The organism is Streptomyces sp. NPDC020742 (genome assembly GCF_040641675.1).
Taxonomy (GTDB): domain Bacteria; phylum Actinomycetota; class Actinomycetes; order Streptomycetales; family Streptomycetaceae; genus Streptomyces.
In genome coordinates, this window is the sequence record NZ_JBFAEA010000005.1 from 54,591 (window position 1) to 415,232 (window position 360,642).

Here is a 360,642-nt window from a genome sequence, read left to right on the forward strand (position 1 = left end):
CCCTGGTACTCATCGCCGATCTCGTGCTGTTCGGCGCGCACGAGTCCTTCGGGGTCTCCGAGGGCACCGCGGTGCGCATCTGCCTGGCGTCGGCGGGGCTGTGGTGGGGTGCGTTCTCGCTGATCCCGCTCCGGCGGCTGCGCGACCGCCGGCCGGCGGCGCCCGCGGCGCCCGGTGCGACGGGGGGCGCCGTGCTCGGCCAGGGCTGGCGGCAACTGCGGGCGACGCTGCGCGACATGCGCCGCCACCCGCTCACCCTCGCCTTCCTCCTGGCCTACCTCATCTACAACGACGGGGTGCAGACGGTGATCACCCAGGCGTCGGTCTTCGGCTCCGAGGAGCTGCGGTTGGGCCAGACGACGCTGATCGTGGCGGTCCTGCTGGTGCAGGTGCTGGCCGCGGCCGGCGCCCTGCTGATGGGCCGGCTCGCACGGCGCTACGGCGCCCGGCGGACGATCCTGGGCTCGCTGGTGGCCTGGACGCTGACGGTCGCGGCCGGCTGGTTCCTGCCCGCGCGGGCGCCGGGGTGGTTCTTCGCCCTGGCGGTGGGGATCGGGCTGGTGCTGGGCGGCAGCCAGGCGCTGTCGCGCTCGCTGTTCTCGCACCTGGTGCCGCGCGGCAAGGAGGCGGAGTACTTCTCGGCGTACGAGATGAGCGACCGGGGAGTGAGCTGGCTGGGGCCACTGGTCTTCGGGGTGGCCTACCAGCTGACCGGGAGCTACCGGGATGCCATCGTGTCCCTTGCGGCGTTCTTCGTGGTCGGGTTTGTCCTGCTGGCGAGGGTCCCGGTGGCCCGCGCGATCGCGGCGGCTGGAAATCCAGCACCTGACCGGATTTAGTCCCGAGGCGCGCGGGGCGGTAGTGTACGCCTTTGGCTCACCAGGCGGACCGTTACTGCGCGCTCAACCATGGGAGGCGCTGGGTGACATCTGCTGCCAGATGTGACAAACCGGGCGCCGGTGGGTACAACAAGGGGCGGCACGACGGGCGACGCACATGTCCCGATTACGGGAATCTTCACCGCCGACCGGACGTTGACCGGATGACGACGACAGCGACACCTGTCCTGTGGGCGACAAGCCCGGGAGGCACGATTCATGAGTGAGCGAGCTCTCCGCGGCACGCGACTCGTGGTGACCAGCTACGAGACCGACCGCGGCATCGACCTGGCCCCGCGCCAGGCGGTGGAGTACGCATGCCAGAACGGACATCGATTTGAGATGCCGTTCTCGGTTGAGGCCGAGATTCCGCCGGAGTGGGAGTGCAAGGTGTGCGGCGCACCCTCGCTCCTGGTGGATGGCGATGGCCCTGAGGAAAAGAAGGGCAAGCCCGCGCGTACGCACTGGGACATGCTCATGGAGCGACGCACCCGCGAGGAGCTCGAGGAGGTGCTGGCCGAACGGCTGGCCGTCCTCCGCTCCGGCACCATGAACATTGCCGTGCATCCGCGCGACAGCAACCGCAAGTCCGCCTGACGGCGGCAGCGCACACAAGTACAAGGGCCGGGGCCACTGCAACACGCAGTGGCCCCGGCCCTTGTGCTGTCCGGATCCGCTCAGCCCGTCAGCGGCGGATCCTGGCGGCGCGGGGCGGGCGGCTCCTGGTCGCGGACGACCTCGCCCGGTACGACCTTGCCGTCCGGCCGGTGCATCCGCGCCTGCTGGAAGGCGTCGCCGAACGAACCGGGCGCATACGAGGCGCGGCCGGTCAGCAGCTTCTCCGCACGCCGCTGGAGGAGCTTCCCGGTCGGCGGGAAGAGGCACAGCAGGCCCAATGCGTCGGAGACCAGGCCCGGCAGCATCAACAGCAGCCCACCGGCCATCCGGATCGAATTGCCGCCGGACCGGCCGTTGCCGGATCCGGCGGGCCGGGGCGGTGCCGCCGGATCGCCGCCCGGCTGAAGGCCCTCGGTGAGATTCCGCCAGGCACGGCGGCCGGCCCGTTTGACCACATATCCGCCGGCGACCGCCCCGGCCACCAGGAGCAGGAAGACGGTCAGGCCGTTGGTGGCCCCGGCGACCAGGGTCAGCAGCCAGATCTCCAGCACCATCCAGGCCGCGACGGCCAGCGGGGCGAACCGGCGGGCGCGCGAGCGCTGAGGCGAACGGGAACCTGGCGGCGGCGTGCCTGTGTGCGTCATGGCTCAAGTGTGCCTGGCGCGCTCCGCGGTATTCCCCAGCACTGCGCGAGGGGGCGCATGCGTAAGGGTCCGCCGGTCGCTCAGCGCCCGCGGAGCCTGTCGACCCGGGAGCCGACGCCCCAGGCGGTGACCCGCCACAGCGCCTCGACGACGATGTCCCGGCTCATCTTGCTGTCGCCGTGCTCCCGCTCGACGAAGGTGATCGGGACCTCCACGACGTGGTAGCCGCTCTGCACCGCACGGCGGGCGAGGTCGACCTGGAAGCAGTAGCCCTGGGAGGCCACCTCGTCCAGGCCCAGGCCCTTGAGGGTCTCCGCGCGGAAGGCGCGGAAGCCACCGGTGATGTCGCGCAGCGGTAGGTCCAGCACCAGCCGGGAGTAGGTGCTGCCGCCGCGGGAGATGAGCTGGCGGTGCTTGGGCCAGTTGACGGTCCGGCCGCCGGGCACCCAGCGCGAGCCGAGGACGAGGTCGGCGCCCTTGAGGGCGGTGAGCAGCCGCGGCAGTTCCTCGGGCTGGTGCGAGCCGTCGGCGTCCATCTCGACCAGCACGCCGTAGCCGTGGTCGATGCCCCAGCGGAAACCGGCCAGGTAGGCGGCACCGAGGCCTTCCTTGCCCTGGCGGTGCAGGACGTGGACGTGCTCGTCGTCGGCGGCCAGTTCGTCGGCGAGCTTTCCGGTGCCGTCGGGACTGTTGTCATCCGCGACCAGGACGTGCGCCTCCGGGACGGCCGACCGCACCCGCGAGACGACCGGCTTGATGTTCTCCGCCTCGTTGTACGTCGGGATGATCACCAAGGTGGTGCCGAGCGGACCGTACTGCCGCTGACCGTCTGTCACTGCTGCCCCTTCTCGTCCTTCGTGCGCCCGCGCCGGCCCACGATCACTGCGGCGGCACAGGACAGAAGGCCCACGATAGCGAGCGCCCACTCGGGCGTGGCGCCGACGCGGTCGGCGAGCGTCGTTTCGTCGCGCAGCGGTATCCGCGCGGACACCACGCCCCGGGTGAACTCCGGAATCCGGTGGGTGATCGTGCCGTTGGGGGCGACGACCGCACTGATCCCACTGGTCGCCGCGGTGACCACGGCCCGGCCGTGCTCGACCGCGCGCAGCTTGGACATCGCCAGCTGCTGCTCGGGCTGGCCGGTGCGGCCGTAGGTGGCGTTGTTGGTCTGGATCACCAGGGCGCGGGCGCCGGCGTCGACGGTGTCGTGGACGATCTCGTCGTAGGCGACCTCGAAGCAGATCACATCGCCGAGCCGGGCCGGGCCGACCTTCAGCAGCCCGGTGTGGTCGCCGGGGTAGAAGTCGCGGGGCACCCGCTGGAACCGGGTGATGATCTTGCTGAGCTGCTCCCGGAAGGGCACGTACTCGCCGAACGGCACCGGGTGCTGCTTGGTGTACGAGGCGCCCGGCCCCTTCTTCGGGTCCCAGACGATGCCCTCGTTGAAGACGTAGCCCTTCTTGCTGGGGTGGTCGACGAGGGCGCCGACGAGCACGGGCACGCCAATCGCCTTCACCGCCTCGTCGATCCGGTCGTAGGCCTGCGGGTACTGGAAGGGGTCGAGGTCGGAGGAGTTCTCCGGCCAGATGACCAGGTCCGGCTTCTTCGCCCGGCCCGCCCGGATGTCGGCGGCCAGCTTCTCGGTCGCCCTGGCGTGGTTGTCGAGGATCTTCATGGGGCGCCCCAGGAAGTCCATACCGGCCTGCTGGACGTTCCCCTGGACCACGGCGATGTCGACGGTGTCGTCGGCCTTGGTGGGGACGGGGACGAGCAGTCCGGCCGCGGCCACCGCGGCGGCCAGCCCGAACGCCTCCAGGACCGCGACCGCGCGCTTGGCGGTGGCATTGCCGCGCAGGCCCCACAGGGCGGCGGCGCAGGCGGCCAGCAGCGTCCCGGCGAGCGCGACCGCGAAGGTCACCAGCGGGGCGCCGCCGAGCGCGGCGAGCGGGGTGAACGGCGAGCCGGTGTTCGCGAACGCCAGCCGGCCCCACGGGAAGCCGCCGAACGGCAGCCGGTCGCGGGCCCACTCCTGGGCGACCCACAGGCAGGCGCCCCACAGCGGCCAGAGCGGCAGCCGGGCGGTGACGGCGAGCCCCGCGCCCATCAGCGTCACGAAGAGCGCCTCGGCGAGGGACAGGCCGATCACCGCGTCCCAGCCGACGACGTGCAGCCACTTCAGCAGGATCAGGAAGAAGGGGAGCCCGAAGACCAGGCCCGTCCAGGCACCCTGGCGAGCGGTCCGGCCCCGGGTCAGCAGCGCCAGCGCGGCCACCGCCACCAGGGACAGCGGCCACAGGTCGTACGGCGGGAAGGCCAGGCCCAACGCACCGCCGAAGACCACCGCCAGGCCGGTGCGCGGCGCCTCCCGGCGGACCAAGGCCCCCAGCCGGCGGGCGCGCCCGGGGCGGGCGGAAGCCTCCGGGCTGCTCACCCCGGAGGACGGCACCGGGCCGTCGGGCGTGGTGCCGCTCACGGCTTCTTCGGTGGTGTCGGAACCCGATGCCACGTTCGCGGGGCCTTCCTGCAGGTCGATCGTGCGGTGTGAGGTGACCGTACATCGGGAAGGCCGCCATGCGGGTACGGGGTGCACAAACGGTGAAGGCCCGGCTCACGGGCGCGCGGGGAACCGCGAGGGTGCGGATAGGGGCCCGGGCGCCCTTCGGGCCGACCTGGGACCCGCTGGCTGCGGGTCGACCGAAAGCCGTTGTCTACTGAGCGTCCGGGCCCCACCCGGGTCGCACCTGCCAACCGGAGGTGACGTTCCCTCGCCCCGTGCCGCTGATGCTGGACCTGGCTCCCAGTGGCGGTGTGCCGTTGTGGTGCACCGCCCCATGGCCCAGCTGCGTTCGACGGTTGCGCGGAGGTCTCCCGGTCGGACGTCCTGTGGTGGACTCGGCCGAACCTACCGGCCGTCGACCGCCTGCTGTCAACAGGTGCTCCGCCTGCGTCGTTTTCGCGTCGCCCCTGGTCAGCCGAGGGCGCCCGGTGCGCGGGCGAGTAGCGGCAAGCGCATCCCGCGCCGGTACGTGCCCGTGCGATGTCACTCGTTCGGCCGTTGAAAGACCGTCCGACCGCCGACGACCGTCGTCAGACAGACCGGCAGGTCGCGGCCGGGGCCGAGGTCGGGCAGGCCGGGGGTGCCGGAGCGGGGGTCGGTGGACCAGCGCTCCACCCGCTCGTCGGGCGCCTGGACGATCAGGTCGCCGGTGCGCCAGACCGCGTAGTCGGCGGGCGCACCGGGCACCAGGACGCCCGCGTCGTCCCGGCCGACGGCCCGCCAGCCGCCGCGGGTGTGGGCGGTGAACGCGGCGCGGGCGGAGATGCCGTGGGCGGGGGTGCGGTGGAAGACCGCGGCGCGGACGGTGCCCCAGGGGTCGAGCGGGGTGACCGGGCTGTCGGAGCCCAGGGCGAGCGGCACTCCGGCCTTGAGCAGCGCGGCGTAGGGGTTGAGGGTGGCGGCTCGTTCGGCGCCCAGCCGGGCGGCGTACATGCCGTCCGGGCCGCCCCAGGCCGCGTCGAAGGCGGGCTGGACGGAGGCGGTCAGGGCCAGGTCGGCGAACCCGGCGATGGTGTCCTCGGTGAGCATCTCGGCGTGCTCGACGCGGTGCCGGGCGGCGCGGACGCGGGCCGTGCCCAGGCGCTCGGCGGCGGCTCGTACGCCGTCGACGACGCTGGTGAGGGCGGCGTCACCGATGGCGTGGAAGCCGGCCTGGAGCCCGGCCTCGGTGCAGGCGGCGACATGGGCGGCCACCGCGTCGGCGTCGAGCTGTGCGGTGCCGGTGTGGGCGGCGTCGGCGTACGGGGTGTGCAGGTGGGCGGTGTGCGAGCCGAGTGAGCCGTCGACGAAGAGGTCTCCGGCGGCGCCGATCGCCCCGAGTTCACGGATCCGCTCGGCGTCCTTTGCGGATGCGACCATCTCGGCCCAGTAGCCGACCACCCGCGGGCCGTTGCCCGCCTCGGCCAGGGCGAGCAGCGCGGTGAAGTCCTCGGTGCCGGAGATCTCCGGCCCGGCGCACTCGTGGACGGTGCCGATGCCGAGCGAGGCCGCACGGGCCAGCGCGGCCCGCTGGGCCTCGGCGCGCCGCTCCGGGGTGACGGTGGCGTACGCGGCCCGGCGCACCGCGTGGTGCGCATCGCCGGTCAGCGGGGCGTCGGCGGCGAACCCGGAGCGTTCCCGGACGCCGGGCACCAGGTCGAGCAGGGCGGTGGTGACGACGGCGGAGTGCACGTCGACGCGGGTGAGGTAGAGCGGGCGGTTGCCGGTGGCCGCGTCCAGCTCGGCGCGGGAGGGGGCCCGCCCCTCCGGCCAGCCGCTGGCGTCCCAGCCGTGTCCGAGCAGGACGGTGTCCGACGGGCGGGCGTGGGCGTAGGCGCGGATCCGGTCCAGCGCGTCGGGGAGGCTGCCGGCGCCGGCCAGATCGAGGCCGGTGAGGGTGAGGCCGGTTGCCGTGGTGTGCACATGTGCGTCCGTGAACGCCGGGGTGACGAGCGCTCCGTCGAGCTGGACCACCTCGTCCACGCCGTCGGCGAAGGAGTCGGCCGCGCCCTCCTCGCCGACCCAGGCGATCCGGTCGCCCTCCACGACCATGGCGGTGGCGAAGGGGTCCGCGGGGCTGTACACCTCGCCGCCGCGCAGCAGGACGGTACGGGGGCGGGAACGCTGCGGCGCCGGGCCGGGGAGGTGCTGCCCTGCGGGGGCGGAAAGGTGCTCACTCATACCGGACAGTCTGGCCCCTGCACACCGCTGGTCGGCGCGCAGGGGGCGGTTGCCGGTCAGATCCGCGGCGGTCGGGCCTCGTACGGCGTGGACAGCACGACGGTGGTCCGGGTCGAGACCCCGGCCAGGGTGCGGATACGGGTGAGCAGGTGCTCCAGCTCCAGCGGGGTGGAGACGCGCACCTTGAGGATGTAGTTCTCGTCGCCGGCCACGCTGTGGCAGGCCTCCAGCTCGGGGACCTCGGCGAGCCGGTCGGAGATGTCGTCCGGTGCGCTGGGGTCGAAGGGTTTGACCGAGATGAAGGCGGTGAGCGGCAGGCCCACGGCTTCGGGGTCCACGATGGCGGCGTAGCCCCGGATGACACCGCGCTGTTCCAGGCGCCGCACCCGCTGGTGCACCGCCGAGGTGGACAGGCCGGTGGCCTTGCCCAGGTCGGTGTAGCTCATCCGCCCGTCCTTGACGAGCAGCTCCACGATTTGTCGGTCCAACTCCTCCACCCGTTCAACCTACTGCGCGCGGGCGCGTATGCGCATCGCGCGCCGGCTCGTGAACACCTCTGCGCGGGGCCATGTGACCAATGCCACATGCATGAACCGGTGTCCGCAGGGTGGCTGCGATTATGCACGCGGCATGGAGGGAATTGCTGGTGGTGGCCGGGACCGCCCGTCACAGGAAGTCCGCGGTCCGAGCGGCCCACCCGAGGGGGATGGACATCATGCGACGGCTTAAGCAGGGCCCCGCTGCCGAGAACTTCAGCACCGAGGAGACCGAGGAAGGCGAAAGTCCCGGCTTCTCCGCCGATGACGGTGCGTACGATCCGTTCGACACCTTTGAGATCTACCGCGTGACCTGCCCGGACTGCCACCAGCCGATCGCGCTGCTGGCGGACGAGGACGCGCTTCCGGAGCACGCGCTGTGCGCCACTCCTTGGAACCCGTTCGGTCTGACGGTCTGCCAGGGCTCCGGCCGACCGGTGTCCGAGGCTCCGGAGACCGAGGACGAGCTGGACGCCCAGGAGCGCGACGCGGCCGTACTGCTGACGCTGCCGGAGACCCTGGACTGGCGCCGTCAGCCCTTCTCACACATCGGCGGGCCGGGCACCCGGCCGATCCGGGTGCCGCAGATGCGCCACAGCGCCTGAGCGCGCTCTCCCTCCGCCCGCCGCCCGTGGCGCCGCTCACCAGTAGCGGCCCTCGGTCATCGCCTCCAGAGCGTCCCGGTGGAGGATCAGCGCATCGGCGTCGTCCGGTGCCGGGATCTCCCCGAAGTGGACCTGGCGGTAGGCCACCCGCAACATGACGATGGCGTGCCGCAGGGCCGCGTAGAGGGTGTAGAACTCCATGTCGCGGGGTGCGTGCCCGGTCAGCCGGGCGTAGCGGCTCTCGACCACTTCCCGGCGCAGGAGGTCGGGCAGCCCGCGCTGGCCACTGCGCTCGGTGAGGTCCTGGAAGAAGCGGTGGAGGAAGACCATCCAGCCCAGGTCGAGTTCCCGGGGGCCGAGGGCCGCCATCTCCCAGTCGAGTACCGCGGCCGGCTCGAAGCCGTCGTAGACGACATTCCCGATCCGGGCGTCACCCCAGGTCAGCACGGCCTCACCGAGGTCCTTCGGCCAGTGGGCGGCCAGCCAGGCGAAGCCCCGCTCGATGAGCGGTGAGCGCGGACGCCCGTCCACCACCCAGGCGTAGTAGGCCCGTTGGGCCTCGACGTGGCGGTGCAGGGCGCTCCCCTCCCCCGGGGTGGCCAGGAATCCGGCGGCGCGGATCGGGACCTGGTCGTGCAGGTGGGCGAGCACCGCGACGCTGGCGGCCTCCAGCCGGTCCCGTTCGGCGTCAGTGGCGGCGTGCAGCCAACTCCCCTCGTACGTATAGGGCATGACGTCTGGTGGGACACGGCCTTCGGCGCGGGCCATCACGAAGAAGGGCGCGCCGAGGTGCGCGGGGTCCTCCTCCAGCCAGAGGGTGCGGGGCACCGGGACGTCGGTGTGCGCGGCGACCAGGCGCAGGGTGTGGAACTGCCGGGCCATGTCGTAGCGCGGGAAGACGGTGTACGCGGCCGGGTCGGCGGCCAGCCGCAGCGCACAGGAGCGCGGGATCCCGTCCTGCCCGGGTGGCGCCGGGGACTCGGGGGACGACGGTCGCGGGTGGTCGAGGTCGAAGAGCAGGGTCTCGCTGGACATGCCGTTGGAGCCGGGGACGGTGGCCGCGGTGACGCGGGCCCCGGGGAGCCGGGTGCCAAGCCAGTCGGTGAGCCTCCGGGTGAGCTCCTCGGGGTCGCGGGTGGTGGTGCGGGGGCGGGGTATCGCGCTCACCGGCGGGCCTCCCCCGCGACGTCGCCGTAGCCGGTGAAGCCGCTGGGGTCGTGCCGGCCGAAGCTGCCGTGTTCGAAGATGCCGTAGCCGGTGCGGCCTTCGAGGGTGAAACGGGCGGCGTGGTCGGTGACGCCGTAGGCGGCGTGCGGGTGGGCGGCCGGGTCGGAGAGGTCGTAAGCGCGGCGGTCGGTCCAGCCGCGGCCGCGCCAAGTGCCGTGCTGCCAGTCGTCGGCGTGGGGGTCCCCGTGGGCCGGGCCCGCCTGGGAGCGCGGGGGCGGATAGCCGGCGCCCACCGCCAGGGGTGAGGAGGTGAGGATCTCGGCGGTGAGGTCGAGGGGCTTGCGGTCCGGGCCGGTGAGGTGGAGGACGGCGCGTTCGGGGTGGCGGGTGCCGGGGCGGTAGTCGATGTCGGCGTGCGGCCAGCCGAGTTGGACGTCCCGCCGGCCGTTGCGGACCAACAGCGCCTCGTTGAGGGTGCGGTGGCCGTCGGCGTCCTCCTGGACGATGACCATCACGAAGCGGTCCTCGAAGCGCACCGGGCACCACACCCAGTGGAAGCCCTCGGGCCGCAGCTCCGCACCGGCCCGCCCGGCGTCCTCGCCGGCGATCGGCCGGACGCCCCAACTGCGGTCGCGGGTACCGGTCCAGTCCTGCGCGGTGACGGTGAACTCCTCACCGGCGGCCCTGATGCGGCCGGTGCAGGTGCCCGCCTGGACGAACCGCCGCCCTTCGAGGGTCAGCCGGTCACCGCGGTACTGGGTGTGGTGCGGCTCCCAGGTGGCCGGGAACGCCGCGGTCCAGGTCAGGTCGTAGGACAGGCCGTCCGGATCGGCCGCGTCGGGGGCGCAGGTCAGCCGCAGCCGGGTGAGCGGCTCCTGCACATCGATCGTGAGCGGGCCGACGGTGAGTGCGAGGCGGTCGTCGGTGAGCGCGTCGGAGGCCCGTACGGCGTGCAGCCGGTCGCCGAGGCGCAGGGTGGCGTAGGCGTCGATGACACCGGTGTTGGGGTAGACGCCGAGGCCGGCGATCAGCAGGGCGCGCCCCGTGTGGTCCAGCACATGGAAGATGCACCGGTCGTAGGCGTTGCGGTCGCCGGTGGCGACGTGCCGCAAGGAGAGCGGGACCTGGTGGATCGGGTACTCGTCGAGCGCGATCGGGCGGTCGGGCACGGTGTCCTCCTGGGCGCGCGGTCGGCGGGGCGTCGCCCGAATGCGGTCCGGCGGCGGGAAGTTGACGGTACGTCAGATTCAAGTCCGGCGGCCAGACCCCGGTTCGGACAGGAAAGCGAAAGTAGGGGGCGGTATCGGAACGCACCTGTTACCGTCGCCGAGGACGATCCCGGCCGACCCTTGGGAGCCCCCGTGACCCCGCCACCCCTGCACTGCCTGCGCTGCGGCCTTCCCTCGGAGGGCTTCGCCGGCTGCCGGACCTGCGCCGACCAGGGGATCGGCGCCAACACCGCGCCACCGTTAGCGGATCTACGCGGCCAGGACCTCGCCGCGTACCCGGGCGGACCGTGGGGGTGGCCGGCGACGCTCCCGGTGGCCGGCCCGCCGGTCACGCTCGGCGAGGGCAACACCCCCACCATCCGGCTGGCAGGGCCGCCGGCCGACACCCAGGACGACGCTCCGCCCGGTGAGGTGTGGCTGAAGTACGAGGGCGGCAACCCGACCGGGTCCCACAAGGACCGGGCGATGGCCGTCGGAGTGGCGGCGGCCGTCGCGGCGGGGGCGGACACCGTGGTCGCGGCCTCCTCCGGCAACGCGGGCGCGGCCGCCGCGGCGTATGCGGCGCGGGCCGGGCTGCGCTGCGTGGTGTTCACCACCGCGTCGGTGCCGGCCGGCCTGCGTGCGCAGATCGACGCCCTGGGAGCCGAGCGCGTGGTGTACGGCGGGACCGCGGCGGAGCGGAACACGGCCATGGCGCGCGCCGTCGCGGAGCACGGGTGGTATCCGCTGACCAGTTACTCCGCGCCCTCCCCGGGCGGGAACGCGTACGCCAACGAGGGCTACAAGTCGGTGGCCTACGAGCTGGCGCGGGACGTCGCGGGGCGGCGGGTCGATGCGGTGGTGGTGCCCACCAGCCGGGCGGACCTGCTGGCCGGAATCGGCCGCGGTTTCCGGGAGTTGGCGACGGCGGGCCTGATCGCGCACGAGCCGCGGCTGGTCGCCGCGGAGCCGGCCGCCGCCGCGCCGTTCACCGCGGCCCTGCGCCGCACCGAGCGCGCGGAGCAGGAGCACATGCGGGTGGCGGGCGGCCCGACGGTGGCGTTCTCCCTCGGGGAGGAGCGGCCGTGCTGGCAGGGGCTCGACGCGCTGTGGCGCAGCGGGGGCACGGCCGTCGCGCTGGACGACGAGGCGATCATGGCCGAGCACCGGCGGCTGGCGGCCGAGGGGCTGGTCCTGGAGCCGTCGTCCGCGGTCGCCTCCGCGGTGGCGCGGGGCCTACCGGCCGGGCCGGGAGGGCTGGTGGTGGCGATCGGCACGGCCACCGGGCTCAAGATGCTGGCCGAGCGGGACCGGTAGCCGGGGCGTGGGGATCCCGCCGGGACCCGGGGCGAGGGGGCCCGCCCCGGGTCCCGTACGGTGCTCAGCGCGTCTCGGGGCCCGCGAGGTGGCGGGCGATGACCATGCGCTGGATCTGATTGGTGCCCTCGACGATCTGCAGGACCTTGGCCTCGCGCATATAGCGCTCGGCGGGGAAGTCCAGGGTGTAGCCGTAGCCGCCGAGGAGCTGTACGGCGTCGGTGGTGACCCGCATCGCGGCGTCCGTGCAGAAGAGCTTGGACATCGCCGCCTCCTTGGAGAACGGCAGGCCGGCGTCGCGCAGCCGGGCGGCGTTGAGGTAGAGCGCCCGGCCGGCCTCGATCTGGGTGGCCATGTCGGCCAGCATGAAGCGCAGGCCCTGGAAGTCGGCGATCGGGCGGCCGAACTGCTGCCGCTCGGCGGTGTAGGCCAGCGCCTCGTCCAGCGCCGCCTGGGCGACACCGATGGCGCAGGCGGCGATGCCCAGGCGCCCGGAGTCGAGGGCGGAGAGGGCGATGGCGAAGCCCTGGCCCTCGTCACCGAGCCGGCGGGCGTCGGGGACGTGGACATTGTCGAAGTGCAGTTGGGCCGTCGGGGAGCCCTTCATGCCCATCTTGCGCTCGGGTGCCGCGGCGCTCAGGCCCTCGGCGTCACCGGGTACCAGGAAGGCGGTGATGCCATGGGCACCGCGGTCGCCGGTGCGGGCCAGGACGGTGTAGAAGTCGGCCACCCCGCCGTGGGTGGTCCAGGCCTTGGTGCCGCTCAGGGTCCAGCTCCCCCCGCTCTCGCGGGTGGCGCGGGTGGTCAGGGAGGCGGCATCGGAGCCCGAGGAGGGCTCGGAGAGGCAGTAGGCACCCAGCAGTCCGCCGCCCAACATGGCGGGCAGGTGCTCGGCGCGCTGCTCCTTGGTGCCGAATCCGGCGAGCGCGTGGCAGGCGAGGGTGTGGACGCTGACGCCCAGCCCGACGGTGAGCCGCGCGGCCGCGAGCTCCTCCACGACCTGGAGGTAGACCTCGTAGGGCTGGCCGCCGCCACCGAACTCCTCGTCGTAGGGCAGCGACAGCAGCCCGGACTCCGACAGCAGGGTGAAGGTCTCGCGGGGGAAGCGGCCGGCCTCCTCTTCCTCGGCGGCAGTCGGCCTGATCTCCCGCTCGGCGAGCTCGCGTACGAGGGCCAGCAGGTCGCGCGATTCCTCCGTGAGCAGCCTGCGGTCCACCGGCCTGGGGCCGTACTCGTTCATGGCGGCGCTCTCCTCCCTGTCGGGCGCTGCGGCGACGCGCGCGGGGTGGGCGGCGGCGCCGGTTTCCGTCGTGCCGGTCCGATGATCGCTTTCCGGGTCTCGGAAGGCGATGACCTGCGACTGTGGCGCTAGGAGTATGCCCGATCGGAGGCTCCGCGTCACGGGTTGATCATCACCGTCCGAAGAGCTATGGCCCCCTACCGGACGGGCCGGGAGCCCGCTACCCACCGTGGGCAAAATTGGTCCGAACCATTGACTCACTGGTCTAGTCCTTCTACCTTCTCCTGCAACGTTCGACGCGTTCATGCCCAACCGGAACGCAGGTCAGGCTCCCCCCCTCGCCCCCTCCGAGGAGACGACATGCTCAGACCGCACCGGATGCGCTCACCGCGCAGAGTGATCGCCGCCGCCACCGCACTGTGTACGGCGGCACTGGCCGGCACCCTGTGCGCCGGACCGGCCTCCGCACACCCGGCAGGCGCCCCCGCCCGGCAGACCCCCACCACCGCCGCCGAGCCCACGACGCCGGCCGCGGCCGGCGGCAAGGTCGTCGGATACTTCACCAACTGGGGTGTCTACGACCGCAATTACCACGTCAAGAACATCGAGACCTCGGGATCGGCGGCCAAGCTGACCCATATCAACTACGCCTTCGGCAACGTCCAGGGCGGCAAGTGCGCCATCGGCGACTCCTACGCCGACTACGACAAGGCCTACACCGCCGACCAGAGCGTCGACGGCAAAGCGGACACCTGGGACGACGGCGCGCTGCGCGGCAACTTCAACCAGCTGCGGAAGCTCAAGAAGCTGCACCCGGGCCTGAAGGTGATCTGGTCGTTCGGCGGCTGGACCTGGTCGGGCGGCTTCGGCGAGGCCGCCAAGAACCCGGCCGCCTTCGCCCAGTCCTGCTACGACCTGGTCGAGGACAAGCGCTGGGCGGACGTCTTCGACGGTATCGACATCGACTGGGAGTACCCCAACGCCTGCGGCCTGACCTGCGACACCAGCGGCAAGGACGCCTTCACCGGCGTCCTGAAGGCGCTGCGGGCGAAGTTCGGCCGGAACAACCTGGTGACCGCGGCGATCACCGCGGACGCCTCGGCCGGCGGCAAGATGGACGCCGCGGACTATGCGGGCGCAGCCCAGTACGTCGACTGGTACAACCCGATGACGTACGACTACTTCGGCGCCTGGGACACCAAGGGCCCGACCGCCCCGCACTCCCCGCTCTCCTCGTACGACGGCATCCCCAAGGCCGGCTTCAACACCACCGACACCCTCGCCAAGCTCAAGGGCCTCGGCGTCCCGGCGGACAAGCTGCTGCTGGGCATCGGCTTCTACGGGCGCGGCTGGTCGGGCGTCACCCAGGACGCGCCGGGCGGCACCGCGACCGGCGCGGCGCCCGGCAAGTACGAGGCCGGCATCGACGACTACAAGGTGCTCAAGACCCGCTGCCCGGCCACCGGCAAGGTCGGCGGCACCGCCTACGCCAAGTGCGGTGACCAGTGGTGGAGTTATGACACTCCGGAGACCATCGGCAGCAAGATGGCCTTCAAGAACGCACAGGGCCTGGGCGGCACGTTCTTCTGGGAGCTGAGCGGGGACACCGCCGACGGCGAGCTGATCAAGGCGATCAGTTAGGGCGTTCCTGCCGGCCCCTCGTGGCCCGGGGAGCGGTGTTCGGTCCGTACGTGTGTACTGCGCGGGCGGGAGGTGGTGGCCTCCCGCCCGCAGGTCTGCCCGGGCACCGGCATCCGGCGCGACCGCGAGGGGCCTCGCACATCCGGGCGGGGCGCCCCGCGGGCTTTACGGCCCCGCCCGGTACGAGCACCATCGGCCCTACAGGCAGGAGCCGTAGTGAAGAGGTGACACGTGGTCAACCCGTGGCTGGCGATGGAGGCCGGTGCCGACCCGGTGGAGCGCACCCGCACGGTGCGGCGGGCGCATACGGCGTTCCTGGCCGACGGAACCGTCGCCGCACCGGTCCGCCCGGTGGTCGCCGACTCCTGGCGCCGCTCGGCCGAGGCCCGTGCGGCGTCCGACGGTGCGGCGCCGATCGAGCTGGACGGGGCCGCACTGCGCGCCTACCGGGAGGCGCACCCGCTGGCCCGTGCGATGCCCGTCTTCCGCGAACTGCTGGGCAGCTTCGCACAGGACGGGGCGCATCTGCTGGCCGTCTGCGACCCGCAGGGTCGGCTGCTGTGGGTCGAGGGCCACCCCGGGGTACGGCGCGACGCCGAGCGGATGAACTTCGTCGTCGGCGCCCGCTGGGACGAGCGGCACGCCGGCACCAACGCCCCGGGCACCGCGCTCGCCGCCGACCACGCCGTACAGATCTTCGCGACCGAGCACTACAACCGGCGGGTGCAGCGCTGGACCTGCGCCGCCGCCCCGCTGCACGATCCGCGGACCGGGCGGCTGCTGGGCGCGGTGGACATCACCGGTGGTGACCACCTGGCGAGCCCGCACAGCCTGGCCCTGGTGCAGGCCACCGCCCGCGCGGCGGAGGCCCACCTCGCCGCCGGCGTCCCGGCGCCGGGGGTGTTCCTGTCGGCGCTCGGCCGGGACGAGGCACTGCTGGTCGTGGACGGCGAGCGGCTGCGGCTGGGGCGGCGGCACAGCGAGATCATGGTGCTGCTGGCCCGGCACCCGGCGGGACTGACGGGCGATCAACTCTCGTTGCTGCTCTACGGGGAGCGCGAAATGCGGCCGGTGACGCTGCGCGCCGAGCTCTCCCGGCTGCGCCAGCTCGTGGGGGCGCTGCTGCACTCCCGTCCGTACCGCCTGAGCCGCCCCGTCGAGACCGATCTGGACGTGGTGGAGGAGCAGCTGACGGCCGGGGACGCCCGGTCCGCGCTGGGCACCTACCGCGGTCCGCTGCTGCCGCTGTCGGAGGCGCCCGGCGTACGACGGCTGCGTGAGGCGCTGGCGGACCGGATGCGCGGTGCCCTGCTCGTCGCGCGCGACCCCGAGCTGTTGCGCGAGTGGTCGCGGACCCCCTGGGGCGAGGACGACCTGGAGGTCGCCGAGGCCCTGCTGGACTCCCTGCCGGCGCACTCCCCCGCCCGCACCGGCCCGCGCACCGCCGCCCACCGGCTGCGTGCCGCATACGGCCTGGCCGGCGGGCCGGTGGAGGGGCCGCGCGCGGGGGCGGGGCTGCGCTCGCCGGCCGGACGGGGAGGAGCGCCCGCCCCGGCGGAGCGCCCGTCTGCCCCGCGCGTCGCAACGTTCCGGCAACCTCACCGCCCCTAGCCTGCGCACCACGCCCGTCGCACGGGAGTGCCGGGCACCGCGCCGAGAGCGATTGGGAGGCCGCACCATGGCCCGTTACGCCAGCCCGGGTTCCGCCGATGCCGTCATGAGCTATCTGCCCCGCTACGACCACTGGATCGGCGGCGAGTTCGTGGCTCCCGCCCGGGGCCAGTACTTCGAGAACCCGACACCGGTCAACGGACAACCCTTCTGCGAGGTGGCCCGCGGCACCGCCGAGGACGTCGAGCGGGCGCTGGACGCCGCGCACGCGGCCGCCCCCGGCTGGGCCCGTACCCCGGCCGCCGAGCGGGCCGCGGTCCTCAACCGGATCGCCGACCGGATGGAGCAGAACCTGGAGGCGCTGGCGGTCGCCGAGAGCTGGGAGAACGGCAAGCCGGTCCGCGAGACCCTGGCGGCCGACATGCCCCTGGCCGTCGACCACTTCCGCTACTTCGCGGGCGCCCTGCGCGCCCAGGAGGGCTCCCTGTCGGAGATCGACGAGGACACCGTCGCCTACCACTTCCACGAGCCGCTCGGGGTGGTCGCCCAGATCATCCCCTGGAACTTCCCCATCCTGATGGCGACCTGGAAGCTGGCCCCGGCGCTGGCCGCCGGCAACGCGGTGGTCCTCAAACCGGCCGAACAGACCCCCGCCTCGGTGCACTTCTGGATGAGCCTGATCGCCGACCTGCTGCCGCCCGGCGTGGTCAACATCGTCAATGGCTTCGGCGTCGAGGCCGGCAAGCCGCTCGCCTCCAGCCCCCGGGTCGCCAAGGTCGCTTTCACCGGCGAGACCACCACCGGCCGCCTGATCATGCAGTACGCCTCCGAGAACCTGCGCCCGGTGACCCTGGAGTTGGGCGGCAAGAGCCCCAACATCTTCTTCGACGACGTCTCGTCGCTGGCCGACGACTTCCTCGACAAGGCGCTGGAGGGCTTCACCATGTTCGCCCTCAACCAGGGCGAGGTGTGTACCTGCCCGTCCCGCGCACTGATCCAGCGCGGCCACTACGACGACTTCCTGGCGGCCGGAGTGGCCCGTACGGAGAAGATCGTTCAGGGCCATCCGCTGGACACCGACACCATGATCGGCGCCCAGGCCTCCAACGACCAGCTGGAGAAGATCCTCTCGTACCTGGACATCGGCCAACAGGAAGGCGCCCGCATCCTGACCGGCGGCTCCCGCGCCGAACTGGGCGGCGAGTTGGCGGGCGGCTACTACGTCCGCCCGACGGTCTTCGAGGGCAACAACGGCATGCGGGTCTTCCAGGAGGAGATCTTCGGCCCGGTGGTGGCGGTCGCCCCGTTCAGCGACTTCGACGACGCGATCGGCATCGCCAACGACACCCTGTACGGACTCGGCGCCGGCGTCTGGACGCGCGACGGCTCCACCGCCTACCGCGCCGGCCGCGCCATCCAGGCCGGCCGTGTATGGACCAACTGCTACCACGCCTACCCCGCCCATGCGGCCTTCGGCGGCTACAAGCAGTCCGGCATCGGCCGGGAGACCCACAAGATGATGCTGGACCACTATCAGCAGACGAAGAACCTGCTGGTGAGCTACTCGGCGAAGAAGCTGGGGTTCTTCTAAGGGCACGAAGAAAGGCGCCTGACCTGCTCCTTTACCCGTCGGGCGCCTTTCACCCAGCCCGCCTAGAGCGACGGCCGGTATAAGTCGTACCCCCTGGTTTCTCTCACTGGTATCCCACTCCTGACCAGCACTTCCGGACCAGTCACGGACCAAACCGGCGCACTTACCGGGCAGGTGCCGCGCCTGGCTGACGCGGTCCCGCCCTGCCGGCGCAGGCCGGAGGCCCGCTCCGTCCGAGTCAGGGCCAGCTGCGCGACCGCTGGGCGGCCGAGATCCCGCTGGAGTTCGCCACCATGCTGGCCGGCATGGACCGCGCCATCGCCGGCGGCGCCGAGGACCGTATCCCGGACACCGTGGAGCGCCTCACCGGCCGCCCCCGGGCACGTTCCGCGCCTTCGCCGAACGGGAGTTGTCGTGCAGCAGTTGATGTTCCACGACGATCCAGCGTTCTGGTTCCAGATGCTGCGAAACCTCGGCTTCTCCGCCTACGGCGGCTCGGACGTCGGCGAAGCCATCGCCACCGCCTGCCGCGTCCCTTCCAGCGACGACGACGGCTGGCACGACGCCTGACTGTCCACCGCCGAGCACCTGGAAACCGAGGCACGAGCAGCCCATCCCCGTCAGCGCACCAGACGGGCTGCTGCGCGCCTCCAGCTCCTACCGGGCGGCCGACTTCTTCCTCCACGGAAACCCCGACGACCCGCGCATCGACCACCCCTACGAGCGCGGTACCGCCTGCTTCCGTGACCTCATCGCACCTTCCCGACGTCACGCCCGTCGAGATCCCGTACGAAGACACCGTGCTGCGCGGCTACTTCTACTGGGCGGCCGGCAACGGCCCGAAGCCGCACTGGTGATGCACAACGGATTCGACCGCGCCGCCGAGGAACCGCACTTCTTCGGCGCGCTGGGCGGACAGGAACGCGACTACCACGTCCTCACGTTCGACGGCCCCGGACAGCCCGCTGGTCCGGCGCGCGGCCGCCGGACACGACGAGGAACTGGACCGCATGCTCGCCAACGCCCGTGCGCGGCCTGGAGTGCGGATCGCCCGCAAAGGCATCGAGTCCAGCGAACGGTTAAGGGCTGTCCCGTAATCGTCTCAGCACGGACAAGGGATTCGCGTCCAAGCCGTTCGAGATGGACCTCGTCACGCAGGGCATCGAGCTGCTGCGGCCGTCGCTCAAGCGGGAAAGGAAGCGCTAGGGAGAGCCGATACCCAAGAAGGTCCGCCAGCTGATCGAGTCGGTCAACGACACCCTCAATGGGCAGCTTGACCTGGAGCGACACGGCGGACGGACCTTCGAGGGCGTGGCCGTCCGAGTGCCCCAGCGTGTGCTCGCGATGGCCGTCGGCATCTGGCACAACAATCTGACCGGCGCAGCAGTCCCCCGCTCACTGATCGCCTATGACCACTGATCACATCGGAACTACTCGTCTAGGGCGCGTCGTTCGGACCATGGTGTCCCGGCCCTCCGGACGGCAGCGTCTACGCGAGCGGCAGGGCGCTCTCCTCCTGCTCGTCGGACACTCGCGCGAATCCGTCTGTCAGCCTTCCCGGATGAAGCCCTCCCGCACCAGCCAGTCCTTCGCCACCTCGTGCGGGTCCTCCCCGTCCACGTCCACCCGCGCGTTCAGCCGCTGGGCCTCCGCCCCCGTCAGCCGCTTGGTGATCGGGGTGAGGAGGTCGGCGATGGCGGGGTACTTCCTCACAGTGGCGCTGTTCATCTCGGGTGCCGCGTTGTAGTTGGGGAAGAAGTGCCGGTCGTCCTCCAGCACCTTCAGCTTGAGTTCGGGAATGCGGCCGTCGGTGGTGGCCGCCACGCCGAGGGCGCAGGCCGCGCCCTCGGCGACCTGGGTGTAGACGACGCCGTCGTCCATCTTTTTGAAGTTCCCGCGCCGGAGGGCGAATCCGTACGTCTTCGCCACGCCCGGCAGGCCGTCCTCGCGCACCGAGAACTCGCTTCCGCCACAGATCGTCGCCGCGTCCGGGTCTTTCTTCGTCAGACGTGCCACGTCGGAGAGTGTGCGCAGCCGGTACTTCTGCGCATTCGCTTGGTTCGCGACCAGCGCGTAGGTGTTGTTGAGCGGGGCTGCGGGCAGCCAGGTGATGCCGTTGCGGCGGTCCTCCTCGCGTACGGCCTCCCACTGCTCGTGCGGGTCGACGACCTGCTTGGTGTGACCGAGGTAGGTGATCCAGGCCGTGCCGGTGTACTCGTACATCCCGTCCGCCGCACCGGACTTGACCGCCTCGCGGGCACCGATCGAGCCCTGGATGTTCGTCCGGTCCAGGACTTCCGCGCCGGCCGCCTTGAAGACCAGCCCCATGATCTGGCCCAGGATGATCTGCTCGGTGAACTCCTTTGATGTCACGGTCAGTTGGGCTCCCTCCAGCGGTCGCCCCTTCCCGATGGAGCCGGGCTGCACCGAGTCGGCCAGCGGGCTGCCGCTGGTCAGTCCGCAGCCGCTCAGCCCTGCGGCGGCGAACAGCAGGGCGCCCGCGACTGCCGTCCGTACCTGGGCCAGGCGCATCAGTCCACCTCCAGGCCGCGTGTGCGGAGCAGCAACTCGACGAGCGTCCCGAGCCAGTCCATGATCAGCGCCATGGCGACCGTCAGTACGGAGCTCATCTCCTCGCCCCGGTCCCGCACCTTCGCGCGGGGCCGGCCGGCCATCTTCGGTACGAGCCCGATGTTCTCGGTGACGGTCATGTGCGGGAAGAGACCCGTGGCCTGGATGGCGTAGCCGATGGTGCGGCGGAGCGCCACGGTTGATGCCGGTGACGTCCTCGCCGCCGATGGTGATCTGTCCCGAGGTCGTCTCGATCAGCCGGTTGATCATCTTGAGGGTGGTGCTCTTGCCGCAGCCCGAGGGCCCCACAAGGATCACGGTTTCGCCGGCCGCTTCGTCCCGGGTCACGTCCTCCGCGGCCGGGGCTTGGCTGTCCGGATAGCGCTTGGTGAGGTTGTCCAGCCGGATACTCGCGCTGGCGGCGGCCGGCCGGTCGGGCCCGGCGGATCGGGCGGATCCGCCAGAGCCCGCGGCGCCGGACGTCGGGGAGGTCGGTTCGACGATTTCGGCAGAGTCAGCCACGGATCCCCCGTGAGATGGTGAGCCGTCCGATCAGCACGTACCCGGCGTCGAACGGCAGGGCTGGGACGACGATTCCGAGCGTCCCCGACAGTACTTCGTTGAGCGTGTTCGCACTGCCCAGGCTGGAGATCCCGCAACCGTGGTGGGGCTCCTGACCGGCCTGGCCCTGGGTTTCGCGGGCTACTCCGGCGGCTTCGGAGCCTTCCTCGTAGTCGCCGGCATGGGCCTGGTGGGCCTGATCGTCGGCCACCTGGCGCGCGGTGACGTGCACGTCAGCGACTACGTACACACCCGCGAGAACGACGGGCTCCGCGAGACCTTTGACCGCCCCCGCAGCACCTACAGCCCCGGGCCGCCCCGCACCGGGAACGCCGGGCGAGTCCGGTGACAACCCAACCCCGTCGCCTCCCATGGGGAGCGGCCCGGAAGGTGAGAGCGCACGTAGGCCCTCGCTTCCCCCGCCCGCCCGTCGCGGCGCGACGCTGATCCCCTAGAGCATGGTGACCCGCATCGCGGTCCGCGCGGCGCGCGAAGCCCTCACCCGGCACACCGGCCAGCCGCCCACTCGTCTCGGCCTGAGCCCTGCCCACTCCACGGCCGCCGTGCACGAAGGCTCGGCACGCCTGAGGGTCTCCGTGGACCTGCCCCTACCCCGTCGACATCGCCCGCGCCTGCGGCGAGATCCGGCGCTACATCGCCCACCGGGTGTCCGACCTGACCGGCCTGCGCGTCGACGACCTCACCATCTCCGTCCAGCGGCTCGTCTTGGGCGAAAGCGTGCGACGAAGCCGGGCCGCATGACCTGACTCGTGCGCCACGACAGGAACATCATGACTTCCCCCACTCCAGACGCCCCACCCGGCCAAGGCTGCGGTCTCCCGCGATCGCAGCCGGCCACGCACATGCCCGGCCCGCTGGACCGGCGAAGCGCAGCGTGCCGGCGAATGAGCTGTGGAAAGACCTGATCCGTACCTCGCCCCCGACCAAGCACATGGAGCTCGTCGCCTGGCTCAAGTGGGAACCCTTCGGCGAGTCGGGCGAGCCCCGAAGGTTCTCCGGCACACCGAACCTTCCTCACGCATTGCACATCTTCAACTGTGTAGGCGCGCGCTGACCTTGCGCGCCGATTCGCCTTCGAGGGGAACCCGACATGAAGAGCAAGCTGACCGCCCTGGCCTTTGCGGCCGTCGTCGTCGCCGGCACTGCCGTAACCGCTGTCCCGGCCTCGGCCGCCCCCGCCAAAGCCGAGCTGACCCGCTGCCACACCGCCGACCTGAAGGCCGGCTTCGCCACCGGGGAAGACGCCAGGCCGGAGATGGAGCAGACCGAGAAGCAGACCCAGGCGCACATCTGGTTCACCAACCAGAGCAAGCGCACCTGCACCCTGTCCGGCTTCGCCGGTGTCGACATGATCGGCGCTCAGGCGACCGACGGCACTTGGTCGCTGGCGCGCTCCTCCGAGAAGCCCGAAAAGATGACCCTGGAGCAGGGGGACACGGTGGACTTCAGCATCACCCTGCTCCCGGTGGCCAAGTCCACGCCGCAGAAGGAGAAGTTCGTTCCGGCGAAGTTCCTGGTCACCCCGCCGAACGAGACGGAGCACTTCACCCTGAAGTGGCCGTTCGGCGGCCAGATCCTCAAGCAGGACGGCGCCACCCACCCGGCCACCTACCTCAATCCGGTCGGGCGGTAACCGACTGGACAGCGTCTGAGCTTCCCTCAGCGTCGCTGGTGGCCACGGCAGGACTCCCGGAATGAGTTGAAGCCTCCGGGTAGTGCGGTGGCCACGCCTGGTGGACCGGCCGACACGCTACTGGGGCGGCGTGGGACGCAAGCAGCCACAGTGCCGGTAGACGCACTTCTCGGCGGCTTCGCCCAGGTGGTGCCAGCGATGCCACCGGTCGGCGACCTGGAGGGCCTGCGGGCGCCGCGGGTGGCACCTTCGGCGAAGAAGGGCGCCCGGTCACGGCAGACGATCTCGATGCCGGGCCGCTCGGCGAGCCAGGCCGCGAGCGTGTCCGCCCCCGATCGGGAAGGAGGTCGGCCGGGCGGCGTGTCTCGACGTCGACGAGCACGGTTCCGTAGACACGGCCCTTGCGCTGGGCGTGTCCACGCCGACCACGCGGGGTACTGCGGTGGCGGGGTCCGGAAGCGAGGCGATCAGCCTCAACAGGGTGTTCCGGCTGACCGGAACCTTGAAGGCGTCCGTCATCCGGGCGCCGGCCCGGCCCGCGCGCGCAAGACGGACCGACCGACACCAGCGTCGACCGCAGCCGCTCGGTCCGTCGCCCGAACCTGCGGGTGAGACCGGGTACTTGCTCGGCGACGGTCATGCGCGCGCAGGATTCCTCCTCGCAGACGAACCTCCGCACCCGCAACGACACCACGACGAACGTGCCCGCCGTCGGCAGATCACGAGGAAATCGCAGGCAGGAGCCGTGTATGCGCCCCGACCAACACCCGCACCCCGGACAGGCCTCGCGCCCTGGAATCGAGCATCTAGGGAACCGGGAGGCGCTCTACCGGCGGACCGCCGAGATCAGTCCGCCGGGCCGCTCCTCGCGCTGCGGCGGGGTGCTGATCGGACGGCCGTAGGCGGCAGCGCGCTCGCGCAGGGTGTGGCTGTCGGCCTCCCAGCCGTACCCGGCCAGCCAGCCCACCGGGTCGTCGGGCATCTCCGAGACCCACATGGACGCCGCCGATCCCGGCGCGGCGTCCGCGCCGAAGCGCTCGATCACGCCGCGCGAGCCCAATGCCAGCCCCATCCGACTGCCTGCCGCCGACTGCGTGCTGATCCGGGCCAGCAGTAGCTCCACCGCGTCCTCGGGCAGATAGATCAGTAGTCCTTCGGCGATCCACGCGGTCGGCACGGTCGGGTCGTGCCCTGCGGCGGCCAGCGCGCCTGGCCAGTCCGCACGCAGATCCACCGCGACGGTGATCCGCTCGCAGCGTGCGACGGCCCGCTCCTGGCGCAGCACCGAAGCCTTGAAGTCCAGTGGCGCGGCGGTGTCGACCTCGAACAGCCGGGTGCCCTCGGGCCAGTCCATCCGGAAGGCCCGGCTGTCCATGCCGGCGCCGAGCAGCACGATCTGCCGGACCCCGGACGCGGAGGCCTGCTGCAACAGGTCGTCGAGGAACTTCGTCCTGATGACGATGGAGTACGACACGGCCTGCCGGCGGCGTCGCGCGGCCTCGTCATCGGGCAGCGGCGGCGAGGAGGGCCACAGGCCGCCGGCGGTGGCGAAGGCCTGTGCCAGTGGGTCGCGGAACAGCGCGTTCTCCCGCTCGGTCTCCAGCGCCCGCACCCTGGCCACCCCCACCGCCGTGGCCCACACTCCCGACGGCTGCCCCCACTTCTGCTCATCAGTCACCGCGCCAGCCTAGAAGATCGATTCCAAGGGGCCTGGTGAGGGGAGCCAGCTTCATGCGCGGCCAGCCAGCCCTGCGCGAACTGACCGCCCCTGACCGCCTACGGCCACTAAAACTGCCATTAGGAGGAGATCAACAGTCACCCTGCGTACGCGACCACACGAAGTGGACCGAGCCTGAGTTTCAGCAGCAGTTGGAGATCTTCGCCGCTGCGGGCATTCACGAGGAATGACGGCAGTGGGCTGTCAGCGGAGACATCAGATTGGATCTTCGCCCCTTGCCTGATGCCGGACCCGGCGCCGGACCCGGCGCCGGCGGGCCAGTGGGATGCGCTGGTAGCAAGACGTCGAAGCCAGCCGGCCAGGCTGAGGGCGTCTGTGCGTGGAAGCCGGGCACGGCGCTCGGCGCCGGGGCGGCGCCTCGGACCGCCTTGGTTCAGCCCAGCGCATCCATCAGGGCGGTGACATAGGCATCCAGCCGCTCCTCCACGGCTCGCGTCGTCAGCTCTGTCCTCCCTGCCTCCCGCCATGGCTGGGACACCGACTGCACTTCTTCTGAGCACGCCAGTCCGTCCCGAACCCGCCAGTACAGCCGCTCGCTCGCGGCCGCGGCCAGCACCCCGCCGGCCTCCTCATACGCCTCGGCGAACCGCTGCCCCCACGCCGGGCCGTGCAGCAGCGCGAGATTGGTGGAGCAGTGCGCCACATCGAGATCCGTCGGGCCCCAGGAGGTCCCTGCCCAGTCGACGACGCCGGTGATCCGGGCACCTGCCGGGTGTGGGGGCGGCACGTCGAACAGCACGTTGCCGGGTTGGAAGTCCCGGTGCAGGAACCGTCCTTCATAGGGCGGCGCGGGCCCCCGGATCACGTCGATCGCCGCGGCCCATGCCGCCGCGTCGGCGCCCTTCGGAGTCACGACGGTGTCGGCGGTCGTCCACGCCACATACGCCCGGGGTCGCCGATGGGGTCTCCCCTGCTCGAGCGAAGTCGATCGCTTGGGGAAGGGTCGCAACGCGTGGATCGCCACGAGTTGACGGGCCAGCAGAGGAACGCGCGTCTCCAATCCCTCATCGTCGAGGACCGTCCGGCCCGCCAGATGTGTCATGAGGAGCGACGGATACTCGCAATGCTCGGCGGTCGGATCAACCGCGACCAGTCCAGGAGCCGGCACGCCGGTCCCCGTGAGCAGGATCAGGGCGCCAGCCTCCCTGCTCAGCCAGTCCTCGGCGTGCTCCACGTTGACGAAGGTCCGCAGCACCAGGTCACGGGTGCCTCCGTCCGGCCTGCCGATGGTCAGCCGCCGCAATTCGGCAGTGATGCCACCCTGCAACGCCTCGGTTCTGATGATCCGTTCGCCGACCTCCAGGTGTCGGCTCACCCAAGCCAGTGTCAATGGTCGGACGGCCGCCGCCTCATCGTGGTGGGTCACCATGCCACCTCATCATCCGGACGGCAGCACACGCAAAAGCCTTCAGCGGCATGACCAGAAACTCATTGATTGGGCTGAGAACGTGGGTGGGGCCCGGGCCGTTTGCACCGCCCCTCGGACCGGGCCCGGCCCGAGGGCTTCTTCCGCGGCGGCCGCCACCGCCCGCGGCATGATGGGGTCGACCGTCCGGTCGGTGGCCGTCTACGGAGTCCTCGTCGCCAACCGATAATGGCTGAGACGGTTGCCAGAGGACGGGCCGCGTAGAGGTCCTGTGTCGGGCTGCTGGGCGTAGCGCGAACGCCTCGCCCCGTAAGGACGGTTAGAACAGTTCGCGGTACTGGTTGAATCCAGAGCCGACCTTCACCCGGGACGTGAACGGCGACGACGCCTTGCCCGTGCCGTTGTACAGCCACAGGTTGCCCTTGGGATCGCGGGCGAGGAGGTCGCTGTGGCCGTCGCCGTCGACGTCACCCGTGGCCACCAGCTTATTGAACTGGTTCCAGCCGGGACCCACCTTCACGCGGGGCGCGAACGGCTTCCGCAGATCGCCCGTGCCCTTGTACAGCCAGAGGACGCCCTGCTTGTCGCGGGCGACGATGTCCGGCTTGCCGTCGCCGGTCAGGTCACCCTGACCGGCGATCTGGGTGAACTGGTTCCAGCCGGGGCCGACCTTGACGCGCGGTGCCAGCGAGCCGTCCGCCTTGGTCTGAAAGCGCCACAGGACGCCCTGCTTGTCGCGGGCCAGCAGGTCGGGGTGCTTGGCGCCGCCCAGGGTGCCGGGGGAGAACACGACGTTGTACCGACCCCAGCCGGTGGCCACCTTCTTGAGGCGCCCGTTGCGCCAGAGATTCAGCGCGCCGTCGTCCATGACGTGGTACGCACCGTCCTGGTAGCCGGTCAGATCGGGGTCGATCGACACCCCGTACCTGAAGTGCGGCCAGACGTAGGCGCCCGACCGCTCGTCGAAGCCGCCCTTCCCGTCGGCCATGTAGACGTACATCTGGCCCGACGGCAGGATCCCGGAGAGGAGGAAGAACGGTGCGGCTGGGGTGGGCTTGTGCTGCCCGGCCGCGGCGACGCTCCGGGCGACGTTCTTCGCCGGAACGGTCGTCGCAGGAGCGTCGGCCAGAGCGGTACCGGCCGTGGCACCGGCCAGAACGACGCTGATCGCCGAGGTGACGAGACGCGACAGCGCGCGGGCACGCCGGGAAGACTGGGTCACGTATGACTCCATGAGGTATGCGGAAACCAGGCGGTGCGCTCCGCATAGGTGTGGGGAGCGCCCGCATCATTGTCCGGATCCTTGCACGTTTGTACCAGTGGTTTTTGCGGTGGGTGAGGAATGTTGAATTCCGCCCGGAGGGCAACGCGGAAGGACGGCAACCCCGTTGCGGTCGGCCTGCTCCGTAGAGCGGCCGACCTGCTGGTGGCAGCCACGGACTTTGCAGCGCTTCACCCTCAGCCGTCCGCCTCCGAAGGCATTTACTGGAAATCGAGCCATCTCTCAGGACAGACGACATATACATCGGGGCCAACGTAAAGATCGAGCCTTCTCAGCTGCTCGGGCATGCGAGGCCGCCCGCTACCCGATTCTTAAGCACACAAGGAAGTGGCAAGTCATCAGCCACTGGAACGAACTCGAAGAGACATGGCAAGGCATCGTTGCAGGTGCAGGTGCAGGTCAGAAGGCATTTTAAGGTCAGCAAGTCAGCACAAAATCAGCATCGGTGGCGCTACGCCGGGAAACAGGCCGACCCCCGGGGGCTCATGGGGCACGCTGTGGTCCAGACCTCCGGACCGTTTCGACGAGCAGGACCGATCGAGCCTCGGGAGACGACCTGGCGGCCGTACGGCAGGACCTGACCAGGAAGGAACGCCGGGGCCGACGGTGAGTTCCTGATCCGACAAGGGGCTCCCGGCCAGACGTACGGTCAGGCGGGTGCGGAGCTGTGCGTAGGGCTCGTTGGCGCGGCCCGCGCCGTGCGCGGCCGAGATCAGGGGTTCCGGCAGGTAGTGCACTTCCGCGTCGTCGTCCACGAGGAGGGAAGCCAAGGCCGCCGCGACCGCCACTGGCCCGGCTCACGCCCTACCCGCCTGGCAGACCTACCGCCACCGCTTCCTGGAGCACTGCGGGCCGCACGTGCTGGTCCCGCTACTGGAGTGCACCGACCCGGTCACCGGCATCGGCCTGCCGGACGGCTTCCACGCATCCACCAGCGCTGCATGGGCACCTTGGGTCGAATCCGATGCGAAGGGTTGACCAGTTGATCCTGGCATGTATTCTCTAATTGAGAGATCGTTTAGCAAGACCTCGGTAGACGTCGGTAGACCTCGGAGGGATCCTTGTTAGACCGATTAGACCGGTTATGCCGGTTCGATTGGAAGTTGCAAGTCAGCGATCCAGTTACTGCCAGTGGACATACCTATAACGAGGCTTACCTTCACGGGGTGCACGGTTTCGCCAGGGGGCACGTCCATTACCGTGTAGCTGTTGAATTTCTTGCTCCTCCCTCGACGCGCCGGAGGGGTGATCACGTAAAGAGATGCCCGGACAATCTGGAGTACGGGCATTTCGACGTGACTTGTGATGCCGGTATGCGCGATAATATTCTTGAGGGTTTTGCTAAGAATTGCGCAGAGCCCGTCATTTATGCGAGATCAGAAGAATTCACGCCCATTCCCGAGCGGCGCAAATGGCTCATGAAGCGTGCCGCTAGCCAGATGAATTCCCAGCATATGACTGAGCGAATCTCATCGCGCCCGGTTCGGATGTGGGCAGGACCCCGTAACGCAACGAAGCCCCTCGATGTCGCATGGAGAGCCAACCGCCGTGCAACACAAGGAGCTTCGCTGGCGCACCTATCGCGCCACGCTCGACGTACCCTCCACCCTGGTTTCCTGACGAGAGAGCCTGACCGCCGCCCGGAGGGATGACGCGGGCGGTATCCGGCGGGCCCTGGCGCCGTGGGGCCAGGCGCTCGTGCTGCTGGCCTTCCTTGCCAAGGGCGACACGTTTGAACAGCTCGGATGCCACTTCAGGATCGGCGCCGAGACCGCCCGCCGTTACGTCAACGAGGGCATCGATGCCCTCGCCGCGCTGGGCCCCAGCATGGCCGACGCCTCGCCGCCTCCGGGCAAGAGCGGCGCCTGCTGCGGGGCGGCGCCTTGCTGTCCGCCTGGCGCTGCAACCAGCCCGGCCTCCGAGGCCAACGGATCCGCTCTACCAGGCCAAACACCGCGAACACGGCATGAACGTGCAGGCGCTGACCACCACCGAGGGGAGCTGGTCTCCCTTGGCGAGGTCCGGGCCGGCTCCACGCACGACCTGACCGCCGCCCGCGCCGACGGCATCATCGAGTCGCCGCCGAGCAGGACGTGGAGATCACCGTCGACTCTGGCTACCGAGGCGCCGACGGCGCCGTCCGCACCCCGGTCAAGCGCCCCAAGGGCAAGAGCCGCAATGGCTGGGAGAAGCTGGCCACCACTGCCCTGGTCAAGCATCGGATGCGCGTGCCCTGCCTATAGAAGTGCTTCGGGATAGAAGCGCTACGGAATGCCGCGGGCGATGCCGAGGCCGTCGAGACGACCATCGCCATGATGACGTACGAAACCGACTCCGTCGGTGACTCTTTCGCAGAGCAATAGCAGCCACGACATCTCACTGAACGAAGGGGAAGACCTTGACTGAAACATTTTCCGGTCGGCATATCGAAATAGCCTGGCCCGACCTGGGTATCACCGTGACCGCGGAACTCGACGGCCGCAACCCTGAACTTGCCGACGCACTGTGGGAGGCATTGCCCTACCAGAGTCTGCAGGGACACGCGCTGGTGGCGGGACAGCATCTCTATCACGCGGCACCGATCCCGTCGCTTCTGCATCTGTCCGCGTCCACTCGGATCGCGGATCGACGCGAGGCGCCCGATGGGACCGTATTCTGCTCCGCGCTACAGCATTTGGGCATCAAGTACGGCACGTTAACCGAACCGATGCCGGCATCCCCGGTGGGCCAGATCCGGCAGGAAGATATGCCCGCACTACGGGAGGCCGGGCAGGCGGTCTGGGATTCGGTCTATTCGACGAAGAAGCCGATCCTGGCGGAGGTCCGCAAGGCGGGAACCGAAGGCGGCCACCGTATTCCGCAATTGACCGCCGCAGATCCCGACGCGAATCGTCTCATCCAGGACGTGTACACCGCGACCGAGCGTGCTTGGCTGTCCGGACCACAGGAACTCGTTGACCTCCACGAGGGGGTGATTCCTTCCGGGGCGGGCAGTTTTGAGACGGTGTTGCCCACACTGTTGTTCGTCAACGGTGAGACCCGCCCACTGGGGTACGCCACCTACGGCGGTCTGGTCCGGGCCGCGGTCCAGGACATGCCGATGGATTCCTTGCGGCACATGACGCGCCTGCTGGTCGGTCTTCCGGCCGAGTTTCTGGGCTACTGCGGCCTGGAGCAGCTTTGGAGTTTCACCCAGCGCTTCCTGAGCTGCCTCGACCAGCTCGATCGCGACGATTTCCTGAGTGTGGTGAGCCAACTGGCCCTCTACGTCAACTGTTTGGGCGGTTGGAATCTGCACCTGTACCCGTGGGACACCGCAGATCACCTGCGCCAACTGCGCACCGACGAATTGGTCCGCCAGCCGTGAGCCAACTCCCCGAACGCACGGACGCCGTCGTCATCGGCGGGGGCGTCATCGGCAACTCAATAGCGTCCCAGCTCGCCGAGGCAGGCGTCGGTACCGTCCTGCTGGAGCGTGGCGCGCTCGGCTCGGGATCGTCCGGCACCACTGCGGGCGTTGTACGTACCTACTTTCCCGGCAACGCTCTCATCAGCAGCCTTGCCGTCCGGAGCCTGGCGGCTTACCACGCCTTCACCGAACGGACCGGAAACGACCTCGGCTTGACGCGTATCGGCTTACTCGTGCTGTTCACCGACGAACACCAGGTGCAGGACTTCCGAGACACCCAAGCTGCCCAGCAGGCAGCTGGAGTGGACGTCGAACTCGTGACCGCTGCTGAAGCAGCGCGGCTCAACCCGCTGGTCGACGAGCGAAGCATCCTGGCGGCAGCCTGGTCGCCCGAAGCCTACGCCTGCGATCCCGCCGCGATCGTGCGCGGCTATGCCACAGCCGCCCAGCAGGCCGGCGCCCTTCTGTGCACGGAAACACCCGTCACCGGCATCGACCCAGATGGGCGGGTCCACACGCCTGCGGGCAGCATCCGCGCCGACACCATCGTCTGCGCGGCAGGCCCCTGGGCGGGAACGGTCGCCGCCATGGCCGACGTGCGCATTCCCGTGACCACCTACCCCGTCGAAATGCTTCTGACCGACACCCCTGGTAATGCCCCGCGCAACGCTCTGCCGATGACCATGCACCCTTCCAGCCTGCGGATTCGTAGCTGGGGAGACCGCGTTCTCGTCGGGATGGGCCGCCCCGCTCCGGACGAAACCCGACAGACCTGGCTGCAGAGGGTGTCACACCGCGTCGGCACGACGTTCCCGACCCTCGCCGGCAACGGCCTCGAGCACGGGTGGAGCGGAGACCTCGATGTCAGTCCGGACGGGATGGCTTTCATCGGGCGCGCTCACTCCCGCCCGTTCTTCTATGCGGCTGGATTCTCCGGTCAGGGACTGTGCCAGGCACCTGCCGCCGGAGAGATCATCCGAGACCTCGTGCTCGACAAGAGTTCCTGGATCGACACGGCCGGCCTCTCCACTGCCCGCTGTCTCAGTGGTTCGGCCGAGACCGGGTAGGAACGCGCTGGCGTGCGGCGGAGAGAGGGGCGCGAACGGTGAGCCGACGTCGCGCGCCGGTTTCCTTGGCATTGTTCACTTCTTTCGAGAGGGAAATCCATGGTCGAGCACACTGGCGGAGAGTTCGTTCGGGAGATGATGCGGTGGCACTTCAGTCCGGAGACCGGGTCACCGTTCTGGCTGAAACGGGCCGAGACTCTCGACTTCGATCCGCTGACCGATGTCCGGGATTTCGACGATCTCGGCTTGTTTCCCAATGTGGTGGACGAGCTGCGCGACGTCGGCGTCCGTGACCTGATTCCTCGTGGCTACGGTGACGAGCACGGGGCGGCCGTCTACGAAAGCGGCGGTACCACAGGGCAGCCCAAGCGAGTGGCGTACGCCGCGGAGTGGCAGCGGAGCAGCGTCGCATGGTTCAGCGAGCGACTGGATGCTCACGGCGTACCTCGCAATGTCGACTGGGTCAGTGCGGTTCCCAGCGGGCCGCACAATGTCGGAGCGATGGCGGTCGACACCGCGATGGCTCGGGGTGGGCTGAACTTCAGCATCGATCTGGACCCGCGATGGGTGAAGAAGCTGCTCGCGCAGGGCCGGACGGACATGGCCGACGCCTACACCGACCACATCATCGAACAGGTCGGCTACATTCTGGCCGGCCAGGATGTGGGCGTACTCTTCGGTACCCCGCCGATGCTGGAGCGCCTCGCGCAGCACGATGATCTGGTCGAGTTGGTGAACCGGAAGGTTCGCGCGATCATCTGGGGCGGTACGCATCTGGACGCCGACACCCGAGATCTGCTGCGCGACGAGGTGTTCGGAAACGCCAAGTTCGTCGGCGGGTACGGCGGCACAATGATGCTGGGGACATCGGTCGAGCGGCCCGGCCTCGGTGACGACGAGCCGTGCGTGTTCGACTCCTTCGCCCCGTACACCACGTTCCGGGTGATCGACCCCGACACCGGCCGGGTCGTTCCGTACGGCGAGCGCGGGCAGATCGTTCTGCATCACATGAGCCGAACTGCCTTGCTGGTCAACAACATCGAGCGGGACTACGCAACCCGGATCGCACCGGTGGATGGCGGCTTCGGTGATGCGGTCGCAGATGTCGCACCCGTGGCGTCCTTCGGCGATACGAAGGTGATCGAGGGCGTGTACTGATGTTGTCCCTGGACGTTCTCGGCCCCGGCGGCCCCTATCGGTCCCGGCGCCAGGAGAGCATTCGAGATCTTGCCGGAAACCCGGTCGCGACACTGAGTCTCGCACCCTCGCTCTACATCACCCGCGCAATAAAGGCCCTGCGCCGAGCGCCGGCGCTACCCCTCGACACACGGATCGCCGCGTTCGCACAGGCGGGCCGGGCTTTCGCCACGCAGTCGATCGGGGGGCTGACGGCCCAGGAATATCAGCGCACCGTCAGCGCGGTCACCGGGATACCGATCACGGTGGTGCGCAATGCCACCGACGACATCGCGCGGGCCGCCGAGCGGATCCACCACAGCGTCGAGAACGCGCGGCCGGCCGCTGCGGTCGGCTCGTGGCGCGATCCGCGGGCTCAGGGCGGTGCGGCGGTGTGGACCCGGCGCGGTGAGGTATTCGCCGTCCATGCGGCGGGCAATCACCCTGCGGTGCACCAGGGTTGGTTCGATGCTCTCGCGCTCGGCTACCGCGTTGCCGTGCGTCCCTCCCGTCGTGAGCCGTTCACCCCACATCGGCTGATCACTGCCCTGCGCGAGGCCGGTTTCGGCGACGAGGGAATCGCGTTGCTGCCCACCGACCACAACGTGGCCGACGACATCCTTCGGCACGCCGACTTCGGAATGGTGTACGGCGGCGCGGATGTCGTGGGCAAATATGCGGGCGATGGGCGCATTCTGCCGCAGGGCCCCGGGCGCTCCAAGATACTCATCACTGCCGAAACCGAGTGGGAGCCGATCGTCGACACCATCGTGGAGTCGATCAGCAGTGGTGGGGGCGTCGGTTGCGTCAACGCCACCGGCGTACTGGTCGAGGGCGACCCCTCCCCCGTGGCCAGGGCGATCGCCGAACGCCTCGCCGCGCTGCCCAGCCTGCCCGCGACGGACGAACGCGCAGTCCTGCCCGTGATGCCCGTCGGTCCCGCCCGTCGGTGGGACGGGTATCTGCGGCAGCGGGCAGCGGGCACCAAGGCGTGGCTCGGCGGTGACGGTATCGTCGACGATCTCGGCGATGGTTCCGCCGTGCTCCGGCCGGCGGTGCACCAGCTCGACAGCCCGTTCGCCGAACAGCTCGGGATGGAATTGGGCTTCCCCTGTGCGTGGGTTGCACCGTGGGACCGCGACGCCGGGATCCGGCCGCTGCGCGACACCCTCGTCCTCACTGCCGTCACCACCGACGAGGACCTGATCGACGCATTGGTGGCCGAGCCGACCATCGCCAACGTCTACGTCGGCGCCCATCCGACACCGTGGATGGAGCACGGACTGCCGCACGACGGCTACCTCGCTGAATTCCTCATGCGCACCAAGACGATTCGACGCTGACCCACGAGGGCGCTGTGCCGGGCAGCGCCCTCGTTCGGCTGCCGAGGTCAGCGGTGGTCCGCCAGGTGCGACGTGTCGTTCAGCAATTGCACCGACGCATTCCCGTCCCCGTCATAGGCCACGGCCGACAATGAGGCAGCCGAGAGCTCCATCCGGAACAGCGACGCGGGCGGTGCGCCCAGCGCCAGCCGAACCAGCGTCCGCAACACCCCGACGTGCGAAACGACCAACACGGTCTGTCCCTTGTACCGCGCCAGGAGCCGGTCCCGCGAGAGCGCGGCCCGGCGCGCAACCGCGGTGAACGTCTCCCCCGTTCCGCCCGGCACCGCCGCCGGGGAGGCGCGCCATGCTGCCAGCTCGTCCGGGTAGCGCTCGCCCACCTCGGCGAACGTAAGTCCCTCCCAGGCACCGAAATCCGCCTCAGTGAGCCCTTCGTCGACGTGGACTTCCAGGCCCAGCCGTCGTGCCGCAGTCTCGGCCGTCTGCTGGGCTCGGCACAGCGGTGAGGACACCACCGCCTGCACCGCACCGCGTGCCACGAGCATCCTCGCGGCGGCCTCGGCCTGCCGTTGCCCGGCTTCCGACAACGCCGGATCGGAGCCGCCGCTGCCGGACAACCGCTTCTCCGGTGTCAATGCCGTCTCACCGTGGCGTAACAGCATGAGGGTCGTGGGGCTTTCGCTTTCCTGGTCGGCGGGCGCGAAATTCGCGCCGGCCGTTCCACGACTAATTCTGGCGCCGATGCGCATCGGGGCACCCCTTTCGATCCCAGCCCCCGTCGCCGGTGGCATTGTGGCGAATTGAGCAGTTCAGCGCAGTGCGGCCATGACTGGCGCGAAGTTCTCCATGTTGTATTCCATGACCGTGAAGTAGGTGAAGCCGTAGCGTTCGCGGCGTTCCTTGATTTGTTGCGCCATCTCCACCGGGGTTCCGATCAACACGCTGGGCAGGTCCTCGAGGCTGTCCGCAGCGTCGGGCAGCAGCGGATCGAACCTGTCCGGTATCGCGCTGCGTTCGGCGGGCGGAATCACCTGTTGCACCATGATATTGAGCTCGACATCGTCGGCGCGGTCACCGAGCAGGCCGCGCACATAGGCGACCCGTTCTTCCGTCTGCGCGACTCCGGCCAGATGGAGGACATCACCGGTGGTGTTGGCCCAGCCTCCGGTGAAGGCGATGATGTCGGCGTGCGTGGCGGCCAGCCGCAGCAGCCGGTCGCCCCAACCCCCAATCAGCAGCGGCGGACCGGATGGTTGGGCTGGACGCGGCTGATGTTCCGTGTCCTCAAACAGACGGCGCAACGTCGTGACAGTCCGTTCCAGCTGTTCGACCCGCTTTCCGCCGCTGGGGAACGGTATCTCCGCGGTGTCGAACTCGGCCTTCACATAGCCTGCGCCGAGCCCGAGTTCCAAACGCCCGTCGACGAATTGGTCGGTGCTCGCCACATCACGCGCGAGAAGAACGGGGTTGTAGAAGGGCGTGTTCAACACGAACGTAGACAGCCGTACCCGTTCGGTCGTTTCGGCTGCGAGCACCATTGCTGGAAACGGCGCGGAGAATCCCAGGTGATCGGCCACTCCGACTACATCAAAACCGAGTTCCTCGGCTCTGCGGCACTTCGCGATCCACTCGCGTCGCGATCCGGGAACGAACATGTTGACACCGAAACGGAAGGGGCGTTGTAAAGGCATTGTGAATGTATACCATGCGGTGATTCCCCCGTCATTCCGCTGGGTGGGACGACATCATCTCCATCAGTTATCCATTGAGGTGTTCTCGGCAACCAGGGCAGGCCTGGGGGCACATGGCGTACGCGCTGTGCACCCAGGCCGTCATCCGGGCCGAGGCTGACCCACGCGATGCCCGGCTGGTCAAGGCGTGGCGATCCGCTCTTGGCGTGCTGGTGGGTCAGACTGCGGCTGCCAGGGCGTCGAACTCGTCGTCGGTGAGGGTGATGCGGGCGGCCTCGGCGTTTTCCTCCAGGTGGGCGGTCCGGGAGGTGCCGGGGATGGGGAGCATGACCGGGGAGCGGTGCAGTAGCCAGGCGAGGGCGAGTTGGGAGGGGCTGGCGCCGTGTCGTTTGGCGGCGGCGTCGAGCGGGCCGCCGGAGCGGGCGAGTTCGCCGGTGGCTATGGGGAACCACGGGATGAAGGCGATGTTCTCGCGCTCGGCGTACTCAAGGACGTCTTCGGCGCTGCGGTTGGCGAGGTTGAAGAGGTTCTGCACGGAGGCGATCTCCGTGATCGTGCGGGCCTCCTCGAGCTGCTGGACGGTCACTTCGGAGACGCCGATGTGGTGGATCTTGCCTTCTTTCTGAAGCAGGACGAGCTCGCCCAACTGGTCAGCGAGCGGCACCTGCTCGTCGATGCGGTGCAGCTGGTAGAGGCCGATCCGTTCCACGCCGAGGTGGCGCAGGCTCAGCTCGGCCTGCTGGCGCAGGTACTCGGGTCGGCCTAAAGGTCGCCAGTCGTCGGGGCCGGGGCGGGTCAGCCCGCCCTTGGTGGCGATGAGTAGGTCGTCGGCGTAGGGGTGCAGAGCCTCGCGGATGAGCCGCTCGCTGACGAAGGGGCCGTAGGAGTCGGCGGTGTCGATGAAGTTGATGCCCAGCTCGACGGCGCGGCGCAGCACCCGTACGGCTTCGGCCGGGTCCTTGGGCTCACCCCAGATGCCGGGTCCGGTGAGTTGCATGGCGCCGTAGCCGAGGCGGTTGACGGTCAGGTCGCCGCCGAGGGCGAAGGAGCCGGAGGCTTCTGCGGGGCGGGAGCTGTTCTGTTGGCTCATGTGACCCATTTCTTTCGCTTGGAATCTGCGGAGTAACTGCCCCGAAACCGCGGGACAGTCAGGTGGAGTCCCGGAGTCCCGGAGTCCGTCTGCCGGGCGGCTCCATGTCCTGCTGCGGGGTCATGGGGTGCCGGGTGTGAGGAGTGCGGGAGGCAGGGGCGTGATGGTGGCGGAAGTGCGGCTGCTTATAGGCCGAATACCGTTGTGGCCCCGTCAGGCCCCTTTGCTCGGTGTGCCGGGGTCGCACGGTGGCCGGCACCGCCTGGAATGCGTCTTCCGCCGTCGGGTCTGACGGCCATGTGCGGGATGCTCTATTCCGTATGAGGGCTCTTCAGGCCGTGCTTGTCATGACGACCTGCCATGGCGATGAATACCGCTCCGAGCGCACAGGCGATGCCGGCTGCGAGGTAGGCGAGGTGGTAGCCGGTGAGCTGGTCGTTGCTGGTCGCTGCGACCAGGACCATGACCGCCACTCCGACGCTGGCGCCGATCTGCTGTGCCACGACATTCACCGCCCCGGCGACCGCGTGCCGGTCCGGCTCGACGCCGGTGAGCGCGGCGGACGTCATCGAGGGGAAGTTCAGTCCCTGACCGATGCCGCTGATCACCAGGCCGGGCAACACATGCAGCAGATAGTTGCCTTGGTGCGGGGTGCTCATCCACAGCGCTGTTCCTCCGCCGATCAGGACGAGCCCAACGACCATCAGCGTTCGCGGCGTGTACGTGGCGAGCAGGCGTCCGGTGACGAAGTTGGCGGTGAGGAACACGCCCGCCGACATCGGTACCAGGGCGAGACCGGACTGGAGCGGAGAGTACTTCAGCATCTCCTGGAGATACAGCGGCGCGAAGAACAGCATCCCGACCGAGCCCATGTACTGGAGGAACGCTGCCAGGCTCGCGCCCCGTACCGATGCAAGCCGGAAGAGGCCGAGCGGAAGCACCGGGTCGGCGGTGCGGTGCTCGTGCACGACGAAGAAGACCAGGCAGGCCACTGCGACGCAGAGTGCGCTCCATGCCAAGGTGCCGGAACTGCTCGCGCCGACGACCAGCAGGGTGAGGCCGAGAGTGCCCGAGATCGCACCCGGCAGGTCCAGCCGGCCGCCGCGCCCGACACCACTGGGCAGCCCGGCGCGCGTCGCGGCCAGCACAGCCAGCCCCAATATCACCGAGAACCACAGCACCGACCGCCAGCCGAGGAACTGGGTCAGTACACCGCCCAGCAGCACCCCGCCGCTGAAGCTCGCCGCGCCGACCGCGGCGTACACACTGAGTGCCCGGTTGCGCGCCGGACCGGCCGGAAACACCTCGGTCAGCAGGGCCAGTGCGGCCGGACCTGACAGGGCCGCGCCGATGCCCTGGATCGCCCGCGCACCGAGCAGGACCCCGGTGTCCGGCGCCACGGCCCCGGCCAACGCGGCCACCGTGAACAGGGCGACACCGCACTCGAACACCGGCCGTCGGCCGAAGACATCGGCCAGACGGCCGCCCACCAGCAGGAATCCGGCGAACGTGACGGCGTAGGCAATCATGACCCACTGGAGCGTGGCTTCGTCCAGATCGAAATGCGCTCCCACGGACGGCAGGGCGGCATTGAGCACCCCCAGACCGCTCACGTCCAGTGCGAGCGCCCCGGCCAGCACCCCAAGTGCCAGGCCCGGCCTGTGTCGTGGCATCGCCTCGGTACTGGTCATGCGGGCCTCCCGAGGAACGCGCTGCGCCATAATCGGGCGAGCACCTCACCCACGACCGCTACCGGCGTGCCGGGTCGTGCGGCCACAGGACGGTGTGGGGAATGTCTGGATAACGCGTCGCCGGCGCCGGCCACGAGCGGCTGAGGTGGGGTGGCGCGTTCCCTCCGTCCGGTCCCTGCCACCAGACCGTGGGCGTCAGCCACCGTCGGTTCATGTTTCATGATTTTCATGCCGAGCAGCTTGCAGTGCCGCTCGACTGCTGTCTAGCCCGGTCCTCCTCGTATGCCACCGGAGCATCCCTGTCCCGTAACTGGCGTGGCGGTTGGTGGCATTGGCCCGGTACCGGTGGCGCGATCTCAGCGGCTGGTCCGAAGGGGATCGAGCCGTTCTCCGGGCCGGCCGAGGTGCAGTTCGCCGTGATGGTGTTGGTGCGCCGTCGTGGCGGTGAGGTTCACCGGGCCCTGTTCGGCCTCGCGAGAAGAGGGCGAACCAGTCACCCGGGGGCCAAATCACGCCAGTGCACCTTCCGACCCACAAGCCACACTTGTTTCACCATTCGCAGGGTGGCAGTCTGAAGTTCGTCGGGCGGGCGAGTACCTCGTGATGCGGTCCACGTCAGTCCACAGAGTTCTTTACCTGGAATGGGTCTTGACGCTAGTCAGCGGTGGTTATGCAGAGGGAGATTTCCGCGTGCATGTCCCCGAAGGCAATGCAGTCGCGGATCGAATTGACCAGGAGACGGATGAGGTACGCCGGCGGCTGGACTGCCGGGCAGTGATCCTGAACCAGATCGCGGTCTGATTCAGTCAAAACGACTTAACGGGGGGTCGGGTCGCGGTGCAGGTACAAGTTTTTCTACAGCCATGCCTTCCTGTCCGGGGCGGGGCAGTCCGCCCCACAGGGCACGGGTCCCATTGCCCCTGACAGGGCTTCCTCACGCTTGACTCCACTACGGCACTCGACACGTCGAAGCAAAGTTTCCGTGTCATGAGCCATCCCCCTGGCCAGCTGCCTGAACGCTGACTCGCCATGTCGAGAAGCGTCGGCCTCGGCCAGGTCTATCGGCACGGCCCCATGTGCGCCGCAATCAACCCAATCCCGCCGCTATGACATAGCTGACGGAATTTCTGAGCCTTCATCATCCGGCTGCAAATTTCACCAGTCCGCCATCCGCCCTGCTGAGGAGCCGAAATGCCCCCGGAGCACGCAGCACGAGATGTGCATGCCATATCAGAGTTTCTGCTCTCTCGCGTTGTTGAGCTGTTGGACCTGTCCAAGGGCGCGGTGGATCGCTGGGCACCGATGCACCAGTACGGCCTGGACTCGCTGAAGTTAACGACCCTTGCCACCTCATTATCCGAATTCCTCGGCTGGAAAGTCCCGGTCACCTGGATGTGGCAGTACCCGACCCTCGACGAGCTGTCCCGGGCGCTCGTCGAGGGTCCACGTGCTGCGGAGACCACAACCCCGAGCAACGATCGTCGTACGGCGTCGCACGAACCCATCGCGATCGTGGGCATCGGCTGCAGGTTCCCCGGCGGACCGGACCCGTCCTCGTTCTGGCAGCTGCTGTCCGAGGGCCGCGACGCCGTCGGCCCGGTGCCGGCCGCGCGACGCGACCTCCTCAACGACACGGTGCGGTGGGGCGGGTTCATCGACGGCATCGACCAGTTCGATCCGCTGTTCTTCGGCATCTCACCCCGCGAAGCCGTCCAGATGGACCCACAGCAGCGCCTGATCCTGGAGCTGGCCTGGGAGGCGCTGGAGGACGCGGGTGTCGCGCCCCACAGCCTCGTCGGCAGCGACACCGGCGTGTTCATGGCTTCCTGCTGGGGCGACTACGCAGCTCTGGCGCACTATCGCGGTCCCGACAGCCAGATCACCCCGCACACCGCGACCGGCATGCACGACGGCATCATCGCCAACCGCGTCTCGTACGTCCTCGGCCTGCAGGGCCCGAGCATGGCCATCGACGCCGCCTGCGCCGGATCGCTGGTCTCGGTGCACGTCGGATGCCAGTCCATCTGGATGGGCGAGAGCGAGCTGGTGCTGGCCGGTGGCGTGAACCTGAGCTTCGTCTCCGACTACTACACCGCCATGGACCAGATGGGCGCGCTCGCTCCGGACGGCCGCTGCAAGTCGTTCGACGCCCGGGCCAACGGCTACGTCCGCGGTGAGGGCGCCGGCGTCGTCGTGCTCGCCCCGCTCAGCGTGGCGCTGGAGCGCGAACTGCCGGTGTACTGCGTGATCAAGGGCAGCTCGTCGAACAACGACGGTCTGAGCAATGGCATGACCGCGCCGAACCCCCAGGCGCAGGAGAAGATGCTCCGCACCGCGTACCAGCGGGCCGGCATCAAACCGTCCCTCGTGGACTACATCGAGTGCCACGGCTCCGCGACGCCCCTCGGCGACCCGATCGAGGCCAATGCCATCGGCGCGGTCCTGGGCGGTGACCGCGGCGAGCCCCTGCGGCTCGGTTCCGTCAAGTCCAACGTCGGGCATCTGGAGGCGGCGGCGGGCATCGTCGGCCTGGTCAAACTCGCGCTGTCGATGCGCAACGGCGTGCTGCCGCCGAGCCTGCACTACGCCTCTCCGAACCCGCAGATCCTGTTCGACGAGTACCACCTCACCGTCCAGGACCGGCTGACACCGTGGCCACGACGGTCCGACGCGCGCCGAGGAGGCGTCAGCTCGTTCGGATTCGGCGGCGCGATCTGTCACGTCGTCGTCGAGGAGCTTCCGCGCCCCGAGAGCTCACTGCTCCTGCTGGCCGAGGACTCCCAGGAGGCGCTGGCCGAGCGGGCCCTGGCGCTGCGCGAGGAGATGGACCTGCGGGCGCTGTGCAGCCGGAAGCCCGGCGACGGCAGGTTCCGGCTCGCGGCCACCGCCCACGACATGACCGAGCTCAGGGCGCAGCTGGCTGCCTTCGGCACCGGCGCGACGGCCGCCGGGGTGAGCGTCGGGGAGGTCAGCGAACACCGGCCGCGGGTGGCGTTCCTGTTCTCGGGCAACGGTTCGCAGTGGGTGGGCATGGGCAGGCAGCTGCTCGCCGGTATGCCCGTGTTCCGACGGTCCATGATGCGCTCCGACAAGCGGATGCGGGAGCTGCTGGGCTTCTCGCTCGTCGACCAGCTGCTATCGCCTGAGGGCCGCATCGACGACATGGACGTGTTCCAGCCGCTGCTGTTCTCCCTCCAGGTCGCGCTGGCCGACGCCTGGCGCTCGCTGGGAGTGGAGCCGGACGTCGTCGTGGGGCAGAGCGTCGGAGAGTTCGCCGCCTCCCACATCGCCGGTGCACTCGACTTCGAGGACGCCTCCCGCCTGGCCGCCCAGCACGGCCGGCTCCTCCAGCAGCTGGCCGTCGGACGCGGCGACGGCATCGTGGTCATGACCAGTGCGGACGGCGTCAAGCAGTACCTGACCGGCCAGCTCACCCTTTCCGGCTACAACGGCCTGAACTCCACCCTGGTCACCGGCACACCGCAGGAGATCGACGAACTGATCCGGCGGCTCACCGACGAGGGGATCACGAACCACCGGGTGCGGATGGGCCACGCACCGCACTCACCGCTGGTCGACCACGTCCTCGCCCCGCTGCGGGCCGAACTCGACGGCATCAAGCCCCGGACCACCCGCATCCCGATGATCTCGACGGTCACCGGGGAGCTCGTCGACGGCGCGGAGCTCGGGCCGGACTACTGGGCGAACAACCTGCGCCAGGAGATCCGGGTGGTCGACGCCCTGACGAACCTGCGCGAGCACGACATCGACGCGGTGATCGAGCTCAGTCCGCATCCCGTCCTGCTCAAGTCCGTGTCGGAGATCCTCACGGCGACCACCCTGCCCTCGCTCCGTCGTGGCACCGACGAGGCCTCGACCCTGCTCGGCTCGCTCGGCGTGCTGTACACCGCCGGCCTCCCGGTCACCCCCGGTCCGTTCACCGCGGGCGACCGGAGACGGCACGTCACACCGAGCCGGAGCGAGGTCGCGGTCGACGAGCAGGTGCACCTCGTACCCGTCACGGCGCGTACGGCGGACGCGCTGACCGACACCTGCCGTGCGCTGTCCAACCATGTCGAACGCGACACGGGCCTGCGGGTCTGTGACCTCGCCTACACGCTGGCGACCCGGCGTACCCACCACAACCACCGGATAGCGCTGTTCGCCCGTAACCGTCAGGACGTCCTGGACGGACTCGCCCGGGTCGCCGCCGGTCAGCCGCACCCCGACGTCGTCAGGGGCACAGTCGCGGGCAACGGCGACCGGCGGGTGGCGCTGGTGTTCTCCGGCGGCGGAACCCACTGGGTCGGCATGGGCCGGGAGCTCCTGCGCGCGCACGCCGGCTTCCGTACGTGGATGACCGCCTGCGACGCCGCCGTGCGCGCGGCCGGCGGTTGCTCGGTGCTGGACGAGCTCGCCGCCCCGGCCGACCGGGCCAGGTTCGAGGAAATGGACTTCCAGCAGCCTGTGCTGTTCGCCTTGCAGGTCTCGCTGGCGAAGGTCTGGCTCGAACTCGGCATCCAGCCGACCGCCGTCGTCGGGCACAGCCTGGGCGAGGTCGCGGCCGCCTGTGTCTCCGGCGCGCTGTCGTTGGACGACGCCGCCCGCGTCGTGGTCGCCCGGTCGCACCTGCTCGAACGGAAAGCGGCCGCCGGCGCCATGATCTCGGTCGACCTGCCGGAGCAGGAGCTGCTGCCGAGGATCGCCCGGTACGCCGAGGACGTGGCCATCGCCGTGGTGAACAGCCCCACCAGCGCGGCGGTGTCCGGCTCGCCCGACGCCATCGCAGCCCTGGAGGCCGACCTCCAGCGGGCCGGGATCTCGACCCGGCGGATCCGGGTCGAAAGGCCGGTGCACAGCCCCGGCATGGATCCGCTGATCCAGCCGCTGCGCGAACGCCTCGACGGGATCACCCCGCTGACGAACACCCTCGCGTTCCGTTCCACGGCACTGGCCGACACGGTGAACCCGGTCGCCGACGTCGACTACTGGGTGCACAACCTGCGCAACCAGGTCCGGTTCGCCGAGACGATCGGTGCACTGGTCGACGAGGGCGTCGGCACCTTCATCGAGATCGGCCCGCACGAGACGTTGCGCGGCGCGGTCGAGGAGATCGCGCTGGCCCGTGGTGCCCAGGTGCACGCGGTCAACTCCCTGCGGCGCAACGAAAGCGACGTCCGCTGTCTGCTGGGGGCCGCCGCGTCGTTGTACGTCAGGGGCCTCCCGTTGACCTTCGACGCGTTGTTCACCGACGACGTCGAGGTCGTGGAAACCCCGCTCGTACAGTGGCAGAAGGACCGCTACTGGCTGGACACCGCGCCCCGCGCCCACGTCGCGGCGGCACCGGTCGCCGAAACCGTGGCCGAGTCCGTGGTCGCGACGGTGGCCGAGCCCGTCGTCGAGAGCGTGCAGAACAGGCCGCTGGAGGAGGTCCTCCTCGGCGAGATCGCCGACGGGCTGGGCGTGCCGGCGAGCACGTTCGACGAAGGCGCCAGCCTGCGGGACTTCGGCCTTGACTCGATGCTGGCGCTCCGCCTCGTCAACAGGCTGCAATCGCTGTTCGGGCAGCGCGTGTCGCCGGTGGTGTTCCTGGACGGCCGGACCATATCCGAGGTCGTCGGCCAGCTCGTCGAGGCCATCGGTCGGCCGGCGGCGACCGCGGCGGTCGAGCGGGCACCGGCCGCGGAGGTGGAGCCGGCACGGGCGTCGGAGTCAGTGCCGGAGGCGGTGGTCGTGCCGACGCCGGAGCCGGCGGCCGAGCCGGCCCGGACGTACCTCGACGAGCTGTCCGAGTTGGACGCCGAGGAGCTGGTGGAGGAGTTGGCCGCGCGCGGGTTGCTGGACCCCACCGACGCACCGGCGTTCGATCAGTTGCGCGCCGGCGGCCTCGGTTTTGAACTGGCACCGGCCTCGCACGGCCAGGCATCGCTGTGGTTCATGCAGATGGTCGCGCCGGACGCGGTGCCCTACAACTTCATGGTGGCCGCCCGGATCCGGACCGCCGTCGACGAGAAGGCGCTCGACCGCGCCGTGCGGGCCGTGATGGAGCGGCATCCCGCGCTGCGCACGCTCTTCGTCGAGGCGGGCGGCAGCCCGTACCAGGTCATCCTGGACGAGCCGGTGTACGAGTTCGTCGTGGTGGACAGCGCGGACCGGGACGACGAACAGGCCCGCGAGGAACTGGCCGAGTACGGGCACCTGCCGCTGGACATGGCCAACGGGCCGCTGGTGCGGGTCGTGCTGATGACGCGTGGTCCGGCGGACCACTATCTGCTGGTGCTCGTGCACCACATCGCGTCGGACGCGGCATCGGCCGACGTGATGATCCGCGAACTCCAGGAGTACTACGAGGGCGTCGACCCCGCCGCCGGCGAACCGGTCGCCCCCTACACGGAGTTCGTCGAGTGGGAACGGCAGTGGCTGACCGGCCCGGCGGCCGACGCGGCATTGCGCTGGTGGTCGGAGAAACTGGCCGACCCGCCCGCCCACCTCGACCTGTCCACCATGGAGCGACCTCCCGGCGTCACCTACGAAGGCCGCGACCTGACGTTCCGCTGGAGCGCAGCAGAGACGCGTCTGCTGCGGGAGTTCGCGGTACGCGAAGGCGTGTCCATCAGCACCGTCGTGCTGGCCGGATTCTTCGCCACGCTCAACCGCGCGGCCGGTGTCGAGGACTCCGTGCTGGCCACCGCCATCGCCCAACGCGGCGAACCCGGCTGGGAATCCGCCATCGGCTACTACCTGAACACGGTGCTGGTACGGGCACAGCCCGCCGGTGACCGCAGCTTCCGCGAGCTGCTGCGCGAGGTCCACGCCTTCTCGCTCGGTCTGCTGGAGCACATGAACTACCCCCTCGACCTGTTGGCGTCCGCCCTGAAGCCGCCGAGGGCCGAGGGCCGCTCCCCGTGGTTCGACGTGGTGGTGAACTGGCTGTCCTCGGACGCGTTCCCCCGGTCCGTCAAGCTCTTCCACGGCATCGGCGACACCATCACACCCGACGGCGCCCTGCCGCTCGAACCGCTTCAGGTACGCAGGCACCTCGCCAAATTCGACCTGGAGATCTCGATGGCCGACATCGACGGCGAGATCGCCGGCCACATCCAGTACAAACCGAGCTACCTGGAAAGGCAGACCGTGACGGCACTGCTCGCGCTCTACCGCTCTGTGCTCTTCGAGTCGATCGCCCACCCCGACCAGGCACTCCAGGACATCGCCCCGAGCGGCGACCCCGAGGAGACGGACCAGTGACCGGAACCCTGCACTCCGAGTTCATCGAGCAAGCGGTCAAGAACCCCGACGCGCCCGCGGTCTACTCCGACGCCGGCGTCCTGACCTACGGCGACCTGGACGAGCGGTCCCGTGTGCTGGCCGAACGGCTCGTCGCCGACGGCGCCGGCCCCGGTGTCCCGGTCGGCATCTGCATCGAGCGCACCCCCGACCTCCTCGTCGGCATCCTGGCCACGCTGCGCACCGGCTCCTGCTACGTACCCCTGGACCCGAAGTATCCGGCCGAGCGGCTGACCTTCATGGTCCGGGACAGCGGGACCCACCTGCTGCTGACCACGCCCGCGTCCCGGGCCAGCTGCCCGGCCGGCCCGACCGTGGTCGTGCTGGACGAGACCGTGACGACCGAGCCCGGCGAGCAGCCCGTGCCGATCGTGCCCGGCGACACCGCGTACCTCATCTACACCTCGGGATCCACCGGCCGGCCGAAGGGCGTGGCCATCCACCACAGCGGCTGCGTTGCCATGCTGTCCGAAATGGACCGCATCTTCGAGGGCTGCGACCTGAGCGGCGTCTCAGCAGCGAGTTCGGTCTGCTTCGACATGTCCGTGATGGAGATCTTCGCCGCGTTGTGCCGTGGCGGCGCCGTCGTGCTCGTGGAAAGCGGCGTCCACCTGCCGGAGAGTCAGTACGTCGACAAGATCACCCACCTCAACGTCGTACCGTCGGTGATGAACGGCCTGCTCGACGCCGGATGTCTGCCGCCGAACCTGCGCACGGTGGTGTTCGGCGGCGAGCCCCTGCGGCGCAAGCTGGTGGACAGGGCGTACCGGGAGACCAACGCCGACCGGGTCTTCAACGCCTACGGCCCCACCGAAGGAACCGTCTTCTGCTCGTTCGGTCTGGTGCCGGAAGACGCGACCGGTGAGCCCTCGATCGGCACGCCGTCGGTCAGCGCCCGTGCGTACGTGCTCGACGAGAACCTCAAGCAGCTGCCGGCCGGCGTGCCCGGTGAGCTCTACCTCGGCGGCGTCGGCCTCGCCCACGGCTACGTCAACCGGCCGCGTACCACGGCCGAACGGTTCGTGCCGGACCCGTTCCTGGACGGCGAGCGCATGTACCGCACCGGTGACGTCGTCACCTTCACCGACGACGGTGAACTCCACTTCGGCGGCCGCACCGACCACCAGGTCAAGCTGCGCGGCTACCGCATCGAGCTGGAAGAGGTCGAGGCCCGGCTGACCGGCTGCCCCGAGGTCCGGGAAGCCGCCGCCGTCGTCCGGGACAACAGGCTCACCGCATACGTCGTGCCCGAGGGCGCCCCCCGGGACGGGGTCTGGCTGGACGCCGGGCTCCAGACCGCCCTCACCGGCAAGCTCGCCACCCAGCTGCCCGACTACATGGTGCCGGGCACGATCGTGTTCCTGAGCGCACTGCCGTTGGCGCCGGGCGGGAAGCTCGACCGCACCGCGCTTCCCGAGCCCCCGGCCGCCGACACCGGCGGGCCCCTGACGGCCGCCAGCACGCCGACCGAGGTGGCGCTGACGGAGATCTGGGGCCAACTGCTCGACCTCGAACCGGCGAGCATCGACATCCGGGCCGCCTTCTACGACCTCGGCGGCGACTCGCTGCTGCTCGTCCGGCTGGCCAGGTTGATGACCCGACGGTTCAACCGCCGCGTCCGGGTGCCCGACCTCTTCAGCTTCCGTGACATCTCCTCCCTCGGCCGCTGGCTCGACGAGGAGAGCGGCGCCACCCCCGAGGTGATCCAGTCGGCTCGCCTCCGCGCCCACACCCGCCGTGCTGCGCTGCGTGGCCGCGGCCCCTCCACCGGCAGCTGAGCCACCCCCACTCGACCCGAAGCAGGAGCCTTCCCATGACCGACAGCCCCGAGCAGGACTACGACCCCGGTGATGTGGCCGTCATCGGCATGTCCCTGCGGGCGCCCGGAGCCCGTACCAAGGAACAGTTCTGGGACAACCTCGTCCACGGCAGGGAGTCGGTGTCGTTCCTCGCCAAGGACGACATCCACGTCGACGAGACCTTGATCCACAGCCCGTTCTACGTGCGGGCCTGCGGCGTCCTCGACACATACGACAAGTTCGACCCGTCGGTGTTCGGCATCAGCGACCGGATGGCGGCCGCGATGACCCCGGAGAACCGGCTGTTCCTGGAGAGCGCATGGGAGACGCTTGAGGACGGCGGCTACGACCCGGACCGGGTCAAGGCCGAGATAGGCATGTACGGCGCCAACAACCCGCAGACCGCCGCGCTCTACAGTTCCCCGCCGGACCGGGTGTCGGTCGGCCCCGAGGCGATCGAGGCCAGCCTGGCGTGGTCGCCGGACACCATGACGTCCAACGCGCTGTACTACATGGGGCTCACCGGCGAGGCCGTCACCGTTGCCGCCGTCTGCGCCGGTTTCCACTACGCGGTGCACCTGGCCTGCCAGTCACTGCTGCTCGGCCAGACCGACATGGCGATCGCCGGTGGCGCGATGGTCCGTCTGCCCCACCCCCGTGGTCATTTGTGGGAAGAGAACCGCATCCTGTCCAAGGACGGCCACTGCCGCCCGTTCGACGCCAACGGCACCGGCACCGCGCTGTCCAGTGGTGTCGTCACCGTGCTGCTCAAGCCGCTGGCTCAGGCCGTCGCCGACCGCGACCACATCTACGCCGTGGTCAAGGGCTCGGCCGTCAACAACAACGGCGTCAGCGCGATGGCCTACGGCCTGGCCCAGCCTGAGCGGCTGAGTGCGTGCATCGCAGGCGCCATGGAGGTGGGCGGCGTCACCCCGGACACCGTGTCCCTGTACGAGGCCAACGGTCTCGGCATGCCGATGACCGACGAGCTCGAAGTGCACGCGGCGAGCATGGCGTTCGGCAAGCAGACCACCACCACCTCGATCGGCGGGGTCAAGGGCAATGTGGGCCACGGCGGTGTGGTGTCGGGCGGCTTCGGTGCGCTGAAGGCCGCGATGGCCCTGTACCACAAGACGCTGCCGGCGACGATCAACCTGACCGAGGTCAACGAGGACCTCGACCTGCCCAGCACCCCGTTCGTGCCGCAGCTGGAGACGGCGGCCTGGGAGACGGAGTCCGGCATCCGCCGTGCGGGCATCACCTCGATCGGCGGCGGTGGCTACAACGCGCACCTGGTGCTGGAAGAGGCGCCGACGGTCGCCGAACGTGTCCCCGAGGCCGACGGCAGGCCCCGGCTGGCCACCCTTTCCGCCCTGGACGACGAAGCGCTGGCGCGTCAGCGCGCGAGGTTGAAGGACTGGCTGGAGGCCAACCCCGACCTGCGCCTGGACGACATCTGCTTCAGCCTCAACCTGGGCCGCAAGGTGATGTCCCGCCGATGGGCGGCCGTGGTCCGCAGCCGCGCGGAGCTGATCGCAGCGCTGTCCGAGGACTCCCCCCGCGGCCTGGCCACCGAGACCGCTGCCGCGCCGCGGGTGGACGTCGACTCCTTCCGTCGCAACGACAACGGGATCGTGCAGTCCGGGACGGACGCCCAGGCACTGTCCGATCTGGCCGCCGCCTGGGTGACCGGCCAGCAGGTGGACTTCGACGCCCTGCACCTGGGGGAGACCAGCCACCGCGTGCCGCTGCCCACCTACCCCTTCCAGCCGCGCCGGTTCTGGCGTACGGACTGGTGACCGTGAGCACACCGGCACTGGAGACCGTGGACCTGGGCGACCCGAACACCTTCGCCGACCACGACCTCGACGGGTTCTGGCGCACCCTGCGGGACACCGCTCCGGTGTACTGGAATCCTCCGGTCGGCGGCCGCCGGGGGTTCTGGGTGCTCTCCCGCTACGACGACATCATGGCCACCTACCGGGACAACGTGAACTTCACGTCCGAGCGCGGCAATGTGCTCGTCACGTTGCTGGGCGGCGGTGACGCCGGAGCCGGCCGGATGCTGGCCGTCACCGACGGGCACCGGCACCACGAGTTGCGCAAGATCCTTCAGCGGGTGCTCTCGCCGAGGGTGCTCAACGAGGTTGCGCAGACGGTGCGGGTCAACACCCGGCAGTTGATCCGCGAGGCGGTCCGGTCCGGCGGCTGCGACTTCGCCGAGCAGATCGCCAGCCGCATCCCGATGACCACGATCTCGAACCTGCTCGGCGTGCCCGAGCAGGACCGGGACTTCCTGCTCTCCCTGACCAAGGCCGCGCTGTCGACCGACGACGAGGACGTCGACGAGGTCGACTCCGAGATGGCCCGCAACGAGATCCTGATGTACTTCATGGACCTCGTCGAGGAGCGGCGCGAGTCGCCGGGCGACGACGTGATCAGCATGCTGATCGGCAGCGCCATCGACGGTATCCCGCTCTCCGACGAGGACGTGGTACTCAACTGCTACAGCCTGATCATCGGGGGCGACGAGACCAGCCGGCTCACGATGATCGACTGCGTCCACACGCTCGCGGCCCGGCCCGAGCAGTGGCGGCGGCTCAAACACGGTGAGGTCGCCGTGGAGACCGCCGTGGACGAGGTGCTGCGCTGGGCCTCCCCCACGATGCACTTCGGGCGCAGTGTCGTCCGTGAGACCGAACTGCACGGTGTACGGCTGCGGCCGGGCGAGATCGTCACGCTCTGGCACGCCTCCGGCAACCGGGACGAACGGGTCTTCGAGCGGCCCGGGGAGTTCGACCTCGGCCGCACCCCCAACAAACACCTGGCCTTCGGCTACGGCCCGCACTTCTGCGTCGGCTCGTACCTGGCCAAGGTGGAGATCTCCGAACTGCTCCTCGCCCTACGGGACTTCACCACCGGATTCGAGCAGACCGACGAGCCGCTGCGCATCCGGTCCAACTTCCTGACCGGGCTCTCCACCCTGCCGGTGCGGTTCCGGCCCGATCACTGTGGACTGAAAGAGGTCGGGCCCTGGTGAAGCGCCCTTACCCCTACTGACACCCGACCAGCGACCGCACGGAGCGCGAGTGATGAACATCTACATCTCAGGACAAGGGGCCTTCGCGGTACAGGTCGCGGACGCCCTGCTGGAGGAAGGGCACAAGATCGTCGGCGTGGCCGCCCCCCGGCTGCGCAAGGGGCAGTCCGACGAGAGCAACGCGATGTCCTGGGACCGCCTGCGCGCCTGGGCGTACCCCCGGGACATCCCGTGGACGGACTCGACCGAACTACGCGCGCTGCACGTCCCGGACGGGGTGGACGTCATCATCGCCGCGCATTCACACGCCTTCCTCGGCCGCCACACGCGTGCCAGGGCCGCCGTCGCCACCCTCGGCTATCACCCCAGCCTGCTTCCGTTGCACCGCGGCCGGGACGCGATCCGATGGACCATCCGCGACGGCGACAAGGTGACGGGCGGGAGTGTCTACCACCTCACCGAGCGCACCGACGCCGGCCCGCTCGCCGCCCAGGAGCACCTGTTCGTGCCCCCGGGCTCGACCGCGCAGAGCCTATGGCGCGAGCACCTGGCCCCGCTCGGGGTGCGGTTGCTGTTGAAGGTGGTCGCCGACCTCGCCCAGGACCGGCGGGTCGAGGTCCCGCAGGACGAGAAGATAGCGACCTGGGAGCCCGCCATGGACTCGCCACCGCTGTTCAAGCCCGAACTGATCGCGCTGCCCGGAACGGCGCACGTCGAGGGCAGCAGGTGGGCACTCCACGCGCAGTGAAGGGGGTGCACCGCGCGGAAAGGCGACGTGCCTCAAAGTCGGGCCCGCGCCTGTGAGAGCCCGAGATGAGATAACAAGGAGCGTGCACAGTTGCTCGGGTGGCGGCATCACCCGTCGTGGCAGAGGGCTTCCTCTGGGACCGGGGTGCCGAGACTCTCCCTTTCCTCATCGGTGAATTCGCGGTAACCGATCACGCGGCACAGTTGGCGATTCCACATGTCGGCGTCGAGTCGGATGGTGCGGTACTCGGATTCATCGAGATCATTGCTATGGAACAGCACGGTCTTACCGTCGACCGAGGCGTCGATGTACGAATACCCCGTGGACTTATGACTGTCGGAAGCCCCGAAGTTATAGACGTCCGTTGATCTCCCCCCTGCTACGTCATAGACATGCAGCGATGTGCGGGAAGCCATCAAGAACCTACCATCGGGGAGGAATTGAGTGACAAACTTCTGCTCTGCGCCATCTCGGGCGAGGAACGGGCCGAGCTTCCTCCGCAGGGGGCTGCTTTGCCAAAGTTCGACATTCCCTCCCTTGCGGAGAACAGCCAAGTGCTTTCCGCTGGAATCGAATTTCACGCTTGCGGCGTCCGGCCCCGTACCGAGTGTTTTGATTTCGCGCCCCGTCACCATGTTGATGATGTGGACCTTTGGGTCCCCCCACACCGTGACGGCGAAATTCCCGGGCTCGGGATATCTCCCGAGGCTAATGTTGCTCTTCGGGGATATCCCGTGGATCAGCCGGCGCAGGTCCATCTGCGCAGTCCGGCGCCCGGTCCTCCTGTCCCACTGTTGCAGCACGGCGCCGGACAGCGTCACCACACTTTCTCCGTCGAAGAAGAAGCTGAACCCCGGGTCGTCCTCCCCCCGCCCGTTGGCCGGCGGTTCCATAGCTCTGATCGTACGGAGCGGGCGCAGATCGGAGGCCCGACGCAGAAGCACCGTACTCTTCCCGATCTGGTCGGCGACTGTCTTCCCGTCCGCACTGAACCCGAGCACCCCATGCTCGTTGTATAGGCCGCCGTATCGGCGTTCCGCACGGGCCAGTACCTTTCCGGGCCCCTCCGCCGTGTGCCGTTCGATCCGCTTGCCGTCGCCCGAAAGACCTACGACGGACTTGCCGTCCGGGGAGAGCGCGGGCCTCATCAGCGGATCCGCCGGCTTCTCCGAGGCGGGGGTGTAGATGACGCTTTTCTCTGTCGAGGAAAGAATCACGGGTGCACCGTGGACCGATACCACCTTGTGCAGGGTTTCCGCGACCTGGTGTGGTTTCTTGAAGTGCCGTCGATTGTGGTGCAGATCGAGTAGGGAATCCTCGGAGTAATTTCGCGTTACTGCCCATCTGCCGCTGTCATCGACCGCCTCCAGCCCACAGGTGTCATCGTCGTCCAGCCCCTCACCCGTGTAGCGGCGCACCGTGCCCGGTCGACTGGTGCTGCGCACGACGAGGGCAGGCGCTCCGTGCTCGTTCGACGACTGGCAGCTGGCAACAGCGTTTCCCGCGTCGGAGAGTACGAAGTAGTCACTCGGTGGCAGGATGACCTGCGAATGCCGAGTCCTCCGATCGACGGAGAGCAGTGTGCTCTTCTGGGCCTTCTCGTCGAAGACGGTGGCCAGCAGCTTCTGGCCGTTCGCCCCGATGTGCACTCCGTCGAAACGGCTCGTCTTCGGCAGCCCGGGAGGCAACGGTACGGTTCCCGATGTGCCCCTTTCGAGGTCCCACCAGGCGAGGGCGGTGGAGCCCGCCCCGGTCTGGGCGACGATGCGGCCGTCGCGGGAGATCGCGGCATCGTCACTGACCTCGCTGAGGCGGGCCGGCGAGCCCAGCCGGGAGGGCAGATGGTGTGCGGGGCCGGCCAGTTCGCCATGAGCCCCCTCGCGCCGGACGTCGAACCACACCAGTGTCTGTTCAGCGGTGAAGAATCCGGCCCGACGACCGTCCGGGGAGACGAAGTCGAGTCCGGCCTGGTACGGCAGGTCGAGCCGCTGCTTGCGCACCGTTCCCGAGGCGGCGTGCACGTACAAGGTGGGCTTGCCGCCGTCCGAGTGCACGAGGAGCACTTCGCCGTCCTCGCTCGCCGCGGCACCGCGGACCGAACCGTCCGATCCGGACAGCATGCGCTGATCGCTGTGGTACGCGAGCCGGGCACGCAGGAGGGCGTCGCGGGCCTGCTCGGTGGGGGACGTGCGGTAGGCCGCCAGCGCCGTCATGACGGAGACGACCGGATCCGAGCTGCTGAGGTCGGCCGAACTCTGCGCCAGCGCACGCGAGGTGGACTCCGCTGTGCGCTGGAGGCCGACATACCGGTAGTAGGCGAACAGTGCGCCGAGGAGGACGGCCAGAGCGGTGAGGGCGGCGATCGTCGTGGTGAGGATCCGCCTCTTTCGCCGCCTTGCCCGCTGATGTTCCTGTCCGCGCCGAAGGTAGTCGTGTTCGTCATCGGTCAGGAACCGGCCCCGGACGCGCAGCCAGTGTTCGGCGGCTTGCAGTGCCGGCTGCGACGGCAGCAGGTCGGGCGTCTGGCCCCCGTGCTCCCAGCGTTCCTTGTCGTGGCGCAGTGTCTCTCGCCAGATGAGGAAGGACCGGTCCTCCTCCGTCCAGTCAGCCAGCCGCTGCCAGCCGCTGATCAGAGCCTCGTGCGCCACCTCCACCGTCTCGACGCCCTCGGCGCTGCGACCGGTGACCAGCAGGCGCGCATCGGCCAATTTCCGTGCGATGTCCCAGGATTCGGCGTCCAGTTCACTGCGCAGGGCGGTCCGCCGCGTGGTCGCTTCGGTGCCGAGGGGGACGCGCACCAGTGCCGCGAACAGGCGGCGGGCGGTCGGTACCGCGGGCTCCCGGACGTGAGCGCTCCACAGGCGTTCGGCGTGCTGGCCCAGAGCCCCCGTCACGCCGCCCAGTGCTTCGTAGGTCTCGTGGGTGAGGAGACCGCCGTGCTGGTTCTGCCAGAGCCGCTCCAGGGTGAATCCGAGCAGGGGCAGCACTCCCGGCTCTTCCCCCGCATCGGCGAGGACGCGCTCGACGAGACCGGCCTCGTAGCCGACTCCCGGTATCGCTGCCACGGGTGCGGTGACGATCCGGCGGAGCTGTTGCGCGCCGGGAGCGCCGAGGGCGTAGAGCCGGTTGCGGAAGGCAGCGGCCGTCTGCGGGTGAGCCAGCGCCTTTTCCAGGAAGTCGGCGCGAAGGGTGGTGAGCACGTGCAGCCCCGGCGGGAGGTCCGCTGTGTAGAGCACGTCGGCCAGCTCGTTCACCAGGTCGGGGTCGGAGACGAGCAGCTCCTCGAACTGGTCCACCACGAGCAACAGGCCGCGCTTGCCCTGTCGTTCCCGTACGGCGGCGACGGTGTCCGCGAGGCCCTGCTGTGCGAGGACGCGCACCAGTGCGGGAAGGCGGTCCAGCCGCTCGACGGGCGACAGTTCGGGTTCCAGCAGGGGAAGCAACGCGGCCGCCAGTGCGGACAGCGGCCGACTGCCGGAGGCGGGACGCATGACGCCCACGGAGAATCCTTCGGCGCGCAGGCGGGGCACCACCCCGGCCAGGGCGAGGGATGACTTGCCCGATCCGGACGGGCCGACCAGGCAGACCTGGCGTTCGGCCGTGACCTCGGCAGCCAGTTCGTCGCTCTCTTCCTCCCTGCCGTGGAAGGATTCCGCGTCCGCCTCCTGGAACGGGGCGAGGCCGCGGAACGGGGACGCCGGCAGCGTCAGGGACCGCAGTGGTTCCCAGCTGCGCAGCAGCGCGTCGGTCGGGATGAGGTAACTCGCCGCAGGATCACCGGACTCGGCCACCGCCACCATGCCGACGACGGCGGTCAGTTCCTCGTCCCACACGGGACTGCCGCTGAAGCCCCCGGAGACCCGGTATCCGGCGGACGCCAGGTCGGTCTGGATCCAACCGTCAGCCTGGCGGGACCGCAGCACTCCGGCGTGCCACACACCGCCCGGGCGTTTATCGGGGAAGCCGAAGATCCGGGCCGGATGTCCCCATACGTCCGGGGCGTCGACCAGCCTCACCGGACGCCCCTCCGGCATGCCGGCCTCAAGGCGGAGCACCGCGACGTCATCGTCGCCCGCCGCGAAGTGCACGATGCGCGCCGGGACCGGAGCCTGGCCGGACCCTGATGCGCGCAGTAGCGGCAGATCCACGAAGACCCGCGCGGAGTCCACAGGCCGTTGGCCCTCGGGCGTTCCAAGAACGGCATTCACCACGTGGGCGCAGGTCAGGGCGGTTTGCTCGGCGACCAGGAAGCCGGCGCCCCAGCAATTTCCCTGCCGGTCCGTGATGCGCAGCACGGCCGAGTCGAGTGCCGCCGGGCCGCCCTGACCTGGAGGCGTAGCGCTGTCCGGCACGCTCACCGCTCCCGCTCGGCTGCTTCCTCCGTCCGGTTCCCTCTGCGATCCCATTTGAGAACCACGGTGAAGTTCGCCTGGGCGGTGCTGCTGCTGATCAGGATGTCGGCTTCGGCTGACAGTGACAGGCCGAACTCCACGGTGATCTCCTGCGGGCCATGCGCCATCTCACCGAACGTGTTGACCAACTGCTGGGCCACGGGCCGGACTCCCGACAGCATGTCCCCCATGGTGCGGGTCGCCCTGGCCACCACCTGTCCGGGCCGCGCCACCTTGACCAGCCCGTCCGACGGCTGCTCCTGGACCTCGACCTTCACGACCTGGCCGGCTCCCTCACCGCCAGCATCGAGAGGCAGCTCCACCACGTACGCCATCGTGCTCCCCGTCACATCCGACCGTTCCCCGCCTGAGGCCACACAGCACGCTACCTCACTGATCACTCCATCGTCGCCGGTCAAAGACGTAACAGGCTTACCGGCCAACCCCATTGCTCCCCCAGCGGACCGTTTGCCCTTGCCTGACGGAGCATCACCAGAACGACGAGCCACTTGCCGCCACGCGGTACGGAATGCGCGGGCGACGGCGAGAGGTGCAGAGCCGCACTGGCCGCCGTCCGGTGATCGGTGTTTTGCGGCGGGATGACCCACGAGGCCGTTACGCCGGGATCCTTCGGGGAATTTTGTTCAGCGCCTCGCACTGCTTCTTCGCGCAGGCACAGCCGATCGCCGACGAGCGGATCACCTTCCGCGTCGGCAACCTCGACGTGCGGAAGGGCACCACGGTCCGTCCGGTGCCCGGTGAGCGGGTGGGGAGCGCCCATGCCGACATGATGCTCATCAAGGTCCCGCCGATGAAGGTCCGCCCGGCGCGTTTGGCCACGGCCCGGGTCCACCTCGGCCAGGCCGTGCGGCAGTACGGATGGGGTGCCACCTGCACCGGGGACGAGAACACCTGCCAGTCCCCTGTGCTCAAGCAGTCGGACCTGCGGGTCGTACGGCCGGACGCCCCCCGTTGTGCCGGCTACACCGCACCGGGCGGCTCGGACTTCTGCATGGAGAAGGTGTCCGGGATTCCCGCCGGCGGGGACTCCGGAGGCCCGGTGATGAGTGTCTCCCCGCGCGGCACCGAAACCCTTCTCGGCGTCTTCGACGGCTCCGACCGGGAGGAGATCGCCGAGGCCGGGGAGATCGCCCAGCAACTCACCTGGATCCGCTCCGTCACCCGGCGGTAGCCATGACGGCGAGGTCGAGCAGCTGGCCCCGGCGCTGTCCGTGGTGAGGCGCCGGGCCGCGTCCAAAGCCTTCGTTCTACAGCCATGCGAGGTACACCACCAGAAAGAACAGGGCGGCGAGAAAGGCCACCAAGGTGTAGGGGATCCCGTCCGATTGGTGGGACACCCCGCACGAGGCGGCGTCGGTGCAGGTTGCGCAATGCGCAGACACCTCGCGCCATGGGGCAAACGCCCCGAACATCTCAGCGATCGCGCGGACGAGGGAACTGAGGATGAGGACGACGAGGAGCCCGACAGCTTCCGTCCCGAGAGTTTTCAGCACCCAAGTACCGCACACCCCCGCCCATATCAGCGCCGACACAGCTCCCGCCTTTCGGCGGCCGGGGAACAGAATCCAGGGAACTGCGGGGAACAACAAGAACATGCCTGCACCCATGGCAAGTGCGCCGACCTGCATGACCTACCCGTTTCCTGTTGTCGACAGGAGCCTGGGCGCCCCATCCCCCTTGACCAAGCCATAACGACAGGTGACAGATACTAAGGGTCAATCCCTCTTTATCTACCGCCTTTTACCCATGCGTCCAGTTCCCGCCGAGGACTGACCGATTCCGGGCGAAGACACGCAAGGTAGGGGGACGGAGCCTCAGAGGGATGGCGCACGTGGCACTACGCCGAGTTCAGCGAAGCCGCTCCCCCGCGACGGCGATCAGGAGCTTCGCCAGACGGCACCGCGCTGCTCGTACTCCATGACCGACTCGACGGTGGTGGCGATGGATGCTCCGCACTCGCGAGTGATCATCCAGAGCGCCAGATCGATTCCGCTGGTGACACCGCCCGCGGTCACCAGGTTCCCATCGTCCACGACGCGAGCGTCGATCACCTTGCCCCCCTGGGCGGCCAGCTCGGCCTTGGCGAGGTGGTGTGTCGTGCACGGACGGCCCTTGGTCAGGCCTGCCGCGGACAGCACCATGACCCCTGTGCAGACACCGGCGACGGTGACTCCGGCCTGCTGGGCCCGTACGAGGTTCCGTAGGACATCCGGATCGTTGATCAGCTGGTCGCCGCCGCCCGGCACGATCAGAAGATCGGTGTCGGTGGGCTCCCATGCGGCCGGCACCGTGACTTCGGTACCGAAGAAGCATGTCACCCCGCCGGGAGCCGTTGGCCGCACCAGTGTCGTTCGTACCTGGCCGCCCGCACGCTCGGCGTGCCCGAGAACGTCACGCGGCCCGATGAAGTCCTGCTCCTCCACCCCGTCGTACACGAGGATCTGAACGCGTAAGGGCATCGTCTGTGCCTCCTTGGTCGGTGCAGCGTCCGCGGCTGCCGCGGACGCTTCACCAGAAGTCTGTCGCGCCGGTCGAATGGTTCCCGTCCGGCCCCGACCCATCGTGAGGTGGTCGTGCCAGGAAGCCCCGAAGATCACTTACGGGACGGCTTAGGGTGCGGGCATGACCTCTGATAGCTACCTCTCCGAACTGTTCTCGCTGGACGGCCGGGTCGCCGTGGTGACGGGCGGCAGTTCCGGCATCGGCCGAGCCATCGCCGGGGCCCTCGCGCAAGCGGGGGCGAGCGTGGTGATCGTGGCGCGCAAGGAGTCGGAACTGATCGCCACGGTGGACGAGTTGGCCGGGTGCGGCGGTCGGGCGGCCTGGGTGAGCGCCGACCTGAGCACTCGCGACGGGGTGCGCGCGGCGGCCGAGCAGGCAGCCGAGGTGTTCGGCGAGCCCGACGTCCTCGTCAACAGCGCCGGGATCAACCTGCGGCCGCCCATGGGCGAGTTGGACGAGGCGGTGTGGGACGCCACCATGGCGGTGAACCTGGAGGCGCCCTACTTGTTGGGCCGTCGGTTCGGGCCCGGGATGGCCGAGCGGGGCTTCGGGCGGATCATCCACGTCACCTCCCAGCAGGCGCACCGGGCGTTCGTCCAGAGCGGCGCCTACGGGGTCTCCAAAGGGGCGCTGGAGTCGCTGGCCCGCTCCCAGGCCGAGGCGTGGTCGCCGCACGGCGTCACCTGCAACACGCTGGTGCCCGGCTTCGTCATGACCCCGCTCAATGCACGGTTGTCGTCCGACCCGGAGAAGGTCTCGGCGCTGGCCGCGCGCACGATGGTCGGGCGCAACGGTCTGGCCGAGGACTTCGCCGGAGCGGCGGTGTTCCTGGCCAGCCGCGCCTCCGGCTACGTCACCGGGCAGGCGATCTTCGTCGACGGCGGGTTCTCCGTGCACTGAGTCGGGTGCGCGGCGGGCTGTTGCCGAAACGGGCAGGGTTTCGCCGGCGCCGGGCCTAGCTCCTGACGTCGGCCGGCCGCGCCCAGGGCCCGCTCACGCGAGGCCCCGGGCAGGGCCGCGTCACCGTGACCGGCGTGGCCGCCCTGCACTCCCGCGCACTGCGCACCACGACCACCGCGGCGCAGGAACCGGAGCAGGTGGCGCGGCAGGACGTCAGCACCGCCGAGGGGGTCTGACTCCCTGCCGCCCGGGCGCTCAGCGCACGGTGAATCCCCCGTCCGTGCGGTGCGTAGTCGAGCGCCGCCGCGCGCGTGAGGCCGATCAGTCCGTGCTTGTCGGCCCCATAGGCCGCGAAGTAGCGGTACCCCACCATGCCCGCGGTCGACGCCACGTTGATGACGCTCCCCGAGCGCTGCGCCACCATGGCCGGCAGCACCGCCCGCATCGCCCGCCAGGAGCCGGACAGGTCGATGTCCAGCATCAGACTCCACTCGTCCTTGGCGATCTCGTGCACCGGCCGGCCTGAAGGCGCTGCGATCCCGGCGTTGTTCACCAGCGAGTCGATGCCGCCGAAGCGCTCCACCGCGCCGTCCGCAGCGGTCCGCAGTCCTCGCCGTCCCGTACGTCGCCGACGAGGTCGAGCACCGAGGCACCCGCGGCACGGCACTCCTCGGCGGTCGCCCGGAGCTGGCTCCTGGTACCCAGCGGATACGGACAGCCCACAACGTCCTCGGAGGCGTCCAGCAGCACCAGGTCAGCCCCCTCCCGTGCGAACGCGATCGCGGTGGCGCGGCCTATGCCCCGGGCCGCTCCCGTGATGAGTGCCGTCTTGCCCGCCAGCCGTATACCCAGTGCCTTGAGAACGTCGCGTAGGGGGATCGCCAGAATCCTAGGGCGCGTGGGCGTGCATGCGGGGCGGTTCGGATGGATGCGGCAGCATTGCGTGCCCGGGTTGCCCGCCGAGCACCGGCCGTTCAGTCCGAACGGTGTCCGGCGCCGCTGATCCACCGCAACGCCTCCATCAGTGCGGCGCGCTGCGCGTCCGGCAAGCCGCCGACGACGGAGGCGTCGACCGCCTCACCGAGGGGACGGATCCGGTCCAGCGTGGCGTCGCCATCGCCGGTGAGCGTCAGGAGTTTCCGGCGGCGGTTCGCGGGGTCGACCTCGCGGGCGAGCAGGCCCCGTAGCTCCAGGCGGTGCACGAGGGGCGCCAGGGTGGCCAGGTCGATTCCGGTCATGTCACCGAGTCGCGACTGGTCGATGCCCGGGCACTCGTGGACGGTCAGCAGCACGGCGTACTGGGGCGGGGTGACGTCGCCGACGACCTCCTGCCACTTTGCGGAGTAGCTCTGCAGGGCACGCCGCAGCAGGTGCAGGGGGGAACCCGCCAGGTACTGGGGTGTCTGCGGCGTGGTGATGACGGCCTCCGGGTTTGTGCGGCGTGCGGAGAGGTTTCATTCTGCCAGCCCACTGTGTAAATTCGTGCACGAATACTTCGTGCACGAAAGGAAGGGTCATGCGGCGACTGGTCGTAGGAATGACGGGCGCCACCGGCGCGATCCTGGGCATCCGGTTGCTCCAGGAGCTCCAGCAGCAGCCCGATGTGGAGACCCACCTGGTGATGAGCCGCTGGGCCCGCGCCACCGTCGAGCTGGAGACCGACTGGACGGCGCGCGAGGTGACCCGGCTCGCCGACGTCGTGCACGGGCCGGAGGACCAGGCGGCGTCGATCTCCAGTGGTTCGTTCCGTACCGACGGCATGGTCATCACGCCCTGCAGCGCGAAGACCCTCGCCGCGATCCGGGCCGGCTACGGCAGCGACCTGATCAGTCGTGCGGCGGACGTCCACCTCAAGGAACAGCGGCGGCTGGTCCTGGTGGTGCGGGAGACCCCGCTGTCGACCATCCACCTGGAGAACATGCTTGCCCTGTCCCGGATGGGCGTCAGTCTGCTCCCGCCCATGCCGGCGTTCTACAACCGGCCCGCGAGCGTGGACGACGTGGTCGACCACCTCGTGGCGCGCGTGATGGACCAGTTCGGCCTGGACAGTCAGCGGGCGGTCCGCTGGGAGGGCCCCACCACCGCCCGCGCACCCCACGCCCGCACCCCCCACGCCCGCCCCGTCGCCCCTCTCGACAGCACCGCTCCCGGCCGGTCGGTCGGCTGAGCCACGGAACCCCCCGTCGTGGCGCCGCCTCAGCGCCTCGACGGCCCTGAAGGAAAGGAACCCCCATGGCCCGTATCAAGGACCTGCGCGCCTACCTCGACGCTCTCGACGCACTCGGCGACCTGCGCACCGTTGACCGGCTCGTCGATCCCGACCTGGAGGTCGGCGCGATCATCCGCCGCTCCTACGAGACCGTCTCCCCCGCGCCCCTGTTCACCCACATCAAGGGCACGGCGCCCGGTTTCCGGCTGCTGGGAGCTCCCGGCGCCCTGAGCTCCGCTCCCGGCCGTCCGCTGGCCCGTATCGCGCTCTCCCTCGGGCTCGACTCCACCGCCGGCGCCCGCGAGATCATCGACGCCCTCGCCGAGGCCCGTACCCGTGAGCCGCTCCCGCCGGTGCTGGTCGACAGCGCACCGTGCAAGCAGAACGTCCTGCTCGGCGAGGACGCCTCCCTGACCCGGTTCCCGACCCCGCTGCTGCACGACGGCGACGGCGGCCCCTACGTCAACACCTGGGGCACCATCGTCGCCCGCACCCCGGACGGGTCGTTCACCAACTGGTCCATCGCCCGGATCATGATGATCGATGACACGCACATGACCGGTCTGGTGCTGCACCCCCAGCACCTCGCCCAGGTGTGGCAGCAGTGGGCCGACCGCGGCGAGCCGATGCCGTTCGCTCTGGTCCAGGGCGGCGAGCCGGCCCTGCCCTTCATCTCCGGCATGCCCCTGCCGGACGGCGTGGAGGAAGCCGGCTACCTCGGCGCCCTGCTCGGCGAGCCCCTGGAACTGGTCCAGTGCGAGACCGTCGACCTCCAGGTGCCGGCGAGCGCCGAGATCGTCATCGAGGGGCACCTGTCCGTTGAACGCACCGGAATCGAGGGCCCGATGGGCGAGTTCGCCGGCTACCGTCCGAGCGAGACCTCGATGCAGCCCGTCTACACCATCGAGGCCATCACCCACCGCGACAACCCCATCTGGCCGACCGTGGTCGAAGGCGAACCCGTCGACGAGTACCACACGGCCACCGGCCTCACCCTGGCCGCGGAAGTCCTGACCGCGCTGCGTGCGGCGGGCCTGCCCGTCACCTCCGCCTGGGAACCGTTCGCCGGGGCCTCGCACTTCCTGGTGGCCAGCGTCGCCACCGACTGGCGCGACAAGCTCCCGGGGCTCTCCACCGGCGACCTCACCCAGCGGATCACCGACGTCATCGCCGCCCAGCGCTTCGAACCCCTGATACCCCGCACCTTCGTCCTCGACGACGACGTGGACGCCTCCGACACCGGTGAACTGATGTGGGCGCTCGCCACCCGGGTGCACCCCACCGGCCGGCGGATCGTGCGCGAGGGCACGGTGCTGCCCCTGCTCTCCGTGTACACGCCCGAGGAGCGGCACGACTCGAAGGGACCGAAGGTCACCTACGACGCCCTGCTCCCCTCCACCGAGGAGGGCCGCGAGCCCCGGAGCTCCTTCCGCTTCATCTTCCCGCAGGAGGTGCAGCAGCGGGTGCTGGAGCACTGGAACGACTGAACTCGGCAGCAGGAACGACGGGTTCGGGACACCTCAGCGCGGCTGAACACACCGGGCGGCCTCCAGGGGCCGCCCGGTACCGGTCCCCTGGAGCGGGCGGCCGCTGCGGTCCGGCGCCGGGCTCAGGGACCCGCTTCCTCCCTCTCCGCATCACCGGAGTGCCGGCGCAGTGTTGCGGTGGCGATGTCCAGGAAGTCCAGTGCGGGGCCGGCGCAGTTGCTCTCCGGTACCGCCAGGCAGGTCTCGACGGGCAGGGAATCGGTGACGGGCAGGTAGCAGAGGTCAGGGCGGGAGTACGAGCCCGCGACGCCGCGGGGGACGAGCGCGATGCCCTGCCCGGAGGCGATGAGCTCGAACTTCTCCTCCAGCGAGGAGGTCCGCCGCGTCCTGACGTCGAGGATCGGCTCACCGTCGAGATCGGCCGACGTGAGTGAGTCACTGCCGGCCAGCGGATGCGTCACGGGCAGGCACGCGACCTTGGTCTCATGTCCGATGGGGACGGTGTGCAGCCCCGCATCGTCGAAGGGATGCCGGAGGTAGCCGACGTGCGCGCGACCGTCGCGAAGCGGCGCGTCCTGCTCCCACCAGCGCAGCGGAAACACATCGATCGTGACCTGCGGATGGCTCGCCGTGAACGCCCGGATCGCTTCCGACACATGCAGGCCGGGCGAGAAGGCGACGACGAGCCGCTGCTCGCCCCGCTCGGCCTCGTGCACGCGCCGCAGCGCCGTGTCCACCACCGTGCTGATCCTTCGCGCTTCGTCGTACAACTGCCGCCCCGCAGACGTCAGTTCAACGCTGCGCGTGGTCCGCGTGAACAGCAGGCACCCCAACTCCTGCTCGAACGCGCGGATCTGCCGGCTGAGGACCGGCTGCGCGATGAACAGCGCCTGTGCCGCCCGGCCGAATTGCCGATGCTCGGCCACCGCCACGAAATAGCGGAGCTTTCGTAGATCTAAATCCATGCCTGAAAGGTATCAACGCGGCCCAAAGGGTATTGGACGCCCGGCCGGGTCCGCTCGGAGACTTGCCCACGACGACCGCGCAAGATGTTTCGCGACGGTCCTGAGCCACGCAAAGGAATCACATGACCGACACCCGCCAGACCGCCCTCGTCGTGGGGGCCTCGCGGACTCTGGGCCTCGGGCTCACCGCCGAGTACCTCCGCCGCGGCTGGAACGTCATCGGCACGGTCCGCGGCAGCCGGCGCACCGGACTGCACGACCTGGCCGAAGCGTCCGAAGGGCGACTGACCATCGAGTCGCTGGAGATGACCGAGCCGGAGCAGGTCTCGGCACTGCGCGACCGACTGTCACGGCGCACCCTCGACCTGCTCTTCGTCAACGCCGCCATCACGCGCGGCGATGTCCCCATCGGCGAGGTCCCGACGGACATGTTCACCGAGGTCATGGTCACCAACGCACTCAGCCCGATGCGCGTCGTGGAGTCCCTCCGCCCGCTGGTGGCACCGACCGGGACCATCGGTGTCATGTCCTCCAGCCAAGGAAGCATCGCCCTGAACACCTACGGCGGGCAGGACCTGTATCGAGCCAGCAAGTCCGCGCTGAACCAGCTGATGCGCAGCTACGCCGCCCGCAATACCGAGGACACCCGGACGCTGCTGCTCATCGACCCGGGCTGGGTGCGCACCGAACTCGGTGGCCCCGACGCCGATCTCAGCGTGGAGGAGAGCGTTCCCGGAGTGGCGGAGACGATCGAGCGCCACCGAGGAGAGCCCGGTCTGCACTTTGTCGATCACCAGGGGAAGGTAGTGCCCTGGTAGCTGCCGTGACCGGCCCCTGCCGGGATGGTCGACGCCTCTGCTGGGAGGGGCGGTGAGTTGCGGTGAGTCCCCGCCCGCGACGGGAGACGGGCGCGTAGTCAGAGGCCGGCGCGTTGCCGCATCTCCGCCGCATCGGTGACGTACGTGCCGGGCGCGAACCGCTCGATGGCCGAGGCGATGGTCCGGCAGCGCTCGGCACGGCGGGCTCGACCGAGCCACCGCTTCTCGTGGTGGAGGTAGTGCAACGTCCCCGTGCCTTCCGGAGAGCCGGACATCTCGGGACGGAGCCACACTGCGAGCACCGCGTCCTCGAGAACGGTCGCGAAGCCGATATCGCTCCAGGGAACGTGCCGGCTCCCGGCGGTGATCCCCCGCGCATCGATGCACAGCGGCGCCAGGCGCACACACGCCAGCATGGGCAGGAAGCCGAGCACCCCCGTCGACACAGCGACCCACAGCAGGTTGCTCAGCGGACGGTCGCTCAGCCATGTCAGCCATATCGCCGCAGAGGCTGCGGCCGGTACCGCTGCCCCGCCCCCTAGCCATACGGCTCGCCGCTTCCACTCGGCCGGCAAGTGCACTGCGTCTTCGCTCACGCATCCCCCAGTGGTGATCACCGAACGACCGTAGCAGCCCCTGTCAGCCACCAGCTTTCGCGTCGCCACCCCGCCGGTGTGCGAAGCCCTGGATCGAGGTGAGCGCGTACGGAGTTCGTGGCCGGGCGTCGGCAACGGACCTACGCAGGCGCGCTTCGTACGCCTCCTGCTCCGGCACCGCCCGTTGGGGGAATCCGCGAAACGCCCGGCCGGGAAACCCAGCCGGGCGCGCGTGAACTGCTCGCGACCGACGTCGACTTCAGGGTGCTGCAGCCGCAGGGCCTGCGGAGCGGAGGTCCCTCCGATCCGCAGGCCCTGACTCCCCCACAGAGCGCCATCACGGCGGCCGGTGGGCTTACGCGTCCAGTACCAGTTGCAGCAGCTCACGCAGGGACTCGCGCTGCTCCGTGCTGAGCTGGACCAGCGGGGCGGCGGCGAAGGGCATCCGGGTGCGGAGGTCGCTGACGACGGTGCGGCCGGCCTCGGTGGCGGCGACGCGCTTGACGCGGCGGTCGCCCGGATCGAGGCTGCGCTCGGCCAGACCGCGGGACTCCAGCCGGTCGATGATCGCGGTCACGTTGGAGGGCTCCGCGTGCAGCCGGTCGGCGATGCGGCGCGTCGGGACCGGCTCTTCGGCGGCGAGCAGCGCCTTGGCCTGGAGCGGGGTCAGCCCGTGGGCGGTCGCGGCGGCCTCGGACTCCTGGGTGTAGCGGCGGGTGATGGCCGCGAGGAGGCCGACGATCTCCTTGGTCAGCTCATCCGGTGCGTGGGACATGCCGTGCAGTCTACCGATGTACTTGACAAAGTGAAATAACCGATCCCATAGTTATGGCTGACCTTAGTTATGCTTCATAAGTAGATGGGCCCGAAGATGAGCACCGAGACGATGAACACCAAGACCGTCCTGATCACCGGCACCTCCTCCGGCATCGGCCTGGCCACCGCCGTTGCCGCCGCGCAGAGCGGCTGGCAGGTGATCGCCACCATGCGCGACACCACCAAGGCGGGCGCGCTGCGGGCGGCGGCCGAGGAGGCCGGCGTCGCCGTCGACGTCCGGGCGCTGGATGTGACCGACCCGGCCTCGGTCGAGGCGTGCCTGGCCGGCCTCGACCGGCTGGACGCACTGGTCAACAACGCCGGCGCGGGCCACCTCGGCACCCTTGAGCAGGAGAGCGTCGAGGACGTGCGGGCCGTCATGGAGGTCAACTTCTTCGGCGTCCTGCACGTCACGAAGGCCGCCCTGCCCCTGCTGCGGGCAAGCAAGGGCCGCGTGCTGACCGTGACGAGCGTGGGCGGAGTGATCGGCCAGCCCTTCAACGAGGCCTACTGCGCCGCCAAGTTCGCGGTCGAGGGCTTCATGGAGTCCCTCGCGCCGGTTGCGGCGACGGCCGGCGTGTCCGTCAGCGTGGTCGAGCCGGGTGCCGTGGCCAGCGAGTTCGTCAACAATGTGGGCGTCCGCGACGACGTCCTGGAGCAGGCCGGGCCGTACGCCCCCGCGCTGTCCGCCTATCTGGACCGCACCCGCGGCGCCTTCTCCAACGCGCAGACGCCGCAGGACGTGGCGGCGCAGATGGTCGAACTGCTGGCGGCCGAGCGGCCCGCCTTCCGGCTCCTCACCTCCGACGCCGCGCGCGACTTCGCCGGGGCGAAGCTCAAGGACCTCGATGGTGCGGCCGTGCAGACGCTGACCGGCGGATGGGTGGCCTAAGAAGTTCAGCAGGGCGCGCGGGCGGTGGCACCGGCGACAACCACCAAGCGGGCCAGCCGGAGCGCGAAGGCCTCTGTCCGGTAGTGACAGACAGAGGCCCGCTTCGTTCCCGTAGGAAGGGCACCGCGCCGGGTGGTCTTCTCGGTCGCTATCCGACACCGGCGGTCGCCGAAGTGCCCAGGGCGGCGGATTCGTGCAGGGCCAGGCCACGGGTCTCCGGAGCCCAGCGCATCGAAAGGACGGCCCCGAGCAGCGTGATGGCCGCCGCAATGAGCATCGTCGTGCCGATTCCCCATGAGGTGAGGGCGAGCGGAACGAGATACGTACCGACCGCCGCGCCGATCCGGCTCAGTGATGAGGCGAGGCCGACGGCGGTTCCCCGGATCTCGGTGGGGAACAGCTCGTTCGGGTAGATCCACTGGAGGTTCTGGGTGCCTCCGATGAGGACGGCGTAGGCGGCGAACAAGGTCATGATCACGGGGGCCGGGGCGGCGGGGAACAGGCCAAGCAGCAGGAGTGCCAGACCGGACCAGGCGAAACTGTGGATGATCAGGGGCCGCCGGCCCATCCGGTTGATGACGACCATGGCGAGTACGCAGCCGACCACGAAGAAGACCGTGATCAGGGCCGAGCCGATGTTGGCCAGGCTGCCGTTGAGGTGGAGCGCGCCGAGGATGCGTGGCCCGAAGGCGTACACCGCGAAGAGCGGCACGATCGAACACGTCCAGAAGGCGCTGACGAACAGCATGCGGCCGAGGTAGCCGGACCGCCACAGCAGCGTCAGGCCGGCGTTATCGCCTTCTTCCCCGGGGAGGTCCGCGACGCTGGCCTCGCTGCCGAACACCTTGCGCATGACCGCGTTGGCCTCGTCGAGGCGGCCCTTCTTGGCCAGCCAGCGCGGCGACTCGGGGGTGCCCAGCCGAAGCAGCACGATGACCGTGGCGGGCAGAGCGGCGCTGGCGAGCATCCACCGCCAGCCGGTGTCGCCGACGGACAGCAGGGCCTCGCCGACGACGTAGGCGGTCGCCGCGCCGACGAACCACATCACCATCAGACCGCCGAGCAGCGGTCCCCGGTAGCGGCGCGGGGTGAACTCGGCCAACAGTGAGGTGGCGATCGGGTAGTCGGCGCCCACGGCCATGCCGACCAGCAGGCGCAGGACGAACAGCCACACCGGATCGGAGGCCCAGAACTGCGCGACGGAACAACCGATGATGGCGATGAGGTCGATGGTGTAGAGCACCTGTCTGCCGAACTTGTCGGTCAGGTAGCCGCCGAGGAAGGCGCCGCAGAAGATGCCGATGAGGGCGGAAGCGCCGATCAGGCCCTGGGCCGTGTCGGAGAGGTGCATCTGCGGCCCGAGTTGCACCAGGGCGACGCCGACGATGCTCAGGACGTAGCCGTCGAGGAAGGGACCTCCCGAGGAGTACAGGGCGAGTCTCTTGTGGAATCTGCTCAGGGGGGCGTCGTCCAGGACGCTGGATGCGGTCATGGTGAACTCCTCTGCCGGCTCGGGTGGCGCGAGCCGGCTCGGTCGGGTCGGTCGGGTAGGGGGACGCGGGGGCGTGGGTAGGGGGTACTGCGGCGGTGTCTCGTGCGGGGCCTGGCCGTTCGGCGGTTCGGCTCGGACCGGGGACAGGGCGGAGTGACAGGCGGCATGGCCGGGGGCTGATGACGTGCCGAACGGCCCGGCAGGCCTGGTTCGGGGGGGGCAGCGGCCCTGCCGTGGATGGTGGTACCGGCCGAGGAGCGTGCCCCTGAGGGCGGCAGGCGCTCAGCGGCACCGCACCCTGGCCTCCGCCGCCGCCTGCCCCACCCGGAGGCCAGAGCGGGAGCCGGGTCAGAGGGGGAGCCGCAACCCGACGCCGCGCTCCAGCGCGCGGTGCATGATCGCGTGGCCCACCGCGATGTCGCAGACCGCCATGCCGATGTTGCTGTTGACGATGATCTCGTCGGCGTTCTCACGGCCGGGCTTCACACCGGCCAGCACCTCGCCGGTCTCGGCAACGACCTCGGGTAGGCCGTCGGGGAAGTACCCCATCGATGCGAACAGTTCGTGCTCCTCGACGCTGTCGACGAGGTACTTGTCGGCGCGCCGGGAAGTGCGGGGATCCCAGAAGGTGTTCAGGTCGCAGGGGAGGATCGTCTGTCCGGCGGTGACCCACTCGTCCTTCACCACCGCGAGCGGCTCCCGCAGGATGACCGTCGCCGAGCTCAGCACTTCCGCGCTCTTGGTGACCGCCTCGGCCGACTCACCCTTGATGATCCGCAGGCCCAGTTCGGGCTGTAGTTGTGTGATCAGGGCATCCGCTGCGGCCTCGTTCGTGTCGTGGACGTAGACCGTCTCCAGCCCGGGCATCGCCAGGACCGCGTAGCGGACGTGTTCCCTTCCCTGCACGCCACAGCCGAACATCCCGAACGTGGTGGCGCCGGGGTGTAGCGCCGCGGCGGCCAGAACCGTCACCGCCGGGGTGCGCATCGCGGTCAGCCACGCCGAGTCCATGACGGCCAGCGGGACACCGGATTCCACATCGTTGAGCACCAACAGCCCGGTGGTCTGCGGAAGACCGAACGTGCGCGGGTTGTCCGGGTAGCACTCGATCCACTTCGCGCCCACGATCCCCGGCCCCGGCAAGTAGGCCGGCATGGCGTGGTAGAAGACGTTGTCGTACGGGTGGACACCGATCTTGGCCGGCATCTCGTAGCGGCGGTGACCGTGCTCGACCAGGGCCTGGCGGGTCAGCTCCATGATGGTGTCCCGCGTCAGTTGCAGGTGTTCGACGTCCTTTCGGGACAGGTAGAGCAGCTCCGAGCCGAGGCTCAGCTGGTCAGCGATGCGCTGTCGGTCCGTGGGGAAGGTCATGCGGGGTTCCTTCACGATCGATCCTCACCCGGGCCGTCGTCCGGGTTCCGCGCAGTCTCCGGCCGCCCGGCCCCCGCCGGCATCGTCGCGCTTCAGGAACTTCCCCGCCGAGCGTCCTCTCCCTGTAGCAAAGCCGGGATGTCGCTGTTGAGGAGGCGCTGCATCTTCAGCCCCAAGTGCAAGGTCAACCGGTCACGGCCGTTCTTCAGGTCCCAGCCGGTCTTGTTCTCGATCTGGGCCAGCCGGTAGTAGAGCGTCGTCCGGTGAATCGTCAGTCGCTCGGAGGCGGCCGCGGTGTCCCCAGCGGCGTCCAGGAACACCTCTGCGGTGTGGGCCAGGGAGTCGGTGCGGGCACCGGTGCTGAGATCGGCGATCTGCGGCGGTACCACCAGCTCCGGAGCGGTCATCGCGGCGATCATGAGCGGGCCGTAGACGCCGGTGTCCCGCCAGGAGACGACCGGCGCCAGCTCCGGCAGCTGGGCGGCGGCGAACGCCGCCAGCACTGCCTGACGCAGCAGATCAGGAGCCTCATCGAGCCGTCCGGCGTTGCTCACACCGACGAAGACACCGCCGCCCCCCGCATCGCGCTGCCGCAGCCCCCGCCACACCTCCTCGGCCAGCCGTGCCGCCGCCCGCTCCGCCCCCTGCCGGCCGGCGACGAGGACCACACCGCGGTCCCCCACGGCGGCCGTGAGCGCCCGCACCGACGTCTCGTCGCGACCGCCCCGGCCGGTGGCGTCCGCGATCACGGAGGCGACCGCCTCGGGGTCCGTGGTCGCCCCGGCCACGATGACCACGACCTCGTCCCCCGCACCGACGAGCCCCTGGTCGACCAGGTCCCCTGCGGCGCGAGCGGAGCCCTCTCCCCCGTGCAGGAGGTCGGTCACCAGGGCCCGGCGCCGCTGCTCCTCCTCGGTCACCTGGAGCGACCGCTCCCGAAGCCGTGCCGCCAACTGGACCACGCAATCGTCCACCACCTCATCGAAGCGCTCCGCGTGCGCGTCGATCAGCCACAGGTAACCCAGCAGCCGTCCACGGTCACGAATCGGATAGCACCGCCGGTCCTTGAGCCCGAGAGACGGCTCGGCGGGTATCGACCGGGGGGTGGCAGAGGCGGCGATGCCGAAGCTGTTGACGTACTCGGCGACGGGGGCCGGCAGCCGCCGGGACAGCACCACGTCGATACGGAGCTGGTCCTCGTCCCCGTAGTGACGGCTGCACACGATGAGGCTGCCGCGCTCGTCGTCGACGGCGACCGAATGCTGGATGCGGGCGGCCAGCGAGTCGACCAGCCGCTGGATCGCGTCGGTGTAGGGCAGGACCACTGCGACTCCCGCTATGGATGAACGTCGTACACATGTGCAACATAGCCCCTGCGGGTACGGCGTACGGTGAACACTTTCAGTAGCGCGAGATCGCGCACCGTGCCCACGTTGAAGGGGGCGGAAGAGCCGGGGCCGGTGCAGACCCGTGACGAGAAGTGGCCGGCGGAACCGCGCCCCGCTCGTGATGATGTCCCGGACCGGCCCGGCAGCCGGCCACGTCGCACAGCGGCACCCGGCGGCGAACGGGATCCACGCACCCCCTCGGACGTGTCACGAGGCGCGCGGCAGCGCGAGCCAGTCCTGCCAGGTGATGTCGCGGCCCAGATAACGGGGCCGCTGGAAGGGCCAGTCGGCGGCGATCCACTGCGGCACCAGCGCGTCGAGCGCGCGCTCCACCTCCCCGCCGACGAGGTCGTCCACCACCCACCAGGAGACCTCGCCGTCGGAGCCGATGCGCTCGGGCGGGTCGATGTAGACGCAGCCGAGGAGCGCCGTCTCCTCCTCGTTCAGCAGCGCGTAGTTGAACGACTGGTGCGCGGCTATCTCCCTCTCATGCCGCAGCAAGTCGATCCGGTCCTCTTCATAGGTCATCGTCTCCTGGGGCCACGACCAGGCCGGGCCGAAGATCTCCCACAAGCGCTCTCGGGAACCCATCACGGCGGGGTAGTCGAGCGCGGTGTCCGCCTCCCGGATCGGCCGCAGGTGAACCGCGGTGTCGGGCACGGGCACATGGACGGGGTGGACGAAGTCGTCAGGCAGCCAGCTCATAAGGCCCGACGTTACAGCCAGTTGGCGCGGGGGGATCCAGGCGACGAGATGTCCCGACTCTCAAGGGACAGGTGTCCCGGGAGAGTCGGGACACCTAGCTCTGGGAGCAGGGCGTCCGTGCCGCCAGTGTGAAGTGGTGAGGAAGACGACTGTGAAGGGGACGGCTGTGGAGGGGACGACGGGCGCCACCGGGCAGGCTGCAGTGCGCCTGCGGGCGCCCAACGGGACGGCCAGCCGGCGCGCCCCGCTGTACTGGGCCGTTCGCGCCGGATGTGGTTGGGGCGTATTGATGTTGGTGGAAGCCGGCTGGCTGCTGAACGATCGGATCGACACGGTGCCGTACCTACCGGTGCCTGGCCCGCAGTACCTGCTGTTCCCGGTGACGGCGGTGCTGGCGGCCCTCCATCTGTCCGTCATGCCCCGCTGGCGCTTCCGGGTGCACCGCTGGGCGGTCGCCCCCGTGGCCGTCCATACCCAGGCGGGCTGGCTCAACCAGGAGTGGCGGATCGCCCCTGTGGCGCGCATCCAGACCGTGGACACCCAACGGGGGCCGCTCGCCTCCCTCTTCGGCCTGGTCTCCGTCACCGTGACCACCGCCTCGGCCCGCGGACCGGTCCGGATCCACGCACTGGACCAGGACGTCGCGGAACAACTGGTCGAGGAACTCACTGCCCAGACCGGACAGACGTCCGGAGACGCCACATGAAGGCCCGAGCCGCTGCTGCCGCCGAGGGCACAACGGTGACGGACACCGAGCAGGAACCCGCGTGGCGGCGGCTGAGTCCGCGCATGCTGGCGGTCCACCCCCTCCACGAGGCGCTTCGGTTCCTGCCGGTGCTCCTGGGCGTCTTCTTCCTCGGCCGCGTCGGCGAGAAGCCCTGGGGCCTGATCGGCCTCGCGCTGGCCCTGGTGAGTGGCCTCGGCCGTTACTTCACCACCACGTACCGGGTGACGGACCATCATGTGCAGGTCCGTAGCGGGCTGCTGCGCCGGGAGGTGCGGTCCGTTCCCCGGGACCGCATCCGGTCGGTCGATGTCAGCGCTCGGGTTCTGCAACGGGTGCTGGGACTGCGGCGGCTGACCATAGGCACGGGCCGGTCGGGCCGGCACGGCGACGGACTGGTACTGGACGCGCTGGACACCGCGGCTGCCGAGCAGCTGCGGAATGAGCTGCTGCACCGCACCGCACCGTCTGACCAGGCCGATACCCCGCAGGCCGGCGCCACCCCGCACTCCGGTGCCCCCGTGCCGCGTCCCCGTCCGGCCAGGGCCGGGTGGCCCCGTCGTCCCCGCGCCACGAAGCTACGTTCTTGGGGCCGTGAACAGGGCCGTGAAGTGAGCGTCGACGAGGACCATGGAAAGGACGGCGGGGATACGGACCGTGCGGCGGAAGTGCTGATCGCTGCGCTCCGGCCCGCCTGGGTGCGGTTCGGCGCCTGCACCCTCAGCGGACTGGCAGGCGTCGGCGTGCTGCTGGCATCGGCCGTCACGTTCCTCAACTCCGCGGAGCTGGGGCCCGACCGCTTTCCTCCAGCGCGTGTTCTCGCCCGGCAGCTCTCCTCGCTGCCGACGCCGCTGGCGGTGCTGGAGTCCGTCGTGCTGGGGGTGCTGGCGGTGTCGCTGCTCTCTGCCCTCGGCTACGCCGCGTCCTTCTGGAACTTCCGGCTCACCCGACTCGGGAACGGCACGGTGCGGCTGACCCGGGGCCTGGCCACCACGCGCTCGGTCACCATCGAAGGGCGCCGGCTCAGGGGCGTCGAGATCAGCGAGACGCTGCCGCTGCGCCTCGTCCGCGGCGCCCGTTGCACCGCCCTCACCACCGGTCTCCGGGCCGGACGAGGGGCCGAGCACGGCGGCTCGCTGCTGTTGCCCCCGGCGCCGCTCGCCCGCGCCCGCGAGGTGGCTGCGGCCGTGTACGGGGAGGCGGAACCGATGGACTGCCCGCTGATCCGGCACGGTGCCGGGGCCAGGCGCCGTCGACTCACCCGGGTCCGGAGCACCGCCGTGGTGGCCGTCGCCCTGACCGGTGTGCTGTCGCTGTGGGCCGAGTGGCCCACCTGGAGCTGCCCGGCTTCCCTGGTGCTGCTCCCGCTCGCCGAGCTGGTGGGCCGGGACCGCTACCGCAATCTCGGCCACGCCCTGCTGGAAGGGGGCCACTTGGTGATCCGTCAGGGGTCGCTGGTACGGCGCCGCCAGGTCCTGTCCGGCGACGCGGCCGTCGGCTGGATCTTCCATCAGTCCTTCTTCCAGCGCCGGTCCGGGGTGACCACCCTCACCGTGGCCACGGCGGCCGGGCGCCAGTACTACAACCTGCTGGACCTCCCGGCGAAGGAGGCGACCGCGCTGGCCGTCGCCGCCAGACCCGACTGGCTCGCACCGTTCCTGGCCAACGAGACCGGCGCCGAGGACGACCCCGGAACAAGCACGCCGCCGGCGGCGTAGCCACAAGTGGTGCGGAGCAGTGGTGCGGAGCCTGCCCACACGCCGCTGGGCCCGGGGCCCATGGGGAGCCCGTGCCCCTGCTCAGAGCCACCCGTTCTCACGCGCCGTATGGGCCGCCTCGAAACGGTTGGCAGAGTCCGTCTTCTGGATGGCCGCGGAGAGGTAGTTACGCACCGTCTTCTCGGAGAGGTGCACCCGCGCCGCGACAGTAGGGATCGGCGACCCGTCGATCGCCGCGGCCAGGACCTCCCGCTCCCTGGGGGTGAGTGGGTTGGACGGGGCCCGCAGCGCGGTGACGGCCAGGGCGGGATCCATCACGGTCTCTCCGGCCATCACCTGACGGATCGCCACCGCGAGTTCGTCCACCGGCCGGTTCTTCCCGATGAAGCCGCTGGCCCCGGCCTCGAGCGCGCGCCGCACATGGCCGGGCCGGTCGAATACGGTGAAGACGAGGATCTTCGTCTCGGGCAGCTCGGTGTGCAAAGCCTCTGCCGCGTCCAGCCCACTGCCGCCGGGCATCTCGATGTCCAGCAGGCACAGGTCCGGACGCAGTTCCAGGGCGGCGGAGACCGCGCCGGGTCCGTCACAGGCCTGGCCGACCACCTCGATGTCCGGCTCCAACCCCAGGAGCGTCGCGATGGCACCGCGCACCATGGTCTGGTCCTCGGCGAGGAGTACCCGGATCATATGGTGCCTTCCGTAAGGGAGTTGATGAGGGGGCCCCGTGAGCCCGTGGAGCCCGTGAGCGGGACGGTGGCCAGGAGGCGGAAGCCGCCGCCCGGCGCGGCGTTCGTCCGGAGCGAGCCACCGAGGGCGGTGACCCGCTCGGTGAGGCCGGTCAGCCCGTTCCCGCCCGGCCCCGAGAGCGGGCGTCGGACGGGCCCCTTGCCGTCGTCGAGCACCACCAGGACTGCGCGGCCCTCCTCCGCGGACACCGTGACCCCGCAGTGGGTGGCCCGGGCGTGCCGAACGACGTTCGTCAGCGCCTCGCGGACCACCCAACTCAGCGTCGTCTCCACTTCCTGGGGCAGCGGGTCCGTGGCGAGGTCCACCGTCACCGAGACACCGGCGTCCGCCAGCGTCGGCCGAGCCTCCTCGATGACCGCGGGCAGGCTGAGCCGTCGATAGCCGGTGACGGCCTCCCGCACCCGCTCCAGGCACTGGCGGCCCATGTCCTCGATCTGCTGGAGCTCCGCCTCCACGTCCGTCCCATGGGCCCGGTACAGCCGACGCGTCACCTCTGTGCGCAGGGTGAGCTGGAGCAGGTCGTGGCCCAGAGTGTCGTGCATGTCCCGGGCGAAGCGCAGCCGTTCCTCCGTCACCGCGGCGCGCGCCAGTTCACGACGGGTGCGCCGCAGCTCGGCGTTGAGGTCGAGGATTCGACGGTAGGTGGTCATGGAGAGGCCGGCCGCTGCGGTCATCACCGCCAGCGAGGTGGTGTCCGCTCCGTCGACGTGCTCGGCCACGAAGACGGCGAGGCAGACCGATATCGCGAGCGCCGGCAGGGTCATCCTGGGAGGTACGGCGACGGCACAGGTGGCCGCCAGATACGTCAGCAGGATCGTCCAGTCCTTGCCGAGCCACAGCGGGAGAGCCACGGACAGCGCCACGAGCGGCACCAGCAGCGCCAGCCGGAACCGGTCGTCGAGCCGGGCGGAGTGAGAGGACCACGCGAGGGTCACCTGGGAGACCGCGAAGAGGGCCAGGGCACTGGCGGCCACGAGGACGGTGGTGAGCGGGCTGGCCGACGCGGCGAGCGAGGGGATCAGCCCGAAGAGGGGAATGAGTGCGGCCGTGGCCCCCACCGCTGCGCCCGGGGTGGAGACGTTCCCGGCTGGTCCGCCCACTCGCTCCACTCGCTGCGTACGCGCGCCGAACGCCTGCTTCATCGGCCTCCCCTTCCGCAGCACCGAGCCGGTACCACGCCTCCCGCCCCTCACTCTAACTTCAGGTTCCCGGGGACGGGCCTCCTGCGAGTGAGCCGGCACGAGCCCCTGCCCACCGCGCTGGGCGTACGTGACGGCCAAGGGCCTCCTTCGTACGACCCCGCGGGGGTGCGGGTGGGGCAGGCGATGCAGGGGCGGCGCCGGCTCCGTACGTGGCGGCGGTCCGAGCTGCCGCCCGGCGTGACCGGACTCCTACCACTCGGTCGATCGGTCTCACCGCAGGGAGACGGGGCCTACCCGCCGACTCGATGCATCCCTTCGATCCCTCGAACTCCCCACCACACCAGGGGCGTTGCACCGCATACGACCTCAGGATCGGGGTGCCAGCAGGTCGTCCAGTTCGGCGGCGAAGAGCAGGGCGGGGTCGAGGTCCATGCCGGTGAAGTGGCCGGCGAGCTCCAACGACAGGACGCCGTGCAGGCGGGTCCAGAAGGTCAGGAACCGGTGGAGGGCCTCGGGCGGGGCGGGATGGTCGGCGGCCCACTCCCGGTGGCCCTCCAGGTAGGTGCCGAAGGGTGTCGAGGCGCCATCCGGGGCAAGCACCGTGCACGCGTCGAGCAGGGTCGTCATGATCTCGGCTCCGCATCGCGTTACAAGTTCTAACGAACACATGAGCTTCTATCTCGTGAGGTACGCACGGTGCGGGCGCGCGACCCGCCCGACTGGCGGCCGCCCTCACGCCCGCCGACCGACAGACACGCCCGCCGACCGACAGGGGAGAACGCCATGTCCGGCTTCCGCAGCACAGGTATCCGCGCCACCCTGTTCACCGTCCCGCTCGCCCTCGGCCTCCTCGGCACCGCTACCGCACCCGCCGGCGCCACCGACTCCCACACCTCCCACCCCGGCACCCCGCTCACCTGCCGCGGGAAGGGCGTCGCCCCCGACGCTCTCGTCCGCCACCGGACCGAGATGGTGATCCACGCCCCGCTGCGCACCGTCTGGAAGCTGCAGACCGACGTGGAACGCTGGCCGTCCTGGCAGCCCCCCGTCGAGACCGTGGAACGCCTCGACCACGGCCCCCTCCGCAAGGGCTCGGCGTTCCGGTGGCGGACCCCGATACCCCCCAACCCCTCAACTCCCGCCACCAGCCTGGAGATCACCTCGACCGTCCGGCAGATCAAGCACAACTCGTGCATCCGCTGGACCGGCCCCGCGATCGGCACAGGACTGCGCATCGACGGCGTCCATGTATGGCACTTCGTCGAGGTCAAGGACGGCGTCCGCGTGAGCACCGAGGAGAGCCACACCGGCGCCCAGGTCGAAGCGGACGTTCCCACCGCGACCAGGATCCTCCGCGCGGGCCTGGAAGCATGGCTGCGGGACCTAAAGTTCGCCGCCGAAGCCCGCACCCACAACCGGCCACACTGACCTACGCATCGGGTCCGCGCTGGAATCTCGAGCACGTGCCCCTGCAGGATGAGCGGGTCCGGCGACCTCCAGAGCGGTTCTGCCGTCAGTCCCACGAGGGGAAGAGCGTCAAGCCCAGGACCTCCGGTTGCCGGTGCGTGAGCTACTTCCACTCCGCCTCCAGCAGCCGGCGCAGGGCCCGGTTCACGCTCTGCTGATGGCCACGAACTGACCGGTTCCCGGCAGGCGACTCGCCCATGCGAGCGCGGGGGCCACCGCCTCGCGGCCGAGGCCGCGCCCGGCCTGAAGCACTACCAAGTCCCCCGCCACCAGGGCTGGTACTGGCACGTCACGCTCGCGATGGCCGCACGCGCTTTTCTCACCGTCATCCGAGCCACGGAACTCGACGTGGGAAACGAAATGATGCCTTCAAGCCGCATTCGATGGCGTTCGCGTACGCCAGGGGAAGGTAGCTTCGCCATCATGAAACCGCTGACCGGCACCACCACCGACCAGGCTCCGGCGGATCCAGCCGCCCCTGACGACATGCTGGCAACTCAGCCCGTCGGCTACTGGAGCGGCCTGGCGCACGCAGCCGTCACCCGACACCTGCGCGACGCTATGGCCAAGATCGACGCCACGCAGCCGCAGTACTGGGTGCTCAACCGCGTGAAGTACGGGCCCACGGCCCCGAGCCGCGCGGAACTGGTCACCCAACTGACACCCCTGGCCGACGGACAGCACGAAATCGCCCGGGTCATCGACCAGTTGCTCCACCGCGAATGGCTCCGGATCGACGTCGGGCAGCGCCTACACCTCACCGATGCGGGGAAAGCCGCCAGAGCCCGGCTGCGTGAGCTGGTGACCGAGCTGCGCGCCGTGGTGCACAAGGGCATCAGCGACGAGGAGTACGTGGCCGCGCTCAAGGTGCTGCGCAGGATGATCACCAACGTCGAGGGTGACGAGGGGCGGGTGGACCGCTCTGACTTTGCGATCTTGCATGGGGCCCGGCTGAATAGGAGCAGCCACCGCCGACCGTCGGGGGGCCTGTGAGCTCCTGACGATCGTGCGGTGGCCGAGGGTGGCGGCGGGCCGTGGCGCAGAACGCGCCTGCCGGCGCGCGAAGTTCGGGCGGCGCTGTCATCGCGGGCAGCTGGTCAACGACACGGCGGTCAGGAAGCGACCACAGCGGTCAGTCCATAGTCCAGCTCGGCGCCGTCGACGAGCACCGCCTCGACGGTACGCGTACGGGGGTCGACGTCGGCCACGATCCCGTTCCCGGCGTAGCGGGGGTAGCCCGAGGCGCCCATCTCGCCTGTCGCCTCGACGACCGCCGAGCGCACGGCCGCGTCCTCAGCGGAGGCACCGCGCCCATCCTCGACATGTGCGGGGACCAACAAGATCTTGAAGCGTTGCGGGTCTGTAGTCACGCTCCGATATTTAAGTGCCTGCGCTACCAGCCATGGGGCAGGCGCGCGGCAACGCCATTGCGCGGGCGGGCGTTCCTCGAAGATCCGCCTCGCGACAGCTTCGCTCCTCGCTCCCCCTCTCTCCTTCTCACTCGTGCGGTCGTCAATCACCGTGGGTGACCCCTTTGATCTGCGGTTGCTCGTCGGGGCGGTGGGCGAGCGCACGCAGTTCATCGGCGTAGGTGGCCCAGACGTTGCGGGCGAGGAAGTGGCCGACTCCGGGCAGGGTGCGCAGGCGGGCACCGGGGACGGCGTCGGTGATGTCGCGTGCGGCCGTCACGCGCAGGAGCGGGTCACGCTCGCCGTGCAGTACCAGGGTCGGCGCGGTGATCTCGGCGAGTGGTCCGCCGTGCCACTTCGCGCCGATCTGGCGGCTCTGCGCCAACTGGTCACGGAAGCTGGCGACCCGGTGCGCTGCCTCCTTGTCCACGAACTCGCGCACATCGTGCTCGTCGGTGTGCTGGCCGGGCGCGGCCAGGATGCGGGCGATGGCTAGGGCCAGATCCAGGTTGCCCTGCGGGGTCTCCGGGTAGTGCAGCCGGGCGAAACGTGGCAGGCAGGCCAGCCGCAGGTAACGCAGGACGCTCAGGCCTGTGGTGTCGCTGGGGACAGCCGAGGATGTGGCCAGGGTCAGTACGCGCTCCGGGTGGCGGATCGCGATCCGCTGAGCGACAAGCCCACCCATCGAGTGGCCGAAGAAGTGGGCGCCTTCCCAGCCGAGGGCGTTGAGGACGGCGACCGCGTCGTCGGTGAGGTCCTCGGCGCTGTAGGCCGGAGCTTCGCGGTGCAACAGCGCCTTGACCGGCGGGCCGACGCGCCGGTTGGGCAGGTGGGTGGATTCGCCGGCATCGCGCTGGTCGTAAGTCACGACGTGGAAGCCGCGGCCCACCAGTTCGGCCACCAGGCCGTCCGGCCACCAGAACCGTGAGGCTCCCAGTCCCATGACCAGCAGCAGCGGGTCGCCGCCCGCGCCGCCCAGGTCCTCGAAGGCGATCTGGATCTCGCCGTTGTGCGCGAAACGCGTCATCGCAGCCCCCTCTTCTTCGCGTACATCGTTCGCGAACACCGTATGCGATGGATAGGCTGGCGACAACACGGGAGGTGGCAGTGGCAGGACAGCAGGAGCCAGTGATCTGGATGCGGCCGGAGCAAGCAGCGGTCGGACGCCCGGCCGAGCGCAGCCGCGCCGAGATCACCGCTGCCGCGGTGCAACTGGCCGACGGCGAGGGCCTGGAGGCCGTCTCCATGCGCCGCGTCGCATCCCTCCTGGGCACCGGCGCAGCCTCGCTCTACCGCTACGTGGCCACCCGCGACGACCTGCTCGACCTGATGACCGACAGCACCGCAGGCGAATACGACCTGCCCGCCCCCAGCGGCGACTGGCAGGCCGACCTGCTCGGCGTCGCCCGCCAGGCCCGGCAGATCATGCGCCGCCACCCCTGGCTACCCGCCATGGTCGTGGGGCGCGCCCCGCTCGGCCCCCACGGGATCGACCTACTGGAGCACGTGCTCGACGTGCTCGGCGACCACCCGGCCGACCCCGCCCGCAAACTCGAGGCATTCGCCCTCCTCAACGGCCTGACCGCGCTGTCCGTCCAGAACGAAACGGCTGCCACGGACACCAGCGCCAGGCGCCAATCCGGCTACCTTCGCCACATTGCCGCCGCAGGAAGCCACCCCCGCATCACCGCCCTGCTCGGGACCTCCCCGCCCGACGGCGACCCCATCGACCGGTTCGACGCCGTACTCGTCCGCGCCCTTACCGGCGTGCTGGAGTGACTCGCCGCGGTGAGCCACGCGCCTCGGCGGAGCGCTCAGGCAGCGGCGGTCTCCGTGCGCTTGACCAGGACGCCGTCCTGGCGCCTGGCGCCGGCGCGGACCCGCGGGAGTCCGCGCCATCCGCCGGCGGAATCAGGGCGAGGTCAGGGCGAGGTCAGTGCGGGATCAGGGCGGGGTCAGCAAGGACTACGCCCCGGCGTTCTGGGGGACGCGTGCGGACGACTCGGCGGACTTCAGCCATCCGGTGAGGTCGGCGCGGGCTCGGGCCACTCGGGAGCGCACCGTGCCGATCGGACAGCCCACGACCGCCGCGGCGTCCGCGTACGGCATGCCGACCAACTGTGTGAGGACGAATGCCTGGCGCCGCTCGCCATCCAGCGCGTCAAGCAGTTCGCTCAGCGCCAGGCCGTCGTCGAACCCCGGCAGGCCGCTGGGCTGGCGGTGTTCCGCGACCGCCTGCCAGTCGTCGACGTCGGCGATGCGCGGGCGGGCGGCGGCGGACCGGTAGCGGTCGATAACCACCCGGCGGGCGATGGACAACAGCCAGGTACGGGCGCTGGAACGCGCGGCGAATCGCGGCAGGCCGGTGAGGGCGCGGAGGAACGTCTCCTGGGCGAGGTCGTCGGCGCTGCTGGTGTCGCCGCTCAAGTGCGCCACGAAGCGCCACACATTGCGGTGGGAGGCGCATATGAAGCGCTCGACGGCGACCGGGTCACCGTCTCGTGCGGCCAGCGCCAAGCCGGTCAGTTGCTCGTCGTCCACGGCGGTCCGATTGCCACGGGCCGGACCAACAAGGGCAGGAATCATCGCCACATGTCCTTCGGGAGGGTGCGGGCCGTACCAGGGCATGGCACGGCCCGTCGATGAGCGGCACTCCGCGTACCCCGACGAAGGCCGGTGACGACGGCAAGGGACGTCGCTCGCCGGGCATACGCCTATGGGTGGACCGGAGGACCGCAGGGCCAGGGGCCGGCGTGCGGTCGGCTGCGCCGAGGAGGCATGAGGAGGGCAGCCGCGCGCACACGCCGGTACTCCGCCCGCCACGGGTTCGATCCGCCGTGCAGAAAGAAGAGTGGGGGATCCCGGACGACGTCGACAACACTGCGCTCGGGGGCCGTTGGCACCATGGCGGTGTGGCAGATCCCGGACGGTGCCGGGGAGCGTCCCGGGACGGGCGGTCAGGAGGAGACGGACGGTCTCGGCGGGCCCCGGCGGGAGAGGATGTGGTGAAGGAGCACCCCACGCAGGCGCACCACGTGCCCGGCGTCGGCCACCGGGCGAGGGGGCGGCTTCGGAGCGGCCCAGCCCAGCGTCGTCAGGACCAGTAGCAGCGGGGCGAACAACGCCGCGGCCGCACTGCGGGTGAGCCGGAACGCGGCGGCCTCGCCGCGCCACAGCCACAGGCCGCACACCACCGCGGCCAGCGCATGCGCCAGGAACATCCCGGGGGTTCCATGCCCGGAATGCGCCAGCGGTAGTTGGCTCATGTCGCCGTGCGCCACGGCCAGGTGCCCTAGGTGCGCGGTGGCGTGGGAGGGCATGTCAGTCATGTTTGCCATGCCTGCCATGTTTGCCATGCCTGCTGTACCGCCCGGGCAGGTCTGGGCCAGGTCGAGCAGAGCGTGCAGGCCGAGTTGAGCCATGACCGTGGAGCCGGTGACGACGAGTCCGCCGCGTTCCCGGCCTGCCAGCCACCAGGCCATCGGGCCGGTGATGCCCCATGCGACGACCAGGGCCCACCGGGGCAAGGGGTGTGCGGACATCAGCGCGTGCCCCAGAGCCGCGGTCGTCACGCACACCACCGCGAAGACCGCGGCGCGCAGGGCACGTGAAACCGACCCGGTAGTCATATTGGCCATCGTGCCAGCCGGTTCGCCCGCTCGGGAGAGGGCATGGCGTCTTGGGCCGGGTTGTTGTCCAGATCTGCTAAAGCGCCTTGTGTGCGGTCAGTTGAAGGGCAAAGCCGTGAGGGGGGACGGGGTTACGCCCTGTGTATCGGATCCGCTTGGCTGCGGAACGGGGGCACTGAGGGGGCTGAGCTCGCTGAGGGCTGCCCGGGAACCGGTGGCCCGGTCCGTACGACTGACTGGGTCGGGCCCCAGTCAGTCGGGCGAGGTCTTCGGGAGGGCCGCGGGTGCGAGCTGTACGTGGTAAGGATGCGGAGCCGGGATCGGAGCCAGAGCCGGAGCCGGGATCGGAGCCAGAGCCGGGAGCAGCGTCGGAAGCCCTCGGGGCCGGCGGAGGCGTGGCCCGGTCGCGCCGTGTGGGGCCGGCGGTCACCGTGTTGCTGACGTCCGCGATGGCCTTCTCGATGATGCAGCTCTTCCTGATCGGCGCGCTCGGGCCGCGTCTGGTTGCCGAGTTGGGCATGTCCCGTACGGTGCTGGGCCTGACCACGACGGCGGGTTTCGGCGCGGCGGCCCTGCTGTCGCCGGTGGCGGGGCGGCTGGTGGACCGGGTGGGGCCGCGGCGTTGCCTGGTGGTGCTGTTGCTGCTCGCCGGTGTCTCGCTGGCCCTGATCGGGGCGGCTCCGGGGACGGCGGCGCTGCTGGCGGCGGTGGCGCTCGGCGGGCTGCCGCAGGCGCTGGCCAACCCGGCGACCAACAAGGTGATCCTGGCGGCCGTGCCGGCCGAGCGGCGGGGCTCGGTGACCGGCCTCAAGCAGTCCGGGGTGCAGTTCGGTGCGTTCGCGGCGGGGTTGCCACTGTCGCTGCTGGCGGCGGGGGTGGGCTGGCGCGGTGCGGTGTGGACGGCGGCGGGCACGGCCGCGTTGGCTGCCCTGTGGGCCGCGCGCGCACTGCCGCCCGACGGGGCCGTTACCTCCGCTCCGAGCCGGCGCCCGGCAACGTCCGCACCCGGTGTGACCCGGCGGCTGGCGGTCTTCTCGTTGCTGCTCGGCTGCGGTATCGCCTCGGTGAACACGTACCTGGCGCTGTTCGGCTCGCAGCGGCTGGGCCTCTCGCCGACCGCGGCGGCGGCGTTGGTGGCCGTGCTGGGGGGCGCCGGGATCGGCGGGCGGATGGGCTGGTCGCGGGTGGCGGGGCGGCCGGGACGGGCCATGGCGCTGCCCGCCCTGCTGGCGGCCGGGGCGGTGGGCGCCGCGCTACTCCTCGCGGTCGCGGCCCTGGCGCCTCCGCTGGTGTGGGTGGCCGCGCTCGCCGTGGGGTCGTTCGCGGTGTCGGCGAACGCGGTCTCCATGGTCCTGGTGATGCAGCACGCGTCGCCGGGCCGGGCCGGGCAGGACTCGGCGCTGGTGTCGGCCGGCTTCTTCGCCGGCTTCGCGGTGGGTCCGCCGGGGTTCGGCGCCCTGGTCTCGGCCTGCGGGTACGGGGCCGGCTGGCTGCTGGTGGCGGCCGAGTTCGCGGTGGCCGCACTGGTCGTCGTACCACTGCTGACGCATCGCCGCGGGGGTGTGGGATGAGGGCGGTGCCGGATGGGGCGGAGTGGGCCCGCAGGGCGCTCGCGTCCCTGCTGGAGCGGGTCTCGGTGACGGCGGACGAGGCCGGTGAGCGCTTCCCGCTGTACGCGGCGGCGGACCCGGACGGCGGCGCCTGGAAGACCACGTCGCGGGGTTCGTGGACCGGGGGCTTCTGGGCCGGGCTGTTGTGGCTGCGCGCGCTGTCCTCCGGCGTCCCGGAGCACCGGGCGGTGGCGGCCGCCTGCACACAACGGCTGCGGTACTGGGTCGGGCAGGACACCGCCACCCGCGGCCTGGTGCTCTGGTACGGCACCGCGCTGGCCACCGGGCCGGGCGGCGACGCGGCGGCGGGTGAGCTGCGGGACGAGGCGGCGCGGGCCTGCCTGGCCGCGTACGACCCCAAGTGGGGGCTGGTGCCGTGGGGCGATGCCTTCGGCGGGCCCCGGCTGCTGGCGCGTGCGGACGGGGTCCCGGGGCTCGTCCCCCTGCTGGCGCGTGCAGAGGAGGTCCCGGGGCCCGTCCCCCTGCTGGGGCGCGCGTCGGGCGGCGGACGGGCCGCCGCGTACGGCCATCTCACCCGGCACCTGGACCTGTGTCTGGCCGAGGATCCCCCGCGCCCCGCGTGGCAGGCCCGGCCGGGCGGCGGGTGGACGGCCTGTGCCGAGCCCGCGCCCGGCTGGAGCCGCACGGTGGCGTGGCTGCTGCTGGGCGTCGCGGACGGGCTGCACTGGCTGGGGGACGACGGGCTGTGGGAGGCGGCGGGGCGGCTGGCCGCGCTGCGGCTGGCCTCCAATGCACCGCTCGTCCCTCCCGCTCAGGGCGGGCCCGGGCACGGCCCCGTCGACACCTCCGCCGCCGCGATCGAGGCGGTGGCCGCGCTGAAGTTGGCCGCGCTCGCACGGGCGGCGGGTGACGGGCAGGAAGGCGACCGGCTGGCGGACCGCGGGCGGCTGATCCTGCGCCGGCTGGCCGAGGTGCACCAGTCCCCCGCGGGCGCGTTGTTGGACGGCTGCTACGACGCCGGGCGCGCCCTTGCGCCCCGCCACGAGCTGATCTGGGGGGACTTCTTCTTCGCGTGGGGGCTGGCCGTCCTCACTGGTCTGACGGGTCCCTTCACGATGTGAGGGCGTGGTCGCGCAGGACCCGGCGAGCCACCGCGGCGATGTGCAGTTCGTCCGGACCGTCCAGCAACCGGGCCGCGCGCCCCAGGCGGAACAGTCCCGGGAGGGCGGAATCCGGTCCGAGCCCGGCCGCGCCGTGCACCTGGATCGCCGCATCGGCCACCTGTTGCAGCATCCGGGCCGCGGCGACCTTGGCCAGACCGGTCTCCACCCGGGCGTCCTCCCCCTCCTCCAACCGGGCCACCGCCTCGTACACCAGCGGCCTGGTCGTCCGGATCGCCAGCAACGCGTCGAAGACGAGCTGTTGTACGAGCTGGCGGTCGGCCAGCGGGCCGGCGGACTGGCTCCGCGTCCGGGCCCGGACGCACATCAGGTCGAAGGCCCGCTCGGCCTGGCCGAGCCAGCGCAGACACCGCAGTACGCGGCCCAGCCGGAGCCGTTCGCCGGCGATCCGCAGCGCCTGGCCGCGCTCGCCGACCAGGTGGTCCGCGGGCACGGTGACGCCGTCCAGTGCGATCTCCCACTGGCCGCCCACCCCCAGGACGGGCAGTTCGCGCACCACCCGGAAGCCCGGCGTCGAGGTGGGCACCAGGAACAGTGACAGTTCCTCGCCGGTCCGGGCCAGCACGGTCACCAGGTCCGCTTCGCCCGCGCCCGTGATGAACCACTTCCGGCCGTGCAGGGTCCAGGTCCCCCCGTGTCCGGCTTCGGCGCGGGTGGTGGTCAGCGCCGGGTCGGTGCCGGGCGTCTCCGGCTCGGTCATCGCGTAGCAGGTGCGCAGCTCCCCCGCGGCGATCCGCTTCAGGAAGCGCTCTCGTACGGCCTCGCCGGCATGGCGGCCGAGCATCAGCACGTCCAGCAGGGGTGCCGAGCCGAGGGCGGCGGGGCCGTGGTCGCTGGCCCCCTCCGCTTCGGCGAGGTGCGCGTAGCGGGACAACGGCAGCCCCTGTCCCCCGACTTCCTCGGGCAGCGGCAGCGCCCACAGTCCCGCGTCCTTCGCCTCCTGCTGGAGCCTGCGCAGCTCGCCACGTGCGGCCGGCCCGCCCGCGTCGAGCGCGCGCTCGACGGGCAGGACCCGCTCGCGTACGAACGCGGCCACCCGCCCGCGCAGCTCGGCCACGTCGGGCGGGCAGGTGGGCAGTCCGAACCCGGCGGGGCCAGGGGCCGGGGCGGCACTCGGGGTGGCCTGTCCGCGCTCCATGAAGTTCACCGCTTTCCTCCGCGGTCACCGGGAACTCGGTGAACCGGCAGTCCGACTTGTTGGCTGAGGAGTTGGTCGGCCCGTGTCATCGCCTGGTTCCCGCGCCTCTCCCTCTGCGCGCGATCTGGGCGGCGCACGGCCGCCGGAAAGGAATGCCGTGAAGACCGTGGGTCCCCCGACCGTCATCGATGCGCACCGCCCTCTGGAGGAGGTGGACATACGGATCTCCGGCCCCGCCGCGCTCACCGCTCCGGCACTCGGCCACCTGCGGGCACTCGGCGCCACCGCACACCCATCGCCGCCCGGCGGCACCGACGCCGCAGCGCGGTCCGGCCCCGCCCACTTCGCCGCGACCGGTCCGGGAGCGGACGGGATCACCGCGCACACCGCCTGGGCCGATGTCCTGCCGGCCGCGGACGCCGCCGACGAGGCCACCGTCCAGGCAGCCGCCGGGATGATGCACGTACACGGCAGGCGCGACGGCACCCCGCGCGGCCTGGCCGTGGACTACGCCGCCACCTGTGCGTCCGTGCTCACCGTGCAGGGCCTGCTCACCGCGCTCCTGAGCCGGGCGCGCGGTGGCAGCGGCGCCACGGACATCGCCACCGGAGCCGACCGGGCCGCGCTGCTGACGCTCTCCCAGTACCTCGCCGCGGCGAACGCGCCGGAGGCGGAGGCGGTGGCACCGGCTCCCGGCGGTCCGCCGTTCACCGCCGCCTGCGGCACCCGCTTCGAGCTGGAGGCGCTGGAGCCCGCACCCTGGGCCCGCTTCTGGCGCGAACTCGGCGCTCCCGAGCAGGCGGTACGCGCCGGCTGGCCGGCCTTCCAGTTCCGCTACGCCACCGCCTGCGCACCCGTGCCCGAGGACCTGCACCGGACGGCGAACGCCGCCACCTGGACGCGCATCCGCGAGGCCGCCACCGCATCAGGGGCCGAGGTGTGCGCCCTGTACGCACTCGCCGAGCGGGCGGCGGAGGCGGTTCCCCCTGCCGCACCCTGGACCCTCGCGCCATTCACCGGGGAGGCCGCGCCCCCGTGCGCCTCCCCTGCCCTCCCCGGCGCCGGTGCGCTGCCCCTCGCCGGTCTGACGGTCCTGGAAGCCGGCCGCCGTATCCAGGCCCCACTCGCCGCCCACCTCCTCGGCCTGCTCGGCGCGGACGTGGTACGGATCGAACCGCCCGGTGGGGATCCGCTGCGCGGTATGCCCCCGTGTACGTCGGGCGTCTCGGCCCGCTGGCTCGCCCTCAACCGGGGGAAGCGGGCCGTGGAGATCGACGTCAAGTCTCCTGCCGGACGGGCCGAGTTGCGCGAGCTGGCCTCCGGGGCGGACGTCTTCCTGCACAACTGGGCGCCGGGCAGGGCGGAACAGTGGGGGCTGGGCCCCGACCGTCTCGCCTCCGTCAACCCGCGCCTGGTGTACGCCTACACCAGCGGCTGGGCGGGCCGTCTGGCCGGCGCCCCCATGGGCACCGACTTCATGGTCCAGGCCCGCACCGGCGTCGGTGAAGCGGCCCGGCCCGTCGACGAGCCGCCCGCGCCGTCCTTGATGACCTTGATCGATGTGCTCGGCGGACTGGTCGGCACCGAGGCCGTGCTGGCCGGCCTACTGCTGCGGGAGCGCACCGGCCGTGGCGTACGGGTGGAATCCTCGCTGCTCGGGGCCGCGGAGACGCTCACCGCGCCCGCACTGCGTCGGGCCGCGGCGGGCCGGGACCCGCGCCGGCCGGCCGGATTCCGCCGCCCGCTGCAGACGGCCGACGGCTGGGTGGCACCGGCCGACGACGCCGCCCGGGCCGCGGGTGCCGAACCGGCACGGCTGCGCGGGATGGCGACGGACCAGGCAGTCGTCGCCTTGCGCGCAGCGGGCCGGTCCGCCACCGCCGTCACCACCGACCTCGGCAGGCTCCCGGAGGACCCGCGCCTGCACGGCGCCTTCACCCGCGACGTACACGGTTCCCTCGTTGCTCCCTCGCCCTGGAGGTTCGCATGACACCCCAGCTCCCCACCCGGTTCCACGAGTCCCCGTTCCAGGAGCCCCAGTTCCCGGAGCCCTTCCCGGAGCCGCGGTTTCACGAGTCCCAGGTTCACGCGTCCCGGTTCCACGACCTGGTCCCCGCGGCGCTGCGGCGGACCTGGGCCGCCGAAGGCCACTGCCCCGACCTGGACCTGTACGCACTGTTCCGCGCACGACGGATAGCCGAACCGGACGCACCGGCCGTGATCGACGCACGCGGCGAGGTCGGTTACGCCGAACTGGACCACCAGGCACGATGTCTGGCCGCCGGGCTCGCCGAAGCCGGCGTCCAGCCCGGTGACGTCGTAGGGGTCCAACTCTCCAACAGCAGGGAGGCGGTGGCGGCCGACCTCGCCGTGGCCGCACTCGGCGCGGTCGTGCTGCCCTTCCCGGTCGGACGGGGCGGACGGGAGGCCCTGTCACTGCTCGGTCGTTCCGGTGCCCGGGCGGTCATCGCCGCCGCCGAACACCGCGGCGTCGAGCACGCGCGGGAGCTGGCCGAACTGTCGAGAGCGGGCGGCGAACTGTCCGCCCTGCGCACGGTGGTGGCCGCCGGGCCCGGACCGGTCCCCGACGGCTGCCTGTCGCTGACCGACCTCTTCCGTACCGACGCGTCCGCCTTCACTCCCGCGCGCCCCGACCCCGACGCGGCGGCCCGGATCCTGGTCTCGTCGGGCTCCGAGGCCGAGCCCAAGATGGTGGCGTACTCGCACAACGCGCTCGCCGGCGGCCGTGGCAACTCGCTCGCGTCGCTGCTTCCGGACGGCATGCGGCCCCGGTGCCTGTTCCTGGTGCCGCTCGGCTCGGCCTTCGGCAGCAGCGGAACCGCGGTCACCCTCGCGCGGCACGGCGGATCCCTCGTGCTGCTCGACCACTTCACGCCCGACGCCGCGCTGGAGGCGATGCGTACACATCGGCCCACCCATGTGCTGGGCGTGCCCACGATGGTGCGGATGATGCTCGACCGACGGCCGGACGGACCCGCCCTGCCGACCGAGCTGACCGCCCTGGTGCTCGGCGGCTCCGCGCTCGACGCCGCCACCTGCGACGAGGCCCGCCGTGCCTTCGGCTGCGCCGTGGTCAACCTCTACGGTTCGGCCGACGGCGTGCACTGCCACGGCGGCCTGACCCACGGCGGCACCCCCCTCGGCGGCCCGGACGCCGGACCGGGGATCGCGGTGGGCCGCCCCGATCCCGGCGTCTGCGCGATCCGTATCGCCCCGCTGCCCGGAGGAACCCCCGGCGAAGCGGGCGAGATCATCGCGCGTGGTCCGATGACCCCGCTCGGCTACGTCGGCGCACCCGAGCTGAACATGCGCTACCGCACGGCCGAGGGCTGGGTCCGTACCGGCGATCTCGGCGTGCTGGACGCCGACGGCACCCTGCGCGTCGTCGGCCGCCTGAAGGACATCGTCATCCGCGGTGGCGCGAACATCAGCCCCGCCGAGGTCGAGGGTGAGCTCTCCTCCCACCCGGACGTACGCGATGCGCTGTGCGTCGGGGTCCCCGATCCGCTCATGGGTGAACGACTGGTGGTCTGCGTGGTGCCAAGGCCCGGATGCAAACCGATACTTGAGAGCCTCTGTGCCCACCTGGAGGCGGGTGGCCTGGAACGCCGCAAACACCCGGAGCGTCTGCTGCTGATGACCGACGAACTGCCCCTCACCCCGGCGGGTAAGCCCGACCGCGCCGCCCTACGGAAGAGGGCGGCCGCCGAGTTCCCCACCGCGCACGCGCAGGCGGGCTGATGCCAAGGGGAGGGGCCGCACACGGCAGCCCCTCCCCCCGGCCCCTCCCGCTCGCTACTGCGGCGCGAGCCGTACGGTCAGGATCCGGAGAACGCCTTCTCCATCTGGCCGGCCGCCTTGCGGTAGACGCCCAGCAGGTCGAGGTCAGCGCCGGGATAGTTCACGATGTTCAGCTGCTCGGCGCCCGAGCCCGGCAGCACCGTCCCGGTCGACATGTTCTCGTTCTCCAGCACGAACTTTGGCTTCTTCGCGGACAGTGCGGAAAGCTGAGCGGGCGTGACCGCCTCCGGGCCGTACGTACCGACCACCTTCGCCCCCGCCAGCTTGGCCGCCCACGTCGTGAACGTCTGCGCCGCCACCGTCGGCGCCTTGCCACCGGGCCAGGTGGCCTTCACCTGCTTGGCCAGCGAGTCCCACTCCGCCGTGAATGTGGCATTCCACTTGGTTGCGGCCCGCTCCGTCCCGAACTTCCGGCCCAGCTTCGTCACTTCGGCCTTGGTCTTCGCGGGAGTGTTGTCGAGGTTGACCTCGACCACCTTCGCCTTGGAGCCCGCCGCGTCCTTGATCCGCCCTGCGAACGGCTCGAACGAGGCGTAGAGGACGTAGTCGGCGTCGGCGACCGCCGTCAGGTCGGACGGCTTCAGGTCGTAGTCGGGCGCGTGCTTGATCGAGGCGGGCACGATGGACGTGACGTTCTCGGCCCCGGCCGCCTTCGCCAGCGCCGCCTCCCAGCTGGAGGTGGCGACCACGACGGGCCCCTTCTTGTCGGCCTTCCCGCCGCCACCGGCCGTACCTGAGTCGCCGCCGCATCCCGTCAGCAGGACCAGTCCCGCGCTCAGTGCGGCGACGGCGGCGACGGGGCGGAAGAGGACGCGGAGGTGCGCCATGATGAGGTTCTCCGTTCGGGTATGAGATGAGCGGCAAGGGCGACCGCCCCCGCGGCGAGGACGAGGACCGGGCCGGGCGGCAGGTCCCAGGCCAGCGAGATCAGAAAGCCGGCCACGTTCACGACGACGCCGATGCCGATCGCCCACAGCGTGATCGACACCAGCGAACGGCCGAGGCGACGGGCGGCGAGCGCCGGCAGCAGGGTCAGCGCGTCCACCAGCAGCGCGCCCGTCAGACGAATGGCACCGGCCACCGCGACCGCCACCAGCACCAGCAGCACCACCGTCAGCCGCTGCACCGCCACACCGGAGCACCAGGCCAGCTCCCGGTCGTGCAGCAGCAGCGCCAGCTCGCGGCGCCGCCAGACGAACAGCCCCGGCACCGCCACCGCCAGCACGCCCAGCACGACGAGATCGGCCGGGCGCACCGCCAGGATCGACCCCCACAGCAGCGCGAACGCCCCATTGGCATTCACCCCGGACAGCGCCAGCATCAACAACGCGGCCGCGATGGCCAGGCTCATCAGCAGCCCCATGGCCCCCGAAAGCCCGTCCGCGGTACGTGCCAGCGGAGCGACCCCCGCACCCGCCAGCGCACACGCCACCAGCGCACACACCACCGGGTCCAGCCCCACCAACTGCCCCACCGCGATGCCCAGCAGGGCCACATGCATCATCGCGAAGCGCACCGGCATGATGTCCAGCCCGACGATCACCACACCGACGACCGGCAGCCCGAAGGCGGCCAGCAGCAATCCGGTCCCCGCCCGCTGCACCGGCACCAACTGCAACAGGTCACCGACCTGGCCCCACGCGCTCACGACACCTCCCGCAGCCGCCCGGCGGCCATCTCCAGCGTCCGGTCGCACCGCGCCGCCATCGCCCGGTCGTGGGTCACCACCAGCAGGGTCACCGGCAGCGTGGTGAGCACTTCGGCGGCCTCCTCCTGCCCCGCGAAGTCCAGCGCGGCGGTGGGCTCGTCCGCGAGCAGCACCCCGGCGCCGGCGGCCACACACCCCACCGCCCGCGCCAGGTGCATCCGCTGCAACTGCCCGCCCGACAGGCCGCCCACCGGCCGGTCCGCGAGCTCCCCCACGCCCAGCCGCTCCGCTGCCTCCACCGCGGCTTGCAAGCCGCCGCTACTCGCCAGCAACTCCTTCGCGAGCAAGGGGAAACGGCCGGCCGCCGGGCGCTGCGGTATCCACCCGCACGCGCGCCGCCGCCAGGCCCACTCGGCGGCGCTACGACTCCCCCGCCCGCCGACCAGGATCTCCCCGTCGACGTGCCGGTGCAGCCCGAGCACCGCCCGTAGCAGCGTCGTCTTCCCCGAGCCGTTCGTACCGGTCAGCGCGATCCGCTCACCGGCGGACACCTCCAGGTCGACCCCGCTCACGGCCTCCAGGCGCCCGTGCCGGCACACCACATCTCGCAGCCGCACATCGAGGCCACCCGCACCACTCGCCCCTCGCGCCACCCGGGGCGCCGACCGCGCCTGGCTCCGCTCACTCCGCTCACGCCACGTGTTCCGCTCACTCCGCTCCACGACCGAGTAGTCGGCCCGGCCGTGCGCCGAGTTCCCGTAGGCGGAAAATCCCTCGCTACCGCGCCGCAGGAGCGCGGGAGCCTCACACAGGCGGGGGCCTCACACAGACTGACGGCAAGGGAGAAGGCGCGGGCGGACGGTCCTCAGAGCCCCGTGGCGTCCCGCGGCGTGAGGCGGAAGCCGAACCCGGCGCCGCCGATGTCCACCGCCGTGGCGCCGCCGTCGACGGTCAGCACCGCCCCGTTGACGAAGGACGCGGCCGGCGAGAGCAGCCACCCGATCGCCTCGGCGACCTCACCGGGCTCGCCGGGACGGCCGACGGGCAGCAGCCGGGGTGGCCTCCTCGTACGCGGCGTCGACGCCGCCATCCGCGAGGCCGGCCTCCTCGGCGAAGCGGGCCATCGAGGGCCCCGGTCTCCTCGGCGACGCGGTTCAGCGGGTCGGGCGGCGCCCGGAGATCACCACGTGGTGCCCGGCCGCCCGCAGCAGCCGGGCGGTGGCGGCGCCGATCCCCGTTCCCTCATCCGTCACGATGACAACTCGCTTGTCCGACAAGGCCGTTCCGCTTCCCAAGTGGTCATGACGCAGGTGTCTCGTCGTGATCATACGGACCACAGTCCCTGCAGGTTGTCCCGGCCGGAAGCGCCCTCGCGCCTACGGTGCCGCTCCGTCCCTCGCGGCCAACCACGCGGACGGATATACCCATTTCAGTGGACAGGGGATATGCGGGGAACATATGTTCCGCATGCGCTTGGGCCGCTTTGGGGAGAGACGGCCCCCTACATGCGCAAACACAGTCATTCAGAACCCGTGGGGGGTTTCGCATGTCCAACATGTCCGTCGTACCACCGTCGCCGCCGTCCGGCTGGCCCGTTCCGCCCGGTCGGCACGCGGTCCTCCGCTCGCCCGTCGGGCTCTCGAAGATCGTCAGGGGGCTGCTCGGGCTCGTCATCGTCGCGGACCTGTTCGCCCTGTGGCTGGGCAACCAGTCGTACGTCCTCATCGGCAGGCTCCTCCGCAACGCCGGCTCCGTGACCGCCCAGGAGATCGACCAGACCGACTCCTTGTACCGGGTGTGCGGAATCGTGCAGGTCGCGGCCACCCTCGCGACCGCCGTGGTCTTCGTCGTCTGGTTCCACCGAGCCCGCGTCAACGCCGAGGTCTTCGCCCCCGAGTACCACACGAAGGCGCGCGGCTGGGCGATCTGGGCCTGGTTCGTGCCCGTGGCCAACCTGTGGTTCCCCCGCCGCATAGCCATCGACATCTGGAACGCCAGCGCCAGCGCGAACACCCGGTCCGCGGCGCTGCTCCACTGGTGGTGGGCCCTGTGGATCGTGAACCTGGTCTTCGGCCGCCTGGCCAGCCAGCGGTACGCGAACGCCGGCACACCGGACGAGTTCGAGGGGGCGGTCGCCGGGCTCATGGCGAGTGACGGCCTCAACGTCGTGGCCGCCGTCCTCGCCGTTCTCTTCGTACGGCGCCTGACCCGCATGCAGCACGAAAAGGCGCTGCGAGGGCCGGTGTTCTGAGCACCGCGCGACATCCGGTCCGCATGGCACGGGCTCCGCTGCGCACGGCGGTGGGCCCGTGCTTCGCGCTCGGCGCGTGCGTCGCACTCGTCGGGTGAACGGCCCGTCCGCCGCTCGCGGACGGGCCGAAGCACCTGGCCGTCACTCGGTGCAGGCCAGGGCCAATCGCCCGGTCGTGCGCCTCCGTGCGAAGCGCAGGACCGTGATCGCGGAGAGCGCGGACAGGCCGACGAGGGCGGCGCCGGAGAGCATGAAAGCGGTCCCGATTCCGGTGGCCTCGACGGTCGTCGAGGCCACGAGGGGTGCGACGGCCAACGCGCCCGCGGTGCCGGCCTCCCAGAGGCCGAGGGCCTTGGCCATGTGGCGGTCGGGCAGGCGCTGCTGTACCAGCGCGATCAGGGGGATGTCCGTCAGGGCGGACGCCATGCCGGTCATGGCGAGCAACGTGGCCGCGATCGCCGGGGACTGGGCGAGGCCCAGGGGGAAGCGGAACACGCCGAGCAGGGCCCAGGCGAGAACGGCGGTGAGGGCGAGGCGACGGATCGGGAGCCGGGCGAGGAGGAGCGCACCGACGACCTCGCCGACGCCCGCGATCCCCAGCAGCAGGCCGTACTGGCCGCCCTGCGCACCGAAGCGTTCACCGACCAGGGCGGCGAGGCCGACGGTCAGGAAGCCGCTCGTGGCGGCGAGCGCGACCACGAAGGTGGCGATGACCACGAGTACGTCGGGCTCCGCACGCAGCGCCTTCAGGCCGGCGGCCAGATCGGCCCCCAGTCCGGTCCGGTGCCGGGGGCCGGCCGGACGCCGGACGCGTACCGCGGCGAGGGTTGCCGCCGAGACCAGGAAGGTGAGCACGTCGAGGGCGAGGACCAGCGTGAGGGAGGAGACCGCCAGCAGCGGCGCGAGCAGCAGCGGCCCCACGAAGAAGGCGGCGCGGAAGGCCACGTGCAGCAGCCCGGTTGCCTGGAGCAGGTCCTCGGCCCGCACGATCTGCGGCACCATGGCGTTGCGTGCCGGCCCGAACGGAGCGCCGATAAGGGACAGCGCCGCCGTCCCCGCCACGAGCAGGGTGAGGTTCAGCAGCCCGAGCGCGAGCAATACCGTCGCGCCGGCCGCGACCGAGGCACGGAGCAGGTCCGTGACGATCATGAGTCGGCGGCGGTCACAGCGGTCGGCATAGGACGCGGCCACGAAGGTGGCGAGGAAGGCCGGCCCGAACGCGGCCACGGTCACCAGCGCGACCGCGGTGGAGTCCCCGGTGAGCGACCACGCCAGCCATGCGGCGGCTGTGGTGTAGAGCCCGTCGCCCAGTCGGGAGACGCCCTGACCGGCGGACAGCAGGAGGAAGTCCCGGTTTCTCAGTAGTGCCATGCCGACACTCTGAGCTCACGAACAACGGGAGCCAACTGATTAGGCAAGGAGCTAATCAGGCTGGTCAGGAGCTAATCGCCGCTTCTGTGGCCGAGGAAGGCGTCCAGCGTGGGAGCCAGTGCCGCCACCCGTTCGGGCACCAGGTGGTAGAGGACGTAGTAGCCTTCCCTCGTACGCCTGAGCAGTCCGGCTTCGGCCAGCAGCCGCAGGTGCTTGGAGAGCGCGGCCTCGGTCACCCCCACCAGCGGGGCGAGTTCCTGGGTGCTGCGCGGCCGTTCGGCGATCAGTCGTAGCGCGCGCAGACGGGTGTCGTCGCCCAGCGCACGGAGCACCCCCACCAGTTGGACCGGGGGGATCCGCGGGCGGGCCTCGCGCACGATCGAGGAGGCGGGGAAGGCCAGCCCGAGCGGCCATGGGCCGTCACAGTTGACGCGTACGTGCGGCCAGACGTACCTGCTCGGGGCCAGCACCAGCCGGTCCTGGGGGCCAATGACGACCTCGTGGTCGTGCGGCCGGTCCAACCAGAACCGTCCGCCCTCGGGGTCGCACCGTACTTCCGGCCACAGTCCGCGGAGCACCGCGTAGAGCCCCTGCTCCTCGATGCGGCGGCCAGCCTCGGTGACGCCGGCGGCGAGGTCCGGCTCGATCCGCGCCCACTCCTGTGCGAACGCCTCTTCCCAGTAGCCTTCCAACAGCCGCAGGAAGCGCTCCAACAGCGCGCCCGGGTCGTCGAGCAGCAGGTCGGCGAGCTCCGCACCGGCCGCCGCCGTCGCCTCCTCGTGCAGCGACCGGCGCACCTGCGGATCGGAGAGCAGAGCGGGGTCCCGTGCCTGGCTCCCCCCGCTCCAGGGACCCATCAGCGGAACGGCGAACTCCAGCCGCACCAGGGCCGGATCCAGCGAGCGCAGCCTTCGCAGCTCGCTCTCGAAGTCGAGCAACTCGCCCGTCGGCGAGGGGAAGAAGAACGCCGGGAAGTAGGAGCGGAAGGCGAAGGCGAAGAGGTCGATCTCCCGTTTCAGCGCCGGCGACAACCGGCGCATCGCCCGCACCCACCCGTGCTGGACCGGATGGTGCTTGGGCTCCACCAGTACGTGCAGACTCAGGACGGCCTCCATCGACGGCGAGTAGGAGAACCCCACCAGCTCCGCACCGGAGGCCGGGACCCGGAACACAATTGCCATGGCGACATCATCGTCGCCGTGCGTCGTCGTGCCACCGCACCCACGCCGGATCAGGCGGACCGGCCCGCCGCCGGCACGCGGGCCCAGTGGGTGGTCCCGTCCTGGTGGCTGCGGGAACGTGCGCCTCCACCGCTCCGTGACCGGGGCGAGGGCCCGACGTACGTCGGGCCGACCGACCGCCCGCTCCTCACCCCGGGCGCCGTGGAAGTCGTTGAGGCCGCTGAGGCCGTCGAGCCCCCGCCCTCCACCTGATGCTCCGTCACCTTCCATGGTGCGTCAGTCGGCACGTGCGTCACCCGGCACGGTCCTTCCACCAGGCCGCAATCTGGTCGACCGCCAGCGGTGGCGCGGTGGTGGGGGGCTGCCAACCGCGCACTCCCCTCGGTCCCCTCGTGCCCTTGCTCACGACTGCGCCCTCTTGCTTACGACTGCGCCCTCGCCGCGCCTTCAGGCACGCAGCCGGGCCAGTTGCTCATCCAGCTCCGCCACGGTGCCGAGGCTGATGCTCTCGTCCCGGACGGACGGGGCGAGAGCCACTGCTACGGCGGCCGCCCCGACCTGGTCGGCGGTGAGCCATGACGGATCGCCGTGGGGACGGCTGCGGTTGAGGATCGGCCCGAGCAGGAGGTTGTTGACCCGGCGGCGGCCGCGCAGGTCGGCGCTCAGCGCCTCACGCATCATCAACACCGCTGCGGCGTGCATGCTGATGATTCTCGCCTGTGGGTAGGCCTGGCGTCCGGCGAATCCGGCGATGAGCGTATAGCTTCCGGCCGCGTCGAGCCGGGGCACGAAGGCCCGGGCCACGGCGAGGTGCGCGGTGGTGGTGTCCACGAAGTGCTGCTGCCAGTCGTCCTCGTCGACCTGCCACAGCGTATTGCCCCGCCACCACCCGCCGATGGACGGGACGACGTGGTCGATGCGCCCGTGGTCGGCGACGACCCTGTCCGCCAGGTCCGTGCACTCGGCGAAGGTGCCGTAGCCCGCCCGGATCCCGACGAGGCGTTTGCCGGGTTCGGGGCCGATCAACTCTGCCAGCTTGTCCAGGCGTTCCTGGTTCCGGCCGGGCACGACAACCGTGGCGCCGGCCCGGAGGAAGGCGCGGACGATGCCTTCACCGACGTTGCCGGTGCCTCCGGGCACGACGACGACCTGGCCGTCGAGGGGCGCGTCCTGCTGTGCTTCGGGAGGGAGCGGCGTACTCATGGACGTTCTTTCCTTGCGTGAGGGGGCGTGTGCGAGGCGGCCGTGGCTCAACCGCGCTGTGCGGTGGGACCTGCGGCCCAGGGGAGGAAGCCGCCGGCCGGTGACGGGCGGATGTGACCGCCGGCGGGTGACGGTGACGGGCCCGGCGGGGCGGCCGGGCCCGTCACCGCGGGATCACGCCTGGGCCTGGCGCAGCGCCGAGGCGACGCGCTCGATGGCTTCCCGGGCCTCAGGGATCGCTGCCGGCATGCTGAAGAACCCGTGGATCTGGCCCTCGTAGCGGACCTGCTCGACCGTGACGCCGGCTTCACGCAGCCGCTGCGCGTACGCCTCGCCCTCGTCCCGCAGCGGGTCGTACCCGGCGGTGATCACCAGCGCCGGCGGGGCGGCCGCCAGGGTGGCGGCGTCCGTGTACAGCGGCGAGATGCGCGGGTCCTTGGGGTCCACGTCGTCGCCGAGGTACTGCCCCTGGAACCACGCCAGCGCGTCCTTGGTCAGCATCAGGCCCTCGCCGTTCTCCTCGTACGAGGGGAAGGGGTGGGTCAGGTCGGTCGCGGGGTACACCAGGGCCTGCAGGGTGAAGGTGCCCGGCAGTGCATTGGCGAGTACGGCGCTCAGGTTGCCGCCCGCCGAGTCCCCGCCGACGGCCATCTTGGTGGTGTCGCCGCCGAACTCCGCGATCCGGTCGGACATCCAGGTCGCGACCGCCATGACGTCCTCGACGGCGGCGGGGAAGGGGTGCTCCGGCGCGAGCCGGTAGTCGACGTTGACCACCAGGTACCCGGCGAGGCTGCTCAGATCCCGGGCGGTGGCGTCGGATGCGGCCGCGCTGCCCAGCACCCAGCCGCCACCGTGGATCCAGATCAGGACGGGGTGCGGGCCCTCGCCCTCCGGCCAATACAGCTTCACGGGAACGCCGTTGGCCACCACGTCCTCGGTCCGGGCCACCGCGGCCGGCTCGCCGCCGAGCTGGGCCCACATCCCGTCCATCGCCGCCCGGGCCTCGGGCGCGGAAAGGTCCTGCGGCTGCGGAGCACCGGGCTGCATGGCCATGTCGAGCAGGGCCCGCGCCGCCGGATCGAGGGGCGTCCTGGCGGTGATGACGATCTTCCCCCGCAGGTGACCGTCGTCGAGGCGGCGGTAGGCGTCGGCCGCCTTCTCCAGCGGGAAGACCGCTTCGAGGGGCATGCGCAGGCGGCCGTCCTCGATCATGGGCAGGACGTCCGCCATCACCTGTGGAACGGGGAGCATTCCGCCCGAGAAGCGCACGCCGTGCCGGGCCGCGTCGAGGTCGGCGATGGTGATGACCTTCTCCGGGTTTCCGGTCAGTTCGACGGACAGCGGCAGGACGCCGCGCCCGGAGGCGTCGAGGACGGCGTCGACGCCCTGCGGGGCGGCGGCGCGTATCCGTTCGGTCAGGCCGTCGCCGTAGGTGACGGGGATCGCGCCGAGTTCGCGGAGGAAGGCGTGGTTGGCTTCGCCGGCCGTGCCGATGACGGTGGCGCCCAGGGCGTGGGCGAGCTGGACCGCCATGAGGCCGACGCCGCCGGCGGCGGCGTGGACCAGCAGGGTCTGGCCGGCGACCAGGCCGAGCTGGCGCAGGGTGCGGTACGCGGTTTCGGTGGCGACCGGCAGGGCGGCGGCCTGCTCGAAGCTGAGGACGTCGGGCTTGGCGACGATGTTGTCGGCGTCGGCCAGGGCGTGGGTGGCGACGGCGTCGAACTGGGCGGTGCGGCCCAGCACCGGCTGGCCGGTCTTCCACTGGCTGACACCGGGGCCGAGGGCGTCGATGACACCGGCCATCTCCAGGCCCAGGGGCTGGGGTTCGGCGGGCGCCTCCTGGCCGGGAGTGAACAAGCCGCGGCGCTTCTTGGAGTCCAGGGGGTTGGCGCCGGCGGCGTGGATGCGGACGCGGACCTGGCCGGGGCCGGGCTCGGGCAGCGGCACCTCGGTCAGTTCGAGTACCTCGGGGCCGCCGTAGGAGGCGTGCTGGAGTCTGCGGGCGAGGGCGATCATGGCGGATCCTTCGGGTGTGCGGGTGAGGGTTGCGGAGCGGGCCGGGGTAGGCGGGCACGCGCCCTGGGCGGGCCGGTTCGCCGCGCCCCGGCCGGTTGTGGTGACCCAGGTCAGGCGGGCAGGGCCAGGTAGTCGGTGTAGCCGCGCTCGTCGCCGCCGTAGAAGGTGGCGCGGTCGGGCTCGTTGTAGGGACCGCCGGACGCCAGGCGGCGGGGCAGGTCGGGGTTGGCCAGGAACAGCGCGCCGAAGGCGATCAGGTCAGCGGCGCCGTCCTGGACCCGGTCGAGGGCGTCGTGGCCGGTGGGCTCGGGGTGCGTGAAGGGGTTGAGGACGAGCGTGCCGGGCCAGTCCTTGCGCAGGCGCCCGGTCAGGCTCTGGTCGGGCCCTTCGAGTACGTGCAGATAGGCCAGGTCCAGCGGGGCGAGACCGGCCAGCAGGGCCGTGTAGGTCTCCTCCAGGTCCGCCGGGTCGGTCTCGGCGATGTCGTTGAAGGGGGTGCCGGGGGAGATGCGGATGCCGGTCCGGTGGGCGCCGATCGCCTCCGCCACGGCCGTGGCGACCTCGACGGCGAAGCGCACCCGGCCCGCGGCGTCGCCACCCCAACTGTCGGTGCGCTGATTGGCGTTGGGGGCGAGGAACTGGTGGATCAGGTAGCCGTTCGCCCCGTGGAGCTCCACCCCGTCGAAGCCGGCGGCGATGGCGTTGCGCGCCGCGTCGGCGAAGTCGGCGATCGTCCGCACGATCTCGTCGTGCGCCAGCTCGTTCGGCGTGACGAAGTCCTGGGGGCCCTGGTGGGTGTAGACCTGCCCCTTCGCGGCGACGGCGGAGGGTCCCACCGGGTTCAGGCCGTCGGGCAGCAGGCTGGGGTGGCCGATGCGGCCGGTGTGCATCAGCTGCGCGAAGATCACTCCCCCCTCGCGGTGGACCGCGTCGGTCACCTGCCGCCAGGCGGCGACCTGCTCCGCGGAGTGCAGGCCCGGGGTGTCGGGGTAGCCCTGGCCGACCACCGACGGCTGGATGCCCTCGGTGATGATCAGGCCGGCGCTTGCCCGCTGGGCGTAGTAGGTCGCCATCAGCTCCGTCGCGCTGGCCCCCGGGCCGTAGGCGCGGCTGCGGGTCATCGGCGCCATCGCTATGCGGTTGGCCAGACGCTTGCCGCCCAGCTCGATCGGGTCGAACGCGGTCGTCATGATCATTCCTTTGCTCAGGAGCGGGAGTCCGCCCGGTCGGGCGGCACTCGTCGGCGTGCGGTGCTCGGCGCACCATTACCTGTCCGAACAACTAAAACACGACCAAGCCTTCCCGCCCAACCGCGTGAACTGGGTCACCCATCGACTCTCACCCTGGAGCGCCCTACTCCCTACCGGACTCCACAGAACATGAAGGGGGCAGCTATCCTGATTACTGTCCGGCCAATATCAGCCGGGGAAGGATGATCTCCATGAGCCGGGCCACCCACCGGGACACACCAAGCCAGCCGTCGAAGACGACGCCGACCACCTCCACGGTGCCGGTACCCGCCTCCGCCCACGCCGGCCCCGTCAGCCACGCGATCTTCCGCGTGGCCCGCCTGCACCGCATGATCGCCGGGCAGCTCCTGCGCCCTCTGGGCCTCCACCTCGGCCAGGAGCTGGTCATGATGCACCTGTGGGAACGCGGACCCCAGCGGCAGACCGATCTGGTACGCCTGATCGACTCCGACGCCGCCACCATGACCCGCAGCATCAAACGCCTGGAGAACGCCGGCTTCGTCCGCCGCCGCCCCTGCCCGGACGACAAGCGCGCCGTCATCATCGAACCGACCGCCGCCAGCCAGGCGCTGCGCCGAGAGGTCGAACGCATCTGGGCCGAACTCGAAGACGCCACGACCGGAGACCTCGCTCCTGCCCAACAGGCGGAAGCGCTGGACGCCCTGCGGCGCATCGAGGACAGCCTCACCCGCACGGCCGCACCCACTCCCCCGGGGCAGGCCCCGAACGCCGATCCGGCGACCGGCGAGCGCCGTACGTCCCCCTAAGCACGAGCGGGCAACCCGTCACCCGCTGCGCCGCGGTGTTCCGCACCGTACGCAGGACGCAGTGGAGGCCGGACCGGCGAAGGCGCCGGTCCGGCCTTTCGGTGTGCGTGGCCCCTGTCAGGCGGCGCTTTCCTGGGCGAGGTGGCTGCGGTACCCGCGCAGGGCGCGTGCACGGTTCCAGCCGAGCGCTCCTACCACGCGGCCGGCCACCTTGTAGAGCGCGACGAAGGAGCCCCGGTCCCCGTCGACGACTTCGACGGCCGCGTCGGAGGGGCACCATCCATAGGTCTGGATCCGGGCGTCGTACTGGTCGGTCCAGCCGAACGGGATCGGCGCGTACGGCACGCCCCCCGCCGGTCCGGCGAGCAGGTTCCGGGCGGCGGCGATGGCCTGTTCGGTGGCGTTGGTGCGTTGTTCCAGGCGGACTCGACCGCCGGCCACGGGATGCGGCCAGTTGGCGACGTCCCCGGCCGCGTACACCCCAGGGGCGGCCCGGCAGGTGCGGTCGCAGAGCACCCCGTCCCCCAGCCGGAGCCCGGAGCCGGCCAGCCACTCGGTGGCCGGCACCGATCCGATCGCCACCACGACCACATCGGCGGGCAGCCGGGTCCCGTCGTCGAGCACCACCGCGGTGACCCGCCCGTCCTCGCCGGTCAGGCCGGTGACGTGGTGGCGCATCCGCAGTCGGACGCCGTGATCGCGGTGCAGATCGCCCACCAACCCACCCACCCAGGCGCCGACTTGGCGGGCCAACGGTGTGGGCTCGACGTCGACGAGGGTGACGTCCAGGTCGAGACCGCGGGCGGTGGCGGCGATCTCGCTGCCGAGGAATCCGGCGCCGATCACCACGACGCGGGGCCCGGCCAGCAGTTGGGCACGCAGCGTCAGGGCCTCGTCCAGGGTACGCAGCACATGCACGCCGGCCAGGTCATGGCCGAAGGGCAGGCGGCGGGGCCGCAGTCCGGTGGCGATGATCAGGCCGTCGTAGGTCAGCCGGTCCCCGTCCGCCAGGGTGACGGTGCGCTCCGCGGTGTCCAGGCCGGTTGCCCGGCAGCCCGGCCTCAGGGTCATGCGCAGCTGTTGGAGGTCGGCCTCCTGGCGCAGGGTGGCCCGGTGCGGTTCCCAGTCACCGGCGAGTATCTGCTTGGACAGCGGCGGCCGGTCGTAGGGCGGCTGGAGTTCGTCGCCGATCATGGTCAGCGTCCCGGTGAAGCCCTGGCGCCGCAGGGCGTCGGCCGCGGTGAGGCCCGCGGCCGACGCTCCCACCAGGACGATGTGGTCCATGGTGGGCACTACTCCACCACCTCGATCGCCAGCGCGGGGCAGCGGGCAGCGGCGTCCTTGACCTGGGGCAGCGCCGCGTGCGGCGGGTCGGCGTCGAGCAGGACGACGATGCCGTCCTCGTCCCGCTGGTCGAAGACGTCAGCGGCGGCGAGCACGCAGGTGCCCGCGCCGACGCATTTGCCCTCATCGAGGATGATCTTCATGTGGTTCTCCGCGTGGTGTGTGTTGGACGATGCGCTGGGTTTGTGCCGGTCTCACCAGGTCACGGGCAGTTCGTGGACGCCGTAGACGAGCATGTCGTCGCGCAGGGGCACCTGCTCCACCGGAACCGCCAGCCGCAGCGTCGGGAACCGGTCCAGGAGCGCGGACAGGGCGGCCTTCATCTCCGCCCGGGCCAGCTGCTGGCCGAGGCACTGGTGGATGCCGTGGCCGAACGCCAGGTGCGGGCTGTGCGCCCGGGCCAGGTCCAACAGCTCCGGGTCGCCGGCGAGGTATGCCGCGTCCCGGTTCCCGGATGCCAGGGAGGCGACCACCGTGCTGCCTTCCTCGATCTGCTGGCCGTTCAGCTCCAGATCCTCCAGCGCCGTACGGCGGACCCCGAACTGAACGATCGTCAGGTAGCGCAGCAGTTCTTCGACGGCACCGTCCATCAGGGAGGGGTCGGCGCGCAACGCTGCCAGCTGCTCGGGGTTCTGCAGCAGGCACATGGTGCTGAGCGCGATCATGTTCGCGGTCGTCTCGTGCCCGGCGATCAGCAGCAACACCCCTACGCCGGCCAGTTCTTCGTCGGTCAGCTCTCCGGACTGCACCAGCTCGCTGAGGATGTCGTCGGTGGGGTTGTCCCGCTTGGCGAGCACCAGTTGGTGGATGTACCCGCGCATGGCTTGCTGGGCCTGCTGGAATTCCTCAAGGCTGGAATTCAGCCGGACGATCGTGGCCGAGTTCCGCTGGAACTCCTCGCGGTCGGCGTAGGGCACCCCGAGCAGCTCGCAGATCACCAATGACGGAACCGGCAGCGCGAAGGCCTGGACGAGGTCGACCGGACCCTCGGCCGCAGCCATCGCGTCCAACTGCTCGGCGACGATCTTCTCCACCGCCGGCGCCAGCTGCCGCATCCGGCGCACGGTGAACTGCCCGGTGAGCAGCCGCCGGAACCGGGTGTGCTCCGGCGCGTCCATCATGATGAACAGCCCCGGCGGCGGCGCCGGTGCATCGCCCCCCTCGGCGCCGCCGGGCCGCAGGATGCCGCGCTTCGCGCTGAACCGCGGGTCGGAAAGGACCGTCCGCACGTCGTCGTACCTGGTGACCAGCCAGCCGGCGGCACCGTCCGGGAAGGTCATCGGCGCGACCGGCTCCTGCGCACGCAGCGTCCGGTACTCCTCCGGCGGATCGAAGGGGCAGCTCCGCACCGTGGGCTGGGTCTTGGTGGGCTGGGTGTTCGTCACGGAAGGGCCCTTTCCAGAGGGAGGGATGTCTCGGTGTTCATGCGGTAGTTGGTGGCGCAGGAGTGGCCGTCGAGGGCGCGGCGGTAGACACGCCAGCCCAGCAGCAGGGCGAGCGCGAGGACGGGGGGCCCGAAGGCGTCGGCCGTGCCGAGGGCGACTGCCTGGCCGGACAGGTACAGCGACAGCTGGATCGCCAGCATCACCACACTTGCGGCGAGGATCACCAGGTTGCCCTTGACGAACGCCCGGCGCCGCACGGGGCACCGGTGCCAGCCGGGCCCCTCCTTCGTGATCAGCGCCACCACCACGCCCATCAGCGGCCGGCCGATCAGCAACATCACGGCGTTCGCCACGACGACCACGCTGTGCATCACCAGGTTCGGCAGGAAGAAGTTGGTGGCTTCTCCGGTCTTCGCGGCCAGCGCCCCCTGGACGCAGACGAGACCGAGGACCGCGAGCGCGCGCCACACCGATTCCCCGCGCACCACCCGGTAGACGCAGACCCCGGCGGCTGCCGCCAGGGCGAGCACCAGCGCGACGGTGAGCCGGTGCGTGAGGGCGTAGCTCACGGTGAATCCAAAGATGGGCGCGATATCGATCACTGCCGCGCGCAGCCGCTCGCGCGCGGCCGCCCGGACGGCGTCCGCAGCCTCGTCTCCATGATGTGGTTCTGTGGCCACAGCTGCTCCAGGTTCCTCGACCGACGGTGTGTGCGCCGCTTGCGGCACTCACCACGGTGCCGTCCCGCCCCGGGGGCCGTCGTCACCCCTCCGCAGACTCTTGACCTGCCGCCATCGCAGTACGAGGCCGACCGCACTACCACCAGCGCAGGCGTCGACCGCGGGCCGCCGAGCCTTGGCGGACCCGCGGTCACGGGGGCGGAAAGCGCCTAGAGCAGGGCTCGTCCAGTGGAGAGGAGGGTGCTCTCAAGGAAGGACTTTCGTGCTCCAACTGGCCGCCGGGCACCGGATCTCGCTCGACGCCCGTCCGGCACTACCTGCCCGGCCTCATCCCGCCCCCGTATACGGCACCGTCACCGTGCGCGAGCTCCTGGACCACACCAGCGGCCTGCCGGCTCCGGCCGGCACACCCGGGCCCGCCGGCGGGCCCGTTGGTGACGGAAGAACGTGTCACCGCAGGACGTGGTGCGCAAGGCGTTCACGGCCGCCGAGGGCCACGGGGCGGGGCAGCCGCGCCGGTCCGGCAGTACAACGTGAGGGCGGCCTGATGTCCCGGTCGAACCCGGGCGGCCGGCCGCCGAGACTGCCACGGTTTCGGCGGTGCTTCTTCTGGTCGTCCTTCTCGGGGATCGTGGCGGCGATGCCGCGTCGTCGCAGGTAGATGCGGAAACCTCGGGAGCTGTAAGCCTTGTCCGCGACGACCTGGCCGGGCCTGCGATGCGGCCGGCCAGGCCCGGTGCGGGGAACACAAGATCCCCGTACGGATCTTGTAGACCATCCCGATGACGACCCGCCGGTCCTCCACACGAGGCCGCCCCGTTACGGCCCGGGGTATCAGCGGAGCGAGCAACTCCCACTCCAGGTCAGTGAGTTCATGACGACGTACCGCGACACCATGATCACCACCAGGATGATCGTTGAAGACGGACCCCTAGCGCACGACTCCGGCCGCGCGTACTTCGGCGAGCGCTCCGAACCCAAACTAGAGCAGATAGAGGAACGTTCCGGGAGCAGTGGCCACTCCGCCGGTCGTGGTGACCACGATGCTGACCGCACCCAGTGCGTGCGTGGGCGCGATGGCCGCGATCTGTGTTCCGGAGAGGACGGCGAACGTGGCGGAGGTCCCCCCGAAGGTCACGCCCGTGGTCGTCGACAGGTTGGTGCCCGTAATGCTGACGAGCGTCCCTCCCGCAGGCAGGCCGGTCACCGGGCTGAAGCCGGTGACTGTCGGGGCACTCACGAACTCGAACTCCGCGGGAGCCGCGGTGCCGCCTTGGGTGGTGGCGACCACGGCAACCGGCCCCGGCGAGTGGGCGGGAGTGACGGCCGTCAGCACGCTGTCGGAGACCACCGTCGGCGTCACCGTGGTTCCGTCGACCGTCACGTCGGTGACGGCGGCCAGGTATTGCCCGGTGATCGTGATCGTGGTTCCCCCCGCGATGCCCCCCGACGAGGGCGTGAGGTCGAGTACGACGGGTGGCGGAACGTAGTAGAACGGCAACGGTGGACTGGTGCCGCCCAGGGTGGTGACCGTGGCAGCCACCACCCCGGCGCCGGCGGGCGCCACGGCCGACACGGACGTGCCGGTGTTCGCCGTGATGACGGCAGGATTGCTGCCGAAGTGCACTTCCGTGGCGCCGCCGAGATTGGTTCCGGTGAAGGTGACGGAGCTGCCGCCACCGGTGGAGCCTTGACTTGGGCTGATCGGCATGTTCCCTCTTCCTCCAGGATGCGAGGGGCGGGGTGACTCGTCAGAAGTCCGCGAGCTTCACCACTCCGGCCGCCTGAAGAGCGAAGGAATTTCCCGGCCGCAGAGTAGAGGTGATGCCGAAGCTCCCTCCCCTCAGTTACCCAGCGATCCGGGACCCGCGGCAAGCGCCGAACCCACCGTTCACTCGAACGGCCCGTGGCGGAGAGAGGTCCGCGGGAGCGCCAACTGCACTCGGTGGCAAGGAAATGCCTCCCGAACCACGTCTTGAGTGGGATCGCTCTCGGCGCACACTCCGGTGCATCAACGCCGACGTCGCATCTTCCGTTGCCACTGAGGACGCTGGGGCGGAAGGGCTCAGCCACCCCGGTCCTTCACTTGAGGCAGTCCGCACCGAGCCTGCCTCGTACGCGGCATCGTCCGAACGAGGAGCCACCTCCGCGTTCAGTCGACGGGCGCGCCGAACCACTGGGAAAGCCGGCCGAACAGCTCCTGCTGATCTCCACCAACCCACGCCACATGGCCGTCCGGGCGCAGCAGCACCGCGGGTACGTCCAGTTCCTCGCCGGCGTCGACGAGGTGGTCGACCCGATCCGCCCAGCCCGCCACCGACAGCCCGCCGGTCCGGTCGAGCAGCAGCCCGCGCCCGCCGCGCATCGCCTCGTAGAGGCGCCCCTGCTTCAGCTGCACGTCCCGCAGCCGCCGGCCGAGGAGTTCGTGGCCCTCGCCGAAGTCGTAGCGGATCTCGACCGCGGTGATGATCCCGGTCACGTACCGGTTCACCTCCTCGAACTCCATCAGCTTCGAGAACAGCTCCCGCAGCGCCGTCGCACCCGGATCGGTCCCCAACAGCGCGATCTGGGCGCGGGTGTTGTCCAGTACACGGGCGCCCACCGGGTGCCGTTCGGTGTGGTAGCTGTCCAGCAGCCCCTCCGGTGCCCAGCCGTTGACCGCGGCGGCCAGCTTCCAGCCCAGGTTGAACGCGTCCTGCACGCCGAGGTTCATCCCCTGCCCGCCGGTCGGCGGGTGGATGTGCGCCGCGTCGCCGGCCAGCAACACCCGGCCAACCCGGTAGCGCTCGGCCTGCCGGGTGGCGTCGCCGAACCGGGAGAGCCAACGCGGGGAATGCACACCGAAGTCGGTGCCCGCGAAGGCCCGCAGCTGCTGTTGGAACTCCTCGAGGGTCGGCGCGGTCGTACGGTCCTCGGCCACACCGTCGGCGGGCACCACGATGCGGTACACCCCTTTCTGTCCGTCCACGTCGGGGATGACGCCGAACCGCAGCTCGGTCTTGCGGACTTCCTCGACGGTCGCGGCGATCGTCGCCGGATCCTCGGTCGCCTCCATGACGCCCAGGAGCGTCTCGACCGTGGCGGGCTCGCCGGGGAATCCGACGCCGAGCTGCTTGCGCACCGTGCTGCGGCCGCCGTCGCAGCCGACGAGGTAGCGCGACCGCAGGTACCCGCCTCCCCCTCCCCCGGCGGCGCCGCCCTCATGGGCGGGAATGCCGGGAGTGCCCCCACTTGCCAGCTCGACGGTCACCCCGTCCTCGTCCTGGCCCAGCCCCAGCACTTCGCAGCCGCGCCGGATCTCGACACCGAGTTCGAGGGCACGCTCATTGAGCAGCCGCTCGGTGACCGGTTGCGGGGTGGCGAGGCCGTACGGGTGCGCCGTGTCCAACTGTTCCGGCCATGGCGTGACGATGCCGCCGAAGAGACCGCCGACCTGGAACTTCTCACTGACCGCGAGGAACCGGTCCAGCAAGCCACGCTGGTCCATCAACTCGACGCTGCGCGCGTGCAGGCCGCGTCCCCGGGACTGCTCGGTCGGCTCGGTCAACTTCTCCAGCACGACCACATGCACGCCGTGCAGCCGCAACTCGCAGGCCAGCATCAAACCGGTCGGTCCGCCGCCGACCACAATCACGTCAATCATCACAACGCCCGTTTCAAAAGAGTGGATTTCGACCAGCCGCTCCGCGCAGTCCGGTGGCGCGCGCACCCGCGCCTCCCTCCGCACCGAGTCGCCGCAGCCGCACCGCGAGTCCCACCAGTGCTTCCACGGCCCGCGGCACCCGGAAATCGACAAAGGCACATGCACGTCGCGAATCCCCGAATTCCGCAGGTTCTGGCTTAGGCCGGAGATTCTGCAGTACGACCCGGGCCTTGCCGCAAGGCCCCCCGTGCGCTATATCTTGAGAGTGGCAAGGAGCGGGCGATCTCCTTGCCTTTCCCTTTGTCGCCACCTTTGCGGCTGCTTAGTCGCCGCCTTTCCGCCGCCTTTGCCGCTGCCTTTGTTGCCGCCCGGTGGCTCTTGCCTTTGTCGCTGCTTCTACCGTCGCCGTCTCGCTCCGGGCTGGGTCGGGGCCGTCGCCGCGTACAACTCCCATGGAATGGGCGGTCGTCGCAGCCCGGCAGGCACGGGTCACACACACCGACTGGAGCACGGTCCGGGCGCATCTGGGACCGTTCGCGGCGACGGCCCTCGGGATGGCCTTCCTGGCCAGCCACCCGGGCACTGTGGGACCTACCGGAGGTCGACGTAGGCGAGACCGGCCGACTTCCCCATACGGACCGGGCCTCGGTCCGGGACCGGGACCGGCGCCGGTGCCAATGCCAGTGCCGGTGTCGATGCCGGTATCGATGCCGGAGCCGGCGCCGCTGCCGGTCCCGGTGCCGGGACCAGGCCCCACACCCGCCTCCGGACCCGCAGCAGACCAGGCCGCGCAATCCCACGAACGGGCGAAACGCGCCGTTCGAGCACCCCTCCGGACACGCAACCGAAGCGGCGCCCACCCTCCCTCACCCAATAGAACATGTGTCCACGATCTGCCCCCTCGTCACCCGTTACGGGGAGCGGAACGGGCCGTTCTTTAGAGCACCTGTACCCACCACCTCCCTTCTGGAGAAGTCATGCATCCCGTCTCCGTCCTCGTGCACGGCCCCGTTCGGTTCGAACGGCGGCGGCCCGCGCCCCAGACGGCGGGCCTCCCCAGGCACGCGATTGACGCCCCCGCGCCCCGAGTTCACCGCTCATCCCGTCCGGATTCGTGGTGGTGGGCATGAGCGCGGACCACAACGGCACCTCCCCGTCACCGGAGCTGCGCACCGGCCTGCCCGGCCCCCGCCATGAACCGCTGGGCCTCCCGCCGACAGTCGTGCCGACGGCACCGGGGGACGGCGATATGGCCGATGAGCTCGAAGAGGCGTACTGGTCGATCCACGACGGCGCCGCGGCCCAGTCGACCGTCGGCGAAGTCCTGGTGCGGCTGCCGCGCATCGTGCGGCAGATCGGCCGGCTGGCGTGGCAGGCCGACCGCCCGGCCACGCTGGCCGTCGTCGTACTGCAACTGGTCTCCGCGGCGATGGCGGCCTTCGGGCTGGTGGCCTCGGTGGGCGTACTGCGCGAGTTGTTCGGCCATGGACCGACGCCGGACAAGGTCCGCAGCGCGGTGCCGCAGATCCTGCTCGTGGTGGGGTTCCTGTGCGCACGGGCGCTCCTTGAAGCCGGAGTCGCCGTCGCACAGGCGCGGGTGACGCCGAAGATTCGCACCGCGCTGGAGTGTGACTTCCTGCGGCTGACCGCGCATGTGCGGCTGGAGGTCGTCGACGATGCCGACTGGCACGACGACGCCTACCGCGCCTCCGACCGCGGCCTGTTCTACGCCCGGCAGATCGTCGGACAGGTCGTCTCCCTGGCCTCCGCGCTCCTCGGGCTGATCGGCACGGCCGGCGTCCTCACCTCGTTGCACCCCGTTCTCCTCCCCCTGCTCCTGCTGTCCGTACTGCCGGTGGGTGCCGCGGCGGTACGCACCGCGCGGGCCCGGTTCCACAGCTTCAAGCGGTGGAACGCCCTCCAGCGCCGGGTGCGGGTCTTCTCCTGGCTGCTGCTGGATCGCGACGCCGCCGCCGAACTGCGCTCCAACACGGCGCAGAACGCGCTGTTGGACGAGCACCGCCGGCTCACCGCCCGGATCGCCGAGGAGGACACCCAGCTCGGCGTGAACTCCGCCCTGCTGACGCTGGCCGGCCGGGCCGTGGGAGGGGCGGGGACCGGCGTCACCTACGTCGCGCTGGGAGCGATGCTGATCGCCGGATGGCTTCCGCTCGCCGCCGGCGCCGGTGCGGTCCTGGCGATCCAGACCGGCCAGACCGCGTTGACGCGCTTCGTGGACGTGGCGCACCTGGTCTACGAGCACGCCATGTGGGTCGATGACCTGCTGGCCTTCCAGGAGCGCTGCCGTGGGCTACAGCCCCGCAGGCGTGCGGTGGCCGCGCCTGCCGCCGTCGCCGCCCTCACCCTCAACGACGTCAGCTTCACCTACCCCGGCAAGGAGACGCCCGCCCTGAGCGGCGTCTCGATGACGCTGCGCGCCGGCGAGACCTACGCCTTCGTGGGCATCAACGGCTCCGGGAAGAGCACCTGTTCACGGCTGATCGCCGGACTGTACGAGGCGGACGAAGGGACGGTGTGCTGGGACGGGACGGACGTGCGGGACATGGATGCCCCGTCGCTGCAGGCCCGCGTCGCCACCGTGCTCCAGGATCCGGTGCACTTCCCGTTCAGCGCGCTGGCGAACCTCACGGTCTCCCGTGGCACCCTCACCGAGGCCGACCCCCAGCGGGCGTGGGACGCCGCGCGGGCCTCCGGAGCCGAGCAGGTCATCGCCGGCCTGCCGGGCACCTGGCGGGCGGTGCTGTCCAAACGGTTCCGGGGCGGCCAGGAGCTGTCGGCCGGCCAATGGGCCAAGATCGCCGTCGCGCGGGGACTGTACAAGAACGCTCCCGTGCTGCTGCTCGACGAACCGACCGCGAGCATGGACCCCAAGGCCGAACACGCCGTGTACCAGGCGGTGTTGCGGAACAAGGCAAGGCCGGACCAGATCACCGTGCTGATCTCCCACCGGCTGGCGAGCGTCGTCGGGTGCGACCGGATCTTCGTCTTCGACGGCGGCCGGATCACCGAAGCGGGGTCGCACCAGCAGCTCATGGACCTCCGCGGCGATTACGCCCAGATGTTCGCGCTTCAGGCAGCCGGCTACCAGGCGGCCTCCGTGCCCTCCGACTCCGAACCGAGGACAGTGCATCCGTGACCGAACAGACCACACCGACCGACGCGTCCCCGCCCGACCAGCAGCCGCCGGCGAACGCCTCGGCGATGATCCACAACGGAGCCGGAGAGTACCTGCTGCACCTGCGCGACGACATCCCCGGCATCTGGGAGCCGGGAGCATGGTCCCTGCTCGGCGGCGGCCACGAACCGGGCGACCGCTCTCCGCTGGAGACGATCCGCCGAGAGCTGTGGGAGGAGGCCCGCCTCGACATCCCTGGCCTCGTGCCCTTTCGCCCTGGAGGAAGCCCGCGGCAGCGACGGCAGGACCGTGCAATGGCATCGGTGCTCATCTCTACCTGGAGGACGCCGACGGCAAGGTCCTGCTCGGCCTGCGCCACCCCGACTCCGCCTACGCAGGCGCCACGTGGCACTTCCTTGCCGGGCACTGCGAGCAGGAGTCCGCCCTCACGTGTCTCGTCCGCGAGGCACACGAGGAAGCGGGGCTGCGGATCGAGCGCGGTGACGTCGAACTCGCCCATTATGTGGAATCAGGTTTGTCAAGGTTTACTCCTGTTTGTTGAACGGCGCCGAAACGTTCAGTTGCCCACGAAACAGTTGAAAAGGTGGTTCAGTAGCGCAGTGACCTGTTCGGCGGCATACCGAACTGCGTGCCAGATCCCCCCGCATCAGCCTGCCGCGTCGTCTTGGTCTCTGTGTCGCTACCGGACGAGTCTTTGCTGAGCTGGCTCCACCGGCGAAGTGGGAGCATTGCGGCCGCCGGCCAGGCGTTCGACAGCCACAGGTGCACCCGGGGCTTCGCGCGCTACTTGACTCAGAAGAGCCCGATGATCGCGCCCCACCGTGGCTATGACCGGCTGGCCTACCTCTGCGGGATGAAGGATTGCGGTGCCGGGTGGGAGCCAGCTCTGTGCAGCTCGATCTTGCGTTTCAGTGGTGTGGGTGGGTGCTGGAGGACTGAGGAAGATCGGGACGAACACCAGCTGGGATCCCCACAGGGGCTGGGACCGGCCAGGGCGCAAAAGACACCTGCTCCGGCGTTTGTAGGACACTGGAGGTTGAGGGACGTGGTTATCCGCGACCCTCGACCCTCGATCCGAGGCGCCGAAGCGGAAGGCGCAACCGATCCGTCGGCGGGCCCCCGGCTTCGCGATCATGGATGCCGCGGTCGAGGAGTGTCGCGATGCCCACCGCGAACAGACCGAGCAGGTCAAATCTCCACCGGATGGTGCGATCGCAATGGCCCGAAGCAGGGGAGGCGGGAGTAAAGGGAGGGTGCTGCGATGTCTGGAGCACCGGCACAGCACAAGTTCGCCCGGTATCTGCCGATCGCTGAGCACGGCTTGATCGGGAATCTGCGCACGGTGGCGCTGGTGGGCACCGACGGCACCATCGACTGGTACTGCTGTCCCTCCTTCGACTCCCCGAGTGTTTTCGCGGCCATCCTGGATGCGGACCGCGGCGGGGCATTCGAGCTGGCTGCCACCGTGCCGGCCAGCACCAAACAGTTCTACTTCCCGGACACCAATGTGCTGATCACCCGCTTCTTCACCGAGGACGGGCTGGGGGAGATCCAGGATTTCATGCCCGTGCCGGACTCCGGCGCATCCGACCGCGACCGGCTGATCCGGCGTGTGGTGTGCATCCGCGGAACGATCCCGTTCCGGGCTCGGGTGGCACCCCGGTTCGGCTACGGCTCCCACCCCCACACCGTACGGATGCTGGACCGGGCCGCCCTGTTCGCCTCCGAGGAGCTGACGCTGACGCTGACCGCCACAGTTCCACTCGAGTACGACGAAGAGGACGTGTGGACGGAGTTCGAACTCTCCCAGGGCGAGACCACGGTCTTCGCCCTGGAGCAGGTCAGCAGCGACGCTCCACCGCGCCACTGCCCGCTCGCCGAGGTCGAGCGGGAGTTCGCCGCCACGGTCGCCTTCTGGCGGCGCTGGCTGCACCAGTCCCGCTACCGCGGCCGATGGCGGGAGATGGTGCACCGCTCCGCCCTCACCCTCAAGCTGCTCACCTACGCCCCCACCGGCGCGATCGTGGCAGCCCCCACCACCAGCCTGCCCGAGCAGATCGGCGGCGGCCGCAACTGGGACTACCGCTACGTGTGGGTGCGCGACGCCGCGTTCGCCGTCTACGCCCTGCTCAGGCTCGGCTTCACCGAGGAGACCGAGGCGTTCATGGGCTTCCTCACCCGGCACACCAACCGGCGCGGCAACGGATCGTCCGGCCCGTTGCAGGTCATGTACGGCATCGATGGACGCACCGAGTTGCCCGAACGCGAGCTGTCCCACCTGGAGGGCTACCGGGGCTCGGCGCCCGTGCGGGTCGGCAACGGCGCGGCCACCCAGCTGCAACTCGACATCTACGGCGCCCTGCTCGACTCCGTCTATCTGTACGACAAGTGGTGCCGGCCCATCTCCAGCGGCCACTGGCGCGCGGTGTGCGCACTGGTGGACTGGGTCTGTGAGCACTGGGACCAGCCGGACGAGGGTGTGTGGGAGACCCGTGGCGGGCGCAAGAAGTTCCTCTACTCCCACCTGATGTGCTGGGTGGCCATCGATCGCGCCATCCGCATCGCCCAGCACCGCAGCCTCCCCGCCGAGCTCGGCCGCTGGGGGCCGGTCCGGGACGCGATCTACTGGCGGATCATGGACAAGGGCTGGTCGCCCGACCGGCAGGCGTTCGTCCAGCACGAGGACGGCGACGTGCTGGATGCAGCGGTGCTGATGATGCCGCTGACCAAGTTCGTCTCCCCCAGCGACCCCGTATGGCTGTCCACCCTCGACACCCTTGGCGACGAACTGGTCTCCGACTCCCTGGTCTGGCGCTACGACCCCAAGGCCAGCCCGGACGGTCTGGAAGGAGAGGAGGGCACCTTCTCCATCTGTTCCTTCTGGTACGTCGAGGCCCTCACGCGCGCCGGGCGCCTGAACGAAGCCCGCCTGGCCTTCGAGAAGATGCTCACCTACGCCAACCACCTCGGTCTGTACGCGGAAGAGATCAGCCACACCGGAGAGCAACAGGGCAACTTCCCCCAGGCTTTCACCCACCTTGCCCTGATCAGCGCCGCCTTCAATCTCGACCGCGCCCTGGGGTGACCTGCCACGCTCCGCACCCTGTCCATTACGCTCAGCCCAACGATCCCCCGGCCTTCCTCGCCTCGCTCGGCAACCCGAACACGGTCCGCAGCTACGGGATCGGGGTCGGCAAGACCGCGGAGCGTATCGGCGAAGGCCGCCCGCTGGCGTCGGTCGCGGACGACGAGGTCGGCGAGGCTCTGGAACTGCTCTGGGGGACCGCGGCGGTCAACACCTGGGCCGCCGGGCGGCGGTGCTGTTCTGGCTCGGTTGGTGCGCCGAGTATCAGCCGGCTCGGTCTTCCGGGGCCGTATTGCCTCCACGAACGTTCATGATCACGGTGGCCGCTGACATGCGGGCAGGCGCTCCGGAAGCCCCCGGACCTGCGCGAACCGGTCAGTGATCAAGAACTACAGCTGCCCTGAGAGACGTTTTCCGTAACAGCGCATTTGCGGTCGTCGGAAGACGGGGTGACGATTTTTTTTAGGAGGGAACGGCCGGGCAAAGCTTGATGCCGACGCCATCGGATGTGTATCGCGACCTTCGGACCGTGACACTCACCGGCAGTAAGCGCCAAGCGAAAGTACCGCCGTGGCGAAGAAGATCGAACATGCGGGTGCTCAGCCGGTGGCGTCGGCAGGGGCGACGGGTGGGCTGTCCGGCTGGGCGGCAGATCGGAAGGAGTCTGCCCATGCGAATCGCCGTGGACCTGAATCGTTGCCAGGGGTACGCACAATGCGTGTATTTGGCGCGTGAGGTCTTCAGATTGACTGGCCAGGAGGCACTCACCTACGAGCCGAATCCCGATGACGAGCGGCGCCTGCAGGTTGAGCGAGCCGCTGCGGCGTGTCCGGTGCAGGCGATCGTGATCGACCGCTTGGACGGCGCGAAGGGAAGCGCGACGTCATGACCGTGTCGGCAACGGTCGCAGAGCTGGTGCGCGAGTTCAGAGCCAACGGCCGGATCGTCATCGTCGGTGCGTCCCTGGCCGGACTGCGGGCCGGTGAAGCCCTGCGTGAGGAGGGCTTCACCGGGTCTTTGACCATCATCGGGGACGAGCCGTACGAGCCCTACGACCGTCCCCCGCTGTCCAAGCAGGTGCTCAAAGGCTGGGTACCGGCCGACCACACCAAGCTGCCCCGCCTGCGAGAAGTGGATGCGCAGTGGCGGCTCGGGGTGACCGCCACCGGGTTGGACCGGGCCGCCAAGCAGGTGCGCCTGGCCGACGGCGAGCAGATCCCGTACGACCGCTTGCTGATCGCCACGGGCACCCGGGCGCGAGGGTGGCCGAATCCGGACGAGGCGGCCCTGGACGGGGTCTACTCGCTGCGCTCGCGTGATGATGCCGCACAGCTGCAAAAGGCGCTGGCCGCGCAGCCGTCGCGGGTCATGGTCATCGGCGCCGGGTTCATCGGCTCGGAAGTGGCCTCCGTCTGCCGGGAACTCGATCTCCCGGTGACTGTCGTCGAGCGGGGCTCGGCGCCGCTGGTCGGCGCGCTCGGCGGGGTGATCGGTGAGATCGCTGCGGAGATGCAGCGCGACCATGGCGTGGACCTGCGCTGTGGGCTGGGCGTGTCGTCACTGGAGGGCGACTCCGGCGGACACGTGCGGCGCGTTCACCTCTCGGACGGAACCACCGTCGATGCCGACGTGGTGGTGGCGTCGCTGGGGTCGATCCGTAACGTGGAATGGCTGGAGGGCGCCGGGCTGGCGTCCGGTTTCTGGGGCGTCGGTTGTGACGCCGGCGGTCGCGCCTTCGACATCAACGGCGTGGTCACCGACAGCATCTACGTGGCAGGGGACGTGGCGCGCTCGCCCCACGTGCTGTATGAGTACCAGTTCCTCGCGATGGAGCACTGGGACAATGCCGTTCTCGGCGCCGAGGCCGCGGCCCACAACATGGTGAACCTCGAGCCCCACTATCGCCCGCATCTGTTGCTGCCCGGCTTCTGGTCCGGTCAGTTCGGCCTCAACATCAAGTCCGTCGGCGTGCCGCCGTTCGGCGACGAGATTGTCTTCACGCAAGGTTCCGTCAAGGAGCGCCACTTCGCCGCCGCTTACGGTCGCCGGGGCCGCATCGTCGCCGCCGTCACCTTCGATCACGGCAAGTGGTTGGAGTACTACGGGAAGCTGATCGAGCAATCCGGTCCGTTCCCGCCTCCACCGCCGGGCTGGGACCAGCCCGGCGACATGAAGCCGATCCCGGCCGAGTTCCCGCAACCCGGCGTCCCGACGGCGATCCCCGACGTCGTCCTGACCGGCCACGACCCGAGCGAGCGGGCGGCCGAGTTCCGCCCTCGCCCTCGTTGACGCGCCCTGTCGGATGGGCGTGCAAGCGGACAGCATCGACAGGAAGAAGGAGGGAGCCTCGTGGTCGAGGAAACCCCCTGGCAGCAGGCCCTCCGCTACGCCAACCGTGCCAATCCGTACCCGTTCTATGAGGAACTGCGCAGGACACCGGTGGCGCGGCAGCCGGACGGCACCTACGTCGTCAGTACCTACCAAGAGATCGTCGCGCTGCTGCACGACCCCCGGGTCAGTTCGGATGTCAGGAAGCTCCCCGCCCCGGCCCCGACCGAGGGCTCGGCAGAGGCCGAGCCGATCACGGAGGCGGTCATCTTGGAGCCGAACATCATCACCCAGGATCCACCCGAGCACGATCGTGATCGCCGGATGATGACGCCGCATTTCGTCGGCCCGCCCCATTCCCCTCACCTGATCTCCGACCTGGAACCCGAGATCCGCCGCATCGTGGACGACCTCCTGGACAACATGCAGGGCAAGACCCAGATCGATGCCGTCGACGAGTTCGCCTACCCCCTGCCGGTGACCGTGATCTGCAAGGTCCTGGGCGTGCCACTGGAAGACGAGCCACGCTTCCACGGCTGGATCGAGACAGCCCTGGACGCTTTGGATTTCGGCCCCGAGGCAGCCTCCGAGGAGATCCAGAGCCGACTGGCCGGGGGGCGCCAGGCCGTGAAGGAGTTCGGGCAGTTCGCAGGCGAGCTGCTCGACCGGTACGCCCGCCAGCCCGGTCCGGGCATGCTCTCGGCGATGGTGAACGAGGACGGCCCAGAGACAGGGATGTCCAAGGGCGTGCTCGTGAGCAATGCCTTGCTCCTGATCTTCGCCGGGCACGAAACCACGGTCAATCTCATCGCCCACAGCGTGCTCACCCTGCTGCGGCACCCCGACGCGCTCCAGAAGCTGCGCCGCCGGCCCGAACTGATCGTGCCCGGGGTCGAGGAGTTGCTGCGCTTCGAGTCGTCGGTCCAGTTCTGGCACACCCGCTCCGCCGTCGAAGACATCGACATCGCAGGCACCACCATCCCGAAGGGCGCCCCGATCTTCCTGGCCTACGGCTCGGCGAACCGCGACCCGAAGCGGTTCGCCCACCCCGACGAGCTTGACCTCGAACGCCGGGACAACCAGCACCTCGGGTTCAGCCAGGGCATCCACTTCTGCTTCGGCGCTCCCCTCGCGCGGCTCGAGGTCCAGGTCGCGGTCGGCGAGTTCGTCCGCCGGGTGGAAAACCCCCGGCTCGTCGAGGACCCACCGCCGTACCGCCACAACCAGATCTTCCGCGGCCCGCGCCATGTCCTGGTCGACATCGACGGGATCCGCAACTGACTCGGCATGCGCAAGGGATCGCTATGCGGGCTTTTCAACTGGTCGGATGGCAGCAACCGCCCGAGCTGCGCGAGGTGCCGGTGCCCGAGCCCGGCCCGGGGCAGATTCTGGTGAAGGTCGGGGGCGCCGGCGCGTGCCACTCAGATCTGCACATCATGGAGGCACCCGGACCACCACCCGGGTTCGCCACGGAACTGCCCTTCACGCTCGGCCATGAGAACGCGGGATGGGTGGAGAGCCTGGGACCGGGTGTCACCGGGTTCGCGCCCGGAGACCCTGTGATGGTCTACGGTCCTTGGGGCTGTGGGATGTGCGCCAACTGCCGGGAGGGCCGGGAGAATTACTGCCAGAAGGTCAGTGGTCAGGGCGGGGGCCTGGGAGGCGGTCACGACGGCGGAATGGCTGAGTACCTGCTGGTCCCGGCGGCGCGCTTCCTGGTTCCGCTGGGCACCCTCGACCCCCGCCAGGCCGCCCCGCTCAGCGACGCGGGGCTGACCAGCTATCACGCCGTCAAGCGATCGGTGCACCTGCTGGGGCCGGGCTCGACCGCGGTGGTGATCGGGGTGGGCGGCCTGGGTCAGATGGCCATCCAGGTGCTGCGAGCGCTCAGCGCGGCGACCACCGTTGTCGCCGTGGACACCGATGTCGGCAAGCTGGAAACCGCCAAGCGCATGGGCGCGGACGAGGTGCTGCTCTCGGGCGAGGACGCGGTCACGCGCATCAAGGACATGACGGGGCAACAGGGCGCTCAGCTCGTGCTCGACATGGTCGGCATAGACCCCACTCTGCGCATGGCTGCTCAGGTGGCCAGGGTCCTTGGCCACCTGACCATCGTCGGTCTCGGCGGCGGAGCCCTGCCCGTCAACTTCTCGAACCCGCCGCACGAGTGCTCGGTCGTCTCCCCCTACTGGGGCTCCCTTCCCGAACTGATGGAAGTGATCACCCTCGCCCAGCAGCAAAAGATCAAGATGCTTCTCGAGCACTTCCCCTTGGAACAGGCCAACGAGGCATACCAGCTCCTGCACGACGGCAAGATCCAAGGACGCGCCGTCATCACCCCCCACCCATGAGTACCGTCCTCAAGGCGACCGGGCTGGTGCCGGACGCCGTAACTGCCGGAGGAAACGTCATGGAGGCGGTGGCCGATGCGATCGCTGGACCGGGCCGGTGGCGGACGGCACAGCCAGCAGCGGGCCTGGTACCGGCAGCTGTGCCGGCGCCTGTGACGGTGACGTGCACCGGGCCGATGAACGCGGCCGGTCGGCGCTTGCCATGACCGAGAAAGCGTTCCGACCGGTGGCCGCTGCACGGCGGCCGTATCTGATCGTGAATCCCCGCTCGGGAGGAGGGAAGGCGAGCCGGTTCCGCATCGCCGAGAAGGCCCGTGCGTTGGGGGCTCAGGTTCTCCTGCTCGATCCTTCCCGGCCCCAGGACCTCACGGCTCTCGCCCGACGCGCGGTGGATGACGGTGCGGATCTGCTGGGGGTGGCCGCCGGAGACGGCACCCAGGCACTTGTCGCCGGCGTGGCTGCGAAGAGCGGTCTTCCCTTCGTGGTCATTCCGGCCGGTACCCGCAACCACTTCGCGATGGACCTCGGCCTGGACCGTGACGACCCTTCGGCCGCACTGGAGGCCCTCACGGACGGCGTCGAACTGCGCGTGGACCTCGGGTTCGCAGGCGAGCGGGTGTTCGTCAACAACGTGTCGTTCGGTGCCTACGCCGCCCTGGTGCAGGACCCGGCCTATCGGGAGGACAAGATCGGCACGACGGTGCGGATCCTCCCGGAATTCCTCGCCCGCCACCAGGGCCCGGAGCTGGTGGTACGCGCCGGGCTGCTCACGGTGGACCGGCCTGATGCCGTGCTGGTGAGCAACAACCCCTACCGGGCCGATGACCCGGCCGGGCTTGGCAGGCGTGCGCAACTGGACTCCGGGCTCCTGGGGGTACTGGCCGCCAGGGCGGAGACGCCCGCCGAGACGGCCGCCCGGCTGCGAGGCGGGAGGACGCACGGCCTGACCAATCTGGCCACCTCTGAAGAGGTTATCGTCGATGCCGGCGTCCCGTTCGTCCCCGTCGGGCTGGACGGCGAAGCCGTCACCCTGCCGACTCCCGTGCGGTGCCGGATCATTCCCGGGACGCTACGGGTACGGGTTCCCCGCCACCGGCCGGGCGCCGCGCCCGCACGGCGGCCGCAGGGCTGGGGCACCATCCGACGGGTGGCCTCGGCTGTCGGGCGAACGGTTCACGGCCGTCATACCGGCTGACCGAAGCCGAACCGGGCACAGCGCAGACCCCCCGGTCACCACGTCGCGCTCGTGGTGGACGGCAGTGATCTGGGAATGGTGCCGAGCGGGCGGCGGACGCCAGAGCGATCATTGCTCCACGGTCGCAGCGCGTTCGCTCCGCGGTCCTCCGCGGCCGTGCGGCGTCGGCACCGGCCGCGGAGGCGTCTGCCCGTCCGGGCGGGCGGCTATTCGCTGTTCGCCGGCCGATACGGCTCCGGCGGTCAGTGCTGGGGGTGCGACGGTGGAACAAGGGGCGGCGGGGGCCGGAGCAAGACAGCCCAATTCGACGCGCATCATGAGGGCGATCACCACCTCGGTCAGGCCCAGGACTATGGCCATGGGGCCCACCACCAGGGTGAGTGCCGCAATCGAGGCGAACGGCGAGACGATCAGCACGACGCCAGCCAGAGCGCTGGCGATCCCGAAAGCCACATGCCAGTCTCGAGTCGGCATGTCCTGGGCGGAGGCCGCCGCGGCCGTCTCCATAGTGGCGCGCAGCAGCCAGCTGTAGCCGATCCACAGGGCGAGCAGCAGGATGGATCGACATCGTCGGCGACTTCGCCTATCTGCTGCCCGTCACGGCCATCTGCCGACTGCTCGGCGTCCCGCGCGAGGACGAGCCGCTGTTCAGGGAATGGTCCGACGTCGTGGTCACGTCCGCCGACGTCAGGCCCGACGAGGACACCACCGAGCAGGACCAGGCGGGCGAACAGGCACGGAACGAGACGGGCCAGTGCCTGGTGAACCTCGCCGAACAGCACTGCGGCAATCCCACGAACGATATGCACGAAGTAGCGATGGCAGGGCTTCTCGTTCCGGATCACCCCCACCCGCCCTGCCGTTACTGAACGCTTCCGTGCGCTGAACCGCGCCCGGAGCTGCGCTCGAAGCGTTCAGTGCGCAGGTCAGGCGCTCGGGCACTGAAGTCTTTGGCGCTGTTCAACGCTGTTTGCCTTGGCGGACCTCCACGATGGGCAGCATGGTGACGGTGGCGGGGTGGCCGAGCTCCCGTGGTGTGGGGCCAGCGGGTGTGGGGATGTCGGTGAGCCGGGCGAGGGGCGCATCGATGGCGGTGTGGCCGTCGTCGACCGCGGCGCGTTCGTCCTCGGTCAGCGGGATGGAGACGAACATGTGCTTCAAGTTCTCCTTAGCTTCGAAGAGTTGGGCCTTGCTGGAGCCCTTGGGGGTGTAGAAGTCGCAGCGGGCGCAGGCCATCCGGTGCTGGCATTGTTCGAAGAAGGAGTAGGTGCACCAGCCGTGGCCCAGGTCGTAGTACTGCCAGGGCTCGCCAGTGGCCGCCGCCCCAGAAGCGACGGCGTCGCGGTCGACAAGGACCTCGACGGTCCGCACGTTCCGGGCGAAGTAGCCGGCTTAGCGTCACCTGACGCCGCAACGTACGGGGCGGCTGCCAGTCCTGCCGCCCCGTACGGCTTCCCGTACGGCTTCCCGTGCGGTGCTCAACTGTCGGTCGGTGAGACGCCATTGATCCGGAGGTGCCTGTCGAACGCCCGTGGCAAAATCAGCGGGTGCAGATCGGGATACTGGGGCCATTAGAGGTTCGCACGGACGACGGCGGCGTGGCCGACGTGCCGGGTGCGCGGTTGCGCGGACTGCTGATCGCCCTCGCGCTCAAGCCGGGTCACGTGGTCCCGAAGGCGTCGCTCGTCGACTGGATCTGGGGGGAGAACCCGCCCGCCGAGGCGACGAACGCCCTGCAGCGCTTGGTTTCCCGGCTGCGGAAGGCACTGCCGGACGGCGTGGTCGAGGGGCAGACCGACGGCTACCGGTTGAGGGTGGAACCCGACGCCGTCGATGCCGTGCGGTTCGAACGCCTCGTCATCGCCGGCCAGACCCGCACCGAGGACGCCGCCCGGCGGGTGCGGCTGCTGCGCGAGGCCCTGGAGCTGTGGCGCGGTGCGGCCCTGCAGGACGGCGGTCTGCAGGACAGTGCCGCGTTCGACGGCGCGGTCGTCCGGCTCGAGGGGTTGCGCCTGACCGCCACGGAGGAGCGGGTCGATGCGGAGGTCACCCTGGGGCGCGGCGCGGAGTTGGTCACGGAGCTGACCGACCTGGTGGCCGCGCACCCGCTGCGGGAACGGCTCGTCGCCGCGCTGATGCGCGCCCTCGTCGCGGCCGGTCGCGACAGCGAGGCGCTGCTGGTGTACCAGCGTGCGAGGGACGCCCTGGCCGACGCGCTGGGCGTCGACCCCTCGCCGGAGCTGGCCGCGTTGCACGTCGCGCTGCTGCGGGGCGAGCTGGGGCAGGGCCTGCGGCAAAGGGAAGCGACCCGCAAGACCAACCTGCGTGCCGAGCTGACCAGCTTCGTCGGCAGGGACGCCGATGTCACGGCGGTCCGCGCGCTCATGGCCGAGCACCGGCTCACCACCGTCATCGGGCCGGGCGGCTCGGGGAAGACCAGGTTGGCCACGGAGACCGCGCGCACGCTGCTCGGCGACCTGGCGGACGGGGCCTGGCTGGTGGAGCTCGCCGCCATCGGCGCGGACGGCGACGTGGCCCAGTCGGCACTCGCCGGGCTCGGCCTCCGGGACGCCCCGCTCGGCGGGGCCCCCGAGGTGGAGCTGACGGACCGGCTCATCGCCGCGATCCGCGAGCGGGAGGCGCTGCTGATCCTGGACAACTGCGAGCACGTGATCGAGTCGGCGGCGGTGTTCGCCCACCGGGTGCTCGGGGAGTGCCGGCGGCTGCGGATCCTGGCAACGAGCCGGGAACCGCTCGGCATCACCGGGGAGGCGCTGTGGCCGGTTGAGCCGCTGGCCCTGCCGGAGGGGGACGCGGGCCGGGGCGAGATCGAGTCCTCACCCGCCGTCCGGCTGCTGCGGGACCGGGCCCGGGCGGTGCGCCGAGACCTCGCGGTCGACACCCGCGCGCTGGCGACGATGGTGCGCGTCTGCCGGGCGCTGGACGGGATGCCGCTGGCCATCGAGCTGGCCGCGGCCCGGTTGCGGACGATGTCCATCGGCCAGCTGGCCAACCGGCTCGACGACCGGTTCCGCCTGCTGACCAGCGGCAGCCGCACCGCGCTGCCGCGGCACAAGACGCTGCGCGCGGTGGTCGACTGGAGCTGGGAGCTGCTCACCGAGGCCGAGCGGATGGTCCTGCGCAGGCTCTCGGTGTTCTCCGGCGGGGCGGGTCTGGAAGCGGCCGAACGGGTCTGCGCGGGCGACGCGGTCGAGCCGGAGCAGGTGCTCGAGCTGCTCACCGCGCTCACCGAGAAGTCGCTGCTGCTCGCCGAGGGCGACCGTGCCCCGCGCTACCGCATGCTGGGCACGATCAAGGAGTACGCCGGGCACCGGCTCGCGGAGGCGGGGGAATCGGACCGGGCGCGCCATGCGCACCTCGCCTACTTCACCGAGCTCACCGAGACCGCTGAGCCGCACCTGCGCCGCGCCGAGCAGCTGGAGTGGCTGGCCACGCTCGGGGCCGAGCACGACAACATCGGTGCGGCGATGCGGGGCGCGCTCGCGGCGGGCGAGGCGCAGGCGGCGATGCGGCTCGCGGCCGGCGCCGGCTGGTACTGGTGGCTCGGCGGGCACCGGACCGAGGGCATGGAGCTGATCACCGCGGCCACCAGAACGCCCGGCGAGGTGACCGACGAGGTCCGGGCCGTGGTGTACGCGCTGGTCGTGCTGTTCGTGAGCTCCGGGCGGGGCGACGAGCGCCAGGCGGAGGAGTGGATCCGCGAGGCGCAGCGGTTCAGCCTGCGCAGCCGGTGCCGCTCCCCGCTGCTGGGGCTCGTCGCCGCGCTGGAACGCCTGCTGCGGGCGCCCGACGCGTTCCTTCCCGCGTTCGAGCCGCTGCTCGACAACGAGGACCCCTGGGTGCGCGCGCTGGCCAGGCTGCAACTGGGCAAGATGCGGATCGTGCTCGGCCAGGAGGGACGGGACGCGGACGCGTACCTGGAGGGGGCGCTCGCCGAGTTCCGGGCGCTCGGCGAGCGGTTCGGGATCTCGTTCGCCCTGACCGAGCTGGCGGACCGGATCGCCGTACGCGGCGAGTTCGCCCGCGCGTGCGAGCACTACGAGCAGGCGATCGCGGTCGTCACCGAGGTCGGTGCCACCGAGGACGTCATCCGGATGCGGTCGCGGCAGGCGCAGCTGTACTGGTTGCTGGGCGACGAGGACGCCAGCGCGGCCGCCCTCGCCGAGGCGCAGCGGTGCGCGGAGCGGGTCACCTGGCCGGACGCGCTGGCCGAACTGGCCCTCGCGAGGGCGGAACTCGCCCGGTGGGGCGGCAGGGCCGAGGAGGCGTACCAGCAACTCGGCGTCGTGACGGCCGTACTGGGCGACGAAGCGGAGCAGGCGAACATCCGCGCGGTGAGGCACGACCTGCTCGGCTACCTCGCCGACGACCTCGACGAGGCCCGGGCGCACCGCGCGGCGGCCTGCGCGGCGGCGTCCGAGGCGGGGTACGCGCCCCTGACCGCGCAGGTGCTCGTGGGGGTCGCGGACCTGGCACTGCGGCGCGACGAGCACGAGCAGGCGGCGCGGCTGCTCGCGGCGAGCGCGGATGTGCGCGGACTGCCGGACCGCTGCCACCCGGACGCGGCCCGGATCGAGCAGACCGCGCGCCGCCACCTCGGCGACGCCCGGTTCCTCGAGGCCACGCGGGAGGGGGCGCGGACCAACTGGTCTCAGCTGGTCGAGGCCACGCTCGCGTCCTGAACGCGGACCGTCCACACGTCCCGGAGAGGGGGTGCCCGACACGCTCGGCCGACCGCCCTACCGGGCCGTTTCCGTCCAGGTGACCGGCAGTTCGTGGACGCCGTAGATGTTCATGTCGGTCCTGAGCCTCACCTCGCTGGCGGGGACGGCGAGCCTGAGGGTCGGGAAGCGGCGCAGCAGTCCGTCGAAACCGGCGCGCATCTCGATGCGGGCCAGTTGCTGGCCGAGGCATTGGTGGACGCCATGGCCGAAGGACAGGTGACCGCGGGCATTGCGACGGATGTCCAGGGCGTCGGGGTTGTCGAAGCGCTGGGGGTCGCGGTTGGCGGCCAGCAACGAGACAACGACGGTCGATCCCTTGCCGATTGTTTCACCGCCGAGTTCGATGTCCTCCGTCGCGTAGCGGAAGAAGACGTCGGCAACGGACAGGTAGCGCATGAGTTCCTCGACGGCACCGGGCAGCAGATCCGGGTCGGCGCGCAGTTCGGTCAGCTGCTCGGGGTGCTCCAGGAGCGCGAAGGTGCCCAGTCCCAGCATGTTGGCGGTGGTCTCATGGCCCGCGAAGAGCAGCAGGAAGGCGATGCCGGTCAGCTCCTCGATGGTGAGGTCGTCACGGCGGGCCAGGTCGGACAGGATGTCCTCGCCGGGCTCGGCGCGTTTGCGCGTGCCCAGTTCGGCCAGGTACGTGGTCATGGCGCCGTACGCGGCCATCTTCTCGTCGAGCGACTGGTCCTTGACCAGGAACTTGGCGGAGTTGACCTGGAAGTTCTCCCGGTCCTCGTAGGGGACGCCGAGCAGTTCGCAGATCACCAGGGACGGCACCGGCAGCGCGAACTCCTTGACGAGATCGACCGGTGGGGTGAGGCGCGCCATCTCGTCCAGTTGCCGCTCGACGATGTCGGCGATGTGCTCTTCGAGCTGCTTCATGCGTCGTACGGTGAAGGCGCCGGTGAGCATGCGCCGCAGCCGGGTGTGGTCCGGCGGGTCCATGGCGACGAACAAGCCCGGCACCTGCGGGGACGGTTCGGTGGGGGCGGGCATGTTGGGGGTCTCGTACGGCAGGTGGAGAACGCCCAGGTCCTGGCGGGAGCTGAACCGGGTGTCGGCCATGAGCTGGCGGACCGCCTCGTAGCCGGTGACGAGCCAGCCCTCGTGCCCGTCGGGGAAGAGCATGGGGCTTACGGGGCGGGCCTCGCGCAGCCGGGTGATGTCGCGGGGTGGGTCGAAGGGACCCGCATCACGCTCCATGGGGAGGCCCTGTGGGACGGGAACAATGTGGCTCATTCGGAGTGCCTTTCGTGACCGTTGTTGTGGCCACGATTTCCGACGGGCCTGACATACGACTGTCACGGCTCTGACACCGACGGTGCCGGAAACACGGCCGCCGTCCAGGGGTGTTCCACGGGTCGGACTTGGCCACCGCCCCTGCCGCCCGCCCCTGCCGCCCGGCCGTGCCGTCCCCTGCCGGTGAACCGCCGTACACACCACTGACGAGGAGCGAACCGTGGCATACGACCGCACCGCATGGTCCCAGCACTACGACGACGGTCGCGGATTCCGGCCGCTGAGCGGCACCGAACGGGATCTGATCGCCCGGCACGCGCCCGCGCCGGACGGCGGGCGGGCTCTGGATCTGGGCTGTGGAACCGGCGAACTCGCCGTCGCCCTCACCGAACTCGGCTACACCGTCGATGCGGTCGACTTCGCCGAGGGCGCCCTGGCCCGCGCCCGAGCGGAACGGGCGGGCACCGAGCGGGTGCGGTGGCTGTGCCTGGACATCGAGCACGATGATCCGGCAGCGCTGGACGAGGACGGCTACGACCTGATCACGCTGCGCCTGGTGGTCCCGTTCCTGCACGACCGGGCCCGGGTTCTGCACAGCCTCGGTGTGCGGCTGCGGGCGGGCGGTGCGCTGGTGGTGATCACGCCGGTGGTGGCGAGCGCTCCGGAGGAGCGGCGGCACATCGCGCTGGACGAGGAGGAGCTGAGCCTGCTGGCCGAGGGGTGGTCGCAGGTGGCGCGGTTCGACGCGGAGGGCCTGGCGGTCCTCGTGCTGCGCGGCCCGGCCGGTGCCTACCGCGTGGCGGAGAAGGGCCGGCCGGAGCCGCAGTCGGTGGTCGGGGTGTGCGCGGTGGTCACCGACGGCTCCGGTCGCGTACTGCTCGGCCGGTCGACGACCGGCATGTGGGAGCTGCCGGGCGGACGCGTCGAGACCGGCGAGTCCTTTCCGGTGGCAGCGGTGCGGGAACTCGCCGAGGAGACCGGCCTGACGGCCTCGACCGACGACACGTACCTGCTGACGATCCTCCACGACGACCGGGCGGAGGTGCGGCGCCTGTCCGCGGTGGTCCGCGTGGCCGCGTGGGGCGGAACGCTCGGCCTGCCCGAGCCGCACCGGTTCCGGCGGTGGGAGTGGCACGACCTGCACGCCCTGGCCGGACTCGGAGCCGTATTCGCGCCCTCCGCACACGCCTTGGAAGCGGTGTGGCCCGGTGTCCTGCCCGGGCTGCCGCCGGTGCACTGCTACCCGCACGCGACCGTGCCTCGGGCGGTCGGCGGTGAGCCGGTCGAAGCGGTCCGCCTGCGGCAGGAGATGGCCGAGCGCGTCGTCGCGGGCGGCTGGGCGCACTCCACCGCGCTCCAGGACGCGCTGAGGACCGTGCCGCGGCACCGGTTCGCCCCAGAGAGCCCGTTGCGGACCGCCTATGACGACGGCCTTGCGGTCGTCACCCGCCGCGACGAGACCGGGAGGGCGGTCAGTTCGGTGTCGGCGCCCTGGCTACAGGCCGACATGGTCGAGAAGCTGCGGCTGGAACCGGGGATGACGGTGTTCGAGGGCCGGCTCCGGCGGCTACAACGCCGAGTTGATCGCCCGCGTCGTCGCCCCGGCCGGGCGGGTGGTGACCGTGGACCTCGATCCGTACGTCGTCCACCGCACCCAGCGCTTCACCGCCGAGGCCGGCAGCGGACGGGTGACGGTGCTGCTCGGCGACGGCAACCAGGGCGCGCCCCACCATGTCCCGCCCGGTGGGTTCGACGGCAGCATGATCACCCACAACTGCTGGGACGTTGCCCCGGCTTGGCGGGAGCAGTTGGCCGAGGGCCGGTACCTGGTGTTGCCGCTGGCGGTGCATGGCTACACCCGCGCCCTCGCGCTCCAGCGGCACGGAGACGTGCTGCACGCGCGGGACTGGACGTGCTGTGGGTTCGTCCGCGACCGTAGCGCGACCGCCCGCACCACCCCGACCACCGACCTGGCCGGGGGCGAACTCCAGCTGCGCCACGAGGACGGCACGTCCGCGGACGCCGCGGGTCTGGAGGAGGCGTTGCGCGGCGCACGGCACGAGGTGCCCACCGGCGTTACCGTCGCGGGGAGCGAGTCCTTCGAGACCCTCCAGCTCTATGCGGCCACCACTCTGCCGGCGTTCTGCCGTCTGGCCCACAACCGCTCCCGGGACACCAGTACGGCCGCCGTGCCGCGCGGCGCGGACGCCGCCACGGTCGAGGACGGTTCGCTGGCCTACCTCACCCACGTTCTGATCCGGGACGGACAGACCCCCCGGCAGCGCCGCTCGGAGTTCGTCGTCCACGCCTTCGGCCCGGCGGGGCCGGCGCTGGCGGAACGGATGGCCGCCTGTGTCCAGGCCTGGGACCGGTACGTCCGCGGGGCCGGCTACCCGCGGATGACCGTCCATCCCGCGGGCACTCCCGACCATGCCCTCCCCCACGGGCACCTCCTGGACAAGGCCTGCTCCCGCCTGGTCTTCCAGTGGCCGGACCAACCCCCGGCCCTACGGACCCCGACCGAAGCGGCGGCCCTCTCAAGGACCGGTTCCCGGCGGAGTGGTGGAGGGGTACGGGAGGTCGTCCCGGCTGTTGAGGCCCGCTCCTCGGCGACCTGCCAGTAGTTACCGTACGCACCACCCCCGTTACGGACGCTCCGCGCATCGGGACACCCCGGCGCTCCGCCGCGGCACCGTCGGAACAGCGCCCGCCGCACCATGGGGGCAGCTCGAAGAAGCACCCTGGCCGAGACGTCTGGCGCGCGACCGGTAGGGGGCGCGCTCGCGTCGCTGCTGGGGCAGCGACGGACGGGCGGCAGAGAGGCGGTGGTCCGGCGGGCTAGACCGACAGACGCAGCAGCGCCTCGTGATCGGCGGTGCCCGGCGGAGCCTGGTAGACGACCAGCCGCTGGCCGTCGCTGCGGGCCACGTCGAAGGCTTCGTACGTCAGCGTCATCCGGCCCGCCGTCGGATGCTGGTACACCTTGCGCCCATTGGTGCGCGCCCGGACGTCGTGGCGCTGCCACAGGGCGGCGAACTCGTCGCAGCGGTCGGTGAGTTCCTCGACGAGCTCGCGGATGTCCGGCGCGCCCGGGTACACCACGGCCGCGGCGCGCAAGTGGGCGACGATGCCATGGGCCACATCGTCCCAATGCACGTACAGCTTCCGGGCGGTGGGGTGCACGAAGGCGTAACGCGCCGTGTTGCGCTGTTCCTCGGGCCACTCCTCGATGCCTGGGAAGAGCCGTGACGCAGCCGGGTTGGCGGCCAGTACGTCGCTGGACCGGCTCAGCACACAGGCCGGATGGGGGTGAGTGAGGTCCAGCATGCGGCGGACCTCGTCCCGCACGGTACGGGACGCCCTGCTCCACCGCGTCCCGGCGGACGGCACCGATGCCCGACCGCTGCTCAACTCCGCGAGGTGGCGGCGCTCGTCGTCGGTCAGTCTGAGCACCCGCGCAATCGCTTCCAGGACCGCGGGGCCGGGCCGTTGCTGCTTGCCCTGCTCAAGACGCCGGTAGTACTCGGGGCTGACGCCGGCGAGGATCGCCACCTCCTCCCGCCGCAGCCCGGCGGTGCGCCGGCGACCCGCCGCCGGGGGCAGACCGGCCTCGTGCGGCGCCAGGCGGTCTCGCCGGCTCCGCAGAAAGTTCCCCAGCTCCGTCCTGTTCCGTACCTGTGCATCGTCCACCTATGCAGTGTGCAGGGAACGGCGCGGGCAAGGGGGGCTCTGGCAGGGCCCCCGTTCGCCGGGCCTCCCCGCCACGGCGTTCCGCGGGCAGGCTGAGCGCACCGCAGCGCTCCGCGCTTGGCGGTCGTGGCACGGAACGGGGGCGAAGGCCCACGGAGAGAGGACGGTGGGCTCTGCTGTGTCCGCTCAGGCTGAACTCACCCGCCCCAGGCGCCGTCTCGTCCTGGCGGTCTGTTGCACCAGCGTATTCCTCGGGAACCTCAACAACACGGTGCTCAATGTGGCGCTGCCCGCGATGCAGCGCGATCTGCACAGTTCGCTCTCCGGCCTGCAGTGGACCATCGACGCCTACCTCATCGTGCTGGCCGCGCTGCTGATGCTCGCCGGCTCCGCTGGAGACCGGCTGGGCCGCCGCCGGGTCTTCCGCACCGGACTGGCCCTGTTCAGCCTCGGATCGCTGCTGTGCGGCCTGGCCCCCGGACCGGGGTGGCTCATCGCCTTCCGCATCGTCCAGGCCGTCGGCGCCTCGATGCTGAACCCGGTGGCCATGTCGATCATCACCAACACCTTCTCCGCACCGCGCGAGCGCGCCCGGGCGATCGGTGTGTGGGGTGCGGTGCTGGGCGTCGCGATGGCGATGGGCCCGATCGTGGGCGGGGCGCTCGTCCAGGCCGTCGGTTGGCGGTCGATCTTCTGGCTCAATCTGCCGATCGGGCTGGCCGCTTTCGTCTGCGCCGCGCGCTGCGTACCCGAGTCCCGCGCGCCCCGGCCCCGCCGGCTGGACCCCGTCGGGCAGCTCCTGGTCATCGCACTGCTGGGCTGCCTGACGTACGCCATCATCGAGGCTCCCGGCACCGGCTGGACCGCCCCGAGCACCCTCGGCTGCGCGCTGGCCGCCCCGGCCGCGCTGCTGGCCCTGCTCCGCTACGAGAGCCGGCGCTCCGAACCCCTGGTGGACCTGCGGGTCTTCGGCAGCGCCGGGTTCAGCGGAGCCTGCGTCATGGCGGTGTGCTCGTTCTTCGTGCTCGGCGGCTTCCTCTTCCTCAACACGCTCTACCTGCAGAACGAGCGCGGACTGTCGGCCCTGGCTGCGGGGCTCCACCTGCTGCCCATGGCCGCGACGAACATCCTCACCGCACCGCTCTCCGGGCGGCTGACCGCCACCCGCGGCGCCCGGCTGCCCCTGCTGCTGGCCGGGGCGTCCACCGCCGCGGGCGGTGCGCTGCTCGCCGCCGGCGAGATCGGCACGAGCGGCGCGTCGCTCTTCGCCGCGTACGTCCTGATCGGCATCGGCGTGGGACTGGCCAACACGCCCCTCACCAACGCCGCCATGGCCGGTATGCCCACGGAGCAGGCGGGGGTCGCCGCGGCGATCGTCTCCACCGGCCGTCAGTTCGGCCAGGCGCTGGGCGTCGCCGTGCTCGGCGCTCTCCTCACCGCCGGGCTGCACTCCGGATCTGGCTTCGCGCAGGCGGTGCGCCCCGCGTACTGGACCGTCACCGCCTGCGGCGCAGTCATCGTCCTCCTCGCCCTGGTCACCGCCCGCCGCACCGCACCGCCCGCCGACGCTCCGCTTCCCGCGCATCGGCCGCCGGCCACCGGTCGAGCCGCACCGCGCCCCTGACACGGGTCCTGAAGTGGCCGGCGCCGTGCCGGGGCCTGCGGCCCAGGTTTGGGGGTGCGGGCCGACCCCGACCTTCCTGTCAGTGGGCGCGCAGGGCGCGCGGTGATCCGGTTCGGCTTCGTGCGGAGGTCGCTGGGGTCGGTCGGTCGGCCCGGAGGTGATCTCCGTCTACGGAGCTGTGCTCACCTCCGGGGCGTCGGCCGGGCCGGAACGCGGGCCGCGGTGGCCGGCTCGCCGCCCGCGCACCGCCGGGGGACCATGGAGTACGGACCGGTACGGGCCAGGCACCGGGAGGCACTCGTGGCGCACACCCACACCACCGACGTACTGATCGTGGGCGCCGGCCCGGTCGGGCTCAGCGCGGCCGCCGAACTCCGTCGCCACGGGGTGCGCTGCCGCCTCGTCGACCGTCTGCCGGCCCGCCTGCCGTACGCCAAAGCGGTCGGCATCCAGCCGCGCACACTGGAGATCTGGGACCGGATGGGCCTGGCCCGCACCGTTCTGGAAGCCGCAGTTCCGCTGCGCGGCCAGCTGATCTACGTCAACGGCCGGGAGCGGGCCCGGATCGACCTCACGCTGCCGCCCGAGGTGCCGTACGGATTCGCCGCGCTGCCGCAGTACGAGACCGAGCGCCTGCTCGAGGCGTACGTCGCCGGCCTGGGGACGGTCGTCGAACGCGGCACCGAGCTGCTGTCGTTCGCCCAGGACCGGGACGGGGTCACCGCCCGGCTGCGCACCGCCTCCGACACCGAGGAGGAGGTCCGCGCCCGCTATCTGATCGGCTGCGACGGAGCGCACAGCACCGTCCGCAAGGGGCTGAGGCTCCGTTTCGAGGGTGGGGCCTTCGCGGAGGAGTACATGCTGGCCGACGTCGAGGCCGACTGGAATCTGCCGCACGGATACGGCGTACGGTCCCTGCATCTCGCCGACGACGGTTCCACCGACGACCTGCTGGTCTGCATCCCGCTGCCCGGGGCCGGCCGGTACCGCATGTCGATGCTGGTCCCGCCCGCGCTCTCCCCACAGGTGACGGGTGATCAGCCCGCTCCGGGCGACGGCGTCGCGCACGGCCTGGAGGGAAGCCGCACCCCGGAACTGGCCGACATCCAGGCCGTTGTGGACCGCCTCTCCCCCAAGCTGGCCGTCCTCTCTCGGATGCGCTGGTCCTCCGTCTTCCGCATCAGCCACCGGATTGTCGACCGCTACGCCGAAGGCCGGGTGTTCGTCGCGGGCGACGCCGCCCACATCCACCCGCCCACCGGCGCCCAGGGCATGAACACCGGCATCCAGGACGCCTGCAACCTGGCCTGGAAGCTCGCCCTCGTCGTCCGCGGGGAGGCCGGGCCCGCCCTGCTCACCAGCTACGACGCCGAGCGGCGCCCGGTCGGCGAGGAGGTCGTCGGCCGGACCGTCCGGCACGCCGTCCACGGCATCGAAGCCGACCCCGACGCCCCGCGGACCCTGATGCTCCGCGAGGCCCAACTGCTCGTCGGCTACCGGGGCGGCCCGCTCGTCGGCAGGCCCTCCGGTCCGGCCGACGCGCCCCAGCCCGGTGACCGGGCACCGGACTGCACCGGACTGACCGTCCCCGTCGCCACCTACCCGTTGCGCCTGCTCGACGTCCTGCGCGGCCGCACGGGGCACGTGCTGCTTCTGTACGTGGCCGACCCTGCCGACCTGGCCAAGGCCGCCGAAGCCGCCGAAGCCGCCAGGGCCACCGGCGCACCGCTGATGGCCGACGGGAGTCCGGGCGCCGTCGAGCGCCCGGCCCCGGAGACCGGCCTGCAGGCCGTCGCCGTCCTCGCCCGGGGCGCCGCACCGGCCGCCCCCGACACCCTGGGCGTCCCCGGATACCGCGACGCCGCCGGGGAGTTCGCCCGGCTCTACCGCCCCGACGGCTCGACCAGCTTCCTGGTCCGCCCCGACGGGTACGTCGGGGCCCGCTTCCCGCTCACGGACACCGCGGCGGCCCTGTCCGACTACCTCACGGCCCTCTCCGCGCCGGCCTGAGCAATACGGAGCAGCGACCGCGGCCGCCGTTCCCGCGCTGTGGACAGGCCGCGGGCCGGTCTCCGGCTCCGGCTCCGGCTCCGGCTCCCCGAGCATGCCCCACCGTGTCCGGCCGTGTCCGGCCGTGGCGCAGAGCCGCTCCCCGTTGATCACAATTGGTGGCGGGGCGCGGGCTCCACCTCCTACGATGGCGGTACCCGGGGGAGGAGTTGGGCCACGTGGCGCGCACAAACGGACCTACTGGACAGGTATCCGGACCGGCGTCGGGCAATCGGATCGAGGTGGCGGTCGCCTGGACCTTCAGGCATCTCGACGGGGTCGTCGCCATCTCCGGCGCCACGGTCGTCGGCCTGTTGGACATCTTCAGCGACGCCGTCTCGGACAACGTCACCTCCGGCGCCACCCTGCTGGTGCTCGCCGCGCTGGTCTTCGGGTCGCTCACCGAGCGGCGGCGCCGGGTCGCCGACATCCGGGAGGCGACGGCCGGGACGCAGCAGGCGCTGGAAGACCTCGCCATGGTGCGGTCGTTGTCCGGGACGGAGGTACGGCGGGCGCTGGACGAGGCCCGTCAGAACACCGACCGCTGGGTGTTCAAGGGCGGCACCGGGACCTATCTACGAGCCGTCACGCTCCCCGAGTGCGTCCGCAAGGCGCAGGCGCAACGACGCTCGCTCACCATGAAGATCGACATCGTCAACCCCGCGGACACCCAGGCCTGCGAGGCCTACGCCCGCTTCCGGCGGACCTTCGACGGCGGGCAGGCGGACACGGCGCAGCGGCGGATGTGGAGCGCGGAGCGCACCCGCAAGGAGTCGTACGCCACCGTCCTGGCGGCCTGCTGGCACAAGCAGCGGCTGGACGTGCTGGAGATCGACATCCATCTGTCCTCGGTGGTCCCCACCCTCCGGTTCGACCTGACCGACTCGTGCCTGATCATCACCCAGGACGACCTGCGGCGGGTCAACCTCCTTGTGGAGCGGGGGCGTCCGCTCTACGACTACTACCTCACCGAGCTGCACCAGGCCCGGGAGCAGGCGGCTGCGCTCGACCTGCACCGCGCGGTGCCGCTGAGCGACGAGCCCACCGTGGACGAGGTGCGCCAGCTCTTCGAGGCCCTGGACCTCGCGCTCCCCACCACCGTCAGCGACCGAGACGTCGGCGAGATCATCGAGAAGGCCCTGCACGCGGAGGACCCGTACCGGAACTGACCTCTGCCGCCCTTGCCGGCCGCTCGCCGATCGTGGAGGAAGGAGGACCCTTGTACACCTTGTCCAGTGCTGCTCCCGCCACCGCTGCGGCGGGCGTGGTCCGACGTACCACCCGGGTACCTGATGTGACGTTACGTCAGGAATTGGGGCCGCGGTCCGGGAAACGGAGCACCCCGTGGGAGGTCAGGTGAGCCGCCTGAGGCCGGATCCTCTGGACTACGGCCTGCTCGAACGGGCCGTCGGACGGGACGGCGGGACCGAGACGCTCTTTGCCACGGCCACCGCCGGACTCGAGGAGATCGCCTCCGGGCGGCGTGCGCTGCGCGCGGTGCGCCACCCGCTCGGCTTCTTCTGCCTGCCGGTGCTGCGCGACGGGGACCGGGGCATCTGTGTGCACATCTTCGAGCCCGGCGCCGCGGACCCCGCCGCACTCGTCACCTCGCCCATGCACTGCCACAGCTGGGAGCTGACCAGCTTCGTGCTCCACGGCGAGGTCGGGAATCTGCGCGTCCGTGTGCGTCCCGACCACGAGCAGCCCACCCACCGCGTCTTCCAAGTGCACAGCAGCCCGTCCGGCACCGACGATATCCGGCCGACTTCGCAGCTGGTCCGCTGCGAGCCCGGCGCCGCGCAGACCAGTGGCCGCGGGCAGACCTACCGGCTGCCGGCAGGCGCCTTCCACCGCACCGACGTCCCGACCGGGAGCACCGCGGCCACCCTGGTCCTCGGCCGTTCGCTCCCCGCGCACACCGATCTGTCCCTAGGACCGCTGCACGGCGCCCGGCACCGGGTGGTACGACAGACATGTGACGCCGCGCAGACCGCCCGGACAGCGCGGTCCGCGCTCAGGAGGATCCATGGTCAGCACCCCGAGTGACCCGGCCGGCCCGCAGGAGGCCCCGGAATCCGGCGTGCCGGGGCCGTGCGCGCCGGAGGCGTTCGCCACCGCGCGGTTCGCGGCCGAGCACCGGTTGGCCGTCGCCACCGCGCGCGAGGCCGGTGCGCTGGTGCGCTCCCGCTTCCAGGGCGAGTACGGCATCCAGCCCAAGGGCGACCGCGGCGATGTGGTCACCGACCTCGATCTGCTGGCCGAGCGGCTCGTCGTGCGGCGCATCCGCGAACGCTTCCCGCACGACCGGATCCTGTCCGAGGAGGCCGGAGCGCTGGAGGCGCACTGCGCACCCGCGCCGGGGCCGCGCAGGACCTGGCTGGTCGATCCGCTCGACGGGAGCAACAACGTCGTCATCGGCCTGCCCGCCTACGTCGTCGGCGCCGCCCTCTGTGTGGACGACGAACCCATGGTCGGCGTCGTCCACGACCCGGTCATGGACCAGACCTGGTCGGCGCTGGCCGACTGCGGGGCGTACGGCCCACAGGGACGGATGACGGGCCCCGCCGGCCCGCTCGCCGCCTCCGGGCCGCTGCTCGCCTGGACCCAGGGGCACGGCGTCGCTCGCGACGACCCGGCCGCCCGCGCCCTGAAGTCGGCCCTGGAGACGGGCTCCCGCCGTCTGTTGCAGCTGTGGGCGCCGCTGCTGACCTGGTCCATGCTCGCCCGCGGCGACATCGACGGGTTCGTCGGCTACCGGGCCGAGGCCATCGACTTCCCCGCCGGTGCGCTGCTCGCGGTGGAGGCGGGGCTGGAGATCCGGGCGCTGGACGGCGGCGCGTTCCAGGGCTCGCTGGCCGGGCCCGACACCGACCGCAGCTTCGTCGCGGGGCGGCCGCAGGACATGCCGCGGCTGCTGGATCTCGTCCGCCGGAGTCGGGCCCTCGCTCTCGTGCGCCAGGCCCACTGAGCGCGGGCGTCGCTCCTACGGGGGTGCCGGATGCCCGCCACCGCCCCACGGCACGTGGGACCCCGCGTGGACGAACGAACCGCCTTCCGGTCAGCGGCCGTTCGCCCGACCAGTCCCCCGGTCAGCGCCGTTCGCCTGACCAGCGGCCGTCGCCCGGCCAGTGGCCGTTCGTCTGATCAGCGGCCGTTCCCCCGTTCCGCGCGCGCTCGCGCCGTCCTCACCCCGTCGCCGCGAGCGCGGCCGTGGCCGCCAGTAGGGCGCCCACCGCGAGAACCGCGCCGGTCGCCATGAAGCTCCGCAGCGGCACCCGTACGCCCTGCGCATGGCAGCGCTCGAACCACAGCAGCGTGGCCAGTGACGCCCACGGGGTCACCACCGGGCCCACGTTGGTGCCGATGAGCAGCGCCAACAGCTGGGAGTGGTTGGCGAGCGGAACGGCCGACTCCCCCGCCAGATAGACGGGCAGGTTGTTGAGGACGTTCGACAGGCCGGCGCCGACCGCCGAGGCGCGGAACATGCCCGGCACTCCCCCGTCCGTGCCCACTGCCGAGGTCAGCAGCTCGTGCAGCCCGTTGACGTTGACCGTCTCCACCACCAGGAACATCCCCGGCACCATGACGAGCAGCCGCCACGGCACCAGCGACGGTCGCAGGCTGGACCGGCGCCGGACCGCGAAGGCGGCCACCGCGACCGCCGCCGCGGCGGCGGACGCCGCCCACAGCGGCACATCGGCGACCAGGATGGCCACCAGGAACCCCGCACAGGCGACCGCGCACACCCGGAACAGCACGGGGTCCCCCGGGCGGTGCGCTTCCGGCGGCCGGTAGGTGTCCGCCCCGCGCCGTCCCCGGCGCCAGAAGAACAGCCACAGGCAGCCCATCGTCACGACGATGGCCGCGAGTTGGGGCGCCCACATCGTGGCGGCCATCTCCGTGGGGCGCAGCGCCACCCGGTTGGCGGCGAGCAGATTCGTCAGGTTGGACACCGGCAGCAGCAGACTGGCGGTGTTGGCGAGCCACACCGTCGTCATCGCCAGCGGTACCGGGGCGATCCCCACCCGGGTGGCGAGGGCCAGCATCACCGGGGTCAGCAGCACCGCCGTGGTGTCCAGATTCAGGGTGATCGTGGTGATCGAGGCGAACGCCACGCACAGCACGAACAGCCGTCCGTAGCCGCCCCGCCCGGCACGGGCCACGCCCGACGCGACGACGTCGAAGACCTCCGCCTCGCTGGTGAGTTCGGCGAGCACGATGACCGTGCCCAGGAAGGCGAGGAGCGGACCGATCCGGACCATGGCATGGCCGGCGGATTCCGCGGGGAGCAGGCCCGTCGCCAGGAACAGCAGACCGCAGGCGAGGAGCCCCCCGGCCAACCAGTCCAGCGGATGCAGGCGTCGTATGGCACGCACACGCAAAAGACTAAACGGTGAGCGGCCGGTTGACGATGGCTCCTAGGATGACGGACATGGTGGCTCGTCAGGAATGCGGACAACCCGAAACCCGACCGGAACCAGGCCCGTTGGACTTCTTCATCAGCTATTCGCCCGCCGACGAGCGATGGGCCTCGTGGATCGCCTGGACGCTCGAGGAAGCGGGCTACCGGACGGTCCTCCAGGCTTGGGACTTCGTCCCGGGCACGAACTTCGTGGACTTCATGGACCGCGGGGTCAGCGAGTCCGCCGCGGTCATCGCCGTGCTCTCCAGCAATTACGAGCGCTCCCGCTACGGACGCATGGAGTGGCAGGCCGCGCTGCGCGCCGACCCCGACGCCCCGGAGCGGAGGCTGCTGACCGTCCGGGTCGAGGACATCCCCGTCGAGGGGCTGCTCGCCACCATCACCTACGTCGACCTGGTCGGTGTCGCGGACACCGCCGCCGCCCGCGAGCTGCTGCTCACCCGGGTCGGCCAGGCCGTCGACGGAAGGGCCCGGCCCGCCCACCGGCCCGGCTACCCCGGCGGCCCGGCCGCCGGCGCCGACGCCCCGGCCGGGGCCCCGCGCGGCCCGTCCGCGGGAGGCCGGCCGCTCGGCGTCCCCGGCTGGGCCGGCCGTCGCCGCCCGGCGGTCCCTCCGCAGTATCCGCAGGCGTCCGGGGCGAACCACGCCCGGGAGGCCGTCACCGTGCTGCACCTGGCGGGGCCCTCCTTCGGGCGCGGCCAGGACCCGGCCGAACTCCAGGCGGCCATCTGGGGCGACCTGGTCGAGCTCACGGACGCCGGCGCCCCCGCTCCCGACCTGCTGGTCGTCACCGGCGACCTCACCGCCTCGGGCAGCCCCCGCGAATGCGACCAGGCCCTCAGTTTCCTCACCGGTCTGCGGTCGCTGCTCGGCCTCGAACCGCACCGCCTCGCCGTGGTGCCCGGCGGCCAGGACGTCAGCCAGGCCGCCTGCCGCGCGTACTTCCACACCTGCGAGGCCGACGAGATGCAGCCCCGGCCGCCGTACTGGCCCAAGTGGCGGCACTACGCGCGGCTGTTCCACGAGCTCTACCAGGGCCTCGACGTCATCTTCGACAGCGACCAGCCGTGGAGCCTCTTCCCGGTCCCGGAGCTGCGCACGGTCATCGCCGGCCTCAACTCCTCGATGGCGTACAGCCACCGGCCCGACGACCAGTACGGCTGGCTCGGCCCCGAGCAGACCGCCTGGTTCGCCCAGGCCCTGCGCCCGTACGAGCAGGAGGGCTGGCTGCGGCTGGGCGCGCTGCGGCACCCGGTGGCCGACGACGAGGGCCGCGCCGGCTCCGGGCACGGGCCCGGCCCGCTCCGCGACACCGCCGCCCTGGCCCGACTCACCGCGCCCCGGCTGCACCTCCTGCTGCACGGGCCCAGCGGGGACCGGCGCGCCGGCACCGCCTCCGGCACCCCGCCCCTCCCGCTCACCACGGGCGAACTCCCCGTGTACGGCGCCGCCGGACCGGCCCGCCACCAGCTGCTGCGCCTCACCCGCGACGGCCTCACCCGCTGGTGGGAGCGCCCCGACGCCGAACCGGAGCATGTCGAAGCCGCATGGCAGCGCGCCCGGAGCGTCTTCGGTCCGCCGCGCCGGCAGCCGGGCACCGACGCCGAGACGTCCGAGGCGTCCGGGGCGGCGTCCGGGGCCTTCCTCCCGGAGGCCGCCGAGCCCGGTGTGCCGGACCCCGAGCCGGGGCGCGAGGCCCGTTCCCTCGACGACCCGCTGGAGGAGTTGGTCGCCCGCGTCGCCGAGGTCTGCCGCACCCGCCATGACGGTGCCCAGCTGCGGCGGGTCGCCGGGAGCCTGCCGCAGTTGCTGGTCACCTGGTCCGAGTCCGGGTTCGTCCGGCAGCAGCGGGTGGCCGTCCACCACGGCACGCCCGCCGCCGAGGACATCGACGGCTTCATCGACCATGTGCACGCCTCCGACACCGAGCCGGACGCCGAACTCGTCCACGACGGGCCGGCGCCGGCGCGGGAGCTGCGCGAACGGGCCCGCCGCCGGGGCATCCGCGTGCGCAGCTTCACCGAGTTCCAGGGGCTGTTGGACCTGCGTGACTACGTCGCGGCGCAGACCGAGCGGCTGCGGACCGACCAGCGCTACCGGCCCGACCTCTACCTCCCGCAGCGCTACCGGGAGATCGAACGGCCGGGCGGCGAGGAGCGCGACGGGCTGGTCGAGGACATGCTGCGGCTGCTCGACGCCGATCACGGCCGGTTCCTGCTCCTCCTCGGGGACTTCGGGCACGGCAAGACCTTCGCGCTGCGTGAACTCGCCCGCCGCATCCCCGAGGAGATGCCGCACCTCGTACCGCTGTTCATCGAGCTGAACACCCTGGACCGGGCGTACTCGCTGGACGGCCTGGTCGCCGCGCACCTGGCCAACCACGGTGTCGACTCGGTCAACCTCCGCGCCTTCCACTACATGTTCCAGCAGGGCCGGATCGTGCTGCTCTTCGACGGCTTCGACGAGCTGGCGAACCGGGTGAGCTACGAACGGGCCACCGACCGGCTGCAGGTCCTGCTCGACGCCGTGGTGGACAACGCCAAGGTCGTCGTCAGCAGTCGTACCCAGCACTTCAAGTCCCAGAGCCAGGTGCTCACCGCCCTCGGTGAGCGCGTCGGGCTGCTCCCGCAGCGCCGGGTGCTCGCCCTGCAGGAGTTCACGCCCCAGCAGATCCGCACCTACCTGGCCAACCGCTACGGCGACGAACAGGCCGCCGAGCGCCGGGTGCGGCTCCTGGAGGGCATCCCCGACCTGCTGGCCCTGTGCCGCAACCCGCGGCTGCTCAGCTTCGCCGCCGACCTCGACCACGACCGGCTGCGCGCCGTCGCCGGCGCCGGGCGCGCGCTGAGCGCCGCCGGCCTGTACGAGGAGGTCCTCACCTCCTGGCTGCAGTACGAGGAGCGGCGCGGCCAGGGCGGCACCGGCGCGGCCCCCGGGATGCCGCTGGACCAGCGGTGGAACGCCGTCACCACACTCGCCCTGCGGATGTGGTCCAGCGGCCAGAACACCCTGAGTCTGGACGAACTCACCGATGTGGCGGGCGCGTTGACGGGTCTTGCGGACCTCCGGCTCTCCGTGCCGGAGGCCGCGCACACCATCGGGTCCGGCAGTCTGCTGGTGCGCAGCGACGAGGGCCTGTTCCAGTTCATCCACAGCTCCATCGTGGAGTGGCTGGTGGCCCGCGAGGCGGCGACCCGGCTCGCCCGCGGTGAGCACGAGCTGTTGGCACGCCGCCCGCTGAGCCGGCTCACCATCGAGTTCCTCTGCGACCTCGCCGACCACCGCACCTGCCAGGAGTGGGCGGAGCGGGTCCTGGACAGCCGGGACGACGTCGACGGGGCCGGGCAGCGGCGCGGGCAGGCCGACGAGGTCGCCCGGTCCAACGCGGTCAAGGTCCTCGCCCGGCTCCGGGTGCCCGCCCACACCGACCTGCGCGGCGCCGCCCTGGCCGGTGAGGACCTCTCGCACCGTGACTTCTCCGGCGTCGACCTCACCCGTGCCGACCTCACCGATGCCCGGCTCGTCGGCGCCAACCTCTCCGGAGCGGTGCTGTTCGAGGCCCGTCTGGTCGGCGCCCGCCTGGACCGCGCCGACCTCACCGGTGCCGACCTGCGCGGCGCCGACCTGCGGCGTACCCGGCTGATCCGTGCCGACCTGCGCGGCGTGCGGACCGAGAACAGCCACTGGCACCGGGCCGCGCTGATCGACGCGACCCTCGACGAGGACACCCTGCGCAGGCCCGAATTGCGCTCCGCCGCCCTCGCGCCCGGCATGCCCGTCGACGCGGGCTTCCGCCCCTCCGCGGTCGGCGTTCCCTACGGCTTCGGCATGCAGTCCGTCCGACTGCCCGAGCCGGTCTCGTACAGCACCGACGGCGAGCTGCTCGCCGTCGGCAGCGAGGACGGCGGGGTCCTGGTGTGCGACGCCGCCACCGGTACCGCGCTGCGCACCCTGCAGGGGCACGTCGGCCGGGTCTACGCGGTCAAGTTCCGCCAGGGCCTGCTCGCCACCGGCGGGGCCGATGGCACGGTCCGGCTGTGGGACGCCGTCTCCGGCGCCTGCCGCCATACGCTCAGCATCCACCCGAACGGCGTGTGGCCGGTCTCCCTGGACGCGGACGGCACGCTGCTCGCCACCGGCGACGCGGAGGGCACCGTCACCCTGTGGGACACCGCGTCCGGCACCCGGCGGCACGAACTCCTCGGCCACACCGCCCCCGTCTTCACCGCGGTGTTCAGCCCCGACGGCCGCACCCTGGCCACCGGCGACTCGGGTGCCGGCGTCCGGCTGTGGGACGTGGCCTCGGGGCGGCTGCGCACCGAACTGCCCGGGCACGAAGGCGTCTGCAACCGGACGCAGTTCAGCCCGGACGGCACCCTATTGGCCACCGGCGACAACAGCGGCACCGTACGGGTGTGGGACGTGGCCTCGGGCCGGCTCCGGCACGCTTTCACCGGCCACACCGGGCGCGTCTACACCCTGGACTTCCACCCGAGCGGTGCGCTGCTCGCCAGCGGTGACACCGACGGTCAGGTGCGGCTGTGGGACCCGGTGACCGGCGCGCAGGCCGGGCAGCCCGGCCGCGGCGGCGGCGCCGTCTACCAGGTGGTGTTCGACGCGGACGGCACCCTGCTGGCGGCCGGTGACAGCGACGGCGCGGTCCGGCTGTGGCGGGTGCAGCCCGCCGCCGGGTCCGACCGCCGGGCCGGCCGCCCGGACCGCGCCGGCGAGGCGTCCGCATGGTCAGTGTCCCCGCTGCGCCAGCAGCCCGCCGATCACCGCGGTTCCGTGTGGACCTGCAGGTTCCGGCCCCGCGGCGGTCTCGGCGAGACCGAGTCCGGTCCGCTGCTGGTGACGGCCGGCAACGACGGGGTGGTGCGCCTCTGGGACACCACCAGCGGCCAGGGCCGTCGCATCCTGCGCGGCCACGGCCGCCGGATCACCACCCTGGCGTTCAGCGCCGACGGCGGGTACCTCGCGGCCAGCAGCAACGACGGTGTCGTCCGGTTGTGGGAGCCCGCCACCGGCCGCCGCCTACGGGAGCTCACCGGCCACAGCGACCGCCTGGTGTCGGCCGTCTTCAGCCCCTCCGGAGCGGGCGGGGCGCTGCTGGGCACCTCCAGCAACGACGGTGACGTCTACCTGTGGAACGCCGCCACGGGCGAGTACCAGCGGGAGATCGACGCCGAGACCGACCATGTGTGGGCCGAGGCCTTCAGCGGCGACGGCGAGCTGCTGGCCACCGCCAACGACGACGACACCGTGCGCCTGTGGTACCGCAGCACCGGCACGCACGTCACCACCCTGTCCGACCACCGGGGACGGGTGCGGTCCATCGTCTTCAGCGCCGACGGCACACGGCTGTCGACCGGCTGCGACGACCGTCTCGTACGCCTCTGGGACGTCCCCGACGGCCGTCTGCTCGCCGAACTCGACGCGCACCGCGACCGGGTGTACGCGGTGGTCTTCGGAGCCGGCGGCTCCTGGCTGGCCAGCGCGTCCTGGGACGGCGAGGCGATCATCTGGGTCGACGGCCTGCCGCAGCACCGGCTCCGCGGGCACTCCGGTCGGCTGTGGACCGCCTCCGCGCACCCGAGCCGCCCGCTGCTGGCCACGGCCGGCGACGACCGCATCGTACGGCTGTGGGACTGCCGTACCGGCGAGGAGACCGGCCAGCTGACCGGTCACACGGGCCGGATCCTGGCGACGGCGTTCAGCCCGGACGGCTCGATGTTCGCCAGCGGCGGCGAGGACGGCACGGTCCGCCTGTGGACCGTGCCCGAGGAGGGCGACCCGTCCCCGCACGCCACGCTGATCGGGGTACCGGGTGGCTGGGCCGCGCTCACCCCGTCCGGCGGCTACAAGTACGAGGGCGATATCGCGGGCGAGTTCTGGCATGTGGTGGGCATGTGCCGCTTCGAGCCGGGCGAACTCGACGGCCGCCTTCCGGGGGTCCGCCAACTGCCGCTGCCCGCACCGCTCGACGACGGCACCGCGGGCGGGAACGCCGCGGAAGGGAACTGAGCCGGTCGTCCCGTCGAGATCCTCCCTGCCGCGCGTCAGGACAGCTCCCCCGCCTGCTCCCGGTCCTTCTCCGGGGGACGCGGGGCCGTCCGGGGCTCGGTCATGTCGAGCAGGAGCAGGGCGTCGTGGTCGGGGGTGCCGGGTTCGGCCGTGTAGACACCGAGGCGCTGGCTGGGGGTGTCCTCCAGGTGCATGGTCTGGCAGGTGAGGGTGACCGTGCCGACGCGGGGGTGCTGGAAGGTCTTGAGCGCGGGCTTGCGGCCGGTCACCTCGTAGCGTTCCCAGAGCCCGGCGAAGTCGGGGCTCTTGAGCAGGAGTTCGCCGACGAGGTTGCCGAGGTCGGGGGCGTCGGGCGCGGTGCCGGCGATGGCCCGCAGCCGGGAGACACAGCCGCGGACCTGCTTGTCCCAGTCGGGGAACAGGTCGCGGGCGGCGGGGTGGAGGAAGAGGTAGCGGGCGAGGTTGCGCCGGGTGGCGGGCCAGTCGTCCAGGCCCGCGTACAGCGCGAGGCCGCCCGGGTTCCAGGCGAGCAGCTCCATGCTGCGGCTGATGACGTAGGCCGGGTGGGGGCGCATCGCCTCCAGCAGCAGCCTTAGATGGGGGCGCACGGTGCGGCCCGGGGCGGGCGGCGGTGCGGGGGCGTACCGGGCGGCGCGGGCGGCCAGTTCGCGCAGGTGGTGGTGCTCCTGGTCGTCCAGGTGCAGGGCGCGGGCGAGGGCGTCGAGTACGGAGGGGCTGGGGCGGGTCTCCTTGCCGCGCTCCAGGCGTACGTAGTAGTCGATGCTGATCCCGGCCAGGGTGGCCACTTCTTCCCTGCGCAGTCCCGGGGTGCGGCGCAGCCCGGCGCCGACGGTGAAGCCGGCCCGTTCCGGGCTGGTCCGGGTGCGGCGGGCGCGCAGGAACCGGCCCAGCTCCACGCCGCCGCTCCCGCTGCTGCTGGGGGTGTGCTCGGGTGCCATGGCTTCAGTCTCACACCGCGCTGACCTGGGTGGTAGGGCGGTGGGGGGCACTGGCGTTACCCCCGAAGAGCCCGCCCTGCCACCGGGGAGGCAAGGGCGCGAGAGTGGGTCCACGGCGCCCGGTGCGGCCGGTCGGGAACACCGCGGAAGCAGACCCGGCCCGTACGTCGGCCGGCCCGAGGTACGGGCCCGTCCCGCTGCCCGGACGTGCGCCGACGAAGCCCGCTCTCCGCGTGAACCGCGGACCCTCACCCCAGGAGCAACTGCATGCGTGCCGCAGTGATGTACGGAGCCGGAGACGTCCGGATCGAGCACCGTCCCGACCCCGAGGTCCGGCAGCCCACCGATGCCGTCGTGCGCACGCTCCTGTCGTGCGTGTGCGGCAGTGACCTGTGGCCCTACGCATCGATGCCCGCCACCGGAACCGGCCGTCCCATGGGTCACGAGTTCCTCGGTGTGGTCGAGGAGACCGGTGCCGAGGTCTCCCGGGTCAAGGCCGGCGACCTGGTCGTCGCCCCGTTCACCTACTGCGACAACACCTGCGACCGCTGCGCCAGGGGCGTGCACTTCTCCTGCCGACAGGGCGGCCGGTACGGTGCCGACGGTGTGGAGGGCGGCCAGGGCGAGGCGGTGCGGGTCCCGCAGGCCGACGGCACCCTGGTCGCCCTGCCCGTCGCCGCCGACTCCGGGCTGCTGCCTTCGCTGCTGACCCTGTCGGACGTGATGGGCACCGGTCACCACGGCGCCGTCACGGCCGGTGTCGGCCGTGGCGACTCGGTGCTGGTCATCGGCGACGGCGCGGTCGGCCTGTGCGCGGTGATCGCCGCGGGCCGGCTGGGCGCCGAACGGATCCTCCTCATGGGCCGCCACACCGAACGCACCGACCTGGGCCGCGACTTCGGCGCCGGCGAGGTCATCGCCGAACGCGGTGCGGAGGGCGTCGCCCACGTGCGCGACCTGACCGGCGGCGACGGTGTCGACAAGGTCATCGAGGCCGTCGGCAGCCGGCAGGCCCTGGAGACCGCCCTCGACGCGGTCGTCGACGGCGGCACCGTCAGCCGCCTGGGCATCCCGCAGTACGAACAGGGTCCCGTCGGCCCGTCCACGGTCCTGCGGAACATCACCCTCACCGGCGGTGCCAGCCCGGCCCGCGCCTACATCGACGAGCTGCTGCCGGACGTCCTGGACGGCACCATCTCCCCCGGCCGCGTCTTCGACCGGACCTTCTCGCTCGACCAGGTGCCGGACGCCTACCGGGCCATGGCCGACCGTCAGGTCCTCAAGGCCCTCATCGCCCTGTGAGCAGGGCCCCGCCAGCACGCCGCCGGGCGCCGGCACGCCACGATACGACTCCGCGCCGGCGGGTGCTGCCGGCGCGGAGCTGTTCGGTGCCGACGTCATCGTCGGGCGGTGAACTCAGGTCGTCACGACGCGGCGGATGCCCTCTCCGACGTCAGTTCCTCACGTCCTGTGGCGGAACTGACCGACGAATCCGCGACCGGCGGCACCGGCCGCTTCGTACGACGCAGCATTCCGACCGCAATGCCGACGATGACGAGAGCCGTGGCGCAGAAGGTCAGCGCGGTCATGTGCTCGCCCCGGAAAATCCAGGCGGAGGCCAGGCCGAATACCGGGACGAGCAACGAGAACGGGGCGACGGTCGGCGCGTCGTAGGTCCGCAGGAGATATCCCCATGCGGCGAATCCGAACAGCGTTGCCCCCCACGCCACATAGAGCGCGGCGCCCACTCCGCCGAGGTTCAGGTGCTGCAGCGCCCGCAGGTCGGCATCCCGGCCCTCGAAGGCCACGGAGAGGAGCGTGAGCGGGACGGGTGGTACGACGCTCACCCAGACCATGAACCGGAAGGCGTCCGGCGGACCGGCCTTCCGCATCGCGATGTTCGACAGGCCCCAGCACGCCGCCGCGCCCACCACCAGCAGGAATCCGGCAAGGGTGCCGGCCGTCGAGTCCAGCCCGGCCAGCACGATGCCCACCGAGGCGATCGCCGTGCCGACCAGTTGCACCCGCCGGGCGCGCTCCTTCAGCAGCACCGCGGCGAAGAGCACCGTGAACACCGCCTGGCCCTGGAGCACCAGGGAGGCCAGCCCTGGGGGAAGCCCCGCATGCATACCGATGAACAGCATGCCGAATTTCATGATGCCGAGGGTGACGCCGACCGCGAGCACCCAGCGCCAGGGAACTCCGGGCCGCCCGACGAAGAACACCGCGGGAAATGCGGCCAGGAGAAAGCGCACCGCGGAGAAGAGAAGCGGCGGAAAGTCGCGCAACCCTATGTCGATCACCACGAAATTGGCGCCCCATACGGCGGCGATGACCACCGCCAGGACGATGTGAACGGGCTTCATTCCCTTGGCTCCCGGGGACGCGCTGATTCCGATCGGTCCATCACAACAGCCGTCGTCCGTAAGGGCCAGCAAAGGTTTCTGAAGGTGGGGCATTAGCATCGCTGCATGTTCGACCTCAACCGTCTGCGCGCCCTGCGTGCCGTGGCCACCCACGGCTCGGTGACGGGTGCGGCCGCCGCACTGGGTTACACGCCGTCGGCCGTCTCCCAGCAGATCGCCAAGCTGGAGCGCGAGACCGGCTCCGAGCTGCTCGACCGGCAGGGCGGCAAGGTCGAGCTCACCTCCGCCGGCTGGCTGCTCGCGGAGGCGACGGACGAGGTCGTGGCGGTGTTGGAGCGGACCCGCTCGCGCCTGGAGGAACAGCGCGACCGGCCCACCGGGCGGCTGGTGCTCGCCGCGTTCCCCACGGCCTGCCGCGGCTTCGCCGCCGCCGCGCTGGCCGGCCTCGCCCGGCGCCACCACGCCCTGGACTGCCGGCTGCGGGAGTCCGACCCCCATCACGCCCTCGGCCTCGTCGTACGGGGTGAGGCGGACCTCGCGGTGGTACACGACTGGCACAACACGCCGTTGACGCTGCCGACCTCGCTGTCCGTCGCCGAGCTGGGCGAGGACCTCGCCGATGTCGCCCTGCCCGAGGGGCACCCGCTCGCCAACCGGGACGTGGTGACCCCGTACGACCTGCGGGAAGAGCGGTGGATCGGGCAGGGCACGGGGGCCATGTGCCATGAGTGGCTGGTGCGTTCCTTCGCCGGACTCGGCATCGAACCCGTCATCGCCTACCAGATCGAGGAGTACGCCTCCCAAGTGGCCCTGCTGGAAGCGGGGTTGGGCGTCACGATGTTGCCCCGTCTCGGCCGTGGCGCCCTGCCGCCCACCGTGCGCGTCGTCCCGATGCAGCCCGCACCCTCCCGCCGCGTTTCGGTGGTCTGGCGCTCCCAGGCCGACCGCAGGCCCGCTGTGCACGCCACCTTGGCGGCGCTGCGCGGGCACTGGCCGTACGCGGGCCCCGGCCGGCCGGACCGGGAAGCCGCCGCCTGAAATACCGGGCCGTCAGGTCCACGCGGGGGAGCCTCTGGTGGTCGAGCGGGAAGCGTCGGACTGACGCCGTACGTCGGAGCGTCGGCGCGGCGACGCGAGGACGCGGCGGGCCACCGCGACCCGGGCGTCGCACACCAGGACGGGAACCGCAGCACCGCAGCATCGCAGCACCGGGGACGTGAACCGGAGCCCCTCGGCACCGGAGCCCCTCGGTACCGCAGTGCCGCAGCGTCGGGCAGAGCGTAAGTCATCTGACGGATGGCACCGCCAGTGGGCGATCCGAGACTGGATACAGGACGCAGCCACATCCCGAACGGAGCGCCCATGAGCCCGACTTCACCACCAGCCCCAGCCGTTCCCAGCGGACTCCCACCCGGCAGGCCGGCGCCCCGCCTCAGCACCGAGCATTCCTTCCCGGCCGTGAGCCGGTCCGGCTCCGTCGCCTGACTCCGGGGCCCGCCCCGCGCCGTTCATCGGCGCGGCACCGGCCCACGGGCCTTCTTCCGGCCGCTGATCCACGGCCTCGCCATGCCCGCGCACACCGGGTTCGGCCCACCCAGCGCCGAGGTCCCGTCCGCGCATCCGGTCCGTCCGACCGCCACACCTTCTTCCTCCTTCCTACCTCCCTCCCTCCCTCCTTCCTCCCTCCTTCCTTCCTCTTTCCCTCCTTCTTCCTTCTTCCGTTCCGGCGTCCCGCACGTGGGACGTCGGCATGCCTATGACAGGGAGCCATGATGCCCGTCGTTCTCTCCACCTCTCCGCTGTCTCCGTACGAACGGGCGGCCTACTGGCACAGCGTGGTCTCCGACACCTTCATCCCGCTGGACGTGGTGCTGCACGAACGTGAGCCCTCGGTGGGGACGATCTCCAGTGAGCCGCTCGGTCCGTTGCAGATCTCCGTGGTCGAGGCGGGCCCCCAGACCGTCTCGCGGGACCGCCGCCTGATCTCCCAGGGCGGAGCGGAGTACCTCACCGTCACCCTCCACCACAAGGGCACCGCGAGGCTCACTCAGGACGGCCGCCAGGCTCTGGTCAGGCCCGGGACCTTCACCTGCTCGGACGCCGGACGGCCCTACGAGCGGGAACAGCCGGACGACTTCCGCTTCACCGCGTTCCGGGTGCCCAAGGAGGGGCTGGGCGTGTCGGAAGCCGATCTGCGGGCGATCACCGGGACCGTCTTCAGCGGCGACTCCGGCACGTCCGGACTGGTCGCGGGGTATCTGGCACGGCTGGCCGAACGCGCGGCCGGGTTCGACCCGTACACGGGCCAGCAACTCGCCATGACCACCACGGAGCTGCTGGCGGTCCTGGTGCGCGAACGGCAGGGCAGGCTGGACCCGCACACCCCGGAAGCGGCCCGGGGCATGCGGGCGCGGGTCAAGGAGTACATCCTGCGGCACCTGGCCGACCCCGACCTCTCTCCGCAGCGGATCGCGACGGCGAACCACCTGTCGGTCCGGTATCTGCACAAGCTCTTCCAGTCGGAAGGGTCCACGGTGAGCGGATGGATCCGGCGCGAGCGGCTGGAGCGGTGCCGACGCGATCTGTCACGGCAGTCGAGGACGGAGCCGAGCGTGTCGGCGGTCGCCCAGCGCTGGGGTTTTGTGAACCCCACGCACTTCAGCCGGGCCTTCCGCACCGCCTACGGCATGTCGCCGCGGGAATGGCGGTCCCGTACGCGCAGCGCGCACGACCGGTGAGGCGTCGGCTCACAGGGTGCTTCGCCTCACAGGGTGCGTCGCACGCCCGCCTGCCGTTCCAGGTTGCGCAGCTGCACCGTGAGGTCGCCCTCCACCGCTGCATGGGCGGGACCGCTGCGGCCGATGGGCAGGACCTCCGCGCTGCGCAGGTCCTCCAGCAGCAGGGCGAACGCCGCGTACGACGCGACCAGCGCCACCAGGAGCCCGAGGGCTCCGGCTGCCACGGTGAGCCCTTCCGCTCCGGTCAGCCCCGACAGTCCGGTGGCCGCCCACCGGGGCACGGAGACCACCAGGACGAGCCACAGCGCCCGCTTGGGCCGGGTCACAGCGGCCATCAGCGCCCCGAAGCACAGGAACGCCAGGTTGAACACGCCCAGCACCCGGAGCCCCCCGGCCGCGCCGCTCCCCAGGACGAGGGCGTACGCCAACCAGCTGCCGGCGAACGAGCCCATGAGCGTCGCCGCGATCACATCCCGGGCTCCGAAGGCCAGGACGCTGGCCAGGAGTTGGAGGACGAATGCGGGCAGCACGCACAGGGCGACGGCGCGGCGGTCCGCGGCCTGGAACACCCCGAGCTGCAGGCAGCCCGTCAGCACGGAGGCGATCGCCACCGTGAAGAAGCCCAGCGGCAACGGGGAGGCGATGGGGCGCAGGTTGATCCGCGTCATCGACCGGAGGTCCGGTTCGAATGAGCGGCCGGGGGGCGTGTCCTGGCGCTCGCCCGGCTCGCCCGCCTCGCCCGGCTTGCCGCCGGCGCTTCCGGTGCCGCCGGCAGGGACTGTAGTCATCGGTGGGATTCCCTCGTTCCGTCGTCAGTGCGCGAAGCAGGGGTCGATGAAGGGCGGCGGCGTTCCGGGGGCGGAGCCGCGTGCGACCCGCCACCGGCGGTGCTGTTCGGACTCGGCGACCGCCTCGGCCATGAGGTCGGCCTGGCGTGCGCCGCCGGACTGGTATCCGCCGAAGCGGGCAACCGGGGCCCACTGGGGGCTGACCGGCGGGAGGGCCTCGTCGAGGCCCTCGTACTCGGCACCGGCGTGCACGATGCGGCCGCCGACGACGGTGAGCAGGGATTCGATGTCGGGGATGGCGGCCTCGGGCACGGTGAAGTAGTCGTCCGTCAGGATCGCGAGGTCGCCGTAACAGCCCTCCCGCAGGGTGCCCTTGACCTCCTGCTCGCCGGTGAGGTGTGCACCGCCTCGGGTGTAGAGGCCGAGGGCGGTCTCCCTGCTGATCAGGTTCGCGGGCGGGTAGAGCGCGGTGCCGCCGACGGTGCGGCCGGTGACCAGCCAGTGCAGCGAGACCCAGGGGTTGTACGAGGACACCCGCGTGGCATCGGTCCCGGCAGCGACGGTCAGCCCCCGGTCGAGCATGGCCCGGACCGGTGGGGTGTGGGCGGTGGCCTCGGCACCGTAGCGGTCGAGGAAGGCCGTGCCCTGGAAGGACATCCGGTTCTGTACGGAGAGGGCGCCGCCGAGGGCCGCGATCCGCTCCAGGCTGTCGGCCGAGACGGTCTCGGCGTGGTCGAAGAGCCAGCGGTTCCCGCCCGGGAAGAGCCCCTCGGCCGCGAGCTTCTCGAACACGGCCAGGTCGCGGCGGATCGTCTCGTCATAGGTCGCGTGGAGCCGGAAGCCCCAGTTGTGCTCCATCAGGAGCCGAACTGCCCGCTCGAACTCGGCCTCGTACCCCTCGGGGAGTTCGGGCCGGGGTTCGGAGAAGTTCTCGAAGTCGGCGGCGGCCCAGGTCAGGTTCTCCCCCGCGCCGTTCAGGCGGAGCCACTCGTCGCCGTCCTCGGGCCGCACCGTCTCGGTCCAGCGCTTCAGATCGGCCAGCTCCTGACCGGCGGTCTGCGGGAACAGGTGATAGGCGATCCGCAGCGTCAACTCCCCCGTCCGGGCCAGGTCGATGACGGTGGCGTAGTCGTCGGGGAAGTTCTGGAACCCGCCGGCGGCGTCGACCGCCGAGGTCAGCCCGAAGCGGTTGAGTTCGCGGAGGAAGTGCCGCGTCGAGGTCCGCTTGTCGGCCGCGTCCAGGGCCGGTGCCTTGGCGAGGGTGGAGTACAGGACGAGGGCGCTGGGCGCCGCCAGGAGTATTCCGTTCGGTTCGCCGTTCCGCCCCCGGACGATCTGTCCGCCGCGCGGATCGGGGGTCTCGCGGGTGAACCCGGCGGCCTGTACGGCGGCCCGGTTCATCAGCGCCGACTGGTAGAGGTGCAGGACGAACACCGGTGTGTCGGGCGCGGCTGCGTTCAGCTCGGCCACGGTCGGCATCCGGCGTTCGGCGAACTGCTCGGCGGTCCAGCCACCGACGACCCGGATCCACTGCCCCTTGGGCGTGCGGCCGGCCTGCTCGCGCAGCATGGCCAGTGCCTGCCGGAGGCTGCGCACACCGTCCCAGCGCAGCTCCAGTACGTAGTTCAGGCCGCCCCGGATGACGTGCAGGTGCGAGTCGTTCAGCCCGGGGATCACCCGGCGGCCCAGCGCGTCGATGACCCGGGTCGCCGGACCCACGAGGCCGGCGAGGTCGTGGTCGTCGCCGAGGGCCACCACCCGCCCATCGCGGATCGCGACGCCGCGGGCCTCGGGGCGGCCGGGGTCTCCGGTGAACACCTTCGCGTTGCGGACGAGGAGGTCGGCCGCCGGCTGTTCCGGGCGCTGGGCGGGGAGGACGCCCGCCACGGGCATGCTCGTCGTCCCGGTCATGCCAGGGCCTCGCGCGGGGTGGCGGCCTCGGCGAACGCCCGGTCGGCGGGCTGCGGTACCGGTTGTGCGGACATGGGGGTCTCTCCTTCGGTGGGGAGTACGGGAGGGTCTGGGCACGGCGTACGGGGGGGGCGGTGCACGGCGTGCCGGGAGGGGGCGGTGAACGGCGTGCGGGACGCTGCACGCGAGGAGTGGCGGCGCCCCGTACGCAGCGGGAGGGGGACGGCTCAGCCGAGGAAGGCGAGCAGGGCGGTGTTGACCTCGTCGGCGTGCGTCCAGATCAGGCCGTGCGGGCCGCCGGGGACGACCTTGAGTTCGGCGCCGGCGATGCGCTGCGCCAGGGGGATCGCGGTGGACTCGATGGGCAGGGTGCGGTCGGCGTCGCCGTGGATGATCAGTGTGGGCACGTCGATGCGCGGCAGGTCCGCACGGAAGTCGGTGAGCCAGGCCTGGACGCAGTCGAGGGTGCCCTTGGCGGAGGCGCCGACGGCGACGTTCCAACTGGCCCGGACCGCCTGCTCGCTGATGCGCTCGCCGCCCAGGACGTCGACGTTGTAGAAGTCGGCGAGGAAGGCGGTCATGAACGCGAACCGGTCGGCGACGATGGCCTCTTCGATGCCCTCGAAGACGGCCGCGTCCACGCCGCCCGGATTGTCGTCCGTCTTGAGCAGGAAGGGCGGCACAACGCCGATCATGACGGCCTTGGCGATCCGCTCGGAACGGTACGCGGCGAGGTACCGGGTCACCTCGCCGCTCCCCATGGAGAAACCGACCAGCACGGCGTCGCGCAGGTCCAGCGCGGTGAGCACCTCGTTCAGGTCGGAGGCGAAGGTGTCGTAGTCATAGCCGTCGGCGGGCTGGTCGGAGCGGCCGAAACCGCGCCGGTCGTAGGTGATGACCCGGTGGCCGGCGGCGAGCAGCGCGCTGGTCTGCTTCTCCCAGGAGGCCCCGTTCAGCGGCCAGCCGTGGATCAGCACCACCGGCTGTCCGGTCCCGTGGTCCTCGTAGTAGAGCTCGACGGGGGCGGAGTTGCCCTCGGCGACCTTGATGAACGGCATGGTCTTTCTCCTCGTGGTGAATGCCAGTAGGGGGTTGGTGGGGCCCGGCCGTCCGGGCAAGGGGGTGTACGCGAGCGGCCGGGCCCGGTCCGGGCGGCCGCCCGCTCAGCGCCGGTCGGCCGCCCGCGGCGGCGCCGGTGCGCGGTGTAGTGCGAGCCGGGTGAGCAGCCCGCTGCCCACGCCCGCGGCGAGCACCAGGGCCGCCCACCACAGCGGGTACGGCGTCAGGCCGCACACCGCGTCGAGCGACCAGGCACCGGGGCCGGTGGCGGCCAGCGCGGCGGCGGTGACGATCAGGACCAGGGGGTACTCATAGCCGTCGTTCTGCACCCAGAGGCCGTTGTGCCACTTCACGGTGAGGGCGACGGTCATGACCCCGATGGCGCCGGTCGCGGCGAGCGGGGTCAGGAACCCGACGGCCAACAGCAGGCCCGATCCGATCTGGCCGCCGCCGGCCGCGAGGGCGGTGAGGGTTCCGCCGCGGAAGCCGTCGGCGCGGAACTCGTCCGCGCCTCCGGCGAGTCCCCGGCCACCCAGGTGCGAGCTGACCTTCTGCACGCCGTGGCCCGCGATGAGCAGGCCGGCCACCAGACGCAGGATCAGGATGCCGGTGTCCAAGGAGGTCAGCCGACCGCGTGCGCGCCGATGACGGTCTGCGCGTACACCACGCCCAGACCGTACGCGCCCGCATGCGCCTTGACGATCTCCATCACCTCGCCGTACGTCTCCTGGCGCGCCCAGTCGCGCTGGAGTTCCAGCAGTACCTGCACCCAGGTGACCGGCACGGCGCCGGCGGCCAGCATCCGCTGCAGGGCGTGCTCATGGGCGGCCGGGCTGACGCCGCCGGAGGCGTCGGACACCACATAGACCTCGTACCCCTGCTCCAGCGCGGACAGCGTGGGCAGCACCAGGCAGACCTCGGTCCACAGCCCGGACAGGATGATCTTCTTGCGCCCGGTCGCCTTGACCGCCGCCACCAGGGCCTCGTCCTCCCAGGCGTTCATCGACGTGCGGTCGATGACCTCCTGCCCGGGGAACACCTCGGCGAGCTGCGGCAGCAGCGGCCCGGAGAACGACTCGGCGGCAACGGTGGTCAGGATGGCCGGCACGTCGAACGCCCGGGCCGCCTTCGCCAGGCCCACCGTGCTGTTGATGATCGCGGAGCGATCACCGCTCCCGGTGCCGAAGAACATCTGCGGCTGGTGGTCCACGAAGACCATGACCGCGTTGTCGGGCGTGAGCAGGTCCGCGCTCGGGGCGGCCTGCACCTGGGTGATGTCGAACATGAGGGTGTCCTCTCGGAGCGGTCAGGAGTGTCGCCCGCCGCGTTCCCGCAGCTCAGCGCACCCCGAAACTACGACCGTCCGGACCACCCGACTTTTCCCTGCGTGCCCGGGAGTTGGCACCACAGTGCACTGCCCGAGGAGCCGGCGGCCTGCCTCCGGCCGAGGGGAGTGCGCGTTCCGCACCGCCGGCGCGCCCGACGTGCGGCACGGAGCGCCGTCAGGGCCCCCGCCAGCGCAGGTACAGGGCGGCGATGTCGTCGGCGTCGCGGGGGACGGGGGCCGGCAGGCAGACCCGCTCGATGTGCGCCAGCAGGTCGCCCTCGGGCACCGAGCGCAGCCCGGAGCCGAGCACCGAGAGGAGCTGCCCGGTTCCGGTGTCCAGGTCGAGCCCGGGCCGTTCGACGAGGCCGTCCGTGTACAGCAACAGGTGCGCCCCCGGCTGGAGCGTCACCGAGGTGGTGGGGAACACCGCGTCCGGATCGATGCCCAGCGGCAGACCGCCCTCGACGGGGAGGATCTCGGGCTGCCTCCCGGGTGCGGCGTGCAGCGGCTGCGGGTGCCCGGCGCGGCACAGGGACAGCCGTCCGGTTTCGGCGTCGAGGTGGGCTATCACGCAGGTGGCGAAGAGCGCGGCGTCCGGATCGGTCGAGGAGTGCGTGAGCAGCGCGTTGGTGCGGTGCAGGACGTCGGCGGGCGAGTGCCCCTCGGCGCTGTAGGCCCGCACTGCGGTGCGCAGCCGTCCCATCAGGGCGGCGGCCGCGGTGCTGTGCCCCTGCACATCGCCCACCACCAGGGCCAGTTCGCCCGAGGGCGTGTGCCAGGCGTCGTACCAGTCCCCGCCGACGGCGGCGCCCTCCGCCGCGGGCCGGTAGTGGGTGTGCACGGTGGTGTGGCGCAGTTCCGGAAGGGCCTGCGGAAGCATGCCCTGTTGGAGTTCGACGGCGCGCCGGTGTTCCCGGTCGTGGATGCGGGCCCGTTCCATCGCCTGGGCCAGCAGCGCCGCCACCACGGTGATCAACGACCGTTCGGCGGCGGCGAACTCGTGCGGCGTGGGGAAGCCGATCAGACAGGCGGCGCCGTTCCCGTCCTGGGTGGTGGGCAGGGGCAGGACCGCCCAGGACTGGCGCTTGGTGGTGTGCGCGAAGTCGACCAGGGGGGGGTAGGTGGCCAGGCCCTCCCGCAGGGAGCCGGCGAAGGTGGGGGTGCCGCCCAGCAGCGCGTCCCGGAAGGGCGTCGGTGCGTCCAACGGGAAGCCCTCCGCGGCCGCCGTCTCCGCCGGACCGTACCCCCAGGACGCGATGACCCGGAGACGGTCGCGTTCGGTGTCCACCACGAGCAGCCCGTCGGCCCCGAACGCCCGCAGGGCGGTCCCGGTGGCGCCGGCCACCTCGTCCAGGCTGGCCGCGCTCACCAGGTGCGTCGCCAGGTCCCGCAGCCGACCCGACTGCTCTGCCTGGGAGGACAGCAGACGCTGGTTCAGGTGCTGGCGGTCGCAGGCCACGGTGACATCGGCGACCAGGCCGTCCATCATCATCGGGTGGCCGTCCGCGTCCGGATGGGCCCGGCCGCGGGCCTCCAGGGTGCGCAGCCGCCCGGTGGCGTCGTACGCCCGGTAGCGGACCTGGTAGTCGGCGCACCGCTGGGCGATGTGTCCGAGGCTCTGTCGTAGTGCGGGCAGGTCCGTCGCGGGCACCTGGGAGAGGAAGTCGTCCAGGGTGAGCGGCGGATCGGACCGCGGCGCCAGCCCGTGCAGTCGGGCCAGCGCGTCATCGCCCTCGACGACGCCGGTGTCCAGGTGCCAGACGAACGTCCCCAGCTCCATGGTGCCGCTGGCGTCCGCGGCCACGTCCCCGTCCTCCGGCCCGCCGTGCTCCAGCTGACGTCCGGTCAGTGCGGCCAGCGCGGGCCCGGCGTGATCGGTCAGGCTCTGGAGGAAACCCCGCTCGACGGGGGAGAAGCCGGTTTCGTGCTGCCGCAGCACGATCAGCACGCCGATGACCGTGTCGTTGTCGATCAGTGGCAGGGACCCCGTCACCAGGTCGATCGGCAGCCGCTCGATCAGCCCCGGATAGCGCGCCCGCCGCTGCGCGAAGGCGTTCAGCCAGACCGGACGCGCCTTGCGCACCGCGTCGGTCGCCGAGAGGTCCTCGTCGATGCCGATGGCTTCCATGGGGAGGGCCACTTCGGCGGGCAGCCCCTGGGAGGCCACCAGGAACAGGTAGCGGCCGGACGCGTCCAGCAGCAGGACGGCACCGCCCAGGTCGCCCAGGAGTGGCGCGGCCGCGTCGAGGACACCGGCGAGCAGTTCCCGGGCGGTGCGCGAACGCGCCACCTTCGGGGCCGCTCGGTGCAGGGCGGCCAGCCATACGGCGGGATCGGACGGGGGGCGGCCCGCGGGGCCGACGGTACGTGCCGCCAGCGTGCGGCGACCGGGATCTTCCATGGGCGAACCGTAGAAGGCACCCGTCACCGGCGAGGGGAATGTCAAAAATTGAACGATTCCGGCCCACTGCTGTCCGCGTTCCCGGTCCCCGTGGGGAATACCGGGAAGGCCGAGGCCTCCGGGCGACGCTCCGCTGCCCCTCGGTGCGGTCGGGCGGCGGTCGGAAGCGGGGCGGCGCACCACCCGGGCTGTCGTCACACGCCAGGCCGCACCAGGCCGCACCGGCCCGCGCCGCCCACCGCGCTCATCGACCGCCGGCGTGTTCGACGGCGGCCGAGGCGAGTCCGGTGATCAGCGGGTGGGCCCGGGTGCCGTCGCCGTCCAACTCGGGCTGGAAGAGGGTGGCCAGGAAGAAGGGGTGGGCGGGCAGTTCCGCGATGCGGAGGTCGCCGGATTCATCGGTGCCGGTGAACGCCAGGCCGTGTGCCCGCAGGATGTCGAGGTGGCGGGGGTTGGGGCCGTAGTCGCAGTGATAGCGCGCCGGTGTGCGGTCGGCACCCAGCAGGTGCGCGGCCCGGGAGCCGGGCGTAACGGTCACCAGGCCTTCGTGGCCGACCAGGGAACAGGCGAGCGGCTGGACCACGGCGTCCTCATCGGCCGTTCCCGGGGCGTTCTCGGCGTGGCCGGCCCGGGTCAGGCCGCAGACGTTGCGGGCGAACTCCAGCAGCGCGTGCTGGAAGCCGCCGCAGGTGCCCAGGAAAGGGATGCCACCTTCGCGTGCCGCCCGGATCGCCGCCAGGACACCGGCCTCACTGCGGTAGGGACTGCCGGGCAGGACCCACACCGCGTCGAACCCGGCCACGCCCTGACCGGCGTCCTGGCTGGGGATCCAGTAGGCGTCCAGGTCCAACCCGTCGCGCCCGCGCAGCGCGTCGAGCAGACCGGGGATGCGGGCGTGCGACCGTACGGCGTCGGAGCGGTCCCCGACCAGGGCGATGCGTGCGGTGTGGTGATTCATGGCGACGATCCTGCAACCCCGTGCACATCAGGTCCAACGATGATCACTGCACTCACCATCAGCGATACTGATGCGCATGGACCCGCATCTGTTGCGCACCTTCGTCGCGGTCCTCGACCACCGCTCGTTCTCCGCCGCCGCCTCGGCCCTCGGCTATACGCAGTCCGCGGTCTCCCAGCACATCGCCGCGCTCGAAACCGACCTGGGAACCCGGCTGGTCGAACGCCGCCCCGTGGCTCCCACCCCGGCCGGAGCCCGGCTGATGGAGCACGCTCCCGCCCTGCTGCTGCGCCTGGATGCCGCCCGCGCCGACCTCGCCCGTCTGCGGCACACCCGCTCCACCCGGCTGACCCTGGCCTGCTCGCCGGCCGCGCTCACCCCGGCCGTCGCACAGGCCCTGGCCCAACTGCGCGCCATCGTCAGCTCGTTGGACCTGGAGGTGCGGGTGCGGCGACGGGAAGCGGTGCTCGGGGACGTGCTCACCGGGCGCGCCGACGCCGGCCTGGTGGACGGCGTCGCCGCCCCCAGCGACCCGCTCCCGCTGCCCGACCTCGGTCCCACCACCACCCTCGCCGCGGCCGAGGAGACCCTGGCCGTGCTCTTCCCCCACGGTCACCCCCTGGCCCGGCGCGACTCGGTGCGCCTGCCAGACCTGACGCAGGCTCAGTGGATCGACGCCCCCGACACCGCCGTCCCACTCGACCGGCTGCGCACCGTCTGCCGCACCGACGGCTTCCGTCCCCGGGTCCGGCACCGCGGTACCGACCTGCACGGCCTCGGCGCGCTCGCCGCCGCGGGCCACGGCCTCGCCGCCCTCCCCCGCCCGCTGGCCGCCGCGCTCGGCGGTGCGGTCGTACCGGTGGCGGAGCCACGGCTGGTCCACCGCACCGAACTCGTCCACCCCGCCCACCCCAGCGGGCCGGCCCGGCAGTTGGTCGAACTCCTCCGGGCCGGGTGACAGCGGTCGCCCCGGGGCCGCCCACGCGGCCGTTGCCCTCGGCCCCCGAGGCCGATGTGCCGGCGGCACCCGCCCCCACACTCCGGCCCCGCCCCCTCTCGCTCCCCGCCCCTTCCGCCCCCGCTCCCCCGCTCGCCGGCTCCCTCAGACCTTCCGCCAGCGGGCCATCGCGAAGGAGAACACACCGAACAGGGCGAGCCCCGCTGCGACCAGCACCAGGAGCCAGGGGCCCGCCGGGGTGTCGGCGAAGGAACGGAGGGTGTCGTCCATGCCCTTGGCGCTCCCCGGGTCGTGGTGCACCGCGGCCTTGACGGCGAACGCCCCCGCCGCCGCGAAGACACCGCCCCGGGCGACTCCGCCGGACACCCCGAGGGCGTCGACGACCTGCCGGGTGCGCCGCGACATCTCGTTCCGCCTGAGGTTCTTCCGGAAGGAGCGGAGGGCGGCCCGCGCCGCGATCCACACACCGGCGACGACCACACCTGCCCCGGCCACCGCCACCAGCCAGGGGCCACCGGGGAATTCCAGCACCGTGGCCGTCGCGTCCCGCGACTGCTGGTCGCTCGCCCCGCTGCCGTCGCCCTCCCGGCCGGCGGCGAACTCCACGACGGACAGGGACACAGTGGCGTAGAAGACGCACCGGCCGAGCGAGAGCAACCGCTTGCCGGGCCGGTGGCCGTCCGGGCCGGCCGCGCCGAACAGCGCCTCCGAGAGCCGCCACAGCGCCATTCCCGCCAGGCCGAGGCCGAGTGCCCAGATCGACGGATTGCCGAGCGGCGCAGTGGCCAGTTCGGCCAGCGCCCCGCCGCGGTCCGCCTGTTCACCGGAGTCCCCGAACGCGATCCGCAGCGCCAGCACGCCCACCAGAAGGTAGATCACCCCCCGCGCGAGGAAGCCACAGCGCGCCGCAACCCGGATCGGGTTGCTGCGGGCGCCGCGCCGAGCCGTCCGGCCGATCTCCGGAATCGGGACTGTCGCGTTCATGCTGCCTCCACAGGGCCTGGTGCCGCCGCCGGCGGTGCACTGCGTCTGCCCCGGACGCCCGGTGTGAATCGCCGCCCCCGACCGAGGGCCTCCGCACCGGAGGCCGCCCAGGTGTGCCGGAGACCGTCCGCAACCGCTCGTCGTCATCGGTGCCCACCCCGCCTTGGAGTCACGGTGGACACGCTCCGCGCGGCGCGCCGGTTCCCGCACGAAATTGCCTGGAATTCCTAGAGTAGTGGGGCAAAACACCTCAACCCCCGCGCATAACGCTCCGCGCAGCGCATCCGGTGCGCGCCGCGCTGTGCGCCCACCCCGGACATCGAGGGCACGCACCATGGAGATGCACGCGTCGGCCACGCCGGCTCCACCCACCAGTCCCGGCCTCAAACGGGACATCGGACTGATCGGGCTGATCTGGACATCGGAGGGGTCCATCATCGGTTCCGGGTGGCTGTTCGGCGCGCTGTTCGCCGCGCAGGCGGCCGGCACCGCCGCCCTGATCTCCTGGGTCATCGGGGCCCTCGCCATCATCCTGCTGGCCTTTGTGCACGCCGAGTTGGGCGCGCTGTATCCGGTCGCGGGAGGCACCGCGCGCTTCCCCCACTACGCGTTCGGCAGCGCGGCCGGCGCCTCCTTCGGCTGGTTCTCCTGGCTGCAGGCGGTCACCGTCGCCCCCATCGAGGTCATGGCGTCGCTGGACTACCTCAGCGTGCACGCGCCCTGGGTGCAGTCCGGGAAGAACCATCTGACGCCCGCCGGATACGGTCTGGCCGTCGCCTTCATGGCCTTCTTCGTCGTCGTCAACTACTGCGGCATCCGATGGCTGGCGCACACCAACAGCGCGGCGACCTGGTGGAAGGTGTTCGTCCCCGTCCTGACCATCGTCGTCCTGGCGGCGACCGCCTTCCACGGCGACAACTTCGGCTACCAGGGTTTCGCCCCGTTCGGCGCCCGGGGCGTGCTCTCGGCGATCAGCACCAGCGGCATCATCTTCGCGCTGCTGGGCTTCGAGCAGGCCGACCAACTGGCCGGCGAGAGCCGCAATCCGGCACGGGACATCCCCCGCGCGGTGATCGGCTCGATCCTCATCGGCGTGCTGATCTACATCGGACTCCAGGTGGTCTTCATCGGGGCGCTGCCGCACAGCGCGTTCGCCCACGGCTGGGCCGACCTGTCGTTCGCCGGCAAGGCGGGCCCCTTCGCCGGCCTGGCCAGCGCGATCGGGCTCGGCTGGCTGGCCACCCTGCTGTATGTCGATGCCGTGATCTCGCCGTCCGGTACGGGCCTGATCTATATGACCGCCACCTCCCGGGTCTCCTACGGCCTGTCCCGCAACGGCTATGTGCCGGCCGTCTTCGAGCGCACCACCAAGCGCGGGGTGCCGTGGTTCGGCCTGCTGTTCGCGTTCGTCATCGGGCTGGTCGTCTTCCTGCCGTTCCCCACCTGGCAGAAGCTGGTCGGGTTCGTGACCTCGGCGAGCGTACTGATGTACGCGGGTGCCCCGCTCGCCTTCGGCTGCCTGCGCAAACAGGACGCGGACCGACCGCGGCCCTACCGACTGCCGGCCGGGATGTTCTGGGCGCCGCTGGCGTTCATCGTGTCCAACCTGATCATCTACTGGGCCGGCTGGGACACCCTGTGGCGGCTCGGGGTGGCGATCGTACTGGGCTATGTGCTGCTCGGCGGATCGGCGCTGCTCCGGCTCAACCCCAAGGTGCCGCACCTGGACTGGCGGTCCGCGCAGTGGCTGCCGGTGTACCTGCTGGGCATGGGCGTGATCTCCTGGCAGGGCGGGTTCTGCAGCACCGGCCCGGCCGCCACGGCGTCCTGTGGCGCCACGGACGCCCTGCCGCTGTGGTGGGACATGGCGGTCATCGCGGGCTTCAGCCTGGCGATCTACTTCTGGGCACAGCACGTGCGGCTGCCGGACGCGGAGACGCAGGAGTACATCGGGTCCGTGGAGGTGGTGTCCGGCGGCTGACCGCGGACCGGCCGCTCCCCCGACATCCTTACGACATCCCGTGGTTGCGGGTCGCCTCGGCGGGGCCCGCCCGGAGGTTGCCGCTACGGGGAGCCGCGGAGGACCCGTCAGCATGCGCCGCCAGGTGCCGCCGCGCCCGACCGGAACCCCGCCGGTCAAGTGTCTCTCGCCGGTCAGGCGTCTCCCCCGGTGTCCACCGCCCCGGCCACTCCCGGGTCGCGTTCCGCCGCGACCAGGACGCCGTCGAGCACTCCGGGGAAGCGGGCGTCGAGGTCGGCGCGGCGGAGGTGGAGGAGCAACCGGCGGCCGTCCCGGCGCTGGTGGACCACGCCGCTCTCCCGCAGGACCCGCCAGTGGTGGCTGGCCGTGGATTTCGACACCTCGGGGAGCAGGTCCCCGCAGGACATCTCCTCGCCCTCCCGCTCGCGTTGGGCGAGCCGGTGCACGACCAGCAGGCGCAGCGGATGGGACAGCGCCTCCAGCACCTCGGTGATGCGGAGGTCGTCACGGTTCGGGTTCCTCGGCGTCGCCATAGTTCGATGATACGCGTACTTTGACGCGACGATTCGGTGTGATTAATGTTCGCGTACAGTCGAACTATCGAACCATGGGGATTGGGGCACACGACATGAGCACGGACGCGAACGGCACCAGCGCGCAGTACCGGGTGGGCAAGGCCTTTCACACCGCGTTGATCAACGCCGACTGGGCGGGCATCCGGTCCCTGCTGCACGAGGACGCGGTATGGGTGCTGCCCGGGGACAACGCCATCTCCGGCCCGGCCGAAGGGGCGGACGCCATCGTCCAGCGGGCGCAGCGGATCGCCGGCTACGGGCTCGCCTTCGAGCTGCTGCACACCCTGGTCAGCAGGGAGAACGTGGCGCTCTCCCTGCACAACACCGCACGCCGGGGCGACCTCGTCCTCGACGAGTACCTGTCGACGGTGTGCCGGCTGCGGGACGGGAAGGTCGAGTCGATCGAGACCTACCTGTCGGATGTCGACGGGATGAACGCCTTCTTCGTCTGACCCGCCGTCACAGGTGTCCGGGCCGGGCCGGGTGTCCGGCCCGGCCCGAGCCGACGACGGTGCGCTGGACGGCGTACGCCCGGGCCCCCGGAGCGGGCGGCCGTCAGGCCTTCTCGAACACCGAGACGTGCCCGCGGCTCGCCGCGGTGAAGGGGCTGCGGGCCCAGTCCGTCCAGCGCTCGCGCAGCCGCAGACCGGCGAGCTGCGCCATGAGGTCCATCTCGCTGGGCCAGACGTAACGGAGTCGCAGCGGCCGGAGCGAGGTCCCCTGGGGGCCGAAGGTGACGCGCTGATAGGTGACGGCCTGCTCCACCGGGTCGTGCAGCAGGAACTCCATGTGTACCGCGTCGTCGGACAACTGCCGGGTGGCGACCCGCTGGTGGCGGTCGAACTCGGTCAGGTCCTGGATGAAGCACTCGACCACAAAGCAGCCGCCGGGTGCGAGCACTTCGGCGACATTGCGGAAGCAGTCGACTTGCCGGGCCTGACTGGGCAGGTTGAACAGGGTGTTGTACACGAGGTACGAGAGCTGGAAGGGACCCTCCACCGGGACGTCGGCCATATCGCCGATGGTGACGGGGATGTCGGAGCCGCCGGGCTTGGCGCGCAAGCGCTCGGCCATCGCGGGAGAGCCGTCGATGCCCTCCACCCGGACGCCCCGGGCGGCGAGCGGGAGCGCGACCCGGCCGGTGCCGACGGCGAGTTCGAGGACCCGTCCGTTCTCCGGCACCAGATCTGCCAGGAAGTCGACGGCGGGGCCCGGGTCGATCCAGTTCCGCTCGTCGTATTCGTGCGCGTAACGGTCAAAGAATGAAGGATCGTTGAATCCGGTCACGGCCGAGGAGTCAACCAGCAGGCGGCCCGCCACGCCACCGGATTTCCCGGCGCGGAACAGCCTCCGGGCCGGCAGACGGTCACTCGTCGGTCTTGATCTTCTTCATGATCAGGTGGGAGTCGACCCGGGCGACCGCCCGCAGCCCCATGAGCTTGGTGGTCAGGAAGGCCTCGAAGGTGGCCGGATCCTCGACGGCGACGCGGACGAGGTAGTCGGGCCGCCCGAACAGCCGGTGGAACTCGATGACCTCGTCGTAGGACGCGATCGCGGTCTCCAACTCCTCGACGGTCTGCAGGTCGTTGACGCTGATCTCCACGGCGACCATGACCTCGAAGCCACGGCCGGCCGCCGCGGGGTCGATGCGCGCCCGGTATCCGGTGATGATCCCGGCGTCCTCCAGGCGCTTGACCCGGCGCAGGCAGGGCGGCGGGGTGAGCCCGACCCGCTTGGCCAATTCCACATTGGTCAGCCGACCGTCCTGGCGCAGGTGAAACAAAATATCGCGATCGACGCTATCCATGGTCACTATGTTGCGCTACCTCGCGCTCCAGGGGAATAACTCAACACCATATTACGCGCGAAAACGCCTAACATTTCCCGTATGAACGCCGCACCGGCCGGCACCATAGGCCGCCCTCCTGCACCGCCCGCTCCCCCACCCCCGGCCTCGGCCCCCACCCCGGCACCGTCCGATTTCCGGGCGGCCGTGAAGGACTCCAGCTCCGTGGGCCTGGCCCTGTTCCCACTGGGGGTCGCCCTGGGGGTGCTGGTCGTCCATGCGGGCCTGGCCTGGTGGTGGGCCACGGTGTTCACCGCGGTGGTCTACGCGGGGTCGCTGGAGTTCCTCCTGGTCGGTCTGGTCGCCGCCGCCACGCCCCTGGCACAGGTCGCCCTGACCGCGTTCCTGGTCAACTTCCGGCATGTGTTCTACGCGCTGTCCTTCCCGCTGCACCGGATCGCCTCCCGCTCCGGCCGGGCGTACGGCACCTTCGCGCTGACCGACGAGGCCTACGCCCTGACCACCGGCGAAGGCGCACGGTCCTGGAGCGGCCGGCGGATCGTGTGGCTCCAGGTCCTGTGCCAGGCGTACTGGGTCGCGGGGGCCACCGTCGGCGCGCTGTGCGGGGCGGTGGTCCCGGCCGGGCTGAGGGGTCTGGACTTCGCGCTGACCGCGCTGTTCGTGGTGCTGGCCGTCGACGCCTACCGGGCCCGGCGCGATCTGCCCACCCCGGTCCTGGCCCTGGTGTGCGCGCTGGTGGCACGGTTCCTGGTGCCCGGTCAGATGCTGCTCGCCGCCCTGGGCCTGTTCACCGCCGGACTGCTGGCCCGGCACGCCCTGGCGAAGCGGAGGTCGACCGATGCCTGATCCGTCGTATGTGGCGGGCGCCGTGGCCCTCTCCGCCGGCATCACCTGGGCGCTGCGGGCGCTGCCGTTCACCGCGCTGGCGCCGCTGCGGGCCAGCGCCGCGGTCCACCACCTCAGCGTGCACATGCCGGTGGGGGTGATGGTGATCCTCACCGTCTACACGCTCCGGCACGTCTCGGCGCCGGCCGCGCTGCCGGCCGGTCTGGCCCTGGCGGTCACCCTGGGCCTGCACCTGTGGAAGCGCCATGCCGTGCTGAGCGTGCTGGGCGGTACCGCGGTGCATGTCCTGCTGGCCAGTACGGTCTTCGCCGCCGCCTGACCCGTCGCCCCCGGTCGGCGCGCTACTGGTCCGCGGGGAAGGGCTGGACGCAGGCGATGAGCAGGGCCACGTCATCCGGGTCGTCCGGGCGCCGGAGTTCGCGCAGCAACCGGTCGCAGGTCTCCTCCAAAGACGCGTCGGGGACGTCGAGCAGCCCCCGGAGGGTCTCCAGGCGCTCGTCGATGGCGTGGTGCCGGGTCTCCACCAACCCGTCGGTGTACAGCACGAGTTGGTCGTCGGGGGCGAGCGCGATGGTGGTGGTCTCAAAGGGCACCCCACCGACCCCGAGCGGGGTGCCGGTGGGCAGATCGAGGAGTTCGGCGGACCGCCCGCTGCGGACCAGGACCGGCGGGAGGTGGCCGGCGGTGGCGAGGTGGCACTCGCCGCGGTGCGGGTCGTAAGCCGCATAGACGCAGGTGGCGATGTAGTGCTCCAGCCCCGCGGTGATCCGGTCGAGGTGCCGCAGGACCTCGTCGGGGGCGAGGTCGAGGTCGGCGAAGGCGCTGGTGGCGGTGCGCAGCCGGCCCATGGTGGCGGCGGCGTCGATGCCGCTTCCCATCACATCGCCGACGACCAGGCCGGTCTTGTCGCCCTCCAGCGGCAGTACGTCGTACCAGTCGCCGCCGACCTCGTAGGTGGCCTGTGCGGGCCGGTACCGGGAGGCGATCTGCAGCCCGGGCAGGCGCGGCGGGTGGTCGGGCAGCAGGCTGCGCTGCAGGGTCACCGCGGCACTGCGCACGCTCTGGTGCGAGCGGGCGTTGTCGACGCACACCGCGGCGCGGGAGGCCAGCTCGGCGGCGAGGGCCAGGTCGTCCTCGTCGAACGGGAGCGGGTTGCGGGCGCGGCTGAGGCCCAGGAAGCCGAGGATGTTCCCGCGGGCGGTGAGCGGCACGGCGAGGTAGGAGTGCACACCGGAGCGGGCCAGCAGGCTGGCCGCGTGGGCGTCCCGGGCGATGCGGGCCAGGTCCGCTTCATCGGCGCGGGGGATCAGCACCGGCCGGCCGGTGCGGACGCACTGGGTGGCCACCCGGTCCGCGTCATAGGCGGCGATCCGGCCGGGGGGATCGGCGGCCTGGACGGCCACCGTGGGGTAGCCGGCCTTCACCGCGAGGGCCCGGAAGACGGCCGGGCCGTGCCGGCTGGCCGGGCGGTACTCGTCCAGGACGGAGTCCAGCACATCGACCGCGGCCACGTCGGCGAGCGCGGGGACGGTGACCTCGGCCAGCTCCCGGGCGGTCTGGTCCACCTCCAGGGTGGTGCCGATCCGGGCGGAGCCGTCGGCGATCAGGGCCAGCCGCTGCCGGGCCTCGGCCGCCTCCTTGGCGGACTGGTACCGGTCGGTGACGTCCACCACCAGGTCGGCGACGCCGAGGACCCGCCCCTGGGGGTCCTCCAGCCGGTACAGCGAGATCGACCACGCGTGCTGGTTTTCCGGGTCGGCCGGGGTGCGGCCGACGATGGTGGTCTGGTCGACCATGGGCTCGCCGGTCTCCAGCACCTTGCGCATGGCGGCCTCGGGCACCTCGAACTTCGCGGCGGTCATGATCTCCCGGTAGTGCCTGCCGAGGTGGTCCTTGGCCGGGATGCCGTGCATCCGCTCCAGGGCGGGGTTGACGGCCACGTACCGCAGTTCGGTGTCGAGCATCGCCAGCCCGATGGGCGACTGGGAGATCAGCCGGCTGGACAGGGCGACCTCCCGCTCCAGTTCGCGCAGCGTCGAGGCGTCGGTGGCGAGGCCGAGGGCGTAGATGCCGCCGCGTTCGTCCATCAGCCGCATGTTGCGCAGTTCGACCGGCCGTGCGGTGCCGTTCTTGTGCCGGACGGGGAACACCCCGCCCCAGCTCTGGCCGGTCTCCATCACCTCGGCGAACTTCTTGATCACCAAGTCCCAGTGCTCCTGGTTGACCAGCAGCGGCGCGGCGTACTGCCCGAGCGCCTCCTCGGCCGTGTAGCCGTAGAGGTCCTCGGCCTGCGGGCTCCACAGCACGATCCGGCCGTCCGCGTCCACCAGGACCGCGGCCACGCCGAGCAGGTCCAGCAGGGCGCTCGGCCTCGACGAGCCGGCTCCGAGATCAACGTGGCCGACCGGAGGCCCCTCGGCTGAGCTCACCCGGCCTCCTCACCTCGACAAGCCCCGTGGATACCGTCCCTGCTCGGGTCCGCGACCCGGCCCGAGGGGGCAGGGCGGCCGGTTCGCGCAGGGAGCGCTTCGCCTTCCATCGTCCTCCGGGATCAGCCACCCGCCACCTCGTCCACCGGGAGGACGGCGGGAAGCCCTCCGCGGGCACGCCGAAGCGGTGCGTAGCCGGGCGGGGAGGGCCGAGTCCGGTCAGGGCCACGGGCACCGGGCGCGGTGCCCTCCCACAGCCGGCCCGGGGCCCCGGTGTGCCGGGGCTACAGGTGCGGGGGCGGAGGGGGCGAGCCCGGCGGTAGGGGGTCCGTGCCGGGGGCGGCCTCGGGCGCGACCAGCAGCACCGGGCAGGGGGCGTGGTCGACGATGAAGCGGCCGGCGGGGCCGAGGCTGTGCGGCCCGGGGTGGGTGCGGTCCCCGTCACGGGCCAGGACGAGCAGCTCGGCGCCCTCGGCGGCGGCCACCACCTCCCGCCCGGCCCGGCCGACGCGCTCGGTGCGGCGGCACGGGCGTCCCAGCCGCTCGGCAGCGGCGGCGAGCAGGTCAGCGGCGGAGGCGGCGGCCAGGTCCTCGACCGCGGTCCCCGGATCGCTGCCCCAGCCCTCGGCCGCCGGCCGGTGCTCCCGGGGGTGGGCGCGGCCCATCAGGCCGGCGTAGGCGCCGTGGGCGGCACCGGAGGCCTCGGGGTCGGTGATGTGCAGCAGGACGACCTCGGCCCCCTCGGGCGCATGCGCACGGGCCGCGTCCACACAGGCGGGCCAGGTGTCCTCCACGATCCAGGCGATGACGGTCACGCGATCAGCCTCCGAATGCGGTCAGCGAACCCCACAGTGCCACCACCGCGAGCACCAGCGCGGCAGGCACGGTGAGCAGCCCGAGCCGGGTGAACTCGCCCAGGCTCACCTCGGTGTCGTGGGCGTGCACCACCCGCCGCCACAGCAGGGTGGCCAGGGAGCCCGCATAGGTGAGGTTGGGGCCGATGTTCACCCCGAGCAGGACGGCCAGCACGGCGCCCGGCCCGGTCAGCGCGGTCAGTGGCAGCAGCACCAGCACGGCCGGCAGATTGTTGATCAGGTTGGCCAGTACGGCCGCCAGGGCCGCGACGCCCAGCAGGGACCAGAAGCCGGTGCCGTCCGGCACCAGGTGGCCCAGCGCGTCGCCGAGGCCGTTGTCGACCACCGCCCGCACCACGATCCCCAGCGCTAGGACGAAGCCGAGGAAGGGCACCGCCGCGGCCCGGAGCAGGGCGGCGGGGGTGGTGCGGCGCCGCGCCAGGGCTCGTACGGCGAGCACCACCGCGCCGGCGCAGGCCGCCCAGGCGGGGTCCACCCCGACCGCGGAGGTCAGCACGAAGCCGGCCAGCGTGCACCCCACCGTGACCAGCGCGAACACCGGTACCTCCGGCGGGGCGGCGGGCGGCGGAGCCTGGGCACCGGCGTAGAGGTCGGTGGCGAAGAACCGCCGGAAGACGAGGTACTCGGTGCCGATCGCGGCGAGCCACGGCAGCGCCATCAGGGCGCCGAACCGGGTGAAGCTCAGTCCGCTCGCGGTGAAGGCCAGCAGATTGGTCAGGTTGGAGACCGGCAGCAGCAGCGAGGCGGTGTTCGACAGGTGGGTGCAGGCGTACACATGCGGTTTGGGGCGGGCCCCGAGCCGGGCCGCGGTGGCGAAGACCACCGGAGTGAGCAGCACGATCGTGGCGTCGAGGCTGAGCACCGCGGTGATCAGCGAGGCGCTGGCGAACACCTGCACCAGCAGTCTGCCCGGCCGGCCGCCCGCAGTACGGGCCATCCACGCCCCGCACGCGCGGAACAGTCCCTCCTCCTCGCAGAGTTGGGCGAGGACGAGGACCGCTGCGAGGAATCCGATCACCGGCCCCAGCCGCTCGGCCTCGGCCCGGGCGTGCGCCAGGGAGATCGCCCCGGTGCCGATGAGCACGCCGGCGGCCGGCACGGCCACCACCGCTTCCGGCCATCCCCAGGGGCGCACCACCGCACACGCCAGCACCACCAGGAGCAGAGCAGCGGAGAGCGCTTCCGCGCACGAGGCGTTCAGCTCGGTGCCCTCTGCTTTCCGTCTCGGCCGATCTCGTCCCACCGGTCCGCACCGGCCACGGCCGTACTGGTACGCACCGGTCCGTACCCGCTCCGGCCGTACGCGGAGGCCGCGGTCGCTCGCAGCTCGCGGGACGGGGGACGTGGTGCCGGCACCAGTGTGGCACGGTGACGGACCGGGGCCGCGGACGCCGCGGGTGCGTACCCGCGGCGCATGCGGTGCCCGAGCCGACGGGCGTCGGCACCGACCGCGGAGTCGGCACCGGTGCCGGCAGCGAAGCGACCGCAGCAGCGACGGCGACAATCGTGGGGCGTGCGCGCCGAATTGGGCTCCGGATGGTGCGCGCGCCGTTCGTCGCCCCGGGCACCCACTTCTGCCGCGGCCGGCCCGCACGGAGGCCGTCCCGGCCCCGCACGCTGGACGCCGCGCTCCGCACCGGAGCCGTCCGCCCTCACCGGGACGGGTGACCGGATCATCCGCATGGCGCCCGTGCCCCTGCGGGCCGGGTCATTCGGTGCTGGGCTGGCAGCACGAGCCGTACACCGGCTGTCTTCGGTGTGCCCTTGTGCCCTTTCCCACGTCAGTTCTCACTTCAGCGCTCCGGGGGGAGCCGTTTTCGCCTGCGCGCGAAGACTTCCGAGGGTCTCCGGCGCGCTGAAGCCCCACCGAAGGAGCGAAGTGACCACTATCTCAGCGCGCCCGACGGCCGCCCCGGAGATCGAGCAGCTACCCGAACCGCCACTGCGCCGGTCCCGGGAGATTCAGGGCAATGTCCTTGCCGCTTTCAACAAGGACTTCATGGCGTTCCGCTATATGCGATTCCCCGATGACAACGGTGTGGGCGGACGCGGCTGGCTGTCCGTCATGCTGAACACGGTGTCGGTGACCGCGGGGGTCGAGGACTTCAACGAGGAGTTCTCCCTCTCCCGCCGGGCCTACGGCCAGGACCCGGCCATCACCGCCACCTGGGTCGGGGTGTCCCTGACCTACCAGGGCCTGCTCCAGGTGGCACGGGACCCCGAGAGGATCAAGCAGGATCTGTCGTCCTTCGGCTCGTTCACCCAGGGCCCGGCGGCCATGGCGGCGGAGCTCGGCGACGACGGGTCGAGCGCGCCCGGGAACTGGCTCTTCGGGTCGGAACAGACCGGGATCCACGCCGTGTTGATCGTCGCCGCGGACACCGAGGAGGCGCTCGAGGAGAAGCTGCGGAACATCGCCGCGGCGGACTCGGCGCACGGGGTGACGATGGTCCATCACGACGACGGCCGCACCCTGACCGGAGACCTGCGCGGGCACGAGCACTTCGGCTACAAGGACGGCATCTCCCAGCCGGGCGTCAAGGACTTCCACCGCGAGGACCGGGAGCACGCCGGCTCCCGGGAGAACCGCCCGGGGTCCACGCTGGTCGAGCCCGGAGAGTTCGTCTTCGGCCACCGGAGTGAGAGCGGCAAGCCGCCCGAGGGGCCCGCGTGGCTCGACAACGGTTCGCTCCAGGTGGTGCGCCGGCTGCGGCAGGACGTCGGCGGCTGGAACAACGCGGTGGTGCGCGAGGCGGCGAAGTTCCGGCCGACCGGCATCTCCCCCGACCTGCTGGGCGCCTGTCTGGTCGGCCGCAAGAAGGACGGCACACCGCTGGCCCAGGGCGAGAACCCGGTGACCGGGGTCGGCCAGGGCGCCAACGACTTCACCTACGAGAACGACCCGCAGGGCACACAGACGCCATGTGCCGCGCACATCCGCCGGTCGCACCCCCGGCACTTCGAGCCCACCCAGCAGCACCGCATCATGCGCCGGGGCATCCCGTACGGCCCGGCGTACACGGCGGGCGACGACGCGACGGACCGCGGCCTGATGTTCGTCTGCTACGGCACCTCCCTCGAGCGGCAGTTCGAGTTCGTCCAACGGCTCTGGTCGAACAACCCGCGCTTCCTGCCGGGGGCGGACGGCGCGCCCAACGGCCTCGACAAGGTGACCGGCACGATCAAGGAGGGCGGTACCGGCAACCCGGACGCCCACATCGTGCTGGCCGACGGCCAGGAAGGCACCGTGTCGATGGACCGGTTCGTACAGACCACGGGCGCGGTGTACGCGTTCACCCCGTCCATCACCACGCTGCGCCGGCTCGCCGCGCACGAGTCCCTGCACGGGAAGGGCTGAGCCGCCATGCGCGACATCCGTGACGACGTCCGCGGTGAGCACACCGGGGTCGAGCGGGCCGCCGAGCGCACCTACCAGCAGCTCGCCCGCGAACTGCTGCTGGTCGGCCCGGAGCCGGCGAACGAGGACCTCAGGATGCGCTACCTCGACGTCCTGATCGACAACGGGCTCCAACCGCCCACCGAGCCCAAGCGCATCCTGATCGTCGGAGCCGGTATCGCCGGCCTGGTCGCCGGCGACCTGCTGACCCGCGCCGGGCACGACGTGACGATCCTGGAGGCCAACGCCAACCGCGTCGGCGGCCGGATCAAGACCTTCCACGCCAAGAAGGGCGAGCCGCCGCCGTTCACCGACCCCGCGCAGTACGCGGAGGCCGGGGCGATGCGGCTGCCCAGCTTCCACCCGCTGACCCTGGCGCTGATCGACAAACTCGGCCTGAAGCGCCGGCTGTTCTTCAACGTCGACATCGATCCCACGACCGGCAACCAGACCGCCCCGGTGCCCCCGGTGGTCTACAAGTCGTTCAAGGACGGCAGGGTCTGGACGAACGGCGCCCCCAGCCCCGAGTTCCAGGAGCCAGCCAAGCGGAACCACACCTGGATCCGCACCAACCACACCCAGGTGCGGCGCGCCCAGTACGCCGCCGACCCCTCCGTGATCAACGAGGGCTTCCACCTCACCGGCTGCGAGGCGCGGCTGCCGGTCTCCGAGATGGTCAACCAGGCCCTGGAGCCGGTGCGGGACTACTACTCGGTGCTGGGGAGCGACGGCAAGCGGGTCAACAAGCCCTTCAAGGAGTGGCTGGACGGCTGGGCCCGGGTCGTCCGGGACTTCGACGGCTACTCGATGGGCCGCTTCCTGCGCGAGTACGCCGGCTTCAGCGACGAGGCCATCGAGGCGATCGGCACGATCGAGAACATGACGTCGCGGCTGCACCTGGCGTTCTTCCACAGCTTCCTGGGCCGCAGCGACATCGACCCCACCGCCACCTACTGGGAGATCGAGGGCGGCAGCCGCCAGCTCCCCGAGGCGCTCGCCAAGGAGCTGCGGGACCAGATCGTGATGGGCCAGCGGATGGTCCGGCTGGAGTACTACGACCCGGGACGCGACGGCCACCAGGGCGAGGTCGCCGGGCCGGGCGGCCCGGCCGTCGCCATCCAGACTGTGCCCGAGGACGACCCGTACGGCGAGGTGCAGACCTGGACCGGTGACCTGGCGATCGTCACCATTCCGTTCTCCAGCCTGCGCTTCACCGCCGTGACCCCGCCGTTCTCCTACAAGAAGCGGCGCGCCATCATCGAGACGCACTACGACCAGGCCACCAAGGTGCTCCTGGAGTTCTCCCGCCGGTGGTGGGAGTTCACCGAGGAGGACTGGAAGCGCGAACTGGACGCCATCGCGCCCGGCCTGTACGAGTACTACCAGCGGTGCGGCGAGGACGACGCGGAGGCCGCGCTGGCCGCGCCGCAGAGCCTGCGGGACCTGCCCACGGGGCTGCTCGGCGCCCACCCCAGCGTGGACGAGACGCGCATCGGCCGGGACCAGGTGGAGTACTACCGCAACTCCGCGCCGCGCGGCGGTGTGCGGCCGGCCACCCACGCCTACGGCGGCGGCTCCACCACCGACAACCCCAACCGTTTCATGTACTACCCCTCGCACCCCCTGCCCGGCAGCCAGGGCGGCGTGGTGCTGGCCGGCTACTCCTGGTCGGACGACGCGGCGCGCTGGGACTCCTTCGACGACGCCGAGCGCTACGGCTATGCGCTGCGCAACCTCCAGTCGGTGCACGGCCGCCGGATCGAGGTCTTCTACACCGGCGCCGGCCAGACCCAGAGCTGGCTGCGGGACCCGTACGCCTGCGGTGAGGCGGCGGTCTACACCCCGCACCAGATGACCAGCTTCCACCTCGATGTGGTCCGGGCCGAGGGGCCGGTGCACTTCGCCGGCGAGCACGTCTCGCTCAAGCACGCCTGGATCGAGGGCGCGGTCGAGACCGCCGTACGGGCCGCCATCGCGGTCAACGAGGCGCCGGTGGCGCAGGCGAGCGGTGCCGCGGCGCGGACCACCGCGACCGGTGAGCGCCGCACCGCCTCGTCGGGCCGCCCCAAGGAGGAGGTGCTCACCTCATGACCACCTCCCAGACCTGCACGGTGGCCGAGTACCTGGCCATCCGGCTGGAACAGCTCGGCATCACCCACCTCTTCGGCGTCCCAGGCAACCACCTGGCGCCGTTCCTGTCGGCCCTGCACGAGCGGACCTCGGTGCGCTGGGTGGGCACGCCCACCGAGGGCGGCGCGGGCCAGGCCGCGGACGGCTATGCCCGGGTGAAGGCCGCCGATGCGCAGACCGCGCTCGGTGAGCAGGGCATCGGCGCGGTCGCGGTCACCTACAGCGTGGGCGCCTTCAACCTGCTGAACGCGATCGGCGGCGGCTTCGCCGAGTACGTACCACTGATCGCGATCAACGCCGCGCCCACCTACGAGGAGTGGCTCAACCAGCGGGCGATCGGCCTGCTGACCTCGCACATGTCGCAGCGCCCGGACAGCAACCTGGACGTCTACCGGCAGGTGACGGTGGACGCCCAGGCCATCTCCAACCCGGGCCTGGCGCCCACCCAGATCGACGGCGCGATCACCGCCTGCCTCTCGCACCGCCGGCCGGTGTACCTGGAGGTCATGGAGGACGTCTGGGAGGCGCAGTGCCCCGTGCCGCGCGGCCGGCTGACGCGGCGGGAGCGGCCGGTCACCCCGGAGAACGCGCGGATGCTCGACCGGGCAGTCACCGCGTGCGTGGACCTGATCCGGCGCTACCGCAACCCCATCCTGTGGGCCGGTGAGGAGATCGACCGCTTCCGGCTGTCCGACGAGTTCGAGAAGCTGGTCCGCGAGACCCGCATCCCGTTCTGTACGACCGTCGGCGCCAAGTCCGTCGTCTCCGAGTACACCCCCGGGTTCTCCGGCGTCTACAACGGCAAGGCCAGCAACGAGGACGTGGCCAAGGTCTTCCAGAACGCGGGCTGCCGCATCGGGCTGGGCTCGTGGGCGACCTCGAAGAACCTCGGCGGGGTGCGGTCGATCGGGGACGACTGGGCGGTGGCCGCCCATGAAGGGGTGCACGTCGGCGCCTCGTACTTCCCCGACGTCCGGCTCGCCGAGTTCCTCCCCGCACTGCGGACGCGTCTGGTGGCCGAGTTTGGCGCCGGCGCCTTCGAGGCGGACTACTTCGCCGTCGCCCACGCCGAGGGCCTGGGCGTGCCCGCCAGCACCACCGCCCACCTGGAAGCACAGGTCGGCGGGGCGTACCCGGAGAGCGTGACGTACGACAGCTTCTTCCGTCACCTCAACGACTTCCTCACCTCGCAGGACAGCGCGCCACCCGGTGAGCGCAGCAACCCGTTCACGGTGGTGTGCGACGCCGCGTTCGCGCTGATCGGGTCGATGAACCTGCGGATGGCGGAGCGTGCCTCGTACGTGGCGCAGAACAGCTGGCTGTCCATCGGCTACTCGGTCGGCGCGGCCACCGGGGTGGCGTTCGCCCGGCGCCATGCGGAGAAGCGTCCGCTGGTCCTGGTCGGTGACGGCTCGTTCCAGGAGACCTGCCAGGAGCTGTCCACGCAGGTGCAGCACGGGCTGCGCCCCGTGGTGTTCGTCCTGGACAACGAGGGCTTCTACGGCATCGAGCAGATGCTGGTCAACCCCTGCTACTACAAGGAGGGCGCACCGGGCTCCGACGGGGCCGACTTCTACAACGTGCTGCACCCGTGGCGGTACGAGGAGCTCGCGGGGGTCTTCGGCTCCGCCAAGCTGCCGATGCACGGCTTCGCCGTCCGCACCCATGACGAACTCGCCGCCCTGCTGGGCCGGATCGCCGAGCCCACCGACCCGGTCAACCAGGGCCCGGTCCTCGTCCGGGTGCAGTTCGCACGGCACGACTACCCCGAGGCCCTCAAGTACAAGATCGCCGAGAAGTGTCCGCCGTCCGGCGGCGCCCCGGCGGAAGGGAGCACACGATGACCGGCCGGACGGGACAGCGGTCCGCGGCGGAGGCCTCCGTCGACGACTCCGCCAAGGTGCTGCGGCACGCCATGAGCGGTCTGTCCGGGCCGGAGGCCACCGGCTGGACCGGCACCGTCCGGCCCGCCGGAACGCCGGGCGAGGGCGCGAAGGTGCTGATCCTGGGCGCCGGGGTCGCCGGACTGACGGCCGCCTACGAACTGAGCATGCTCGGCTACCGGGTGACCGTCCTGGAGGCGCAGGACCGGGTCGGCGGGCGGAACCGCACCGCGCGCCGCGGCGACGAGCTCTTCGAGACCGACGGGCACGGGGCGGTGGTCCGGACGCACACCTGCGCCTTCGACGACGGCCTGTACCTCAACCTCGGGCCCGGGCGCATTCCGTACCATCACCGCCGGGTGCTCAAGTACTGCCGGGACTTCGGTGTGGAGCTGGAGCCGTACGTCATGCAGACCACGGCGAACCGGGTCCGGCCGCCGCACGCCGAGGTGACCTGGCCCAACCGGCGGGTGGCGAACGACACCCGCGGTCACCTCGCGGCGAAGCTCGCCGAGACCCTGGTCAGCAGGGACGCCTTCACCGGTGAGCTGCGGGAGCTGCTGCGGATGTTCGGCGCGCTGGACGCCAACGGCAAGTACCGCGGCTCGACCCGCTCCGGGTATCTGACCGAGCCGGACATCCACGACTGGCCGGCGCCGGCCCCGCCGCTGTCCTTCGAGGACCTGGTGAACTCGGGCTTCTGGAAGGCGCGTTTCTACCAGCCGGTGGACTACCTGTGGCAGGCCACGATGTTCCAGCCGGTCGACGGCATGGACCACATCGTGCGGGCGCTGGCGCGGGAGGCGAGCCGGGCCGGTGCGCGCATCGTGCTCGGCGCGGAGGTCCGCGGGATCGAGATCGGTCCGCGCGGCACCTCGGCCACCGTCACCTACCGCAAGGGCGAGGAGGAGTTCCACGACGAGGCCCGCCACTGCATCAGCAACATCCCGCTGCCGGTGCTCCGCACGGTCGGGCTGACCCGCTTCTCGGACGCCTTCGAGGAGGCGATCCACCTGGTCGAGTTCGAGAAGACGTGCAAGGTCGGCTGGCAGGCGAACCGCCGCTTCTGGGAGGGCGATCTCGGGGGTGCCGACGACACCGAGGGCATCTACGGCGGCATCAGCTGGACCGGGCACAACATCACCCAGCTGTGGTACCCCTCCCACGGCTACTTCTCCGACAAGGGCACCCTCACCGGCGCCTACAACTTCGAGGGTGCCGCGGACACCCTGGGAAAGCTTCCCCCGGCCCAACGGCTGCGGCTGGCCCGCGAGGGCGCGACCCAACTGCACCCGGAGTTCGCGGACCGGGAGCTGGTCCCCGAGGAGAAGGGCCTTTCCATCGCCTGGCACAAGGTGCCCCACCAGCTCGGCGGCTGGGCGGCGTGGAGGCCGGACGAGGAGAGCCACAAGAGGGCGTACAAACAGCTGCTGCAGCCGGAGGGCACCGATGCGTTCTTCGTCACCGGTGACCAGGTCTCACCGCTGCCCGGCTGGCAGGAGGGCGCCATGATGTCCGCCCACTACGTCATCCAGCAGATCCTGGGCGTGATGCCCCTGAGCGCACCGGAGGAGGTGGCGGTACCGGACTCGGTGGCGCTGACACAGGGTCTGTCCTGACGTCCGCGGAAGCGGTTGCGCGGGAGGGGACCGGTGCGGTGCGACGCATCCCGTCGCCCGGGCTGGTCCCCTCCCGCGGTCTTCTCCCCGGTCTCCCGCCCGGTGCCACGACGTTTCGGCGGATCCGCGGATCGATGGATCGGCGAAGCGGCGAACCGGCCGATGGGAGTCCCGCAAACGCTTCACGGGCCGTCGCCCGGGAGACACCGCCCCCTGTCCCGGTGTGCAACCCTCGTGCAACCCCGCGGCGGGTTCACTGGGGCCCGCCGCCCCGCACCGGGGCGTTTGCGCACAGGGGTGTTCGTCGCCGGTCACGAAGGAGTGAGCGCATGTACCACGAGGAGAGCGCGCCCAGGCAGGTCGAATGCGCCGTACGACGGCCAGGCGGTCGCTGATGAGCAGCGGCGCGGGGCGGGACGCCGTGGAGGAGGCGGTGCCGGAGGGGGCCTCGCGGATCGGGCTGACTGCGGCGGCGGGCGCATTGCTGCGGCTGCTGTACGACCAGCACGGGCCGTTGATGTTCCACCAGTCCGGCGGCTGCTGCGACGGCAGCGCACCCATGTGCTATCCGGCCGGGGAGTTCCGTACCGGGTCGTCGGACGTGCTGCTGGCGCGGCTGCGTGTGGTGGGAGTGCCGGAGCCGGTGGCGTTCTGGATGTCGGCCGACCAGTTCGCACGCTGGCGGCACACCCATCTGACCGTGGATGTCGTCCCGGGCCGGGGCAGCGGATTCTCCCTGGAGGCGCCCGAGGGCGTCCGCTTCCTGATTCGCTCCCGGCTGCTGACCGACGAGGAACGGGCCCGGCTGGGGGACTGAGCGCCGGGGCCCGCGGGCAGTGGTGAGGCCCCACGCACGGGGGAGAGCGTGGGGCCTCACTCTGGAGAACGGGTGGGGAGCGCCGCCGGTTCCCCTTCCGCGCGGATTCGGCAAAAAAATCTTGTGCGGGGTGGGCACCGCGGCCGGGCGGACCCGCTACGCGCCTCAGGCGTCGTCCTGTACCAGTCGCTCCAGCAGCTGGTGGAACTCCCCGTCCACCACCACCCGCAGCCCTTCGCCGTCCGGCTCGCTGAGCGGGGTCATCACGCCCCGGCGCCACCAGAACACCCTGGGGCTGATCGCGCCGGCCGCGTCCTCGTGGCCGGCCGCCGCGAACTGCGCCATGGCCTGCAGTGCCGGGATGACCTGGGCGTCGTGGATCCGGTGGAACGCCAACTGGTGCCGGAACGGGACGGCGACCAGCGCTCCGTCCGCGGTCAGCGCGGTGCCGGTGACCCGCTGCACCAGTTCGTCCAGCACCAGCACCCGGCTCGCGGTGAAGAACGAGTCGCCGAGCAGCACCTCGAACGCCGAGCCGTCGCCGCGGCGCACCGTCTCGTGCCCCTCGACGGGCAGCGCCCGCAGATTGTTCATCGCCCGGATCCGCAGCTCGGCCAGGTCGCCGAGGTCGGCCAGCGAGTCCTCGCTGAGCATCTGCACCGCCTCGGGCAGGTCGAGCGCGAGCACCTCCCGCAGCCCCGGCGCCGGCGCACGTCCGTACTGGAAGGCCTCCGAGGCCGGCAGCGTCTCCTGGGCCACGACCCGGGGGTAGAGGCAGGCCCGGATCTCGTCCTCGGTGAGGATCTCCAGCGGCTGCGGACCGTCCATCGTGCGGAGTACCTTGCCGACGTGGTCCCGGATCAGCGCGGGCCAGCTGCGCTCCCCGCGCCGGTCCCGGTGGCAGACCGCGGCGAGGTTGCCCAGGCCGAACTGGCGGCCCGCGGAGTCGGTGACCACGCCCGCGTACGCGGTGACCTCCAGGCCCTGCTCGGCGAAGGCCTGCCGGACCTGTGACCGGAAGACGCCGCCCTCACGCTCGGAGAAGAAGCCGAACTCCCCGTCGCGTGCCAGGTCGCGGGAGTCCCGCTTCGGTCCTCGACGGAACAGGCCCATCACTCTCCTCCCGGCGTGGCCACCCACATCGGCCTCGCATGGGCCGATCGTAACGGGTGCACCCGCCGCCCTCCGCGCGCTGCTGACGCCCGCTCACCGGGGAGTCCGGCCCGGCCGCGACGGGAGAGCGGCGCGGAAGCAGCACGGGAGGGAGGCGGCGGCTGGTGTGAGCACGGCGTCCGAGCCGAACTGGACGGCCCCGTTCACCGGGCTGGGCCCGCGGCAGTTCGGCAAGCCGGTCACTGCGATGCGGCGCGGGGGTGCGAACCCGGTGCGCCTATCTCGCCGTCGCGGAGAATGCTCAGTCGAGACAGAACTCGTTGCCCTCGATGTCCTGCATCACGATGCACGACTCGTTGTCGTCATCGGCAAGCAGCGTGCGCACGTGTACCGCACCGAGCGCGACCAGTCGTGCGCATTCGGCCTCCAGTGTGGCGAGGCGCTCTTCACCAACGAGTCCGGTGCCGGCCCGCACGCAAAGATGCACCCGATTCTTGACGATCTTCCCTTCGGGAACGCGCTGGAAGAGCAGGCGCGGGCCCGCGCCCGAGGGATCACTGCAGGCGAAGTAGGTGACCTGCTCCTCAGGCGGCAGCGAGCGGTGGTAGTCCTCCCACGTGGCAAACCCCTTCGGGATCGGCGGTACGACGTACCCCAGCACCTCGCACCAAAAACCGGCGAGGCGCGCAGGTTCTGCGCAGTCGAAGGTGACTTGGAACTGCTTGATCGATGACATCGGCGCACCATAACCGACCTCATGCCGAAGACCAGTTGCGGGACCGCCCTTTTTAGCTGCCGATCGTGACGTCGATGCACGCGTAGAAGGCGTTCGCGGTGTCGGCGACGTTCCAGACCGCGAGGATTTTCTGCTTGCCGGTGAGGCCACCGAAGTTGACCGTGTGCGTCACGGTCTCCGGGGGCTGGGCACCGCCTCCGTCGAACTGCGCGACCTTCTTCCCGCCGGCGAAGTACTGCCAGGTACTGGTGGCATGACGTGCCGTCAGATGCCAGGTGAAGGCCTGGGAGCTGCCGACCGGGGTGACCCGCCACCCCTTGGAGTCGTCGTCGAGATCGGCGAACTGGCTGTTGCCGCCGCTGCAACTGGTCAGCCCCTTGGGGCCCTCGACGCTCTGCGGCTCCCACTTGATCGGCCCGCAGGCGACGGTGCCGGCCGCGCACTGCGCCTGCCGGCTGGGCGGCGCGGAGACGTAGCCGTGGGCACCGGCGGGACCCGCCGGCACGGTGATGACGAGGAGCGGGGCGATACCCGCACCGAGGGCAAGGGCCAGCCTTCTTTTCCTGTTCATGTCAACCCTTTCGCGAGGGGGGTGGGCGACGTGAGGGTGGGGGCGATTGGTCTAGACTTTACTCTCCGACCGTGCACGGTCAAGACCTGCGGCACTCCCCACCCTTCGCCACCGCCCTGCCGGCGAACCACATCTGACGGCCGATCGGGCGGGCGATGAGGATCGGGCGGTCAGCGCACCGACGGGTCCGCGAGGGGCGCGCTGGACGCCCGTACGACGAGTTCGGGCGCGAGGCGGACCGCCCGTCGGGAGCCCGGGGAGCCGGCGAGCGGGCGGCGGGCCAGCAAGTGGGCGGCCTCGGCGGCGAGTTCGGCGAGCGGCTGGCGGACGGTGGTCAACGCCGGGTCGGCGAGGCCGGCGAGCGGGATGTCGTCGAAGCCGGTGACCGCGACCTCTCCGGCGACGTCCGCGCCGAGCTGCCGCAGCCGCTGCAGGGCGCCCGCCGCGATCAGGTCGTTGGCACAGACCACGGCATCCGGGCGGGAGGGCCAGAGGCGGTCGACGGCAGCCCGCCCCCACTCCACCGAGAAGTCACCCAGCTCCTGGCGCCCAGGCGCGGCGGGATCGAGGGCCGCGGCCCCCGCCTCGTACGCCGCGCGCCGCTCGACGGCCGCGGAGGCGGTGCCCGCCGCCCCGATGAAGCAGGGGCGGCGGCGCCCGGTGGCGGCCAGGTGTGCCAGGACCAGTGCCATACCGGCGGCGTTGTCGACGGCGACGGAGTCGGCGACGCCCGGGCCGCAGCCCCGGTCGAGCAGCACCAGCGGGACCCGCTCGGCGGCGCTCGCCACCGCCGGGCGGCTGTGCCGCTCGTCGACCGGTATGAGCAGCAGCGCATCGACCTGACGGGCCAGCAGGGCATCGATCCGGGCGGCCTCGGTGACCGGGTCGTCGTCGCAGTCGGCGAGCAGCACCGCCCGGCCCTCGGCGTGCAGCGCATGCTCCAGTTCGCGTACCAGGGACGGGAAGAAGGGGTTGGTGATCTGCGGCAGGACCAGCCCGACGGTGCCGGTGGAGCGGCTGCGCAGGGCGCGGGCGATGTGGTTGGGCCGGTAGCCCAGGCGCTCGGCGGCCGCGCGCACGGTGCGGGCGGTCTCGGCGCCCACCGGACGGGTACCGGCCAGCACACGGGAGACCGTGGCGATGGAGCAGCCGGACGCCAGCGCGACGTCCTTCAGGGTGACTTCGGCCACGGTGCGGTGCCCCTTTGAGGAGAGACGTGCCGGATGATGGCGGCAAACGTTATCACCGCTCACGCACGGTATCGGGGCCGCGCACCAAACGGTCGTATGGGTCACATTCCGTTGACATTCGGCGGCTCCGTACGGCAAATTCCCGGAGAACGTTTTCCAGCGGCAGCAGCCTCCTGCTCCCAGAGACTTCACCCCACCCCCCGCACCACCGTTCCGCAGAGCAAAGGGGCTCTCCCGTTGGCCAGAAAGATCATCCTCGACTGCGACCCGGGGCACGACGATGCGATCGCCATGCTCCTGGCGCACGGCAACCCGGACGTCGAACTGGTCGCCGTGACGACCGTGGTCGGGAACGCGACGGTGGAGAAGGTGACCCGCAACGCCCTGTCCGTGGCGCGCATCGCCGGGATCACCGGTGTGCCCTTCGCGGCCGGCTGCCCGCGCCCCCTCGTGCGGGACATCGAGACGGCGCCGGACATCCACGGCGAGACCGGTCTGGACGGCCCGGACCTGCCCGAACCGGCCATCGAGTTGGACCGCCGGCACGCCGTCGACCTGATCATCGACACCGTGATGGCGCACGAGCCCGGCGAGATCACCATCGTGCCGACGGCCGGCCTGACCAATATCGCGCTGGCCGCGCGCAAGGAGCCGCGGATCGTCGAGCGGGTCCGCGAGGTCGTGCTGATGGGCGGCGGCTACCACGAGGGCAACTGGAGCGCGGTCGCCGAGTTCAACATCATCATCGACCCCGAGGCCGCGCATATCGTCTTCAACGAGAAGTGGCCGGTCACCATGGTCGGCCTGGACCTCACCCACCAGGCGCTGGCCACCCCCGCGGTCGAGGAGAAGATCGCCGCGGTCGGGACCGGGCCCGCGCGCTTCGTACTGGAGCTGCTGGACTTCTTCCGCGAGGCCTACCGCGAGAACCAGGGCTTCGACCACCCGCCGGTGCACGACCCGTGCGCGGTCGCCTACGTCATCGACCCGAACGTGATGACCGTGCGCAAGGCACCGGTCGACGTCGAGCTGCGCGGTGCCCTGACGGTCGGGATGACCGTCACGGACTTCCGAGCGCCCGCCCCCGAGGACTGCACCACCCAGGTCGCGGTGACCCTCGACCACGAGCGGTTCTGGAACCTCGTGGTGGACGCGCTCCAGCGGATCGGGGACGTCAAGGCATGAACGTGTCCACCCCCGTGCGCACCTCCACCGCCGGACGTCCCGTCGAGGCCCCGGCCGGCCCCTCCGGCGTCCGGACCGGCGTCCTGGTCACCGCGCTGCTCGCGGCGTGCTTCGCCTTCCAGCTCAACGCCAGCATGCTCAGCCCCGCGCTGAAGAACATCGAGGACAGCCTCGGCGCCAGCTCCGCCGAGGTCGGCCTCACCCAGACCGCGTTCTTCACCTCGGCGGCGCTGTTCTCCCTGTTCCTGCCGAGGCTGGGTGATGTCATCGGCCGCCGGCGGGTGCTGGCGGGGATGCTCGGCCTGATGGTCGTCGGCTGTGTGCTCGCCGCGCTGGCGACCAGCGTGCCGATGCTGTTCGCCGGCCGGGTCATCCAGGGCGTCTCCGGCCCGGTCGTCCCACTGTGCCTGATCATGCTGCGGGTCGAGGTGCCGGAGCCCAAGCGGTACGGCACCCTGCTCGGCGTGATCACCGCGGTGAACGGCGGGATCGCCGGCGTCGACTCGCTCGCCGGCGGCTACCTCGCCGACAGCCACGGCTTCGGCGCGGTCTTCTGGGCCATGGCCGTCGTCGCGGCGCTGGCCACCGTCCTGGTCGCCACCCTCACCCCCGAGTCCCGAGCACCGGTGCCCGAGGGCGCCTCGTCGGAGCAGGCCGGCGCCCGCCGGATGGACTGGCCCGGCGTCGCGCTGCTGGTGGTGTCGGTCGGCTCGCTGCTGACCGCGCTGAACGAGGCGGGCAAGCTCGCCGCCGCCGACTGGCCGCTGATCGGCGTCCTGGTGGTGGTGTCCGCCGCCGCGTTCGCCCTGTTCTGGCGCACCGAGAACCGCAGCGGCCACCCGCTCGTCGCCACCCACCACCTCAAGCAGCGCGCCACCTGGGCGACCCTGCTGACCACCGTGCTCACCATGACCGGCGTATTCGCCGTGATGAACGGGCTGATCCCGGCGTTCGCCCAGGACGCCCAGGCCGGCCTGGGGATGAGCGCCGAGCAGTCCGCGTGGTGGACGCTGTCCCCGTACGCACTGGCCGGACTGGCCATGGGGCCGCTGGCCGGCCGGCTGGCCGCCACCTTCGGCTACCGGCGGGTGCTGCGGCTGGGCCTGACCGGCTCGGTGGCGACGGTCGTGCTGATGCTGCTCACCCTGCACAGCCACTCTCAGGTCCTGCTGCTGGTGACCTCCGTCCTGGTCGGCATCGCCTACGCGGGCGTGGCCAACATCGTGCTCAACGGACTCGGCATCGTGCTCTCCCCCAGCGAGAACCCGGGCTTCCTGCCCGGCCTGAACGCGGGCGCCTTCAACCTCGGTGCCGGGCTGAGCTTCGCCGTCCTGTACGCGGTGAAGACCGCCGCGGCACCGGACGACCCGGCGTCCGCGGGCGGCTACACCGCCGGCATGATCGCGGGTGTGGCCATCCTGGCCGCGGCCATCGCCGCGTCCTTCCTGATCCCGAAGCCGGTGGCGGCCGAAGCGCAGGACTGAGGCACCGGGACACCGCCGGGGTGAGGGCCGCCGTCGCGGCGGCCCTCACCCCGGCGGTGCCTCCTCCGACAGGCGCAGGATGGCGCCCAGCCCGCCGGCCGGCGCCTGCTCGGGGTCGCGGACGACCACGATCCGGGCGCCGCTGGCGGCGGCCGACCGCACCAAGGCATCATCGGCCCGGGCAGTGGCCGGATGCTCCTCACCGAGGACGGTCAAGTCCGCCCCGCGCACCGCCAGTTGGTCGACGCCCTCGCCCACCCAGACCTGCCGCGCGGCGTCGGTGCCCCGCGGGCTGACCAGCAGGGTGTCGATACGGTGCGCCCTGGCCGCCTCGACCAGGGCCGGGATACCGGCCGCAGCGGCTGCGGAGCCGGTGCCGGTGCCGCCCGTCCCGTCGCCAGTACGGAAGCGGTCCGCCACCTCCCGTACGTGGTCGCGCTCCTGCACCGCCCGCACCTGCGCGATGTCCCGCTCGACCAGATCGCGCTCGGCGCCGGGTGCGCGCCCGCCGTGCGTGCTCTCATACGTGACGGCGCGCAGCGGTCCGGGCAGCTTCTCGTGCACCAGCTGCCGGTCGCGGGCGTCGCCGATCAGCAGGACGGCCTCGGCGCCGCAGGTCTCGTACGCGTCGCGCACCTCGTCGGCGATCTCGCCGGCGTTGTGCTCCCAGCTGTGCTCGGCCGGCATCCGGACGTGCCGCTCGGACCAGAGGGCGGGACCGGTGCGGCCGAGCGGCCGCTCGGCGCCACCGTCCCGACCGGCGCCCTCGGTGCCCCGTTCTCCGATGACGGACAGGTCGGCCCCCTCGCGGTCCAGGCGGACCACGAGACAGACCGGGTCGTCGCCCAGGGCAGCCAACAACGGGGTGACCCGGGGAACGGGGCCCCAGGCCGCGAAGGGGGTGGCCGGGGGGCCGGGCAGTACCGCGTCCAGCACCACGACGCCGTGCGCGGCGAACAGCACATGCCCGGAGTGCACCATCGGCTCGCCCGCGCGCCGCGCGACCAGGGCCTCGTGCACGGCTCCGCAGGTGGCCTCGTCAGCACCCTGCGCGAACAGCTGAGCGCTGATGGCGCTCGCCGTCAATTCCTGCTGGGTGTCCGTGTCCTCGGTACCGTGCGAAATATCGGCATAGACGGTCGCCCAGGGGCCCGGCCGATCGATGACCGGCCGAAGGAGCGAGAGTTGCATGGCGCTGCCTCCTCGATTCCTCGTGTTCCCCCGCTGTGCGATTGGCTGCCATCGGGATGTGGGTGGCTCTCATACGAATTCCCGTTCCACAAGGGCGTATGCATGACGGGCATATGCCTCCACTCTTCTGCCGATCACGGTACGTATTCACCCCGGCAATTTCCGTGCACGGGCTTGATGCGGGCGCCTCCGGGTTGTTAGGGCGGAAGGACCGGCGAAACTGGGAGAGACGCGTCGGGTCTGTACGACACGGAGAGCCGGAGGCAGCCATGGTGATGGAACACGGAACGGACAAGACCGGCCCCGCCCGGGACGACGTGATGAAGCGGCAGCTGCGCGGGGAGCTGACCGCGGAGCGCTCGCTGCGCACGGATGAGGAGCACGAACTCCAGCCGTCCGGCGAGGACCAGCCGGTGGCCGCCTGGTCCCCCGAGAGCACGTTCCGGGGCGGTACGCCGAGCGGGATGACCGAACAGGACGTCGGGCTCCGTTCCGAGCTCGCCCAGTACCTCGGCCGGAGCCTCTACCCGGCGGACAAGGGAACGGTCATCGAGATCCTGCGGCGCAACAACGCACCGGACCGGCTGGTAGGCATGGCCGAGCGGCTGCCCGCCCATGAGCGGTTCGGCAACGTCCAGAGCATCGCCCAGGCGGTCGGGCTGCACACTGAGCACCGGCGTGCCTGAGGTCGGCGGCCCTGCCCGTCCGCGCTGCCGGGCGGCGGCAGGAGGCGGACAATTGGAGGTACCGGCACCCGCCGCAGCCCGCGGCGGGGCGAGCGGACGGGAAGAGGGCGGGTGGTTATGTCCGACGACGCGATGGGCGACGAGGTCTATCAGCCGCCCAGGTCCGATCCCCAGGACAACCCCAATGACCTGGACATGGAGGACGCCCTCGACGAACCCGGCCTCGACGAGATGCTGGACACGGGCTACTCGCCCCCGGAGCGGCCGTTCGTGGTGAATCACGACGGCACCACCGCGCAGGAGCTGCACGACCGGGAGACGCTCGACCACCGGCTCTCCGTGGAGGTACCGGAGATCCGGGTGCCGGACGGCGACGACATCGGCGACCTGGCGGACGGGGTCGGCGAACCGTTGGACCTGCAGTGCGGGGACGAGCGGGCCGGCCGACTGGTGGGCTCCGACGAGGGCTTCTGGCGCGGCGGCAGCAACGACGTCTCCGCCCGCGACGTCGGCATCGACGGCGGCGCCGCCTCGGCGGAGGAGGCGGCGGTGCACATCACCCACGACAGCGCGGGGGACGGGGAGTTGGAGGGCTGAGGGTGGGGCGCAGGGGGCTGAGGGCGGAGGCTCCGGGGGTGCCTTCCCGGCCGACGGAATCGCGGGAGTCGCCGTTTTCAGAATGTCCGGTAGGGGAATCGCCCGTACCGGAATTCACCGGTCACGAGGAATCAGTGGATATACCGCATCACTCGGTGCGTCTCCGCAGCTCCACCCGTGAGTTGCTTCCCTGTGGGTCTCCGTACGTGAGCCTCCGTAGGTGAGCTCCGTAGTGAGTCTCCGTACCTGAGATCCGTCGTGAATCTCCGTGGTGAATCTCCGTACGCGAGTCTCCGTACGCGAGTCTCCGTACGCGAATCTCTTTGTGTGGAAAGCGAGGAACGGCACTTCGAGCGTGGTCAAACCGGACACGGAAAACGCGGCGCGGGAAACGCGGCCCGGGGAACCAAACACGCGGAACCCGGCACGGGAAGCCAGACCCGCGCCTTCGGGCGGAACAGCGTCCGTCCGCCCGCTCACCCGCTCTCCCCCACCCCCTCAGTCCGCTTCGTGCCGCCCCTCGGACGCCTCGGTGGCGACCCGCCTGAGGGTGCGGCCGCTCCGTACGGACCGGGCGCGCCGGGCGTCGGGGGTGCCGCGCCGCTCGGCGTGCTCGGCGTACTCGGCGTACTCGTCGTTCTCCTTCACCAACAGCCAGGACTCCCGTTCGCCGGAGCCCTCGGCGCCGGTGCGGAAGCGGGTGAGGGCATAGCCGCCGTGCAGCTTGCTGCCGTCGAGCCAGAAGGATGCGTGGCCGTCCGCCAGGGACTCGCCGAAGGAGCGCGTCCGGCCCTTCTTCCGGCGGGTCAGCGGACGGTAGCTGCCCTCGTCCCAGACGATCACCGTGCCCGCGCCGTACTCGCCGTCCGGGATCACGCCCTCGAAGTCGCGGTACTCCAGCGGGTGGTCCTCGGTGGGCATCGCCAGTCGCTTGTCGTGCGGATCGGCGGACGGACCCCTGGGAACGGACCAGGATTTCAGCACGCCGTCGACCTCCAGCCGGAAGTCGAAGTGCAGGGTTCTGGCGTCGTGGATCTGTACGACGAAGCACGGCGTGCCGCCGGCGGGCTGCGGATCGCCCCGCGGTTCGCGGGTCCGGTCGAAGTGCCGTTTGCCGCGGTAGGTCGTCAGTCCGCCGTCTCCGCTCACGTCACCGCCTGCCTTCCTCACGGGGCCGCACCTCTCACTGTGGCGCGCGACGGCCCTCCCCGCATGTGCGGATGCCCGGCCCGGCGCCCGGCGCCCGACGGCCGGCGGGTGTGCCCGGTCGGGTGAGTATCAGGGCCGCCAAGGGGCACGCGGGGGCGGCAGGGGCGAGGTTGGAGGGGACCGCCCCGTCGATGCGCCGGAGGAGCCATGGATCCACGCGGACCACCGCGCGCGGCCGGCCTCCGTACCGGCGCTCACCGGCGGACCGCCGGCACACCGGTGCGCCCCCGCGGACCCGCGTACCTACCGCGACGTCCCATGGGGCGGGAAGTCCCGCTCCCCCGGCCGGAGTTGCCCCGCCCTCCGACCACCGCGCCGCGGCAGCACCGCACCACCGCACCTCCGCACCACCACAGGAATCAGGACACATCCTCGACCGCAGGAGTCTCCCGTGAAACGACGACGTCGCCCCCGGATCGTGATCGTCGGCGCTGGCTTCGCCGGTTACACCTGTGCCCGCGCGCTCGCCCGGCAGGCCAGCGGGGCTGCCGAGATCGTGCTGGTCAACCCGCACGACTACTTCCTCTACGTACCGCTGCTACCGGAGGTGGCCGCCGGCATCCTCGAACCCCGCCGGATCTCCGTCTCCCTCACGGGGACGCTGCCAGGGGTCCGGCTGGTCCTCGGCCACGCCCATGACGTCGATTTCGACGCCCGCCGCGTGGCTTACACCGACCCCGAGGACCGCGAGGGCTCGCTGACGTACGACCGGCTGGTGTTGACCGTCGGCAGCGTCAACAAGCTGCTGCCCGTCCCGGGCGTCGCCGAGCACGCGCACGGCTTCCGCGGGATGCCCGAAGCGCTGTACCTGCGCGATCACATGGTCCGCCAGATCGAGCTGGCCGGTGCCACCGACGACCCGGCCGAGCGGTCCGCCCGGACCACCTTCGTGGTCGTCGGCGCCGGCTACACCGGCACCGAGGTCACCGCCCAGGGAGTGCTCTTCACCGCGGCCCTGGCCCGGCAGAACACCGGGCTGCGGGACGGCCCGGCCCCCCGCTGGCTGCTGCTGGACGTCGCCGACCGGCTGCTGCCCGGGCTCGATGAGCGGTTGTCACGCGCCGCGGAACGGGTGCTGCGGGCCCGTGGGGTCGACGTCCGGACCCGCACCGCGGTCAAGGAGGCGACCTCGGAAGGCGTGCTGCTGGACGACGGTGAGTTCATCGCCGGCCGATCGCTGATCTGGTGCGTGGGCGTACGGCCGGACCCGCTGGTGAACGGGCTGGGGCTGCCCACCGACCAGGGACGGCTGTGCGTCGACGCCTACCTGGGGGTGCCGGGCCGGCCCGAGGTGTTCGCCTGCGGTGATGCCGCGGCCGTACCGGACCTGACCCGGCCCGGCGAGGTGACGCCGATGACCGCGCAGCACGCCCAGCGGCAGGGCAAGGTGGCGGCGCACAATGTGGGGGCGTCCTGCGGCCAGGGCTCCCCGCGCGCCTACGCACACCACGACCTGGGCTTCATGGTCGATCTCGGCGGGATCCAGGCGGCCGCCAACCCACTGCACCTCCCGCTGTCCGGCCCGCTCGCCTGCGCCGTCACCCGCGGCTACCACCTCCTGGCGATGCCCGGGAACCGCGTCCGGGTGGCCGCGGACTGGCTCCTGGACGCGGTGCTGCCGCGCCAGGGCGTCCAGCTGGGGCTGGTGCGCTCGTGGTCGGTGCCGCTGGACACCGCATCACCCGAAGTGGCCAGGGTGCCGCGCGGCACGCCGGGGAAGGGCTAGAACGGCGGGCACCGGACCCGCGCGAGAGACCCGACCCCAGGACCGGAACCGGCAGCGATGAGGCGGGAAAGGTGAGGCGGGAAAGGTGAGGCGGCAGAGATGAGGCGGCAGAGATGAGGCGAGCGAGATGAGGCAGCGTCCTGGCGGACCGCGGCCATTGCCGGCGGCACGGGTCGTCGCGCCGGAGATCGAGGGCCCCGAGGACGTGGTGGCGGGCGCCGACGGTAGCATCCTCACCGGCGCAGCGGACGGCACGATCTGGCGGCTGACGCTCCCCGCGCCCGACGCCGGGCCCGCCCCTGCCACCGTCGACGGGGACGAGCAGGCGGAGGCCACGGCGGAGGCGGTGGCGCACACCGGTGGGCGGCCGCTCGGTCTGCAGCCGCTTCCGGACGGTGCCCTGCTCGTCTGCGACGCCCGGCGCGGGCTGCTGCGGATCGAGCCGGGCGACGGCGCCGTCCGCGTCCTCGCCGACGCGGTGGACGGCGTACCGCTGCGCTTCTGCAGCAATGTGACCGCGACGGTCGACGGCACGGTGTACTTCACCGTCTCCAGCCGCCGCCACGGCCTCGACGCGTGGCCGGCCGACATCATGGAGCACCTCGCGACCGGTCAGCTGCTGCGCCTGCGGCCGGGCGGCGAGCCCGAGGTCCTGCTGTCGGGGCTGCAGTTCGCCAACGGGGTGGCGCCGGCGCCGGACGGTTCCTTCCTCGTGGTGGCCGAGACCGGCGCCCGGCTCCTGCGCCGCCACTGGCTCACCGGCCCCCGGGCCGGCCACACGGACACCCTGCTCGACCGGCTCCCCGGCCACCCCGACAACATCTCCGTCGGCCCGGACGGGTCGTTCTGGGTCGCCCTGGCCGGGCCCCGCCAGGCGGCGCTGGAGCTGCTGCACGCCCTGCCGTTCCCGGTGCGCCGTGCGGCCTGGCGGGCGCAGCGGCGGATCCGGCCGCTCCCACCGCCGCATCCGACGGTGCGGGTGCTGGCGGTGCGCCCCGACGGCGGGGTGGCGTGCGATCTGCGGGCGGCCCGGTCGCCGTACCGGATGGTCACCAGCGTGTGCCGGACGAAGGGGCGGCTGGTGATGGGCAGCGTCGCGCAGCGCGGTATCGCGGTCTGTGCCCTGCCCGGTGCCAAGCCCTGACCGGTGGCCCGGCGCGAGGCGGCTACCGGACCCGCTCCTCCTCCGCCTCCTCCTCGGGCAGCTTCACGTCGCTGACCGCGATGTTGACCTCGACGACCTCGAGGCCGGTCATCCGCTCGATCGCGGCGATCACGTCCTCGCGCACCGCCCGGCCCACCTCGGGGATGATCTCTCCGTACTCGACGACGATGTCCAGATCGACCGCCGCCTGCTTCTCACCGACCTCGACCTTGACGCCGTGCGTCGTCGCCGTGCCGCCCCCGGGCACCCGTCTGCGTAGCTCTCCCACCGACCTCGACAAACCACTGCCGAGGGCGTGCACCCCCGGAACACCTCCGGCCGTCAGATAGGCGATCTTCGCGACCACGCCGTCGGCGATCGTGGTCCGCCCGAGGCTTCCGGTGTTCCGCGCCCCGTGCTGTCCCGGCTCCGTCATCGCGCTTCACCCCTTCGCTCCACCATGCGGAGGGCCTTCGGCCCCCTCCTTCACGCTAGGTCGCCCCCGAGGAAGCCGCCTCTCTTCCCTTGCCATTCCGGCAAAGAGGGTTGTCTACGGCGCCGGAGCGGTGAGTGGCCAGTACCGCCGGGCCGGTACCGCCTGGGCAGCACCGCTTGGCCGGTACCGCCTGGCTAGTACTGCCGAAGATGGTCACGCAAGGTGCGGGCGGCGTGGGCCATCAGCGCTTCGGCGCCGGGCTGGGTACTGGCGGGAACGAGCGACTCGGTGAGGACGGCGATGAGGAACGCCTGACCGTCGGAGTGCTCCACGACGCCGATCTCGTGGCGCAGGTTGAGCAGGGTGCCGGTCTTGGAAGACCACGTGGTGGCGTCGGAACTGAAGTCCGGGGCGAGGCGCTGTCGGAGCACGTTCTGCGCCATCAGGTCGCGCACCCGCGCGGCCACGTCCGGAGGGATCGCGGACGGCGTCCAGAGGGCCTGGAGCAGGTCGACGTAGGCGCGTGCGCTGCCGGTGTTGGCGCGGCTGGTGTCGAGTTGGGGCACCCGGTGGCCGCCGCCGCTGGTGCCGGCGTCGATGGCGAGGGCGTGCGCGAGATGCGCCTGGGCGGCCTCGAAGCGTTCCTGGGGAGTGTCGGTCAGCTCGTCGATGCGGTGCCGGACGGTGATGCCACGGATCCCGAACTCCCGCAGGATGTCGGCCACTTCGGCGGGCGGGGTGAGGTCGAACAGTGCGTCGGCGGCGGTTCCGTCACTCACACAGGTGCTCAGGTAGAGCAGGTCGTCGAGGGCGATCCGGGCGGGGTGGCGGAACCGGCTCAGCCCGGCGGGACCGGCCGTGGTGATCCGCCCGGGCTGCACCTCCAGCACCGTCGCCCCGTCGAGCTCGCCCCGGCGGATGCGCTCCGCCGTCGCCAGCGCGAGCGGCACCTTGACCAGGGAAGCGGCCGGCAGCTGGGTGTCCGGGTCGATCGCCAGCTCGTCCCCGGTGTGCAGGTCCCGTACGACCAGGCAGCCGTGCAGGCCGCCGTCGTGGAGCTGCCGGCGCACGTCCCGCAGGAGGGTCTCGGTGTTCATGGCGTGGTCCCCCCTGGGGTGTCGGCCCGGGCGTCGGCGCCCAGGCAGCGGGCGATGGCATCGCCGAGGCGGGCCCGGATGTGCTGGGGGTCGCCGGCCTCGGCAGCGGTGAGGGCGAACCCCCGACTGAGTGTGATCTCACCCAACGGGCGCCAGTGCAGGGCGAGTTCATCGGCCTGCGACGGGGAACAGAGCAGCACGTCGTGGGAGCACAGCACCTCCGCCGCCGCGGTGGTCAGGTCCGCCGCGACGACGAGCTGCGCGGGCCGCAGGCCCACCGCGTCGCGCAGCCGGGTCAGCGGATCGCGGATGTGCGGCACGTCGTCCTCCGGCTGGATCCAGACCCGGCGGGCGGGGTCCGGGCAGGCCCGCGAGGTGCGGAGCGTCTCCAGATAGACGCGCTGTACGCCGGGTTCCCGGGCTCCGGCCAGGCCGAGCGGTACGGACCACGCCGCCTCGTCCGACGGCACCGCGAGCAGTCCGGCCCGCACCTGCTGGGCGTGGATGAGCTGCATCCGTTCCGCCGGCGCGGCGACCTGGAGGTCGAGTGTGACACCGTGACCGCGCGCCTCGGCGACGAGCCGGGCGAGACCGGCCGGGGAGCAGATGGCCGGCACTGCGAGCCGCCACGGTCTGCGCTTGGCCGTCTCCGCCTCGTGCAGCAGCGCGTCGGCCGCCTGAACCAACCGCCGGGCCGTCGGCAGCACGTCCCGCCCGAAGGACGTGAGGACGGCCCCCCGCCTCGCGGTGCGCTCGAACAGCCGCTCACCGAGGCACTCTTCCAGCGCGGCGATGCGACGACTGGCCACCGGCTGGGACATCCGGGCAGCGGCCGCCCCCACCGTGAAAGTCCCACGGTCGCTCACGCTGACGAACGCGCGGCACGCTCCTACCAGGTCCACACCCGCACCCTATGCCAGAAGTGCATGAATAGGCGCATCAGCGTATTGGATCGCATAGCTGCCCGTGGGCGAGGGTGACCGCACGGCCGGGCGCTGGTGGCGCCCGGCGCCTGGGATCCCCGTGCGTCGTCGTACGGGGGCGACTCGGAGGTACTCCCATGCAGCTCACCCGTACCCGGCGTGCCGCTCTCGCCGCACTGGCCGCCCTCTCCCTGGTCCCGCTGACGGCGTGCGGGCAGGACAGCTCCGCGGCCTCCCCGCCCCCCTCCAGGGCGAGCACGGCCGACAAGCCGTCCGCCCAGGACTTCCGGCGGCTCGAGCGCACCTTCGGCGCACGGCTGGGCGTCTATGCGGTGGACACCGGTAGCGGACGCGAGGTGGCGTACAACGACGGCGAACGGTTCGCCTACGCCTCCACGTTCAAGGCACTGGCCGCCGGCGCCGTACTGAAGAAGTACTCGATGAGCGGGATGGACCGGGTGATCAAGTACTCCCGGGACGACCTGGTCGAGCACTCGCCGGTGACCGAGAAGCACGTCGACACCGGAATGACCCTGCGGGCGCTGTGCGATGCCGCGGTCCGTTACAGCGACAACACCGCCGGCAACCTGCTCTTCGACGCACTCGGCGGCCCCAAGGGCCTGAACGCGACGCTCCGGAAGATGGGAGACGGCACCACCCGGATGGAACGCCGCGAGACGGAGCTCAACGACTGGGACCCCGGCGCCACGCGCGACACCAGCACTCCGCGCGCGCTGGCCAAGGACCTGCGCGCCTTCGTCCTCGGATCCGGCCTGGGCAAGGACGAACGCGCCCAGCTCACCAGGTGGTTGCGGACCAACACCACCGGTGGCGAGCTCATCAGGGCCGGGGTACCCAAGGGCTGGACGGTGGGTGACAAGACGGGGGCCGGCAGCACCTACGGCACCCGCAATGACATCGCCGTCGTGTGGCGCCCCGGTGGCGCTCCCCTGGTCATGGCCATCCTGACCAACCGGACCGACAAGAACGCCACATTCGACAACAAGCTGATCGCCCAGGCGGCCTCGGTGGTCGCCGACCGACTGTCGTAGCGGCCTTCCGGAGGCGGGCACCGCGCCCCACCGGCACCCCTCGGACGCGGCGGCGCCCCCTGACAGATGAACCGCCGTAGCGTCGGCAACAAGCCGGTGGGCATGGGGTCAGATACGGCCGGAGCTGACCGGAACCGCCTAACCAACATGGGCCCGGGTTGACCTCGTGATTCGCCGCTGTACCGCAGGCCACGAGGCCAACCTCACCCACACCTCAACCCGATTCGGGCGATCCCCCGCGTCGCCCGAATCGGGCAGCTTGACCGGATTCATCCCTCGGACGGGGCTCCGGAGTCATACTGAGTATATTGGCCCGCAGCCAGTCAACGCAGGAGCTACAGAATGTCCCCCCGGAGCGCATCGGTCAATGAAGAATTGCGGCGGCGCTCCCGTGAGCGGCTGTTGCAGGCGACCATTGATCTGGTAGGAGAGCGCGGCTACGAGGCCACCACTCTGGGTGACATCGCGGAGCGCGCGGGCACGGCACGGGGACTGGTCTCGTACTACTTCCCCGGCAAGCGCCAGCTTCTGCAGTCCGCCGTACACCGGTTGATGCACCTCACACTGCAGGCGGCGCTGGAGCGGGAGCCCCGGCCGACCGGGCCGGACGCGGGGCGGGAGCTGCTGGCGCGCGCCATCGACGCGATCCTGGGACTGGCGCACGACCGGCCACTGCTGATGCGTACGCACATGGCGGGGATCCTGACCGCCGAGGGGTTCATCCAGTGCCCCGAGCAGCAGCGGCTGGCCCAGTTGCTGCGCGAGACGGTCGTGGCCTACGGGTCGGCGGATCCCGACGCGGACTATCCGCTGCTGCGGGCCCTGCTGATGGGCTCGGTGGTGCCGATGCTACTGCCGGGGGCACCGATGCCACGTGCCCGGCTGCGGGCCGAGCTGTTCCAGCGGTACGGGCTGGCCTGGGAGCTGGGCGTGCCACCGGAGGACTGAGCCGGGCGGACGGACCGGGACCGGCGGGGCGCCGGGCCGGGGCCAGGGCCTGGGTCGGGGCCAGGGCCTGGGTCGGGGCCAGGGCCTGGGTCGGGGCCAGGGCCTGGGTCGGGGCCAGGGCCTGGGTCGGGGCCAGGGCCTGGGTCGGGTCAGAGTCGGGGGCGAGTCAGAGCCGGGGGCGACACCGGTCCGGGAGCCGGGGTGCCGATTGCGCGGGCGGGGCGCGCTCACGGAGGGGAGGGCGAGCGGGGTCCTGACGCAGGGGGGCCGGGACCAGCCTCGGGGCGTGGACGGACGGCACGGCACCATGCAGGGTGGCGTGTGCAGCCAAGCCGCCTTGCCGGATTCGGAGTTGGGACGCCGTCAGCGCTTGTTGTGGCGCGGCGTCAGGAGCCCCTCGTCACGGGCGCCGGCGATCAGGCGGAGCGCTCTTCGCCGGTTGCGGCCGGTGGCGAGCATCACCGCGAGCACCGGGTCGCGGCCCTCCCGCTGGGCCTGGCGGTAGGCGTCCGCGGCGAGCTTACGGCGCTCGGCGGCCCGGGACCGGGCGAGCAACGCGGAGCGGGTGCGCGGTGCGGACGCCTCTCCCGTCGCGGATGCCCCGGCGGCTGGCCGTGTCACGCCGTCCGCCACGCCGCCCGCCACACCCTCCCCGGCCGCTTCCGTCCCCGACGTCGCCACCCCGGCCGCTTCCACCCCGGTCGGGTCCACCCCGGTCGGTTCCGTCGCGCCGGCCGTCTCCTCCCCGGCCGGCGCGGGTGGTGCACCGGGTTCCGTGGCCTCGTCGGCGGCCGGTTCCGGTGCCGATACGGGGCCGGGTTCGGCCGCCGCGGGAGCCACCGGGTCGCCCGCCGCGGGTGCGGGCCCCAGCGGTTCCGGTGGGCCGGCGGTGGGCGCCAGGGGTTCCGTCAGCGCGGCGTTCGACGGCACGGCGTCCGGCGGTGCGGAGTTCCAGATCCCGGCGTCCGGTGTCACGGAGTTCCAGGTCCCGGCGTCCGGTGTCGCGTCGGTCCGGGGCGGTTCGGTCAGGGGCTGCTCGGCCGGGGACTGTGGTGTCGTACGACCCGTCGGTCCGCCCGGCGCCCGCCCCGCTGCCGCCGGTTCGTACGCCGGACCGGTCGGCGACACCCGTGCCGGGCCAGCCGTCACCCCGCCCTCGCACTCCGGCGACGCTGCCGCGGGGCCGGACTGCCGGGGCGTGGACCGGGTCCGGCGCGGTCGCCCGGTGGCCGCGCGGAAGGCGTCGTCCAGCGGGCCCTCGATCCAGCGGGCCAGTTCGGCGAGGCCGTCCAGGGCCAGTGGCGGATCGGCCCGTACGTCCTCGACCGTGATGTGATCGTCGGAGACCGTCACCAGGACATCGATCCGAGCGCCGTCGGCGAAGGTCAGCCGGGCGCTGCACCAGGAGCCCAGCGGGTCGAGCCGGGGCGGCGGGACGCCGGCGCCGTCGGATCCGGTCGCCCCGTCCGCGGCGGCGGGGCCGGGAGCGGGCGCGGCCGAGCCGTGCGCCTGCAGCTCCCACATGGGCCACTCCTGTGGCGCGCTTCGGGCCTCATATCGGTGATTAACGGTATAAAAGTCACTTTCCGACACATTTGAAAACCTAGCCTCCAGCCCACCCGGCCCAGTGGCGCGGCACGCTCATCCCACCGGGAGCAACCCCGATAGCGCATCTCTCGTCGCGCGCCCGCCGGTGCGATCCTGGGGGTATCCCGCGGAAGGGGCCACTCGTGCTTCGTGTCGCAGTGATCGGTTCCGGGCCCAGCGGTGTGTACACCGCCCAGTCCCTGATCGAGCAGCAGGCCGTACCGGACATCGAGGTGTACGTCCTGGACCGGTTGCCCTGCCCGTACGGCCTGGTGCGCTACGGCGTCGCACCGGACCACGAGAAGATCAAGTCGCTGCAGAACAATCTCCGTACGGTACTGGAGCACCCCCGGGTGCACTTCCTGGGCAATGTGGAGGCGGGCGCGCCGGGGCTGGGGGTCCGGGAGCTGCGGGAGATCTTCGATGCGGTGGTGTTCTGTGTGGGCGCCGCCACCGACCGGCAGCTGGGCATTCCCGGGGAGGAGCTGCCCGGCAGCCATCCGGCGACCGAGTTCGTCGCCTGGTACAGCGCGCACCCCGATGCCGCCACGGCCCGGTTCGACCTCGGCGCGCGGTCCGCGATCGTGATCGGGGTGGGCAATGTGGCGGTGGACGTGGCGCGGATGCTCTCGCGCGGCGCCGCCGAACTGGCCGCCACGGACATGCCGCAGGAGCCGCTCGGTGCGCTGGCCGACAGCCACGTCGAGGACGTCTGGATGGTCGGCCGACGTGGGCCCTCGCAGGCGAAGTTCACCACCAAGGAGCTGCGGGAGCTGGGGTCGCTGCCGGGTACCGAGGTGCGGGTGCGGGCTGAGGAACTGGCTCGGGACCCGGCGTACGGGGACTCCGGCGGCCTGCCCGCGGTGGCCCGGCGGAACATCGAGGTGCTGCGCGGCTGGGCGGAACGACCGACGCCCGCGGCCACCCCGGCGGGGCACCGGCGCCGGATCCATCTGCGGTTCTTCCTCCGCCCGGTGGAGATGCTGGGGGACGCCACAGGGGTGCGCGCGGTGCGTTTCGAGCGGACCGCGCCCGACGGGCGGGGCGGCGTCGTGGGCACCGGTGAATTCGAGGAGATCGAGGGGCAGTTGGTGCTGCGTTCGGTCGGCTACCGGGGGACGCCGCAGCCGGGGCTGCCGTTCGACGCGGCGACCGGGACGGTGCCGCACGAGGCCGGCCGGGTGCTGCGGGACGGGGCACCGCTCCCCGGAGTGTACGTGGCGGGCTGGATCAAGCGCGGCCCGACCGGGGTGATCGGCACCAACCGGCCGTGCGCGAAGGAGACCGTGCAGTCGCTGCTGGCGGACGCCGGGGCGCTCGCGGGGCGGAGCACGGCCCCCGACCCCGTGGCCGCACTGATCCGGGCGGGCCAGCGGCCGGTGCCGTGGCCGGGCTGGCTGGCCATCGAGGCCGCCGAGGAGAGGTTCGGCCGGGGGCTGGGGCGGAGCACCGTCAAACTCGCGGACTGGGCGGGGCTGTTGGCGGCGGCGCGGTCGGTGGAGGTGACCTGCTGAACCCGTCGGGAGGGAATGCGCCGAGTACATGGGCCACACCCCCGAGCCCTGGAGCGCCGCGCAGCGGGAGGTCGGCAGGCCGGGTGGCGCCTGCGCATCGCGGGGCGCCCATCGGGCCCGTACGGCGTGGCTAGTTAACTGCCCTCCCGGGTAAGGAGATTGCATAGTCCGGGCGGGTGGCGTGTACATGAATACCGTCACCCCCCACCGAAAGGCTCCACCCATGAAGAAGCCGGACCTCCTCAGACTGGCCTGCCGCAGCCTGCTCGCCGTGAGCTGCATGACGGCGCTGGCCGTGCCGGCCGCCAGCGCCGCCGAGCGGGTACCGTCCGCCGATGCCCAAGGGCGGAACGGAAGGTGCGTCGTGGTCTACTTCGATCTCGGCGAGACCCTGGTGCACACCGACGACGCCGGCAGCATGCGCTACATGCCGGGAGCCGCCGCCTATCTGCGCGCCCTACGGGCACATCACATCCCGGTCGGCCTGATCACCAACGTCCCCCCGTCGTGGGGGCACACCGACGCGGAGCGCGCGGCGAAGCTGAAGAGCGAGGTGGCGAAGGGCTGGAAGGATTCCCGGCCGTTCGCCTGGTCGGACTTCGGTGACCGCATCTTCACCCCGCGGACCGAGGCCGAACGCAAGCCGGCGCCGGCCCTGTGGGAGCGGGCCAGGAAGGCCGAGGGCCCCTGCCGTGTGGTGTATCAGGCGGAGACCACCGAGGAGGTACAGGTCGGCGCCGCACAGGGGTTCCTCGCCTATCAGATAGGCCGCGCGCACTGGCCGGCGTACCTGCCGGTCCCGCTCGTCGAGGCCGCGGCCCAGCTGCCCTGACGGCGGGAGCCGCCCCGACGGGGAGGGAGTTGCCCTGACGTCGGGCGACGGGACGTGCGGCCCGTTTCCGGTGCCGGCGGGTGGCGGGAGTGCGCCCGTCCGGCAGCGGCGGGGGCCGCGGGCGTGCACCAGGCCCGGGCGCTCGCCCCGTACAGCGAACGGATCCCGCCAACCCGCACAGGACACCGGCACGCTCCCCGGACCGCCCCGGTCAGTCCTCCCCGAGGCGCCGGGCCTGGAGGTCCGCCGCGCGCAGGACACCGTCGATCAGGCCGGGGAAGAGCTCTTCGAGGTCGGCCTGGCGCAGCCGGTTCATCTTGGCGGTGCCGCGGTAGAGCTGCTGGATGACGCCGTGTTCGCGGAGCACCCGGAAGTGGTGGGTGCAGGTGGACTTGCTGACCGGAAGGTCGATGTCCGCGCAGTTCAGTTCGCCGTCCGCGGCAGCGAGGGTACGGACGATCCGCAGCCGCATCGGGTCGGCGAGGGCGTGCAGCACATCGGCCAGTCGGATGTCCGCCCGGGCCGGGTGCTCCAGCAAGCGGGGGCCCGACGGGGCGCCCGCTGCTTTGGTATCGGTCGGCATGACGGCTCCTGACTCGGTCTGCGGGCCCGGTTCCCGGGAGTGCGGTCCGGCGAGGCGCCCTGGCCGCCCGCTCATTGTACGAGAAGCATCGTAGTTTGACATCCACCGTAGTACGGCGCCTATCGTACGAGTGCGGTTCTGCCCGGAACCGACCCCTCCAGGTACAGGAGCCTGCCGTGAGCGCACTGTTCGAGCCCCTCACCCTTCGCGCGCTGACCGTTCCGAACCGCCTCTGGATGGCGCCCATGTGCCAGTACTCCGCGGCGCCCGAAGGCCCGGCGCAGGGGGTGCCCGGTGACTGGCACTTCCAGCACCTGGCCGCGCGGGCGGTGGGCGGCACCGGCCTGATCCTCGCGGAGGCGACCGCGGTCAGCCCCGAGGGCCGGATCAGCCCGTACGACCTGGGGCTGTGGAACGACGCCCAGACCGAGGCGTTCCGGCGGATCACCGGCTTCCTCAAGTCCCAGGGGACGGTTCCGGGAGTCCAGATCGCCCATGCAGGCCGCAAGGCGTCGACCGAGCGCCCCTGGGTGGACCGCGGTCGTCCGCTCCTTCCCGGGCAGCGGCACGGCTGGCAGCCGCTCGGCCCGAGCCCGCTGGCGTTCGACGGGGACTCCAGCGCGCCCGCGGAGCTGTCCGTGGCGCAGATCCAGGAGATCGTGGGGAAGTTCGCGGCGACCGCGCGGCGGGCGCGGGAGGCCGGGTTCGAGGTGGTCGAGATCCACGGCGCCCACGGCTACTTGATCAACGAGTTCCTCTCCCCGTTCACCAACCGGCGCACCGACGCGTACGGGGGCTCGTACGAGAACCGGACGCGCTTCGCGCTGGAGGTCGTGGACGCGGTGCGCGAGGTGTGGCCCGACGAGCTGCCGGTCTTCTTCCGGATCTCGGCGACCGACTGGCTCACCGAGGACGGCAGCGACGAGCGCACCGGTTGGACGGCCGATGACACCGTGCGCTTCGCCGGCGACCTCAAGGAGCGCGGGATCGACCTGCTGGACACCTCCTCGGGCGGCAACGCCCCGGACGCGAAGATCACCACGGGCCCGGGTTACCAGGTGCCGTTCGCCGAGCGGGTCAGGAGGGAGACCGGGCTGGCGGTGGGCGCCGTCGGGCTGATCACCGAGGCCCGGCAGGCCGAGAAGATCGTCGCGGACGGCCAGGCCGACGCCGTGCTGCTCGGTCGTGAGCTGCTGCGCTCCCCCAGCTTCGCGCAGCACGCGGCACGGGAACTGGGCGCCCCGATCCCGGCACCGGACCAGTACCACCGGGCGGTCTGAGGCCCTCCCGGGCCCTGCGGGCGGTGTGCGGCACTCCCCTGCCGGCACCGCACCGCACCGTCCGACCTGCGCGGATACCGTCCGGCACGCCATTGTCAGTGGGCGGGTGCAGACTTGCCACTGTCTGAGACAACGGCGTCCCGGAGGTGTTCCGGCCATGACTGACGTACTCCTCGCAGTGGGTACCCGCAAAGGGCTCTTCATCGGCCGGCGACGGCACGGCGACTGGGAGCTGAGCGGACCGCACTTCCCCTCGCAGGCGGTCTACTCCCTCGGGATCGACACCCGCCGCAGCACGCCCCGGCTGCTGGCCGGTGCCGACAGCGCCCACTGGGGCCCGTCGGTGTTCCACTCCGACGACCTGGGCGAGACCTGGCAGGAACCCGCCCGCCCCGCGGTCACGTACCCGAAAGACACCGGCACTTCGCTGGAGAGGGTGTGGCAGCTGCACCCCGCGGGCCCGGCCGCACCCGACGTGGTCTACGCGGGCACCGAGCCCGGAGGCCTCTTCCGTTCCGAGGACCGCGGGGAGACCTTCGAGCTCGTACGGGCGCTGTGGGACCACCCGAGCCGCGAGCAGTGGGTGCCGGGCGGTGGCGGGCTGGCCGTCCACACCGTGATCACCGACCCCCGGGACGCCGAGGCGGTCACGGTCGCGGTCTCCACCGCCGGGGTGTTCCGCAGCCGCGACGGCGGCGCCAGCTGGACGCCGTCCAACAAGGGGGTCAAGGCAGTCTTCCTGCCGGACCAGCACCCGGAGTTCGGCCAGTGCGTCCACAAGATCGCACAGGATCCGGTCGACCGCGACCGGCTGTATCTACAGAACCACTGGGGCGTCTACCGCAGCGACGACGCCGGCGCCCGGTGGACGGACATCGGCGACGGCCTCCCCTCGGACTTCGGCTTCGCCGCGGCCGCCCACCCGCACCGCGGCGATGTCGCCTATGTCTTCCCGATCACCGCGGACATCGACCGGGTGCCGGCCGGGCACCGCTGCCGGGTCTACCGGACCAGCGATGCCGGCGGAAGCTGGGAGGCGCTCGACGAGGGCCTGCCGCCGGAGGAGCACTACGGCACCGTGCTCCGGGACGCGCTCTCCGTCGACGACGCCGACCCCGCGGGGGTGTACTTCGGCAACCGCAACGGCGAGGTCTACGCCAGCGCGGACGACGGCGACAGCTGGCAGCAGCTCGCCGCCCACCTGCCGGACGTGCTCTGCGTACGGGCGGCAGCCGTGGCGTGAGGGGAACGTGGGGGACCGGCGGGGAACAACGCGGCCCTGCCGTGGGCCGGTTGGCAGCTTTTGGCCCTCAAGAGCGCGGCCCGGGCCACCGGAAGCACGGCCCGGTCCATCGGAACCACGGACCGGTCCACCGACCGGGGGAAGAAGGGCGGAGATTGAAGGGGAACACCCCTGGGCCAGTAGGGTGATCCCGTGGCTGCACGACCTCTCCAAGACATTGTCGAACCAGGCTGGGCGAAGGCACTCGAGCCCGTTGCCGACCGGATCGCCGCGATGGGCGACTTCCTGCGGGCGGAGATCGCCGCCGGACGGACCTACCTACCGGCCGGGAACAATGTGCTGCGCGCCTTCCAACAGCCCTTCGACGAGGTGCGGGTGCTCATCGTCGGACAGGACCCCTACCCCACACCGGGGCATGCGGTCGGGCTCAGCTTCTCGGTGGCGCCGGACGTCCGCCCGCTGCCCGGGAGCCTGGAGAACATCTTCCGCGAGTTGCACTCCGACCTCGGGCTGCCCCGGCCCTCGAACGGCGATCTGACCCCCTGGACGCGTCAGGGCGTCCTACTGCTGAACAGAGCGCTGACCACGGCGCCCCGCAAGCCCGCCGCGCACCGCGGCAAGGGCTGGGAGGAGGTCACCGAGCAGGCCATCCGGGCGCTGGTGGCACGCGGGCGCCCGCTGGTGTCCGTGCTGTGGGGGCGCGATGCCCGCAACCTCCGCCCGCTGCTGGGCGATCTGCCGGCCGTGGAGTCCGCACACCCCTCCCCCATGTCCGCCGACCGGGGCTTCTTCGGCTCCCGACCGTTCAGCCGGGTGAACGACCTGCTGGCGCAGCAGGGCGCACAGCCCGTCGACTGGAGGCTGCCCTGACACCGGGCGATAGTGTGCCTGGCATGACGAATGCGAACATCCCTGCGGGCTGGTACGCCGACCCGCAGGGCACCCCCCACCAACTGCGCTGGTGGGACGGGTCCCAGTGGACCGAGCACACCCACCCGGGACAGCAGGCGGCGCACGGCGCGCCCGCCCAGGGTCAGGGGGCGCAGGCCGCCGCCCCGCACTCCGCGCCCCAGCAGCCGGCCGCACAGCAGATCCCGCAGCAGGTCCCGCAGCAGCACGCCCCGCAGCAGGCGCCGCAGTTCGCGCCGCAACAGGCGCCCGGCCAGGCCCCGTACGGGGGGCAGCCACAGGGCGGTGCCCCGTACGGCGCGGCCGGCCCCGGTCACCCGCACGGGCCGGGCGCTCCCGCGCAGCAGCCGTACGGGCAGCAGCAGATGCCGAACCAGGCCGGCGCCCAGGTACCGCACCAGGTGCCGCAGCAGGCCGGGATGGCGCCCGGCGGGCCGAGCGGCGGCAGCCTGTTCACCGAGCCGGTGCTGGTGGTCAACCAGAAGGCCAAGCTCATCGAGGTCAGCAATGAGTACAGCGTCTTCGACCAGCACGGCAACACCATCGGCACGGTCGTCCAGGTCGGCCAGAGCACGGCCAAGAAGGTACTGCGGGTGGTCTCCAGCCTCGATCAGTACATGACCCACAAGCTGGAGATCCGGGACGCGTACGGCCAGCCGCAGCTGGTGCTGACCCGGCCGGCGAAGATCATCAAGTCCAAGGTGATCGTGCAGCGGCCGGACGGCTCGCCGGTCGGCGAGATCGTCCAGCAGAACGCCATCGGGAAGATCAACTTCGCGATGATGGTCAACGGCCAGCAGATCGGCGCCATCAAGGCCGAGAACTGGCGGGCCTGGAACTTCGCGATCGTGGACCACGCCGACACCGAGGTCGCCCGGATCACCAAGACCTGGGAGGGCCTCGCCAAGACCATGTTCACCACCGCGGACAACTACGTCCTGCAGATCCACCACCAGCTGCCCGACCCCCTGCTCAGCCTGGTCATCGCCACGGCCCTGACCGTCGACACCGCCCTCAAGCAGGACGCCCGCGGCTTTGGGTGAGCCCGCCGGCCGCGGCGCGCTCCGCGGCCATGTCCTCGGCGTCGACTCGGGCGGCTCGGGGCTGCGGATCGCGGTGGCGCGCGCCGAGGGCGCGGACGCGCACCCGCTGGCCTCGTACGCCTCCGACGAGCCGGTGCACACCGGCCCGGCCGGTATCGACGCCTTACATCTGCTCTCCCAACTACTGCCCGCGGCGGAGGAGTTGGCGAGAGAGGTGGGCGCGTCCGGGTTCGTCGCGGCGTGTGTGGGCGCGGCCGGCATGGCCTCCTTGGGCGACGACCTGCGGGCTCGGCTACCCGCCGCGCTGGCGACCGCCTTCGGGGTCCGCCGGCTGGCCCTCGCCGCGGATGCGGTGACCGCGTACGCCGGCGCTCGGGGCCAGCGACCCGGTGCCGTGCTGGCGGCCGGCACCGGCGTGATCGCCCTGGGTACCGACCTGACACCACAAGGTGGTTGGCGGCGCGCGGACGGCTGGGGTCATCTGCTGGGCGACTGCGGCAGCGGCGCCTGGATCGGCCGCGCCGGACTGGAGGCCGCACTGCGCGCCTACGACGGGCGGTCCGGTGGCTCGGCCGCCCTGCTGGCGCGTGCGGAGGCGGTGTTCGGGCCGGCCGGCGGCCTGCCCGGTGCGCTCTACCCACGCGCCGACCGGCCCGCCGTACTGGCCTCGTTCGCCCCGGAGGTCGCCCGCTGCGCCACCGAGGACGATGCGGTGGCGCGCGGCATCCTGCGTGCCGCCGCGGGGCACCTCGCCGATGCCGCGGCCACGGTCTGCCCCTCGGGCGCCGAGAGCGCGGTCGCCTGCACCGGCGGGCTGTTCGACATCGGCGAACCGCTGCTCGCCCCGCTGCGCGCCGCACTCGCCGAGCGGCTGCCTGGCGCCCGTCCGGAGGTCACACCGCGGAGCCCACTCGACGGGGCGCTGACGATCGCCGGGGCGCTGGCCGCGGACCGCCTGCTGCTGCCCCCGGATACGAAGTTGTTGCAGATCACACGGCCTGTGCGGGGGTAACTCGCGGTGACGCGCGGGATAAATCGGGACGGATACCTCGGCACCGAACCCTCCCTCCGCGCGGGGGTGGCCCGAGGCGTTAGCATGCGGCGCCATGAGTTCCCCCACTGGGCCCGCACCTGGCTCACCCGATTTCGACGCCGCACCCCCGAGCCCGGGAGCCGCACCTGGCCTGCCTGTACGAATGCCGCGTGCGCGGCAGTCCGGCCGCCACCGCAAGCCGGAGCCGCTCGCCGCGCCCGAGGGCGCACCCGCCCTCGTGCTGGCCGTACCCGGCACGCCCTCCCCCGCCGCGCGCAGCCTGGCGGAGGAGGTCTCCAGCATCGCCCGCTCCGAACTCCCGGGCCTCGACGCCCGGATCGGCTACGTCGACGGCGGTGACGACGCGTACCCGTCCCTGGAGGCGGTCCTGGCGCACGCCGCCACCGAGCAGAAGGCCCGGGAGGACATCGACGGCCGCCCCGACCCCGGCCCCGCCGCCGTGGTCGTACCGCTGCTGGCCGGACCGGACAGCGCGCTGCTGCGCCGGATACGCCAGGCCATGATGAACAGCGGTTCCGGTGCCGAGCTGACCGACGTCCTGGGCCCGCACCCGCTGCTCGCCGAGGCGCTGCACGTACGGCTCTCCGAAGCCGGGCTGGCGCGCGCCGACCGCGCCCGGCTGTTCACGGTCGCCACGGCCGCCGACGGAATCATCCTCGCCACCGTGGGCGGCGAGGAGGCCGTGCAGGCCGCCGGCATCACCGGCATGCTGCTCTCCGCCCGCCTCGCGGTGCCGGTGCTGGCCGCCGCGCTGGACGAGGAGGGCGCCATCTCCCGCACCGCCGAGCAGCTGCGCGGATCCGGTTCGCAGCAGCTGGCGCTGGCTCCGTACCTGATCGGGCCGGAAATCGCCGACGGCCTGGTGGGGGCGGCTGCGTCGGAGGCCGGGTGCGCCGCGGCCGAGGCGCTGGGCGCGTACGGTGCGGTGGGCCGGCTGGTCCTGTCGAACTACGCGGCGGCGGTGGGCCTCAAGCTCCCGTCGCAGGCCCAGGGGGTAGGGGCCCGCTAGGCCCTGGCTCACACTCCGACCGTTCGCCCGGAGGGCGGGCCCCGCGGCGTCTGGTGCGTGCGATCGCAAGGAAGAGACGCCCGAGGACCCGGGTGCCCGGACTTCGTCACCGAAGGGCCGCCCCGTGCACTGTGCACGGGGCGGCCCTTCGCGCTGTCCGGGCAGGTCGTCGGGCGGCACCCGGCAGCCCTGGGCTGCTCTCGTGGAGGGCGTGGATGCCCGTCAGAGCGCCGGGCAGGCGCGGTGCCCGGACACGGGTGGTCCGGTGGCCCTACGCTCGCGAGAGGGCCGCTCAGCGCCCCCGGAAGGAGGGTCATGTCGAACGTCGACACCGTACGCGCCGCCTTCGCCGCCTACCTCGGCAAGGACCGCGCGGCCATGGACCGGCTGCTCGCCGACGACTTCGTGTTCACCAGCCCGCAGGACGACCACATCGGCAAGGGCACCTTCCTGGAGGTGTGCTTCCCGACGGCGGACCGCGTCCGCCATCAGGAGATCCTCGAGGCGGTGGCGCTCGACGCACACCGGGTCCACCTCCGCTACGAGTACGAGTTGACGACCGGTGAACGCCACCGCAACGTCGAGGTGCAGACGGTGCGGGACGGCCGGATCTCCGAGGTCGAGGTGTATTTCGGGGGCCGCTTCCCCAGGGCTGAGGGACCGTAGGGGCCGAGCACGGCAGCGCCTTCCGCGCCGCCGGGAGCCCTGGCTCAGGGCTCAGGGCTCAGGGCTCAGGGCTCAGGCGAAGACGATGCACGAGGCGGCCGGCGCCGCGAGCGCGCCGCCGCGGGCCGGGATGCCGGTCCGCGGGGCGAGGGTGAACCACGTGACGTCGCCGGAGCGTTCATTGGCGGCGTAGAGGTGCCGGCCGTCGGGATGCAGCGCCAGGTCGCGGGGCCAGTGGCCGCCGCAGGGAACGGTGGTGACGAGGGTCGCGGTGTCGCCGGACGCGTCGAGGGCGAGCACGGAGAGGCTGTCGTGACCACGGTTGGCGGCCCAGGCGAACCGGCCGTCCCGGGAGAGGACCAGCGCGGAGGGGAAGGTGGCGGTGGCCGCCGCCCCGTCCGGCAGTAGCCGGGTCTCGCCCAGCGGGGTCAGCGCGCCCCGGTCGGCTTCCCACCGGCAGACGGTCACCGTCGGCTCGAGTTCGTTGATGACGTAGGCGCGGTCGCCGCGCGGGTGGAAGGCGAGGTGTCGCGGGCCGCTGCCGGGCCGCAGCCGCACCTCGTCGCGGACGGCCGGTGCCCGGCCGGTGGCATCGAGGGTGCACACCCGCACCGAGTCGGTGCCCAGGTCGACGCTGAGCAGCCAGGCGCCGGAGGGGTCGGGCAGCACGGCGTGGGCGTGCGGGCCCTCCTGACGGTCCGGCCGGGGGCCGCTGCCCCGGTGAGTGAGCACGGCGGCGGGTCCACCGAGCGAGCCGTCGGCCCGTACGGGGAGCGAACTGACGCTGCCCGAGCTGTAGTTGGCGGTGAGGAGGCGGCCGGTGGCCAGGGTGAGGTGGGTGGGGTCGGCGCCGCCGACCGGGACGGCCGGGCCGAGCGGCGCGGGCCCCCGGGGCGTCAGGGCGAAGGCCGCGGCGGCGCCGTCCGGGGTCTCGCTGACCGCGTAGAGACGACGGCCGTCGGGATCGAGGGCCAGGTAGGAGGGGTTGGGGACGGCGTCGGTGGAGTGCAGCGGGGTGAGGGCGCCGGTCTCCGGGGCGACGGCCGCGGTGGTGATGCCGAGGCCCCCTGCCGTGGTGAACGAGCCGATGTAGGCCCGCGGGCCGGTGTCGTGCGTCGCCATCGGTACGCCCCTTCGCCGCCCGCCCGTTGAGGTGCTGCGGCGACGCTAACAGCAGCGGAGGGGCCGCCCGGTGCCGATGGCCGGTTCCGGGCGTCCCCTCGGCGCGTACCGGCGGGGTCAGGCGCCAGCCATCGGCGAGCGCCGGGTGCTGCGCAGCGGCGCCGCCAGCTCGGCCAGCGCGGCCTCCAGACCGTGCAGGTGAAGGAGCGCGGGTCCGGGCGCGGAGAGCGGCGGGGCGGCCGCGGCGGTTCCCTGGGCGGGGTGCCCGGCGCCCGGTGTCGTGAGCGCCTCGACTGCGGCCTCCACCCGCCAGCAGGCGGCGGCCAGGCGGTCGTCGTGCGAGGCCTCGGGGTCGGCGGCGATGGAGGCCAGCCCCCGGACCTCGCGGGCGCAGTCGTCGAGCAGGGCCAGGACGCGGCGGGCCTTGTCCTTGCGGCTCCACAGCGGGCTGAGCGGGTGTACGAGCGGGGCGAGGGAGAGCCGCACCCTGCCCAGCAGCAGCTCCAGTTCGGCGATCCGCGGGGCCGGGTCGGCGGTCGCGGAGCCGGCCAGTCGGGCCGCGGACTCGGCGGCGCAGGCGTGCACACAGCGCAGGGCGCGCTGGATCCAGGCGTCGGTGGTGGCGTGGGTGGTCACCGGCAGCACCAGGAGGACGGCCAGCGCCGCACCGGCCGCGCCGACGCCGGTCTCGGCCAGGCGGAGCGCGAGCAGGCCGGAGTCCAGGACCCCCAGCAGCCCGTAGAGCAGTCCGGCCATCACCGTCACCGCGAACATCATCCAGGTGTAGGAGACGGCCGCGGTGTAGAAGATCCCGAAGACACAGGCCGCGATCAGGGCGGCCGAGGGAACCGGGGCCCCGTGCAGCGGGATCGCCACCAGCCAACCGGCGCCGATGCCGAGCACCGTGCCCAGGACCCGCCGGAAGCCGCGGACCAGGGTCTCGCCGCGGGAGGCGGTGTTCACAAAGATCCACCAGGTGGCGCCCACCGCCCAGTACCAGCGCTGGTCGGAGAGCAGCTGGCCCGCCAGGAGCGCGAAGCCGCCGCCCACGGTGGCCTGGACGGCCTGGCGGGTGGTGGTGCGGGCCCAGCCGGTGCCGCCCAGGGGTGCGGGGGCGCCGGCGGGCGGCAGCCGCCGCTCGTAGCACCACAGCCCGAAGCGGACCGCCGAGGCGGACAGCAGGGACAGCAGGACGGCGGCGAACAGCTCCGGCAGCTGACCGGGCACCGCGTGCAGGAACTGGGTCGCGAAGAAGGTCATGAACGCGAACACCCCGAGGGCGTGCCCCCGCGGGCCCCAGCGCCGGGCGTAGACCCCCAGCCCCAGTACGGCGAGGAAGGCCGCGTCCCGGGCCGTGGGGTGGTCGTGCAGCACGGTGGCGAGGGCGAGCACCGGGAAGCCGACGGCGGGCAGCAGGGCGGTGGTCACCGCCTGGCCCCGGACCGTCGCGTCGGTGACGGTGAACAGCGCCAGCAGGGCGGCGAGCCCGCCGGTGACGGCCGCGACGAGCGAGTGGCCGGCGAGGCCGCAGACGGCCACCGCCAGGCCGATGCCGAGGACGGCCCGGGTGGCGCTGCGCAGCCGCAGCCGGCCCGGGTCCGGAGCCACGAACATCTCCTTGAGCACAGCTTTCCGCCCCTTCTCCGTTGTCCGACCTGTGGTGTCCGATCCGTGGTGTCCGGTTCCGCGTGGGGACCCGGACGTCCGGATCCATGGGTCCGGGCTGCCGTGTCGTCGGGCCGCCCGGGGCCTGCGGGACGGAGCCGGTCGGACACCGGCGTGCACCCGCACGAAAAAGGCGCCGCGGGGATCCGCAGCGCCATCGACGGGACCATCTCAGCATCCCGCACACCGATGGCTCAACAGACTCCTCAAACACTGGGCCATTGGCTCAACGATGCGCCCGCCGGCCGCGCCAGAAGCGGGCCAATGGCCGGGGCGGGGGACGGAGGGTGCGAGCAGGCCATGGGCCGGGGCGGGGCACGGGGTGGTCCGTCAGGCCGAGGGCCAGGGCGGTCCGGAGGGCCCGCGCCCGGTGGCACGCGCGAAAGGGGCTGGTCACCCGGAACGGGGGATCCGCTCCGGGGCGGCCGGGAGAAGACTCGACGGGCGGGCCAGACCGGGTGGTGCGCAGTAGACGTCGTCAAGGGAGGCGTGATGTCCGTACCGGGCGGTTCCTCATCGCAGCGCGGGCGCGCCGACGCACAGGACGTGCTGGGCGCGCTGGGCGGCTCCTGGCACTGGGCGCTCGGCTTCGCCCTGGCGACCCTGGTGCCGGGGATCCTGATACTGGTGTGGCCGGACGAGACGCTGCGGATACTCGCGGTCATCATCGGCCTGCAGCTGCTGCTGGCGGGTGTCTTCAGCTTTGTGCGGGCGTTCTCCCGGGAGGCCCGTCAGGGCGGCCGGGTGGCCGGGGTGCTGATCGCGCTGGTGGCGATCCTCGCCGGCGTGCTGTGCCTGCGGCACCCGCTGCAGACCATCGCCGCACTGTCCCTGATCGTCGGCCTGTACTGGGTGTTCGCTGGGTTCTTGACGGTGTTCGTGGCGATCGCCGACCGTGAGCTCGCCCACCGGGGCCTGACGTTCGTCGCGGGAGCGCTCGGCGTGGTGGCGGGGATCGTGGTGCTCTGCTTCCCGGTCGAGTCCGCGGTGGCGCTGGCGTGGCTGCTGGGCCTGTGGCTGGTGGTGCTCGGGATCTTGGAGCTGGTGGTGGCGTTCTCGCTGCGTTCGGCGCTGCGCGGGGGCGGCGGGGCGCGGTGAGCCGGGGCGGGGTGAGCCAGGGTGGGACGAGCCGGGGCAGGGCGAGCCGGGGCGGGGTGAACGGGGGCGGTACGGCGGGTGCGGCGAATTCGGGACGGGGCAGAGAGCCAGGCCTGGGCGCTGAGCCAGGCTGAGGGCGGTGGCGTCGGGTGGGGTGGGTCCCACCGGGGCCGTGTGCACGGCCGGGAGCAGCGAGCCCGGACGCACAGGGACGCCGGCCGGGCCGTCAGTGTTGGAGTGCGGCCTTGACGACCACGATGAGCAGCCCCAGCAGCATATTGGCGACCCCGGCGGCCAGGGTGAGCCGGAGTGAGGCGCCGGCTCGTACGGTGGCGGCCATCGCCCAGCCGACCTGCCCGGTCAGCGCGATCCCGAGCGCCAGCCAGGCCACGCCGTCGTAGTCGAGTCCGAACTGCCCGGCCAGCACCACCGCGACGGCCGGCGGCACCGCCGCCTCGACGATCGGCCGCTCGTCGAGGCACACCCGGCGGATCTCCGCACGGCTCAGCGGCTGCCGCACCACCCGGGCCCCGAAGATCCGGGCGAAGACGTGCGCGGCCCAGAACACCGCGCCGGTGGACAGCAGCAGGACCGCGAGTTCGAGCCAGGGGTAGGGGCCGAGCGTGCCGGCGCCGACCACCACCGACGCGGCGAGCAGCGAGCCGTAGACCGCGCCGCTGTAGTCGATCCGGGCGGGTAGGGCCCCGGTCCGCTGCGGCGTCTGGGGGCGCGGTGCCCGGGCGTGGCTGGTCACGCCTCCAGGGTCGCCGAGAAGGCGGCGCCCCGCACGGTCACGGCGTCCAGTCCGGCGGTCGGGACCCGGCCCGGGCGACTGGATCCTGGGTGCCTGGATCCTGGGCGCCTGGATCAGCCCGTGGCCCGGGGAGCCCGTGTCAGCGGGTGGGCGGCCGACCCGCCGCGGTCCGCCCCATCGTCAGGGCCAGCCGCCGCACCCTCCGCCAGTCCATCGGCGGGGCGCCCCGCGGCACACCGGGGCGGTGCCGCGGCAGCCGGATGCGCAGGGCTCCGGGCGCGATCCGGCAGCGGACCGGGGTGGCCAGGGTGAGGGCCTCGCCGTCGACACCGGCCGGGACGGCGATGGCGTCGGCGTCCAGCACGACCTCGCGGGCGGTGCACGAGGTCAGTCCGGCTCCGCTCCGGCCGCGCAGCAGCCAGGCGGCCTGCGCGGCGTTGTCGACCTTGATGCCCAGGACGCCCAGGCTCCCGGCGTCCAGCCGGTCCCGGCGCCCCAGTCCCGCCGGGTCCCCCATCCGGTAGGCGTTGTTGCTCACCAGGACGGCCTGTGGCGCGTCGAGGGTCACTTCTCCGGCGCTGAGGGTCAGGTGGGGTCCGGTGTGGTGGGTCAGCAGGTCCGGCAGTACCTGGAGGGTGGTGCGGGCCTTGTCGTCGCGGTACGCGGGGCTCTGCACCACCGCCGCGTAGGCGCCGAAGGAGGCGTTGTTGACGAAGCAGCGCTCGCCGATGAAGCCGAGGTCGATGCGCCGCTCCACGCCGTCGGTGAGCGCCTCCAGGCAGGTCGCGGGGTCGTCGCGGTCGAGGCCGAGGTCCATCGCGAAGTGGTTGCGGGTGCCGGCCGAGATCACCATGAACGGCACGCCGTGCTTCGCCGCCACCCCCGCCACCAGGGCCTGGGTGCCGTCGCCGCCCGCGACCCCGAGCAGGTCGGCGCCGTTGTCGAGGGCCTGCCGGGCCAGTTCGGCGACGTCCTGCGGATGCCCGGGGTCCAGCACGGCGACCTCGGCGCCGAGCGCCTTGGCCTTCTCCACCAGCCCGAACCGTCCGACCTTCCCGCCGCCGGAGCGCGGATTCATGATGAGGAAGGGTCGGGCGGGGGGAGCGACGGGTCGCTCGGCGTCGTCCGCCGGGGCGGATCCCTCCTCCAGCGCGGCCCGTCCGGTGGCCAGCGCCAGCGTCCACAACCCGAGCGAGACCACCACGACCCAGAACAGCCCGGCGTCCACATAGAGCGCCAGGACGGCGAGCGGCGCCAGCACCACCAGCACCAGGGCGAGCACCCTGAGCAGGCCCCTACGGGAGAGCACCCACCACACCCCGGCGGCGGTGACGGCCAGCCCGGCCAGCCCCACGGCCACCAGCACGATGCTCCGCAGCCCGGCGACCACCAGCAGGAGCAGCACCGCCGCGGCTCCCGTCGCCAGCGCCAGGCGTGCGGTCCAGCGTCTGTCCACGCCCCGGCCTCCCTCCTGTGCCCGTCCCGATTCCACCGTCCCGGCCCGGGGACCGCATCACCCGCTACGGGCGACAGGAGACCCGCGGCACGGTCGGTCGCGGCGACCCGGGGCGCTCTACGGGCGGTCCCGGCACGTACAGGCGGTTTCCGGTGCGCACGCAGACGGTTCCGGTGCGCACAAGCAGTTCCGGCACGTACGGCGGGGCCGACGCGGACAGCCCGTCCCAGCGCCTACGCCCTACGGGCAGCCCCGGCGCGTACGGGGGGCGCCGGGGCGTACGGGCGGCGCCGGGGCGTACGGGCGGCGCCGGCCCGCTGCGATCAACGGGCCGGCGGGTGACCATGGAGGAGCCGATCACCGGCACGCCCGGTTCCAGCGGAGGCGGCGGGGCCCACCGGCCCGTGCCTCGCCGGGCGCCGTCCCCGTCCCGCCGTCGTCCGCCTGGGGGTGCCCATGCCCGTAGCCTCGCCGTCCCCGTACGGGGATCCCCTGCTCGCCGCGAAGCTCTCGGTACCGGCCGTCGTCGGCGGCCTGGTGCACCGGCGGCGGCTCCTGGACCGGCTCACCGACGGGGCACGGGGACCACTGACGCTGATCACCGGCCCGGCGGGGGCCGGCAAGACGACCCTGGCCGCGTCCTGGGCGCAGTCGGGGGCACCGCCCGGGCCGGTCGTCTGGGTGACCCTGGACCGCGCGGACACCCCGGGCGTCTGCTGGGCCTACGTGCGGGAGGGCTTCCGACGCGGTCTGCTGCTGCCGGACGGCGGGCCCGGTGGGGCGCCTGGTGCGGGCGGCTCAGACCGCTCCCTGCTGGTGTGGTTCGCCGCCGCCCTGGAGCACCTGCCCGAGCCGGCGGTGCTGGTCGTCGACGGCCTCGACCGGGTGCCCGGCCGGGAGCTGGCCGACGGCCTGGAGTTCCTGGTCGACCACGCCGGCCCGGGGCTGCACCTGGTGCTGACCAGCCGCACGGACCCCCTGCTTCCGCTGCACCGCTACCGCGCCGAGGGCCGGCTGTGCGAGATCCGGGGCGCCGACCTGGCGTTCACCCCCGAGGAGGCGGCCAGCCTGCTGGGCGGCCACGGACCTGCGCCGGGTGCGGAGGTCGTCGCCGGCCTCACCCGGCGCACCGAGGGCTGGGCCGCCGGGCTGCGGCTGTGCGCGCTGGCCGTCGAACGGTCCGGTGACGCCGCCGCCTTCGCCCGGTCGTTCACCGCGTCCGAGCGTGCGGTGGCCGACTACCTGCTGGCCGAGGTGCTGGACGCACAGCCCGCTGCGACCCGGGAGCTCCTGGTGCGCACCAGCGTCCTGGAACGGGTCCACCCCGGGCTCGCCGACGCCCTGACGGGGCACGCGGACGCCGCGCAGGTCCTGGAGCGGCTGGTCCACGACAACGCGTTCGTCCAACCGATCGGCGAGACCGGGTGGTTCCGGGTCCACCCGCTGTTCGCGGGGGTGTTGCAGGCGGAGCTGCGGGGCAGGCGGCCGGACCTCGCACCGTGGCTGCACCGCCGGGCCGCCCGCTGGTTCGCCGCGCAGGAGCGGATCACCGAGGCCCTGGTGCACGCGACCGCCGCCGGGGACTGGCCGTACGCCGCCGCGACCGCCGTGCGGGAGCTGTTGGTCGGCCGCCTGCTGGCCGGTCCCGACGGCGCCGGGCCGGCCGCGCTCTTCGCTCAGATGCCCACGGACGTCCCGGGGGCCGAGGCGGCTCTGGTGACCGCGGCCCGCCGGCTGTCCCGGCAGGACGCCGCGGGCTGCCGGGCGTGGCTCGGGCGGGCCGAGCGGCGGCTGCGGCACCGGGGTGCGCGGGCCGGCCCGGAGGCGCGGCTGACCCATGCGCTGCTGCGGCTGCTCGCGGAGCCGTACGGGCGCGGGGGCGAGGGCGGGGCCGTGGCCGGCCGGCGGGCCCGGCAGGTCGCGGAGCTGATGACCAAGGTGCCCGCGTCCCGACTGAAGGAGCGCCCGGAGATCGAGGCACTGCGGCACCACGGCCTGGCCCGTGGCCTGTTGGGGGCGGGGCGCCTCGGCGAGGCCCGGCGCGCGTTCGGGGACGCGCTGCGGGCCTGCACCACCGACGTGCCGCACGCCGTACGGCATGCGGTGCTGGGCGGGATGGCGCTGGCCGAGGGCCTCGGCGGGGCGCTGACCGCGGCGGCGGAGCACGCAGCGGACTCCCTCGTCGTCGCCGACCGGTACGGCCTGGCCGAGGACCGCCGTTCGGCCGCCGGCCAGTTGGCGCTGGCCGTCGTGGCGTCCGAACGCTGCGAGATTCTGACGACACGTCACCACCTTGAGCTGGCCGAGGCGTTGCCCGGGCTCCGGGACGATCCGGTGCTGTGGACCGAGCGGGCCGTCCTGCGGTCCCGGGGGGAGCTGGCGCAGGGCCGGTGGGCCGCGGCGGTCGCGGCGCTGGACGAGCCCGGGCCGGCGCTCCCCGCGTGGCCTGCGGAGCGCCTGGCCGTGGCGCGCTCGGCCGCCGTCCTAGCCCGGGGCGACCCCGCCGCGGCGGCCGCGGTGTTGAACCTGCCCGGCACCGGAGGCGTGGCGCGGACCGTGGCGCTGGCGCTGGCGCACCTCGCCGCGGGGCGCGCCACCCGCGCCCTCCGTCTGGTCGCGCCGGCCGAAGCGGCGCCGGGGGCTGAGTTGTCCGACCGGGTGCGGATCCGTCTGCTGCGGGCCCATGCCGCGCTGCTGACGGGTGACCGGCCGGCCGCGCGCGGGCTGCTGGCGGAGGCGCTCGATGCGGCCGCTCCGGAACAGCTGCGACGGCCGTTCACCGAGGCCGGGCCCTGGGTGCGGCACCTGCTCCGGGACGGGGCGCCGCCGGCACCGGACTGGCTGTTCCCCCGGCCGCCGGACGGTCCGGACGGGCCGGCCGGGCCGGTGCTGGTCGAGCCGCTCAGCGGCCGGGAGCGGGAGGTCCTCGCCTGTGTGGCCCGGATGATGTCCAACGAGGAGATCGCCGCGGAGCTCCAACTGTCCGTCAACACCGTCAAGACGCACCTGAGGAGCGTCTTCCGCAAGCTCGGCGCCGGGCGCCGCCGGGAGGCCGTCGAGCGCGGCCGGGAGCTGCACCTGCTGTGACCCGGACCCGCGGGCCTTTGCGCCCGGGAGTCCCTTCGGGCCCAGGGGGCTTCCTGGGCCCCCGCGCGTCCACGGAGATCCGGAAGCAGCCGGAAGGAAGGGAAGCGCCCCCCTGGCCCCGGGTCACCTCCTGCGGGTGATGCCGTCCGGTCGCGCGGCCGACAGCATGCGAGAGGACGGTTCCCGCGGGCGAGGGGCGGTAGGGCATGCGGTACGAGTTCCGTGTCACCGGCCTCGTCTCGGCCTCGCTGGCCGAGGCGTTCCCGGAGCTACAGCGGCTGACCGCCCCGCGGCAGACGCTGTTCCTCGGCTCGGTGACGGACGAGGCGCACCTGTACGGACTGCTGAGCCGCTTCCAGGACCTCGGTCTGCGCATCGAGGAGATGCGCCGCCTCCCGGAGTGAGGAGACGCCATGGCTCCGAACGGTACCCCTCGGCCCGGGGACCCCAACGACCTGCCCGACACCCCTGGCCGCCCCGAGGGCCCCGACCGGCCCGGGGACGCCGACCGGCCCGGGGACGCCGACCGGCCCGGGGACGCCGACCGGCCCGGGGACGCCGACCGGCCCGGGGGCGCACACCGGCCCGGGGAACCCGGCCGAGCGGAAGACGCCGGCCGGCCCGACCGCCCCGGCGACGGCGACGGTGCCGCGGAGGGGCACCCACTGGACCCCGCCGAGCGGCAGGAGTACCAGCGGCTGCGCAGGGCCGCCGCGGTACGGCACCGGCGGCTGCGCACCACGGGCGCCTCGGTGCTGCTCGTCCTGGCGCTGCTGCTGGCCCCGTTCGCGGTCGTCGCCGCCTGGGTGGACAGTCAGATCTCCGACTCCGCCCGGTACGTCCAGACCGTGGCACCGCTGGCCACCGAACCGCCCGTACAGAACGCGGTGACCGACCGGCTGACGCACCGTGTGGTCAGCAATGTCGATGTCGACGCGATCACCTCGTCGCTGGCCAAGGCCCTGCAGAAGGCCGGGGCGCCGCCCGTGGTGGTCAACCACACCCCGGCGCTGGACGGCCCGCTGAAGAGCGCGATGACCAGCGCCGTGCACAAGGTGGTGTCGGAGGTGGTGACCAGCGACCAGTTCGCCGAGGTGTGGGACGCCGCCAACCGCCGCGCGCACGCCGCGGTGGTGAAGGTCCTCACCGGCCAGGGCAACAGCGCGATCCAGGCCCGCGGGAACACCGTGGTGCTGGACATCGGCACCGTCGTCGACAACGTCAAACAGCGGCTGGTCAACGCGGGGTACGCCAAGGTGGCGAAGTTCCCGCAGGTCGACCGGACGATTCCGCTGCTGAAGGTCGACAAGCTCCAGCAGGCGCAGGGGCTGATGCGGCTGCTGAACGTGCTCGGCACCTGGCTGCCGGTCGTGGTGCTCGTCCTGGCCGCCCTCGGGATCTGGGCCGCGCCCGCGCACCGGCTGGCGCTGATGGCCACCGCGATCGGTACCGGCGTGATGATGGCCGTCCTGCTCATCGCGCTCGCCGTGCTGCGCGGGGTCTATCTGGACTCCGTCCCGCCGAGCACGCTGCCGGAGAACGCGGCCGCCACCATCTTCGACACACTGGTGCGGTTCCTGCGCCAGAGCGCCCGTACCGTCCTGGTCGTCGCGGTGATCACCGCCCTGGCGAGCTATCTGTACGGGCCCGGGCGCGGCGCGGTGGCGGTACGCTCCGCCGCCACCCGGGGCACCGGGGCACTCGGCCGGGCGAGTGCCCGCCAGGGGCTGCGTACCGGCGCACTGGGCCACTGGTTGAGCGCCCACCGGGGCTGGACCACCGGTGTGGTGATCGCCGGCGGCGCGCTGGCGCTGGTCCTGTGGAACTACCCCACCCCGGGAGCGGTGGCGCTGGTCCTCGGGATCGTCGTGCTCGTCCTGGTGTTGCTGGGTGTGCTCGCCGGGGCGGCGGACCGGCCCGGCCCGGCTCCCCCGGGCGGCGGGGAACGACGCGCGGCGCCGGGAGCGGGGTGAACCGGCGCGGAGTCCGGGCAGCCGGCCCAGCGATCGCCGCCTTCATGGGGCCATTGGTACAGTCACGGCCGGATATCGCCAACCGTGAGAGGCCGTGGGGCCGTGCCCGTGGACGCGCTGGACGCCAGGATCCTGCGGCTGCTGCTGGAGCAGCCGCGCACCAGTGTGCGGGAGTACGCCCGGCTGCTGGGGGTCGCCCGGGGCACCGTCCAAGCGCGGCTGGACCGGCTCGAACGCGACGGAGTGATCACCGCTTACGGCCCCCGGCTCTCCCCCGCCGCGCTCGGCCACCCCGTACTGGCCTTCGTCCACATCGAGGTGACCCAGGGTCATCTGGAGGAGGTGGCCGCCGCGCTGGCGGAGGTGCCGCAGATCATCGAGGCGTTCTCGACGACCGGGGGCGGCGACCTGCTGACCCGTGTGGTGGCCCGGGACGCGGCGCATCTGGAGGATGTGATCCAGCGGCTGATCAGCCTGCCCGGTGTGGTCCGTACCCGTACCGAGGTGGCGCTGCGCGAGCGGGTGCCGCACCGGATGCTGCCGCTGGTGGAGTCGGTCGGCGGGGCCGCGAAGCCGGGGTGAGACCGGCGGTCCCACCGGGCCGCGCCTTGGCATGCTGGAGGGCATGAGTGCTTCCGCCCCCTCACCGGGCAGGTCCGGCAGGCCCGTCCCGCCGACCCCGGTGATCTTCGATCTCGACGGCACGCTGGTGGACAGCGAGCCCAACTACTACGAGGCGGGACGCCGGCTGCTGGCGGGCTACGGTGTGCCCGACTTCAGCTGGGAGCAGCACACCCGCTTCATCGGCATCGGCACCCGCGAGACCCTGGAGATCCTCGGCCGGGAGTTCGGCATCGACGCGCCGGTCGAGGAACTCCTGGCGGGCAAGAACCGCGCGTACCTGGAGCTGGCGCGGATGCACACCGAGGTCTTCCCCGAGATGCGCACGCTCGTGGAACGGTTGGCGGCGGCCGGGCATCCGATGGCGGTGGCGTCGGGTTCCTCGCGGGCCGCCATCGAGGCGGTGCTGGCCGGTACAGGGCTCGACGCCTTGCTGACCACGCTGGTGTCGGCCGAGGAGGTGGCGCACGGCAAGCCGGAGCCGGACGTGTTCCTGGAGGCCGCGCACCGGCTGGGCGCGGTCCCCGGGGACTGCGTGGTGCTGGAGGACGCGCCGCCCGGTGCGCTGGCGGCACAGCGGGCGGGCATGCGGTGCATCGCGGTCCCGTATGTGGCGGCCACCGTCGACGATCCGGCGTTCGCCGGTGCGGGGCTGCTGTTCCGGGGCGGCCAGCGGGAGTTCACGGCGCGGGCGGCCTACGAGTGGCTGGGGCGGACGGCGTCTTAGCGGAGTCGCAACGTCCTGCCGTCCGCCCGCGGGGCAGGGCGGGTGGCCTCCGCCGTGGCCTGCGCTCCGCCGCCGGGCGGCCCGCTCCGCGGTGTGCGGAACGGGCCGTCCGGCGGGGCTCACCGACTTGTGGTCACTGCACCCCGAGGGACTTGCACGCGGAGGCGAGGTCGGCACACAGCAGATCGGCCCGGACGGCGCCGTCGCGGACGACGGTGTCCTTGAGGTTCTTCCTGGTGACCACCTGCGCGCTGAACAGCTGGGCCGGGATGCCGGACTTGCTGTTGTTGCCGGCGGTGGTCGTGGTCAGGGAGTTGATGCTCTTCCCACGCAGCAGCCGGAAGGCGATTTCGGCGGCGGTCTCGGCCTCCGGTCGGACTTCCTTGTAAACGGTGAAGGTCTGGGTCCCGGCGACCACCCGCTGGAGCGCGGGAAGTTCGGCGTCCTGGCCGCCGACCGGAACATTCTTGATGCCGGCCGCCTTGAGCGCCTCGGCGATACCGCCGGCCATACCGTCGTTGGCCGAGTAGACCGCGTCAAAACCCTGCGGACCGCGGGAGTTGATGATGTCGGTCATCTTCTTCTTGGCGGTCGCCGCGGACCACTCGGGGATGTCCTTCTCGTAGACGACCTTGTGCACCTTGGAGTCGAGGACGTCATGAGCGCCCTTCTTGTACGACGGCGCGTTGGGGTCGGTCGGCGATCCGTTCATCATGACGATGTCCGCGGAAGCCGCCTGGGAGCCGAGCGCGTCGACCAGCGCCTGGCCCTGGAGCCGGCCGATCTTCTCGTTGTCGTAGGAGACGTACGCCGCGACGTCACCCTCGGCCAGCCGGTCGTACGCGACGACCTGGACACCCTTCTTGGCGGCCGCGTCCACCCAGCTCTTGGCGGCCTGGGCGTCGACCGGGTCAAGAATGATGACCTTTACACCCTTCTTCACCAGCGCCTCGAACTGTCTTTTCTGCGTATCGACTTGCTGCTCGGCATTGGCGTAATCCACCTTGCATTCAAGGCAGAGCGAGGCTATCCGCGAGGAAATGATGCGGCGGTCGAACTTCTCATAGCGGGCCGCTTTGTTCTCCGGGAGGAGCAGGCCTATGGAGTCCTTGCCCGCGCCGGCATCCTGTTGCCCCTTCCCACAGGCCGCCAAGGGTGCTGCCAGCGAAAGCGCCATCGCGCCGGTGAGGGCGCGCCGCATTATTGCATTCATGTTTTTCGGTACCTCCCATGGGGCCGCCTGACCCGGCCCGCAGAACGGCTGAAGTGAACTTCACGATCCGCCCGATCGTCAAGATTTGAAGCAATACCGATATGAAAGTGAGCCGCTAGCTGAGTCTCTGAACGGCGTTCACCCATCGGGCTTTCCGTATCGCTGGGTATCGCCGGGTATCGCTGGTGATCTTTGGTTTTCCAGCGATATGCCGGAGTCGCACCCGAGAGCGACACCGTGCGCCCCCACCGACCCACGCCTCTGTACCTACTAGTATGTACGATCGGGCCGTGGAGACGTGGGCGGACGCATCCGACGGCCCGCGTCAACCCGGACCAACCCGCCCCCACCGCCCCGCCGTTGACCCGGCGCCCTACCGAGGAGAACCGCCGCCATGCCCTTCGTCCGCATCGACGCCCTGGGGGCCGACCGCGACCGGCTCGACGCGCTCGGCCGGGCCGTGCACGATGCCCTGGCCGAGACGATCGGCATCCCGCCGGACGACCGCTTCGACGTCCTGGTCGGCCACGACGGCACCACCAGCGCGCTGCGCTACGACGACTACCTCGGGGTGCGGCGCGACGACGGCATCGTCTACATCGCCATCACCATGCGGTCCGGCCGCACGCCGGCACAGAAGCGGGCCATGTACCGGCGGATCGCCGAACTCGCCCAGGAGTACGCGGGGACCGAGCCGCGGAACGTGTTCGTGACGGTGACCGAGAACGAGTCGATCGACTGGTCATTCGGCCACGGCGTGGCACAGTACGCGGTCACCGATACGCCGGACGGTGCCGCTGGGGCGGGCGGGGCCAACGAGGGCCAGTGAGGGCCGGTGACGGACACGACGTCACCCCTGGGCGGGCGACCGCCCCTTCTCGCCCCCCGCCGCCCCCGCCGACTCCCCCATCGACGCCCGGCCGTACGCCCCGGAGGACTCCCCGTCAGGGCCGGCGCAGCTCCAGGGCGATGGCGTCCCGGAGCAGCGCGCGGGCGCGCTCCAGTGAGGTGGTGCCGCTCAGCCACCGTTGACTCAGCCCCTCGACCAGGGCGGTGAGGCGTTCGGCGGCGCTCTCCGGGTCGACTTGGGAGTCGGCCAGACCGTCCGTCCGGGCCTGGCGGATCAGGTGCGCGAGGTCGTCCACCCACGCGCCGGTCGCGGTGGCCAGCTGTTCGCGCAGGTCGGTGTCGAAGATGGCGGACGCCCGCAGCTCCCCCCAGGCCGCGCTGTTCTCTCGGACGACGCCGGCCTCCTGCATCTCCCTCAGCAGCATGTCGGTGAGCTGGGCACGGGGGTCGGCGCAGGTGTCCGGCGCACCGTCGGTGTACCGGACGGCGCGCTCGTTGATGAATTCCAGGGTGCGCCGGAGCAGCCCGGCCCGGTCCTTGAAGTGGTAGTACACCAAGGCCGTCGAGACGCCGGCCTCGGCGGAGACCTCCTCCACGCGCAGCCCGCGCACGCCGCGTCGGGCGACCAGCCGAGCGGTGGCTTCGAGGATCTGGGTGGGCCGGTTGGACATCGAACGCTCCTGAACGGATCGGCAAGCACAGGGGTTCCGATCATGTCGTACGCTACCCTGACTGAAATTTCAGTCAGGAGGATCCATGTTCATGTCCAGGCGTCAGACATTGCAGACGGCGTTCCTGGCGGCCGCCGGCGGGGCACTCAGCGCCTGCCGCACCCGGGCCGACGACGGCCGACCGGCGACGCACCGGGGGCGCGGGTCGGGGGCGGCGGCAGCGGCCGACGGACGACGTATGCCCGATGAACGGCACCCGCACGAACTGACCTACATGGCCTGGCCCACCGGGCGGATCTGGGAGTCGGACCTCCCTGGTGTCCGGGACGACATCGCGGGGATCGCCCGAGCGGTCGCCGAGTTCGAACCGGTCGTCCTACTGGCCAACGAGGGTGAGGTGCGGTCGGCACGCACGGCGTGCGGCTCCGGGGTGGAGGTCCTGCCGGTACCGGTGGACGACCTGTGGATACGCGACACCGGCCCGACCTTCGTGGTCGGACCGCAGGGCGTCGCCGGGGTCGACCTCAACTTCAACGGCTGGGGCGGCAAGCAGGTCCACGGCCGCGACCGCCGGGTCGCCCGCGCCGTCCTCGACGACGCTCGCCTCGCGCGGATCCAGGCACCGATCACCGGCGAGGGCGGAGCCATCGAGGTGGACGGCGCGGGCACCCTGCTCGCGACCGAAAGCTCGCTGGTCAACGGCAACCGCAATCCGGGGGTGTCCCGCGACGACGTCGAGCGGGCGCTCACGGACCTGTTCGGCGTCACCACCGTGATCTGGGTGGACGGCGTCAAGGGGCACGACATCACGGACTGCCACATCGATGCGCTGGCGCGGTTCTCGGAACCGGGCGTCGTGGTGATCGGCACACCGGCCGGGAAGGCCGCGCAGGACGTCTGGACCGGCGTGTACCGGCAGGCTCGGAGGACCCTGGACCGGGCGGTCGACGCACGGGGCAAGGGACTTGAGGTCGTCGAGCTGCCGGAGCCCGTCGACATCGGCCGCCGCGGGAAGGACTTCCTTGCCACCTATGTGAACTACTACGTGGTCAACGGCGGGGTGGTGCTCCCCCGCTTCGGCGACCGGAAGGCCGACGACCACGCCGCGTCCCTGCTGCGCGACCTGTACCCGGGCCGGAAGGTCGTGCAGGTGTCCGTCGACACGCTCGGCGAGGGCGGCGGCGGGATCCACTGCGCCACCCAGCAACTGCCCAAGGCCACCTGACAGGTCGGGCAGGCGACTACCGGGCGCGTTCCCGGGCCGCCTCGCGTTCCTTCATCACAGGGTGATGATTCCACCCGCGCGTTGTGCGCAGCCTGGTGGACGGATCTTGTCACTGTCGCCAGGATCTCGGTCAACACGCGGTCTCAGCGACGAGAGGCGGGACGGAACGATGGCCACGCACTGGGCGGACTTCCAGTACGAGATCTACCTCAACGGGATGACGGGCGCGGTGCCCCGGCTGCCGACCGATCTGACCCGGCTGGAGAGGCTCGCCGAACAGCGGCTCGGGCCCCGGCCGGTCGGCTATGTGGCGGGCAGCGCGGGCAGCGGCAGCACCGCGGAGGCCAATCGGGCTGCCCTGGACCGCCGGCGGATCGTCCCGCGGATGCTCCGCGATGTGCACCAGCGCGACCTGTCGGTGGAGGTGTTGGGCCGGTCGCTGCCCGCGCCGCTGGCGCTGGCGCCGGTCGGGGTGCTGTCGCTGATGCATCCGGACGCCGAGCCGGCCGCCGCCCGAGCCGCCGCGGCGCAGGGCGTGCCGTACATCCTGTCCTCCGCCTCCAGCACGCCGATGGAGGAGGTGGCGGAGGCGATGGGGGACGGCGAGCGGTGGTTCCAGCTGTACTGGGCGAAGGACCGCGAGGTCACCCGCAGCTTCCTGACCAGGGCGCGGGCGGCCGGATACCGCGCGCTGTTCGTCACCCTGGACACCCCGTTGCTGGCCTGGCGGCCACGCGATCTCGACCAGGCGTTCCTGCCGTTCCTGCACGGTGTGGGGACCGCCAACTACTTCACCGACCCGGCGTTCCGGGCGGGTCTGGCCAAACCGGTCCATGAGGATCCGAACGCGGCGGTGATGCACTTCGTGGGGATGTTCGCCGACCCCGCGAAGACCTGGCCGGACCTGGCGTTCCTGCGCGACAACTGGGACGGCCCGATCGTGCTGAAGGGCATCCTGCACCCCGACGACGCGCGGCGCGCCGCCGAGGCCGGCGTGGACGGGGTGGTGGTCTCCAACCACGGCGGCCGGCAGGTCGCGGGCTCGGTCGCCGCCGCGGATGCGCTGCCCCGGGTCGCCGAGGCGGTCGGGGACCGGCTCACCGTCCTCTTCGACAGCGGCATCCGCACCGGCGACGACATCGTCAAGGCGCTGGCGCTGGGCGCGGAGTCGGTGCTCGTGGGACGCCCGTACGCGTACGGGCTGGGCCTGGACGGCCAGGCCGGTGTCGAGCACGTCATCCGCTGTCTGCTCGCCGAACTCGACCTCACCCTGGCCCTGTCCGGCCACTCCCGCCCCACCTCGCCGACCGCCGACGACCTCATCGAGGAGACCGCATGACCACCGAGACCCCGACCGTGAAGAACGTGCTGGCCATCGTGTCGCCGCACGTCGGCGGCCGGACCGCCGGGGCCGCGCTGACCACCGTGCTGCCCAGCGCCACCGCGCGGGTCACCGTAGTCGAAGCGGCCGACGAGGACCCCTCGGCGCTGCGCGCGGCACAGGTCATCATCACCGGCCTGGGCCCGGTCACCGCGGACCACATCGCCGCCGCCCCGGCGCTGGAGCTGATCCAGTGCGCCAGCCACGGCTTCGACTACGTCGACCTGGACGCCGCCCGGCGCCGGGGCGTGCAGGTCTGCAACATCGGCTCCAGCGGCGCGGAGAAGCAGAACGTGGCGGAGCAGACCTTCGCCCTGATGCTCGCCCTGGCCAAGCAGCTGGTGCCGGCCCACACGGCGCTGGTCGAGGCGGACTGGGCGCTGCCCCGCCTCCAGCAGTCGATCACCGAACTGTCCGGCAAGACCCTGGGCATCGTCGGCCTGGGCCACATCGGTGAGGAAGTCGCCCGGCGCGCGGTCGCGTTCGACATGACCGTGGTGTACGCCGGGCCACGGCGGGTGGCGCCGGACGTCGAGGCCCGGCTCGGCGGCGCCCGCCACCTCCCCCTCGACGACCTGCTGCGCACCGCCGATTACGTCTCCCTACACGCCCCGCTCACCGACGCCACCCGCCACCTCCTCGACGCCGAGCGCCTCGCCCTGCTCAAGCCCACCGCCTTCGTCGTCAACACCGCCCGCGGCGCCCTGATCGACCAGGACGCGCTCGCGGACGCCCTGGCCGCCGGTGCACTCGCCGGCGCCGGCCTGGACGTCTTCGACCCCGAACCGCCCACGGCGGCCCTGCGGCTGCTCAAGGCCCCGAACGTGGTCCTGTCCCCGCACGTCGGCGGGGTCACCCGGGAGACCCTGGTCCGTATCGCGCTGGCGGCCGTGCAGAACGTCGCCGACCATCTCCAGGGCGAAGCGCTGCGGGATGTGGTGTCGTAACGGGCAGCGCACCACCGCCGCCTACCCAACCGACGCCCCAGGAGCCTCCGTTGACGACGCCACCGCGGCTGGTCCCCCTGCTGCAGCAGTTCGACTTCGCCCACCGGCGCCTGCGGGACCGCCTGACCGGGCCGGTGGTGGACAGCGGCAACGGTACGGCCCTCGCGGTCGACTCGCTGACCGACGACGAGTAGTTCTGGGAGCCGGTGCCCGACTGCTGATCGGTCCGGCGGCGCTCGCACGGCCCCGGGCCGCGGGCCACCGTCCTGACCGGCTGCGGTGGCGGGCGGCGCTGGTCGGTGTCGGGGAGGCCGCTCTCGACACGGTGGGGTACTGCAGCTATCCGCACGGCAGCGACCCGGAGGATCCGTTCATCGAAACCGTGTGGTGGGTCAACCAGGAACTGCTGCACCACGGGGCGGAGATCGCCCTGCTGCGCGACCTGTACCGGGCCCGGAAGGGGTGTTGAACGGGCGGGGCCGCCGGGCCGGTCAGGGGGCCGCGCGGCGCTACTCGGCGGGCCTCAGGCGCAGCGCGTGGAGCGCCACGGCGAGGTCGGCGACCGCGCGTGGGTCGCGCAGGGTGCGGCCGGTCAGCTCCTCCAGCCGGTGCAGGCGGTAGCGGACGGTGTTGCGGTGGCAGTCCAGCAGCTCGGCGGCGTCGGCGGCCGAGCCGGACGCGGCGAACCAGCACTCCAGCGTGTCCAGCAGGCGGTCCCGCTCGGCCGCGGGGAGCCGCAGGACGCCGTCGAAGACGGCCCGGGCGATCCGGCCGCCCTCCTCCGGGGCCGCCGCCACCAGCAGGGCGGCCGGACTGTCGTCGAAGCGCGCCACGCCCGCGCTCCGGCCCCGCACTCCGGCGAGGGCCAGACGGGCGAGCCGCAGCGCCCTGGGGGTCTCGCGCAGGGCGCGGTAGGCGGGGCTGACGCCCACCCGGGCGGAGAGCGAGCGCTCCAGGACGCCCATCGCCGCCTCCTCCGCGCCCGGCGGCCGGACGGCGACCACCCCGATCTGAAGGTCCGGCAACAGGCGCCAGGCCGAGCGCAGGTGCTCCGCGTCGAGGCGCGCCTCGACGCCGGGCAACGCCTCCCGGCCGGGTGCGGGCGCCTCGGCCGCCACCACGAGGTAGGGCCCGGAGGCCGGCAGGCCGAGCCGCTCAGCGGCCTCCCCCAGGCTCGTACGGTCGGTCAGCAGCCCGGTGCAGAGGGCCTCGACGGTGGCGGAGCGCTCGCGTTCCCGTCGGAGCACCAGTTCGGCGGTCTCCTCCCGATAGGCATCACCGACCGCCGCCGCGATCCCCTCGTTCCCCCACCAACCGGCCAGGGCCACGAGGGTCTCGGCGGTGATGCCGTCGGCGGTACGGGCCTCGGCGGCGAGTGCCGCCCACAGGAAAGCGGACCCCACGCGGCAGGCGTGCAGCAGCTCGGCCAGCGGGGTCCCCTGACGGGCCCGCTCCCGGCCGGTCCGGTGCGCGATGGTCAGATCGCCCCCGCCGTCACCGGCGAGCCGCCCGAAGACCAGCTCGGTGTTGCGACGGCAGGAGGCGCTCAACTCACCGAAGGAGACCCGGTCCGCGCTGCCGTAGTAGGCGACCTCGGCACGGATCCGGCGAGCCATCCGGGCGCCCAGTTCGGGGGCGCGCCCCAGCAGAGCGGCCGCGACGGGGGCGATTTCGGTGGGTGGGGCGGGTGTGGCGGGCATGCACCGCAGGCTATCGAGCGTGGGGTGGACGGGAGATGGGGGACGGGAGATGGGGGACGGGGGACGGCGAGGAGGGTGTGCTTGCCCGGGACAGCGGGCGCGGGCATGGGCACGGGCACGAGCGCGGCCCGTAGGGTGCTGGGCTCCTGCGGCCGCTCCGAGCCCGTGGCGGTCGCCACGCCATGGCTGCGGTCGCTCCGCGGCCACCGTCGCCCCGCGGCTTCGGTCCTCCCCCGGAGACGGTCCCCCGGCTGCGCTCCGCCTGCGGTCGGATCAGTCGCCGGGCGGACGGAAGTCGACCCGCTGCCCGGCCGCCCGGTCGATCTCCTCGACGGAGAGCAGCGGCACCGCCGAGGACCGCACCGCCCCCGAGGCCCGTACCCGCATCGCGACCGCGGCCATCGACAGCGGGTCGGGGAAGTCCAGGATGCAGTACAGGTCGGCGTCCCCGTAGGCGAAGTACATCGCCTCCAGCGAACCGCCGCAGGACTGCATCACCCGCTCGACCGCGGCCCGCCGCCCGCTTCCGCCCTCGGCGAGGAGCCCCTTCATTCCCTCGGGCGTGTAACTCGTCTGCACCAGGTACTTCGGCATCCCGCGCTCTCCCGCACTCCGATGGGCCCGCCGCACCGGCGGCTACCGCCACTATGGCCCGCCGGCACGCGACACCCCCGCCGGTGTTCGGCCGAACGGGGGGGCGTGGCCGTCCCCTTTAGGACGTGTCCGGTCGAGTCCTGACTAGGCGTCCTTCCCGGCGGCCCCGGTGCTGCTCAGGGCCGGAAAGCCGACCCCGGTCAGGTCCTCGGATGCCTGCCACAGGCGCCGGGCGCTCACCGGATCGCTGGCCGCGGCCGACCTGCTGACCAGTGCCGGGCGGCCGCGCATCTCGGCGAAGCCGTCGGGGCCGAGGTAGCTGGCGCCGGGGAGGTCCTGGGTGGCGGCGTAGAGGGTGGGCAGCGCACCGGCCCGGTTGTCCTGGGCGACGATCCGGTTGGTCACCCGCATCAGGGCACGCCGGACGGCGCTGGCGTCGTGGCTCTGCAGATTGGTGGCGGCGTAGCCCGGGTGTGCGGCGAGGGCGCGTACGCCGCTGCCGGCCTCGGTGAGGCGGCGCTGGAGTTCGAGGGTGAACAGCAGGTTGGCCAGCTTGGACTGGGAGTAGGCCCGGTAGGGGGTGTACTCGCCGGCCAGATCGAGGTTGTCGAAGTGGATGCGGGTGCCGGGCGGCGTCCGGTGTGCCGCGGACGCCACGGTGACCACGCGGTCGGTGACATGGGGCAGCAGCAGATTGGTCAGCGCGAAGTGGCCGAGGTGGTTGGTGCCGAACTGGGTCTCGAAGCCGTCCTTGGTGCGGGACTCGGCGACGGCCATCACCCCGGCGTTGTTGATCAGCAGGTCCAGGTCGCCCCGCCAGGCGTCGGCGAACGCGCGCACCGAAGCGAGGTCGGCCAGGTCCAGCCGGCGCACCTCCAGGCTTCCCCGGGCGCCCCGGACGGCGGCGGCGGCCTGCTCCCCCCGTCCGACGTCCCGCACCGCGAGCACGACATGGGCGCCGGCGCGGGCGAGGGCGTCGACGGTGGCGATGCCCAGGCCGCTGTTGGCGCCGGTCACCACGGCGGTGCGGCCGCTCTGGTCGGGGATGTCGAGGGCGCTCCAGTCACGCGTGCTACGAGTGTCAGCCATGGGCTCAATGTAGGCGTCGCCAACAATGCTGTCAATGACAACAATGTAGCCGGTGAATACATCGACGGTAGGGTGGTGGCCATGCACACCCGTCGTTACCACCACGGAGACCTCCGCGCCGCGCTGCTGGCACGGGCCGAGGAGACGCTGCGGGAGCGGGGGCCGGGCGCACTGTCGCTCCGGGAGCTGGCCCGCGACCTCGGCGTCAGCCATGCCGCGCCGAGCCGCCACTTCAAGGACAAGCAGGCACTGCTGGACGCGCTGGCGCTCGCCGGGTTCGACCGCCTGGTCGAGGTGCTGACCGGGGCCCGGGATGCGGGTGGGGCGTTCAGCGACCGGCTCGCCGCGCTGGCCCGCGCCTATGTGGATTTCGCGACCGCCAACGCGGAGTTGCTGGACCTCATGTTCGCCGTCAAGCACGACCCGGCGGCCTCCCTGGCGCTGCTGGAGGCGGTACAGCGAGCCGTCGCGCTGGCGGAGGAGCTGATCGCGGACGGACAGCGGACGGGTGAGGTGCGGCAGGGCCCGGTGGACCGGATCTCCGCGCCGGTCTTCACCACGCTGCACGGCTTCGCCGGCCTCGCCGTGAGCTGCCAGTACTCCGCCGAGGAGACCGCGGCCGGCCTCGACGACGTTCTCGCGTACATGGTGCGGGGCTGCGCCCCGGAGGGTGGCGGGGTCCCGCTGCCCGAGCCGCGGCCCGGGCGGGGACCCGGCCTCGGGCGCGTGGACCAGCGCCAGGAGTCCTGAGCCGCCGCTTGGTCGTCGTACGGCCGGACGGCCGCCGCATCAACCACCGTTCGGGCCGCCTGCGTCGAAGGCCGTGCATCGGCCTCTGCACACCGGCGACTTCGGCACATCGGGCCGGCAGTGCCGAGACCAACCCTGATCTTCAGACTGACGAAGGCGTGCAACTGATCGAGCTGTGCGGGGAGTTCGGTCCGCTGTGGGCAGGTCGCATCATCGAGGCCATCGACGGTGCGGTCCCCGTGGGCACGGTTGGCCCGCGTCACGGCGAGGCCGTCCTCGCGGGATACCCCCAAGGCCGGGACCGGTCGCTCCCAGGGAGGGAGGACCGGTCCCGACTGTCACCGGCGGCCGGTGCCGGGGTCAGACCCGGCCGAGGAGCAGGCCGGCGCGCTTGAGGCAGCTGACGTAGCCGTCCAGCAGGGCGTCATCGACCGGCGGGCAGGACGCGCTCCACGACGGCCAGACCTGGTCGGTGCGGGTGCGCCGCACCTCGGGGAAGACCGTGTCGAAGTACATCTCCTTGACCGTGAAGTCCGCCTGCTTGGCCGCGGTGTGGAACAGCGGGGTGAACGGCGCGATGGGCGAGGTGGGGTGGGCGTGCACATGATCAATGAGAGCCTCGGTCCACTCCTGATAACTCACCTCGTCGACGGTGTGCCCGGCGGACCGCATGCGCTGGACCATGTCCCCCAGGGTCGCCGGCCGGGGGTTGGTCAGGTGGACCACGCCGCCGAGGTGCGGGAGCCCGGTGGCGATGCCGACGATCGCGTCGGTGACCGCGTCCACCGGGACCAGGTCGAGCGGGAGCGGCACCGCGGGCGCCTTGCCCATCCGCACGATCGCGTCGAAGACCGCGCAGATGGCGCTGCCGGTGTTCCAGGCGCCGGTGCGGCTGTGGCCGGTGATCTCGTAGGGGCGGTGGATGGTCACCGGCAGGCCGTCGGCGGCGGCGTGGCCCAGCATCCGCTCGGCCACCCACTTGGTCTCGGGGTAGCCCATGCTGAGCAGTTCGGGGTGGCTGAGCGGGGTGCTCTCGTCGACGTACCGGACGCCGCCGACGCCACTGCCGGCGAGCACGGCCGTGCTCGACACGTAGTGCAGCGGGATGCGGCGCGGCGCCGCCAGCTGGACGAGGGTACGGACCGCCTCCACGTTCGCGGCCCGCAACTGGCGGTAGGGGTAGAGGAAGTTGACGTGTGCCGCGTTGTGCAGGATCAGGTCGACGGTGTCCGCGAGGCGGTCGAACGCGGCGGGGTCCATGCCGAGTCCGGGGTGGCCCAGCTCGGCGGGGATCGGGCGGATCCGGCCGGGTTCGGTGAGCCGGAGGCCGTAGCGGGCCATCCCGTCGTGCAGCCGCTGCATCGCCTGGGCCTGGTCGGCCGCGCGCACCGGGCAGTACACGGTGGCGTCGGTGTCCCTCAGCAGCCGTTCGAGCAGGAACGCCCCGACGAAGCCGGTGGCTCCGGTGAGCAGGATGTGGCGGGGGCGCACCGACTGCGGCACCGGTGCCTGGGCCACCGGCGGCAGCGGCGCCAGCTCGGCCTCCGCCTCGTAGTCCGGTTCGTCCGCCGTCTCCCGGTCGGCGTCCCGGCCGGACGGGGAGCAGCGGGTCGCCGTCCGGAACGCGGCGAGCGTGGGGCTGGCCAGCAGGCCCTGCAACAGCGGGGCGAAGTGCTCGGCCGGCAGGTCGAGGGCGGCGAGGGTGCGGGCGACCGTGTGGGCGGCCAGCAGGGAGTTGCCGCCCTCGGCGAAGAAGTCGGTGGCGTCGGTGACCGGCACGCCCAGCACCTCGACCCAGATGTCCGCGAGGGCGTCCGCACCGGGACGGGGGGCGTCCGGCGCGTCGGGGCCGGCGGGGGTGCTCGCTTCGGCCAGCGCGACCAGGGCCGGGTAGTCCGTCTTGCCGTTGGCCGTCAGCGGGAGGCGGTCCAGGCAGCGGATGGGCGCGGGCAGCGCATGGGCGGGCAGCCGGTCCGACAGGTGCCGGCGCAGCTCCGCCCCGTCCGGCCGGACCGCGGGGTCGACCGGAGTGACGAAGGCGCCGAGCCCCTTGCCGATGCCGTCGTTGCCCCGGACGACCACGGCGGCCTGGGCGACGTCGGGGTGGCTCCGCAACAGCACCTCCACCGCCTCCAGTTCGATCCGGAAGCCGCGGATCTTGACCTGCCGGTCGGCCCGCCCCCGGAACTCCAGCAGGCCGTCGGGGCGCCGGCGCCCCAGGTCGCCGCTGCGGTAGAGCCGGACGGTCTCCCCCGAGGCGGTCTCCCGGGTGACGAAGGCCCGGGCGGTCTCGTCGGGCCGGTCGAGGTAGGCGAGCGCCAGGCCGGCCCCGCCGATGTGGATCTCGCCCTCTTCGCCGGGGCCAGCCGGGCTGCCGTCGGGCCGGAGCAGTTCATAGCTGCTGTCGGCCACCGGCCGCCCGATCGGGACGGCCCCGGCCCCCGGCTCCACGCCTTCGACGTCGTGGGCGGTGACCATGATGCCGCCCTCGGTCGGCCCGTAGCCGTTGATGAGGTGGCGCGGGCGGCCGGCGGCGCAGACCGCCGCGGTCAGGTCCGGGTCCATGGCCTCGCCGCCGATCAGCACCATGTCCAGGGTGCCGAAGATGCCGGGATCGCTGCGGACGGCGTGGTGGAACAGGCTGGTGGTCAGGAAGGCGTGGGTGATCTGCCGGGCCTCGATCATCGTCCGCAGCCGGTCCGGGTCCAGCAGCGTCTCCCGTTCGGCCACCACCAGGCAGCCCCCGTTGAGCAGGGTGGCCCAGGTCTCGAAGAGGGAGGCGTCGAAGGAGAGCCCGAAGGTCTGCAGGACGCGCTTGCCCGGCCCGGCGCACCAGGGGTTCGCGCCGGCCGCGAGCCGGGTCACCGCGCGGTGCGGGAAGACCACCGGCTTGGGACGTCCGGTGGTGCCGGAGGTGAAGAGGATGTACGCCGGGTCCTCGGCCCCGCGCTCCGCGAAGGCCGGGGCGTCGTCGAAGGAGCCGGGGTCCGCCTGTGCCACCTCGTCGAAGGCGAGCCACTCGACGGGTTCGTCGACGGCGGGCACCGCGGCGGCGTGTCCGGGAAGCACCACGGCCAGCCGCACCCGGGCGGCGGTGAGCATCTCGGCCGAGCGGGCCGAGGGATAGTGGGCGTCCACCGGGACGCATACCCCGCCGGCCTTCAGGATGCCGGCCATGGTGACCGTCGCCTCCCAGGAGCGGACGCCCAGGACGGCGACGGCCTCGCCTCTGCGGATGCCCCGGTCGCGCAGGGCCCTGGATATGGACTGCGACCAGTCGTCGAGTTCGCGATAGGTGTAGCGGCGGGTGCCGTCCTGTACGGCCGGGCTCACCGGCGTACCGGCCGTCCGGTGGGCGAGCAGGGCGGGCAGCGAGGCGCCCGACGGGGCGGAAACCACGGCGGTGTTCCGGGAGTCGACGACGGACATGCTGGTTTTCATCAAGGCTCCACAGTGGGGAAAGGGCTGATGCGGACGGGCAGCGGAACGCCGGGGTGCGTCTTGCGGGGCACCGGGGGCTTCCGGGCAGGCGTGCGCAAGGCCCGCCGGGGGGGGGAGGCGGTGCCTGGCCGGGAGTCGGTGCGCGGCACGGGAGTCGTCCGGGCCGCGGGCGGGCGTCAGTTCGCTCTCGCGCACCCCGTTCGGGGTCGGCATACGGAGCCTTCGGCGCGGTGCGCCGGGACTGCGGGGCCTGACCCGTGAGACGGGTTCAGGGGCAACACCGTGGGGTGCCCGCAGACATGGTCCAGGTGCTCTTCATCCCACAAGGGCACTTGATGCCTTCCTCTACGGGAGTTGCGGTGAGCATTCCTTGCTCACACGCCCCATTGCCACTCCCCAGCATCACTGCCCGCACGGGCATCACTTTAAGACAGCTTGGCCGTCCTACCGTGGCTCCGTGGTGTCGCCTTCATCACGGTCCCCCGGGGGCTCCGAGGGGTGCCGGCCCGCTGTGGGATCCGGGCCGGCACCGAGACGGTCGGCGGCGCTGTGTCTTCAGCTTCCCGGTGTGAACCGCACGGGGAGCGACACGAGGTGGCGGTACATCAGCGTGGTCGACCACTCCAGTTCGGTCTCCGGAACCGCCAGCTGGAGGTCGGGGAGACGGGTGAGGAGGGTGTCGACGGCGGTGTCCGCGATCGCGCGTCCGATGTGCTGGCCGGGGCACTCGTGCGGGCCGCTGCTGAAGGCCAGATGGGAGCGGTTGCCGTGCACCGGCGCGGTCAGGTCGGGGCGGATCGCCGGATCGACGTTCGCCGCGCGCAGGCCGAGCAGCAGCATGTCGCCGGCCCTGATGTGCTGGTCGCCCAGCCGGGTGTCGCTGGTGGCCCACCGCCCCAGCAGGGTCATCATCGGCGGCTCGTCCCACATCACCTGCTCCAGCGCGTCGGGCAGGGTCATATGACCACCCGTGAGGTGTGCGCGGAAGCGGGGGTCGGTGAGCACCATGCGCAGCGCATTGGCGATCAGGTTGACCGTGGTCTCGTTGGCCGCGGTGAGGATCAGCCGCAGGTGTTCGCGGATCTCCTCGTCGCTGAGGTTCGCCGAGTGCTCGATCAGCTTGGACGGGAAGTCGTGGCCGGGGTGCACCCGCTTGCGCTGGACCAGCTGCTGGAGGGTCTCGGTGATGTAGTCGTTGCTGGCCACCGCGGTCGAGGTGCCGTTGAGCACGTCCTGGACGGCGGCCGCCAGGCTCGGACCGTACTCGTCCGGCATGCCGAAGAGCTGGGTCATCACCCGCAGCGGGAGCTGGGCGGCGAACTCGCTCACCAAGTCCGCGTAGCCCAACACGGCAAAATCGTCGATCAGTTGGTGGGTGAACCGGTTGACGTGGCGCCGGATGCCGCGGGATTCGAAGCGCCCCAGGCTGTCGGTCACGGCACCGCGGAGCCGCCGGTGGTCCTCGCCGTCGACGAAGACGCACAGCGGCTGCCAGGTCGTGATCGGCCGCAGCGGGTGGCCGGCCGGCACCCGCCCCTCGGCCATGTCCCGCCACAGCCGCGAGTCACGGGAGAAGACGCTCGGGGTGCGCAGGATCTCCAGGTTCTCGCGGTGGCCCAGGACCAGCCACGCCGGCAGTCCGCCCTGTACCCGTACCGGTGCGACCGGGCCGTACTGGGCGCGCAGCCGCTCGTACGCCCCGACCAGGTCGGCCTGGACCGCGGGGTCGTCCAGTTGGTAGAGCCCTCCCGGGGCCTGGCCGTGCGCCGGGCACCCCGGCGGTGGGGCCAAGTGGGCGGTGGTCTCGGGGTAGTTGGCGGTCACGAGTGCTCCGAGGTCTGGACGAAGTCGCGCAGGTACTGCATCAGGTTGATCAGGACGTCCCGGCTCGACGCCCGCTCACGGGCGTCGCACACCACGATCGGCACCCGGTCCGGCAGGTCCAGGGCGCTCCGCAGCTCTTCGGTGGGGTACGCCTCCGCGTCGGGGAAGGCGTTGACGGCGATCACGAAGGGCACATCGGCCTCTTCGAGCCGGCCGATCACATCGAAGCTGACTTCCAGGCGCCGGGTGTCGACCAGGACGATGGCGCCGAGGGCCCCTTCGAAGAGGCCGTTCCACAGGAACCAGAACCGCTGCTGGCCGGGTGTGCCGAAGAGGTAGAGGACCAGTTCTTCGTTGAGGCTGATCCGGCCGAAGTCCATGGCCACGGTGGTCGCGGTCTTGCGCTCCACGCCGGAGACATCGTCGACGTCGGCGCTCGCCTCGGTCATCGTCTCCTCGGTGGTGAGCGGCCGGATCTCGCTCACCGAGCGGACGAGCGTGGTCTTGCCGACGCCGAACCCGCCCACGATCACGATCTTCACGGCGGTGGAGGCCGATGACGGCAGCTGGTCCTCGTGCCGCGGCTCCATGACCGTGTCAGAGCTTCTGGAGACCATCGATAACCGCCTCAATCAGTGCTATGTCGGGGAGGTGGGAGACGACCGGCGCGCGGGCCTCCACCCGCCCGTCGGCCAGGAGATCAGTGAGCAGCACGCCGATCACGCTGGCGGGCAGCCCTAAGTGTGCGGAGACCTCGGCCACGGAAAGCGGTGACCGGCAGACCCGGAGGATCGCAGCGTGTTCGGGCTGCATGCCCGGCTGCGATTCCTCCAGGGCCACGATCAGGGTGACGAGGTCGAGTTCGGCCTGCTCCTCCGTACCGGCTCGGCCGCCGGTGATCACGTAAAGCCGCTCCGGACCGCCCTCGTCCCAGTCCTGGTCGGACTCGCTCACGCCGTCCGCCCGTCGACACGCGGCGGGCTGGTGAGGTGGGCGCCGATCCGGGCCACGAGGTCGCGCATGCACTGTCCGACGAGTCCGGCGTCCACGCCCTCGTCGGCGAGCACGGCCAGGTGGGCACCGGCGCCCGCGGCCATCAGGTACATGAAGCCGCCGTTCACCTCGATGACGACCATCCGCATCCGGCCGTCGCTGTGCGGGAATTCGGAGGCAATCGCTCCGGACAGGCTCTGCAGTCCGGAGCCGACGGCGGCGATCCGGTCGGCGGTGTCCGGGCCGGTGTCGTAGCGGGCCATGCACAGGCCGTCCGACGACAACACCACGATATGACGGGTCTGGGGGACGCTCTCCGCGAGGTCCTTGAGCATCCAGTCCATGTCCGCGCGCTGATACATCGGTTACTCACCCTTGTCTGACGTGTCGTTGCTGGTCCGGGCGGGTGCCGACGTCGGCCGGTCGCCGGAGAGACCGCTGTGCAGCTCGGCCATCCAGACGCCGGGCGCCGGTTCCTCGTGCGCCACCGCCGCCGGGCCGGGGCCGGTCGGGCCCCTGCGGGCCGCCTTGCGGGCCGGGTTCGGGGACCGGCGGCGCCGCTGCGGCAGCCCGCTGGCGGTGACCTCGGTGGGCTCCTCGGTGCGTTCCACAGCGGTCGTGGCGAACGCTCCGGTGTCGACGGCGGCCCGGCGCGCCGGCGGCTCCTGCGGCGCCGGGGCGGCGGTCGTGGGGACCGCCGCGGCGGTGCGGCGGGTTTCCGGACGCGGGCCGGAGGCCGCGCCGATGCCGTGCGCCCTGCCCGTTGCGGGCGCGGTGGTGATCGAATCCTTGGGTACGGTCAGGACCGCACGCACGCCCCCGTAGGCCGACGGCGGCAGCGACACCTGGAAGTCGTAGGCGCGCGCGAGCCGGCCGACCACGGCGAGCCCCAGCCGCGGCGACTCGCCCAGGTCCTTGAGGTCGATGCCGGCGCGGGCCTCGGTCAGCATCCGCTCGGCACGGGCGCGGGCCTCCTCGCTGAGTCCGATGCCGCCGTCCTCGATCTCGATGGCGATGCCCATGTGCACCTCCACCGCGGTCAGGTGGACGCGGGTGCGGGGCGGGGAGTACCGGGTGGCGTTGTCCAACAGCTCGGCGAGGGCGTGGATCAGCGGCTCGACGGCGGGCCCGACGACGGCGACCTCGGCCACCGAGTGCAGCTCGACGCGCTGGTAGTCGAGGATCCGGGACATGGCGCCACGCAGCACGCTGTAGAGCGGCACCGGCTTGCTCCACTGGCGGCCCGGCCGGGCGCCACTGAGCACGGCGATACTGTCCGCGAGCCGGCCGATCAGGGCGGTGCCGTGGTCGAGCCGGAGCAGATCGGCGAAGAACGCCGGCTCCTGGCCGTGCCGGTCCTCCATGGCGCGCAGGTCGGTCGCCTGCTGGTGCACGATGGCCTGGACCCGGCGGGCGACGTTGACCACACCGCGCTGGGCGGAGTCACGCATGGTCTCCTCGGCCTGCACCGCCTCGACCACCGACCGCAGCAGCGCCTCGTGGGCGGCCCGGAACTGCGGGCTGAGTCCGTACTCGTTGACGGCCAGCGACAGCAGCACGTCCTCGGCGAACTCGCCCTCCTGGAGCCTGCTGACGGCCGCCGGCAGCTGGCGTTCGGCGAGGCGGATGGTGGCCGCTTCCTGCTGCTGCAGATGCTGGAGCAACAGGGCCTCGCGCTCCCTGGCGGAGTTACGCAGTTCGGACAGCGCCTTGCCGCGCCGTGCGGCGGCCGCCGACAGCAGGGAGATCACGCCCGTGGCGACCACACCGCACCAGATGACCGCGCCCGTGGCAGCGGTGGGCACCAGCGCTCCGGTGACCGCCGTTGCCACGGCCGTCATAGCAGGGGGTGCCGACCACGCCGCTACGGAGCCGGAATGTGAGCTTCCGGGCGACGACGCAGTACCAACCATCAGCATCCTCAATCGTGGGGGACTACGGAAGCGCAGAGGGATGCAGCACGGCAGAAACGACAGTGTCGGCCTGTTCGCCCCGCCCAGAACGCCAATGAAGCCCTGAGCCGGGCAAATACCGGAACCGCAACCCCCGTGCACTCAACTGGTAACACTATAGCCAGAATTGATCACCAGTCGTATTCGCCCGGTCATCGCCACCCAGTGCTGAGACCCGCGTCACATAGCCGTGATAAGTGGACTTGTCGCCCCGTCAGCAAGGGCGCCCGTTCGCGGCGTCCCGCAGAGGTACGCCGGCCGATGCCCGCCGTTCCCTCAGGTGGCACTTCCCGGATGCCCGGCGGTCACCGAGCGCGGCGGCCAGGTGTCCGGCGCGAGGATCCCCAGCACATAGGCCCGGGCGATCAGGGCGCACCGGGTCGGGGCGCTGAGCAGGTCCCGCAGCCGACTGAGGTGGTAGTCGACGGTCTGCCGGGACAGGTGCAGGGAGGCGGCGATCTCCCCGTTGCTGCGGCCGGCCGCCAGCAGGGACAGGATGCGGACCTGTGTCGCGGTCAGCGGCGCGGGGGCCTCATGGACGAGGCTCTGATGGGTGACCACCGCCCAGACACTGGCGGCGCGGGAGGGGCCGCGGCCCACCGTCGTCAGGTGCAGCCGGGCACGGCGCTGCCGGCCGTGGTCGTCGACGAGCACGGCGGAGGTCTGGATCCGGCGGTTGCGGCGGGCTATCAGGGCGCGCCAGTTCCTTTCCAGGGCCGGGAGTTCGGGGTCGGGCGCCAGCAGGGTGTGGGCGCGGCGGCCCACGAGGTCCGAGAGCCGGGTCCCCAGCATCTCGGCCGCCGCCGCACTGGCCTGCCGGATCGTTCCGCCCGCGGAGATCAGCGCACACGGCAGCCCGCTGTGGTCACGGAGGGCACACAGGCTCTCCTCGGCCTCCCGGCGCTGGTGCAGTGCACGGGTGTAGTCGCTGATGTCGACATAGATGCCGGCCACACAGGTCTCGGCCCCCTCGCGCACGGGGAAGCGGTGGCCGGCCGCGTGCCCGCTGGTGCCGTCCGCGCGGTGGTAGGTCAGCGTGTGCCGCACCGGCTTGCCGCGGGCCAGCACGTCCTGGTCCAGGGCGAGCACCTGGGCGGCGTCGGCCGGGGCGTCGACCTCCCGTACGTACTTGCCGATCACCTGCTCCGGCGTGGTGCCGTACAGGTGGGCGTAGGCGTGGTTCGCCCACAGGTAGCGGCCGTTGGCGTTGCGGATGAACGCCGCGGCGGGAGCGAGGTCGGCGAAGGCGTCGTAGCGGCGGGGGGCGACGGCCGCGTCGGAGCCGACCTCCACCGCCATGCCCCGGGTCCGGTCCTGGCGGGACGGGCCGAGCGGCCAGTTCACATCGAAGATCCGGCCGTCGAAGTGCGCCTGCCACTGGCTCTTGCCGGTCCGCGCGGCGGGCGCGGGCGATCGTTTCCGGAAGACGGTGTCCAAAAACCGCTGAGCCGTGCGGAGGTCCTCGAAGGCCCCGCCGCCGCTGTCGATGACGCGCAACTCACGGTCGGCCTCCCACCAGGACACCGGAAGGTGTTGGAGCAGCGACTTCAGACCGGTCTCGTCCACGACGGCCTCTCTGTGATGAAGAGTTCAACAGGTGCGCACACTGCGCCTTCGCCATGCGTATCCCCCGTCGTGACGTCGTATGCCCGGTTCTCGGTCTATCTGGCCGGAGCCCGACGGTCGGCACGCTCGCCGCACCGCCTCCATACGGCATCACAGAACCTTCACACCCGGCCTGTGCGCTCCACAACTCTGGCATTTGCCTGAGCGATTGCCGCTCGGCGTGGTTTGCCGATCCGCGCCCGACTGGTTCTCTGGAGGTACGGCGTCCGGACCTCGGTGCGCACGCCGACCCCGCCGTTCCGACGGCGCCCCTCGCCTGCAAAGGAGTCCGATTTCAGTGAGCACTGTGCTGTTTGTGTATGCCAAGGGCGGTCCGCCCTTGGGGTATGCCCTGTCACGGGTCGCCGCACGGTCGGCAGTGCACCTGCTGGCTCTCAGCACGCTCCCGCCGTCCGTCGCCGAGTCCGCCGAGCGCCGGTGCGCCTCCGTGCTGACCGCCGACGGGCCGGAACGGGGTGATCTGGTGTCACTGATCGTCTCCCGGGCCCAGGCCGTGGGGGCGCAGGCGGTGATCACCTTCTCCGAATACGCGGTCGTGGCGGTCGCGGAGGCCTGCCAGAAGCTCGGCCTGGCCGGTCCGGGCAGCTCCGCCGCGCTGGCCCGCGACAAGCGGCTGATGCGCCACACCTGGAAGCAGCAGGAGATAGCCCAGCCCCGGTTCCGGCCCGTCGCCTCCGAGGAGGAACTGCGCGCAGCGGCCGGTGCGCTGCGGCTGCCGCTGCTGCTGAAGGCCGCCTGGAGCGCCGGCTCCACGGCGCACCGGATCATCCGCTGCGCCGAGGACGTGCCGGCGGCCTGGGACCGGGCCCGGGAGGTGATGGTCGAATCCGCCCAACTGGGCTACGCCGAACTCCATGTGGCCGACGCCGGCGCCGACTTCCTCGTCGAGGAGATCGTGCCGGGCACCGCGGACGGCTGGTTCGACCAGGAGGGCTGGGGCGACTACGTCAGCGTGGAGGGCGTGGTCGTCGGCGGCGACTTCCACCCGGTGTGCATCAGCGGCCGGATGCCGACCGTGGAGCCGTTCACCGAACGCGCCGGCATCACCCCGGCCGCGCTGCCCGACGACGCCCAGCGCCGGGTGGTCGACCTGGCCCGCGCCGCCGTCGACGCGCTGGGCCTGGACACCTGCGGAACCCACACCGAGATCAAGCTCGGTGCCGACGGCCGGATGTGGGTGATCGAGACCGCCGCGCGGTTCGGCGGCGCGATGACCGTCCCGCAGATCGAGGAGGTCTTCGGCCTGGACCTGATCGGCATGCTCGTCGACCACCTGCTGGGACGCCCGGTGTCCTGGCCCGCCGAGGTCCTCGCCCCCAAGGACGCCCGTGGGGCGGCCGGTTCGCTGGTGGTGCTGGCCGTGGACGGCGCCGGTGCGGCCTGGCCGGACCGGCGGCGGTGGGACTTCCCGGTCGTCGCGGACAGCGTGCCGCTCAGCCCCGGCAGCCGGCTGTCCGTGGTGGCCGAGAACTCCCTCCCGGACGGCACCCCGGTACCGGTCTACGACCCGGCGGCGGGCGCCAACACCATGGCCGCGCTCTGCCTGTTATCCGCCGTCGACCCCGAGACCGTGCTGCACGACCTGCGCACGCTGGTGGACGCGCTGCCGCACACCCTTCCGTCGGCCGGCATCACGGAGGCCCGTTCATGACCACCACCGTCCTGCCCTCCGGCGCCCCGCGCCCCACCGCCGACCGCACCACCGTCGGCGAGCCGCTCACCCTGCCGCTCTTCCGCGCCCTGTCCGGCACGCTCGCCGGCCACCCCTACCTCAAGGTCGTCGTCGACCGCGCCGAGGACACCTGGCACCTCCTCGACACCGCCGTCCACCCCTTCCACGTCGACTACATCGCCACCCGCATCCTCGGTATGACACCGGCCGAACTCGACGCCCGGCTCGACGCGTTCAACGCCTCCGTCTACACCGACCCCGGGCGCCGCTTCCTGCTGGGCGTGCTCTCGCTGCACGCCGAGGAGGACACCGAAGGCCGGGAACGCCCCTTCCTCGTCCTGGAGACGACCGAGGCGGACACCATGAACGGGCCGCTGCTGGAGGAGTTCTACACCTTCGTCCGCCACCGGCTCGACGGCCGGCTGCCGCTGCTGCTCAAGCCCGCGAACCACGGGCAGGAGCACGAGCTCACGGTCATCAGCGACGTCCGGGTGCCGCGCATCCTCAGCCATGAGCTCTTCGGCAACCGCACCCGGACCCCGCTCAACCCCGGCGAGGCCGCCGGCCGGCTCCGGCACTTCCGTACCCCCGAGGAGTACGCGGCCGGAGCCGGACAGCTGGGCTGGTCCGACATCGTGGCCATGCCCTGTCTGCCCGACGACGTGCCGAGGGTCGCCGGCTTCATCAACACCGCGCCCAGCACCCCGCTCTCGCACACCAACGTGCTCGCCTCCGGGTGGGGCATCCCCAACGCGATCGTCCGCGATCTGGAGCGGCTCATCGAGGCGGATGGCCTGGACGGCGCCTGGGTCCGCTACGAGGTGACGGACGACGACGTCTCCCTGGTACGGCTGGCGCAGCCGCCCACGCCCAGCGCCCCGGCCTGGCACCAGCACCGGATCCGGCTGCGGACCCCGCTGCTGGCGGACGCTGACCCGCTGCCGCTGCGCCGGCTCCGCCGGACCGACCAGGACCGCTACGGCACCAAGGCGGCCAACCTCGGGGAGCTGCACCACGTCCTGGAACACCGCGAGGCCGATCTGACCGGCTACTACGGACGCCCGCGCCCGCCCCGGCCCGACCTCTACAGCCACCTCGCGGCCCGCCTGGGCGTCCCGCAGCCGGCGTCGGCGGCACAACTGCGCACCGCGGCGGCGGACTTCGTGGCCGCCACGGTCACGGCGCCCGACGGGATCGCCCTGCCCTTCGCCCTCCAGCACCGGTTCCTGATCTCCTCGCCCGTCCTGCAACAGGCCATCGGGAAACTGAAGATGGCCCTGGAGCTGGATGCCGTCGACGCGGTGGACCCGCTGTGCCTCCAGCTCCAGCACCTGATCCGACAGGTCCCGATGCCGGACGAGGTGACCCGCCCGATCATCGCGGCGCTGCCCGACGGCCCGGACACCGGCCACCGCCTGGTGGTGCGCTCCTCGTCCAACGCCGAGGACCTGCCCGGGTTCTCCGCCGCCGGTGTCTACGACTCGATCAGCACGGTGCACGGCGCGGAGGAGCTCCTGGACGCGGTCCGCCAGGTGTGGGCCTCGCTGCTGTCCCCGCGCAGCGTCCGGCTGCGCCACCAGGCCGGGATCTCCCTCGACGACGCGTACATGGGCGTGATCATTCAGCGCTATGCGCCCGCGGAGCTCGGTGGTGTCCTGGTGACCTGCAACCCCACCCGGCGCTCCGACTTCCGCAACGTCTACCTCAACTGCTCCCCGGGCTCGCCGGAGACGGTCGTGGACGGCAGCACGCTGCCGATGCAGTACCTGTACAACACGGTGGAGGGCGGCGGCCGGACCGTGGCGCTCGGCTCGTCCCGGGAGGACCTGCCCGCCACCACCCGCAGCGGGCTGGCGCAGCTGGCGCTGACCGGGCGGCTGCTCCAGTCGCACTTCAGCGACACCAATGTGGACCAGCCGCTGGACATCGAGTGGCTGATGACCGATCAGGGCGGCTTCCGCCTGGTCCAGATCCGCCCCTACGCACGGTGAGCCGCCGCCTCCGACGGGGACGCGCCCGCACCGAGGGCGCGCCCCTGCCGCCGCGGGCCCGTCGCCTCATCCGCCTGAACAACGGCTTCCAGCTGCTGTTCAACCTGCTGTGGTGGATGCCGGTGTTCTACGCCTACCAGCGTGAGGCGGGCCTGAGCGACGGCCAGATCTTCGGCATCCAGAGCATCTACTACGTCGCGTTCTGCCTCTTCGAGATACCCACCGGGCTGGTGGCCGACCGGATCGGCGCGCGCAACTGCCTGCGGGCCGGCGCCCTGGTGATGACCGTGGCGAACCTGGCCCCGGTCCTGACCCCCACCTACTCCGGCTTCCTCTTCCACTTCCTGCTGATCGCCGCCGGCCGCTCCCTGACCTCCGGGGCCGCCAGCGCCTACCTCTACGACGGTCTGCGGGCCGAGGGCGCGGACGCGCACTATCTGCGGGCCGAGGGCCAGGCCCGGGCACTGGGCCTGGCCGCGAAGGTGCTGTGCTGGCCGCTGGTCGGCCCGCTCATGGCGCTGGCGCACCCCGCCCCGTACCTGCTGAGCGCCGTCGGGGCGGCTGGTTCCCTGCTCTGCGCCCTGGTGCTGCCCCGCCAGTCCACCGCGCGCACCGCGGCACCCGGACCCCGCCGGGCGCTACCCCTGCGGGAGGCCGCGGCGGCGCTGCGCACCGTCCGCGCCACCCCCTGGCTCGCCCTGGTGATGGTGCAGGGCGTCGCCGTCTTCACGCTGTCCCGGATCTGCCAGGTCAACCTCTTCCAGCCGGTCCTGCTGGACCACGGCATCGCCGAGAACACCCACGGCAGTGTGCTGGCCGCGATCACCGTGGCGGAGGCGCTGGCCTCGGCCCGTCCCCAGTGGCTCGGCTCCCGGCTCTCGCCGGTGACCTGGGTGTCCGTGCTCAGCGTCGGGATGGCCGCGACGCTGGCCGCCCTCACCATCGGCGGCGCCTGGCCCGCCGTGGTCCTGCTGTGCCTGTTCTCCGCCGTCACCGGCTTCGCCTATCCGCTGCAGCGCAAGCTGGTGAACGACGCCATCCCCGCGGGCGCTCCGCGCGCCACCTTGCTGTCGGTCGAGAGCATCGTCGACCGGGGGGTGTGCGCCCTGGCGGCCGTCGCCGCGGGCGGCTACCTCGCCGCGCACCGCCTGGACGCCCTGCTGTGGCAGAGCGCGCTGGCCACCGTGGTCCTGCTGGCCGTCGTCCACCTGCTGCTGCACCGGCGCCGTCGGGCGGCGACGGGCGAGCCGGACTCCCTGGAGCAGACGGCGCCGCCCCCGCCGTGGCTCACCACGGCAGGAAAGCCCTGACCGTGGCCGCCATACTGGAACGGTGCGGCATGCGGAGGCCGGGCGGTACGGCGAGGACGCCTTCCGCCCGGAGGAGACCGGCGAGGCCGACCGCATCGATCTGGGAGCCCTCGCCTACGACGGCGTGAGCACCGCCCGCTTCACCGCGCTGGGAGCCGGCCCGGGCTGGCACTGCCTGGACGTGGGGGCCGGGACCGGCACCCTGGCGCGGTGGCTGCTGGAGTCGGCCGGGGTGGCCTCCGTCCTCGCCGTGGACCGCGACATCCGCTTCCTGACCACCCGCAGCCCGCCCGGACTGGTGGCGCAGGCCGCGGACATCACCGTGCCGCACTTCGACCCGGGCCGGTTCCACCTGGTGCACGCCCGGTTCGTCCTGATGCACCTGCGCTCCTGGCGCCGTCTGATCGCCAAGCTCGGTTCCCTGCTCGTCCCCGGTGGGGTGCTGGTGCTGAGCGACGCCGTCGACCTGACGACCGCCGGCGCGCCGGTGACCGACTACACCCGGGTGATGCGCGCGATGTGGCAGGCGCTGCGCGAGACCATCGGCACGGACATCTCCTGGGTTCCCGACTGCCCGCAGATGCTGCTGGCGGAGGGACTGCGTTCGGTGGCCGCCGAACTCCACGTCCCCCCGCTGCTGCCCGGCAGCCCCATCAGCCGTTTCTGGGACGACACGTGGGACCGGGTGGGGGACGCCATCCTGGCGACCGGTCAGGTGGACGCGGCCCAGCTCGCGGCGGCCCGCCGGGCGCTGTCCGCCACCGACTGCGCCGGTCTCTCCCCCGGTATGCAGACCACCTGGGGCTGGAAGCCCCCGCACGGCGCCCCCTCGGCGGGGTGACCTCCGGTTCGGAGCCGCGGCGGCCGCGCGGCACCGCCCCGCCGACACGCCCGCGCCGCGGCGTCATGGATCCGTCAGGGGTGCACCGCTCCCCGTCAGGAAGGCGCCAACCCCGCGCTCCCGGCCTCCGCGCGGCGATTCGATGAAGGACGGAGCACGACACGGAGGATGCGGTACGGCATGGACACGACACAGGACGAGGAGCGCGGCCCCCGGGGCGCGGCCGGCGGCGGCCGGCGCGTGGTGGCCGGGGTGAGCGGTTCGCTGGGCAGCCTCACGGCGCTGCACCGGGCCGCCGCCGAGGCCCGCCGCACCGGCGCCGTACTGTGCGCCGTGCTGGCCTGGGAACCGCCCGGCGGCGATGTCCCGCACCGCGGCGGCGCCTGCCCTCCCCCGCTGCTGGCCACCTGGCAGGGCCTGGCGGCCGAACGGCTGCGGGAGGCGCTGGACACCGCCTTCGGCAGCGCCGGGCCGGGCGTCGCGCTGCGCCCCCTGGTGCTGCGTGGCAGCCCCGGCAAGGTCCTGCTGCGGACCGCCGACCACGCCGATGACCTGCTGGTGATCGGCGCGGGAGCCCGCGGCCGGCTGCTGCGTGCGGTGTGGCCCTCGGTCTCCCGCTACTGCGTCGCCCGCGCCCGCTGCCCGGTGCTCTCCGTTCCCCCGTCGCCGCTGCACGCGGCACTGGACGCCGTACACCGCCGGAACTCCTGGCATCTGCCGCTGGACGCACGGGAGTTGGCGGACTGACGCAGGACGGTCAGGCGGCGGAGTGGGCGCCGGGCGCGCCCGGTCCCCGGGCACCGGTGTCGTGGTGGATCGGGGTGCCGGTGCCGGTCAGCGGGAGACCGGTGCCGCCCTGCCGGAGCGCGACGATCTCGGCCGCGATGGACAGGGCGGTCTCCTCGGGCGTCCGGGCGCCGAGGTCCAGGCCGATCGGTGAGCGGAGCCGGGCGAGTTCGCGTTCGGTGACGCCGGCCTCGCGGAGCCTGCGGTTGCGGTCCTCGTGGGTACGGCGCGACCCCATCGCGCCGACGAAGCCGACCGGCAGCCGCAGGGCGAGCTGCAGCAGCGGGATGTCGAACTTGGCGTCGTGGGTGAGCACGCACAGGACCGTGCGGGCGTCGGTGGCGGTGCGTTGGAGGTAGCGGTGCGGCCACTCGACCACGAGGTCGTCGGCGTCCGGGAAGCGGGCGCGGGTGGCGAAGACGGGACGGGCGTCGCACACCGTCACGTGGTAGCCGAGGAACCGGCCCGCGCGCACCAGCGCCGCGGCGACGTCGACCGCCCCGAAGACGATCATGCGGGGCGGTGGCACGCTGCACTCGACGAACAGGGTCAGCTCCTCCCCGCAGCGCGAGCCGCGCTCCGAGACGTCGAACGATCCGGTGTGGCCCGCCGCCAGCAGGGCACCGGCCTCACCCAGCACCGTGCGGTCCAGTTCCCGATGGCCGCCCAGGGCGCCCTCGGCGGGGCCGTCGGCGCGGACCAGCAGCGCCCGGCCGAGCAACCCGGCCGGGCCCCGGACCACCCGGGCCAGGGCCGCCGCCTCGCCCCGGGCGGCGGCGGTCAACGCGGCGGCGCACACCGCCCGGTGCGGTGCGTCCGCGGTCATCGGGGTGACCAGGACCTCGATGGTGCCCCCGCAGGTCAGCCCCACCGCATAGGCGTCCTCATCGCTGTAGCCGAAGCTCTCGCGCACCGTCAGGCCGTCCCGGAGGGCCTGGACGCACAGGTCGTACACCGCGGCTTCCACACAGCCGCCGGAGACCGAGCCGATGGCCGTGCCCCGGCTGTCGACGGCGAGGGCCGCGCCGGGGCTGCGCGGGGCGCTGCCGTCGACGGCGACGACGGTCGCGACGGCGAACTCCCGGCCCTGTGCGGCCCACTGGCTCAGTTCAGCGGCGATGTCCAGCATCTCGCTCTCCCACGGTCTCTCGTCCGGCTCCGGCCAGCAGGACCCGGTCGGGCCGGATCGGCAGGTGGCGGTGGCGCACCCCGGTGGCGTGCCAGACCGCATTGGCGATCGCCGCCGCGCTGCCGACGGTCCCGATCTCACCGATGCCCTTGATGCCCACCGGGTCGTCCTCGTCGGGGTCGTCCACCCAGTCCGCCTCGATCAGCGGGACGTCGGCGTGCGCGGCGATGTGGTAGCCGGCGAGGTCCGCGCCGACCTGGGCGCCGGACGTCCGGTCCCGGACCGCCTCCTCGTGCAGCGCCATGGACAGACCCCAGACCATGCCGCCGAGGAACTGGCTGCGCGCGGTGAGCGGATTGACGATCCGGCCGGCCGCGAAGATCCCCAGCATCCGCCGGACCCGGACCTCGCCGCTGGTGAGGTCGACGGCGACCTCGGCGAACTGGGCGCCGTAGGAGTGCCGTTCCTTCTGCGCCAGCGCGCCGATCGCGGCGGCGGTGTCCGACCGGGCCGTGATCCCCTGCGGCGGGACGGCCCCGCCCGGCACGAGGTGCTCCCGCAGCTCACGGACCGCGGCGGTGACCGCCCAGGCCCAGGAGCGGGTGCCCATCGAGCCGCCGGCGATCATGGCCGGTCCGAAGTCGCTGTCCGCGATCCGCACCCGGACGCGTTCCGGCTCCACCTCAAGGGCGTCCGCGGCGATCAGGGTCAGCGCGGTGCGGGCACCGGTCCCGACGTCGGCCGCGGTGATCCGTACGGTGAAGGTGCCGTCCGGCTCCGCCGTCACCGCCGCGGTGGAGGGCACGGCGCGCGCGAGGAACTGGGCCGAGGCCGTGCCGGTGCCGAGCAGCCAGCGCCCGTCCCGGCGCACACCGGGGCGCGGATCGCGGTCCGCCCAGCCGAACCGGCGGGCGCCCTCCTGGAAACAGGCGAGCAGGTTGCGGCTGGCGAACGGCAGCCCGGACACCGGTCCGGCCTCGGGTTCGTTGCGGGCGCGCAGCTCGATCGGGTCGATACCGCACTGCTCGGCGAGTTCGTCGAGCGCGGACTCCAGCGCGAACGAGCCCGGCGCCTCGCCTGGGGCGCGCATCCAGGTCGGGGTGGGGACGTCGAGCCGGACCACACGGTTGGCGGTGTGGTGGGCGGCGGCGTCGTACAGCGTCCGCCCCACCGAGGCGCTCTGTTCCACGAATTCGTGGACGGTCGAGGTGCGGCTCAGCGCCTGGTGGTCGAGCGCGCGCAGCCGGCCGTCGGCGTCCGCGCCGAGCCGGACCCGCTGTGCGGTGGGGCTGCGGTGGCCGACGAGCGAGAACATCTGACGGCGGGTCATCACGACACGGACCGGGCGGTGCAGGAGGGTGGTGGCCATCACGGCGAGCACCTGGTGCGGGCGGAGCCCCTTGGAGCCGAAGGCGCCGCCGACGTGTTCGGAGCGCACCCGGACCGAGGCCGGGTCGAGGGAGAACAGCTTGGCCAGCTCCTCCGCCACCCACATGCTGCCCTGGTTGGAGTCGACGACCTCCAGCCGGCCGTTGTCCCAGCGGGCCGTCGCGGCATGCGGCTCCATCGAGCTGTGGTGCTCCTCCGGGGTGGTGTACTCGGCGTCCACCACGACCGCGGAGGCGGCGAGTTCGGCCGCCAGGTCGCCCTTGCCCGTCTCCATGCCGGCGGGGTTCTCCGGGACGTAGGCACCGGGGTGGTCGGCGGCGAACGCGGCGTCGTGCGGCTCCACGTCGTACTGGACCACCAGTGCCTCGGCGGCCTCCCTGGCCTGTTCGCTGGTCTCGGCGACGACCAGCGCCACCGGCCAGCCCACGAACGGCACCCGGTCGTGCTGGAAGATCTCCACGATCGGGTCGGGTCGGCCCAGCATCCCGGTGTAGTCCGCGTCGACGCGCGGGGCGTTGCCGTGGTGCAGCACGGTCAGCACGCCGGGCATCGCCCGCACCGGGCCGGACTCCACCGCGCTGATCCGGCCCCGGGCCACGGTGGACAACACCAGCCAGCCGTGGGCGAGTTCGGCGAAGGGAATCTCGCCGGCGTAGCGGGCCGCGCCGGTGACCTTGGCCAGGCCCTCCACCCGGGCGTGCGCGGTGCCGACGGCCCTGACCGCCGTGGCGTTTCCGGTCGTTGCCGTGGTCATCGGGTGGCCTCCTCGGCGAGCTCGGTCAGCACGGCGACCACGAGGTTGCGGATCAGCGTCACCTTGTATCCGTTCTGCGGGAGGGCGTCGGCGGCGGCGAGTTCGACGTCCGCGGCGGCGGCGAAGGCCTCGGCGCTCGCCGGGCCCCCGATCAGTGCCCGCTCGGCGGTCCGGGCCCGCCACGGCCGGGAGGCGACCGCCCCGAAGGCGAGCCGGACGTCACGGACCGCGCCGTCCGCGACATCGAGGGCGGCGGCGAGGGAGCCGATGGCGAAGGCGTAGGACGCCCGCTCCCGCACCTTGCGGTAGCGGGAGAGCGCGGCGACCGGCGCCGGTGGCAGGGTGACAGCGGTGATCAGCGCGCCGGGCGGTAGCGCGGTCTCCCGGTGCGGGGTGTCCCCCACGGGCAGGTAGAACGCGGTGAGCGGCGCCTCGCCCGGGCCGTCGGCCGCCTCGTACGAGACCACCGCGTCGAAGGCGGCCAGCGCCACCCCCATGTCCGAGGGGTGGACGGCGACGCAGTGCTCCGACGCGCCGAGGACGGCGTGGTTGCGGTGCTCGCCGCGCAGAGCCGCGCAGCCGCTTCCGGGGGTCCGCTTGTTGCACGGTGCGGCGAGGTCGGTGAAGTAGGGGCAGCGCGTCCGCTGCAGTAGGTTGCCGCCCACCGTGGCCATGTTGCGCAGCTGGCCGGAGGCGCCGGCCAGCACGGCCTGCGCCAACGCCGGGTACCGGCGCCGCACTTCGGGGTGGGCGGCGAGCTCGCTGTTGGTGACCGTGGCGCCGATCCGCAGCCCGCCGTCGCCGGTCGGCTCGATCCGGTCGAGGGGGAGCTCCCGTACGTCGACCAGGCGCGCGGGCCGCTCCACCCCGGCCTTCATCAGGTCGACGAGGTTGGTGCCGCCGCCGAGGTAGCGCGCCTCGGGGTCGGCGCCGAGCAGCGCGACCGCGCCCTGGACATCGTGGGCCCGCTGGTAGCCGAACTCCCTCATGCCGTCGCCTCCCCCTGGGCCGTCCCGGCCCCGGCCGCCCGCGCGACCGCCTGCACGATGGACACATAGGCCCCGCAGCGGCACAGGTTGCCGCTCATCCGCTCCCGTATCTCGTCGGCCGTCAGCGGTGGGACCCCCGCATCGGGCCGTACGTCGTCGGTCACCGCGCTCGGCCAGCCGGCGGCGTGCTCCTCGATCACGGCGATGGCCGAGCAGATCTGGCCCGGGGTGCAGTAGCCGCACTGGTAGCCGTCGAGGTCGAGGAAGGCCTGCTGTACCGGATGCAGCCGGTCACCGTCCGCCACGCCCTCGATGGTGGTGATCTCCCGCCCCTCGGCGGCCACCGCGAGCTGGAGGCAGGAGACCGTCCGGCGCCCGTCGAGCAGCACCGTGCAGGCACCGCACTGGCCCTGGTCACAGCCCTTTTTGGTGCCGGTCAGGTCGAGGCGCTCGCGCAGCGCGTCGAGCAGGGTGGTGCGGTGGTCGACGGGCAGCGCGTGTTTCTCGCCGTTGATGTTCAGGGTGATGGCGCTGGACGTCGATAGGGCCATGATCAGCCTTCTTTCGCGTATCAGGTGCGCGGCGGGCACCCGGGCACGGGCCCGGTGCCGACGTGGCCGGCCCCGAGTGCCCGAAAGGCCCCTGTCACACATGGTCACGCATGAGCAGGGTCCGAGCAGGGCGGTGCCGTCGAGGGGGTCGGGAGGGGTGGCGCTGTTCCGAGGGAAACCGGCCGGGCTCCGGCGGCGGGGACGGCGAGGCGGGTCGGTCGCCGGCGGCCACCGGCCCTCCACTCCGGCCGCATCTGCCGCTATGGTGGACCCAACCGGACAGTTGTCCGTTACCGTCAACTTACCGGACAGCTGTCCGCTTAGCAAGACCGGCCCCGCCGCGCATCCGGACGCCGGGAGGAGGACGAGTGCAGCAGAAGAAGGACGCACCCCTGCGCTCGGACGCGCAGCGGAACCGCGAGCGCATCCTGGAAGTGGCCCTGGAGGAGCTGACCCGCTCGGCCGACGCCCCGCTCAGCGCCATCGCGAAGAAGGCCGGCGTCGGACAGGGGACCTTCTACCGCCACTTCCCCAACCGCGAGTCCCTCGTGCTGGAGGTCTACCGCTACGAGGTCCAGCAGGTCTCCGACACCGCCGCCCAACTGCTCCGGACTCACACCCCCGACCAGGCCCTGCGCGAGTGGATGGACCGCCTGGCGCAGTACGCGATGGCCAAGGCCGGCCTGGCCGATGCGATGCGCCGGGCCACCAGCACCCCCTGCTCCCTGGCCGGACTGGGCCACGGCCCGGTGACCTCCGCCGTCGCGCTCCTGCTGAAGGCGAACGAGGAGGCCGGCACCATCCGCCCCGGAGTGACCTCGGACGACTTCGTGCTCGCCATCGCCGGCCTCTGGCAGCTCGATCCGCACGGCGACTGGCAGGAACGCGCCGGCCGCCTCCTCGACCTCGTCATGGACGGCCTGCGCGCCGGCGCCCCAAGGGCCTGACGCACACACCCCGGAGCGGTTCCCCGGCCCCGCACGGCTACTGCGCCGAGGCCGCCGGGCGTACCACGATCTCGTTCACATCGACCTCCGGCGGCTGGTCCACCGCGAAGGCGATGGCGTCCGCGATCGCGGCGGCCGGCAGCGCCACCGACCGGTAGGCCTGCATCGCCTTGCGGGCCTGCGGATCCGCGATGCCGTCGGCGAGTTCCGACTCGGTGACGCCGGGTGAGACCAAGCTGACGCGGATGTCGCCGCCGGACTCCTGACGGAGCCCCTCGGAGATCGCCCGGACGGCGAACTTGGTCGCGCAGTAGACCGCGGCGGTGGGCGAGACCTCGTACGCCCCGACCGAGGCGACGTTGACGAAGTGTCCGCCGCCCTGCGCCCGCATCAGGGGGAGGGCCGCAGCGATGCCATGGAGCACCCCGCGCACATTGACGTCCAGCATCCGGTCCCACTCCACGACGCGCAGCGCCCCCAGCGGCGACAGGGGCATCACACCGGCGTTGTTGACGACCACATCAACCCGGCCGAACGCGGCGCGGGCGGCACCGACGAACGCCCGCACCTCGGCCGCGTCGGTGACGTCCACCCGCCGGGACTCCGCGATGCCGCCGGCCTCGACGAGCTGCCCGGCCAGCGCCTCCAGCCGGTCGGTGCGGCGGGCACCGAGGAAGACGCGGTGCCCGTCCGCGGCGAGCCGGCGGGCGGTCGCCTCGCCGATGCCGCTGCTCGCTCCGGTGATCACGACGACCTTGGGGTTCCCATTCATCCCTGCTCCTTCTCTCGGGGGTACGGCAACGAGGCTGCACCGCCGGACCGCCGCCTACCAGGACGGCTTGTTCCTGGGAGTCGCACGGCCAGTCACCCCGGCCGGCCGGCGGAGCTACCCATTCAGCTTTTTGGAGATGGGATTCATTTTCAGATAGCCTGCGAGCCTCACCGTCCCCTCATCCAGGAGGTCACCATGGCCGTGCCCAAGCGGAAGATGTCCCGCAGCAACACCCGTCACCGCCGCGCCCAGTGGAAGGCCCGCACCCCCCAGCTCGTGCCGGTCACCGTCGACGGCTCCACCTACCTGGTCCCGCAGCGGCTGGCCAAGGCGTACGAGCGCGGGCTGCTCCGCCCGGAGGGCTGAGCCTCCATGGCGCACAACCGACTGCCCGTCACGGTCCTGTCCGGCTTCCTCGGAGCCGGCAAGACCACCCTGCTCCAACACGTCCTGACCAACCGGGAGGGCCTGCGGGTCGCGGTCATCGTCAACGACATGAGCGAGATCGGCATCGACGCGGCCCTGGTGCGCAGCGGCGGGGCCGCCCTCTCCCGCACCGAGGAACGCCTGGTGGAGATGGTCAACGGGTGCATCTGCTGCACCCTGCGCGAGGATCTGCTCGACGAGGTCGACCGGCTGGCGCGCGAGGGCCGCTTCGACCACCTCCTGATCGAGTCCAGCGGCATCTCCGAACCGATGCCGGTCGCGGCCACCTTCTCCTTCCCGCGCGACGACGGCGCGACCCTGGGTGACCTGGCCCGGCTCGACACCATGGTCACCGTCGTGGACGCCGTCTCCTTCCTCCCCGAGCTGCACCGCGGCGACGGGCTGGCCGAGCGGGGGCTGGACCAGTACGCGGAGGACGAACGCACCGTCAGCGACCTACTGATGGACCAGATCGAGTTCGCCGATGTCCTGGTCTTGAACAAGACCGACCTGGTCGACGCCCCGAGCGCCGACCGCCTGCGGGCCGCCCTGGCCCGACTCAACCCGGCCGCCCGGATCGTGTCCGCCGCGTACGGGCGGGTGCCCCTCGGCGAGATCCTCGGCACCGGCCGGTTCGACCTGGAGCGGGCCCAGCAGGCTCCGGGCTGGGTCAGGGAGCTCAACGGCGACCACGTCCCGGAGACCGAGGAGTACGGCATCTCCAGCACGGTCTTCCGGGCCGAAGCGCCGTTCCACCCGGGACGGCTGTGGACCTTCGTCACCGAGGGGCTCGACAGCGGCGCCTACGGGCGGATCCTGCGCTCCAAGGGCTTCTTCTGGCTGGCCGCCCGTCCGCGGGTCACCGGACTCTGGTCACAGGCCGGGGCGGTCGCCCGGTTCGAGCCGTCCGGAGTGCGCACCGCCGACGACGGCCAGGGCCAGGAACTGGTCTTCATCGGCACCGGGCTGCGCGCCGAGGCGCTGCACACGGCCCTGGCCGACTGCCTACTGGCCGACGGGGAGCCGGTCGGCGACGATCCGTTCCCCGTCTGGGACACCCACGGGCTCGACGACACCTGCGCCCACGAGCACCCTCAACCGGCCTGAACGACGCCGCCTGAACGGCCCTGCGGCCCGGGTCCCCACCCGGGCCGCAGGGCCGTTTCAGCAGCGGTTTTGCACCGGCACGGCCGTCACCAGGACGACTTGGTGACCCCGGGCAGGAACCCGGCGTGCACCTGCTCCCGTACGCGCACCCGGGAGAGACCGAACTTCCGCAGGTGCCCGCGCGGGCGGCCGTCCACGCTGTCCCGGTTGCGTACCCGGGTGGCGCTGGCGTCGCGCGGTTGGCGCCGCAATTCGGCCATGGCGGCGGTCCGTTCGGCCTCCGTGGAGGACGGCTGTCGGATGATCTCCTTCAGTTCGGCGCGCCGGACCGCGTACCGCTCGACGATCGCCCTGCGCTGCTCGTTCTTTGCGATCTTGCTCCGCTTGGCCATCAGACCTTCCCCCCTCGGGCACGGATGCGTGCCACCGCCGCTTCGACGCCGATGACGTCCACCGTCTTGATCGCCCTGGCGCTGAGCGTGAGCCGGACGTGCCGGCCCTCACTCGCCAGCCAGTAGCGCTTGCGCTGGACATTGGGGTCGAACCGGCGGGAGGTGCGGCGGTGCGAGTGTGAGACGGATTTGCCGAAGCCGGGCCTGGCGCCGGTCAGTTGGCAGTGTGCGGACATACGTCGGTCACCTCTCGTCAGAGCTTATCGGAAATGGAAACCATTCCCATATGGTAGCCCCCCGGCCCCTGCACGGTGCCCCTCCCCCCTGTCCGCCGGCACCGCGGTCCACCCATGCCACCGAGTCCCGGAGCCACCGCCGCCCCGCGTCCGAAAGCAGCTCCCCCGCCGAACGGCCCCACAGACAGCCCTCCCGCCCGGGACTAGACTCCGGGCGGCGCGTGCCGGCGCGGGGCGTTCATGGGGAGGCCGTTGCGGATGAGCGATGCGGTGTTCGAGACAGTCCGGGCGTGTGCGGTGGAGGTGCTCCAGGTCACCCCGGAAGAGGTGACGCCGGAGGCCGACTTCACCGACCAGTTGGGCGCCACGAGCCTGACGCTGGTGGAGCTGGTGATGGCGATCGAGGAGGCCTGCCAGGTCGAGCTGCCCGACGACGGCGTGGAGTCGGTCCGTACCGTGCGGGACGCCTGCGACCTGGTGCGCGCACAGCGATGAGGGGCGGCCGACGGGTGGTCGTCACGGGCCTGGGCAGCATCACGGCGGCGGGCGCCGGCTGCGCGGCGCTCTGGCAGGACCTGCTGGCTCCCCCGGCGCCGGGACACCGCCCGATGGACGACTGGGACGCCTCGCCCTGGATGGACCGGGCCGGAATCCGGCACACCGACCGCTGCACCCAACTGGCCGTGGCAGCAGCTGACTTGGCGGTCAGCGATGCCGGTGGCGGCACGGCACTGGCAGCGCGGTACGGACCGGAGCGGGCGGGGGTGGTCCTGGGCACCGCGCTGGCCGGGGTGAGCAGCCTGGAGCGGCAGGCGCTGGTGCGGCAGGCGCGCGGCGACAAGCGCGTCTCCCCCTTCGTGGTCCCGATGATCATGCCCAATGCGGCGTCCGCCGCGGTGTCCCAGCGGCTCGGCTGGCGAGGGCCCTGCGAGACGGTCACCACCGCCTGTGCCTCCGGCACCCACGCCCTGGCCTCGGCCGCCCGGCTGATCGCGTACGGGGTGTGCGACACCGTGCTGACCGGAGCCACCGAGGCCGCGGCGTACGGCACGGTCCTGGCGGGCTTCGCCACCATGCGCGCGCTCTCCCCGACCGGCCGCACCCGGCCCTTCGACCGTGACCGGGACGGCTTCACGGTTGCCGAGGGGGCGGCCGCGCTGGTCCTCGAAGCCGCGGAGACCGCCCGGGCGCGGGGCGCCACGGTCCTGGCCGAGGTCCTCGGGGCGGCGAGCACCGCCGACGCCCACGATGTGACCCTGCCGCTCCCCGACGGCTCCGGCGCCGCCCGGTGCATGCGGCTGGCCCTGCAGGACGCGGGGCTGGCCCCGTCCGACGTCGCGCAGATCAGCGCGCACGGCACCGGCACCCTCCAGGGCGACCTCGCCGAGTCCCGGGCGATGGCGCTGGTCTTCGGCCCGGACGGTCCTCCGGTCACCTCGGTCAAGGGGGCCACCGGGCACGCCTTCGGGGCCAGTGGTGCGCTGGAGGCGGTGGCCGCGGTGCTGTCGCTGCGCCATCGTCAGATTCCTCCGGTGCAGGGACTGCGGGCGCCGGACCCGGAGCTGGCCACCGGCCTGGATCCGGTGCGGGCGGCGCCCCGGGCGTGGGAGCCGGGCCCCGTCCTGTCCAATTCGTTCGGCTTCGGCGGTCACAACGGGAGCCTGCTGCTGGGGCCCGCCGGACCGTAGCGGGACGGCGGTGCACACAGCGGCACGGAAACGGCACCGCACACCGGGAGCGAACCGCCGTACGACATCAGGGAGTTCCGCATGGCCCAGCCGGAGCACGACCACCAGCGTCCCCCCGAGGCCGTGTTCGACTGGCTGGACGACAGCGCCCGCCGCCGCGAGCGGGCGGGTCTGCGGCGGGAGATGCGCGTCCGGGACACCGCGGGGACGGCGGCCGGGGCGGCCGTCGGGGCGGTCGACCTCGCCGGGAACGACTACCTCGGCCTGTCCCGCCACCCCGAGGTGACCGCCGCGGCCGCCGAGGCCGCCACGGTCTGGGGCGCCGGCGCGGGCGCGGCACGGCTGGTGACCGGGACCACCCGTCTGCACCAGGAGTTGGAGCGGGAGCTCGCCGCGTTCTGCGGCACCGAGGCGGCGCTGGTCTTCTCCTCCGGCTATCTGGCCAACCTGGGCGCGCTGTCCGCCCTGTGCCGGCCGGGCAGCCTGGTGGCGGCGGACGCCGCCAACCACGCCTCACTGATCGACGGCTGCCGGCTGACCGGGGCCGAGGTGGTGGACCTCCCGCACGGCGACGCCGTCGCGCTGGACGAGGCGCTGGCCACGAGGCGGCAGCCCCGGGCGCTGGTGGTCACCGAGTCGGTCTTCTCGGTGGACGGGGACCTCGTCGAGCTGCCCGAGGTGCTCGCCGTCTGCCGGCGTCGGGGCGCCGGGCTGCTGGTGGACGAGGCGCATGCGCTCGGGGTGATCGGTGCCCGCGGCGAGGGCGCGCTGGGCGCGGCCGGGCTGGCCGGGAGCCCGGACACCGTCGCCACGGTCACCCTGTCCAAGGCACTGGGGGCGCAGGGCGGCGCCGTACTGGGCCCGCGCCGGGTGATCGAGCACGTGCTCAACAGCGCGCGCAGCTTCCTGTTCGACACCGGGCTCGCACCGGCCTGCGCGGGCGGGGCACTGGCCGGGCTCCGGGTGCTGCGGCGGGAGCCCGGGCGGGTGGCCCGGGTCCGTGCGGTGGCGGCCCGGCTGCACACCGGGCTGGCCGCCGCCGGGCTGCCGGTGGCCCCGGTCCGGGCCGCCGTGGTGTCCGTACGGGCCGGCTCGGCGCGCGCGGCGGTGGCCTGGCGGGAGGGCTGCCGGGCGGCGGGGGTGGAGGTGGGCTGCTTCCGGCCGCCGTCGGTGCCGGACCGGTTCTCCCGGCTGCGGCTCACCGCACGGGCGGACCTCACCGACGAGCAGGTCGACCGGGCGGTGGAGGTGATCAGGGCCTGCCGCCCGGCATGACCGCGCCGGCCCGCCGGACCGGGACGGCCGGCGGGGCGCGGAACGACAGCAGCCCGCGCACCGGAATGTCCTCCACCGCACGGGCCAGGCACAGGTCGGGCAGCCGCGCGGAGAGCCCCCGCAGTACCCGCTCCGCCTCCATCCTGGCGAGTGCCGCGCCGGGGCAGCGGTGCCGGCCCAGGCCGAACGAGAGGTGTTCCCGGGCGTGCGGCCGGTACGGGACCAATAGCTCGGGGTCCTCGAACCGGGCCGGATCGGAACCGGTGGCCGCGAGCATCAGCAACAGCGGTGCGCCCTGCGGCAGTTCGACGCCGCCCAGGCGGGTGGGCCGCGCCGTGACCCGGCGCCAGGTCGTCAGCGGCGGCTCGCGGCGCAGCACCTCCTCCGCCCAGGCGGCTGCCAGGGTCTCCTCCCGGCCCAGTCGCGGCCACAGTTCGGCGTCGGAGAGGGCGCGCAGCAGCATGGTGGCGAGCATCTGTCCGGTGGTGGTCTGGCCGGCGATGACCATGAAGTAGCAGACCGCGACGGTCTCCTCGCGGCGCAGCGGCGTCCCGTCCGGGTGCCGGTGCGCGGCGAGCAGCCCCAGCAGACCGGGCCCGCCCGGCTCCGCCCGCTCGGCGAGGCCGCCGAGCCACTGGTGGAACTCGGCGGCGAGCCGGGCGAGCGGCAGGTGGCGCTCGCGCGGCGGTACCCCCCAGAACAGCTCCAGCGAGGCGTCGTTCCAACGGGCGAGGAGGTCGATGTCCACATCGACGTCGCCCTCCAGGCCGAGCACCCGCAGCATCACCTCGAAGGGCAGGTCACGGGTGAGGGCGGACACCAGATCGCACTCCCCGCCGTCGGTGAGCCGCCGCTCGATCCGGTCCAGGCGGGGTGCCATCAGGCGGTCGACCAGCGGCGCCGCGGCCACCACCCGGTCGCGGCGCAGCAGGCCGGTGATCAACCGGCGCAGTCCACCGTGGGTGGCGGTGCCGTTGTTGGCGAGCGTCGGCGGCAGGGTGAAGCCGGCGCCCGCCAGGCAGCGCAGCGCGGGCACCGACATCCGGACCACCGCGTCGAGCGCGTTGTCCGGGCGGTACCGCTCGGGGTCGAGCAGTACCGTCCGGACGTCGCGGTAGGTGCTGACCAGCCACAGCCCGGTCGCCGGGTCGTGGTGGACCGGGCCGGTCTCCCGCAGGGTCCCGTACACCGGGTAGGGGTCGTGCAGGAACTCCGGTGCGAACAGGTCCACCGCGGGGCAGCGGTTCGTCGACTCCACCTATCCGCCTTGCTGTTCCGGGGTGAGCGGGAGCGCATTGGGCGGCAGCTCCGTGCCGGTGCCGCGCCGGCGCACCTTGACCACGTCGTCCCGGTGCTCGGGCATGGTGGTCTCCTGCACGCCCTCGACGACGAATCCGGCGTCCCTGATCATCTCCAGGTCCGCGGCGCCGGCCTGGCCCTCGCTGGTCAGGTAGTCGCCGAGGAAGATGGAGTTGGCGATGTGCAGGGCCAGCGGCTGCATCCCGCGCAGGTGGATCTCCCGGCCGCCGGCCAGCCGCACCTCGACGTCGGGGCAGACGAACCGGACCATGGCCAGAATGCGCAGGCAGTGCTGCGGGGTGAGGGCCCACTCGGTGGCCAGGGGCGTGCCCTTGAACGGCATCAGGAAGTTCACCGGCACCGAGTCGGGGTCCAGCGCGCGCAGCGAGAAGGCCACGTCGACCAGCTCCTCGGGGCTCTCCCCCATTCCGGCGATCAGCCCCGAACAGGGCGACATACCGGCCGACTTGGCCTGTTCGACGGTCTCCAGCCGGTCGGCGTAGGTGTGCGTGGTGCAGATGTCGGCGTACCGCTCGCCGGCGGTGTTGAGGTTGTGGTTGTAGGCGTCGGCACCCGCCTCGCTCAGCCGCTCGGCCTGCCCTTCGGAGAGCAGCCCGAGGCAGGCGCAGACCTCGACGCCGGGGCTCTCCGCCCGGATCGCCGCGATGGTGTCCGACACCCGGCCGATGTCGCGGTCGGTGGGGCCCCGGCCGCTGGCCACCAGGCAGACCCGCTTGGCCCCCGCGGCGATGCCCTGGGCGGCGGCCTCGGCCGCCTCCTGGGGCTTCAGCCAGGTGTACTTGAGGATCTCGGCCTGCGAGCCGAGCCGCTGGGAGCAGTAGGAGCAGTCCTCCGGGCAGAGGCCGCTCTTGAGGTTCACCAGGAAGTTGAGCTTGACCCTGCGGCCGAAGTAGCGGCGGCGTACCCGGGAGGCGCCGGCCACGACGTCGAGGACGACCTCGTCGGGGGTCTTCAGGAGCGCCAACGCCTCGTCGCGGGTGGGTGGTTCGCGGCGCAGCGCCTTGTCGACCAGGGTGTCGATCAGGGCGTCGGCCGAGGTGTCGGCCGGGCTGGCGGCGGCATGGGCGGGGGTGCTGGCGTCGGTGGGGCGGAGATCCACGGGTTTTCCTTCCCGCTCGGGCGGTGCGGTCCGGGGGCCGGTGCGGCGGTCCGGATGCCGGTGCGGCGCTCCCGCGGCCGAGTATCGTCCGGCGTCCCCGCGCCGGGAAAGGACGCAGTCCGGACAGCGGTGCGATGCCCGGCGCCTCAGGCGGGCCACCGTCCGACGAAGTCCGCGGCCTGGAACTCTCCGCCCAGCGGGGCGCCGAGACCGGCCCGCGCCGCTGCGATGAAGGCCTCGCGCTCCAGGCCCGCCATGCCCGTGGGCAGCGCCCCGACCAGCGGCGCTCCGGTCATGTCCGGGAGGTCGAGGAGGTTGCAGCGCATGGCCAGATCCGGCTGTGCGGGCCAACTGCCGATCACCAGCCCGCGCAGCGTCGCCCCCCGGCGTTCAAGGGCCTCGGCGGTCAGTGCGGCGACGTTGAGCGTGCCGAGGCCGGCGGTGGCGACCACCACGACCGGTGCCGCCAGGTCGGCCGCGAGGTCCGCCAGCGTCCACCCCTTGTCGTCGAACCGCGCCATCAGGCCGCCCGCGCCCTCGATCAGGACCAGGTCGTGATCGGTGTCCAGCGCCGTCGCCGCCCGGGCCGCGGCGTCCCTCGGGATGCCGGGCAGCCCCGCCCGGCGGGCGGCCGTGGCGGGCGCCAACGGCTCGGGGTAGCGGGCCAGTTCCCGTACGTCGACGGGCCCGGCGAGCCGCGTCACCTCGGCGAGGTCACCGCCCTCCTGGGGCGCCAGCCCGGTCTGGACGACCTTCAGCACGGCGACGCGCAGGCCCGCGGCCCGGGCCAGCGCCGCAACGGCGGCCGTGGTGACGGTCTTTCCGACCTCGGTGCCGGTACCGGTGACGGCCAGCAGTGCCATGGTGTCGCTCCCTCGTCTCGGTCGGTCCGGTTGCCGCTGGTGGCACGGAAGCCGGAGGTGGTGCAGGTGACGGTGGTGGTGCAGGTGACGGTGGTGGTACGGGTGGCGGTGGTAGTACGGGTGCCAGTGGTGACCCAGGTGCCATGCGTGGTGCAGGTGCCGGAGGCGGTGCAGATGTCGGTGGTGCCCCAGGCGCCAGCGCGGCATCAGGCGCTCCGAGTGCCGCAAGCGCCCCAAGTACCGGTACCGCCGGCCCCCACTGGGGGCGCGCTCAGCCAGCCCCCGCCGCGGCCGTCAGCGCGGCGGCGATGCGCGCCACCTCCTCCGCGGTGCAGCGGTAGGGCGGCATGGCGTAGACGAGGTCCCGAAACGGCCGCAGCCATACCCCCTCGCGGGCCGCTGCCGCGGTCGCCGCGGCGAGGTCCACGGGGTGGTCCAGCTGGACCACCCCGATGGCGCCGAGCACCCGTACGTCGGTGACCGTGGGCAGCGCCGCCGCCCCGGCCAGCCCGTCCCGCAGGCCGGCCTCGATCCGGGCCACGTCAGTGCGCCAGCTGCCGTCCGCCAGCAGGTCCAGGGAGGCGCCGGCGACCGCACAGGCGAGCGGGTTGCCCATGAACGTCGGGCCGTGCGCGAGCACCGGGACCTCGCCGTCGGAGATGCCCCGCGCCACCTCGGACGTGCACAGGGTCGCCGCCAGCGAGAGGTAGCCGCCGGTCAGCGCCTTGCCCACGCACAGTACGTCCGGCGCCACCCCCGCGTGGTCGGCGGCGAAGAGCCGCCCGGTCCGGCCGAAGCCGGTGGCGATCTCGTCGAACACCAGCAGCACGCCGTGTTCCCGGGTGGCCGCGCGCAACACCCGCAGGTACTCCGGGTGGTGGAAGCGCATTCCGCCGGCGCCCTGCACCACCGGTTCGACGATGACGGCGGCCAGTTCCGGGGCGTGCCGCGCGACCGTGGCGGCCAGCCGCTCGGCGTAGTCGGCGTCGACCGGTGCGTCGAGGCCGGCCGGCGGCGCCTCGGCGAAGACCTGGGCCGGCAGGACGTCCCGCCACATGCCGTGCATCCCCCCGTCGGGGTCGCACACCGACATCGCGTGCAGGGTGTCGCCGTGGTAGCCGCCGCGCCAGGTGAGCACCCGGTGCCGCTCGGGCCGGCCGCGGGAACGCCAGTACTGCAGGCACATCTTGAGCGCCACCTCGACCGACACCGAACCGGAGTCGGCCAGGAAGACCCGGTCCAGGCCGTCCGGGGTCAGCTCGACGAGGCGGGCCGCCAGCTCCACCGCCGGGCGGTGGGTGAGCCCGCCGAACATCACATGGCTGATCCGGCCGAGCTGGTCGCGCACCGCGGCGTCCAGCGCGGGATGCGCGTACCCGTGGATCGCCGCCCACCAGGACGACATCCCGTCGATCAGCTCCGTACGGCCCTCGAACGGGGCGGCCAGCCGCAGCCGCACCCCGTGGCCGGACTCCACGAGCAGTGGGGGCCGGGGCGCGGGCAGCGGCGCATAGGGGTGCCAGACATGGCGACGGTCGAACGCGAGTAAGTCCTCAGGCGTCACAGCGGTCGAGCATAGGTGCCCCGGGCGGTGCACGGAATGGCGCCGCGGGCGGCGGCGGTTCAGCCGGCGGGGCGCAGCAGCACCTTGCCCCGCCGGCCGGCCGCCGCATCCTGCCGCAGCGCCTGCCGTACCGCGGACAGCGGATGCACCTGTGCCACCTGCGAGGCGGCGGTGCCGTCCAGCACCAGGGCGAAGACCTCCGCCAGGGCCTCGGTGAGCCGTTCCGGGGCGGTGGCCTGCACGGTGTGCACCCAGTCCCGGAGCCGGAACAGCACGATCCGCACATCGGGCCGCTCGGCCGCCAGTTGGGCCGGCAGCGGACGCCCGGAGAGCAGCCCGTAGTGCACCAGGGTGCCGCCGCCGGTGAGCGCGCGGCCCAGTTCCGCGCCCTCCGGACCGCCCACCGCGTCCAGCACCACATCGGCCCCGCGGCCGAGGGTGCTCTCCCGTACGGCCTCCCCCGCGGCGCGGTCCGCGGTGCACACCGCGGCGGTCAGCTCGCTGCCGGCGAGCCGCTCCAGGCTCCGGGGGTGCCGGACGACCGCGACCGGCCGGATGCCCGAGCGGTTCAGCATCCGGATCAGCGTCCGGCCGATGGCCGAGGCGGCGGCGTTCACCACGACCGTCCGCGCCCCGGTGTCCGCCACGTACTGACGCACCATCAGAAGAGCGGTGAGGGGGTTGATGTACGCGGTGGCGGCCTGTTCCTCGGTGAGTTCCACGGGGACCGGGAAGCACCACCCGGCATCGGTGACCTTGGTCTGCTGCCAGGCGCCGGCGCTGCCCAACGGGAGCACCCGCTGCCCGGCCCGGATGCCGCGGACCTCCGGTCCGGTCTCCTCGACCACCCCCACGCCCTCGAAGCCGGGCACGAACGGCAGCTCGGTGCGGGAGGCGTAGGCGCCGGAAATGGTCACCAGGTCGGAGGGGTTGATGCTCGCCAGCAGCATCCGGACGGCCACCTGGCCGGGGCCCGGCCGGGCCGGCGCGTACGGCTCGGTGGTGACCACCTCGGGCGCCGGGCCGAACTCCCGGACGATGCTGCGGAGGCTCCGGGACATCGACCAAGTCCTCACGTGGTGGTGACAGTTCGGCGGCGGTCTGGGTACCGTGCTGTTCTCACAGGCACAGGTCCTGGCGACCTTACACGGAGAGCGGGGGTTCGTGCGGCAGCGAGTTCCGTTCTCGGACGTGGACATGCACGGCCATGTGCACAACGGCGTCTACTGCGCCTACGCCGAGACCGCGATCAATGAGTTCCTCCGCGAGGCCGGGCTGTCCGACCGTTTCGACCCGCGGGCCGACGCCCACGGGGTGGTCTACCACGTCAAGAAGGTCGAGCTCTGCTACGAGGGCTCGGCGGGCTTCGACGACGTCCTGGACATCACCGCGTCCGTGGAGCGGATCGGCGGTTCCAGCCTGACCTTCTCCGCCGTGATGGCGCACGCCGGGGCCCCCGGTGACGCCGAGGAGCCCGCACCGGTCGCGCGGGCCCAGGTGGTCTGGGTCTGCGTCGACAAGGCGACCGGCAGGGCCCGCCCGATACCCGAACCGACCCGTGCGGCGCTCGCTGCCGCACAGCACGCCCCTGCCACGGCTCGGAGCGCGGCGCCCGGGCAGCCGGCCGAGGGCCGGTGACGGTGCACATCTCACTGGACGGCGTGACCGTCCGCTTCGGTCCGCGCACGGTGCTGGACGCCCTGAGCGTCGAGCTGACCGAGCGGCGCATCGGTGTGATCGGCGCCAACGGCTCCGGCAAGAGCACCTTCGCCCGGCTGCTCAACGGTCTGGTTCGGCCGAGCGAGGGAACGGTGCGGGTCGGCGGCCACGACACCGCCAAGGACGCCCGGCGGATCCGCCGCCAGGTCGGCTTCGTCTTCCAGAACCCGGACAACCAGATCGTCCTCCCCCTCGTCGAGGAGGACATGGCCTTCGGCCTGCGGAACACCGGCGTGCCCCGCAAGGAGATACCCGACCGGGTGCGCGGGCAGCTGGCGCATCTGGGCATCGGCGCGCTGGCCGACCGGCCCAGCCACGCCCTGAGCGGCGGGGAGAAGCAACTCGTCGCGCTGGCCGCGGTCCTGGTGATGCGGCCGGAGACGGTGGTGTTCGACGAGCCGACCACCCTGCTGGACCTGCGCAACCGCAACCTGCTCCGCTCGGTGATCGACGCCATGCCCCAGCAGGCCGTCGTCCTCACCCACGACCTGGACCTGCTCACCGGATACGACCGGGTGCTGGTGATGGAGCAGGGCCGCATCGTCCACGACGGCCCGCCGGGGACCGCCGTGCCGTGGTACGTGGAGCGCTGCTCATGAGGATGTCGCTGTACGTGCCCGGCTCCTCGCCGCTGCACCGGGTCCCGGCCGGGTGGAAGCTGGCGGCGCTGCTGGTCTGCGGGGTCGGCGTCTTCCTCACCACCTCCGCGGCGGTCCTCGGCCCGGCCGCGGTACTCGCGCTGGCCCTGCTGCTGTCCGTACGGGCACCGCGGGAGCAGTGGGTGCGGCAGCTCGGGGGGCCGGTCTGGGTGCTGGCCGCCGTGGTGGCGGTGGCCGCGCTGACCGAGTCGGTGCATGCGGCGCTCGTCGTGGGGCTGCGGCTGGTCGTCCTGCTGCTGACCGCGCTGAGCGTCACCCTCACCACCCGGACGTCGGAGCTGCAAGGGGTGCTGGAGCGGGTGCTGCGTCCGCTGGACCGGGCGGGGCTGGTGAACGCGCCGGCCGTGGCGCTGGCCGTGTCATTGGCGCTGCGCTTCGTGCCGGAGGTGTTCCGGCAGTTCCAGGACATCCGGGAGGCGCAGGCGGCGCGCGGTCTCCAGGGCAGCCCGCTGGCACTCGTCGTGCCCCTGGTGGTCCGGGTGCTGAGGTCGGCGGAGGACATCGCGGCCGCCATCGACGCCCGCTGCTATCCGCCGGCCCGCTCCGGCCGGCCCGACCATGACGCCCGGCCGGGCGGGAAGGCCCTCGGATGACCGAACGCACCGCTTCCAGCAGCCGCTCCATGGGCACTCAGGACATCGTCCTGATCGCCCTGTTCTGCGCCATCATCGTCGCCCTGGGGCTGGTGCCCCCGGTGAACATCGCGATCGTGCCGGTGCCGATCACCCTCCAGACGCTGGGGGTGATGCTGGCGGGCGCGGTCCTGGGTCCGGTCCGCGGCGCCTGCGCCTGTGCGCTGGTCGTCCTGCTGACCGTGCTGGGCCTGCCGGTGCTGGCCGGCGGTCGGGGCGGTCTGGGGGTGATCCCCGGCCCGACCGGCGGCTACCTGCTGGGCTGGATCCCCGGTGCGTTGGTGACCGGCCTGCTGGTGAAGGCGTTCGCGGTGCGGGTCACCGGCCGCGCCCCGCAGTTCGCCGCCTACCTCGCCGCCTGTCTCGCCGGCGGACTGCTGGTCGTCTACGCCCTGGGCATCCCCTGGACGGCGCTGACCACCGGTCTGGGCCTGGGGAAGGCCGCGGTCGGCGCGCTCTACTTCGCCGTCGGGGACACCCTCAAAGCGGTGGCCGCGGCGGCGGTGGCGCACAACGTACGACGCTCCTATCCGATCGAACCGAGGTGAGGTGAGCGCGGATGCCGGTGGCACAGCGGGTTGCGCGGTCGGGTACCGGGCCGCGGCGGGACGAACCAGCCTTCACCCTGGACAACCAGGTCCTCACTCACCGTCAACTCGCCCTCCATGCCGCCGCGGTGGCCGCCGGCCTGCGGACCGTCCGACCGCTGAGGAGGCCGTGGCTGCCGCCGGGCGCCCCGCTGCTCGCCCTGGGCACCGGCAACCACCCGGTCTTCGCCGAGCTGTTCGCCGGGGCGAGCGCGGGCGACGGGGCGGTCGCCGTCCTCGACCCGCAGTGGGGCGCCGAGCAGGCCGGCGCCGTACTGGACCGGCTCCGCCCCGACCTCCTGGTGCTCCCCGCCGGGCGGACCGCGCTGCACCGGGCAGCGGACCGGCTGGGCCTTCGGACCCTGCGCGCCGACGCCGGTGCCGATGCGGACGCGTACGAGGCCTGGCGTGCGCGGTACCTGGGCGCCGCACCGGCGGAGCACCTGCGCGCGGGCGGCGACGACACCCCGTTCCTGATCGGGTTCACCTCGGGGAGCACCGGCCTGCCGCACGCCTTCCACCGGTCCCGCGGCTCCTGGCGGATCAGCCTCGCCGAGGGCCGGAAGGTCTGGGGGATGGACGCCGAGGCGCACACCCTCGCACCGGGACCGCTCGCCCACGGCCTGAGCCTCTATGCGCTCGCGGAGTGCCTGGAGAGCGGGGCGGCGTTCCACGGGCTGCGGCGGTTCGACGCCGCGAGCGTGCTGCGTCATCTGGAGCGGGGGGCGGTCCGCCGGCTGATCGTGGTGCCGACGATGCTCAGCGCGCTGTGCGCCGCTGCCGCCGGCCGCGGTGCGCCGGGACGGCGGTTCGCCTCGGTGGAGACGGTGGTCAGCGGAGGCGCCAAGCTCTCCCCCCAACTGATCGCACCGGTAGCCGAGTTACTCCCGCAGGCGCGGGTGCGGGAGTACTACGGCGCCTCCGAACTCGGCTTCGTCACGGTCGGCTCGCCCGACCCCGACACCCCCGCCCAGGACGTCGGCACGGCGTTCCCTTCGGTCACTCTGGAGATCCGGGACACCGCCGGACGGCCGGCCCCCCTCGGCACACCAGGCACGGTGTTCGTCCGCAGCCCGCTGGTGAGCGACGGCTATGTGTGGGGCGAGGGCAGCTTCCGGACCGTCGGGGACTGGGCCACCGTCGGCGACACCGGGCGGCTCACCGCGGACGGGCACCTGCACCTCCTCGGCCGCGGCGGCATGGTCATCAGCGGCGGGCTCAACGTCTACCCGTCCGAGGTGGAGGACGCCCTCACCCGGCTCGCCCCGATCGACACCGCGCTGGTGACCGCGGTGCCCGACGACCATCTGGGCCAGGCGCTGGTCGCCGTGGTGTCCGGGACCGGTCCGGACCACCTGGGCCACACCGCACTGCGCGACCTCTGCGCGACCGTACTGCCCCGCTACCAAGTGCCGCGCCGTTTCTACACCCTGGACGCCTGGCCGCTGACGTCGAGCGGCAAGATCGCACGGGGCCGGATCGAGGAGTGGATCGCCCGGGGCGACTCCCGGCTCCGCGCGCTGCCGGAGGAGCCCCATGGCTGAGCCCACCGCACACCCCGAACTCCCCGACGACCGGCGGCCGGTGGTGGTCGCCGCCCGCCGCACCCCGATCGGCCGGGCCGGCGGCGCGCTGGCCGGCGTCGAGGCGTCCCTGCTGGTCGCGCAGGTGATCCGGGACGTGGTGGCGGATGCGCGGGTGGCGGCCGGGCAGATCGAGGAGGTCATCGTCGGCAATGCGGCCGGCGGGGGCGGCAACCTCGCACGGCTGGCCGCGCTGGAGGCGGGACTGCCGACGGAGGTGCCCGGCGTCACCGTCGACCGGCAGTGCGGCTCGGGGCTGGAGGCGGTCGTCCTCGCCTCCCGGCTGGTGGCCGCCGGCGCCGGCGAGGTCTATCTCGCGGGCGGCGGGGAGAGCGTGAGCACCGCACCGTGGCGGGTCCGCCGGCCGGCCCGCCCGGGTGCGCTCCCGGAGTTCTACGCCCGGGCCCGGTTCGCCCCGGAGGCGGTGGGCGACCCCGACATGGGGGTGGCCGCCGAGAACGTCGCCGCCCGCTACGGCATCACCCGCCGCAGGCAGGACGAGTTCGCCCTGCGCAGCCACCGGCGTGCGGTCCGCGCCCAGCAGGAGGGCCGCTTCACCGCGGAGCTCTCCACGGTGTCCACCGCCCAGGGCCCGGTCACCGCCGATGAGTGCCCCCGCCCCGACACGTCCCTGGAGGCGCTGTCCGCACTGCGTCCGCTCTTCGCCGCCCCCGGCGCGGGGACGGTGACGGCCGGCAACTCCTGTCCGCTGAACGACGGTGCGGCGATGGTCGTGGTCACCAGCCGGTCGGTGGCCCGCGCCCTCGGGCATGAGCGCGTCCTGGGCTTCCTCGACGCCGCCTCCGCGGGCGTGGACCCCAACCTCCTGGGCACCGGCTCGGTCGCCTCTACCCGGCGGCTGCTCGCCCGCCGCCCAGACCTGGGCGGGGATCCCGCCCACCGCGGCCCGGACGCACCCGCCGCGGTGGACCGCGTCGAGTTCAACGAGGCGTTCGCCGCCCAGGTCCTGGCCTCGCTGGACGCCCTCGGCATCCCGGACGAACGAGTCAACCTCGACGGCGGAGCGCTCGCCCTCGGCCACCCCTTCGGTGCCTCCGGCGCGATCCTGGTGACCCGGCTGTTCAGTCAGCTCGTCCGCGCCCCCTCCCCCGACGCTCCGCTCGGCGCCCGCGGCCTCGCCATGCTGGGCATCGCCGGCGGCCTGGGCCTCACCGCCCTCTTCTCGTCCCAGACGACCGGCTGACCGGCCGCCCGGCGGGGCGGCACCGACGGGGGAGGCACCGACCGGGGGGAGAGCGGCACGGCCCGATCGCCGGGGACGGCGCCGGGCACCGGCCGCGGTGCCGCCTAGACTGGGCGGCCGGGCGACCAGGACGGCGTCCCAGGGGGACGGAGACGGACAGTGGTGATGGGCGGCAAGGGCGAGCGCGGCATGGCGGACCCGTCCGCCGAGGTGCTGGGCGCGGCGGCGGCCGTGTTCGGCCTGCTCGCCTCCCCGCCGCGGCTGCACCTCGTCTGGGCGCTGGCGCAGGGCGAGAGCGATGTGAGCGGACTGGCGGAGCGGGTCGGCGGTGCGCTGCCGGCGGTGAGCCAGCACCTGTCGAAGCTGAAGCTCGCCGGGCTGGTGCGCTCGCGCCGGGAGGGGCGCCGGGTGGTGTACTTCGTCGACGAACCCGATGTGGTGGCGGTGGTACGGCTCCTGGTCGTCCAGCTGTCCGCGCGCCATGCGCAGGCGCCGTCGGCAGAGCTCCGTCACTTTGGTGCCTGAGACGACCGCGGCACCCGGCACGGCCGGTACGTCCCCGAACGCCGGGACCGTACCGGCCGGTGCGGCCCCGTGCCCCGGCCGCGGCGCCGTCGAACCGGCCGGGCTCACCGCGCTGCAGCTGATGCGGCGACTGGACAGCGGACCGCGCGGGCTGACCGAGCGGCAGGCCGAGGAGCGGCTGGTCCGGGACGGCGAGAACGTGGTGCCGGCCTGGCGGCCGGTCTCCTGGCCGCGGCGTTTCCTGGCCAGTCTGCGGGATCCGTTCACCACCGTCCTGCTGTGCCTGGGGCTGGTGTCGGCGGGCATCGCCTCCTGGGGCACCGCCTGCGTGATCATGGCTCTGGTCGTGGTGAGCTGCGTGCTGCGCTCGGGCGGCGAGCACCAGGCCAGCCGGTCGATGGCCGCACTGTGGGAACTGGTCGCCAGCACCGCGTCGGTGCAGCGGCGGGCGGACGACCAGGCGCCGCCGCTGGTGCGCGAGTTGCCGGTCGATCAGCTCGTGGTCGGAGACGTGATCCGGCTGGGGCCGGGCGACCTGGTACCGGCCGATGTGCGGCTGCTGCGCGCCAGCGGGCTGACCGTGCACCAGTCCGCGCTGACCGGCGAGTCCGTTCCGGTGCCGAAGGACGCCGTGGACGCACCGGCCGAGGGCGGTGCGGAGCTGCCGGAGCCCGAGCACCTCTGCTTCCAGGGCAGCAGCGTGGCGTCCGGCAGCGGTACCGCCCTGGTCGTCGCCACCGGCGCGGACACCCGCTTCGCCGCCGCATACGGAGGCCCGGCCCGCCGGCGCACCGAGACCGCCTTCGACCGCTCGGTGCACGGCATCGCCTGGACGCTGATCCGCTTCATGTTGCTGACGCCGCCACTGGTGCTGATGGCCAATGCGGCGCTGCGCGGACGGGGGCTGGAGACGCTGCCGTTCGCGATCGCCGTGGCGGTCGGTCTGACCCCGGAGATGCTGCCGGTGATCGTCACCGCCACGCTGGCCCGGGGCGCCGCCGCGCTCGCGCGCACCAGCGGCGTGATCGTCAAACGGCTGCCGGCCCTGCACGACCTCGGTGCGATCGATGTGCTGTGCCTGGACAAGACCGGCACCCTCACCCAGGACCGGCCGGTGGTGGAACGCTCCCTGGACGGCCGCGGCGGGGACGACCCCGGCGTACTGCGCTGGGCGGCGGTCAACAGCTTCTGGACCCTGGAACTCGCCGAACTGCCCGCCCCGGACACCCTGGACGAGGCGATCCTCGACGCGGCCGGGGAGGCCGGCGCGGACCCCCTCGCCCATGACGGCATCGCGGCCCTGCCGTTCGATCCCGCCCACCGCCTGGCCACGGCCGTCGTCCGCCGGCCCGGCCGGCACGGTGTGCACACCCTGGTCGTCAAGGGCGCGGTGGAGGACGTCCTCGGCCGCTGCACCCGGCTGGTGGCGTCCGGCGGTTCGGCCGCTGGGGACGACCACCCGAACGCCGCAGGCACCACGGGCACCGCAGGCACAACAGGCACGGCAGGTAGGGCAGGCACCACGGGCACGGCAGGCAGGGCAGGCACCGCGGGGGACGCTGCGGCCCCCGGTTCCGGACCGGCGCCCCTCCCCCTCGACGACGAGGAACGCGACCGCCTCCTCGGCCTCGCCGCGAAGGAGGCGGCCGGCGGCTTGCGCCTGCTGGCCGTCGCGCTCGCCGACCGTCCGGCCCGACCCGGCGGGTACGGTGAGCCGGACCTACACGCCCTGACCTTCGTCGGCTTTGTCGCGCTCCGCGATGCGCTGGCGCCGTCCGCCGGCGAGGCGCTGGACGAACTCGCCCGGCGCGGCGTCGCGGTGAAGGTGCTGACCGGCGACCACCCCGGCACCGCCGCCCGCGCCTGCCGTGACCTCGGGTTGGAGCCGGGCGGGGTGCTCACCGCCGACCAGCTCGGCGCGCTCAGCGGGCCGCCGCTCGCCGAGGCCGTCGGCCGGGCCACCGTGGTGGCCCGCTGCACCGCCCAGGACAAGGCCCGTATCGTCACCGCCCTGCGCGAGAGCGGCCGGACCACCGGCTTCCTCGGCGACGGCGTCAACGACCTGCCCGCGCTGCGCGCCGCCGATGTCGGGATCTGCCCGCGGGGCGCGGTGACCGTCGCCCGCGAGGGCGCCGATGTGGTCCTGGCCCAGAAGGACCTCACCGCCATCGACCGCGCCATCGCCGCCGGGCGCACCGGCAGCAGCACCCTCGCCGGCTATCTGCGGATCACGCTCTCCTCGAACCTCGGCAATGTCATCGCCATGCTCGCCGCCGGCCTGCTGCTGCCGTTCCTGCCGATGCTGCCGGCGCAGGTCCTGGTCCAGAACCTGTGCTTCGACGCGGCCCAACTCGCGTTCGCCTTCGACCGGCCGGCGGACGCCGCACTGCACCGGCCGGCCGTGCTGCGTCCGCGCACCTTCCTCCGCTACATCACCGCCTTCGGCCTGCTCAACGCCGCGGCCGACCTCGCGACCTTCGCGGTGCTCGCCCTGGCCGTGCACACCACTGCGGGCCGGGGCGACCCGGCGGTGTTCCACGCCGGGTGGTTCACCGAGAACCTCCTGACCCAGGCGATGGTGATGCTGCTACTGCGCAGCGGCCACCGCACCGCAGCGGGCCGGGCGGCCGGGCCGGTGCACCTCGCGGTGGCCGCCCTCGCGGTGATCGGGGTGCTGCTGCCGCTGTCGCCGCTGGGCCCACCACTGGACATGGCTGCCCCGCCGCCCCTCTACTACGCGCTGCTCGCCGCGGTCCTGACCCTGTACGGCGTTGCGCTGGCCGCCGCCAAGAGGCGCTACACCGACCGCCGGAGCTGACCGCCCGCCGCCCCTCCAGTAGGCCCCACGGAGCCCCCGGGGCAGCCGCGAGCGCCGCCGTCGGAGAACGTCCAGGGAACCCACGGGAGCCTCGGGAGATCCGGGGGGAACGCACCAACGCCTCCGGAGGCCGCACACCCGGCCGGGGCCGGGGCGCCTCTCCGTACGGCCGCCCGGGCGGATACTTTAGAGATTGCGCAATCCGGGAACCATGCGGCACCCCCTGGCGTTGGAGCCGAAGGACGCTGCACACCAGGACAGTTGTGGAGGAAGCAGATGAGCGTGGCCCTGACCAAGGGCGGCAACGTATCGCTCGGCAGACAGGCGCCCGGCCTGACCGCCGTGCGCGTGGGGCTGGGCTGGCAGGCGGGAGCCGCCGGCGGGTCCGGCTTCGACCTGGACGCCAGCGCACTGCTGTGCGCCCCGTCCGGAAAGGTCCTCTCCGACGAACACTTCGTCTTCTTCAACAACCTGAGCAGCCCCGAGGGTTCGGTACGGCACTCGGGAGGCGAGCCGGTCGGCGGCGAGGACGACGAGCAGATCCTGGTCGACCTCGCTTCGGTGCCCACCGGGGTGGCGAAGATCGTCTTCGTGGTCTCCCTCTACGAGGCCGAACAGCGCGGGCAGAGCTTCGGCCAGGTGCACCGCGCCCACATCCGCCTCACCGACGGCGTCGACGGCACCGAATTCGCCCGCTACGACCTGCGGGGCGACGCCGCCACCGAGACCGCCATGGTCTTCGGTGAGCTCTACCGGCACGGCGTGGACTGGAAGTTCCGCGCCATCGGCCAGGGCTACGCCTCCGGACTGGCGGGCATCGCACAGGACTTCGGCGTCGACGTCCTACGGCCGGCCCCGGCACCCGAGGCCCCGCCGGCGCCGGCCCACCATCCCCCAGCCCCCGAGCCGGCCGCCCCCTTCACCGGCGCCGCCACCGCCGCCGGCTGGGCCGCGTCCGGCCATGACTCTTCGACCACCACCGCACCGCAATCCACCGGGAGTTCCGCCATGACATGCTTCTTCGACCCCGGCCACGGTCCCGGCACGACGGCCGTCCTGTGGTCCCCGCAGTGGGGGGTGCCCCGTCAGATCCAGGCCTGCGGTGGGTGCGCCCAGCGGGTGCAGACCACTCCCCCGCCGTACTACACCGCACCCCAGGCCGGGTACCCCCAGCCGGTGCAGCAGGGCTACCCGCAGCCCGCCCAGCAGGGCTACCCGCAGGAGCCGCACCACCAGCAGGGCGGCCGCCGCTTCGGCACCGGAGCACTCATCGGCGCCGGTGCGGCCGGCCTGGTGGGCGGCGCGCTGCTCAACGAGGCGTTCGACGACGACGAGCCCGAAGTGATCGTCAACAACTACTACGAGGACTGATCCCGCCCGGTGCCCGGCCGGCCACGCCCCACCCCGGCCGGCCGGGCGCCGACGCCTTGTACGCCGGAACCTCGTACGCCGGAACCCGTACACCGGAACCTCCCACGCCGGCGCGTCGTACCGGCACTGGACGAACGCCGGACGGACGCCGGACGAACGCCGGACGGACGCCGGACGGACGCCGGAAACGCAGCAGCACCCCGCACGTCGCCCCGCCGCCGGACCTGCGGCGCGCGGATGCCGCATCCGCCCGGGGCCCTGGCCACACTCCCCCTCCCGGGCTATACAGTTGCGCAAGGACGCAAGTAACGCACCGGTCCGCCCGCGCTCGCGGCGGTCCGTGGCGCACCGGCGCCCGTACGACATGACACGGCGCGAGGCCGCGGGGCGGCGAGAGAGGCGGACAGCGATGCTGCGCAATGGACTGGAACCCTGGCACCTGCTGATCGTGGGCCTCGTGGTGTTGCTCCTCTTCGGCTCCAAGAAGCTGCCGGACACCGCACGGGCGCTGGGCAAGTCGCTCCGGATCCTCAAGAGCGAGGCCAGGGCCATGAAGGGCGACGATTCCCCGCCCGCCACGGGGTACACCGCGAGGCCGACGGCGCAGCCGGAACCCTCCCCTGCGGCCTCGGCCCCCTCCGCCCCGGCCCCCACCGCCCCGGTCCCGTCCCACCCGGAGAGCGACCCGGGCACGACCCGCTGAAGCCCACCTCACCCATCGGGGGAACACCGTGCACGACCGTGACCACGTGCCGGCGGCGGACGATCCGGACTTCGCCCGGCTCGTCGACCGTGCCCTGGACTCCGAGGAGGTCAAGGACGCCTTACGCCGCAGCGACACCGGCCTCGACACCGAAGCGCTGCGCACCCTCGCGCTCCGGGCGGGAGCCGCCGTCACCGCCACCGCGGACGCCGAGTACCGCGGCTACCTCCGACTGCGCACCGCCGCACCCGCCGCGCCCACCGTGGCGCCGGAGCCACCGCCCCAGCAGCCCGGCACACCCGTACGCGCCGGAGCCGGGGTGCTTCCCGCACTCGGCGTACTGGTCCCGGCGCTTGCGGCCACCGCCGCCGCCCTCTTCCTGCTCCTCGGCTTCGGCCTGCGGGCCCTCGGCCTGTCCCGCCGTCTCGCGGACGAGTTGGTCCGGGCCGGCTTCACCGCCACGGGGGTCGCCGCGGCGACGGCCCTGTGCGGACTGCTCTGGCTGCTGGTCACCGCAGCCCGCAACCGCTCGGCGGCCGCTGCCGACCCCCTGCCGGAGGCTCCGGACCCGGACCCGGCCCTCGCCCGGGCCCACGAGGCCTGGCAGCAGGCGGTGTTGGAGCGCGGGGTGATCCCTTTCCTGCTCGGCCGGCTCGACGGTCCGCACCGGGAAGCACCGCGCCCGGACGGCCCGGCAGGCTCATGCCCCGGCCCCACCGGCCGCCCCTGACCCACCGATAGCCCACGGAGTGGCCGGGGCCCCGGACAGGCCGGTGCCCCGGCCACTCAGGCCACTCCGGTCTCACCGGCCCTGGTGGGCTCCCGGGGTGTGCCCAAACGCGCGGTGGAAGACGTCGATGAACGCGCTGGCCGACGACCAGCCGCACAGGTGGGCCACGGCCGTGACCGGGGTGCCGTCGGCCAGCAGGACCAGGGCGTGGTGGAGCCGCAGTTGGGTGCGCCACTGCGGGAAGGTCATCCCGAGGTCCGCGCGGAAGAGCCGGGACAGGGTGCGGTCGCTGGCGCCCACCTGCCGGCCCAGTGCCGCCAGGGTGCGGTGGTCGGCCGGATCGGCCGCGAGGATCTCGCACACCTCCTGCAACCGGGGTGAGGTGGGCGCGGGCAGGTGCACCGGCTGGCGGGGCGCGGCGCGCAACTGGTCGACCAGGACGGCGCGGAGGCGCCCGTGCTCGGGTCCGTCGTCGTGCGGGACGCGGGTGCAGGCGAGGATCAGTTCACGTAGCAGCGGGCCGACGCCCAGCACCACCGGCTCGTCCAGGCCGAGCGGGTTGTCGGTCGCGGGCAGGCCGACCGTGTGGAGTTCGAGTGCGCCGTGGGCCTGATGGGCGTGCACGGTGCCGGCCGGTACCCAGATGGCGCGGTTGGCGGGGGCGATCCACGCACCCGCCGGGGTCGTGACGGCGAGCACGCCACGGGCCGCGTGGACGAGCTGATGGTCGTCGTGCCGGTGGGCATCGATGGCGGCTCCGGGTGCCAGCCACTGGGCACGGGTCGGAGCGATCGGCTGATGGCGGATTTCCTTCACTGCTTGGCAGTTTATCGGAAGCGCGTCAGCCGGCGCCGCGCCGAGCATGAGCGGTGTGACCAGAAAGAAGTCGATCATCCTGCTGTCGGTGGGGCACGCCTGTGTGGACGTCTACCAGGGCGCCGTGGCCTCCCTCGTCCCGTTCTTCGTCGCCGAGCGCGCCTACACCTACGCCGCGGCCTCCGGCATCGTGCTCGCCGCGTCCCTGCTGTCGTCGGTGGCCCAGCCGCTGTTCGGCGCGCTCACCGACCGCCGGGCGCTGCCCTGGCTGCTGCCGGTGAGCACGGTCCTCGGCGGACTGGGGATCGCGCTCAGCGGCCTCGGCGGTTCCTATGCGCTGACGCTGGTGTTCGTGGCGGTGTCCGGTATCGGGGTCGCCGCCTACCATCCGGAATCCGCCCGGGTCGCGCGGAAGGTGAGCGGGGGGAGCCACCGTGCGATGGGCTGGTTCTCCGTCGGCGGCAACCTCGGCTTCGCCGCGGCGCCGCTGCTGGTCACCGCCGTGGTCGGCGCCGGCGGCCTGCGGCTGACGCCGCTGCTGGCCCTGCCCGCCCTGGCCGGCAGCGTGCTGTGCCTCCCGGTGCTGCGGGCACTGGCGGGGAGTGCGGCGGGCGCCGGCGGTGCCGGGTCCACGGCCCGGGCCGGGGCCGACGATCCGGCGTCCTTCGTGCGGCTGTCGCTGGCCGTGGTCTGCCGGTCGGTCGCCTTCATCGGCCTGAGCACCTTCCTGGCGTTCTACGCCCAGCAGCGCACCGGCGGGGGCACCGCGGCGGGCACCGCCGCGCTGTGCGTGCTCTATCTCGGCGGCGCGGTGGGCAGTGTGCTCGGCGGCAACCTGGCCCACCGCTGGGACCGGGTCACCGTCGTGCGCGGGTCGTACCTGGTCGCGGTCGCCGCCGTCGCCGGGGTGGTGTACGTCCCCGGCCCGGCGTTCTTCGGATGCGTGGCGCTGACCTCGGCGGGCCTGTACGTCCCGTTCTCGCTCCAAGTGACCCTGGGTCAGGACTACCTGCCCTCGCGCGTCGGCACCGCCAGCGGGATCACCCTCGGACTGACCGTGAGCATCGGCGGCCTCATCAGCCCCCTCCTCGGCCGCCTCGCCGATGCGACCTCGCTGCAGACGGCGCTGGCCCCGCTGATCGTGATGCCGGCCCTCAGCTGGCTGCTGCTGCGCGGGCTGCCCGAACCGGCGGTGCCCGGCGCCGTGGTGGCACCGGTGCCGGCCCCGGCGTCGCCATCGCGCTGACGGGACTCGGGCACCGGGAGCCTCACCCCTCCCGGAGCGCGTCGAGGCGGACCGGGCCGCCGGTGGTCACCGACCGGATGGCGGCGAGCGCGACGGTCAGCGCGGCGCGGGCGTCCCGGCCGGTGACGGAGGGGGTCCGGCCGCTGCGGACCTGACCACCGTCGGGCAGGACGTCCCGCGCCTGACGCGCCTGGCGCTCGACCGGGCCATCGCCCGGCTGGAGGGCGACGCGGCGCCCGGCGAGGAGGGTGCGGTGCTGCCGCATCTGGTCGTCCGGGGCACCACAGCGGCGGCCGGCGACAGCGGCTGAGCCACCGCCGACCGCTGCCGGGGCACGGGCGGGCAGCGGGTGACCGGTCCGGGTACGGCCTCCTGCTACCGGGCCCGCCTACCGCGTGCCCTCCGGCAGCGCCGCGGCGGTCCGGAGGTCGGACGCCTCCGGGAGCTCCTCCACATCGACACCGCTGACCTGAGCCAACTCGTGCTTAAGCGCGGCGAGTTCGGCGCCGCCGGCCATGTGGTTGGTGAGCTCCTCCAGGCCGATCTCGCTGCGGGCCGCGCTGAGTTCCAGAGTGCCCAGCCGCAGCACGCTGAAGTGGTCACCGACCATGTAGGCGTGGTGCGGGTTGTGGGTGATGAAGATGACGCCGAGGCCCCGGTCGCGGGCGGCGGCGATGTACTTCAGCACCACGCCGGACTGCTTGACGCCGAGCGCCGCGGTGGGCTCGTCGAGGATGAGCACCCGCGCACCGAAGTAGACGGCGCGGGCGATGGCCACGGACTGGCGCTGGCCGCCGGAGAGCGTGCCGATCGGCTGGTCCAGGTCGTCGAGGACGATGCCCATGGCGCGCAGTTCGGTGTCGGCGGTCCGCTTCATCCGGGCGATGTCGAGGCGGCGCAGCGGCCAGGGGCCGCGGGTCATCTCGGAGCCGAGGAAGAAGTTCCGCCACACGGGCATCAGGGGGACGGTGGCGAGGTCCTGGTAGACGGTGGCGATGCCGCGGTCCAGCGCCTCGCGCGGCGTGCCGAAGTGCACCGGTGCGCCGTCGACGAGGAACTCGCCCTCGGTGTGCTGGTGCAGCCCAGAGATGATCTTGATCAGGGTCGACTTGCCGGCGCCGTTGTCGCCGAGCACACAGGTCACCCGGCCCGGCCGGACAGTGAGGTCGACGCCGTGCAGGGCCCGGACATTGCCGTACGACTTGCCGGCGCCCTTCAGCTCGACGAGGGGCCGGGCGTCCTCGGGAGCGGTGGCGCCCTCAAGAGCGGTGGCCTCTTCGGAACCGTTGGCGCCCTCGGGAACAGTGGCGTCCCCGGTGCCGTACGGCGGGGTGTGGTTGCTGCTGGTCATGGGATCACCTCCGGGTCGCCGTACGGCGGACCCACAGATTGACGAGGGCGGCGAGCAGGAGCATCACGCCGAGGAAGGCCTTGAACCAGTCGGGGTTCCAGTTGGCGTAGACGATGCCCTGGGAGACCACGCCGAAGATGAAGGCGCCGATGACCGGGCCGATCGCCGAGCCGTACCCGCCAGTGAGCAGACAGCCGCCGATGACCGCCGCGATGATGTAGAGGAACTCGTTGCCCACGCCCTCGCCGGACTGCACGGTGTTGAACGAGAACAGCAGGTGCATCCCGACGAACCAGGCGCCGGCGCCCACTCCCATGAACAGTGCGATCTTGGTGAAGTTGACCGGTACCCCGACGGCGCGGGCGCTGTCCTTGTTGCCGCCGACCGCGAAGATCCAGTTGCCGAACCGGGTGCGCCACAGCATCCAGGTGGTGGCCGCGGCGAACAGCAGCCAGTAGAAGACCGTGATCTTCACATTGACCCCGAGGACATCGACCTCCGAGGCGAAGATCTGCTTGGCCTGAGCGAAGCCGTCCATGTCGCTGATCGAGTCGCTGGCCACATTGCCGGTGAAGATCTTGGTCACCGCCAGGTTGACGCCCTGCAGCACCAGGAAGGAGCCCAGGGTGATCAGGAAGCTGGGCAGTCCGGTCTTGATCAGCAGATAGCCGTTGAACGCGCCGACCGCGAGCGAGACCACCAGGGCGACCAGGACACCGGTCCAGACGTTCATCGTCAGCTGGAAACTGAGCATGCTGGCGGTGAGCGCCGAGGTGGTGACGGCGACGCCGGCCGACAGGTCGAACTCCCCGCCGATCATCAGCATCGCCACCGGCAGCGCCATGATGCCCATCACCGACGCTTGGTAGAGCACCGTGGCGAGCGCACTGCCCTCGCGGAGGGCGGGGGCGGCGACGAAGAAGAACCCGTACACCCCGACGGCGGCGATCAGTGCGCCGATCTCGGGTCGGGCCAGCAGCCGGCGCGAGAGGGAGCGCCGGCGGGTGCGGCCGTCCTTCTGGACGGCCGGCTGGGCCGGCGACGAAGAACCCGTCGCCGGGGCCGTTGCCTGCGACATGGTCATCACCGGGTGCCCTTCGCCGCGAACTTGGCGATGGTGTCGACGTTGGTCTTGTCGACGAACGCGGGCCCGGTCAGCACCGGCGCCTCACCACCGCCGCTGAAGTTGCCGTTGTTCTTCTCCAGCCACAGGGCGTCCACCGAGAGGTAGCCCTGGAGGTAGGGCTGCTGGTCGACGGCGAACTGGATGTCGCCGGCCTTGACCGCACTGACCAGGTCCTTGTTCAGGTCGAAGGTGCCGACCTTGGCCTTGCTGCCCGCGTCGGACACCGACTGCACCGCGGTCAGCGCGAACGGGGCGCCCAGCGTGGCTACGTAGTCGATCGAGGAGTCCTGCTTGAGCTTGGCGGTGATGGTCGACTTCACCGACGGCATGTCGGTGCCATTGACGTAGAGGATGTCGGTCTTGCCCTTGAAGGCCTGCTTCACACCGGCGCAGCGGGCCTCCAGGGCGACATGCCCCTGCTCCTGGATGACACATATGTCGTGCTTGGCGCCGAGGTCGTTGAGCCGCTTGCCGAAGGCCTCACCGGCGACGGTCTCGTCCTGGCCGAAGTACTCCAGCAGGCCCTGCTTCTTCCAGTCGTCCACACCGGCGTTGAAGCCGACCACGGGGATGCCCGCGTGCCGGGCCTTGGCGACGACGTCCTTCATCGCGCTGGCCTTGGCGAGGGTGACCGCGATGCCGTCGACCTTCTGGTCGATCGCGTTCTGGACCAGGTTGGCCTGGTTCCCCGCGTTGGGGTCGCTGGAGTACACCAGCTTGATGTTGTCCTTGGCGGCGGCGGCCTGGGCGCCCTTACGGATGGTGTCCCAGAAGGTGTCCCCGGGTGCGGCGTGGGTGACCATGGCAACGGTCATCCGTGGGGTGTTGGCCTTGCCGGCCGAGACGTCGGCGCCTTCCTCTTCGGCCCTCTTCCCGCCGGAGCTGCTGGAGCAGCCGGCGGCGAGCAGCGCGGCGGCGGCCACCGCGGCGAGTGGGGCGACCCTACGAGATCTGGGGTGAAGCGAGCGGTCCATCTTTCCAGCACCTCACTGTGCGACGGGGGGAAAGGGAGCAGATCGACTCCGGGCCGGGGACCCGGGCAGCGCGGCCTGGACGGGAGCCCGGGACGTGCGCCGATGACACGGCTGATGCGTTGGGACCGGATACAAGCCCCTGCCACACCCACCTGTCAAGACTTTGTTAGGACATCATTTCGCTAGCAGGTCCGAATGTCAGCACAAAGTCTTGACACGTGCCCGACGGGGGCTTAGATCTAGGGCCTGTCGATCGGATCCGGCCTGGTCCGAACGACAGGCCCTGGCCAGGGCCACACCGGTCCCCTCGCAAGGACCGGGGCACCTGCATCCCGCGCCGAAGGAGCGACACCCGTGCCCGAGTCTGCGGCATCCTCGGGTCTGATCACCATGGTCCGCAGCGTGGTCGAGCCACACCCGTTACCAGCCGGAACGGGCCACCCGCCCCGCCGGCCCGCCGCCGGCCGCCCCCGCCGCGCTCAGACCAGGCTGGAGAGGCAGAACGGATGGCCCGCGGGGTCCAGCAGCACCCGCCACCGGCCGGGGTCCGGCTGGAACGCGGGCCGCACGGCCCCCCGCGCCAGCAGCCAGGCCTCGGCGGCCTCCACATCGTCCACGCCCACCTCGATATGCGCCTGCTTCTCCTGGGACGTGCCCGGCCAGGTGGGCCGGCGGTAGTCGGCCAGCCGGTTGAACCCCAGCCCCGCCGCGCCCTCCTGTCCGAGCAGGACGAAGTCATCGGTGGAGAGGACGACGGGCAGGCCGAGGATCTCGCCGTAGAAGCGGGCCAGTTCGGCGGGGTCCGGGCAGTCGAAGGTGACAGCCGCGTAGCGGAACGACGGTGCGGTGGTGGTCGGTGTGTTCATGGCGGGGACGGTAGGGCGGGACCAGGACAGCTACTGTCCTGGTCCCATGGAGTACCTGGGCACAACTGCTGGAAGCACGAGGAGGACCTCGTCATCCGCTACACGGGGGTGACGGACTTCCGGATCGAGGTCCCGCACGGCTGGGGTGACCCCGGCACCGTCATCCTGGACGAGGTACTTCCGCACGCGGACGGCTGCTCCCACGAGGTGGCCTTCCGCCCCGGCACGCTGTTCGTCGTCTGCCGCGACCTCACTGCCACGTGGGTGGAAACGGACTGCCCGGACGCCCGGGGCGGCGGCTGACGGCCGGGCTCCTGCGACCGGGACACCGCGCGGGGCCGACAGCGCGGACGCGCGACCACCGCACTCGGCGGGCAGCCCCGCGGGACGCCGGGCCTCAACGGCCGCTCCACCGGCGGGCGATGGCCGCAGGCGACGACTGCGCGGGGACCGCTCCGGCCGGGCGCAGCGCCGCCGACGGGTTCACGGTCGGTGCGCCGCCCGGGTTGGCCGTGGGTGCGCCGCCCGGGTTCAGCCCGTGGTGAGCACCATCCGGAAGCGGGCCGCGCCGGAGAGCATCTTCCCGTACGCCTCGGCGACCCCGCTCAACGGCACGCTCTCGATCATCGGCCGGATGCCGTGCAGGGCGCTGAACGCCATGGTGTCCTGTACGTCCTGCGCGGTGCCCGACGGATGGCCGCGGACCACCAGGCCACGCATCAGCAGCGGGACCGGGCTGACGCCCAGCGGCTCCGGGGCCGCGCCGATCACCACCAGCTCCCCGCGGTGCGTCAGCCCCTCCACGGTCGCTGTCATGGCGGCGGAGTTGGCCGCGGTGGCCAGGACCACCTTGGCACCGCCGAGGGACTGCAGGGCGTCCGCGACAGAAGTGTCCGCCGTGCTGTCGAGGTAGTGGTGCGCCCCGAGTTGCTTGGCGAAGTCGGCCTTGTCGGCCCCGCGGGCGATGGCCACGGTCTCGAAGCCCATTGCGGCCGCGTACTTCACCGCCAGGTGCCCGAGGCCGCCGATGCCGAGCACGGCGACCAGGTCACCCGGCCGGGCCAAGCTGCGCCGCAGCCCGTTGTACGTGGTGACGCCCGCGCAGGCCATGGGCGCCGCATCGGTCGCCGCCACCGCGTCCGGAATCCGGGCCAGGGCGTCGACCGGCGCGATCACCGACTCGGCGAAGCCCCCGTCGTAGGCCCAACCGGGCACCTTGAGGTTGTCGCACACCACGAAGTCGCCCTGCCTGCACGGTGTGCAATGGCCGCAGCTGCCGCCGAACCAGCCGACGGCCACCCGGTCGCCGGCCTGCCAGCCCATGTCCGACGCGCCTTCGCCCAGCGCCTCGATGCGCCCGGCGATCTCATGACCGGGGACCAGCGGGAAGCGGATGCCCGGTACCGCGGCGTCGACGAAGAGGGCATCGCTGTGGCAGATCCCGCAGGCCTCCACGGCGACCCGTACATGGCCGGGGCCTGGCTGCGGCACCTCCCGCTCACGGATCTCGAACGGCCCGCCGGCGGCGGCGACCTGCGCGACGCGATAGGTAGTCATCAGGATCTCCCAGAAACGGGCGGGACGGTCCCCGTAACCCAGCAGACCAGCTCGGGCTCGAACGCGCGCGTCGAAGCGGGGGCGCGCAGGGAAGGGGCGGGTCGGAGGGGAGGGAGCGAAGGAAGGCCCGGCCAGGAGCAGGGGCCGCCCGGCCGGCCACGGCGTCCGGTCCGCGCTGTCAGTGCCCCCTGCCATGCTGACCGGCAGTACTGACAGGAGCAGGAGCGGGGGGAGCACGACATGGTGGAGCAGGCCACGCGGCGGATCGTCGAGCAGATCGTCGCACAGGCGCCGGCGGGCTGGACACGGGCGGTGCTGAGCAGCACGGCGGGCGGGGGCAGCATCGGGGTGTCCGGCGGCTATGCCGTTCCCGGCGCGCCCCTGTGGCACAACCCGGTGGCCAGCCCCTTCAGGGAGCTGGGAGGGCTGGCGGAGGCGTTGCGCGACGTCCGGGGCTGGGAGCGCACCAGCCTGGAGATCGCGTGCCAGCCGTCCGGGGAGTACGCCCTGGTCGCGACCGGGGACCCGATCACCAGCCTGCGCGGACGGGACGGCGGCTTCCAGGCCGTTCTGGACCCCGACCAGCGACTGCCCCAGCCCGGTTTCGGCCAGGAGGAAGGCACGGCCGCTCCGGACGGTGATCCGGAACTGGCCGTGACGCGGTTCCACGCGTACCTGGAGCGGCGCGCCGCGATCCTGGGGCGGTCCGAGCAGCTGCCGCCGCCCGCGTCCGCCGCCGCACTCGACGAGGCCGAGCGCCGGATCGGCCGCCCCCTGCCCGCCGATCTGCGGGCGCTGTACCGGATCGCCGACGGCGACACGATCGGCCATGAGTCCCCCTGCCTGCTCGGGGACATGATCTGGATGCCGCTGGCGACCCTGGTCGCCGTGCACGCCGGGCAGCGTGAGCCGCTCTGGCTCGGCTGGGAGCTGGCCTGGGACTCGATCGTCTTCGACGCGGAGCCGGCCGGCACCGTCCGGCGCTGCGGTGGGCACCCGGGCTGGCTGCCCTTCGCCACCGGCGAGGACGGCAACTACCTTGCGGTGGACCTGGCCCCGGCCCGCAACGGCCGCCCCGGCCAGGTCATCCGCATCGGCCGCGATTACCACGACGGTCCGCACCACGTCGCCGACTCGGTGACCTCGCTGCTCGGCCGGCATCTGGAGCTGCTGGAGCGGGGAGCCTACGAGCGGTACGACGACCACCTCTCCCTGGTGGAGCCCGACCACCGGCCCGGCCCCCACACCATCGTCGGCGAGCTCCCCGACGAGATCCCACCCACGCTCCAGGCCCTCCACCTCAACGACGCCGCCGGCCCGGTCGATCTGGCCCCGCTCACCGCCGCCCCGCACCTGCGCCTGCTGCACCTCAACCGCTGTGGCACCGCCGACCTGGCACCGCTGCGCGCGCTGCCCGTCGAATCGTTGCGGGTCACCCTGGACGGCGGTGACCTGACACCGCTCGAAGGCCACCGCGCCCTGACGTCCCTGGATCTGGAGACCACCGCGCCGGTCGACATCGCACCGTCGCGCACCTGCGCGGCCTGGACCTTTCCCGGGCCGGGGTCCGCGACCTGACGGTCCTGGCCGACCTGCCGGACCTGCGCTACCTGGCCCTCACCGCGCGCCAGTGGACGACCCTGCTGGACGAGGGCAAGGCCCCGCCCGCGCTCGCTGCCGCCCGTCTGGCCGACGACGCCGCCACCCTGGACGAGGCCCTGGCCTGGTCGGCCCGCCTCGGCCTGCACACCGGGGACGCCCTCCGCGCCACCGGCGCCCTCTGACCCGACGGCGGATGAGCCCCCGGCGGTCCCGTCGGCCGCGCGGTCAGACCTTCAGGGCGCCGTGAAGAGGGCCGGGAAGCGGGGAGCGAGCCAGGGCCTGCGGCCCCAGAAGAGGACATGGCCGCGGGCGCTGGCGGTCCACTGGTCACGGCGGCCAAGTGCCATGAGGAGGAAGGTGACCGGCTCGGTGAGGATGGTGCAGTCCGGACGGGGCGGCGGCGCGGAGGCGACCGACACCGCGCCGTCGGTCACGGTCACCCCGAATCGGGCACCGCCCCACAGCCGGAGCGCGTAGCGGGCGGTCAGCCCCGCCGTGCGGGCGGTGTCGGTCACCCGCGGCATGGCCGTGATCAGGAACGGCAGGGTCAGCTCGACCCGGGCACGGTCGATCATGTGGGGGCGCCCCAGCGCGCGGGCCAGGTCGTAGCCGTGGCCCAGCATGTGGGTGAGCAGGTACGAGCCCAGGACCGCCCGACTCATCGGGCCCAGGGGGGTGACCACGGACTCCTCCGCGGCGTCCTCGGCCATCGCCTTCAGGTAGGCGTCCGCCTGCGCCACGATCATCGCCGCCAGCGGCTCGGCCCGGCGCTCGTCGAACGCGGCGAGGGCCCGCTCGTTGGCCGCGGCGAGGCTCTGCGGGGTGCCGTCCCCGTAACTGCGGGGGTGCCCCGCCGCGATCTCGGCCATCAAGGCGTTGGCCTGTGCCAGATGTGCCGCCGCCTGCCCGACGGTCCACGCCGCCCCGGGTATCGCACGCCCCATGGCGGCACCGGGGCGCAGCAGCGCGGCGATCTCCCGGGCGGTGTCGCGTACGGCCGCACCGAGGCCCTCGGGCAGCGTGGCCGGTGCCCCCTTCCCCACTGCTGATTCCACGCGGTCCCGTCCTCGCTCTCGTGCCCGTGCCGGATGCGCCGGTGCCGGGACGGCACGTGCGTGACGGGCCGTCCCGGCGTACAGGAGACCAGGCCACAAGGGCCCCGGCAAGACTCTGTGCGGGACCCGCTCCTGCGACGAGCGCATCCGGCCCACAGGGCGTATATGTGAAGCCAGTGGATGTCCCTCTATGGAGCGGTACGGGCGCACCGCGCGGTGGTCCGCCCTCCGGGTCGCGGGCCGCGGCCCGGCAGCAGGAGAGCACTGTGAGAGTCCTGCAACCCACGCTGTCGAAGGTGCCGTGGATGCTCGCGGCACTGGCCCTGGTGGCCGGCGTGCTGCTGGACCTCTTCGCGCCCCAGCCGTACACGGGGCTCCCGCTGCTGGCCGCCGCACCGCTCGTCGCGGGCGCCACGCTCTCCTTCCGCTCCGCGCTGGCCGTGGTGTGTGCGGCGTGTGTGGTGTCGGTGGCGGTGGACCTGGAGCGCGCACGTCCGGCGACGCCGTTGCTGGTCGATCTGGCCGTGGTCGGGGTGATCGGCGTGCTGGCTCTCGCGGTCAACCGGCTCATCGTGCGGCAGGGGCGCGATCTGGCGGTGGCCAGGGACGTCGCGGAGGCGGTCCAGCGGGCGGTGCTCCCCGACCCGCCGAGGGAGGTCGGGCCGCTGGCCGTCGCCGCGGGGTACACGGCGGCACAGGCCGAGGCGCGGATCGGCGGTGACTTCTTCGCGGTGCTGGAGACGCCGTTCGGAGTGCGGATGATCATCGGTGATGTGCGGGGGAAGGGGATACCGGCCGTCGCCGCGGTGTCCGTCGCGATCGGCGCCTTCCGTCAGGAGGCCGAGTACACGTCCTCCCTGGTCACGCTGGGACAGCGGCTGGACGAGGCGCTGGCCAGGGCGGCCGCCAGGAGCGACCCGGTGATCGCCACGGAGGGCTTCACCACCGCCCTGCTGGCCGAGGTCTCCGCCGACGGCGAGGAGCTGAGCCTGGTGAACCGCGGACATCCGCCGCCGTATCTGGTGCGCGACGGACAGTTCGTACGGCTCGATCCGGCCGTCCCGCAACTGCCCCTAGGGGTGGGGTTGGACGACATCGCGCCGACCGGCGCCGCGCCGGTCGACGTAGTGCGGCTGTCCCCCGGGACCTCGCTGCTGCTGGTGACCGACGGGGTCACCGAGGCGCGGGACAAGCGGGGGACCTTCTACGACCCCGTCGCGTCACGGCACCTGCACCGGCCCTTCGGGGAACCCGAGGCACTGGTGGACGCCCTGGCCAAGGACGTCGGGCGCTGGACCGACGGCGCGCACGAGGACGACATGGCCATTCTGGTGGTCACCCGGCGCCCCCCTTCCCCCGCCGCCTGACCGGACGGCACACCCGGTCCTGGCCTCGGCACGGTCTCCGCTTCGGGGAGGCGGATCGCCCGTGGGGCGGTCACGGACCTGGCGCCCGATGAACTGCCGCTGTGCGATGCCCCCCTTCCGGCACCGGAAGCGTCCCGCCCGCCCCTGGGGCGCGTTCGACCCGCTTCCGGACGGCTGGCGCCCGCCGGACGCCCTGGTCGGACCGTCCCGCGCCCTCGTGGCCGGACTGGCGGCCACAGCGGCGGCGCTCACCGCCGCCACCGGCTGCTACGCCCTTGCGGTCACGGTCCACGACCTCGCGCCCGATGCTCTCACCCCGATCGGCCAACTCCTCAACTTCCTGCCGTTCCTGCTCGCCGCGGTGGCCGTCGTAGCGGCCGCTCTGATCTCCACGGCGCGGGCGCAGGAGCTCCGTACGCTGCACGGTCTGCTGGCGGCATGCGTCCCGGGGCTGCCCATTGTCTTCGGCGGAGACCTCATCCAGTCCAGCGCCCGGTGTCTGATCGGCCGGTGCACCGGCCCGCATCTGGCCAACTCCTGAGACCTCTTCCGCTGGTTCGAGCGCTGGACCCTGCCGGTCTCCTTGGTCCTCTCCGCACTCCTGGCAGCGGTCCTGGCCGCCGTCCTCGCATTCCGCACGGGGCGCGACCGTGCAGCAAGGGCGGGCGGTTGATTCCGCTCTCCCCTTAGGGCCGGCGCTCCCACGTCATCTCCCGACCCCGAGCCAGGCTCCGGTTCGGCCGATCGCCGGGGCGTACCTTCCCTTGGCGTGAGCGGACGGAGAACGATGGGGTGGGCTTCCCTCCGCACCGCCGAACGAGGGCCACGTGCCGGGCTGACCACCCGGCGGAGGCGCCGGACGGCTCGGACGGGAGCGGTGCGGAACGGGAGGAGAGCGGGCATGGAGTTGGAGCTTCGGCATCTGAGGGTGCTGTGTGCGATCGCCGATGCCGGGAGCCTGGGCCGGGCCGCGTCGGACCTGGGGTACTCGCAGCCGGCCATCAGCACCCAACTCAGGCGGATCGAGCAGCACTTCGGCCATCCGCTGTTCGAGCGGAACACCTCGGGTGTGGAGCTGACCCGGTACGGCACGGAGGTCCTGGCGCAGGCCCGGGACGTCCTGGCCCGCGCGGCTGCGATCGGGAGCCGGCCGGCCGAAGGCGGGGCGAGCATGCGCCGCCCCCTCCGCCTGGCCGCGACCAACTCACCGGTCCTGGCCGGCATGCTCATCCGGCTCCGGAGCCGGCTGCCCGATCTCGCGCTCACGGTGAGCAGTGTGTATGCGTCCTCGGAGATCGTCGAACTTCTGGAACACGGTGAGGTGGACGCCGCGATCGCCGCGGACTACCCCGGAAACGAACTGCGGCACTCGGCCGCCGTGGCGCACCGCGGGATCGTCACCGAGCCGTCCTTCGTCGCCCTGCCGGCCGGGCACCGGCTCCGGCGCTCCCGGGAGGTGGCGCTCGCCGACCTGGCCGACGACGCGTGGTTCCTGACCCCGGACGACGGGGCGGGCTGGCCGGAAGTGTTCTACGCGGCCTGCCGCGCGGCCGGGTTCACCCCGGCGGCGGTGCACGAATTCCTGGGCGATCAGCAGCAGTTGCAGAACATGATCGCCGAAGGCATCGGGGTCTCCCTCGTGCAGGCGACGCTCCGGCCGATCCCTGGCGTCCTCGTCAAGCCACTGGTCGGCACTCCCCTGTGGTGCCGCTATGTGCTGGCCTGGCGACGCGAGAGCCTTGCCGACGAGCTGGCGGACGCGCTCTTCACCTCCGCGGCCGCGGCATACCGCGCCCTCATCGCGCAGTCGCCGCACTTCCGGACCTGGGCCTCACGGACCTGGAACCTGGCAAGACGCCGGTAGGCGCTCAGCAACGTCGCGGTGCAGGTGTGGGAGTACCGGCCGGATGCACCATGGACACGCTGCTGACGCAGCCCGTCGCACCCGCCTCCTTCCCCCTGCCTGCTGCCTGCTGCCGACCGGGCCTCTCGGAGCGGTCAATCGGGGCCATGCGGAGCGGCCGTTCGGGCCGCGCGGCACCTCTCCCCGGGGGACCGACCACAGACCGACCACACGACGTTCGGCCGGATGTTATGACGCATGCGACCCAAGTACTATGTCACACCTTATTGTCGGCGGCCAGTGGGCCTGAGACGGTGCCACACACGCCTCAGCACGACCCCGAGGCGCATCTGCCCACGAAGGAGCATGGATGCGCTACCGCTTCCCCCTGCCCAGATCACTGGCTGGCGGCCTGGGCGCCTGCCTCGCCACGGCGGGCCTGCTGGCCGCGCCGGCACACGCGACGCCACGTCCGCCGGCCACCGTCCACGCCGTAACGGCGTCGTCCCGGCCCGCTCCCCACGCCGTACCACCGACCGGCCCGACAGCCGGCGCGAACGACAGGCCCGTGCTGTCGAGCCGACCGCTCGGCGTCGCCCAACTCCCTCCGCTCAGCGCGAAGAATCCCCCCATTTCTTCGACTGGTGCGGCACGGGACAAGGGCACCGAGCACGGCCCCGCGGCCTCCTGCAGCCCGTCCGACTTCGGCAGCCGGACCGGCGCCGAACTGGTCACGTTCGTCAAGGCCTCGACGACGGACTGCGTCAACACCCTGTTCAGCGTGACCGGCAAGGACGCCCACGACGTCTTCCGCGAGGACCAGATGGTCACCGTGGCCAACGCCTTCCAGGCCGGGGCGACGGCGTACCCCGGTGACAACGCGGACCACGTATGGCAGCTCGTACTGTTCCTGCGCGCTGGCTACTACGTGCAGTTCAACCATCCGGACGATGTCGGCAGCTACGGCCCGACCCTGGCAGCGGCCACCCAGGGCGCCCTGGACGCCTTCTTCGCCAACGCGCACTCCAAGGACGTCACTTCGGGCAACGGCGACGTCCTGGGCGAGGTCCTCATCCTCACCGACAGCGCCAACGAGCAGGCCCGCTATCTGAACACCTACCGGCAGGTGCTCAGCGGCTACAACAGCTCCTACGACGGCATCCCCAGCATGCTGGCGGCCGTCAACGACGTCTACACACCCCTCTGGCGCGGAAACTGGAACCCCGCCTACGTCCAGGCGGTCACCGCCGATCCGAGCATCGTCGACACCCTGAACGCCTTCGCGCTCGCCCACCTGGACATGCTGGGCACCGACAAGTCCTACCTCGACTCCAACGCGGGCATGAACGTCGCCCGGTACGTCGAGCACCCGGCGCTCCAGCAGAAGGTCCGGCCGCTGATGAAGGGCCTGCTGGACGCCTCGAAGATCACCGGCAAGACCGCGCCGCTCTGGGTCACCGTCGCCTCCCAGGCCGACGCCTACGACAAGGCCAACTGCTCGTACTACGGCGTCTGCGACCTGGCCGACCAGCTGACCAAGGCGGCGCTGCCGGTCACCCACGCCTGCGATGCGACGCACACCATCAAGGCGCAGGCGCTGACCTCGGAAGAGCTCAATGCCGCCTGCAGCAGCGTCCTCAGCCAGGGCGCGTACGTCCAGAGCCTGGTGAAGAACAACGGCCCGATCCCCGACCAGCACGAATCGACCATCCAGCTCGTCGTGTTCGGCAGTCGCAACGACTATCAGACCTACGCCGGGGTCATCTTCGGCGTCGACACCAACAACGGCGGCATCACCATGATCGGGGACCCCACCCGACCCGACAACCAGCCCCTGTCCATCATGTACCAGCGGAGCGACGACAACGGCTTCCCGGCCCGGATATGGAACCTCAACCACGAGTACACGCACTACCTCGACGCCCGTGACGACATGAAGGGCGACTTCGGCCAGCAGACATCGGTCCCGGACGTCTGGTGGATCGAGGGCTTCGCGGAGTATGTCTCGTACGGCTACCGCAAGATCACCGACGACGAGGCGGTCACCGAGGCCGGCAAGCACACCTACCAGCTGAGCGCGCTGTTCCAGAGCACCTACGCCAACAGCGACGTCACCCGCACCTACCCCTGGGGCTACCTCGCGGTCCGCTACATGTTCGAAAAGCACCCCGAGGACATCGCCACCATGCTCCAGCACTTCCGGACCGGCGACTACGCGGGCGGCTACGCCGTCTACCACACCGACATCGGCACGCGCTACGACGCCGACTTCGACACCTGGCTCACCGCCTGCGCGAACGGCGCCTGCACCGCCGGGGCAGCACCCACGAGTGCACCCTCGGCGCAACGGCCTCCGGCCCACCCGTCACACTGACCGACCGCCCACCCCACCCGGCCCGGCAGCGGCACCGCACCTCCATGGCCCTTCGGCAGCGGCGCGTCCCCCACGGCCGCCAACCGCCGAAGAGCCACACCGCCGCCGGGCCGGCACGTCGTTCCCCTCGATCGCCGTACGAACGGATCCGCACCGGCTTCGCCCAGAGCTCGGATCCGCAGCGGGCGCCGCCCTCCGGCCGTGCCGCGCCCGCCGGTCGAACGCGCCCGGGCCCCGGCCCGCCGGCCGGACTCCCCCGGAACCCGACTCCCTGCTGGAGGCATCCATGCGCGCGCTCTCCCGTCTCTCCCGTCTCTCCCGTCTGCTGTCCGTCGCCACCCTCTTACTCCCCGCGCTCGGCACCCCCCTGTTCAGCGCAGGCCCCGCCCAGGCCCTGGGCACCCCCCTGGCCCTCACCCCGCCCATGGGCTGGAACAGCTGGAACACCTTCGGCTGCAACGCAACCGAGCAGATCGTCAAGGACACCGCCGACTTCATGGCGGCCAGCGGTATGCGCGACGCCGGCTACCAGTACCTCACCATCGACGACTGCTGGATGGAACGGTCCCGCGACTCCGCAGGACGCCTCGTACCCGACGCGGCCAAGTACCCCCACGGCCTGGCCGAGCTCGCCGCCTACGTACACGGCAAGGGTCTGAAGTTCGGTGTCTACGAGAGCCCGACCTACCACACCTGTCAGGGCTTCCCCGGAAGTCTCGGCTATGAGCAGAAGGACGCCGACACCTTCGCCTCGTGGGGCGTGGACTTCCTCAAGTACGACAACTGCACGGCCAGCGACCCCTCCCAGCGCCCCGGCGACGAAAGGCTGCCGCTGGAGACCCGGGACAGCACCATGCGCGACGCCCTCGCAAGAACCGGCCGCCCGATCGTCTTCAGTCTCTCGCTCCAGCCCGCGGCCCAAGGCGAGTCCCCCTGGGAGTGGGGCAAGAGCGTGGCCAACATGTGGCGCATCGACGGGGACCGGGACGCCTCCTTCGACGGCCTCAAACGCCTCATCCACACCGACTTGGACAAGTCGAAGTGGGCCGCCCCCGGCGGATGGAACGACATCGACATGCTGGGTACCGGCAACTACGCCTTCGCGGCAGGCTCTTCCGACCCCACCAAGCGCCTGACGTACGACCAGGAGAAGTCCGAGCTCTCGGTCGCCGCGGTGCTCGCGGCCCCGTTGATCTCGGGTGCCGACCTGCGTACCCCCGCTGCCGCCGGCACGTCCGGCTTCCCCATCAGCGACCAGGACCTGAGCGTCTACCTCAACAAGGACGTCATCGCCGTCAATCAGGACAGCCGTGGCGAACAGGGCACGGCGGTCACCACCACGGGCGGCCTGAACGTGCTGCGTCGCCCCCTGGCCAACGGCGATGTCGCCGTGGCCCTGTTCAACGAGACGTCCTCCCAGGCCGCCCTCTCCACCACCGCGGGGGCCGTGGGCCTTCCACCGAGCAGCACCGGCTATGTTCTCAACGACCTGTGGGACCACTCCAGCCACGTCAGCACCGACGGCACCATCAGCGCCACCGTTCCGGCGGGCGGCACCGTGCTCTACCGGGTGAGCCCGCGGCCCGCCCGGTAGACCGACGGAGCGGACCTCGACGTTCGCCACGCTCGCGAGTTCCTTGGCGGGTGATGTCTGCGCTCTTCACGCCCGGTTCAGCGTGGCGACGGGCGGCTGGACAGCTTCCCGCACGCGGTGGTGGAGCCATGGGGACGCGGGACCGTCATCGCATCCGCGCCACCCGGGACGGAACGGGCGGCGCGGAGGGCGGCTTCCAGGGTGTTTGGGGCGCTGTCGATTCAGTGGGCGAAGCCCCAGTCGAGCATCTTGGTGGCGTCGTCGAAGCGGCCCTGGTCGTCCTTGAGGATCGCTCCGACCAGGGTGCGGTCGTCCCGCTTCGCGGCGAAGACGAGGGCGTAGCCGGCCTCCGGGCCGCTGCCCGTCTTGATGCCCAGGGCGCCGTCGTAGCTGCTCAGCAGCTTGTTGGTGTTGTCCCAGGTGTAGTAGCGGGTGCGGCCGTTGGCTGCCGGGGCCTCGGTCTTGAACTGCTTGTTCTTCACGATGTCGGCGAACACCGGCTGCAGCATGGCGCGCTGGCCGAGCTTGGCCAGGTCGCGGGCGGTGCTGTAGTTGTTGCCGTGCGAGATGCCGTCGAAGCCGTCGAAGTGCGTGCCGGTCAGGCCCAGTTGTTGCGCCTCGACGTTCATCTGGTTCACGAAGTCGGCGATCCGCGCGTCCGTGGTGTCCCCGGATCCCAGATTGTCGGCCAGGGCCATTGCGGCGTCGTCGCCGGACGGGATCAGCATGGCGTGCAGCAGCTGCTCGACGGTCAGCGTGTCGCCGGTCTGGAGGTCGGCGGTGCTGCCGCCGACCTTCTGGACGTAGTCCCGGTACTCCTGCTTCACCGTGATCTGCCGGTTCAGCCACTCCGGGTGCTTGAACACCACGACAGCCGTCATGATCTTGGTGGTGCTGGCCATCGACACGCTCTCGTCCGCCTTGGCCCCGCCCCACAGCTCCCGCTCCTGGCTGCCGTCGCGGGCGTCCAATAGGAAGGCATGTTCGGTGTTGATCTGAGGAGCGGTCTGATCCTGGGCATCCTGCGCATCGATGGCCTTGCCCTTGGCGGCGTGCCGCGCCTGCCGGACAGACTGGAACTGCCGCTGCGCACCGTGCTTCTGGCCGGCCGCTGTGGTGGCCTCGCTACCCTGCTGGTCGTTCTCGTCTGCGGAGTGCGTAGCGCCGGGGGTGGCCGCCTCTGCGAGGCCGCCGGCGGTGATCGGCAGGGCAGCACCGACCAGTGCGACCATCGCGATCCGGACTCCGGTGCGGTGTATTCGGTTGGGGCGGGCGTGGGAACCCATGGGGCGTCCATCCTTCCGGCGAAGGGACGCCGGCGTGTAGCAGAAATCGGGCTATAGCGAACCTACTTGTGCGATGGCGACGGCTCAAGTCGGCTATGTCGTAGCCCTGTAACGAGGTTCGCCTCCGTGGACGTGTTGTGCGGGTGACTGATGGGTCCCGTGAGGCCGCTCGCGCACGGCGCCCCGTCAGCCCCCTGGGGCCTACTGGTTCGCTGCCGGCGCCCGTCCGCCCGGCACGGCACGGCACCACCCGCCCACTCCGACGCATCCGGTTTCCGTCGGTCCGGCGACCGGATGCGCCCTGCTGCCCGACCGGCGGCGCCCGGTGAGGGCGGGCGCCCCCCGCCCCGGGGAGCGGGAGGCACCGGGAACGGCACCGAGCCGTGCGTGGCGGATGCGTAACTGATCGGTTCAGGCCGCGAACCCCCACTGGTGGGGCGTCGTTCGTCGCTGGGACGTGTCCGCCTACCGGGAGAGGGCCTGCCTATAGGGGGTCACCTCTCTACACTCTCTGCACTCTCTGGACTCCCTGGGGCCGGGGGCGGCGCGCTCGGGGTGGCGTGCAGGGCTCCGTGCAGATGGACCAGGCTGGCCCCTGGGGAACCGATCCGTACGTGCTCCACGAGGCAGACGATCAACTCGTGATCACCGAGCTTGAGTTGGTGGTGCCGCGTGCCGACCAGCCATGCGGCACAGTCGTCGAGCAGCGGCACCCCGTGCGGGCCGGTGTGCCAGCGGGTGGGCGGCGCGAACCGGTCGACGCCGACGGCCGCGAACCGCTCGGCCAGATCGCGCTGGGCGGCGCCGAGCAGCTGGATCCCGAACCTCTGGCAGCCCTTGATCCTGGCCCAGGTCGAGGACGTCTCGGCGAGCGCGAAGGAGACCAGCGCCGGTTCGGCGCTCACCGAGGTGAACGAGGTGATCGTCACCCCGGCGGGGCCGGAGGGCGTGGCCGCGGTGAGCACCGCGACGCCGGAGGCGTGCCCCCGCAGTGCGGTGCGCAGCTGCCGGGCGCCGACCGTGGGCGCCGCGGTGGTCACGAGCCCGTCCCTGAGGGCGTGGTCCCGATCAGCCGTTCGGGGCGGGGGGCCACGGCCGCGATGGAGCGCGGTGTGCCCGACGCCGTGTCGGGTCGGGTCTTGATGGTGATCCGGGCGGCCAGTTCGTGGGCGAGGGCACGCGCTTCGTCGGCCGACTCGCCACGGACGATGAGCAGCCCGGACCGGTCGTACGACCAGGCGATGGGGGCCACCGTGTCACCGGGCGCGACGGAGAGCTGCAGGGCCACCACCCGCGGATCGGCGCGCACCTCGTCGGCTCCGGTGACGGACTCGACGATGCCCGGCTCGGCGGTCAGGAAACGGATGGCGCCGCCGCCCCTGGCCGGGCCTGGCGTTATGGGCGCGGTACGGTCCGCGTACCAGAGGAAGCCCAGCGCGTCGATGTCCGTCCCGTACACCTCGTGGGCCAGGTCGGTGATCCGGTCGCCGCCGCGCCGGTTGTGGGACTCCACCAGGCGGGGGCCGTCGGGGGTGAGGATCACCTCGGTGTGCGAGGGGCCGTCCTTGACTCCGACGGCGTCCAGCATCCTGGTGACCAGCGCATCGATCCGGGCCGTGGCGTCCGCGTCGAGGCCCGCCGGCTGTACGTGCCCGACCTCGACGAACGAGTCCAGCTTCTCCTTGGCCGTGTACGCGACGACCACGTGCTCGCCCGCGAAGCTGAACGCCTCCACGCTGAACTCGGGGCCCTGCAGATACTGCTCCATCACGAAGGTATGCAGCCCGAACTCCGCTGCCCAGGCCGCGACGTCCGGCACCGCGTCGGGGCCCGGTACCAGCCGCACACCGAGGCTGCCGGATCCGTACCTGGGCTTGATCACCGCGGGCCCGTACTCGGCGACGAAGGCGCGGATGTCGGCCTCGTCGTGCCCCAGGCGGGCGGCGACCCCTTCGATGCCCCGCTCGGCGAGCAGCTCCCGGAAGGCCAGCTTGTCCTGCAGCAGGCGGACGGTGTCGAGGCCGGTGCCCGGCAGGCCGAGCGCCGTCGTCGCGGCCGCCGCCGACTCCAGGCCGTCTTCGATGATCGAGACGACCCGGACCAGCGGCCGGTGCCGGTGCACGGCGGCGAGGAGATCGGCGACCGCCTGCGGGTCGCGGTAGTCCGTGAGGTGGGCCTCGGCCACCAACTCCAGCCCCGACGGGTCGAGTTCATGCGGGCCGTGCAGCCAGACGATGTCGAAGCCGGCCTTCCGTGCCTTCTTCAGTGCGGCGACCTGGCCGCCGATGACCGCGATCCGCGGTGCGTTTTCGTGCGTCATGCGCGCAGCTCCCGTCCCGATGCGTTCTCCAGCCAGCGCACGACCTCGACGTTGTCGGCGCCCGCTGGCAGTTCGTCGTGCGCCTTCTCCCACAGCTCCTGGCAGGCGTGCCCGAAGGCGGCGGGGCCGCCCGCGGAGTCGAGCAGCGACGTGCCGATGCGGATGTCCTTGAGCATCAGGCGCAGCGCGAAGCCCGAGTCGAAGGTACCGGGCAGCACATGGTCGGGGAGCTTGGTCTGCGAGGCGTGGTTGCGGCCGGTGGACGCGTTGATCACCTCCAGCATCGCCGCGGGTTCCAGGCCGAACGCCCGCCCGGCGAGCATGACTTCGGCGACCGCGGCGAGATTGACCGCGGAGAGCAGGTTGTTGAGCGCCTTCAGCGCGTGGCCCGCGCCCGCGGGGCCCACCCGGTACACCTTGCCGAGCGCGCCGAGTACCTGCTCCGCTAGTGCCACGTGCTCGGGTTCGCCCGCGGCCATCAGCGTCAGCTCACCCGCGCGCGCGGCGGCCGGGGAGCCGGAGACCGGCGCGTCCACCACGGACACCTCGTGCGCGGCGGCCGCGCGGCCGAGGTCCAGCGTGTCCTCGGGCGCCGAGGAGCCCGTGTCGACGATCAGGGAGCCCGCGGCGAGGTGCGGGAGCAGCTCCTCGGCCACCTGCCGCACTGCCGCTCCGTCGGGGAGCATGGTGACCACCACCGGCGCGGCCAGGTCCGCGACGCCCTCCGCCGTGCGCACGCCCGGGTGCTCACCGGCCGCCGCGGCGACGCTCGGATCGGCGTCGTATGCGACCACGTCGAACCCGCGCTCCGCGAGGCGACGGCACATCCCTCCGCCCATGGACCCCAGTCCGGCAAATCCCACCCGCATGATCCGATCCGTTCCTTTCTCGGTACTTGTTGCTCGCGCGTCCCAGCGGACGCGCTCATGCCGTTCCGGTGCGCTCATGCCGTTCCGGTGCGCTCGTGGCGTAGCGCCGCTCTCATCCCGTGACGAGGGCGGCCAGCCCCCTGACGAGGAGGACGAGCGCCGCGACGACCGCGAGGACGAGCACCGCGCCGCGCATCCGGCCGCCGCCGTCCACCCGCCGCCGGACCGGCCCCGACAGCGCGAATCCGGCCACCACCGCGGGCAACAGCATGGCACCGAAGGCGAGTTGCTCGGCGGGCAGGCGGCCTACGACGGTGAGGGAGCCGAGCGAGAGCAGCGTCCCTGCCGTGTAGAAGACGCTGAGGGTGCCGCGGACCGTGGGCCCGGGCTCCCGGTGGTAGACGAGCGCGATGAACGGCCCGCCGATGGACGACGTCGTCCCGGTGAGGCCCGCCACGGCGCCGGAGGCGAGCAGCGTGCCCCGGTTCCTGGGCAGCCTGGCCGGGTCGAAGGCGAGCAGCGAGACGACGCCCAGGGTGATGCCCGCCGAGAGCAGGTCGAGCGTCGGCACCGAGACCACGAGGATCACGTACGAGGCTGCCACCGTGCCCACGATCCGCCCGGCCATCGCCCAGGAGACGCCGTACCAGTCGGTGTGGGAGATCTCCCGGACCGCCCCGAGCGCGGCCAGGACGGCGGCGACCAGGAGCAGTGACCCCGGCATGAGACTCGGCGCGGCGATCTGCACCACCGGCGCCGACACCAGGGCGAGCCCCACTCCCAGGCTGCCCTGGACCAGCGCGCCGAGGAACACCGCGACGGACGCGAAGACCAGGACGGACAGTTCAGGCATCGACGGGCACCCCTTCGCGCATCCGCTCCCCAGCCGCGCGGGCGACCCGCTCGGCCGCGACGCCCGCCACCACGAGCACCGCCGCGGCCACCCACCAGCCGAGCGAACCCGAGCCGAGCAGCAGACCGGTGACCATCACGGGGCCGAGGACCCGCTGTCCGGCCACGCTCAGATTGAAGACGGACAGATAGCGTCCGCGCTGCTCCTCGGGGGCCAGGGCGATGGACAGGTCCCACACCGCGGAGTTGGCGATCACCTCGGCCAGGGACAGCGTCACCACGGCGGCGGCCAGCCACGCCACCGCGGGCCCGCCCGCGACGGAGCCGGACGCGGCGAAGCACAGACTGCTCACCGCGAGCACAGCGCCCGTCCACGTCAGCATCCGGGTGGTGCGCCGCTGGCCGGTCGCCAGCTTGCTGACCGGGATCTGCAGCACCACGACGAGCACGGTGTTCAGCGCGAACAGCACGGACACCGTGGCCCGCGGGGCATCCGTGTGCTCCAGGATCCACACGGGCATCGCGACCAGCAGCATCGTGTCGAAGAAGAACAGCAGGAAGTTGAGCCCGGTCAGCGTCAGATAGCGCGCGTCGGGCAACACCCGGCCCTTGACCGGCCGTTCCGCCGCGCCCTCTGGGGCGGTCTCGGACGCCGGCGCAGCCTCGGCCGCCGACGCGGCCAGCTCGGGCACCCGCAGCACGAGCACCGCACCGCCGAGGAAGGCGAGCCCGATGGCGACCAGCGTGACCCGGTAGGCGGCCTGGGTGTCGCTGGCGAGCGCCACTCCGGCCGCCATCGCGCCGACGCCGAGTCCACAGTTGCGTACGACATTGACCACCGCGAGCAGTCGGGTGCGCTCCTGACGCTCCGGCACGGCCACCGCGACCAGTGCCTGGAGCACCGGAGGCGCCGCCCGGTCGCACGCCACCGCGCACAGCGTCACCGCCATGAACTGCCAGAAGTCCGTGACGAAGACGTACGCCACACAGCACACCCCCCGCCCCAGATACACCGCGGCGAGTACCCGCCGCGCCCCGTACCGGTCGGCGAGGACCCCACCGAGCAGCGAGACCCCCAGGGCCACGACACCGGCGAGGGCGAGCCCGGAGGCCACCTGGTTCGCCGAGAGGTCCACTTGCCGGGTGAAGTACGCCATGGAGCTCGCCATGAACAGGCCGATGCCGAGCGACTGGACGAGGGCTGCGGCGGCGAGCCTGCGGCCGCCCGCGGTGAGCTTCACGTCACTCGGCCCCGAAGTCGAAGTCGACCTGGTCCTCGAGCTCCATCTCGCGCACGATGCGCCGTACCCCGGAGAAGTCGCGCACCAGCAGGCCGGTGCCGGCCTGGCGGCGGCAGTCCTCGACGATCTCGTCGGCCTGCTCAAACCCGGCCGCCCGCAGGATGCCGGGCCACACCGCGAAGTCCTGCTCCACGAAGGCGTGCAGCGCCTTGGGCAGCGAGTCGACGAAGGTGCGGCGCTGTTCGGCGTTCATGTGCACGTACAGCGCCTTGGCGACCTCGACCATGACGGAGGAGTGCGCGGACTCGTCGCGGGCGTGCAGCCGGGGCACCAGGGCGTGCAGCGGCTGGACGGTCTTGTCGCGGGAGAGCAGTTCCAGATAGGCGTTGACGCTGATCTCCGAGACGGTCGTCCACACCAGCTTCAACAGGTCCCGCTCCCAGCGCTCCGACACCTTCGCGTCGGCCTCGAGGAGCCGGCGGTAGGTGACCGTGTGCGGGTAGGCGGGCTCGCCGGTGACCTGCCGGACCTCGCGGGTGCGCTGCATCGCGATCATGTGCATGTACGTGTGCCAGACCTCGTCCACGTGCGTCTGCTGGACGGCGCGCTTGAGCTGGACGCTGTCGGCACCGGGGAAGGCGCCGTGCATGATCATGGCGAAGGTCGGGTTGGCGACGTGCTCCTCGGCCGCGATGACCCGCTCGTTGTAGACCAGCCAGGCCATGGTGAGGACCTTCTGGCGCTGCTCGGGCGTGGCCGCGAGGTACAGCGGGTGCTCGGCGAACGGCAGCAGCCGCTCCGGGTAGTCCGGCAGCTCCTCGTCGTACTCCTCCGGCTCCGATATCTGGTCCAGATCGGTGCGGATCGTGGCGCGCCGCGGCCAGGAGTCGGCGATCCGGCGCAGCACGCTCTCGTCGATGCCGTGCGCGTGCCCGTCCTCGTGGTCGCTGTCGATGGTCTGCTCGTGCTCGGCGATGCTCAACTCGGGTCCCCTTCGGATGCGCGGTCTTGTGCGTCTAGTGCGGCCGACGCGATGGAGTCGGAGAGGAGGGCGAGGCCGGGCGCCAGCTCTTCGGCGTCCGCCACGATCGGCGGCATGATCTTGAGGACCTGGCCGCGGGCGCCGGACGTCTCCACCAGGAGCCCGCGCGTGAAGGCGGCCCGGGACACCCGGTCCGCGAGCGTCGGGTCGGTGAAGCCGAGCCCGCGGATCAGGCCGCGGCCCAGCACGGTGCAGCCGAGGTCCGCGAACGTGGCGGCCAGTTCGGTGAGTCGGTCCTCCAGGGCTGCGGCGTTGCGCCGCACCTGGGCGGCGAACTCCGGATCCGCCCAGCGGTCCAGGCAGGCCGTGGCGGTGACGAAGGCCAGGTTGTTGCCGCGGAAGGTGCCGCTGTGCTCGCCGGGGCCCAGCTGGTCGAGCTCGGGGCGGACCAGGACGAGGGCCATCGGCAGGCCGAAGCCGCTGATGGACTTGGACAGGCAGATCAGGTCGGGGACGATGCCCGCCTCTTCGAAGCTGAAGAAGGTGCCGGTGCGCCCGCATCCTGCCTGGATGTCGTCGACGATCAGCAGGATGCCCCGCTCGCGCGCCACCTCGGCGAGCCTGCGCAGCCACGGCGCGCTCGCCGCCGCCAGGCCGCCCTCGCCCTGCACGGTCTCGACCACGAAGGCCGCGGGCAGGTCGATGCCGCTGCCCGGGTCGTCGAGCAGGCGGGTGAGGTAGTCGATGGTGTCGACGCCTTCGCCCGCGTAGCCCTCGTACGGCATCCGCGTGACGTGACCGAGCGGCACCCCGGCCGCCCCGCGCTTGAACGAGGTGGCGGACGCGGCGAGCGCGCCGAGCGAGAGGCCGTGGAAGCCGCCGGTGAAGGCGATGATGTCGGTGCGTCCGGTGACCCGGCGGGCCGTCTTGAACGCCGCCTCGACGGCGTTGGTGCCGGTCGGCCCGGTGAACTGCACCCGGTGGTCGAGCCCGCGCGGCGCGAGCACCACCTCGCGGAAGCGGTGCAGGAACGCGGCCTTGGCGCCGGTGTGCAGGTCGAGGCCGTGGACCGGCCCGTCGGCCTGCAGGTACTCGATGAGGGCGGCGCGCACCTCGGGCGGGTTGTGGCCGTAGTTCAGCGCACCGGCGCCCGATAGGAAGTCGATGTACTCGCGGCCTTCCGCGTCCCACATGCGGTGTCCCGCCGCCCGCGTGAAGACGGCGGGGAAGCGCCGGCAGTAGGTGCGTACGGCCGATTCGAGCTCGTCGAAGACGGCCGTGTCCGATCCGGGGGTCGCCGGCCCTGCGGTGACCGGTTCGGCGGTGGTCATGAGGCACTCCAAGGGTCGATGCCGGTGATCTCGGCCGTCTCACGGGGGGTCAGGGCGGTGCGCGGGGAGAGCGGGAACCAGCCGGCGACGCTGAGCCGCAGCAGTTGGCGCATGCGGTCGGCGATCAGCTCCGGGGTGTACCGCTCTTCCACCTCGGCCGCGTCGATCACCGGGGTCGGCGGGAAGTAGCGGCCGCCCGGGACGGGGCGTACGACGGCGTCCCACAGGTTGAGGCTCTGGCCGCCCCAGCGGGCTCGGCCGCTGAACACCGAGTACAGCGGGAGGCCTTCGGGGTGCGGCCGGCTCAGCGCCTGGTTCACGGCCTCGCTGACCATCTCGACGATCAGCCCGCAGCCGCCCGCGGCCCGGGCCCTGCGGGCCTGCGCGAAGAGCGCGAGCGCGCCGTCCAGGGCGTCGCCGTGCCGGGCCAAGCCGCCGCTCTGCGGGGTGTAGCCGAGGTGCGCCAGGGTGGGCGTGCCGGTCGCGGCCACCGCCTCGATGCAGTCGAACTCGCCCTCGCCCGCCACCTCGATCTTGACGGCGTCCGCGCCGGCCGCGACGAACCGGTCGGCGGCGGCCCGGGCCGTGGCGGGGCTACGGGTCGCCCCGTCCGGCAGGTCGGCGAGCAGGAACGGCCGCCTGGCAGCCGGGAATTCGGCGTCCATGGCCTTGCGCACCTCGGCCACCAGGCCGGTGAGGGTGGCGAGGCCCCACTCCTGCTCGGCGTCGCCGGTCAGCGTGGTGCCGCTGCGGCCCAGGTGTGTCATGAAGTACGAGTCACCGACCATCACGCATTCGACGGGGGCGTCGTGCAGGTCCGGCACCCGCAGCGCCTCGGCGAGGCCCTCCACCTCGTAGCCCCGATACGCGTTGATCTTGAGTCCGAGTTGTGCCGGGCTGTCGTAGCGGTGCAGATACGGAGCCAGCGCGGCAGCCGCCGCCGGCCTGGCCACGGTGGTGTCAACGGTCACGGCCGCCCTCCCAGTAGATCTTGTTGATACGGCCGATGGCGTCCGTGACGACCTCTTCGGGTGCCGCGGTGAAGCAGAGCCGGGCCCAGCCGTCGCAGTGCGCGCCGAACACCCGGCCCGGTGCGAGTCCCACGCCGGCCTCGGCGCAGCGACGCACGAACTCCGCGCCGTCGCCGTACCGGCTCAGGTCGAGGAAGGTGTAGAGCCCGCCCTTGATGCGGGTGTGCGGGATCTCCAGGGCGGCGTCGGCGCGGCGCCATGCGCGCTCGGCCGCCGCCCGGCGCCGCGCGAGCTCGTCGGCGGGTGTGGCGAGCGCCCGGAACGCGGCGTACTGCGCGGCCGTGGAGACCGAGTACAGCGTGTGCAGCGACCACTTGGTGAGGACCTCCTCCGCGCCGGGCGGCGAGATCAGGTGGCCCACGCGGGCGCCGGGCATCGCGTACGTCTTGCTACAGCTGTACACCGAGAAGGTGCGCTCCGCCGCGCCGGGGACGGTCGCCATGTCGAGGAAGCCGCCGTCGCTGAAGTCGTAGTTCTCGTACGCGTTGTCGGCGATCAGCCACAGGTCGTGCCGTGCGGCGAGCTCGGCGAGCGCGCCCAGGGCACGCTCGTCCAGGCGGAAGCCCGTCGGATTGTTGGGGTTGTTGAAGTAGATCGCCCGGGTGCGCGGCCCCACGGCCCGCTCAATCGCGGCGATGAAGTCGAAGTCGGGGTCCTCGCTGAGCTCCAGGAAGACCGGCACCTCGCGCGGCGTCCCGCCGGCCGCCCACACCAGGCCGGTCGCGAACAGCCATTGCGGGGACAGGATGAGGACCTCGTCGCCCGCACCCAGGATGGCGTGCAGGGTCACCGCGATGGCATGGGTGGCGCCGCTCGTCACCAGGACCTGCTCGGGGGCGACGGGGGTGCCCCGGCGTCGGCTCGCCGCCTCGGCGAACGCCGAGCGCAGCGCGGGGACTCCGGCGGGCGGCGCGTGCTCATGGGCCGCGATCCCGAACTCCGCGCGCTCCCAGGTGCCCGGCCGCACGCAGGGCTCGAAGACGGTCTTGCCCTGCTGCAACGGCACCGGTTCGGTGTGCGCGCCGGAGCGCAGCAGCCGGTCGACGGCCACCAGCGGGGAGGGCGGTATCTCGCTGAGGGTTCTAGCAAACGACGGCATGGGGGGTGCTCACTCCTGGACTTGGAACGGGCCCGTGCTGAGCGGGAGTTCGGCTGCGGCGCCCCGGGCGGGCCGGTCGATGCCGAGGTTTCCGCGCAGGGTGGTGCTCTCGTACTCGGTACGGAACAGGCCCCGGCGCTGGAGCTCGGGCACCACGAGGTCGACGAAGTCGTCCAGGCCCTCGGGGAGCACGGGCGGCATCACGTTGAAGCCGTCGGCGGCCTCCCCGGTGAACCACTCCTCCATGAGGTCGGCGACGTCCTGGGGGGTGCCGATGACGATGCGGTGCCCGCGGCCCCCGGTCAGGGACTGGTACAGCTCCCGGACCGTCAGCCCCTCGCGGCGCGCCTTGTCGTAGACGAGCTGCTGGCGGCTGGTGCTGCCCTGGGTGGACGGCAGTTCGGGCAGCGGCTCGTCGAGCGGGAAGCCCGAGATGTCGATGTCGCCGAGGAGCTGGGTGAGCAGCCCCAACCCGACCACCGGGTCGACCAGTTCCTGCAGTACCGCGTACTTGTCCTCGGCCTCGGCGCGGGTGCGGCCGATCACCGGGAAGAGACCGGGCATCACCTTCATCTGGTCGGCGTCGCGCCCGTAGGAGGCGGCCTGCTTCTTGATGCCGCGGTAGAACGTCTGGCCCTCGTCCAGGGTCTGGGCGGCGGTGAACACCACCTCCGCCCAGCGGGCGGCGAAGTCCTGGCCGTCCGCGGAGGCGCCCGCCTGGACGAGCACGGGGTAACCCTGGGGCGGGCGCGCCACGTTGAGCGGACCGCGCACCGAGAAGTGCTCGCCCTTGTGGTCGAGGACGTGCAGTCCGTCGGGGTCGAAGTAGCGCCCGGACTCCTTGTCGTACCCGAACGCGTCGTCGTCCCAGCTGTCCCACAGGCCGGTGACGACCTCCATGAACTCCCTGGCCCGGTGGTAGCGCGATGCGTGGTCGGGCTGGGAGTCGCGGTTGAAGTTCTTCGCCTCGGCGTCCGTCACCGAGGTGACGATGTTCCAGGCGGCCCGGCCGGCGCTGAGGTGGTCGATCGAGGCGAACTTCCGTGCGATGTGGAACGGTTCGTTGTACGTCGTCGACGCGGTCGCCGCAAGACCGATGTGCGTGGTGTGCACGGCGAGGGCGGACAGCAGCGTCAGCGGGTCGAACTGGAGGAAGCGGCCCCATCGGCTCAGCTCGTCGGCGTTGCGGTACGGGGTGCGGATGCCCACCCCGTCGGCGACGAAGAACATGTCAAACTTGCCGCGCTCGGCGGTGTGCAGGAGCTCGCGGTAGTGAGCGAAGTCCAGGCCGCCGTTCGCGCGGGCCGTGGGGTGCCGCCAGGAGGCGACGTGGTAGCCGGGGGCCAGGAGAAAGGCTCCAAGACGGAGCGTACGGCGTGTCACGCCCATGGCAGGTCTCCGGTGTCCTTGCAGGTGAGGAGCTTTGGATCACGACGGACACTAGATCAGGAGCCGAGCGGGGACACGGTTCTGCGTGCACTGTGGCTTTACTGCGGAAAGCTCCTTCTGCTTCTTTTGATGACCGCGCGATTACCTCCCGATGACACCGGCGGAACGGCGCAGGCCCCGCACCCTTCGGGGTGTGGGGCCTGGTGACGCCGGGGGCGCCCTCGTGGTGTGCGCTCAGCGGGGGCGCGTGCGGGAGGCGCCGTGCGCGGACTCGTAGTGGTGCTCGGGGCGGCCGGCGCCCCCGTATTTCAGGGCGAGTTGGACGCTGCCACGTTCCTGCAGGTGCTTGAGGTAGCGCTGCGCGGTGGAGCGGCTCACCCCGGTGAGGTCGGCCACCTCCTGCGCGGACAGCGCCTTGCCGGCCCGGAGCAGCACGTCGCGGATGTGCTCGGTGGTCGCCGCCGCGTACCCCTTGGGCGGCGCTTCCGTCTGGACCGGTGCGTGGAGCGTGCCGAAGATCTCGTCCACCTCGCCCTGGCCCAGGGAGTCTAAGCGGTCGAGGCGGTCACGCATCTGCGCGTAGGACGTTAACTTGGCCCGCAGCGCCGCGAAACCGAACGGTTTGACCAGGTACTGCAGGACACCGTTGCGCAGCGCCGAGCTCACCTGCTCCGCACCGTGGGCCGCCGAGACCATGATGACGTCGGTCTCGTGGCCGAGCCGACGGAGCCTGCGCACCAGCTGCAGCCCGTCCTCGTCGGGAAGGTAGTGGTCGAGCAGGATCAGATCGACACCGCCGCGTTCGACGGCCAGCAGCGCCTCGGCGGCCGTGTGGGCCCGGCCCACGACGCGGAATCCTGGAATGCGGGACACATAGCGGGAGTTGACATCGGCGACGTAGAAGTCGTCGTCCACGACCAGCACGTCGATCACGATGCCGCTCCCGTCGCCACGGGCGGATTCCGAGGCAGCCGGACCGTGAACACCGCACCACCACCCGGCCGTTCGGCCAGCCGGACCGAGCCGCCGTAGCGTCGGGCGACGCCGTGGACGAGCCTGCGGCCGACCCCCCGACCGTGATCCGGCGGCGCCTTCTTCGTCGAGCAGCCCTCGCGGAACACCGCCGCTCGCCGGGCGGTGGGCACCCCCGGCCCGTTGTCGGCGACGCTCAGCACCGTGGCACGGGGCTCCGCCCACCTGCCGACCTCGGCTAAGGGCTTCGCCGGCGGGTGCCCGGCCGCCGCGTCGACAGCGTTGTCGATGAGATTGCCGAGCACCGTCACCAGGTCGCGCGAAGCGACGGCAGCGCGGGACGGTGGCGGCCTGTCGGCGAGCCGGAGCGTGACGCCCCGCTCGGCTGCCGCCGCCCGCTTACCGGCGAGGAGGCCTTGGAGGAGCGGCTCGGACTCCCGCTCCTGCGGCGGGTGTGACTCCGGCGCGTGGCCTCGCTCCGGTGCGGGATCGCCGGAGAGCTCCGCGACGAACTGCCGGGCCCGTCCGTACCTTTCCAGGTCCAGCAGGCCCGCGAGGGTGTGCGGGTCATTCGCCAGTTCGTGGTCACGAGCCGATGGCGTTGCGGCGAGAATTCGTTGGCCCTTCAACTTCCCCCCAGTGCATGCGGAAGATCAAGATCGTCGGTCCCTGCTCTTCCTACACGGTCAGAATGAGCAGAACAATCTTTCCGAGGTAAAGCCGAGGTATCCGCCAAGACGGTCCTGACCTGGGCTCACGCCCCTAGCCTTGGTGCCGCACGCAGCCGGTGCGTGCTCTTCAGGAGTCCTGGGAGGTGCTGGTGAGCTCTGGAGCAGAACGGTGTGTTCTGGCTTTCGTGGACAGCGACTATGCGGACACTCCGTACGACAAGTGGGCGGCTGATACGGGCGTACGGCCACACCTCCTGGTCTCCGCGGCCAAATTCCCGCAGTACAGTCACGTTCCGGACGCCGTCTCCTTCCCCGACTACCGCCAGGGCGGCGGCGAGGAGCGGACGGCCCTCGACCTCGCCGAGCGCACGCCGCCCAGCGCGGTGATCGCCCGCATGGAGGGCGACTTGCTGCGCGCGGCGCGGCTGCGGGAGCTGCTCGGCGTGCCGGGCCAGGACTACGCCAGCACCCTCGCGTTCCGCGACAAGGTCCATATGAAGACCCTGGTGCGCCAAAGCGGCCTCGAAGTACCGGAGTTCGCCCCGGTACGCGTGGCCTTCGACCTCTTCGGCTTCGTCCGCGAGCACGGCTACCCCGTGGTGGTGAAACCGGCCCTCGGTTCCGGTTCCACCGGCACCCAGGTGCTCCGCGGCCCCGCGGACCTGGCCCGACTCCTCGCCGAAGGCCTGCCCGAACACGCCGAGGTCGAGCGGTTCGTGGAGGGGCAGATGTATGTGGTCGACGGGCTGGTGGCGGCCGGCGCACCAGTGGCCACCTTCGTCTCGCGCTACCTCAACGACTGCCTGTCCTTCCACGACGGCATATACCTGGGCTCGGCGCAGCTCACCCGCGACCACCCGCTGACGGACCGGCTCATCGGCTATGCGCGAAAGGTCCTCGACGCGCTGCCCACCCCCGAGTGCGCCACCTTCCACCTGGAGGTCTTCCACACGCCCGACGACCGCCTCGTACTGTGCGAGATCGGTAGCAGGACCGGCGGCGCGCTGACCGCCCCCGCCATCCACGCCGCCACCGGCTTCAACCTCGACGAGCAGTGGTTCCGGGCCCAGGTCGCCCCCCACACCCTGACCGATGCCAGGATTCACGGCGTCGCGCCCGGACAGAGCGCGGGCTGGGTCGTCTTCTATCCCGAACGGGCCACACTCGCGGCCCTGCCCGAGGACCCCCCGCCCTTCGTGGTGGAGGAACGCCTGCGGGGTACGGTGGGCACGGCGTACCAGGGGGGCGTGAAGTCCGCGCACTACCTGGCGGCTTACGTCCTGACCGGCGCCGACGACCAGGAGGTCGAGCAGCGCGCCCAGGAACTCGCCCAGTGGTACGCCGCGGGGGTGCGGTGGACCGGACACCACGACGAGGACGACCACCCGCCCCTCAACTGACCGCAGACCCAACCCTCTTCGGGCCGCACAACACCTGACGCTTCAGGACGCCGCCCGACAACGGGCGGCCGCTCACGATCCCCACCTACCCGCTCACGCACACCGGCGCCCTGGCCCTACACCTTCCCTTCCTCGGCTCCGCAGCCTGCAGCGCCGGGCAGCGGCAAGGTTGTCTCCGCGAAGGTCCCTGAGGGTGTGAAGGTCCCTGAGGAGCTGCGTATGGCCCGCTGGGCTTGCGTCGAGAGGAACAGCAGGTCAGACGGGTTTTCAGCCCAGCGCGCGAAGTCCAGCTAGCAGGAGTGTCAAATGAGCGTCACGGCAGGCAGGGCCGACACTCAGGTGTGCATTCAACCGCTCCGCGTGCGGCTCAACAGCCCGTGCCGTCGAAGCCATGCCCGGCAACAGTAGTGACGGTCACTGAGCGAAGGCGCACCGAGCGCCCTGACGACACCTTCGGCCGCCTGCGGCCTCGCCCCATACCGGAAGTGTTGGCCACGATCCCACCGATAAGGTTGGCTGCCGCGATCTCGGCGAGCTCGACCAAGTCTGCGTCCCTCAGCGCCACCGCTGCTGAACTCGCCCTGGCCTGCCTGACCGAATCCGTTCACGGTGCACACCGCCCCGGTCCACCACATCCGGCTCTGGCCTCCAGGTTCTCGGCCGAAGCGAACATCCCTCCTCTCGTTGCCAGTTCCACCCTTTAGGATTTAGGCGGGGGTACAGCCAGGCTTCCCGAACGCGCCGACAGAGATGCGGCAGGTACGCACGCAACACAAGCACCACACACGGGGAGCCGCATGCTGGAAGGCCGGTGGACGACGGTCACCGAGTCCGAGTACGAGCACGAGCGCCGCGGTCTCGAGGCGATCCGCAGGCGGCTCCCGGACGAGGAGCCGTGGCGCGCCTGGTCAAACTTCACGTTCACCGCGAACAGCGGGCATGTCCGTGAGAGCGATCTTCTGGTGGTAGCGCCGGCCGGGGTGTTCCTGGTCGAGCTGAAAGACTGGCACGGATCAGTGAGCGGCGGCGGCAACGACTGGGTACAGACCACACCCGGTGGGACCAGCCGTCGGCACAGCAATCCGCTGCACCTGTCGAACCGAAAGGCCAAGGAGCTGTCGGGCCTGATCAACGAGGTTTCCGGCCGCCCCGGGGGCCGACCGAGGATCTGGGTGGGTGAGGCGGTCTGCTTCACCGACGACAAGCTTCGGGTGAATCTTCCGGCCGCCGACATGAATGGCGTATTCACGGTCAAGCGATTAGTGGAGATGCTGGCCGAGCCGCCGGGAGATGCCCGCCACCGGACCACGGCCGAGACGTCCCGCCATGTCGACGCGGCTCTGAAGAAGCTCGGTATTGCGCCCATCCGCCGCCATTACGAGGTGGGTTCCTACCTCCTGGAGGCGAAGGCGTTCGACTCCGGGCCAACCTGGGCAGACTATCTGGGCCGCCACTCCCAACTGCACGATCTGGCGCGGGTACGGGTCTTCCTCAGTGAACGTGGCGCATCCGACGACGAGCGGCGTTCGGTGGAGCGGGCCGCCGCCCGCGAGGCCTCGGTCCTCAGTCGGTTTCGGCATCCAGGCGCGGTGCAGCTGAAAAACTATCTTCCGTCGGGGCATCCGGCCGGGCCCACGATCCTCTTCGACTACCACCCGGAGACGCTGCGCCTGGACGACTACCTGGTCCAGCACGGGGAGCGTCTGGACCTGAAGGGGCGCCTCGCGCTGGTGCGGCAGCTTGCCGAGACGGTGCGTTCCGCGCATTCTCGGCGAGTTCACCACCGCACGCTGTCGGCGCACGCGGTGCATGTGATTCCGCGCGACCGTGGCCCGCGCGAGCGAGAACTCGGCGAAGAAAAGCGCTGGCTGCGGCCGTGGCCGCAGATCGCGGACTGGCAGATAGCCACCGGCCAAAGCGCCAGCGGCGGCCGGCCGCTGACCCTGGCACCGACCCATGTGTCGGGGTTCCATCTCTCGGAGCAGGCTGATCCGTATCTGGCGCCGGAGATAAGGATTCCGAAGGCCGATCCGGTGCGCCTCGATGTGTACGGGCTCGGCGTGCTCACCTATCTGCTAGTCACCGGGCAGGCGCCCGGTGCGAGCCAGAACGAGGTCATGGCGCGCCTGGAGGCCGGCGAGAGTCTGCGTCCGAGCGCGCTGGTCGACGGTCTCCATCCTGACGTCGACGATCTGGTGGAGGCATCCACCGCGTACGAACCGGGCCGGCGTCTGTCCACGGTCGACGATTTCCTGGAGATGCTGGAGTACGTCGAGCAGGCGTTCGTCGAGGAGGCCTCGGTCGGCGGGGGCGGTTCTGCCGACGCGAGCGGGGATGGTGGTTCGGCCACAAGCACGGGCGAGGAGCGGTCCGGGCCGGAGAAGGATCCGCTGGAGGCGGTGGCCGGGGATGTGCTGGCCAGGCGCTGGGAGGTCGTGCGCCGACTCGGTACGGGCTCGACCTCCCGGGCGTTCCTGGTACGGGACTTGGAGGGCGAGCCGCGCCGGAGCGGCGCCCTGCCGGTCGCGGTGTTGAAGGTCGCGCTGAGTGAGGCCAAGCACGCGGTCCTGGATCGGGAGGCGGAGGTCCTGGGCCGTATCCACCGGGATTCCAGCATCATCGCGCTGTACGAGCGGGAGCCGCTCACACTGGCCGGACGCCGGGTCCTGGTCCTGGAGTACGTGGGCGACAGCCGGGAGTTGAAGGAGCGGGACGGGGGCGCGGGGAAGGGGCCACGCCGCCGTGAGGACACCGTCGCCCGCCAGCTGCGGGACAACGGCCGCCTGGGCATGGACCAGTTGGAGGCCTACGGGAAGTGCCTAATCGGCGCGGTGGAGCACCTGGAGGCAGAGGGGATCTGGCACCGGGACCTGAAGCCGGACAACATCGCGATCCGAATCCGTCCCAACGGCACCCGGCAGCTGGTGCTGATCGACTTCTCGCTCGCCGGGTATCCGGCGAAGGAGGTCGAGGCGGGTACCGAGGGCTACCTCGACCCGTTCGTGGGGATCATTACGCGCGGCTCGTACGACGGGCATGCCGAGCGGTACGCGCTGGCCGTCACTCTGTATGAGATGGCCTCGAACGAGCTGCCACGCTGGGGCGACGGCTCGGTCACGGCCCGGCAGACGGACGCGAAGGAGTGGCCGTACCCACACCTCGCATCCGACGCCTTCGAACCGGCCGTTCACGACGGCCTGTTGGAGTTCTTCCGTAAGGCGCTGGCTCGGGACGTGAAGGACCGTTTCCCGGACCTGAAGCCGATGGAGCGCGCCTGGCAGCGCATCTTCCTGGACGCACAGCAGACGACGGCGCCGAGCACCGGTCACGGTGAGAAGTCGGGGCGCGGCGCGAAGGGCGGCACAGACGCGGTCGCCCAGTCGGCTACGGAGCCGCGGATCGGGCGGGAGGACGACGACGTCTCCGCCGAGCAGGTCCGCGACCAGCAGGCCGAGCGTGCCGACCGGAAAACGCCACTGTCGGTGGCCGGTCTGACGGTCTCAGCGCAGTCGCAGCTGTTTGCGATGGAACTGAACACCGTCGGGGACGTCCTGGAGTACTCGGCGAGGAAGTTCCTGACCGCGCCGGGCATGGGTTCGCGTACCCGGGAGGAGATCCAGCGCCGGCAGAAGGAGTGGAACACACGCCTGGGCAAGGCAGCCCCTACGCCGCTCAGCGCGGAGGCCCGCAAGGCAGCGGGTCAGGAGCTCTCCGACCTGGAACGGACGGTAGCGGAGTCGGTCGCTGCGGCCGGCGCGGACGTCACCGACCCGCAGGTGCTCCGCGGCCTGAGCCTGGATGCGCTCGCCTCCCGCCTGGTGCCGAGGCCGTCTGGTGGTAACGCCCGCTCCAACGCCAAGGAGCGTGAGGTGGTCCGGCTGTTGCTGAGGCTGCCCGACGAGGCGGGCAAGCTGCCCGAGGGCCTGGCGTGGGTCCGGCAGCGGGATGTCGCCGATGCGGTAGGTCTGACCGCGGGCCGTATCCCGCACATCGTGAAGAAAGCGCGCGAGCGCTGGCACGAGGACGCTGCCCTGGAGCTGCTGCGTGAGCAGGTGGTGGAGCTCCTCACCGAGCGCGGCCGGGTGGCCCCGGTGATCGAGCTCGCGGATGCACTGATAGCCCGGCGTGGCACGCAGCACGTGGAGCGGCGCGACCGGCGTGCACTCGCCGTCTCGCTACTGCGTGCGGTGGTGGAACGCGAGAGTTACAACGAAGACAACGAGTCCCCGCCACTCTTCCGCTACTTCCACGCCCGGATGCCCAAGGGCACCGATCCGGTGCTCGGCCTGCTCGCTCTGGACGTCCGGGAAGACGTGGACGGCCCGGACACCCCGACGCTGCCCGCCTTGCAGGAGTACGCCCTGAGCCTGGGCGCGCGGGCGGACCGGCTAGCGGCGCTTGAGTCCCTGCCGACGGCGAGCACGGTCCTCACCGAGCTGGACGCGGTGCGCCGGCCGCCTGGCAGCCTGGGCTGGGACGAACGGCGCACCGCCGAGATCGCAGTCGCAGCCTCCACCCGGGCGGCCCTCACCCCACGTCTGGAGATCTACCCGCGCGACCTGCACCTGGTGCGCGCGCTGCGGATCACCCAGGCCGGTGTGGTCGCCGTGCAGCCGGGCGTCGAAGAGGAGCGGCAGCCGGGCCTGACGGTGGACGCCCTGCACAAGCGGGTCGCCACCCGCTTCCCCGACCTGGGCACCGATCCTCTCGCACCACGCGAACTGCCTACAGGCAGCGCCCTGGTCCGCGACCTGAAGCAGGCCGGCTTCGAGCTGAAGCTGGCCACCCGCTACGACAAGGTGCTCCGGCTCATTCCGGAACGCCCGGCCGGAGACGCCACCGCCGGTCTGACCTCCGGGAGTTGGGGCGCATCGGCGGCGCGCCGCTCCGCCCCCACCCAGTACGACGCGGACGCGGCCGTCGCCGCCGCCGTCAAAGCCGAGCAGCGCCTCGCGCACTCGGCACAGCAGGACGGCTTCCGAGTCCTGACCGTGCCCCAGCGGCGCGCCGAGGCCGCGGTGCGGTGGCTGGCCGGCAAGCCGTACGGGGCGCGGCCGGTGTCGCTGACCGGACTCTTCGTGGCTGAACTACGCGGCGTGGTCAGCGAGGCGGCCCGCCCGACCTGGGAGACCATCCTCAAGGCGGACGCCGCCGAACCGGGCAGCCGGGCACACCAGCAGTTGCGCATCCGCACCGACAAGGCGTGGGGGCGCATCGAACCGCGGCTGCGGGAGCGGCTGGCGGAGGAGCCCGGCCCGCTGCTCCTCACCGACACCGCGGTTCTCGCCCGGTACGACGCGCTCGACCTACTCGGGCGGCTCGCGGAGGAGGCACGGCAGGGCGGCAGCCCGCTGTGGCTGCTCGTGGCGCAGTCCGACCCGGCACGGGCACCGCGGCTGGCCGGGCAGAACGTGCCGTACCAGGCGGGGTTCGACGAGTGGGTCGTCGTACCGGATGCCTGGGTAGCGCGTAGACACGTCGCGCCGGACGCCTGACCCGCTTCCCCCTCTCACCTCATCTCTTTCCGTCCTCTCCTACTCTCCACAGGAGCCGTTCGTGATCGACCGCAAGAGCCTCCTCGCCGATCTGCAAAAGCAGGTCAAGGCGGCAGAGAGCGACCTGGAACAGCAGGTCAAAGCCGTCCCCGAGGTCGGGACGCGGCTGCGCGGCGAGTACGACCAGGCCCGGAAGCTGGGCCGTACGGCGGCGACGTGGAACGCCTGGCTCGGCGAGCGGATCACGCAGGTCGCGGTGGCCTGGGTACTCGGCACGGTCTTCGTCCGCTTCAGCGAAGACAACCGGCTGATCGCCGAGCCGTACATCACCTCCCCCGACGTGGCCGGCCGGGAGACCGCCCAGGCGCGGTACGAGGAGTACCTGGAGAAGGACGCCGACCCGACGTACCGAGGATGGCTGGAGACCGCGTTCGCCGAGTTAGGCGCCGGGCAGGCCGGGCGGCTGCTCTTCGACCGCGACCACAACCCGCTCTACCAGATCCCGCTCTCACACGACGGGGCGGGCGCGTTACTCGCGTTCTGGCGGGAACAGCGGGCTGGCGAGGGTCAGGGCAACGGGGACGGCCGGAGTGGGGGCGGCGGCCCGATCCTCGCGCACGACTTCACCGACCCGCTGAGCGAGGACGGCACCGAGGGCTGGGACACCCGCTTCCTGGGCGACCTGTACCAGGACCTCAGCGAGGCGGCACGCAAGACGTACGCGCTGCTGCAGACACCGGAGTTCGTGGAGGAGTTCATCCTCGACCGAACAATGACCCCTGCGGTACGGGAGTTCGGCTTCGAAAAGCTGAAGATGATCGACCCGACCTGCGGCTCCGGACACTTCGTACTCGGCGCGTTCCGGCGCCTGGTGCGCATGTGGGCCGAGCAGCGGCCCGAGGTGGGCTCATTCGAGCGAGTGCGGGCGGCGCTCGAGTCGGTACACGGTGTGGACCTCAACCCGTTCGCGGTCGCGGTGGCCCGCTTCCGACTCCTGGTCGCGGCGATGGCCGCGAGCGGCATGCGGACCTTCGAGGATGCGCGGCGTTACGAGTGGCCGATCCAGCTCGCGGTGGGCGACTCGCTTATCAAGGACCGGCAGTTGGAGCTGCAGCTGGGGCTCGGGCTTGAGGAGCAGACCAGTGCGGCCGGTGACCCGCTAGCTCAGTTCTCGTACGCGACGGAGGACGTGCACAAGTACCCCGGGATCCTAGCCCAGGGGCGATACCACGTGGTGGTGGGCAACCCGCCGTACATCACGGTCAAGGACAAGAAGCTCAACAAGCTGTACCGGCAGCTGTACGACGCCTGCGCGGGCACGTACGCGCTGTCCGTTCCCTTCGCCCAGCGGTTCTTTGAGCTGGCCAAGCAGGGCGGGGCCGACGGAAACGGCTATGGCATGGTCGGCCAAATCACCGCGAACTCCTTTATGAAGCGGGAGTTCGGTACGAAGCTCATCGAGGAGTACTTCGCCCATAAGGTCGAACTCACCGAGGTTATCGACACGTCGGGGGCGTACATCCCGGGGCACGGGACACCGACGGTAATCCTCGTGGGACGACCAGAGAAGGGATCCAAACGACAGGCGACGATCCGGACGGTGCGGAGCGTGCAGGGCGAGCCTACTGCGCCAGAGAAGGCGGAGGAGGGGTGGGTTTGGCGGGCGATCGTCAAACAGATCGACCACCCTGACACCATAAGTCGGTGGGTGTCAGTGGGTGACCTAACACGCACCCGCTACTTCAACCGACAGCCATGGATCCTGACCGATGGCGGCCTCGAAATGAACGAAGCCATCAGCCAGGCGGGCACCGCGACTTTGTCGCAAATCTGTCAGAGCATCGGGTTCAATGCAGTTACCCGCGAAGATGACGCATACATGTTGGGCACGGAGGCTGCGCGCAGACTTCGGGTCCCTGACGAAAACATTCGAACCTTTCACGGTGGTGGATCGGTTCGCGATTGGCAGAAGAATGACGGCGTCGGCACAGTCTTCCCCTACCGGGACGATAGTCGCAAGGCTGAGATTCCAGAGGAAGTCAAATGGATTCTGTGGCCCAATCGCGTCCTGTTGCGGCTTCGCCGTGCTCTCTCCGGCTCACAGGAAGAACAAGGGCTCGAATGGTTCGAGTACTCTAGCTTTAACCCGAAGCGCTACTGGTCAAAATTTCTGATCGCATTCCCATTTGTTGCGACTCATAGCAGCTTCGCCCTGCGGCGTGATCGTGATGGATTCATCCGAACCGCTCCAGTTGTCATGCTGCGAGAGGGGGCATCAGAGGAGGAGTACGTGCGGCTGCTCGGGCTGCTCAATAGCTCCACGGCCAGTTTCTGGCTGAAGATGGTGAGCCAGGCTAAGGGAGGCAGTGGCCTTGGGCGCGGGATTCAAAGCGAAGCCTGGGAGGAGCGCTACGAGTTCACTGGAACCAACCTGGAAGAATTTCCGCTCCCCGTCGAATATCCCACCGTCCTAGCCACGGAGCTCGACGCCCTTGCCCAGCAGGTCTCCGCAACGGCCCCCGCCACCCTCGCCACCAAGGCCGTCCCCACCGCGTCAGCCCTCCGCGCAGCCCGGGGCTCCTACCAGTCCACCCGCGCCCGCATGATCGCCCTCCAGGAGGAGTTGGACTGGCAGGTCTACTCCCTCTACAACCTGCACGCCGAGGACCTACGCCTGCCCGACGTCACCGCCATACCCGAACTCGCCTTAGGTGAACGAGCCTTCGAGATCGTGCTCGCGCGGCGGGTCGAGGCGGGGGAAGCAAGCGGCGAGTGGTTCAAGCGCCACGGGTCCACCCCCCTCACGGAGATTCCCACACACTGGCCCGACGCCTACCGCGACCTCGTGCAGAAGCGCATCGACGCCATCGAGTCGAACCGCGCCATCGGCATGGTGGAGCGCCCCGAGTACAAACGCCGCTGGGCCACCGAGGGCTGGGACGCGATGCGGCAGAAGGCCCTCAAGTCCTGGCTGCTCGACCGGGTCGAGGACCGCGCGTACTGGTTCGACGCCAGCGGCAACCCCACCGTCACCGCCCTCGCCCGCCTCGCCGAAAGCCTTTCCGCCGACGAGGACTTCACGTCCGTCGCCGAGCTGTACGCACCCCGGCAAGACCTCGCGAAGACCGTACGGGAGCTGCTATCCGAGGAGCACGTGCCGTTCGTGTCCGCGCTGCGCTACAAGCCGGCCGGGCTGAAGAAGCGCGCCGACTGGGAGCACGTCTGGGACCTCCAGCGCGAGGAGGACGCCGCGCCTGACGAGCCCGCCAAGCGAAGGATCCGTCAGCGGACGCCCGTTCCGCCCAAGTACACCTCCGCCGACTTCCTGAAGCCGAGCTTCTGGCGTGCGCGCGGCAAGCTCGACGTGCCCAAGGAGCGCTTCGTCTCGTACGGCACGGTCAACGCGCAGTCGCCGGAGCTTTACGGATGGGCCGGCTGGGACCACCTGGAGCAGGCCCTGGCGCTCGCCTCGTACGTCCAGCAGGCCGGGCTCGGCGACGACGACCTCGTGCCGTACCTGGCCGGTCTGCTGGAGCTGCAGCCGTGGCTGGAGCAGTGGTACGGCGAGTACGACCCGGAGTTCGGTGCGTCGCCGGCCGCCGAGATCCTGGCGTTCCGGCAGCAGAAGCAGGGCGAGCTTGGGCTGACTGACGATGCGCTGCGAGCCTGGCGCCCGGCCGCCGCCGCCCGCGGACGCGGCGCGAAAAAGGCTGCCGTGCCGCGGCAGCGCACCGGCGCGAAGACCGCCGTTCAGATATCCGGCACGGACACCGTCATCGATGCCGTCACCAGCGACACAGAGTCCGACTGAGCAGGGCGAGGAACCAAGACACCATGGCATTCATGAGCAGGAACACCCCTCGCCCCGAGGACCAGCCGCTGCTACGGGAGTTGATCGACATCCCGGAGTCGGTGTCCACCTCTGACTTCGTGCTGAAACTGAACGAGGCGGTCACCCCCGAGGGGGCCGAGGCGACGCTGAAGGACTATGTCGTCACCGACCGGCTGCTCGGCAACTTCGATGAGGCCCTCGACCTGATCAAGTCGGCGCTCGACAGTCACTCGTCGAAGGCGGCCTATCTGCACGGCTCGTTTGGTTCCGGTAAGTCGCACTTCATGGCGGTGCTCTACGCGCTGCTGTCGCGAAACCAGGCCGCCCGGGCGCGCGGCGACCTCGACCCGGTGCGGGCCCGTCACTCCTGGCTGGACGCGGACGACCGCAAGTTCCTGCTGGTGCCGTACCACATGCTGGGCTCAAAGTCCTTGGAGCAGCGTGTGCTCGGCAAGTACGTGGAGCACGTACGGAAGTTGCACCCCGGCTGCCCGCTGCCGCAGGTCTACCGGACCGACGGGCTCTTCGAGGACTTCGCCGAGCAGCGCCGCCGTAACGGCGACGACCGGGTGATCGAGCAGCTCGCCGACGCCGGCGACGGCCAAGAGGACGAGTGGGGCGACTCTTTCGCCTGGACCACCGAACTGCTGGATCAGGCGGTGAACGCGCCGGAGGAGCATGAGAACACCAAGGACCTCGACCTGGAGAACCCCTCCGCGCCGCGGGAACTGCGGGCCCGTCTCGTGCAGGACCTCACCCAGACCCTTTTCCCGTCGTTCTCGCGCAACGCCTCCGAGGACGCCGACGGGTTCGTCTCCCTTGACAAGGGACTCGGCACCATAGCCGCGCACGCCAAGTCCCTCGGCTACGACGGGCTCATCCTGTTCATGGACGAGCTGATCCTGTGGCTCGCCTCCCGCATCCATGACCAGAAGTTCGTCTCACGGGAAGCCGACAAAATCACGAACTTTGTGGAGGGCGGCGACGAGCGGCGCGCCATCCCGGTGGTGTCGTTCATCGCCCGCCAGCGCGATCTCCGCGAACTGGTCGGCGAGGAGATGTCGGGGGCTGCCGAAGCCGCCGTGCAGGACAGTCTGAAGCTCAGCGGTGGGCGTTTCGACAAGGTCGTCCTGGAGGACCGCAACCTCCCACAGATCGCACAGGCCCGCCTGCTCAAGCCCGCATCCTCCGAGGCCGAGGCGAAGGTGGCGGCGGCGTTCGCGGAGGCGAAGAAGCTCGCCCCGGACGTCTGGGACACGCTGCTCGGCCACGACAAGTCCACCACCGGCGCGGACGAGGACGCCTTCCGGCGGACGTATCCGTTCCCACCGGCGTTCATGGACACCCTGGTGCACATCTCCGCCGCGTTGCAACGCTCCCGCACCGGCCTGAAGCTGATGAGTCAGCTGCTCGTCGACCACCGCGACGACTGGCGGCTCGGACAGCTCGTACCGCTCGGCGATCTGTACCCGGCAATCGCTGGAGGCGGCGACAAGGCGTTCAGTGGGGAGACCAATGTCCACTTCGAGGCCGCCGACAAGCTGTACCGGGACAAGCTCCGCCCGTACCTGCTGAAGACCAACCAGGTCACCGAGGACCAGGTCGAGGCGTACCGGCGCCGTCCCGATTCCCTCGGCGACCCGCAGCTCGGAGCCCGCTGCCGCGACTTCACCGGCGACAGCCGGCTGGTGCAGACGCTGCTGCTCTCCGCGCTCACGCCCAGCGTGCCCGCCCTCGCCGACCTCACCCTCGCGCGGCTGAACGCCCTCAACCACGGCTCCATCACCACCCGCATCAAGGGCACCGAGGTCGGCCGCCTTGAGCAGAAGGCCAAGGAGTGGGCGGCGACCTTCCCCGAAATCAAGGTCACCGGTACCGGGCCCGGCGCGGTGATCCGCCTGGAACTCACCGGTGTCGACCTGGACGCCGTCCTGGCCAACGCCCAGGTCCACAACAACCAGAACAACCGACGTGCCAAGATGCGCGGCCTGCTCAAGGACGCGCTCGGCGTCAGCGACGGGCCCGGCGGCTTCGACGCGTACGACGTGCTGAACCTGGTGTGGAAGGGCACAGAACGGCAGGTCGAGGTGGTCTTCGGCAGCGTCGCCGAGGTCGACTTGTTGCCCGAGGCGACGCTTCGGCCCAGCCAGGACGACGCTTGGCGGCTCGTCGTCGATTTCCCGTACGACGAGGGCGAGTTCGGGCCGATGGACGACCTGCAGCGGCTGCGCGCCCTGCGGGAGAAGCCGGGCGGTGACTCGCGCACCCTGGCTTGGCTGCCCACCCACCTGACCGATGCCTCCCTCAGCGACTTCGAGCGTCTCGTCGTCATCGACAAGGCCCTCGCCGACGAGACCCGCTTCGACTCCGACTTCGCGCGCAGCCTCAACGCCGACGACAAGGCGCGCGCCAAGGGCATGCTCCAGTCGCAACTCGCTATCCTCACCGAGCGCGTCAGCCAGGCGCTGCGGCAGGCTTATGGGCTCGCGCAGAAGCAGGAAGGGGTCGTCGATCTCAGCTTTGACACCCATCTGGTCGCCCAGCAGGACGTCCCCGAGCTGCGGCTTCCGCTCGGCGCACCCCTGGCTGCCGCTTCCCGCGACCTGGCCGGCAAGCTGCTCTCCCACCAGTACCCCGCACACCCCGACCTGGACCCCGACGGAACTGGCAAACCCGTCAAGCCTGCCGACATCAGGACCGTCTTCGAGTATGTGCGCAAGGCCGCCGAGGACCGCGACGGACAGGTCGAGGTCGATCGCAGGGACCGCGACACCATGGCGCGGATCGCGGGCGGCCTCGGGCTCGGCGCCATGCGGGAGGCGTACTACCGGCAGTCCACCTCATGGCCCGACCACTTCAACAACCAGGCCCGCCGGGACGGCATCGCCGAGCCAACCCTGGTCAAGCTCTCCGACTGGAGCGACCTTCCCGAACCACGCGGACTGCCCGAGCCGTTGCGCCGACTGCTCGCCGCCGCCTACGCGGAGATGACCGACCGGGTGTGGGTTCGCGGCGGTATGCCCGTCGAGCCCGCACCCGCACCGCACGAGTTGAAGCGGGACTACGCCCTGCGCGAGCAGCAACTGCCCGGCGCGAGCGACTGGGCGGAAGCGCGCAAGCGGTTCGAGACCGTGCTCGGAGACCGGGCGCCGCAACTGCGGCGCGGGCGGATCGTCAACCAGTTCGCCGGGCAGATCAAGCAGGCCGCCAGCGCACTCTCCCAAGACGCAGGGCGGCTCGTCGCGGAGCTGGAGAAGCACCGCGAATTCCTCCAGCTGAACGACGACTCTCCCCGGCTCGTCCTCGCCCGGCGGGCACAGGAGCTGGTCAAGGAGGTGACGGAAGCGGGCATCGAGGCCAAGACCGTCGTGGACCGGCTCGCCCGCTTCGACCTCGGTGACTTCACCGCACACCGGTACGGCATGTCGTTGAAGAGCGCCGGGAAGGTCGCCACCGCGCTGCAGAACACCAGCTGGGACCAGCTGGGCCTGGCCGACACCCTCGACGTGGACGGCGCCGGCGTCCTGGAGCGGGTGCGGGATGCCGCAGCCGGCGACCCGGGTGACTACCCCGACCTGCCCGGAGTGCTGAATGCCGGAGGCCGGGAGGTGCTGTCCCTGCTGAGGTCCCGGCAGACCACGGCCGAGCGTCCCCAGCCGCCCGCCACCCCGCCGCCGAGCTCCGACAGCGTGGACCTGAACGGCGGCTCCGCCCACCCGCAGGTCTTGCCGGAGCCGGTGGAGCAGCCGGGGCCTCGCACACCGTCGCGGTCGGTGGCCCGCTCCGGCGGCGGGCGGACCACCGCCGCGCGGGCCGCCGCCGAACTGCAGGCGGAGATCGCGGCGCTCGCGGCCGAGCACCCGAACGCCGCCGTCGAGGTCGTCTGGAAGGTCGTCGACTGATGTCCGACACGGTCACCGCAGCCCCCGCGACCGTCGGTCCCGCCCGGCTGACCGCAGGAACCGTCCGCCAGTACGTCGCCGCCCGCAGCCGGCTCGGCGACGGCGCGGTCCGCGTACTGCTGTTGCGGGCCGCACCCGCCTGGGATGGACCCGCCGTGCAGCGGACGGCGGGCGGACTGCAGGTACGGGTGGCCGTCGCGCCCTCAGTGCTCGCCGTGCACGAGCAGATCCTGAGCCATCTCGACGCGGCAACTCCGCCCGACCCCAAGGTCCTGGTCGTCCTCACCGACCGCGAGGACACCGACCTCGACCCTGGGCTGCTCGCCCGCGTCTACGGCGGAAGGATCCGGTGCGTCGACAACTGGGAGGTCGTGCAGGAGGCGTTCGATGCGCGCGGTCTCGACGGACGGCTGCGCGGCGAAACCTGGGCGGCCGAAGCGCTTCTCGACGCAGCGGCCACCCGCGGCTGGCCCTCTCTCGGCAAGGGATTGCTCTCCCACGACGAGGCCCTCACCCGGCTGGCCAGGCGCCGGCTCAGGCTCGGCCGCCACGACACGGACGCGCTGGGCGGGCCTGCCGCACACGACGATGGAGACCGCATCGACCCCGTCGCACTGTTCCGGTGGACCCTCACCCCCGGCGGCCCCGACCTCCTGCGCGACCTGCGCGGACCGGAACGCGCCGGCCTGGCCCGCTTCCTCGCCAGACCCGAACAGGGCGGCTCCACCGGCAAGATCGTGACCGCCCTGGTGGAAGCCGAGCACGGGGCGGACGCAGCCGCCTATGCGGTCGTCTGCGCCGCCCTGTGGGGGCACGCGGAGGCCGACCACGACCTGTACCGGGCACGCGGGCGCGCCGAGCGGTGGCTCGGCGACCAGCCGCCAGCCCAGGGCGACGACCTCGACAGACTCCTGGCCACCTTCGGACACAGCGGCGAGGCATACGTCCGCGGCCTCGTCGACCGGAGCGAGCACCGGCTCGCCGACCCGGTCCTGAGCAGGGCCGCGCAGCTCGTCGCCCAGTTCGGGGCACAGTCCGCCGCCGCTGCCAGCCCGCTGCTCGCGGCCGGACTTGACGCCCGCTTCACCGCCGCGGGCCGCGCGCTGGCTGACGGTACCGAGACGGTCACGGCAGCCGTCACCGCGCTGGCCGAGCACGCCCTGGCCACCGACGGCGCCACCCGGGCCCGTATCGAGCGGGTACGCATGGCGGCGCGGCTCGGGCGGTGGCTCGCCGGCCAGCCTGAAGCCGACATCGCCTCGGTGGCCGACGGTACTGCCCGTCAGATCCGCGAACTCGCCTGGGTGGACCGGGCCTTGGAATTCCTGGAAGCGGGCGGCGACGCGGACGACGTGCTGGCCGACGCGTACAGCCGGATCGGCGCGCAGGTGCGGGCCAAGCGCCGTGAGCTGGACCGCGCATTCTCCGATCGGCTCGCGGTGTGGACCGCGGACGCCACCACACCCGGCGTCATGCTCACCGTGGAAAGCTTCCTGGAACGGGTCGTCGCGCCCGTCGTGGCCTGCCCCGACCGCCGGGTCCTGCTCCTCCTCGTCGACGGGATGAGCGCGGCGATCGCATCCGAACTGGGTGAGGAACTGCACGGACACTGGTCCGAGTTCGATCCGCTGCCGGACGCGGCTGGAGCACCGGTCCGGCGCGCCATGGCCGCCGCCCTGCCCACCCTTACCGCCGTTTCGCGCACCTCCCTGTTCGCAGGCACCTTGATGAAGGGCGACCAGAGCGATGAGAAACGGCTCTTCCCCCAGCACCCCTGCTGGAACGGGGCCCCGGCGGCCCTCTTCCACAAGAACGACCTGCGCGGCCCCGACACCGGCTCGCCCTTCTCCACCGCTCTCTCCGAGGCTCTCGCCGACGAGCGCACCCATGTCGCGGTCGTCCTCAACACCGTTGACGACCGCCTCGACAAGGAGCAGAAGCTCAGCGACGGCACATGGCAGACCAAGGAGATCGGCGGCCTTGAACCACTGCTGCGGGTCGCCCGCGCGAACGACATGACCGTGCTCCTCACCTCCGACCACGGCCATGTGGTCGAGCGACGCGGCAACAAGCTCGATGTGTCCGGCGGCACCGTCGGCTCGTCCCGTCACCGCACCCCCGGCGGACCCGTCGCACCGGCCGAAATCGAACTGTCCGGACCACGGGTGGTCTGGCCGGAACCCGGATCACAGATCGTCGCGCTGCGGGACCACGACACCCGGTACACCACGCTGAAGGCCGGCTACCACGGCGGGGCGACCCTCGCCGAGTTCACCATCCCGCTGCTCGCCCTGCTGCCCTTCGGCGCTCAGCCGCCCACGGGTTGGCGGGAGTTGGGCGACCCGGCACCCTCATGGTGGGCGGTGGACGCCGAAGACGGTGCCGGGGCTAAGGCCGGAGCAGACGCCGACGCGACGCCCGAAACCATCCCAGCACGCCCGGGCCGCAAGCAGGCCAAGAAGGCCACCCCGCCCGTAACCGAGGGAGCCATCAGTCTCTTCGGCGAGGACGAGGTGGCGCCCCCTGCACCTCAGGAAGTCGCCAACCCTGCGGTGGAGCCTGGGGCCGTACCCGCCTCCGGTAGGCCGGAAGCCGCTGCCACCACGCTGGTGGAACGCCTCATGGCCACCGAGCTGTACCAGGCGCAGCTGGACCTGCTCGCCCGTAAGCCGCAGGGCAAGGCCGTCCCGAAGGCCCTGGCCGCGCTCGTCGAGGCCGGCACCCTGCCGATGACCGCCCTCGCCGAACGCGCCGGCCAGCCCGCCACCCGCGCCCCCGGCTTCGCCGCGACCCTGGCTCAGCTCCTCAACTACGACGGCGCCCAGATCCTGGAGATCCTTCCCGACAACCGCACCCTGCGCCTGCACCGGGCCCAGCTGATCGAGCAGTTCGGGCTGTGAACCGGAGCTCTGCGGCTGCGACGGGCGGGGCGGTTTGCCGGACCGCCCGGTCCGCGCGCTGGCCTCCCAGTCTCCCAATGGGTGTCCGGCCGGATGGGAGACTGTTCGGGTGAACGCGTTTGGATCTTCAGCATCCGGGACCGTCTCCTCGGTCGGTGTCGTGCGACGGCGCGCCGTGGTGGACGCGCTGCGGCGCGGCGCAGTCCCCGAGAGCGGCCTCGACCTGCTCGCCACCGGACTCGGCCGCTTCGAGCGGGCAGTTGACGAAGAACTGGACACCGTCGCCGCCGGCGGATCGGTGTTCAAGGCCGTGCGCGGTGAGTACGGCTCCGGAAAGACCTTCTTCACCCGCTGGCTCGGCGAGCGCGCCAAACGGCGCACCTTCGCCGTGGCCGAGGTGCAGGTGTCGGAGACCGAGACCCCACTACACAAGCTGGAGACTGTCTACCGGCGACTCACCGAACGTCTGGCCACTGCGAGTTTCCCTCCCAGTGCCCTGCGGCCAGTCGCCGACGCCTGGTTCTACGCACTGGAGGAGGACGCACTCGCGGACGGCGCGGGCGAGGGCGAGCTGCCGGAGGCCGTGGATCGACTGCTCACCGCCCGCCTTGCCGAGGTGTCTCGGCACGCCCCTGCTTTCGCCACCGCCCTGCGCGGATACAAGCAGTCCCTGGACACCGGAGACGAAGCGACCGCCGCTGCGGTGATGTCATGGCTCGGCGGCCAGCCGCACGTCGCCGCAGCCGCCCGACGCAGCGCAGGGGTCCGTGGCGACCTCGACCACTTCGGTGCCTTCGGCTTCCTTCAGGGCCTGCTCACCGTGCTCCGGGACGCCGGGCACGCCGGACTCGTCCTCGTCCTGGACGAAGTGGAGACCCTGCAACGGGTCCGCTCCGACGCCCGCGACAAGGCACTCAACGCGCTGCGGCAGCTCATCGACGAGGTCCACTCCGGCCGCTTCCCCGGTCTGTACCTCGTCATCACCGGCACGCCCGCCTTCTACGACGGACAGCAGGGCGTACAGCGACTCGCACCGCTCGCCCAGCGCCTCGCCACCGACTTCAGCACCGACCCTCGCTTCGACAATCCCCGGGCCGTCCAGATCCGGCTGCCCGGATTCACCGAGGAATCCCTCACCAGCCTCGGCGCCACCATCCGCGACCTGTACGCCGAAGGCTCCCAGTCCCCCGACCGGATCAAGCAGCTCGCCGATGACGCCTACCTCATCGACCTGGCACGGGCCGTGGGCGGGGCCCTCGGCGGAAAGGTCGGCGTAGCACCCCGGCTGTACCTGAAGAAGCTGATCGGAGACGTACTCGACCGGGTCGACCAGTTCCCCGACTTCGACCCGCGCACGCACTACAAGTTGACCGTGGGTAGCGGTGAACTCACAGCCACCGAAAGGAACTTCACCGCACCCTCGCGGGCCGCCTCAGCGGACGACCTCGACCTCAACCTCTGAAGACCCATTTCCCGAAATCCCGAACTCTGACGATCAATGCAGGAGTCGCAGACGTGCAGGCGCAGCCGCGGGGCACCGATCCGGTGGACCGCCTCGACCCGGTAGTCCTGCACCACATCGTCAACACGCTCGGGTGGCCCGATCTGCGCCCCCTGCAGAAAGCCGCCGTGCATCCGCTGATGGACGGCGAGGACGCGATCCTTCTCGCGCCGACGGCGGGCGGGAAGACGGAGGCCGCCACCTTCCCACTGTTGTCCGCAATGCGACAGAAGCGCTGGAACGGCACCTCCGTCCTCTACCTGGCCCCGCTCAAGGCGCTTCTGAACAACCTGGTGCACCGGGTCGACAGCTACGCCCAGTGGCTGGGACGCCGAGCCGTCCTCTGGCACGGCGACACCCCCGAGTCCGTACGCCGCCGCATCCGCACCGAGTCCCCCGACTTCCTGCTCACCACGCCCGAGTCCCTCGAAGCGATGCTCATCAGCGTCAAGACCGACCACATGCACATGCTGGGACGGGTGCGTGCCGTCGTCGTCGACGAGGTGCACGCCTTCGCCGGGGACGACCGCGGCTGGCACCTGCTCGCCGTGCTCGAACGCCTGGAGCGGCTGGCCGGCCACCGCATCCAGCGCATCGGGCTCTCCGCCACCGTCGGCAACCCCGACACCCTGCTTACCTGGCTCCAGGGTGCAAGCCCCGCCGACCGCCCCGGCCAGGTCGTCGCCCCCGGCCTCACCCTGCCCCCCACTACCGATGCCAGCAGCGCCACCGAACTCCCGCGGCCCGCAGGAGAAGTGGAGCTCGACTACGTCGGTTCGCTCGCCAATGCCGCCAAAGTGATCTCCGCCCTGCACTGGGGCGAAAAGCGGCTCGTCTTCTGCGACTCCCGCAAGCAGGTGGAAGAACTCGGTGCGGCCCTGCGCGCCCGCGACGTCACCGTGTTCCTCTCCCACGCCTCGCTCTCCACCGATGAACGCGCCCGATCCGAGCAAGCATTCGCCGAAGCCCGCGACTGCGTCATCGTCTCCACCTCCACTCTCGAACTCGGCATCGACGTGGGCGACCTCGACCGCGTCATCCAGATCGACTCACCCAGCACCGTGGCCTCCTTCCTGCAGCGCATCGGCCGGACCGGACGCCGCACCGGTGCCTCCCGCAACTGCCTGTTCCTCACCACTCGGTTCGACACCCTGCTCCAAGCCGCCGGCCTGCTCACCCTGTGGGCCCGCGGCTGGGTGGAACCCGTCACCCCGCCACCCTCACCCCGCCACCTCGTGGCACAGCAACTCCTCGCCCTCACCCTGCAGGAACACCGCATCGGCGACCGGCTGTGGCCCGAGCAGTGGAACGGCCTCACGCCCTTCGACCGGTCTGCCGCGCCCCTCCTGTCCCACTTGGTCGCCGGCGGCTTCCTCGACAGCGACGGTGGCATGCTGTTCATCGGCCCCGAAGCCGAGAAACGCTTCGGCCGTCGGCACTTCATGGAGCTGACCGCCTCCTTCACCGCGCCCCCGGAATTCACCGTGCTCGCTGGACGTACCGAGATCGGCACCACCGACCCCGCCGTCCTCACCGAGGAACGCCAGGGCCCGCGTCGCCTGCTCCTGGCCGGACGCAGCTGGCAGGTCACGTTCATCGACTGGGCCCGACGTCGCGCCTTCGTCGAACCCGTCGAGGACGGTGGCATCGCCAAATGGCAGGGGAGTGAAGCCCGCGGCCTGTCGTATGCCCTCACCCGCGCCATGCGCGACGTTCTCCTCGGCACCGACCCCGACGTCCGCCTCACTCGCCGTGCCATCGCGGCCCTCACCGAACTCCGTATGGACCGCGCACCCCACGAAGTGCACCCTGCGGGTGCACTGTTGATCCGCGACGCGGACGCCGCCCGCTGGTGGACCTGGGCCGGATACCGCGCCAACGCCACACTCGCCGCTTCCCTAGGCAACCTCGCCGACCCTGTGCAGCGCCCTACCGACACCCACGTCCGACTTCGTCAGGACCTCTCCCCCGCGGACTGGAATGCCGCCCGCGCCGAACTCCCTGACTCCCTCACCCTGCCCACCGTCGACCCGCGCGCCGTCCGTGGCCTGAAGTTCTCGGTGGCCCTCCCTCCCCGCATCGCCACTACCACCCTCGCCGAACGCCTCGCTGACCTCGACGGCGCCCTGGCAGCGGCCCGCGAGCCCGTGCGGATGGAAGGGAACGCCTGAACAACCAAACACGCCGCCCGTCGGCCCTCGGTGGCAACCCGAGGAATCCGCGGGCACAGTACGCGGTCCGCGAGTCCCTGGAGCAGACCGGCACCATCACCGAGATCACCGGCTTTCGCGGCTCCTACACCAACCCCAACCACATCGCCGCCTACACCGACGGAGGGATCCGCCAGCAGCACGAGAACACCTACATCGGCCGACGCGAGGCGGTCTGCGCGTCAAACGAGCGTCACGGGCGGACCGGACCTGCCTCCGAGGGGAGACGGCGGCGGAAACCGACGGTGTCAGGAGAAGGACGTAGCCGACCTTGGACCCGGCCGACGAAAAGAGGCGCCTCATCGAGGCGGCCAGCGTCGGCGCCTTGGGTCCACCACAGCTCCCCAGATGGTTGGTCCCGCCAACGCACCGCCGCGTAGTCCCTTCTCCCTCTGGGCTCAGCCGTCGATGTGCCCGCCGACAGATGCTGCGGCTGTCAGTACGTCCTCCCGTTGACGCTCCGGGGACGAGGTGGCCAGCCATCTTGGTCAGCCCAGGAAGCTCAGCCGCACCTGCCGGTTCGGGTTGTCGACGTTGGTGTCCGCCAACCTCCGTTAAGGCAACCCCACGGTAGCGGAGACCTCAACCGAACGGCTTCCGAGGTGCGACCCGGCTACAGAGGGCCCTACCGTCGGCGGGCGGCCAAGCTGAATCGGGCACCGCGCCCCGCCATGCCGCCGGCTCAAACCGTCGTGACGGATCGAGAGAGTCCAGCATTAGCCTGGGGAACCGGCATCGCATGTGCCAGCGATACGACACCGGAGCGGTGCCCCCGGCCGCAAGGTGGTCCCCGCGCATGCGGGGTTGGTCCCAGGTCCCCCTCCCGTCGTAGCGTGGAGTCCGTGATTGCAGAGGAAGTTGGGGTTCATGGGATCCAAGCAAGGGACGTACACGCCTGACTTTGTGAGGGCTGTACGCATTGTGATCGAATCGGGAAGCCGAACCCGGACGTCGCAGAGGAGCTCGGCGTCCACTCCGGCACGCTGCACAGCTGGGTGTCGCGGTGACGGCGCGACGGGTCGGCGTCGTCCGACCGGCCGGCTGAGCCCGCCCCGGGTGAACGGATCGGAAGTGAGGGGTTCACGAGTGGTGCGGGTGGCGCGGCCTGACGGCGTGTAGGCGTCCCGCTACATCGTCGCCGACTTCGAAGTCTGCGGTGTAGAACTGATATCTACCCGCCGGCAGAGAGATGGGCAGCACCTCGACTTGTTCCAGAGAATGCCCCGGGACCGTTGCATCAAACATGATCAATTGGCCATGGACATCAAGCGCGGGGCCTTGATGCCAGTCGTCGATACGATCAAAAGAGCTGCGCGCGCCATCAATCAACCGCTCCTCGGATGGCGCATAGCTCCATTGGAGCACGCATTGGAATTCTGACAGGAACGTAGCAGGCAACGGCTCGTCCGCTACGACGATAGCTGGCACTTTCTGGGCATCCGGCCCGAATTCCACTCGCCCGAGATAGTCTTCCACGAGACACGCTTCGTCGTAGTCATCGCCCTCGATTCCCTGCCAAAGGGCGGCGTGAGCGTCGGAAACAATGACGAACGGGCCTCCGGTTGACTCAATCCATTTCGTCGGATTGTTTGCCGCTTCGACGGGAGATTCCATGCCTTCCATCACTTTCACTTGCTCTCGTACAAGGGCTTCATGATAGGCGCGAGCTGTCTTGCCCAGCCCGCTTGCTGTCGGCTGCATGGCAGGCATTGCGGGTAGAGGCGCTGCGGCGTCCCATCGGGGACCCATGAGCTGATGGGTTGATGGTCGGGCACGAAGTTCCCGCCCTTCGACATCGGGTCCTTGGAGCCACATGTGTGGCAACCGAATTGCTCACCAAGGTCGTTTATTTGCTTTCGCTCCTCAGCGGTGAACTTCTGGGACTTGCTCTGCGCTGGAATGGACTCCTGAGCGTAGTCCCCGATGGTGCACACCTTCTCTGGGTCGCTGCGCTGAGACTTCTTCTTCGGGCAGCTCTCAGGGGACAGCCCCAGAGGATCAGACCAGGTGTGGGGGTTATGCGGGTAGGTGGCGGGATTCGGTGCGGGCTCTAGTCCGAGCGGATCGGGCGTTACGTAGCGCGCCGTATCGGGATCGTAGTGGCGGTGGAAATTATAGTGGAGGGCGGTTTCCTGGTCGTCATATTGGCCAGGAAACCGCAGCGGTGTGTGGGCGGTGGCATTGCGATTCCGTGCAGTAGTACCCCAGAGCGTTCTACGGGAGTACCAGGCAACGTGTCCGGTCTCATCGACGAGGTCTGTGGGCGTTCCGATGAGGTCGGTAATGATGGCGAAGAAGCGGGAGTCGATTTCGGACTGGTTCGAGTTGAGTCGCCGCTCGGTCTGCGTGAGCGGGCGATGGTCGTCGTGCTCCCAGGTCAGAGTGATGCCGGTATGGAGAGTGGTCTGCTCCGCGAGGCGTGTGCCATCCCAGGTAAAGATGGTTTCTTCCGCGACTGAACCATCTGCCGTCAGGCGGCGCTTGGCGGTCCTGCGCCCCAATGGGTCGTATGTGTAATTCCATACCGTTCCGTCTGGGGTGGAGCAGGCGATCAGGCGGTCTTCGACGTCCCACTCGTAGCGCCAGGTATCCGGTTTCTTTGACAGCCGGGTCTTCTGGCGCTGGAGCGTGCGCCCGGCGCCGTCGTATTCATACTGGATCCTGCCAGCTGTCAGAAGTCGGGTGCCGGAGTACGTGCGCTCGCCACGAGCGGCGATGCGGCCGGCCTGATCCGGCCACTCAGCAGTCGTCTGGTTGCCAGCCACGTCGTAGGCATATGACTCGGACCAGTTCTCGGCTGTCACCGCCACTGGTCGACCAACCGGATCTAGATCGAAGTGAGTTTGTGTTCCCCTCAGCTCATCGCTCACGGCCGTGAGGTAGCTGTCGGGGCGGTAGCGATAGGAGCGCGAGCGGACGGTACGGGCTTGTGTGGCCAGCGTCTGGTGCGTGGGCCGACTACGTTCGTCCCACGCAGTGGTGAGCGTGACAAGGTCGTGCGCCGTGCCGAAAGTGCGATGCACTTCGCGACCCAGCTCATCGTGGGCGAACGTCATCCTGTGCCCATGCACGGACATCTCTGTGCGATTGCCAGCGAGGTCGTAGGCAAGGTGTGTGACTACGCCTGTGGGGGTGACGCGCGAGATGCGACGGCCTTCTCCGTCATAGGAATAGGTCGTCGTGCGCCCATCCACGGTTTCCGACAACACGCGGCCCATGACGTCACGTTCATAGGTCAGCGTGGATGTCGGCGAGGCAGCCCCGATGAAGTCGCCGGCCATGTTGTAGCTGTACGTAGTGACCTCACCCGCGGCGCCCTTGCTCACCAACTGTCCCATAGGATTCCAGGCATAGGTGACGGTCTGCCCCAACGGATTAGTGCGGGACGTAGGCCGACCGGCGGCGTCATACTGGTAAGTGATGGTGCGATCGTCGAAATCTGTCTCGGATATAAGACGTCCCGCAGCATCGTAGGTGTAGTCCCAGGTGAGCCCTTGTGGGTTCCGTACGCTGGTTATGTGAAGCTCGGTGTCGTAAGAGAACTCGTACCGGACGCCATCGGGGCCTGTGCGCGCCGCCAATTGGTCGAAGTGAGTGTACTCGTAACGCGTGAGGCCACCGTTGGAGTCAGTGTGGGAAACACAGTTTCCCTCACCGTCCCACGTCCACGACTCCTCACGGCCGTCTTGCAGGATCCGCCGGGTGGGGTTGCCTTCGGCCGTCCACTCCAGTCGGACGATCGCCCCAGTTGAATCAATCAGCTGTGTGACATGCCCAAATGCGTCCCGGACGACGGACGTGGTGTTCCCCAGCGGATCCCTGATGGCAGTCGGCAGTCCTGCGCTGCCGTTGACGAAGTGCCTTGTCGCCCCTGTCAGGTCCGTGATCGCCGTAACAGCCCCGGTCGCATCGTAGGTGAACGACGAACGTGCGCCGTCCGGAGTGGTGACCGATGTGCGATTTCCGTTGCCGTCCCACTTCTGCTGCCACACCGCGCCATTAGCGCCCGTTACCTCCACTGGCATGTGGAGCGAGTTGCAGGCGATCGTTTGTACGCTGCCATCGGGTAGATGGATCGCCGCCAGGTTGTGGTCGTCATCCCATACGTACCTGGTGACGCTCTCGAACGCATCCGTGGACGAGAGGAGCCGGTCCCAGCTATCCCATTGCTTCCGGCGGGTGTTGCCCAGGGGATCGGTCTCGGCCACGACTTGAAGGCGTTCGTTGATCCGATAGTGGGTGGTGTGGCCAAGGGAGTTGGTAGCCGTGGTGATGATGTGGCTAGTTTCGGGGTCGGCCTGGCGGTATGCGTAGTGGTATCGCAGGTGACCGTCGGCTCCGCCCTGAGACACGCAGCGGCTGCTCGTATCATAGGTGTACTCGTAACGGCTGCCATTGGTGTCGACCCACGCGGTCATCCGGTGGCGATCGTCGTATTCATACCGGCCAGGAACGCCAGAGGATTTGGTAACCGCCGTGAGGTTGCCCATATCGTCGTGCCCATACGACACGACCAGGGCGTCACCCCCGTCTTCCGCGCCGCCGACGAGGTACAGGGCTGTGACACGACCCTGCTCGTCGCAGGTGAACTTGAGGTGGTACCCACCAGAGTGTCTGATGGCAAGCGGAGCGCCGGTCTCGTCGTCGTAGTCAAAGGAGAGGTAGTTGCCGTTGCGATCCGTCAGCTCATCGAGCAGGGCCAAGCCTGGGGCGTGTGTGGCTTCGGAGAAGTATCGAGTGTGACCGGTTCTGGGGTTTTCAATGGCCCAATCACCCTGATGCGTACGAAACAACGGCCAGCGAGGTCCCTGGTCCGGCAGTCTCCGCTGACCAGGCTCAGGAAGATCGTAGGACAGCAGCATTCCGTCCTCGGTGACGAAGATGATCCCCTGCTCGTCGATTTCCAGACGCTGGTCAACCGTGGAGGACCAGGATGGCCCTATGTGCCGGCCAACGCGGTACGAGGACTCGAACTTCCGCACAATCCGGAGAGGCAGGACGCCGGGAAGGCAAATATCGGTTTCCGCCAGGAAGACGCGTCCTGTAGCGACATCTACCGGATCCCCGCAGTCTTCCGTGGCGCTCTCGGGTCGGGTGTTGTTGTTCGGGTGCTCCTTGTCGAGTTGGTCACGCGCCGCCCCCTTGTCGGGACGGCGCGTGCCGCTCTTGCCACCAGGCCCACTTCTCCCGCCATGAGTGTGGGGGGCCTTGGGGTCGCCTTTCCCGCACTTCCCCAGACCCTTGAAGTGGTCGGCTAGGCCCTTGTCGTTGTCGTGGTGGTTTTTGGCCATCTGCTTGATGCCGCGGGTCATGTTGTCGTCGAGGTGATTGGCGGTCTTCTTCACACCGTCCTCGATACCGTCGATGACCTTGTCCAGCATCGCGTTCGCCGCGTCTGCGATGGGGTCCTTGCCCCTGGTGCGACCGTGGTGGCTCCGTGCGCGACCGATCTTTCCGCCAGCCTTGATGCGGAAGGTCCCACCCGCACTCTGCAGACCTGTCACGGCCCTGTCGTGTTCCTCCGGATCATGGCTGAATCCACTGCTGCCCCCGGAGCCGCCGCTGCCGCCCGACCCACCACTGCTGCGACCGCCGGCGCTGAGAAGTTCCATCGGGTTGTCGGCAGCTGATTTCGCGGACTTCTTTGCGCCCTGGACGCCCTCGTTGAAGCCTTCCTTGCCGGCATTGGCCGTCTGTCCCAGGTCCACACCGTCCTGGACGCCGAGAGCATTTGCGCCGAGCTGGACGACCAAGTCACCGACCATCGCACCGAGCGCTTCCTCAACAGGGGTAAGAGCCATGCTGATGACCTGCTCGGCGACCTGCTGACAGACCTCCTTGAACAGCCGCTTAACGATCACGCGCGTAGCCTGGGTGGCAGCCAACGCACCGACCTCGGAGAGCCCTAGGGTGAACGGGGCCGCAGCCTGCGCGGCAATCACCTCAGCCGCGAGAATGCCGAGTTGGACGATAGCGCCGAGCTTGGCACCCTCGATCAGGACGGCGACGCCATCCAGGGCGGTGGCCGCCATGCGGCCGCAGTCCCCCAGGTTCTTCAGGTGCGTGCCGTTGATCTTGCCCCAGTGGGCGTTCAGCGCCTCGACGGCCACCGAACCGCCTGCGGAGGAGACAAGTCCCTGGATCGCGGTGTGCGCTTCATTCGCGCCATCATCGATGTCGTCGGCGAACTCCCGCATGGCGACGCCCATCTCACGGTAGTCGCCTTCGTCCACGTTGGGCCAGGAAACCCCGATGATGTCGAGAACCTCGTCAGCCCACCCAGGCAGCACAACACCCATGCGATCCCCCGCGCTAACCGCCATTCAGATGCTCACACCCTCTCACCTGGTCAGACGGTTCCTCAAGGCGGAAACATGTCGGCTTTCCCCCACCCTCTTCGGCGTACGGATCGGGTTCAGTGGCTTCCGCATGTCAGATCCGCGATGGAAGGAGCGGACACCTACGGACAGCCGATCCAGTCCTGGGTCTGCTCTTGGCGAGGGGGGCGACCACCGGTGGTGAGATGCCGGTCCAGTACCTCAGCAGGTCCTCAAAGACGTCGAGAACTTGGTAGAGGGGCAGTCCGGCATCCGCACTTTGGGGTCGAGCCGCCGCGGCGTGAGTACGCCTGGGCGGCGGTGACGAGAGTGGCGTGGTGATGCCAGCCTCGCCAAGTGCGGCCTTCGAACTGGTCCAGGCTCAGACCGTGCTTGAGTTCACGGTAATCGTGCTCAATGCGCCAGCGCCCCCCGGGACCCGAAGTGGGCTCCAGCACCACTGGCCGCAGCCGCCGGGCCTCACCCGGACCGCCTGCTTCGGCTCGAACGCCACCGGCATGAAGCCCGCGGGTCGCACGGCCGCTGCGCACACTGCTTGTCTATTCGTGCGCGGGGTGGTGGAGGACCGGGTAGCGGCAATCCTTCCAGACCTGCACAGTCACCCCGCTGTTGCGGGAGATCGACCTTGACGAGGTGGTGCCGATGGCGCTCGGCGGCGTACCCGAGGAAAGCGTCGCCCTCGGCATCCCTGAGGCGCTGACGATGGTCACCGTCGCCCCGGGGCTGCCGGAGGAAGCCGTGGCCAACGTAATCGAGAACGCGGTGAAGTACAGCCCCGACGGCGAGTCCGTGCTGGTGAACGCCAGCACACTCGGCGATCGTGACGAGATACACGTGATCGACCGTGGCCCAGGCATCCCCCACGCCGCCAAAAACCTCATCTTCGCGCCGTTCCAACGCTATAGACCTGGCCCAGCCGCACTCCGCACATCGCCGAGCTGCGTGACAGCCCTTCACCCGGCCGCCCGCGTTCCTGGCGCGCAGCCCTGCGTTCGCCGAAGCGAGCCTCGCCGAGCACGTCAGCGTTCCAAGCTCCGGTGCTCGAAAGCGGAGAGCCGGAGTACAGCGGTGTCCACGCCGGACGCTGGACGCCGTCCTGATCCGCCACACACGAACCCCTGCCGGTCATCTGGCGGTGTGGACACCCAAGCGGCACCGATGTATCCCAGGATGGGCGCCCCGTGACGCTCGCAGCTCCTGATGATGCGGTGGCGCGGGTCGCGGTGAGGTCGTGGCAGCGTTCCCGGCAGGGCCGAGGCAGCCACAACACAACGAGCCGGCACCACCCAAAGGAGTGTTCCATGACCGTCGGAAAGCGACACCCGTGATCGAGTGCGCCCTCACGTGCGTCACCAGTGGTTTGGAGATTTCCTCCACCCGAAAAGCCGAACGATCCGACTTAGGAGTCCGCCTCGGACGTGCTCAGCCAGTCCCGTGCGCTCCTGGCCGTAGCGCGCAACTGCGGGTGGTCACGCACGATCTCTCGTTGACGCCCAGCTGGCAGCCCAAGTTCGTTCAGCAGATTCAGAATAACCACCGCGGTGGTTACGTCCACAATGGCGATCAGCTCCTCGAGCTCGTGGTTGGGGGTTCGCCCTTCGTGTGCTAGGTCGTTTCGCGCTCGAGTCGTCCGTCTGGCCCACCGGTCCACGTCAGGCACGAGGGTGGACAGCGCCTCCTGGTCGGGGCGGGCCGCGAGTGCGTACAACCGATCCCGAAGGGTCGGGTCATTGCGTAGGGAGCCGCGAATCCGCTTCCTATGCTCCTCGGGCACCTGAGCCAGCATCGCTTCCCGCATCGGTTTGAAATCCTCCGATGGGATCGGCGGTTCGTCAATGTCAAAGCCACGGTGCAGCACCTCAGCCGCTCCCACCGCCGTCAGAAGATTATTCTCGACGTAACGTGCTGGCGCGTACCGAAGCCCCAGAACCATGTTCGTCGCGGACTGCAGCCGCTCGTGCACATCGCACCAACGGGGGATGATTTCCTCGAAAGGTAGAGCCTCGCACGTGAAGAACACACGATGATGAGCGGCTGCCTTCGCATCGTGCTTCCCGACCACGAAGGGCGAGTACAGCACGTCGACATTCCGCTCCAGCCGCGGCCCGCCGCACTCCGACACAGCGTCGTCCGGGGCTAGTTTCAGGCGTACCCAGATCATGCCTGCAGCACGATGAGTGGCAAGGGCGATCAGGTCTTGTATCAACCGGGCATAGCCAATCGCATCACTCAATGAAGACGCCTCGCGCCGGGTGATCTGCTTGTACGCGGTATCACTCATGCGACCAACGGTTCCACCCCGACGCTGATCGAAGAACGGCAGCGTGTGGCGGTGCGCGAGCACGAACTCGGTCCCGTCGACTTCGACTGACTGCACCTCCACCGGCTTAACGGAAATGGTGCCGCTCCCATCAGGACGCCCGCCGGGCGCACCCAGGAACCCCTCGAGCACTGACGATGCCGCCCAATGCCCGAGATCCTCCACTGAAACCTCTGTTGTGGAGAACGCTGCCTCGTCTTCACCGCCGACGTGCGCCCCGATGAGTGCCGTCGTTGCCACAACGGTCTGTTTATCGGGGGTCTTTACCCGCGCACCGAAGGTCCGCTGGCCACCGTCAGGAAAACAGCCGAAGAGGCTGATCTCGCGTTGATCGGCGGCACCATGGATCACACCCCACGTTCGACGGCCCTCATGGACCATCAGCACACCTGGAGCAGGCGTCGTCGTGACTCGGTCCTCGAACGCGCCGATCAATGAGAGTATCAAGCCGCGCTCGGGCTCGTAGCGAAGCACGCCTGGCACCTGGTGCCCAGGGTCTTCCGGCAGCCACCACAAGCCAGCCCACTCGCCTGATGCGTCGAGATTCAGCGGGTCACTGCCCCTCATGATCACCTTGCCCGTCGTATGGAGTGTTCGCGAGTTCACGCACGGCGCTCTTCCGAATTATTCCTGGGTTGCGTCTCGGGGAAGAGATCAACCGTGGCTGGCGACGAGGCGCGGAGCCGGGCGCTGATTGAACCGCTCCGGGTCTGATGGAGGCGTTAATGTGCCTCGGCTTACGTAGAGTCGAGTTACTGGACTCTAGACGAGTCTTTCCGAGTGTCTGCGGGCATGAGGCGAGAGTGGTCAAGATCCGTTTGTGACGACAGACTTGAACACCCTCGTGACCGCACTGTACGTGAAGGTCGACGACGACTGGGACGGATCGCCCGGCTTCCGGGCCGGCCGCCGAATCTGCGTCATTCGGAGTTGCGTCGACGACGATGTGACCGTAGCGGTGACGCAGATAGCGCATCGCCGGAGCTGTTGTCGTTGAGGTGGGCCAGGTCACCGCCGCCGATGTCCTCCTTGCGCTCGGCCCGCCCCTGGATCTTGCGGGCCCGCTCCATCTCGTAACGCGCCGCGCGTTCGGGAGCCTGGGCCCAGCTCTCCCGCTCCCGGCCGTTGAGACGCAGGGTGAACTGGTCCAGCAGTTCGCCGGGGACGACGGCGACACCATCGACATCCGGCCGATGGAGACCAAGGGGCAGGGCGTGGTCTCCGAACACCAGGTCACCCTGAAACGGTTCGAGAGCGTCTACACCCCCGCCGGATGGGACGTCGCCGTCTACCGGCAGGACATGCCCAAGGCGATGTGGGGTGCGCCGCTGGGCGATCCCCGCGATGTCCTGGACGGTGACGGGCTACTCAGCGGCTGCCTGGCCGGCATCACCTTCGAGATCCCCAAGCCCGAACTGGCTCCCTCGGTCGGCTGGGTCGGCGCGGAGGCTCTGGAGGCCGATGGGCTGCCGGATGCGCCGATCCCGCTGCTGGGCTCGCAGCCTGAGGGGCCGCCGTCAGTCCCGGACGACGAGGGCGAGGGCAGCATCGGCGCCATCGTCGACCCGGACACCGGTATCGCCGCGCAGACCACCGCCACCCGCCGCGCCTCGGTGCACGCCGCCCTGGCCGGCCTCGGCTTCGCCCCCCGGCACCGACGACCCCCTGACCCGCTACGCGGACCTCGCGAAGACCACGTTCACCAACGCGCCCATGACCACCACAGCCGAGAGGTGAACCGACGTTGAGCGGCACCGAAGACCTCCGCGTCGCCTTCCACGACTACCGTCGCCCGCTTGCCACCGCCGGCGTCTACACGCTCACGGCGGAGCACCACCTGACCAAGGACGGCAACCGGGTCGACATGAATCCGGCCATCCCTGCCACCACACAGCAGTTCGAGATCCGCGCGGTCCGGTTCGTCCTGGACCCCTCGTCCGTGCACGCCCACTACCCGGCAGAGGGCGCCGCCGGCGACTTCAGCCGCACCCTGCCGCACATCATCCTGGACCGCTCCATCCTGCCCTGGGAGCGACTGCTGAAGGCCCGCGCAGTGCCCGAGCAGGCACCGTGGCTTGCGCTCATGGTGTTCCGCGCGGGTGAACTGCCCGACGCCCCCGAGAGCTTGGGCCAGACCACCACCCGCACCGTCGCCGAGCTGCGCAGCCCCGGCGACGGCATCCTCGGACCCGACCTCAGCGACACCGGCATCACCCCGGGCATCGCGGCCAGCCGCTGCCAGAGCATCGACGTCCCGGCCGCACTGTTCACCGCGCTGGTGCCGCGTGAGGAGGAACTGAACTACCTCGCCCACGTCCGCGACGTCTCCACCCGACCGCAACGACGCGACGACGGCGAGATCCTGACCAAGGGCCAGTACGCTGTCCTGGCCGCCAACCGCCTCCCGCGACAGCCCGGTACCTACACCGCGCACCTGGTCTCCCTGGAGGGCTTCAACGGCAAGCTCAACCCCGGCCAACTGGGCGGGAACGTAAGGTCCGTGCGGCTGTGCGTGCTGCACTCCTGGACGTTCACCAGCGACCCGGCCGGCACCCGCGACGCCGCGGCCCTGCTGAGCAACCTCGTCGCACCAGCCCGCGCCGACCGGGAGAACCTGACACTGCGCCTTCGCCCGAGCGGGAGCGTGGCGGCCCGGTCCACCGCGGACGCCGAGCAGTACGCCCGCCGCCGCCTGCACCTGGGGTACACCCCGCTGCCATACCGGCTGCTGTCCGGGGAGACCACCTACGGCTGGTACCGCGGCCCCCTCGTCCCCGTCATGGCCGCCGAGACCCGCGGCTTCGCCCGCGATACCCCGAAGACCACCGCCGACCACGCGCTGATCTACGAGCAGGAGCACGGCCTGTTCGACGTCTCCTACGCCGCCGCCTGGACCCTGGGCCGCACCCTGGCGCTGAGCGACCCCGACTACTGCGAGGAGATCACCCGCGCACGACGCGAACTGGCCAACACCGCAGCGACGATGATGGCCCTGGCCACCGCCGGCCCGGGGCTCGCCGCCGCCGACCCCGCCGACCTGGACGGGCGAACCCTTCGGGAGTTGGCCGCTCCCGGCTTCGCCACCGACCTGCTCGACGCGCTCGCCCGCCCCCTCGCCCCGCACGACCAAGCCCCGGCATCGGCATCGGCCCGCCGCAGCCGCCGTGCCTGCCTCACCCAGCAGAGCGCCCGCGCCGTCCTCGCGGCCGGACCCCAGACAGCGGCCCTGCAGGCCACCGCCGAACGGCACACCCGCACCCTGCCGGCCTGGGCTGGACGAGCTCACCCTGCTGCGCCGAGTGCCGTTCAACTACCTGGTGCCGCACCCCGCGATGCTCCCCCCGGAGTCGATCCGGCTTTTCCGCATCGACGAGAACTGGATCGAGGCACTGCTCGCCGGCGCACGCGACGTCGGCGTCCACACGTCCCTGGACGCACTCGTCGACACGACGCTCACCGCCGCCATCGACAGCCGCCGCACCCGTATCCGCACCGGGGAAACCGGCCGGGCCGGGCTGCTGGTCCGCTCCGAACTCGTCGAAGCATGGCCGGTGTTCGACATCCTCACCAGCGCCGGCGGAGCGAACCTCGCCGAACTGCGCCGCGACCACCTCGCCCCGGACACACTGCTGCTGCTCCTGGACGCCATGCCGGACGAGATCGTCATCCGCGAGCCTGGCCAAGGGATCCACTTCGGCATCGACAGCAGCGGCGCAGGCGGCGAAGACGACAGTGTCCTCAACCTGCGCGAGCACCGGCCCGGCGAAGACCTCGGCTACCCGCTGCGCCGCGACTACCCCGCTGCAGGCGGCCTGCTCACCCGCCACCTGCGGCTGCCCAACGGGGGCGGTGCGCCGGATGTTCTCGCCCTACGCGGCGACCGGGGCCTGGTGCCCGCGCTCGCCGCTGACCTCGACCCCACCCTGAGCGACCTCGCCCCCGGTGAGTTCGCCCTGCAACTCGTCAACGCCCCCGTCGAACAACGCCTGACCCTCGACTCCGCGCCCGACCAGGAGAGCGCCCGATGACCGACACCGAACTGATCGTCCCCGTCGAGGTCCACGCGCTGCTGGTCACCCGCGACGTGGCGAATTTCGACGACTTCCGACGCTGGACCCCGAAATACCCGTGGACGTTCTCCAAGGACTTCCGCAGCAACGCCGAACCGCCTTTCCATGCATCCGAGGGCGACCCCGGCGAGGGCATCCACGTGCAGTGGCAGCTGCCCGAACCCCTGACCACCGGCGCGATCGACCCTGCCACCGGCGTCAGCACCTTCCCGCTGGTCCCCAACCGCTGGCTCGTGGTGCGCTACGCCAAGGTGCGTGACGAGCTGAAGGCCGCCGGGTTCCTCGTCCACAGCGACTACCTGGAGAAGGCCGACGGCGGACCCGTGGAGTCGGCCTTCACCCCGTTCGTCGATCCGGCCTCCCCCAAGGAAGCGCCTCGCGCCGACTACATCGGCCGCGTCCACCCGCTGAGCGACGGCCCCTGGCAGGAGCCCGCCGCCCGGCGGCTGTTCCTCACCGCCATCGGCAGCGGACTGCCCGCCTTCGCCGCCTTCGCCCCCCTACCACGAGAACGTCTTCCTCTTCCACGACACCCTCGCCGACCTCAAGGCCAACGACAACTACCCACCCCCGTGCACCGTCAGCTACTGCGTCATCGGCTGGTACAGCCAGGACGACGCCGACATCCTCACCACCGCACGCGACATCGAAGGCCTGCTGCCCCCGACGCCGACCCCGACAACCCAGCAGACGTGCTGCGAGCCCTGGGCTGGGCCGCCCCCGACGGCATGCCGAACACGATCACCCGGACCCGGTACGTCGGCACCGCCCTCGGCATCCCCTGGGACCGCGAGGGCGGCCACCACGACTCCGACCGCCCCAAAACCCGGGACGTCAAGGTTGCGATCGGGCAGAGTACCGCCGACGCCGTCGCAGCCCTCGCCGATCACCAGACCGGCGGCACCGACCTCGCCGACCAGATCCGCGCCCTGTTCCACGGCAACCCCGACGAACTCGACGGCCCCGACTGGCAGGTCTCCCTGGATGAGATCACCCGCCGGTCCTGGTTCAGCGGCCACGACGGCGGTGCCACCTGGCAGGTCGTCAACCGGCCCAGCGACCAGGCCGACGCCCAGGCCCCCCCGCCCAACCGGACTGGATCACCACCCTCAACCGCAACCAGGACGCCTACGACCAGGCCAAGCACCGGCTCGCCGCCGCACAGCGGCGGCTGTGGACGCTGTGGTGGCTGCGCAACCTGCCCGACAACCGTCGCCCCCTCGACTTCGACTTCGACGAGGCAGCCTGGGACGGGCAGATCCAGGCCGTCGGAACGCAGGTCACGCAGCTCGAGACCGAGGTCGAGCGGCTGAGTGGCAAGGTCCCGCACGGTCTCACCCCCGAAGCGGTCCAGACCGCGATCGACCGCTACCCGGCGGACAATAAGCTGGAACTGCCCGAAGAGCTGGAGCTCAAGCGCACCCCCCGGCAGAGCTACCACCGCCCCGCCGACCCCGTCCTCGCCCTGACCGACACGGGCACCACCCAACCGCTCGGCCGCGACGAGGACGACCCGCTACCCTGCCGCCTGCCCTCCACGCTACTCACCCGAGTGAAGATCAACCACGACTGGGAGGACGTCCCAGCCAACCCGCTGTTGCCCGCCAACACCCCCGAAGCCCCAAGCATCATCAGGTCGGTCATCGCTGAATTCGCCCTGCTCGACCAGGCCGCACGCACCCCGGCCGCCGACGGCGACACCGCTCACACCGCGCTCCACGCCGTCGTCGCCCGCCCGGCCACCAGCTCCCAGGGCCCGTGGCCCGAATACACCCGCATGTGGCGCCAGCCCTGGCTCCCGCTCTATCTCCAGTGGGAGATCAAGCACTGCGCCACCCCCTATCAGAGTCAAGACGCCACCCTCAAATGGGAGTTCGGCCTCGGCTGCGACGGCGACCCCGAGCCCGACCGCTACCGCTACCGCTGGAAGGGCACGGACGCGGCCGACGGCGACGGCGACGGCGGACGGCGCTGGAACGCTTTCGGCGGACGCGCCTTCGTCACCCCCTCCACCCGCTACGTCCTGCGCGAGCAGGCCCGTCGGCTGGCCGAGCACGCCCCGCCGCAACTGGCCCGCCAACTGCGCGCCATGCGTGAGGACCTGGAAGGCATCGACGTGCTCTCCCAGGCCCTGGACGGCTTCCACGACTGGCTCATCCAGCAGGACGGCGCCGCCCAGGCCGTCACCGACCGCTCGATCCTGGCCCTGGCCGGCGAGACCAACCACGTCCCCGACGGCGCGGAAGGCCACGGCGAGCAGCGCTTCCAGCCCGTGCGGGCGGGCCAGTTCCACTTCATCGAGCTGGTTATCATCGACCGCTTCGGACGCGTGTGCTCGCTGGTGCAGCCGGTTGACACCCAACCCATCCAGTTCCCGCTGGTCCGCGCGGACAGCGTCGTGCCGGACAAGGACTTGTTCCCGAACCCGCCCGGCCCTCAGCGCTTCGTACAGCTACCGCCCCGGCTCGTGCAACCGGCCCGAGTACGCCTGGACACCGTGCCGCTACGGACCGACCAGCCGCCCGCCGAGGCCACCGAAGCCGTCGATGCCACGCAACTCCCCGGCGCCGACACACCGGTAGCCGGATGGCTGCTGGTCAACCACCTCGACCAGACCCTGCTGGCCTACGGCCCCGACGGGGAACCACTCGGCGAGCTGCGCGTGGTACGCGATGTCCAGAACACCCGCACGACGGCCTGGAACGCGCTCCCGCACGCCCCCTACACCCACCCGGAGGACGAGGACTTCGCCGCTGCCTACCCGCATCTCGCAGCCTTCGCCCGCGGCCTGCTCGGCCAAGACCCGGACGCCTTGGAAGCACTTGCCAAGACGATCGACACCGCACTCGACCACATCCTCGAACCCTCACCGGCCGAGGACCGCTCCCCGGCCCGGCTGATCGGCCGCCCCATCGCCCTCATCCGCACCCGCCTCAACCTGGACCTGATGGGCGAGCCGCTGACCGACCCCAGCTGGAAACGCGCGCTCATCCCGCCGGACGAGGACTACCCCGACCACCGTGATCACCCCGACTACCGCAACTACCCCGACTACCGCTGGACCGTGCGCCTCGGCGACCCCGACCGGCTCTCCGACGGCTTCATCGGCTACTTCGCCGCCGACGACCACGACCAGCGAACCCGCTACCACCGCTTCCACGCCGTCGACCCCAGCGGCCCGGCCAACGCCTACGTGACGCCGATCGAAGCCGGCACCCATCTCACCCTGCCCGCCCGGCCCGCCGACCGCCCCGCCACCCACCACCTCACCCTGCTCGCCTGCCCGCACACCGCCGTCCACGCCACCACCGACATCCTCCCCATCGCCGAAGTCACCGTGGACGCCGACACCACCCACCGGGCCCTGGCCCGCATCCGCGCCTCCTTCCGCCTCAACCCGCTGCTCGCCCCCGACCGCTTCGGCCCACCCACCGCCGCAGCCTCCGTCAAAGCCCAGGCCGGCCTCCCCGTCTCAGCCATAACGGACGGCGACCCGACCACCTCCTACGAGAGCACCGAATCACCGACGGTCGGCCCCTGGGTCCGGCTCGACCTGCACACCGAACGCCGCGTGGAAGCCATCGACATCCTCCTCGGCCGCCCGGACGGCAGCCACACCCCCGCGGCGACCGACCTGGAAGCCTCAACCGACGGCGAGCAGTGGACCGTCCTGCACAGCTACACCCAGGTGACCGAGATCCACCACGCCACTGAACCACCGCTCACCGCCCGCTTCCTGCGGCTGCGACACACCAGCGCCGCCACCGGGCCCTGCGCCGTACGCGAGTTCACAGTGCAGGCCGAACCACCGGACAAGTCACTCGTCATGCCCCGCCCCGCGGCCTGGCACGGCGACTGGACCTGGGCCGAACCGATCCCCGTGGACGGCACCGCCACCGGCCTGCCGCTGGCCGACTGGGACGAGCACCTCATCTACAACGCCGACCAGCTCTCCCACCCCGACGCACCCCTGCCCGTCGCCCGCTCCGGCTACCTCCAACTCCAACCGACCGCCTCGGAACGGACCCGCTCCACCCCGGCCCCCGCCGCCCCTACCCAGGCCCCGGAAGGAACAGCGTCGTGACCAGCCCCAACCCAGCCCTGCTCCTCCCGTACCGGCTGGAGCACACCCCGGCGACCGCCGCACATCCCGGAGAGGTAGCCCTCAACCGCGTCCGCCTCACCATCGGGGACGACCCGGACGGCCGCGCCAGCTGGCCGGTGCGGTGCGCACGGATCGCCCTTGACCTCCCCACTGCCCACGGCGCAGCCGCGCGGACCGAGGAACCCGTCATCCTGCGCACCCGACTGGAACTCGAACGTGGCACCGGCCGAGGCCGGCAATGGCTGGTCGAAACCACCACCACCGACCCAACCGTCATCACCCTCACCCTCAACCCCGCCGAACCGGCCACCTTCGACGGCACCTGGACCCTCACCCTCACCCTCGGCATCAGCACCCCACTCGGCACCCAGAGCCGCATCACCGAGGACACCGCACCCGGCGGCAGCAGCCCGCGACGCCACGCTGGCACTGCCACCCTCACCACCACACCCCTGCCCAACTGACTTCCTGCGCCGAGGAGTTCCAGAGCCGTGACCACCGCTGACCTCCCCATGCTGCTCCCGCCCGCCCTGGTCGAGGATCCGAGCCCGCTCAATGTCTCCACCTTCGCCAAACCGGAGTACGCCAACCTGACCTTCACCTATGGCAAGGTGAAGTCCGGCGGCAACTGGCCCGTGCACTGCAAGTGGTTCAAGGTCCGCATCCCGACCGGCCGCCAGGCCTCCGCCCTGACCAGCGAACCATCCCTGATCCGCTACGAGTTGACCGTACCCACCGGCAAACGGCAGTGGGCCGTCGAGCGCGACTCCCGCGACCCCAACCAGACGATCTTCACCTGCTCGCCGCCGCCGAACGAGCACGCCGCGTTCGACGGCACCTGGAGCGTCCAGCTGGAGCTGTGGGGCATCGAGGTCAATGGCGGCATCGGCCCGGTCGACATCGTCCGGCAGGAGTCCGTCTCGACGACCGGCGCGGACGGCCCCTACGAGGAACGCACAGGCAAAGGCGGAGTCAGCAAGAGCGACGACTCGTTCTACCTCCACAGCTTCCGCCCAGCCTCCGTGGCCGTCAGCCGCAACACCAAGGCCACTCTCCACTGGGAAGGCACCCCCCACGCGAAGTACACCATGTACTACCGCAAGCCCGACGGCACCCAGGGTTCGTCCACGGTGACCAAGGATGGTGAATGGAGCTCCCCAGAAAACCTGGTAGACGACACCAGCTTCACCCTCGAAGCCAAGATGAAAAACGAAGTCCGCTACCTCACCACCTACATCAAGGTCAACAATCCCGATATCACCGTCAACAACGTGACCGCCAACGGCAACGTCACGGTCGATGGGGAAAAGGAGCTCAAGGTCGGCCGCCTGAGGGGAGCTGGACAATATCCATCTCTCAAAATCGAATCGCACATCACGGCCAACTCCGAGGACCCTGGGCGGACGATCGCATTCCAGAGTAAGTTCACCACCAGCGGCCCCGTCACCGCCAACGGCGACGTGACCATCGCCACCGCGAAGACCCTCACCGTGGAGACCATCAAGTCGCCCGAAAATGGTGCGCTAACTATCGTGAACATGCCGAGCAAAGAGAATGCCGTCAAAAAGGTGAAAGCCAGTTTCGCCGATGGCATTCTCTCCGTCACGGGAAATGAGTACTACAGCGGCGCCATCAGCACCATCAGTATTGCGGCCAGCGAAATCAACGGACGCGGGGGCGGCGCCCTCGCCCTCAACGGCATTGTCACGGTCAATGGTCTTGTCACCGCCAATGAGGGCATCACCCTCGCCGCAAAGAAGAGCATCAAAACCGACTACATCAACGCCAGGGTCCCCGCCGACGGCATTGTCGTGGGCAACAACATGAGAATGTACGAGGGAATGACCCTCACCACCAACGGAATCATCGCCGAAGGGGGTATCAGCGCCAAGGGCGGCTTCGGCTCTAATGGCAAATGGGTGATCAAAGCGGGCGATGAAATCGCTCTTCAAAGCACTGGGAGCTGAAACGGGAGCAGTGCTGGTACAAGCCCTAATCACAAGGCTTACCTAGTTTCCGCCGAGTTCGACGGCAATACCACAAACTGGCACAGGGTTTACTCCAGTGTTGGCTGGAAGTCGGAGGCCACCGTCTGGACCGTCGACTTGAGAGTTGCCAGTCGCGAGGGGGAGGAGCCCGGCAACGCAGATGCGGCCATGGCCGCCGCGGAGGAGCTGATTACCAGCGCCCGTCCCGATGGCGACGCTGGAGAGCCGCACGCCACAGGAGTGGAGGAGGCGTAGCGCGCTGATCTTCATGTGCGGGTCTGCACAGCTGGTCGAGGACCTCGCGCCGCAGGGTTGCGGTGACCCGTTCGAGGTGGGCGGTCACCTGGCGATGTGGGTCGGCGCACGCCATTTGACTGGGCGTCAGGTATAGGTCCTGTTGGTCCGTCGGTTCGGCAGCTCGGTGCCGTCGCCGGCCTGGCGGGGGGGCGGGCGTCTGACTGGACTGGGTGACCGGGGCCGTGGCTCCCGATACCTCCCAGTCATCGGCCCAGCCAATGATGTGCCCGCCGACAGATGCCGCGGCTGTCAGAACGTCCTCCCGATGACGCTCCGGGGACGACGTGGCCAGCCATCTTGGTCAGCCCAGAAAGCTCAGCCGCACCTGACGGTTGTAATTATCGATATTGGTGTCGACCAGGCATACCGACTGCCAGGTGCCCAGTGCCAGGCGCCCGGACACGACCGGGAGGGTGGCGTGCGGTGGGACCAGGGCCGGGAGGACGTGGTCGCGGCCGTGGCCGGGGGTGCCGTGGCGGTGGCGCCAGCGGTCGTCGGCGGGGAGCAGGTCCTGGAGGGTGGCTAGGAGGTCCTCGTCGCTTCCGGCGCCGGTTTCGAGTACGGCGATGCCGGCTGTGGCGTGCGGGACGAAGACGTTGAGGAGGCCGTCGCGGCCGTCCGCGGCGTCGCGGAGGAAGGCGGCGCAGTCGGCGGTGAGGTCGGCGACGGTCTCCGTCGAACCGGTGGTGATGTCGAGGGTGCGGGTGGTGAATGCAGTGCTCATGCGTTCATTGTCGTACGGTCGCCCGCTCGGGTCGGCAGGGCGGCGGGACGACGGGGCGGCGAGGAGGCGGGACGGCGAAGCAGCGGGACGGCGAAGCAGCGGGACGGCGAAGCAGCGGGGTGGCAGGGTAGCTCGCCATGGTGGCTCCATGCTGCGGAAACAAAGGTCCAGCAGCCGAGACGACGATTGCCCCTTGTCCTGGCGCACCGCTACGTTCAGCGGCATGTCCACCTTCGCTCTGCTCACCACGCGCGGTCATATCGACCTGCTGCGGGTGGCGTCCGCCGCGTGTCGCGGCCGCGGCGTGCGCTGAAGCCCGCGCTGAACCCCCATGCCGGTCGTGCCCTGATGTGTTGATTCCTCGGGGCCGGGGACGGGTCCGGGTCCAGGTCCGGGTTCGTGTCGGGGCCGGGTCCCTGTCCGAGCCTCGGTTGCGCGGCCGGCTCGACTGGGGCGCAATTCTTGGCCGCTGCTGAGGTTCGCCCGGGAGTCCCGAGCCGGCTGTGTGCGGGTGGGGCGCGTTCGTGAGGGGTTTCGGTCTCCCCGTTCCCTTTTCGGGCGGGCGGTTCTCTGCGCTGGTGCTTGGACTGTGGCTGGTGCCGCTCGGCCTGGAATCTTTCCGGTTGCGGGTGTGCGGGTTATCTGGGTGATCTGGTGATCCCCGCTTGCTTGCCTTGCGGGCCTTGGTGCCTTTTCGCGGGAGCACTTCTGCAGTCGGGATGAGCCGGGCCTTCTCGTTTCTTGTCGGCGCCCCTCGTCCGCCTTGCTTTCTCCTTTTTCTTTTTTGTCCTTCCCTGTGTGTGGAGCGGTTTATGAGTCTCGATCAGGCGGTGCGCGGGCAGGCCCCGCCCGGCGGCGGCGTGACGTCGTCGGGTGAGGTGGAGCTGGCTCGGGTCGTGCCGGCGTCCGGGCGACGGCGGGTGGTGCCGCGGTGGGTGCGGCGGGCCGTCGGGCCCCTGGCGCTGCTGGTGCTGTGGCAGGTGTTGAGTGCGGGCGGGGTCCTGGAGGGGGACATCCTGGCGTCGCCGGGGACCATCGCGGCCACTGCCGGGCAGGTGATCAGCGATGGGACGCTGCCCTCGGCCATGCTCGTTTCGCTCCAGCGGGTCGCCGTCGGGCTGGCACTCGGTGGGGTGACCGGTGTGGCGCTGGCACTCGTATCGGGGCTGTCGCGGCTCGGTGAGGATCTGGTCGATGCGACGGTGCAGATGCTCCGCTCGGTGCCTTGGGTCGGCATGATTCCGCTGTTGATCATCTGGCTGGGCATCGGCGAGGCTCCGAAGATCGCGCTGATCTCGGTCGGTGTGGCCTTCCACCTCTATCTGAACGTCTACACCGGAATCCGCGGTGTGGATGCGCAATTGGTCGAGGCCGGGACGTCCCTCGGACTGAACCGTTGGGGCCTGATCCGTCATGTGGTGCTTCCCGGTGCGCTGCCGGGCGCCATGACCGGGTTGCGCTATTCGCTGGCCACCGCGTGGCTCGCGCTGGTCTTCGGTGAACAGATCAATGCCGACGACGGTCTCGGATTCCTGATGAACCAGGCCAGGGAGTTCTTCCGCACCGATGTGATCGTGGTGTGCCTGGTGGTCTACGCACTTCTTGGGCTTATCGCTGATTTCCTCGTACGTACCCTCGAAAGGTTGTTGCTGCAATGGCGACCGACGTTCACGGGCCAGTGACCGGTTCAGCGACCGAGTCAGTGACCGGGTCAGCGACCGGGGCGGTGACCCGGGCGGTGCCCCGGTCAGCGACCGGGCTGACGAGCGAGAAGGAACGGTGGGACGCCTCGGCCGGGCCCTCCGGCGCCGCCGTTGCGGTGAGCGGACTGGTGCGGGCCTTCGACGGGCGGAGCATCCTCGAAGAGCTCCAACTCACCATACGACCAGGAGAGTTCGTGGCCCTGCTGGGACGCAGCGGCTGCGGCAAGTCGACGCTGCTGAAAGTGCTCGCCGGTCTCGACCGGGAGATCGAGGGGGACGTACGGGTGCCTCGCCGCAAGGCCGTGGCGTTCCAGGCCCCCCGGCTGATGCCCTGGAAGCGGGTCTGGCGGAACGTGCTGCTGGGGTTGCCCGGCCGCCCTGAACGTGGCACCGCAGTACGGGCGTTGGAGGAGGTCGGGCTCGGGCACCGTGCCGACTCCTGGCCCAAGACGCTGTCCGGCGGTGAGGCGCAGCGTGCGTCGCTCGCCCGGGCGCTCGTACGGGAGCCGGATCTGCTGCTGCTCGACGAACCGTTCGGAGCCCTGGACGCGCTCACCCGGATCAGGGCCCAGCGGCTGGTGGCCGAGCTGTGGCAGCGGCGGGGCTGCGCGGTGCTGCTGGTCACGCATGACGTGGAGGAGGCGCTGCTGCTCGCGGACCGGGCGCTGGTGATGGAGGGCGGCCGGATCGCGTACGAGGTGACGGTGGATCTGCCCCGCCCGCGCACCGTGACCGATCCGCGTTTCGGCGCGCTGCGCGCCGAGTTGCTCGACCGGCTGGGCGTCGAGGAAGGAACGGCGGCGACCACATGAGCCCCAGCGCCCGACCCCAACTCCCCCAGACACCCCCTACCACCCCACCCGGAACGGAAGCACTCATGAGATCACGTCACCTCACCCCAGCCACCCTGCTACTCCCCTTCGCCCTGTTGCTCGCCGGGTGCGGTGGGGGTGCGTCGCGGGCCGACGGGGCTGGCGGGGGGACCGGGAGCGGGAGCGACGGGAAGGGGTCGGTGACGCTCAACGTCGGGGATCAGAAGGGTGGTTCGGAGGCGCTGCTGCGGGCCGCCGGTGAGCTGGACGATCTGCCGTACCGGATCGAGTGGTCGACGTTCGCCTCCGGTCCGCCGCTGCTGGAGGCGGTCAACGCCGGAGCCGTGGACGTCGGCGGGGTCGGCAACACGCCGCCCGTGTTCGCCGCCGCGGCGAAGTCGAAGATCAAGGTGATCGCCGCGTCGCACAGCCGGTCCGACGGCGACACGGTGCTGGTGAAGAAGGGCTCGCCGCTGAGGTCGCCGGCCCAGCTCAAGGGCAGGTCGATCGCGGTGGCGCAGGGCAGTTCGGCGCACTACCAGCTCATCGCATCGTTGAAGAAGGTGGGACTGTCCCCGAAGGACGTCCATCTGAACTACCTGCAGCCGGCCGATGCGCTGGCCGCGTTCACCCGCGGCAAGGTGGACGCCTGGGCGGTCTGGGACCCGTACACCTCGCAGGCGCTGGCCCAGGCCGACGCCCGGGTGCTGACCACCGGGCAGGGGGTGGTCAACGGGCTGAGCTTCCAGGTCGCCGCGCCCGCCGCGCTGGCGGACAAGAAGAAGGCTGCGGCCCTGGAGGACTACACGAAGCGGCTACGGCGGGCACAGAACTGGGTGTTCCGGCACCCCGATGTCTGGGCGAAGGCCTGGGCCAAGGAGACCGGGCTGCCGCGGAAGGTGGCGCTGGACGCGGTCAAGCGCACCCGGGGGACGGCGGTGACGGTGGCCGTGGACAAGGCCGCGGTCGCCTCCGAGCAGCAGATCGTCGACGCCTTCGCCGCGCTGAAGCTGATCCCCCGCCGCTTCGACTTCGGGACGTTCGTCGATCCCCGCTTCAACGGTGGCCTGCCGCCTTCGAGCACGGCGCCGCGTACCTATGGAAAGGCCGAGTGACATGTCCGTACACCTGCATTGGTTCCTGCCGACCGGCGGCGACGGGCGGACGCTCGTCGACCGGCACGCCTACACCGACGGAGGGGTCCGGCGTGAGCGCATCACACCGGTGAGCGGGGTACGCGCCCCGGACATCGAGTATCTGGCCCAAATAGCCAAGGCAGCGGAGCAGTTGGGGTTCGAGGCGGTGCTCACCCCGACCGGGACGTGGTGCGAGGACGCGTGGCTGACGACGGTGGCGCTCAGCCAGGTAACGGAGCGGCTGAAGTTCCTGGTGGCGTTCCGACCGGGGGTGATCTCTCCGGTGCTGGCGGCGCAGATGGCCGCGACGTACCAGCGGATCTCGCGGGGGCGGCTGCTGCTGAATGTGGTGACGGGCGGGGACTCGACCGAGCAGCGGCGGTTCGGCGACGCGCTGGACCATGACCGGCGGTACGCCCGTACGGATGAGTTCCTGCAGGTCGTACGGGGAGTGTGGGGCGGTACGCCGTTCGACTTCCACGGTGCGCACTACCAGGTCGAGGGCGGTCTGACGGCGCTGCCGCCGGACCCGCTGCCGCAGATCTTCTTCGGCGGGTCGTCCGCGGCCGCGGGGCCGGTCGCCGCCCGGAACGTGGATGTGTACCTCACCTGGGGTGAGCCGCCCGCTCAGGTCAAGGAGAAGATCGACTGGATCCGGGGGCTGGCGCAGCAGGAGGGACGTACGGTTCGGTTCGGGATCCGGCTGCACACGATCTCCCGGGATTCGTCGAAGGAGGCCTGGGCGACCGCCGGCCGGCTGCTCGACGACCTCGACCCGGACACCGTGGCCGCGGCCCAACAGGCCCTGGGCAAGAGCGAATCGGTGGGGCAGCAGCGGATGCTGGCGCTGCACGGCGGCTCGCGCGACAAGCTGGAGATCTCGCCCAACCTGTGGGCGGGGGTGGGGCTGGTGCGGGGCGGCGCGGGCACCGCGCTGGTCGGCAGCCATGCGGAGGTGGCCGACCGGATCGAGGAGTACCACGCCCTGGGTGTCGAGCACTTCGTCCTGTCCGGCTATCCGCATCTGGAGGAGGCGTACTGGTTCGGCGAGGGCGTACGGCCGGTGCTCGCCGCCCGGGGGCTGCTGGACGCCGGGCCGTCACCCCTGGAGGGGGTACCCGCGGCCAACGGCCGGCCGGCCTCCGCGCCGGGCGGTGCACCGCTGCTGGTCGCGGGCGGGCGGTGAGGGCCGGGTGGGGTGCCGGGGCGAGCCCCCGACCCCGGGTGGGGTTCCCGGGTGGCAGGCCCCGGCACCCCACCCGGGAATGAGAGCACCCCTCCCCCAGTTAGTGGAAACATGAACTACTCCGGGGTGCGTACGGTCGAGGTCGCGGTGATCGGTGCCGGGCAGGCAGGGCTCGCCGCGGCCTTCCATCTGCGGCGGGTGGGCTACGAACCGGACCGGGACTTCGTGGTGTTCGACCACTCACCGCGGCCGGGCGGCGCCTGGCAGTTCCGCTGGCCGACGCTGACGTACGACAAGGTGCACGGGATGCACGCGCTGCCGGGCATGGAGCTGACCGGCGCCGATCCGCGGCGGCCGTCGTCCGAGGTGATCGGGGCGTACTTCGGCAGCTACGAGCGGACCTTCGGGCTGCGGGTGCACCGGCCGGTGAGTGTGCCGGCGGTGCGGGCGGGCGGCGACGGGCGGCTGCTGGTCGAGACGTCGGAGGGGGGCTATGCGGCGCGGGCGGTGATCAATGCGACGGGGACTTGGGACCGGCCGTTCTGGCCGCGGTTCCCCGGCCAGGAGGTGTTCGGCGGGCGACAGCTGCACAGCGCGCGGTACGAGGGGCCGGAGGGCTTCCGGGGTGCGCGGGTCGTGGTGGTGGGCGGCGGGACCTCGGCGGTCCAGCAGCTGCTGGAGATCGCTCCGGTGGCGGCGAGCACGGTGTGGGTGACGCGCCGGCCCCCGGTCTTCCGCGAGGGCTCCTTCGGCGAGGCGGAGGGCCGGGCGGCGGTGGCGCTCGTCGAGCGGCGGGTCCAGGAGGGGCTGCCGCCGCGGAGCGTGGTGAGCGTGACCGGGCTACGGATGACCGAGGCGGTGCGCAGGGGGCGGGAGAGCGGTGTGTTGGAACGGCTGCCGCTGTTCGAGCGGGTCACGCCCACCGGAGTGGTGTGGCCGGACGGGCGCACCGCCGAGGCGGACGTGATCCTCTACGCCACCGGCTTCCGGGCCGCCCTCGACCACCTCGCCCCCCTGAAGTTGCGCGAGCCGGGCGGCGGGATCCGGATGGCGGGTACCCGGGCGCTGCGCGACCCACGGGTGCATCTGGTCGGTTACGGGCCGTCGGCGAGCACCATCGGCGCCAACCGTGCGGGCCGGGCCGCGGTGCGGGAGATCCAGCGGCTGCTGGCGTCGGAGGAGCTGGCCGCCACCGGGTGACCGCCGCCGGTTGACCGTCGGGCAGGCGTGAAGTTGACGCCGTTCACGCCCCCCGAAGCACCACGAACCGGGCCCCGGAGATCGGCGGGAGATGCCGCCACCCACCTCAACTCCCCCTCTCCGCAAGCAGAATGACCTCAGGCGCGGGGCGTTCTCGCACACCCCGGGGTTGTGAAACGAACGCCAGAGCGAGCATCTCCCCGTAAGGGTGGGGTAACCCGATAGGGGTACCGGGAGCCTCCGCACCGGGAGATGCTTACGGGGCGCAAGCGACGGGCTGCAGTCCGTCATCGCGCATCCGGTCGACATCCCTTGCTGGGCCGGGCATTTGGTCCCACACACGCACTTGCACAAGGAGAAACCCAGATGAACCTCATCACCAACCTGCTTGCAGGCCTCGTTCACTTCGTGGGTTGGCTCGTCTGACGGGCTTCACACGAAGCGCCGCCCCTCCCTGTCCCGGGAGGGGCGGCGCTTCGCCGTTCGGGCGCCGGTGGTGGGGCTACTCCGGCAGTTCCTGACGGGCGGTCTCCGGCAGGGACAGATAGACGAGGAACGACACCAGGCAGAGCCCGGCGACGTACCAGGGGAAGAGGTCGGGGTGGCCGGACTCCTCGAACCACGTGCCCACATAGGGGGCGGTGCCGCCGAAGAGGGCGACGGTGAGGGAGTAGGGAAAGCCGATGCCGGCGGCGCGCACCCGCGCGGGGAACACCTCCGCGTTCACCGCCGCGGCGACCGCGGTGTATCCGGTCAGCAACACCATCCCCGCGCACTGCACCAGCAGCAGCGAGATGAACGCGTCGGTGACGAGGTGCAGCAGCGGCACCGCGAGGACCACGAAGCCCAAGGAGAAGCCGAGCAGCAGCGGTTTGCGGCCGATGCGGTCCGAGAGCATCCCGCCGAGCGGCTGCAGCAGGGCGAAGAAGGCGAGCGAGAGGGTGCCGACGGTGAGTGCCTCGCCCTTGTCGAAGCCCGCGTTGACCTGGGCGTAGGTGGGCAGGTACGTCGTCCAGGTGTAGTAGGCGAGGGTGCCGCCGGCGGTGATGCCGCAGATCAGCAGGGACTGCCGGGGGTGGCGGCGCAGCGCCTCGAAGAGGCCGGGACGGGCGGCGGTGCGCTGCGCGGGGGTCTGGGTCTCCCCTGCGCTCGGCGGCAGGGTCTCCTGCGCGCCGCGCCGGATCCACAGTCCCAGCAGGCTCAGCAGGGCGCCGCCCAGGAAGGCGATCCGCCAGCCCCACTGCCCCATCTGCTGCTCGGTGAGCAGCGCGGCGAGCAGCGCCGCGGTCCCCGAGGCCAGCAGCTGGCCGACGGTGGTGGAGACGTACTGGAAGCTGGAGAACAGCCCGCGCCGGCCGGGGCCCGCCGATTCGACCAGGAAGGTGGTGGAGGCCGCGAACTCGCCGCCCACCGAAAGGCCCTGCACCAGCCTGGCGAGGACCAGCACGACCGGAGCGACCACCCCGGTGGCCGCGTAGGTCGGGGTGAAGGCGACCAGCAGACTGCCGCCGCCCATCAGCAGGATGGTCAGGGTGAGCGCGGCCCGCCGTCCGCGGCGGTCGGCGACCGCGCCCATCAGTAGCCCGCCGACCGGCCGCATGAAGAAGCCGACCGCGAAGACGGCGAAGGTCGACAGCAGCGGCACCAGTGAGTTGCCGGCGCCGGTGGGGAAGATCTGCTCGGCGAAGTACACCGCGAGGAACGAGTACGCGTACCAGTCGTACCACTCGACGGCATTGCCGATGGAGGCCGCGGCCAGCTGCCGCAGCCGTGACGGCGGGCGGACCCCCTCGGGCGTCCGGTCCCCGGCTATGAATTCGGCACTCGACATGGTCCTCCGCTCCGGTCCTTCTCCTGGACCTGCCGCTGGGCAGGATGAGCCGACACATGATCATGTACCGCGGATGCGGCCGGCCGCCAGAGGCCGTGGGCGGCCGAAAGGAGCGCGCAACGTGCGCGTAGCACTCCGGCCCGGGCGAGGGTGACCCTGGTGTGCGTAAGCATCCGCTGCGTACCCCTCGCAGAGGCCTGGGTGACCGCCGCGTGCGGCAGCAGACTCGCTGTCATCGCCACCGGGGCGATCAACAGAGAGGCGGACGGCGGCATGAGCGATCTGAGCAATCCGAGCGACGCAAGGGAACCGAGGGACCTGACGGACCTGAGGGACCTGAGGGATCACAGCGGAGACGGCAATGCGCTTGCCTGGACGGCCGTTTGGGCCGCCGCCCTGCAACGCCCCAGTGAGGGCTCCGACAAGAACTGGGCGCTGGAGGGGTTCGCGGACCAGACGGTGCGTCAGGTGGTGCGGGTCACCGGCTCCGGCACCGCGGCCCGGATCACCCTCTCCAACCGGTACGGCACCGCCCCGCTGGAGGTGGCGGGCGCCACCCTCGCCCGTACGGACCGGGGCCCGGCGGTGCGGGAGGGCACGTCCCGCCGGCTCACCTTCGACGGCGCCCCCTCCGTCGTGATCCCGGCCGGCGGGCAGGTGCGCAGTGACGCCGCCGAGGTGAGCGCGGCCGTCTTCGACTCGCTCACCGTGTCGCTGTACTTCGCACGGCCATCGGGTCCGGCCACCTTCCACGCCCAGGCGTTCGCCACGGCCTACCGCGCGGCGGGCGACCAACTGGCCGCCGCTGACCCGGCGGTGTTCACTGAGACGACGGTCTCCTGGTACCACCTGGCCGCCGTGGAGCTGGCGGACGGCGGGCCGGCCCGGCGGGACACCGTGGTGGTCTTCGGCGACTCACTGACCGACGGTTTCTCCTCGACCGTGGACGGCAACGGCCGCTACTCCGACGCCCTGGCGGAGCGGTTGGCCGCCCAGGGCCTGACGCGTCCGGTACTCAACCAGGGCATCGGCGGGAACCTGCTGCTCAGCGATTCGGCGTGGTTCGGTGAGGGCGCGCTGGCCCGCTTCCGGCGGGACGTGCTCGACCGGCCGGGAGTGCGGTCGGTGGTGGTGCTGGTGGGCCTGAACGACATCGGGTTCAGCGAAGTCGACCTGCCGACGTACAAGCCGAACCCGGACCGGTCCGCCGACCGGCTGATCGACGGGTACCGGGAGCTGATCGACGCGGCCCGCGGCGCCGGCGTGCGGATCATCGGGGGCACGATCCTGCCGTTTCGGGGCTCGGAGTACCACACCCCGGCTGCCGAGGCGAAGCGCCGGACGGTCAACGACTGGATTCGCAGCTCGGGCGCGTTCGATGCGGTGGCCGACTTCGCCGCGGCGTTGGCGGATCCCGGCGCCCCGGAGGCGCTGGCGCCCGCGTACGACAGCGGCGACCGGAAGCACCCGAACGACGCGGGGTACCGCGCGATGGCCGGGGCGGTCGCTCTCGCCGCCCTGTGAGCGCTACGGCGGACCGGCAGCAACGGGGCGGGATTCCGCGCTCGCTCCGCCGACTCCTACGGCGCCGTTCCGTACCAACGCCTGCCCGCAGAGCCGGGGTTGGTCCCAGGCGCATCCCGTGGAGGCGTCCGCGGGAGGGGAAGGAGGCCCGGGGTGTTCGGCCACCCGGGGTGCGAAAGGATGTCCAGGCTCCTGCAATCGACGAACCGAGGGAACCGACAACCGTGACGCACCAGCCGCCGCAGATGCCGCAGCAGGGATACGGCACCCCGCATCCGCCCTATCCCGGCACACCGGTTCCGCCGCAGAATGGCTCGACGCCGCCGACCGGCCTGCCGCACCCCGGGGGCGTGGGCTTCGCTCCGCAGCCGCCGGCTCCGCCCACCCGCCGCACCGGACTGATCGTGGCCGTCGTCCTGGTCGTCGTGGTGCTGCTGGCCGGGGGCGGCTTTCTGGTGTGGTCGATGCTCGGCGGCGGGGGCAACACCGAGGCGGGAGGGAACACTTCCACGGCGGGCACGCTGCCCACCCCCATGGTGGTGAAGTCGACGCCGGTCGACCTTCGCTACGACGCGAAGGCCACCGCGCTGAAGTACCCGCCAGAAAAGCGGAACCCCGCGACGTACCCGGAGTTCAAGGGCCTGACCCAGGTCGACTCGGTCTACCACCCGAAGAACAACGACGGGGTCATCCTGGGCGTGCACACCGCTACGGGTACGGTGTCCGATCCTGCGCAGCGGGTGCAGACGGCGTTCGCCCCGAACGACATGGCCGTCGCGCCGAAGGACTTCTCCCTCCACGACCCCGCCGCGAAGGGGGCCGTGCTGCGCTGTGGGATCTCCCAGGGCGACGGCTTCTACGTCCCCCTGTGCGTCTGGGCCGACAGCACCTCGGTCGGCGATGTGACCGGGGTGGGGGACGCATCCTCGCGCTCCCTGGAGAAGATCGACCTGAAGGCGCTTGCCCAGCAGGCGAGCGACCTGCGCAAGGCCATGCGCAGCGGCTCCGCCGGCTGACCCGGCCCGCACCCCAAGACGGCGGCGCAGACCTCATGGGGGGGGGGCGGGCCGCCGCCGAGGGAGGGGGGGTGGGGGGGCCCCCCCCCCCCT

Annotated in this window: 283 protein-coding genes and 21 pseudogenes (1 of these 304 cut by a window edge); 158 read left to right on the forward strand and 146 right to left on the reverse strand. The window is 71.6% G+C overall.

Going from position 1 to position 360,642, the window contains the following annotated elements; translation table 11 throughout:
• Both AB0G84_RS11735 and AB0G84_RS11740 read left to right on the forward strand, forming a co-directional pair.
• A protein-coding gene (locus AB0G84_RS11735) for an MFS transporter (RefSeq protein WP_361318703.1) crosses the window boundary here: on the forward strand, positions 1 to 839 show its 3' portion. It extends 532 nt beyond the left edge of the window; the window shows 839 of its 1,371 coding nt (coding positions 533–1,371); its start codon lies off the left edge, out of view; the stop codon is at positions 837 to 839.
• 258 nt (positions 840 to 1,097) lie between these two features.
• Positions 1,098 to 1,475 (forward strand): RNA polymerase-binding protein RbpA, encoded by a 378-nt coding sequence (locus tag AB0G84_RS11740; RefSeq protein WP_026170122.1) that lies wholly within the window; start codon positions 1,098 to 1,100, stop codon positions 1,473 to 1,475.
• A gap of 80 nt (positions 1,476 to 1,555) precedes the next feature.
• Here AB0G84_RS11740 and fxsA read toward each other — a convergent pair whose 3' ends face one another.
• The 5 genes from fxsA to AB0G84_RS11765 all read right to left on the reverse strand — a co-directional run bounded on the left by fxsA (position 1,556) and on the right by AB0G84_RS11765 (position 7,354).
• Positions 1,556 to 2,140, reverse strand: coding sequence for an FxsA family membrane protein (fxsA, locus tag AB0G84_RS11745; protein ID WP_361318705.1), 585 nt, complete (start codon positions 2,138 to 2,140; stop codon positions 1,556 to 1,558).
• 80 nt (positions 2,141 to 2,220) lie between these two features.
• Positions 2,221 to 2,976, reverse strand: a complete 756-nt coding sequence (locus tag AB0G84_RS11750; RefSeq protein ID WP_361318707.1) for a polyprenol monophosphomannose synthase — start codon at positions 2,974 to 2,976, stop codon at positions 2,221 to 2,223.
• Entirely contained in the window at positions 2,973 to 4,613 is a 1,641-nt protein-coding gene (gene lnt / locus AB0G84_RS11755; RefSeq protein ID WP_361318709.1) for an apolipoprotein N-acyltransferase, read from the reverse strand. The genes AB0G84_RS11750 and lnt overlap by 4 nt, the downstream gene beginning before the upstream one ends.
• A 567-nt stretch (positions 4,614 to 5,180) precedes the next feature.
• Positions 5,181 to 6,857: an amidohydrolase gene (locus AB0G84_RS11760; RefSeq protein WP_361318711.1), complete on the reverse strand. Its 1,677-nt coding sequence runs from the start codon at positions 6,855 to 6,857 to the stop codon at positions 5,181 to 5,183.
• Positions 6,858 to 6,913: 56 nt separating this feature from the next.
• Positions 6,914 to 7,354, reverse strand: a complete 441-nt coding sequence (locus AB0G84_RS11765; RefSeq protein ID WP_361318713.1) for an Lrp/AsnC family transcriptional regulator — start codon at positions 7,352 to 7,354, stop codon at positions 6,914 to 6,916.
• A 209-nt stretch (positions 7,355 to 7,563) separates the two neighbouring features.
• On the opposite strand from AB0G84_RS11765, the gene AB0G84_RS11770 reads away from it, so the two are divergent.
• On the forward strand, positions 7,564 to 7,998 hold the full coding sequence (locus AB0G84_RS11770; protein ID WP_361318715.1) for a hypothetical protein: 435 nt from the start codon (positions 7,564 to 7,566) through the stop codon (positions 7,996 to 7,998).
• 36 nt (positions 7,999 to 8,034) lie between these two features.
• Here the strand turns inward: AB0G84_RS11770 and AB0G84_RS11775 are convergent, their stop codons facing one another.
• Both AB0G84_RS11775 and AB0G84_RS11780 read right to left on the reverse strand, forming a co-directional pair.
• Complete coding sequence (locus AB0G84_RS11775) at positions 8,035 to 9,165, reverse strand: phosphotransferase family protein (RefSeq protein ID WP_361318717.1); 1,131 nt, start codon at positions 9,163 to 9,165, stop codon at positions 8,035 to 8,037.
• Positions 9,162 to 10,334, reverse strand: coding sequence for a hypothetical protein (locus AB0G84_RS11780; protein WP_361318719.1), 1,173 nt, complete (start codon positions 10,332 to 10,334; stop codon positions 9,162 to 9,164). The genes AB0G84_RS11775 and AB0G84_RS11780 overlap by 4 nt, the downstream gene beginning before the upstream one ends.
• 192 nt (positions 10,335 to 10,526) lie before the next feature.
• On the opposite strand from AB0G84_RS11780, the gene AB0G84_RS11785 reads away from it, so the two are divergent.
• Positions 10,527 to 11,690 (forward strand): pyridoxal-phosphate dependent enzyme, encoded by a 1,164-nt coding sequence (locus tag AB0G84_RS11785; RefSeq protein ID WP_361318721.1) that lies wholly within the window; start codon positions 10,527 to 10,529, stop codon positions 11,688 to 11,690.
• A 64-nt stretch (positions 11,691 to 11,754) separates the two neighbouring features.
• Here AB0G84_RS11785 and AB0G84_RS11790 read toward each other — a convergent pair whose 3' ends face one another.
• Entirely contained in the window at positions 11,755 to 12,930 is a 1,176-nt protein-coding gene (locus tag AB0G84_RS11790; protein ID WP_361318723.1) for an acyl-CoA dehydrogenase family protein, read from the reverse strand.
• A 360-nt stretch (positions 12,931 to 13,290) separates the two neighbouring features.
• Here AB0G84_RS11790 and AB0G84_RS11795 point away from each other — a divergent pair, with 360 nt between their 5' ends.
• The 5 genes and pseudogenes from AB0G84_RS11795 (at position 13,291) to AB0G84_RS11815 (ending at position 18,343) form a co-directional block, all read left to right on the forward strand.
• The gene (locus tag AB0G84_RS11795; RefSeq protein ID WP_361318725.1) at positions 13,291 to 14,571 is read left to right on the forward strand and encodes a glycoside hydrolase family 18 protein; all 1,281 of its coding nucleotides are present in this window, start codon (positions 13,291 to 13,293) and stop codon (positions 14,569 to 14,571) included.
• Positions 14,572 to 14,802: 231 nt separating this feature from the next.
• Positions 14,803 to 16,182 carry a GAF domain-containing protein gene (locus tag AB0G84_RS11800; protein ID WP_361318727.1) on the forward strand — a complete coding sequence of 460 codons (1,380 nt, stop codon included), beginning with the start codon at positions 14,803 to 14,805 and terminating at the stop codon, positions 16,180 to 16,182.
• A 67-nt stretch (positions 16,183 to 16,249) separates the two neighbouring features.
• On the forward strand, positions 16,250 to 17,773 hold the full coding sequence (locus AB0G84_RS11805) for an aldehyde dehydrogenase family protein (protein ID WP_361318729.1): 1,524 nt from the start codon (positions 16,250 to 16,252) through the stop codon (positions 17,771 to 17,773).
• A gap of 245 nt (positions 17,774 to 18,018) precedes the next feature.
• A pseudogene (locus tag AB0G84_RS11810) lies at positions 18,019 to 18,200 on the forward strand (ergot alkaloid biosynthesis protein); the annotation flags it as partial.
• A complete protein-coding gene (locus AB0G84_RS11815; RefSeq protein WP_361318731.1) occupies positions 18,188 to 18,343 on the forward strand; it encodes a hypothetical protein in 156 nt (51 codons plus the stop codon). The pseudogene AB0G84_RS11810 and the gene AB0G84_RS11815, both read left to right, overlap by 13 nt.
• A 978-nt stretch (positions 18,344 to 19,321) precedes the next feature.
• Here the strand turns inward: AB0G84_RS11815 and AB0G84_RS11820 are convergent.
• The 3 genes and pseudogenes from AB0G84_RS11820 to AB0G84_RS11830 all read right to left on the reverse strand — a co-directional run.
• On the reverse strand, positions 19,322 to 20,305 hold the full coding sequence (locus AB0G84_RS11820; RefSeq protein WP_361318733.1) for a glycine betaine ABC transporter substrate-binding protein: 984 nt from the start codon (positions 20,303 to 20,305) through the stop codon (positions 19,322 to 19,324).
• An 83-nt stretch (positions 20,306 to 20,388) separates the two neighbouring features.
• Positions 20,389 to 20,752, reverse strand: a pseudogene (locus tag AB0G84_RS11825) (ATP-binding cassette domain-containing protein); the annotation flags it as partial.
• Between the two features lie 106 nt (positions 20,753 to 20,858).
• Positions 20,859 to 20,999, reverse strand: a pseudogene (locus AB0G84_RS11830) (ABC transporter permease); the annotation flags it as partial.
• 6 nt (positions 21,000 to 21,005) lie between these two features.
• Here AB0G84_RS11830 and AB0G84_RS11835 point away from each other — a divergent pair.
• The 3 genes and pseudogenes from AB0G84_RS11835 to AB0G84_RS11845 all read left to right on the forward strand — a co-directional run bounded on the left by AB0G84_RS11835 (position 21,006) and on the right by AB0G84_RS11845 (position 22,559).
• Positions 21,006 to 21,254: a hypothetical protein gene (locus AB0G84_RS11835; protein ID WP_361318735.1), complete on the forward strand. Its 249-nt coding sequence runs from the start codon at positions 21,006 to 21,008 to the stop codon at positions 21,252 to 21,254.
• Between the two features lie 558 nt (positions 21,255 to 21,812).
• A pseudogene (locus AB0G84_RS11840) lies at positions 21,813 to 21,887 on the forward strand (DUF4287 domain-containing protein); the annotation flags it as partial.
• A gap of 129 nt (positions 21,888 to 22,016) precedes the next feature.
• Positions 22,017 to 22,559 (forward strand): DUF4232 domain-containing protein, encoded by a 543-nt coding sequence (locus tag AB0G84_RS11845; RefSeq protein ID WP_361318737.1) that lies wholly within the window; start codon positions 22,017 to 22,019, stop codon positions 22,557 to 22,559.
• Here AB0G84_RS11845 and AB0G84_RS11850 read toward each other — a convergent pair.
• The 4 genes from AB0G84_RS11850 to AB0G84_RS11865 form a co-directional block, all read right to left on the reverse strand.
• Positions 22,540 to 23,358 (reverse strand): transposase family protein, encoded by an 819-nt coding sequence (locus AB0G84_RS11850; protein WP_361319249.1) that lies wholly within the window; start codon positions 23,356 to 23,358, stop codon positions 22,540 to 22,542. The genes AB0G84_RS11845 and AB0G84_RS11850 overlap by 20 nt on opposite strands.
• Before the next feature lie 27 nt (positions 23,359 to 23,385).
• Positions 23,386 to 24,237: a class I SAM-dependent methyltransferase gene (locus AB0G84_RS11855; RefSeq protein WP_361318739.1), complete on the reverse strand. Its 852-nt coding sequence runs from the start codon at positions 24,235 to 24,237 to the stop codon at positions 23,386 to 23,388.
• 433 nt (positions 24,238 to 24,670) lie between these two features.
• Positions 24,671 to 25,666 carry an aminoglycoside phosphotransferase family protein gene (locus AB0G84_RS11860; RefSeq protein ID WP_361318741.1) on the reverse strand — a complete coding sequence of 332 codons (996 nt, stop codon included), beginning with the start codon at positions 25,664 to 25,666 and terminating at the stop codon, positions 24,671 to 24,673.
• Positions 25,667 to 25,982: 316 nt separating this feature from the next.
• Positions 25,983 to 26,885, reverse strand: coding sequence for a VCBS repeat-containing protein (locus tag AB0G84_RS11865; protein ID WP_361318743.1), 903 nt, complete (start codon positions 26,883 to 26,885; stop codon positions 25,983 to 25,985).
• Between the two features lie 882 nt (positions 26,886 to 27,767).
• Here AB0G84_RS11865 and AB0G84_RS11870 point away from each other — a divergent pair.
• From AB0G84_RS11870 to AB0G84_RS11895, 6 genes and pseudogenes are all read left to right on the forward strand, one after another.
• Positions 27,768 to 27,923, forward strand: a pseudogene (locus AB0G84_RS11870) (lantibiotic dehydratase); the annotation flags it as partial.
• A 1,115-nt stretch (positions 27,924 to 29,038) separates the two neighbouring features.
• The gene (locus AB0G84_RS11875) at positions 29,039 to 29,188 is read left to right on the forward strand and encodes a hypothetical protein (protein WP_361318745.1); all 150 of its coding nucleotides are present in this window, start codon (positions 29,039 to 29,041) and stop codon (positions 29,186 to 29,188) included.
• A gap of 155 nt (positions 29,189 to 29,343) precedes the next feature.
• A complete protein-coding gene (locus AB0G84_RS11880) occupies positions 29,344 to 30,312 on the forward strand; it encodes a hypothetical protein (RefSeq protein ID WP_361318747.1) in 969 nt (322 codons plus the stop codon).
• Complete coding sequence (locus tag AB0G84_RS11885; RefSeq protein WP_361318749.1) at positions 30,309 to 31,421, forward strand: FAD-dependent oxidoreductase; 1,113 nt, start codon at positions 30,309 to 30,311, stop codon at positions 31,419 to 31,421. Before AB0G84_RS11880 ends, AB0G84_RS11885 begins: the two co-directional genes overlap by 4 nt.
• A gap of 99 nt (positions 31,422 to 31,520) precedes the next feature.
• Positions 31,521 to 32,579 carry an AMP-binding protein gene (locus AB0G84_RS11890; RefSeq protein ID WP_361318751.1) on the forward strand — a complete coding sequence of 353 codons (1,059 nt, stop codon included), beginning with the start codon at positions 31,521 to 31,523 and terminating at the stop codon, positions 32,577 to 32,579.
• Positions 32,579 to 33,940, forward strand: a complete 1,362-nt coding sequence (locus tag AB0G84_RS11895) for an aldehyde dehydrogenase family protein (RefSeq protein ID WP_361318753.1) — start codon at positions 32,579 to 32,581, stop codon at positions 33,938 to 33,940. The genes AB0G84_RS11890 and AB0G84_RS11895 overlap by 1 nt, the downstream gene beginning before the upstream one ends.
• 47 nt (positions 33,941 to 33,987) lie before the next feature.
• Here AB0G84_RS11895 and AB0G84_RS11900 read toward each other — a convergent pair.
• The 4 genes and pseudogenes from AB0G84_RS11900 to AB0G84_RS11915 all read right to left on the reverse strand — a co-directional run.
• A pseudogene (locus tag AB0G84_RS11900) lies at positions 33,988 to 34,617 on the reverse strand (histidine phosphatase family protein); the annotation flags it as partial.
• Positions 34,618 to 34,749: 132 nt separating this feature from the next.
• Positions 34,750 to 35,631, reverse strand: a complete 882-nt coding sequence (locus tag AB0G84_RS11905; protein WP_361318755.1) for an LLM class F420-dependent oxidoreductase — start codon at positions 35,629 to 35,631, stop codon at positions 34,750 to 34,752.
• 217 nt (positions 35,632 to 35,848) lie between these two features.
• On the reverse strand, positions 35,849 to 36,721 hold the full coding sequence (locus tag AB0G84_RS11910; protein ID WP_361318757.1) for an aldo/keto reductase: 873 nt from the start codon (positions 36,719 to 36,721) through the stop codon (positions 35,849 to 35,851).
• A 311-nt stretch (positions 36,722 to 37,032) separates the two neighbouring features.
• Positions 37,033 to 38,412: an MFS transporter gene (locus tag AB0G84_RS11915; protein ID WP_361318759.1), complete on the reverse strand. Its 1,380-nt coding sequence runs from the start codon at positions 38,410 to 38,412 to the stop codon at positions 37,033 to 37,035.
• A 1,191-nt stretch (positions 38,413 to 39,603) separates the two neighbouring features.
• Here AB0G84_RS11915 and AB0G84_RS11920 point away from each other — a divergent pair.
• From AB0G84_RS11920 to AB0G84_RS11940, 5 genes are read left to right on the forward strand one after another with little or no spacing between them, the layout of a single operon-like run.
• Positions 39,604 to 45,660, forward strand: coding sequence for an acyltransferase domain-containing protein (locus AB0G84_RS11920; RefSeq protein ID WP_361318761.1), 6,057 nt, complete (start codon positions 39,604 to 39,606; stop codon positions 45,658 to 45,660).
• Complete coding sequence (locus tag AB0G84_RS11925; RefSeq protein ID WP_361318763.1) at positions 45,657 to 47,477, forward strand: non-ribosomal peptide synthetase; 1,821 nt, start codon at positions 45,657 to 45,659, stop codon at positions 47,475 to 47,477. The genes AB0G84_RS11920 and AB0G84_RS11925 overlap by 4 nt, the downstream gene beginning before the upstream one ends.
• A gap of 35 nt (positions 47,478 to 47,512) precedes the next feature.
• Positions 47,513 to 49,297, forward strand: coding sequence for a type I polyketide synthase (locus AB0G84_RS11930; RefSeq protein WP_361318765.1), 1,785 nt, complete (start codon positions 47,513 to 47,515; stop codon positions 49,295 to 49,297).
• Entirely contained in the window at positions 49,294 to 50,538 is a 1,245-nt protein-coding gene (locus tag AB0G84_RS11935; protein ID WP_361318767.1) for a cytochrome P450, read from the forward strand. Before AB0G84_RS11930 ends, AB0G84_RS11935 begins: the two co-directional genes overlap by 4 nt.
• A 52-nt stretch (positions 50,539 to 50,590) precedes the next feature.
• A complete protein-coding gene (locus tag AB0G84_RS11940; protein ID WP_361318769.1) occupies positions 50,591 to 51,286 on the forward strand; it encodes a formyltransferase family protein in 696 nt (231 codons plus the stop codon).
• Between the two features lie 107 nt (positions 51,287 to 51,393).
• Here the strand turns inward: AB0G84_RS11940 and AB0G84_RS11945 are convergent, their stop codons facing one another.
• Together AB0G84_RS11945 and AB0G84_RS11950 are read right to left on the reverse strand one after the other, a co-directional pair.
• Positions 51,394 to 55,638, reverse strand: a complete 4,245-nt coding sequence (locus tag AB0G84_RS11945) for a trypsin-like peptidase domain-containing protein (protein ID WP_361318771.1) — start codon at positions 55,636 to 55,638, stop codon at positions 51,394 to 51,396.
• 2 nt (positions 55,639 to 55,640) lie between these two features.
• Positions 55,641 to 56,012 (reverse strand): CU044_2847 family protein, encoded by a 372-nt coding sequence (locus tag AB0G84_RS11950; RefSeq protein ID WP_361318773.1) that lies wholly within the window; start codon positions 56,010 to 56,012, stop codon positions 55,641 to 55,643.
• Positions 56,013 to 56,317: 305 nt separating this feature from the next.
• On the opposite strand from AB0G84_RS11950, the pseudogene AB0G84_RS11955 reads away from it, so the two are divergent.
• Positions 56,318 to 56,869, forward strand: a pseudogene (locus tag AB0G84_RS11955) (trypsin-like serine protease); the annotation flags it as partial.
• Positions 56,870 to 56,945: 76 nt separating this feature from the next.
• On the opposite strand, the gene AB0G84_RS11960 reads toward AB0G84_RS11955, so the two are convergent.
• Together AB0G84_RS11960 and AB0G84_RS11965 are read right to left on the reverse strand one after the other, a co-directional pair.
• Positions 56,946 to 57,326 (reverse strand): hypothetical protein, encoded by a 381-nt coding sequence (locus AB0G84_RS11960; RefSeq protein ID WP_361318775.1) that lies wholly within the window; start codon positions 57,324 to 57,326, stop codon positions 56,946 to 56,948.
• A 249-nt stretch (positions 57,327 to 57,575) separates the two neighbouring features.
• Positions 57,576 to 58,157 (reverse strand): DJ-1/PfpI family protein, encoded by a 582-nt coding sequence (locus tag AB0G84_RS11965; protein WP_361318777.1) that lies wholly within the window; start codon positions 58,155 to 58,157, stop codon positions 57,576 to 57,578.
• A 163-nt stretch (positions 58,158 to 58,320) separates the two neighbouring features.
• Here AB0G84_RS11965 and AB0G84_RS11970 point away from each other — a divergent pair, with 163 nt between their 5' ends.
• Positions 58,321 to 59,100, forward strand: a complete 780-nt coding sequence (locus tag AB0G84_RS11970) for an SDR family oxidoreductase (RefSeq protein WP_361318779.1) — start codon at positions 58,321 to 58,323, stop codon at positions 59,098 to 59,100.
• A gap of 283 nt (positions 59,101 to 59,383) precedes the next feature.
• Here AB0G84_RS11970 and AB0G84_RS11975 read toward each other — a convergent pair.
• Both AB0G84_RS11975 and AB0G84_RS11980 read right to left on the reverse strand, forming a co-directional pair.
• Positions 59,384 to 59,946 (reverse strand): annotated as a pseudogene (locus AB0G84_RS11975) (SDR family NAD(P)-dependent oxidoreductase); the annotation flags it as partial.
• 128 nt (positions 59,947 to 60,074) lie between these two features.
• A complete protein-coding gene (locus AB0G84_RS11980; protein WP_361319251.1) occupies positions 60,075 to 60,518 on the reverse strand; it encodes a MarR family winged helix-turn-helix transcriptional regulator in 444 nt (147 codons plus the stop codon).
• Positions 60,519 to 60,616: 98 nt separating this feature from the next.
• Here AB0G84_RS11980 and AB0G84_RS11985 point away from each other — a divergent pair, with 98 nt between their 5' ends.
• Both AB0G84_RS11985 and AB0G84_RS11990 read left to right on the forward strand, forming a co-directional pair.
• A complete protein-coding gene (locus tag AB0G84_RS11985) occupies positions 60,617 to 61,267 on the forward strand; it encodes a non-oxidative hydroxyarylic acid decarboxylases subunit B (protein ID WP_361318781.1) in 651 nt (216 codons plus the stop codon).
• 65 nt (positions 61,268 to 61,332) lie between these two features.
• The gene (locus AB0G84_RS11990) at positions 61,333 to 62,796 is read left to right on the forward strand and encodes a UbiD family decarboxylase (protein ID WP_361318783.1); all 1,464 of its coding nucleotides are present in this window, start codon (positions 61,333 to 61,335) and stop codon (positions 62,794 to 62,796) included.
• A 122-nt stretch (positions 62,797 to 62,918) separates the two neighbouring features.
• On the opposite strand, the gene AB0G84_RS11995 is transcribed toward AB0G84_RS11990, so the two are convergent.
• Positions 62,919 to 63,761, reverse strand: a complete 843-nt coding sequence (locus tag AB0G84_RS11995) for a LysR family transcriptional regulator (RefSeq protein WP_361318785.1) — start codon at positions 63,759 to 63,761, stop codon at positions 62,919 to 62,921.
• A gap of 122 nt (positions 63,762 to 63,883) precedes the next feature.
• On the opposite strand from AB0G84_RS11995, the gene AB0G84_RS12000 reads away from it, so the two are divergent.
• Complete coding sequence (locus AB0G84_RS12000; protein WP_361318787.1) at positions 63,884 to 64,579, forward strand: SDR family oxidoreductase; 696 nt, start codon at positions 63,884 to 63,886, stop codon at positions 64,577 to 64,579.
• 98 nt (positions 64,580 to 64,677) lie between these two features.
• Here the strand turns inward: AB0G84_RS12000 and AB0G84_RS12005 are convergent, their stop codons facing one another.
• Entirely contained in the window at positions 64,678 to 65,175 is a 498-nt protein-coding gene (locus tag AB0G84_RS12005; protein WP_361318789.1) for a hypothetical protein, read from the reverse strand.
• Between the two features lie 355 nt (positions 65,176 to 65,530).
• Positions 65,531 to 65,950 carry a MarR family transcriptional regulator gene (locus AB0G84_RS12010; protein ID WP_361318791.1) on the reverse strand — a complete coding sequence of 140 codons (420 nt, stop codon included), beginning with the start codon at positions 65,948 to 65,950 and terminating at the stop codon, positions 65,531 to 65,533.
• Between the two features lie 96 nt (positions 65,951 to 66,046).
• Between AB0G84_RS12010 and AB0G84_RS12015 the strand changes: the two genes are divergently transcribed.
• Positions 66,047 to 66,883 carry an SDR family oxidoreductase gene (locus AB0G84_RS12015; RefSeq protein WP_361318793.1) on the forward strand — a complete coding sequence of 279 codons (837 nt, stop codon included), beginning with the start codon at positions 66,047 to 66,049 and terminating at the stop codon, positions 66,881 to 66,883.
• Between the two features lie 148 nt (positions 66,884 to 67,031).
• Here the strand turns inward: AB0G84_RS12015 and AB0G84_RS12020 are convergent, their stop codons facing one another.
• From AB0G84_RS12020 to AB0G84_RS12035, 4 genes are all read right to left on the reverse strand, one after another.
• The gene (locus AB0G84_RS12020; protein ID WP_361318795.1) at positions 67,032 to 68,375 is read right to left on the reverse strand and encodes an MFS transporter; all 1,344 of its coding nucleotides are present in this window, start codon (positions 68,373 to 68,375) and stop codon (positions 67,032 to 67,034) included.
• A gap of 348 nt (positions 68,376 to 68,723) precedes the next feature.
• On the reverse strand, positions 68,724 to 69,746 hold the full coding sequence (locus AB0G84_RS12025; RefSeq protein WP_361318797.1) for an ornithine cyclodeaminase family protein: 1,023 nt from the start codon (positions 69,744 to 69,746) through the stop codon (positions 68,724 to 68,726).
• 92 nt (positions 69,747 to 69,838) lie between these two features.
• Positions 69,839 to 71,071 carry a helix-turn-helix domain-containing protein gene (locus AB0G84_RS12030; RefSeq protein WP_361318799.1) on the reverse strand — a complete coding sequence of 411 codons (1,233 nt, stop codon included), beginning with the start codon at positions 71,069 to 71,071 and terminating at the stop codon, positions 69,839 to 69,841.
• Between the two features lie 270 nt (positions 71,072 to 71,341).
• On the reverse strand, positions 71,342 to 71,839 hold the full coding sequence (locus AB0G84_RS12035; protein WP_361318801.1) for an N-acetyltransferase: 498 nt from the start codon (positions 71,837 to 71,839) through the stop codon (positions 71,342 to 71,344).
• 289 nt (positions 71,840 to 72,128) lie between these two features.
• Between AB0G84_RS12035 and AB0G84_RS12040 the strand changes: the two genes are divergently transcribed.
• Together AB0G84_RS12040 and AB0G84_RS12045 are read left to right on the forward strand one after the other, a co-directional pair.
• Positions 72,129 to 72,545, forward strand: a complete 417-nt coding sequence (locus AB0G84_RS12040; RefSeq protein ID WP_361318803.1) for a PH domain-containing protein — start codon at positions 72,129 to 72,131, stop codon at positions 72,543 to 72,545.
• A complete protein-coding gene (locus AB0G84_RS12045; protein ID WP_361318805.1) occupies positions 72,542 to 74,281 on the forward strand; it encodes a PH domain-containing protein in 1,740 nt (579 codons plus the stop codon). Before AB0G84_RS12040 ends, AB0G84_RS12045 begins: the two co-directional genes overlap by 4 nt.
• Positions 74,282 to 74,362: 81 nt before the next feature.
• Here AB0G84_RS12045 and AB0G84_RS12050 read toward each other — a convergent pair whose 3' ends face one another.
• From AB0G84_RS12050 to AB0G84_RS12060, 3 genes and pseudogenes are all read right to left on the reverse strand, one after another.
• A complete protein-coding gene (locus tag AB0G84_RS12050; RefSeq protein ID WP_361318807.1) occupies positions 74,363 to 74,968 on the reverse strand; it encodes a response regulator transcription factor in 606 nt (201 codons plus the stop codon).
• The gene (locus AB0G84_RS12055; RefSeq protein WP_361318809.1) at positions 74,965 to 76,170 is read right to left on the reverse strand and encodes a sensor histidine kinase; all 1,206 of its coding nucleotides are present in this window, start codon (positions 76,168 to 76,170) and stop codon (positions 74,965 to 74,967) included. Before AB0G84_RS12055 ends, AB0G84_RS12050 begins: the two co-directional genes overlap by 4 nt.
• 366 nt (positions 76,171 to 76,536) lie before the next feature.
• Positions 76,537 to 76,806: pseudogene (locus tag AB0G84_RS12060) on the reverse strand (TetR-like C-terminal domain-containing protein); the annotation flags it as partial.
• 147 nt (positions 76,807 to 76,953) lie between these two features.
• Between AB0G84_RS12060 and AB0G84_RS12065 the strand changes: the two are divergent.
• Positions 76,954 to 77,598 (forward strand): SRPBCC family protein, encoded by a 645-nt coding sequence (locus tag AB0G84_RS12065; protein WP_361318811.1) that lies wholly within the window; start codon positions 76,954 to 76,956, stop codon positions 77,596 to 77,598.
• Between the two features lie 462 nt (positions 77,599 to 78,060).
• The gene (locus AB0G84_RS12070) at positions 78,061 to 78,630 is read left to right on the forward strand and encodes a MarR family transcriptional regulator (RefSeq protein WP_361318813.1); all 570 of its coding nucleotides are present in this window, start codon (positions 78,061 to 78,063) and stop codon (positions 78,628 to 78,630) included.
• 119 nt (positions 78,631 to 78,749) lie between these two features.
• Here AB0G84_RS12070 and AB0G84_RS12075 read toward each other — a convergent pair whose 3' ends face one another.
• Both AB0G84_RS12075 and AB0G84_RS12080 read right to left on the reverse strand, forming a co-directional pair.
• A complete protein-coding gene (locus AB0G84_RS12075; protein WP_361318815.1) occupies positions 78,750 to 79,007 on the reverse strand; it encodes a hypothetical protein in 258 nt (85 codons plus the stop codon).
• A gap of 142 nt (positions 79,008 to 79,149) precedes the next feature.
• Complete coding sequence (locus AB0G84_RS12080; protein ID WP_361318817.1) at positions 79,150 to 80,073, reverse strand: alpha/beta hydrolase; 924 nt, start codon at positions 80,071 to 80,073, stop codon at positions 79,150 to 79,152.
• An 80-nt stretch (positions 80,074 to 80,153) separates the two neighbouring features.
• Between AB0G84_RS12080 and AB0G84_RS12085 the strand changes: the two genes are divergently transcribed.
• A complete protein-coding gene (locus AB0G84_RS12085; protein ID WP_361318819.1) occupies positions 80,154 to 80,825 on the forward strand; it encodes a TetR/AcrR family transcriptional regulator in 672 nt (223 codons plus the stop codon).
• 186 nt (positions 80,826 to 81,011) lie between these two features.
• Here AB0G84_RS12085 and AB0G84_RS12090 read toward each other — a convergent pair whose 3' ends face one another.
• Entirely contained in the window at positions 81,012 to 81,632 is a 621-nt protein-coding gene (locus AB0G84_RS12090) for a sigma-70 family RNA polymerase sigma factor (protein ID WP_361318821.1), read from the reverse strand.
• 371 nt (positions 81,633 to 82,003) lie between these two features.
• Positions 82,004 to 82,675 (reverse strand): hypothetical protein, encoded by a 672-nt coding sequence (locus AB0G84_RS12095; RefSeq protein ID WP_361318823.1) that lies wholly within the window; start codon positions 82,673 to 82,675, stop codon positions 82,004 to 82,006.
• A 431-nt stretch (positions 82,676 to 83,106) separates the two neighbouring features.
• On the opposite strand from AB0G84_RS12095, the gene AB0G84_RS12100 reads away from it, so the two are divergent.
• Complete coding sequence (locus AB0G84_RS12100; protein ID WP_361318825.1) at positions 83,107 to 84,246, forward strand: MFS transporter; 1,140 nt, start codon at positions 83,107 to 83,109, stop codon at positions 84,244 to 84,246.
• A 5-nt stretch (positions 84,247 to 84,251) separates the two neighbouring features.
• On the forward strand, positions 84,252 to 85,367 hold the full coding sequence (locus AB0G84_RS12105) for a sugar ABC transporter permease (RefSeq protein WP_361318827.1): 1,116 nt from the start codon (positions 84,252 to 84,254) through the stop codon (positions 85,365 to 85,367).
• Here AB0G84_RS12105 and AB0G84_RS12110 read toward each other — a convergent pair.
• Positions 85,357 to 86,565, reverse strand: coding sequence for an acyl-CoA dehydrogenase family protein (locus AB0G84_RS12110; protein ID WP_361318829.1), 1,209 nt, complete (start codon positions 86,563 to 86,565; stop codon positions 85,357 to 85,359). The two genes, AB0G84_RS12105 and AB0G84_RS12110, sit on opposite strands and share 11 nt — an antisense overlap.
• A gap of 157 nt (positions 86,566 to 86,722) precedes the next feature.
• Between AB0G84_RS12110 and AB0G84_RS12115 the strand changes: the two genes are divergently transcribed.
• Positions 86,723 to 88,555 (forward strand): CoA transferase, encoded by a 1,833-nt coding sequence (locus tag AB0G84_RS12115; RefSeq protein WP_361318831.1) that lies wholly within the window; start codon positions 86,723 to 86,725, stop codon positions 88,553 to 88,555.
• Positions 88,552 to 90,327, forward strand: coding sequence for a class I adenylate-forming enzyme family protein (locus AB0G84_RS12120; protein ID WP_361318833.1), 1,776 nt, complete (start codon positions 88,552 to 88,554; stop codon positions 90,325 to 90,327). Before AB0G84_RS12115 ends, AB0G84_RS12120 begins: the two co-directional genes overlap by 4 nt.
• Before the next feature lie 77 nt (positions 90,328 to 90,404).
• Here AB0G84_RS12120 and AB0G84_RS12125 read toward each other — a convergent pair whose 3' ends face one another.
• The 4 genes from AB0G84_RS12125 to AB0G84_RS12140 form a co-directional block, all read right to left on the reverse strand.
• Positions 90,405 to 91,214, reverse strand: a complete 810-nt coding sequence (locus AB0G84_RS12125) for a zinc ABC transporter substrate-binding protein (protein ID WP_361318835.1) — start codon at positions 91,212 to 91,214, stop codon at positions 90,405 to 90,407.
• Positions 91,163 to 92,035, reverse strand: coding sequence for a metal ABC transporter permease (locus AB0G84_RS12130; RefSeq protein WP_361318837.1), 873 nt, complete (start codon positions 92,033 to 92,035; stop codon positions 91,163 to 91,165). Before AB0G84_RS12130 ends, AB0G84_RS12125 begins: the two co-directional genes overlap by 52 nt.
• Positions 92,032 to 92,616 (reverse strand): ABC transporter ATP-binding protein, encoded by a 585-nt coding sequence (locus AB0G84_RS12135; RefSeq protein ID WP_361319253.1) that lies wholly within the window; start codon positions 92,614 to 92,616, stop codon positions 92,032 to 92,034. Before AB0G84_RS12135 ends, AB0G84_RS12130 begins: the two co-directional genes overlap by 4 nt.
• Positions 92,617 to 92,900: 284 nt before the next feature.
• Entirely contained in the window at positions 92,901 to 93,125 is a 225-nt protein-coding gene (locus tag AB0G84_RS12140) for an SDR family oxidoreductase (protein ID WP_361318839.1), read from the reverse strand.
• Between the two features lie 456 nt (positions 93,126 to 93,581).
• Here AB0G84_RS12140 and AB0G84_RS12145 point away from each other — a divergent pair, with 456 nt between their 5' ends.
• The gene (locus AB0G84_RS12145) at positions 93,582 to 94,286 is read left to right on the forward strand and encodes a DUF4328 domain-containing protein (RefSeq protein ID WP_361318841.1); all 705 of its coding nucleotides are present in this window, start codon (positions 93,582 to 93,584) and stop codon (positions 94,284 to 94,286) included.
• A gap of 141 nt (positions 94,287 to 94,427) precedes the next feature.
• Here the strand turns inward: AB0G84_RS12145 and AB0G84_RS12150 are convergent, their stop codons facing one another.
• The 6 genes and pseudogenes from AB0G84_RS12150 to AB0G84_RS12175 form a co-directional block, all read right to left on the reverse strand.
• Entirely contained in the window at positions 94,428 to 95,657 is a 1,230-nt protein-coding gene (locus tag AB0G84_RS12150) for an MFS transporter (protein WP_361318843.1), read from the reverse strand.
• Positions 95,658 to 95,728: 71 nt separating this feature from the next.
• The gene (locus AB0G84_RS12155) at positions 95,729 to 96,838 is read right to left on the reverse strand and encodes a DUF5937 family protein (RefSeq protein WP_361318845.1); all 1,110 of its coding nucleotides are present in this window, start codon (positions 96,836 to 96,838) and stop codon (positions 95,729 to 95,731) included.
• A gap of 447 nt (positions 96,839 to 97,285) precedes the next feature.
• Positions 97,286 to 98,041 carry an SDR family oxidoreductase gene (locus AB0G84_RS12160; protein ID WP_361318847.1) on the reverse strand — a complete coding sequence of 252 codons (756 nt, stop codon included), beginning with the start codon at positions 98,039 to 98,041 and terminating at the stop codon, positions 97,286 to 97,288.
• 174 nt (positions 98,042 to 98,215) lie between these two features.
• Positions 98,216 to 99,094, reverse strand: a complete 879-nt coding sequence (locus tag AB0G84_RS12165) for an alpha/beta hydrolase (RefSeq protein ID WP_361319255.1) — start codon at positions 99,092 to 99,094, stop codon at positions 98,216 to 98,218.
• 42 nt (positions 99,095 to 99,136) lie between these two features.
• Positions 99,137 to 100,057, reverse strand: a pseudogene (locus AB0G84_RS12170) (NADP-dependent oxidoreductase); the annotation flags it as partial.
• 110 nt (positions 100,058 to 100,167) lie between these two features.
• Positions 100,168 to 101,247, reverse strand: a complete 1,080-nt coding sequence (locus tag AB0G84_RS12175; protein ID WP_361318849.1) for an alkene reductase — start codon at positions 101,245 to 101,247, stop codon at positions 100,168 to 100,170.
• Positions 101,248 to 101,498: 251 nt separating this feature from the next.
• Here AB0G84_RS12175 and AB0G84_RS12180 point away from each other — a divergent pair, with 251 nt between their 5' ends.
• A complete protein-coding gene (locus AB0G84_RS12180) occupies positions 101,499 to 102,074 on the forward strand; it encodes a MarR family winged helix-turn-helix transcriptional regulator (RefSeq protein ID WP_361318851.1) in 576 nt (191 codons plus the stop codon).
• A gap of 117 nt (positions 102,075 to 102,191) precedes the next feature.
• Here AB0G84_RS12180 and AB0G84_RS12185 read toward each other — a convergent pair whose 3' ends face one another.
• Genes AB0G84_RS12185 through AB0G84_RS12200 form a run of 4 tightly spaced genes read right to left on the reverse strand, consistent with a single transcriptional unit; the run spans position 102,192 to position 105,483 of the window.
• A complete protein-coding gene (locus AB0G84_RS12185) occupies positions 102,192 to 103,358 on the reverse strand; it encodes an FAD/NAD(P)-binding oxidoreductase (protein ID WP_361318853.1) in 1,167 nt (388 codons plus the stop codon).
• An 8-nt stretch (positions 103,359 to 103,366) separates the two neighbouring features.
• Positions 103,367 to 103,561 (reverse strand): ferredoxin, encoded by a 195-nt coding sequence (locus AB0G84_RS12190; RefSeq protein ID WP_361318855.1) that lies wholly within the window; start codon positions 103,559 to 103,561, stop codon positions 103,367 to 103,369.
• A 51-nt stretch (positions 103,562 to 103,612) separates the two neighbouring features.
• The gene (locus AB0G84_RS12195) at positions 103,613 to 104,803 is read right to left on the reverse strand and encodes a cytochrome P450 (protein WP_361318857.1); all 1,191 of its coding nucleotides are present in this window, start codon (positions 104,801 to 104,803) and stop codon (positions 103,613 to 103,615) included.
• On the reverse strand, positions 104,800 to 105,483 hold the full coding sequence (locus AB0G84_RS12200) for a DUF3159 domain-containing protein (RefSeq protein ID WP_361318859.1): 684 nt from the start codon (positions 105,481 to 105,483) through the stop codon (positions 104,800 to 104,802). The genes AB0G84_RS12195 and AB0G84_RS12200 overlap by 4 nt, the downstream gene beginning before the upstream one ends.
• A gap of 262 nt (positions 105,484 to 105,745) precedes the next feature.
• Here AB0G84_RS12200 and AB0G84_RS12205 point away from each other — a divergent pair.
• Positions 105,746 to 105,844: pseudogene (locus AB0G84_RS12205) on the forward strand (hypothetical protein); the annotation flags it as partial.
• A 206-nt stretch (positions 105,845 to 106,050) separates the two neighbouring features.
• On the opposite strand, the pseudogene AB0G84_RS12210 reads toward AB0G84_RS12205, so the two are convergent.
• The 3 genes and pseudogenes from AB0G84_RS12210 to rox all read right to left on the reverse strand — a co-directional run.
• Positions 106,051 to 106,212, reverse strand: a pseudogene (locus tag AB0G84_RS12210) (IS5/IS1182 family transposase); the annotation flags it as partial.
• A gap of 253 nt (positions 106,213 to 106,465) precedes the next feature.
• Positions 106,466 to 107,194 (reverse strand): IPT/TIG domain-containing protein, encoded by a 729-nt coding sequence (locus AB0G84_RS12215; protein ID WP_361318861.1) that lies wholly within the window; start codon positions 107,192 to 107,194, stop codon positions 106,466 to 106,468.
• Positions 107,195 to 107,635: 441 nt separating this feature from the next.
• Positions 107,636 to 109,126 carry a rifampin monooxygenase gene (rox, locus tag AB0G84_RS12220; protein WP_361318863.1) on the reverse strand — a complete coding sequence of 497 codons (1,491 nt, stop codon included), beginning with the start codon at positions 109,124 to 109,126 and terminating at the stop codon, positions 107,636 to 107,638.
• Positions 109,127 to 110,252: 1,126 nt separating this feature from the next.
• Here rox and AB0G84_RS12225 point away from each other — a divergent pair.
• From AB0G84_RS12225 to AB0G84_RS12265, 9 genes and pseudogenes are all read left to right on the forward strand, one after another.
• On the forward strand, positions 110,253 to 112,283 hold the full coding sequence (locus tag AB0G84_RS12225; protein WP_361318865.1) for an ABC transporter ATP-binding protein: 2,031 nt from the start codon (positions 110,253 to 110,255) through the stop codon (positions 112,281 to 112,283).
• A gap of 47 nt (positions 112,284 to 112,330) precedes the next feature.
• Positions 112,331 to 112,824 (forward strand): annotated as a pseudogene (locus AB0G84_RS12230) (NUDIX hydrolase); the annotation flags it as partial.
• Positions 112,825 to 113,544: 720 nt separating this feature from the next.
• Entirely contained in the window at positions 113,545 to 115,368 is a 1,824-nt protein-coding gene (locus AB0G84_RS12235; protein WP_361318867.1) for a glycoside hydrolase family 15 protein, read from the forward strand.
• Positions 115,365 to 115,633 (forward strand): annotated as a pseudogene (locus tag AB0G84_RS12240) (hypothetical protein); the annotation flags it as partial. The gene AB0G84_RS12235 and the pseudogene AB0G84_RS12240, both read left to right, overlap by 4 nt.
• A 405-nt stretch (positions 115,634 to 116,038) precedes the next feature.
• Complete coding sequence (locus tag AB0G84_RS12245; protein ID WP_361318869.1) at positions 116,039 to 116,257, forward strand: ferredoxin; 219 nt, start codon at positions 116,039 to 116,041, stop codon at positions 116,255 to 116,257.
• Positions 116,254 to 117,657, forward strand: a complete 1,404-nt coding sequence (locus AB0G84_RS12250) for an FAD-dependent oxidoreductase (RefSeq protein ID WP_361318871.1) — start codon at positions 116,254 to 116,256, stop codon at positions 117,655 to 117,657. Before AB0G84_RS12245 ends, AB0G84_RS12250 begins: the two co-directional genes overlap by 4 nt.
• 60 nt (positions 117,658 to 117,717) lie before the next feature.
• Positions 117,718 to 118,977 carry a cytochrome P450 gene (locus AB0G84_RS12255; protein WP_361318873.1) on the forward strand — a complete coding sequence of 420 codons (1,260 nt, stop codon included), beginning with the start codon at positions 117,718 to 117,720 and terminating at the stop codon, positions 118,975 to 118,977.
• A 23-nt stretch (positions 118,978 to 119,000) separates the two neighbouring features.
• Positions 119,001 to 120,047 (forward strand): NAD(P)-dependent alcohol dehydrogenase, encoded by a 1,047-nt coding sequence (locus AB0G84_RS12260; RefSeq protein WP_361318875.1) that lies wholly within the window; start codon positions 119,001 to 119,003, stop codon positions 120,045 to 120,047.
• A gap of 163 nt (positions 120,048 to 120,210) precedes the next feature.
• Entirely contained in the window at positions 120,211 to 121,242 is a 1,032-nt protein-coding gene (locus tag AB0G84_RS12265) for a diacylglycerol kinase family protein (RefSeq protein ID WP_361318877.1), read from the forward strand.
• Positions 121,243 to 121,350: 108 nt separating this feature from the next.
• Here AB0G84_RS12265 and AB0G84_RS12270 read toward each other — a convergent pair whose 3' ends face one another.
• Positions 121,351 to 121,749 (reverse strand): hypothetical protein, encoded by a 399-nt coding sequence (locus AB0G84_RS12270; protein ID WP_361318879.1) that lies wholly within the window; start codon positions 121,747 to 121,749, stop codon positions 121,351 to 121,353.
• A gap of 161 nt (positions 121,750 to 121,910) precedes the next feature.
• On the opposite strand from AB0G84_RS12270, the gene AB0G84_RS12275 reads away from it, so the two are divergent.
• Positions 121,911 to 122,111 (forward strand): hypothetical protein, encoded by a 201-nt coding sequence (locus AB0G84_RS12275; protein WP_361318881.1) that lies wholly within the window; start codon positions 121,911 to 121,913, stop codon positions 122,109 to 122,111.
• Positions 122,112 to 122,202: 91 nt separating this feature from the next.
• Here the strand turns inward: AB0G84_RS12275 and AB0G84_RS12280 are convergent, their stop codons facing one another.
• Positions 122,203 to 122,613, reverse strand: a complete 411-nt coding sequence (locus AB0G84_RS12280) for a hypothetical protein (protein WP_361318883.1) — start codon at positions 122,611 to 122,613, stop codon at positions 122,203 to 122,205.
• Between the two features lie 176 nt (positions 122,614 to 122,789).
• On the opposite strand from AB0G84_RS12280, the gene AB0G84_RS12285 reads away from it, so the two are divergent.
• The gene (locus AB0G84_RS12285; RefSeq protein ID WP_361318885.1) at positions 122,790 to 125,945 is read left to right on the forward strand and encodes a BTAD domain-containing putative transcriptional regulator; all 3,156 of its coding nucleotides are present in this window, start codon (positions 122,790 to 122,792) and stop codon (positions 125,943 to 125,945) included.
• Positions 125,946 to 126,002: 57 nt separating this feature from the next.
• Here the strand turns inward: AB0G84_RS12285 and AB0G84_RS12290 are convergent, their stop codons facing one another.
• On the reverse strand, positions 126,003 to 127,229 hold the full coding sequence (locus AB0G84_RS12290) for a cytochrome P450 (RefSeq protein WP_361318887.1): 1,227 nt from the start codon (positions 127,227 to 127,229) through the stop codon (positions 126,003 to 126,005).
• A 220-nt stretch (positions 127,230 to 127,449) separates the two neighbouring features.
• On the opposite strand from AB0G84_RS12290, the pseudogene AB0G84_RS12295 reads away from it, so the two are divergent.
• The 3 genes and pseudogenes from AB0G84_RS12295 to AB0G84_RS12305 all read left to right on the forward strand — a co-directional run.
• A pseudogene (locus AB0G84_RS12295) lies at positions 127,450 to 128,721 on the forward strand (NUDIX domain-containing protein); the annotation flags it as partial.
• A 124-nt stretch (positions 128,722 to 128,845) separates the two neighbouring features.
• Positions 128,846 to 129,055, forward strand: a pseudogene (locus tag AB0G84_RS12300) (methyltransferase, FxLD system); the annotation flags it as partial.
• 63 nt (positions 129,056 to 129,118) lie between these two features.
• A complete protein-coding gene (locus tag AB0G84_RS12305) occupies positions 129,119 to 129,853 on the forward strand; it encodes a hypothetical protein (protein WP_361319273.1) in 735 nt (244 codons plus the stop codon).
• A gap of 214 nt (positions 129,854 to 130,067) precedes the next feature.
• Here the strand turns inward: AB0G84_RS12305 and AB0G84_RS12310 are convergent, their stop codons facing one another.
• The gene (locus tag AB0G84_RS12310) at positions 130,068 to 130,919 is read right to left on the reverse strand and encodes a helix-turn-helix transcriptional regulator (RefSeq protein ID WP_361318889.1); all 852 of its coding nucleotides are present in this window, start codon (positions 130,917 to 130,919) and stop codon (positions 130,068 to 130,070) included.
• Positions 130,920 to 131,097: 178 nt separating this feature from the next.
• Between AB0G84_RS12310 and AB0G84_RS12315 the strand changes: the two genes are divergently transcribed.
• From AB0G84_RS12315 to AB0G84_RS12335, 5 genes are all read left to right on the forward strand, one after another.
• Entirely contained in the window at positions 131,098 to 132,543 is a 1,446-nt protein-coding gene (locus AB0G84_RS12315; RefSeq protein WP_361318891.1) for an MFS transporter, read from the forward strand.
• A gap of 300 nt (positions 132,544 to 132,843) precedes the next feature.
• Positions 132,844 to 134,553, forward strand: a complete 1,710-nt coding sequence (locus AB0G84_RS12320) for an FAD-dependent monooxygenase (protein WP_361318893.1) — start codon at positions 132,844 to 132,846, stop codon at positions 134,551 to 134,553.
• Positions 134,554 to 134,771: 218 nt separating this feature from the next.
• On the forward strand, positions 134,772 to 135,761 hold the full coding sequence (locus tag AB0G84_RS12325; RefSeq protein WP_361318895.1) for a hypothetical protein: 990 nt from the start codon (positions 134,772 to 134,774) through the stop codon (positions 135,759 to 135,761).
• Positions 135,762 to 135,948: 187 nt separating this feature from the next.
• Positions 135,949 to 136,638 carry a hypothetical protein gene (locus AB0G84_RS12330; protein ID WP_361318897.1) on the forward strand — a complete coding sequence of 230 codons (690 nt, stop codon included), beginning with the start codon at positions 135,949 to 135,951 and terminating at the stop codon, positions 136,636 to 136,638.
• On the forward strand, positions 136,619 to 137,560 hold the full coding sequence (locus tag AB0G84_RS12335; RefSeq protein ID WP_361318899.1) for an inositol monophosphatase: 942 nt from the start codon (positions 136,619 to 136,621) through the stop codon (positions 137,558 to 137,560). Before AB0G84_RS12330 ends, AB0G84_RS12335 begins: the two co-directional genes overlap by 20 nt.
• A gap of 217 nt (positions 137,561 to 137,777) precedes the next feature.
• Here AB0G84_RS12335 and AB0G84_RS12340 read toward each other — a convergent pair whose 3' ends face one another.
• Positions 137,778 to 138,968, reverse strand: coding sequence for an SLC13 family permease (locus AB0G84_RS12340; RefSeq protein WP_361318901.1), 1,191 nt, complete (start codon positions 138,966 to 138,968; stop codon positions 137,778 to 137,780).
• Positions 138,969 to 139,024: 56 nt separating this feature from the next.
• Here AB0G84_RS12340 and AB0G84_RS12345 point away from each other — a divergent pair, with 56 nt between their 5' ends.
• Complete coding sequence (locus AB0G84_RS12345) at positions 139,025 to 145,039, forward strand: TIR domain-containing protein (RefSeq protein WP_361318903.1); 6,015 nt, start codon at positions 139,025 to 139,027, stop codon at positions 145,037 to 145,039.
• A 35-nt stretch (positions 145,040 to 145,074) separates the two neighbouring features.
• On the opposite strand, the gene AB0G84_RS12350 is transcribed toward AB0G84_RS12345, so the two are convergent.
• Complete coding sequence (locus AB0G84_RS12350) at positions 145,075 to 145,998, reverse strand: helix-turn-helix transcriptional regulator (protein WP_361318905.1); 924 nt, start codon at positions 145,996 to 145,998, stop codon at positions 145,075 to 145,077.
• A gap of 267 nt (positions 145,999 to 146,265) precedes the next feature.
• Here AB0G84_RS12350 and AB0G84_RS12355 point away from each other — a divergent pair, with 267 nt between their 5' ends.
• On the forward strand, positions 146,266 to 147,300 hold the full coding sequence (locus tag AB0G84_RS12355) for an alcohol dehydrogenase catalytic domain-containing protein (RefSeq protein WP_361318907.1): 1,035 nt from the start codon (positions 146,266 to 146,268) through the stop codon (positions 147,298 to 147,300).
• Positions 147,301 to 147,422: 122 nt separating this feature from the next.
• On the opposite strand, the gene AB0G84_RS12360 is transcribed toward AB0G84_RS12355, so the two are convergent.
• A complete protein-coding gene (locus tag AB0G84_RS12360; protein ID WP_361318909.1) occupies positions 147,423 to 148,364 on the reverse strand; it encodes an EamA family transporter in 942 nt (313 codons plus the stop codon).
• A gap of 105 nt (positions 148,365 to 148,469) precedes the next feature.
• On the opposite strand from AB0G84_RS12360, the gene AB0G84_RS12365 reads away from it, so the two are divergent.
• Positions 148,470 to 149,402, forward strand: coding sequence for a LysR family transcriptional regulator (locus AB0G84_RS12365; protein ID WP_361318911.1), 933 nt, complete (start codon positions 148,470 to 148,472; stop codon positions 149,400 to 149,402).
• A gap of 731 nt (positions 149,403 to 150,133) precedes the next feature.
• Complete coding sequence (locus AB0G84_RS12370) at positions 150,134 to 151,102, forward strand: helix-turn-helix domain-containing protein (protein ID WP_361318913.1); 969 nt, start codon at positions 150,134 to 150,136, stop codon at positions 151,100 to 151,102.
• Positions 151,103 to 151,128: 26 nt separating this feature from the next.
• On the opposite strand, the gene AB0G84_RS12375 is transcribed toward AB0G84_RS12370, so the two are convergent.
• From AB0G84_RS12375 to AB0G84_RS12405, 7 genes are all read right to left on the reverse strand, one after another.
• On the reverse strand, positions 151,129 to 151,770 hold the full coding sequence (locus AB0G84_RS12375; protein ID WP_361319257.1) for a GPR1/FUN34/YaaH family transporter: 642 nt from the start codon (positions 151,768 to 151,770) through the stop codon (positions 151,129 to 151,131).
• A 144-nt stretch (positions 151,771 to 151,914) separates the two neighbouring features.
• Complete coding sequence (locus tag AB0G84_RS12380) at positions 151,915 to 153,801, reverse strand: amidohydrolase (RefSeq protein WP_361318915.1); 1,887 nt, start codon at positions 153,799 to 153,801, stop codon at positions 151,915 to 151,917.
• Between the two features lie 227 nt (positions 153,802 to 154,028).
• On the reverse strand, positions 154,029 to 154,859 hold the full coding sequence (locus AB0G84_RS12385; protein ID WP_361318917.1) for an alpha/beta hydrolase: 831 nt from the start codon (positions 154,857 to 154,859) through the stop codon (positions 154,029 to 154,031).
• A 105-nt stretch (positions 154,860 to 154,964) separates the two neighbouring features.
• A complete protein-coding gene (locus AB0G84_RS12390; RefSeq protein ID WP_361318919.1) occupies positions 154,965 to 155,477 on the reverse strand; it encodes a DoxX family protein in 513 nt (170 codons plus the stop codon).
• Between the two features lie 5 nt (positions 155,478 to 155,482).
• Entirely contained in the window at positions 155,483 to 156,145 is a 663-nt protein-coding gene (locus AB0G84_RS12395; protein ID WP_361318921.1) for a hydrolase, read from the reverse strand.
• 217 nt (positions 156,146 to 156,362) lie between these two features.
• Positions 156,363 to 158,588 (reverse strand): SpoIIE family protein phosphatase, encoded by a 2,226-nt coding sequence (locus AB0G84_RS12400; RefSeq protein WP_361318923.1) that lies wholly within the window; start codon positions 158,586 to 158,588, stop codon positions 156,363 to 156,365.
• Positions 158,589 to 158,832: 244 nt separating this feature from the next.
• Positions 158,833 to 159,546, reverse strand: a complete 714-nt coding sequence (locus AB0G84_RS12405) for a hypothetical protein (protein ID WP_361318925.1) — start codon at positions 159,544 to 159,546, stop codon at positions 158,833 to 158,835.
• A gap of 76 nt (positions 159,547 to 159,622) precedes the next feature.
• Here AB0G84_RS12405 and AB0G84_RS12410 point away from each other — a divergent pair, with 76 nt between their 5' ends.
• Positions 159,623 to 160,504 carry a LysR family transcriptional regulator gene (locus AB0G84_RS12410; RefSeq protein ID WP_361318927.1) on the forward strand — a complete coding sequence of 294 codons (882 nt, stop codon included), beginning with the start codon at positions 159,623 to 159,625 and terminating at the stop codon, positions 160,502 to 160,504.
• Positions 160,505 to 160,648: 144 nt separating this feature from the next.
• Here AB0G84_RS12410 and AB0G84_RS12415 read toward each other — a convergent pair whose 3' ends face one another.
• Positions 160,649 to 161,488: a DUF1206 domain-containing protein gene (locus tag AB0G84_RS12415; protein ID WP_361318929.1), complete on the reverse strand. Its 840-nt coding sequence runs from the start codon at positions 161,486 to 161,488 to the stop codon at positions 160,649 to 160,651.
• Positions 161,489 to 161,822: 334 nt separating this feature from the next.
• Between AB0G84_RS12415 and AB0G84_RS12420 the strand changes: the two genes are divergently transcribed.
• Positions 161,823 to 163,469, forward strand: a complete 1,647-nt coding sequence (locus AB0G84_RS12420; protein ID WP_361318931.1) for an APC family permease — start codon at positions 161,823 to 161,825, stop codon at positions 163,467 to 163,469.
• A 173-nt stretch (positions 163,470 to 163,642) separates the two neighbouring features.
• Here AB0G84_RS12420 and AB0G84_RS12425 read toward each other — a convergent pair whose 3' ends face one another.
• Positions 163,643 to 164,002, reverse strand: coding sequence for a helix-turn-helix domain-containing protein (locus AB0G84_RS12425; protein WP_361318933.1), 360 nt, complete (start codon positions 164,000 to 164,002; stop codon positions 163,643 to 163,645).
• Positions 164,003 to 164,097: 95 nt separating this feature from the next.
• Here AB0G84_RS12425 and AB0G84_RS12430 point away from each other — a divergent pair, with 95 nt between their 5' ends.
• Positions 164,098 to 164,496 carry a nuclear transport factor 2 family protein gene (locus AB0G84_RS12430; protein WP_361318935.1) on the forward strand — a complete coding sequence of 133 codons (399 nt, stop codon included), beginning with the start codon at positions 164,098 to 164,100 and terminating at the stop codon, positions 164,494 to 164,496.
• A gap of 103 nt (positions 164,497 to 164,599) precedes the next feature.
• Here the strand turns inward: AB0G84_RS12430 and AB0G84_RS12435 are convergent, their stop codons facing one another.
• Positions 164,600 to 165,331, reverse strand: coding sequence for a class I SAM-dependent methyltransferase (locus AB0G84_RS12435; RefSeq protein ID WP_361318937.1), 732 nt, complete (start codon positions 165,329 to 165,331; stop codon positions 164,600 to 164,602).
• Positions 165,332 to 165,410: 79 nt separating this feature from the next.
• Positions 165,411 to 165,851, reverse strand: coding sequence for an Lrp/AsnC family transcriptional regulator (locus AB0G84_RS12440; RefSeq protein WP_361318939.1), 441 nt, complete (start codon positions 165,849 to 165,851; stop codon positions 165,411 to 165,413).
• 204 nt (positions 165,852 to 166,055) lie between these two features.
• Between AB0G84_RS12440 and AB0G84_RS12445 the strand changes: the two genes are divergently transcribed.
• Both AB0G84_RS12445 and AB0G84_RS12450 read left to right on the forward strand, forming a co-directional pair.
• Positions 166,056 to 166,697 (forward strand): AzlC family ABC transporter permease, encoded by a 642-nt coding sequence (locus AB0G84_RS12445; protein ID WP_361319259.1) that lies wholly within the window; start codon positions 166,056 to 166,058, stop codon positions 166,695 to 166,697.
• Positions 166,690 to 167,016, forward strand: coding sequence for an AzlD domain-containing protein (locus AB0G84_RS12450; protein ID WP_361318941.1), 327 nt, complete (start codon positions 166,690 to 166,692; stop codon positions 167,014 to 167,016). The genes AB0G84_RS12445 and AB0G84_RS12450 overlap by 8 nt, the downstream gene beginning before the upstream one ends.
• A 22-nt stretch (positions 167,017 to 167,038) precedes the next feature.
• On the opposite strand, the gene AB0G84_RS12455 is transcribed toward AB0G84_RS12450, so the two are convergent.
• From AB0G84_RS12455 to AB0G84_RS12465, 3 genes are all read right to left on the reverse strand, one after another.
• Entirely contained in the window at positions 167,039 to 169,126 is a 2,088-nt protein-coding gene (locus AB0G84_RS12455; protein ID WP_361318943.1) for a SpoIIE family protein phosphatase, read from the reverse strand.
• 284 nt (positions 169,127 to 169,410) lie between these two features.
• Positions 169,411 to 169,941, reverse strand: a complete 531-nt coding sequence (locus AB0G84_RS12460; RefSeq protein WP_361318945.1) for a universal stress protein — start codon at positions 169,939 to 169,941, stop codon at positions 169,411 to 169,413.
• Between the two features lie 4 nt (positions 169,942 to 169,945).
• A complete protein-coding gene (locus AB0G84_RS12465) occupies positions 169,946 to 171,202 on the reverse strand; it encodes an SLC13 family permease (RefSeq protein ID WP_361319261.1) in 1,257 nt (418 codons plus the stop codon).
• A 678-nt stretch (positions 171,203 to 171,880) separates the two neighbouring features.
• On the opposite strand from AB0G84_RS12465, the gene AB0G84_RS12470 reads away from it, so the two are divergent.
• The 5 genes from AB0G84_RS12470 to AB0G84_RS12490 all read left to right on the forward strand — a co-directional run bounded on the left by AB0G84_RS12470 (position 171,881) and on the right by AB0G84_RS12490 (position 179,847).
• Complete coding sequence (locus tag AB0G84_RS12470; RefSeq protein ID WP_361318947.1) at positions 171,881 to 173,359, forward strand: Dyp-type peroxidase; 1,479 nt, start codon at positions 171,881 to 171,883, stop codon at positions 173,357 to 173,359.
• Between the two features lie 6 nt (positions 173,360 to 173,365).
• Complete coding sequence (locus AB0G84_RS12475; protein ID WP_361318949.1) at positions 173,366 to 175,489, forward strand: FAD-dependent oxidoreductase; 2,124 nt, start codon at positions 173,366 to 173,368, stop codon at positions 175,487 to 175,489.
• On the forward strand, positions 175,486 to 177,372 hold the full coding sequence (locus AB0G84_RS12480; protein ID WP_361318951.1) for a thiamine pyrophosphate-binding protein: 1,887 nt from the start codon (positions 175,486 to 175,488) through the stop codon (positions 177,370 to 177,372). Before AB0G84_RS12475 ends, AB0G84_RS12480 begins: the two co-directional genes overlap by 4 nt.
• Positions 177,369 to 179,030 carry an FAD-dependent oxidoreductase gene (locus AB0G84_RS12485; protein ID WP_361318953.1) on the forward strand — a complete coding sequence of 554 codons (1,662 nt, stop codon included), beginning with the start codon at positions 177,369 to 177,371 and terminating at the stop codon, positions 179,028 to 179,030. The genes AB0G84_RS12480 and AB0G84_RS12485 overlap by 4 nt, the downstream gene beginning before the upstream one ends.
• 394 nt (positions 179,031 to 179,424) lie before the next feature.
• Positions 179,425 to 179,847: a DUF779 domain-containing protein gene (locus tag AB0G84_RS12490; RefSeq protein ID WP_361319263.1), complete on the forward strand. Its 423-nt coding sequence runs from the start codon at positions 179,425 to 179,427 to the stop codon at positions 179,845 to 179,847.
• Positions 179,848 to 180,012: 165 nt separating this feature from the next.
• Here AB0G84_RS12490 and AB0G84_RS12495 read toward each other — a convergent pair whose 3' ends face one another.
• Positions 180,013 to 180,960, reverse strand: coding sequence for a hypothetical protein (locus AB0G84_RS12495; RefSeq protein WP_361318955.1), 948 nt, complete (start codon positions 180,958 to 180,960; stop codon positions 180,013 to 180,015).
• 166 nt (positions 180,961 to 181,126) lie between these two features.
• On the opposite strand from AB0G84_RS12495, the pseudogene AB0G84_RS12500 reads away from it, so the two are divergent.
• A pseudogene (locus AB0G84_RS12500) lies at positions 181,127 to 181,237 on the forward strand (IS5/IS1182 family transposase); the annotation flags it as partial.
• 24 nt (positions 181,238 to 181,261) lie between these two features.
• Here AB0G84_RS12500 and AB0G84_RS12505 read toward each other — a convergent pair.
• The 3 genes from AB0G84_RS12505 to AB0G84_RS12515 all read right to left on the reverse strand — a co-directional run bounded on the left by AB0G84_RS12505 (position 181,262) and on the right by AB0G84_RS12515 (position 183,457).
• Positions 181,262 to 181,696 carry a VOC family protein gene (locus tag AB0G84_RS12505; RefSeq protein WP_361318957.1) on the reverse strand — a complete coding sequence of 145 codons (435 nt, stop codon included), beginning with the start codon at positions 181,694 to 181,696 and terminating at the stop codon, positions 181,262 to 181,264.
• A 52-nt stretch (positions 181,697 to 181,748) separates the two neighbouring features.
• Positions 181,749 to 182,267 (reverse strand): lytic polysaccharide monooxygenase auxiliary activity family 9 protein, encoded by a 519-nt coding sequence (locus AB0G84_RS12510; RefSeq protein ID WP_361318959.1) that lies wholly within the window; start codon positions 182,265 to 182,267, stop codon positions 181,749 to 181,751.
• Positions 182,268 to 182,437: 170 nt separating this feature from the next.
• Entirely contained in the window at positions 182,438 to 183,457 is a 1,020-nt protein-coding gene (locus AB0G84_RS12515; RefSeq protein WP_361318961.1) for a LacI family DNA-binding transcriptional regulator, read from the reverse strand.
• Positions 183,458 to 183,694: 237 nt separating this feature from the next.
• On the opposite strand from AB0G84_RS12515, the gene AB0G84_RS12520 reads away from it, so the two are divergent.
• Positions 183,695 to 184,642 carry a nucleoside hydrolase gene (locus AB0G84_RS12520; protein ID WP_361318963.1) on the forward strand — a complete coding sequence of 316 codons (948 nt, stop codon included), beginning with the start codon at positions 183,695 to 183,697 and terminating at the stop codon, positions 184,640 to 184,642.
• Positions 184,639 to 186,126: an MFS transporter gene (locus AB0G84_RS12525; protein ID WP_361318965.1), complete on the forward strand. Its 1,488-nt coding sequence runs from the start codon at positions 184,639 to 184,641 to the stop codon at positions 186,124 to 186,126. Before AB0G84_RS12520 ends, AB0G84_RS12525 begins: the two co-directional genes overlap by 4 nt.
• A 45-nt stretch (positions 186,127 to 186,171) precedes the next feature.
• Here AB0G84_RS12525 and AB0G84_RS12530 read toward each other — a convergent pair whose 3' ends face one another.
• Entirely contained in the window at positions 186,172 to 187,317 is a 1,146-nt protein-coding gene (locus AB0G84_RS12530) for a hypothetical protein (RefSeq protein WP_361318967.1), read from the reverse strand.
• 269 nt (positions 187,318 to 187,586) lie between these two features.
• On the opposite strand from AB0G84_RS12530, the gene AB0G84_RS12535 reads away from it, so the two are divergent.
• Positions 187,587 to 188,003, forward strand: a complete 417-nt coding sequence (locus AB0G84_RS12535; RefSeq protein ID WP_361318969.1) for a DUF2795 domain-containing protein — start codon at positions 187,587 to 187,589, stop codon at positions 188,001 to 188,003.
• Between the two features lie 117 nt (positions 188,004 to 188,120).
• Complete coding sequence (locus AB0G84_RS12540; RefSeq protein ID WP_361318971.1) at positions 188,121 to 188,600, forward strand: DUF5709 domain-containing protein; 480 nt, start codon at positions 188,121 to 188,123, stop codon at positions 188,598 to 188,600.
• Between the two features lie 498 nt (positions 188,601 to 189,098).
• On the opposite strand, the gene AB0G84_RS12545 is transcribed toward AB0G84_RS12540, so the two are convergent.
• Positions 189,099 to 189,749, reverse strand: coding sequence for a DNA polymerase ligase N-terminal domain-containing protein (locus tag AB0G84_RS12545; protein ID WP_361318973.1), 651 nt, complete (start codon positions 189,747 to 189,749; stop codon positions 189,099 to 189,101).
• A 478-nt stretch (positions 189,750 to 190,227) separates the two neighbouring features.
• Here AB0G84_RS12545 and AB0G84_RS12550 point away from each other — a divergent pair, with 478 nt between their 5' ends.
• Positions 190,228 to 191,535 (forward strand): FAD-dependent oxidoreductase, encoded by a 1,308-nt coding sequence (locus tag AB0G84_RS12550; RefSeq protein WP_361319265.1) that lies wholly within the window; start codon positions 190,228 to 190,230, stop codon positions 191,533 to 191,535.
• A gap of 127 nt (positions 191,536 to 191,662) precedes the next feature.
• Positions 191,663 to 192,679 carry an SMP-30/gluconolactonase/LRE family protein gene (locus AB0G84_RS12555; RefSeq protein ID WP_361318975.1) on the forward strand — a complete coding sequence of 339 codons (1,017 nt, stop codon included), beginning with the start codon at positions 191,663 to 191,665 and terminating at the stop codon, positions 192,677 to 192,679.
• A gap of 22 nt (positions 192,680 to 192,701) precedes the next feature.
• Here AB0G84_RS12555 and AB0G84_RS12560 read toward each other — a convergent pair whose 3' ends face one another.
• The 3 genes from AB0G84_RS12560 to AB0G84_RS12570 form a co-directional block, all read right to left on the reverse strand.
• The gene (locus AB0G84_RS12560; RefSeq protein WP_361318977.1) at positions 192,702 to 193,115 is read right to left on the reverse strand and encodes an Asp23/Gls24 family envelope stress response protein; all 414 of its coding nucleotides are present in this window, start codon (positions 193,113 to 193,115) and stop codon (positions 192,702 to 192,704) included.
• Positions 193,116 to 193,309: 194 nt separating this feature from the next.
• Positions 193,310 to 194,212, reverse strand: coding sequence for a serine hydrolase (locus AB0G84_RS12565; RefSeq protein WP_361318979.1), 903 nt, complete (start codon positions 194,210 to 194,212; stop codon positions 193,310 to 193,312).
• The gene (locus AB0G84_RS12570; protein ID WP_361318981.1) at positions 194,209 to 195,114 is read right to left on the reverse strand and encodes a LysR family transcriptional regulator; all 906 of its coding nucleotides are present in this window, start codon (positions 195,112 to 195,114) and stop codon (positions 194,209 to 194,211) included. The genes AB0G84_RS12565 and AB0G84_RS12570 overlap by 4 nt, the downstream gene beginning before the upstream one ends.
• Before the next feature lie 158 nt (positions 195,115 to 195,272).
• On the opposite strand from AB0G84_RS12570, the gene bla reads away from it, so the two are divergent.
• The gene (gene bla, locus AB0G84_RS12575; protein WP_361318983.1) at positions 195,273 to 196,187 is read left to right on the forward strand and encodes a class A beta-lactamase; all 915 of its coding nucleotides are present in this window, start codon (positions 195,273 to 195,275) and stop codon (positions 196,185 to 196,187) included.
• A 342-nt stretch (positions 196,188 to 196,529) separates the two neighbouring features.
• Positions 196,530 to 197,135: a helix-turn-helix domain-containing protein gene (locus AB0G84_RS12580; protein WP_361318985.1), complete on the forward strand. Its 606-nt coding sequence runs from the start codon at positions 196,530 to 196,532 to the stop codon at positions 197,133 to 197,135.
• 363 nt (positions 197,136 to 197,498) lie between these two features.
• On the opposite strand, the gene AB0G84_RS12585 is transcribed toward AB0G84_RS12580, so the two are convergent.
• Positions 197,499 to 198,659 carry a DUF6214 family protein gene (locus tag AB0G84_RS12585; RefSeq protein WP_361318987.1) on the reverse strand — a complete coding sequence of 387 codons (1,161 nt, stop codon included), beginning with the start codon at positions 198,657 to 198,659 and terminating at the stop codon, positions 197,499 to 197,501.
• Between the two features lie 206 nt (positions 198,660 to 198,865).
• On the opposite strand from AB0G84_RS12585, the gene AB0G84_RS12590 reads away from it, so the two are divergent.
• Positions 198,866 to 200,236, forward strand: coding sequence for an FAD-dependent oxidoreductase (locus AB0G84_RS12590; protein ID WP_361318989.1), 1,371 nt, complete (start codon positions 198,866 to 198,868; stop codon positions 200,234 to 200,236).
• A 223-nt stretch (positions 200,237 to 200,459) separates the two neighbouring features.
• On the forward strand, positions 200,460 to 201,068 hold the full coding sequence (locus AB0G84_RS12595) for a hypothetical protein (protein ID WP_361318991.1): 609 nt from the start codon (positions 200,460 to 200,462) through the stop codon (positions 201,066 to 201,068).
• 211 nt (positions 201,069 to 201,279) lie between these two features.
• Here the strand turns inward: AB0G84_RS12595 and AB0G84_RS12600 are convergent, their stop codons facing one another.
• Positions 201,280 to 201,651, reverse strand: coding sequence for a helix-turn-helix domain-containing protein (locus AB0G84_RS12600; RefSeq protein WP_361318993.1), 372 nt, complete (start codon positions 201,649 to 201,651; stop codon positions 201,280 to 201,282).
• 176 nt (positions 201,652 to 201,827) lie between these two features.
• Here AB0G84_RS12600 and AB0G84_RS12605 point away from each other — a divergent pair, with 176 nt between their 5' ends.
• From AB0G84_RS12605 to AB0G84_RS12635, 7 genes are all read left to right on the forward strand, one after another.
• Complete coding sequence (locus AB0G84_RS12605) at positions 201,828 to 202,931, forward strand: NADH:flavin oxidoreductase/NADH oxidase (RefSeq protein WP_361318995.1); 1,104 nt, start codon at positions 201,828 to 201,830, stop codon at positions 202,929 to 202,931.
• Between the two features lie 157 nt (positions 202,932 to 203,088).
• On the forward strand, positions 203,089 to 204,174 hold the full coding sequence (locus AB0G84_RS12610) for a sialidase family protein (RefSeq protein ID WP_361318997.1): 1,086 nt from the start codon (positions 203,089 to 203,091) through the stop codon (positions 204,172 to 204,174).
• Positions 204,175 to 204,366: 192 nt separating this feature from the next.
• Positions 204,367 to 205,044, forward strand: coding sequence for a uracil-DNA glycosylase (locus AB0G84_RS12615; RefSeq protein ID WP_361318999.1), 678 nt, complete (start codon positions 204,367 to 204,369; stop codon positions 205,042 to 205,044).
• A 23-nt stretch (positions 205,045 to 205,067) separates the two neighbouring features.
• A complete protein-coding gene (locus tag AB0G84_RS12620; protein WP_361319001.1) occupies positions 205,068 to 206,126 on the forward strand; it encodes a phospholipid scramblase-related protein in 1,059 nt (352 codons plus the stop codon).
• Positions 206,119 to 207,138 (forward strand): BadF/BadG/BcrA/BcrD ATPase family protein, encoded by a 1,020-nt coding sequence (locus AB0G84_RS12625; RefSeq protein ID WP_361319003.1) that lies wholly within the window; start codon positions 206,119 to 206,121, stop codon positions 207,136 to 207,138. The genes AB0G84_RS12620 and AB0G84_RS12625 overlap by 8 nt, the downstream gene beginning before the upstream one ends.
• 184 nt (positions 207,139 to 207,322) lie before the next feature.
• On the forward strand, positions 207,323 to 208,189 hold the full coding sequence (locus AB0G84_RS12630; RefSeq protein WP_361319005.1) for a hypothetical protein: 867 nt from the start codon (positions 207,323 to 207,325) through the stop codon (positions 208,187 to 208,189).
• Between the two features lie 315 nt (positions 208,190 to 208,504).
• A complete protein-coding gene (locus AB0G84_RS12635) occupies positions 208,505 to 208,855 on the forward strand; it encodes a nuclear transport factor 2 family protein (RefSeq protein ID WP_361319007.1) in 351 nt (116 codons plus the stop codon).
• A 72-nt stretch (positions 208,856 to 208,927) separates the two neighbouring features.
• On the opposite strand, the gene AB0G84_RS12640 is transcribed toward AB0G84_RS12635, so the two are convergent.
• Both AB0G84_RS12640 and AB0G84_RS12645 read right to left on the reverse strand, forming a co-directional pair.
• Positions 208,928 to 209,977 carry a lactonase family protein gene (locus AB0G84_RS12640; RefSeq protein ID WP_361319009.1) on the reverse strand — a complete coding sequence of 350 codons (1,050 nt, stop codon included), beginning with the start codon at positions 209,975 to 209,977 and terminating at the stop codon, positions 208,928 to 208,930.
• 117 nt (positions 209,978 to 210,094) lie between these two features.
• Complete coding sequence (locus AB0G84_RS12645; RefSeq protein ID WP_361319011.1) at positions 210,095 to 211,603, reverse strand: FUSC family protein; 1,509 nt, start codon at positions 211,601 to 211,603, stop codon at positions 210,095 to 210,097.
• 531 nt (positions 211,604 to 212,134) lie between these two features.
• On the opposite strand from AB0G84_RS12645, the gene AB0G84_RS12650 reads away from it, so the two are divergent.
• Positions 212,135 to 212,740: a DUF308 domain-containing protein gene (locus tag AB0G84_RS12650; protein ID WP_361319013.1), complete on the forward strand. Its 606-nt coding sequence runs from the start codon at positions 212,135 to 212,137 to the stop codon at positions 212,738 to 212,740.
• 226 nt (positions 212,741 to 212,966) lie between these two features.
• Here AB0G84_RS12650 and AB0G84_RS12655 read toward each other — a convergent pair whose 3' ends face one another.
• Entirely contained in the window at positions 212,967 to 213,494 is a 528-nt protein-coding gene (locus AB0G84_RS12655) for a hypothetical protein (RefSeq protein ID WP_361319015.1), read from the reverse strand.
• A gap of 139 nt (positions 213,495 to 213,633) precedes the next feature.
• Positions 213,634 to 214,950: a diacylglycerol kinase family protein gene (locus AB0G84_RS12660; RefSeq protein WP_361319017.1), complete on the reverse strand. Its 1,317-nt coding sequence runs from the start codon at positions 214,948 to 214,950 to the stop codon at positions 213,634 to 213,636.
• A 456-nt stretch (positions 214,951 to 215,406) separates the two neighbouring features.
• On the opposite strand from AB0G84_RS12660, the gene AB0G84_RS12665 reads away from it, so the two are divergent.
• The 5 genes from AB0G84_RS12665 (at position 215,407) to AB0G84_RS12685 (ending at position 221,358) form a co-directional block, all read left to right on the forward strand.
• Positions 215,407 to 218,037, forward strand: a complete 2,631-nt coding sequence (locus AB0G84_RS12665; protein WP_361319019.1) for a LuxR C-terminal-related transcriptional regulator — start codon at positions 215,407 to 215,409, stop codon at positions 218,035 to 218,037.
• A gap of 206 nt (positions 218,038 to 218,243) precedes the next feature.
• The gene (locus AB0G84_RS12670) at positions 218,244 to 218,441 is read left to right on the forward strand and encodes a hypothetical protein (RefSeq protein ID WP_361319021.1); all 198 of its coding nucleotides are present in this window, start codon (positions 218,244 to 218,246) and stop codon (positions 218,439 to 218,441) included.
• A 9-nt stretch (positions 218,442 to 218,450) separates the two neighbouring features.
• Positions 218,451 to 220,010 carry a hypothetical protein gene (locus AB0G84_RS12675; protein WP_361319023.1) on the forward strand — a complete coding sequence of 520 codons (1,560 nt, stop codon included), beginning with the start codon at positions 218,451 to 218,453 and terminating at the stop codon, positions 220,008 to 220,010.
• Positions 220,011 to 220,112: 102 nt separating this feature from the next.
• Positions 220,113 to 220,592 (forward strand): Lrp/AsnC family transcriptional regulator, encoded by a 480-nt coding sequence (locus tag AB0G84_RS12680; RefSeq protein ID WP_361319025.1) that lies wholly within the window; start codon positions 220,113 to 220,115, stop codon positions 220,590 to 220,592.
• A gap of 43 nt (positions 220,593 to 220,635) precedes the next feature.
• The gene (locus AB0G84_RS12685) at positions 220,636 to 221,358 is read left to right on the forward strand and encodes an HAD family phosphatase (RefSeq protein WP_361319027.1); all 723 of its coding nucleotides are present in this window, start codon (positions 220,636 to 220,638) and stop codon (positions 221,356 to 221,358) included.
• Positions 221,359 to 221,491: 133 nt separating this feature from the next.
• Here the strand turns inward: AB0G84_RS12685 and AB0G84_RS12690 are convergent, their stop codons facing one another.
• Complete coding sequence (locus AB0G84_RS12690) at positions 221,492 to 222,571, reverse strand: substrate-binding domain-containing protein (protein WP_361319029.1); 1,080 nt, start codon at positions 222,569 to 222,571, stop codon at positions 221,492 to 221,494.
• A gap of 394 nt (positions 222,572 to 222,965) precedes the next feature.
• Here AB0G84_RS12690 and AB0G84_RS12695 point away from each other — a divergent pair, with 394 nt between their 5' ends.
• Positions 222,966 to 223,400 (forward strand): tautomerase family protein, encoded by a 435-nt coding sequence (locus AB0G84_RS12695; RefSeq protein WP_361319031.1) that lies wholly within the window; start codon positions 222,966 to 222,968, stop codon positions 223,398 to 223,400.
• Between the two features lie 115 nt (positions 223,401 to 223,515).
• On the opposite strand, the gene AB0G84_RS12700 is transcribed toward AB0G84_RS12695, so the two are convergent.
• Entirely contained in the window at positions 223,516 to 224,091 is a 576-nt protein-coding gene (locus AB0G84_RS12700; RefSeq protein ID WP_361319033.1) for a TetR/AcrR family transcriptional regulator, read from the reverse strand.
• Positions 224,092 to 224,182: 91 nt separating this feature from the next.
• Between AB0G84_RS12700 and AB0G84_RS12705 the strand changes: the two genes are divergently transcribed.
• The 4 genes and pseudogenes from AB0G84_RS12705 to AB0G84_RS12720 all read left to right on the forward strand — a co-directional run bounded on the left by AB0G84_RS12705 (position 224,183) and on the right by AB0G84_RS12720 (position 228,113).
• The gene (locus AB0G84_RS12705; RefSeq protein ID WP_361319035.1) at positions 224,183 to 225,316 is read left to right on the forward strand and encodes an agmatine deiminase family protein; all 1,134 of its coding nucleotides are present in this window, start codon (positions 224,183 to 224,185) and stop codon (positions 225,314 to 225,316) included.
• A 169-nt stretch (positions 225,317 to 225,485) separates the two neighbouring features.
• Positions 225,486 to 226,655, forward strand: a complete 1,170-nt coding sequence (locus AB0G84_RS12710; RefSeq protein WP_361319037.1) for a lactate 2-monooxygenase — start codon at positions 225,486 to 225,488, stop codon at positions 226,653 to 226,655.
• The gene (locus AB0G84_RS12715) at positions 226,652 to 227,644 is read left to right on the forward strand and encodes an NAD(P)-dependent oxidoreductase (RefSeq protein WP_361319039.1); all 993 of its coding nucleotides are present in this window, start codon (positions 226,652 to 226,654) and stop codon (positions 227,642 to 227,644) included. The genes AB0G84_RS12710 and AB0G84_RS12715 overlap by 4 nt, the downstream gene beginning before the upstream one ends.
• A gap of 50 nt (positions 227,645 to 227,694) precedes the next feature.
• Positions 227,695 to 228,113 (forward strand): annotated as a pseudogene (locus tag AB0G84_RS12720) (hypothetical protein).
• Positions 228,114 to 228,153: 40 nt separating this feature from the next.
• Here the strand turns inward: AB0G84_RS12720 and AB0G84_RS12725 are convergent.
• The 3 genes from AB0G84_RS12725 to AB0G84_RS12735 all read right to left on the reverse strand — a co-directional run bounded on the left by AB0G84_RS12725 (position 228,154) and on the right by AB0G84_RS12735 (position 231,027).
• Positions 228,154 to 229,344, reverse strand: coding sequence for a helix-turn-helix domain-containing protein (locus AB0G84_RS12725; RefSeq protein ID WP_361319041.1), 1,191 nt, complete (start codon positions 229,342 to 229,344; stop codon positions 228,154 to 228,156).
• A gap of 273 nt (positions 229,345 to 229,617) precedes the next feature.
• The gene (locus AB0G84_RS12730; RefSeq protein ID WP_361319043.1) at positions 229,618 to 229,938 is read right to left on the reverse strand and encodes a GYD domain-containing protein; all 321 of its coding nucleotides are present in this window, start codon (positions 229,936 to 229,938) and stop codon (positions 229,618 to 229,620) included.
• A gap of 144 nt (positions 229,939 to 230,082) precedes the next feature.
• The gene (locus AB0G84_RS12735) at positions 230,083 to 231,027 is read right to left on the reverse strand and encodes an oxidoreductase (RefSeq protein ID WP_361319045.1); all 945 of its coding nucleotides are present in this window, start codon (positions 231,025 to 231,027) and stop codon (positions 230,083 to 230,085) included.
• Positions 231,028 to 231,108: 81 nt separating this feature from the next.
• Between AB0G84_RS12735 and AB0G84_RS12740 the strand changes: the two genes are divergently transcribed.
• Positions 231,109 to 231,777, forward strand: a complete 669-nt coding sequence (locus AB0G84_RS12740) for a TetR/AcrR family transcriptional regulator (protein WP_361319047.1) — start codon at positions 231,109 to 231,111, stop codon at positions 231,775 to 231,777.
• Positions 231,778 to 231,935: 158 nt separating this feature from the next.
• A complete protein-coding gene (locus AB0G84_RS12745) occupies positions 231,936 to 232,172 on the forward strand; it encodes a DUF6506 family protein (RefSeq protein WP_361319049.1) in 237 nt (78 codons plus the stop codon).
• On the opposite strand, the gene AB0G84_RS12750 is transcribed toward AB0G84_RS12745, so the two are convergent.
• The 7 genes from AB0G84_RS12750 to AB0G84_RS12780 form a co-directional block, all read right to left on the reverse strand.
• Entirely contained in the window at positions 232,138 to 235,218 is a 3,081-nt protein-coding gene (locus AB0G84_RS12750) for an amino acid adenylation domain-containing protein (protein WP_361319051.1), read from the reverse strand. The two genes, AB0G84_RS12745 and AB0G84_RS12750, sit on opposite strands and share 35 nt — an antisense overlap.
• 555 nt (positions 235,219 to 235,773) lie before the next feature.
• Positions 235,774 to 237,042: a cytochrome P450 gene (locus AB0G84_RS12755; RefSeq protein ID WP_361319053.1), complete on the reverse strand. Its 1,269-nt coding sequence runs from the start codon at positions 237,040 to 237,042 to the stop codon at positions 235,774 to 235,776.
• On the reverse strand, positions 237,039 to 237,659 hold the full coding sequence (locus AB0G84_RS12760) for an ATP/GTP-binding protein (RefSeq protein WP_361319055.1): 621 nt from the start codon (positions 237,657 to 237,659) through the stop codon (positions 237,039 to 237,041). Before AB0G84_RS12760 ends, AB0G84_RS12755 begins: the two co-directional genes overlap by 4 nt.
• Positions 237,640 to 237,996 carry a DUF742 domain-containing protein gene (locus AB0G84_RS12765; RefSeq protein WP_361319057.1) on the reverse strand — a complete coding sequence of 119 codons (357 nt, stop codon included), beginning with the start codon at positions 237,994 to 237,996 and terminating at the stop codon, positions 237,640 to 237,642. The genes AB0G84_RS12760 and AB0G84_RS12765 overlap by 20 nt, the downstream gene beginning before the upstream one ends.
• A complete protein-coding gene (locus AB0G84_RS12770; RefSeq protein ID WP_361319059.1) occupies positions 237,993 to 238,397 on the reverse strand; it encodes a roadblock/LC7 domain-containing protein in 405 nt (134 codons plus the stop codon). The genes AB0G84_RS12765 and AB0G84_RS12770 overlap by 4 nt, the downstream gene beginning before the upstream one ends.
• Positions 238,398 to 238,400: 3 nt before the next feature.
• Entirely contained in the window at positions 238,401 to 239,876 is a 1,476-nt protein-coding gene (locus tag AB0G84_RS12775; RefSeq protein WP_361319061.1) for an ATP-binding protein, read from the reverse strand.
• Positions 239,877 to 240,263: 387 nt separating this feature from the next.
• Positions 240,264 to 241,553: a PAS domain S-box protein gene (locus AB0G84_RS12780; RefSeq protein ID WP_361319063.1), complete on the reverse strand. Its 1,290-nt coding sequence runs from the start codon at positions 241,551 to 241,553 to the stop codon at positions 240,264 to 240,266.
• Positions 241,554 to 241,890: 337 nt separating this feature from the next.
• On the opposite strand from AB0G84_RS12780, the gene AB0G84_RS12785 reads away from it, so the two are divergent.
• The 5 genes from AB0G84_RS12785 (at position 241,891) to AB0G84_RS12805 (ending at position 248,174) form a co-directional block, all read left to right on the forward strand.
• Entirely contained in the window at positions 241,891 to 243,264 is a 1,374-nt protein-coding gene (locus AB0G84_RS12785) for an ATP-grasp domain-containing protein (RefSeq protein WP_361319065.1), read from the forward strand.
• Positions 243,261 to 245,276, forward strand: a complete 2,016-nt coding sequence (locus AB0G84_RS12790; protein ID WP_361319067.1) for a PEP/pyruvate-binding domain-containing protein — start codon at positions 243,261 to 243,263, stop codon at positions 245,274 to 245,276. The genes AB0G84_RS12785 and AB0G84_RS12790 overlap by 4 nt, the downstream gene beginning before the upstream one ends.
• Positions 245,273 to 246,586 (forward strand): MFS transporter, encoded by a 1,314-nt coding sequence (locus tag AB0G84_RS12795; protein WP_361319069.1) that lies wholly within the window; start codon positions 245,273 to 245,275, stop codon positions 246,584 to 246,586. Before AB0G84_RS12790 ends, AB0G84_RS12795 begins: the two co-directional genes overlap by 4 nt.
• A gap of 22 nt (positions 246,587 to 246,608) precedes the next feature.
• Entirely contained in the window at positions 246,609 to 247,427 is an 819-nt protein-coding gene (locus AB0G84_RS12800; protein ID WP_361319071.1) for a class I SAM-dependent methyltransferase, read from the forward strand.
• Positions 247,428 to 247,607: 180 nt separating this feature from the next.
• The gene (locus AB0G84_RS12805; RefSeq protein ID WP_361319073.1) at positions 247,608 to 248,174 is read left to right on the forward strand and encodes a universal stress protein; all 567 of its coding nucleotides are present in this window, start codon (positions 247,608 to 247,610) and stop codon (positions 248,172 to 248,174) included.
• Between the two features lie 10 nt (positions 248,175 to 248,184).
• On the opposite strand, the gene AB0G84_RS12810 is transcribed toward AB0G84_RS12805, so the two are convergent.
• The 4 genes from AB0G84_RS12810 to AB0G84_RS12825 are packed head-to-tail and all read right to left on the reverse strand — an operon-like array spanning position 248,185 to position 253,025.
• Positions 248,185 to 249,342, reverse strand: a complete 1,158-nt coding sequence (locus tag AB0G84_RS12810; RefSeq protein WP_361319075.1) for an XdhC/CoxI family protein — start codon at positions 249,340 to 249,342, stop codon at positions 248,185 to 248,187.
• Complete coding sequence (locus AB0G84_RS12815) at positions 249,323 to 251,485, reverse strand: xanthine dehydrogenase family protein molybdopterin-binding subunit (RefSeq protein WP_361319077.1); 2,163 nt, start codon at positions 251,483 to 251,485, stop codon at positions 249,323 to 249,325. Before AB0G84_RS12815 ends, AB0G84_RS12810 begins: the two co-directional genes overlap by 20 nt.
• Positions 251,482 to 252,474 carry a xanthine dehydrogenase family protein subunit M gene (locus AB0G84_RS12820; RefSeq protein ID WP_361319079.1) on the reverse strand — a complete coding sequence of 331 codons (993 nt, stop codon included), beginning with the start codon at positions 252,472 to 252,474 and terminating at the stop codon, positions 251,482 to 251,484. Before AB0G84_RS12820 ends, AB0G84_RS12815 begins: the two co-directional genes overlap by 4 nt.
• On the reverse strand, positions 252,471 to 253,025 hold the full coding sequence (locus tag AB0G84_RS12825) for a 2Fe-2S iron-sulfur cluster-binding protein (protein WP_361319081.1): 555 nt from the start codon (positions 253,023 to 253,025) through the stop codon (positions 252,471 to 252,473). The genes AB0G84_RS12820 and AB0G84_RS12825 overlap by 4 nt, the downstream gene beginning before the upstream one ends.
• Before the next feature lie 368 nt (positions 253,026 to 253,393).
• Between AB0G84_RS12825 and AB0G84_RS12830 the strand changes: the two genes are divergently transcribed.
• Positions 253,394 to 253,972 (forward strand): TetR/AcrR family transcriptional regulator, encoded by a 579-nt coding sequence (locus AB0G84_RS12830; RefSeq protein WP_361319083.1) that lies wholly within the window; start codon positions 253,394 to 253,396, stop codon positions 253,970 to 253,972.
• Between the two features lie 37 nt (positions 253,973 to 254,009).
• Here the strand turns inward: AB0G84_RS12830 and AB0G84_RS12835 are convergent, their stop codons facing one another.
• Positions 254,010 to 254,744: an SDR family oxidoreductase gene (locus tag AB0G84_RS12835; RefSeq protein ID WP_361319085.1), complete on the reverse strand. Its 735-nt coding sequence runs from the start codon at positions 254,742 to 254,744 to the stop codon at positions 254,010 to 254,012.
• Between the two features lie 195 nt (positions 254,745 to 254,939).
• Between AB0G84_RS12835 and rpmF the strand changes: the two genes are divergently transcribed.
• Both rpmF and AB0G84_RS12845 read left to right on the forward strand, forming a co-directional pair.
• On the forward strand, positions 254,940 to 255,110 hold the full coding sequence (gene rpmF / locus AB0G84_RS12840) for a 50S ribosomal protein L32 (RefSeq protein ID WP_361319087.1): 171 nt from the start codon (positions 254,940 to 254,942) through the stop codon (positions 255,108 to 255,110).
• Between the two features lie 6 nt (positions 255,111 to 255,116).
• Positions 255,117 to 256,277 carry a GTP-binding protein gene (locus AB0G84_RS12845; protein ID WP_361319089.1) on the forward strand — a complete coding sequence of 387 codons (1,161 nt, stop codon included), beginning with the start codon at positions 255,117 to 255,119 and terminating at the stop codon, positions 256,275 to 256,277.
• An 86-nt stretch (positions 256,278 to 256,363) separates the two neighbouring features.
• Here AB0G84_RS12845 and rpsN read toward each other — a convergent pair whose 3' ends face one another.
• Together rpsN and rpmB are read right to left on the reverse strand one after the other, a co-directional pair.
• On the reverse strand, positions 256,364 to 256,669 hold the full coding sequence (gene rpsN / locus AB0G84_RS12850) for a 30S ribosomal protein S14 (RefSeq protein ID WP_361319091.1): 306 nt from the start codon (positions 256,667 to 256,669) through the stop codon (positions 256,364 to 256,366).
• Positions 256,669 to 256,905: a 50S ribosomal protein L28 gene (gene rpmB, locus AB0G84_RS12855; protein WP_361319093.1), complete on the reverse strand. Its 237-nt coding sequence runs from the start codon at positions 256,903 to 256,905 to the stop codon at positions 256,669 to 256,671. The genes rpsN and rpmB overlap by 1 nt, the downstream gene beginning before the upstream one ends.
• A 258-nt stretch (positions 256,906 to 257,163) precedes the next feature.
• On the opposite strand from rpmB, the gene AB0G84_RS12860 reads away from it, so the two are divergent.
• The 3 genes from AB0G84_RS12860 to AB0G84_RS12870 all read left to right on the forward strand — a co-directional run bounded on the left by AB0G84_RS12860 (position 257,164) and on the right by AB0G84_RS12870 (position 259,868).
• Positions 257,164 to 257,400: an acyl carrier protein gene (locus tag AB0G84_RS12860; protein ID WP_361319095.1), complete on the forward strand. Its 237-nt coding sequence runs from the start codon at positions 257,164 to 257,166 to the stop codon at positions 257,398 to 257,400.
• A gap of 14 nt (positions 257,401 to 257,414) precedes the next feature.
• The gene (locus AB0G84_RS12865; protein WP_361319097.1) at positions 257,415 to 258,593 is read left to right on the forward strand and encodes a beta-ketoacyl-[acyl-carrier-protein] synthase family protein; all 1,179 of its coding nucleotides are present in this window, start codon (positions 257,415 to 257,417) and stop codon (positions 258,591 to 258,593) included.
• A gap of 81 nt (positions 258,594 to 258,674) precedes the next feature.
• Complete coding sequence (locus AB0G84_RS12870; RefSeq protein WP_361319099.1) at positions 258,675 to 259,868, forward strand: 8-amino-7-oxononanoate synthase; 1,194 nt, start codon at positions 258,675 to 258,677, stop codon at positions 259,866 to 259,868.
• Here the strand turns inward: AB0G84_RS12870 and AB0G84_RS12875 are convergent.
• The 5 genes from AB0G84_RS12875 to AB0G84_RS12895 all read right to left on the reverse strand — a co-directional run bounded on the left by AB0G84_RS12875 (position 259,846) and on the right by AB0G84_RS12895 (position 265,775).
• The gene (locus AB0G84_RS12875; RefSeq protein WP_361319101.1) at positions 259,846 to 261,126 is read right to left on the reverse strand and encodes a cytochrome P450; all 1,281 of its coding nucleotides are present in this window, start codon (positions 261,124 to 261,126) and stop codon (positions 259,846 to 259,848) included. The two genes, AB0G84_RS12870 and AB0G84_RS12875, sit on opposite strands and share 23 nt — an antisense overlap.
• Entirely contained in the window at positions 261,127 to 262,212 is a 1,086-nt protein-coding gene (gene bioB / locus AB0G84_RS12880) for a biotin synthase BioB (RefSeq protein ID WP_361319267.1), read from the reverse strand.
• A gap of 221 nt (positions 262,213 to 262,433) precedes the next feature.
• Positions 262,434 to 263,150, reverse strand: a complete 717-nt coding sequence (bioD, locus tag AB0G84_RS12885) for a dethiobiotin synthase (RefSeq protein ID WP_361319103.1) — start codon at positions 263,148 to 263,150, stop codon at positions 262,434 to 262,436.
• Positions 263,151 to 263,421: 271 nt separating this feature from the next.
• On the reverse strand, positions 263,422 to 264,714 hold the full coding sequence (locus AB0G84_RS12890; protein ID WP_361319105.1) for an adenosylmethionine--8-amino-7-oxononanoate transaminase: 1,293 nt from the start codon (positions 264,712 to 264,714) through the stop codon (positions 263,422 to 263,424).
• A 59-nt stretch (positions 264,715 to 264,773) separates the two neighbouring features.
• The gene (locus tag AB0G84_RS12895) at positions 264,774 to 265,775 is read right to left on the reverse strand and encodes a zinc-dependent alcohol dehydrogenase family protein (RefSeq protein WP_361319107.1); all 1,002 of its coding nucleotides are present in this window, start codon (positions 265,773 to 265,775) and stop codon (positions 264,774 to 264,776) included.
• A gap of 103 nt (positions 265,776 to 265,878) precedes the next feature.
• On the opposite strand from AB0G84_RS12895, the gene AB0G84_RS12900 reads away from it, so the two are divergent.
• From AB0G84_RS12900 to AB0G84_RS12950, 11 genes are all read left to right on the forward strand, one after another.
• Positions 265,879 to 266,352: a thioesterase family protein gene (locus AB0G84_RS12900; protein ID WP_361319109.1), complete on the forward strand. Its 474-nt coding sequence runs from the start codon at positions 265,879 to 265,881 to the stop codon at positions 266,350 to 266,352.
• Positions 266,353 to 266,354: 2 nt separating this feature from the next.
• Positions 266,355 to 267,032 carry an ATP-binding cassette domain-containing protein gene (locus AB0G84_RS12905; protein ID WP_361319111.1) on the forward strand — a complete coding sequence of 226 codons (678 nt, stop codon included), beginning with the start codon at positions 266,355 to 266,357 and terminating at the stop codon, positions 267,030 to 267,032.
• Positions 267,029 to 267,685, forward strand: coding sequence for an energy-coupling factor transporter transmembrane protein EcfT (locus AB0G84_RS12910; RefSeq protein WP_361319113.1), 657 nt, complete (start codon positions 267,029 to 267,031; stop codon positions 267,683 to 267,685). The genes AB0G84_RS12905 and AB0G84_RS12910 overlap by 4 nt, the downstream gene beginning before the upstream one ends.
• On the forward strand, positions 267,682 to 268,272 hold the full coding sequence (locus AB0G84_RS12915; RefSeq protein ID WP_361319115.1) for a biotin transporter BioY: 591 nt from the start codon (positions 267,682 to 267,684) through the stop codon (positions 268,270 to 268,272). The genes AB0G84_RS12910 and AB0G84_RS12915 overlap by 4 nt, the downstream gene beginning before the upstream one ends.
• An 11-nt stretch (positions 268,273 to 268,283) precedes the next feature.
• A complete protein-coding gene (locus tag AB0G84_RS12920) occupies positions 268,284 to 269,855 on the forward strand; it encodes an AMP-binding protein (RefSeq protein ID WP_361319117.1) in 1,572 nt (523 codons plus the stop codon).
• Complete coding sequence (locus AB0G84_RS12925; protein ID WP_361319119.1) at positions 269,848 to 271,098, forward strand: thiolase family protein; 1,251 nt, start codon at positions 269,848 to 269,850, stop codon at positions 271,096 to 271,098. Before AB0G84_RS12920 ends, AB0G84_RS12925 begins: the two co-directional genes overlap by 8 nt.
• 165 nt (positions 271,099 to 271,263) lie before the next feature.
• Positions 271,264 to 271,623 (forward strand): metalloregulator ArsR/SmtB family transcription factor, encoded by a 360-nt coding sequence (locus tag AB0G84_RS12930; RefSeq protein WP_361319121.1) that lies wholly within the window; start codon positions 271,264 to 271,266, stop codon positions 271,621 to 271,623.
• Complete coding sequence (locus AB0G84_RS12935; protein ID WP_361319123.1) at positions 271,580 to 274,441, forward strand: HAD-IC family P-type ATPase; 2,862 nt, start codon at positions 271,580 to 271,582, stop codon at positions 274,439 to 274,441. Before AB0G84_RS12930 ends, AB0G84_RS12935 begins: the two co-directional genes overlap by 44 nt.
• Before the next feature lie 276 nt (positions 274,442 to 274,717).
• Positions 274,718 to 275,812 carry a TerD family protein gene (locus AB0G84_RS12940; RefSeq protein WP_361319125.1) on the forward strand — a complete coding sequence of 365 codons (1,095 nt, stop codon included), beginning with the start codon at positions 274,718 to 274,720 and terminating at the stop codon, positions 275,810 to 275,812.
• 409 nt (positions 275,813 to 276,221) lie between these two features.
• On the forward strand, positions 276,222 to 276,515 hold the full coding sequence (tatA, locus tag AB0G84_RS12945; RefSeq protein WP_361319127.1) for a Sec-independent protein translocase subunit TatA: 294 nt from the start codon (positions 276,222 to 276,224) through the stop codon (positions 276,513 to 276,515).
• A gap of 28 nt (positions 276,516 to 276,543) precedes the next feature.
• On the forward strand, positions 276,544 to 277,245 hold the full coding sequence (locus AB0G84_RS12950; RefSeq protein ID WP_361319129.1) for a hypothetical protein: 702 nt from the start codon (positions 276,544 to 276,546) through the stop codon (positions 277,243 to 277,245).
• 72 nt (positions 277,246 to 277,317) lie between these two features.
• Here AB0G84_RS12950 and AB0G84_RS12955 read toward each other — a convergent pair whose 3' ends face one another.
• Complete coding sequence (locus AB0G84_RS12955; protein WP_361319131.1) at positions 277,318 to 278,061, reverse strand: helix-turn-helix transcriptional regulator; 744 nt, start codon at positions 278,059 to 278,061, stop codon at positions 277,318 to 277,320.
• A 55-nt stretch (positions 278,062 to 278,116) separates the two neighbouring features.
• On the opposite strand from AB0G84_RS12955, the gene AB0G84_RS12960 reads away from it, so the two are divergent.
• Positions 278,117 to 279,307: an MFS transporter gene (locus AB0G84_RS12960; RefSeq protein WP_361319133.1), complete on the forward strand. Its 1,191-nt coding sequence runs from the start codon at positions 278,117 to 278,119 to the stop codon at positions 279,305 to 279,307.
• Positions 279,308 to 279,329: 22 nt separating this feature from the next.
• Here the strand turns inward: AB0G84_RS12960 and AB0G84_RS12965 are convergent, their stop codons facing one another.
• The 5 genes from AB0G84_RS12965 to AB0G84_RS12985 all read right to left on the reverse strand — a co-directional run bounded on the left by AB0G84_RS12965 (position 279,330) and on the right by AB0G84_RS12985 (position 283,624).
• A complete protein-coding gene (locus AB0G84_RS12965; RefSeq protein WP_361319135.1) occupies positions 279,330 to 279,572 on the reverse strand; it encodes a hypothetical protein in 243 nt (80 codons plus the stop codon).
• A gap of 123 nt (positions 279,573 to 279,695) precedes the next feature.
• Complete coding sequence (locus tag AB0G84_RS12970) at positions 279,696 to 280,658, reverse strand: ATP-binding cassette domain-containing protein (protein ID WP_361319137.1); 963 nt, start codon at positions 280,656 to 280,658, stop codon at positions 279,696 to 279,698.
• Between the two features lie 4 nt (positions 280,659 to 280,662).
• Positions 280,663 to 281,736 carry an ABC transporter permease gene (locus AB0G84_RS12975; RefSeq protein ID WP_361319269.1) on the reverse strand — a complete coding sequence of 358 codons (1,074 nt, stop codon included), beginning with the start codon at positions 281,734 to 281,736 and terminating at the stop codon, positions 280,663 to 280,665.
• 5 nt (positions 281,737 to 281,741) lie between these two features.
• Entirely contained in the window at positions 281,742 to 282,758 is a 1,017-nt protein-coding gene (locus tag AB0G84_RS12980) for a sugar ABC transporter substrate-binding protein (RefSeq protein ID WP_361319139.1), read from the reverse strand.
• Positions 282,759 to 283,237: 479 nt separating this feature from the next.
• Positions 283,238 to 283,624, reverse strand: a complete 387-nt coding sequence (locus AB0G84_RS12985; RefSeq protein WP_361319141.1) for a VOC family protein — start codon at positions 283,622 to 283,624, stop codon at positions 283,238 to 283,240.
• Between the two features lie 108 nt (positions 283,625 to 283,732).
• On the opposite strand from AB0G84_RS12985, the gene AB0G84_RS12990 reads away from it, so the two are divergent.
• Positions 283,733 to 283,927 carry a hypothetical protein gene (locus AB0G84_RS12990; RefSeq protein WP_361319143.1) on the forward strand — a complete coding sequence of 65 codons (195 nt, stop codon included), beginning with the start codon at positions 283,733 to 283,735 and terminating at the stop codon, positions 283,925 to 283,927.
• 228 nt (positions 283,928 to 284,155) lie between these two features.
• Here the strand turns inward: AB0G84_RS12990 and AB0G84_RS12995 are convergent, their stop codons facing one another.
• A complete protein-coding gene (locus tag AB0G84_RS12995) occupies positions 284,156 to 285,181 on the reverse strand; it encodes an alcohol dehydrogenase (protein WP_361319145.1) in 1,026 nt (341 codons plus the stop codon).
• Between the two features lie 240 nt (positions 285,182 to 285,421).
• Here AB0G84_RS12995 and AB0G84_RS13000 point away from each other — a divergent pair, with 240 nt between their 5' ends.
• Positions 285,422 to 286,759, forward strand: coding sequence for an SMI1/KNR4 family protein (locus AB0G84_RS13000; protein WP_361319147.1), 1,338 nt, complete (start codon positions 285,422 to 285,424; stop codon positions 286,757 to 286,759).
• A gap of 257 nt (positions 286,760 to 287,016) precedes the next feature.
• Here the strand turns inward: AB0G84_RS13000 and AB0G84_RS13005 are convergent, their stop codons facing one another.
• On the reverse strand, positions 287,017 to 287,838 hold the full coding sequence (locus AB0G84_RS13005; RefSeq protein ID WP_361319149.1) for a maleylpyruvate isomerase family mycothiol-dependent enzyme: 822 nt from the start codon (positions 287,836 to 287,838) through the stop codon (positions 287,017 to 287,019).
• Between the two features lie 287 nt (positions 287,839 to 288,125).
• On the opposite strand from AB0G84_RS13005, the gene AB0G84_RS13010 reads away from it, so the two are divergent.
• The 5 genes from AB0G84_RS13010 (at position 288,126) to AB0G84_RS13030 (ending at position 295,016) form a co-directional block, all read left to right on the forward strand.
• The gene (locus tag AB0G84_RS13010; protein WP_361319271.1) at positions 288,126 to 289,205 is read left to right on the forward strand and encodes a PP2C family protein-serine/threonine phosphatase; all 1,080 of its coding nucleotides are present in this window, start codon (positions 288,126 to 288,128) and stop codon (positions 289,203 to 289,205) included.
• Positions 289,206 to 289,311: 106 nt separating this feature from the next.
• On the forward strand, positions 289,312 to 289,746 hold the full coding sequence (locus AB0G84_RS13015; RefSeq protein ID WP_361319151.1) for a hypothetical protein: 435 nt from the start codon (positions 289,312 to 289,314) through the stop codon (positions 289,744 to 289,746).
• 360 nt (positions 289,747 to 290,106) lie between these two features.
• A complete protein-coding gene (locus AB0G84_RS13020; RefSeq protein ID WP_361319153.1) occupies positions 290,107 to 291,069 on the forward strand; it encodes a LysR family transcriptional regulator in 963 nt (320 codons plus the stop codon).
• Between the two features lie 349 nt (positions 291,070 to 291,418).
• The gene (locus AB0G84_RS13025) at positions 291,419 to 293,422 is read left to right on the forward strand and encodes a collagenase (RefSeq protein ID WP_361319155.1); all 2,004 of its coding nucleotides are present in this window, start codon (positions 291,419 to 291,421) and stop codon (positions 293,420 to 293,422) included.
• Between the two features lie 286 nt (positions 293,423 to 293,708).
• Complete coding sequence (locus AB0G84_RS13030; RefSeq protein WP_361319157.1) at positions 293,709 to 295,016, forward strand: glycoside hydrolase family 27 protein; 1,308 nt, start codon at positions 293,709 to 293,711, stop codon at positions 295,014 to 295,016.
• 221 nt (positions 295,017 to 295,237) lie between these two features.
• On the opposite strand, the gene AB0G84_RS13035 is transcribed toward AB0G84_RS13030, so the two are convergent.
• The 13 genes from AB0G84_RS13035 to AB0G84_RS13095 all read right to left on the reverse strand — a co-directional run bounded on the left by AB0G84_RS13035 (position 295,238) and on the right by AB0G84_RS13095 (position 309,017).
• Positions 295,238 to 296,302 carry a serine hydrolase gene (locus AB0G84_RS13035; protein WP_361319159.1) on the reverse strand — a complete coding sequence of 355 codons (1,065 nt, stop codon included), beginning with the start codon at positions 296,300 to 296,302 and terminating at the stop codon, positions 295,238 to 295,240.
• A gap of 494 nt (positions 296,303 to 296,796) precedes the next feature.
• Positions 296,797 to 297,342 carry a flavin reductase family protein gene (locus AB0G84_RS13040; protein WP_361319161.1) on the reverse strand — a complete coding sequence of 182 codons (546 nt, stop codon included), beginning with the start codon at positions 297,340 to 297,342 and terminating at the stop codon, positions 296,797 to 296,799.
• A complete protein-coding gene (locus AB0G84_RS13045; protein ID WP_361319163.1) occupies positions 297,339 to 298,622 on the reverse strand; it encodes an ATP-grasp domain-containing protein in 1,284 nt (427 codons plus the stop codon). The genes AB0G84_RS13040 and AB0G84_RS13045 overlap by 4 nt, the downstream gene beginning before the upstream one ends.
• Positions 298,619 to 299,491 (reverse strand): NAD(P)-dependent oxidoreductase, encoded by an 873-nt coding sequence (locus AB0G84_RS13050; RefSeq protein WP_361319165.1) that lies wholly within the window; start codon positions 299,489 to 299,491, stop codon positions 298,619 to 298,621. The genes AB0G84_RS13045 and AB0G84_RS13050 overlap by 4 nt, the downstream gene beginning before the upstream one ends.
• A 112-nt stretch (positions 299,492 to 299,603) precedes the next feature.
• A complete protein-coding gene (locus tag AB0G84_RS13055; RefSeq protein ID WP_361319167.1) occupies positions 299,604 to 300,344 on the reverse strand; it encodes a TSUP family transporter in 741 nt (246 codons plus the stop codon).
• The gene (locus AB0G84_RS13060) at positions 300,337 to 301,584 is read right to left on the reverse strand and encodes an MFS transporter (protein WP_361319169.1); all 1,248 of its coding nucleotides are present in this window, start codon (positions 301,582 to 301,584) and stop codon (positions 300,337 to 300,339) included. The genes AB0G84_RS13055 and AB0G84_RS13060 overlap by 8 nt, the downstream gene beginning before the upstream one ends.
• 1 nt (position 301,585) lies before the next feature.
• The gene (locus AB0G84_RS13065; protein ID WP_361319171.1) at positions 301,586 to 302,566 is read right to left on the reverse strand and encodes a diiron oxygenase; all 981 of its coding nucleotides are present in this window, start codon (positions 302,564 to 302,566) and stop codon (positions 301,586 to 301,588) included.
• On the reverse strand, positions 302,563 to 303,897 hold the full coding sequence (gene ectB / locus AB0G84_RS13070; RefSeq protein ID WP_361319173.1) for a diaminobutyrate--2-oxoglutarate transaminase: 1,335 nt from the start codon (positions 303,895 to 303,897) through the stop codon (positions 302,563 to 302,565). The genes AB0G84_RS13065 and ectB overlap by 4 nt, the downstream gene beginning before the upstream one ends.
• Positions 303,894 to 304,868 (reverse strand): 3-methyl-2-oxobutanoate hydroxymethyltransferase, encoded by a 975-nt coding sequence (locus AB0G84_RS13075; protein WP_361319175.1) that lies wholly within the window; start codon positions 304,866 to 304,868, stop codon positions 303,894 to 303,896. Before AB0G84_RS13075 ends, ectB begins: the two co-directional genes overlap by 4 nt.
• Positions 304,858 to 306,027 carry a pyridoxal phosphate-dependent aminotransferase gene (locus tag AB0G84_RS13080; RefSeq protein ID WP_361319177.1) on the reverse strand — a complete coding sequence of 390 codons (1,170 nt, stop codon included), beginning with the start codon at positions 306,025 to 306,027 and terminating at the stop codon, positions 304,858 to 304,860. The genes AB0G84_RS13075 and AB0G84_RS13080 overlap by 11 nt, the downstream gene beginning before the upstream one ends.
• Before the next feature lie 9 nt (positions 306,028 to 306,036).
• Complete coding sequence (locus AB0G84_RS13085) at positions 306,037 to 307,416, reverse strand: LLM class flavin-dependent oxidoreductase (RefSeq protein WP_361319179.1); 1,380 nt, start codon at positions 307,414 to 307,416, stop codon at positions 306,037 to 306,039.
• A gap of 234 nt (positions 307,417 to 307,650) precedes the next feature.
• Positions 307,651 to 308,349, reverse strand: coding sequence for a response regulator (locus AB0G84_RS13090; protein WP_361319181.1), 699 nt, complete (start codon positions 308,347 to 308,349; stop codon positions 307,651 to 307,653).
• Positions 308,346 to 309,017: an ATP-binding protein gene (locus AB0G84_RS13095; protein WP_361319183.1), complete on the reverse strand. Its 672-nt coding sequence runs from the start codon at positions 309,015 to 309,017 to the stop codon at positions 308,346 to 308,348. The genes AB0G84_RS13090 and AB0G84_RS13095 overlap by 4 nt, the downstream gene beginning before the upstream one ends.
• Before the next feature lie 227 nt (positions 309,018 to 309,244).
• Between AB0G84_RS13095 and AB0G84_RS13100 the strand changes: the two genes are divergently transcribed.
• The 8 genes and pseudogenes from AB0G84_RS13100 to AB0G84_RS13135 all read left to right on the forward strand — a co-directional run.
• Complete coding sequence (locus tag AB0G84_RS13100) at positions 309,245 to 310,459, forward strand: ATP-dependent carboxylate-amine ligase (RefSeq protein ID WP_361319185.1); 1,215 nt, start codon at positions 309,245 to 309,247, stop codon at positions 310,457 to 310,459.
• A 797-nt stretch (positions 310,460 to 311,256) separates the two neighbouring features.
• Positions 311,257 to 315,954: a BREX system serine/threonine kinase PglW gene (pglW, locus tag AB0G84_RS13105; RefSeq protein ID WP_361319187.1), complete on the forward strand. Its 4,698-nt coding sequence runs from the start codon at positions 311,257 to 311,259 to the stop codon at positions 315,952 to 315,954.
• A gap of 61 nt (positions 315,955 to 316,015) precedes the next feature.
• On the forward strand, positions 316,016 to 319,765 hold the full coding sequence (gene pglX, locus AB0G84_RS13110; protein ID WP_361319189.1) for a BREX-2 system adenine-specific DNA-methyltransferase PglX: 3,750 nt from the start codon (positions 316,016 to 316,018) through the stop codon (positions 319,763 to 319,765).
• Positions 319,766 to 319,788: 23 nt separating this feature from the next.
• Positions 319,789 to 323,688: a phage resistance protein gene (locus AB0G84_RS13115; RefSeq protein WP_361319191.1), complete on the forward strand. Its 3,900-nt coding sequence runs from the start codon at positions 319,789 to 319,791 to the stop codon at positions 323,686 to 323,688.
• Positions 323,688 to 326,588, forward strand: coding sequence for a BREX-2 system phosphatase PglZ (gene pglZ / locus AB0G84_RS13120; RefSeq protein WP_361319193.1), 2,901 nt, complete (start codon positions 323,688 to 323,690; stop codon positions 326,586 to 326,588). Before AB0G84_RS13115 ends, pglZ begins: the two co-directional genes overlap by 1 nt.
• Positions 326,589 to 326,748: 160 nt before the next feature.
• On the forward strand, positions 326,749 to 328,050 hold the full coding sequence (gene brxD / locus AB0G84_RS13125) for a BREX system ATP-binding protein BrxD (RefSeq protein ID WP_361319195.1): 1,302 nt from the start codon (positions 326,749 to 326,751) through the stop codon (positions 328,048 to 328,050).
• Between the two features lie 53 nt (positions 328,051 to 328,103).
• Complete coding sequence (locus AB0G84_RS13130) at positions 328,104 to 330,260, forward strand: DEAD/DEAH box helicase (RefSeq protein ID WP_361319197.1); 2,157 nt, start codon at positions 328,104 to 328,106, stop codon at positions 330,258 to 330,260.
• Between the two features lie 53 nt (positions 330,261 to 330,313).
• Positions 330,314 to 330,463 (forward strand): annotated as a pseudogene (locus AB0G84_RS13135) (NUDIX hydrolase); the annotation flags it as partial.
• A gap of 916 nt (positions 330,464 to 331,379) precedes the next feature.
• Here the strand turns inward: AB0G84_RS13135 and AB0G84_RS13140 are convergent.
• The 3 genes and pseudogenes from AB0G84_RS13140 to AB0G84_RS13150 all read right to left on the reverse strand — a co-directional run.
• Entirely contained in the window at positions 331,380 to 332,000 is a 621-nt protein-coding gene (locus AB0G84_RS13140) for an Imm21 family immunity protein (protein WP_361319199.1), read from the reverse strand.
• Entirely contained in the window at positions 331,928 to 336,598 is a 4,671-nt protein-coding gene (locus AB0G84_RS13145) for a DUF6531 domain-containing protein (protein WP_361319201.1), read from the reverse strand. The genes AB0G84_RS13140 and AB0G84_RS13145 overlap by 73 nt, the downstream gene beginning before the upstream one ends.
• A gap of 240 nt (positions 336,599 to 336,838) precedes the next feature.
• Positions 336,839 to 337,044, reverse strand: a pseudogene (locus tag AB0G84_RS13150) (IS701 family transposase); the annotation flags it as partial.
• A gap of 178 nt (positions 337,045 to 337,222) precedes the next feature.
• Between AB0G84_RS13150 and AB0G84_RS13155 the strand changes: the two are divergent.
• Positions 337,223 to 337,540 (forward strand): annotated as a pseudogene (locus AB0G84_RS13155) (ATP-binding protein); the annotation flags it as partial.
• Between the two features lie 496 nt (positions 337,541 to 338,036).
• Here AB0G84_RS13155 and AB0G84_RS13160 read toward each other — a convergent pair.
• Both AB0G84_RS13160 and AB0G84_RS13165 read right to left on the reverse strand, forming a co-directional pair.
• Positions 338,037 to 339,563: a HEPN domain-containing protein gene (locus AB0G84_RS13160; RefSeq protein WP_361319203.1), complete on the reverse strand. Its 1,527-nt coding sequence runs from the start codon at positions 339,561 to 339,563 to the stop codon at positions 338,037 to 338,039.
• A gap of 314 nt (positions 339,564 to 339,877) precedes the next feature.
• On the reverse strand, positions 339,878 to 340,186 hold the full coding sequence (locus tag AB0G84_RS13165; protein WP_361319205.1) for a hypothetical protein: 309 nt from the start codon (positions 340,184 to 340,186) through the stop codon (positions 339,878 to 339,880).
• Here AB0G84_RS13165 and AB0G84_RS13170 point away from each other — a divergent pair.
• Positions 340,172 to 340,705, forward strand: a complete 534-nt coding sequence (locus AB0G84_RS13170; RefSeq protein WP_361319207.1) for a hypothetical protein — start codon at positions 340,172 to 340,174, stop codon at positions 340,703 to 340,705. The two genes, AB0G84_RS13165 and AB0G84_RS13170, sit on opposite strands and share 15 nt — an antisense overlap.
• Here the strand turns inward: AB0G84_RS13170 and AB0G84_RS13175 are convergent.
• Positions 340,657 to 341,478, reverse strand: coding sequence for a hypothetical protein (locus tag AB0G84_RS13175; RefSeq protein ID WP_361319209.1), 822 nt, complete (start codon positions 341,476 to 341,478; stop codon positions 340,657 to 340,659). The two genes, AB0G84_RS13170 and AB0G84_RS13175, sit on opposite strands and share 49 nt — an antisense overlap.
• A 778-nt stretch (positions 341,479 to 342,256) precedes the next feature.
• Here AB0G84_RS13175 and AB0G84_RS13180 point away from each other — a divergent pair.
• The 5 genes from AB0G84_RS13180 (at position 342,257) to AB0G84_RS13200 (ending at position 349,099) form a co-directional block, all read left to right on the forward strand.
• Positions 342,257 to 342,985, forward strand: a complete 729-nt coding sequence (locus tag AB0G84_RS13180) for a hypothetical protein (RefSeq protein ID WP_361319211.1) — start codon at positions 342,257 to 342,259, stop codon at positions 342,983 to 342,985.
• Positions 342,982 to 344,340: a hypothetical protein gene (locus tag AB0G84_RS13185; RefSeq protein WP_361319213.1), complete on the forward strand. Its 1,359-nt coding sequence runs from the start codon at positions 342,982 to 342,984 to the stop codon at positions 344,338 to 344,340. The genes AB0G84_RS13180 and AB0G84_RS13185 overlap by 4 nt, the downstream gene beginning before the upstream one ends.
• Before the next feature lie 239 nt (positions 344,341 to 344,579).
• Entirely contained in the window at positions 344,580 to 347,111 is a 2,532-nt protein-coding gene (locus AB0G84_RS13190; protein ID WP_361319215.1) for a discoidin domain-containing protein, read from the forward strand.
• Complete coding sequence (locus AB0G84_RS13195) at positions 347,108 to 347,596, forward strand: hypothetical protein (protein WP_361319217.1); 489 nt, start codon at positions 347,108 to 347,110, stop codon at positions 347,594 to 347,596. Before AB0G84_RS13190 ends, AB0G84_RS13195 begins: the two co-directional genes overlap by 4 nt.
• A 27-nt stretch (positions 347,597 to 347,623) precedes the next feature.
• Positions 347,624 to 349,099 (forward strand): hypothetical protein, encoded by a 1,476-nt coding sequence (locus AB0G84_RS13200; protein ID WP_361319219.1) that lies wholly within the window; start codon positions 347,624 to 347,626, stop codon positions 349,097 to 349,099.
• 619 nt (positions 349,100 to 349,718) lie between these two features.
• On the opposite strand, the gene AB0G84_RS13205 is transcribed toward AB0G84_RS13200, so the two are convergent.
• Positions 349,719 to 350,141, reverse strand: a complete 423-nt coding sequence (locus tag AB0G84_RS13205) for a secondary thiamine-phosphate synthase enzyme YjbQ (RefSeq protein ID WP_361319221.1) — start codon at positions 350,139 to 350,141, stop codon at positions 349,719 to 349,721.
• Between the two features lie 223 nt (positions 350,142 to 350,364).
• Here AB0G84_RS13205 and AB0G84_RS13210 point away from each other — a divergent pair, with 223 nt between their 5' ends.
• From AB0G84_RS13210 to AB0G84_RS13235, 6 genes are all read left to right on the forward strand, one after another.
• A complete protein-coding gene (locus AB0G84_RS13210; protein ID WP_361319223.1) occupies positions 350,365 to 350,454 on the forward strand; it encodes a putative leader peptide in 90 nt (29 codons plus the stop codon).
• A gap of 499 nt (positions 350,455 to 350,953) precedes the next feature.
• Positions 350,954 to 351,823, forward strand: coding sequence for an ABC transporter permease (locus AB0G84_RS13215; RefSeq protein WP_361319225.1), 870 nt, complete (start codon positions 350,954 to 350,956; stop codon positions 351,821 to 351,823).
• Positions 351,796 to 352,656, forward strand: coding sequence for an ABC transporter ATP-binding protein (locus AB0G84_RS13220; RefSeq protein WP_361319227.1), 861 nt, complete (start codon positions 351,796 to 351,798; stop codon positions 352,654 to 352,656). Before AB0G84_RS13215 ends, AB0G84_RS13220 begins: the two co-directional genes overlap by 28 nt.
• A 65-nt stretch (positions 352,657 to 352,721) precedes the next feature.
• The gene (locus AB0G84_RS13225; RefSeq protein WP_361319229.1) at positions 352,722 to 353,771 is read left to right on the forward strand and encodes an ABC transporter substrate-binding protein; all 1,050 of its coding nucleotides are present in this window, start codon (positions 352,722 to 352,724) and stop codon (positions 353,769 to 353,771) included.
• A 1-nt stretch (position 353,772) separates the two neighbouring features.
• The gene (locus AB0G84_RS13230) at positions 353,773 to 354,978 is read left to right on the forward strand and encodes an LLM class flavin-dependent oxidoreductase (RefSeq protein WP_361319231.1); all 1,206 of its coding nucleotides are present in this window, start codon (positions 353,773 to 353,775) and stop codon (positions 354,976 to 354,978) included.
• 111 nt (positions 354,979 to 355,089) lie between these two features.
• Positions 355,090 to 356,178 (forward strand): NAD(P)-binding domain-containing protein, encoded by a 1,089-nt coding sequence (locus tag AB0G84_RS13235; protein WP_361319233.1) that lies wholly within the window; start codon positions 355,090 to 355,092, stop codon positions 356,176 to 356,178.
• Positions 356,179 to 356,680: 502 nt separating this feature from the next.
• On the opposite strand, the gene AB0G84_RS13240 is transcribed toward AB0G84_RS13235, so the two are convergent.
• Entirely contained in the window at positions 356,681 to 358,009 is a 1,329-nt protein-coding gene (locus AB0G84_RS13240; protein WP_361319235.1) for an MFS transporter, read from the reverse strand.
• 201 nt (positions 358,010 to 358,210) lie between these two features.
• Here AB0G84_RS13240 and AB0G84_RS13245 point away from each other — a divergent pair, with 201 nt between their 5' ends.
• Positions 358,211 to 359,533 carry a GDSL-type esterase/lipase family protein gene (locus AB0G84_RS13245; protein WP_361319237.1) on the forward strand — a complete coding sequence of 441 codons (1,323 nt, stop codon included), beginning with the start codon at positions 358,211 to 358,213 and terminating at the stop codon, positions 359,531 to 359,533.
• A gap of 224 nt (positions 359,534 to 359,757) precedes the next feature.
• Complete coding sequence (locus AB0G84_RS13250) at positions 359,758 to 360,549, forward strand: hypothetical protein (protein ID WP_361319239.1); 792 nt, start codon at positions 359,758 to 359,760, stop codon at positions 360,547 to 360,549.
• Positions 360,550 to 360,642 lie beyond the last annotated feature (93 nt).

Excerpts from the sequence above, each read along its gene's own strand:
- AB0G84_RS12065 (WP_361318811.1), top strand. The coding sequence starts at position 76,954 with ATGTCCGGCTTCCGCAGCACAGGTATCCGCGCCACCCTGTTCACCGTC.
- AB0G84_RS12730 (WP_361319043.1), bottom strand. The coding sequence starts at position 229,938 with ATGCCGAAGTACCTGGTGCAGACGAGTTACACGCCCGAGGGAATGAAG.
- AB0G84_RS13080 (WP_361319177.1), bottom strand. The coding sequence starts at position 306,027 with ATGCCGTCGTTTGCTAGAACCCTCAGCGAGATACCGCCCTCCCCGCTG.
- AB0G84_RS12380 (WP_361318915.1), bottom strand. The coding sequence starts at position 153,801 with ATGACCGGGACGACGAGCATGCCCGTGGCGGGCGTCCTCCCCGCCCAG.
- AB0G84_RS12335 (WP_361318899.1), top strand. The coding sequence starts at position 136,619 with ATGGTCAGCACCCCGAGTGACCCGGCCGGCCCGCAGGAGGCCCCGGAA.
- AB0G84_RS13145 (WP_361319201.1), bottom strand. The coding sequence starts at position 336,598 with ATGGGTGTTGTGCTGCCTGGGTGGGCTGACGAGGTTCTCGACATCATC.
- AB0G84_RS12490 (WP_361319263.1), top strand. The coding sequence starts at position 179,425 with ATGAGCAGCGGCGCGGGGCGGGACGCCGTGGAGGAGGCGGTGCCGGAG.
- AB0G84_RS13220 (WP_361319227.1), top strand. The coding sequence starts at position 351,796 with ATGGCGACCGACGTTCACGGGCCAGTGACCGGTTCAGCGACCGAGTCA.
- AB0G84_RS12665 (WP_361319019.1), top strand. The coding sequence starts at position 215,407 with ATGCCCGTAGCCTCGCCGTCCCCGTACGGGGATCCCCTGCTCGCCGCG.
- AB0G84_RS12965 (WP_361319135.1), bottom strand. The coding sequence starts at position 279,572 with ATGCGGCAGCACCGCACCCTCCTCGCCGGGCGCCGCGTCGCCCTCCAG.
- AB0G84_RS12385 (WP_361318917.1), bottom strand. The coding sequence starts at position 154,859 with ATGCCGTTCATCAAGGTCGCCGAGGGCAACTCCGCCCCCGTCGAGCTC.
- AB0G84_RS12035 (WP_361318801.1), bottom strand. The coding sequence starts at position 71,839 with ATGAGCTGGCTGCCTGACGACTTCGTCCACCCCGTCCATGTGCCCGTG.
- AB0G84_RS12160 (WP_361318847.1), bottom strand. The coding sequence starts at position 98,041 with ATGAGTACGCCGCTCCCTCCCGAAGCACAGCAGGACGCGCCCCTCGAC.
- AB0G84_RS12040 (WP_361318803.1), top strand. The coding sequence starts at position 72,129 with ATGTTGGTGGAAGCCGGCTGGCTGCTGAACGATCGGATCGACACGGTG.
- AB0G84_RS11895 (WP_361318753.1), top strand. The coding sequence starts at position 32,579 with ATGTTGTCCCTGGACGTTCTCGGCCCCGGCGGCCCCTATCGGTCCCGG.
- AB0G84_RS12400 (WP_361318923.1), bottom strand. The coding sequence starts at position 158,588 with ATGGAAGATCCCGGTCGCCGCACGCTGGCGGCACGTACCGTCGGCCCC.
- pglW (WP_361319187.1), top strand. The coding sequence starts at position 311,257 with ATGCTGGAAGGCCGGTGGACGACGGTCACCGAGTCCGAGTACGAGCAC.
- AB0G84_RS12610 (WP_361318997.1), top strand. The coding sequence starts at position 203,089 with ATGACTGACGTACTCCTCGCAGTGGGTACCCGCAAAGGGCTCTTCATC.
- AB0G84_RS12405 (WP_361318925.1), bottom strand. The coding sequence starts at position 159,546 with ATGAATCACCACACCGCACGCATCGCCCTGGTCGGGGACCGCTCCGAC.
- fxsA (WP_361318705.1), bottom strand. The coding sequence starts at position 2,140 with ATGACGCACACAGGCACGCCGCCGCCAGGTTCCCGTTCGCCTCAGCGC.
- AB0G84_RS11920 (WP_361318761.1), top strand. The coding sequence starts at position 39,604 with ATGCCCCCGGAGCACGCAGCACGAGATGTGCATGCCATATCAGAGTTT.
- AB0G84_RS12090 (WP_361318821.1), bottom strand. The coding sequence starts at position 81,632 with ATGATTCCTGCCCTTGTTGGTCCGGCCCGTGGCAATCGGACCGCCGTG.
- AB0G84_RS11760 (WP_361318711.1), bottom strand. The coding sequence starts at position 6,857 with ATGAGTGAGCACCTTTCCGCCCCCGCAGGGCAGCACCTCCCCGGCCCG.
- AB0G84_RS12775 (WP_361319061.1), bottom strand. The coding sequence starts at position 239,876 with ATGACGGCCGTGGCAACGGCGGTCACCGGAGCGCTGGTGCCCACCGCT.
- AB0G84_RS12860 (WP_361319095.1), top strand. The coding sequence starts at position 257,164 with ATGAGCGATGCGGTGTTCGAGACAGTCCGGGCGTGTGCGGTGGAGGTG.
- AB0G84_RS12845 (WP_361319089.1), top strand. The coding sequence starts at position 255,117 with ATGGCGCACAACCGACTGCCCGTCACGGTCCTGTCCGGCTTCCTCGGA.
- rpmB (WP_361319093.1), bottom strand. The coding sequence starts at position 256,905 with ATGTCCGCACACTGCCAACTGACCGGCGCCAGGCCCGGCTTCGGCAAA.
- AB0G84_RS12010 (WP_361318791.1), bottom strand. The coding sequence starts at position 65,950 with ATGTCCCACGCACCGGATGAGCTGACCAAGGAGATCGTCGGCCTCCTC.
- AB0G84_RS12910 (WP_361319113.1), top strand. The coding sequence starts at position 267,029 with ATGAGGATGTCGCTGTACGTGCCCGGCTCCTCGCCGCTGCACCGGGTC.
- AB0G84_RS12815 (WP_361319077.1), bottom strand. The coding sequence starts at position 251,485 with ATGACCACGGCAACGACCGGAAACGCCACGGCGGTCAGGGCCGTCGGC.
- pglZ (WP_361319193.1), top strand. The coding sequence starts at position 323,688 with ATGTCCGACACGGTCACCGCAGCCCCCGCGACCGTCGGTCCCGCCCGG.
- AB0G84_RS12180 (WP_361318851.1), top strand. The coding sequence starts at position 101,499 with ATGAGCCGGGCCACCCACCGGGACACACCAAGCCAGCCGTCGAAGACG.
- AB0G84_RS12450 (WP_361318941.1), top strand. The coding sequence starts at position 166,690 with ATGCCTGATCCGTCGTATGTGGCGGGCGCCGTGGCCCTCTCCGCCGGC.
- AB0G84_RS12985 (WP_361319141.1), bottom strand. The coding sequence starts at position 283,624 with ATGAACACACCGACCACCACCGCACCGTCGTTCCGCTACGCGGCTGTC.
- AB0G84_RS12250 (WP_361318871.1), top strand. The coding sequence starts at position 116,254 with ATGACCGTGTCGGCAACGGTCGCAGAGCTGGTGCGCGAGTTCAGAGCC.
- AB0G84_RS12000 (WP_361318787.1), top strand. The coding sequence starts at position 63,884 with ATGACCGACACCCGCCAGACCGCCCTCGTCGTGGGGGCCTCGCGGACT.
- AB0G84_RS12415 (WP_361318929.1), bottom strand. The coding sequence starts at position 161,488 with ATGAACGCGACAGTCCCGATTCCGGAGATCGGCCGGACGGCTCGGCGC.
- AB0G84_RS12140 (WP_361318839.1), bottom strand. The coding sequence starts at position 93,125 with ATGGCGGCGTCGACGCCGCGTACGAGGAGGCCACCCCGGCTGCTGCCC.
- AB0G84_RS12225 (WP_361318865.1), top strand. The coding sequence starts at position 110,253 with ATGAGCGCGGACCACAACGGCACCTCCCCGTCACCGGAGCTGCGCACC.
- AB0G84_RS12430 (WP_361318935.1), top strand. The coding sequence starts at position 164,098 with ATGAGCACGGACGCGAACGGCACCAGCGCGCAGTACCGGGTGGGCAAG.
- AB0G84_RS11795 (WP_361318725.1), top strand. The coding sequence starts at position 13,291 with ATGCTCAGACCGCACCGGATGCGCTCACCGCGCAGAGTGATCGCCGCC.
- AB0G84_RS12925 (WP_361319119.1), top strand. The coding sequence starts at position 269,848 with ATGGCTGAGCCCACCGCACACCCCGAACTCCCCGACGACCGGCGGCCG.
- AB0G84_RS11940 (WP_361318769.1), top strand. The coding sequence starts at position 50,591 with ATGAACATCTACATCTCAGGACAAGGGGCCTTCGCGGTACAGGTCGCG.
- AB0G84_RS11960 (WP_361318775.1), bottom strand. The coding sequence starts at position 57,326 with ATGCAGGTCGGCGCACTTGCCATGGGTGCAGGCATGTTCTTGTTGTTC.
- AB0G84_RS12155 (WP_361318845.1), bottom strand. The coding sequence starts at position 96,838 with ATGGCAATTGTGTTCCGGGTCCCGGCCTCCGGTGCGGAGCTGGTGGGG.
- AB0G84_RS12935 (WP_361319123.1), top strand. The coding sequence starts at position 271,580 with ATGCGCAGGCGCCGTCGGCAGAGCTCCGTCACTTTGGTGCCTGAGACG.
- AB0G84_RS13020 (WP_361319153.1), top strand. The coding sequence starts at position 290,107 with ATGGAGTTGGAGCTTCGGCATCTGAGGGTGCTGTGTGCGATCGCCGAT.
- AB0G84_RS12125 (WP_361318835.1), bottom strand. The coding sequence starts at position 91,214 with ATGGCGCACCTCCGCGTCCTCTTCCGCCCCGTCGCCGCCGTCGCCGCA.
- AB0G84_RS12560 (WP_361318977.1), bottom strand. The coding sequence starts at position 193,115 with ATGACGGAGCCGGGACAGCACGGGGCGCGGAACACCGGAAGCCTCGGG.
- AB0G84_RS11930 (WP_361318765.1), top strand. The coding sequence starts at position 47,513 with ATGACCGACAGCCCCGAGCAGGACTACGACCCCGGTGATGTGGCCGTC.
- rpmF (WP_361319087.1), top strand. The coding sequence starts at position 254,940 with ATGGCCGTGCCCAAGCGGAAGATGTCCCGCAGCAACACCCGTCACCGC.
- AB0G84_RS13045 (WP_361319163.1), bottom strand. The coding sequence starts at position 298,622 with ATGACGCACGAAAACGCACCGCGGATCGCGGTCATCGGCGGCCAGGTC.
- AB0G84_RS12595 (WP_361318991.1), top strand. The coding sequence starts at position 200,460 with ATGAAGAAGCCGGACCTCCTCAGACTGGCCTGCCGCAGCCTGCTCGCC.
- AB0G84_RS13225 (WP_361319229.1), top strand. The coding sequence starts at position 352,722 with ATGAGATCACGTCACCTCACCCCAGCCACCCTGCTACTCCCCTTCGCC.
- AB0G84_RS12165 (WP_361319255.1), bottom strand. The coding sequence starts at position 99,094 with ATGGCCATGCAGCCCGGTGCTCCGCAGCCGCAGGACCTTTCCGCGCCC.
- AB0G84_RS13235 (WP_361319233.1), top strand. The coding sequence starts at position 355,090 with ATGAACTACTCCGGGGTGCGTACGGTCGAGGTCGCGGTGATCGGTGCC.
- AB0G84_RS12725 (WP_361319041.1), bottom strand. The coding sequence starts at position 229,344 with ATGCCCGCCACACCCGCCCCACCCACCGAAATCGCCCCCGTCGCGGCC.
- AB0G84_RS12525 (WP_361318965.1), top strand. The coding sequence starts at position 184,639 with ATGAACGTGTCCACCCCCGTGCGCACCTCCACCGCCGGACGTCCCGTC.
- AB0G84_RS12535 (WP_361318969.1), top strand. The coding sequence starts at position 187,587 with ATGGTGATGGAACACGGAACGGACAAGACCGGCCCCGCCCGGGACGAC.
- AB0G84_RS12485 (WP_361318953.1), top strand. The coding sequence starts at position 177,369 with ATGACCGGCCGGACGGGACAGCGGTCCGCGGCGGAGGCCTCCGTCGAC.
- AB0G84_RS13215 (WP_361319225.1), top strand. The coding sequence starts at position 350,954 with ATGAGTCTCGATCAGGCGGTGCGCGGGCAGGCCCCGCCCGGCGGCGGC.
- AB0G84_RS12580 (WP_361318985.1), top strand. The coding sequence starts at position 196,530 with ATGTCCCCCCGGAGCGCATCGGTCAATGAAGAATTGCGGCGGCGCTCC.
- AB0G84_RS13015 (WP_361319151.1), top strand. The coding sequence starts at position 289,312 with ATGCCCCCCTTCCGGCACCGGAAGCGTCCCGCCCGCCCCTGGGGCGCG.
- AB0G84_RS12395 (WP_361318921.1), bottom strand. The coding sequence starts at position 156,145 with ATGTTCGACATCACCCAGGTGCAGGCCGCCCCGAGCGCGGACCTGCTC.
- bioD (WP_361319103.1), bottom strand. The coding sequence starts at position 263,150 with ATGGCACTGCTGGCCGTCACCGGTACCGGCACCGAGGTCGGAAAGACC.
- AB0G84_RS12920 (WP_361319117.1), top strand. The coding sequence starts at position 268,284 with ATGCCGGTGGCACAGCGGGTTGCGCGGTCGGGTACCGGGCCGCGGCGG.
- AB0G84_RS11805 (WP_361318729.1), top strand. The coding sequence starts at position 16,250 with ATGGCCCGTTACGCCAGCCCGGGTTCCGCCGATGCCGTCATGAGCTAT.
- AB0G84_RS12750 (WP_361319051.1), bottom strand. The coding sequence starts at position 235,218 with ATGAAAACCAGCATGTCCGTCGTCGACTCCCGGAACACCGCCGTGGTT.
- AB0G84_RS12895 (WP_361319107.1), bottom strand. The coding sequence starts at position 265,775 with ATGTCCCGGAGCCTCCGCAGCATCGTCCGGGAGTTCGGCCCGGCGCCC.
- AB0G84_RS12685 (WP_361319027.1), top strand. The coding sequence starts at position 220,636 with ATGAGTGCTTCCGCCCCCTCACCGGGCAGGTCCGGCAGGCCCGTCCCG.
- AB0G84_RS12510 (WP_361318959.1), bottom strand. The coding sequence starts at position 182,267 with ATGAACAGGAAAAGAAGGCTGGCCCTTGCCCTCGGTGCGGGTATCGCC.
- AB0G84_RS11860 (WP_361318741.1), bottom strand. The coding sequence starts at position 25,666 with ATGGTGACCCACCACGATGAGGCGGCGGCCGTCCGACCATTGACACTG.
- AB0G84_RS13035 (WP_361319159.1), bottom strand. The coding sequence starts at position 296,302 with ATGGGTTCCCACGCCCGCCCCAACCGAATACACCGCACCGGAGTCCGG.
- AB0G84_RS13050 (WP_361319165.1), bottom strand. The coding sequence starts at position 299,491 with ATGCGGGTGGGATTTGCCGGACTGGGGTCCATGGGCGGAGGGATGTGC.
- bla (WP_361318983.1), top strand. The coding sequence starts at position 195,273 with ATGCAGCTCACCCGTACCCGGCGTGCCGCTCTCGCCGCACTGGCCGCC.
- AB0G84_RS11910 (WP_361318757.1), bottom strand. The coding sequence starts at position 36,721 with ATGAGCCAACAGAACAGCTCCCGCCCCGCAGAAGCCTCCGGCTCCTTC.
- AB0G84_RS12420 (WP_361318931.1), top strand. The coding sequence starts at position 161,823 with ATGGAGATGCACGCGTCGGCCACGCCGGCTCCACCCACCAGTCCCGGC.
- AB0G84_RS12735 (WP_361319045.1), bottom strand. The coding sequence starts at position 231,027 with ATGGCTGACACTCGTAGCACGCGTGACTGGAGCGCCCTCGACATCCCC.
- AB0G84_RS12715 (WP_361319039.1), top strand. The coding sequence starts at position 226,652 with ATGACCACCGAGACCCCGACCGTGAAGAACGTGCTGGCCATCGTGTCG.
- AB0G84_RS12760 (WP_361319055.1), bottom strand. The coding sequence starts at position 237,659 with ATGGTCTCCAGAAGCTCTGACACGGTCATGGAGCCGCGGCACGAGGAC.
- AB0G84_RS12150 (WP_361318843.1), bottom strand. The coding sequence starts at position 95,657 with ATGGCACTACTGAGAAACCGGGACTTCCTCCTGCTGTCCGCCGGTCAG.
- AB0G84_RS11965 (WP_361318777.1), bottom strand. The coding sequence starts at position 58,157 with ATGCCCTTACGCGTTCAGATCCTCGTGTACGACGGGGTGGAGGAGCAG.
- AB0G84_RS12995 (WP_361319145.1), bottom strand. The coding sequence starts at position 285,181 with ATGACTACCTATCGCGTCGCGCAGGTCGCCGCCGCCGGCGGGCCGTTC.
- AB0G84_RS12690 (WP_361319029.1), bottom strand. The coding sequence starts at position 222,571 with ATGAATGCAATAATGCGGCGCGCCCTCACCGGCGCGATGGCGCTTTCG.
- AB0G84_RS12585 (WP_361318987.1), bottom strand. The coding sequence starts at position 198,659 with ATGTGGGAGCTGCAGGCGCACGGCTCGGCCGCGCCCGCTCCCGGCCCC.
- AB0G84_RS12940 (WP_361319125.1), top strand. The coding sequence starts at position 274,718 with ATGAGCGTGGCCCTGACCAAGGGCGGCAACGTATCGCTCGGCAGACAG.
- AB0G84_RS11820 (WP_361318733.1), bottom strand. The coding sequence starts at position 20,305 with ATGCGCCTGGCCCAGGTACGGACGGCAGTCGCGGGCGCCCTGCTGTTC.
- AB0G84_RS11890 (WP_361318751.1), top strand. The coding sequence starts at position 31,521 with ATGGTCGAGCACACTGGCGGAGAGTTCGTTCGGGAGATGATGCGGTGG.
- AB0G84_RS12145 (WP_361318841.1), top strand. The coding sequence starts at position 93,582 with ATGTCCAACATGTCCGTCGTACCACCGTCGCCGCCGTCCGGCTGGCCC.
- AB0G84_RS12095 (WP_361318823.1), bottom strand. The coding sequence starts at position 82,675 with ATGACTACCGGGTCGGTTTCACGTGCCCTGCGCGCCGCGGTCTTCGCG.
- AB0G84_RS12820 (WP_361319079.1), bottom strand. The coding sequence starts at position 252,474 with ATGAGGGAGTTCGGCTACCAGCGGGCCCACGATGTCCAGGGCGCGGTC.
- AB0G84_RS12370 (WP_361318913.1), top strand. The coding sequence starts at position 150,134 with ATGATGCCCGTCGTTCTCTCCACCTCTCCGCTGTCTCCGTACGAACGG.
- AB0G84_RS11970 (WP_361318779.1), top strand. The coding sequence starts at position 58,321 with ATGACCTCTGATAGCTACCTCTCCGAACTGTTCTCGCTGGACGGCCGG.
- AB0G84_RS13240 (WP_361319235.1), bottom strand. The coding sequence starts at position 358,009 with ATGTCGAGTGCCGAATTCATAGCCGGGGACCGGACGCCCGAGGGGGTC.
- AB0G84_RS12025 (WP_361318797.1), bottom strand. The coding sequence starts at position 69,746 with ATGACCTTCCCCACGGACCGACAGCGCATCGCTGACCAGCTGAGCCTC.
- AB0G84_RS12505 (WP_361318957.1), bottom strand. The coding sequence starts at position 181,696 with ATGTCATCGATCAAGCAGTTCCAAGTCACCTTCGACTGCGCAGAACCT.
- AB0G84_RS13030 (WP_361319157.1), top strand. The coding sequence starts at position 293,709 with ATGCGCGCGCTCTCCCGTCTCTCCCGTCTCTCCCGTCTGCTGTCCGTC.
- AB0G84_RS12290 (WP_361318887.1), bottom strand. The coding sequence starts at position 127,229 with ATGAGCCACATTGTTCCCGTCCCACAGGGCCTCCCCATGGAGCGTGAT.
- AB0G84_RS12440 (WP_361318939.1), bottom strand. The coding sequence starts at position 165,851 with ATGGATAGCGTCGATCGCGATATTTTGTTTCACCTGCGCCAGGACGGT.
- AB0G84_RS12805 (WP_361319073.1), top strand. The coding sequence starts at position 247,608 with ATGGACACGACACAGGACGAGGAGCGCGGCCCCCGGGGCGCGGCCGGC.
- AB0G84_RS12975 (WP_361319269.1), bottom strand. The coding sequence starts at position 281,736 with ATGTCGCAGGCAACGGCCCCGGCGACGGGTTCTTCGTCGCCGGCCCAG.
- AB0G84_RS12345 (WP_361318903.1), top strand. The coding sequence starts at position 139,025 with ATGGTGGCTCGTCAGGAATGCGGACAACCCGAAACCCGACCGGAACCA.
- AB0G84_RS12790 (WP_361319067.1), top strand. The coding sequence starts at position 243,261 with ATGACCACCACCGTCCTGCCCTCCGGCGCCCCGCGCCCCACCGCCGAC.
- AB0G84_RS12825 (WP_361319081.1), bottom strand. The coding sequence starts at position 253,025 with ATGGCCCTATCGACGTCCAGCGCCATCACCCTGAACATCAACGGCGAG.
- AB0G84_RS11905 (WP_361318755.1), bottom strand. The coding sequence starts at position 35,631 with ATGCCTTTACAACGCCCCTTCCGTTTCGGTGTCAACATGTTCGTTCCC.
- AB0G84_RS12080 (WP_361318817.1), bottom strand. The coding sequence starts at position 80,073 with ATGACGCGTTTCGCGCACAACGGCGAGATCCAGATCGCCTTCGAGGAC.
- AB0G84_RS12245 (WP_361318869.1), top strand. The coding sequence starts at position 116,039 with ATGCGAATCGCCGTGGACCTGAATCGTTGCCAGGGGTACGCACAATGC.
- AB0G84_RS12235 (WP_361318867.1), top strand. The coding sequence starts at position 113,545 with ATGTCTGGAGCACCGGCACAGCACAAGTTCGCCCGGTATCTGCCGATC.
- AB0G84_RS12530 (WP_361318967.1), bottom strand. The coding sequence starts at position 187,317 with ATGCAACTCTCGCTCCTTCGGCCGGTCATCGATCGGCCGGGCCCCTGG.
- AB0G84_RS12630 (WP_361319005.1), top strand. The coding sequence starts at position 207,323 with ATGCCGCGTGCGCGGCAGTCCGGCCGCCACCGCAAGCCGGAGCCGCTC.
- AB0G84_RS12980 (WP_361319139.1), bottom strand. The coding sequence starts at position 282,758 with ATGGACCGCTCGCTTCACCCCAGATCTCGTAGGGTCGCCCCACTCGCC.
- AB0G84_RS12175 (WP_361318849.1), bottom strand. The coding sequence starts at position 101,247 with ATGACGACCGCGTTCGACCCGATCGAGCTGGGCGGCAAGCGTCTGGCC.
- AB0G84_RS12540 (WP_361318971.1), top strand. The coding sequence starts at position 188,121 with ATGTCCGACGACGCGATGGGCGACGAGGTCTATCAGCCGCCCAGGTCC.
- AB0G84_RS13210 (WP_361319223.1), top strand. The coding sequence starts at position 350,365 with ATGTCCACCTTCGCTCTGCTCACCACGCGCGGTCATATCGACCTGCTG.
- AB0G84_RS12480 (WP_361318951.1), top strand. The coding sequence starts at position 175,486 with ATGACCACCTCCCAGACCTGCACGGTGGCCGAGTACCTGGCCATCCGG.
- AB0G84_RS11950 (WP_361318773.1), bottom strand. The coding sequence starts at position 56,012 with ATGGCGTACGTGGTGGAGCTGCCTCTCGATGCTGGCGGTGAGGGAGCC.
- AB0G84_RS12705 (WP_361319035.1), top strand. The coding sequence starts at position 224,183 with ATGTCCAGGCGTCAGACATTGCAGACGGCGTTCCTGGCGGCCGCCGGC.
- rpsN (WP_361319091.1), bottom strand. The coding sequence starts at position 256,669 with ATGGCCAAGCGGAGCAAGATCGCAAAGAACGAGCAGCGCAGGGCGATC.
- AB0G84_RS11995 (WP_361318785.1), bottom strand. The coding sequence starts at position 63,761 with ATGGATTTAGATCTACGAAAGCTCCGCTATTTCGTGGCGGTGGCCGAG.
- AB0G84_RS12015 (WP_361318793.1), top strand. The coding sequence starts at position 66,047 with ATGAGCACCGAGACGATGAACACCAAGACCGTCCTGATCACCGGCACC.
- AB0G84_RS12620 (WP_361319001.1), top strand. The coding sequence starts at position 205,068 with ATGACGAATGCGAACATCCCTGCGGGCTGGTACGCCGACCCGCAGGGC.
- AB0G84_RS11790 (WP_361318723.1), bottom strand. The coding sequence starts at position 12,930 with ATGAACGAGTACGGCCCCAGGCCGGTGGACCGCAGGCTGCTCACGGAG.
- AB0G84_RS12360 (WP_361318909.1), bottom strand. The coding sequence starts at position 148,364 with ATGAAGCCCGTTCACATCGTCCTGGCGGTGGTCATCGCCGCCGTATGG.
- AB0G84_RS12770 (WP_361319059.1), bottom strand. The coding sequence starts at position 238,397 with ATGTATCAGCGCGCGGACATGGACTGGATGCTCAAGGACCTCGCGGAG.
- AB0G84_RS12915 (WP_361319115.1), top strand. The coding sequence starts at position 267,682 with ATGACCGAACGCACCGCTTCCAGCAGCCGCTCCATGGGCACTCAGGAC.
- rox (WP_361318863.1), bottom strand. The coding sequence starts at position 109,126 with ATGATTGACGTGATTGTGGTCGGCGGCGGACCGACCGGTTTGATGCTG.
- AB0G84_RS12565 (WP_361318979.1), bottom strand. The coding sequence starts at position 194,212 with ATGAACACCGAGACCCTCCTGCGGGACGTGCGCCGGCAGCTCCACGAC.
- AB0G84_RS12475 (WP_361318949.1), top strand. The coding sequence starts at position 173,366 with ATGCGCGACATCCGTGACGACGTCCGCGGTGAGCACACCGGGGTCGAG.
- AB0G84_RS12020 (WP_361318795.1), bottom strand. The coding sequence starts at position 68,375 with ATGACCGCATCCAGCGTCCTGGACGACGCCCCCCTGAGCAGATTCCAC.
- AB0G84_RS12120 (WP_361318833.1), top strand. The coding sequence starts at position 88,552 with ATGACACCCCAGCTCCCCACCCGGTTCCACGAGTCCCCGTTCCAGGAG.
- AB0G84_RS12190 (WP_361318855.1), bottom strand. The coding sequence starts at position 103,561 with ATGAAGATCATCCTCGATGAGGGCAAATGCGTCGGCGCGGGCACCTGC.
- AB0G84_RS13055 (WP_361319167.1), bottom strand. The coding sequence starts at position 300,344 with ATGCCTGAACTGTCCGTCCTGGTCTTCGCGTCCGTCGCGGTGTTCCTC.
- AB0G84_RS12650 (WP_361319013.1), top strand. The coding sequence starts at position 212,135 with ATGTCCGTACCGGGCGGTTCCTCATCGCAGCGCGGGCGCGCCGACGCA.
- AB0G84_RS13140 (WP_361319199.1), bottom strand. The coding sequence starts at position 332,000 with ATGCAGCCGACAGCAAGCGGGCTGGGCAAGACAGCTCGCGCCTATCAT.
- AB0G84_RS13000 (WP_361319147.1), top strand. The coding sequence starts at position 285,422 with ATGGTGGAGCAGGCCACGCGGCGGATCGTCGAGCAGATCGTCGCACAG.
- AB0G84_RS12410 (WP_361318927.1), top strand. The coding sequence starts at position 159,623 with ATGGACCCGCATCTGTTGCGCACCTTCGTCGCGGTCCTCGACCACCGC.
- AB0G84_RS12070 (WP_361318813.1), top strand. The coding sequence starts at position 78,061 with ATGAAACCGCTGACCGGCACCACCACCGACCAGGCTCCGGCGGATCCA.
- AB0G84_RS12695 (WP_361319031.1), top strand. The coding sequence starts at position 222,966 with ATGCCCTTCGTCCGCATCGACGCCCTGGGGGCCGACCGCGACCGGCTC.
- AB0G84_RS11770 (WP_361318715.1), top strand. The coding sequence starts at position 7,564 with ATGGACATCATGCGACGGCTTAAGCAGGGCCCCGCTGCCGAGAACTTC.
- AB0G84_RS12055 (WP_361318809.1), bottom strand. The coding sequence starts at position 76,170 with ATGAAGCAGGCGTTCGGCGCGCGTACGCAGCGAGTGGAGCGAGTGGGC.
- AB0G84_RS11845 (WP_361318737.1), top strand. The coding sequence starts at position 22,017 with ATGAAGAGCAAGCTGACCGCCCTGGCCTTTGCGGCCGTCGTCGTCGCC.
- AB0G84_RS12640 (WP_361319009.1), bottom strand. The coding sequence starts at position 209,977 with ATGGCGACGCACGACACCGGCCCGCGGGCCTACATCGGCTCGTTCACC.
- AB0G84_RS12635 (WP_361319007.1), top strand. The coding sequence starts at position 208,505 with ATGTCGAACGTCGACACCGTACGCGCCGCCTTCGCCGCCTACCTCGGC.
- AB0G84_RS12350 (WP_361318905.1), bottom strand. The coding sequence starts at position 145,998 with ATGGCACCCGAGCACACCCCCAGCAGCAGCGGGAGCGGCGGCGTGGAG.
- AB0G84_RS12425 (WP_361318933.1), bottom strand. The coding sequence starts at position 164,002 with ATGGCGACGCCGAGGAACCCGAACCGTGACGACCTCCGCATCACCGAG.
- AB0G84_RS11990 (WP_361318783.1), top strand. The coding sequence starts at position 61,333 with ATGGCCCGTATCAAGGACCTGCGCGCCTACCTCGACGCTCTCGACGCA.
- AB0G84_RS12045 (WP_361318805.1), top strand. The coding sequence starts at position 72,542 with ATGAAGGCCCGAGCCGCTGCTGCCGCCGAGGGCACAACGGTGACGGAC.
- AB0G84_RS12555 (WP_361318975.1), top strand. The coding sequence starts at position 191,663 with ATGAGGCAGCGTCCTGGCGGACCGCGGCCATTGCCGGCGGCACGGGTC.
- AB0G84_RS13115 (WP_361319191.1), top strand. The coding sequence starts at position 319,789 with ATGGCATTCATGAGCAGGAACACCCCTCGCCCCGAGGACCAGCCGCTG.
- AB0G84_RS13205 (WP_361319221.1), bottom strand. The coding sequence starts at position 350,141 with ATGAGCACTGCATTCACCACCCGCACCCTCGACATCACCACCGGTTCG.
- AB0G84_RS11985 (WP_361318781.1), top strand. The coding sequence starts at position 60,617 with ATGCGGCGACTGGTCGTAGGAATGACGGGCGCCACCGGCGCGATCCTG.
- tatA (WP_361319127.1), top strand. The coding sequence starts at position 276,222 with ATGCTGCGCAATGGACTGGAACCCTGGCACCTGCTGATCGTGGGCCTC.
- AB0G84_RS13085 (WP_361319179.1), bottom strand. The coding sequence starts at position 307,416 with ATGGGCGTGACACGCCGTACGCTCCGTCTTGGAGCCTTTCTCCTGGCC.
- AB0G84_RS12185 (WP_361318853.1), bottom strand. The coding sequence starts at position 103,358 with ATGGACCACATCGTCCTGGTGGGAGCGTCGGCCGCGGGCCTCACCGCG.
- AB0G84_RS12375 (WP_361319257.1), bottom strand. The coding sequence starts at position 151,770 with ATGACGCGGATCAACCTGCGCCCCATCGCCTCCCCGTTGCCGCTGGGC.
- AB0G84_RS11915 (WP_361318759.1), bottom strand. The coding sequence starts at position 38,412 with ATGACCAGTACCGAGGCGATGCCACGACACAGGCCGGGCCTGGCACTT.
- AB0G84_RS13230 (WP_361319231.1), top strand. The coding sequence starts at position 353,773 with ATGTCCGTACACCTGCATTGGTTCCTGCCGACCGGCGGCGACGGGCGG.
- AB0G84_RS12670 (WP_361319021.1), top strand. The coding sequence starts at position 218,244 with ATGCGGTACGAGTTCCGTGTCACCGGCCTCGTCTCGGCCTCGCTGGCC.
- AB0G84_RS12215 (WP_361318861.1), bottom strand. The coding sequence starts at position 107,194 with ATGCCGATCAGCCCAAGTCAAGGCTCCACCGGTGGCGGCAGCTCCGTC.
- AB0G84_RS13025 (WP_361319155.1), top strand. The coding sequence starts at position 291,419 with ATGCGCTACCGCTTCCCCCTGCCCAGATCACTGGCTGGCGGCCTGGGC.
- AB0G84_RS12355 (WP_361318907.1), top strand. The coding sequence starts at position 146,266 with ATGCGTGCCGCAGTGATGTACGGAGCCGGAGACGTCCGGATCGAGCAC.
- AB0G84_RS12710 (WP_361319037.1), top strand. The coding sequence starts at position 225,486 with ATGGCCACGCACTGGGCGGACTTCCAGTACGAGATCTACCTCAACGGG.
- AB0G84_RS12700 (WP_361319033.1), bottom strand. The coding sequence starts at position 224,091 with ATGTCCAACCGGCCCACCCAGATCCTCGAAGCCACCGCTCGGCTGGTC.
- AB0G84_RS12675 (WP_361319023.1), top strand. The coding sequence starts at position 218,451 with ATGGCTCCGAACGGTACCCCTCGGCCCGGGGACCCCAACGACCTGCCC.
- AB0G84_RS12970 (WP_361319137.1), bottom strand. The coding sequence starts at position 280,658 with ATGACCAGCAGCAACCACACCCCGCCGTACGGCACCGGGGACGCCACT.
- AB0G84_RS12270 (WP_361318879.1), bottom strand. The coding sequence starts at position 121,749 with ATGGAGACGGCCGCGGCGGCCTCCGCCCAGGACATGCCGACTCGAGAC.
- AB0G84_RS12050 (WP_361318807.1), bottom strand. The coding sequence starts at position 74,968 with ATGATCCGGGTACTCCTCGCCGAGGACCAGACCATGGTGCGCGGTGCC.
- ectB (WP_361319173.1), bottom strand. The coding sequence starts at position 303,897 with ATGACCACCGCCGAACCGGTCACCGCAGGGCCGGCGACCCCCGGATCG.
- AB0G84_RS12930 (WP_361319121.1), top strand. The coding sequence starts at position 271,264 with ATGGGCGGCAAGGGCGAGCGCGGCATGGCGGACCCGTCCGCCGAGGTG.
- AB0G84_RS13185 (WP_361319213.1), top strand. The coding sequence starts at position 342,982 with ATGACCGACACCGAACTGATCGTCCCCGTCGAGGTCCACGCGCTGCTG.
- AB0G84_RS12810 (WP_361319075.1), bottom strand. The coding sequence starts at position 249,342 with ATGCTGGACATCGCCGCTGAACTGAGCCAGTGGGCCGCACAGGGCCGG.
- AB0G84_RS12835 (WP_361319085.1), bottom strand. The coding sequence starts at position 254,744 with ATGAATGGGAACCCCAAGGTCGTCGTGATCACCGGAGCGAGCAGCGGC.
- AB0G84_RS12110 (WP_361318829.1), bottom strand. The coding sequence starts at position 86,565 with ATGGAGCGCGGACAGGCCACCCCGAGTGCCGCCCCGGCCCCTGGCCCC.
- AB0G84_RS12600 (WP_361318993.1), bottom strand. The coding sequence starts at position 201,651 with ATGCCGACCGATACCAAAGCAGCGGGCGCCCCGTCGGGCCCCCGCTTG.
- AB0G84_RS12870 (WP_361319099.1), top strand. The coding sequence starts at position 258,675 with ATGGCCCAGCCGGAGCACGACCACCAGCGTCCCCCCGAGGCCGTGTTC.
- AB0G84_RS11740 (WP_026170122.1), top strand. The coding sequence starts at position 1,098 with ATGAGTGAGCGAGCTCTCCGCGGCACGCGACTCGTGGTGACCAGCTAC.
- AB0G84_RS12495 (WP_361318955.1), bottom strand. The coding sequence starts at position 180,960 with ATGGGCCTGTTCCGTCGAGGACCGAAGCGGGACTCCCGCGACCTGGCA.
- AB0G84_RS12260 (WP_361318875.1), top strand. The coding sequence starts at position 119,001 with ATGCGGGCTTTTCAACTGGTCGGATGGCAGCAACCGCCCGAGCTGCGC.
- AB0G84_RS12740 (WP_361319047.1), top strand. The coding sequence starts at position 231,109 with ATGCACACCCGTCGTTACCACCACGGAGACCTCCGCGCCGCGCTGCTG.
- AB0G84_RS12365 (WP_361318911.1), top strand. The coding sequence starts at position 148,470 with ATGTTCGACCTCAACCGTCTGCGCGCCCTGCGTGCCGTGGCCACCCAC.